Annotated in this window: 440 protein-coding genes, 12 tRNA genes, 1 other RNA gene, 3 pseudogenes and 2 riboswitches (2 of these 458 running past the window's edge); of the genes and pseudogenes, 187 read left to right on the forward strand and 269 right to left on the reverse strand. The window is 59.5% G+C overall.

Annotated features, from left to right (window positions below; genetic code table 11):
• The 5 genes from CFBP5499_RS07040 to CFBP5499_RS07070 form a co-directional block, all read left to right on the forward strand.
• Positions 1-1,195, forward strand: partial view of an amino acid ABC transporter permease gene (locus CFBP5499_RS07040; protein WP_080825051.1) — the 3' portion only. The gene continues 2 nt to the left of window position 1, outside the view; only the last 1,195 of its 1,197 coding nucleotides appear in the window; only part of the start codon is in view: it crosses the left edge, with 1 base visible at position 1; the stop codon is at positions 1,193-1,195.
• A gap of 3 nt (positions 1,196-1,198) precedes the next feature.
• A complete protein-coding gene (locus tag CFBP5499_RS07045; protein ID WP_080825050.1) occupies positions 1,199-2,356 on the forward strand; it encodes an amino acid ABC transporter permease in 1,158 nt (385 codons plus the stop codon).
• Positions 2,357-2,367: 11 nt separating this feature from the next.
• On the forward strand, positions 2,368-3,141 hold the full coding sequence (locus CFBP5499_RS07050) for an amino acid ABC transporter ATP-binding protein (RefSeq protein ID WP_080808739.1): 774 nt from the start codon (positions 2,368-2,370) through the stop codon (positions 3,139-3,141).
• Positions 3,142-3,753: 612 nt separating this feature from the next.
• A tRNA-Glu gene (locus CFBP5499_RS07060) sits at positions 3,754-3,828 on the forward strand.
• 450 nt (positions 3,829-4,278) lie between these two features.
• A tRNA-Glu gene (locus tag CFBP5499_RS07070) sits at positions 4,279-4,353 on the forward strand.
• 127 nt (positions 4,354-4,480) lie between these two features.
• On the opposite strand, the gene recJ is transcribed toward CFBP5499_RS07070, so the two are convergent.
• The 5 genes from recJ to CFBP5499_RS07095 form a co-directional block, all read right to left on the reverse strand.
• On the reverse strand, positions 4,481-6,289 hold the full coding sequence (gene recJ, locus CFBP5499_RS07075; RefSeq protein ID WP_080825048.1) for a single-stranded-DNA-specific exonuclease RecJ: 1,809 nt from the start codon (positions 6,287-6,289) through the stop codon (positions 4,481-4,483).
• 97 nt (positions 6,290-6,386) lie between these two features.
• A complete protein-coding gene (locus tag CFBP5499_RS29960; RefSeq protein ID WP_173986965.1) occupies positions 6,387-6,611 on the reverse strand; it encodes a hypothetical protein in 225 nt (74 codons plus the stop codon).
• Positions 6,612-6,798: 187 nt separating this feature from the next.
• Complete coding sequence (locus tag CFBP5499_RS07085) at positions 6,799-8,109, reverse strand: homoserine dehydrogenase (RefSeq protein WP_006316330.1); 1,311 nt, start codon at positions 8,107-8,109, stop codon at positions 6,799-6,801.
• A gap of 61 nt (positions 8,110-8,170) precedes the next feature.
• Entirely contained in the window at positions 8,171-9,391 is a 1,221-nt protein-coding gene (locus CFBP5499_RS07090) for an LL-diaminopimelate aminotransferase (RefSeq protein WP_045016540.1), read from the reverse strand.
• A gap of 303 nt (positions 9,392-9,694) precedes the next feature.
• Positions 9,695-10,654, reverse strand: a complete 960-nt coding sequence (locus CFBP5499_RS07095) for a nucleoside hydrolase (RefSeq protein ID WP_080827325.1) — start codon at positions 10,652-10,654, stop codon at positions 9,695-9,697.
• Positions 10,655-10,836: 182 nt separating this feature from the next.
• Between CFBP5499_RS07095 and CFBP5499_RS07100 the strand changes: the two genes are divergently transcribed.
• Positions 10,837-11,640, forward strand: a complete 804-nt coding sequence (locus tag CFBP5499_RS07100; protein WP_080825047.1) for a TSUP family transporter — start codon at positions 10,837-10,839, stop codon at positions 11,638-11,640.
• Between the two features lie 50 nt (positions 11,641-11,690).
• Here CFBP5499_RS07100 and CFBP5499_RS07105 read toward each other — a convergent pair whose 3' ends face one another.
• The 8 genes from CFBP5499_RS07105 to hemN form a co-directional block, all read right to left on the reverse strand.
• A complete protein-coding gene (locus tag CFBP5499_RS07105) occupies positions 11,691-12,386 on the reverse strand; it encodes a hypothetical protein (RefSeq protein WP_080825046.1) in 696 nt (231 codons plus the stop codon).
• A gap of 279 nt (positions 12,387-12,665) precedes the next feature.
• Positions 12,666-13,595, reverse strand: coding sequence for a lipid A biosynthesis lauroyl acyltransferase (locus CFBP5499_RS07110; protein WP_371506521.1), 930 nt, complete (start codon positions 13,593-13,595; stop codon positions 12,666-12,668).
• A 5-nt stretch (positions 13,596-13,600) separates the two neighbouring features.
• Positions 13,601-14,629: a zinc-binding dehydrogenase gene (locus tag CFBP5499_RS07115; protein ID WP_080825044.1), complete on the reverse strand. Its 1,029-nt coding sequence runs from the start codon at positions 14,627-14,629 to the stop codon at positions 13,601-13,603.
• Between the two features lie 142 nt (positions 14,630-14,771).
• Complete coding sequence (locus CFBP5499_RS07120; protein ID WP_080825043.1) at positions 14,772-16,052, reverse strand: beta-ketoacyl-ACP synthase; 1,281 nt, start codon at positions 16,050-16,052, stop codon at positions 14,772-14,774.
• A gap of 12 nt (positions 16,053-16,064) precedes the next feature.
• A complete protein-coding gene (locus tag CFBP5499_RS07125; protein ID WP_080825042.1) occupies positions 16,065-17,261 on the reverse strand; it encodes a beta-ketoacyl-ACP synthase in 1,197 nt (398 codons plus the stop codon).
• A 207-nt stretch (positions 17,262-17,468) separates the two neighbouring features.
• Complete coding sequence (locus tag CFBP5499_RS07135; RefSeq protein WP_080825041.1) at positions 17,469-17,948, reverse strand: 3-hydroxyacyl-ACP dehydratase FabZ family protein; 480 nt, start codon at positions 17,946-17,948, stop codon at positions 17,469-17,471.
• Positions 17,949-18,037: 89 nt separating this feature from the next.
• Positions 18,038-18,322 (reverse strand): acyl carrier protein, encoded by a 285-nt coding sequence (locus CFBP5499_RS07140; protein WP_003495848.1) that lies wholly within the window; start codon positions 18,320-18,322, stop codon positions 18,038-18,040.
• Positions 18,323-18,436: 114 nt separating this feature from the next.
• A complete protein-coding gene (gene hemN / locus CFBP5499_RS07145; RefSeq protein WP_080825040.1) occupies positions 18,437-19,786 on the reverse strand; it encodes an oxygen-independent coproporphyrinogen III oxidase in 1,350 nt (449 codons plus the stop codon).
• 214 nt (positions 19,787-20,000) lie between these two features.
• Here hemN and fnrN point away from each other — a divergent pair, with 214 nt between their 5' ends.
• The gene (fnrN, locus tag CFBP5499_RS07150; RefSeq protein WP_080825039.1) at positions 20,001-20,726 is read left to right on the forward strand and encodes a transcriptional regulator FnrN; all 726 of its coding nucleotides are present in this window, start codon (positions 20,001-20,003) and stop codon (positions 20,724-20,726) included.
• Between the two features lie 638 nt (positions 20,727-21,364).
• Here fnrN and CFBP5499_RS07155 read toward each other — a convergent pair.
• Positions 21,365-21,904, reverse strand: a complete 540-nt coding sequence (locus tag CFBP5499_RS07155) for a hypothetical protein (RefSeq protein WP_003524833.1) — start codon at positions 21,902-21,904, stop codon at positions 21,365-21,367.
• 25 nt (positions 21,905-21,929) lie between these two features.
• On the opposite strand from CFBP5499_RS07155, the gene CFBP5499_RS07160 reads away from it, so the two are divergent.
• From CFBP5499_RS07160 to CFBP5499_RS07185, 6 genes are all read left to right on the forward strand, one after another.
• Positions 21,930-23,789 carry a PHA/PHB synthase family protein gene (locus CFBP5499_RS07160; protein WP_080825037.1) on the forward strand — a complete coding sequence of 620 codons (1,860 nt, stop codon included), beginning with the start codon at positions 21,930-21,932 and terminating at the stop codon, positions 23,787-23,789.
• A 29-nt stretch (positions 23,790-23,818) separates the two neighbouring features.
• Complete coding sequence (sfsA, locus tag CFBP5499_RS07165) at positions 23,819-24,538, forward strand: DNA/RNA nuclease SfsA (RefSeq protein WP_080825036.1); 720 nt, start codon at positions 23,819-23,821, stop codon at positions 24,536-24,538.
• Positions 24,539-24,569: 31 nt separating this feature from the next.
• Entirely contained in the window at positions 24,570-25,403 is an 834-nt protein-coding gene (gene map / locus CFBP5499_RS07170; RefSeq protein WP_173987449.1) for a type I methionyl aminopeptidase, read from the forward strand.
• Between the two features lie 13 nt (positions 25,404-25,416).
• Complete coding sequence (radC, locus tag CFBP5499_RS07175; protein WP_080825034.1) at positions 25,417-26,253, forward strand: RadC family protein; 837 nt, start codon at positions 25,417-25,419, stop codon at positions 26,251-26,253.
• A gap of 137 nt (positions 26,254-26,390) precedes the next feature.
• Positions 26,391-26,813, forward strand: a complete 423-nt coding sequence (locus tag CFBP5499_RS07180) for a TadE/TadG family type IV pilus assembly protein (protein WP_003502911.1) — start codon at positions 26,391-26,393, stop codon at positions 26,811-26,813.
• 1 nt (position 26,814) lies between these two features.
• On the forward strand, positions 26,815-28,554 hold the full coding sequence (locus tag CFBP5499_RS07185) for a TadG family pilus assembly protein (protein WP_080825033.1): 1,740 nt from the start codon (positions 26,815-26,817) through the stop codon (positions 28,552-28,554).
• A gap of 70 nt (positions 28,555-28,624) precedes the next feature.
• Here CFBP5499_RS07185 and CFBP5499_RS07190 read toward each other — a convergent pair whose 3' ends face one another.
• The 4 genes from CFBP5499_RS07190 to rpiA form a co-directional block, all read right to left on the reverse strand.
• The gene (locus tag CFBP5499_RS07190) at positions 28,625-30,001 is read right to left on the reverse strand and encodes a class II 3-deoxy-7-phosphoheptulonate synthase (RefSeq protein ID WP_080825032.1); all 1,377 of its coding nucleotides are present in this window, start codon (positions 29,999-30,001) and stop codon (positions 28,625-28,627) included.
• A gap of 249 nt (positions 30,002-30,250) precedes the next feature.
• Entirely contained in the window at positions 30,251-31,639 is a 1,389-nt protein-coding gene (gene gor / locus CFBP5499_RS07195; RefSeq protein ID WP_080825031.1) for a glutathione-disulfide reductase, read from the reverse strand.
• Positions 31,640-31,782: 143 nt separating this feature from the next.
• Positions 31,783-32,349 (reverse strand): DUF2059 domain-containing protein, encoded by a 567-nt coding sequence (locus CFBP5499_RS07200; protein WP_080825030.1) that lies wholly within the window; start codon positions 32,347-32,349, stop codon positions 31,783-31,785.
• Between the two features lie 16 nt (positions 32,350-32,365).
• Positions 32,366-33,061 carry a ribose-5-phosphate isomerase RpiA gene (rpiA, locus tag CFBP5499_RS07205; protein WP_080825029.1) on the reverse strand — a complete coding sequence of 232 codons (696 nt, stop codon included), beginning with the start codon at positions 33,059-33,061 and terminating at the stop codon, positions 32,366-32,368.
• A gap of 189 nt (positions 33,062-33,250) precedes the next feature.
• Here rpiA and CFBP5499_RS07210 point away from each other — a divergent pair, with 189 nt between their 5' ends.
• Positions 33,251-33,952, forward strand: coding sequence for an HAD family hydrolase (locus CFBP5499_RS07210; protein ID WP_080825028.1), 702 nt, complete (start codon positions 33,251-33,253; stop codon positions 33,950-33,952).
• Between the two features lie 286 nt (positions 33,953-34,238).
• Here CFBP5499_RS07210 and CFBP5499_RS07215 read toward each other — a convergent pair whose 3' ends face one another.
• The gene (locus tag CFBP5499_RS07215) at positions 34,239-36,107 is read right to left on the reverse strand and encodes a L,D-transpeptidase family protein (protein WP_175416769.1); all 1,869 of its coding nucleotides are present in this window, start codon (positions 36,105-36,107) and stop codon (positions 34,239-34,241) included.
• Between the two features lie 500 nt (positions 36,108-36,607).
• On the opposite strand from CFBP5499_RS07215, the gene fumC reads away from it, so the two are divergent.
• Positions 36,608-37,999, forward strand: coding sequence for a class II fumarate hydratase (gene fumC, locus CFBP5499_RS07220; RefSeq protein WP_080825026.1), 1,392 nt, complete (start codon positions 36,608-36,610; stop codon positions 37,997-37,999).
• A 260-nt stretch (positions 38,000-38,259) separates the two neighbouring features.
• On the opposite strand, the gene CFBP5499_RS07225 is transcribed toward fumC, so the two are convergent.
• From CFBP5499_RS07225 to CFBP5499_RS07240, 4 genes are all read right to left on the reverse strand, one after another.
• Positions 38,260-39,888 (reverse strand): CTP synthase, encoded by a 1,629-nt coding sequence (locus CFBP5499_RS07225; protein WP_080827323.1) that lies wholly within the window; start codon positions 39,886-39,888, stop codon positions 38,260-38,262.
• Positions 39,889-40,047: 159 nt separating this feature from the next.
• Positions 40,048-40,509 (reverse strand): preprotein translocase subunit SecG, encoded by a 462-nt coding sequence (secG, locus tag CFBP5499_RS07230; protein WP_080827324.1) that lies wholly within the window; start codon positions 40,507-40,509, stop codon positions 40,048-40,050.
• 115 nt (positions 40,510-40,624) lie between these two features.
• Entirely contained in the window at positions 40,625-41,395 is a 771-nt protein-coding gene (gene tpiA, locus CFBP5499_RS07235; protein WP_080825025.1) for a triose-phosphate isomerase, read from the reverse strand.
• 212 nt (positions 41,396-41,607) lie between these two features.
• Positions 41,608-42,489: an alpha/beta fold hydrolase gene (locus tag CFBP5499_RS07240; RefSeq protein ID WP_080825024.1), complete on the reverse strand. Its 882-nt coding sequence runs from the start codon at positions 42,487-42,489 to the stop codon at positions 41,608-41,610.
• Positions 42,490-42,713: 224 nt separating this feature from the next.
• On the opposite strand from CFBP5499_RS07240, the gene parE reads away from it, so the two are divergent.
• Both parE and CFBP5499_RS07250 read left to right on the forward strand, forming a co-directional pair.
• Positions 42,714-44,834 (forward strand): DNA topoisomerase IV subunit B, encoded by a 2,121-nt coding sequence (gene parE, locus CFBP5499_RS07245; RefSeq protein ID WP_080825023.1) that lies wholly within the window; start codon positions 42,714-42,716, stop codon positions 44,832-44,834.
• Between the two features lie 148 nt (positions 44,835-44,982).
• Positions 44,983-46,539 (forward strand): phospholipase D family protein, encoded by a 1,557-nt coding sequence (locus CFBP5499_RS07250; protein ID WP_080825022.1) that lies wholly within the window; start codon positions 44,983-44,985, stop codon positions 46,537-46,539.
• Between the two features lie 14 nt (positions 46,540-46,553).
• Here CFBP5499_RS07250 and CFBP5499_RS07255 read toward each other — a convergent pair whose 3' ends face one another.
• The 3 genes from CFBP5499_RS07255 to CFBP5499_RS07265 form a co-directional block, all read right to left on the reverse strand.
• Positions 46,554-47,387: a response regulator gene (locus CFBP5499_RS07255; RefSeq protein WP_130932433.1), complete on the reverse strand. Its 834-nt coding sequence runs from the start codon at positions 47,385-47,387 to the stop codon at positions 46,554-46,556.
• Between the two features lie 158 nt (positions 47,388-47,545).
• Positions 47,546-50,059 carry a GcvT family protein gene (locus CFBP5499_RS07260; RefSeq protein ID WP_080825021.1) on the reverse strand — a complete coding sequence of 838 codons (2,514 nt, stop codon included), beginning with the start codon at positions 50,057-50,059 and terminating at the stop codon, positions 47,546-47,548.
• Between the two features lie 164 nt (positions 50,060-50,223).
• Complete coding sequence (locus tag CFBP5499_RS07265) at positions 50,224-52,869, reverse strand: mechanosensitive ion channel family protein (RefSeq protein WP_175416644.1); 2,646 nt, start codon at positions 52,867-52,869, stop codon at positions 50,224-50,226.
• A gap of 143 nt (positions 52,870-53,012) precedes the next feature.
• Here CFBP5499_RS07265 and CFBP5499_RS07270 point away from each other — a divergent pair, with 143 nt between their 5' ends.
• Together CFBP5499_RS07270 and CFBP5499_RS07275 are read left to right on the forward strand one after the other, a co-directional pair.
• Positions 53,013-53,267, forward strand: coding sequence for a GlsB/YeaQ/YmgE family stress response membrane protein (locus CFBP5499_RS07270; protein ID WP_080827320.1), 255 nt, complete (start codon positions 53,013-53,015; stop codon positions 53,265-53,267).
• Positions 53,268-53,421: 154 nt separating this feature from the next.
• Positions 53,422-53,497, forward strand: a tRNA-Lys gene (locus CFBP5499_RS07275).
• Positions 53,498-53,664: 167 nt separating this feature from the next.
• Here the strand turns inward: CFBP5499_RS07275 and CFBP5499_RS07280 are convergent.
• A complete protein-coding gene (locus tag CFBP5499_RS07280) occupies positions 53,665-54,102 on the reverse strand; it encodes an energy transducer TonB (RefSeq protein WP_233284182.1) in 438 nt (145 codons plus the stop codon).
• A 379-nt stretch (positions 54,103-54,481) separates the two neighbouring features.
• On the opposite strand from CFBP5499_RS07280, the gene CFBP5499_RS07285 reads away from it, so the two are divergent.
• From CFBP5499_RS07285 to CFBP5499_RS29970, 3 genes are all read left to right on the forward strand, one after another.
• A complete protein-coding gene (locus CFBP5499_RS07285) occupies positions 54,482-54,733 on the forward strand; it encodes a hypothetical protein (protein WP_080827318.1) in 252 nt (83 codons plus the stop codon).
• A gap of 202 nt (positions 54,734-54,935) precedes the next feature.
• Positions 54,936-55,166, forward strand: coding sequence for a hypothetical protein (locus tag CFBP5499_RS29965; RefSeq protein ID WP_003502959.1), 231 nt, complete (start codon positions 54,936-54,938; stop codon positions 55,164-55,166).
• 286 nt (positions 55,167-55,452) lie between these two features.
• Entirely contained in the window at positions 55,453-55,641 is a 189-nt protein-coding gene (locus tag CFBP5499_RS29970; protein WP_006315378.1) for a hypothetical protein, read from the forward strand.
• A 128-nt stretch (positions 55,642-55,769) separates the two neighbouring features.
• Here the strand turns inward: CFBP5499_RS29970 and CFBP5499_RS07300 are convergent, their stop codons facing one another.
• Positions 55,770-56,018: a hypothetical protein gene (locus tag CFBP5499_RS07300; protein WP_080825020.1), complete on the reverse strand. Its 249-nt coding sequence runs from the start codon at positions 56,016-56,018 to the stop codon at positions 55,770-55,772.
• A 534-nt stretch (positions 56,019-56,552) separates the two neighbouring features.
• On the opposite strand from CFBP5499_RS07300, the gene CFBP5499_RS07315 reads away from it, so the two are divergent.
• On the forward strand, positions 56,553-56,990 hold the full coding sequence (locus tag CFBP5499_RS07315) for a PACE efflux transporter (RefSeq protein ID WP_080825018.1): 438 nt from the start codon (positions 56,553-56,555) through the stop codon (positions 56,988-56,990).
• A gap of 204 nt (positions 56,991-57,194) precedes the next feature.
• Here the strand turns inward: CFBP5499_RS07315 and CFBP5499_RS07320 are convergent, their stop codons facing one another.
• Genes CFBP5499_RS07320 through CFBP5499_RS07335 form a run of 4 tightly spaced genes read right to left on the reverse strand, consistent with a single transcriptional unit; the run spans position 57,195 to position 61,202 of the window.
• The gene (locus CFBP5499_RS07320) at positions 57,195-57,800 is read right to left on the reverse strand and encodes an ABC-type transport auxiliary lipoprotein family protein (protein WP_080825017.1); all 606 of its coding nucleotides are present in this window, start codon (positions 57,798-57,800) and stop codon (positions 57,195-57,197) included.
• 15 nt (positions 57,801-57,815) lie between these two features.
• Positions 57,816-59,186, reverse strand: a complete 1,371-nt coding sequence (locus tag CFBP5499_RS07325) for an MlaD family protein (RefSeq protein WP_080825016.1) — start codon at positions 59,184-59,186, stop codon at positions 57,816-57,818.
• Between the two features lie 8 nt (positions 59,187-59,194).
• Positions 59,195-60,031 carry an ABC transporter ATP-binding protein gene (locus CFBP5499_RS07330; RefSeq protein WP_080825015.1) on the reverse strand — a complete coding sequence of 279 codons (837 nt, stop codon included), beginning with the start codon at positions 60,029-60,031 and terminating at the stop codon, positions 59,195-59,197.
• A 10-nt stretch (positions 60,032-60,041) separates the two neighbouring features.
• The gene (locus tag CFBP5499_RS07335; RefSeq protein WP_080825014.1) at positions 60,042-61,202 is read right to left on the reverse strand and encodes an ABC transporter permease; all 1,161 of its coding nucleotides are present in this window, start codon (positions 61,200-61,202) and stop codon (positions 60,042-60,044) included.
• 143 nt (positions 61,203-61,345) lie between these two features.
• Here CFBP5499_RS07335 and dgcA point away from each other — a divergent pair, with 143 nt between their 5' ends.
• A complete protein-coding gene (gene dgcA, locus CFBP5499_RS07340; protein WP_080825013.1) occupies positions 61,346-62,329 on the forward strand; it encodes an N-acetyl-D-Glu racemase DgcA in 984 nt (327 codons plus the stop codon).
• Positions 62,330-62,639: 310 nt separating this feature from the next.
• Here dgcA and CFBP5499_RS07345 read toward each other — a convergent pair whose 3' ends face one another.
• A complete protein-coding gene (locus tag CFBP5499_RS07345) occupies positions 62,640-63,479 on the reverse strand; it encodes a UDP-2,3-diacylglucosamine diphosphatase (RefSeq protein ID WP_175416645.1) in 840 nt (279 codons plus the stop codon).
• A gap of 243 nt (positions 63,480-63,722) precedes the next feature.
• Between CFBP5499_RS07345 and CFBP5499_RS07350 the strand changes: the two genes are divergently transcribed.
• Complete coding sequence (locus CFBP5499_RS07350; protein WP_080825012.1) at positions 63,723-66,038, forward strand: NADP-dependent malic enzyme; 2,316 nt, start codon at positions 63,723-63,725, stop codon at positions 66,036-66,038.
• 134 nt (positions 66,039-66,172) lie between these two features.
• Positions 66,173-67,276, forward strand: a complete 1,104-nt coding sequence (locus tag CFBP5499_RS07355) for a DUF2865 domain-containing protein (protein ID WP_175416646.1) — start codon at positions 66,173-66,175, stop codon at positions 67,274-67,276.
• A gap of 193 nt (positions 67,277-67,469) precedes the next feature.
• Here the strand turns inward: CFBP5499_RS07355 and bluB are convergent, their stop codons facing one another.
• Positions 67,470-68,186, reverse strand: a complete 717-nt coding sequence (gene bluB / locus CFBP5499_RS07360) for a 5,6-dimethylbenzimidazole synthase (protein WP_175416647.1) — start codon at positions 68,184-68,186, stop codon at positions 67,470-67,472.
• Between the two features lie 89 nt (positions 68,187-68,275).
• Positions 68,276-68,459: riboswitch (cobalamin riboswitch) on the reverse strand.
• Positions 68,460-68,529: 70 nt separating this feature from the next.
• Positions 68,530-69,360: a TolB family protein gene (locus tag CFBP5499_RS07365; protein ID WP_080825011.1), complete on the reverse strand. Its 831-nt coding sequence runs from the start codon at positions 69,358-69,360 to the stop codon at positions 68,530-68,532.
• 190 nt (positions 69,361-69,550) lie between these two features.
• On the opposite strand from CFBP5499_RS07365, the gene CFBP5499_RS07370 reads away from it, so the two are divergent.
• Entirely contained in the window at positions 69,551-69,928 is a 378-nt protein-coding gene (locus tag CFBP5499_RS07370) for a glyoxalase superfamily protein (protein ID WP_080825010.1), read from the forward strand.
• Between the two features lie 271 nt (positions 69,929-70,199).
• Here CFBP5499_RS07370 and CFBP5499_RS07375 read toward each other — a convergent pair whose 3' ends face one another.
• Complete coding sequence (locus CFBP5499_RS07375; protein WP_080827314.1) at positions 70,200-71,879, reverse strand: NAD+ synthase; 1,680 nt, start codon at positions 71,877-71,879, stop codon at positions 70,200-70,202.
• Positions 71,880-72,101: 222 nt separating this feature from the next.
• On the opposite strand from CFBP5499_RS07375, the gene CFBP5499_RS07380 reads away from it, so the two are divergent.
• The 3 genes from CFBP5499_RS07380 (at position 72,102) to sthA (ending at position 76,846) form a co-directional block, all read left to right on the forward strand.
• The gene (locus CFBP5499_RS07380) at positions 72,102-74,042 is read left to right on the forward strand and encodes an LTA synthase family protein (protein WP_175416648.1); all 1,941 of its coding nucleotides are present in this window, start codon (positions 72,102-72,104) and stop codon (positions 74,040-74,042) included.
• 115 nt (positions 74,043-74,157) lie between these two features.
• A complete protein-coding gene (locus CFBP5499_RS07385) occupies positions 74,158-74,691 on the forward strand; it encodes a DUF1003 domain-containing protein (RefSeq protein ID WP_080825009.1) in 534 nt (177 codons plus the stop codon).
• A gap of 751 nt (positions 74,692-75,442) precedes the next feature.
• Positions 75,443-76,846 (forward strand): Si-specific NAD(P)(+) transhydrogenase, encoded by a 1,404-nt coding sequence (gene sthA, locus CFBP5499_RS07395; RefSeq protein WP_080827312.1) that lies wholly within the window; start codon positions 75,443-75,445, stop codon positions 76,844-76,846.
• A gap of 199 nt (positions 76,847-77,045) precedes the next feature.
• Here sthA and CFBP5499_RS07400 read toward each other — a convergent pair whose 3' ends face one another.
• Positions 77,046-77,693 (reverse strand): hypothetical protein, encoded by a 648-nt coding sequence (locus CFBP5499_RS07400; RefSeq protein ID WP_080825007.1) that lies wholly within the window; start codon positions 77,691-77,693, stop codon positions 77,046-77,048.
• Positions 77,694-78,343: 650 nt separating this feature from the next.
• On the opposite strand from CFBP5499_RS07400, the gene CFBP5499_RS07405 reads away from it, so the two are divergent.
• Positions 78,344-79,123 (forward strand): carbon-nitrogen hydrolase family protein, encoded by a 780-nt coding sequence (locus CFBP5499_RS07405; RefSeq protein WP_371506704.1) that lies wholly within the window; start codon positions 78,344-78,346, stop codon positions 79,121-79,123.
• Between the two features lie 139 nt (positions 79,124-79,262).
• On the opposite strand, the gene tig is transcribed toward CFBP5499_RS07405, so the two are convergent.
• Both tig and CFBP5499_RS07415 read right to left on the reverse strand, forming a co-directional pair.
• Positions 79,263-80,741: a trigger factor gene (tig, locus tag CFBP5499_RS07410; protein ID WP_080825004.1), complete on the reverse strand. Its 1,479-nt coding sequence runs from the start codon at positions 80,739-80,741 to the stop codon at positions 79,263-79,265.
• A gap of 239 nt (positions 80,742-80,980) precedes the next feature.
• A tRNA-Leu gene (locus CFBP5499_RS07415) sits at positions 80,981-81,063 on the reverse strand.
• A gap of 602 nt (positions 81,064-81,665) precedes the next feature.
• On the opposite strand from CFBP5499_RS07415, the gene CFBP5499_RS29975 reads away from it, so the two are divergent.
• The 8 genes from CFBP5499_RS29975 (at position 81,666) to CFBP5499_RS07460 (ending at position 89,845) form a co-directional block, all read left to right on the forward strand.
• The gene (locus CFBP5499_RS29975) at positions 81,666-81,812 is read left to right on the forward strand and encodes a DUF1127 domain-containing protein (RefSeq protein ID WP_173987005.1); all 147 of its coding nucleotides are present in this window, start codon (positions 81,666-81,668) and stop codon (positions 81,810-81,812) included.
• Positions 81,813-82,273: 461 nt separating this feature from the next.
• Complete coding sequence (locus CFBP5499_RS07430) at positions 82,274-82,417, forward strand: DUF1127 domain-containing protein (RefSeq protein ID WP_003515516.1); 144 nt, start codon at positions 82,274-82,276, stop codon at positions 82,415-82,417.
• A gap of 482 nt (positions 82,418-82,899) precedes the next feature.
• Positions 82,900-84,369, forward strand: a complete 1,470-nt coding sequence (trmFO, locus tag CFBP5499_RS07435) for a methylenetetrahydrofolate--tRNA-(uracil(54)-C(5))-methyltransferase (FADH(2)-oxidizing) TrmFO (RefSeq protein WP_173987006.1) — start codon at positions 82,900-82,902, stop codon at positions 84,367-84,369.
• Positions 84,370-84,518: 149 nt separating this feature from the next.
• On the forward strand, positions 84,519-85,646 hold the full coding sequence (locus CFBP5499_RS07440) for an S-(hydroxymethyl)glutathione dehydrogenase/class III alcohol dehydrogenase (protein WP_080825002.1): 1,128 nt from the start codon (positions 84,519-84,521) through the stop codon (positions 85,644-85,646).
• A 299-nt stretch (positions 85,647-85,945) separates the two neighbouring features.
• Positions 85,946-86,695, forward strand: coding sequence for a hypothetical protein (locus CFBP5499_RS07445; RefSeq protein WP_175416770.1), 750 nt, complete (start codon positions 85,946-85,948; stop codon positions 86,693-86,695).
• A 96-nt stretch (positions 86,696-86,791) separates the two neighbouring features.
• Entirely contained in the window at positions 86,792-87,055 is a 264-nt protein-coding gene (locus CFBP5499_RS07450) for an acyl carrier protein (protein WP_080825000.1), read from the forward strand.
• On the forward strand, positions 87,052-88,584 hold the full coding sequence (locus tag CFBP5499_RS07455; protein ID WP_080824999.1) for an AMP-binding protein: 1,533 nt from the start codon (positions 87,052-87,054) through the stop codon (positions 88,582-88,584). Before CFBP5499_RS07450 ends, CFBP5499_RS07455 begins: the two co-directional genes overlap by 4 nt.
• A complete protein-coding gene (locus CFBP5499_RS07460; RefSeq protein WP_175416649.1) occupies positions 88,568-89,845 on the forward strand; it encodes a type III PLP-dependent enzyme in 1,278 nt (425 codons plus the stop codon). The genes CFBP5499_RS07455 and CFBP5499_RS07460 overlap by 17 nt, the downstream gene beginning before the upstream one ends.
• A 34-nt stretch (positions 89,846-89,879) precedes the next feature.
• Here the strand turns inward: CFBP5499_RS07460 and CFBP5499_RS07465 are convergent, their stop codons facing one another.
• The 8 genes from CFBP5499_RS07465 to coaD all read right to left on the reverse strand — a co-directional run bounded on the left by CFBP5499_RS07465 (position 89,880) and on the right by coaD (position 96,069).
• A complete protein-coding gene (locus CFBP5499_RS07465) occupies positions 89,880-90,230 on the reverse strand; it encodes a hypothetical protein (RefSeq protein ID WP_233284184.1) in 351 nt (116 codons plus the stop codon).
• A gap of 71 nt (positions 90,231-90,301) precedes the next feature.
• The gene (locus CFBP5499_RS07470) at positions 90,302-90,556 is read right to left on the reverse strand and encodes a hypothetical protein (protein WP_080827309.1); all 255 of its coding nucleotides are present in this window, start codon (positions 90,554-90,556) and stop codon (positions 90,302-90,304) included.
• A 78-nt stretch (positions 90,557-90,634) separates the two neighbouring features.
• Positions 90,635-91,807 carry an aminodeoxychorismate synthase component I gene (locus CFBP5499_RS07475; RefSeq protein WP_080824997.1) on the reverse strand — a complete coding sequence of 391 codons (1,173 nt, stop codon included), beginning with the start codon at positions 91,805-91,807 and terminating at the stop codon, positions 90,635-90,637.
• Between the two features lie 168 nt (positions 91,808-91,975).
• The gene (tgt, locus tag CFBP5499_RS07480) at positions 91,976-93,106 is read right to left on the reverse strand and encodes a tRNA guanosine(34) transglycosylase Tgt (protein WP_045024749.1); all 1,131 of its coding nucleotides are present in this window, start codon (positions 93,104-93,106) and stop codon (positions 91,976-91,978) included.
• Positions 93,106-94,188, reverse strand: a complete 1,083-nt coding sequence (queA, locus tag CFBP5499_RS07485; protein ID WP_080824996.1) for a tRNA preQ1(34) S-adenosylmethionine ribosyltransferase-isomerase QueA — start codon at positions 94,186-94,188, stop codon at positions 93,106-93,108. Before queA ends, tgt begins: the two co-directional genes overlap by 1 nt.
• A 241-nt stretch (positions 94,189-94,429) precedes the next feature.
• Entirely contained in the window at positions 94,430-94,939 is a 510-nt protein-coding gene (locus CFBP5499_RS07490) for a peptidylprolyl isomerase (protein WP_080824995.1), read from the reverse strand.
• 36 nt (positions 94,940-94,975) lie between these two features.
• Positions 94,976-95,545 (reverse strand): peptidylprolyl isomerase, encoded by a 570-nt coding sequence (locus CFBP5499_RS07495; protein WP_080824994.1) that lies wholly within the window; start codon positions 95,543-95,545, stop codon positions 94,976-94,978.
• 29 nt (positions 95,546-95,574) lie between these two features.
• Positions 95,575-96,069: a pantetheine-phosphate adenylyltransferase gene (gene coaD / locus CFBP5499_RS07500; RefSeq protein ID WP_080824993.1), complete on the reverse strand. Its 495-nt coding sequence runs from the start codon at positions 96,067-96,069 to the stop codon at positions 95,575-95,577.
• Between the two features lie 437 nt (positions 96,070-96,506).
• On the opposite strand from coaD, the gene CFBP5499_RS07510 reads away from it, so the two are divergent.
• From CFBP5499_RS07510 to CFBP5499_RS07545, 8 genes are all read left to right on the forward strand, one after another.
• Positions 96,507-96,686: a hypothetical protein gene (locus CFBP5499_RS07510; protein WP_003503030.1), complete on the forward strand. Its 180-nt coding sequence runs from the start codon at positions 96,507-96,509 to the stop codon at positions 96,684-96,686.
• Positions 96,687-96,727: 41 nt separating this feature from the next.
• The gene (locus CFBP5499_RS30780) at positions 96,728-96,862 is read left to right on the forward strand and encodes a hypothetical protein (protein ID WP_256387174.1); all 135 of its coding nucleotides are present in this window, start codon (positions 96,728-96,730) and stop codon (positions 96,860-96,862) included.
• Positions 96,863-97,163: 301 nt separating this feature from the next.
• Positions 97,164-99,023 carry a peptidyl-prolyl cis-trans isomerase gene (locus CFBP5499_RS07520; protein ID WP_233284185.1) on the forward strand — a complete coding sequence of 620 codons (1,860 nt, stop codon included), beginning with the start codon at positions 97,164-97,166 and terminating at the stop codon, positions 99,021-99,023.
• Positions 99,024-99,037: 14 nt separating this feature from the next.
• The gene (trpD, locus tag CFBP5499_RS07525) at positions 99,038-100,066 is read left to right on the forward strand and encodes an anthranilate phosphoribosyltransferase (RefSeq protein WP_080824988.1); all 1,029 of its coding nucleotides are present in this window, start codon (positions 99,038-99,040) and stop codon (positions 100,064-100,066) included.
• 10 nt (positions 100,067-100,076) lie between these two features.
• Positions 100,077-100,892 (forward strand): indole-3-glycerol phosphate synthase TrpC, encoded by an 816-nt coding sequence (trpC, locus tag CFBP5499_RS07530; protein WP_080824987.1) that lies wholly within the window; start codon positions 100,077-100,079, stop codon positions 100,890-100,892.
• 7 nt (positions 100,893-100,899) lie between these two features.
• Positions 100,900-101,406, forward strand: coding sequence for a cyclic pyranopterin monophosphate synthase MoaC (gene moaC / locus CFBP5499_RS07535; RefSeq protein ID WP_080824986.1), 507 nt, complete (start codon positions 100,900-100,902; stop codon positions 101,404-101,406).
• Entirely contained in the window at positions 101,407-102,624 is a 1,218-nt protein-coding gene (glp, locus tag CFBP5499_RS07540; protein ID WP_080824985.1) for a gephyrin-like molybdotransferase Glp, read from the forward strand.
• 498 nt (positions 102,625-103,122) lie between these two features.
• Complete coding sequence (locus tag CFBP5499_RS07545) at positions 103,123-104,193, forward strand: GGDEF domain-containing protein (protein WP_080824984.1); 1,071 nt, start codon at positions 103,123-103,125, stop codon at positions 104,191-104,193.
• Between the two features lie 40 nt (positions 104,194-104,233).
• Here CFBP5499_RS07545 and CFBP5499_RS07550 read toward each other — a convergent pair whose 3' ends face one another.
• The 3 genes from CFBP5499_RS07550 to CFBP5499_RS07565 all read right to left on the reverse strand — a co-directional run bounded on the left by CFBP5499_RS07550 (position 104,234) and on the right by CFBP5499_RS07565 (position 107,362).
• Complete coding sequence (locus CFBP5499_RS07550; protein WP_080824983.1) at positions 104,234-104,842, reverse strand: pyridoxamine 5'-phosphate oxidase family protein; 609 nt, start codon at positions 104,840-104,842, stop codon at positions 104,234-104,236.
• A gap of 51 nt (positions 104,843-104,893) precedes the next feature.
• Positions 104,894-106,705 carry a monovalent cation:proton antiporter-2 (CPA2) family protein gene (locus CFBP5499_RS07555; RefSeq protein ID WP_080824982.1) on the reverse strand — a complete coding sequence of 604 codons (1,812 nt, stop codon included), beginning with the start codon at positions 106,703-106,705 and terminating at the stop codon, positions 104,894-104,896.
• 288 nt (positions 106,706-106,993) lie between these two features.
• Positions 106,994-107,362, reverse strand: a complete 369-nt coding sequence (locus tag CFBP5499_RS07565) for a gamma-butyrobetaine hydroxylase-like domain-containing protein (protein WP_080824981.1) — start codon at positions 107,360-107,362, stop codon at positions 106,994-106,996.
• Between the two features lie 132 nt (positions 107,363-107,494).
• Between CFBP5499_RS07565 and moaA the strand changes: the two genes are divergently transcribed.
• Entirely contained in the window at positions 107,495-108,544 is a 1,050-nt protein-coding gene (gene moaA, locus CFBP5499_RS07570; protein WP_080824980.1) for a GTP 3',8-cyclase MoaA, read from the forward strand.
• A 217-nt stretch (positions 108,545-108,761) separates the two neighbouring features.
• Positions 108,762-109,481 (forward strand): annotated as a pseudogene (locus CFBP5499_RS07575) (DMT family transporter); the annotation flags it as partial.
• Between the two features lie 101 nt (positions 109,482-109,582).
• On the opposite strand, the pseudogene CFBP5499_RS30875 reads toward CFBP5499_RS07575, so the two are convergent.
• A pseudogene (locus CFBP5499_RS30875) lies at positions 109,583-109,669 on the reverse strand (hypothetical protein); the annotation flags it as partial.
• A 14-nt stretch (positions 109,670-109,683) separates the two neighbouring features.
• On the opposite strand from CFBP5499_RS30875, the gene CFBP5499_RS07580 reads away from it, so the two are divergent.
• The 4 genes from CFBP5499_RS07580 (at position 109,684) to CFBP5499_RS29980 (ending at position 112,413) form a co-directional block, all read left to right on the forward strand.
• Positions 109,684-110,883: a multidrug effflux MFS transporter gene (locus tag CFBP5499_RS07580; protein ID WP_080824978.1), complete on the forward strand. Its 1,200-nt coding sequence runs from the start codon at positions 109,684-109,686 to the stop codon at positions 110,881-110,883.
• Positions 110,880-111,536 (forward strand): molybdenum cofactor guanylyltransferase MobA, encoded by a 657-nt coding sequence (gene mobA / locus CFBP5499_RS07585; protein WP_080824977.1) that lies wholly within the window; start codon positions 110,880-110,882, stop codon positions 111,534-111,536. The genes CFBP5499_RS07580 and mobA overlap by 4 nt, the downstream gene beginning before the upstream one ends.
• Positions 111,533-112,048: a molybdopterin-guanine dinucleotide biosynthesis protein B gene (gene mobB / locus CFBP5499_RS07590; RefSeq protein WP_080824976.1), complete on the forward strand. Its 516-nt coding sequence runs from the start codon at positions 111,533-111,535 to the stop codon at positions 112,046-112,048. Before mobA ends, mobB begins: the two co-directional genes overlap by 4 nt.
• Before the next feature lie 206 nt (positions 112,049-112,254).
• Complete coding sequence (locus CFBP5499_RS29980) at positions 112,255-112,413, forward strand: hypothetical protein (RefSeq protein ID WP_158523263.1); 159 nt, start codon at positions 112,255-112,257, stop codon at positions 112,411-112,413.
• On the opposite strand, the gene CFBP5499_RS07595 is transcribed toward CFBP5499_RS29980, so the two are convergent.
• From CFBP5499_RS07595 to CFBP5499_RS07655, 13 genes are all read right to left on the reverse strand, one after another.
• Positions 112,396-113,973, reverse strand: coding sequence for a peptidoglycan DD-metalloendopeptidase family protein (locus CFBP5499_RS07595; protein WP_175416650.1), 1,578 nt, complete (start codon positions 113,971-113,973; stop codon positions 112,396-112,398). The two genes, CFBP5499_RS29980 and CFBP5499_RS07595, sit on opposite strands and share 18 nt — an antisense overlap.
• A gap of 345 nt (positions 113,974-114,318) precedes the next feature.
• Complete coding sequence (locus tag CFBP5499_RS07600; protein WP_175416651.1) at positions 114,319-114,972, reverse strand: protein-L-isoaspartate(D-aspartate) O-methyltransferase; 654 nt, start codon at positions 114,970-114,972, stop codon at positions 114,319-114,321.
• Positions 114,969-115,739, reverse strand: coding sequence for a 5'/3'-nucleotidase SurE (gene surE, locus CFBP5499_RS07605; protein WP_080824973.1), 771 nt, complete (start codon positions 115,737-115,739; stop codon positions 114,969-114,971). The genes CFBP5499_RS07600 and surE overlap by 4 nt, the downstream gene beginning before the upstream one ends.
• A 211-nt stretch (positions 115,740-115,950) precedes the next feature.
• Complete coding sequence (serS, locus tag CFBP5499_RS07610; RefSeq protein WP_080824972.1) at positions 115,951-117,234, reverse strand: serine--tRNA ligase; 1,284 nt, start codon at positions 117,232-117,234, stop codon at positions 115,951-115,953.
• 102 nt (positions 117,235-117,336) lie between these two features.
• Positions 117,337-118,140, reverse strand: coding sequence for a twin-arginine translocase subunit TatC (gene tatC / locus CFBP5499_RS07615; protein WP_080824971.1), 804 nt, complete (start codon positions 118,138-118,140; stop codon positions 117,337-117,339).
• Positions 118,137-118,877 (reverse strand): Sec-independent protein translocase protein TatB, encoded by a 741-nt coding sequence (gene tatB, locus CFBP5499_RS07620; protein WP_080824970.1) that lies wholly within the window; start codon positions 118,875-118,877, stop codon positions 118,137-118,139. Before tatB ends, tatC begins: the two co-directional genes overlap by 4 nt.
• Before the next feature lie 55 nt (positions 118,878-118,932).
• Complete coding sequence (locus CFBP5499_RS07625; protein WP_003509722.1) at positions 118,933-119,139, reverse strand: twin-arginine translocase TatA/TatE family subunit; 207 nt, start codon at positions 119,137-119,139, stop codon at positions 118,933-118,935.
• A gap of 127 nt (positions 119,140-119,266) precedes the next feature.
• Positions 119,267-119,971 carry an SMC-Scp complex subunit ScpB gene (gene scpB / locus CFBP5499_RS07630; RefSeq protein WP_233284191.1) on the reverse strand — a complete coding sequence of 235 codons (705 nt, stop codon included), beginning with the start codon at positions 119,969-119,971 and terminating at the stop codon, positions 119,267-119,269.
• Between the two features lie 19 nt (positions 119,972-119,990).
• On the reverse strand, positions 119,991-120,839 hold the full coding sequence (locus tag CFBP5499_RS07635) for a segregation and condensation protein A (protein ID WP_080824969.1): 849 nt from the start codon (positions 120,837-120,839) through the stop codon (positions 119,991-119,993).
• Between the two features lie 55 nt (positions 120,840-120,894).
• The gene (gene nagZ, locus CFBP5499_RS07640) at positions 120,895-121,911 is read right to left on the reverse strand and encodes a beta-N-acetylhexosaminidase (RefSeq protein WP_080824968.1); all 1,017 of its coding nucleotides are present in this window, start codon (positions 121,909-121,911) and stop codon (positions 120,895-120,897) included.
• A gap of 247 nt (positions 121,912-122,158) precedes the next feature.
• Complete coding sequence (locus CFBP5499_RS07645; RefSeq protein ID WP_080824967.1) at positions 122,159-125,218, reverse strand: SPOR domain-containing protein; 3,060 nt, start codon at positions 125,216-125,218, stop codon at positions 122,159-122,161.
• 66 nt (positions 125,219-125,284) lie between these two features.
• Positions 125,285-127,042, reverse strand: a complete 1,758-nt coding sequence (argS, locus tag CFBP5499_RS07650) for an arginine--tRNA ligase (protein WP_080827307.1) — start codon at positions 127,040-127,042, stop codon at positions 125,285-125,287.
• A gap of 75 nt (positions 127,043-127,117) precedes the next feature.
• Positions 127,118-128,335, reverse strand: a complete 1,218-nt coding sequence (locus CFBP5499_RS07655; protein ID WP_080824966.1) for a deoxyguanosinetriphosphate triphosphohydrolase — start codon at positions 128,333-128,335, stop codon at positions 127,118-127,120.
• Positions 128,336-128,550: 215 nt separating this feature from the next.
• Here CFBP5499_RS07655 and erpA point away from each other — a divergent pair, with 215 nt between their 5' ends.
• Both erpA and xth read left to right on the forward strand, forming a co-directional pair.
• Positions 128,551-128,883, forward strand: a complete 333-nt coding sequence (gene erpA, locus CFBP5499_RS07660) for an iron-sulfur cluster insertion protein ErpA (RefSeq protein ID WP_035223088.1) — start codon at positions 128,551-128,553, stop codon at positions 128,881-128,883.
• 96 nt (positions 128,884-128,979) lie between these two features.
• Positions 128,980-129,777: an exodeoxyribonuclease III gene (gene xth, locus CFBP5499_RS07665; protein WP_080824965.1), complete on the forward strand. Its 798-nt coding sequence runs from the start codon at positions 128,980-128,982 to the stop codon at positions 129,775-129,777.
• 58 nt (positions 129,778-129,835) lie between these two features.
• Here the strand turns inward: xth and exoR are convergent, their stop codons facing one another.
• From exoR to CFBP5499_RS07710, 9 genes are all read right to left on the reverse strand, one after another.
• On the reverse strand, positions 129,836-130,630 hold the full coding sequence (exoR, locus tag CFBP5499_RS07670; RefSeq protein ID WP_080824964.1) for an exopolysaccharide production regulator ExoR: 795 nt from the start codon (positions 130,628-130,630) through the stop codon (positions 129,836-129,838).
• On the reverse strand, positions 130,617-130,925 hold the full coding sequence (locus CFBP5499_RS07675; protein ID WP_233284186.1) for a hypothetical protein: 309 nt from the start codon (positions 130,923-130,925) through the stop codon (positions 130,617-130,619). Before CFBP5499_RS07675 ends, exoR begins: the two co-directional genes overlap by 14 nt.
• A 269-nt stretch (positions 130,926-131,194) precedes the next feature.
• Complete coding sequence (locus CFBP5499_RS07680; protein ID WP_080824963.1) at positions 131,195-132,478, reverse strand: outer membrane protein transport protein; 1,284 nt, start codon at positions 132,476-132,478, stop codon at positions 131,195-131,197.
• Positions 132,479-132,931: 453 nt separating this feature from the next.
• Positions 132,932-135,775 (reverse strand): valine--tRNA ligase, encoded by a 2,844-nt coding sequence (locus CFBP5499_RS07685; RefSeq protein WP_080824962.1) that lies wholly within the window; start codon positions 135,773-135,775, stop codon positions 132,932-132,934.
• 218 nt (positions 135,776-135,993) lie between these two features.
• Positions 135,994-136,986, reverse strand: a complete 993-nt coding sequence (gene popZ / locus CFBP5499_RS07690; protein WP_080824961.1) for a cell division protein PopZ — start codon at positions 136,984-136,986, stop codon at positions 135,994-135,996.
• A 387-nt stretch (positions 136,987-137,373) separates the two neighbouring features.
• Positions 137,374-138,045: a protein-L-isoaspartate O-methyltransferase family protein gene (locus CFBP5499_RS07695; RefSeq protein WP_080824960.1), complete on the reverse strand. Its 672-nt coding sequence runs from the start codon at positions 138,043-138,045 to the stop codon at positions 137,374-137,376.
• Positions 138,046-138,228: 183 nt separating this feature from the next.
• Entirely contained in the window at positions 138,229-138,441 is a 213-nt protein-coding gene (locus CFBP5499_RS07700) for a hypothetical protein (protein WP_175416771.1), read from the reverse strand.
• Positions 138,442-138,516: 75 nt separating this feature from the next.
• Positions 138,517-138,590, reverse strand: a tRNA-Cys gene (locus CFBP5499_RS07705).
• Between the two features lie 240 nt (positions 138,591-138,830).
• Positions 138,831-138,983, reverse strand: a complete 153-nt coding sequence (locus CFBP5499_RS07710; protein WP_080824959.1) for a DUF3309 family protein — start codon at positions 138,981-138,983, stop codon at positions 138,831-138,833.
• A 719-nt stretch (positions 138,984-139,702) separates the two neighbouring features.
• Here CFBP5499_RS07710 and CFBP5499_RS07720 point away from each other — a divergent pair.
• On the forward strand, positions 139,703-140,008 hold the full coding sequence (locus tag CFBP5499_RS07720; RefSeq protein ID WP_080824958.1) for a hypothetical protein: 306 nt from the start codon (positions 139,703-139,705) through the stop codon (positions 140,006-140,008).
• A gap of 72 nt (positions 140,009-140,080) precedes the next feature.
• Entirely contained in the window at positions 140,081-140,326 is a 246-nt protein-coding gene (locus CFBP5499_RS07725) for a DUF982 domain-containing protein (protein WP_003495620.1), read from the forward strand.
• Between the two features lie 506 nt (positions 140,327-140,832).
• Here CFBP5499_RS07725 and wrbA read toward each other — a convergent pair.
• Positions 140,833-141,432, reverse strand: a complete 600-nt coding sequence (gene wrbA / locus CFBP5499_RS07740; RefSeq protein WP_137066303.1) for an NAD(P)H:quinone oxidoreductase type IV — start codon at positions 141,430-141,432, stop codon at positions 140,833-140,835.
• 277 nt (positions 141,433-141,709) lie between these two features.
• Here wrbA and CFBP5499_RS07745 point away from each other — a divergent pair, with 277 nt between their 5' ends.
• The 6 genes from CFBP5499_RS07745 (at position 141,710) to CFBP5499_RS07770 (ending at position 149,289) form a co-directional block, all read left to right on the forward strand.
• A complete protein-coding gene (locus tag CFBP5499_RS07745) occupies positions 141,710-142,501 on the forward strand; it encodes a competence/damage-inducible protein A (RefSeq protein WP_080824956.1) in 792 nt (263 codons plus the stop codon).
• A gap of 100 nt (positions 142,502-142,601) precedes the next feature.
• Positions 142,602-143,447 (forward strand): universal stress protein, encoded by an 846-nt coding sequence (locus CFBP5499_RS07750; protein ID WP_080808530.1) that lies wholly within the window; start codon positions 142,602-142,604, stop codon positions 143,445-143,447.
• Between the two features lie 126 nt (positions 143,448-143,573).
• Complete coding sequence (gene gpt, locus CFBP5499_RS07755; protein WP_080790571.1) at positions 143,574-144,071, forward strand: xanthine phosphoribosyltransferase; 498 nt, start codon at positions 143,574-143,576, stop codon at positions 144,069-144,071.
• Positions 144,072-144,748: 677 nt separating this feature from the next.
• Entirely contained in the window at positions 144,749-148,567 is a 3,819-nt protein-coding gene (locus CFBP5499_RS07760) for a vitamin B12-dependent ribonucleotide reductase (protein WP_080824955.1), read from the forward strand.
• A gap of 121 nt (positions 148,568-148,688) precedes the next feature.
• Positions 148,689-148,967 carry a BrnT family toxin gene (locus CFBP5499_RS07765; RefSeq protein ID WP_080824954.1) on the forward strand — a complete coding sequence of 93 codons (279 nt, stop codon included), beginning with the start codon at positions 148,689-148,691 and terminating at the stop codon, positions 148,965-148,967.
• A complete protein-coding gene (locus CFBP5499_RS07770) occupies positions 148,957-149,289 on the forward strand; it encodes a helix-turn-helix domain-containing protein (RefSeq protein ID WP_175416653.1) in 333 nt (110 codons plus the stop codon). Before CFBP5499_RS07765 ends, CFBP5499_RS07770 begins: the two co-directional genes overlap by 11 nt.
• Before the next feature lie 6 nt (positions 149,290-149,295).
• On the opposite strand, the gene CFBP5499_RS07775 is transcribed toward CFBP5499_RS07770, so the two are convergent.
• Positions 149,296-150,621 (reverse strand): Nramp family divalent metal transporter, encoded by a 1,326-nt coding sequence (locus CFBP5499_RS07775; RefSeq protein WP_175416772.1) that lies wholly within the window; start codon positions 150,619-150,621, stop codon positions 149,296-149,298.
• Between the two features lie 395 nt (positions 150,622-151,016).
• Between CFBP5499_RS07775 and CFBP5499_RS07780 the strand changes: the two genes are divergently transcribed.
• Complete coding sequence (locus tag CFBP5499_RS07780) at positions 151,017-151,244, forward strand: hypothetical protein (protein ID WP_080824952.1); 228 nt, start codon at positions 151,017-151,019, stop codon at positions 151,242-151,244.
• Between the two features lie 15 nt (positions 151,245-151,259).
• On the opposite strand, the gene CFBP5499_RS07785 is transcribed toward CFBP5499_RS07780, so the two are convergent.
• Entirely contained in the window at positions 151,260-152,993 is a 1,734-nt protein-coding gene (locus CFBP5499_RS07785; protein WP_080824951.1) for an ABC transporter ATP-binding protein, read from the reverse strand.
• 231 nt (positions 152,994-153,224) lie between these two features.
• Here CFBP5499_RS07785 and CFBP5499_RS07790 point away from each other — a divergent pair, with 231 nt between their 5' ends.
• Positions 153,225-154,463: an AI-2E family transporter gene (locus CFBP5499_RS07790; protein WP_080824950.1), complete on the forward strand. Its 1,239-nt coding sequence runs from the start codon at positions 153,225-153,227 to the stop codon at positions 154,461-154,463.
• A 67-nt stretch (positions 154,464-154,530) separates the two neighbouring features.
• Here the strand turns inward: CFBP5499_RS07790 and CFBP5499_RS07795 are convergent, their stop codons facing one another.
• Positions 154,531-154,986 (reverse strand): GNAT family N-acetyltransferase, encoded by a 456-nt coding sequence (locus tag CFBP5499_RS07795; RefSeq protein WP_080824949.1) that lies wholly within the window; start codon positions 154,984-154,986, stop codon positions 154,531-154,533.
• 107 nt (positions 154,987-155,093) lie between these two features.
• On the opposite strand from CFBP5499_RS07795, the gene CFBP5499_RS07800 reads away from it, so the two are divergent.
• The gene (locus CFBP5499_RS07800; RefSeq protein ID WP_080824948.1) at positions 155,094-155,513 is read left to right on the forward strand and encodes a hypothetical protein; all 420 of its coding nucleotides are present in this window, start codon (positions 155,094-155,096) and stop codon (positions 155,511-155,513) included.
• A 61-nt stretch (positions 155,514-155,574) separates the two neighbouring features.
• On the opposite strand, the gene CFBP5499_RS07805 is transcribed toward CFBP5499_RS07800, so the two are convergent.
• From CFBP5499_RS07805 to CFBP5499_RS07815, 3 genes are all read right to left on the reverse strand, one after another.
• A complete protein-coding gene (locus CFBP5499_RS07805; protein ID WP_080824947.1) occupies positions 155,575-156,729 on the reverse strand; it encodes a DUF2336 domain-containing protein in 1,155 nt (384 codons plus the stop codon).
• A 105-nt stretch (positions 156,730-156,834) separates the two neighbouring features.
• A complete protein-coding gene (locus CFBP5499_RS07810; RefSeq protein WP_080824946.1) occupies positions 156,835-157,452 on the reverse strand; it encodes a flavin reductase family protein in 618 nt (205 codons plus the stop codon).
• Entirely contained in the window at positions 157,452-158,033 is a 582-nt protein-coding gene (locus CFBP5499_RS07815; protein WP_080824945.1) for a nitroreductase family protein, read from the reverse strand. Before CFBP5499_RS07815 ends, CFBP5499_RS07810 begins: the two co-directional genes overlap by 1 nt.
• A gap of 110 nt (positions 158,034-158,143) precedes the next feature.
• On the opposite strand from CFBP5499_RS07815, the gene CFBP5499_RS07820 reads away from it, so the two are divergent.
• The gene (locus CFBP5499_RS07820) at positions 158,144-159,124 is read left to right on the forward strand and encodes a hypothetical protein (protein WP_080824944.1); all 981 of its coding nucleotides are present in this window, start codon (positions 158,144-158,146) and stop codon (positions 159,122-159,124) included.
• 211 nt (positions 159,125-159,335) lie between these two features.
• Here CFBP5499_RS07820 and thrS read toward each other — a convergent pair whose 3' ends face one another.
• From thrS to CFBP5499_RS07840, 4 genes are all read right to left on the reverse strand, one after another.
• On the reverse strand, positions 159,336-161,339 hold the full coding sequence (gene thrS, locus CFBP5499_RS07825; protein ID WP_080824943.1) for a threonine--tRNA ligase: 2,004 nt from the start codon (positions 161,337-161,339) through the stop codon (positions 159,336-159,338).
• Positions 161,340-161,465: 126 nt separating this feature from the next.
• A complete protein-coding gene (locus tag CFBP5499_RS07830; RefSeq protein WP_080824942.1) occupies positions 161,466-161,990 on the reverse strand; it encodes a DUF1697 domain-containing protein in 525 nt (174 codons plus the stop codon).
• A complete protein-coding gene (yidD, locus tag CFBP5499_RS07835) occupies positions 161,987-162,346 on the reverse strand; it encodes a membrane protein insertion efficiency factor YidD (protein ID WP_080824941.1) in 360 nt (119 codons plus the stop codon). The genes CFBP5499_RS07830 and yidD overlap by 4 nt, the downstream gene beginning before the upstream one ends.
• 3 nt (positions 162,347-162,349) lie before the next feature.
• The gene (locus tag CFBP5499_RS07840) at positions 162,350-162,796 is read right to left on the reverse strand and encodes an iron-sulfur cluster assembly scaffold protein (protein WP_080827302.1); all 447 of its coding nucleotides are present in this window, start codon (positions 162,794-162,796) and stop codon (positions 162,350-162,352) included.
• A gap of 283 nt (positions 162,797-163,079) precedes the next feature.
• Between CFBP5499_RS07840 and folE the strand changes: the two genes are divergently transcribed.
• The 3 genes from folE (at position 163,080) to CFBP5499_RS07855 (ending at position 165,316) form a co-directional block, all read left to right on the forward strand.
• Positions 163,080-163,706, forward strand: a complete 627-nt coding sequence (gene folE / locus CFBP5499_RS07845; protein ID WP_080824940.1) for a GTP cyclohydrolase I FolE — start codon at positions 163,080-163,082, stop codon at positions 163,704-163,706.
• A 124-nt stretch (positions 163,707-163,830) separates the two neighbouring features.
• Positions 163,831-164,283 carry a phosphoribosyl-AMP cyclohydrolase gene (gene hisI, locus CFBP5499_RS07850; RefSeq protein ID WP_080824939.1) on the forward strand — a complete coding sequence of 151 codons (453 nt, stop codon included), beginning with the start codon at positions 163,831-163,833 and terminating at the stop codon, positions 164,281-164,283.
• A 94-nt stretch (positions 164,284-164,377) separates the two neighbouring features.
• Positions 164,378-165,316 (forward strand): patatin-like phospholipase family protein, encoded by a 939-nt coding sequence (locus CFBP5499_RS07855; RefSeq protein ID WP_080824938.1) that lies wholly within the window; start codon positions 164,378-164,380, stop codon positions 165,314-165,316.
• Between the two features lie 79 nt (positions 165,317-165,395).
• Here CFBP5499_RS07855 and CFBP5499_RS07860 read toward each other — a convergent pair whose 3' ends face one another.
• Together CFBP5499_RS07860 and CFBP5499_RS07865 are read right to left on the reverse strand one after the other, a co-directional pair.
• A complete protein-coding gene (locus CFBP5499_RS07860; protein WP_080824937.1) occupies positions 165,396-165,830 on the reverse strand; it encodes a CBS domain-containing protein in 435 nt (144 codons plus the stop codon).
• Between the two features lie 156 nt (positions 165,831-165,986).
• The gene (locus tag CFBP5499_RS07865) at positions 165,987-166,724 is read right to left on the reverse strand and encodes a rhomboid family intramembrane serine protease (protein WP_080824936.1); all 738 of its coding nucleotides are present in this window, start codon (positions 166,722-166,724) and stop codon (positions 165,987-165,989) included.
• Positions 166,725-167,076: 352 nt separating this feature from the next.
• On the opposite strand from CFBP5499_RS07865, the gene CFBP5499_RS07870 reads away from it, so the two are divergent.
• A complete protein-coding gene (locus CFBP5499_RS07870; protein ID WP_175416654.1) occupies positions 167,077-167,634 on the forward strand; it encodes a PAS domain-containing protein in 558 nt (185 codons plus the stop codon).
• 183 nt (positions 167,635-167,817) lie between these two features.
• Entirely contained in the window at positions 167,818-168,435 is a 618-nt protein-coding gene (locus CFBP5499_RS07875) for a PilZ domain-containing protein (protein ID WP_080824934.1), read from the forward strand.
• Positions 168,436-168,507: 72 nt separating this feature from the next.
• On the opposite strand, the gene CFBP5499_RS30880 is transcribed toward CFBP5499_RS07875, so the two are convergent.
• Entirely contained in the window at positions 168,508-168,825 is a 318-nt protein-coding gene (locus CFBP5499_RS30880; protein WP_305764762.1) for a hypothetical protein, read from the reverse strand.
• Between the two features lie 278 nt (positions 168,826-169,103).
• Between CFBP5499_RS30880 and CFBP5499_RS07890 the strand changes: the two genes are divergently transcribed.
• Positions 169,104-169,712 carry a transglutaminase-like cysteine peptidase gene (locus tag CFBP5499_RS07890; RefSeq protein ID WP_080824932.1) on the forward strand — a complete coding sequence of 203 codons (609 nt, stop codon included), beginning with the start codon at positions 169,104-169,106 and terminating at the stop codon, positions 169,710-169,712.
• A gap of 89 nt (positions 169,713-169,801) precedes the next feature.
• Here the strand turns inward: CFBP5499_RS07890 and CFBP5499_RS07895 are convergent, their stop codons facing one another.
• Both CFBP5499_RS07895 and CFBP5499_RS07900 read right to left on the reverse strand, forming a co-directional pair.
• Positions 169,802-170,236, reverse strand: coding sequence for a DUF1489 family protein (locus CFBP5499_RS07895; RefSeq protein WP_080824931.1), 435 nt, complete (start codon positions 170,234-170,236; stop codon positions 169,802-169,804).
• Between the two features lie 65 nt (positions 170,237-170,301).
• Positions 170,302-171,705, reverse strand: a complete 1,404-nt coding sequence (locus tag CFBP5499_RS07900; RefSeq protein WP_080824930.1) for an L-serine ammonia-lyase — start codon at positions 171,703-171,705, stop codon at positions 170,302-170,304.
• 653 nt (positions 171,706-172,358) lie between these two features.
• Here CFBP5499_RS07900 and CFBP5499_RS07910 point away from each other — a divergent pair.
• Entirely contained in the window at positions 172,359-172,709 is a 351-nt protein-coding gene (locus tag CFBP5499_RS07910; RefSeq protein WP_080827301.1) for a hypothetical protein, read from the forward strand.
• Between the two features lie 9 nt (positions 172,710-172,718).
• Here the strand turns inward: CFBP5499_RS07910 and CFBP5499_RS07915 are convergent, their stop codons facing one another.
• On the reverse strand, positions 172,719-173,471 hold the full coding sequence (locus CFBP5499_RS07915; protein WP_371506700.1) for a phosphodiester glycosidase family protein: 753 nt from the start codon (positions 173,469-173,471) through the stop codon (positions 172,719-172,721).
• Positions 173,472-173,590: 119 nt separating this feature from the next.
• Complete coding sequence (locus CFBP5499_RS07920; RefSeq protein WP_003495552.1) at positions 173,591-173,752, reverse strand: entericidin A/B family lipoprotein; 162 nt, start codon at positions 173,750-173,752, stop codon at positions 173,591-173,593.
• Between the two features lie 193 nt (positions 173,753-173,945).
• Here CFBP5499_RS07920 and CFBP5499_RS07925 point away from each other — a divergent pair, with 193 nt between their 5' ends.
• Together CFBP5499_RS07925 and CFBP5499_RS07930 are read left to right on the forward strand one after the other, a co-directional pair.
• Entirely contained in the window at positions 173,946-174,722 is a 777-nt protein-coding gene (locus CFBP5499_RS07925; RefSeq protein ID WP_080824928.1) for a formyl transferase, read from the forward strand.
• 90 nt (positions 174,723-174,812) lie between these two features.
• A complete protein-coding gene (locus CFBP5499_RS07930) occupies positions 174,813-175,733 on the forward strand; it encodes a methylenetetrahydrofolate reductase (RefSeq protein WP_080824927.1) in 921 nt (306 codons plus the stop codon).
• 53 nt (positions 175,734-175,786) lie between these two features.
• On the opposite strand, the gene CFBP5499_RS07935 is transcribed toward CFBP5499_RS07930, so the two are convergent.
• Positions 175,787-176,725 (reverse strand): LysR family transcriptional regulator, encoded by a 939-nt coding sequence (locus CFBP5499_RS07935; RefSeq protein WP_173987064.1) that lies wholly within the window; start codon positions 176,723-176,725, stop codon positions 175,787-175,789.
• Between the two features lie 236 nt (positions 176,726-176,961).
• On the opposite strand from CFBP5499_RS07935, the gene CFBP5499_RS07940 reads away from it, so the two are divergent.
• Both CFBP5499_RS07940 and CFBP5499_RS07945 read left to right on the forward strand, forming a co-directional pair.
• Positions 176,962-177,180: a hypothetical protein gene (locus tag CFBP5499_RS07940; protein ID WP_080824926.1), complete on the forward strand. Its 219-nt coding sequence runs from the start codon at positions 176,962-176,964 to the stop codon at positions 177,178-177,180.
• A gap of 271 nt (positions 177,181-177,451) precedes the next feature.
• Complete coding sequence (locus CFBP5499_RS07945) at positions 177,452-178,492, forward strand: GlxA family transcriptional regulator (protein WP_080824925.1); 1,041 nt, start codon at positions 177,452-177,454, stop codon at positions 178,490-178,492.
• Positions 178,493-178,540: 48 nt separating this feature from the next.
• On the opposite strand, the gene CFBP5499_RS07950 is transcribed toward CFBP5499_RS07945, so the two are convergent.
• On the reverse strand, positions 178,541-180,016 hold the full coding sequence (locus tag CFBP5499_RS07950; RefSeq protein ID WP_080824924.1) for an NAD(P)H-hydrate dehydratase: 1,476 nt from the start codon (positions 180,014-180,016) through the stop codon (positions 178,541-178,543).
• A gap of 358 nt (positions 180,017-180,374) precedes the next feature.
• On the opposite strand from CFBP5499_RS07950, the gene CFBP5499_RS07955 reads away from it, so the two are divergent.
• The 4 genes from CFBP5499_RS07955 to hspQ all read left to right on the forward strand — a co-directional run bounded on the left by CFBP5499_RS07955 (position 180,375) and on the right by hspQ (position 183,627).
• Positions 180,375-180,713 carry a P-II family nitrogen regulator gene (locus tag CFBP5499_RS07955; RefSeq protein ID WP_003515720.1) on the forward strand — a complete coding sequence of 113 codons (339 nt, stop codon included), beginning with the start codon at positions 180,375-180,377 and terminating at the stop codon, positions 180,711-180,713.
• Positions 180,714-180,784: 71 nt separating this feature from the next.
• On the forward strand, positions 180,785-182,194 hold the full coding sequence (gene glnA, locus CFBP5499_RS07960) for a type I glutamate--ammonia ligase (protein ID WP_003508040.1): 1,410 nt from the start codon (positions 180,785-180,787) through the stop codon (positions 182,192-182,194).
• Positions 182,195-182,289: 95 nt separating this feature from the next.
• Positions 182,290-183,210: a DMT family transporter gene (locus CFBP5499_RS07965; RefSeq protein WP_080824923.1), complete on the forward strand. Its 921-nt coding sequence runs from the start codon at positions 182,290-182,292 to the stop codon at positions 183,208-183,210.
• Positions 183,211-183,297: 87 nt separating this feature from the next.
• Positions 183,298-183,627, forward strand: coding sequence for a heat shock protein HspQ (gene hspQ, locus CFBP5499_RS07970; protein WP_080824922.1), 330 nt, complete (start codon positions 183,298-183,300; stop codon positions 183,625-183,627).
• Between the two features lie 103 nt (positions 183,628-183,730).
• On the opposite strand, the gene CFBP5499_RS07975 is transcribed toward hspQ, so the two are convergent.
• Positions 183,731-184,387, reverse strand: a complete 657-nt coding sequence (locus CFBP5499_RS07975; protein WP_080824921.1) for an invasion associated locus B family protein — start codon at positions 184,385-184,387, stop codon at positions 183,731-183,733.
• 307 nt (positions 184,388-184,694) lie between these two features.
• On the opposite strand from CFBP5499_RS07975, the gene CFBP5499_RS07980 reads away from it, so the two are divergent.
• The 3 genes from CFBP5499_RS07980 to CFBP5499_RS07990 are packed head-to-tail and all read left to right on the forward strand — an operon-like array spanning position 184,695 to position 188,232.
• The gene (locus CFBP5499_RS07980; RefSeq protein ID WP_080824920.1) at positions 184,695-186,542 is read left to right on the forward strand and encodes an extracellular solute-binding protein; all 1,848 of its coding nucleotides are present in this window, start codon (positions 184,695-184,697) and stop codon (positions 186,540-186,542) included.
• Positions 186,543-186,579: 37 nt separating this feature from the next.
• Positions 186,580-187,248 carry a DsbA family oxidoreductase gene (locus CFBP5499_RS07985; protein ID WP_080827299.1) on the forward strand — a complete coding sequence of 223 codons (669 nt, stop codon included), beginning with the start codon at positions 186,580-186,582 and terminating at the stop codon, positions 187,246-187,248.
• 51 nt (positions 187,249-187,299) lie between these two features.
• Positions 187,300-188,232 carry a DMT family transporter gene (locus CFBP5499_RS07990; RefSeq protein ID WP_080824919.1) on the forward strand — a complete coding sequence of 311 codons (933 nt, stop codon included), beginning with the start codon at positions 187,300-187,302 and terminating at the stop codon, positions 188,230-188,232.
• Positions 188,233-188,289: 57 nt separating this feature from the next.
• Here CFBP5499_RS07990 and CFBP5499_RS07995 read toward each other — a convergent pair whose 3' ends face one another.
• From CFBP5499_RS07995 to CFBP5499_RS08010, 3 genes are all read right to left on the reverse strand, one after another.
• A complete protein-coding gene (locus tag CFBP5499_RS07995; protein WP_080824918.1) occupies positions 188,290-188,634 on the reverse strand; it encodes a hypothetical protein in 345 nt (114 codons plus the stop codon).
• Positions 188,635-189,025: 391 nt separating this feature from the next.
• Entirely contained in the window at positions 189,026-192,523 is a 3,498-nt protein-coding gene (gene mfd, locus CFBP5499_RS08005) for a transcription-repair coupling factor (protein ID WP_080824917.1), read from the reverse strand.
• Between the two features lie 3 nt (positions 192,524-192,526).
• On the reverse strand, positions 192,527-192,838 hold the full coding sequence (locus tag CFBP5499_RS08010; protein ID WP_080824916.1) for a succinate dehydrogenase assembly factor 2: 312 nt from the start codon (positions 192,836-192,838) through the stop codon (positions 192,527-192,529).
• A gap of 189 nt (positions 192,839-193,027) precedes the next feature.
• On the opposite strand from CFBP5499_RS08010, the gene recG reads away from it, so the two are divergent.
• The 3 genes from recG to CFBP5499_RS08030 all read left to right on the forward strand — a co-directional run bounded on the left by recG (position 193,028) and on the right by CFBP5499_RS08030 (position 196,059).
• On the forward strand, positions 193,028-195,133 hold the full coding sequence (gene recG, locus CFBP5499_RS08015) for an ATP-dependent DNA helicase RecG (protein WP_080824915.1): 2,106 nt from the start codon (positions 193,028-193,030) through the stop codon (positions 195,131-195,133).
• Positions 195,134-195,144: 11 nt separating this feature from the next.
• Positions 195,145-195,417, forward strand: a complete 273-nt coding sequence (locus tag CFBP5499_RS08020) for a hypothetical protein (RefSeq protein WP_080824914.1) — start codon at positions 195,145-195,147, stop codon at positions 195,415-195,417.
• 429 nt (positions 195,418-195,846) lie between these two features.
• On the forward strand, positions 195,847-196,059 hold the full coding sequence (locus CFBP5499_RS08030) for a prevent-host-death protein (RefSeq protein WP_080824913.1): 213 nt from the start codon (positions 195,847-195,849) through the stop codon (positions 196,057-196,059).
• On the opposite strand, the gene CFBP5499_RS08035 is transcribed toward CFBP5499_RS08030, so the two are convergent.
• The 10 genes from CFBP5499_RS08035 to pcsA form a co-directional block, all read right to left on the reverse strand.
• Positions 196,056-196,724: a DUF502 domain-containing protein gene (locus tag CFBP5499_RS08035; protein WP_080824912.1), complete on the reverse strand. Its 669-nt coding sequence runs from the start codon at positions 196,722-196,724 to the stop codon at positions 196,056-196,058. The genes CFBP5499_RS08030 and CFBP5499_RS08035 overlap by 4 nt on opposite strands.
• Before the next feature lie 13 nt (positions 196,725-196,737).
• The gene (locus CFBP5499_RS08040; RefSeq protein ID WP_080824911.1) at positions 196,738-197,241 is read right to left on the reverse strand and encodes a GNAT family N-acetyltransferase; all 504 of its coding nucleotides are present in this window, start codon (positions 197,239-197,241) and stop codon (positions 196,738-196,740) included.
• Positions 197,238-199,064 carry a glutamine--fructose-6-phosphate transaminase (isomerizing) gene (glmS, locus tag CFBP5499_RS08045; RefSeq protein WP_080824910.1) on the reverse strand — a complete coding sequence of 609 codons (1,827 nt, stop codon included), beginning with the start codon at positions 199,062-199,064 and terminating at the stop codon, positions 197,238-197,240. The genes CFBP5499_RS08040 and glmS overlap by 4 nt, the downstream gene beginning before the upstream one ends.
• A 204-nt stretch (positions 199,065-199,268) precedes the next feature.
• Complete coding sequence (gene glmU / locus CFBP5499_RS08055) at positions 199,269-200,630, reverse strand: bifunctional UDP-N-acetylglucosamine diphosphorylase/glucosamine-1-phosphate N-acetyltransferase GlmU (RefSeq protein ID WP_137066266.1); 1,362 nt, start codon at positions 200,628-200,630, stop codon at positions 199,269-199,271.
• Positions 200,631-200,837: 207 nt separating this feature from the next.
• Positions 200,838-201,575 carry a FadR/GntR family transcriptional regulator gene (locus CFBP5499_RS08060; protein WP_080824909.1) on the reverse strand — a complete coding sequence of 246 codons (738 nt, stop codon included), beginning with the start codon at positions 201,573-201,575 and terminating at the stop codon, positions 200,838-200,840.
• 212 nt (positions 201,576-201,787) lie between these two features.
• Entirely contained in the window at positions 201,788-202,861 is a 1,074-nt protein-coding gene (locus CFBP5499_RS08065) for a BMP family ABC transporter substrate-binding protein (protein ID WP_080824908.1), read from the reverse strand.
• A gap of 29 nt (positions 202,862-202,890) precedes the next feature.
• Positions 202,891-203,811: an ABC transporter permease gene (locus tag CFBP5499_RS08070; protein WP_175416655.1), complete on the reverse strand. Its 921-nt coding sequence runs from the start codon at positions 203,809-203,811 to the stop codon at positions 202,891-202,893.
• A complete protein-coding gene (locus CFBP5499_RS08075; protein ID WP_080824906.1) occupies positions 203,811-204,902 on the reverse strand; it encodes an ABC transporter permease in 1,092 nt (363 codons plus the stop codon). The genes CFBP5499_RS08070 and CFBP5499_RS08075 overlap by 1 nt, the downstream gene beginning before the upstream one ends.
• Positions 204,892-206,448, reverse strand: coding sequence for an ABC transporter ATP-binding protein (locus CFBP5499_RS08080; RefSeq protein WP_175416773.1), 1,557 nt, complete (start codon positions 206,446-206,448; stop codon positions 204,892-204,894). The genes CFBP5499_RS08075 and CFBP5499_RS08080 overlap by 11 nt, the downstream gene beginning before the upstream one ends.
• 212 nt (positions 206,449-206,660) lie before the next feature.
• On the reverse strand, positions 206,661-207,386 hold the full coding sequence (pcsA, locus tag CFBP5499_RS08085) for a phosphatidylcholine synthase (protein ID WP_080827297.1): 726 nt from the start codon (positions 207,384-207,386) through the stop codon (positions 206,661-206,663).
• Positions 207,387-207,595: 209 nt separating this feature from the next.
• Here pcsA and CFBP5499_RS08090 point away from each other — a divergent pair, with 209 nt between their 5' ends.
• Entirely contained in the window at positions 207,596-208,804 is a 1,209-nt protein-coding gene (locus tag CFBP5499_RS08090) for a UbiH/UbiF family hydroxylase (protein WP_080824905.1), read from the forward strand.
• Here the strand turns inward: CFBP5499_RS08090 and CFBP5499_RS08095 are convergent.
• The gene (locus CFBP5499_RS08095) at positions 208,788-209,726 is read right to left on the reverse strand and encodes an AEC family transporter (protein ID WP_080824904.1); all 939 of its coding nucleotides are present in this window, start codon (positions 209,724-209,726) and stop codon (positions 208,788-208,790) included. The genes CFBP5499_RS08090 and CFBP5499_RS08095 overlap by 17 nt on opposite strands.
• 27 nt (positions 209,727-209,753) lie before the next feature.
• Positions 209,754-210,500, reverse strand: a complete 747-nt coding sequence (locus CFBP5499_RS08100) for a cytochrome c biogenesis CcdA family protein (RefSeq protein ID WP_130932429.1) — start codon at positions 210,498-210,500, stop codon at positions 209,754-209,756.
• A 281-nt stretch (positions 210,501-210,781) separates the two neighbouring features.
• On the opposite strand from CFBP5499_RS08100, the gene CFBP5499_RS08105 reads away from it, so the two are divergent.
• Positions 210,782-210,857: transfer RNA gene (locus CFBP5499_RS08105), tRNA-Lys, on the forward strand.
• A 188-nt stretch (positions 210,858-211,045) separates the two neighbouring features.
• Here the strand turns inward: CFBP5499_RS08105 and CFBP5499_RS08110 are convergent.
• From CFBP5499_RS08110 to CFBP5499_RS08125, 3 genes are all read right to left on the reverse strand, one after another.
• Positions 211,046-211,789, reverse strand: coding sequence for a glycosyltransferase family 25 protein (locus CFBP5499_RS08110; protein WP_080824902.1), 744 nt, complete (start codon positions 211,787-211,789; stop codon positions 211,046-211,048).
• A gap of 133 nt (positions 211,790-211,922) precedes the next feature.
• Positions 211,923-213,197 (reverse strand): YcbK family protein, encoded by a 1,275-nt coding sequence (locus CFBP5499_RS08115; protein WP_175416656.1) that lies wholly within the window; start codon positions 213,195-213,197, stop codon positions 211,923-211,925.
• A 157-nt stretch (positions 213,198-213,354) separates the two neighbouring features.
• Positions 213,355-213,795 carry a VOC family protein gene (locus CFBP5499_RS08125; protein ID WP_080824900.1) on the reverse strand — a complete coding sequence of 147 codons (441 nt, stop codon included), beginning with the start codon at positions 213,793-213,795 and terminating at the stop codon, positions 213,355-213,357.
• 191 nt (positions 213,796-213,986) lie between these two features.
• Between CFBP5499_RS08125 and CFBP5499_RS08130 the strand changes: the two genes are divergently transcribed.
• A complete protein-coding gene (locus CFBP5499_RS08130) occupies positions 213,987-214,565 on the forward strand; it encodes a cold-shock protein (RefSeq protein WP_080824899.1) in 579 nt (192 codons plus the stop codon).
• Positions 214,565-215,047 (forward strand): DUF192 domain-containing protein, encoded by a 483-nt coding sequence (locus CFBP5499_RS08135; RefSeq protein ID WP_175416657.1) that lies wholly within the window; start codon positions 214,565-214,567, stop codon positions 215,045-215,047. The genes CFBP5499_RS08130 and CFBP5499_RS08135 overlap by 1 nt, the downstream gene beginning before the upstream one ends.
• A gap of 60 nt (positions 215,048-215,107) precedes the next feature.
• On the opposite strand, the gene CFBP5499_RS08140 is transcribed toward CFBP5499_RS08135, so the two are convergent.
• Entirely contained in the window at positions 215,108-215,356 is a 249-nt protein-coding gene (locus tag CFBP5499_RS08140; RefSeq protein ID WP_003522642.1) for a BON domain-containing protein, read from the reverse strand.
• A gap of 213 nt (positions 215,357-215,569) precedes the next feature.
• Here CFBP5499_RS08140 and CFBP5499_RS08145 point away from each other — a divergent pair, with 213 nt between their 5' ends.
• Together CFBP5499_RS08145 and CFBP5499_RS08155 are read left to right on the forward strand one after the other, a co-directional pair.
• On the forward strand, positions 215,570-215,839 hold the full coding sequence (locus CFBP5499_RS08145) for a DUF982 domain-containing protein (protein ID WP_006314278.1): 270 nt from the start codon (positions 215,570-215,572) through the stop codon (positions 215,837-215,839).
• A 210-nt stretch (positions 215,840-216,049) separates the two neighbouring features.
• A complete protein-coding gene (locus tag CFBP5499_RS08155) occupies positions 216,050-217,192 on the forward strand; it encodes a ceramide glucosyltransferase (RefSeq protein WP_080824897.1) in 1,143 nt (380 codons plus the stop codon).
• Positions 217,193-217,256: 64 nt separating this feature from the next.
• Here CFBP5499_RS08155 and CFBP5499_RS29985 read toward each other — a convergent pair whose 3' ends face one another.
• From CFBP5499_RS29985 to CFBP5499_RS08260, 22 genes are all read right to left on the reverse strand, one after another.
• Complete coding sequence (locus CFBP5499_RS29985) at positions 217,257-217,559, reverse strand: hypothetical protein (protein ID WP_175416658.1); 303 nt, start codon at positions 217,557-217,559, stop codon at positions 217,257-217,259.
• Positions 217,546-218,085, reverse strand: a complete 540-nt coding sequence (locus CFBP5499_RS29990; RefSeq protein ID WP_175416659.1) for a hypothetical protein — start codon at positions 218,083-218,085, stop codon at positions 217,546-217,548. The genes CFBP5499_RS29985 and CFBP5499_RS29990 overlap by 14 nt, the downstream gene beginning before the upstream one ends.
• 149 nt (positions 218,086-218,234) lie before the next feature.
• Positions 218,235-219,203, reverse strand: coding sequence for a hypothetical protein (locus CFBP5499_RS08165; RefSeq protein WP_080824895.1), 969 nt, complete (start codon positions 219,201-219,203; stop codon positions 218,235-218,237).
• Positions 219,204-219,427: 224 nt separating this feature from the next.
• Complete coding sequence (locus tag CFBP5499_RS08170; RefSeq protein WP_080824894.1) at positions 219,428-220,447, reverse strand: hypothetical protein; 1,020 nt, start codon at positions 220,445-220,447, stop codon at positions 219,428-219,430.
• Complete coding sequence (locus CFBP5499_RS08175) at positions 220,434-220,850, reverse strand: hypothetical protein (protein ID WP_130932428.1); 417 nt, start codon at positions 220,848-220,850, stop codon at positions 220,434-220,436. The genes CFBP5499_RS08170 and CFBP5499_RS08175 overlap by 14 nt, the downstream gene beginning before the upstream one ends.
• Positions 220,851-221,047: 197 nt before the next feature.
• Positions 221,048-221,866 (reverse strand): hypothetical protein, encoded by an 819-nt coding sequence (locus tag CFBP5499_RS08180; RefSeq protein ID WP_130932427.1) that lies wholly within the window; start codon positions 221,864-221,866, stop codon positions 221,048-221,050.
• Between the two features lie 44 nt (positions 221,867-221,910).
• Positions 221,911-222,342: a hypothetical protein gene (locus CFBP5499_RS08185; RefSeq protein ID WP_080824891.1), complete on the reverse strand. Its 432-nt coding sequence runs from the start codon at positions 222,340-222,342 to the stop codon at positions 221,911-221,913.
• A 223-nt stretch (positions 222,343-222,565) separates the two neighbouring features.
• Positions 222,566-225,280, reverse strand: a complete 2,715-nt coding sequence (locus CFBP5499_RS08190) for a D-alanyl-D-alanine carboxypeptidase family protein (protein ID WP_080824890.1) — start codon at positions 225,278-225,280, stop codon at positions 222,566-222,568.
• A gap of 11 nt (positions 225,281-225,291) precedes the next feature.
• Complete coding sequence (locus CFBP5499_RS08195) at positions 225,292-226,911, reverse strand: terminase large subunit (protein ID WP_080824889.1); 1,620 nt, start codon at positions 226,909-226,911, stop codon at positions 225,292-225,294.
• Positions 226,911-227,303: a P27 family phage terminase small subunit gene (locus CFBP5499_RS08200; protein WP_080824888.1), complete on the reverse strand. Its 393-nt coding sequence runs from the start codon at positions 227,301-227,303 to the stop codon at positions 226,911-226,913. The genes CFBP5499_RS08195 and CFBP5499_RS08200 overlap by 1 nt, the downstream gene beginning before the upstream one ends.
• Positions 227,300-227,617 carry a phage head closure protein gene (locus CFBP5499_RS08205; RefSeq protein ID WP_175416774.1) on the reverse strand — a complete coding sequence of 106 codons (318 nt, stop codon included), beginning with the start codon at positions 227,615-227,617 and terminating at the stop codon, positions 227,300-227,302. Before CFBP5499_RS08205 ends, CFBP5499_RS08200 begins: the two co-directional genes overlap by 4 nt.
• Complete coding sequence (locus CFBP5499_RS08210) at positions 227,614-228,045, reverse strand: DUF3168 domain-containing protein (protein ID WP_233284137.1); 432 nt, start codon at positions 228,043-228,045, stop codon at positions 227,614-227,616. Before CFBP5499_RS08210 ends, CFBP5499_RS08205 begins: the two co-directional genes overlap by 4 nt.
• On the reverse strand, positions 228,042-228,440 hold the full coding sequence (locus CFBP5499_RS08215) for an HK97-gp10 family putative phage morphogenesis protein (protein WP_233284138.1): 399 nt from the start codon (positions 228,438-228,440) through the stop codon (positions 228,042-228,044). The genes CFBP5499_RS08210 and CFBP5499_RS08215 overlap by 4 nt, the downstream gene beginning before the upstream one ends.
• Before the next feature lie 16 nt (positions 228,441-228,456).
• Entirely contained in the window at positions 228,457-228,756 is a 300-nt protein-coding gene (locus CFBP5499_RS08220; protein ID WP_080824884.1) for a head-tail connector protein, read from the reverse strand.
• Positions 228,753-229,529, reverse strand: a complete 777-nt coding sequence (locus tag CFBP5499_RS08225) for a hypothetical protein (protein ID WP_080824883.1) — start codon at positions 229,527-229,529, stop codon at positions 228,753-228,755. Before CFBP5499_RS08225 ends, CFBP5499_RS08220 begins: the two co-directional genes overlap by 4 nt.
• Positions 229,526-229,864, reverse strand: coding sequence for an HNH endonuclease (locus tag CFBP5499_RS08230; protein ID WP_080824882.1), 339 nt, complete (start codon positions 229,862-229,864; stop codon positions 229,526-229,528). Before CFBP5499_RS08230 ends, CFBP5499_RS08225 begins: the two co-directional genes overlap by 4 nt.
• Positions 229,861-230,478 (reverse strand): hypothetical protein, encoded by a 618-nt coding sequence (locus CFBP5499_RS08235; protein WP_080824881.1) that lies wholly within the window; start codon positions 230,476-230,478, stop codon positions 229,861-229,863. The genes CFBP5499_RS08230 and CFBP5499_RS08235 overlap by 4 nt, the downstream gene beginning before the upstream one ends.
• A 3-nt stretch (positions 230,479-230,481) precedes the next feature.
• Entirely contained in the window at positions 230,482-232,053 is a 1,572-nt protein-coding gene (locus tag CFBP5499_RS08240; RefSeq protein ID WP_080824880.1) for a phage major capsid protein, read from the reverse strand.
• A complete protein-coding gene (locus CFBP5499_RS08245; RefSeq protein WP_080824879.1) occupies positions 232,050-232,388 on the reverse strand; it encodes a gene transfer agent family protein in 339 nt (112 codons plus the stop codon). Before CFBP5499_RS08245 ends, CFBP5499_RS08240 begins: the two co-directional genes overlap by 4 nt.
• Entirely contained in the window at positions 232,385-233,608 is a 1,224-nt protein-coding gene (locus CFBP5499_RS08250; protein WP_080824878.1) for a phage portal protein, read from the reverse strand. The genes CFBP5499_RS08245 and CFBP5499_RS08250 overlap by 4 nt, the downstream gene beginning before the upstream one ends.
• Before the next feature lie 119 nt (positions 233,609-233,727).
• Positions 233,728-235,281 carry a tyrosine-type recombinase/integrase gene (locus CFBP5499_RS08255; protein ID WP_080824877.1) on the reverse strand — a complete coding sequence of 518 codons (1,554 nt, stop codon included), beginning with the start codon at positions 235,279-235,281 and terminating at the stop codon, positions 233,728-233,730.
• Between the two features lie 91 nt (positions 235,282-235,372).
• A tRNA-Pro gene (locus tag CFBP5499_RS08260) sits at positions 235,373-235,449 on the reverse strand.
• Positions 235,450-235,715: 266 nt separating this feature from the next.
• Between CFBP5499_RS08260 and CFBP5499_RS08265 the strand changes: the two genes are divergently transcribed.
• From CFBP5499_RS08265 to CFBP5499_RS08275, 3 genes are all read left to right on the forward strand, one after another.
• Positions 235,716-236,021 carry an ETC complex I subunit gene (locus CFBP5499_RS08265; protein ID WP_010971882.1) on the forward strand — a complete coding sequence of 102 codons (306 nt, stop codon included), beginning with the start codon at positions 235,716-235,718 and terminating at the stop codon, positions 236,019-236,021.
• Positions 236,022-236,070: 49 nt separating this feature from the next.
• Positions 236,071-236,147: transfer RNA gene (locus tag CFBP5499_RS08270), tRNA-Arg, on the forward strand.
• 77 nt (positions 236,148-236,224) lie between these two features.
• Positions 236,225-236,854, forward strand: a complete 630-nt coding sequence (locus CFBP5499_RS08275) for a histidine phosphatase family protein (protein ID WP_080824876.1) — start codon at positions 236,225-236,227, stop codon at positions 236,852-236,854.
• Here CFBP5499_RS08275 and CFBP5499_RS08280 read toward each other — a convergent pair.
• Positions 236,832-236,987, reverse strand: coding sequence for a hypothetical protein (locus tag CFBP5499_RS08280; protein ID WP_080824875.1), 156 nt, complete (start codon positions 236,985-236,987; stop codon positions 236,832-236,834). The genes CFBP5499_RS08275 and CFBP5499_RS08280 overlap by 23 nt on opposite strands.
• 237 nt (positions 236,988-237,224) lie before the next feature.
• On the opposite strand from CFBP5499_RS08280, the gene CFBP5499_RS08285 reads away from it, so the two are divergent.
• From CFBP5499_RS08285 to CFBP5499_RS08300, 4 genes are all read left to right on the forward strand, one after another.
• Entirely contained in the window at positions 237,225-238,523 is a 1,299-nt protein-coding gene (locus tag CFBP5499_RS08285) for an efflux RND transporter periplasmic adaptor subunit (RefSeq protein WP_080824874.1), read from the forward strand.
• Positions 238,524-238,536: 13 nt separating this feature from the next.
• Positions 238,537-239,256 carry an ABC transporter ATP-binding protein gene (locus tag CFBP5499_RS08290; protein WP_080824873.1) on the forward strand — a complete coding sequence of 240 codons (720 nt, stop codon included), beginning with the start codon at positions 238,537-238,539 and terminating at the stop codon, positions 239,254-239,256.
• Positions 239,246-240,454, forward strand: coding sequence for an ABC transporter permease (locus CFBP5499_RS08295; protein WP_080824872.1), 1,209 nt, complete (start codon positions 239,246-239,248; stop codon positions 240,452-240,454). Before CFBP5499_RS08290 ends, CFBP5499_RS08295 begins: the two co-directional genes overlap by 11 nt.
• A 62-nt stretch (positions 240,455-240,516) precedes the next feature.
• Positions 240,517-240,807 carry a hypothetical protein gene (locus CFBP5499_RS08300; protein ID WP_080824871.1) on the forward strand — a complete coding sequence of 97 codons (291 nt, stop codon included), beginning with the start codon at positions 240,517-240,519 and terminating at the stop codon, positions 240,805-240,807.
• A gap of 162 nt (positions 240,808-240,969) precedes the next feature.
• Here CFBP5499_RS08300 and sufA read toward each other — a convergent pair whose 3' ends face one another.
• The 8 genes from sufA to CFBP5499_RS08340 all read right to left on the reverse strand — a co-directional run bounded on the left by sufA (position 240,970) and on the right by CFBP5499_RS08340 (position 248,591).
• The gene (gene sufA / locus CFBP5499_RS08305) at positions 240,970-241,359 is read right to left on the reverse strand and encodes a Fe-S cluster assembly scaffold SufA (RefSeq protein ID WP_080824870.1); all 390 of its coding nucleotides are present in this window, start codon (positions 241,357-241,359) and stop codon (positions 240,970-240,972) included.
• 105 nt (positions 241,360-241,464) lie between these two features.
• Positions 241,465-241,848: an SUF system Fe-S cluster assembly protein gene (locus CFBP5499_RS08310; protein ID WP_080824869.1), complete on the reverse strand. Its 384-nt coding sequence runs from the start codon at positions 241,846-241,848 to the stop codon at positions 241,465-241,467.
• A gap of 38 nt (positions 241,849-241,886) precedes the next feature.
• Complete coding sequence (locus CFBP5499_RS08315; protein WP_175416660.1) at positions 241,887-243,137, reverse strand: cysteine desulfurase; 1,251 nt, start codon at positions 243,135-243,137, stop codon at positions 241,887-241,889.
• Positions 243,130-244,401: a Fe-S cluster assembly protein SufD gene (gene sufD / locus CFBP5499_RS08320; protein ID WP_080827295.1), complete on the reverse strand. Its 1,272-nt coding sequence runs from the start codon at positions 244,399-244,401 to the stop codon at positions 243,130-243,132. The genes CFBP5499_RS08315 and sufD overlap by 8 nt, the downstream gene beginning before the upstream one ends.
• Before the next feature lie 22 nt (positions 244,402-244,423).
• Positions 244,424-245,179 carry a Fe-S cluster assembly ATPase SufC gene (sufC, locus tag CFBP5499_RS08325; protein WP_003507958.1) on the reverse strand — a complete coding sequence of 252 codons (756 nt, stop codon included), beginning with the start codon at positions 245,177-245,179 and terminating at the stop codon, positions 244,424-244,426.
• Positions 245,180-245,295: 116 nt separating this feature from the next.
• Positions 245,296-245,757 (reverse strand): hypothetical protein, encoded by a 462-nt coding sequence (locus CFBP5499_RS08330; RefSeq protein WP_080824868.1) that lies wholly within the window; start codon positions 245,755-245,757, stop codon positions 245,296-245,298.
• Entirely contained in the window at positions 245,754-247,223 is a 1,470-nt protein-coding gene (gene sufB, locus CFBP5499_RS08335; protein WP_080824867.1) for a Fe-S cluster assembly protein SufB, read from the reverse strand. The genes CFBP5499_RS08330 and sufB overlap by 4 nt, the downstream gene beginning before the upstream one ends.
• Before the next feature lie 198 nt (positions 247,224-247,421).
• Positions 247,422-248,591 carry a cysteine desulfurase family protein gene (locus tag CFBP5499_RS08340; protein ID WP_080827293.1) on the reverse strand — a complete coding sequence of 390 codons (1,170 nt, stop codon included), beginning with the start codon at positions 248,589-248,591 and terminating at the stop codon, positions 247,422-247,424.
• A gap of 211 nt (positions 248,592-248,802) precedes the next feature.
• Between CFBP5499_RS08340 and CFBP5499_RS08345 the strand changes: the two genes are divergently transcribed.
• Entirely contained in the window at positions 248,803-249,480 is a 678-nt protein-coding gene (locus tag CFBP5499_RS08345) for an alpha/beta hydrolase (protein ID WP_020012833.1), read from the forward strand.
• A gap of 240 nt (positions 249,481-249,720) precedes the next feature.
• Here CFBP5499_RS08345 and CFBP5499_RS08355 read toward each other — a convergent pair whose 3' ends face one another.
• On the reverse strand, positions 249,721-250,842 hold the full coding sequence (locus CFBP5499_RS08355; protein WP_080824865.1) for an anhydro-N-acetylmuramic acid kinase: 1,122 nt from the start codon (positions 250,840-250,842) through the stop codon (positions 249,721-249,723).
• Positions 250,843-250,990: 148 nt separating this feature from the next.
• Between CFBP5499_RS08355 and tyrS the strand changes: the two genes are divergently transcribed.
• Complete coding sequence (gene tyrS, locus CFBP5499_RS08360) at positions 250,991-252,244, forward strand: tyrosine--tRNA ligase (RefSeq protein WP_080827292.1); 1,254 nt, start codon at positions 250,991-250,993, stop codon at positions 252,242-252,244.
• Between the two features lie 44 nt (positions 252,245-252,288).
• On the opposite strand, the gene CFBP5499_RS08365 is transcribed toward tyrS, so the two are convergent.
• Positions 252,289-255,672 carry a DUF3971 domain-containing protein gene (locus CFBP5499_RS08365; protein ID WP_080824864.1) on the reverse strand — a complete coding sequence of 1,128 codons (3,384 nt, stop codon included), beginning with the start codon at positions 255,670-255,672 and terminating at the stop codon, positions 252,289-252,291.
• A 235-nt stretch (positions 255,673-255,907) separates the two neighbouring features.
• Between CFBP5499_RS08365 and CFBP5499_RS08370 the strand changes: the two genes are divergently transcribed.
• From CFBP5499_RS08370 to CFBP5499_RS08385, 4 genes are all read left to right on the forward strand, one after another.
• Entirely contained in the window at positions 255,908-256,375 is a 468-nt protein-coding gene (locus CFBP5499_RS08370) for a peroxiredoxin (protein ID WP_080824863.1), read from the forward strand.
• Between the two features lie 193 nt (positions 256,376-256,568).
• Positions 256,569-257,867 carry a M23 family metallopeptidase gene (locus tag CFBP5499_RS08375; protein WP_080824862.1) on the forward strand — a complete coding sequence of 433 codons (1,299 nt, stop codon included), beginning with the start codon at positions 256,569-256,571 and terminating at the stop codon, positions 257,865-257,867.
• Between the two features lie 219 nt (positions 257,868-258,086).
• On the forward strand, positions 258,087-259,598 hold the full coding sequence (locus tag CFBP5499_RS08380; protein ID WP_080824861.1) for a DEAD/DEAH box helicase: 1,512 nt from the start codon (positions 258,087-258,089) through the stop codon (positions 259,596-259,598).
• Between the two features lie 8 nt (positions 259,599-259,606).
• Positions 259,607-260,050 (forward strand): NUDIX domain-containing protein, encoded by a 444-nt coding sequence (locus tag CFBP5499_RS08385; protein ID WP_080824860.1) that lies wholly within the window; start codon positions 259,607-259,609, stop codon positions 260,048-260,050.
• A 1,022-nt stretch (positions 260,051-261,072) separates the two neighbouring features.
• Here CFBP5499_RS08385 and CFBP5499_RS29995 read toward each other — a convergent pair.
• Positions 261,073-261,240, reverse strand: a complete 168-nt coding sequence (locus CFBP5499_RS29995; protein ID WP_158523262.1) for a hypothetical protein — start codon at positions 261,238-261,240, stop codon at positions 261,073-261,075.
• A gap of 348 nt (positions 261,241-261,588) precedes the next feature.
• Here CFBP5499_RS29995 and CFBP5499_RS08400 point away from each other — a divergent pair, with 348 nt between their 5' ends.
• The 10 genes from CFBP5499_RS08400 to CFBP5499_RS08445 all read left to right on the forward strand — a co-directional run bounded on the left by CFBP5499_RS08400 (position 261,589) and on the right by CFBP5499_RS08445 (position 269,128).
• Positions 261,589-262,065 (forward strand): helix-turn-helix domain-containing protein, encoded by a 477-nt coding sequence (locus CFBP5499_RS08400; protein WP_233284139.1) that lies wholly within the window; start codon positions 261,589-261,591, stop codon positions 262,063-262,065.
• A gap of 88 nt (positions 262,066-262,153) precedes the next feature.
• Complete coding sequence (locus CFBP5499_RS08405) at positions 262,154-263,281, forward strand: ABC transporter substrate-binding protein (RefSeq protein ID WP_175416661.1); 1,128 nt, start codon at positions 262,154-262,156, stop codon at positions 263,279-263,281.
• A gap of 131 nt (positions 263,282-263,412) precedes the next feature.
• On the forward strand, positions 263,413-264,090 hold the full coding sequence (gene rpe, locus CFBP5499_RS08410; protein WP_080824858.1) for a ribulose-phosphate 3-epimerase: 678 nt from the start codon (positions 263,413-263,415) through the stop codon (positions 264,088-264,090).
• A gap of 71 nt (positions 264,091-264,161) precedes the next feature.
• The gene (locus tag CFBP5499_RS08415) at positions 264,162-264,668 is read left to right on the forward strand and encodes a hypothetical protein (RefSeq protein WP_080824857.1); all 507 of its coding nucleotides are present in this window, start codon (positions 264,162-264,164) and stop codon (positions 264,666-264,668) included.
• A gap of 81 nt (positions 264,669-264,749) precedes the next feature.
• Positions 264,750-266,057, forward strand: a complete 1,308-nt coding sequence (gene purB, locus CFBP5499_RS08420; protein ID WP_080824856.1) for an adenylosuccinate lyase — start codon at positions 264,750-264,752, stop codon at positions 266,055-266,057.
• A gap of 68 nt (positions 266,058-266,125) precedes the next feature.
• Positions 266,126-266,689, forward strand: coding sequence for an alpha/beta hydrolase (locus CFBP5499_RS08425; RefSeq protein WP_080824855.1), 564 nt, complete (start codon positions 266,126-266,128; stop codon positions 266,687-266,689).
• A 203-nt stretch (positions 266,690-266,892) separates the two neighbouring features.
• Positions 266,893-267,657 carry a phosphoribosylaminoimidazolesuccinocarboxamide synthase gene (purC, locus tag CFBP5499_RS08430; protein WP_003507919.1) on the forward strand — a complete coding sequence of 255 codons (765 nt, stop codon included), beginning with the start codon at positions 266,893-266,895 and terminating at the stop codon, positions 267,655-267,657.
• A 54-nt stretch (positions 267,658-267,711) separates the two neighbouring features.
• Positions 267,712-267,954: a phosphoribosylformylglycinamidine synthase subunit PurS gene (gene purS, locus CFBP5499_RS08435; protein WP_080824854.1), complete on the forward strand. Its 243-nt coding sequence runs from the start codon at positions 267,712-267,714 to the stop codon at positions 267,952-267,954.
• 19 nt (positions 267,955-267,973) lie between these two features.
• Positions 267,974-268,645, forward strand: coding sequence for a phosphoribosylformylglycinamidine synthase subunit PurQ (gene purQ / locus CFBP5499_RS08440; protein ID WP_080824853.1), 672 nt, complete (start codon positions 267,974-267,976; stop codon positions 268,643-268,645).
• Positions 268,646-268,723: 78 nt separating this feature from the next.
• Entirely contained in the window at positions 268,724-269,128 is a 405-nt protein-coding gene (locus CFBP5499_RS08445) for a hypothetical protein (RefSeq protein ID WP_080827289.1), read from the forward strand.
• A gap of 119 nt (positions 269,129-269,247) precedes the next feature.
• On the opposite strand, the gene CFBP5499_RS08450 is transcribed toward CFBP5499_RS08445, so the two are convergent.
• The gene (locus CFBP5499_RS08450) at positions 269,248-269,553 is read right to left on the reverse strand and encodes a DUF1127 domain-containing protein (protein ID WP_080824852.1); all 306 of its coding nucleotides are present in this window, start codon (positions 269,551-269,553) and stop codon (positions 269,248-269,250) included.
• 93 nt (positions 269,554-269,646) lie between these two features.
• On the opposite strand from CFBP5499_RS08450, the gene CFBP5499_RS08455 reads away from it, so the two are divergent.
• The 3 genes from CFBP5499_RS08455 to CFBP5499_RS08465 all read left to right on the forward strand — a co-directional run bounded on the left by CFBP5499_RS08455 (position 269,647) and on the right by CFBP5499_RS08465 (position 273,704).
• Positions 269,647-271,065: a PLP-dependent aminotransferase family protein gene (locus CFBP5499_RS08455; RefSeq protein WP_080824851.1), complete on the forward strand. Its 1,419-nt coding sequence runs from the start codon at positions 269,647-269,649 to the stop codon at positions 271,063-271,065.
• Between the two features lie 154 nt (positions 271,066-271,219).
• On the forward strand, positions 271,220-273,454 hold the full coding sequence (gene purL / locus CFBP5499_RS08460) for a phosphoribosylformylglycinamidine synthase subunit PurL (protein ID WP_080824850.1): 2,235 nt from the start codon (positions 271,220-271,222) through the stop codon (positions 273,452-273,454).
• A gap of 16 nt (positions 273,455-273,470) precedes the next feature.
• Positions 273,471-273,704 (forward strand): BolA family protein, encoded by a 234-nt coding sequence (locus CFBP5499_RS08465; protein WP_003516012.1) that lies wholly within the window; start codon positions 273,471-273,473, stop codon positions 273,702-273,704.
• A 135-nt stretch (positions 273,705-273,839) separates the two neighbouring features.
• Here CFBP5499_RS08465 and CFBP5499_RS08470 read toward each other — a convergent pair whose 3' ends face one another.
• A complete protein-coding gene (locus CFBP5499_RS08470) occupies positions 273,840-274,988 on the reverse strand; it encodes a hypothetical protein (protein ID WP_080824849.1) in 1,149 nt (382 codons plus the stop codon).
• Between the two features lie 110 nt (positions 274,989-275,098).
• On the opposite strand from CFBP5499_RS08470, the gene CFBP5499_RS08475 reads away from it, so the two are divergent.
• The 4 genes from CFBP5499_RS08475 to CFBP5499_RS08490 all read left to right on the forward strand — a co-directional run bounded on the left by CFBP5499_RS08475 (position 275,099) and on the right by CFBP5499_RS08490 (position 277,591).
• Entirely contained in the window at positions 275,099-275,347 is a 249-nt protein-coding gene (locus CFBP5499_RS08475) for a hypothetical protein (RefSeq protein WP_080824848.1), read from the forward strand.
• Positions 275,344-275,772, forward strand: a complete 429-nt coding sequence (locus CFBP5499_RS08480) for a hypothetical protein (RefSeq protein WP_080824847.1) — start codon at positions 275,344-275,346, stop codon at positions 275,770-275,772. Before CFBP5499_RS08475 ends, CFBP5499_RS08480 begins: the two co-directional genes overlap by 4 nt.
• A gap of 140 nt (positions 275,773-275,912) precedes the next feature.
• Complete coding sequence (gene grxD, locus CFBP5499_RS08485) at positions 275,913-276,248, forward strand: Grx4 family monothiol glutaredoxin (protein ID WP_003507904.1); 336 nt, start codon at positions 275,913-275,915, stop codon at positions 276,246-276,248.
• 134 nt (positions 276,249-276,382) lie between these two features.
• Positions 276,383-277,591 carry a multidrug effflux MFS transporter gene (locus tag CFBP5499_RS08490; RefSeq protein WP_080827288.1) on the forward strand — a complete coding sequence of 403 codons (1,209 nt, stop codon included), beginning with the start codon at positions 276,383-276,385 and terminating at the stop codon, positions 277,589-277,591.
• Positions 277,592-277,664: 73 nt separating this feature from the next.
• Here CFBP5499_RS08490 and CFBP5499_RS08495 read toward each other — a convergent pair whose 3' ends face one another.
• The 5 genes from CFBP5499_RS08495 to rpsD form a co-directional block, all read right to left on the reverse strand.
• Complete coding sequence (locus tag CFBP5499_RS08495; RefSeq protein WP_080824846.1) at positions 277,665-278,489, reverse strand: inositol monophosphatase family protein; 825 nt, start codon at positions 278,487-278,489, stop codon at positions 277,665-277,667.
• Positions 278,490-278,519: 30 nt separating this feature from the next.
• Entirely contained in the window at positions 278,520-279,347 is an 828-nt protein-coding gene (locus tag CFBP5499_RS08500; protein ID WP_080824845.1) for an inositol monophosphatase family protein, read from the reverse strand.
• Positions 279,348-279,366: 19 nt separating this feature from the next.
• Complete coding sequence (gene ttcA / locus CFBP5499_RS08505; RefSeq protein ID WP_080827287.1) at positions 279,367-280,302, reverse strand: tRNA 2-thiocytidine(32) synthetase TtcA; 936 nt, start codon at positions 280,300-280,302, stop codon at positions 279,367-279,369.
• A 64-nt stretch (positions 280,303-280,366) separates the two neighbouring features.
• On the reverse strand, positions 280,367-281,296 hold the full coding sequence (locus CFBP5499_RS08510) for a glutaminase (RefSeq protein WP_080824844.1): 930 nt from the start codon (positions 281,294-281,296) through the stop codon (positions 280,367-280,369).
• A gap of 69 nt (positions 281,297-281,365) precedes the next feature.
• Positions 281,366-281,983, reverse strand: coding sequence for a 30S ribosomal protein S4 (gene rpsD / locus CFBP5499_RS08515; RefSeq protein ID WP_046798221.1), 618 nt, complete (start codon positions 281,981-281,983; stop codon positions 281,366-281,368).
• Positions 281,984-282,435: 452 nt separating this feature from the next.
• Here rpsD and CFBP5499_RS08520 point away from each other — a divergent pair, with 452 nt between their 5' ends.
• Positions 282,436-283,419 carry a TerC family protein gene (locus tag CFBP5499_RS08520; protein ID WP_080824843.1) on the forward strand — a complete coding sequence of 328 codons (984 nt, stop codon included), beginning with the start codon at positions 282,436-282,438 and terminating at the stop codon, positions 283,417-283,419.
• Between the two features lie 39 nt (positions 283,420-283,458).
• Here CFBP5499_RS08520 and CFBP5499_RS08525 read toward each other — a convergent pair whose 3' ends face one another.
• The 7 genes from CFBP5499_RS08525 to CFBP5499_RS08560 form a co-directional block, all read right to left on the reverse strand.
• Positions 283,459-285,003: an ATP-binding protein gene (locus CFBP5499_RS08525; protein ID WP_080824842.1), complete on the reverse strand. Its 1,545-nt coding sequence runs from the start codon at positions 285,001-285,003 to the stop codon at positions 283,459-283,461.
• Between the two features lie 101 nt (positions 285,004-285,104).
• Positions 285,105-285,992 (reverse strand): EamA family transporter, encoded by an 888-nt coding sequence (locus CFBP5499_RS08530; RefSeq protein WP_080827286.1) that lies wholly within the window; start codon positions 285,990-285,992, stop codon positions 285,105-285,107.
• 37 nt (positions 285,993-286,029) lie between these two features.
• The gene (locus tag CFBP5499_RS08535; RefSeq protein WP_080827285.1) at positions 286,030-286,662 is read right to left on the reverse strand and encodes a LysE family translocator; all 633 of its coding nucleotides are present in this window, start codon (positions 286,660-286,662) and stop codon (positions 286,030-286,032) included.
• A 164-nt stretch (positions 286,663-286,826) separates the two neighbouring features.
• Positions 286,827-287,063: a hypothetical protein gene (locus CFBP5499_RS08540; protein WP_080824841.1), complete on the reverse strand. Its 237-nt coding sequence runs from the start codon at positions 287,061-287,063 to the stop codon at positions 286,827-286,829.
• A gap of 378 nt (positions 287,064-287,441) precedes the next feature.
• Complete coding sequence (murI, locus tag CFBP5499_RS08550) at positions 287,442-288,263, reverse strand: glutamate racemase (protein WP_080824840.1); 822 nt, start codon at positions 288,261-288,263, stop codon at positions 287,442-287,444.
• The gene (locus tag CFBP5499_RS08555; RefSeq protein ID WP_080827284.1) at positions 288,247-289,074 is read right to left on the reverse strand and encodes an RNA methyltransferase; all 828 of its coding nucleotides are present in this window, start codon (positions 289,072-289,074) and stop codon (positions 288,247-288,249) included. Before CFBP5499_RS08555 ends, murI begins: the two co-directional genes overlap by 17 nt.
• A 116-nt stretch (positions 289,075-289,190) precedes the next feature.
• The gene (locus CFBP5499_RS08560) at positions 289,191-289,721 is read right to left on the reverse strand and encodes a hypothetical protein (RefSeq protein ID WP_175416663.1); all 531 of its coding nucleotides are present in this window, start codon (positions 289,719-289,721) and stop codon (positions 289,191-289,193) included.
• Between the two features lie 214 nt (positions 289,722-289,935).
• Between CFBP5499_RS08560 and CFBP5499_RS08565 the strand changes: the two genes are divergently transcribed.
• The gene (locus CFBP5499_RS08565; RefSeq protein WP_080827282.1) at positions 289,936-291,150 is read left to right on the forward strand and encodes an NADP-dependent isocitrate dehydrogenase; all 1,215 of its coding nucleotides are present in this window, start codon (positions 289,936-289,938) and stop codon (positions 291,148-291,150) included.
• A 33-nt stretch (positions 291,151-291,183) separates the two neighbouring features.
• Here the strand turns inward: CFBP5499_RS08565 and CFBP5499_RS08570 are convergent, their stop codons facing one another.
• On the reverse strand, positions 291,184-291,795 hold the full coding sequence (locus tag CFBP5499_RS08570) for a TetR/AcrR family transcriptional regulator (protein ID WP_080824839.1): 612 nt from the start codon (positions 291,793-291,795) through the stop codon (positions 291,184-291,186).
• An 80-nt stretch (positions 291,796-291,875) separates the two neighbouring features.
• Here CFBP5499_RS08570 and CFBP5499_RS08575 point away from each other — a divergent pair, with 80 nt between their 5' ends.
• Positions 291,876-292,412, forward strand: a complete 537-nt coding sequence (locus CFBP5499_RS08575) for an anthrone oxygenase family protein (protein WP_158523261.1) — start codon at positions 291,876-291,878, stop codon at positions 292,410-292,412.
• A gap of 389 nt (positions 292,413-292,801) precedes the next feature.
• Positions 292,802-293,428, forward strand: coding sequence for a glutathione S-transferase family protein (locus CFBP5499_RS08580; RefSeq protein ID WP_080824837.1), 627 nt, complete (start codon positions 292,802-292,804; stop codon positions 293,426-293,428).
• A 75-nt stretch (positions 293,429-293,503) separates the two neighbouring features.
• On the opposite strand, the gene CFBP5499_RS08585 is transcribed toward CFBP5499_RS08580, so the two are convergent.
• The 3 genes from CFBP5499_RS08585 to recA form a co-directional block, all read right to left on the reverse strand.
• Positions 293,504-293,887 carry a VOC family protein gene (locus CFBP5499_RS08585; RefSeq protein ID WP_080824836.1) on the reverse strand — a complete coding sequence of 128 codons (384 nt, stop codon included), beginning with the start codon at positions 293,885-293,887 and terminating at the stop codon, positions 293,504-293,506.
• Between the two features lie 84 nt (positions 293,888-293,971).
• A complete protein-coding gene (alaS, locus tag CFBP5499_RS08590; protein WP_080824835.1) occupies positions 293,972-296,635 on the reverse strand; it encodes an alanine--tRNA ligase in 2,664 nt (887 codons plus the stop codon).
• Between the two features lie 229 nt (positions 296,636-296,864).
• Positions 296,865-297,956: a recombinase RecA gene (gene recA, locus CFBP5499_RS08595; protein ID WP_080824834.1), complete on the reverse strand. Its 1,092-nt coding sequence runs from the start codon at positions 297,954-297,956 to the stop codon at positions 296,865-296,867.
• 246 nt (positions 297,957-298,202) lie between these two features.
• On the opposite strand from recA, the gene CFBP5499_RS08600 reads away from it, so the two are divergent.
• Together CFBP5499_RS08600 and CFBP5499_RS08605 are read left to right on the forward strand one after the other, a co-directional pair.
• Positions 298,203-299,144, forward strand: a complete 942-nt coding sequence (locus CFBP5499_RS08600) for a carbohydrate kinase family protein (RefSeq protein WP_080824833.1) — start codon at positions 298,203-298,205, stop codon at positions 299,142-299,144.
• 29 nt (positions 299,145-299,173) lie between these two features.
• Positions 299,174-300,097 (forward strand): pseudouridine-5'-phosphate glycosidase, encoded by a 924-nt coding sequence (locus tag CFBP5499_RS08605; RefSeq protein ID WP_080824832.1) that lies wholly within the window; start codon positions 299,174-299,176, stop codon positions 300,095-300,097.
• Between the two features lie 196 nt (positions 300,098-300,293).
• Here CFBP5499_RS08605 and CFBP5499_RS08610 read toward each other — a convergent pair whose 3' ends face one another.
• Positions 300,294-301,448 (reverse strand): IS4 family transposase, encoded by a 1,155-nt coding sequence (locus CFBP5499_RS08610; RefSeq protein WP_080824456.1) that lies wholly within the window; start codon positions 301,446-301,448, stop codon positions 300,294-300,296.
• 196 nt (positions 301,449-301,644) lie between these two features.
• Positions 301,645-303,903: an OmpA family protein gene (locus CFBP5499_RS08615; RefSeq protein WP_080824831.1), complete on the reverse strand. Its 2,259-nt coding sequence runs from the start codon at positions 303,901-303,903 to the stop codon at positions 301,645-301,647.
• Positions 303,904-304,248: 345 nt separating this feature from the next.
• Here CFBP5499_RS08615 and CFBP5499_RS08625 point away from each other — a divergent pair, with 345 nt between their 5' ends.
• The 5 genes from CFBP5499_RS08625 (at position 304,249) to CFBP5499_RS08645 (ending at position 308,109) form a co-directional block, all read left to right on the forward strand.
• The gene (locus CFBP5499_RS08625) at positions 304,249-305,022 is read left to right on the forward strand and encodes an ABC transporter substrate-binding protein (protein WP_080824830.1); all 774 of its coding nucleotides are present in this window, start codon (positions 304,249-304,251) and stop codon (positions 305,020-305,022) included.
• 112 nt (positions 305,023-305,134) lie between these two features.
• Positions 305,135-305,938: an ABC transporter permease gene (locus CFBP5499_RS08630; RefSeq protein ID WP_080824829.1), complete on the forward strand. Its 804-nt coding sequence runs from the start codon at positions 305,135-305,137 to the stop codon at positions 305,936-305,938.
• Positions 305,935-306,765 carry an ABC transporter permease gene (locus CFBP5499_RS08635; protein ID WP_080824828.1) on the forward strand — a complete coding sequence of 277 codons (831 nt, stop codon included), beginning with the start codon at positions 305,935-305,937 and terminating at the stop codon, positions 306,763-306,765. The genes CFBP5499_RS08630 and CFBP5499_RS08635 overlap by 4 nt, the downstream gene beginning before the upstream one ends.
• A 168-nt stretch (positions 306,766-306,933) precedes the next feature.
• Complete coding sequence (locus CFBP5499_RS08640) at positions 306,934-307,200, forward strand: usg protein (protein ID WP_080827280.1); 267 nt, start codon at positions 306,934-306,936, stop codon at positions 307,198-307,200.
• 84 nt (positions 307,201-307,284) lie between these two features.
• On the forward strand, positions 307,285-308,109 hold the full coding sequence (locus CFBP5499_RS08645; RefSeq protein WP_080824827.1) for a class I SAM-dependent DNA methyltransferase: 825 nt from the start codon (positions 307,285-307,287) through the stop codon (positions 308,107-308,109).
• Between the two features lie 151 nt (positions 308,110-308,260).
• On the opposite strand, the gene CFBP5499_RS08650 is transcribed toward CFBP5499_RS08645, so the two are convergent.
• The 4 genes from CFBP5499_RS08650 to CFBP5499_RS08665 all read right to left on the reverse strand — a co-directional run bounded on the left by CFBP5499_RS08650 (position 308,261) and on the right by CFBP5499_RS08665 (position 311,311).
• Entirely contained in the window at positions 308,261-309,226 is a 966-nt protein-coding gene (locus CFBP5499_RS08650) for an aliphatic sulfonate ABC transporter substrate-binding protein (protein WP_080827279.1), read from the reverse strand.
• Positions 309,227-309,512: 286 nt separating this feature from the next.
• The gene (locus CFBP5499_RS08655; protein WP_003507846.1) at positions 309,513-310,001 is read right to left on the reverse strand and encodes an Lrp/AsnC family transcriptional regulator; all 489 of its coding nucleotides are present in this window, start codon (positions 309,999-310,001) and stop codon (positions 309,513-309,515) included.
• A 70-nt stretch (positions 310,002-310,071) separates the two neighbouring features.
• The gene (locus CFBP5499_RS08660) at positions 310,072-310,725 is read right to left on the reverse strand and encodes a uracil-DNA glycosylase family protein (protein ID WP_080824826.1); all 654 of its coding nucleotides are present in this window, start codon (positions 310,723-310,725) and stop codon (positions 310,072-310,074) included.
• Positions 310,718-311,311: a thermonuclease family protein gene (locus tag CFBP5499_RS08665; protein WP_175416664.1), complete on the reverse strand. Its 594-nt coding sequence runs from the start codon at positions 311,309-311,311 to the stop codon at positions 310,718-310,720. Before CFBP5499_RS08665 ends, CFBP5499_RS08660 begins: the two co-directional genes overlap by 8 nt.
• A 107-nt stretch (positions 311,312-311,418) precedes the next feature.
• Between CFBP5499_RS08665 and pdhS2 the strand changes: the two genes are divergently transcribed.
• The gene (gene pdhS2 / locus CFBP5499_RS08670; protein WP_080824825.1) at positions 311,419-312,954 is read left to right on the forward strand and encodes a two-component system sensor histidine kinase PdhS2; all 1,536 of its coding nucleotides are present in this window, start codon (positions 311,419-311,421) and stop codon (positions 312,952-312,954) included.
• A gap of 16 nt (positions 312,955-312,970) precedes the next feature.
• On the opposite strand, the gene CFBP5499_RS08675 is transcribed toward pdhS2, so the two are convergent.
• Positions 312,971-313,375: a diacylglycerol kinase gene (locus CFBP5499_RS08675; RefSeq protein WP_080824824.1), complete on the reverse strand. Its 405-nt coding sequence runs from the start codon at positions 313,373-313,375 to the stop codon at positions 312,971-312,973.
• An 8-nt stretch (positions 313,376-313,383) separates the two neighbouring features.
• Positions 313,384-314,418 carry a nicotinate-nucleotide--dimethylbenzimidazole phosphoribosyltransferase gene (cobT, locus tag CFBP5499_RS08680; RefSeq protein ID WP_080824823.1) on the reverse strand — a complete coding sequence of 345 codons (1,035 nt, stop codon included), beginning with the start codon at positions 314,416-314,418 and terminating at the stop codon, positions 313,384-313,386.
• 152 nt (positions 314,419-314,570) lie between these two features.
• On the opposite strand from cobT, the gene CFBP5499_RS08685 reads away from it, so the two are divergent.
• The 4 genes from CFBP5499_RS08685 (at position 314,571) to ribB (ending at position 317,343) form a co-directional block, all read left to right on the forward strand.
• Positions 314,571-315,356 (forward strand): adenosylcobinamide-GDP ribazoletransferase, encoded by a 786-nt coding sequence (locus tag CFBP5499_RS08685; protein ID WP_080827277.1) that lies wholly within the window; start codon positions 314,571-314,573, stop codon positions 315,354-315,356.
• A 19-nt stretch (positions 315,357-315,375) separates the two neighbouring features.
• Positions 315,376-315,567 carry a DUF1289 domain-containing protein gene (locus CFBP5499_RS08690; RefSeq protein ID WP_080824822.1) on the forward strand — a complete coding sequence of 64 codons (192 nt, stop codon included), beginning with the start codon at positions 315,376-315,378 and terminating at the stop codon, positions 315,565-315,567.
• On the forward strand, positions 315,564-316,271 hold the full coding sequence (locus CFBP5499_RS08695; RefSeq protein WP_080824821.1) for a TIGR02281 family clan AA aspartic protease: 708 nt from the start codon (positions 315,564-315,566) through the stop codon (positions 316,269-316,271). The genes CFBP5499_RS08690 and CFBP5499_RS08695 overlap by 4 nt, the downstream gene beginning before the upstream one ends.
• 160 nt (positions 316,272-316,431) lie before the next feature.
• Positions 316,432-316,581, forward strand: a riboswitch (FMN riboswitch).
• A 120-nt stretch (positions 316,582-316,701) separates the two neighbouring features.
• Entirely contained in the window at positions 316,702-317,343 is a 642-nt protein-coding gene (ribB, locus tag CFBP5499_RS08700) for a 3,4-dihydroxy-2-butanone-4-phosphate synthase (protein ID WP_080824820.1), read from the forward strand.
• A 320-nt stretch (positions 317,344-317,663) separates the two neighbouring features.
• Here ribB and CFBP5499_RS08710 read toward each other — a convergent pair whose 3' ends face one another.
• The 4 genes from CFBP5499_RS08710 to CFBP5499_RS08725 all read right to left on the reverse strand — a co-directional run bounded on the left by CFBP5499_RS08710 (position 317,664) and on the right by CFBP5499_RS08725 (position 322,108).
• Positions 317,664-318,452 (reverse strand): SDR family oxidoreductase, encoded by a 789-nt coding sequence (locus tag CFBP5499_RS08710; protein ID WP_060726654.1) that lies wholly within the window; start codon positions 318,450-318,452, stop codon positions 317,664-317,666.
• 14 nt (positions 318,453-318,466) lie between these two features.
• Positions 318,467-319,945 carry a sugar ABC transporter ATP-binding protein gene (locus CFBP5499_RS08715; protein WP_080824819.1) on the reverse strand — a complete coding sequence of 493 codons (1,479 nt, stop codon included), beginning with the start codon at positions 319,943-319,945 and terminating at the stop codon, positions 318,467-318,469.
• A gap of 120 nt (positions 319,946-320,065) precedes the next feature.
• On the reverse strand, positions 320,066-320,995 hold the full coding sequence (locus CFBP5499_RS08720; RefSeq protein WP_080824818.1) for a sugar ABC transporter substrate-binding protein: 930 nt from the start codon (positions 320,993-320,995) through the stop codon (positions 320,066-320,068).
• A 132-nt stretch (positions 320,996-321,127) separates the two neighbouring features.
• Positions 321,128-322,108: an ABC transporter permease gene (locus CFBP5499_RS08725; protein WP_080824817.1), complete on the reverse strand. Its 981-nt coding sequence runs from the start codon at positions 322,106-322,108 to the stop codon at positions 321,128-321,130.
• 229 nt (positions 322,109-322,337) lie between these two features.
• Here CFBP5499_RS08725 and CFBP5499_RS08730 point away from each other — a divergent pair, with 229 nt between their 5' ends.
• The 5 genes from CFBP5499_RS08730 to CFBP5499_RS08750 all read left to right on the forward strand — a co-directional run bounded on the left by CFBP5499_RS08730 (position 322,338) and on the right by CFBP5499_RS08750 (position 327,484).
• The gene (locus CFBP5499_RS08730; protein WP_080824816.1) at positions 322,338-323,147 is read left to right on the forward strand and encodes a transketolase; all 810 of its coding nucleotides are present in this window, start codon (positions 322,338-322,340) and stop codon (positions 323,145-323,147) included.
• Positions 323,147-324,103, forward strand: coding sequence for a transketolase family protein (locus tag CFBP5499_RS08735; RefSeq protein WP_080824815.1), 957 nt, complete (start codon positions 323,147-323,149; stop codon positions 324,101-324,103). Before CFBP5499_RS08730 ends, CFBP5499_RS08735 begins: the two co-directional genes overlap by 1 nt.
• Before the next feature lie 121 nt (positions 324,104-324,224).
• Positions 324,225-325,694 (forward strand): FGGY family carbohydrate kinase, encoded by a 1,470-nt coding sequence (locus CFBP5499_RS08740; protein WP_080824814.1) that lies wholly within the window; start codon positions 324,225-324,227, stop codon positions 325,692-325,694.
• A gap of 20 nt (positions 325,695-325,714) precedes the next feature.
• A complete protein-coding gene (locus CFBP5499_RS08745) occupies positions 325,715-326,674 on the forward strand; it encodes a sugar-binding transcriptional regulator (RefSeq protein ID WP_173987186.1) in 960 nt (319 codons plus the stop codon).
• Between the two features lie 24 nt (positions 326,675-326,698).
• Positions 326,699-327,484: an SDR family oxidoreductase gene (locus CFBP5499_RS08750; protein WP_080824812.1), complete on the forward strand. Its 786-nt coding sequence runs from the start codon at positions 326,699-326,701 to the stop codon at positions 327,482-327,484.
• Between the two features lie 151 nt (positions 327,485-327,635).
• Here CFBP5499_RS08750 and CFBP5499_RS08755 read toward each other — a convergent pair whose 3' ends face one another.
• From CFBP5499_RS08755 to CFBP5499_RS08780, 5 genes are all read right to left on the reverse strand, one after another.
• Complete coding sequence (locus CFBP5499_RS08755; RefSeq protein ID WP_080824811.1) at positions 327,636-328,397, reverse strand: ABC transporter permease; 762 nt, start codon at positions 328,395-328,397, stop codon at positions 327,636-327,638.
• Positions 328,394-329,320, reverse strand: coding sequence for an ABC transporter ATP-binding protein (locus CFBP5499_RS08760; protein WP_080824810.1), 927 nt, complete (start codon positions 329,318-329,320; stop codon positions 328,394-328,396). The genes CFBP5499_RS08755 and CFBP5499_RS08760 overlap by 4 nt, the downstream gene beginning before the upstream one ends.
• A gap of 104 nt (positions 329,321-329,424) precedes the next feature.
• The gene (locus tag CFBP5499_RS08765; RefSeq protein WP_080824809.1) at positions 329,425-330,246 is read right to left on the reverse strand and encodes a sulfite exporter TauE/SafE family protein; all 822 of its coding nucleotides are present in this window, start codon (positions 330,244-330,246) and stop codon (positions 329,425-329,427) included.
• A gap of 493 nt (positions 330,247-330,739) precedes the next feature.
• Complete coding sequence (locus tag CFBP5499_RS08775) at positions 330,740-332,038, reverse strand: extensin family protein (protein ID WP_130932426.1); 1,299 nt, start codon at positions 332,036-332,038, stop codon at positions 330,740-330,742.
• A 177-nt stretch (positions 332,039-332,215) separates the two neighbouring features.
• Positions 332,216-334,030, reverse strand: coding sequence for a methyl-accepting chemotaxis protein (locus CFBP5499_RS08780; protein ID WP_080824808.1), 1,815 nt, complete (start codon positions 334,028-334,030; stop codon positions 332,216-332,218).
• Between the two features lie 241 nt (positions 334,031-334,271).
• Here CFBP5499_RS08780 and CFBP5499_RS08785 point away from each other — a divergent pair, with 241 nt between their 5' ends.
• Positions 334,272-334,586, forward strand: coding sequence for a DUF1883 domain-containing protein (locus CFBP5499_RS08785; RefSeq protein WP_080824807.1), 315 nt, complete (start codon positions 334,272-334,274; stop codon positions 334,584-334,586).
• A 104-nt stretch (positions 334,587-334,690) separates the two neighbouring features.
• On the opposite strand, the gene CFBP5499_RS08790 is transcribed toward CFBP5499_RS08785, so the two are convergent.
• Together CFBP5499_RS08790 and CFBP5499_RS08795 are read right to left on the reverse strand one after the other, a co-directional pair.
• On the reverse strand, positions 334,691-336,007 hold the full coding sequence (locus CFBP5499_RS08790) for a replication-associated recombination protein A (protein WP_080824806.1): 1,317 nt from the start codon (positions 336,005-336,007) through the stop codon (positions 334,691-334,693).
• Positions 336,004-337,410: a DegQ family serine endoprotease gene (locus tag CFBP5499_RS08795; RefSeq protein WP_080824805.1), complete on the reverse strand. Its 1,407-nt coding sequence runs from the start codon at positions 337,408-337,410 to the stop codon at positions 336,004-336,006. The genes CFBP5499_RS08790 and CFBP5499_RS08795 overlap by 4 nt, the downstream gene beginning before the upstream one ends.
• 172 nt (positions 337,411-337,582) lie before the next feature.
• On the opposite strand from CFBP5499_RS08795, the gene CFBP5499_RS08800 reads away from it, so the two are divergent.
• On the forward strand, positions 337,583-337,933 hold the full coding sequence (locus tag CFBP5499_RS08800) for a lysozyme inhibitor LprI family protein (protein ID WP_080824804.1): 351 nt from the start codon (positions 337,583-337,585) through the stop codon (positions 337,931-337,933).
• 16 nt (positions 337,934-337,949) lie between these two features.
• Here CFBP5499_RS08800 and CFBP5499_RS08805 read toward each other — a convergent pair whose 3' ends face one another.
• Together CFBP5499_RS08805 and ilvD are read right to left on the reverse strand one after the other, a co-directional pair.
• Positions 337,950-338,951: a serine hydrolase domain-containing protein gene (locus CFBP5499_RS08805; protein ID WP_080827275.1), complete on the reverse strand. Its 1,002-nt coding sequence runs from the start codon at positions 338,949-338,951 to the stop codon at positions 337,950-337,952.
• 436 nt (positions 338,952-339,387) lie between these two features.
• The gene (gene ilvD, locus CFBP5499_RS08810) at positions 339,388-341,223 is read right to left on the reverse strand and encodes a dihydroxy-acid dehydratase (RefSeq protein WP_080824803.1); all 1,836 of its coding nucleotides are present in this window, start codon (positions 341,221-341,223) and stop codon (positions 339,388-339,390) included.
• Positions 341,224-341,534: 311 nt separating this feature from the next.
• Between ilvD and msrP the strand changes: the two genes are divergently transcribed.
• From msrP to CFBP5499_RS08825, 3 genes are read left to right on the forward strand one after another with little or no spacing between them, the layout of a single operon-like run.
• Positions 341,535-342,476 (forward strand): protein-methionine-sulfoxide reductase catalytic subunit MsrP, encoded by a 942-nt coding sequence (msrP, locus tag CFBP5499_RS08815; RefSeq protein ID WP_080824802.1) that lies wholly within the window; start codon positions 341,535-341,537, stop codon positions 342,474-342,476.
• 2 nt (positions 342,477-342,478) lie between these two features.
• The gene (gene msrQ, locus CFBP5499_RS08820; protein WP_080824801.1) at positions 342,479-343,144 is read left to right on the forward strand and encodes a protein-methionine-sulfoxide reductase heme-binding subunit MsrQ; all 666 of its coding nucleotides are present in this window, start codon (positions 342,479-342,481) and stop codon (positions 343,142-343,144) included.
• Entirely contained in the window at positions 343,141-343,461 is a 321-nt protein-coding gene (locus tag CFBP5499_RS08825; RefSeq protein WP_080824800.1) for a hypothetical protein, read from the forward strand. The genes msrQ and CFBP5499_RS08825 overlap by 4 nt, the downstream gene beginning before the upstream one ends.
• Positions 343,462-343,542: 81 nt before the next feature.
• Here the strand turns inward: CFBP5499_RS08825 and rplQ are convergent, their stop codons facing one another.
• The 31 genes from rplQ to rpsL form a co-directional block, all read right to left on the reverse strand.
• Entirely contained in the window at positions 343,543-343,968 is a 426-nt protein-coding gene (gene rplQ, locus CFBP5499_RS08830; protein ID WP_006313985.1) for a 50S ribosomal protein L17, read from the reverse strand.
• A gap of 179 nt (positions 343,969-344,147) precedes the next feature.
• Positions 344,148-345,158 (reverse strand): DNA-directed RNA polymerase subunit alpha, encoded by a 1,011-nt coding sequence (locus CFBP5499_RS08835; protein ID WP_045017096.1) that lies wholly within the window; start codon positions 345,156-345,158, stop codon positions 344,148-344,150.
• A gap of 195 nt (positions 345,159-345,353) precedes the next feature.
• Positions 345,354-345,743 carry a 30S ribosomal protein S11 gene (rpsK, locus tag CFBP5499_RS08840; RefSeq protein WP_003495225.1) on the reverse strand — a complete coding sequence of 130 codons (390 nt, stop codon included), beginning with the start codon at positions 345,741-345,743 and terminating at the stop codon, positions 345,354-345,356.
• 138 nt (positions 345,744-345,881) lie between these two features.
• Positions 345,882-346,250: a 30S ribosomal protein S13 gene (rpsM, locus tag CFBP5499_RS08845; protein ID WP_035263425.1), complete on the reverse strand. Its 369-nt coding sequence runs from the start codon at positions 346,248-346,250 to the stop codon at positions 345,882-345,884.
• Between the two features lie 302 nt (positions 346,251-346,552).
• Positions 346,553-347,143, reverse strand: a complete 591-nt coding sequence (locus CFBP5499_RS08850) for an adenylate kinase (RefSeq protein WP_003507790.1) — start codon at positions 347,141-347,143, stop codon at positions 346,553-346,555.
• Positions 347,140-348,480 carry a preprotein translocase subunit SecY gene (gene secY / locus CFBP5499_RS08855; RefSeq protein ID WP_080824799.1) on the reverse strand — a complete coding sequence of 447 codons (1,341 nt, stop codon included), beginning with the start codon at positions 348,478-348,480 and terminating at the stop codon, positions 347,140-347,142. The genes CFBP5499_RS08850 and secY overlap by 4 nt, the downstream gene beginning before the upstream one ends.
• A 329-nt stretch (positions 348,481-348,809) precedes the next feature.
• Positions 348,810-349,289 carry a 50S ribosomal protein L15 gene (rplO, locus tag CFBP5499_RS08860; protein WP_046798172.1) on the reverse strand — a complete coding sequence of 160 codons (480 nt, stop codon included), beginning with the start codon at positions 349,287-349,289 and terminating at the stop codon, positions 348,810-348,812.
• A 16-nt stretch (positions 349,290-349,305) separates the two neighbouring features.
• Positions 349,306-349,512 (reverse strand): 50S ribosomal protein L30, encoded by a 207-nt coding sequence (gene rpmD, locus CFBP5499_RS08865; protein ID WP_003495212.1) that lies wholly within the window; start codon positions 349,510-349,512, stop codon positions 349,306-349,308.
• Positions 349,513-349,523: 11 nt separating this feature from the next.
• On the reverse strand, positions 349,524-350,093 hold the full coding sequence (gene rpsE / locus CFBP5499_RS08870; RefSeq protein WP_003495208.1) for a 30S ribosomal protein S5: 570 nt from the start codon (positions 350,091-350,093) through the stop codon (positions 349,524-349,526).
• A 197-nt stretch (positions 350,094-350,290) separates the two neighbouring features.
• On the reverse strand, positions 350,291-350,653 hold the full coding sequence (gene rplR, locus CFBP5499_RS08875; protein WP_003516127.1) for a 50S ribosomal protein L18: 363 nt from the start codon (positions 350,651-350,653) through the stop codon (positions 350,291-350,293).
• 12 nt (positions 350,654-350,665) lie between these two features.
• A complete protein-coding gene (rplF, locus tag CFBP5499_RS08880) occupies positions 350,666-351,199 on the reverse strand; it encodes a 50S ribosomal protein L6 (RefSeq protein ID WP_006313979.1) in 534 nt (177 codons plus the stop codon).
• Between the two features lie 43 nt (positions 351,200-351,242).
• Positions 351,243-351,641 (reverse strand): 30S ribosomal protein S8, encoded by a 399-nt coding sequence (gene rpsH / locus CFBP5499_RS08885; protein WP_006313978.1) that lies wholly within the window; start codon positions 351,639-351,641, stop codon positions 351,243-351,245.
• A 12-nt stretch (positions 351,642-351,653) separates the two neighbouring features.
• Positions 351,654-351,959, reverse strand: coding sequence for a 30S ribosomal protein S14 (rpsN, locus tag CFBP5499_RS08890; RefSeq protein WP_003495202.1), 306 nt, complete (start codon positions 351,957-351,959; stop codon positions 351,654-351,656).
• A 33-nt stretch (positions 351,960-351,992) separates the two neighbouring features.
• The gene (gene rplE, locus CFBP5499_RS08895) at positions 351,993-352,547 is read right to left on the reverse strand and encodes a 50S ribosomal protein L5 (protein WP_003495201.1); all 555 of its coding nucleotides are present in this window, start codon (positions 352,545-352,547) and stop codon (positions 351,993-351,995) included.
• The gene (gene rplX, locus CFBP5499_RS08900; protein ID WP_003495200.1) at positions 352,540-352,848 is read right to left on the reverse strand and encodes a 50S ribosomal protein L24; all 309 of its coding nucleotides are present in this window, start codon (positions 352,846-352,848) and stop codon (positions 352,540-352,542) included. The genes rplE and rplX overlap by 8 nt, the downstream gene beginning before the upstream one ends.
• A gap of 12 nt (positions 352,849-352,860) precedes the next feature.
• The gene (gene rplN, locus CFBP5499_RS08905) at positions 352,861-353,229 is read right to left on the reverse strand and encodes a 50S ribosomal protein L14 (RefSeq protein ID WP_003495199.1); all 369 of its coding nucleotides are present in this window, start codon (positions 353,227-353,229) and stop codon (positions 352,861-352,863) included.
• Between the two features lie 234 nt (positions 353,230-353,463).
• A complete protein-coding gene (gene rpsQ / locus CFBP5499_RS08910) occupies positions 353,464-353,700 on the reverse strand; it encodes a 30S ribosomal protein S17 (RefSeq protein WP_006313974.1) in 237 nt (78 codons plus the stop codon).
• 11 nt (positions 353,701-353,711) lie between these two features.
• Positions 353,712-353,912: a 50S ribosomal protein L29 gene (gene rpmC / locus CFBP5499_RS08915; protein WP_003495193.1), complete on the reverse strand. Its 201-nt coding sequence runs from the start codon at positions 353,910-353,912 to the stop codon at positions 353,712-353,714.
• Positions 353,913-353,924: 12 nt separating this feature from the next.
• A complete protein-coding gene (rplP, locus tag CFBP5499_RS08920) occupies positions 353,925-354,338 on the reverse strand; it encodes a 50S ribosomal protein L16 (RefSeq protein ID WP_003507774.1) in 414 nt (137 codons plus the stop codon).
• 38 nt (positions 354,339-354,376) lie between these two features.
• The gene (rpsC, locus tag CFBP5499_RS08925; RefSeq protein WP_003495188.1) at positions 354,377-355,108 is read right to left on the reverse strand and encodes a 30S ribosomal protein S3; all 732 of its coding nucleotides are present in this window, start codon (positions 355,106-355,108) and stop codon (positions 354,377-354,379) included.
• Positions 355,108-355,497, reverse strand: coding sequence for a 50S ribosomal protein L22 (gene rplV / locus CFBP5499_RS08930; protein WP_006313972.1), 390 nt, complete (start codon positions 355,495-355,497; stop codon positions 355,108-355,110). The genes rpsC and rplV overlap by 1 nt, the downstream gene beginning before the upstream one ends.
• 2 nt (positions 355,498-355,499) lie before the next feature.
• Complete coding sequence (gene rpsS / locus CFBP5499_RS08935) at positions 355,500-355,778, reverse strand: 30S ribosomal protein S19 (protein WP_003507772.1); 279 nt, start codon at positions 355,776-355,778, stop codon at positions 355,500-355,502.
• Positions 355,779-355,793: 15 nt separating this feature from the next.
• Positions 355,794-356,630, reverse strand: coding sequence for a 50S ribosomal protein L2 (gene rplB / locus CFBP5499_RS08940; RefSeq protein ID WP_003507771.1), 837 nt, complete (start codon positions 356,628-356,630; stop codon positions 355,794-355,796).
• Between the two features lie 43 nt (positions 356,631-356,673).
• Positions 356,674-356,967: a 50S ribosomal protein L23 gene (locus tag CFBP5499_RS08945; RefSeq protein ID WP_006313971.1), complete on the reverse strand. Its 294-nt coding sequence runs from the start codon at positions 356,965-356,967 to the stop codon at positions 356,674-356,676.
• Positions 356,964-357,584: a 50S ribosomal protein L4 gene (gene rplD / locus CFBP5499_RS08950; protein WP_010971963.1), complete on the reverse strand. Its 621-nt coding sequence runs from the start codon at positions 357,582-357,584 to the stop codon at positions 356,964-356,966. The genes CFBP5499_RS08945 and rplD overlap by 4 nt, the downstream gene beginning before the upstream one ends.
• Positions 357,585-357,596: 12 nt before the next feature.
• Complete coding sequence (rplC, locus tag CFBP5499_RS08955) at positions 357,597-358,238, reverse strand: 50S ribosomal protein L3 (protein WP_003507769.1); 642 nt, start codon at positions 358,236-358,238, stop codon at positions 357,597-357,599.
• A 168-nt stretch (positions 358,239-358,406) separates the two neighbouring features.
• A complete protein-coding gene (gene rpsJ / locus CFBP5499_RS08960) occupies positions 358,407-358,715 on the reverse strand; it encodes a 30S ribosomal protein S10 (protein WP_003495158.1) in 309 nt (102 codons plus the stop codon).
• A 311-nt stretch (positions 358,716-359,026) separates the two neighbouring features.
• On the reverse strand, positions 359,027-360,202 hold the full coding sequence (gene tuf, locus CFBP5499_RS08965; RefSeq protein WP_080824790.1) for an elongation factor Tu: 1,176 nt from the start codon (positions 360,200-360,202) through the stop codon (positions 359,027-359,029).
• Between the two features lie 64 nt (positions 360,203-360,266).
• Positions 360,267-362,366: an elongation factor G gene (gene fusA, locus CFBP5499_RS08970; RefSeq protein ID WP_080824798.1), complete on the reverse strand. Its 2,100-nt coding sequence runs from the start codon at positions 362,364-362,366 to the stop codon at positions 360,267-360,269.
• A 34-nt stretch (positions 362,367-362,400) separates the two neighbouring features.
• Complete coding sequence (gene rpsG / locus CFBP5499_RS08975) at positions 362,401-362,871, reverse strand: 30S ribosomal protein S7 (RefSeq protein WP_003507761.1); 471 nt, start codon at positions 362,869-362,871, stop codon at positions 362,401-362,403.
• 77 nt (positions 362,872-362,948) lie between these two features.
• The gene (rpsL, locus tag CFBP5499_RS08980; RefSeq protein ID WP_003507760.1) at positions 362,949-363,320 is read right to left on the reverse strand and encodes a 30S ribosomal protein S12; all 372 of its coding nucleotides are present in this window, start codon (positions 363,318-363,320) and stop codon (positions 362,949-362,951) included.
• Positions 363,321-363,847: 527 nt separating this feature from the next.
• Between rpsL and CFBP5499_RS08985 the strand changes: the two genes are divergently transcribed.
• From CFBP5499_RS08985 to CFBP5499_RS08995, 3 genes are all read left to right on the forward strand, one after another.
• Positions 363,848-364,141 (forward strand): hypothetical protein, encoded by a 294-nt coding sequence (locus tag CFBP5499_RS08985; protein WP_003523731.1) that lies wholly within the window; start codon positions 363,848-363,850, stop codon positions 364,139-364,141.
• Between the two features lie 10 nt (positions 364,142-364,151).
• Complete coding sequence (locus CFBP5499_RS08990) at positions 364,152-364,502, forward strand: VOC family protein (RefSeq protein ID WP_080824797.1); 351 nt, start codon at positions 364,152-364,154, stop codon at positions 364,500-364,502.
• Between the two features lie 98 nt (positions 364,503-364,600).
• Positions 364,601-365,686 (forward strand): helix-turn-helix transcriptional regulator, encoded by a 1,086-nt coding sequence (locus tag CFBP5499_RS08995; RefSeq protein ID WP_080824796.1) that lies wholly within the window; start codon positions 364,601-364,603, stop codon positions 365,684-365,686.
• A gap of 119 nt (positions 365,687-365,805) precedes the next feature.
• Here CFBP5499_RS08995 and rpoC read toward each other — a convergent pair whose 3' ends face one another.
• The 11 genes from rpoC to tuf (CFBP5499_RS09050) form a co-directional block, all read right to left on the reverse strand.
• The gene (gene rpoC / locus CFBP5499_RS09000) at positions 365,806-370,014 is read right to left on the reverse strand and encodes a DNA-directed RNA polymerase subunit beta' (protein WP_080824795.1); all 4,209 of its coding nucleotides are present in this window, start codon (positions 370,012-370,014) and stop codon (positions 365,806-365,808) included.
• Positions 370,015-370,192: 178 nt separating this feature from the next.
• On the reverse strand, positions 370,193-374,329 hold the full coding sequence (gene rpoB, locus CFBP5499_RS09005) for a DNA-directed RNA polymerase subunit beta (protein ID WP_080824794.1): 4,137 nt from the start codon (positions 374,327-374,329) through the stop codon (positions 370,193-370,195).
• A 263-nt stretch (positions 374,330-374,592) separates the two neighbouring features.
• On the reverse strand, positions 374,593-374,970 hold the full coding sequence (gene rplL / locus CFBP5499_RS09010) for a 50S ribosomal protein L7/L12 (protein ID WP_003507708.1): 378 nt from the start codon (positions 374,968-374,970) through the stop codon (positions 374,593-374,595).
• 59 nt (positions 374,971-375,029) lie between these two features.
• Positions 375,030-375,548 (reverse strand): 50S ribosomal protein L10, encoded by a 519-nt coding sequence (gene rplJ / locus CFBP5499_RS09015; RefSeq protein WP_080824793.1) that lies wholly within the window; start codon positions 375,546-375,548, stop codon positions 375,030-375,032.
• A 354-nt stretch (positions 375,549-375,902) separates the two neighbouring features.
• Positions 375,903-376,598, reverse strand: a complete 696-nt coding sequence (rplA, locus tag CFBP5499_RS09020; RefSeq protein ID WP_080824792.1) for a 50S ribosomal protein L1 — start codon at positions 376,596-376,598, stop codon at positions 375,903-375,905.
• Positions 376,599-376,600: 2 nt separating this feature from the next.
• The gene (gene rplK / locus CFBP5499_RS09025; protein WP_027677153.1) at positions 376,601-377,032 is read right to left on the reverse strand and encodes a 50S ribosomal protein L11; all 432 of its coding nucleotides are present in this window, start codon (positions 377,030-377,032) and stop codon (positions 376,601-376,603) included.
• 143 nt (positions 377,033-377,175) lie between these two features.
• Positions 377,176-377,706, reverse strand: coding sequence for a transcription termination/antitermination protein NusG (nusG, locus tag CFBP5499_RS09030; protein ID WP_006316434.1), 531 nt, complete (start codon positions 377,704-377,706; stop codon positions 377,176-377,178).
• A gap of 21 nt (positions 377,707-377,727) precedes the next feature.
• Complete coding sequence (gene secE / locus CFBP5499_RS09035; RefSeq protein WP_003507689.1) at positions 377,728-377,928, reverse strand: preprotein translocase subunit SecE; 201 nt, start codon at positions 377,926-377,928, stop codon at positions 377,728-377,730.
• 182 nt (positions 377,929-378,110) lie between these two features.
• A tRNA-Trp gene (locus CFBP5499_RS09040) sits at positions 378,111-378,186 on the reverse strand.
• A gap of 219 nt (positions 378,187-378,405) precedes the next feature.
• Positions 378,406-379,263, reverse strand: coding sequence for a glycosyltransferase family 2 protein (locus tag CFBP5499_RS09045; protein ID WP_233284140.1), 858 nt, complete (start codon positions 379,261-379,263; stop codon positions 378,406-378,408).
• Between the two features lie 304 nt (positions 379,264-379,567).
• Complete coding sequence (gene tuf, locus CFBP5499_RS09050; RefSeq protein ID WP_080824790.1) at positions 379,568-380,743, reverse strand: elongation factor Tu; 1,176 nt, start codon at positions 380,741-380,743, stop codon at positions 379,568-379,570.
• Positions 380,744-381,143: 400 nt separating this feature from the next.
• Between tuf (CFBP5499_RS09050) and CFBP5499_RS09055 the strand changes: the two genes are divergently transcribed.
• A complete protein-coding gene (locus tag CFBP5499_RS09055; protein WP_080824789.1) occupies positions 381,144-381,776 on the forward strand; it encodes a TerC family protein in 633 nt (210 codons plus the stop codon).
• A gap of 468 nt (positions 381,777-382,244) precedes the next feature.
• On the opposite strand, the gene CFBP5499_RS09070 is transcribed toward CFBP5499_RS09055, so the two are convergent.
• Positions 382,245-382,610, reverse strand: coding sequence for an MliC family protein (locus tag CFBP5499_RS09070; protein ID WP_080827274.1), 366 nt, complete (start codon positions 382,608-382,610; stop codon positions 382,245-382,247).
• A 619-nt stretch (positions 382,611-383,229) separates the two neighbouring features.
• Entirely contained in the window at positions 383,230-383,679 is a 450-nt protein-coding gene (locus CFBP5499_RS09080; RefSeq protein WP_080824788.1) for a hypothetical protein, read from the reverse strand.
• Between the two features lie 321 nt (positions 383,680-384,000).
• Here CFBP5499_RS09080 and CFBP5499_RS09085 point away from each other — a divergent pair, with 321 nt between their 5' ends.
• Positions 384,001-384,327: a BA14K family protein gene (locus CFBP5499_RS09085; RefSeq protein ID WP_080824787.1), complete on the forward strand. Its 327-nt coding sequence runs from the start codon at positions 384,001-384,003 to the stop codon at positions 384,325-384,327.
• Positions 384,328-384,443: 116 nt separating this feature from the next.
• The gene (locus CFBP5499_RS09090; RefSeq protein ID WP_080824786.1) at positions 384,444-384,638 is read left to right on the forward strand and encodes a hypothetical protein; all 195 of its coding nucleotides are present in this window, start codon (positions 384,444-384,446) and stop codon (positions 384,636-384,638) included.
• Between the two features lie 61 nt (positions 384,639-384,699).
• On the opposite strand, the gene CFBP5499_RS09095 is transcribed toward CFBP5499_RS09090, so the two are convergent.
• Both CFBP5499_RS09095 and CFBP5499_RS09100 read right to left on the reverse strand, forming a co-directional pair.
• Positions 384,700-384,773, reverse strand: a tRNA-Gly gene (locus CFBP5499_RS09095).
• A 25-nt stretch (positions 384,774-384,798) separates the two neighbouring features.
• Positions 384,799-384,883, reverse strand: a tRNA-Tyr gene (locus CFBP5499_RS09100).
• Positions 384,884-385,092: 209 nt separating this feature from the next.
• On the opposite strand from CFBP5499_RS09100, the gene rlmB reads away from it, so the two are divergent.
• The 5 genes from rlmB to CFBP5499_RS09125 all read left to right on the forward strand — a co-directional run bounded on the left by rlmB (position 385,093) and on the right by CFBP5499_RS09125 (position 388,932).
• Positions 385,093-385,980, forward strand: coding sequence for a 23S rRNA (guanosine(2251)-2'-O)-methyltransferase RlmB (rlmB, locus tag CFBP5499_RS09105; protein ID WP_080824785.1), 888 nt, complete (start codon positions 385,093-385,095; stop codon positions 385,978-385,980).
• Between the two features lie 76 nt (positions 385,981-386,056).
• Entirely contained in the window at positions 386,057-386,449 is a 393-nt protein-coding gene (locus tag CFBP5499_RS09110; protein WP_080824784.1) for an acyl-CoA thioesterase, read from the forward strand.
• 5 nt (positions 386,450-386,454) lie between these two features.
• Complete coding sequence (locus CFBP5499_RS09115; RefSeq protein ID WP_080827273.1) at positions 386,455-387,048, forward strand: hypothetical protein; 594 nt, start codon at positions 386,455-386,457, stop codon at positions 387,046-387,048.
• A gap of 69 nt (positions 387,049-387,117) precedes the next feature.
• Complete coding sequence (locus CFBP5499_RS30000; RefSeq protein WP_175416666.1) at positions 387,118-387,522, forward strand: DUF2946 family protein; 405 nt, start codon at positions 387,118-387,120, stop codon at positions 387,520-387,522.
• A 45-nt stretch (positions 387,523-387,567) separates the two neighbouring features.
• Entirely contained in the window at positions 387,568-388,932 is a 1,365-nt protein-coding gene (locus tag CFBP5499_RS09125) for a PepSY-associated TM helix domain-containing protein (RefSeq protein WP_080824783.1), read from the forward strand.
• Between the two features lie 70 nt (positions 388,933-389,002).
• On the opposite strand, the gene CFBP5499_RS09130 is transcribed toward CFBP5499_RS09125, so the two are convergent.
• Positions 389,003-389,479: a nuclear transport factor 2 family protein gene (locus CFBP5499_RS09130; protein ID WP_080824782.1), complete on the reverse strand. Its 477-nt coding sequence runs from the start codon at positions 389,477-389,479 to the stop codon at positions 389,003-389,005.
• 10 nt (positions 389,480-389,489) lie between these two features.
• Positions 389,490-390,101 (reverse strand): NAD(P)-dependent oxidoreductase, encoded by a 612-nt coding sequence (locus tag CFBP5499_RS09135; RefSeq protein ID WP_080824781.1) that lies wholly within the window; start codon positions 390,099-390,101, stop codon positions 389,490-389,492.
• 157 nt (positions 390,102-390,258) lie between these two features.
• Here CFBP5499_RS09135 and CFBP5499_RS09140 point away from each other — a divergent pair, with 157 nt between their 5' ends.
• Complete coding sequence (locus CFBP5499_RS09140) at positions 390,259-390,642, forward strand: winged helix-turn-helix transcriptional regulator (protein ID WP_080824780.1); 384 nt, start codon at positions 390,259-390,261, stop codon at positions 390,640-390,642.
• A gap of 33 nt (positions 390,643-390,675) precedes the next feature.
• On the opposite strand, the gene CFBP5499_RS09145 is transcribed toward CFBP5499_RS09140, so the two are convergent.
• Entirely contained in the window at positions 390,676-391,098 is a 423-nt protein-coding gene (locus CFBP5499_RS09145; protein ID WP_080824779.1) for a GNAT family N-acetyltransferase, read from the reverse strand.
• A gap of 276 nt (positions 391,099-391,374) precedes the next feature.
• Here CFBP5499_RS09145 and uvrB point away from each other — a divergent pair, with 276 nt between their 5' ends.
• On the forward strand, positions 391,375-394,341 hold the full coding sequence (uvrB, locus tag CFBP5499_RS09150) for an excinuclease ABC subunit UvrB (RefSeq protein ID WP_080824777.1): 2,967 nt from the start codon (positions 391,375-391,377) through the stop codon (positions 394,339-394,341).
• Between the two features lie 119 nt (positions 394,342-394,460).
• On the opposite strand, the gene CFBP5499_RS09155 is transcribed toward uvrB, so the two are convergent.
• Positions 394,461-395,057 (reverse strand): hypothetical protein, encoded by a 597-nt coding sequence (locus CFBP5499_RS09155; RefSeq protein ID WP_233284141.1) that lies wholly within the window; start codon positions 395,055-395,057, stop codon positions 394,461-394,463.
• 158 nt (positions 395,058-395,215) lie between these two features.
• Between CFBP5499_RS09155 and CFBP5499_RS09160 the strand changes: the two are divergent.
• Positions 395,216-395,536: pseudogene (locus tag CFBP5499_RS09160) on the forward strand (alpha/beta hydrolase-fold protein); the annotation flags it as partial.
• A 134-nt stretch (positions 395,537-395,670) separates the two neighbouring features.
• Here CFBP5499_RS09160 and CFBP5499_RS09165 read toward each other — a convergent pair.
• On the reverse strand, positions 395,671-396,096 hold the full coding sequence (locus CFBP5499_RS09165; RefSeq protein ID WP_080824776.1) for a DUF1801 domain-containing protein: 426 nt from the start codon (positions 396,094-396,096) through the stop codon (positions 395,671-395,673).
• A gap of 163 nt (positions 396,097-396,259) precedes the next feature.
• On the opposite strand from CFBP5499_RS09165, the gene CFBP5499_RS09170 reads away from it, so the two are divergent.
• Together CFBP5499_RS09170 and CFBP5499_RS09175 are read left to right on the forward strand one after the other, a co-directional pair.
• The gene (locus CFBP5499_RS09170; RefSeq protein ID WP_080824775.1) at positions 396,260-396,715 is read left to right on the forward strand and encodes a PRC-barrel domain-containing protein; all 456 of its coding nucleotides are present in this window, start codon (positions 396,260-396,262) and stop codon (positions 396,713-396,715) included.
• A gap of 175 nt (positions 396,716-396,890) precedes the next feature.
• Complete coding sequence (locus CFBP5499_RS09175) at positions 396,891-397,499, forward strand: DUF922 domain-containing Zn-dependent protease (RefSeq protein WP_080824774.1); 609 nt, start codon at positions 396,891-396,893, stop codon at positions 397,497-397,499.
• 10 nt (positions 397,500-397,509) lie between these two features.
• Here CFBP5499_RS09175 and CFBP5499_RS09180 read toward each other — a convergent pair whose 3' ends face one another.
• On the reverse strand, positions 397,510-398,112 hold the full coding sequence (locus CFBP5499_RS09180) for a J domain-containing protein (protein WP_080824773.1): 603 nt from the start codon (positions 398,110-398,112) through the stop codon (positions 397,510-397,512).
• 385 nt (positions 398,113-398,497) lie between these two features.
• Here CFBP5499_RS09180 and CFBP5499_RS09185 point away from each other — a divergent pair, with 385 nt between their 5' ends.
• A complete protein-coding gene (locus CFBP5499_RS09185; RefSeq protein ID WP_080824771.1) occupies positions 398,498-398,851 on the forward strand; it encodes a nuclear transport factor 2 family protein in 354 nt (117 codons plus the stop codon).
• Positions 398,852-398,910: 59 nt separating this feature from the next.
• On the opposite strand, the gene CFBP5499_RS09190 is transcribed toward CFBP5499_RS09185, so the two are convergent.
• Positions 398,911-398,986, reverse strand: a tRNA-Thr gene (locus tag CFBP5499_RS09190).
• A gap of 215 nt (positions 398,987-399,201) precedes the next feature.
• Here CFBP5499_RS09190 and CFBP5499_RS09195 point away from each other — a divergent pair.
• Positions 399,202-400,938, forward strand: coding sequence for a GGDEF domain-containing protein (locus CFBP5499_RS09195; RefSeq protein WP_080824770.1), 1,737 nt, complete (start codon positions 399,202-399,204; stop codon positions 400,936-400,938).
• A gap of 31 nt (positions 400,939-400,969) precedes the next feature.
• Here CFBP5499_RS09195 and CFBP5499_RS09200 read toward each other — a convergent pair whose 3' ends face one another.
• From CFBP5499_RS09200 to CFBP5499_RS09225, 5 genes are all read right to left on the reverse strand, one after another.
• Positions 400,970-402,079 carry an endonuclease/exonuclease/phosphatase family protein gene (locus tag CFBP5499_RS09200; protein ID WP_130932424.1) on the reverse strand — a complete coding sequence of 370 codons (1,110 nt, stop codon included), beginning with the start codon at positions 402,077-402,079 and terminating at the stop codon, positions 400,970-400,972.
• A gap of 200 nt (positions 402,080-402,279) precedes the next feature.
• Complete coding sequence (locus tag CFBP5499_RS09205) at positions 402,280-403,308, reverse strand: ABC transporter ATP-binding protein (protein WP_080824769.1); 1,029 nt, start codon at positions 403,306-403,308, stop codon at positions 402,280-402,282.
• On the reverse strand, positions 403,296-404,990 hold the full coding sequence (locus CFBP5499_RS09210; RefSeq protein WP_080824768.1) for an ABC transporter permease: 1,695 nt from the start codon (positions 404,988-404,990) through the stop codon (positions 403,296-403,298). The genes CFBP5499_RS09205 and CFBP5499_RS09210 overlap by 13 nt, the downstream gene beginning before the upstream one ends.
• Before the next feature lie 9 nt (positions 404,991-404,999).
• Positions 405,000-405,983, reverse strand: a complete 984-nt coding sequence (locus CFBP5499_RS09215; RefSeq protein ID WP_080824767.1) for an ABC transporter substrate-binding protein — start codon at positions 405,981-405,983, stop codon at positions 405,000-405,002.
• Between the two features lie 333 nt (positions 405,984-406,316).
• Positions 406,317-407,561 (reverse strand): PLP-dependent aminotransferase family protein, encoded by a 1,245-nt coding sequence (locus CFBP5499_RS09225; RefSeq protein ID WP_080824766.1) that lies wholly within the window; start codon positions 407,559-407,561, stop codon positions 406,317-406,319.
• A 274-nt stretch (positions 407,562-407,835) separates the two neighbouring features.
• On the opposite strand from CFBP5499_RS09225, the gene CFBP5499_RS09230 reads away from it, so the two are divergent.
• Positions 407,836-408,291, forward strand: a complete 456-nt coding sequence (locus CFBP5499_RS09230; protein ID WP_080824765.1) for an RbsD/FucU family protein — start codon at positions 407,836-407,838, stop codon at positions 408,289-408,291.
• A gap of 4 nt (positions 408,292-408,295) precedes the next feature.
• Complete coding sequence (locus CFBP5499_RS09235; protein WP_130932423.1) at positions 408,296-408,862, forward strand: hypothetical protein; 567 nt, start codon at positions 408,296-408,298, stop codon at positions 408,860-408,862.
• Between the two features lie 52 nt (positions 408,863-408,914).
• Here CFBP5499_RS09235 and ilvC read toward each other — a convergent pair whose 3' ends face one another.
• The 3 genes from ilvC to CFBP5499_RS09250 all read right to left on the reverse strand — a co-directional run bounded on the left by ilvC (position 408,915) and on the right by CFBP5499_RS09250 (position 411,926).
• Entirely contained in the window at positions 408,915-409,934 is a 1,020-nt protein-coding gene (ilvC, locus tag CFBP5499_RS09240; protein ID WP_080824763.1) for a ketol-acid reductoisomerase, read from the reverse strand.
• Positions 409,935-409,981: 47 nt separating this feature from the next.
• Complete coding sequence (locus CFBP5499_RS09245; RefSeq protein ID WP_080824762.1) at positions 409,982-410,635, reverse strand: TetR/AcrR family transcriptional regulator; 654 nt, start codon at positions 410,633-410,635, stop codon at positions 409,982-409,984.
• Positions 410,636-411,020: 385 nt separating this feature from the next.
• Positions 411,021-411,926 (reverse strand): AraC family transcriptional regulator, encoded by a 906-nt coding sequence (locus CFBP5499_RS09250; RefSeq protein WP_080824761.1) that lies wholly within the window; start codon positions 411,924-411,926, stop codon positions 411,021-411,023.
• 189 nt (positions 411,927-412,115) lie between these two features.
• Here CFBP5499_RS09250 and CFBP5499_RS09255 point away from each other — a divergent pair, with 189 nt between their 5' ends.
• Entirely contained in the window at positions 412,116-413,162 is a 1,047-nt protein-coding gene (locus CFBP5499_RS09255; RefSeq protein WP_080824760.1) for an NAD(P)-dependent alcohol dehydrogenase, read from the forward strand.
• Between the two features lie 66 nt (positions 413,163-413,228).
• On the opposite strand, the gene CFBP5499_RS09260 is transcribed toward CFBP5499_RS09255, so the two are convergent.
• Both CFBP5499_RS09260 and CFBP5499_RS09265 read right to left on the reverse strand, forming a co-directional pair.
• Positions 413,229-414,494: an NAD(P)/FAD-dependent oxidoreductase gene (locus CFBP5499_RS09260; protein WP_080824759.1), complete on the reverse strand. Its 1,266-nt coding sequence runs from the start codon at positions 414,492-414,494 to the stop codon at positions 413,229-413,231.
• Between the two features lie 72 nt (positions 414,495-414,566).
• The gene (locus CFBP5499_RS09265) at positions 414,567-415,322 is read right to left on the reverse strand and encodes a pyridoxine 5'-phosphate synthase (protein ID WP_080824758.1); all 756 of its coding nucleotides are present in this window, start codon (positions 415,320-415,322) and stop codon (positions 414,567-414,569) included.
• 234 nt (positions 415,323-415,556) lie between these two features.
• On the opposite strand from CFBP5499_RS09265, the gene CFBP5499_RS09270 reads away from it, so the two are divergent.
• Positions 415,557-416,252, forward strand: coding sequence for a MerR family transcriptional regulator (locus tag CFBP5499_RS09270; protein WP_080824757.1), 696 nt, complete (start codon positions 415,557-415,559; stop codon positions 416,250-416,252).
• Here CFBP5499_RS09270 and CFBP5499_RS09275 read toward each other — a convergent pair whose 3' ends face one another.
• Complete coding sequence (locus CFBP5499_RS09275; RefSeq protein WP_080824756.1) at positions 416,253-417,380, reverse strand: ATP-dependent DNA helicase; 1,128 nt, start codon at positions 417,378-417,380, stop codon at positions 416,253-416,255.
• A gap of 123 nt (positions 417,381-417,503) precedes the next feature.
• On the opposite strand from CFBP5499_RS09275, the gene CFBP5499_RS09280 reads away from it, so the two are divergent.
• Positions 417,504-418,790 (forward strand): SDR family oxidoreductase, encoded by a 1,287-nt coding sequence (locus CFBP5499_RS09280; protein WP_080827270.1) that lies wholly within the window; start codon positions 417,504-417,506, stop codon positions 418,788-418,790.
• Complete coding sequence (locus tag CFBP5499_RS09285; RefSeq protein ID WP_080824755.1) at positions 418,790-419,272, forward strand: DUF2269 family protein; 483 nt, start codon at positions 418,790-418,792, stop codon at positions 419,270-419,272. Before CFBP5499_RS09280 ends, CFBP5499_RS09285 begins: the two co-directional genes overlap by 1 nt.
• Before the next feature lie 6 nt (positions 419,273-419,278).
• On the opposite strand, the gene CFBP5499_RS09290 is transcribed toward CFBP5499_RS09285, so the two are convergent.
• Both CFBP5499_RS09290 and CFBP5499_RS09295 read right to left on the reverse strand, forming a co-directional pair.
• Positions 419,279-419,761: an SRPBCC family protein gene (locus CFBP5499_RS09290; RefSeq protein WP_080824754.1), complete on the reverse strand. Its 483-nt coding sequence runs from the start codon at positions 419,759-419,761 to the stop codon at positions 419,279-419,281.
• The gene (locus CFBP5499_RS09295; protein ID WP_175416667.1) at positions 419,758-420,117 is read right to left on the reverse strand and encodes an ArsR/SmtB family transcription factor; all 360 of its coding nucleotides are present in this window, start codon (positions 420,115-420,117) and stop codon (positions 419,758-419,760) included. The genes CFBP5499_RS09290 and CFBP5499_RS09295 overlap by 4 nt, the downstream gene beginning before the upstream one ends.
• A gap of 132 nt (positions 420,118-420,249) precedes the next feature.
• On the opposite strand from CFBP5499_RS09295, the gene CFBP5499_RS09300 reads away from it, so the two are divergent.
• Genes CFBP5499_RS09300 through CFBP5499_RS09310 form a run of 3 tightly spaced genes read left to right on the forward strand, consistent with a single transcriptional unit; the run spans position 420,250 to position 421,956 of the window.
• The gene (locus tag CFBP5499_RS09300; protein WP_080824752.1) at positions 420,250-420,630 is read left to right on the forward strand and encodes a COG4315 family predicted lipoprotein; all 381 of its coding nucleotides are present in this window, start codon (positions 420,250-420,252) and stop codon (positions 420,628-420,630) included.
• On the forward strand, positions 420,614-421,171 hold the full coding sequence (locus CFBP5499_RS09305; protein ID WP_175416669.1) for an RNA polymerase sigma factor: 558 nt from the start codon (positions 420,614-420,616) through the stop codon (positions 421,169-421,171). The genes CFBP5499_RS09300 and CFBP5499_RS09305 overlap by 17 nt, the downstream gene beginning before the upstream one ends.
• Positions 421,168-421,956 (forward strand): anti-sigma factor family protein, encoded by a 789-nt coding sequence (locus CFBP5499_RS09310; protein ID WP_080824750.1) that lies wholly within the window; start codon positions 421,168-421,170, stop codon positions 421,954-421,956. Before CFBP5499_RS09305 ends, CFBP5499_RS09310 begins: the two co-directional genes overlap by 4 nt.
• A 6-nt stretch (positions 421,957-421,962) precedes the next feature.
• On the opposite strand, the gene CFBP5499_RS09315 is transcribed toward CFBP5499_RS09310, so the two are convergent.
• Complete coding sequence (locus CFBP5499_RS09315; RefSeq protein WP_080824749.1) at positions 421,963-422,556, reverse strand: LysE family translocator; 594 nt, start codon at positions 422,554-422,556, stop codon at positions 421,963-421,965.
• Positions 422,557-422,720: 164 nt separating this feature from the next.
• On the opposite strand from CFBP5499_RS09315, the gene CFBP5499_RS09320 reads away from it, so the two are divergent.
• Positions 422,721-423,566, forward strand: coding sequence for an aldo/keto reductase (locus CFBP5499_RS09320; protein WP_080824748.1), 846 nt, complete (start codon positions 422,721-422,723; stop codon positions 423,564-423,566).
• Between the two features lie 139 nt (positions 423,567-423,705).
• Here CFBP5499_RS09320 and CFBP5499_RS09325 read toward each other — a convergent pair whose 3' ends face one another.
• From CFBP5499_RS09325 to CFBP5499_RS09340, 4 genes are all read right to left on the reverse strand, one after another.
• Positions 423,706-424,239 carry an SRPBCC family protein gene (locus CFBP5499_RS09325; RefSeq protein ID WP_080824747.1) on the reverse strand — a complete coding sequence of 178 codons (534 nt, stop codon included), beginning with the start codon at positions 424,237-424,239 and terminating at the stop codon, positions 423,706-423,708.
• A complete protein-coding gene (locus tag CFBP5499_RS09330) occupies positions 424,232-424,600 on the reverse strand; it encodes an ArsR/SmtB family transcription factor (RefSeq protein ID WP_080827269.1) in 369 nt (122 codons plus the stop codon). Before CFBP5499_RS09330 ends, CFBP5499_RS09325 begins: the two co-directional genes overlap by 8 nt.
• Positions 424,601-424,727: 127 nt before the next feature.
• Positions 424,728-425,300 (reverse strand): acetolactate synthase small subunit, encoded by a 573-nt coding sequence (gene ilvN, locus CFBP5499_RS09335; protein ID WP_080824746.1) that lies wholly within the window; start codon positions 425,298-425,300, stop codon positions 424,728-424,730.
• Between the two features lie 19 nt (positions 425,301-425,319).
• The gene (locus CFBP5499_RS09340) at positions 425,320-427,113 is read right to left on the reverse strand and encodes an acetolactate synthase 3 large subunit (protein ID WP_080824745.1); all 1,794 of its coding nucleotides are present in this window, start codon (positions 427,111-427,113) and stop codon (positions 425,320-425,322) included.
• A gap of 382 nt (positions 427,114-427,495) precedes the next feature.
• Between CFBP5499_RS09340 and CFBP5499_RS09345 the strand changes: the two genes are divergently transcribed.
• Positions 427,496-429,502, forward strand: a complete 2,007-nt coding sequence (locus CFBP5499_RS09345; RefSeq protein WP_080824744.1) for an ATP-binding protein — start codon at positions 427,496-427,498, stop codon at positions 429,500-429,502.
• 7 nt (positions 429,503-429,509) lie between these two features.
• Here the strand turns inward: CFBP5499_RS09345 and miaA are convergent, their stop codons facing one another.
• Entirely contained in the window at positions 429,510-430,406 is an 897-nt protein-coding gene (gene miaA, locus CFBP5499_RS09350; protein ID WP_080824743.1) for a tRNA (adenosine(37)-N6)-dimethylallyltransferase MiaA, read from the reverse strand.
• Between miaA and serB the strand changes: the two genes are divergently transcribed.
• Positions 430,405-431,295 (forward strand): phosphoserine phosphatase SerB, encoded by an 891-nt coding sequence (gene serB, locus CFBP5499_RS09355; RefSeq protein ID WP_080824742.1) that lies wholly within the window; start codon positions 430,405-430,407, stop codon positions 431,293-431,295. The two genes, miaA and serB, sit on opposite strands and share 2 nt — an antisense overlap.
• On the forward strand, positions 431,292-431,855 hold the full coding sequence (locus tag CFBP5499_RS09360; protein WP_080824741.1) for a GNAT family N-acetyltransferase: 564 nt from the start codon (positions 431,292-431,294) through the stop codon (positions 431,853-431,855). The genes serB and CFBP5499_RS09360 overlap by 4 nt, the downstream gene beginning before the upstream one ends.
• 24 nt (positions 431,856-431,879) lie before the next feature.
• Here CFBP5499_RS09360 and CFBP5499_RS09365 read toward each other — a convergent pair whose 3' ends face one another.
• From CFBP5499_RS09365 to CFBP5499_RS09395, 7 genes are all read right to left on the reverse strand, one after another.
• Complete coding sequence (locus CFBP5499_RS09365) at positions 431,880-432,629, reverse strand: SDR family oxidoreductase (protein ID WP_080824740.1); 750 nt, start codon at positions 432,627-432,629, stop codon at positions 431,880-431,882.
• An 89-nt stretch (positions 432,630-432,718) separates the two neighbouring features.
• Positions 432,719-434,263 carry a Do family serine endopeptidase gene (locus CFBP5499_RS09370; RefSeq protein WP_080824739.1) on the reverse strand — a complete coding sequence of 515 codons (1,545 nt, stop codon included), beginning with the start codon at positions 434,261-434,263 and terminating at the stop codon, positions 432,719-432,721.
• A 192-nt stretch (positions 434,264-434,455) separates the two neighbouring features.
• A complete protein-coding gene (hflC, locus tag CFBP5499_RS09375) occupies positions 434,456-435,379 on the reverse strand; it encodes a protease modulator HflC (RefSeq protein WP_080824738.1) in 924 nt (307 codons plus the stop codon).
• A 1-nt stretch (position 435,380) separates the two neighbouring features.
• Positions 435,381-436,499: an FtsH protease activity modulator HflK gene (gene hflK, locus CFBP5499_RS09380; protein WP_080824737.1), complete on the reverse strand. Its 1,119-nt coding sequence runs from the start codon at positions 436,497-436,499 to the stop codon at positions 435,381-435,383.
• 143 nt (positions 436,500-436,642) lie between these two features.
• Entirely contained in the window at positions 436,643-437,170 is a 528-nt protein-coding gene (locus CFBP5499_RS09385; RefSeq protein ID WP_080824736.1) for a dihydrofolate reductase, read from the reverse strand.
• Entirely contained in the window at positions 437,167-437,961 is a 795-nt protein-coding gene (locus tag CFBP5499_RS09390) for a thymidylate synthase (RefSeq protein ID WP_080824735.1), read from the reverse strand. The genes CFBP5499_RS09385 and CFBP5499_RS09390 overlap by 4 nt, the downstream gene beginning before the upstream one ends.
• A 92-nt stretch (positions 437,962-438,053) precedes the next feature.
• Positions 438,054-438,362: a DUF2853 family protein gene (locus CFBP5499_RS09395; RefSeq protein ID WP_080824734.1), complete on the reverse strand. Its 309-nt coding sequence runs from the start codon at positions 438,360-438,362 to the stop codon at positions 438,054-438,056.
• A gap of 142 nt (positions 438,363-438,504) precedes the next feature.
• Here CFBP5499_RS09395 and ssrA point away from each other — a divergent pair.
• The 4 genes from ssrA (at position 438,505) to CFBP5499_RS09415 (ending at position 440,209) form a co-directional block, all read left to right on the forward strand.
• Positions 438,505-438,873, forward strand: a transfer-messenger RNA (tmRNA) gene (ssrA, locus tag CFBP5499_RS09400).
• Positions 438,874-439,102: 229 nt separating this feature from the next.
• Complete coding sequence (locus CFBP5499_RS09405) at positions 439,103-439,609, forward strand: SspB family protein (RefSeq protein WP_080824733.1); 507 nt, start codon at positions 439,103-439,105, stop codon at positions 439,607-439,609.
• A gap of 74 nt (positions 439,610-439,683) precedes the next feature.
• Entirely contained in the window at positions 439,684-439,887 is a 204-nt protein-coding gene (locus tag CFBP5499_RS09410) for a DUF4169 family protein (protein WP_080824732.1), read from the forward strand.
• A gap of 112 nt (positions 439,888-439,999) precedes the next feature.
• The gene (locus CFBP5499_RS09415; RefSeq protein WP_080824731.1) at positions 440,000-440,209 is read left to right on the forward strand and encodes a ribbon-helix-helix domain-containing protein; all 210 of its coding nucleotides are present in this window, start codon (positions 440,000-440,002) and stop codon (positions 440,207-440,209) included.
• Between the two features lie 481 nt (positions 440,210-440,690).
• Here the strand turns inward: CFBP5499_RS09415 and CFBP5499_RS09420 are convergent, their stop codons facing one another.
• The 4 genes from CFBP5499_RS09420 to CFBP5499_RS09435 all read right to left on the reverse strand — a co-directional run bounded on the left by CFBP5499_RS09420 (position 440,691) and on the right by CFBP5499_RS09435 (position 450,320).
• Positions 440,691-444,392 carry an AsmA-like C-terminal region-containing protein gene (locus CFBP5499_RS09420; RefSeq protein WP_080824730.1) on the reverse strand — a complete coding sequence of 1,234 codons (3,702 nt, stop codon included), beginning with the start codon at positions 444,390-444,392 and terminating at the stop codon, positions 440,691-440,693.
• A gap of 91 nt (positions 444,393-444,483) precedes the next feature.
• A complete protein-coding gene (locus tag CFBP5499_RS09425) occupies positions 444,484-445,896 on the reverse strand; it encodes an FAD-binding oxidoreductase (RefSeq protein WP_080824729.1) in 1,413 nt (470 codons plus the stop codon).
• A gap of 129 nt (positions 445,897-446,025) precedes the next feature.
• Positions 446,026-449,172: an efflux RND transporter permease subunit gene (locus tag CFBP5499_RS09430; RefSeq protein WP_080824728.1), complete on the reverse strand. Its 3,147-nt coding sequence runs from the start codon at positions 449,170-449,172 to the stop codon at positions 446,026-446,028.
• Positions 449,169-450,320: an efflux RND transporter periplasmic adaptor subunit gene (locus CFBP5499_RS09435; protein ID WP_080824727.1), complete on the reverse strand. Its 1,152-nt coding sequence runs from the start codon at positions 450,318-450,320 to the stop codon at positions 449,169-449,171. The genes CFBP5499_RS09430 and CFBP5499_RS09435 overlap by 4 nt, the downstream gene beginning before the upstream one ends.
• Positions 450,321-450,545: 225 nt before the next feature.
• Here CFBP5499_RS09435 and CFBP5499_RS09440 point away from each other — a divergent pair, with 225 nt between their 5' ends.
• Positions 450,546-450,956: a carboxymuconolactone decarboxylase family protein gene (locus CFBP5499_RS09440; RefSeq protein ID WP_080824726.1), complete on the forward strand. Its 411-nt coding sequence runs from the start codon at positions 450,546-450,548 to the stop codon at positions 450,954-450,956.
• 102 nt (positions 450,957-451,058) lie between these two features.
• Positions 451,059-452,826, forward strand: the 5' portion of a protein-coding gene (locus tag CFBP5499_RS09445) for an ATP-dependent helicase (RefSeq protein WP_080827268.1). It continues 707 nt past the right edge of the window; the window shows 1,768 of its 2,475 coding nt (coding positions 1-1,768); its start codon is at positions 451,059-451,061; the stop codon falls past the right edge of the window.

A 452,826-nucleotide genomic window follows, 5' to 3' on the forward strand; every position in this document is an offset into this window, starting at 1 on the left:
GGCAGGCAACGCGGTCAGTTCGCAACGATCGCGCGCGCAAAGCGCGTCGTCACTTATCTATGATCCACGCATACGCGGTATTTTCTATCAGGTCCTGACAGTTGTCATCCTGACCGCCTTCGTCTGGGTCATCGTGACGAATACGATCACCAATCTTCAACGGGCAAATATTTCATCCGGCTTCGGCTTCCTCAATGGAAGAGCCGGTTTCGACATCGGCCAGTCGCTGATCGCTTATACCAGCGACGCGACCTATGGCCGGGCATTGCTCGTTGGCATTCTCAACACGATCCAGGTTGCCTTTTTCGGCATCATCGCCGCCTCGATCATTGGTTTCATCGTCGGTATCGCCCGGCTGTCCAACAACTGGCTGATCTCGAAGCTCGCGCAGGCCTATGTGGAAATCTTCCGCAACATCCCGCCGCTGCTCGTCATCTTCTTCTGGTACAAGGGCGTCATTTCGGTTCTGCCGCAGGCGCGCGACTCGCTGGAGCTGCCGCTTGGAAGCTACCTCAACAATCGCGGTTTCTTCTTTCCCAAGCCCCTCTGGGGCGAAGGCACCTGGCTGATACCGCTCGCCTTTCTGGTCGCAATCGTCATCATCTTCTTCGTCTATCGTTGGGCGAAAGCGAGACAGGAAAAAACCGGTCAGCAATTCCGCACCGGCATCACAGCCACACTTCTCATCATTGGACTCCCTGCCGCGACATTTCTGGCACTCGGTTCACCGCTGACATTTGACTTCCCGATTGCCGGGCGGTTCAACCTTTCGGGCGGCGCAGTCGTTGCACCTGAATTCATGTCGCTGTTTCTGGCGCTTTCTTTCTACACCGCCTCCTTCATCGCCGAGATCGTTCGCGGCGGTATCAAGGCCGTGGCGAAGGGCCAGACGGAGGCTGCGGAAGCGCTCGGACTTCGCTCCAGCACGACAACGCGTCTGATCATCGTTCCGCAGGCGATGCGCATCATCATTCCGCCGCTGACAAGCCAGTATCTCAACCTGACCAAAAATTCCTCGCTTGCGGTCGCTGTCGGTTTTGCCGACATCGTCTCGGTCGGCGGCACGATCCTGAACCAAACGGGTCAGGCAGTCGAAGTCGTCGCTGTCTGGCTGGTTCTCTATCTTTCGCTGTCCCTGCTCACGGCCGTGGTCATGAACTGGCTCAATGCGAAAATGGCACTGGTGGAGCGATAATCGATGACAATAAGCAATCACGCTTTCGTGCGACAGACCATCGAGGATGCCAGACCCGCGCCTTCGAGCGCGGTGGGCTTCGGCCATTGGCTGCGCACCAAACTCTTCGCCACGCCGAAAGACACCGTTCTGACGGTTCTCGCCATCGCCTTATTGGCCTATCTTCTGCCTCCGCTTTTCAAGTGGTTGTTCGTAGATGCGGTGTGGACCGGTACAGATCGCTTCGCCTGCCTGACATCCTCTCAGGGTGGTGCATTGCCAGATGGCGAGGCCGGAGCATGCTGGGCCTTCGTCTCGGCGAAATTCGGTCAGATCATGTTCGGTCGCTATCCGATCGATGAGCGCTGGCGCCCCATCCTCGTGATGGTGACCTTCGCCATCCTGCTGATACCGATGCTCATCCCCAAAGCACCGTTCAAGCGACTGAACGCGCTGGTGCTTTTCATCATCCTGCCCTTTATTGCGTTTTTCCTGCTCATCGGCGGCGTCTTTGGCCTGCCGAAAGTGGAAACGCAGCTCTGGGGCGGCCTGATGATCACCCTGATCCTGTCCTTCTTCGGGATCACGGTCTCCCTGCCCTTCGGCATTCTCCTGGCACTCGGCCGGCGGTCGAACCTGCCTGTCATCAAGATGCTCTGCGTACTCTTCATCGAAGTTATCAGAGGCATTCCTCTGATCACCGTGCTGTTCTTCGCCAGCATCATGCTGCCGCTGTTCCTGCCCGACGGGTGGACCTTCGACAAGTTCCTGCGCGCGCTTGTCGGTGTGTCGCTCTTCTCGTCCGCCTATATGGCGGAGGTGATCCGCGGCGGTCTGCAGGCCATTCCGAAAGGACAATATGAAGGTGCTGACTCACTCGGCCTGAACTACTGGCAGAAAACGAGACTGATCGTGCTGCCGCAAGCGCTGAAGCTCGTCATTCCGGGCATCGTCAACACCTTCATCGGGCTCTTCAAGGACACATCGCTGGTCTCGATCATCGGCATGTTCGACCTGCTCGGTATTGTCACACTCAACCAAGCGGATGCGAACTGGGCGACGCCTGTCACGGCAATGACTGGCTATATTTTCGCAGGTTTCGTATTCTGGATATTCTGCTTCGGCATGTCGCGTTATTCGCTGTTCATGGAACGGCACCTCGACACCGGACATAAACGATAAGGGACGCTCAAATGGCAGAAACCCAAGCAAAAAAACTGGCCGTCTCGACAACGGACGTGGCAATCGAACTCACCGGCATGAACAAGTGGTATGGTGACTTCCACGTATTGCGTGACATCAACCTCAAGGTCATGAAGGGCGAGCGCATCGTCATCGCCGGTCCTTCCGGGTCGGGTAAGTCGACCATGATCCGCTGCATCAACCGGCTGGAAGAACACCAGTCTGGTTCGATCCAGGTCGATGGCATCGAGCTTACCAACGATCTTAAAAAGATCGATGAAGTCCGTCGTGAAGTCGGCATGGTGTTCCAGCACTTCAACCTCTTCCCGCATCTGACGATCCTCGAAAACTGCACGCTGGCGCCGATCTGGGTTCGCAAGATGCCCAAGAAGGAAGCCGAAGAAGTGGCGATGCACTATCTGAAGCGCGTCAAAATCCCCGAGCAGGCCCATAAATACCCCGGCCAGCTCTCCGGCGGCCAGCAGCAGCGCGTGGCGATTGCCCGTTCGCTTTGCATGAAACCGAAGATCATGCTGTTCGACGAACCAACCTCGGCGCTCGACCCGGAAATGGTCAAGGAAGTGCTCGACACCATGGTCAGCCTTGCCGAAGACGGCATGACCATGCTGTGCGTGACCCACGAAATGGGCTTCGCCCGCCAGGTCGCAAACCGCGTCATCTTCATGGACCAGGGCCAGATCGTCGAACAGAATTCGCCGGCCGAATTCTTCGACAATCCGCAACACGAGCGCACACGTCTGTTCCTCAGCCAGATTCTGCATTGATCATTGAACAGGCGTCCGGAGCGGACGTTTTTCAAATTGCGAACCCAAAAACGGGACCTCACGGTCCCGTTTCTTTTTTGAGACTGAAACGGAGAACCGCAAGTGAAACCGGAGCCTCTTTATTATTTTATTCTCAATCCAGGCAGCAATAATTGAACTTCTAATTGGTCAGCCTGATATATTTGCGGCGATAATTTGATCGCGGCCTTGGACATATTTGCGATGGATAGTTTGCTTGTATTTCTGGGAGACATATTAAGCGGCTTGATATCCGGCAGTCCCTCGAAGTCAAACTTTGTACGGTGGATGGCATACGCAATCAATGCGATCATACTAATACTTTCGGGCCTGCTGATATATGGAAAATACCTGACTTGATTTTTGCTGACTGCCCCCATTGAGGAACACACATGTTTCGCAAGTAGTTGCAGTCGAGCCCTATCGCTCAAGCAAAACAGCACTTCCCCAACCATTTAACCATTTGTTACGAAACAAGAATCCTTGTTTCTCAGGGCTTCTGGCGGTCCATGTCATTTTTTTGTCAAATCATGCATTTTTCCGCTTGCAGACCTTCGGGAGCCTGACTATAAGGGCGCCACACCACAAGCGCACGCGCCCTTCGTCTATCGGTTAGGACGTCAGATTTTCATTCTGAAAAGAGGGGTTCGACTCCCCTAGGGCGTGCCACTTGCTTTCGTGTTGTCCCCCTTTTGAAAATCAGAATCCGCATTCAACGTCGCGAATTTCTCGCGCGTCATCCTTGCTGTGGAACAGATTCCCGCCCGGCACGTTAGAATGGCGTCCCCCCGATGGAAGGCAAGCCGGGTGGAGCGCCATAGGCCAGATCAACCGGCTTGCCTTTCCCCTCACCTCCACACAGCGTCCCTTCGTCCCGGATTGTAGCTTGACGCCAGCTAAGGGTTGGAAAGCCGTTTCCCCGCTATCTTATGAGTGACGAGCGCATTGCCGACGCACCGCGATAGGGACGAAATTTCAAGGCCTTGGCCAGATCCGCCGCAGTTTTCCACAGCCCTTTCAGCGTCCATAAAAAAACTCGTCTCGAAGCGAGAAAAATCAATTTTTCCGCTTGCAGACCTTCGGGAGCCTGACTATAAGGGCGCCACACCACAAGCGCACGCGCCCTTCGTCTATCGGTTAGGACGTCAGATTTTCATTCTGAAAAGAGGGGTTCGACTCCCCTAGGGCGTGCCACTTGCTTCTCCCAGAAATCAATCATCTGCACGAAAATCTTCACGCATCGCGTAAAGTCGTCGCCGCACATTTGCTCTGCCCGTCCGAGGATTGTTTCCATAACATTCAGGATTGTTTGGCAGCCCCGTCAGGGCGCAAAAGCCGCATCCAGCACACGTAGTTGAACACGTCTTTGGCCCTGCCAGAGATCGGCGCCCACGGTGCCTGCAACGTGGATGTTCCTGCCGCGCGCATTCAGCAGCATCTGCCCCAGGGGCGCTTCTGCAGCGCGGAAGGCGATACCGTCCAGCCTCGATCCGTCCATGGCCTCCAGCGTGATCTTGACGTGCGCTGTGCCCACAAGCCGCACATCACGCAGGCGGTGCGCCGGCACGGCAAAGATCGGCTGCGAATGGCCTGACCCATAAGGACCGGCCTGCTCCAGCTGATCGACAAGCTGCAATGTCGCGCCAGACGCGCCGATCGCGCCATCGATTTTCAGCACGCTGCTTTCCACCAGCTCGTTCACCGTCTTTGCGGCCGCTTCTTCGAAGAAAGTCCTGAGCTTGCCGAGATTGGCGCGCTCCACCGTCAGGCCGGCCGCCATGGCATGGCCGCCGCCCTTGACCAGCAATCCCGTTTCCACGGCGGCGCGCACCATGCGGCCCATATCGAAGCCGTTGATCGAGCGGCCGGAGCCGGTGCCCTTGCCGGAGGGATCAAAGGCAATGGCAAAGGCCGGACGGCGGAAACGGTCCTTCAGGCGCGAGGCCAGCAGGCCAACAATGCCGGGGTGCCAGTTCTCGCGGGCGGTGACGATGACGCCCGCACCGGAGCCGTCGCCATATTCGAACAGCGCCTCGGCTTCCGCCTCCGCCAGCATCGCCGCTTCCATGGCCTGCCGCTCGCGGTTCAGCTCATCCAGCCGCTCGGCAATCACCTCGGCCTGCGAAGAATCATCGATGGTCAACAAACGACTGCCGAGGGCTGCATCGCCGATACGACCGCCCGCATTGATGCGCGGCCCGATCAGAAAACCGAAATGATAGGGGGTGACAGGCCCGCCGAGCCCCGCCTTCTTGAACAGCGCCGCAAGCCCCGCATTGTTCATGTGCCGCGCGGCAATCAGCCCCTTCACCACATAAGCGCGGTTCAGCCCCTTCAGCGGCACCACATCGCAGACCGTTGCAAGCGCGACGATATCAAGCAGCGACAATAGATCGAGCGTGAAGGCCTGTCGGTTACGTCTGTCCTTCAGCAGCCGCAAGGTGGCCACCAGCACGAGGAACACCACGCCGGCGGCGCAGAGATGCCCCTGCCCCGAAAGATCGTCCTCCCGGTTGGGATTGACCAGCGCCACGGCCGGCGGCAGTTCCGTGCCGACCTGATGGTGATCGATCACCACCACATCCGTTCCGGCGTCCTTCGCGGCCTGAAGCGATTCATGGCTGGTGGAGCCGCAATCGACCGTCACGATCAGCGTCGCGCCATTGGCGGCAAGCTGCTGCATCGCCGCCGGGTTCGGCCCGTAGCCCTCGAAAATGCGATCGGGAATATAGATTTCCGGCGTCAGCCCGAAATGCGCGAGAAAGCGATACATCAACGCCGAAGAGGCAGCGCCGTCGACATCGTAATCACCGAAGATCGCCACCTTCTCGCCGGTCTCGATGGCGCGCACCAGCCGCTCGGCGGCCTTTTCGCAATCGGTCAGCATATGCGGATCGGGCATCAGGGAACGGATGGTCGGATCGAGGAACGCCAGAGCGTCATCGACCCCTACGCCGCGCCCGGCAAGCACCCGCGCGATCAATTCGGGAATGGCGTGAACCTGGGACATCGCCAGCGCGCGGTTTTGCCCGGCCTGATCCAGCCGCGACACCCACCGTTGTTCTGTCGCCGACCGCTCCACGCTTAAAAACGCGCGGGCCACGGTATCGGCCGGCTCCAACATTGCCATCCTGTCCCTTCATCCTGTCATGCGCGTTCCGCGCCTTGGTTAGAACGGGCTAAATGGCGAAGGCGCGTTTTTCAAGCAAAAACGCGCCTTGATGGATTCACACCGAAAAAATTGAGAAAAACGGGCTGACGATCGAGACAGCGCCGACCAGCAGCAACAGCGAGAAGACGGCGAGCGAACACCAGTTGCGCTCATGCTCGGCCATGTCGAATTCCATGCTGCGAATGTTGTCATTGGCATTGTGCGGCCGCGCCCGATGATGGGCGGCCAGAACGCCTGCGTGCTTATTGTCCTTGAACAGGATGATCGATGTCACGGCCACGCCTCCCTCGCTTGGTGAACAGGATTAACCATAGTGCCGAATCGCCTTGTTTTCCAGCGTTTCCGATGCCTTCCCCTCAAATTTTATGGCCGGCATGAAACCGGCGCGATGCAGAGGGCCACGCAACAAAAAACCGCGCCTCCTTTTGGAAGCGCGGCCCTCGATGTCATGAAAATAACAAACCGTTTCAGGTACGCTCGATGCGGATGACCTGCGGCTCGCTGACGAGATATTTCTCGTTCTTTATCGCCTTCACCGCCTTGCGGATCGCATCCTCCATCGTCGCATGGGTGACGAGGATGATTGTCTGCGGCGCGCCTTCTACATGCACGCGCTGGCGCTGCACGATGGATTCCAGCGAGATGTTATTGTCAGCCATGCGGGTGGCGATCGAGGCGAAGACACCAGCCTGATCCTTCACCGTCAGACGGATGAAATAACCGCCCTCATGGCTCTTCATCTTGGCGCGGCGGTACTCCGTCAGCGACTTGGCCGGACGGCCGAGCACAGGCACCTGCTGGGCGCCCGGACGGCTCTTGGCGATATCGGCGATATCACCAAGCACGGCAGATGCCGTGGCGTTGCCGCCTGCACCCGGGCCGACCATCAGCAATTCGCCGAGAATGTCGGATTCGATCGCCACCGCATTGGTCACGCCATCCACCTGGGCGATGACGGAATCGAGCGGCACCATGGTCGGATGCACGCGCTGTTCGATACCGGAGTCCGTCACCTGCGCCACACCGAGAAGCTTGATGCGGTAACCAAGCTCGGCGGCTGCCTGAATATCCTCGATGGAGATATTGGTGATGCCTTCGAGATAGATGTCGTCGGCAGCGATCTTGTTGCCGAAGGCAAGCGTGGTGAGGATCGAGAGCTTGTGCGCGGTGTCATTGCCTTCGATATCGAAGGCCGGATCCGCTTCGGCATAACCGAGCCGCTGCGCTTCCTTCAGGCACGCCTCGAAGGACAGGCCTTCCTTCTCCATCTTGGTGAGGATGTAGTTGCAGGTGCCGTTCATGATGCCATAGATGCGCGACACATGGTTGCCGGTCAAGGATTCACGCAGCGCCTTGATGACCGGGATACCGCCAGCCACCGCCGCCTCGAAATTGAGAAGCGCGCCCTTGTCTTCGGCAATCGTCGCCAGTTCGACGCCATGCTTGGCAAGCAGCGCCTTGTTGGCTGTCACCACATGGAGACCGCGCGACAGCGCTGCCCGCACCGCATTTTCCGCCTGACCGGAAGCGCCGCCGACCAGTTCGACGAACACGTCAATATCGGCTTCGCTCGCCATCTGCTCCGGCGTGTCGAACCAGGTAATACCCTTGAGATCAATGCCGCGGTCGCGCGAACGATCGCGCGCGCTCACCGCAATAATCTCAATCGCGCGTCCGCAGGTAATCGCAAGTTCGTTGCTTCTCTGCTGGAGGATGCGCACGAGCGAAGCGCCGACAGTGCCGAGCCCCGCTATGCCGATTCTCAATGAATCTGCCATGGGTATGTTCCTGATTTGCTGATGATGGTGGCGGCCGAGGCCCGGCCGCCTTCGGTTGCCCTTATCTGTGGGCGTTAAGCGAAACGACATTGTGCATCGTTTCGTCTGCGCTCGACAGGAAACGCTTCAGATTGCGCGCTGCCTGACGAATTCGATGCTCGTTCTCCACGAGCGCGAGACGGACGTAATCATCGCCCATCTCACCAAAGCCGATGCCGGGAGCAACGGCGATATCAGCCTTCTCGACCAGAAGTTTGGAAAACTCCAGACTACCGAGATGGCGGAACTTTTCCGGGATCTTCGCCCAGGCGAACATCGTCGCAGCCGGTGGCGGAACCTCGAAGCCGGCCTTGCCGAACGTATCGACCATGACGTCGCGGCGGCGGCGATAGACATTGCGCACTTCCGCGATGTCGGAGCCGTCACCATTCAGTGCGTGCGTCGCGGCAACCTGGATCGGCGTGAAGGCGCCGTAATCGAGATAGGACTTCACGCGGGTCAGCGCCGCGATCAGCCGCTCATTGCCGACGGCAAAGCCCATGCGCCAGCCGGGCATGGAAAAGGTTTTCGACATGGAGGTGAACTCCACCGCAACGTCGATTGCGCCGGGAACTTCCAGAACCGAAGGCGGCGGATTGTTGTCGTCGAAATAGATTTCCGAATAGGCAAGGTCGGACAACACGATGAGCTCGTGCTTCTTCGCAAATGCGATCACATCCTTGTAGAAATCGAGCGAAGCCACATGCGCCGTCGGGTTCGACGGATAGTTGATGATCAGCGCCAGCGGTTTCGGAATGGAGTGGCGCACTGCCCGTTCCAGCGGTCCGAAGAAGCTGTCGTCAGGCTCCACATTCATCGAGCGGATAACGCCGCCCGCCATCAGAAAGCCGAAAGCATGGATCGGATAGGTCGGGTTCGGGCAGAGGATCACGTCACCAGGTGCTGTGATAGCCTGCGCCATATTGGCGAAGCCTTCCTTGGAGCCGAGCGTGGCGACGACCTGGGTATCGGGGTTCAGCTTCACGCCGAAACGGCGGGCATAATAGGCGGCCTGCGCGCGGCGGAGACCGGGAATGCCCTTGGACGAGGAATAACGATGGGTGCGCGGGTCCTGAACGACTTCGCAAAGCTTGTCGACGATCGCCTTCGGGGTCGGAAGGTCGGGATTGCCCATGCCGAGATCGATGATATCGGCCCCGGCCGCTCGCGCGCTCGCTTTCAAACGGTTGACCTGTTCGAAGACGTATTGCGGCAGACGCCGGACCTTGTGAAACTCTTCCATCACTTTCCTCATGGGAATGGACCGGTACTGCCGGCCCATAACGAAGGTTCGTTTTTTGTTTTTAAACGCCGCCGACACGAACCGACCCGGCAGGCGTTATTCATTGTAGCGCAAAGCACGCGAAAACCTACAAGGCTTTTCTCAGGCCCACGCGGCATCACGATCATCCGCCCGTGCCTCTGGCACAGCCTTTTCAGCCCCTTTGGCAAGGCGGATCACGCAACGGGATCAAGGAACCTGCATAACGCCAGATTCTGGGAAAATGCAAGGCAAGCCATGCTCAAGAACGGCCATTCCTGTCGTTCAGCCACGCTCGCCCTTCACAATTGCCGCGCGGATGACCGAAAGCACGCGCTCCGGCTTGATATCCGTGCAGATGAGCTGGCTCGGATGCCCGTCCCAATCACCCGGCGGAAAGGCGCGACCGTCCGGCTTCTGAATGGTCTGACCATCGGCAAGACCGCCGCAGACGACGCGCACGGGGCCGCTGCGGGTTGTAAACAGCTCAGGCGCCACGAGATAAACGCAGGCGCAGCTGTCATGCACCACCATGCCGTCGCCGGTGCGGGTCTTGTAGAAATCGATGTAGAATTGCGACAGGTCGGAAAGCAGCTGCACGGGCTTGCCGCCCGCCTCCGCCATCTCTGCCATGAAGGCGCTCGTCATCACGGTTTTCGTCGTCACGTCGAGGCCGACGACGACCACGCGCCAGGGCGCGGTGAAAACGAGATCGGCCGCTTCCGGGTCGCCATGAATATTGGCCTCGGCCGCCGGCGAGACATTGCCGTTGATATCGAAAGCGCCGCCCATGACGATAACTTCCTTCACCAGCGCGGCAAAGTCAGGTTCCTCACGCAGCGACAGCGCCAGATTGGTCATGCGGCCGACGGCGATCAGCGTCACCTCACCGGGATGGGCCTTTACCGTCTCGATAATGAAACGATGCGCCGGGCGCGGATCGAGCGGCAGATCGATCGTCTCAGGGATATCGATATCGCCGAGACCGTTTTCGCCATGGATGAAGGTCGGCCAGTGACCTTCCTTGCGGGCGGGATCGAAGGTCACGCCGGCACCCTTGGCAACTGGCGCGGTCATCTGCCATTCCCGCTTCAGGAAAAGCGCATTGCGGGTGGTGATGTCGATGGGCGCATTGCCGAAAACCGTGGTGACGCCGATCAGATCGATATCGGGGTGCCGGTGCAGGAAAAGAAGCGCCATGGCGTCATCCACACCGGGATCCGTATCGAATATCACTTTATGCATAATGCCCTCATCCATATGTCCTAAGCGCCATCACCCCTTCCGGCGACGCGCCACGGAAACATAGCGATAAGCGGCCACACCGCAATCCCCCTGCCCGCAGCCGAACGCACAGAAAGAGATTGCACGGTCACCCTTTCGGTGAAAGAAGAAGCCCTCTCCTTCCGCCTGCCCGGACATATCAAGTGCAAGACATCGCCCTCAACGTTTTTATCGTCCTCTTCTGCGTCGCCATCTTTGCCGGATTTATCGATTCCATCGCCGGCGGCGGTGGTCTCATCACCATTCCGGCCATGCTGATCATGGGTGTTGCGCCGCTGGACTCGCTCGGCACCAACAAGCTGCAATCGCAATTCGGCTCGGCTTCGGCCACCATCGCCTATGCACGGCGCGGCCATGTCAATCTGAGAGAACAATTGCCGATGGCCATCATGGCGATGCTCGGCGGTGGGCTCGGCGCGGTCACGGCCGGCTTCGTTCCGGCCGATCTGTTGCGCACCATCATGCCGTTTCTGCTGATTGCGATTGCGCTTTATTTCGCCTTCAAGCCGCAGCTCAGCGATATCGACAGCCATCGCCGCATCACGCCTTTCGTGTTCGGCCTCACCGCGGCACCGCTGATCGGTTTTTACGACGGTGTTTTCGGCCCCGGCGCGGGCTCCTTCTACATGCTGTCTTTCGTGGCGCTCGCCGGTTTCGGCATGCTGAAGGCAACCGCCCATACCAAGCTGCTGAACCTCGGCTCGAACTTCGGCGGTTTTGTCGTGTTTGCGATGGGCGGAGCGGTTTTGTGGAAGCTCGGCCTCGCCATGGGCCTTGGCCAGTTCATCGGGGCGCAGGTCGGGTCACGCTTCGCGATGAAAAACGGCGCGAAGATCATCCGCCCGCTTCTCGTCCTGTCGTGCCTCGCCATGGCGACGAAGCTTCTTGTCGATGCTTCGTCCGCCTGGTCGATCGCCACGATCTGGGAAACCATCTTCCCGAAATAAGGAGTGGTAGAACGCCTTTTCCCCGCCGGTCAGACAACGGGCCGACGCCCTCAGCCTGTGGCGCGGCGTCTGCGATCGGCGATCTCGCGGATCACCACCATCGCGCCCACGAGCTTGTAGGCGGAGGAGTAGCAGGGCGACATTTCCAGCGACTTGACGACCGTGCGGCCGTTCTGGTCTTCCGCATAGGTATATTTCGACGTATCGCCCTTGAAGCAATTGTCGAGCTTTTCCCTGAGATTGTTCTGGAAACGGTGAACGCCGACAAGCTCGGCGATGTGGCAGCCGATAAGCCCTTCCGGCGCATTGCGCTGAAATGCATCGAGAGCATTGGCGAAGGAAACACGGTAACCGGGAGACACGATCACCACCGGCTCGTCAAGATCGTTGAGCATGTCCTCATCGAGGATCAGATGGCGGTGATGCCATTCCAGAGTATCCTCGTCCTCGTCACCGACGACCTTGGCCTTTGACGGCATGCCGACATAACGATCGACCAGGGTTCGCAGCAGCTCGGAGTTGCGCTGCACGCAGCCAAGATCTTCCGCCTCGTGATTGAGGAGATCGATTGCAAAACGGAACTGCTCGCGAATATCTTCGGAGCTTTCGGTCTTGCGCCCAACAATCCGCTCGAGGAGTTGCTCCAGTTCACGCTCCAGCACGGCAATCTTGTCGGATTCGTTCTTACCGACGGCAGATTGCAGTTCCGTATAACGTAGCCAGAACAACTCAATCAAATCTTTCAACCCAACTCTCCCTGAACGGGCATATGCCCCGCTCCCAATGCGAACGGATTAACCCTTTGCCCCTGTTTATAGCGTCTGCGCGCTTAAAAATGACGTAACGAAACGCAGGAACGCCGTGGGGATTGATGTTCAAAATATCACAGCCACCGCTATTTTTTCAATTTCGATAATCCATGAACGAGAAATGAGGTTCCACCAAGATAAAAAAATATCGAAATGCACAAATTCGGGGTCGGTTTTTTGTAAAATCTCAAAAAATCCGGCCGCACGACAAGCACCTCAAATCCGGTGCTTCACATCCCAGCGGTCATGATACCAAAGCCATTGGCCAGGATATTCGCGCACCCAGCTTTCCACCTTGTCGTTCAGAAGCTGCGCCGTCGCCTGAATATCGACATTGCCCCTTTCATCCCGGGGAATTTCAACCTTAGGCTCTATTTCCAGCCTGTAGCGATTGTCGGGAAGTCGTATGCAGCGGGCGGGATACACATCGCAATTAAACTGCCGCACCAGCTTGGCAAGCAGCGGATTGGTGCGAACTTCAAGCCCGAAGAACTTCGTCGTCAGCCCCTTGCCGAACTTCTGGTCGACAAGCACGCCCACACCGCCGCCCTTTTCCAGCTGCCGCGCCAGCGCGAAGGAGGAGCCGGCATGCGACGGCACGAGATTGCCCATGCGTTCCTTGCGGAAATTGAACACCTTGTCGGCCACATAGGGATTGTTCGGCGGCCGAAACAGCACCGTCACATCAAGGCCAAAGGCCGAGCCTGCGACCGGCAGCAGCTCGAAATTGCCGCTATGGGCGGTAAAGACGATGAAGGGCCGCGGATTGTCGCGCAGTTCGAGAAAGGTCGGGACACCCTCGACTTCGATGCGGCCGGGCTCGTTCTTCTCGGGGTCGAAATCGAACAGCCGGTCGAGAAACACATATTCTGCCGCAAGCCGGCCCATATTGGCCCAGCTGTCCATGGCGATCGCCAGCCGCTCCTCTTCGGATTTTTCCGGAAAGGCGCGCGCCAGATTGTAAAGCATCAGCTTGTGGCGGCCGGTTTTCGGACCCACCCAGCGCGCCAGCCGGTCCGTGGCGCGAATGCCCGCATCGGCCGGGAAGAGCTTCAGCAGATTGAGGAGGCCGAAAGCGAATGTCGCGATCAGCCACTGCCGGAAGTGGTCCAGTTTCAGGACGATCCGCGTCAGGAATAATTTCAAGGTGGTCAATCCATCCGCAGAACGATCTTGCCGAACACCTGGCGCGTTTCCATGCGCTCCAGTGCCCGGTCGATATCGTCGAAGGTGACTTCCGTGTCGATGACGGGATGAACGATGCCGCGGGCCATCTTCTGCATGGCATTGGCCATGTTTTCCATGCGGCAGCCGAAGGAACCGAGCAGCTTCAGCTGCTGCTGGAACAGCATCATCAGGTTGATTTCAGTGGACACGCCCGAGGTGGAGCCGCAGGTGACAAGACGGCCACCACGCTTCAGCGAGAACATCGAGGCGACGAAGGTGTCCTTGCCGACGTGTTCGAACACCACATCCACGCCCTTCTTTTTCGTCAGCTTGCGCACGACGCCTTCGAAACGGTCAGTCCGGTAGTTGATGACATGATCGGCCCCGAGCGCCTTCGCCCTTTCGATCTTGTCGTCGGAACCGACCGTGGTGATGACGGTGCAACCCATCTTCTTGGCAAGCTGGATCGCCGCCGTGCCGATGCCGGAACCGCCGGCATGGATGAGGATGGTCTCGCCGGGCTCGAGCTTGGCATTGTCGAACAGCATGTGCTCGACGGTGCCGAAAGTCACCGGCGCGAGCGCCGCAGCAACGGCATCAATGCCGTGCGGTGCCGGCACGAGCTGGCGGGCGGGAATATTGATCTTTTCCTGCGCGAAACCGTCGAGATGGAAACCGTGTACGCCCTGGACATGTTCGCACAGATTGTCACGGCCTTCTCGGCAGGGCTTGCAGAGCCCGCAGGTGCGCGCGCCGTAGACCGAAACGAGCTGACCGGGCAGCACATTCGAAACGCCCGGGCCGATGGTCTCGACCACGCCGGAGGCTTCCGCGCCGATGGTGAGCGGCATCTTGCGCTTGGCGAAAGCCATGCCGCGCCAGCCCCACACGTCGATGTGGTTGAGCGCCACGGCCTTGACGCGCAACGTCACCTCACCCGGGCCCGGAGCATCCGGTTCGGGCAGGTCCACTTTTTCGAGCTTCCGGTCGTCCACGAGTTGAAGAGCGCGCATATTTCAGTCCTTCGCCCGAGGGCGTTATCTAAAAATCATTCCAGCAAAAATCTCTAACGGTTTTGCGGCTGGAATGCGTCATCAAAGAAGCGAGAGCGTTTCCGCAATTCATTGGGAAACGCCCCTGTTGTGACGGAACCGGTTAAGCCGGTTCCCGCGTCATGACAAGGCTTGCATTCTGCCCGCCAAACCCGAAGGAGTTGGACAGAACCGCATTCACCTGAGCATCCCGCTTCACATTGGGCACCACGTCGAGCGTGATGGTCGGATCGGGATTATTGTAGTTGATTGTCGGCGGCAGGGTGCCGGTCAGCATGGTCTGCAGCGAGAACACGGCTTCCACGGCACCTGCCGCCGTCAGCGTATGGCCGATCATCGACTTGTTGGAAGACAGCGGAATATTCTTCAGGCCTTCGCCGAAGACGGCGAGCATCGAGCCATATTCCATCTTGTCGTTTTCGGGCGTCGAGGTGCCGTGGGCGTTGATGTAGCCGATATCGCTTTCCGCGATGCCGGCATCGGCAAGAGCCGCGCGGATCGTCGCGATCGCCGGGCCGCCGTCGGGCGAAGACCGCGTGCGGTGGAAGCTGTCGGCCTTGTCGCCGGCGCCCTTGATGATGCCTAGCACCTTGGCGCCGCGTGCAACGGCAGCTTCGAGCGATTCCAGCACCAGCGTTGCCGCACCTTCGGCGATCACGAAACCATCGCGATCCTTGCTGAACGGCTTTGAAGCCTTTTCCGGCGGGTCGTTCTGGGTCGAAAGCGCCGAGAGCAGCGAAAAGCGGATCAGCGCCTCAGCGCTGACAGAACCATCGGTCGCAACCGTCAGCGCCCGCTCCGTGCGGCCCTGGCGGATCGCCTCGACGCCGAGCTGGATTGCAGTAGCACCCGATGCACAGGCCGTCGATAGCGTGACCGGCAGGCCGCGTGTTCCAAAACGGTCGGAAAGACGCTCGGAAATCGCGCCAAACAATGCGGCTTCCTGGAATGCCGGATCGGGACGCTGACGGAAGGCCGTCAGGAACCGCTCATAGGCATCGCCCGGCTGAGCGGCCGGCGGAGACCGGTCGGCAAGCTCGAAACGGGCGCTCCATTCCGGCTCGATCGGCGGTGCGGCGAGAAACAGCGGGCCATCGAAATCGCCTGATATGCCGGCCTGCGCCAGCGCCTCGATGGTGGTTTCGCGCGCGAAAGCATAAGAACGCTCGACGGAATTCGGCACCGGTATATCGATGAAATCCACCGTGCCGCTGATACGGGTCGAGAGCCCTTCTGTCGGGAAGCGGGTAATCTTGTGGATACCCGACTTGCCTGATGTCAGAGCTGCCCAGTTATCGGCAAGTCCCTGACCGAGTGAGGTGATGATGCCCATGCCGGTGACGGCAACGATCGGGCGACCGAGATGATCCTTAAAATTGGTCATGGTCTTTTCTCCTCACACGTCACGGGACAGAACGGCGACACCTTCGCCGCGCACATGGCCGACGGTGGTGACGACCGCTTCGGTGGCCGCTTCGCCCATGGGCCTTTCCGCGGCAGCATCGAAAGTAGGAACCTTCGCGCCGCTTTCAAGCGCCAGGGCCGCGAGTGCGAGGCCAAGCGGAAACTGAGCTTCAAGTCCATGGCCGGTGATACCGCCGAAACCGCGAATGGCGGCCTGCGGCAGGGCTTTTTCGAGAATGGTCTTTTCGCGACGGGTAACGTCGTCGAAACCACTCGCACCTGAAAATACGACGGTCGCAGCGCTGTCCTTTGCAGGCGCAAGCAGGCGCTCCATGCGCTTTTCCATCTTGCCGTCATCGCGGCTGCCACGGTCGCCCTCAATGGCATCGATGCGGGCATAGATGCGCGCCCCGCGCTCGCTGGCATGCTTGCGCGATTCCAGCACGAGGAAGGCGCCGAGCGAACCGGAAATCATGCCGCCGCCGTCCTGGTCACCACGCGACCACAGCGGCTGCCAGCCGCCCTGCGCATGTGCGCCGATGGCTTCGAACAGCAGGATCATGTCGGGACGTTCGGCCGAGAAGGCACCGCCGACAAGGGCGTGGCTCGATTCGCCGGAACGAATGCGATGAAACGCGGTTTCGACGGCGGAAATGCCAGCCGCTTCCTCGCCCATGAAGGTGCGGGAAGACCCGGTGACCTTGTGCACGATGGAGATATTGCCGGCCATCAGGTTGGAAAGCTGTGCGAGAAACAGCGTCGGGCGCAGTTCCGTCGTCAGCTTTTCGTTCAGCAGCTTTTCGCGATCGTTGCGCTTCAGCGCTTCATCGACAATCAGCGTATCGACATTGATGTCGCGCTCGCCGCCGCCGGCCGCCACGATCATGTCCATGGTGGCGCAGGCCTCGGCATTTTCCTTCAGCCCGGCATCATCAAGCGCGAGGCCAGCGGCGAACACACCGAGCCGCTGCCAGTTTTCCATCTGCCGCTGGTCGCCACGCTTGGCGATCTGCGCCGACCAGTCAATGTCAGGCATGGGATGGACCGGATAGGGCTTGAACTTTTCGGTCTCGACAACCGGCTCCGGCACGGCGGCTCCAGAAAGAAGCGCCACATGCGCCTGGCTGCCAACGCCGTGACAGGTCACGATGCCGACCCCTGTTATCACCACATCATTGTCAGATTTCATCGTCTGTCATCCTTTGCAGCCGGCCCCGCCGAAACGGTCACGGCTATCCACAGCGGCTGCGAACAACCACTTCATGCGTTGCGGAATAAAGCGCGCGATGCGGATTGGCAATGGTGAAGGCCCGATCCGCCGTCGCGAGCCCACGATTTTCGTGCTTCAAAACCGGGCCGACCGAAAAACGTGTCCCTTCGAAACGGGTGGAAACGCTTATTTCTGCGCATCCGCGGCAATGGCCGCCATCAGGCCGACTTCCTCGGCCCGCTTCTTGACGATAGGCCCAAGCGGGATTTCGCTGAACGGCATGGTGCGCAATTTAAGCTGCGCGTCGCAGACCTTCTTACCACCCGAGGTGATCTTCGCCTTGGTAACGGCAAAGCCAGAACCGTCATGCTCCAGCACGGCCTCGATGTCGAGAACGGCGCCCGGCTCCACGAAGGTGCGCATCTTCGCGCCATCGACCGACATCAGGAACGGCATGGACGCAAAATCGGAAAATGCCAGAACCATCATGCCGGAAGCCTGCGCCATGGTCTCGATCAGGAGCACGCCCGGAACCAGCGGCATGCCGGGGAAGTGGCCTTCGAACACAGGGCTTTTGTCGGGAACGACGGACTGCGCCTTCAACGTGCGCGTCGCCATGTCCACGGCTTCGACCTTGTCGATCATCTGAAAATATTCAAGCAGCATCGGTCCGGCCCGTCTCTGGTCGGTTGCGACCCGCCCAACAAGGCCGGGTCCAGAAAAAGAAATGCCCGCCGGAAGCGGGCATTGTCACATCAGCCCTTGGCTGCGCGCAACTCGTCGATCTTGGCGCAGAGGTTCTTCAGCACGAAGTACTCTTCGGTGGAAACCTTGCCTTCGTTGACTTCCTGCGTCCACTGCTCGAGCGGAATCTTGATGCCGAATTCCTTGTCGATCGCGAAAACGATATCAAGAAAGTCGAGGCTGTCGATGCCCAGATCGTCGATCGTGTGGCTCTCCGGCGTAATGGTTTCGCGGTCGATTTCGCTGGTTTCGGCGATAATGTCGGCAACCTTGTCGAATGTAGCTGTCACGCCCATAATCCTTATTGTCGTTCGTATGAATTATCCTGTCTGACGCACCACATAGGCAAGTCGCACAAAAAAGCCAATGGTTTCGTGACGTAACTTTGAAATTTGCCCCAAAACTGTTGCCTAAACAGCAACCGAATGACGGCCGCGTCCATTGCCGAGATAGGTGTCGAAGATTGCCGCGATATTACGCACGAAGGGTTTTCCAACCTCGGTCACGGCAAAAACATCGGCATCCAGACGCACGACGCCATCCCTGTCGCCTGCGGCAAACTGTTGCGCCTGATCCCTCACGGAATGGCTCACCTTGCCGAAACGGTGCTGCAAGTCCGAAAGATCGATGGCAAAATCGCACATCAGCCTTTCGATGACATGCGAGCGCAAATGATCATCCTGCGATAATTCTATGCCCTTCACGGCGGCAAGGCCGCCTTCACCCACCATGCGCTGATATTCGCCCGTCGCCACCATGTTCTGCACATATCCCTGCGGCAACCGACCAATGGATGATGCACCAAGCCCGATCAGCGCATCGGCCGTGTCGGTCGTATAGCCTTGAAAATTCCGGCGCAGGGCACCCGCTTCGGCGGCCTGGCATAAGGTATCCGCCGGCTTGGCGAAATGATCGATCCCGATTTGGCCGTATCCGGCCTGCCTCAGCATTTCGCCCGCCATCGTCATCTGGCGATAACGCTCGGCAATGTCGGGCAGCGCGTGTTCGGGGATCAGCGACTGGTGTTTTTTCATCCACGGCACATGGGCATAACCAAAAAGCGCCACCCGGTCCGGATCGAGCGAGACGATCTGATCCACTGTCTTCTTCAGCGTCTCGCAGGTCTGGAACGGCAGGCCATAAAGAATGTCGCAATTGACGGAGTGAACACCCCTCGCCCGCACCGCATCCACGACGGATTTTGTCTGTTCGAAGGACTGGATGCGGTTGATGGTTTTTTGCACTTTGTCATCGAAGTCCTGCACACCGAGGCTTGCCCGCGACATGCCCGCGGCGGCAAGCGCATCGTAACGGCTGTCATCCAGATCGTTGGGGTCCATTTCCACGCTGATTTCGGGGTCAAGCCCGAAGGTGAAGTGCTGCCGCAGACAGTCCATCAGGCTGACCGTGTCCTCAGGCTTCAGCATGGTAGGCGAGCCGCCGCCGAAATGCACGGCGCTCACCACCGCGTCAGGTGAAACAAGCGCGCCAACGGCGGCAATCTCCTGCTTAAGTGCTTCCAGATAAACGGCAATCGGCTCGTATTTCAGCGTGTGCTTGGTGTGACAGGCACAGAACCAGCACAACCGGTCGCAATAGGGAATATGCAGGTAAAGTGATATCCGGTTCCTGTGGTTGAGCGCACCGAGCCAGCCGCGATAGGTCGCAGTATCGATTCCCTCGTGAAAATGCGGTGCGGTCGGATAGCTCGTGTAACGCGGTACTGCACCCGAATATTTGCGAAGAAGTTCCGTATTCATCACCGGATTTGCCTTTTATCAAGAAAATGTCGATTTCCTCTCTTTCAGTAACGGCTGCGACAGTTTGCAACTTTGACTTCAATCAAATTGCGCCATAAGTTCTTGCTAAAGTAGACGCGGGGACGACGGCTACATGGCTCAAGCCCTTAAAGAGACCGGATTTGATACCCACGGTCGCATTTCGTCCCGAAAAGCCAGCATTGGAAAAGGCTTCATGGACACGCTGCAGAAGACCATCCACAATTCGGAATATCCCGTCGTATGCCGCTCCTGCGAGGCGCGTCACGGCGGTCTTTGCAGCACGTTGACGCCGCAGCAGCTCTGCGACCTGAACCGTCACTCCAGCCGCAAAAAACTGGAAGCCGGCAATGAGCTGCTTGGCCAGGGCGAACTTGTCACCTCCTACGGCAACATCCTCAACGGCGTGGTGAAGCTTTCGAAAATGATGTCGGATGGCCGCCAGCAGATCGTCGGCCTGCAATTCGCACCGGATTTTCTTGGACGCCCGTTCATGGCGGAAAGCAAGATGACGGCGGAAGCCGCGACCGATGTGGAAATCTGCCTCTTTCCGCGCCGCGTCGTCGACCGCATGGTCTCCGAAGTGCCTGACATGGAACGCAAGCTGCACAGCCAGTCCCTGAAGGAACTGGACGAGGCGCGCGACTGGATGCTGACGCTGGGGCGTAAATCAGCACAGGAAAAGGTTGCCAGCTTCCTTTATATGATCGCCACCCATATCGACCCGGAAAATGAAGACAGATCCTGCTTCGACCTGCCGCTGTCACGCGCCGATATCGCTGACTTCCTCGGCCTGACCATCGAGACAGTTAGCCGGCAAATGACAAAGCTGCGCAAGGAAGGCACTATCCGCATCGAGAACAACCGCCATATCACGGTGCCGGATCTCGACGTTCTGAGCGAAGCCGCCGGTAACGACTGACAAAACTTGCCCTGTCACCGCCCCTGAAGCGCGGATGCCCCGAAATTGATGTGCGGCGCCCGCGCCTGAGCGGGTGCGAGCGCAAAACCGGCAAGAACCAGCAAAGCGGCGATGCATTTCATGATATTTCACCCCGTGCCCCGCTTTTTCAGCAGCATGTTTGTTATGGCCGCATCATAAGCGGCAAACCGCCTCCATCCACTTAACATCTTGGGTAAGCGGATGGTTCAGAGGCAAGGTAAAGAAGGGGTTATGATTGCTGCGCCCTTAGAGAGGCAAACCTTTCGAGGTAATCAGGCCCTGAACGTAGCAAGCAATAGCAGGACAAGAGAAAGAGGGCTGGGCATACCAAACAGCACAAAAGCGAAGACGCAGGCGACTCCGTAAGTCAGCCACAAGAAACGATATCTCGTGGCCGCGCCCAACAAGCAAACTACAAGATTCAGAAAGAAAATCGATGCACCCAACAACAACGACGGGCGCACATCGAGGAGGCGTAGGACAAAAGGCAGAACGCCCAAAAAAACCATCAGGGCTAAAAGCACCCTTGGATCGCGCGTTGAGATCAAAACCGCTTTTCTCATAACTCAGCGTCAGAGCAAATTACGTGAGGGCAATCGCATAAGTTAATTTGAACGCTATTGCGAAGCAGCAGGCGTCGCAACCGGCTTCTGGTTTTCGGCAAGCGCCCGCAGCTCAGCCACCCGACGCTTGTATTCGGCTTCCGATATCTGGCCGTTGCGCCGTGCCGCACCGAGGCGCGACAGGCTCGATTCCATGGTGGATGCCTCATCCTCACCCATCTGGGTGCCTGCGGCCGTCAGCGGCTGCGAGAAGGTCGGATAGGTGCCGGTGTCGCGCTTCTGGCTCACCGCAGTGTCGCTGACCGGGCGTGGGCCGACGATTTCGGCCGTCGGGCGGCGCATATGCGCGGGCGCGACGATCGGCTCCGGAGCCTTGCAGGCGGCAAGTGTGGCGGCGAGCATCGCGCCGGAGAGCGAAAGCACAGCGATTCTTGCCGCATTTTCCGCATATGTTCCCCATGTGCCCATGTGCTTGCCCATCGTCATGTTCCGCCTGTAAGGATATCTGCCGATATCGAATTCGACCACGGTTCGGCCCTTTGCGGCCTCCCCTTGCTGGTGGAACTTGTATTCGTTTTCATGCAGAATGTGCAAACACAAATTTGGTGGAGGATGGCGCATGGCAGGTGTTGACGGCGGGGGGGCGAAAAAGGGTGGCAAAACGCCCGGCTTCGACGCCAGTTCCGCCGAGGCCTACCTGATCCGCGACCCTGAAACCTTCGCGATCAACATCGCCCGCGCACTCGAAAACCTCGGCAAGGCCGCCTCCGAATGGCTTGCGCCGCGCGAACGCGGCGAAATTCCCCAGGCAAGCGCCGACCCGGTGACCGATCTGGTCAAGACGCTCTCCGATGTCGCCGAATACTGGATGGCCGAACCGAAGCGCTCGCTCGAGGCGCAGACCCATCTTCTCTCCAGCTATTACGATCTCTGGGCAAAATCGGTGGCGCAATTTTCCGACGATGCCGATTCGCCCCCGGAAAATGCGGCCGAGAGCGGCTCCGCACAGCGCAAAAGCAAGCGTTTTGCCGATGCCGACTGGCAGGCCAATCCGTTCTTCGATTTCCTCCTGAAAGCCTACCAGACCACCGTCGGTTTCGCCGACCGGATGGTGACGGAAGCCGATGGGCTGGACGAACACACCCGCACCAAGGCGCTGTTCTACATGCGGCAGGTAACGGAAGCGCTTTCGCCGGCCAATTTCGTCTTCACCAATCCGCAGGTCTTCCGCGAAACGGTCGCCTCCAGCGGCGCCAATCTCGTCAAGGGCATGGCGCAGCTGGCGGAGGATGTTGCCGCCGGCCACGGCCATCTGAAACTGCGCCAGACCGATTACAGCAAATTCGTCATCGGCCAGAATATCGCCGTCACATCAGGCAAGGTGGTGGCGAAAAGCCCTCTCTGCGAAATCATCCACTATGCGCCGACGACGCAAAAGGTCTTCAAGCGGCCGCTGCTGATCGTGCCGCCCTGGATCAACAAATTCTACATTCTCGATCTCAACCCGCAGAAATCCTTCGTCGGCTGGTGCCTTGAACAGGGCCACAGCGTCTTCATGGTCTCATGGATCAACCCGGATGCGCGCCTCGCCGACAAAGGGTGGGACGACTACATCAGGGAAGGCATCGATTTCGCGCTCGACACCATCGAGGAGCGGACCGGCGAGAAGGACATCAACGCCATCGGCTATTGCGTCGGCGGCACGCTTTTGTCCTCGGCGCTGGCGCTGCATGCGCAGCAGGGCAATGAGCGCGTCCGCAGCGCGACGCTGCTGGCCGCCCAGACCGATTTCATCCACGCCGGCGATCTCAAGGTCTTCATCGATGAAGGCCAGCTGGCGGCGCTGGACAAGCACATGCAGGCCGTCGGTTATCTCGATGGCTCGATCATGGCCACCGTCTTCAACATGCTGCGCGCTTCCGACCTCATCTGGCCCTATGTAGTCGATAATTACCTGCGCGGCGCCGAGCCCCTGCCCTTTGACCTGCTTTACTGGAATTCCGATTCGACCCGGGTGACCGCCGCCAGCCACTCCTTCTATCTGCGCAATTGTTATCTCGAGAACAATCTCGCCCGCGGGCTGATGCGCGTTGACGGCAAACGCATCAATCTCGGCGACATCACGATACCCGTCTATGATCTCGCCACCCGCGACGACCATATCGCGCCGGCCAAATCGGTCTTTACGGGTGCTGCCCTGTTCGGCGGGCCGGTGGAATTCGTGCTCGGCGCTTCCGGCCACATTGCCGGCGTCGTCAATCCGCCGCAGTTCGAGAAATACCAATATTGGACAGGGCAGTCACCATCAGGAGACTTCGAGGCCTGGCAGGCCGCAGCCACGGCCCATAAGGGTTCCTGGTGGGTGCACTGGCAGAACTGGATCGAAAGCCAGAGCGCCGAGAAGGTGAAGGCGCGCAAGCCGGAAGACGGCAAGCGCCCGGTGCTCGGCGATGCGCCGGGGACCTACGTCCTTTCCTGACATCACCCCACTCTCATTTTTCAGGCCACATGTTCTTCACACCCCCGCTTATTCCCGCCACGCTCGTTTCCCGCTACAAACGCTTCCTGTTCGATGCCGTCCTGGAAGACGGTACGGCGATCACCGGCTCCTGCCCCAATACCGGCTCCATGCGCGGGCTGACGACGCCGGGTTCCCGCATCTGGCTCTCCGAACATGACAGCCCGACCCGCAAATACCGGCATATGTTTGAAATGGTCGAGGCCGATGGCACCGTGGTCGGCATCAATACCGGCATGCCGAACCGGCTGGCGGAAGAGGCAATCCTGAACGGCCGCATTCCAGCACTCGGCGGTTATTCAACAATCCGCCGCGAACAGAAATACGGCCGCAATTCCCGCATCGATTTCCTGCTGTCTGAGCCCGGCCGGCCGGACGCCTATGTGGAAGTGAAAAACGTGCATTTCATGCGCGAGAAGGGTCTTGCCGAATTCCCTGATACCGCCACCAAACGCGGCGCCAAACATCTGGAGGAGTTGGGTGACGCTGCGGAAGCTGGTTACCGTTCGGTGATGCTCTATCTCATCCAGCGCGATGATTGCGAGCGGATGCGCATCTGCGACGATCTCGACCCCGTCTATGCGCTGGCGTTCCAGCGGGCAATGGCACGCGGCGTGGAGGCCTATGCGGTGAAATGTACCGTATCCCCGGCACAAATTTCGGTCAGCGGAACGGTTAAGATGGACGAATGGCGTCCGGCTGTTTTATGAACAGGGATGTAAAGAGACAGAAAGCACTATGATGGTCACCTATATCGACGCAGCCTCCGCCCCCCTCAAGAACACGGGCGTCATCCGCCTTTATACGCTCGAGGATTTCGATGGCATGCGCAAGGCGTGTCAGCTGACGGCGCGTTGCCTCGATGAACTTGCGGCGATCGTCAAGCCGGGTGTGACGACCGATGCCATCGACCGTTTCGTCTTCGAATTCGGCGCCGACCACGGCGCGCTGCCGGCAACGCTGAATTATCGCGGTTACACGAAATCCGTCTGCACCTCGATCAACCACGTCGTCTGCCACGGCATTCCGGATGAAAAGCCCCTGCGTGACGGCGATATCGTCAATATCGACGTGACCTATGTGCTGGACGGTTGGCATGGCGATTCGAGCCGCATGTATCCGGTCGGCCAGATCAAGCGCGCCGCCGAGCGGCTGATGGAAGTGACCTATGAATGCCTGATGCGTGGCATCGCCGCCGTGAAGCCCGGCGTGCGCACCGGCGCAATCGGCGCGGCAATCCAGGCCTATGCGGAGGCCGAGCGCTGCTCTGTCGTGCGTGATTTCTGCGGCCACGGCGTCGGACGCCTGTTTCACGATACGCCGAACATCCTGCACTACGGCCACCCCGACGAAGGCCCGGAAATCCGTGAAGGCATGATCTTCACCATCGAGCCGATGATCAATCTCGGCAAGCCGCATGTAAAGGTGCTTTCAGACGGCTGGACAGCAGTGACGCGTGACCGCTCCCTTTCCGCCCAATATGAACATGCCGTCGGCGTCACCGCCACCGGCTGCGAAATCTTCACGCTGTCGCCGGGCGGCTTCGATCGTCCGGGCCTGCCGCCGCTCGCATAAGGCCAGACCGCCTATGGCAAAACGCCCTGCCCCGCCTCCCGCCGATCTTTCCATGACGTCAGGCTTTGAGGCGGGCGAAGGCGATCTGTTCGACGGGGCGGATGAGCGCGGCTTTTTTGCCGAACCGCGAAGCGCGCCGAAGAGAACCGAACGGGTCGCCCCCGAACAGGAAGCGGATGCCGCTCACTATCACGGCCACCGGGACAGGCTGCGAGCGCGTTACCGCGACGGCGGCGATGCGGCGCTTGCCGATTACGAATTGCTGGAGCTTCTGCTGTTCCGGCTGATCCCGAGACGCGACACCAAACCGATTGCCAAGGCCCTCATTGCAAGGTTCGGAACGCTCGGCAGCGTGCTCGGCGCACCCTTGCCGCTGTTGCAGGAAGTGAAGGGCGTGGGCGAGGCCGTCGCGCTTGATCTGAAGCTCGTCGCTTCCGTTTCCCAACGCATGCTGAAAAGTGAAATCCGCAACAAGCAGCTTCTCGGCTCCTGGTCGTCGGTGATCGATTATTGCCATGCCGCCATGGCGCACGAGACGCGCGAGCAGTTCCGCATCCTGTTCCTAGACAAACGCAATGTCCTCATCGCCGACGAGGTGCAGGGTCAGGGAACCGTGGATCACACACCGGTCTACCCGCGGGAAATCGTGCGGCGCGCGCTTGAGCTATCGTCTACGGCCTTGATTTTAATACATAATCATCCAAGCGGAGACCCGACCCCTTCGCGTGCGGATATCGAGATGACCAAAACCATCATCGATACGGCAAAGCCGCTCGGCATCACCGTCCACGATCATATCATCATCGGCAAGGACGGCCACGCCAGCTTCAAAGGCCTCCGGCTGATCTGAAGCAGACGCGAATGTTTAAGAAGAGCTGCAACCCATAAGAGCGGCATCAACAAAAAATTAACACCTATAAATTAGCATTTCCGAAAATAATAAATCAAGGCATCGAACCTTGGTGCCTGAAGGAACGGGGGTGCTTTATGTTTAATGGAGTGCGTTTCTTTCGCGATCGATCGGGCTCGTCTGCTGTCGAGTTCGCCATCGTCGCACCGATCTTCTTTCTCGTTCTGCTGACCATGATCGCCTACGGCATCTACCTGATGGCCGCCTATTCGGTGCAGCAGATCGCCGCCGATGCGGCGAGAACGGCGGTCGCCGGACTGAACACGACCGAACGTCAGCAGCTTGCCCGGGATTTCGTCACCAAAAGCGACCTCAGCTACGCCTTCATGGACAAGACGCGCTTCACCGTCAATGTCGCAACCGATCCCGCCAATGCCAACCAGTTCACGGTGAAGGTCGAATACGACGCCCGCAACCTGCCGATCTGGAGCCTCTACAGCTACACCCTGCCCGAGCCGGTCATCCGGCGTTTTTCCACCATCCGGATCGGAGGAGCATGACATGCGGACCATTCCTTCCCTGCTTCCCCGCCTCCTCAAGGATAAAAAGGGCAACATCGCCATTTCGGCCGGGCTCACCGCGCCGCTCTTCATCGGCATATTGGCGCTGGGCATCGACTACGGTTACCTGACATTGCAGAAACGGCAATTGCAGCAAACCGCAGATCTCGCGGCCATTTCGGCGGCAGCCAGCGCCGCGGACGCCGAAAAGGCGGTCCAGCAATATTTCGCCCTCAACGGCATGGATCTCGGCGTCAAGACCGACAAGGGTCTTTTGACCGCAAAGGGGCTGGAACCCTTCGATCCCTTGAATGAATTCGCCAGCAGCAAGGGTTATGCCGAAGTCATCAAGGGTCACTACGAGCCGGATGCGACCGTGCCGGTCGGCCAGCGTTTCGTCGACAATGCCCTGCCCACCAATGCGATCAAGGTGAACATCGTCGAACAGGGGCAGATATTCTTCGCCTCCGCCTTCACCAAGCCGCCCAAGGTCTCGGCGGTCGGAACGGCCTCGTCCCAGAAGATCGCGGCATTTTCGGTGGGATCGCGGTTGGCGAGCCTCGATGAGGGCATTCTCAACAGCCTGCTCGGCGGCCTGCTCGGCACCACGGTTTCGTTAAAGGTCATGGACTACCAGGCGTTGCTCGCCGCCGATGTCAATGCGCTGAAGATCGTCGAGGCGCTGGCCATCGATCTCAACCTCACCGCCGGCACCTACAAGGATGTGTTGAAGACGGAAATCAGCTACGGCAAATTCCTCGACGTGCTGACGAAAACCACCGGTCTGCAGCCGGCGGTCGTCAACATTTTGAATACGCTGCAAAAAGCGGTCAACAAAAGCAACGTCAAGATCAAGCTCGAGGAGATCCTCAATCTCGGCCCCTTCTCGGACAAGCTGATCGGTACGGGCGAAAACCTCAAGGTTACCGCCGGCGTCTTCGATCTCATCAATGCCGCAGCCGTGGCGGGCAATGGCGGCAACCAGCTGGGGCTTAATCTCAACGCCAATATTCTCGGTCTCGCCTCGGTCAAGGCAACGCTCGCCATCGGTGAGCCGCCCGTCGAGACACCGTCGCTCGCCGTTGGCGGTCAGGGCACCATCGTGCGTACCGCGCAGACCCGGCTGGCGGTCAATGTCGTGGTGGACGGGTTACAGGCCATTGCCGGTCTCAAGGTCAATATTCCGCTTTATGTGGAAGTCGCCCATGCCGAAGCACGGCTTGCCGATATCAGATGCACGGGCGGTGGACAGGGAACGGTGGATGTGGAAGTCGTGCCCGGCGTTGCGGAAATCGCACTCGGCAATGTCGATACCACGGCTTTTGCCAATTTCGGCAAGGACCCGCGTGTCACCAAGGCGGCCATCGTGGATTCGGCGCTGCTCGCCATCAACGGCAGCGCCCTCATCAACGCCACCAACATGACGAAGACCAAGCTGACCTTCACGCAGTCGGATATCACACAAGCCAAGATCAAGAGCGTCTCCACCAAGGACACCGTCACCACTCTTGTCAGTTCACTGCTGAAGAACCTCAATCTGGATATCAGGCTCCTCTTCCTCAACCTCGATCTGGGAGGTCTGGCGGGCATCCAGGCAGCGCTTGCCAACACGCTTGCGGTGGTCACGGCGCCCGTCGATCAGCTGCTCTACAACGTGCTTCTGGTTCTCGGCGTCAAGATCGGCGAAGCCGATGTGCGGGTCACCGACGTTCGCTGCCAGCAGCCGGCGCTGGTTCAGTAGTTCCATCTTCACGCAGTAAAAAGCCGCCGGGAAACATCCCCGGCGGCTTTTCATTTGATCTGTCTTTATCTCAGGCGGTGGCGATCGCCAGACGCTTCTCATCCCGGCCGCTCTTCATCCGCTCGGACAACAGGAACGCCAGCTCCAGCGCCTGATCGGCGTTGAGGCGCGGATCGCAATGGGTGTGGTAACGGTCGGACAGCGAATCCGCCGTCACGGCGCGCGCACCACCGGTGCATTCCGTCACGTCCTTGCCGGTCATCTCGATGTGGATGCCGCCCGGATGTGTGCCTTCGGCCCGATGAATCTGGAAGAAGCTTTCGACTTCCGACAGGATGCGCTCGAACGGACGCGTCTTGTAGTGGTTGAGCGTGATCGTGTTGCCATGCATCGGATCGCAGGACCACACGACCTTGCGGCCTTCCTTCTCGACAGCGCGGATGAGCTTCGGCAGGCTGTCCGCCACCTTGTCATGGCCGAAACGGCAGATCAGCGTCAGACGGCCAGCCTCGTTCGCCGGGTTCAGCGCGTCGATCAGCTCGATCAGATTGTCGGGCGTCAGCGACGGGCCGCATTTCAGGCCGATCGGGTTCTTGATACCGCGGAAATATTCCACATGCGCATGGTCGAGCTGACGCGTGCGGTCGCCGATCCAGATCATGTGGCCCGAAGTCGCGTACCAGTCGCCCGAGGTGGAATCGACGCGGGTCAGCGCCTCTTCGTAACCGAGCAGCAGAGCCTCGTGGCTGGTGAAGAAATCGGTCTCGCGCAGGCTCGGATTGTTCTCCGCGCTGATGCCGATCGCCTGCATGAAGTTCATGGTTTCGGAAATGCGGTCGGCCAGCTTGCGGTAACGGTCCGCCTGCGGGCTGTCCTTGATGAAACCGAGCATCCACTGGTGAACGTTTTCAAGGTTGGCGTAGCCACCCATGGCGAAAGCGCGCAGCAGGTTCAGCGTCGCCGCCGACTGACGGTAGGCGTCCAGCTGACGCTCCGGGTTCGGAATGCGCGAGGCCTCGTTGAAGTCGATGCCGTTGATGATGTCACCGCGGTAGGACGGCAGCGTCACGCCATCGAGCACTTCCACGTTGGAAGAGCGCGGCTTGGCGAACTGGCCGGCAATGCGTCCCACCTTCACGACAGGCAGCTGCGCGCCATAGGTCAGCACGACGGCCATCTGCAGGAAAGCGCGGAAGAAGTCGCGGATATTGTCGGCGCCATGCTCGAGGAAGCTTTCGGCGCAATCGCCGCCCTGCAGCAGGAAGGCGTTGCCTTCAGCGACATTGGCGAGCTGCTTTTTCAGACGGCGGGCTTCACCGGCAAAAACCAGCGGCGGATAGGTCGCAAGCGTGGCTTCCGTTGCCGCAAGTGCGGCCGCATCAGGATATTCGGGAACCTGCTGGATCGGTTTCTGCCGCCAGCTGCCGGGGGTCCAATTCTGTGCCATGTTCTTACCCTTTTTTCGCCCGCGCGACCTTCGCGCGACCGCCTCGAAAATTGAGCGGCTTATAGCTCCAAGCATCGGCTTTGCATAGCCGATGTCAAAGCTAACAGGCTCATTCTGCCCGTTTTGAGCGCTCCAGACGTACAAAAGTCAATTCAAACGATTTAACGAACCCGCCGCTATCCAAAAACATCAGTTTTCGAAGGACGGCGGGCGAATTTGGACAGCGATCATATCACGCCTGTATCGGCGTTACACGCGCTCGCCATTCACCACGCGGTAGCTCGACGAATACATCGTCACCAGTTCCTCGGCGGCTGTGGGATGAACCGCCATGGTGCGGTCGAAATCATCCTTGGTGCAGCCGGCCTTCAGCGTGATGCCGAGAAGCTGCGCCATCTCGCCCGCCTCATGGCCGAGAATATGCACACCGACAACCTTGCGGTCGGCAGCATTGACGATCAGCTTCATGATCGTCTTTTCCTGGCGACCGGACAGCGTTGCCTTCATCGGCCGGAACTGGGCGCGATAGACTTCCAGCTCCGGATATTTCTTGCCCGCTTCCTCTTCCGAAAGACCGACGGTGCCGATTTCCGGCTGCGAGAACACCGCCGTCGCGATCAGCTCGTGATCCGGCCTGGTCGGGTTGTTCTTGTATTCGGTCTCGATGAAGCACATGGCCTCGTGGATCGCCACCGGCGTCAGCTGTACCCGATCGGTGACGTCGCCCAGCGCGAAGATACCAGGCACGTTCGTGCGCGAATAGTCGTCGACGATGATCGCGCCCCGCGCATCCACCTTCACACCGGCATTTTCGAGACCGAGCCCCGTGGTGTTCGGGTCGCGACCGAGCGCCAGCATCACCAGGCCGACATGCAGAGAGCTACCCTGCAAGGTACGCGCCACGAAGCCGCCGTCACCATCCTTGCTGACTTCCTCGATGATATCTTCCAGAATGATGCGAATGCCCTTGGCCTCCATCGCTTCATGCAGGCCCTTGCGCATGTCCTGATCGAAGCGCGAAAGGATTTCCTTGCCGCGATAGATCAGTGTCGTTTCAACACCGAGCCCGTGGAAGATATTGGCGAATTCCACGGCGATGTAACCGCCGCCGGCAATCAGGATCGATTTCGGCAGTTCTTCCAGATCGAAAGCCTCGTTGGAGGAGATCGTCAGCTCATGGCCGGGCAGCGCCTTGTGTTCGTTCGGCGTGCCGCCGACGGCAATCACGATACGCTCAGCCGTGAAGGTCTCGCCGGTCTTCGTCAGCTTCACGGTATGGGCATCGACCAGCTCCGCGCGGCTGTCGAAAATGTCGGCCTTGGCGTTCTCCAGCCCCTTGCGATAGAGGCCTTCGAGACGGCTGATTTCCTTGTCCTTCGCCGCGATCAGCTTCTTCCAGTCGAAACGGCGCTCGCCGACGCTCCAGCCGAAACCTTCGGCATCCTCGAAATGCTCTGGGAATTGCGAGGCATAAACGAACAGCTTCTTGGGCACACAGCCGCGAATGACGCAGGTGCCGCCATAACGGTATTCTTCAGCAATGCCCACGCGCTTGCCGAGCGAGGCCGCCACGCGACCGCTGCGCACGCCGCCGGAACCGCCACCGATGACGAAAAGATCGTAGTCATAAGCTGTCATAGTCAAAACCCCTGCTCAAAACCGCCATGACCTCGCTGTGGGCCAGCGGTTTGTTCACGCCACATATAGGTGCTGCGATGCACAAATGAAAAGCCCGGTCTTGCGACCGGGCTTTGAATATTTCTGAACCTTTGAAGGTTGCCTTACGGCTTGGCTGCAGGTGCACCGCCGGTCGCATTGTGGTCGGCCGGAAGCGGCTTAAGATCGGCGCCGGCAACTTTCTGCAGTTCTGTCATGCTGGCGGCGTTGAGATCGCGGTTGATGCCGGCGGCCCAGATGTCGGCAGCCTTCATCAGTTCGCGCGTGGCGATCGGGCCGTCCTTCAGGAGCTTCTTGCCGGCTTCGCTGCCGTAGAAGGTGGAAATGGCATTCAGCTCGTCAACGCTGAAGGCGCGCGCATAGGTGAGTGCCGCTTCGCGTTCCAGATCGGCGCGGCGCGATGCAAGCTCGAGCGCCTTGGCATCAACCGTCGTGGTGATGGCGTCCTGCACGTTCGGCGAAGCCTGAATGAGCTCGGCCTTCAGACGTTCGGCCAGACCGGGCAGAATGTCGTCAAAACGGTCGGTAACGCCAAGAGAGGTGATTGCCTTGCGTGCAGCAGCAATATGCGCTTCGGAAATTTCCTGGGCGCGTGCGGCAGTACCGAACACGATGCCGGAAATGAGGATCGAAGCAGCGGCAGCTTTGCCCAGTCCCGCTAGTTTGATCATGAAAATCTCGCTCCTGTTATACTGCCTGCATCACGCGGGCGCCTTCAGGGCCAGCGATGATGGCAAGCGATGCCAAATTTATGAAAAGTCCGTGCTCGACAACACCGGGAATCGTGTTCAGCTCGCGTGCCAGTGCTTCTGCATCAGGAATACGGCCAAAAGATGCGTCGAGGATAAGGTGTCCGCCATCCGTCATGAAGGCGCCGTCACCGGAAGAACGCATCGTCAGTTCACCCGAAAGACCTGATCGAGCCGCCAGTTTTTCAATGGCGATGCGTGTCGCCACCTGGCCGAACGGGTTGATTTCGATGGGAAGCGGAAAGGCGCCCAGCGTCTCGACGACCTTGCTCTGGTCGGCGATGACAATTACGCGGGCCGATGCCGCCGCCACGATCTTTTCGCGCAGAAGCGCGCCGCCGCCGCCCTTGACGAGCCGCAATGCATGATCCACCTCGTCGGCGCCGTCGATGGTCAGATCCAGTTCCGGCAATTCATCGAGGGATTTCAGCGGTACGCCAAGCTCGACGCAGAGACGCGCGGTACGCTCGGATGTCGGCACGCCCTCAACCTTCAGGCCGGCTGCGACCTTCTCGGCCAGAAGACGGACGAATTCCTCGGCCGTCGAACCGGTGCCGATCCCCAGCCGCATCCCGTCCTGTACATGGGACAATGCGGCCTCGGCGGCCTTGATCTTCATCTGGCGGGCATCCATGTGCCTGAAACTCCGGTAGCTTTGTCGTCGCCGTGCTGTTTACACGGGTCGAAAGCCAAACGAAAGCCTTTTTCAAGCCAACGAACAGAACGTTGTGACGCGGTTGCAAAGACAGGTGGCTTTGCCTAGGCTTGAGCCCAATGAAAGTATGATTACCTCAGCCCCCGCATTCTCCAAGAGGCCGTTTCCGTGACATCCCGCCCGCTCTCCCCGCTCGCCATTTTCGATCTCGACGGCACGCTCGTCGATACCGCCGCCGACCTGGTCTCCAGCCTCAACCACACCATCGCCGCAGCCGGGCTTGCCCCGGTTACCTATAACGACCTGACACATCTCGTCGGCCAGGGCGCGCGGGTGATGATCAAGCGTGCCTTCGCCTTGCGCGAGACGGAACTGCCGGAAGCCGAGATCGATCCCCTCTATGAGCGCTTCATCACCCATTACCGCGCAGAAATGCCCGGCGAAAGCCGCCCCTACCCCGGCATAGTCGAGACGCTTGACGCACTCTCGCAAGCCGGCATCACGCTTGCCGTCTGCACCAACAAGACCGAAATCCTCGCTTTGCCGCTGCTCGAAAAACTCGACCTTACCCGATATTTCGCCGCCATCACCTGCGGCGACACCTTCTCCTTCCGCAAGCCGGATGCGCGCCATATCCTCGGCACCATCGAAAAGGCCGGCGGCGACGTTCAGCGCTCCATCATGATCGGCGACAGCATCAACGACATTCTCGCGGCGAAGAACGCTGCCGTGCCGTCGATCGGGGTCACCTTCGGTTATTCGGATGTACCCATGGTGGAACTCGAGCCTGATGTCGTGATTGATGATTTCGCCGCGCTGACGCCGGCCCTGTTCGAGAAACTGGTTGCGAAGGGTGCTGCGGCGGCCTGAAGCCGGACCAGACAAGGAAAGCGCGAGGGAGCGGCACTTTCGACGTCAATGAGGGCTTAACAACGTCTCTTCCGTCATGCCGGACCTGATCCGGCATCCAGCCACGGCGCGTCTGCGCCGTGAGGAGAGTCTTTTGCGATCAGAGACTTGATCGCGCTGGACCCCGGATCTAGTCCGGGGTGACGGGAGTGGGGATGTGGCCGTCACAGCAAACACTCCTGACAGACTTTGCCTTCAAACTAAAAAAGCGCCGTCCCCGGCGCTTTTTGTCTCTATCTGATTTTGATCAGATCGACGCGGCCCGCGCCTTTGTCGTCACGGCAAACGCCTTCTGCACATAGCTGTCGCGGTCATAGACATCGTCGAAGAACTGCACCTTGCCGTCCTTGTCCGGCCAAGCCGTAAAGTAAGCGACGTAGACAGGAACCTTCTCCGGCACCTGCACGGCGCGGTTCTTGCCGGAAGCGATCTGCTCGCCGACCTTGTCGACGCTGGTGCCGAGAACGGCTGCAGCCATCCGGCGCGGATCGACCAGACGGATACAGCCATGGCTCAGCGCCCGCATGTCGCGGTTGAAGAAGCTCTTGGCCGGCGTGTCATGCATGTAGATCGCATGGGCGTTCGGGAACAGTATCTTCAGATCGCCCAGCGCATTGTCGCTGCTCGGCGGCTGGCGCACGGAGACGGCGTTGGTCGAGCCGTACCAGTTGACGCTGGTGGAGGAGACGGCACGGCCGCCCACCTGAACCTCGTAACCCAGACGGTCGAGATAGGACGGATCGCGGCGCAACTTCGGCAGCATTTCGTTGACGATGATCGACTGCGGCACGCCCCAATAGGGATTGAACTCGACGGTCTGGATTTCGTCCTGGAAGAAATAGGTCTGGTTCGCCTTAGAGCCGACCACCACCTTCATGCCGAACTGTTCCACGCCGTCATTGTGGTAATAGGCCATGAAAGCGGGCTGGTTGATGAAGACGTAACGCTGGCCGAGATCGGCCGGCAGCCAGCGGACCTGCTCCATGGCCACCTGCACCTTGGCGATCTTTGCATCGTTGCTTTCGCCGACCATGGCGCGCACGGTCGCACGGCCGATCACGCCATCGGGCTTCAGGCCGTTTTCGCTCTGGAACGCCTTCACCAGATCGACGAGATCAGGCGTATAATCCGGCGTCTGCTGGTAACCGGAAATGATCGCCGCATGTTCGGCCTTGAAGGCCGGCGAAGCGCGATGTTCGATGGCCTTGACCACATTGGCCATGTCTGCGCTGCTATTGCCGGGTTTCAGCACCAGATCGGCGGGGACGCGAACGGTGTGAGCTGCATCGCCCTCGCCGCGCAGGCGCGCAAGTTCCGCCTTCAGAGACAAATATTCGGCGCTCGATGGTTCACGGCTGCGCAGATAGGAGCCAACATCAGGGCTGAGGCCCGCTAGCTTCAGCACCGGCGCAAGGTTGACCGTCTTGCGCTTGAAATCATGGTATCCCGACAGCCGGTTCGGGTCGACACGGCCACGGATCGTGTCCTGCACATAGGCCAGAACCTTGGCCGACAGCGCCAGTTCGAACTGCAACTGCGCCCGCTGATAGGCATCGGAGGTCGATACGGAAGCCGTTTCAACCGGCGTGCCGGTCGCAGTCGTACCGGCAGCATTGCTGCTGATGCTGGCGGTCACATCCTTTGCCGGTGCGGAAATGCTGTAGTCGGCTGGATCGAGACCGCTTTCGCCGACCGTCTCGAAGAAGGCGATGACGGCGTTAGCGCGCTCGGTCAGCTCGCCGCCGGAAACCCACAGCGTCTTGCCGCCGGCGCCGTAATAGGCTTCCAGCGCCTTGGCGATTTCAGGCGTGGCGCTGAACTTGAGGTTGGCAAGACCTTCGCCGAAATTCGCGGTGTTTACCGCACGGGCTGTATCCGCCTTATAATCGTAATAACGCGGTCCGGAAACGCGCGGCAGAGGCTCGGGATCGGAAGCATCTGCACTTTGTCCGGCGCTCGATCCGGAGCCGGATGGTGAGGTGACGATGCCGGCCGGCGGCAATTCACCACGATCACGCGCGATCTTGCCCGGGCCGCCGCGCAGGAGGTCCATCAGGGTCACCGCGCCGGCACTGCCGGGAAGAGCGATGGAAACGGAAAGACCGAGAGCCAGCACCAGCGCTGCCGATGTTTTTCCAGATGTGACTTGCAATTTGATCCTCGTAGCACCCAGCACCGCCCGAAAACGGCGGGCATCAGTTTCATGCCTGTCTAGCCGATAGACGGCCCGTTGAAAAGAAAACGCCCAAAGCCCACAACCGTGCCGAAATGAACTTCATGATACAGCCAAAGCCATAAAAACGTAATTTCCAGAATTGGCGAGAATGGTTAAATTTCTATTTATTTCATTCACTTTGCCGTTGTCCGGCACAGCCTTGGCGCACCGCGGAAAGCCCGGTTTTCAGGGCGTTTCAGGCCGTAGTAAAAATGACACGCCGCGGCGTTTTTCACCTTGCAACCCTCACAAGGTCGAAATGGCTTTAAGGTGGCCGGAAATATCTGCCTCCGCCGCATTGCAACGCTTTCAATGCCGGCGCGATGATTCTATATATCGGCCGCGCAAGGCGGGCGAAAGCGCCGTTTTGGCGGAGGAACACGAGTAAAAAGGCAAGATTGATGACAGCCACACGGACGGAAACCGATACATTTGGACCCATTGAAGTTCAGGCCGATCGCTACTGGGGCGCGCAGGCGCAGCGCTCGCTCGGCAACTTCAAGATCGGCTGGGAAAAGCAGCCCGCCTCTGTCGTTCGTGCGCTCGGCATCGTCAAGCAGGCCGCTGCCCGTGCCAACATGGCGCTTGCCGGTCTCGACCCCAAGGTTGGAGATGTCATCATCGCCGCCGCACAGGAAGTCATCGACGGCAAGCTGACCGAGCATTTCCCGCTCGTCGTCTGGCAGACCGGCTCCGGCACCCAGTCCAACATGAATGCCAATGAGGTGATTTCCAACCGCGCGATCGAAATGCTCGGCGGCGAGATGGGCACCAAGAAGCCCGTTCACCCCAATGACCACGTCAATATGAGCCAGTCCTCGAACGACACCTACCCGACGGCGATGCACATCGCCTGCGTGGAAGAAATCGTTCACCACCTGCTGCCAGCCCTCAAGCACCTGCACAAGGCGCTGGAAGCCAAGGTCAAGCAGTTTGAGAAGATCATCAAGATCGGCCGCACCCACACCCAGGACGCGACACCGCTGACGCTCGGCCAGGAATTCTCCGGCTACGCAGCGCAGGTCGCCTCAGCCATCGCCAATATCGAGACCACCCTGCCCGCGCTCTCCAAGCTCGCCCAAGGCGGCACGGCGGTCGGCACGGGCCTGAACGCCCCCATCGGTTTCGCTGAAAAGGTCGCCGAGGAAATCTCCAAAATCACCGGCCTTTCTTTCGTGACAGCGCCGAACAAGTTCGAAGCGCTCGCCTCGCATGATTCCATGGTCTTCTCCCATGGCGCGATCAATGCGGCGGCTGCGGCACTCTTCAAGATCGCCAACGACATCCGCTTCCTCGGCTCCGGCCCGCGCGCCGGCCTCGGCGAATTGTCGCTGCCGGAAAACGAGCCCGGCTCGTCGATCATGCCGGGTAAGGTCAACCCCACCCAGTCGGAAGCACTGACGCAGGTTTGCGCCCACATCTTCGGCAACAATGCAGCGCTCTCCTTTGCCGGTTCGCAGGGTCACTTCGAGCTCAACGTCTATAACCCGATGATGGCCTACAACTTCCTGCAGTCCGTCCAGCTTCTGGGCGATGCCGCCGTCTCCTTCACCGACAATTGCGTCGTCGGCATCGAGGCCCGCGAAGACAATATCAGGAAGGGCGTCGAAAACTCGCTGATGCTGGTGACGGCGCTGAACGGCAAGCTCGGTTACGACATCTGCGCCAAGATCGCCAAGACTGCACACAAGAACGGCACGACGCTACGCGAAGAAACCGTCGGCGGCGGATACCTCACCAACGAAGAATTCGACCAGTATGTACGCCCGGAGAACATGATCGGGCCGAAGTAACTGGTTTGGATTTTTGGTGGAATGCAGAACGGGCCTTCGGGCCCGTTTTTCGTTTGAACATAAATGGCCCACAAGACGTTATCGGAGCGGCAACAGACCTCACCTCCCACGCAACGTCATCCTCGGCCTTGTGCCGAGGATTTGCGAACGTATCGCCAATCGCAACGTAGCAGATGCTCGGGACAGGCCCGAGCATGACGACGAGAGCGCATCAACAAAAAAGGGCCGCAAAAGCGGCCCTCTTCATCTCATTCAAACCATCAAACCAGCCGGCTCTGCTCCACCGCCGCCTCAACGAAGCTGGCGAAAAGCGGATGCGGGTCGAGCGGGCGGCTCTTCAGTTCCGGGTGGTACTGGACGCCGATGAACCACGGATGATCGGGATACTCCACCGTTTCCGGCAGGACACCATCAGGAGACATGCCCGAAAAGACGAGGCCGCAATTTTCCAGCCGGTCCTTGTAATCCACATTCACCTCGTAGCGGTGACGGTGGCGCTCTGAAATGTCAGTCGTGCCGTAGATATCGGCGATCTTGGTATCTTTCTTCAGCGCCGCCTTGTAGGCGCCGAGACGCATGGTGCCGCCGAGATCGCCCTTGGAGGAACGCTTCTCCAGCTCGTTGCCCTTGACCCATTCGGTCATCAGGCCAACAACAGGCTCGGACGTCGGACCGAATTCGGTCGAAGAGGCATTTTCGATGCCGGCGAGATGACGGGCCGCTTCCACGACTGCCATCTGCATGCCGAAGCAGATGCCGAAGTATGGCACGTTGCGCTCACGGGCGAACTGCGCCGCCATGATCTTGCCTTCCGAACCGCGCTCACCGAAGCCGCCGGGCACCAGAATGCCGTTGACCTTCTCGAGATAGGGCGTCGGATCTTCCTTTTCGAAGACCTCCGACTCGATCCATTCCAGCTTGACCTTGACGCGGTTGGCAAAACCGCCGTGATGCAGCGCCTCGATCAGCGACTTATAGGCATCCTTGAGGCCTGTATATTTGCCGACGATCGCAATCGTGACCTCGCCTTCCGGCGTACGGATACGATTGCAGACTTCTTCCCACTGTTCCAGACGCGGCTTCGGCGCCGGCTCGATACCGAAAGCCGCCAGCACTTCCGAATCGAGGCCTTCCTTGTGGTAGGCAATCGGAACGTCATAGATATTCGCAACATCCAGCGCCTGGATGACGGCGGAAGGACGCACGTTGCAGAACAGCGAAAGCTTGCGGCGTTCCGCTTCCGGGATTTCCCGGTCGGCGCGCACGAGCAAAATGTCGGGGTGAATACCAAGTGCCTGCAGTTCCTTCACGGAATGCTGGGTCGGCTTGGTCTTCAGCTCGCCGGCTGCCGGAATGTAAGGCATCAGCGTCAGGTGAAGATAAATCGCCGTGCCGCGCGGCAGATCGTTGCCGAGCTGACGGATTGCTTCCATGAACGGCATCGCCTCGATGTCACCCACCGTGCCGCCGATCTCGCAGATGACGAAGTCGTAATCGTCATTGCCTTCGATCACGAAATCCTTGATCTCGTTGGTGACATGCGGAATGACCTGAACCGTTGCACCGAGATAATCGCCGCGCCGTTCCTTGTCGATGATGTTCTTGTAGATGCGACCGGTGGTGATGTTATCGGTCTTGGTGGCCGAACGCCCCGTGAAGCGCTCGTAGTGGCCAAGGTCGAGGTCCGTCTCGGCACCGTCATCCGTCACGAACACTTCGCCGTGCTGTGTCGGGCTCATGGTGCCGGGATCAACGTTCAGATAGGGGTCGAGTTTGCGAAGCCGCACCCGATAACCACGGGATTGCAGCAAAGCTCCGAGTGCCGCAGCTGCGATGCCCTTACCGAGAGAGGAGACCACGCCGCCTGTGATGAATACATATCGCGCCATGGGATTCACCGGATACCTTTTTACCTCTGATTCCGCCAGCCCAAATTTCATTGTTTCGAAAATTCGCTGTTGACGAATCTGCGATGGGGCGAGCCGGAATGCGAACAAAAGAAAACCGGCAGGCTTTTGGCCTGCCGGAGCGTTAAATCAGAACCGGGCTTATTGACCGGTTGGAACTGCGTTCGGATCGGCGGGCTGCGCCGGGGCCGGAGCGGCCGTGCCGGAAGCGGCCGGAGCCGGTGTCGTCTGTGCCGGTGCGGCTGCACCACTATTGGTCGGGACGCCGTTTTCAGCCGGAGCCGGCGTTGCCGGCGTCGTCTGGGACGGGCCGAGCGTATCGAGAATGCCGTTACCCTGGCCCTGCGTGGCCGGAATACGGTTCAGGATGTCGGTCGGGCGCGATTCGTAACGGGTCAGTAGACCAAGGCCGAGCGACGTCAGGAAGAACAGCGCGGCAAGGATCGCCGTGGTGCGCGTCAGCGCATTGGCCGTTCCGCGCGCGGACATGAAGCCCGAACCGCCGCCGATGCCGAGGCCGCCGCCTTCGGAACGCTGGATCAGGACCACGCCGACAAGCGCCAGCACGATCATGAGGTGAATAACAATCAAAACGGTCTGCATGACAATCCATTCCATGCCCCGCGCGGAGCACCATAAAGAAGGTTTTGCGGCTCTTTACATGAGGCGAAGGTTTATTCCAAGCCCCTTTCCCATCCCCGTGACAGGAAAGGTTGGATCAAGCCGTAAGTTGCTCGTATGCCGCATAGATGGAAAGGAAGTCGGATGCTTTCAAGCTCGCGCCGCCAATCAGCGCGCCATCCACGTTCTCGACACCCATCAGTTCCAGCGCATTGGTGGGCTTTACCGAGCCGCCATAGAGGATGCGCATGGTCTTGCCGGCACCACCGAAGCGCTTGACGAGCTCATCGCGCATGAAGGCATGGGCCTCGCGCACATCCTGCGTGGTCGGGGTAAGGCCAGTGCCGATGGCCCATACGGGTTCATAGGCGATGACGGTATTTTCGGCCGTTGCCTCGTCCGGCAGGGAGCCGGCCAGCTGGCGCTTGAGAATATCGAGTGTTTGGCCCGCCTTTCGCTCATCCGCGGTCTCGCCGATGCAGACGATGGCAATGAGATCGGCCTGATGGGCGGCAACGGCCTTAGCGCGAACCAAGTGATCCGTTTCGGCATGGTCGGTGCGGCGCTCCGAATGGCCAACGATGACATGGGTGCCGAAGCAATCGGCGATCATCTCGGCGGAAATATCGCCGGTATGGGCGCCGGAGGCGTTCTGGTGGCAATCCTGCGCGCCGATCAGTAGCGGGCTGTCATCGCAAAGCGCCGTCGCCACGTAGAGCAATGTCGAGGGCGGGCAGATCAGCGCATCCACCTTCTCGGACAGCGCGCCCTTGACGCCCTCTGCCATGGCCTTGATCTGATCGAGCGAGGCACGCGTGCCGTTCATCTTCCAGTTTCCGGCAACAAGCGGTCGAACATTCGGCGTCATACGTATCCCATTCCCTTTGTCTCTGGCCCGCCTTTGGCGGCACCCCATCCCTTCGGCCGCAAGCGGCCCTTAATCACGACAGAAGCCCTGCCGGAAATCCCAGGATAGTTCTTTAACCGCAGCCGGCCGCAAATGGTACAAAAAAGCAGCCCAAGGGTTCAAAACAACGGTCAATTTCGCAAATTTCGCCGTCGCTGACCCAAATAAAGGCCTCAGCGGCTCAAGATCCAGTTCAAAACCGCCCGCCAGTCGGTCATGCGCACCGGCGTACCGTGGCTGCCGGTCTCATAGCGCGTGAACCGCACCGGCTCCCCGGCCTTCAGCAGAGTGCGGAAGATCGTCGCCTGCTGATCGGCCGAATAGACCTTGTCGGCGCTGCCATGGGTGAACCAGACCGGCTTCTTGGCTTTGGCAAAGGCGCTTTTCGGAAAATCGGGATCGACCGCACCGCCGAGGATCGCCATGCCCTTGAGATTGGCGACGGCAGCCTTGTCACGGCTGATGCCGTAACAGATGAAACTTCCCATCGAGGCGCAGGTCAGCACGACAGGCTTGCCACCCGATTTTTTGGCCGCATCGGCAATCAGCGCCGCGACATCGGCAACACCGTTTTCGTCAAAGGAGCGCACGCTTGGCGCATAATAAGTTCCGCCATTGGCAACAGCCAGATTTTTCAGCCGGTTGAAGTTGCCGCCGAACGTATAGTCGTTCATGCCGAGCCGTCGGTCGCCGCCGCGCCCGTGGATGAAGATGACGGTGAAGGCCTGCCCGCTTGCCGGCCCGACGCGGCCCACCTCAAGCGCCCTGCCCTCGAGGGAGACAGTTTCCAACGCCTGCGCCTTCTTCGGCGTCATGTCGATATATTGCCGTTTCACCCGCCGCTCCGGCACCTCGTCACGGCCGTTAATGTCGCGCATTTCCTGATAATCGATCACCTCGGATGCGCCGCCATCGCCGGTGGAAAGCACCGTCTGGCTGGAAAACAGCTCGTCCTTGAAGGGTCGCAGCGGCCCATCGGCAGCGGAAGCAGCGCCCGGCATCACCGCAACAGTCAGGCAGAAAAGAGTACAAAACGTGAAATGAGCTGTGGACATGACTTGGTTAACCGTTCATTCGTGGCTGCGAGACTTGCCATCGCAAGGCCGGCAGCGCAATCCTCCTGTTGCGAAACCCTGACACGACAGTGGCATAGGATGCGCCGCGCTTGCCCAGGCGGACCCTGTTCAATCAGACGGGAGCCGCATTTGGCGGTATATTGACGCTGATGGCATAATGATTCGCATGGCGAAATTCTGACACACGCTTTTGAACTTTGGACATGATGGACGACAGCAACGATCTCTTCTCCGGTCTTCCGGCGGCACAAAACAGCGATACGGACACGAACGAGGACGCGGGCAAACCCGTGAAGGCCCCGGCGACCGCAGCCGCGAATGTGAACGTGCAGCCGAAACCCGCAGCCGTTGCGGCCGTCACGCCGCCCGCCCCGCCCGCACCCGTGTCTCCTTCCGGTGACGATTACGGCGCCTCGTCGATCCGCGTGCTTGAGGGGCTTGAGCCCGTGCGCATGCGTCCCGGCATGTATATTGGCGGCACCGATGAAAAGGCCCTGCACCATCTCTTCGCCGAAGTCATCGACAACTCCATGGACGAGGCCGTCGCTGGCCACGCCAATTTCATCGAGGTCCATCTCGATGCCGAAGGTTTTCTGACTGTCACCGATAACGGCCGCGGCATTCCGGTGGAAAACCACCCGCAGGTTCCGGGCAAGTCGACGCTTGAAGTCATCATGACCAAGCTGCATGCCGGCGGCAAGTTCGACGGCAAGGCCTATGAGACGTCAGGCGGCCTGCACGGCGTCGGCGTGTCGGTGGTCAATGCGCTCTCCGACCTGCTGGAAGTGGAAGTCGCCCGTAACCGCAAGCTTTACCGCCAGCGCTTTTCGCGCGGCGCGCCGATCGGCGGACTTGAGGAACTGGGCGATGTGCATAACCGCCGCGGCACCCGCGTGCGTTTCCATCCCGATCCGCAGATCTTCGGTGATCATGCCAAGTTCGAACCGGCCCGCATCTTCCGCATGGCCCGCTCCAAGGCCTATCTCTTCGGCGGCGTTGAAATCCGCTGGAGCTGCGATCCCGGCATGGTGCCGGCCGGTGGTGAAATCCCCGAAAAAGCCGTGTTCCATTTTCCGGGCGGCCTGAAGGATTACCTCGCCGCCACGCTCGGCAAGGAATTCACCGTCACCCGCGAAATCTTCTCGGGCCGCACCGAAAAGACCGGCGGTCACGGCGCACTGGAATGGGCTGTCACCTGGTATGGCGGCGACACGCAGATTCATTCCTATTGCAACACCATCCCGACCCCTGAAGGCGGCACGCATGAGGCCGGTTTCCGCATCGCGCTCACCAAGGGCCTGAAGAACTATGCCGAGCTGACGCAGAACAAGCGCGCCAAGGAAATCACCACCGATGACGTGATGATTTCAGCGGCCGGCATGCTCTCGGTTTTCATTCGCGAGCCTGAATTCGTCGGCCAGACCAAGGACAAGCTCGCCACCGTCGAAGCCCAGCGCATCGTTGAAAACGCGCTGCGCGATCCCTTCGACCATTATCTTGCCGGCAATCCGGGTGAAGCGGACAAGCTGCTCGACTGGGTGATCGAGCGCGCCGAAGAGCGCCTGCGCCGCCGCAAGGAAAAGGAAGTCAACCGCAAGACGGCGGTGCGCAAATTGCGCCTGCCCGGCAAGCTGGCGGACTGCTCCCAGAACACGGCGGAAAATGCCGAGCTTTTCATCGTCGAGGGTGACTCGGCAGGCGGCTCGGCCAAGCAGGCGCGCAACCGCGCCAATCAGGCCATCCTGCCGCTGCGCGGCAAGATTTTGAACGTCGGCAGCGCCAGCCGCGAAAAACTTTCCGCCAACCAGCAGATCGCCGATCTCATCCAGGCGCTCGGCTGCGGCACACGCACGAAATACCGCGAAGAAGACCTGCGGTATGAGCGCATCATCATCATGACCGATGCCGATGTCGATGGCGCCCATATCGCCTCGCTGCTCATCACCTTCTTCTATCAGGAAATGCCGGAACTCATACGCGGCAACCACCTCTATCTGGCCGTGCCGCCGCTCTACGTCATCCGCCAGGGTGCCAAGAGCGCCTATGCCCGCGACGATGCCCACCGCGCCGAATTGATGGAAACCATGTTCAAGGGCAAGAAGGTCGAAATCGGCCGCTTCAAAGGCCTCGGTGAAATGATGGCCGCGCAGTTGAAGGAAACCACCATGGATCCCGAAAAGCGCACCCTGCTGCGTGTCGAGATCGATGACGTGGACTTCGAAGGCACCCGCGAGGCTGTCGATAACCTGATGGGAACCAAGGCGGACGCCCGCTTCCGCTTCATTCAGGAGCGCGCGGCCTTCGCCGATAATCTGGATATTTGAGGCAAGAAGCTGACCAATAGCCGAAGCCTCAAGTGAAATGTCGTGAGAAGGCAACACTAACGCCGGCGCCCCACTGTAGTGAACGCTTTATCCCCTCGCGCGTTTGCATCCCGCCTGATAATCTTCGGGCCGGGAGCGATAAAAACAAGTGACTGCATTTACGGCCTTCATCATCATTCTTCTCATGCTCATCGGGCCGAGCCTGTTCGTCGTCATCGGCAAACAGCGGGAAAAGGCCGTTCCCAAACGCCCCTCCACCGCCCTGCCCGTTGCCGAAGACGGAACGGCGCTGGACCGGCACTGGCAATCGATCAGGAACGGCTGGAACGAGAAGAATGCGCTCTGCCTGTTACATTCCAACCTCGATGCCTTTGCCGTGCGTGTGGCTGCGGCACGGGCGGCGGGGCGCAGTCTCGATCTCATGTATTACATGTGGAATGCCGACCTGACTGGACGGCTGATGATGCGCGAGGTCATCGCCGCCGCCGATCGTGGCGTGCGGGTGCGGCTGCTGCTTGATGATCTCGGCGTCTCCATGTCGGATCGTATTTTCCATGCCATCGATAGCCACCCCAATATCGAACTTCGCCTGTTCAATCCGACGCGAGCGCGGGAGAACATTATGCATAGAGGCATCGAACTGGTACTGCGCTTTCGAAGCGTCAACCGGCGCATGCACAACAAGGCATGGATTGCCGATGGGCGGGCCGTGATCGTCGGCGGCCGCAATATTGGCGACGCCTATTTCGATGCCGCCGAGCGGGCGAATTTCCACGATTTCGACATTCTCGGTTTCGGCCGGATCGTTGCCGATGCCACCGAAATTTTCGACGATTACTGGAACAGCGCCGTTTCCGTGCCTGTGCGGTCGCTTCTGGCAAGACGGCCGAGCAAACTCGCCAGATTGCGGCGCGAGCTGGATGGCCTGCCGAAAAGCGAGGCGGCCAAGCCCTATCTGGAGCGGGTCGAAAGCCAGTATGGCCGCGATCACTTCCTGATGTCGGACCGTCTGCACTGGGTCGATACGGCAGATGTGCTTGCCGATCCCCCGGAAAAGGCGGCGGGCAAACGCCGCAAGGGCCATAATTTCCTGATGGAAAGCCTGCTGCCGCTGATGCAGGCGGCGGGCGAAAGCCTGCACATCACTTCCCCCTATTTCATTCCCGGCAAACAGGGTGTGGAGATTTTTCTCGATCTCGCCGAACGCGGCGTGTCGCTCGCCATCCTCACCAATTCGCTGGCCGCAACCGATGTCGCCGCCGTTCATGCCGGTTATGCGCGTTATCGCAAGCCGCTTCTTTCAGGCGGTGTGCGCCTGCATGAGTTGCGGGCGCAAGCGGACCAGTCGAACTTCACCCTGCGCGGTTCGGGACAGGCGAGCTTGCACACCAAGGCCTTCACCCGCGATGGCAGGACCGGCTATATCGGCTCGCTCAATTTCGATCCCCGCTCCGCCTCGCTCAATACGGAAATGGGCGTTGTTTTCAGTTCAGCCCCGCTGGTGGCTAGGATGGACGAGATATTCGCCGACGAAATCCGCCGCACGATGAGCTTCGAACTTGATATCAACAGCGCCAACCGCATCGTCTGGATGACGGAAGAACAGGGGCAGCCAAAAACCTACCGGCGAGAACCCGACGCGGCCATCAGCCGCCGCATCATCGCCGGCATCATGCGTTTCCTGCCGCTTGAATCACAGCTTTGACGGGGAAAACCGGCTCAGGCGGCCGGCCTTATCCCCGCCTTTGCCAGCTGTATCTGCACCAGCGTATCGAGGTTCTGGTTGACGCGGCAATAGAATTCCTCGTCGATGAAGGGCCGCAACATGAAGTCATTGCCGCCCGCCTTCAGGAACCGCGCCGAGAGCAGCCGGTTGGTGGAGGATGACACGCCGATGATGCGCAGCTCATGCGACCCACGCACGGTGCGAATGCGCCGCGTCAGTTCGAAACCATCAATGTCAGGCATGTTATAGTCGGTTACGACAAGACCGATATCGGGATTGGCCTTCAGGATTTCGAGCGCCTTCGCACCGCTATCGGCAAGGCTGACGCGGAAATTATAGCGCTTGAGGCGGCTCGAAAGCAGCGCCCGCGCCGTCGGGCTATCGTCGACGATCAGCACATGGTGGCGATGATTGGTGAGGAAGCGACAGACCGATTCCGTCAGCATATCCACGGCGAAGATATTGTCCTTGAGAATATAATCGACCACATCCTTGGCGATCAGCGTTTCGCGCGTCGCTTCGTGAAAGGTGCTGGTGAAAACGATGGTCGGGATCGAAAGATCGATCAGATATTCCAGCGCCTCACCCTTTTCCGCCCCCGGCAGGTTGATGTTGGAAATGGCGAGCGTCACCGGCTCGGGCGAATGTTCATAGCAGGCCTGCAACTCCTCGAAAGAGCGACACACCTCCACGGAAACGCCCAGCATTTCCTTGAGCCGCATGCTCACCATCTGGGTGAACACGTTGCTGTCTTCCGCCAGTAAAATGCGGTTGTTGGTAAAAGGCACGCCAGAATATTGCATGCCCGTAATGCCCAGGAAATTCATTCTGCCCCGATCCCCCATCGTATGTGAGGAAAACATATCAGGCTGATTTTTCAGAATCATTAATAGCACTTTTGCCGGCAAGGAATGCTGGCATATGCTTACCTAAACGGAAATACGGCCCGCGAGGGGCCGTATTCCAGCTTTGGGAGGGAATGGTCTTATGCGCGCAGCAGCGCATTTTCCGTGTCGAAGGGGCTTTCTTCCACCACTTCAGCATCATAAAGCGTCCCGAGAATGCGGATTTTAAGTTTCGTGCCAACTGCCGCATATTCCGGTTTGAGCATGGCAAGTGCAATCGACTTGCCGATACGCCAACCGAAGCCGCCGCTGGTGACACGGCCGGCAAGAGCGCCGTTTTCATCGGAAATCGCTTCCGACCCGCGGGCATCGACATCCGTATTGCCCGACACGGTCAACGTCGAGAACACCCACTTCACCCCGGCTTCCTTATAGGCCACCAGCGCATCGCGGCCGATGAAGGATTTTTCCGGCCGCAGGAAGCGGTCGAGACCGGATTCATAGGCGTTATATTCCACCGAAAGCTCGCGGCCCATGTTGCGATAGGACTTTTCGAGCGACATGGACACCATGGCCCGGATGCCGAACGGCTTGATGCCGAATTCCGCACCCGCTTCCATCAGCCGGTCGAAGATGTAATTCTGCATCTCGATCGGATGGTGCAGCTCCCAGCCCAGTTCGCCGACGAAATTGACGCGCAGCGCATGCGCCGTCGCCACGCCGACGGAAATCTGCTTTGCCGTCAGCCACGGGAAATCCTTGTTCTCCAGGCTGGTGCGGGTCAGCTTCTTCAACAGATCGCGCGACTTCGGGCCGGCAAGCACCAGCACGCCGTATTTCTGCGTGATCGGCTGCAACACCACGGAACCGTCGGTGGGTGCAAGACGGCGCAGTACGTCATGGTCATGCGCTTCGAGACCGCCTGCCGAAACCATATAGAACCGGCCAGGCGCCCATTCATAAACGGTGAACTCAACCTTCACACCGCCATTCGGCGTCAGAAGATGCGTCAGCGCGATGCGGCCGCGCTTCTTCGGCACGATGTTGGCCAGAATACTGTCCAGCCAGGCACGCGCGCCGGGGCCGGAAACCTCCATCTTGGCGAAGGCCGACATGTCAAGTACGCCGACATTGTTCGTGACGTTCTTCACCTCGTTGCCGACATGTTCGAAATAGTTCGAGCGGCGGAACGACCATTTTTCGACGATACGGCCATCGTCAAGCGGCGGCGCGTAATTGTGGCTGGTGATGACATCGGCGCCAACGCCGAGGTCTTCTTCCCGCAGCGCATAACCTTCCGGCGCATACCAGTTTGCACGCTCCCAGCCATAGACCGAACCGAACACGCCGCCGAGCTTCTTCAGGCGATCGTAAACCGGCGTCGTCTTCAAGGGACGAGCGGCGGAACGCTCCTCATCGGGATAATGCATGGTGAAGACGTTGGCATAGGCTTCCTCGTTCTTGGCAATGAGGTAGCCTTCCGTGGCGTGTGGGCCGAACCGGCGCGGATCGACACCCATCAGATCGAGCGTCGGTTCGCCATCGACGATCCATTCGGCCAGCTGCCAGCCGGCACCGCCGGCGGCGGTGATGCCGAAGGAATGGCCTTCGTTCAGCCAGAAATTCTTGAGGCCCGGCGCGGGGCCGACGATCGGGTTACCGTCAGGCGTATAGGCGATCGCGCCGTTATAGACCTTCTTGATGCCCACTTCGCCGAAGGCCGGAACGCGGACCATTGCCGTTTCGATATGCGGCATCAGGCGGTCGAGTTCTTCCTGAAACAGCTCATATTCGCTGTCGTCGGACGGACCATCGACATAACAGACCGGCGCGCCGACTTCGTAAGGACCGAGGATCAGGCCGCCCGCTTCTTCGCGCATGTACCAGGCAGAGTCCGATTCACGCAGAACGCCCATTTCCGGCAGGCCCTGACGGCGGCGCTCCAGAATGGCCGGATGCGGCTCGGTGACGATATATTGGTGCTCGACCGGGATGACCGGAATATCGATGCCGACCATCTCGCCGGTCTTGCGCGCGAAGTTGCCAGTGCACGAGATGACATGTTCAGCGATGATCTCGCCCTTGTCCGTCGTCACCTTCCAGTGACCGTCTTCCAGCTGTTCGATGGCGGTGACTGTCGTGTTGCGATAGATCGTCGCGCCGCGGTCACGCGCACCCTTGGCAAGCGCCTGCGTCAGATCGGCGGGCTGGATATAACCGTCGTCAGGATGCTGGATGGCGCCGAGCAGGCCGTCCGTCTCGCAGAGCGGCCAGATTTCCTTGACCTGCTCCGGCGTCAGCATGTTGACGCGCACACCGATGGTCTCGGCAATGCCGGCATAATACATATATTCGTCCCAGCGATCCTTGGTGCGGGCGAGACGGATGTTCGAGACCTTGGAGAAGCCGACATTCATGCCGGTCTCTTCCTGAAGCTCCTCATAGAACTTCACGGAATATTTGTGAATCTGGCCAACCGAATAGCTCATGTTGAACAGCGGCAAGAGGCCTGCCGCATGCCAGGTGGAACCGGAGGTCAGCTCCTTGCGCTCGATGAGAACGCTGTCGCTCCAGCCCTTTTTGGCAAGATGATAAAGCGTCGAGACGCCGACAACGCCGCCACCGATCACCACCGCCCGTGCATGTGTCTTCATTTACAGAACCCCTGAAAAGCGCCGGCCTCGTCTTATTCCGCCGACATTGGATGGGAGGAATATGAAGCGCTCGGCCGCCGTTCAGCCGCCTGATTGCGACATGGCCATAGGGTGCTGCGACAGGGAAGAAATTGCTGTCGCAGACAGGGCCATGTCGCTGATCATCATTTGCCCTTGCCGGAGGTCTTGGCGGTTGCGGCGTTTTCGGGAACCGCCTCGTCGTCCCTCTTGGGTCCGTCTTTCGGGGGCGTTGCGCCAGGACCTGGCGCAGCAGCCGCCCCTGTATGGCCCACCACGGCCTTGTCGCCCTCTTCCGAAAGCAGCGCCGCCAGCATCTGCGGATTGGCGTCGCCTTCCACATGGATGTTGAGATTACGCTGCGGGAACGGGATGGCGATGCCCTCTTCGCGGAAACGATGGAGGATGGCGATGCGCAGCGCGTTTTTCACGGCAAGCCCGTTCGACAGGTCGGCAAGGTGGAAACGTAGTTCGAAATCCAGCGAAAAATCGCCGAAACGCAGGAATTCCACATGCGGCTCCGGGTTGCGCAGCACCGGCGGCTGGGCGCGCACCAGCTCCAGCAGAATATCCATCACCTGCTGCGGATCGGAATCATAAGCGACGGACACCGGGATTTCCGCCCGCATGATGCGGTTGCGGTGTGTCCAGTTGCCGACAGAGGAATTGATGAATTCCGAATTCGGCACGATGATCGACTGGCCACGGAACGTCTCGATTTCGGTGGCGCGCACGGAAAGCCGCTTGACGGTGCCCTCCGTCGTTCCGGTCACCACCCAGTCTCCCACCTTGAAAGGGCGCTCGACCAACAGGATGAGGCCCGAGACGAAGTTCGAGACGATGTTCTGCAGACCAAAACCGATACCGACCGAAAGAGCGGAAGCGACCAGCGCCAGGCTTGAGAGGTTGAGACCGGCGGAGGAGACGCCGAAGATGGCCGCAACGGCGATGCCGAGATAACCGATGCCTGTTTTGACCGAGTTGCGCACCCCCGCATCCACCTGGCCCCGCGCCATGACGTTATTATCCAGCCACTTCTGGAACCAGCGGGTGATGATATAGCCAATGGCGAAGACCAGAACGCCGCCGAACAGGCCGATGAGCGAGATCGAGGCATTGCCGACGGTGATGCCGGTCAGCAGGCGATAGGCCCAGCTTTCGATATCGCCCGGCTGGAAACCCCAGGAAAACAGGATGAGCGGCACGCCGAAGGAAAGCGCCACGACATAGATGCCGAGCCCCGCGGCAAGGCCGGCCTGATCCAGCGCAACCGGGCCGAGGCCGAAACGCCGCGCGAGATAACGCCCGGCAAGGGATTCGCCAAAGGCGCCCTGCCGCGAAATCGCCTTGCCGGAGAGAATGCCGATATACATGGTCGCCAGCACCGCACCGGTCGCGACGATCTGCGTGGCGAGGAAACGGGCAAGCCCGACATAACCCGTGAGGCAGGCGCCGATGAGGATGAGGCCACCCACCCGCAGCAGAATGACGAGCCAGCGCGGCAGGCGCTGGTTGCCGGTGTCGTAATCCTGCCCCTCCCCGATCATCGGTCGCAGGAACGATACGGTGAGCAGGATGATGCCGATGATGACGGAAGCGATGAAACTCTTGGCGACGGTGACGATAAGCGGTGAATAAAGCGTCTCGCTGATCGTGCCGAACAGATAATCGAGACCGTTGACGAGCGCCATCAACAGCACCGCCGAAGACAGCGTGTGCGCACCCTTGTTGGACACCTTCAGCAGGCGCCATTCCGGCTGTGTCGGCGCAAAGATCGCATAGCTCAGCCGCGAGACAAAATAAACGAAACCGGTGATCGCCATCGCCCCGAACAGGATCGGCGCTATGTCGGACCGCAGCACGTTGAAATTATCGAGGAAGAAGGCCGAGGTGACGAGAAACAGGAACAGCGACAGCGACTGCACCATGGTGGACCAGAAGGCCACCGAAAGCCTTCTGAGATAGGAAGGCTCACCCGTGAAGGCGCGACGGTCCATGCGGCTGCCGAAAAAGCGGTAACCGCCGACCAGAAACAGCAGCGCCGCCATGATCGACAGCATGACGGCCCCGAACATCGGCAGCCGCTTGTAGTTCCAGACATAGGCCGCCCAGCTGCTGAAGGCATTGTTGAGGTTGGTCAGCTCGGCCAAAAAGGCGGAAGACGCATCCCCCAGCGTCTGGGCGGAAACTTCCGTGCGCTTGAACAGGGTGGCGGCAAAAAGCGCCCGGCGAACCGCCGTGATATTGTTGGAAATCTGCGCGGCATTGCTGGCGGTGGCCTCAACCTCGCCGGCCATGGCATTCATCTCACCGCGCTCCGCCGTCAGCCGGTTTCGCTCTTCCGTGACGAGGCTCGCTTCCGGCGGCTGGCCTTCGCCGGGCGCCGCACCCAGCGCATCCAGCCGGGTCTTGATCTGATCCAGCCGCGCCCGAAGCTTGGCATTGGCGGCTGCGGCATCGGCAGCGATGCCATCGGCCCGTCCCTTGAGGTCAACGAGCTGGACATCGTCGCGCCCGCCCGCCTCCACCTGCCCCGAGATGAATGCGATATCCGCCTTCCATTTTTCCAGGTCGGATCTCGCCTGCTCGACCGTCGAGACCTGGATGGCGCCCGGCGTTGCCGGGGTCGTTGTTTCCTGCGCCATGGCCGGCATCACCCAGAGGCTGCCGAAGAGGGCAAAAAGAACGGCAAAAATCGAGGCCATGCCGCCACCTCGCCGGCCAGCGCCTGCCCGCCCGCCGAACACCCGCCTGCCATTCATCCATCCGCCGAACATCAACCGCACATCCATGCCTTTCGTCTCTTGCGCCGCTTCAGGCTATTTAGCGCCTGTTGCGCGGAAAACCACCCGCATCAGGCGAGGTTTTCAGGAGTTGCTTGCTTTTCACCACGAGAATCATCACCTTTGATTATGCAGCAACATGGGAGGAAATCATGGAATCTGCTGGCATTGGCTGGATTGCAGCTATCATCATCGGTGGTGTTGCCGGGTGGCTCGCCGAACAATTCATGAAAAGCAATATGGGTGTTTTCATGAACATCCTTCTTGGAATAGTCGGCGCGATCATCGCCAACGCCATCCTTTCGGTATTCGGAATCGTTTTGACCGGCTGGCTCGGTTATCTCATCGCCGGCTTCGTCGGCGCCTGCATCCTCATCGCCATTGGCAGAGCTTTCAGACGCGGGTGAATAAAAAGAAAATCCGTAAAACCCATGAATTCCAGGCTTTTCCAGCGCGACTGAAATTTTTCCGTCACAAAAATCGAAGAAATTTCATTTCCGCGCTGGACAAGCCCAAACTTCCCCTTTATAGCCCCCCTCACACCGCCACACGGTGTCGGTCGGGTGATTAGCTCAGTTGGTAGAGCAGCTGACTCTTAATCAGCGGGTCGTAGGTTCGAGCCCTACATCACCCACCAAATTTCTCCAAATGTAACAAGATGTTGCGGTGCTAATTTAAAGCATCGCTTGAGCGTTTAGGCCTCCGAGGCCTCCCTCGCTTCAAGAGCTTTCGTGCGAAAAATTCGCCTCGTGCCCTGCAACGCAGGGCAGCGCTACCGCCGTCGGCGAACCTTGTGCCAAGCCCCTACAATTTCATTTCCGGCACGCTCACCTTGGCGCCCACGAAGCGCAGCGCCAACGGTCGTCCGGCGATGCGGCTGCCAAATTGCTCGGTAAACGGAACGGGCGCCGCCTGCTTTACGGCCTCGATGGCGGAATCGATGAAGGCCTTGCGTCGCGGGCTGTCCTCCTGTGGGCGGGCGGCGGTCACCACCACCTTGCCCCTGATCTGCCCATCCCTGTGCAGAATGAACTGCAGCGTCACCACCAACCCGTCGGTATCTTCCGGCGGCACCCAGCAGGCGAAGATGGCATCGAACATTTCGTCGAGATTGGCGGCCGGCGTGGGATCATTGCACGCGCGCGACTGGCCTGACGCCTGTGTGAAAAAGCCGGCAATAAGGATGGCGAATGCCATGAGACCCGGCAGCGTGAAACCGCGGGAAAATAAATGATCGAACAAATTTAATATCCTTCATTGCGACGTGATCCGCCCGTGCGGAAAAAATCGACACTGCCAGTAAAAACTCCTGACGCTCCAGGAAAAAAGCATGAAACGCAAAACAAAAATTAATAATTCCACAAAAACAAAGAAAAAACAAAAATATTGGTGAAGTTATTAGAACAATAAAATAAAATAATATAAAATAGAATATATAAATACATCATTCGATTCTGCAATTTTATACACAAAAAATTCAAGGGCGCGGTTTCGCTTGGGAACAAGGTCCTGAAAAGCCAGCCGCTGCTCTGGCGATGGCGCGGCCATGAAAAACCGCAGCGACGGTGATTATTGCTTCTGCCCCGCCGCCCGTTTCCCCAAAGCTGTCTCAATCATCCCTATGATTGTGGCCATGAGATTGCTCATCAACATATCGCTTTTCATTCTCGGCGCTGTCGGGAGCGGGATATGCGCGTTCTTATTATCGGCAGCCCTTGCCGATTCCGGATTTCTCGGTTCCTGTTTTGAGGGAAACTGTGCCTATGCGGCGCTTTTCATGGTGCTGCCCGTCACATGGTTCGTGCTTTTTGCGCTTTATGTCATGGCGCTTTTGATCTGGCGGCGAAAACCGTTCCGGAACGGAAGGCTCTGAAAAAGAGCATGGCGGCGTCATCGCTACCGAACGTTCGTTGACAGCGATCGAGACTTGCCGTTAACGTCCGCCTGCTGGGGGATTCGCTGCCAGTGATATGCGGGGCTCTCGAGCATACGCGATATCACCGGCCTCTGAATGTGCATGTTCCGATTTGCGTGTTGCGTAGGATGGGCATGTCGGAAAACAGGGAGACCAAAGGATGCGGGCCGCAATCAATTCCCCGTCGCTTTCGATCGACACCATGGACTATCAGGCCGAGTGCCAGTTCGCGCTGGAGCCTTCCATTCAAGGGCTGATCGAGAAGGCGGAACATGCCGGCTGGAACCGCCAGCAGGCCGCCCTTGCCATCGTCGCGCTCGCCAGCGAGCATCTCACCGATCTCCTGACCGCCGGCGGCCTCCCCGCGCCGGATCAACGACCCCTCTCCTGATCCCCTTCTGAAGCCGGGCGGATCATCGCCCACGCCATTCGAGACATCATCGCGACAATCGACCCAGCAGACCCGGAGTGTCCTGATCGACACTGCCGGAACGCCACGGCGCGTCGTAGAAGCCGCCACGCAGGTGGAGCCGGTCTCGTATGACCTCGAGACGGCCTGCCGTGTTTGAGCCATGCTCGTGCGCGAACACACATCGTTGCCCGCCAGTGACTATGCCATAGTGTTGACGCAAGCCGCTAATAATGAGAACATAAAGTGAACATTATGGAGGTCAGCGATGAATACGTCAGACGCAGCCATAGAAAATGCCCTTTCCGTCGTCGCCCGTTCCCGCGACATGCGTGAGCGCGCGCTTGAACGCCGCCGCGAACTGCAGCGGCGAACGGAAGTCATCATCACTCGGCCGCTCTATGTTCTCAAAAAGAACGAAGGGCCGAAGCAACTGTCGCTGAAACTCGATAGCTAGTCGCCGTGGACATAGAGAGGGCCTTCAGCGCCGGATATCCACTGCCTCCCCTCGTTTCCAAAAAGCGAAATCCCGTGCGGATCACCTCACGCACGGGATTTTCTGAATGAAGAGGTTATGGTTCTTGTCTATTGCATGCGCTGCATTGCGGCTTCGGGCTCACCGGTCGTCGCAACCGCTGCCGGAAGTCGGTCGGTCTTTTTCAGGATGACGACGGGCTTGTCCACCGGGTCCGTCGGCGGAACGATGCTTGCAGTTTTGAATTCACGATCGATGGCAGGAACGGAAGCGTTGATCTTTTCATGACCTGCGCATTCCGCGAGCGCTGCACTGGCGGAAAAACCAAAGACAGCGGCGACAATGAGAACTGATTTCATGTCATTCTCCCTTCGCTTTTGTGGCAATCTCCAGTCTAGGTGGAGACGAGCCGGATTGAAAATCACACTTTAGAGACATCTAAAGCTCATCATCATGTCGGCAGTCGTCGTTTTCGATGTGCGGGCAAGTCGAGGGGCGATTGCATCGCCCTATTTTTTCCGCACATCCAGCGGATTTGGGCAAAGCGGTCTGCGAAAAATCATCGCCACGTAGCTTCCCTTCAGGGAAATGAGACTGGGCGTATAAGTCGAAACCTTCGCCGTGTTGGCGGCCGTGATCGTTCTTCCCTCAGAGGGTTTCTGCTGCATGGCACGCCTCCTTCCATGAGCGATAACGAAAATACGCCGATCTTGTTCCGATCACGGTTTCGTGGTGCGCACGAGAATAAACGTGTCGCCCCGGGAACCAGATTGCCAGCGGTACCCCACGCTTGAAAATTCCAGCCAAAAGCTCTATATGCCTGAGCGCGAGGACGACCTCGGCCATATCGGCGACAGCATGCGGGACGGCCCGGTCACATACCGGAGAATGAAATGCGCTCCCTGCAAGATCGTATCCGCCACGCGCTCAGCTTTGAAATCATCGGCCTTCTGCTCGTCATTCCCCTGGGTGCACTGCTCTTTGGCATGCCTATGGAAGATATCGGCGTCGTCGGCCTCGTCAGCGCCACGCTGGCCACGATCTGGAACTATGTCTACAATCTCGGCTTCGACCATGCCATGCAGCGGCTGAAGGGCACGACGCTGAAGACGCCTGCCATGCGGGTAGCCCACGCCGTGCTGTTCGAACTCGGCCTGCTGATCGTGCTGATGCCGTTCATCGCATGGTATCTTGATGTCAGCCTCGTCCACGCGCTGGTGATGGATATCTCCTTTGCGCTGTTTTACGTGGTCTATGCTTTTGTCTTCAACTGGAGCTATGACCGGATTTTCCCGCTGCCGGAATGGAAGTCGCAGCAGGACGCCGCCTGATCGACGGCGGCAGCGCACAAGGGAAATTCAACGCCGCAACGTCTCGCAGACGATGGCGACATGGACGTTAAAACCGCGATAAAATTCCGCCCGGTTGAAGCCGGGCGCATCGCCGCTTCGAGACACGGCCTTTGCATTTCATTCGACCATCGGCCAGAGCCTGAACAGGGTGTGGTTCCTGTCTCGGAAATGACTGCCTGGCGCTTAAAGTGACTTCAGCGTCCAGGCCACAATTTCCCGCGTGGCAGCGGCGAAGGCCTGATCCAGTGCCTTTACGAAATTGGCGTTGCCTGAACCGCTGACGCGGGCGCTGGAACGGAATACTTCCTGCGCCTTCACCGTGCCGTTGCGGTCGTTCAGCAGCTTCACCGATATTTCGATATTGGCGACATTCCCAGCCGTATCGATCTCGAAGGCGCGGATATCGGTCACGACCTGATAATCGATCGCCAGCCCCTGCCCCGGACGGCCGACGCCGCCGAGCTTGCCGGTATCCTCGAAGGCTTCCACGAGCTTGGATTGCACCATACGCGGCAGGCGGTCGCTCCATTGCGAATTGCCGAGATATTGCACTTCAGAGCCGGAAAGCCGCACCACGATGTTTTCGCTGTCCAGCGCCTTCAGCGCCGTCGGATCGGCAATCAGCAGCTGCCGGCTTTTCAGCGACGGTCCTTGCGTCACCGCCGCCGGAGAGACGGAGAGATCGAAGGTGTCGTTATTCGGCGCACCCGCACAGCCTGCCATCAGGGCGGCAAACAGCGGAGCCAGAATGAGGGCGCGGCGTTTTTGGCCGTTTATCGATAGTCTCATTGGCCCATACCCCTCTTAGCGCCTTGTTCTGCCATCATATTGTTTCACGGTTTCGCCGCCGAAAATCAACCGCTGCGGATCGCGGTCGATATTGGTGATGGCATTATTGAGATTATCGACCGTCGTTCGCGTGCTGCCGATCAGCGCCTGGAAATCTTTCAGGCCCGAGCTGGAGAAGCGGGTGAGATTGTCGGCAATCGGCCCGATGCGGGCATTGAGATTATCCGCCACCGCCTTGAAGGAGGTAAGCGTCTCGCGCGCCTTGGCAAACAGCGAATTGGCGTCGTCGGTGCCGAGCATGCCATCCACCTTGGCGAGAATGCCATCGACGCGGCTGGAGGCAAGGTTCAGCTTGCGGCCCATGTCGGTGAAATCGGAAACCGCCTGGTCGATATCGGCGCGACGCGCACCGACATCATCGGCGATCCGCTTGAAATTCGCCACGGCGTCACGCGCATCGGCGGTCGCTGCGGAAACGTCGCCCACCACCGTGCTGACCTTGGCGGGATCGACGGAGGCCAGAAGCTCATCCGCGCGCTTCACGACCGTCTGCACTTCCGTGCTCGCCGCCTCGAAATTGCGCGCCGTGCTCTGCACCGTCTCCATGATGCCCTGGATATCGCTGGAAGCCGAGGCGACATCCTTCGTCACCTTGTCGACATTGGATAGAATGGAATCGATCTTGCCGGCATCCACTGCCTTCACCAGATCCTCGATGGCGGTCAGCGTGCCGTCGAGACGCACCGAGACCGACTGTACGGTGGTGGAAAGCGAGCTGAGGCTCGCGATGAAATTCTTGATGCCGTCGGAATTGGCCGCCAGCGCATCCGAGAACTTCTCGGCATTACGCACCGTCTGCGTCAGCGGGCCACGGGCATCCTGCACAAAACCCTGCAATTCACCGATCGCGCCATCGGCGCGTTTCAGGATTTTGTCAGCAGTGGCAAGCAGGTTGGTGACGCTGGAAAGATCGGCCGTCAACTCGGCGGGAACGCCGCTTTCGACGGATTTCTGTAAGATACGCTCGCCATCCTTGTTGCCGCCGGAAAGCTCGATATAGGCGGCACCGGTCAGGCCCTGGATTTCAAGCACGGCGCGTGTGGAGGGGAAAACAGGCGCATCCGCCTGCACTTCGGTAAAGGCGATGGAATAGGCCGGGTCGTCGCGGTCGATGGCAAGGCCGCGCACCGTACCGACCGGAATGCCGTTGAAGCGCACCGGCGAGCCGACCGAAAGGCCGTTGGCGGAGCCGGGAATACGCACCACGAGCTGCGCCGTCGGGCCGCCACGGCCGAATTCCGCCATCCAGTAAACGAAGCCGAATGCGGCTGCGATCACGATCAGCGTGAAAATTCCGACTATGGTATAGTTCGCCTTGGTTTCCATGCTTCTCGTTACTCCACCGGATTTTTATGTTTGCCGTCCGGAAGAACGACAGAGCGCGCCCGTTTGCCGCGGAAATAGGACTGCACCCACGGGTCGTCGCAGGCGAACATGTCCTGCAATGTCCCCTCCACCAGCACTTTTTTCTGTCCAAGTACCGCAATGCGGTCGCAGACGGAGAACAGGCTGTCGAGGTCGTGCGTCACCATATAAACGGTCAGGCCGAGCGAATCGCGCAAGCGCGCGATCAGCATATCAAATTCCGCCGCCCCGATGGGATCGAGGCCGGATGTCGGCTCATCGAGGAAGACGAGGTCGGGATCGAGCGACAATGCCCGGGCAAGAGCCGCGCGCTTGATCATGCCGCCTGAAAGTTCCGACGGGTATTTGTCGCCGGCATCGGGCTTCAGCCCCACCATCTCGATCTTGAGATAGGCAAGCTCGTCCATCAGCTTTTTCGGCAGATCCAGATATTCGCGCATCGGCAGCTGGATGTTTTCCTTCACCGTCAGGCCGGAAAACAAAGCGCCCTGCTGGAACAGCACGCCGAGCCGCTGGTCGAGCATCATGCGGTCGTCTTCGCTCGCCTTGTCGTAATCGGTGCCGAGAATGCGGATCGCGCCTGCCTGCCGTGGCAGCAGCCGCAAGATCGCGCGCATCAACACGGATTTGCCCGCGCCTGACGGACCGATGAAGCCGAGGATTTCCCCGCGATAGACATCGAGATCGAGGTCTTCGAGCACGTTCCGGCCATTGAAGCCGACAGTCACACCCTCCACGGAAAGCACGACTTCGCGACCGTCTTTTCCGGTTTTCGTCTGCTGCGGTGTCTGGTCCTGCTTCTCCAACGCGCCCTCCCTAAAAATCGATGGCTGCGTAGAAGATGGCGAAAAGACCATCAACCAGAATGACGACGAAGATCGACTTCACCACCGACGAGGTAACGTGCTGACCGAGCGATTCCGCCGAACCGCCCACCTTCATGCCCTCCACCGCCGCGACGATGCCGATGATGAGCGCCATGAACGGCGCCTTGATCATGCCGGCGGCAATGGTCGATTCCTCCACCGCGCCGTGCAGGCGCGACAGGAACACCTCGAAGGTGATGCCGGAATAGGCCAGCGCCACGATGGCGGCACCAAAAAGCGCTGCAAAATTGGCGAGAATGGTCAGAAGCGGCAGCGCAATCGTCAGCGCCACCAACCGCGGAAACACCAGCACGCCCACGGGATTGAGCCCGATCACCTTCAGCGCGTCGATTTCCTCGCGCATTTTCATCGAGCCGATTTCGGCCGTGATGGCGCTGCCGGAGCGGCCGGCGATCATGATCGCGGTCAGGAGAACGCCGATTTCACGCAATTGCAGAATACCGACGAGATCGACGACGAAGACTTCCGCACCGAAATATCTGAGCTGGAACGCGCCCTGCTGGGCGATGATCGCGCCGATCAGGAACGACATCAGCATGATGATCGGCACGGCGCGCACGCCCATATGGTCAATCTGGTTGACGATCGCCGCAGGCGATACGCCGCGCCCGCGCCCAAGCTTCATCTGCGCGCCGCGCACGGCGGAGCCGAGAATATACATGCCCGCCAGGAAATCCGCGCCGTTCTGAACCACGGCCTGGCCGATCGGCGCAAAAATGCGCTCCACCAGCCCTTCGCGGGCAACGGGTTCGACGTCCATCTCGGCCTTGTCGGGCAATTGGCCGATCACGTCCTCGATCCGGTCATTGCCGGTGAGCGTAACGGTTACGCCGTTCGCCTCAAGGTCCTTGCGCAGGCGCTGGATGATCCACGCGCCCGTCGTGTCGATCGCCTCCACGGCGGAGAGATCGATCTCCACCGGACCGGCGGGCTTGCTTTTTTCAATCCTGTCGAGGCTTTCGAAAATGCCGGAGAGATTGCTGTTGCGCCAAGAGCCGGTCACGACGTAACGCGAGCCGCCGCCGGAGACGGCATCGTCTTCGGTGATTGCGGCCGGGTTCGCCTGTTGCCGTGTGTCCTGTTCTTGCATAATGCTCCGAGCGAGTGCAGCCGTCACGAGATTCTTAAAGGTTTCATAACGTTTCGGTCTTCGGCAAGCCACAGTGACGGCCGACAATTCGTGATAAATTTGGCGTCATGTGTCTTTTGCCGCCCAATCGGAAGTGAAAAAACATGCCCCGTTACCTTCAAGCCACAACAGAACGTTTCCCCGTTGCCGGCAGCTTCACCATTTCACGCGGCACCCGCACGCATGCGGATGTCGTAACGTGCACCATCCGCGATGGTTCCTTCACCGGCATTGGCGAATGTGTTCCCTATCCGCGTTATGGTGAAAGCATCGAAGGCGTCATCGCCGATATCGAAGCAATGGCGGATAGGATCGCCGACGGCCTGACTCGGCAGGAATTACAGCAGGCGATGCAACCGGGTGCCGCCCGCAATGCGGTCGATTGTGCGCTGTGGGATCTCGAAGCCAAAGTGAGCGGTAAAAGCGCTGCCGAACGTATTCTCGGACAGACGGCAAAGCCGCTCGTCACCGCCTACACCATCTCGCTTGCCGACCCCGAGACCATGGCCGCGAAAACGGCGGAAAACGCAGGCCGCCCGCTGCTCAAGATCAAAACGGGTACGTCGGATGACGAAGCGCGTTTGCGTGCCGTGCGCGCCGCAGCACCGGAGGCGCGCATCATCATCGACGCCAATGAGGGCTGGAATGATTATAATATCGAATATTATCTGAGACTCGCGGCGGAACTGAACATCTCGCTGATCGAACAGCCGCTACCCGCCGGAAAGGACGCCATCCTCGCCCGCATCGACCACCCGGTGCTGATCTGCGCCGACGAAAGCGTGCATTCCACCCGGGATCTCGCCGGCCTTCGCGACCGTTACGATGCAATCAATATCAAACTCGACAAGACCGGCGGGCTCACGGAAGCGCTCGTCATGAAGGCGGAGGCAGAACGGCTCGGCTTCACCATCATGGTCGGCTGCATGCTCGGCACCTCGCTCGGCATGGCCCCCGCCGTGCTGGCGGCGCAGGGAACGGCCTTTGCCGATCTCGACGGACCGCTATTGTTGGCTGAGGATCGTGAGCCGGGGTTGGTCTACGAGGGCTCGCTGGTCTATCCGGCGCGGCCGGAATTGTGGGGCTGAAACCCACGAATACACGGCACGACATTGCCGCCTGTTTTTTCTTCCCGCCGGGGAGAAGAAGCAAGATACATCCGCTCGCTCTACTAGCTGGCGGAGAATCGAGGAGGCGCAAGCCTAGCTCCGTCATGCCGGACCTGATCCGGTATCCAGCCACGGCGCGTCGGCGCCGTGAGAAGAGTCTTACGCGATCAAAGACTTGATCGCACTGGATCCCGGCTCAAGGCCGGGATGACGGTATGCGAATGCTGCAACTTTGCCAAACGTGTCGTTCCCAAGGAAGCGTACCGTCAGCGCCAGTCAAACGCCCCAATCAAGCCGCATGCTTGCCGATCAGTCCCGGAATATTCACCGGTTCCATCTCATCCGAAGCATGCTCAGCGGTAACGTCGCTCGTCTGCATCCAGGTGATCAGCTCGAAGCTGCCATCGGCATTTTCAGCGATCGCCGTGCAGCTTTCCACCCAGTCGCCGGTGTTAATGTAGCGGATGCCGTCCATGTCTTCCATGACAGCGTGGTGAATGTGACCACAGATCACGCCATCGACATTGTTGCGCCGCGCCTCATCGGCCACCACGCGCTGGAATTCACCGATGAAGTTGACCGCGTGTTTGACCTGCAGCTTGGCCCAGGCCGAAAACGACCAGTAAGGCAGGCCGATGCGGCGGCGCACGGCGGCAATGGCGATGTTGATGGCGATTGCCGCGTCATAGGCCCAGTCACCGAGATAGGCGAGCAGGCGGGCATTGCGCACCACCACGTCGAACTCGTCGCCGTGGATAACAAGGTATTTCTTGCCGTCGGCCGCCTCATGGATCATGCGCTCGGCCACCTCGATGCCGCCGAAATGCATGCCTGGGAACTCCCGCAGGAATTCATCGTGGTTGCCGGGAATGTAGACGATGCGCGTTCCCTTGCGGGCTTTGCGCAGCAGCTTCTGCACCACGTCGTTGCAGCCCTGCGGCCAGTACCAGCTGCGGCGCAGACGCCAGCCGTCGACGATGTCGCCGACCATGATGATCGTCTCGGCCTCGTGGTATTTCAGGAAGTCGAGCAGGAAATCCGTCTTGGCCGCCTTGGAGCCAAGATGAACATCCGAAATGAAAAGCGTTCTGAACTGTCTGGTTTCGATTTGACCGGCCACGGATTTCATCCCCCTGTTCGGTTGCGTCCCTGCGGCTTTCTTACCTCTCAGAACCAGACTCGTGTTTCAGCAACATGACAGAGGCGGGTTTTTGTATGGAATATGACGATCCGCTTCACGAAAACGCGAATAAGCCATGCCCGCATTTGCATAAGGGGGCGGTAAATAACGGCTGTACCACGGGGAAGTTTGTTGTATTCAGGGGGCCGGAATTGAACCAGATATGACGGTGCCAGATATGACGGTGGAAGAATGACCTCTCACGATAAAAACAACACGCCCGCCAACACGGCAAAGGCCGACATCGAGGAACAGGCGCTCTTTTTCCACCGCTACCCGCGCCCCGGCAAGCTGGAAATCCAGGCCACCAAGCCGCTCGGCAACCAGCGCGATCTGGCGCTGGCCTATTCGCCGGGTGTCGCCGCCCCCTGCCTCGCCATTCATGAGAACCCGGAAATGGCGGCGGAATACACCGCCCGCGCCAATCTCGTTGCGGTGATTTCCAACGGCACGGCGGTGCTCGGCCTTGGCAATATCGGTCCGCTTGCCTCCAAGCCCGTCATGGAGGGCAAGGCCGTCCTCTTCAAGAAATTCGCCGGCATCGACGTCTTCGACATCGAGATCGACGCGCCCGGCATCAACGACATGGTCTCCACCATCGCCGCGCTGGAGCCTACCTTCGGCGGCATCAACCTTGAGGACATCAAGGCCCCGGAATGTTTCGAGGTGGAACGCCAGCTGCGCGAAAAGATGAACATCCCGGTCTTCCACGACGACCAGCATGGCACCGCGATCATCGTCGCCGCCGCCGTCACCAACGCGCTGGAACTGGCTGGAAAATCGCTCTCGAGCGTCAAGATCGTAGCCTCCGGCGCCGGTGCGGCAGCCCTCGCCTGCCTTAACCTGCTTGTCGCCATGGGCGCCAACAAGGACAATATCTGGGTCCACGACATCGAAGGCCTCGTTTATGACGGCCGCAACACGCTGATGGACGAGTGGAAGGAAGTTTACGCCCAGAAGACCGACAAGCGCGTGCTGGCGGACTCGATCGACGGCGCAGACGTCTTCCTCGGCTTGTCAGCCGCCGGCGTGCTGAAGCCGGAACTTTTGGAGCGCATGGCGGAAAATCCGCTGATCCTGGCGCTTGCCAACCCCAATCCGGAAATCATGCCGGAGGCGGCCCGTGCCGCCCGCCCGGACGCGATGATCTGCACCGGCCGTTCGGATTTCCCGAACCAGGTCAATAACGTTCTCTGCTTCCCCTATATCTTCCGCGGCGCGCTGGATTGCGGCGCGACGACGATCAACGAGGAAATGAAGATGGCCGCCGTGCAGGCCATCGCGGAACTGGCGCGTGAGGAAGTCTCGGAAGTCGCCGCGAGAGCCTATAGCGGCGAAACGCCGATCTTCGGCCCGAACTACCTCATCCCTTCGCCGTTCGATCCGCGCCTCATCCTGCGTATCGCGCCGGCGGTTGCCCGTGCCGCGGCGGCAAGCGGTGTCGCCGCCCGGCCGATCACCGATTTCGAAGCCTATCTCGACCAGTTGAACCGCTTCGTCTGGCGCTCCGGCTTCATCATGAAGCCTGTCTTCAATGCCGCCAAGGCCGCCGAAAAGAAGCGCATCATCTTTGCCGAAGGCGAAGACGAGCGCGTGCTGCGCGCCGCCCAGGTTCTGCTGGAAGAAGGCACCGGCATACCGATCCTCATCGGCCGCCCGCAGATCATCGAAACGCGCCTGAAGCGCTTCGGCCTGCGCATCCGTCCGCATACGGATTTCGCCGTGGTCAACCCGGAAGACGATCCGCGTTACCGCGATTATGTGGACGATTATTTCGCCCTCGTCGGCCGCCTCGGCATTAATCCGGAAGCGGCACGCACCATCGTGCGCACCAACTCCACCGTCATCGGCGCCCTTTCGGTGAAGCGTGGCGAGGCGGATGCGCTGATCTGCGGCATCGAAGGCCGTTATGACCGGCACCTGCGCGACGTGAACCAGATCATTGGCAAGCAGGAAGGCGTGCGTTCTTTCGCGGGTCTCAGCCTGCTCATCACCCAGCAGGGCGCACTGTTTCTCACAGATACCTTCGTCAATAACGATCCGACCTCAGAGGAAGTGGCTGAAATGGCCATTCTCGCGGCCAGGGAAATCCGCCGCTTCGGCATCACGCCGAAGATCGCGCTCGCCAGCCATTCCAACTTCGGTTCGCGCGATTCGGAAAGCGCCCGCAAGATGCGCCGTGCGCTGAAGATCGTGCAGGCGGCGGCACCCGAACTGGAAGTGGATGGCGAAATGCAGGGCGGTTCTGCACTTTCGGAAGCACTGCGCAAGCGCGCCATGCCCAATAGCGTCCTGACTGGCGAAGCCAACCTGCTGGTCTTCCCGAACCTCGATGCCGCCAACATCACGCTCGGCGTTACCCGCACGCTGACGGAAGGCCTGCATGTCGGCCCGATCCTGCTCGGCACGGCGATGCCCGCCCACATCCTGTCGCCCAGCGTCACCTCGCGCGGCGTCGTCAACATGGCGGCCTTTGCCGTTGTGCAGGCCTCGCATCCTTCGGTGTGATGAAGGCGCATTAACGCAATTTTGAACAAGCTGTTGCCGCATTGCGGCGACAGCATATGTTATGTTCCTGAAACACGGATTTCCTGAAGCATAACACCCTGCCACCGGCCGGGGACATCAAACGGATCGCACAATTGACCCGGCGTAGCCGCATCATCGGCCTCCTGCTTCCCCTTGTTTTCACCGCCCCGGCCGCCGCTTTCGCGGACCAGGTGTGTGATATGCTTTATCAACAGCTGCGAGAGCCGCCGCGTGTCATCGGCAATACGGCCGAGGTGCGGCGTTATGCCAATGCGCTCGCCCGCCAGAACATCGTCGTGCGCAAGATCAGGAACGATATGCGCAGCTACGGCTGCTCATCCGGCAGCGTCATCGTCTATGGCAATCCCAATGCCGGCCTCTGCGCCGAGATCGGCGATGCGCTGGTGGATGCTGAAGCCGAGCGTGACGCCATCATCCGCGATCGCGAGGATGCGATGGCGGCTCAGCGGAGCGATGACGGCGACATCAGACGCGAACGCATTCTCGCCGCCCTCGACGCCAATGGCTGCAGCGCCATGCCAGAAACGGACACGCAACCGCCTTTGGCTCCCGATGTGACACGTTATCCCGATGCGTTCCGCCAGCAGGATAATCAGCCGGGACAGGCGGGCCTGTCGCCTTACCCCAACGCCGCCGCCGAGGGCGGGCTTCGCACACTTTGCGTGCGCACCTGCGACGGCTCGTTCTTCCCGATCGCCTCCAGTGCCTCACCGCTCGATTTCCGCGCCCAGGCCGAGCAATGCCAGAAAATGTGTCCGGGGACTGAGACCGAGCTTTATTTCCACTCCATGACGGATCAGGAAACCGCCGACATGGTCTCCGCTGAAACCGGCAAACCCTACAAGGACTTGCCGACCGCCTTCGCCTACCGCAATTCCTCAACGCAAGCACCCGGCTGCGCCTGCAACATGGCCGCTTATCATCAGGACATGCAGAAGCAGGAAGAGGCAGCCCGGCCGCAAGCCGAAAAGCCCTATTCCAGCATCACCACCATTCCATCACCCCAAGGTGACAAGGTTGAAAAACCCGCCGAACAGCAACAGGCCGCCAAGCCGCCGGAACAGCCCGTTCCTGAACGCGACTATGACCCGAACGACACGAAGGTGCGCGTCATCGGCCCGAAATTCCTGCCAGACCAGACAGGTCGCATCGACCTGAAGAACCCGGCATTGAAGGGTATACAGCCGCAGCAGTGACATGCCTCATGGAACGAGCGTTTGCCGCTTGTTTCTTCTCCCCGGGGGGAGAAGGTCGCGGCAGCGGGATGAGGGGGCGAGCTCTCCGAAATCCGGCAACGTTGCCCCCTCATCCGACCCTTCGGGCCACCTTCTCCCCGGCGGGGAGAAGAAATACGCGGCAACGTCCCGCCTTATTCACAGGCCTCCGCTTCTACACTCCACCCCAGCGGTTGCGAAACACCAGCTCCTCCAGCGGCACACGCTGCCGCCAGCCCTTCACCGCCAGTTCCGGTTCGGTATAGAGCGCATCCACACGCCCGAGGCATAGCCATGCGACGATTTCGATATGCTCGGGTATATCAAGAATAGTGCGAACGTCGCTATCGTGAAAAATGCTGACCCAGCCGACGCCGATGCCTTCGGCGCGGGCGGCAAGCCAGAGGTTCTGGATGGCGCAGACGGTGGAATAGACATCCGTGCGCGAATTGTGGGTGCGGCCCAGCACCACCTTGCCGCCGCGTGTTGGATCGCAGGTAACGCAGATGCTGAGCGGCGCCTTGCGGATGCCCTCGAGTTTCAGGCTGCGATAAAGCGCCTGCTTTTCGCCCTCAAACATCGCCGCCGCCTCCTCATTGGCGCGGCTGAAGGCCACCCAGGCCGCCTGGCGCACGGCGCCATCGGTGACGAGGGTGAAGTTCCACGGCTGCATGAAACCAACCGAGGGTGCGGAATGCGCCGCCTTCAAAAGGCGCTCGACGAGATCATCCGGCAGCGGGTCTGGCAGGAACTGGTCGCGCACATCACGCCGCGTCTCGATGGCGCGGTAGATCGCTTCGCGCTCCTCCGCGGAAAACGGTCGGGCGGGCGAAAGCGCGTGAGCGAAAGAGTTGGCTTGCAATGAATTGCCAGCGGACGGATCGGTCGGCATCGTTTATCCCCAACAATGCAGGCGCGCCGGTGCCGAAACCATGCCGGTTTTGCGACGCGCGTCTCAGCAACCTGCCGCCGTCCGCGCGGTTCGGTCTATCCTGCCAGGCCGGTCTTCTGACTAAGCTTCATCCGCCCCGTTTCGCCTTCCCGAATTGCTTCAGTGGCGTGAGAAAAAGAGCATCCGCCTCACAGCGTTGGGCACGTTCCGGTCTTTCACCGAATTCCCGATTCTCCCGTCGCAAGGGCGGGCACCTGACCGGAGAAGCTATGGGCAAAAAAGCTTGCGAACGCAAGCATCCTGCTGATGGTGCGGCAATGTGGCCTACCGCACCTTCCCTTCATCATTTCACCGGGAAATACCTGACATAAGCAAACTCATCCCCGTCAGGTGACCAGTTGGGCGAGTTCATCGTGCCCTGCCCGCCGAACAGGTCGAACAGCGTTTCGACATTGCCGCCATCCATATCCATCAGCCGCACCCGCACATCAAGATCGCGCGGATGGTCGAAGACATCTGCGTCATAGGAAACGAACACCACCTTGTCACCCCTAGGAGACGGATGCGGAAACCAGTCGCCATAGGCGCTGTCGGTAATGCGTTCGACGGCAGAGCCATCCACCCGCACCCGCCAGATCTGCATCAGCCCGGTGCGGCTGGAGTTGAAATAGATCCACGTCCCGTCAGGCGAATAATCCGGCCCGTCATTGCGGCCCTCACCATGGGTAAGGCGTGTCTCAACACCGCTGTCTATGTCCATGGAATAGATATCGAAAACCTGATCGCGAATGCCGCAATAGGCAAAACTCTTCCCATCCGGCGACCAGCCGTGCCAGTAGGAAGGGAGGTTCCTCGTCATCAGCCGAGGCGCGCCGCCCGCCGAAGGCAGCAGATAGATGGCGCTCTTGCCGAACTCCACCTTGTCGGAAATGGCGTAAAGCGAACCGTCAGGCGAAATGCCGTGGTCATTGTTGCAGAGCGTGGCAAAGCCGGTATCGACCTTTTCCGGCGGCACATCACCGGCAAGAGACAGGCGATACAGCAGCCCTTCACTGTTCAGCAGCAGATATTTCCCATCCGGCGACCAGTTCGGCGCTTCGAACAGCTCAGGCGTCTGCCACACAACCCGCATCTTTCGGGTGCGGATGTTGAAGATTTCGATGGAGCTGCGCATTCTGCCTCCTGGGCCTGTCTTCGATCTGGATCGGAGTTGAATGGCGCGCATATTCCGTTTGCATCCGCCACCACCGTGATTATGATCCTATGGCCGCAGGCACCGTCCTGCAAATTCAAATCGGAAAAAACGCCAGCGCCCCGGCACCGCCCGCGCCGCTCCCCGTTTCTCCCAGATCCGAGGTTCCGCGATGAATACAATCGCCGATCACGGCATCCGCTTCGGCCGGATCGCCGCAATGCTTCCTGTCAAAAACATCGAAAAGGCCCATGATTTTTATGTCGGTGTGCTCGGTTTCGAAAAGACCTTCGAAAACGGCAACCCCGTCGGCTTCATGATCCTGAAACAGGGCAATGCCGAGCTGCATCTGACATTGCAGCCGGCCCACAAGGCAGCCCCCTTCAACGTGGCGCATATGCTGGTGAGCGATGTCGATGCGCTGCATGCGATTTGCAAGAGCCAGGGGCTGCGCATCATCAAGGGGCTGCAGGACAAGGATTATGGCCTCAGGGCCTTTGTGTTTGAAGACCCTGACGGCAACCGCATCGATGTGGGGCAGGTTATTTGAGATGAGTGAAGGCGCGGGGGTTTCTCCGCGCCGTTGGAGGAGGAAAATGACGCGTTTTCGACACCCAGATATATGGCGAAGTCACAGCATCCGCACTCCGTCACCCCGGACTAGATCCGGGGTCCAGCGCGATCAAGTCTTTGATCGCAAAAGACTCTCCTCACGGCGCAGACGCGCCGTGGCTGGATGCCGAATCTAGTCCGGCATGACGGAATCCTGTCTGCCTGTCTCGAACAAAAGCAACTGCAAGCTTCCGCCACGCACCCTTCGACTACCTGTCACGAAACCGGTTGGTGATCGGATAACGCCGGTCCCGCCCAAAATTCTTCTTGGTGATCTTCACACCCGGAGCCGATTGCCGGCGCTTGTATTCGGCGAGATAGAGCAGATGCTCCACCCGGTGCACGGTCGCCACATCATGGCCCCGCGCCAGAATTTCCTCGACCGACATTTCCTTCTCGACAAGGCATTCGAGGATATCATCCAGCACCGGATAGGGCGGCAGCGAATCCTGGTCGGTCTGGTTGGGGCGCAGCTCGGCGGAAGGCGCCTTGGCGATGATGTTGGCGGGGATCACCTCGCCGGAAGGGCCGAGAGCGCCCGGTGGCACATGGGCGTTGCGCCAGCTGGAAATGGCATAGACCTGCATCTTGTAGAGGTCCTTGATGGGGTTGAAACCACCGTTCATGTCGCCGTAAAGCGTCGCATAACCCACCGACATCTCAGACTTGTTGCCCGTCGTCACCACCATCGAGCCGAACTTGTTGGAAACGGCCATCAAAATGGTGCCACGCGTGCGGCTCTGCAGGTTTTCCTCGGTAATACCCTCTTCCGTGCCTTCGAAGAGTTCGGAGAGCGCCGAAAGAAAGCCTTCCACCGGCTCGACGATCGGCACGATATCGTAACGGCAGCCGAGCGCTTTCGCGCAGTCCGCCGCATCCTTCAACGATTCTTCCGAGGTGTAGCGGTAGGGCAGCATGATGCAGCGCACCCGCTCCTCGCCTAGCGCATCGACGGCAAGGGCTGCGCAGATCGCCGAATCGATGCCGCCGGAAAGGCCGAGAACCACGCTCTTGAAACCGTTCTTGTTGACGTAATCTCTAAAGCCCAGCATGCAGGCGCGGTAATCCGCCTCCTCACCCTCTGGTATTTTAGAGAAAGGCCCGCTTTCGCAATGCCAGCCATCCGCCGTGCGTTTCCAGTCGGTGACGGCAAGTGTGGGCTCGAACTGGCTCATCTGGAAGGCAAGCGTCTTGTCGGCGTTGAAGCCGAAGCTCGCGCCATCAAATACCAGCTCATCCTGCCCGCCCAGCTGGTTGGCGAAAACCAGCGGCAGGCCGCTTTCGATCACCTGCCTGAGCGCCACCTGATGGCGGACATCCAGCTTGCCGCGATAATAGGGCGACCCATTCGGGACGAGCAGGATTTCCGCCCCGCTTTCGGCCAGCGTCTCGCACACGCCCATATCGTTCCAGATTTCCTCGCAGATCGGAATGCCGATCCGCACACCGCGGAAATTATAGGGACCGGAAATCGACCCTTCGGCGAAAACCCGCTTCTCGTCGAACTCGCCGTAATTGGGCAGGTCAATCTTGTCGCGCAGCGCAATAATCTTGCCGCCATCCAAAAGCGCCACCGAATTGTGCCGGCCCGTCTCGCCCTGGCGTGGAAAACCGATGACGACACCCGGTCCGCCATCGGCGGTGTCTGCCGCCAGTTCTTCCACAGCCTTCAGGCAGGCCTTCAGGAAAGCCGGCTTCAGCACCAGATCCTCAGGCGGATAGCCGGAAATGAACAGCTCGGTCAGAAGCAGAAGATCGGCGCCCTGCGTTGCCGCATCGGCCCGTGCCTCGCGCGCCCTGGCGAGGTTGCCCGCCACGTCGCCAACAGTCGGATTGAACTGCCCAACGGCAATCCGGAGATGGTTCTTGATATCGTGTCTGTCGCTCATGCCCATTCAATACCGCGCCCGTGGCCGCTCCGCAACGCGGCAATTGCATGCGGTCGCTTGGGGCAAGACGCCAAGGCTGCGTTCACGCTAAGGTTATCAACGCCCGCGCTATCCTCAGCAAAGTTCATGTCGCATTCATCGCGCTTATGTGACAGTTACATGACACTTTGCGACGCCCGATTCACCTCCCCGGATCGGCGCTGTCGCCTGAAATACCGGAGTATGAGTTTGAGAGATTCGGCGCCAAAAACAACGGCTTCCGAAAAGGCTGATCTTGTCTTTTCGCCTGCGGGAATAAGGAGCCTTTCGAAGCTTTCGGGCACGGTCTACACGCTTGCCAATCTGACGGTCGCATCCATCGTGCTCGTCGTCGCGCTGGAATGGATCGCCCGCGGTTCGCTCCATGATGTCGGCGCTTTCCTCACCTCCCCGGCCCGCCCGGGCGTGAGCACCATCGCCGCCGTGCTCGCCCTTCTCGTGGCGCTGGATGCGCTGCTTGGCCGGCGTTATCTCTCGCTGATTGCGGTTGCGCCGCTCTGCGCACTGACCGGGCTGATTTCCGCACAGAAACAGACCTATCTCTCCGATCCGCTTTACCCCTCCGACCTTTTGTTCGGCCGGCAGATTCTCGAGCTTTTGCCCACCATGCTGAAGGCCCAGCCCTTGACAGCGGCACTGGTGGGCCTCGGCCTCTGCGCCGCCATCGCAGCCCTTGTGGCACTGTGGCTGCTGGCACGCCGCCATTCGCCGGGCTTGAGCTGGCGCGAGCGCGCCGCCGGTCTGGTGCTGGCACTGCCGCTTCTCGCGGGCCTCGCCTCGCTGATGAACTATTCGCATTATTCCTGGGTGCGTGATCGCCTCAACATCATTCCCATGATGTGGGACCAGCAGGAAAACTACCGCCATAACGGCTTCCTGATGGCTTTCGCCTTCAATATTCCGATGGCCAATGTCTCGGCGCCCGAGGGTTACGGCGACAACAGCATCGCCGACCTCACCTCGGAGCCCGCCTCCTTCGCCGCAAACAAAGGCGATTACCCAGATGTCATCATGCTGATGAGCGAATCGCTGTGGGATCCGACCCGGCTCGACAATGTCGAACTGTCGGCCGATCCGATGCCGACCATTCGCGCCAAGCAGTCCGGCAACGTGTTTTCGCCAGAGTTCGGCGGCATGACGGCCAATGTGGAATTCGAGGCGCTGACCGGCTTTTCCAACGCCTTCCTGCCCTATGGCAGCATTCCCTACCAGCAATATATCCGCCGTCCGGTGCCCTCGCTCGCCAGCTTCTTCCGGGGCGAAGGTTATTCGGCCATTGCCATGCACCCGTTTCAGGAGTGGTTCTGGAACCGCAAGCAGGTCTATAAAAACTTCGGCTTCGAGGAATTCCGCTCCGAAGAGACGCTGCCGGCCATGGAAAAACGCGGCAACTTCGCCTCAGACGACGCGCTGATGGAAGAGATCATGGCGACCGCCGAGACGGCGAAGAACCCGCTCTTCCTTTTTGCCGTCACCCTGCAGGGACATGGGCCTTACGAGGCGACCCGTTATGCCGAAAACACCATTGGCGTCACGGGCGGTCTTTCCGCCTCGGCCTCGCAAGCGCTCGCCACCTATTCGCAGGGCGTCGTGGAAGCCGATGACGCGCTCTCGAAACTGATGCGCTGGGCAAAGAAGCGTGACCGCGAAACCATCATCGTCCTCTTCGGAGATCATCTGCCGCCGCTCGGCCAGGCCTTCGTGGAAAGCGGTTACATGCCCGGCATGGTGGCCAGCCGCCGCGCGCCGCTCGAGGTAATGAAAAAGGAACATGAGACGCCGCTCGTCGTCTGGTCCTCCAAGAAAGGCGTGCGCAAAAATATCGGCACCATCAGCCCGGCGCTCCTGCCCTATCACGTACTGAAGACCGCAGGCTTCTCCGATCCTTTCTATACCGGCACGCTGGGTGACGTTCAGCACGAATTTTCCGTCATCGACCGGCACATGCTGGTGGCAACGGACGGCAAGGCCCTGCCCGACTGGTCGATCGCGCCGAACGCCGTTCCAGACGTGGTGCGCGATTATCGCCTGCTGCAATTCGACATGATGTTCGGCGCGCAATATGGCCGCGAGCGTTTCTTCCCCGGCTTCAACTGGCTGCATGAGGGCGCACCGGCGGTCTGATGGTTCTGGCGGGGGCGCCTGAACCGCATGGTGGTGGAAATCGTTTGAATTCCGCCACCATGCGGGTTTATCTCGAGAAAACGCACAGGCACCCCATCAGAACCGGAGACACACCGTGTCAGATATCTCCGACTATATCGTTTCGCACTTCAAGCGCTCCTCCCGTGAAATCGGCGAGGTGGAACGGCGCATCCTGGAACTGTCGCACCAGAAGAAGCTGGTTTCGAGCGACATCAACGCGGAATTTTCCGCCGGCGCCAGTTTAGGTGACAGGCTGGCGGATAATATCGCCAAGGTCGGCGGTTCCTGGGGGTTCATTCTCAGCTTCTGCTTTTTCCTGATCTTTTGGGCCATCATCAACACCATCGTGCTGACCACCCGCGCCTTCGACCCCTATCCCTTCATCTTCCTCAACCTGCTTCTCTCCATGTTGGCCGCCATCCAGGCGCCGATCATCATGATGTCGCAGAACCGCCAGGCCGCCCGCGACCGTTTCGAGGCCACCAAGGATTATGAGGTGAACCTGAAAGCCGAGCTTGAGGTTCTGTCACTGCATGAAAAGATCGATGTGAAGGTGCTGGCGGAACTGGCGGCGCTGCGGCAGGACATCGCCGCACTCCACCGCCATGTCACGCGGAAAGACGACTGACGTGAAAAAACTTCTTCCCCGCTTTTCCCCACTCCGCGCCGCACTGTTAGAGTGAACGCAGTCCTGCCGGGTGGACGCCAGACGTGGCGGAAACCGAAGGACGGTCCTGGTGGTGGAACGCTGGCAACGTTCGTGGAAAGGACCATTTCGCAAGGCCGCCGTGCACGGCGCTTGCGGAATACGGCATGGTGAAAGACCCGGCTGCGCAACGCATCCGATCCACACCAACCTCACATGAAGCGCAGCCGGGGATCGCCCGGTGCTCTCCATCCATATCCCGCACGGCAGCGCTGTGCGGGATGAAGCTGTTGGGTGTTTAGGGGTTTTCAGGAAGTGAAGGTGCGTGTGGCTTACCCCCCTCTGCCCTGCCGGGCATCTCCCCCACAGGTGGGGAGATCGATACGCCGCAAGGTCTCGCCCATCTCAAAGCTTGAGAATGAAGTGACGATAGCGCCGCTTGCCGATCTCCCTCCTTGTGGGGGAGATGCCCGGCAGGGCAGAGGGGGGTAAGCCCCGCGCACCTTCGCTCCCATGTGAATCGAACAACCCCGCCGAACATCCACCCCCAGTTACGAATCCGTCAGATTCTTACGCTACAGATTGACGCAGGCGTTTGTTGCATTGCACTCTAGCGGGCAAGGCTGAAGGGGAATCACTCCCCGTCGTCAAAATGGCATCACGACCATTTCGCAGCGACGCCATGCCGGATGCGACATCCGGTATCGAAATGCATTCTGTTCCGGGGTTTTTCATGCACCAGTTCGATCTGATTGTTGTCGGCAGCGGTCCGGCGGGAAGACGGGCCGCCATTCAGGCTGCCAAGCTCGAAAAGAGGGTTCTGGTCATCGAGAAAGGCAGCCGCGTCGGCGGCGTTTCCGTGCACACCGGCACCATCCCATCCAAGACCCTGCGCGAAACCGCGCTCAACCTCACCGGCTGGCGCGAGCGTGGTTTTTACGGCCGCGCCTATCGCGTCAAGCAGGAGATCGACGCGGACGATTTGCGCCGCCGTCTGCTCATCACGCTGGATCATGAAGTGGAAGTGCTGGAGCACCAGTTCGCCCGCAACCGCGTGCAGCACATTCGCGGCACGGCAAGCTTCGTTGACGCCAACACCATGAAGGTGGTGAAAAGCGACGGTGAAATCATGACCGTCACCGCCACCTCCATCCTGCTGACCATCGGCACCCGGCCCTACCGGCCGCCGCATATTCCCTTCGATGGCCAGGCGGTGCTCGATTCGGACGAGATTCTCGAAATCAAGGAACTGCCGCGCTCCATGGTCGTCGTTGGCGCCGGCGTCATCGGCATCGAATATGCGACGATCTTCAGCGCGCTGGACACGCAGGTAACGGTGGTGGAACCGCGCGAGACCATGCTCGAATTCATCGACAAGGAAATCGTCGAGGATTTCACCTATCAGCTGCGCGACCGCAACATGAAGCTGATCTTCGGCCAGAAGGCGGAAAAGGTGGAGCGCGACGAGAGCGGCAAATGCCTCGTTTCGCTCAGCAATGGCCGGGTCCTGAAAGCCGAAACCGTACTCTTCGCCGCCGGCCGAGTCGGCGCCACCGATACGCTCAACCTTTCCGCCTGTGGGCTGGAGGCCGATAGCCGTGGCCGCCTGAAGGTCGATCCCGAGACTTTCCAGACCTCGGTGCCGAACATCTATGCCGCCGGCGATATCATCGGTTTCCCGAGCCTTGCCTCCACGTCAATGGAACAGGGCCGCATCGCCGCCCGCCATGCCGTTGGCGCACCGGCCGGCGAACCGCCGCAATTTTTCCCCTACGGCATCTATGCCGTGCCGGAAATTTCCACCTGCGGCCTGACGGAAGAGGAAGTCATCGAGCGCGGCATTCCCTATGAATGCGGCATCGCCCATTTCCGCGAAACCTCGCGCGGCCACATCATGGGCCTCGACAGCGGCTTGCTGAAGATGATCTTCTCGCTGAAAACCCGCCGCCTGCTCGGCGTCCACATCGTCGGCGAAGGCGCCACCGAACTGGTGCATATCGGTCAGGCGGTGTTGAACCTCAAGGGCACGGTAGAATATTTCGTGGAGAATACGTTCAACTATCCCACACTTGCGGAAGCTTACAAGATCGCCGGACTTGATGCGTGGAACCGCATGGGTGAGATCAAGAAGGATTGAGGCTTTGTTGCGGGTAGAGAGACATCTGCGGTGTGCGGACACCTCTCCTGCCGTCATGCTCGGGCCTGTCCCGAGCATCTGCAACGTTTCGCTGTATGCGACGTGATTAGATTCTTGGGACAAGCCCAAGAATGACGCCGCGTATGGAACGAGGATGCCCATCACCTCGCATTCCGTCGACGATAGGTGACGCCTACCCTCACCACCTGATATTATACCGCGCACTCACGCCAGGCCGAAAATGATCCGCATAACCCTGATCAAGCGTGCCCCGCACCGTCAGGTGATCGCCCAGTTTTTGCTCCACTGCCACACCGCTGCTGAACTCGTTGAAGCTGTTGCGGCTCGCCCCCGTCAGCACGAAGGCGGTGCCGGTTTCGGAGCGCGACAGGCGCAGTGACTGCGACACATCAAGCCCGTTCCACTGCTGCGCCGTGCCGTCATAACGCACGGTGAAATTACGGTTCGCCTCGATATCCAGTTCCGGCGTGACGATACGCTTCTGCTGCGAGGTCATGGAAACGCTGCTCGACCCCGTCAGCGCGTTGAACATGACGCCGACGTCCCGCGCGAGCGAAACACCGGGCAGCTGCTCGGCCAGCAGCGTGACATTGCCCCACACCCGCACCGGCGTATCGACCACCTGCCCCGCCTTCGAAGCATTCATGCCCATTTCCAGCCCGGCGCGGATTGGCGTATCGACTGGCAGCTTCGCGCCGATGCGCGCTGTATAGGAGCGGTCGGAGTTCTTGACCGGTTTCCAGATCAACCCGGCCTCATCAGCATGGGCTGCACCCGCAGCGGTGAAGAGCGATAATAAAAGGGCAAAACCCGTTCGGAGCGACATAATTGTCCCCTGGCAAATTAAGGGCGCGCCGGGAGAACCCGGCAGGCACGGTAAAAGCTTAAGGCCAATGGTTTGGCAGCGATGAGGCCACATCAAAGCGGCGCACGATGCCCGAACGGCCGCGTTCCGCGACCAGGGCAAATCATGCTGCGCAGGGTGCCAGATGAACGGGAGATGAACAAGAGCAGATGCAGCAAAAAATCATGCTGCACTGCATTGTGATCGGGAAGCTCCAGGTGGCCGGGGACCCCGGCCGCTTGACGAATCGGCGGTTTCCAACCGATATTTGTCACCGCGTAGCCTGCGCTTAACCTCCACGACCTTCCCCAGCAGGGTCTTCAACGGAGGCAAAGGGACTATAGTCTCGGGCAACTGTCTTGGGTCCGATCGTTTCGGGCGAGTTGCTGGGGAACTGCGTCCGAGACCTGAAAGGCCTGACAATGACGCAAAATGGCAATCTAAAACGCCGCGTAAGAGCTCGCGCCGCCAAAACCGGCGAATCTTATACAGCTGCTCTCCAGCATATTCGTGGAATACCGGACGCTCCTTTGAGCAACTCAATACGGATAGCGGTCGCGCAGACATCCTTGTTCAACGATCCTCGTGACGTCTCTGCCCTAAAGACCTGCGGACAGGAAATGCGCCGTCTTATGGGCGAGGCTCATAAAGCTGGCGCTCGCATCATACATTTCCCCGAAGGCTCAACATGCTGGCCTCATAAACGGATCATGTCAGAGAATGGCCCGCGGGAAATCGGCCCTTCCGACTGGACACGCTTTGAATGGGAAACTCTGCGCGAAGAGCTGGAGGCGACGAGAAAACTGGCGCTCAAGCTGAAACTTTGGACGATTCTCGGGTCCGTCCATCAGCTTACGCCACCTCATAGGCCGTATAACAGCCTGTATGTCGTCTCCGATCGCGGGAAGCTTGTAACGCGTTACGACGAGCGCCTGCTGTCGAACACCAAAATCTCGTTCATGTATTCGCCGGGAAGTGTACCGGTGACGTTTGAAATTGATGGCGTCCGTTTCGGTTGCGCGCTTGGTATGGAAGCGCACTACCCGGAAATATTCATGGAATACGAGAAACTGAACGTCGATTGCGTGCTGTTTTCCACCGCAGGCGATGGCCCGTCCAATGCCCCCGCATTTGCCGCCGAGATATTGGGGCATGCCGTGAGCAACACCTATTGGGCCAGCTATTCCACCCTGGCGGCTCAGAGCACAGCTGCTCCCTCGGGAATAGCCGCACCGGATGGCCGATGGGCAGCGCAATGCCCGATGAATGGTTTACCAGCTATCGCCATAGCAGACATTACCATCGATCGTGAAAACCCCGCGCGACCATGGCGGCGAAAAGCCCGTGGCGATCTTTATGCGCCTCATCAGGTGAATAATGATCCCAGAAGCGATAGCCGGGAGCGATTTTAACAGTCGAGATCGGCCAGCGGCGCTGTTTGGCTCCGCTGGCCACCACGCAAAGCGGAACAGACGGCATCGCCCAGACGAAACAAAAAGGCCGCAGCTTTCGCCACGGCCCTTCCATTCAATCAGCTTGCACTGAAGAAGATTATTCGGCGTCGGCCTCAGTGGCCTTCTTCTTGGCCGGAGCCTTCTTCTTCGGAGCGGCTTCTTCGCCTTCAGCGGCGTCGTCAGCCTTGGCAGCAGCCTTTTTCTTGGCAGGTGCCTTCTTCTTGGTTTCGGTTGCTTCTTCGCCGTCGTCAGCCAGAAGCTCTTCCTTGGAAACGGTTTTGTCCGTTACCGAGATTTCGGTGAGCAGCTTGTCGATGACCTTCTCTTCAAAGATCGGGGCGCGCAGCGAAGCGGAAGCGCCTGGCGTGTTGCGGAAGAAATCGAGGATTTCCTTCTGCTGGCCCGGGAACTGCTGCAGCTGCTGGAACAGCGCACGCTGCATTTCTTCTTCGGTCACTTCAACACCGGCCTTTTCGCCGATTTCGGAGAGAACGAGGCCGAGACGGACGCGGCGTTCAGCCAGCTTGCGATATTCTTCGCGGGCTTCTTCTTCGGTCGTGTCTTCGTCAGCGAAGGTCTTGCCCGACTGTGCGAGATCGGTGTTGATCTGGCGCCAGATGTTGTCGAACTCGGCGTCAACCAGGCCAGCCGGCGTGTCGAACTTGTACATCTCGTCCAGCTGGTCGAGAATCTGACGCTTGACCTTCTGGCGGGTGACGTTGCCGAACTGGCTTTCGATCTGGCCCTTGACGATTTCCTTCAGCTTTTCAGCCGATTCAAGACCGAGCTTTTCAGCCAGTTCATCGTTGATTTCGACAGCAGCGGCGGCAGCAACTTCCTTGACGGTGACGTCGAAGGTGGCGTCCTTGCCGGCAAGGTTCGCAGCCGGGTAGTCGGCCGGGAAGGTCACGGTGATGGTCTTTTCGTCGCCGGCCTTGACGCCAACGAGCTGGTCTTCGAAGCCGGGGATGAAGCGGCCCGAACCGAGAACCAGTTCGGCATCGTCAGCAGCACCGCCGTCGAAGGCAACGCCGTCAACCTTGCCGAGATAGTTCATGGTGACGCGGTCGCCATCAGCGGCCTTGCCCTTCTTGGTCTCGTAGGTACGGGCGCTTTCAGCGATCTTGAGGATCTGCTCGTTGATTTCGTCTTCGGAGACTTCAACAACTTCGCGGGTAACCTTGATACCGTCATTGGCCTTCAGTTCGATGGCCGGAATGATTTCGTAGGCAACGGTGAATTCGAAATCGGATTCGGCCGACAGGATCTTTTCGGCTTCCTGCTCGTCTTCGGTCATGGAGATGGCCGGCTGGGTAGCAGACTTTTCGCCACGGCTGGAAAGGATTTCGGTCGGCTTTTCACGAACCAGCTCGTTGACGAGGTCAGCCATGATGGACTTGCCGTACATCTTCTTCAGATGGCCCATCGGCACCTTGCCGGGACGGAAACCGTTGATGCGAACCTTGTCCTTGGCGTCAACCAGGCGCTCATCCAGACGGGCCTTCATGTCGGCAGCCGGGATAACGATTTTGAGTTCGCGCTTCAGCCCTTCAGCGAGCGTTTCGATAACCTGCATTTTCCTAACCTTCACATCATGGCGGCGGTGCTCAGACAGCCGTTGGTTTACTTTCGAGCACTGCGCCGGAAACGTTGTTCCCCGGCCGTGGCTTCCCTTATTTCTTTACACAAGCGCCTGCCGGACACCATTTCGCCTGCACCGGAGAAAAAGACCAAGGGGAGAAATGAACCCCGAAGCTCCCTGCATCTTATAAAGATGCACTCTGGCGCAAGCGTGGCACAGCCATGCTTTGCTTGTGGTGCGGGTAGAGAGACTCGAACTCCCACGCCGAAGCGTTGGTACCTAAAACCAATGCGTCTACCAATTCCGCCATACCCGCACGTTGGGCGGCGGTATGTCACAATGTTCTGAAAGGGTCAAGCACGCCGTTCCCATGCCTTTCGTTTCCTCCGGACTTTTATTGACCACGTCGCGCTCACGAAAGGCGGGCGGCCCGCCAGCGCCCCTTGCCAATGGTGCAGAACGGAAATGAACGGTCAATCAAACAGGCGTCATTCCGAACCGGAAAACTGTCCGCACCTCCACCCTCGTGGGCAATATTTACGCGGCTATGCTGACATTATATATAGCACCGCTTGCGGCTGGCATTACTGAAGGGTCACCGGCCGTAAAATCCGCAACCCAGCCCTCCCCCCTTGCCCCCTACCCCGCACCGGCCTTGCCGCGCATTCTTCGGCATCACAGAACCCTCCGCAGCCACCAAAAGCTCATAAATTGGTCACAAATTATGCACGAATCGCCGTAATCGCGTCGATTTACCGGCTTGCCTTGCATTTCATGCATAGGTGACATCTTGCTTTGTCTGTTTTTGTTTTGATTAAACCGATTATATTCATGGTCATACAGAGATCAGTTCAGCCCCGGACCAAAGCCTCCCAAGACTGGCCGCAGAGACTGAACAGCACGAAGAGGAAGATGAAAATGAACATTGCACGCTCGCTGACCAACTGGCGCAAGTATCGTCAGACCGTAACCGAACTCGGCCGCATGAGCGACCGCGAACTGAATGACCTCGGCATTGGCCGTCAGGACATCCGCCGCGTCGCCAAGACCGCCGTCGGCATCTAATACGCGCCGCCGCTCATTGCGGCGGATGCGAAGACGACCTCCCCAAAAAGGCCTGAGGCTCCCGCCTCTGGCCTTTTTTCGTTTGGGCGATCTGAAAACCGAGAACGCAGCTTCTTGCATCTTTCAGGGCATGACGCGTGAAAACGCATCGGTCAAAGCAGCGCCCATACCGTACTCAGCAGGCATTCTGGCCGCCTCCGCCTGCCCGAACTACCGGCCAAAGTCTCCAAAAACCGCATAATCTGGCAAAAGCGCCTGAAACGCAGGCATTTCCGCTCATATTTTGCCCACATGATACTCAAAGCCGTAAAATTAGCCGACATAGTGCACAAATGCATGGCAGTAGCCTAAAATCTGCACTGCACAACATGGCTTAATGTCTATATATAAAGCCTCAACAGCCGAGAGCACAGAAACACTGAGCCGGCCGACGAAATCAAAGAAAGATTGAGGAAACGATCATGAACCCTATCCGCATCGCAAAGAACTGGATCTCCTACCGCCGCACGATCAACGAACTCGGCAGCCTGTCCAACCAGGCCCTGAGCGACATCGGCCTGACCCGTTACGACATCCGTAACGTTGCTTCCCGTTCGTTCCGCTAAGGCGTAAAAGATCGTCCCGCTGCCCGACCTCCAGGGCGCGACGATCGAGCGACAGGTATTAAGAAAACGGCGCCTCTGGCGCCGTTTTTGATTCTGGGGGGTCGGCTTGAGTTCGACCTTCAACATCGCCCAGCATTGAGAATCACGAGGAAGGCCGCAGCATCGCGGCATATTTCTTCTCCCCGTCGGGGAGAAGGTGGCCCAAAGGGTCGGATGAGGGGGCAATGTTGCCGAATACCTCTACCCTCGCCCCCTCATCCCGCTGCCGCGGACTTCTCCCCGGCGGGGAGAAGAAGCAGGCGGCACCCGCTCGCTTCACCACGCCCCGCATCTCTTCCTCGCCCACCACACCCGCAAAAACATTTGGCTGCCCCGGCCATGCATGCTAGTGCATCCCGCAACAATGCCGCGTCCTCAAGGGCCGCGCGGAACACTCACTCGAATGACAGCCGCCGGACGGGAGCTTTGCCCCGCGGAGGCCCATGGACGCCAGTATGCAAGACAAGACCCATTCTCCCATTCACGTCGTGGGCGGCGGACTGGCCGGTTCGGAGGCCGCATGGCAGATTGCTCAGAGCGGCGTACCCGTCATCCTGCATGAAATGCGCGGGGTGCGCGGCACGGATGCGCATAAGGGCGATACGCTGGCGGAACTGGTTTGCTCCAACTCCTTCCGTTCCGACGATGCGACGGCCAATGCGGTCGGTGTCATCCATGCCGAAATGCGACTTGCCGGCTCGTTGATCATGTCCTGCGCCGACAGGCATCAGGTGCCGGCGGGCGGCGCGCTCGCCGTCGATCGGGATGGTTTTTCCGAGGCTGTGACAAAAGAGCTTGAAAATCACCCACTGGTGACAATTATCCGCGAGGAAGTTTCCGGCCTGCCGCCGAAGGAATGGGGCAGCACCATCATCGCCACCGGCCCGCTCACCTCGCCGGATCTGGCGGCAGCGGTTCAGGCGCAGACCGGCGAAGACGCGCTGGCCTTTTTCGACGCCATTGCCCCCATCGTGCACCGCGACAGCATCAACATGGATATCTGTTGGTATCAGTCGCGTTACGACAAGGTCGGCCCCGGCGGCACGGGCAAGGATTACATCAATTGCCCGATGGATGAGGAACAGTACAACGCCTTCATCGACGCACTGATCGCCGGTGACACGGTGGGTTTCAAGGAATGGGAAGGCACGCCGTATTTCGACGGCTGCCTGCCGATCGAGATCATGGCCGAGCGCGGCCGCCAGACGCTGCGCCACGGCCCGATGAAGCCGATGGGGCTAACCAACGCCCATAACCCCACCGTCAAGGCCTATGCCGTTGTCCAGCTGCGCCAGGACAATGCGCTCGGCACGCTCTACAACATGGTCGGTTTCCAGACCAAGTTGAAATATGGCGTGCAGGCGGATGTGTTCCGCATGATTCCCGGTCTGGAAAATGCGGAATTCGCGCGATTGGGCGGCCTGCACCGCAACACCTATATCGATTCCCCCATGCTGCTCGATCCCTCGCTGAAGCTGAAATCGCGGCCCGACCTGCGTTTCGCCGGGCAGATCACCGGCTGCGAAGGTTATGTGGAAAGCGCCTCCGTCGGGCTTCTCGCCGGCCGCTTCGCCGCCGCCGAACGGAAGGGCGAGGCCCCGAGCCTGCCGCCCGCCACCACGGCGCTCGGTTCGCTTCTGAACCACATCACCGGCGGCCACCTTTCTTCTGATGATGAGCCGGGCAAGCGTTCCTTCCAGCCGATGAACATCAATTTCGGCCTGTTCCCGGAACTGGAGCCGGGCTCCATCGTCAAGCCGGAAGGCGTGAAACGTTTTCGCGGCAAGGACAAGACGATCATGAAGCGCCAGCTCGTCGCAGCACGGGCGCTGAAGGATTGCGCGGCGTGGCTTGGCGTGGAACACGTCGCAACGGAAGTCGCAACAGAACAAGAGAGCGACGCAACGCCTTAGGCCCTGCCCGCATCTATCAGCCAAAATAAAAGGGCGTGTGTTCGCACACGCCCTTTTCCATTCCGGGTCACCGGATTTTGCCTTGCCCGGCCAGCCGCGCTCGGGCAAAACCTTTTTACTTGCACATTAAAAGACTAAGGAGATCGAATATGGACGTCCGCGCCGCCGTTGCCATTCAGGCAGGAAAACCGCTTGAGGTCATGACCGTTCAGCTTGAAGGTCCCCGCGCCGGCGAAGTGCTGATCGAAGTCAAGGCCACCGGCATCTGCCACACCGACGATTTCACCCTCTCCGGCGCTGATCCGGAAGGCCTGTTTCCGGCCATCCTCGGCCATGAAGGTGCGGGCATCGTCGTTGATGTCGGCCCGGGCGTCACCTCGGTCAAGAAGGGTGACCATGTCATTCCGCTTTACACGCCGGAATGCCGCGAATGCTACTCCTGCACCTCGCGCAAGACCAATCTCTGCACCTCCATCCGCGCCACACAGGGCCAGGGCGTGATGCCCGACGGCACCTCGCGCTTCTCAATCGGCAAGGACAAGATCCACCACTATATGGGCTGCTCGACCTTCTCGAACTACACCGTCCTGCCGGAGATCGCGCTTGCCAAGATCAACCCGGACGCGCCCTTCGACAAGGTCTGCTACATCGGCTGCGGCGTGACGACCGGTATCGGCGCCGTCATCAACACCGCCAAGGTGGAGATTGGCGCGACCGCAATCGTCTTCGGTCTCGGCGGCATCGGTCTCAACGTGCTGCAGGGCCTGCGCCTTGCCGGTGCCGACATGATCATCGGCGTCGATATCAACAATGATCGCAAGGCCTGGGGCGAAAAATTCGGCATGACCCACTTCGTCAACCCGAAGGAAGTCGGCGACGACATCGTGCCCTATCTCGTCAACATGACGAAACGCAATGGCGATCTGATCGGCGGTGCGGACTATACGTTCGATTGCACCGGCAATACCAAAGTCATGCGCCAGGCGCTGGAAGCCTCGCATCGCGGCTGGGGCAAATCGGTCATCATCGGCGTTGCCGGCGCTGGCCAGGAAATCTCCACGCGTCCGTTCCAGCTGGTCACCGGCCGCAACTGGATGGGCACCGCCTTCGGCGGCGCGCGCGGCCGCACGGACGTGCCGAAAATCGTCGACTGGTACATGGAAGGCAAAATCCAGATCGACCCGATGATCACCCACACCATGCCGCTCGAAGACATCAACAAGGGCTTCGAGCTGATGCACAAGGGCGAAAGCATCCGCGGCGTCGTGGTCTATTGATCGGTTAACGACATCAATCGGTTGGCACCAGGGGCAGACGCGTGCCGCGCGTCTGCCGTTCCTGCAAATGCAAACGGCCTTGCGCCCTGCATCCGCAGCGATTAACGTGACGGTAAATCTATCGTCGTAAGCCGATATTGCGCGGTGGGGTTGAAAAATCTCTCCCGGTCCAAAACGATGCCGACAGCGGAGAGCGACCTCTGAAAACCGTACCGATCGACAACGGGAACCGCGTTGCCGCCGTTGCCCTTTTGACGAAAGGTTTCCCCGAAAAGGGCGAGGCCTTCTGGTCGCGCGGATTGTCGCTCATAAACGACCATCATGAACGGCAGAACCTCGGCGCGATCGGACAATTGCTGATGAAGGGCGAGGACGCTGCCGGCGTTCTTCTGACGATCCGGAACCGCCTTCCCGACACCGACAGGATCGCCGTCAACCTGTCGAGTTGGTATGTCGAGCCTTCCTGCCGGTGGTTTGCACCGCGCATGCTGCAAATGGCGACATCCTCCGACGAAGACATCTTCACCGATTTCACCCCGTCCGCCGAAGCCTGCAAGCTGAACGAGAGGCTGGGGTTTTCAACGGTGACCGACTGCACGCTTTTTTACCCCCTGCCGCTAAGGGCGCTCGGCCGCACCTCGGCGCGGCTGCGCCCGCTGGCTGACGTGCCGCCCGGCGCGCTGCCTGCCGCAACCCGCGAAATGCTGGAGGACCATGCGCATCTCGGCTGCGTCGTGGCGGTCATGCAGGCGGATGGCCGGCATCATCCGCTGGTGTTCTTAAAAACAACGACCAAAAGACTGCCCTCCGCACGCCTCATCTATTGCGAGGACCGGCGCGTCGCGCAAAGGCACATAACCGCGATCGCCCGACATCTTCTTGGCCGTGGCCGGCTTGCCCTGACCATGGCAGCACTTGGCGAGGAGCGAAATGCCGTCGGGTTCGCCGTGCATAAATCCGCGCCAATACAAGTAAAAGGCGCATGGAACCCACGTTTTATTAACGAAACATACTCAGAATTGGTGTTATTGCCACCCAGGGTACTTTAGTGAACTCTATCCGGCACGATAGAATCATAACCTCTACGAATAAGTGCCGGTTCGGACGGAGCTTATGGGAAACACGCGGGAAATCGGAGAGCAACCATGCTTGCAGCGAAAATGAATGAAATCAACGTTGCGGACACCATTTATTCCTATCTTGCCAAGCGTTTTCCCGCCTACGCCCCCTTCTCCGCCGATACGCAGCTGCTCGAAGGCGGCGTGATCGATTCGCTCGGCTTTCTCGAGCTGATGATCTTTCTCGGCGAAGATTTCGGCATCATTCTCAACGATGAGCATTTCACCCCCGAAAATCTCGGCACGCCTGCCGACCTGATCGCCTTCGTCACGCAGGAACGGAGGCGATGACACCACACGTCCTGCTGCACCACCTGCTCACCGCAAGGGCGCAAAGCAACGATGAGGCGCTGGTCTATAAAGAAAAATCGCTGAGCTATCACGATTTCGCCGAAGCGGCCACGCGTTGCGCGGCGGCATTGCAGCAAGCTGGAGCAGAGCGCGGCGACCGCATCGTCATCTTCCTGCCACGCGGCCTTGAGGAATGCTGGGCGATCTTCGGCGTGAGCATGGCGTCCTGCGTCTTCGTGCCGGTCAACACGCTTCTGAAGGCGCAGCAGATCCGCCATATCGTCAGGGATTGCGGCGCGAAAATCGTCATCAGCAGTGCCGCGATGGCGGATGAGCTGAATGCAGCGCTGGAAGACCTCGCCGAAGTCACCGTGCTGCTGGCGGAAGATATCGACAGCCGCCCGGCGGAGCCTGCCAAAACCTCCACGGCGATTGGCGAAGACCTTGCGGCAATCCTCTATACATCCGGCTCCACCGGCTCGCCCAAGGGCGTGATGCTGTCGCACCGCAATCTTCTGGCCGGCGCGCGCATCGTGCGCACCTATCTTGATATTACCGGCAAAGACCGCATTCTCTCGCTTTTGCCCTTCAGCTTCGATTACGGCCTGAACCAACTGCTGACGGCGGTGGAACAGGGGGCGGCAACCATCATCTCCACGTTCCGGCTGGGCGACGATATCGTCAGGGATTTACGCGATCATGCCATTACCGGGCTTGCCGGCGTTCCGACCGTCTGGGCGATCCTGACGCGGGCGGCCCCATCGCTCGCCAGGACACCGCTGCCCAATCTGCGCTACGTCACCAATTCCGGCGGCCGCGTGCCGCAGGAAACGGTGAAGGCCTTACGCGAAAAGCTGCCGGACACGAAAATCTACCTGATGTATGGCCTGACCGAAGCCTTCCGTTCGACTTTCCTGCCGCCTGATGAAATCGACCGCCGCCCGACCTCCATCGGCAAGGCCATCCCGGAATGCGAAATCTTCATCGTCACCGCCGAGGGACAAAGGGCAAAGCCGGGCGAACCCGGCATTCTCGTCCATCGCGGCCCGACCGTTTCCCTCGGTTACTGGAACCGGCCGGAAGACACCGCCAAAGTGCTGCGCCCTCACCCATTCATTCCGGCATCACGCGGCGGCGAGACCGTGTGTTATTCCGGCGATCTGGCGGTGGAGGACGAGGATGGATTCTTCAGCTTCGTTGCCCGCAACGATGCGATGATCAAATCATCCGGCTATCGCATCAGCCCGACCGAGGTGGAGGAAAGCCTGATGTCGACGGGGCTTTTCCGTGAGGTGGCCGTCATCGGCCTGCCGGACCCCTTTGCCGGCGAAAAGGTGCATGCGGTGGCAACGGCCGCCAATGAGAATATCGATGTTTCGGCAGCGCTGAAGAAGGCCGCCGAAATGCTCGCTCCCTTCATGATCCCGCGCGCCATCGAACTGGTCGAGCAGCTGCCGATCACCGCCAATGGCAAGGTGGATTACCGCGCGCTGGTGCGCGAACGGACGGACAATGGCGCCCACGGATAAACCCCAGAGCCACGGCCCGGCCCTTGCGGCCGCGCAATTTACGGTCAACGAAAACGATCTTGTCATCGGCGGCCTTGCAGTGCGCGAGATCGTTACCGAGACCGGAACGCCGTGCTTCCTTTATGATGCCAGCGCCATGCGCCGCGCCTGCCGCGATCTCAGACAGGCGCTCGGCGGCTTTGCCGATATCTATTATTCGGTAAAGGCCAATCCCCTGCCCGCCATCATCTCGCTTTTCCGGCAAGAGGGCACCGGTGCGGAAATCGCTTCCGTCGGTGAATATCGCGCTGCCGTGAAGGCAGGCGTGCCACCGGAAAAAATCATCTTCGCCGGCCCCGGCAAACGCAAGGTCGAGTTGCTGGAGGTGATAGAGGGCGGCATCGGCGAAATCCACATCGAGAGCGCCGAGGAAATCGCCCGCATCGAAACAATCGGCAAGCCGGTCAAGGCCTCGATCCGCATCAATCCGGTGCCGGATGCCCAGGCGGGCGCCATGCGCATGGGCGGCAAGGCCACGGCCTTCGGTTTCGACGAGGAAGAGCTGGAAAACGTCCTGCCGCTGTTTAAGGACATCAGGCATATCGATCTCGTCGGCGTCCATATTTACGGCGGCACGCAGATCCTCGATGCCGACATGCTTGTCTCGCAATGGAGACACGCCATTTCCCTTGCCGCGCGCATGGCCGAAATGCTCGGCAAACCGCTTGAAACCATCGATCTCGGCGGCGGCCTCGGCATCCCCTATTTCACAGGGGAAACGCCGCTCGATCTTGCGAAGGTGGCAGCCGCCATTCCCGATCTCAACGCCTTGATGTTGGCGCATCCGCTGATCGCCGATGCCCATATCATCGTCGAACCCGGCCGCTTCCTCGCCGGCGCCGGCGGCCTCTATGTGGCGGAAGTCAATTCCGTAAAGACCTCACGCGGCACCACCTTCGTGGTGACGGATGGGGGCATGCACCATCACCTTGCAGCCTCCGGCAATCTCGGCCAGATCGTCAAACGCAATTACCCCATCGTCGCACCGGCCATGATGCAGGCGGCGCATGACGAGACGGCAACCATCGTCGGCCCGCTCTGCACTCCGCTCGACACGCTGGCCCGCAATGCGGTGCTGCCGAAACTGAAGGCCGGCGATCTCGTCGCTTTCCTGCAATCCGGAGCCTATGGCGCAAGCGCCAGCCCCGTGGGCTTTCTCAGCCACCCGGCGGCGAAGGAAGTGCTGGTAGAGGATGGGGCGTTTGAGGTGATCGCGCGCTGAGGGCACGCGACGACTTGTTTTCCATGACTGCCACTCAGCGCTTTGCCTGAGCCACGCGCCCTTTCTTCATCGTATCAAGAAGTTTGCCTTTGATCTGCTCGAAGAACTCTTGGGGGATCATGCCGTAGTCATATCGGCTGGGATCCGAGGGAAGCGTCCTCAAGTGAATGCCGGGCCATTCGAATCGATTGACCTCGCTCACCCGGACCCAATTGGCCTCATCATCCAGCCCCAGTTGAAGACGGAGTTCAGCCGGAATTTCGATAGATGTGTCTTCCTCGCCCAGATCGGGCGGAGAGTGCGTGATGGGTACAACGATCGTGTCATTGGACCTGGAGTGATATACAATGATGGCACAAGGCCTGTCCCTGTGCCCGACAGTCATGCCTTCGCTTTTTTCCTTATACCACAGATAGTTATATCGAACTATGAGGCCCGGAACCGGCGCGGGATAACTCACTCGGATGCTTTGCCGTATTCGGCGTTCATGATCGACGCCATCGTGTCCTCATCCATCTCGTTCACTTTGATGACTTCACGTTCGCGTCTCTGCATTTTCCGATAATGATCGAGTTCCGTGGCGGAAAGGAAGGCGCCAATCGTACGATTATGGGCAGTGACTTCAATCACGCCTGCCGACTGCACCTGTTCCCGGAACGTCGTAAATTTACGCGCGAACTCGGTCGCTGGAACTCTTATCGTTTGCACCATAACCGCAGTCTCCTTTTTACGCAAAATACGCATTTTACGTATTTTTTCAAGCGCAGAGATTTTTACGATCGCATGATTTTATGCAGACCCGGGTATTTGCCGCAACAACCTGTCACCCACGGCGAATTTCGACTTCAGCAGGCATTCGTCATATTCGGCCTCAGCCACGGAATCGAACACGATGCCGCCGCCGACACTAAACACCGCGCGGCCGTCATCGAACAGCGTCATCGTGCGGATCGCCACCGAAAAGCGCATCTCACCATTAGGAGACATGAAGCCGATCGCACCGCAATAGGCGTTTCGCGACGACGCTTCCAGTTCGCGCAGGATTTTCATTGCCCACATTTTTGGTGCACCAGTGACCGAGCCGCAGGGAAACAGCGCCGCGAAGATGTCCTCCACGGTCACTTCGGGCAGAAGCTTCGCCCGGACGTGGCTGACCATCTGATGCACGGTCGGATAGGTCTCGATATCGAACAGGCGCGGCACATCGAGACTGCCGACTTCGGTGATGCGGGAAATGTCGTTGCGCAGCAGATCGACGATCATGCGGTTTTCGGCGAGCGTCTTTTCGTCCGCAAGCATCGCCGCGATAATCGCCCGGTCCTCTTCCGCATCCGCCCCGCGCGGTGTCGTTCCCTTCATCGGGTGGGTTTCGATGAAACCCTCGCCATCGACCGAGAAAAACAGTTCCGGCGACCGTGACAGGATGACCGGGCCGCCGAGATCGACCAGCGCGCCGTATTTCACCGGCTGCCGTTCGATCAGTGACCAGAACGCCGTCAGTGGATCACCGTTCCAGCGGGCATGCACCGGCATGGTCAGATTGCCCTGGTAGCAATCACCCCGGCGCAGATGGTCGTGCAATTGCTCGAAGCGTTGTTTGTATTCGGGAAGCGTCCATGCCGCTACCGGATCGACAAGAAACGCGTCCGCATCCGGCACCGCGTCAGGCCGCGCAAAGCGACCCTCATCCGGCTGCGGGCCGGAGAAGACGCCGAAATTCAGAAACGGCACATTGCGGGGCTCAGCGGCAAAAGGCGCAAGTTTCGGCTCGAACAGGAAACCGGCTTCGTAGGACATATAGCCGGCGAGATATTTTCCCGCACGCCGCAGTTCTTCCATGCGCTCCAGCGCGGCAAAAAACGCCTGCGGCTCATCCGCGACGATGATCTCTTCCGGCTCGGTGAAGGCTGTCACCGCGCCGGTCGTATCATCCCGGAAAAGAACGTAAGGCGCATGTGCCAAGGAAAAAATCCGTAGAAGGTGAATTAGGATTTCAGGGTGGCGAAGACCTCTCCGTCGTCATCCTCGGGCCTGTCCCGAGGATCTGCCGCCCGTTGATTTTAGCCACCTCGGCAGATCCTCGGCACAAGGCCGAGGATGACGTCGAGTGTGGAGAAACTCCGCGACCCACTAAACCGGGTCTATGTCGCCCCGCGCCCACATCTCTATGGTTTCCGCATAAAAATCGGCGAAACGGCCTTCCTCGATCGACTTGCGGATACCCTGCATCAGCTCCTGATAATAGGCAAGATTGTGCCAGGAGAGCAGCATGCCGCCCAGCGCTTCGTTGGAACGCGTGAGATGATGCAGATAGGCGCGGGAATAATCGCGCGAGGCCGGGCAGTTGGATTGTTCGTCCAGCGGGCGCATATCTTCGGCATGCCGCGCATTGCGGATGTTGACGCGGCCACGACGGGTGAAGGCAAGCCCATGGCGGCCAGAGCGCGTTGGCATCACGCAGTCGAACATGTCGATACCGCGCGCCACCGATTTCAGGATATCGTCAGGCGTGCCGACGCCCATCAGGTAACGCGGCTTTTCGGTGGGCAACACCGGCAGGGTGATATCGAGCATGCCGAGCATCACATCCTGCGGCTCGCCCACGGCAAGGCCGCCGACCGCATAACCCTTGAGATCAAGCTGCTTCAGCCCTTCGGCGGAACGGATGCGCAGATCCGGCTGGTCGCCGCCCTGCACGATGCCGAACATGGCCTTGCCGGGCTGCTCGCCGAAGGCGACGCGGCAGCGTTCCGCCCAGCGCAGCGACATTTCCATGGCGCGCTCGATTTCCTTGCGCTCGGCCGGCAGCGCAATGCATTCGTCGAGCTGCATCTGGATATCCGAATCGAGCATGCCCTGGATTTCGATCGAGCGTTCCGGCGACATATGGTGCAGCGAACCGTCCACATGGCTCTTGAAGGTCACGCCCTTTTCGTCGAGCTTGCGCAGGCCGGAAAGCGACATCACCTGGAAGCCGCCGCTGTCGGTGAGGATCGGGTGCGGCCAGCGGATCAGCTCATGCAGACCGCCAAGACGCGCAACACGCTCAGGACCCGGCCGCAGCATCAGGTGATAGGTATTGCCGAGAATGATATCGGCGCCCAGTTCCCGCACCTGATCGAGATACATGGCCTTGACGGTGCCAACAGTGCCAACCGGCATGAAGGCGGGCGTGCGGATGACGCCCCGCGGCATGGCGACTTCGCCGAGGCGCGCGCCACCGCTCGTGGCTTTCAGGGTGAAGGTGAATTTGTCGTGCATCAGTTTTTCCGGAACAACAGGCTGGAATCGCCATAGGAATAGAAGCGGTATCCGGTTTCGATGGCGTGCTTATAAGCGTCACGCATCGTTTCGAGACCGCAGAAAGCCGAAACCAGCATGAACAGCGTCGATTTCGGCAGGTGGAAATTGGTCATGAGCATATCGACCGCGCGGAAACGATATCCGGGCGTGATGAAGATGCCGGTCGCATCGGACCACGGATGGATAGTGCCATCTTCGGCGGCAGCGCTTTCGATCAGGCGCAGCGAGGTCGTGCCGACGCAGATAATGCGCCCGCCGCGCGCCTTAACCGCATTCAGCCGGTCAGCAGTTTCCTGCGAAACATGGCCGATCTCGAAATGCATCTTGTGATCGTCGGTATCGTCGGACTTCACCGGAAGGAAGGTGCCTGCCCCAACGTGAAGGGTGACGAAATGCCGCTCGATGCCGGCCTTGTCGAGCGCCGCAAACAGGTCAGGCGTAAAATGCAGCCCGGCAGTCGGCGCGGCAACGGCGCCCTTCTCGCGGGCATAAATGGTCTGGTAGTCCGTCTGGTCCTGCGCATCTTCCGGCCGCTTGGCGGCAATGTAAGGCGGCAGCGGGATATGGCCGACGGAGGCGATCGCCTCATCCAGCACCGGGCCGGAAACGTCGAACAGCAGCGTAATCTCGCCATCCTCGCCCTTTTCCTCGACGGTCGCCTCCAGATGGGCAAGACCGCAGGCATTGTCGCGCTCGTAGCCGAAACGGATACGGTCGCCTTGCTTGATGCGCTTGCCGGGGCGGGCAAAGGCTTTCCAGCGGGACTGGTCGGCGCGCATGTGCAGCGTGGCGGAAACCGCCGTCTCCGGCGCACCCTCGCGCAGGCGCACGCCTTCCAGCTGGGCGGGAATGACGCGGGTGTCGTTGAAAACAAGCGCATCGCCGGGCCTCAGGAAGGACGGCAGGTCGAAGACGCGATGGTCCTCCATGCGATTTTCATTCGGATCGACCACCAGCAGGCGCGCACTATCGCGCGGGTTCGCCGGGCGAAGGGCGATATTCTCCTCGGGCAGATCGAAATCGAACAGGTCTACACGCATTGCAAGGGCTCTCGAAAATATCAAAACCCGCCCTGCATTGCGTGGGGCGGGTGGAAGGTGGTGACAAGACTTCCTCTAGCGAGGCGTCATCCTCGGGCTTGTCCCGAGGATCTAACGATCCACAACGTCAACGTGGTTAGATCCTCGGGACAAGCCCGAGGATGACGACGGAGAGGTTCGAACACTTCTCACATTCGAACCGCCCCGCAGTCGCCTGCGGAGCGGTGTGATGCAATATTTCTCAAGCCGCAGAAGCAAGCTTGATGGAAACGATCGAATCGGGATCCTTCACCGGCTCGCCGCGCTTGATCTTGTCGATGGCTTCCATGCCCTCGATGACCTGGCCCCAGACGGTGTACTGCTTGTTGAGCCACGGGGAATCCGTGAAGCAGATGAAGAACTGCGAGTTGGCGGAGTTCGGGCTCTGCGAACGGGCCATGGAGCAGGTGCCGCGAACGTGCGGGATGGCGGAGAATTCTGCCTTCAGGTCTTCCTTTTCGGAGCCGCCCATGCCGGCGCGGGCCGGGTTGAAGCTTTCCGAACCCTTCTTGCCGAACTTCACGTCGCCCGTCTGGGCCATGAAGTCTTCGATGACGCGGTGGAACACGACGCCATCATAAGCGCCTTCCGATACCAGTTCCTTGATGCGGGCAACGTGGCCCGGCGCAACTTCCGGAAGCAGCTGGATCACGACCTTGCCGGTCGTCGTTTCCATGATGATGGTGTTTTCCGGATCCTTGATCTCGGCCATGGTTATTCTCCTCTGTTCGGGCTCTATTGCCCTACCTTACTTCTTGCCGACGGTGACCTTGATCATCCGGTCGGGGTTGGAAACTTCGCCGTTGCCGCCGGCGCCGCGCTTGATCTTGTCGACGGCTTCCATGCCGGACACGACCTTGCCGACCACGGTGTACTGGCCGTTCAGGAACGGACCGTCGGCAAACATGATGAAGAACTGCGAATTGGCGGAATTCGGATCGCTGGAACGGGCCATGCCAACCACGCCGCGCGTGAATGGCGTCTTGGAGAATTCGGCGGGAATATCCGGAAGGTCGGAACCGCCGGTGCCCGCGCGCTGGGCGTTGAAGCTCTTTTCCATGTTGCCATACTGCACGTCGCCGGTCTGGGCCATGAAGCCGTCGATGACGCGGTGGAAGGCGACATTGTCATAGGCGCCCTTCTTGGCCAGCGCCTCGATCTGCGCCACGTGCTTGGGCGCAACCTCAGGCATCAGCTCGATGACAACAGGGCCGTCCTTCAGCTGCACGGTGAGGATTTCGGCGGCCGAAGCAAAGGTGCTGGCGGCAAGCGCACCGGCAAACAGGGCGCCGGCAAAGGCAAATCGAACGAGTTTCATCGGATTGGCTCCAGAATGTAAGGCTGAAGTCAGCGCTTCAGCTTGGCGTTGAGGGCTTCAAGCACGGCTTTCGGCACGAAGGCTTCGACATTGCCGCCCATGGCGGCGATCTGCCGGACCAATGTGGCTGTAATGGGTCGCGATGAGGTGCCGGCGGGCAGGAACACGGTCTGAATATCAGGCGCCATCTGGCGGTTCATGCCGGCCATCTGCATTTCATAATCGAGATCGGTGCCATCGCGAAGGCCGCGCAGCAAAAGATGCGCACCATGCTGGCGGGCAGCATCCACGACCAGATTGTCGAAGGAGACGACCTCCATGCGCGCCGCCTCGGTGGGCAGCTGCTCGGCAAGCGCCTGCTTTATCAGTGCCGCCCGCTCCTCGAAGCTGAACAGCGGAGCCTTGCCGGGATGAATGCCGACGGCAACGATGACTTTCGACGCCACGTTCAGCGCCTGGATAAGTACATCCAGATGTCCGTTGGTCATCGGATCGAATGATCCTGGATAAAAGGCAATCGTCATATCGCTCTCAGGTGGTGGGCGCGCTTCGATGCTGGGTATCATGTGCCCGCCTTTTGTCATGGAGAGCCACGTCGCGCAAGACTTTATAACCGCGCGCCACAACCGGAAGGGTGGCGTGAACCGCGCATGAACGGGCCGTTCAGTGCGGTTTCAGAGCTATTTTGTTTAAATGCACAACATCGGGAAACCGAAACGCCCCTCACCCGTTAAGCCTCCGGAGAATTGAAAATGCTGGCCTTCATGATCGTCGTTTCGGTCATCTCGTCATTCGCAGCCGAGTATTTTTTCCTCGATTGACGGCTTTAGCCAGTTTCCTGAACGCCAGATGAACGAGCCATTCAAGGAAGTTTCACCGGGGCGATGCTAATCGATTTTTACGGTTAACGCGGAACATGTCGAGACATGGTGCGTTAATAAAAAACCAAAGGAACAGACAGATGTTTGTAAGAGAAAAACAGTCTACTTCGGCGAAAATCAGCGTCATCAGCACCGCCTGGACAGTACTGGTTATCGCAATGGTAGCAACGACGTTTAGCCTTTATGAGCAAAAGCCTGAAACCCAGGGACCGGACTACCCGCAGCTGACCGCCCGTTACCAGTATATGAATTATTACTGAGTAACGGGGAGAATTTCCTCGAAACGACCGGAGACGATATCATGTTCACATTTCTGACGATGCTTCTGGCCCTGATCAGCGTAATGTTCGTGACATCAATGATCTCCGTCGTCGCAGAGATGCGGCGTGAGGATGAGGAATTCAAGGCGATGATCCGGCGCGACCGCGCTTTCTAAGCGCGGAAGACCGGGTTCAGGCCGTTTTAAGATGATTCTTCGCAGCCGCCTGGACCCTCCGGGCGGTTTTGTTTTGCCGTCTCACAGGGCAATGCGGAGAAGATGACGGCGGAAAAACCGCCCTTCAATCACACAAGCGTTTTCAAAACCCCGTTTTTCCAAGGCAAATTCCCTTCAATTTCCCTTTGGATTGATTTAAGGAACGCCGATACGTTACGGGCCGGACAGCCGGCGACCGCAACGACGTTCCTGTGAGGTTTGCATAACGATGCTCGATTCCCTGAGAAATGCTTCTCGAACCATGGCAGCCAAGCTGCTGCTTCTCCTGCTTGTTGTTTCGTTTGGCGTCTGGGGCGTCTCCGCATCGCTTGTCACCGCCAATTCCCACGCCGTCATGACGGTGGGCGACCAGACGGTCAGCCCGCAGGAATTCCGCCTTGCCTATCAGCGCCAGATTTCCGATCTCAGCCGCCAGTTCGGCACAAGGCTGACGACCGAACAGGCCAAGGCCTTCGGCATCGACCGCCAGGTTTTCAGCCAGCTTGCGGCAGGGGCATCGCTTGACGAGCTTGCATCCAAGATGAATCTCGGCCTTTCGGAAGATCGCCTTGCCAAGCTCATTGCCGAAGACCCGGCCTTCAAGTCGGTCAACGGCCAGTTCGACCGTAATCTCTTCAGCGAGCGCCTGCGCAATTCCGGTTTCCGTGAAGATGACTATATCAAGGAACGCAGCAAGGTTGCCGTCCGAAGCCAGATCGTAGAAGCCGTCTCCGATGGTTTTGCCGCACCGCAGGTGCTGGTGGATGCGCTGAAGCAGTATCGCAACGAACAGCGCGCCGTCGATTACGTCATTCTCTCCAACGCCGTCATCCCGCCGGTCAAGGCACCGGGCGACGACGTGCTCACGCCGTGGTTCGAAACCAACAAGTCGAAGTACCGCGCGCCGGAGTTCCGCAAGTTCACCTATGTGAAGCTGGAACCGTCTGACATCGCCGAGCCCGCTTCGGTAACGGACGCGCAGATCACCGATTATTATAACAGCCACAAGGACAGCTTCCGCACCGCCGGCCGCCGCACCGTGGAGCAGCTGACCTTCCCGGACAAGGAAATGGCCGCCGCTGCCGCCGAGCAGATCAGGCTCGGCAACACAACCTATGACCAGGTGGTGAAGGATCAGGGCAAGACCGCTTCCGACGTCACCCTCGGCGAATTCACCAAGGATACCCTCCCCGACCAGTCGATTGCCGATGCTGCCTTCGCCATCCAGAAGGATGGCGGCGTATCGCCGGTGGTTGAAGGTTCCTTCGGCCCGATCCTTCTGCGCGTCACCGGCATCAAACCGGAAACCACCCGCACGCTTGACGAAGCGAAGGACGATATCCGCAAGGACCTCGCAACCGCGGCCGCGGCTGAGGAAGTCACGAACGTCCACGATCGCTACGAAGACCTGCGCGCCGGTGGCTCCTCGCTTTCTGATGCCGCCAAGCAGCTCAACCTGAAGCCCGTCACCATTGACGCCATCGATGCCGCCGGCCTCAATGAAAAGGGCGATGCGATTGAGGGCCTGCCCTCACCGCAGCTGGCGCAGGAAGTCTTCAAGACCGAACCCAGCACCGAAGCCCTGCCAATCAATCTCGGCCGTGAAGGTTATATCTGGTTCGACGTCGAGCAGATCATCCCCGCCCGCGACCGTACGCTTGCCGAAGTCCGCGACGACGTCGTGGCCGACTGGACGGCGGAGCAGCAGCGCACCGCGCTTGCCGCCAAGGCCGACGAGCTGAAAGCCCGGGTTGAAAAGGGCGAAACGCTGGAAGCCGTCGCCGGTGAGCTGAGCCTTGCGGTCGAGCAGAAATCCGGCCTTCGCCGCACCAGCGAGGATGCGATTTTCGGCCGCCAGACGATCGCCGCCGTCTTCTCGGGCGCCGAAGGCGTGGTCGGCACCGCGGCCGATGCCGATGGTTCCAGCCGTATCCTCTTCAAGGTCACCTCGGTTGACACCAATGCGCCTGCAGACGCGCTTGCCAATGACGACCAGCAGTTTGCCGCCATTGCCCGCGCCGCCGGCGACGACATGCTGGACCAGATGGTCAACCGTCTGCAGAATGATTATGGTGTGACCATCAATCAGGCCCTCGCCGATCAGGCGATGGTCGGTTTCTAACCGGGGGGCGAGAAATGGCCGAACTGAAGCCGCTGATCGCCAAGGTCGCGAACGGAGAAAGCCTGAACCGCGACGATGCGCGCACGGCTTTCGACATTCTGATGTCGGGCGAAGCCACCCCGTCGCAGATCGGCGGTTTCCTGATGGCGCTGCGTGTGCGTGGCGAAACGGTCGACGAAATCGTCGGCGCGGTTTCTTCCATGCGCGCCCGCATGCTGCCAGTTTCGGCCCCCGCCAATGCCATCGATATCGTCGGAACCGGCGGTGATGGCATCGGCACCTACAACATCTCGACGCTGGCCTCGATTATCACCGCCGGCACAGGCCTGCCGGTCGCCAAGCACGGTAACCGGGCGCTGAGCTCCAAATCCGGCACGGCCGATGCGCTGTCCGCGCTGGGCGTAAGGCTCGATATCGGCCCCGATCTCATCGCCCGCTGCATCAGCGAGGCCGGCCTCGGTTTCATGTTCGCGCAGATGCACCATTCCGCCATGCGCCATGTCGGCCCGAGCCGCGTCGAACTCGGCACACGCACCATCTTCAATCTGCTCGGCCCCCTTTCCAATCCGGCCGGTGCCAAACGTCAGTTGCTCGGGGTCTTTTCGCCACGCTGGCTGGTGCCGCTTGCCGAAGTGCTGCGCGATCTCGGTTCGGAAAGCATCTGGGTCGTCCACGGCGACGGCATGGATGAAGTCACCACCACGGGCGTCACTCATGTGGCTGCCCTGGAAGACGGCAAAATCCGCACCTTCGACCTGACTCCGAAAGATTTTGGCGTCGAGCCGGCACAGATGAACGACCTCAAGGGCGGCGATGGCATTGCCAATGCAGCGGCGCTGCGTGAGGTTCTCTCCGGCCAGCGCAACGCCTATCGTGACATATCGCTGTGCAACGCGGCTGCGGCTCTGGTCATTGCCGGCAAGGCGGAGACGCTGAGCCAGGCCATGACGATTGCCAGCGATGCGCTTGACAGCGGCAAGGCCGCCGCCGCACTCGACCGTCTGGTCGCCGTATCCAACGAAGCCAATTCAGGGCAGGAATGAGAGCGAGACCATGAGCGACATTCTCAAGAAGATCGAGACCTACAAGCTCGAGGAAATCGCCGCCGCCAAGGCGAAGGTTTCGCTGGCCGATCTGAAGGCCATGGCTGCAGAACAGAGCGCGCCGCGCGGTTTTTACCGGGCGCTTCGGGCGAAACAGGCTGAAGGCAAGTTCGGCCTCATCGCCGAAATCAAGAAGGCCAGCCCCTCCAAGGGCCTCATCCGTCCCGATTTCGACCCGCCCGCGCTGGCCGCCGCTTATGAGGCGGGTGGCGCTGCCTGTCTCTCGGTCCTGACGGATACGCCGAGCTTTCAGGGCGCACCGGAATTCCTGACCGCCGCCCGCAATGCCTGCGCTCTGCCGGCCCTGCGCAAGGATTTCATGTTCGATACCTATCAGGTGCATGAAGCCCGCGCCTGGGGCGCGGATTGCATTCTCCTCATCATGGCCTCGCTGTCCGATGACGAGGCAAAACGCCTCGAGGACGAAGCTTTCGCGCTTGGCATGGATGTGCTGATCGAAGTGCACGATGAGGAAGAAACGGAACGGGCGCTCAAGCTCGACTCGCCGCTTCTCGGTATCAACAACCGTAATCTCCGCACCTTCGAGGTCGGCCTCGAAACCAGCGAGAAACTGGCGGGCCTCGTGCCGGCCGACAAGCTGCTGGTCGGCGAAAGCGGCATCTTCACCTTCGAGGACTGCAAGCGTCTTGAAAAAAACGGCATCAGCACCTTCCTCGTCGGCGAAAGCCTGATGCGCAAGGATGATGTGACGGCGGCCACCAAGGCGCTGCTGACCGGCCAGTCCGGCATTCTGGCGGCGGAATAAAACGCCAATGAGCGATGGCCAAAAGCTCACCCATATCGATGCAAGCGGCGAAGCACATATGGTCGATGTCGGTGACAAGGCCGAAACCGTCCGTGTCGCCGTTGCCGAAGGCTTCGTGAAGATGAAGCCGGAAACGCTGGCGCTCATCCGCGACGGCAATGCCAAGAAGGGTGACGTCATCGGCACCGCGCGCCTCGCCGGCATCATGGCCGCCAAGCAGACGGCCAGTCTCATTCCGCTCTGCCACCCGCTGATGCTGACCAAGGTTGCGGTGGACATCACCGAAGACGCCGCCCTGCCCGGCCTGCGGGTCGAGGCCATGGTGAAACTATCAGGCAAGACCGGCGTGGAAATGGAAGCGCTGACCGCCGTCTCCATCGCCTGCCTGACGATCTATGACATGGCGAAAGCCGCCGACAAGGCGATGGAAATCGTCAACATCCGCCTTCTCGAAAAGAGCGGCGGCAAATCCGGTGATTTCAAAGCTGGCGATTTCGGGCGACAGGAGAGCTGAATGAAACCGCTGCTGCCCGTGGACGAGGCCATCACACGCCTTCTGGAAGCAGCGGTTCCGGTAACGGACAGCGAGACCCTGCCGCTTGCCGAATGCGATGGCCGCGTTCTCGCGACCGATCTGGTCGCACGTCTTACCCAGCCTCCCTTCGATGCCTCCGCCATGGACGGTTATGCGCTGCGCAGCGCCGACGGGGCGGAGATCGGCTCGGTCCTCACCGTCATCGGTCAATCCGCCGCCGGCCATGCTTTTGCCGGCACGGTGGGAGTAGATGAAGCGGTGCGCATCTTCACCGGTGCACCCGTGCCTGAGGGTGCCGATACAGTTCTCATTCAAGAAGATGCCGAAGTGATAGAGGGCGGAAAAATTCGCACCGCCTTCGCTGTCACCGCCGGGAGACATATCCGCCCGCGCGGGCAGGATTTCACTGAAGGCGAAACGGTTCTGGAAGCCGGCCGCCAACTCGGCTTTACCAACCTGACGCTGGCGGCGGCGATGAACCACGCGGCACTTTCCGTTTATCGCAAGCCGCGCATCGCCATTCTCGCCACCGGTGACGAATTGCTGCCACCGGGAAGCGCGCCGCAACCCGCGCAGATCATCGCCTCCAACACGTTCGGCGTCGCCGCACTGGCCCGGCAGGCGGGTGCGGAGGTTATCGATCTCGGTATCATCCCCGATGACGACAGCCTCATCCGCGCCGCCATCGGCAAGGCCGTTGCGGCCGGGGTGGATGTGCTGGTGACGCTTGGCGGCGCTTCCGTCGGCGACCATGATCTCGTGCAGGCGGCTCTGAAGGCGGAAGGCATGCAGCTTGATTTCTGGCGCATCGCCATGCGGCCCGGAAAACCGCTGATGGTCGGCGCCATCGGCAGCACGCAGGTTCTCGGCCTGCCCGGAAACCCGGTCGCAAGCCTCGTCTGCGGCCTGCTTTTCCTGGAGCCGCTGATCCGCAGGATCGCCCGCCGTGCGCCGCCGGAGCGCAGCACGACAGCCCGCACCGCGACGCCGCTGAAAGCCAATGACCACCGGCAGGACTATCTGCGCGCCCGTCTCAGCACGGACGAAAACGGTGCGCTGGTGGCGGAAGCCTATGCGAAGCAGGATTCATCCATGATGAAGATATTGGCCCATTCCGATGGCCTGATCGTGCGCCCGCCGCACGCGCCGGAGGCAGCGCCCGGAGCGACGTGCCCGGTCATACGGCTGAAGCCCTGACAGGCAGCGGGCCGGTTTTCGACCCGCAATGGACAGGCCCTTTTCAAATCTTGCCGAATGGTTGCCATGCCGTCACAAAACGGCATAGGCGCTGGCCGCATGGCATGGGAACCACAGATAAAACTATAGAATTCCTGTATCTCGACACGAATGATAAAAAGAACCGCCTGAAAGCGGAGTCCCGTTGAATTCAAAATTCGTCATCTCTCTCCGTCATCGCGGAACCTTCCCGCATTGTTGTGCCAAAATAAATCAGACGAATCCCGTTATTGGGATTGACAGAATAAATGCGATACTGGCACCAAGACAAACAGTAGAGACAAAAACTACGGAAATCCTACAAAATGAAAATTACTTATTATTATCAATTAAATAAGATAAAAAGCGACAAAAAAGAAGTTTCATGGAACAAAAATTAGTTTTCCATAAATTAAGCTTTCCAAAACAGCTCTCATAATAATAATCATAGTCGATAAGCAGACTCACTGGAGTTTCTTGATGAACACGGCATCCACGCCCAAAACCACGGGGCCCGACATTGCCGGGCAGATTGCCTATGCCATGCGGAGCATGGGTGTTTCACCGATACCGCGCAACTACAGCCTGTTCTACGAAGCCTATATCGGATCAAACCCGGCGCTCACGAAAGATCTAGCGGCGCTGGGCAACCGGGTCACGCAGGAGGATCTGGACGAGCTGTCATCGCGTTACGGCGAAGGCAATCCCAACCGCTCCATCGACGACGCCCAGGACAAACTGCGGCGCGAGCTGGAGGCGCTGCTGGGCACGCTGAAGCGCGAACAATCCTCCATTGAGAACTACAACCGCATTCTCGGCGAAACGCGCCAGCGCATCGACGACAAGAACGCCGCCAGCAACAATATCCTGAGAAATGCGATCTCGCTGCTGGCCGAGGCCACGGGATCGAAAATCATCGATGGCGAAAAGACGTTCAACGACGTCAACCGCCATGCCGAGGAAATGCATCAGGTCCGCCTTGAGCTCGATGAATACAAGCGCATCGCCAATACGGATTCGCTGACGCGCCTCTCCAACCGGCGCGCTTTCGACGACCGGCTGGCGTCGATCTATGACAGCTCCATCGGGCTGCAATATACCACGCTCGTCCTTCTGGATATCGATCACTTCAAGCGCATCAACGACACGTTCGGCCATCCGGTTGGCGACAAGATCCTCGCCACCGTCGCGTCCGTCATCCGCGCCAATGTGCGCAAGGATGGTTTCGTCGCCCGAAGCGGCGGCGAGGAATTCGCCATCATTCTCGATGGTAACACACCGGAAGAGGTGATGGTGATGTGCGAACGCATCCGCCTGTCACTGGAAAGCACGCCCTTCCGCAATTCGAGATCAGGCGCCGATTACGGCACGGTCACCATCTCGATCGGCTTCGCCTCCGCCGCACGGGCCACAAATCCGAGCGAGCTTTACGGCCATGCCGATACGGCGCTCTACCACGCCAAGGAAACCGGCCGGAACCGTTCCGTCTTTTACGAGGACGGCATGCAGAACAATTATACCGGCAAGAACTGGCTGATTTATCGGACGTAAGAAGGATGGCGGCTAGGAAGCATCAAATGTAATGCTCTCCTCACCACATCGTCTTTGCCGCCCGCACCGGCCATTCCCGGTCATAAGTCTCCTGATCGAACTCCGCCTTCGCCGCCTTGAGCAGCAGGCCGGGTGTCGGAAGCGAGGCAGGGTCGACGAAATTGCCGGGGTTCCACAGTTCCGAGCGCATCAGCGCCCTGGCGCACTGGAAATACACCTCGTTTATCGTCACCACGATAACGGTACGCGGATGTTTGCCGTCCATTTCGAAGCTCTGCAGCAACTCGGCATCGACGGAAACCACGGCGCGGCCATTGATGCGCATCGTCGTATTGGAACCGGGGATCAGGAACATCAGCGCCACCCGCGGGTCACGCACGATGTTCAGAAGCGAATCGACGCGGTTGTTGCCGCGCCAGTCCGGCAACAGCACCGTCCTGTCATCGGCCACCCGCACCACGCCGCCCTTGTCGCCGCGCGGCGAACAGTCCATGCCTTCAGGCCCCACTGTCGCCAGCGCGAGGAAGGGTGATGCCTCGATCATCTGCCGATATTCCGCTGTCAACGCAGCAGTCACCTTGGCGACCGAGGCTTCGCTCGTGCCGTCATAAATGGCCTTCAGTTCCTCAACCGTGCGAATGATGGTCATGTCTGTTCCAATTCTTCGAAATCACCCTGCGCCGCCGAAAGGTGCAATCCCCTACTCTTCCGCCGCTTCCGCCTTTTCCCGTTCTGCCCGCTCGCGTGCGGTGCGGGCGGCGACGAGATCGGCCGGCTGGGCATTGCCGCGGATCAACGAACGGCCGGCATAGATGCCGCCGACGACTTCCATGGCGAAACGCTCCTCGTCGCGGTCGCGGAATTCCTCCACGAGGCGAGCGGCGTCTTCCCGCTCCTCGCCCATGGCGCCCAGCACTTCCTCGCTGAAATTCAGCGCCGATTCCAGCGTCTCGCGAATCTGGTAGTCGACGCCGGCCTTCAGAAGATCGATCGCGTGTCCGCGGTCATAGGCGCGCGCAAGGACGGGAACCAGCGGGAATTCGTGCTTGACGATCTCCGCGATCCGCACAGCTGCTTCCTTGTCATCGACACAGATGAGCACCGCCCGCGCCGTGCTGGCACCCGCCGCATGCAGGATTTCCGCCCGCGAGCCATCGCCATAATAAACCTTGAAGCCGAACTCGGCCGCATCGCGCACGAAGTCTGCATCCTTGTCGATCAGCGACAGCGTGTAACCGCGAGCGAGAAGCGGCTGGCTGACGATCTGGCCGAAACGCCCGAAGCCGATCAGCAGAATGCTGCCCTCGACATTCTCAGGCACGTCGAGATCATCGGTATTGGGAACCGCCGCCGGCACCAGCCGATCATGCAGAATGACCATCAGCGGCGTCAGCACCATGGAGATGATGATGGTCGCCGTCAGGATGGCATTGGCCTCCCGGTCGAGAATGCCGGCGCTGACGGCCGCGGAATAAAGCACGAAAGCGAATTCGCCGCCCTGCGCCATCAGCACCGCCCGCTCAAGGCTCTCACGCCGCGTGGTGCCAAGCGCCCGCGCCACGCCATAGATCAGGAAAGCTTTCAGCAGCATGTAACCCGCAACGCTGACGACCACGAGCTGCCAGTTGGCGGCGATGACGGCAAGGTCGATCGCCATGCCGACGCCCAGAAAAAACAGGCCGAGCAGAATGCCGCGAAACGGCTCGATATCCGCTTCCAGCTGATGGCGGAAGGAGGATTCCGACAGCAGCACGCCGGCCAGAAAGGCTCCCATGGCCATGGAAAGCCCGCTGACCTGCATCAAAAGAGCCGACCCCAGCACCACCAGCAAAGCCGCGGCCGTCATCACCTCGCGCGCGCCGGAGGCCGCCAGCAGGCGGAAGAACGGGTTCAGCAGATAACGCCCGGCGAGGATGAGCGCACCGACGGCAGCAAGGGCGATGCCAATCGAAAGCCAGCGCTCCGAGGCGGCCACATGCTCCCCACCCGAACCGAGAAAAGCGACAAGCGCCAGAAGCGGCACGATGGCGAGGTCCTCGAACAAGAGGATCGCGATGATGCGCTGACCTTTCAGGCTCGACATGCTGTTGCGTTCCTGCAGCATCTGCATGACGATCGCCGTCGAGGTCAGGACGAAACCCGTACCGGCGACGAAGGACATGATGACGGGGAAACCAAGGCTGACACCGATCAGCGTCAGGCCGCCCATGCAGACCAGCACCTGTAATGCGCCCAACCCGAAAATATCCTGCCGCATCGACCACAGCCGAGACGGCTGCATTTCAAGGCCGATGATGAACAGGAACATCACCACGCCCAGTTCGGCAATATGCAGGATGGCCTGCGAATCGGAAAAGAAACCGAGACCATAAGGCCCGATCACGAGGCCGGCGGCCAGATAACCCAGCACCGAGCCAAGGCCGATGCGCTTGAAGATCGGCGCAGCCACCACGCCCGCCGCCAAAAGCACGACCACCTGGGCCAGATCATTTCCGTTCGCTTCTACAGCCACACGCCACCCCGCTGAAAATAATAAGACGAGGGTGTTCCCTCCCTCACTTCCTAGCGCATCGGCGTGAAAAGCGAAAACGATTTTCGTCGGGGACAGAGCGAGGATTCAACGGGTTAGTTGCTACCGGTACATGGTGCTTCAGATGTCCTGCGCTCCCTCCCTATTCCTGTGCTTGTCACAGGAATCCAGTCAGCCCAAGTCGTTGGGCTGGAGAAGACTCTTTTTCGCCGCACGGACGTGCGTCGGCTGGATTCCTGTGACAAGCACAGGAATGAGGGAGGTAGGCGCTTACCGGAAGCGCGGCTCCCTGCTCAAGCCCTTCTCCGCAAGCTGCCGCTCATAATCGGCAAACAGCGCGTCGCCGGTTTCACCCAGCTCCTTCAGATATCTCCAGGTGTAGATGCCGCTATCGTGGCCATCGTCAAAAACGATGCGCACCGCGTAATTGCCTGTCGCGACCATGGAGCGGATGGCAACATTGCGTTTTCCGGGCACCGTGACCTTTTGTCCCGGCCCGTGGCCCTGCACTTCCGCCGAGGGAGAAAGCACGCGCAGCATCTCCGCGCCAAGCCGGTAAATGCTTCCATCGTCGAAGGAAACGGTCAATTCACGCCGGTCTTTCGACACAAGCAGCTCGGTCGGCCAGGCATCACTCATTTTTCACTTCCGCACGCTCGTCATATGCGTCAGAATTACGGACTTGCCTCACGATAGGCAAGCCACTACATCACCTGTAGGCCACACATTCGGCCCCGTGTGTCCGGCGCGTGACGCAATGAGGATGGAGACGTGAACGGTTTTTCCGGCTCGCTTGAAAAAGCGAAAACCCTGACGGAAAACAACGCACCGATGGTGGACCCCTTCGGCCGCGCCATCACCTATCTGCGCGTGTCCGTGACCGATCGCTGTGATTTCCGCTGCACCTACTGCATGTCCGAGCACATGACCTTCCTGCCGAAGAAGGATCTGCTGACGCTCGAAGAACTCGACCGGCTCTGTTCCGTCTTCATAACGCGCGGCGTGCGCAAATTGCGGCTGACCGGCGGCGAGCCGCTGGTGCGCAAGAACATCATGTCGCTGGTGAGGAACCTTGGCCGCCATGTACAAAGCGGCGCGCTCGACGAACTGACGCTGACCACCAACGGCTCGCAACTTGCGAAATTCGCAGCCGAACTCGCCGATTGCGGCGTGCGCCGCATCAATGTCTCGCTCGATACGCTCGACCGGGATAAATTCCGCCAGATCACCCGCTGGGGCGATATCGACCGGGTCATGGAAGGGCTTGATGCCGCGCAGGCGGCAGGCATCAAGGTCAAGCTCAACGCGGTGGCGCTGAAGGACTTCAACGATGCCGAAATGCCGGAGCTGATGCGCTTTGCCCATGGCCGCGGCATGGACCTGACGGTCATCGAAACCATGCCGATGGGCGAGATAGAAGAAGACCGCACCGACCGCTATCTGCCGCTCTCGCAGCTGCGCGCCGATCTCGAGCAGAACTTCACCCTTATCGACAGCGATTACCAGACCGGCGGCCCCGCCCGTTACGTAACGGTGAAGGAAACCGGCGGCAGGCTGGGATTCATCACCCCGATGACCCATAATTTCTGCGAAAGCTGCAACCGTGTCCGCCTCACCTGCACCGGCACGCTTTATATGTGCCTCGGCCAGGACGATGCCGCCGATCTGCGCACGGCGCTGCGCGCTTCCGACAGTGACGCCTTTCTTTCCGCCGCCATCGATGAAGCGCTGCTGCGCAAGCCGAAGGGGCATGATTTCATCATCGACCGCACCCACAAGCGCCCCGCCGTCGCCCGCCATATGAGCGTGACCGGCGGCTGAGGGACGGCTGAACTTCTTTCTCGTCCACCCACCCATATAAACGGTTGAATTGCCAGCTCTACCGTGCCACGTCTCTATGCATGGAGGAATGCGTGGTCGTGCCTGAGGGGCTGCCCACATCGCCCGGCAAGGGCGGCGGGATACCGCGCATGGTCTGGGATATTTGGGAATGGCATTGACGGACAATACGCGCGGCGCACTTTTCATGGCGCTGGCAATGGCAAGCTTCACGGCCAACGATGCGCTGACGAAGTCCGTTACCCCCTACATCAACACCGGCCAGATCATGTTCGTGCGCGGCATCATGACCGTGGTGCTGATCTATATCGCCGCGCGGCATTTCGGGGCGCTCCGGCCGCTGAAGACCCTGCTGCGGCCCATCATCATCCTGCGCTGTCTCTGCGAGGTGACAGCCGCCGTTCTTTATCTGACGGCACTCGGCCTCATCGAATTTTCCAACGCATCGGCCATCCTGCAATCCCTGCCGCTGGTGGTGACGCTGGGTGCCGCACTTTTCCTGCGTGAGCCGGTCGGCTGGCGGCGCTGGGTGGCGATCATCGTCGGTTTCATCGGCGTGCTCGTCATCATCAGGCCGGGCCCTGAAGGTTTCACGCCGGGTGCGCTGCTGGTCGTCGCGTCGCTTGCCGTCACCGCCGCGCGTGATCTCTTGACCCGGAAGATGTATGCCGATGTGCCTTCGCTCGCCATCACCGTCATCACCGCCTTCGTCAATATGGCGGTGGGCGGGCTTCTGATCGTACCTTTCGGCGGCTGGCAACCGATGAATTTCACCATCGTGTCGCATCTTGCCGGGTCGGCCATTCTGGTGCTGGTCGGGTATCAGGCCATCATCCTGTCGATGCGCACAGGCGAAATCTCCTTCGTCGCACCGTTCCGTTACACCGGCCTGCTCTGGGGTTTCATGATCGGCGTGTTCTTCTTCAACGAGAAAATCGACAGCTACACCATCATCGGCGCCATGATCGTCATCGGTTCTGGCCTTTATACCTTCTATCGCGAAAGCCTGCGCAAACGTTCTCAGATGGCCAAGCGCGCGGCCGCGACACCCACGGCCGCAACCACGGTGCGGCCGGCTTCCGTTAGGAAAGCTTCCGTAACGGAAGAGGCGGGAGAATGACATGAAGAGCAGCCGTTTCCTCGACCGGACCACCCCGCCCCACATCATTACGCTTGTCGTGATCGCCGGCGTCGCGGCGCTGTGCATGAACCTGTTCCTGCCTTCGCTTTCAGCCATGGCGCTCTATTTCGAGATCGACTACGCCGTGATGCAGTTCGCCGTGTCGGGCTATCTTGCCGCCACCGCCTGCCTGCAGCTCGTCATCGGCCCGCTCTCCGACCTTTTCGGCCGCCGCCCTGTGATGCTGGCGAGCATTGCAATCATGATCGCCGCCACGCTGGTCTGCATGCTGGCGTCCGATATCTCCGTCTTCATGATCGGGCGCGTGGCACAGGCGGCCGTCGTTTCCGGATTCGTGCTCGCCCGCGCCATCGTGCGCGACATGGTGCCGATGGAGCAGGCCGCCTCGATGATAGGCTATGTGACCATGGGCATGTCCGTGGTGCCGATGGTCGGCCCCACCGTCGGCGGCCTGCTGAACGACTTCTCCGGCTGGCAGTCCAGCTTTGCGCTGCTTGCGCTTCTCGGCGCCGGCATTCTGGTGCTCGCCTGGTTCGATCTCGGCGAAACCAATCAAAGCAAGTCGGCGAGCTTTTCGCAGCAGTTCCATGCCTGGCCGGAGCTTCTGCGCTCGCCGCTGTTCTGGGGTTATGCGCTGACCTCGACCTTCTCGTCGGGCATGTTCTTTTCCTTCCTCGGCGGCGCGCCCTTCGTCGGCAGCGTGCTTTACGGGCTGACACCCGCCATGCTTGGCCTGCAGTTCTTTTTCATGGCCAGCGGTTACATGCTCGGCAACTTCGTCTCCGGCCGTTATGCCAGCCAGATCGGCATCAGCAGAATGATGCTCTCGGGCAATGTCATCGCCATCACCGGCATCGTCACGGCCATCGCACTGATCTTGGCCGGGGCGGAAAGCGCCTATGCGTTTTTCGTACCGCTTGCGCTGATCGGCGTTGGCAACGGCGTAACGCTGCCGAGCGCCAATGCCGGCATGGTCAGCGTCCAGCCGCATCTGGCAGGCTCTGCCTCCGGTCTCGGCGGCGCGATGACCATCGGCGGCGGTGCGGCGCTTTCGGTGCTCGCCTCCTCGGTCCTGTCCAAGGAGGACGGAACCTGGCCGCTTCTTCTGGTGATGCTGGCGACCGGCCTTGTCGCCCTTCTCACCACCTATATCGTCAGACTGCAGGAACAGCGGCTATGATCGCCCCTCCCCGAAAAATACCCGGTCTCGTGCCCCCTGGTCTCATATTGGCCGGCGGGCTCTCGCGGCGCATGGGCAGCAACAAGGCGATGGTGACGCTGGGCGATGCGCCGCTGCTGTCCCACGTCATCCGCCGCATCACGCCGCAGGTCTCTGACGTCACCATCAATGCCGCCATGACAGACAAGGGCAACTGGGCCGAGGGTTTCGGCCTGCCGCTTTTGCCCGATACGCTGAACGGCCATGCCGGGCCGCTCGCCGGCGTTCTCGCCGGCATGCGGCATTTCCGCGATCGCGAGGCCGCCGGCAGCCATTTCCTGACCGCGCCCGCCGACAGCCCGTTTTTCCCCGATGATCTCGTGGCGCGGCTTTCCGAGCACCTGTCGGATGATGCGATCATCATCGCCGCCTCCAGCGGCCAGCTTCACCCCGTCTTCGCACTGTGGCCGGTGGCGCTTGCCGACGATCTCGAGGACTGGCTGAAGAACGATGCAAACCGCCGCATCCGTGCCTTCCTCGCCCGCCACGTCACCATCGGCGTGGCCTTCCCGCCGCTGGAAACGACCAAGGGCAGTGTTGACCCGTTCTTCAACATCAACACGCCGGATGAACTGGCTCTGGCGCGAAGCTATCTGGAGAGCATGGAACCATGACGGCGCAGAAGGTCTTCGGCATTGCCGGCTGGAAAAATTCAGGCAAGACCGGTCTTGCGGTGCGCATCGTCACCGAACTGACGGCCCGCGGCTACCGTGTCTCCACCATCAAACACGCCCATCATGATTTCGATATCGACAAGGTCGGCGCCGATAGCTGGCGTCACCGCCAGGCGGGTGCGCACGAGGTCACCATCGTCTCCGGCACCCGCTTCGCGATCATGCATGAGCTGCGCGGCGAACCGGAGCCCTCCTTCGAGGACATCCTCTCCCGCCTTGCCCCCTGCGATCTCGTGCTGATCGAAGGTTACAAATATGAGCCCGTGCCGAAGATCGAGGCGCGTCGGCTGGAAGCGGCCAAGACCGAACCGCTCGCACCGCTCGATCCACATATCATCGCGATTGCCGCAGATCATGAGGTTGCGGGCACAGCGCTGCCGGTTTTTGATCTCGACGATACGGGTGCCATTGCTGATTTCATCGAGAGGACCGTCGGTCTGGTGAGGCGGTAAAGGGTATTGGAACGGGATGGCTTCGGCGCTTAGGCCGCCTTCCCACGTCCGTCATCCAACCAGAGACGGCTCTCGCAGTCGGGCGGCATCCCCAATTCCGTCTTTCCGGCCTTGAGCCGGAATCCAGCCAGCCCAAGTCCTTGGGCTGAAAATGACTCTCTCCGTCGCGCAGACGCGCGACGGCTGGATGCCGGATCAGGTCCGGCATGACGGAGGAGGAGCGTCGTAAACGCAATTACCTCAACGCCTGCCGCATCGGCTTCTACACCTCGTATTTACCCCCGCGCCCGAAAAATGAAAAAGCCGGGCTCATCACCCGGCTTCATCATTCCTTGAGAACGCAATACCTATTCAAGGAAACCTGATGGGTTCACCGGGGTCGCATCCTTGCGAACTTCGAAGTGAACCTGCGGACGCTTGGCGCTGCCGGTCATGCCTGATGTGGCGATGGTCTGGCCGCGCTGAACCTTCTGGCCGCGCTGGACGTCGAGATTGGCGGCGTTGCCGTAAACCGTGACCTTGCCGTCGTCATGGCGGACGAGAACCGTGTTGCCGAGCTGCTTCAGACCGTTGCCGGCATAGATGACCACGCCGTTTTCGGCGGCCTTGATCGGCGTGCCCTCGGGAACCGAGATGTTGATGCCGTCATTGCGGCTGCCTTCGACATTGTCACCGAAATTGTTGATGACGGCGCCGCGAACCGGCCAGCGATATTTGCCGATGCCGGTGGATTCCGGCGCGATGGAGGCCATATCGGCCTTCTTCTCGATATCGCCGACACTGGCGGTGGCCGGTGTTGCGGGCGCAGAGGCGGCGGGCACAGCAGCCGGGGCCTTATAGGGCTCTGGCTTCACCGATGCGGTTTCGACGGCCTTGACTGCGGCAGCTTCCTTGGCAGGAACGGAGGCGGTCTTGATTGCATCCGTGCCGGCACCCGGCATGTTGAGCGTCTGTCCGACGCGGATGCTTTCGTTGGAGATGCCGTTGGCAGCCTTGAGCGCAGCGACCGACACACCGTTTGCACGGGCGATCTTGGCGAGGCTGTCGCCCGGCTGAACCTTGTAGCCACCGGTCGGCGGCAGCGGCTTGCCGCCCGGAGGCGTCAGCTTGCCGGCTTCGGAGGAAAGCTTGTCACGGGCGGCGGCCTGCGACGGCAGCACGGCCACATTGCCATCCGGGGCACGCAGCGGTGTCGGCTGGTCGCCATTGCGGTTGAGAGCGATATTGCCGGCGGCATCCTTGGCGGCGTTGCGGACCTGACCGAATTTCGGGATGAGGATCGACTGGCCAGCCTGCGCCGAAGACGCGGTTTTCAGACCATTGACCCGCAGCAGTTCCTTTTCCGGGACACCGTAGCGATTGGAGATGGTCGCAATGCTTTCGCCGGGGCGCAGCGTTATCGAAGATGCACCATCCGTGTGCCAGCCGTTCTTGTCGGAACGAACCGTCGCGGTCGTCAGATTGTCCGTGGATGCAGCGGGCGCTGCGGCCTGCTGGGCAGGTGCAGCGAGAGACGGAGCGGCCTGGCGCTGGGCGGATGGGAAAGGCTGGGCCATGGCTTCGTTGCGGGTCGACGGATCGCGGCTTGCCACCGCCGTCGGCGCCGACAGCTCGGAGCGCTGCACCGGCGAGGCCGAAGCGCGGGCCGTGGACGGCTGAACGCCACCATAACCACCGGATTGCTGCGGATAGGAATTGCCCGCCATGTTCTGATTGGCATATCCACCCTGCGGCGCGGCAGAGGCATAACCGCCATTCATGTCGCCCTGCGGAACCGGGGCCTGCCCGTAAGCACCGCCGCCCTGACGGGCAGGAATTGACGCCGTAGTCATCCGATCCGGTCCACTGGAAAAGAGGCCGCTGAACCGCGTTGCATCCGAGCTACAGCCCGTCGCGACGCTTGCCAGCAATGCCGCTGCGAACATTTTTGCGACTGATTTTCCGATTTTAGACGAATGTCTCATACGCATGACTCGATCTACACTGACGCCAACCCGCCGCATCAAGAGCGATCCGGCACAAACTTCACTTCTTGCAAGGCCCATTTCCCGAGGTGGGGAAAACCATGCGTCGATGTTTATGATTAAAGCGCGTTAGTGTTACCACGCCGTTAAAACGTTAAGCCGTTTGGCGCTTTTTTGACACTTCGATAACCATGACGAAAACAGGCTGCGTCATGCTGTGACAATAATGATATTGAAAATCAGATAGTTGCGACAATTCAGAACATTAGAAGACAAAAATGAATTGCCTTCAAAATTTTCATTTCGTCACAAATGCCGGGCAATATGGCTGCTGAGCGGCAGGTAGGGGGCCTCGAACAGCTCTTCTTTCTCGAAGCGGCTGCCGGTCTTGGAGAAGCGCGTCATCACGCAGCGATCATCCTCAACGATAATAGGCGCGATCATCATACCGCCGGAAACGATCTGCTCGGCAAAAAAACGGGGCATGGTGGTGAAGGCTGCGGTAGAAATAATCCGGTCGAAGGTGCCCTCACCCACCAGACCGTTGCTGCCATCCGCCTGGCGGATGACGACATTGCGGATGGAAAGATCGTCCAGACAGTTCTGCGCCTGCTGCACAAGCGTCTTGTAACGCTCCAGCGAAAAGACGCGCTCTACCCGGCGGGCGATGATCGCCGTCATGAACCCGCTGCCGGTGCCGATCTCAAGCACGCGCTGGCCGGGTTTCAGCTGCAGCCGGGCAAGGATTTTCACCGCCATGTCGGCGCCTTCCATGAAGGCGCCGCAGTCGATCGGGATCGTGCGGCTGGAATAGGCGTCGGCCGCAAATTGCGGCGGCACGAATTTGGAACGTGGCGTCTGCTCAACCGCTGTCAGAAGGTCGAGATCGGAGACCCCCTCGCCCCGCAAGCGGAGAACGAGAGCGGCAAAACCTTCCTTTTCGACCATGGCAGATTTCAATCGGCGACTCCGAATCCAAGTGCTTGCGCAACCCGATCCTTGACCGTGTAGTCCGTCAGGTCAAGCTTTAGCGGTGTGACCGAAATCTTGCCGTGCTTCAAAGCGTGGATATCCGTGCCCTCGCGGAAGGTGCCGAGGCGCTCGCCGAAGCGCAGCCAATAGTACGGAAGACCACGACCATCCTGCCGCTCCTCCACCGTCAGGCCGAAATCCAGCTTGCCCTGGCCGGTGACGGACACGCCCTGCACATCCTTGGGCGCACAGTTGGGGAAATTGAGGTTGAGGAAAGTGCCGTCAGGCAGATCGACATCGATGAGCTTGCGAATGAGATCGGGCGCATAGGTCTCCGCAACCTCCCACGGCACGACGCGGCTTTCGCCGTGGCTGAAGGCCTGGCTGAGCGCGAAGGAACGCACGCCCTGCAATGTGCCTTCAATGGCGCCGGCGATGGTGCCGGAATAGGTCACGTCATCGGCCATGTTCGCACCGGCATTGACGCCAGACAGCACGAGATCGGGCTTTTCCGGCAGGACTTCGCGAATCCCCATGATGACGCAATCGGTCGGCGTACCGCGCAGCGCGAAATGCTTGTCGGAAACCTTGCGCAGCCTGAGCGGCTCGGAAAGGGTCAGCGAGTGTGCGAGACCGCTCTGGTCGGTTTCCGGCGCGACGATCCAGACATCGTCGGACAGCGTGCGGGCGATACGCTCCAGCACCGCCAGCCCTTCGGCGTGGATACCGTCGTCATTGGTCAGCAAAATCCGCATGTTTCTCTCTCCGCTCGCATGTCTTCAGGGACGGAGCATCCTCTCCTCCGGCGGTGAAGTGTGCAGTTCTCTCAACGTCATCCTCGGGCCTGTCCCGAGGATCTAATCACGTCCAAATAAATCGATAGGTTGCAGATCCTCGGGACAGGCCCGAGGATGACGTCGGCGTAATTGGCAGACTCTCCTTCCAATAGCACGACGCTGCGATGCCTCAGACCGCCTTCTCGATCCGCGTCAGACCGCCCATATAGGGCAGCAGCACGTCCGGAATTGTGACGGAACCGTCGTCGTTCAGGTAATTTTCGAGAACCGCAATCAGGCAGCGGCCGACGGCGGTGCCGGAGCCGTTCAGCGTATGCACGAACTTCGTCGCCTTGTCGTCCTTGCCGCGATAACGCGCATTCATGCGACGCGCCTGGAAATCGCCGCAGACCGAGCAGGAGGAAATTTCGCGATAGGTGTTCTGGCCGGGCAGCCACACTTCCAGATCGTAGGTCTTGCGGGCGCTGAAGCCCATGTCGCCGGTGCAGAGCGTCAGGGTGCGGAAATGCAGTCCCAAACGTTTCAGCACTTCTTCGGCGCAGGCCGTCATGCGCTCATGTTCGGCAACAGCACTTTCCGCATCGGTTATGGAAACAAGCTCGCATTTCCAGAACTGGTGCTGGCGCAGCATGCCGCGCGTATCGCGTCCGGCCGAGCCCGCTTCCGAACGGAAGGAAGGCGTCAGCGCCGTGAAGCGCAGCGGCAGTTTTTCCTGCTCGAGAATTTCACCCGACACGAGGTTGGTCAGCGTCACTTCCGCCGTCGGGATAAGCCAGCGGCCATCGGTGGTCCTGAACAGGTCCTCGGCAAACTTCGGCAATTGGCCGGTGCCGAACATCGCCTCATCGCGCACCATCAGCGGCGAGGAGACTTCGGTATAGCCGTGCTCGCGGGTGTGCAGATCGATCATGAACTGGCCGAGTGCGCGCTCCAGACGCGCCAGCTGGCTGGTCAGCACCGTGAAACGCGAACCGGAGAGCTTGGCCGCCCGCTCGAAATCCATGTAGCCGAGCGCTTCGCCAATCTCGAAGTGCTCCTTGGCCTCGTGGTTCCAGCCGGGCTTCTGGCCGGTGACGCGGGTCACCACATTGTCGTGCTCGTCCTTGCCATCGGGCACATCGTTGAAGGGCATGTTCGGCAGGCGCGACAGGGCGTCGTTCAACTCGGCGGTAACCTGACGGTCCTCCTCCTCGGCGCGCGGCATGTTTTCCTTGATGTCGGCGACTTCTGCCTTGAGCTTTTCGGCAAGCTCCATGTTCTTCTGCGCCATGGCGGCGCCGATGTCCTTGGAGGCGGCATTGCGGCGCGACTGCATGTCCTGCAGGGACTGGATGACGGAACGGCGCTTTTCATCGAGAGCGATCAGACCTGCCGCAGCAGGCTCCGCGCCACGGCGTGCAAGCGCCGCGTCAAAAGCTTCGGGGTTTTCGCGTATCCATTTAATGTCGTGCATCGTCGTTCCAGACCGTTGTTGCATCACCCGTGTTTTACAGCAAAACGCCGGGCATGAACCCGGCGCGAGGAGATTTTTTGAGCGGCGAGACCTTCAGGAAAATCAGGTCTCCTCCAGCTCCGTGCTTTTGGATTCCGCCGCACGTTTCCTCTCCACGAGTCGAGCCATGTAGATGGAAATCTCGTAGAGAATGATCGCGGGCAGCGCAAGACCGATCTGGGACATGGGGTCCGGCGGTGTCAGCACGGCCGCGACCACAAAGGCCATGACGATGGCGAATTTGCGCTTTTCCCTGAGCCAGTCGCTAGTCAGAAGCCCGACGCGGGCCAGAAGCGTGGTGACGACGGGCAGCTGGAATACCAGACCGAAGGACAAAACCAGCGTCATGATGAGGCTGAGATATTCCGACACCTTCGGCATCAAGGAAATCGCCACCTCGCCATCAACAGGCAATTGCTGCATGGCGAGGAAGAACCACATGACCATCGGTGTGAAGAAGAAATAGACGAGTGCCGCACCGATGAGGAACAGGATCGGCGAGGCGATCAGGAACGGCAGGAAGGCGGCGCGCTCGTTCTTGTAGAGACCCGGCGCCACGAATTTATAGAGCTGCGAGGCGATCACCGGAAAGGAGAGCACCATGGCGCCGAACATGGCGACCTTGATCTGCGTGAAGAAGAATTCCTGCGGCGCGGTATAGATCAGCGACGATTTCGCCACATCCAGACCCGCCCAGATGACCGCCCACTTATAGGGAATGACGAGCAGGTTGAAGAGGTGCTTGGCAACGGCGAAACAGCCGATAAAGGCGATGAAGAACGCGCCTAGCGCCCAGATCAGCCGCGTGCGCAGCTCCATGAGGTGCTCGATAAGCGGCTGCGGCTTATCTTCGGTATCCCCGCTCATGCTTCATCCTTTTTGGGCTTCGCAGCCTTGGTTCTTGCCGTTTTGGCCGGCTTTGCATCAGCCACCGCCACCGCCTTTTCGGCTGCGACCTTCTTGACCGTCGCCTTTTTGGCGACTGCCTTCACGGTGGGCTTCGGGGCGGCTGGTTCGCTGGCCTTCGTCGTGGCGACAGTTTCCGGCGTTGCCGCGGCCTTGCTGCGGCTGGCGCGCTTCGGCTTGGCAGCAACCGCTTCGGCCTCGACGGTCGCAATCGATTTCGCCCGTGCGCGTTTCGGTTTCTCTACCGCAACCGCGGCTGCGGCAACCGGAGTAGATGCGGCGACAACGGCAGGCGGCGCATCCGGCAGCTTCATCTCAGGCTCCGGCACGCTGACCAGCGGCGCCACCGGCTCGCTCGTCGCGGGTGCGGCAGTGGACGACAGGCCTTCGGGTACGGCCGTTGCCTTCTGCAGATCGGACTTGATCTCGTTGCCCAGCTGGCGAAGCGGGTTCATCGCATCGCGCAGCGAGTTGGTGGGGTTGAGATTGCGGACATCGGAGATGGTCTGGCGCACATCGTCCATGTCGGCCTCTTTCAAGGCCTCATCGAACTGGGTGCGAAAATCCCCCGCCATCTTGCGAAGGCCGGCCATCGTCTTGCCGAAGGCGCGGATCATGGGCGGCAAGTCTTTCGGTCCGACGACCACGATCAACACGACCGCAATCACCAGAAGCTCGCTCCAGCCGATATCAAACATCAATATGCTCCCGAGACCCTAACGCCCGTAGTCTCACACCAAGCGGCAAAGCCGCTTACTTGATCTCGTCAGCCTTGTGGTCGACGGTCTTCGTGTTGGCATCGGCCGGCGGCGGCGTCTGGTCTTCGTCAGCCATGCCCTTCTTGAAGCTCTTGATGCCCTTGGCGACATCACCCATCAATTCCGGAATCTTGCCACGTCCGAAGAGGACGAGAACAATCACCAGCACGATGAGCCAATGCCACACACTAAAAGAACCCATAACTGAAACTCCTGAATTTCGCTTTCAGACGATGTAAGACGTTTGAAAGGCTTTTTCAAACGACAAATCATCGCTTCAACAGTGAGTACGCATAAAGTTTTCGTGGGCTTACCCGCATGTGGCGATATCAATCGTCGCCATCGCCGCCACCGGGCGCAAGCAGGCCCAGCTCTTCCAGATCAAGCTGCGTGATCGGGTCTTCATCCTCGCGCAGCTCATCGCTCATCATCGGCAGAGGCACGCCGAAATTGGAGGGGATGCGGCCGGAAAGCAGCCCCGCGCCCTTCAGCTCCTCTAGGCCCGGCAAATCCCGCAATTCCTCAAGGCCGAAATGGTCGAGAAACTCCACCGTGGTGCCGATCGTCACCGGCCGGCCCGGCGTGCGCCTGCGACCGCGGAAACGCACCCAACCCGCCTCCATCAGCACGTCGAGCGTGCCGCGCGAGGTCTGCACGCCGCGGATTTCCTCGATTTCGGCGCGTGTCACCGGCTGATGATATGCGATAATCGCCAGAACTTCCAGCGCTGCGCGCGAGAGCTTCTTCGGTTCCTTTTCCTCGGCGCGGATGACGAAGGACAGATCACCTGCCGTTCGGAAGGCCCATTGCCCGCCCACCTGCACGAGGTTCACGCCCCGGCCCGCATAGGCAGCTTTCAGGTGCTGCAGAATGGCGACGACATCCATGCCGCGCGGCAGGCGCTCGGCAATGAAACCTACGGAAACCGGTTCAGCCGAGGCGAAAACCAAAGCCTCGGTGATGCGCTCGGCCTCCTTCAGCTGACGCTCGGAAAATACCGTGGGTTCGATTCCCGCATCCTGCGTCACGACCATCGCCTCGCCGGTCTCATCGTCATTCATCGTTCTCAGTCCTCTCGGCATTCACCGCACGGTCGTCCCTTGTGCCACGACGCATATAGATGGGCTGGAAAGCCCCCTCCTGGCGGATTTGCAGCGATCCCTCGCGCACCAGCTCCAGCGAGGCGGCAAAGGCGCTGGCGATTGCCGTCACCCGCATGGCGGGATCGGGCACATATTGCAGCAGATATTGGTCGAGCACCGTCCATTCGCCCACATCGCCGAGCAGATGCGTCAGAAGCTCGCGCGCTTCCACCAGCGACCAGACCTGCCGCTTTTCAATCGTGACCTGGGTGATGGCCTGTCGCTGGCGCAGATTGGCATAGGCGCTCAGCAGATCGTAGAGATTGGCCTCGTAGGCCGAGCGGTTGATATGCGGAATATGCTCCGGCGCACCACGGGCAAAAACATCGCGGCCAAGCTGGGCGCGGTTGACGAGACGTTCCGCCGCCTCGCGCATTGCCTCCAGGCGCTTCAGCCGGAAGGCCAGCGTCGCGGCCATTTCCTCACCGGAGGGGCCGTCATCCTTGGATTGCTGCGGAATGAGCAGCTTGGATTTCAGGAAGGCGAGCCAGGCCGCCATGACCAGATAATCGGCGGCAAGCTCGATACGCACGCGGCGTGCGCTTTCCACGAATTGCAGATATTGCTCGGCAAGCGCCAGCACCGAAATGCGTGACAGATCGACCTTCTGGGTGCGGGCAAGGTGCAGGAGAAGATCGAGCGGGCCTTCGAAACCCGCGACATCGATCACCAGCCCGGCCTCACCCGTCAGCCGCTCCGGCGTCACATCCTGCCAGAGCTTGTCCATCGGCGTCGAATTGCGAGACTTGTCTGCGGCCATCTTTCCATCCGCCGGGGCATCCGGCCTTGATCCCGAGTGAGCGGCCGCCCGACTGTCAGGAAACGGCCCACATGGCGTTAAATTCGGCTCTTAGCTCCGCCTCGTCAGACGGCTCGGCGGCGGGGAAACCCGCTTCCACGGCCCGCACCCGCTCCAGCGAACGGCCGGAAAGAACGGGAACCTCCTTCACGACCTCAAGCATTTCACCCATCACGCCGTTGCAATGCAAGACTATATCACAGCCACCAGCAACAATATTCGCAGCCCGTTCGCCAAGTGTACCCTTCAGCGCATTCATGGAACTGTCATCAGACATCAGCAGACCGTCAAAGCCGATGCGGCCACGGATGATCTCCTCGATTACCTTCTTCGAGGTCGTCGCCGGACGCTCGCGGTCGACGGCGTTGAAGACGAGGTGTGCGCTCATCGCCATCAATTCATGCTTCAATGCCCGGAACGGCACGAAATCATGCGCGTCCAGCTCATTGAGCGGCACATCGACAACAGGCAGTTCGTGATGCGAATCCACCATGCCGCGACCATGGCCCGGCATATGCTTCATGACAGGCAGCATGCCGCCCGCCTTCAGCCCGTCGGCCGCCGCCTGCCCCATCTCGGCCACCATGGTCGGCGAGTAACCGTAAGCCCGGTTGCCGATGACATTGCTCGCACCCTCCACCGGCACGTCGAGCACCGGCAGGCAATCGATGTTGATGCCGAATTTCATGAGGTCGAAAGCGTGCAGTCGCGACATCAGCCAGGCGGCGCGCAGACCGGTACGCCGGTCGCGTTCATAGATTTCACCGAGAATACGGGCATTCGGATAGGCCTGCAGGATCGGCGGCTTGATGCGCTGAACCCGTCCGCCTTCCTGATCGATCAGCACCGGCGCATCTGGCCGCCCGACGGCGTCGCGCATGGATGCGACGAGATCGGTGATCTGCTGCGGCTCACCGATATTGCGGCCGAACAGGATGAAGCCCCACGGCTGCTGGTCGCGGTAAAGGGCGATCTCGTCGGCGGTCAGTGAAAGCCCGCTGCATCCGAGGATCATAGCTTTGCAATCGGTCATGATGTCACGCTTTCAGGGAAATAAGGGGAAAGGGAGAAATGCGTCTCCAGCCGCAAGGAGTGAAAATGCAAGCCTCTCCTCCGTCATGCTCGGGCCTGTCCCGAGCATCTGCCAACCTATCAATTGGCGATACGTTGGCAGATCCTCGGCACAAGGCCGAGGATGACGTCGAATATGTGGACAAGTCTGTTGTCAAGTGAAGGGCCGCTTTAGCTGCGGCCCCGATTTTCCATGCCGGAGAAGCCTATCACCGAGCTACCAGGCAGCTACCGCCGGCCGAGCGGAACTTCTCGCACAGCGCCACGGCTTCGTTCTTGTCGCCGGCCGGGATGCGGACGCGGTAGAACGTGCCCTTGCCGGCAATCTCGGCGGCCTTGATGTCGACGCCACGTCCACCGATGACCGAGCCGAACTTGGCGGACATGTTCTGGTAGGATTTCTGGGCTTCGGCCTGGCTCGGCAGCGAGGCGATCTGGATGTAATAACCACCGGCAGACGGCGTGCTGGTCGCTGCCGGCGTTGCGGCTGCCGTCTGCTGCTGCGCAGCCTGTGGCTGGGCAGGAGCGGTCGTCGCCGGGCGGACATTGCCCTGGTTCGTCACCGTTGCAACGACGTTTGCAGGCTGCGAGGACGGACGCGCTGCCGGAAGCGGTGCTGCGGACTGCGCGGCCGGCTTGGTAGCGGCAGGTGTCGTCGCGGCAGGCGTGGTCGCAGCCGGCGTATGGGCCTGCGGTTGCTCGGGCGCCACCGGAACCCGCGAAGCGGCGATGACAGCGGGAGCGCCCTCACCCGGCTTGGCGGTCTGGGGTGCTGCAAGCTCCGCGACCTTGTCGGCCTTGGGCGGATGGGCAGCCGGTGCGTCGACTTCCTGCGCCACCAGCGTACCGTCAGGCTTGACGATCATGGTGCGGACCTTGCGCGGTGAAACGCCGGTTGCGCCAGCACCTTCGTTCTGGGCGGCCTTTTCTTCCGGCGAAAGCAGGCGCGGATCTTCGGTCTCGCCAACCGGCGTGCCGGCTGCTTCCATATCCGCGTCGTTTTCGCCTTCCAGCGGCAATTGTTCGGGGATCAGCGTGCGCTGAACCACATCAACCGGCTGTTCGTTGCTGGAGATCAGCGCCGGCTGCTTCGGATCGGCAGCGTTGCCACCGGCCACACGGTCATAAACCGCCTTGTCCTGGTTTGGCACGACGCGGCCGCCCGGATTTTCCGGCACAACCTTCATCGGGTCATTGTCGGCGGAGATGATGACCGGCGCGCCATTCGAGCCGGTGCTCGACGAACCGCCCGACACCAGCGCGTAAACGCCGCCGCCGATCAGCACCAGACCGATTGCCGCGGCAACCGGCATGATCCAGCGGCGACCGCCGCGTTCATCCTCGTCGCGATAGGCGGCCTGATGATCGACATAGGTATTTTCGGCATCGCGGGGCGCATTGCCACGGGAAGCGGCAGCCTCCTGCATGGAGCGGCGGAAATCCTCTTCCAGCGCCCGCTCGAACTCATCGGCTTCTTCCGGAGCCGGCGCAGGGCGCGCCTGGGCAGCACCGCGGTTTTCCGCATGCTTGTGACGGTCGAGACCACCGGCGACGGCAGGCGCAAACAGCGTTGCAAGCTCGGTATCGATATCGAGATCTTCCTCGTGACGGCGAGCGGCGGGCTTGGGTTCAAAAACCCCGACCGGCAGTTCCGGCACATCCATCTCGATGATGGTTTCCGGATGTTCTTCCGTTTCACCAATCTGGGAAGGATCAAAAGGCAGGCTTTCCAGCGTCTGCGGCACGGCCGGCTGCGCGGCAACAGGGCGCGGCTGAACCGGAGCGGCAGCGACTGGCGCTGCGGCGACCGAGGCAGCGGCAACAACGGGCGCGGGGCGCGTCTGCGGCGCAGGCTGCTCCCTCACCGGCTGCGGCGCAACAGCGGCAACCGGTGCGGCGGGTTGCGGACGCACGGGCTGCGGTGCGGGTGCAACCTCAGCTTCGGCGATTTCGGACAAATCCAGATCAAGGTCGAGATCATCCAGCGCAAGCTCGAAATCATCATCATTGAAGCCAGCGAAATCCGTGAAATCCGGCTCCTCGATGGGCGACGCAGGCGCAGCGGCAGCAACCGGTGCTGACTTTGCGGGCGCTGCGGCAACCACAGGCGGCTCGACTTTCACAGCCTGAGCGACGGGCTCGGCCTTTACGAGCGGTGGCTCACCGCGCTCGGGAATGGAATATTGCGCAACGCCGTAAATCAGCTCGTCCATCGGCGAGAGATTTTCCGCCGATGGCTTTTCGGCAACTGTCGGCGCCAGCGGTTCTGCGGCAGGCGCGAACACCTCGGCGACCGGCTGCGCAAAGGATGGCGCGGTCTCTCTAGCCTGAACAAAGGCAGGAGCGGGCTCGGCCTGCGGCTCGATTTGGGCCGCAGCGGGTTGCTGTTCGGAACGCGGCTCGACCCGTCGCGGATCGACCGCCGAAACATCGCGGCGCGCGCCGAAATTGGCGAGCGGCAGCCTCAGGCTGGAAAACTCCAGCGAGGAACGGCCGCCATGCGAAGGACGAACCGAAACCGGCGCGGGCGCTTCTTCGGCAACGGCAATCTCCACCTCATCGGCGAGATCGAAAGCCTGCGGTTCCGGCGCATAGGCTTGGGCATCGGCAGAAATATTGCTGGAAACATCCGCCGGCATTTCCGGCATGGCGTGCCATTCAGGCTCCGACGGCTCGATCGCCTGCGGCTCTTCCCATGCAAGCTGGGGGGCCACCTGCGGAGCGGTCTGCTGGTAGACAACCGGCTCGGCGGCGCGCGGCTGGCGCGAATGCACATCGAAAACTTCCGCCACCGCACCGGCATCATCGCGGAAATCCGCGCGAATATCCTGGTGGCCAGACGTTTCGACGTAATTGTGGATATAGGCGTGATCGACCTCGGGAAGCGGCTCCTGCCTCACCTGCGGCTGCGGCGCGGGGGGTTCGGCCATCGGCGCAAGCTCGGGCTCGCGACGGGCGAAAACCTGCTCGACACGCTGCATGAAGTCGTTGGGATGGATGCCGGCACGAACATCGTTCGCCGGATCAAGAACGACCGGATCGGCGTGCGGGGCATCGTAAACCTCGAATTCACGAAGCAGCTCGTCTTCGAGATTGAATTCGGGTTCGCGGCGGACGACCGGCGATGCAGCGTGTGGCTGAACCTCGGAACCCGCATGCGAAGGACGATCTTCAAAGCCGACGATACGCGCCAGTTCTGCCAGAGGATCGTTGTCAGCGAAGCCTTCGGACCGGGCGTCCCGGTTATACGCGACATTTTTTTCGACCATTACGTGTTCCACCATCTACGCATTGCAGCTCTTGCCAGCGTATTGTGAGCAAATAATGGTGAGATGTTATCGCATTTCGTCAGGTGCGTCCGCTCCTAAAAGCGTGAGGCCGGACTTCAAAACATTCGCGACAGCATTCACCAGCCCAAGTCTGGCAATGCTCAATTCTCGGTTTTTATCGTTAATAAAACGTAATTCCTGATGGTCTTTGCCCTTGTTCCAGTGTCCATGGAAGGAACTGGCGAGATCGTAGAGGTAAAAAGCAAGCCTGTGCGGCTCATGCGAAAGGGCCGCAGATTCGATCAGACGCGGATATTCGGCGAGCTTTGCAACCAACTGCAACTCGTTGATATCGCTAATTAAAGCAACAGACGCCGCCATGTCTTCGGCAGATGGTGCAAGGCCCGGAAACGCCTCCTGCGCCTGACGGAAGATCGACTTGCAGCGGGCATGCGCATATTGCACGTAAAAGACCGGATTATCCTTCGATTGTTCGGTCACTTTCGCGAAATCGAAGTCCAGCGGCTCGGAATTCTTCCGATAGAGCATCATGAATCGCACGGGATCGCGACCCACTTCATCGACAACATCGCGCAGCGTCACGAAGTCGCCGGAGCGTTTCGACATCTTCACCGGCTCGCCGTCACGGAACAGCTTGACGAGCTGGCAGAGCAGTACCGTCAGCTTCGACTTGCCTTCGGAGACGGCGCGGGCGACGGCTTCCAGCCGCTTCACATAGCCGCCGTGGTCGGCGCCGAGCACATAGATCATCTCGGAAAAACCGCGGTCGAACTTGTTCTTGAAATAGGCGACGTCGGCGGCGAAATAGGTGTAGGAGCCGTCCGATTTCATCAGCGCGCGGTCCATGTCGTCGCCCACTTCCGTGGAGCGGAACAGCGTCTGCTCGCGGTCTTCCCAGTCCTCCGGCAACTCGCCCTTCGGCGGCGGCAGGGTGCCCTTGTAGACATGGCCCTTGAAGGTGAGATCGTTGATGGCCGAGAGGATCGGGCCGCCATTGCCCTCATGCAGCGTGCGTTCCGAGAAGAACACGTCGTGCCTGACGTTGAGCAGCGCCAGATCCTCGCGGATCATCACCATCATTGCGTCGATCGCCTTGTCTTTCACGATCGGCAGCCACTTTTCCTCGGGCATGGCGCGCAGCTTGATGCCATATTCATCCGCCAGCGCCTGGCCAACGGGAACGAGGTAATCACCGGGATAGAAGCCGGATGGAATGGCGCCGATATCTTCGCCAAGCGCTTCGCGGTAACGCAGGAAGACCGAACGGGCCAGCACATCGATCTGCGAACCGGCATCGTTGATGTAATATTCCTTGGTGACACCGTAGCCCGCGAATGCGAGCAGGTTCGCCAGCGTGTCACCCACCACGGCGCCACGGCAATGGCCGACATGCATCGGGCCGGTCGGGTTGGCGGAGACATATTCGACATTGATCTTTTGGCCGGCGCCGACGGTGGAGCGGCCGAAATCGATGCCCTGCCCGATCATGCCGGCAAGAAGCCGCTGCCAGTAACCGACGGAAACCTTGAGATTGATGAAGCCGGGACCGGCGACATTGACGCTGTCGACATCGCCATCGGCCTGAAGTGCGGGCACGATGAGTTCGGCAAGCGCGCGCGGATTGGTGCCGAGCGGCTTTGCCAGCACCATGGCGGCATTGGTTGCGACATCGCCATGGCTGAGATCACGCGGGGATTCGACGGTAATTCGACTGAAATCGACCTTTTCGCGGTTCTCTTTCACGAGATCGAGGGTCTCGAGCGCGTTTTTGATCCTGGTATCGAAATCAGCAAAAATGTTCATCGTTCCAACCTGCGCGAAGGGCTTCTGTTTGTCTCCGGCCATGGGGCCGGCTCTGCTTCGCGATTGCCCGCTGCCCTATCGCAAATCGGGGGTGTGGTCAAACAGCCGCTGGTGGGCACGCAGTGCATAACTGTCGGTCATGCCGGCCAGATAGTCGCCCACATGCCGGGCCTTGGCGGCCACGCTCATGCCGGAAATGCTGTCCACCCAGTAGTGACTCTGCATCTCCGCGGGCACCTCCATATAACGGTGGAAAAGATCGGTGACGATCTGTGTGGCGCCGGCGCGGATGCGCATGATTTCCGGATGCCGATAGATATGGCCGAATAGCAGCTTCTTGATCTGCCGATCGGTTTCGGCCATCTCGGGCGAAAATGTCGCGACGGTGAAATCGGCAGCGCGGATATCCGTAGCACTCAACGGTTTCAGCCGGGCGAGATTCTGCTGCGCCACGCCGATCACGTCTTCCACCATATGGGTGATCTGCCGACGCATGATTTCGTTGGCGAAACGCTCCTTGTCGAGCACCGGGTATTTCGCCCGCACCTCGGCCATCAGTCCGCTCAGGAACGGCACTTCCTCCAGCATCTCGAAGGTGAGATAACCGGCGCGCAGACCGTCATCTATATCGTGGGTATTATAGGCGATGTCGTCGGCGATCGCGGCCACCTGCGCCTCGAGGCTGGCATAGCTGCCGATCTCCAGATCCTGCAGCTCGCAATATTCGAGGATGGGCAGCGGAACCGGCCCCTTTATCCCCTCGCCCTTGGCATTCACCAGCGGGCCATTGTGCTTGACGAGGCCTTCCAGCGTCTCCCAGGTCAGGTTGATGCCGTCATATTCGGCGTAGCGGCGCTCCAGCTTGGTAACGATGCGCAGCGACTGCGCGTTATGATCGAAGCCGCCATAGGGCAGCAACACCGCATCCAGCGCGTCCTCACCCGTATGACCGAAAGGCGTGTGGCCGAAATCATGCACCAGCGCCACGCCTTCGGCCAGATCTTCATCCAGCTTCAGCGCGCGGGCAAGCGCCCGGGCGATCTGCGCCACCTCGATGGTGTGGGTGAGCCGCGTGCGATAGTGGTCGCCGTCAGGGCTGATGAAGACCTGCGTCTTGTGCTTCAGACGGCGAAAGGCCGTCGTGTGGACGATGCGGTCCCGGTCACGCTGGAATTCCGAGCGCGTCAGGCTTCCGGCCTCGGGAAAAAGACGCCCGCGCGTGGTCCATGGATCCGAGGCGAACACCGCCCTCTCCCCACTTCCGAAACCCAATGCGCGCTGGTCTATGATCATGCATCCACCTGTTGACTTCTCAGGCCGGGAGCTTCCTTTTGGGCTCGGCCATTGACCTTTTCATTCACCCTTCATACCTATCGCAGAGGTCAGCGCAAAGCATCATCGCCGCGTTGACCGCCTTCAACAGGCTATAGACCGTTAATTTGACCGGTTTATAATGGTGACAACGAGATTATTGCTCTCCGGTTCTTGACCCCGGCAGGAGAAACGACATGGAAAACAGCGACATTACCCTTTCGGAAGCAGCGGCCAAGCGAATCGCGCAGATCGTCGCCGCCGATGCCGGCAAACAGGCGCTGCGCGTCTCCGTCGAAGGCGGCGGCTGCTCGGGCTTCTCCTACAAGTTCGACTTGGCCGAAGACCCAGCCGATGACGACATCGTGATTGCCCGCGGCGACGCCAAGGTGCTGATCGACAGCATGTCGGTCATCTACATGGCCGGCTCCGAAATCGACTTCGTCGACAATCTGCTCGGGCAGTCGTTCCAGATCAAGAACCCGAATGCGGTGGCAAGCTGCGGCTGCGGGACGAGCTTCTCGATCTGACATCATCTTTCCACCGCATACGCACCACCAGTTTCCAAAAACGGTGGCAATCGCATTTGCATCGGGTAAAAGTACCCCCACAAAAGGGAAACTCCGATGAAGATTGCCACCTGGAACATCAACGGCGTCAAGGCGCGTATCGAAAACCTCTGCCAGTGGCTGAAGGATTCCTCGCCTGACATCGCCTGCCTTCAGGAAATCAAGTCGGTCGACGAGGGTTTTCCCCGGCTGGAGCTGGAGGCACTCGGTTATCATGTCGAGACCCACGGCCAGAAGGGTTTCAACGGTGTCGCCCTGCTCTCGAAAGTCAGGCCGGACGAGGTCAATCGTGGCCTGCCGGGCGATGATGCCGATGAACAGGCCCGTTTCATCGAAGGCGTGTTTTCCGTCGAAGGCGGCGCGATCCGCGTCTGTTCGCTTTACCTGCCGAACGGCAATCCGCCTGACGATCCGGTCAAATATCCCTACAAGCTTGCCTGGATGGAGCGCCTGCGGCGCTTTGCGGAAGATCGCCTTGCCATGGAAGAGCCGCTGATCCTCGCCGGCGACTACAACGTCATCCCCGAACCCTTTGATTGCCACGACCCACGCGTGTGGGAAGGTGACGCATTGTTCCTGCCGAAGACCCGCGCGGCCTTCCGTAAGCTCGAGAATCTCGGCTTCACTGACGCAGCGCGTGCGACGACCGACGCGGCAGGACTTTATTCCTTCTGGGATTATCAGGCCGGCGCATGGCCGAAAAACAACGGCATCCGCATCGATCATCTGATGCTGTCAGCGGAAGCGGCCGACAGGCTGCAATCGGTCGAGATCGAAAAACATGTGCGGGCCTGGGAAAAACCGTCCGACCATGTGCCGGTCTGCGGTTATTTCGATTTCAGTCCGATCGGCTGAGCCTCTCCTGCCGGACGGATGAAACCGCCCCGACCGGCATTCTCAATCCGGCCCATTCTCAATCAGGATCGTTGAACTGCATGTTCTGCGCCATGGCTATTGCCGCGCGGCGATCATTCTCGCCGGCCAGCGAAAAGGCCTGCTCCTGCAGGCTCTGGATCCAGGTACAATCGGCCGCCGTACATTTGTCGAGCGCCGCCGTCATGAAGGCCAGTCCCTGCGTCGTCTGACCTTCCTGGAAGATCAGATTGCCGAAAATCGACATGGCGCCGGCATGGCCGTGCTTGCGGGCCTGATTGAGCCACTTCTTGGCCTGTTGCACATCGGCGCGGCCACCCTCGCCCGCGAGGATCATCTCCGCCAGCCGGAACTGCGCTTCAGCCACGCCAAAGGTGGAAGCCACCTGGAAATAAAGCTGGCGGGCCTGCGAAAGGTCCATTTTCACGGGGCTGCCGGGAATGCCGTGACGGTAATAATCGGCAAGGGAAAGAAGGGCGTTGACGAAGAAGCCGGTATCTTCCGAACCCGGTTCCACACCCTGGCTGGCGATTTCGCTATAGATTTTGAAAGCTTCCAGATCGTTCTTGGCGACGCCATCGCCATAGGCATACATATTGGCAAGCGCCCAGCGCGAGCCGGTATGGCCCTTTTCCGCCGCGTAACGATAGGCCTCGACGGCTTCGTCCTTATTGCCGTTCTTGTAGGCCTTGAAGCCAAACTTGAACAGGTCAAAGGGGCCGGATTCCTTTGTCACGCCCGCATTAATGTCAAAAGCCAGCACCGGCATTGCGAGCGACGCAAGCAACATGCCCATGAGGAGCGGCTTTATAACGTTGGCTTCACATTTCAGCATTTAGGCGAACTTCTCTCACTCTTCCCGGCATATAGCCAATACTTGCGGAATACTGCAAAGCCGAACCCCGCCGGGTCGCGATTTTTCGAACACACTGCGTCTTTCCGGCAGCACTTTCCAGCGCACCACCGGTGGTTTCATGCGGCAATTGCCCTAATTTTCCAGTGAGACAGATATAGGCATAATTTCCGGCAACATAACGGCATTCCGTTATCTGCCGGTCAGCACCTAACAAGAAAGCCGGGCGAAATTCCCGTATTACTTGCTTAAACGCTGAATCCAAACCCGTTTTCACTTTCCGCAACTCCGCAGGCCCACATCAAACGCCTGCATGTTCTTTCATTCTCGCGCCTCTAAACATAAGCCAAGCACCCTGTTTGTGGCGGGAAATGGACAGATATGCTCACATTCCAACGCGACCCCACGCTTGCAGAAAAGTGTTGCCAAATCGTCACAAAACTTTCGGGCTAGAAAAAATTATCTGGCAAGAATCATAGTCCGGACACGAAAAAAGGCCCGGTTGGTAAACCGGACCTTTATTTTAGAACAAGCGAAAGGATGGGATCAGAACTTGACCTTCACACCGGTCGAGATCGCCGCCACGAGGTCATTGCCGAAAGTATAGCCGGCCTCGTCACCGCAAGTTGCCGTGCCGATATTGCTGCAGCGGCCACCGCGGATCGAGGATTCACCCGAGGTCAGCAGGCCGAGAGCGCCGGCAATCTTGAATTCGACGTTCGGAGTAGGCGAATAGACGACCTGGGTGCCGATCATCCAGGTATCGGTCTGTGTGCCGATAACCGTCGAGGTGCCACGATCCCAGGTCAGGCTCACGGCACCGCTCCACTGGTCATTGAACTTGTGGCCGATACCGCCGGTAACCGTCCAGCCGTCACGATAATAAAGATCGAGCGAGGTGAGCGAAGTTACACCCGCAATACAGGTGGGAACACCGACCTGGCAGAAAGGCACGACCTGAATCTGGCTCCAGTCCGTCCACTTGACCGAACCGAAAGCAAGCCAGTTCGGCGCGATACCGGACTGTACCTTGAGCTCCAGGCTATCAGGCATGGAAACCGAGCCATAGACAGGCGTGACCTTGCCGCCGTAAGCGACGAGCGCCGGAGTGCCGGCCGCCGGAAGGCTTCTGAGGTCGACAGTACCGTTCAGATCGTGATCGACCGCGCTGTTATAGACGAGGCTCGTGCGGAAAGCGATTTCCGGAATCTCGTAGGCGATACCTGCACGCCATCCCCAACCGTCGCCTTCCATATCGAGCTTGCCGACGCCGGAAAACAGGGAAGGATAAGCCGGACCAAGCGCACCCGGAGCAACCACCTGACGGTATTTGTAACCGCTGATTTCCTGATAGAAGCCACCACCGATGATCGAAAAGTCGCCCTTGCCGAGATCGAATTTCACCCGGCAGGTAGTGGCGTAGTTATGCGACTTCACCTTGGTTTCAATATTATAGCTGGAGCCCTGCCAGATGCCTGGGTTCAGATCCGCGCCCCAGGGCTGCGAATAGTCGAACATGCAGTCGCCGAAATCGCCGATGGCCGCCTTGGCGCCAACGCGTGTTGACCAATAGTTTTCAGAATCGTCAGCTGTGGTAGACCAGGAACCTGGCAGCGGACCACCGCTCTTCAGCGGATTGTCCCGCGCATTTTCCACCTTGCGCTGCGGTGCGACGAACGTTGCGGAACTGTCGAGAACATAATCGGACGGATCGAACAGCAGGTCGATATTATAACCGCCACGCTCGAGGCCGCCGGCCAGTGAAGGCGTTACCGCCGCGATGCTGACTGCGAAACATACCGCGCCGCGAAAAATTGCAGTTTTTGCCATCTCTCTCCCCAATCAAGGCAATGTGATCATCAAAAGAGTGAAGCGCTTCGCGGCAAATGACAATCTGCCGCACACTGGCACAGTTCTGCGACACTTCTCCATTTTTTACGTAAGAATTTTATGCGTATGCCCTTAAATAGTCATTTTAGGTTATTTTTCTAATCACTACGGGCGTATCCGTTATAAAACGAAACAAACACCTACGGGTGACGGGAATTGTCGCCAAATAACCACAGTGGAAGTTTCCCGGAAAAAACGCGCTTATGGGACCGTTTTTATTGGTTTTTTTCGATCTTCTGCGATGATTTTCACCGCTTCACCCTTGAAATTGCCCCGTTGCGCACCCAAAGCGATTCGACGCTGCAGCGCAACATCCCGAAACTGACAAAACACAAAAGCGCCCCGTTGATACGGAGCGCTTTCGTTTATCCTGGTCGTGGATGATTGCGCGGATTAACCGGCCTCGCTGACCCGCGTGAGAGCCGTTCTGAGGCTTGCCAGCTGAACGTCGAGCTCCGCCTTGCGCTCGCGCTCGGCGGCCACGACTTCCGGATCGGCATTGGCCACGAACTTCTCGTTCGACAGCTTCTTGTCGATGCGCTCCATTTCCGCATCCACCTTGCCGATCGCCTTTTCGAGCCGGGCCTGTTCGACCGCGAGATCGATGAGATTGCCAAGCGGCAGGCAGACGGTCGCCTCGCCGACGATGATCTGCGCGGAACCCTTGGGCGCAACATCGGCGGCGCGGATTTCATCGGCCCGTGCCAAGCGCCGGATGGCGGCCGCGTGGCGGTCAAGCCGCGCTTCGGTGGAGGTGTTGGCGCCAACGACGACCAGCGAGGCGGTGGCGCCCGGCGGCACGTTCATTTCGGCACGCGCGGAGCGGATGCCGGAGACGAGATCGATCAGCCAGTTGATTTCGGCCGCTGCAGCATCGTCGCGGAATTCCGGCTCCGGCCAGTCGGTGAGGCAAAGCAGGTTATCCCGCTCTTCTCCCTCGCCGGCCGTATGCGCCCACAGCTCTTCGGTCATGAAGGGCATGAAGGGATGCAGGAGCTTGTAGATCTCCTCCAGAACATAGGCCGCGCAGGCCTGGGATTCCCTCTTTGCCTTTTCGTCTTCACCGCTGAAGACAGGCTTCAGCAGTTCCAGATACCAGTCGCAGAACTGGTTCCAGACGAAACGATAGAGGATGCCGGAGGCATCGTTGAAGCGGAAATTCTCAAGCGCTGCCGTCACGTCGCGCGCCGTGTTGGCAAGCTCGGTCAGTATCCAGCGGTTGATCGTCAGCGATGCGGTTTCGGCCAGGAAATGCGGATCGCGCTTCACGCCGTTCATCTCGGCAAAACGCGTGGCGTTCCAGAGCTTGGTGCCGAAGTTGCGGTAACCGGCGATACGCGCCGGATCGAGCTTCACGTCACGCCCCTGCGCCGCCATGATGGCGAGCGTGAAACGCAGCGCATCCGCACCATATTCGTCGATCAGTTCCAGGGGATCGATGACGTTGCCCTTGGATTTCGACATCTTCTGGCCGTTCTTGTCGCGAACCAGCGCATGGATGTAGACCGTGCTGAATGGCTCGACCGGATTGCCGGCATCGTCCTTCATGAAATGCAGACCCATCTGCATCATCCGCACCACCCAGAACGGGATGATGTCGAAGCCGGTGACCAGCACGTTGGTCGGATAATAGCGCGCCAGTTCCGGCGTCTGTTCCGGCCAGCCGAGTGTCGAGAACGGCCAGAGCGCCGACGAGAACCAGGTATCGAGCACGTCTTCATCGCGTGTCAGGATTTCGCCCGGCGCGAAGTTCTCGAGCTTCTCTTCAACCCAGGCCTTCCACGGGCCTTCATGGGCGAGATAATGCTGGATGGCCGCCTGAAGCGCCTCTTCTTCGGTCTTTTCAACAAAGACCTGCCCATCAGGGCCGTACCACGCCGGAATCTGGTGTCCCCACCACAATTGCCGGGAGATGCACCAGGGCTGAATGTTTTCCATCCACTGGAAGTAGGTGTTTTCCCAGTTCTTCGGCACGAAATTGGTGCGGCCTTCGCGGACAGAAGCAATCGCCGGCTGTGCCAGCGTCTTGTTGTCCACCCACCACTGGTCGGTCAGGCGCGGCTCGATCGGCACACCGCCGCGGTCGCCATGCGGCACCACATGCTTGTGCGGCTCGATCTTGTCGAGCAGGCCGGCCTCCTCGAAGATTTCGACGATGATCTTGCGGGCGGTAAAACGGTCCTGTCCTTCCAGACGATCCCATGCGCCATGCAGGGCTGCGGGATGGCTGAGGCCCTCGAGGAAATCCTCGTTGTCCTCGATGGAGATCGTGCCATCGATATTCATGACATTGATGGCGCGCAGGCCACAGCGCTTGCCGACTTCGAAATCGTTGAAGTCATGTGCTGGCGTGATCTTGACCGCACCCGTGCCGGCCGTCGGGTCGGCATAGTCATCGGCAACGATCGGAATCTTCCGGCCGACGATCGGCAGGATGACATGCTTGCCGACGATGCCCTTGTAACGCTCGTCTTCCGGGTTCACCGCAACGCCGGTATCGCCGAGCATGGTTTCGGGACGCGTCGTGGCGACGACGATGTAATCGCGGGTCTCGAATTCGGTGGGCTTGCCCTCTTCATCGAATGCGATCGGATACTGATAGGTGACGCCCTTTTCCAGCGGATAGCGGAAGTGCCAGAGGTTACCCTTGACCTCGATCTGTTCAACTTCCATGTCGGAAATCGCAGTCTGCAGCTTCGGGTCCCAGTTGACGAGGCGCTTGGCCTTGTAGATCAGGTCCTGCTTGTAGAGCGTGACGAAGACTTCGAGAACGGCCTCGGACAGGCCTTCATCCATGGTGAAGCGCTCACGCGACCAGTCGCAAGAGGCGCCGAGACGTTTCAGCTGGTTGAAGATCAGACCGCCGGATTCGGCCTTCCATTCCCAGACCTTCTCCACGAAAGCCTCACGGCCCATGTCGCGGCGGCCCGGCAGCTGGTTTTCCATCAGCTTGCGCTCGACGACCATCTGCGTGGCGATGCCGGCATGGTCCATGCCCGGCTGCCACAGCACGTCCTTGCCGCGCATGCGCTCAAAGCGGACCAATATATCCTGCAGCGTGTTGTTGAGCGCGTGGCCCATATGCAGGGAGCCGGTCACATTCGGCGGCGGGATGACAATGGTGAAGGTTTCCGCGCCCGGCTTGGCGTTGGCGCCGGCACGAAAAGCGTTCGCCTCGTCCCAGGCTTTGGCGATCTTCGGTTCGACGGATGCGGAATCGTAGGTCTTTTCGAGCATTTCCTGACCTGAATTTTAGAGTTCTTGTGTGGATTTTTTAAATAAGGATGGATGGGAGAGAGTCAACAGAAACCAACCCGGGCGCCAACCATTGAGTGGACCCACGGGTGACTATGCCCCGATAACACCTTCATCTTCAACAAAAAAGCCGCTCCTGTGCCGGAGCGGCTCCTGTTTCCTCGCATCGGCGGCGATTGCAGCCTGCGGACGCAATGGCCTTAGCGGCGCGAGCCGCGCGCCACGCGCTCGATTTCCTCACGCACGAGGCGCTCCACCAACGTCGGAAGATTGTCTTCCAGCCAGTCCTGCAACATCGGGCGCAGCATCTCGGCGGCCATATCCTCGATCGAACGCCGTTCGACGCCGTCGAAAATCTCCGCCAGCTCGCTGAAGGATCGGGCGATCTGCGCACCGGCGGCGGCGGAAAGGAGATTGAGCGACAGGCCGTCCGCAATGTCCACGCCGTCTCTCGCTTCCGGCTCACCCAGCGCTTCCGGCTCACGAAGATCGAAGATCGACTTTTCGGCGACAGGTTCGAGCGCGATGTCGAAACGTTCCGCCGTCACCGGCGTATCGATGGCGCCGCGCAGCGAAAGCTGCTCGAAACGGCTCTCGGCCAAAGGTACATTTTCGATGGCGGCGGCAGCGGCACGATCCTCGGCAGCGAAGGATGCCGGCTGCTCGACGGCGCTTGTGGCCACGGCGGCCATCAGCGGGCGAACATCCGTCGGGCGCTGCGGCGCGGCGCGTTCAGGCGACGGCACGGCCGAAGGTTGCGAAACATTCAATACGGCTGAAGGTGCTGCAGTCTCGGCCGCGCGCTGTTGCGCCTGCGCGGCGAAGGCCTGCGGCCCCATGGCGGCGTTGCGGTCTGCGGCGGCGCGCACACGGGCGGCGACATCGGCAAGCGACATGGTCTTTTCGGCCTGGCTTTCCTGCCGTTCAACCGGAGCTTCAAAAGCCGGTGAAAAATCCGGCACCGGGCGCGCAGCATAGGCCTGGTTTGCGGCGGGGGGAACGCGCGCCGGCGGGCTCACGGGTTCCGCGGCGAAGGCCGCTTCGCCGGACGCCTCATCCTCATCGTCATAGACCGGCGGCAACTGTCCGGAAAACGCACCAGCAGGTCCGGTCTCGTTGCTTTCGATGATCCGGCGGATAGACGCCAGAATCTCTTCCATGGACGGTTCACGCGCGACACTTGGCTGAGCCATTTCAATCCCCGGTTTCCACTCTTGAGCGCTCAGGCCGTATCCCTCGGATACCGGACATGGCGCTTCGCACCTGTTCAATCTGTACATCGCGCCCATGACAACCAAAGCCGATTGTCGGGCCGATGCTCTGAAACAGTTCGGTCAAAACCGCCGGGCGTTTTTGCCGTCCCTGTTGCAGGGTCATGCGGGGCAGAAATACGCACACCCCGAATCACCCTTAGTCTAGGGCAGCATAGTCAGGAACTTAATCACTGATTCGACAAGTTTCGCGGTGATGCACAGCTTTGTGAAAACGGCAGGCGACGACGCATTTTACCCAGACGTCGCCCACAAAAAAGCCGGGGCGAAAAATCCACCCCGGCCCTGAAAAAAATGATCGCGAAAGGATCAGAAAACGAACTCGGCCGCCTTGGCGAAACCCGGTACGGGCTTGACAGAAGCGTTGAAAGAGCTTGCGGCCGAGGTGCTGTTGCCATCACGGCGATAGACCGTGGCCTTGGCGGCATTGCCATATCCGACGACGACGACAAGACGTCCGCCATCTCGCAACTGGTCGGTCAGCGCCGTCGGCACTTCCTCGACCGAGCCGTTGATGAAAATCAGATCATAGGGCGCTTCGCCCGCATAACCCTTGGCAAGATCGCCGGTCACGACAGCGACATTGTCATAGCCGAGCGAGGCAAGCGTCTCGGTCGCCTGTGCGGCAAGTGCCTCGTCGCTTTCGAGCGAAACCACCGAACCGGCAAGCTGGGACAGGATGGCGGCCGCATAACCGGAGCCACCACCAACTTCCAGCACCACGTCTTCTGGGGAGAGGGCGGCAAGCTGCAAAAGCTTCGCCAGCGGCGAGGCCTTCATGACATAACGGGCCGGGCGACCGTCGCGCGCCGGACAGATTTGCAGATCCTCATCCGCATAGGCAATCTGCCGCACACCCGCCGGCACGAATGCCTCGCGCGGCACGCTCAAAAACGCCTTCAGCACGGAATGCGACGTCACGTCGGTCGTGCGCAACTGGCTGTCGACCATATTGGCGCGTGCGGTTTCGAAATCCATCATGTCCTTATCGCCTCAATTTCAAGGATAGGGCTGGAAACCAGCCCGAAGTCGGAAGATGCAGCCGACCGTTAAAACAATCTCATAATTGCCAGACGCTGCGCTTTCAAGCGCGCTCATTGGCTGCGATCCCAAAAAGCACAGGCGGGTGACGCAAATTTCTCGCGATTGGCAGGAAATACGTCGTCAGGAAGCGGGAATATCCGGCATGATCCACCAGAAAAGCTGAACGAGATCGCTCCAAAGCCGCGCCATGTCCTCGATCATCTGGACCGTCGTCACATAGGCATAGATCGCCAGAATGGTAACAATACCGAGAAGCAGCCATGGCCAGAGCCTTGGCTTCCTGTTGTTGCCCGCGTTTTCCTGCTGATCCTGATCCACGCTCTCCTCCTGCATTCTGGCCGAAAACGGCATGCGCCCGCATCATCCGCGGATCGCAGCCATGATATAATGCCGATGGTGAGAGAAATTTGGAGGCCTCGCCCGGAATTGAACCGGGGTACAAGGATTTGCAGTCCTCTGCGTCACCACTCCGCCACGAGGCCTCACACGCTCTTTTATTCAAGCGATGGCGGGCATTTAGAACGAATCCATTTTGGGCGCAAGAGGGTTCGTTCTGAATGTGATGTTTTTTGGAGCCCTGGGGGCGCAATGAATGAGCCCACCTCCTAAGCGCTTAAGATTGCGTGGTTTTTTTGTATCCTCCTCATATTTCGGAATAAACAATGCCCGCATGCGCCGCGTTTGCGGCGATGCGGGCATGATACATTCCCTTGGGTGATCGATCAGATCCGCCCGATGAGGACCAGGATCAGGACGATGACCAGAACCAGTCCGAGGCCGCCCGACGGGCCATAACCGTAATTATGATACCCCCAGCTTGGCAGCGCGCCGATCAGGAACAGGATGAGCAGGATGACGAGGATGGTGCCGAGCATGTGTAACCCTCCACTGTTGGCATGTACCTGTCTGCTTCAATGATACAGCCTGAAAAAAGTTCCGTTACACTCCCCTCGCCGCGGCCTGTCCTGCGCAATGCATCTCAGCCCTTTCAAAGGGTTAAGTTATGATTGCATATGGACTGGCGGATCGAGCAGCCTCCGCCGCCTGCCGCATAAGGTAATTTGCCGGATAAAAATCTTCGGCGTGGGATCGCGCAGTCCTCCCGGATTTCGGTGCAGCCGCCCGGCTGCCGGCAGGCTGGGCCGTGGCAGCGAATTATTCGAGGTGATTTCTCGGCCTATGTCGATTGGCCGTTGTCCGTCATAGTAAAAAAAGTCCCCCGTACCCTGAAACCGGCGGGAGACGGAGAGATCTGGCATTACTGGCAGTGCGCCGGATCTCTCCCGCCCCTCCCATTCTCCGAGCAGCCACACGGATATTTTACCGGCGGTGACATGCGCTCCCCTTGCCTTGCCGGTTTCACTCCGGCTAGACCCCGGACCGGGAGGGAGAAACGAGAATCATATGTCCGGTTTTGCGAACCTCATCCCGCTTTTCATCTTCGGCCTCCTCGTCTACGCTTTCTTCCGCTGGGTCGCGCGCGACATACAGAATCCGAAAGGCAAATAGACGGGACGAATTGTGTCCGCTCTTTCCGCCCGAGGGAACCGCTGCGCCTCCATATCGTTTTTAAAGACGCACTTCGGAGGACAGGATGAAAACGCTCCTATCATCGGCCGCTATCACGCTTTCACTGGCACTTTCAGGATGCACGACCGCCGGCCCCGGCTCATATCCCGGACCTGCACCCTATGTCGAACCCATCCCCGGCAGCATCATCTATAGGGGCCAGCCGCGCACCAAGCTGACGAAATCCCCGATCGGCAGCACCTTCACCCATGATTTCCGCATCGATGGCAGCACCAGGGCGGTGGAGACCTATCGCATCGCGCCTGACCGGTCGCTGGAACTCATCGACCGCCGTATCATTCGCGAATGGCTGTTCGGGCGCGACGACTGACCGCACCGCAGCCGGTTGCGCATCCCCGCCGCTTGGTTTAGAGCCGGGCCCAACAACCACTATGGATAGGCGATGAACACGCGCTGGCAAAAACCCGTCCTGATCGCGTTTGAAACGCCGGGCGATTACACGAGCATCGAGACCACGCAGGCGGCATCCTGGGCGTTGATCGAGGATTGGCCAATAGAAGATGGCGATGCGCTCGACAAGGCGCTGCTGGTCTGCGCCGCCGTCGATGCCGGCAAAAAAAAGCCGGAGGATGCGCGCAAGGCCTTCATCGCTGCCGCAATCGAGGCCGGCCTCGACATCAAGGCGTGATGACATCGGGTCATTTGGCCGAGAAATGCGCTCTGTAGCGCGAAAACGTCAAGACAACGGGTTCGAAGGGTAAAAACAGATGGAAGCTTCCGCAAACATGAAAAAAGCCCTGTTCATCTTCCTCCTCTCCTGCCTCGCAATCGGCCTTGTCGGCCACCTCGTGGTCGCCTTCGTCGTCACCGGCTGAGGCGCGGATATCCCTCGGTCCGGGGACTGAGAGGCACGGGCTAAAATTTCCCGAATTTTACGTTTCTGTTATGGAACCGCGATAAACTTTGTCCGTTCTCTTTTCGCTCACCATGAGGAGGATTGGAATGCGTGACGGATTGAACGGTTTTCTCGAAATTTCGATGATCGGCTTCGTGATCGCAAGCTGCTTTTTGATGGTCAACCCGCCGATCTGACCAGCCTTAAAAATCCTTCGTCCCACCGGTCCGGCATCTAAAACGCCGGCGCAAAGAAAATGCGGCCTTTTGGGCCGCATTTCTTTTTCAATAAACGTTGGCTCAGGCAGAAAGCTTGGCGGCCAGCTTGGCGACATGCGCGCCCTGATAACGGGCGGCTTCCAGCTCGATTGCGGAAGGCTGGCGCGAGCCGTCACCATCGGTGATGGTGGAAGCGCCATAGGGTGAACCGCCCTTGATTTCATCGACGCCCATCTGGCGCTGGAAGGCATAGGGCAGACCAACGACGGCCATGCCATGGTGCAGGAAGGTGGGGATGAAACCGAGAATGGTCGATTCCTGACCGCCGTGCTGGGTGGCGGACGAGGTGAAGGCCGAGCCGACCTTGCCAACCAGCTTGCCGCTGAACCACAGGCCGCCGGTCTGGTCCCAGAAATTGCGCATCTGCGAGGCAACCGTGCCGAAGCGCGTGCCCGCGCCGACGATGATGGCGTCGTATTCGGCCAGTTCGTCTACCGTCGCTACGGGTGCCGGCTGATCCATCTTGAAGTGCGAGGCCTTGGCGACCTCTTCCGGAACCAGTTCGGGAACGCGCTTGACCACGGCTTCCGCGCCGGTGGACTTCACGCCTTCGGCAACCGCATAGGCCATTGTCTCGATATGGCCGTAAGAGGAGTAATAAAGTACCAGAACCTTCGTCATTCTCTTCGTTTCCTTTGTTGGAACTGTTTCCGGCGTACCGGCCAGAAGCTTCTTCAAAAACTCGATGATCATCGGCGTTGATCCGTGAAATGTGTATGACGAGAAGGTAGCTGACGGACCCTCATCCCGCCAGCCGGGGATTGGCATACGCACTGTTCACCATGAGTGAACGGAAAACCGGAACGTCCACCATTTACAAAAAGACATTTTTTCAAAACCGCTTTGCATTCCCCTGGCGCAGGGCTAACGTCTGATAAAACAGATGACGAGTGCACCCATGTCCAATCCCTCCTCCACCTCCTCCGTTGTCACCGCCGCCATGCTCGCCATCGGCGACGAGTTGCTGTCGGGCCGCACCAAGGACAAGAATATCGGGCATCTTGCGGATGTGCTCACCATGTCGGGGATCGACCTCAAGGAAGTACGCATCGTCGCCGACGAGGAGGACGAGATCGTCGAGGCGCTGAACGCGCTGCGCAGCCGTTATGATTATGTCTTCACCTCGGGCGGCATCGGCCCGACCCATGACGACATTACCGCCGATGCGGTCTCTGCGGCGTTCGGCCTGCCCTGCGAACACGATGCCGAGGCGCTGCGCCTCCTGGGCGACATGTATCGCGTCCGCGAAATGGAATTCACCGAGGCGCGAAAGCGCATGGCGCGTATGCCGAGAGGTGCGGCCCATATTGCCAATCCGGTTTCCGTCGCTCCCGGCTTCATCATCGGCAATGTCTACGTCATGGCCGGCGTGCCGCAGGTGTTCCAGGCCATGCTAGACAATGTCATGCCGACCCTGCGCACCGGCGCGAAGGTCATGTCGCAGGCGGTGCGCTCGCCCTATGGCGAAGGCGATATCGGCACGCCGCTGACGGCCATCCAGAAGGCCCACCCCGAAACCAGCATCGGCTCCTATCCGAAATATGACGGGCAGCGCTTCTCCACCGAGATCGTCGTGCGCGCCCGTGACGCCGGCGTGCTGAAGGCGGCAGCCGAGGCGGTGGCAGCCATGATCGAAGCGATCGGCCAGGAGAAACAGCTGGCCGCAAGCAAGGGCGATGCGACAGCCTGAGAGAGAAGTTTCAAGGCGTTGAGTTGACCAAAATCAAGGTGGCCATCGGCAAAGACGGCCACTCTCCCCACAGAAAACAGATGTCACCGAGGAGAGAGAAATGGGTTACAAAACGATACTGGCAGTGGTCGATAATGTTTCGAACACGCAGAAGCTCGGCGAATTCGTGGTGAGCCTTGCCGACCAGTTTTCCTCGCATGTGATCGGCCTGCACATGGAAACCCTGGCGGCCGTTCCACTGGTCGCGCCGATGGAAATTCCCGACCCCGCCACCGTGCAGGCACTGCAGGATGTGGCGCACAAAGAAACCACCGATGTCGGCACGCTTTTCGAGCGCACGCTGTCAGCCAACGGCATCTCGCATGAATGGCGCAGCTTCGTCACGTCGGTGGGTTACGCCTCCGCATCAGCCATCGACAGCGCCCGCTGCGCCGATCTTGTCGTCGCGCGCCAGAGCAGCTCTTCGGCACTGTCCGACAGCCGCTCCGATATTGACGGCTTCCTTTATGAAAGCGGCCGCCCCGTTCTCCTCGTGCCGCATGTGCTGACCGTCGCCAAGCCGATCAAGCGCGTCCTGATCGCCTGGAACGGCTCGCGGGAAGCCACACGCGCCACCTTCGACGCCCTGCCCTTCCTGAAGGCGGCCGATAGCGTCGAGATTTTCTCCGTCGACCAATCCGAGAGCGAAACGCAGTCTGCGGGCCTTGCCGGTGCTGAACTCGCCGCCACGCTTGCCCGCCACGGTGTGAATGTCACGGTCACCTCGCAGGAAAAGATCGCCGGGCTTTCGCCGCAGGCGGCTATCGAAAACCGCCTGTCCGATAACAGCATCGACCTTCTGGTCATGGGCGCCTATGGCCATTCCCGCTGGTGGGAACTGCTGTTCGGCGGCGTCACCCGCACCCTGCTCGATTCCATGACGGCGATGACGCTGCTGTCGCGTTAAAAATGAATGCGGCGCGAGTAGCGCCGCAATCTCCCGCTCTCGCCTTTACGCGGAACGCTTGCCTTTTTGCCGGTCTTGCGGCTATTAGCCAAAGCCACCGACAATTTTGACCAGATGGTAGACGACATGTCCCTTCCCGATAAAGCCTTTCCCGTCTCCTGGGACCAGTTCCACCGTGATGCCCGCGCGCTTGCATGGCGCCTTGCCGGCCTCGACAAAGAGTTCCGGGCGATCGTCTGCATCACCCGCGGCGGCCTCGTTCCGGCGGCGATCATTTCCCGTGAACTGAACATCCGCATGATCGACACGGTCTGCATCGCCACGCGTCATGACTATGTCAACCAGGGCGACACGGTTCTCTTGAAGGGCGTGGCGCCGGAACTGACGGCTGATGCCGGCGAAGGCGTGCTTGTCGTCGACGACCTCACCGATACCGGCAAGACGGCGCTGGAAGTGCGCGAAATGTTGCCGAAGGCGCATTTCGCCTGCGTTTACGCCAAACCGAAGGGCGTGCCGACCATCGACACTTTTGTCACCGAAGTCAGCCAGGACACCTGGATTTATTTTCCCTGGGACATGGGCTTCACCTATCAGGAGCCGATCGCCAAGGGTTCGCGCGGCTGATTGCCTGTCACCGCTGAAATCAGCTCTGAAAAGCCGCCCCTTCGAGGGCGGTTTTTTGTGGAGAAACGTCTTTTTTGACAGCTGCGGAAAACACGGAAAAACCGCAGTGTCGCCATTATGCCTCACCCCGGAAATGCGGGGTTTTGCCTTTCCGTTGCGGAAACCAGCCTCGCGCAAGCTTCAAATTTTTCCGCCAAGTCACTGATTTTTCTAATTGCTTTTCCTATCCCCGTTTTCCACAGGCACTCCACACAATATCTTGTGGTTAAAAATGCGTTTCAATCTATGTCTTGACGAATCTGTGTCACGAGAGGAAAGTGACACTTATGTTGCGGCGGCAACGGACCGGAAAGTAACGAGGCCGGTTCTTCTCCATCTTCAGCGCGCAGGTCCAGAGCGGCGTCCCGACCATGAGGGGGCGGTTCGCCGGTGGGTTTCGTGCGCCTTGCAGAAACCGCCAAAAACATCATGCGGGGACTGGCGGCAGGAAGCTGTTGATACTATATTTAGTATTCCAAACTATGCTTGCAGCCGAATAAGCCACGAGATACAGGGATCATATCCAAGGATGAACATCCCTTACAGATCGGCAACACCCGGCTGCGCGAAGGCATCGCACGGCTGGACCGGATTTTTGCGCCCTTTGCCGGGCGCCCAATGGACGAGGACAGGAAACCATGCGCATTGAACGCCGCTTCACGAAGCCCGGCCAATCGCCTTATGCGGAGATCGACTTCCGCAAGGCCGTCAGTGAAATCAAGAACCCGGATGGATCGATCGTGTTCCGTCTGGCTGATATCGACGTTCCCGCGCAGTTCAGCCAGGTTGCGACCGACGTTCTGGCGCAGAAATATTTCCGCAAGGCCGGCGTGCCGAAGTTCCTGAAAAAGGTCGAGGAAAACGACGTTCCGTCCTTCCTGTGGCGCTCCGTTCCCGATGAAAAGGCGCTGAAGGACGTGCCGGAAGCCGAACGTTTCGGCTCCGAGACCGATGCGCGCCAGGTCTTCGACCGTCTGGCCGGCACCTGGGCCTATTGGGGTTGGAAGGGCAAATATTTCTCGTCCGAAGAAGATGCCCTCGCCTTCCGCGACGAGCTTGCCTATATGCTCGCCACCCAGCGCGTTGCGCCGAACAGCCCGCAATGGTTCAACACCGGCCTGCACTGGGCCTATGGCATTGATGGCCCCGGCCAGGGCCACTTCTATGTCGACCCCTTCACGGGCAAGCTGACCAAGTCCAAGTCCGCCTACGAACATCCGCAGCCGCATGCCTGCTTCATCCAGTCCGTCGAAGACGATCTGGTCAATGAAGGCGGCATCATGGATCTGTGGGTGCGTGAAGCGCGCCTGTTCAAATATGGCTCCGGCACCGGCTCCAACTTCTCCTATCTCCGCGGCGAAGGCGAAAAGCTTTCCGGCGGCGGCAAGTCCTCGGGTCTGATGAGCTTCCTCAAGATCGGCGACCGCGCAGCCGGCGCCATCAAGTCCGGCGGCACCACTCGCCGTGCGGCGAAGATGGTCGTCGTTGATGCCGATCACCCTGACATCGAAGCCTATATCGACTGGAAGGTGAACGAGGAGCAGAAGGTTGCCGCTCTCGTCACCGGTTCCAAGATCGTCGCCAAGCACCTGAAGGCGATCATGAAGGCCTGCGTCAACTGCGAGGCTGACAATGGCGATTGTTTCGACCCGGCCAAGAACCCTGCCCTGAAGCGCGAAATCCGCGCTGCCAAGAAGGACATGGTGCCGGAAAACTACGTCAAGCGCGTCATCCAGTTCGCCGAACAGGGTTACAAGGACATTCAGTTCAAGACCTACGACACGGATTGGGATTCGGAAGCCTATCTGACGGTATCCGGCCAGAACTCCAACAATTCCGTATCGCTGAAGGACGACTTCCTGCGCGCTGTCGAAAATGACGGCGACTGGAACCTCACCGCCCGCAAGGACGGCAAGGTCATGAAGACGCTGAAGGCCCGCGATCTCTGGGAAAAGATTTCCCACGCCGCCTGGGCTTCCGCCGATCCCGGCCTGCACTTCAACACCACCATGAACGACTGGCACACCTCGCCGGCCGAAGGCCCGATCCGCGCTTCCAACCCGTGCTCGGAATATATGTTCCTCGACGACACGGCCTGCAACCTTGCCTCGCTGAACCTGCTTCAGTTCAAGGATGCCAGGACGAAGCGCATCGATATCGCCGATTACGAACATGCCGTTCGCCTGTGGACCGTCGTTCTCGAAGTGTCGGTCATGATGGCGCAGTTCCCGTCGCGCCAGATTGCCGAACGCTCCTATGAATACCGCACGCTCGGCCTCGGTTACGCCAATATCGGCGGCCTGCTGATGTCGTCGGGCATTCCCTATGACAGCGATGAGGGCCGCGCCATTGCCGGTGCGCTTACCGCGATCATGACCGGCGTTTCCTACGCAACCTCGGCTGAAATGGCCGGCGAGCTTGGCCCGTTCCCGAGCTTTGCGCCGAACCGCGACAACATGCTGCGCGTCATCCGCAACCACCGCCGCGCCGCCCATGGCCTGTCGGATGGTTATGAGGGCCTGTCGGTCAACCCGGTCGCGCTCATCCATGCCGATTGCACCGACCAGGACCTCATCGCCCATGCGACAGCCGCTTGGGACAAGGCGCTGGCGCTCGGCGAACAGCACGGCTACCGCAACGCCCAGACGACGGTTATCGCGCCGACCGGCACGATCGGCCTCGTGATGGATTGCGACACGACCGGCATCGAGCCCGATTTCGCGCTGGTGAAGTTCAAGAAGCTCGCCGGCGGCGGTTATTTCAAGATCATCAACCGCGCGGTTCCGGATGCGCTGCGTTCGCTCGGTTATTCCGAAAGCCAGATCGCCGAGATCGAAGCCTATGCTGTCGGCCATGGCAATCTCAACCAGGCGCCGGCCATCAACCCCTCGACGCTGAAGGCCAAGGGCTTCACCGATGAGAAGATCGAAGCCGTCAACGCCGCGCTCAAAAGCGCCTTCGACATCAAGTTCGTCTTCAACCAGTGGACGCTCGGCGCTGACTTCCTCAAGGGCACGCTGAAAGTTTCCGACGAGCAGCTCTCCGACATGAGCTTCAACCTGCTCGACCATCTCGGTTTTGCGAAGAAGGACATCGAAGCGGCAAACGTTCACGTCTGCGGTGCGATGACGCTGGAAGGCGCACCGTTCCTGAAGAACGAACACCTGGCGGTCTTCGATTGCGCCAACCCCTGCGGCAAGATCGGCAAGCGTTATCTCTCGGTCGAATCGCATATCCGCATGATGGCAGCGGCACAGCCATTCATCTCCGGTGCGATCTCCAAGACGATCAACATGCCGAACGATGCAACGGTTGAGGATTGCGGCGCAGCCTACATGCTGTCCTGGAAGCTGGCGCTGAAGGCCAACGCCCTCTACCGCGATGGCTCCAAGCTGTCCCAGCCGCTCAACGCCTCGCTGGTGGAAGATGAGGACGACGAAGATTTCGTCGAGGAACTGATCCAGCAGCCGCTCGCCCAGCAGGCCGTGACGATCACCGAAAAGATCGTCGAACGCGTCATCGAGCGTGTTTCCCGCGAGCGTGAAAAGCTGCCGAACCGCCGTCAGGGTTACACCCAGAAGGCAACCGTCGGCGGTCACAAGGTCTATCTGCGCACCGGCGAATTCGGTGACGGCCGCATCGGCGAAATCTTCATCGACATGCACAAGGAAGGTGCCGCCTTCCGTGCGATGATGAACAATTTCGCAATCGCCATTTCGCTCGGCCTGCAATATGGCGTGCCGCTGGAAGAATATGTGGAGGCATTCACCTTCACCAAGTTCGAACCGGCCGGCATGGTGCAGGGCAACGACGCGATCAAGAACGCCACGTCGATCCTCGACTACGTGTTCCGCGAACTCGCCGTCTCCTATCTCGGCCGCCACGATCTCGCCCATGTCGATACGTCCGACTTCTCCAACACGGCGCTCGGCAAGGGTATTCAGGAAGGCAAGACCAACCTGCTCTCCACCGGCTGGACACGCGGTTACAAGCCGACGCTGGTTTCCAGCAACGAAGGCGATCGCTCCGCTGCCGAACCCAAGGGCTCGGCAACGGCGGCCCCCGCCGGCGCATCAGCCAACGTCACCTCCTTTGCAGGCTCCGCCGCCCGCAAGCTGGAACCGACGGTCGCGATCGCAACGTCAGAAATCGTCTCCTTCAAGCGGGACTATGAGGAGCGCGCCAAGGAACTGGCCGAAGAAATCGCCGAAGAAGTGATCGACGAGGTCGTCCAGGAATCCCAGCAGACGGCCACCGCCCTCTTCTCCGACAAGGCCGCAGCAGACGCTGCTTCGGCGAAGACGGAAGCCAAGAAGGTGGAAAACGAACGCCGCATGCGCTCGATCGCACAGGGCTATACGGGCAATATGTGCTCGGAATGCCAGAACTTCACGATGGTGCGGAATGGCACCTGCGAGAAGTGCGATACTTGCGGTGCGACGAGCGGTTGCAGCTAAGGATTTAGCTTAGGCAGCACCACCAAAAAATGATTAGTCTTGAGGGCTCTTTCAGATATGAAAGAGCCCTTATTGTTTTGATGTTTTATTTATTGAAACTACTGGAAGCCCGTAGTTCAGAATGTTATATTTCGAATGGAATGCACATAAGGCGTCAGCCAATCTCGCCAAACATGGCGTTAGTTTTGAAACGGCCCGTAAAGTTTTTGACGATCCCTTTGCGGTGGATATCGAAGATCGTTCGGCGAATTATGATGAAGTCCGACGTCGTATAGTGGGATTGGGCAACGGATTGGTTCTAACCATTATTTACACCGAACGAAGCGAAACAATCCGCATCATTTCTGCACGAAAAGCGACACGCGCGGAGCGTAAGGAATACGACGACAATGGCTGGTAAAATCGACCAAACCGACTGGGCTCGTCTTCACGCGATGACTGATGAAGAAGCGGAAGCCAATGCACTGGCCGATCCCGACAATCCACCGCTTTCGGCCGAAAAGCTCGCCTCCGCCCCCAGAATGCCGCGCATCAAGATCATCCGCCGGGCTCTAAAGCTGACGCAGGAGGAGTTTTCCGCGCGTTATCATATCCCGCTCGGCACACTGCGCGATTGGGAACAGGGCCGTAGCGAGCCAGATCAACCAGCCCGCGCCTATCTGAAAGTCATCGCCATCGACCCCGAGGGAACGGCGGCCGCGCTCCGTAAAGGCGCGGCCTGACCCGCCTCACCCCATAAAATCCACCAGCAGCTTCACATTCAGCGCCGCAATCACCACCGCGATCAGCCATGCAAAGGCCGAGAGCCAAAGCGGCGAGCGCAACTCACCCATCTTGGCCTTGTCGGCGGTGAACATGACGAGCGGGAAGACGGCGAAGGAGAGTTGCAGGCTGAGCACCACCTGCGTCAGGATCAGCAGTTCGGCCGTGCCGCTGTCGCCGTAAAAGATGGTCACGGCGGCGGCGGGGACGATGGCGATGGCGCGGGTGATGAGGCGGCGCAGCCAGGGGGCGAGCCGCATCTTGAGGAAACCCTCCATCACGATCTGGCCGGCGAGCGTTGCCGTGACGGCGGAATTGATGCCGCAGCATAAAAGCGCCACGCCGAACAGTGTCGGCGCAATGGCAAGGCCGAGCAGAGGTGCCAGCAGATTATGCGCTTCGCCGAGTTCGGCGACATTGGTCTGCCCCGCCTTGTTGAAGGTCGCCGCTGCGAGGATGAGGATCGAGGCGTTGATCAGCAGGGCGAACATCAGCGCGATGGTGGAATCGAGCGTGGCGAATTTCAACGCCTCACGTTTTTCGGCAACGGTGGGGCCGATTTCGCGGGTCTGCACGATGCCCGAATGCAGGTAGAGATTATGCGGCATGACAGTCGCACCCAGAATGCCGAGCGCGAGATACAGCATGTCCGGATTGGTGACGATCTCAGTCGTCGGCGCAAACCCAAGGATCACCTGCCCCCAGTCAGGGTCGGCCAGCGCCACCTGAATGGCGAAACATACGGCGATGACGCCAAGCAGCGTGATGACCAGCGCCTCCACCCAGCGAAAACCGAGCTTCTGCAGATAGAGGATCAGGAACACATCGAGCGCAGTGATGAGAACGCCGAGTTCCAGCGGAATGCCGAAAATCAGGTTGAGGCCGATGGCCGTGCCGATCACCTCGGCAATATCGGTGGCGATGATGGCGATTTCCGCAAGCAGCCACAGCACCATCGCCACGGGTTTCGGATAGGCATCACGGCAGGCCTGGGCGAGATCGCGGCCGGAAGCAATCGCAAGACGGGCACAGAGCGACTGAAGAACGATCGCCATGATGTTCGAAACCAGCGCGACCGTCAGCAGCGTGTAACCGAATTTGGAGCCGCCGGCGAGCGATGTCGCCCAGTTGCCGGGATCCATATAACCGACCGCGACGAGATAGCCGGGGCCAAAAAAGGCCATGGCCCGGCGAAACGTGCTGGCATCCGGCTTGATGCGGATCGAACTGTGAACGTCGGACAGCGAAAGATCATCACCGTTCCGCCGCCATCCAAAGACTGGCTTGTCCATCTTCTGTGCTTTCATGGAAATCGAATTGCTGCAATTGCAAATCATTCTCACAAAGGATGCGGACTGGCAAGCGGAGTTTCAGGGATGAATGCGGGCCTTCCCTACCGTTATTCCGACGTTAAGCCGCAGGCCAGCCGCAAGAGCGACTGGAGGTGAAAAGGCTCCTCCCGCCACGCCAACGCGCATTGCCGGGATTTGGTTCAAGGCCTGCATGATAGAAAGATAGCGGCACATGCAGGGGATCACCGCACGCGGACCGGTGGGCAATGGGCGCCTGTAAAAGCCGGGGCTCACGCCTCACGGCCTTGTCATCACCCCTGCCCGGCCATTTCGGAACAGCTGCGAACCCGCATGCGTTGAATGGTCAGAAAGCAATTCAATAACCGGGGAAGTTCATGCGACACGGCCATAAATTCAGCCTGGTGAACCATCCGAGCCGATGGCCCAGATATATCATGGCGCACCGAAGGCCGCGCGACTGGCTGATGACGATCAGCGGCATCGTGCTGCTGTTCATCGTAGCCGCGGCGGTGGCCATGGGTTACCTCGTCACCAGCCACCCCGGCAAGCCAGAGCCGAACCCCGGCATCGTGGAGGAACAGGCCGCGGAAAACGACGGGTAAGCGCAGGCGCAGCCGTTAACTCAGGCCCGCGAGATGCCCGCTGAACTGCGCCTCATGCAACCGGCTGTAATGGCCCTTGGCGGCCAGAAGCTCGGCATGAGCGCCGGTTTCGGCGATGCCGGTCTGGTCCACCACCACGATGCGTGAAGCATCACGGATCGTCGCCAGCCGGTGGGCGATGACGAGCGTGGTGCGGCCCCTGGCGAGTTCCGTCAGCGATTGCTGGATGGCCCGTTCGGTTTCCGTGTCGAGCGCGGAGGTCGCCTCGTCCAGAATAAGGATCGGCGGGTTCTTGAGGAACATGCGGGCAATGGCAAGACGCTGCTTCTGCCCGCCGGACAATTTCACGCCGCGCTCACCGATGACGGTATCGAGCCCGAGCGGCATGGCCTCGATGACACCATCAAGACGCGCACGCCGGGCCGCATCCATGATCTCTGCGTCAGAAGCGCCAAGCCGGCCATATTCGATATTCTCGCGGATCGTGCCGCCGAACAGGAAGACATCCTGCTGCACGATGCCGATCTGGTTGCGTAGCGAGGCGAGCTTCATTTTCCTGATATCGATGCCGTCGATGGTGATCGAACCGCTGGTGACATCGTAAAAGCGCGGCAGCAGCGAGCAGAGCGTCGTCTTGCCAGCACCGGAGGGGCCGACAAAGGCCACGGTCTCGCCGGCGCTGATCTTCAGGTCGATATTGTCGAGAACCCGCTTGCCCTCGGCATAACCGAAGCCGACATGGCTATATTCGATCGCGCCTGACAGAGCCGGCGCGTCGATTGCGTCAGGCGCATCGACGATATCAGGCGCGGTATCCAGAAGCTCGGTGAAGCGGCGGAAACCGGCAATGCCCTTCGGATAGGTCTCGATGACCGAATTGATCTTTTCCACCGGGCGGAAGAACACGCCGACCAGCAGCAGGAAACCCACGAAGCCGCCTTCCGTCAGGCTGCCGCTGAGCACGAACCAAGCGCCGCAGATCATCACGATCATCTGCGTCAGACGCATGCTCATATAGCTGAGCGATGTGCTGGCCGCCATGATCTTGTAGGCATCCAGCTTGGTACGACGGTATTTCAGGTTGTCCTTCTCGAACAGCGCGCGCTCGTGGTCCTCATTGGCAAAGGCCTGCACCACCCGCATGCCGCCGACATTTTCCTCGATACGGGCGTTGAAATCCCCAACACGACCATAGAGCGCGCGAAAATTCTGCGTCATGCGGCCGCCATAACGGCTGGTCACCCAGGCGGTGACCGGCACGACGGCGGCGGTGACGAGCGCCAGCTGCACATTGACCGACATCATCAGCAGGAAAGCGCCGATGAAGGTCATAATGGCAATGAACAGATCCTCGGGGCCGTGATGGGCCACCTCGCCGATCTCTTCCAGATCCTTGGTCAGCCGTCCGACCAGATGGCCGGTTTTCTGGTTATCGAAATAACGGAAGGAAAGCTTCTGCAGGTGATCGAAGGCCAGCCGCCGCATGTCGGTTTCGATATTGATGCCGAGCATGTGTCCCCAATAGGTGACGGTCGCCATCAACCCGGTGTTCAGCACATAGATGACGAGCAACCCGACAGACGCCGCCAGAATGATGCCCCATTCGCCGCCCGGCAGAAGCACGTCGACAAAGGCCTTCACCGCCATCGGAAAGCCGAGCTCGAGCACGCCCGACAGGACCGCGCAGGAAAAATCGAGAATGAACAGACCGCGATAGGGGCGGTAATAGGCGAAGAAACGGCGGAGCATGGCATGACCTGGAGATCGGGCGCGGCAATCTGACACCGCGGAAAACGGGAGTTTAATTGTCATATTTCAATGCGCGCGCCAAGACCGATGTTCTATTTTTACCAAAATCGTTCAATAGCTTCCGCAATAAACACACAACGGTAATGTGATCCGATTATATTGCACTTATATGTATCGGTGTGACAGAGTGAATGCACCCCTTTGAGGGGAGAATGCGAGAAAGAGCCTGCCGTGAGTAACATTGACAGCCGTAAGCCCAGTGGCGAACCGAGATGGCTTGGTCCCGCCAGCCCGACGCGGATCGCCCTGATACCGCCTATTTCGGCTGCGCGCTGGCTGCTCCTTCTGGTCGTCCTTGCCGGCATCTATTTCTTCAACGGCTTTCTGGTTCCCGTTCTCGCCGCCCTTGTCATCGGTTTCGCCAGCTGGCCGGTCTATACGCGGCTTTTGCGGCAGGTGGGCGGCAACACCACGCTCGGCGCCACCATCGCCATCATCCTCATCATCGCCTTCCTCGTGGTGCCGATCTTCATCGCCGCCTCCTATACGGCAACCGAAATCCGCGAATGGTTCGGCTGGGCGGTGCATGTCAACAAGATCGGCGCTCCCGTGCCGGACTGGATTGCCGCCCTTCCCGCCGTCGGCCCCTGGCTCGGCGAGCAATGGGTGAAATATATCGGTACACCGGGCGCCATCGGCGAACTCATCCAGCTCGTCAGCGGCGCCAATATCGGCAATATCTACAGGGCGATCCTCGCCGCCGGCAACGGCGCGTTCCATCTGGTGCTGACCCTGCTCTTCATGCTGATTGCGCTGTTCTTCGTGTATCGCAATGGCGCTGCCTTCACTCGCCAGGTCGATCTCGTGGGTGAGCGCATCCTGCCGACGCGCTGGGAACGCATTTCCCGCGTCGTGCCCGCCACCATCAGCTCCACAGTAACAGGCATGACGCTGATCGCCATCGGCGAAGGCATCATCCTCGGCATCGCCTACTGGATCGCCGGCGTGCCCTCGCCCGTCACGCTCGGCGTGCTCACCGGCGTCATGGCCCTCATTCCGGGCGGTGCGCCGCTCTCCTTCACGCTGGTGTCGGTCTATCTGGTCGCCAGCGGCTCTCCTGCCCACGGGCTAGCGCTTTTCGTCTGGGGCTCTGTCGAACTTTTCATCGTCGACAAGACCATCCGTCCGAAGCTCGTTGGCGGGCCGATCAAGCTGCCCTTCCTGCCAACGTTTTTCGGCCTCGTCGGCGGCGTCAAGACCATGGGTTTCCTCGGCCTCTTCATCGGCCCGGTGCTGATGGCGCTGCTGGTCGCGATCTGGCGCGAATGGGTGCGTGAAGTGGAAATTTCCGCTGCCGTCAGCGCCGAGCTCCCGCCTCCGCCGCCCACGCAGAACGATCCCGCCGCAGAGGCTGTTTCGCGTCAGGACGACAGCGACGAAACGACGGCGTTTCGGAAAGCGGCTTTTTGATTGGTGAAGCCAGTGTGAAGGGCGTTGCCTGGAACACCAGCTCATGCAATCAATCCGTGCCTTGGCCCTAGAGCGCCTTCTCCATGAACAGGCTGAGCGGATCGGGCTTATAGGGCGCAAAGGCCTCGATCTCCACGAACCCCGCCTTGCGGTAAAGGCCGATCGCCTCCGGCTGACTGATGCCGGTTTCGAGCCGGATGGCGGAAAGACCAAGCTCCGTGCCGCGCGCAACAAGCGTATCCATGATCAGCTTGCCGATGCGCAATCCCCGCGTCTCGGGATCAACGAACATGCGCTTCACCTCCGCCGTGCCGTCACCCGCCTCCACCAGCGCACCGCAGCCGACGACTCGGCCGTCATGCCGGGCGACGAAAAAGGAAACATTGTCCTTCTCGAGCGCGCCGATATCGACCAGATGATTGCTCTCGGCGGGGTAAAGCGAGGCCATGTAGGCGTTGGAGAGATCGATGAGGCGCAGAACGGCTTCCTGGCGCGGCGTTTCAAGCTTGATTTCGGTGGCCAAGGCGATGCCTGCTTTCTTTCAAAAAATGCGTATTTCGTCGTAATGTCACTGCAATCGGGATAGATGAGTTTCTAGAGCATTATTCCCGACAGAGGCAACCACACACCATGAAAACAGCCCTCGTTCTCATGACCTTCCTTGGCTGCGACGACAGCGCCACCGATTGCCATTACCTCGCCACCTCGCAGCAGCGCTGGACCAGCATCGAGCTCTGCGACGCCGTGTCGGAAAAGGAACTGGAACGCTTCGCCAACGCGTCCTATCCGGTCGTGGTGGCCGTGTGCCAGACACCAGGTGAGCAGACCCCGCAGACGGCCGGCACGCAGCCTCCCGCCGCCGCGCCCGCCGATGCACAGCAGGCCACGGCAGAGGTGACGCCGAAGGAAGAGGAAAGCCTCACCAAACAGGCGATCGGCCGCGTCAGCCGCGTCCTTCCTTCCACCGAAGGCATAAAGCACTTCCTCGGGACGCCGGTGAGGATGGTTGAAAACAGCTATTCGTGGATTGCCAAGCGGTTCGATAAGTGAGGTGATTGCGGAAAAATCTCAGCATCCATGGGATTTGCATCAGCCGGAAAATAACCAGCCCTCACGCTGCCTCCACCGCGAGCGCTTCCGCATAATACCGTGCCTTCTGCCGCTCTTCGGCAATGGCGAGCTTGCGCACGGCATGCAGCAGTTCGAACAGCGTTTGCGAGCCGTTGACGTCACGGAAATGCGCCAGCAATTCGGCCGAGACGGACGCCGCCGCTTCCGAAAGCTGCGAACGGGCAGCCCGGCGCCACATCAGCGTCGCCTCGATGAAGACATCGACGACATCACCCAGAAGGCCGATCGACTGGAACAGGGCCTTCAGCGCGTGCGGACGTCCGGTTGCCAGAATGGCGCGCACCTTGCGGTCATCGAGACCGGAGAGATTGACCATCGCCGCCGTGAAGAACTCCAGCCGGCCCGAACAGACGGCATGAATGAGCAGCGCCGGCGTCAATTCCAGTCGCTGGCGCAGATGCTCCACCAGCGCCGGCAGTTCCGGTGAGGAAACGCCGGCAGCGATGAGGATGGTGGCGGAATCTTCCGCTTCCCGGAAAAGACTGTCGGCGCGGTTGCGTGCGATCATCGCATGAACCAGCGCAGAGCCCGCCAGCGCCTCACTGATGCGGCCCATCAAGAGGTGGCGCGCATCGGCAGGCAGCGCCTCGCGGCGAAGCAGGAGGTCGCGAATATCGGCGTCCGAACCATGACGCTCGGCAATGCGCCGCAGCGAAAACGGCGTGATGAAGGCATCGTCATTTTCGAGCAGGATGAGGGTTTCCGGCAGATCGCCGACTTCGGCAAGCGCGGCACAGACACCGCGTGGCAGGCCCGGCCTTGCGGCAATAAGGGAACGCGTCAGGCTTTCACCGCGCCCGGCGAGATCGACCAGATCGGCTTCGGTCAAAACCGGAGAACGGGCAATCACCGTGCAGGCGATTTCCGGCTGGTCTTCGGCAAGCGAAACGAGAATGGCGCGCGGCGCATCGTCAGCATCCGCCAGCGCCTCGGCAAGCGCCAGCCGCACACGCGGTGAAGGATCATCCAGCAGATAGGTCATCGCCATATAGGCGGCATCGCGGTTTTCCCGCGCCATGTCGGCCTGCAGATAGGTACGGCCGAGCGCATTGGCGGCTTTTGCCCGCTCGCCCGATCCGGCCTTTTCAGACCAGCGAAGAAATGCCTGTACGATCACCTGAGCCTCGAAACACATTCATACAATGGATGACGGCATCATCGCCGCCACCATGTATAAAACTCTAGGCGCAAATGGTTTACGTTTGGTTCACCATAAAATTTAACCCTTGCCGGCGAAGGATTATATTGACGGCGCAGTAGAGGGGCGCTGCAGCTGGAATACATCGCTGCCGCCATCGCAGTAATCCATATAACCCATGCGCGCCACCGGACGCGCGAGCCCCATGTCGATGCGGCCATCCCGAATGATCGTCTCATCGATATGGATCGCCATGACCTGCCCGATCACCATCCACGATTCGGTCGGCTTGCCATCGACATCGGTGAGCTGCTGGATCTGCGTCGCACGGCACTCCAGAACCGCCAGTGCCTCACGCACGAAGGGTGCGTCAACCACCCGCCCATCGACGGCGGTAAGACCGGCAAGGGCGAATTCATCGACATCATAAGCAACCGGCGCGGAAGACGCATTCATCCGGTCGACCAGATGCCGGCTGACGAGATTGGCGGTGAAGACGCCGGTCTCCTCGACATTGCGCAGGCTGTCCTTGCGGCCGCTCGAGGAAAACATGACGAGCTTCGGCCGGTCCGAAATCGCGTTGAAGAAGGAATAGGGCGAGAGGTTCAAGGCACCCTCCCTGCCCTTCGAACCGATCCAGCCGATCGGCCGTGGCGCGACGATCGCCTTGAACGGATCATGCGGCAGGCCGTGCTGGTTGGTGTCCGTAGTGTAGAACATCAGATGTCCCCGACCCAGGTGACGACATCGGCAAGCTCCGGCCGTGGCCGCTCCACCGGCGGGAATGTCGTCGAGCCGATATGGATATAACCCGCAACCTTCTCTTCCGCGCTGACGCCGATCTCCGAAAGGAAGGCCGGGTCAAAAGCAAGCCATTCCGTCAGCCAGTTCGCCGCAAAGCCACTGGCATTGGCCGCGAAGATGACGTTGAGGCACACCGCGCCGGCGGACATGACCTGTTCCCATTCGGGAATCTTGAAATGCGGTTTTGCCGTGCTCACGACGGCGATGACGACGGGCGCGCGGGTGAAGCGCGTACGCTCCGCTTCCTGCTGCTGCAGGTCGAGATCGGGGTTCTTCTCCAGCGCGATCCTAAGCGCCGTCTCACCGAGACGCACCCGCTCCTCGCCGCGATAAACCACGAAACGCCAGGGGGCGAGCTTGCCATGGTCAGGCACACGCACGGCAAGGCGCAGGATTTCCTCGATTACACCTTTCGAAGGCCCGGGTTCGCTAAGTTGCAGGGCCGGTATGGAGCGGCGAACCTTGAGATAATCGAGGAGCTTGATATCATTCGTCATGATCAAAAATCTTCCATTCTGCTATCATCGCGAAACTTAGGGCCTTGAAATAGCCACGGCATTGGTTTTGAAGTGATCCGGGAAAATCAAGAAGTCAATCGGTATTGAAAATGTCGGCAATCAAAATCGCGGCACGTCTGGCCATTGCGTTCGCCGCGATCGGCGTTTTATCACAAGCAGCTTTTTCGCAGGACGCCTTTAAAGACTTCAAGCAACTCGGCGGTACGCCGAAAATGCCGAAACTCAATGCTTTCACCGCCCCTTCCGCTCCCAATGCCCCGACAAGCACCGCCCGTGATATTGCGATGGAAGCGAAGTTGACGAGTGAGGGCGAAGCGGTGAAGGAAGGCCTTTCCTGGCGTGTCTTCAGCCCCATTCCGGGCACTGACGGCAAGCTGCCGATGCTCGCAAGCTCAGAGGGCGGCTCGGCGCAATTCCATCTCGTGCCCGGCGAATATTTCGTCAACGTTGCCTTCGGCCGTGCGGGTGTCACCAAGAAGCTCAACGTGCCGGCCTCCGGCAATGTCCAGAAGCAGGTGCTGATTCTCGATGCCGGCGGCTTCGTGCTGAATGCGGTTGCGGGCTCCGACAAGCAGATTTCCGGCAACCAGCTGAAATTCTCCGTCTATTCCTCCGATGCCCGTCCGGATGGCGAACGCGGCCTCGTGATGGCTGATATCAAGCCCAACACCATCGTGCGGCTGAATGCCGGCACCTATCATGTGGTTTCCGAATATGGCAACGTCAACGCGGTGGTGCGCGCCGACATCCAGGTGGAAGCCGGCAAGCTGACCGAGGCGACGCTGCAGCACCAGGCAGCACAGATCACCCTCAAGCTCGTTTCCGAGCAGGGCGGCGAAGCCATTGCCGATACGGCCTGGTCGGTGCTGAATGGCGGCGGCGACGTGGTGAATGAAAGCGTCAGCGCCTTTTCGACCATGGTGCTGGCCGAAGGCGAATATACCGCCATCGCCCGCAACAAGGACAAGGTCTTTCAGCGCAACTTCAAAGTCACGTCAGGTCGGGATTCCGATGTGGAAGTGCTGATGAAGGACCAGGCGCCGGAAGACATGACCGGCGATTTCGAGTAGGTTTCGCCACTATTGAAGTCATCCTCGGCCTTGAGGATGATGACTCTCCGCCTTACGCGCGACGTCATCCTTGGGCTTGTCCCAAGGATCTAAACACGTCCAATTCAATCGAGACGTTGCAGATGCTCGGGACAGGCCCGAGCATGACGAAAGAGAGCTTTCAGCACGTTATCAAAAACAAAAACGGCCCCCGAAGGGGCCGCAATCATTATCAGGCAACCTGCTTTTTTGCCGCAAGCTTGCGCTTCACATCCGGCGGCGTCGCCTCGTCCACGAGGCTGGTGATCGCTTCCTCGAGCGACATCGACGTCTGGTTCTGCGAACCGAGACGGCGGATGTTGACGGTGCGCTCTTCCGCTTCCTTGCGGCCGCAGACGATGATGACCGGAACCTTGGTCACCGAATGCTCGCGGACCTTGTAGTTGATCTTCTCGTTGCGGAAGTCGGTCTCGACCGCCATGCCCGCCTCGCGCAGCGCTTCGGCAACCTCACGGCCGTAATCGTCCGCATCCGAGGTGATCGTGGCCACGACGACCTGAAGCGGTGCGAACCACAGCGGCATGTGACCGGCGAAGTTCTCGATCAGGATCCCGAGGAAACGCTCCATCGAACCGCAGATGGCGCGATGGATCATCACCGGCTGCGTCTTTTCGGAGTTCTGGTCGATATAGAAGGCGCCGAAGCGTTCCGGCAGGTTGAAGTCCACCTGCGTCGTGCCGCATTGCCATTCACGGCCGATGGCATCCTTCAGTGTATATTCGAACTTCGGCCCGTAGAAAGCGCCCTCGCCCGGCAGGATGCCGGTCTTGATGCGGCCTTCGGACTGCTCCTCGATGGTCTTCAAAACCTCCAGCATCACGCTTTCGGCGCGATCCCAGAGATCGTCGGAACCGACGCGCTTTTCCGGACGGGTGGACAGCTTGACGACGATTTCGCTGAAACCGAAATCCTCATAGACGGACAGGATCAGGTCGTTGATGCGCAGGCATTCCGCCGCCATCTGCTCTTCCGTGCAGAAGACATGCGCATCGTCCTGCGTAAAGCCGCGAACGCGCATCAGGCCATGCAGCGCGCCCGACGCCTCATAGCGATGAACATTGCCAAACTCCGCAAGACGAACAGGCATTTCGCGGTAAGACTTCAAGCCGTGCTTGAAGATCTGGACGTGACCGGGGCAGTTCATCGGCTTCAAGGCAAAGATGCGCTGATCGGCTTCCTTGTCATCGGGATGGGTAAAGGCATGGGCGGATTTCACCGCGAACATGTTTTCCTGATACCAGCCCCAGTGACCGGAGGTTTCCCACAGCGACTTGTCCAGCACCTGCGGCGCGTTGACTTCCTGATAGGTATTGGCGAGACGCCGACGCATATAGGCCGTCAGCGTCTGGAACATGCGCCAGCCCTTGCCGTGCCAGAAGACGACGCCCGGACCTTCTTCCTGGAAATGGAACAGGTCCATTTCGCGGCCGAGGCGGCGGTGATCACGCTTTTCAGCTTCAGCCAGAATGTGGAGATAATTGTCCAGCTCTTCCTGCGTCGCCCAGGCGGTGCCATAGATGCGCGACAGCATCGCATTGTTGCTGTCACCGCGCCAATAGGCGCCGGCCACCTTCATCAGCTTGAAGGCCGTACCGATCTGCCCTGTGGAGGCCATATGCGGGCCACGGCAAAGATCGAACCAGTCACCCTGGTAATAGATCTTCAGGTCCTGACCTGCCGGAATGGCATCCACGAGTTCGACCTTGTAGTTCTCGCCCTTGGCGGCGAACACTTCCTTGGCCTTTTCGCGCGACCAGATTTCGCGGGTGAACGGCTTGTTGCGCAGGATGATTTCCTTCATGCGCTTCTCGATCTTCGGCAGATCTTCCGGCGTGAAGGGCTCGTTCTTGGCGAAGTCGTAATAAAAGCCGTTCTCGATGACAGGACCGATCGTCACCTGCGTACCGGGCCACAGTTCTTGCACGGCTTCCGCCATGACGTGGGCTGCATCGTGGCGGATGAGCTCCAGCGCACGCCCATCTTCACGCGTGACGATCTCTATTTTGCCATCGGTGATGGTCTCGGACAAATCGCGCACGGTGCCGTCAAGCGCAATGGCGACGGCCTTCTTGGCAAGCGATTTGGAGATGGATTCGGCGACCTCGCGGCCGGTCGTACCGGCGGGGTAGCTGCGCACGAATCCATCGGGAAATGTAAGGGAAATAGCTTCAGACATCGTCTAGTGCTCCTGTCCAGTCCCGCCAACGAATGCGGGTGGTGTTGGAATAATGATTTGCCCACAGTAAGCGGACAGGCAGGCTGATAAAGGCTTTTGCCATTCCAGTCAAAGGTGAAGGGCAGTTCAGCGAAGCATTTCCGCGAGACCATTGACCGTATTGGCGTTGCGGGTCGTGCCAACACCGAGCCTTTTGGTGGTCAGGACCGACAGCAGCCGGCTCTCGCTCGGCTTGCTGCAAAAATCGATCCAAAGATCGCCGCCTGCGAGCGTGATCTTTTCCCTGCCGCGGTATCTCTCCAGAAAATCGAGAACGCTATTGTCCAACGGCGCCCGCATCACCCGGACGCAGACATCCGGCGGATTGCCATCCGCGAAGGGATTATCCGCCGCCAGTTTCAGCCAGTCGCCGCCCGAACGAACGAGAATATCGACATGTTTGCCGAAACGGGCCTCAAAAGCGCGCTCCAGCCTGTCCTCAATCTCACGAACGGGTGACGCTTCAGTGCGAAAAACCAGATTTCCGGTCGCGACAAGCGTCCTGCATTCGGCAAATCCGAGCTCTTCCGCCAATGCCCTGAGATCGGCCATGATAAGCCGCCTGCCGGGGCCGAGCACGATGCTGTGCAGCAGGGCCACATAGTCATTCATCGATGCCGGCTCCAGTAGCGCCAAGGCATCCACCAGCGCCTGCTGCCATCGAGCACTTCCGGCACCGGGTCCAGCCCGCTGGTGCCGCCCGGGCCGCAGCGCGCCACACGAAACAGCGTCATCCAGCCGCCGGCCCAGAGCCCGTGGCGGGCAATCGCCTCATAGCCATATTCGGAACAGGTGGGGATGTGGCGACAGGAGTTGCCAACGAAGCCAGACAGTGTGAGCTGATACAGCCTGATAAAGCCGACGCCGAAAAGCCGTCCCGGTGTCTTGGCGAAGCTGCCCGCCCAATTGCGGGATCGCCCGGTTTTCACAGCTGTCTGCTGGTGCCGGCAGCCCGGTTCGCCGCACATGAGCTAACCCGCAGCGTTGAGAGCCGGCCGGCCTTCGATCTGGTCGAGTGCATCGACCACGGCTTCGAAGGTCAGCATGGTGGAGGCGTGACGGGCCTTGAAATCCCGCACCGGCAAAAGCACCCGCATGTCCGCAAAACGGCCCGTCGGCCCTTCGCCGTCCTGTTTCAGCATGGCGAGCATGTCTTCCCGCGCCTGCCGGATTTCGCCGGTGGAAGCACCGACAATGTGATGCGCCATGATGGAGGCCGAGGCCTGCCCCAATGCGCAGGCCCGAACCTCATGCGAAAAAGCCGTCACGGTGCCGTCTTTGACCGTCAGATAGACCTTGAGCTTCGAGCCGCACAGGCGCGAGTGTTTTTCAGCGCTGGCGTCGGCATTTTCAAGAACGCCGATGAGCGGAATATTCCCGGCGAAGTCGAGAATGCGATTATTGTAGATATCGTCCATCGTCAGGTGCCCGGCGCGCTCAAGAATGCCCAAAAACAGGACAGGTCAAATTTTTCAAACACAGCGTTTGTCGCAGTGAAGCTTTCCTGCCCTTCATTCTCATTATATGCTAACGAGCTTTCTGGACATCAAGCCGTGATCAAATTAACGGCTCCGATACCGAAAAAACAGCATCGGCCTTGCCAAAATGCTGTAAAACAACCAGATAGCAGCAGCTGCGAACATGAGTTCGCGATGAAAAACGAATTCAGGTGCGGCCTTGACCCGCATCGGGAGAGACCGAATGGATGCGATCGTGAAGAATTTCCCCGGCACTGGCGCAAAACCCGATGTTGCCGAGGCTCGCCCAAGCCAGGCGGAAGCGGAAGAAGCCGTGCGCGTTCTTCTGCGCTGGGCAGGAGAAAATCCCGCCCGCGAAGGACTTCTGGATACGCCGAAACGCGTCGCCAAGGCCTATCGCGAGCTTTTTTCCGGTTATGAGTTGAACGTTCAGGACGTGCTCGGCACAACCTTCGAGGAAGTCGGCGGTTATGACGATGTGGTGCTGGTGCGCGACATCCCGTTCTTCTCCCATTGCGAGCACCATATGGTGCCGATCGTCGGCAAGGCGCATGTCGCCTATCTGCCGGCCGGCCGCGTGCTTGGCCTGTCGAAGATCGCCCGCGTCGTCGAAATCTTCGGCCGCCGCCTGCAGACGCAGGAAAACATGACGGCGCAGATCGCAAGATCGATCGAAGAAACGCTGAAACCGCGCGGTGTGGCCGTCATGATCGACGCCGAACATATGTGCATGTCCATGCGCGGCGTAAACAAGCAGGGGTCCACGACGCTGACCACCAGCTTCACCGGCACGTTCAAGAACGATCCGGCCGAGCAGGTGCGCTTCATGACCATGGTGCGGAACCGCTGAACATCGGACCGGAAAGTGTAGCTCGGGTTTCTTGAAACCCGCTGCTCAGACAAATTTTGGAGTGGCGGACTGATTCCATTGTCTCCGCCGCTCTCAAACCTTCCGCTTTTCTCCCGGGGTCGCCATGTCCATTCCCTTTCCGTCCGCGCCTGCGGACAAGGAAGTGCTCGAAAACGCAGGTCTCTTTTCGCCGAAATTCGATGCCCACGGCCTCGTCACCGCCGTGGTGACCGATGCGCGCGACGGCGAATTGCTGATGGTAGCGCACATGAATGCGGAAGCCCTGTCGCTGACGCTCGAAACCGGCATCGCGCATTATTACAGCCGTTCCCGCGACAAGATCTGGAAGAAGGGCGAAACCTCCGGCAACCTGCAAACGGTGAAGGAATTCCGCACCGATTGTGATCAGGACGCCGTATGGCTGAAGGTCTCCGTCGCCGGCCATGATGCGACCTGCCATACCGGCCGCCGCTCGTGCTTTTATCGCACCGTCCAGCTCTCCGATGGCCAGGCCGTGACGAAGATCACCGACGATACCCGCCATTTCGATCCGGCCACCATCTATTCCGACACATAAACGGCCACCTTCCATCGGCCGCACCAATTTGCTACCAATATAGCAGGCTCCGGGGATAGGGCGGAGCCTCGTGGAGCTGGCAGGGAGTGCGGTCATGTTGGGATGGGGAAATCGTCACAATAATCTTGCGGTTGGAAATCCCGAAGCCACCGGCAATGAACCGCCCGTCACCCAGATCGTCGACACGCATCGTATCGCACTTGCCCTTGGCGGCGGGGCGGCGCGCGGCTGGGCCCACATCGGCGTCCTGCGGGCGCTGGATGAGGCGGGCGTAAAGATCGGCATGATTGCCGGCACCTCGATTGGTGCTCTGGTGGGCGGTTGTTATCTCGCCGGCAAGCTTGATGAGCTGGAGGAATTCGCTCGGTCGCTGACGATGCGCCGCATTGCCGGCCTGCTCGACCTGACAATCGGCGGCGGCGGCCTCTTCGGCGGCATGCGGCTGACCAAGCGCATGCAGGAGCATCTGGAAGGCCTGCGCGTCGAAAATCTCGACCACCCCTTCATCGCTGTCGCGACGGAACTGCGCACCGGCCACGAGGTCTGGATCCATCAGGGCGATCTCGTCACCGCGCTGCGCTCCTCCTATGCGCTGCCCGGCATCTTCGAGCCCGTGCAATGCAACGGCCGCACCCTGATTGACGGCGCGCTCGTCAATCCCGTGCCCGTTTCCGTCTGCCGCGCCTATGAGCAGGCGCTCGTTGTCGCCGTCAACCTCAATTACGATCTCTTCGGCCGTTCCGCCGTGGTCAAGCACGCGGCCTCACCCCATGGCGGCGGCACACCGCCTGTGGAAACGGCACCGCGTCCCGGCCTGCCGGGCGTCATGGTGCAGGCCTTCAACATCATTCAGGACAGGATTTCGCGTTCGCGCCTTGCCGGCGATCCGCCCGATCTCATGCTGCATCCGCGCATCAACGATATCGGCCTGTCGGAATTCCATCGCGCCAGCGAAGCCATCGACCGGGGATATCAGGAAACGCGCGCGCGTATTCCGGAACTTGAGCGCATGCAGCAGGCATTCCGGCGCTGAAGGCGAGACCCTCGCCTCCTCACCAAGTCAGTTCATCGTGGGAATGCCACGCCAGAACCCACCTTCCATCACAGAGTCCTCACCCTGCAATATAGGCCTTGATATGCTCGGCCTCGGCCTCGATTTCGCCAATCCGCGCCTTCACCACGTCGCCGATGGAAATGATGCCGGCAAGGCGACCATCTTCCTCCACCGGAATATGGCGGAAACGTCCGCCAGTCATGATTTCCATCAGTTCATCGGTGGTGGAATTGTGATGACAGCGAATGACATTCTTGGTCATGGCCACGGAGACGGATTGCTGGAGGGAAGCGGCGCCCTGGGCCGCGACGGCCTTCACCAGATCGCGCTCCGTGAATATGCCGAGAACCACGCCACCGCCATCGGTCACGACCACGGAACCGATCTTATGCGCATGCAGCGTTCCCGCCGCCTCGCCGATGCTGACTTCCGGACCGACCGTCACGACGTCCCGGCCCTTGCGGTCGAGAAGATCCTTTACGAATGTTGGCATGCCTTCCTCCTCTTAACGGCAATCCGCACCACGCCGCAGCCTCCTCCGGCGGTTGCAAATCATGCACCATGGTGCGCTGAGGCCCGCGTGAATGCAATCCCGGATGGGACACGCGAAAGCAAATTTGCGCCGCGGCCGACAAGGACCGTGATCGGCTTAAAGTGACGGACGATCGAAAAGGCCGAAGAACAGGAAGCCCAGCAGAAAGCCGAAGACATGCGCATCCCAGGCGATTTCCCCGCCGACATCGCCGAACAGCGGTACACCCACGGCAATCAGCACATTGCCGAACAACCACATCAGCGTGAAGATCAGCACGGTGCGGTTGGAAAGCGCCGCAAGAATGCTCTGTCGCGGCATCAGATGGCCGAAGGAGGCGCTGTAGCCGCCCCGCGCGGGAAAGGCGAAGCGGCAGGCAGCACCCATCAGCGCCGAAACGACGCCGGAGGCGCCGATCAGCACCGTGGCATCACCCCAGTTCAGTGCCGCATGACCGAAGGCCGAAACGGCGGCGGAAATGCACCATAACAGTACGAAACGCACTGTTCCGATCCGGCGCAGAACCGGCGCGCCGAACGCCATCAGCCACAGGCCGTTGAAGAGAATATGCTCGACGCCGCCATGCAGGAAAGAATAAGTCACCGGCGTCCAGAGCCATTCCAGCCCCTGCTGAGAAAAAGGCACCGCATAACGCAGCGGAATGAAGCCGAAGGTGAAGATGAACCAGCCATTGCCTTCCTCGGAGAGGAGATAGGCGGGAACGATATAGGCGACGGCCAGCGCTGCCAATATGCCGACGAGCAGCCCCGGCAGATTGAAGACGGGATTATGCGTGTCGTCTTTCGGTTCCGGCGTTTCCGAAACCGGCGGCTGTTCGCCGTCCTCGTAGGACATGATCCATCCCTGTCTTGGTCGAAATTTGTGTTCCCCGAGCAATATAGGAAGCCCGAACGAAAAAAAAGCCGTCCCGCCTTTGCAGCGCGACGCCGAACCGCAACCGGCTCGAGCGCCGGGCCACGGGCGGTCCGGCTTGCCGACGCGCCCGTGGAATCGCGGGCGGCGCCATCAATTGTGCTGAAGGGAGCGTTCCCCCGACATGGCGGCACGGATGCCATGACCGTGGCCGCGAGGCAATCTCAACCATTTGTTAACCTTAACAAATCCGGTTGGCACGAAAATCGCTACGCATAGAATTACAGACGTTCGGATGGACATGATGTCCCAAAAACGAACAAGGAGAAATGCTATGAAGAGCATGGCCGGACTGGACATATATGCCTATTGGGATGAATTGCGCGGCAGCAAACCCGCGCCGCGTCGCGAGGATATCAATCCCGCAAAACTCAAAGCCCATCTCGGCGATCTTTTCATCCTGACGGACAAGGGAGAGGCCACGCCTTTCTTCCGCCTTGCGGGCACGCGTCTCTGCGACCTGTTCGGCCGGGAATTGCGCGATCGGCCGTTTTCGGAGCTGTGGCATCAGGCAAATGCCACCTTCCCCTGCCGGGTGGCGCGCGGCATCCTGCAACATCAATTGCCTGTTATCTTCGATGTCGAAGCGGAAGACGATTATGGCGCGGCGCCACTGGCATTCGAAATGCTGCTGTTACCGCTGCGCACGGATGCCGACGCCGCTCCGCGGCTGCTTGGCGCGCTGCTTCCCGAACGGCCACGCCACGAATTCGCGGCACCCATCCGTTGCCTGTCGATGAAAAGCAGCCGCCTACTGCACATGGACATCGCGCCATCGGAACATCAGGCAGACATGGAAACCGCCTCCACACCATTTGCGGGACGCTTCTAACGGCCTGTCCCGCCACGCACGCCCAGGCCGCAGGGTTACCGCCACCGCGGAAGTTTTTAAAAAAATAGGTCAAAGCTGTAACGATTTTGCCAATCAGAAGAATTGTAGAGATTAAAGAATACAGTCTGTTAACTCGCGCGATGTAGAGAATTACCGTCATCATTCATCATAATTGCGCTGCTCATGTTTTCGTCCCGTTCGGTCAACACCGCCCAAATCCTGCGCCCGGTTGAGGAAACCCACCTCGACGACGCCGTCCGCGTGTCCTTCACCGGCCGCCTGATGTTGCCCGACCATGAGGAATATGATTGCACCGCGACCGAGATGACCGCCGAACGGGCGCAGTTCACCTGCTCGGGCATGGCCCGCAATGGTGACCGCGTCATCGCCTATCTCCAGCATATCGGCCGGATCGAAGGCACGGTGACGGCGCTTACCCCAGCGGGCTTCCTCATCGCCATCAACGCCCCGGAGCGCAAGCGGGAAAAACTCGCCGCCCAGCTGGCATGGATCGCCAAACGCCAGTTGCTCGGCCTGCCGGAAGACCGTCGCCATGACCGCCTGACGCCGCGCAACGCAAAAGCGCAGCTCGTTCTGGAAGACGGCGTGCTCGTCGCCTGCCGGCTCATCGACCTTTCCCTGTCGGGTGCAGCCATCGAGATCGAAAACCGGCCGCCCCTCGGCACCCGGGTCCAGCTCGGCAAGAACATGAGCGGCAAGATCGTGCGCCACTTCATGGAAGGCGTCGCGGTCGAGTTCGACCGGGTGCAATCGCCCGACGCGCTGATCGAGTTCCTCTAGAATCTCCCAATGAATGCGGCGCGGTTTGCGCCGATAAATGCGCGCAGCATTGTCAGCGCGTAGTGTGATCCATCATGGCCTCATGATTGAGGATATCCCGCGCCGCTGCGCTTCACCTCGGAAACCTCCATTATCTCTTTCGCGCTGCCGAATTTCCAGTTCCGTGCCGTGACCGCCTACGACATTCTGCGCACGCACGGCGCGCCGATCGGAAAACGCGATTATGAAGGCCAATTGCGCACCAGATCGGCCTGGATTGCCGCCCCGGGGCGGTCGCAAAAACCGGCTTTCAAAGATTTTTCCAAGAAAATACGATTTTTTTGAAGTTTTTTTGTCGCCCTTTTCGGGCTGTTCCAGCCTGAAACACGCATCCCAAAACGGGAAATCCACGTCCTCGCCAAGCCCTGCGAACCGACAGCATGCGACCGAAAAAATCGCGGGGCGTGGAAAACTGCTTTAAATCCAGCAGTCTAGATGACTACCAAAAGCCTAAGACGGCAATGCGTAAAATTGTAATAAAATTTGCTTCAAAAACGCGTAAAAACTCACTCAAATACAGTTCAAAATAGCCGCTAATTTGCTGAAATTTAAGCTCAAATTGCCTCTCCTAAATTTCCGCCGGCTAAAAATATAACTGCGAATGTCTCCTCACCACGGGGAGACAAGCAATGAACAAGAACAACCGTTTCGTTTTCACTCTGATCGCATTCATCGTCAGCGCCATCGCCCATCAGGCAAGCGCTTCGCCGGCCGCCGTCATGCGTGTGATCGGCAAGGCCAATCCGCCGATCGGCCACTATGAATTCTGCCAGACCTATCAGAGCGAATGCCAGCCGACCTCGCTGGACAATGGCCCGATGCAGCTGACCGAAGAGCGCTGGAAGACGATGCTCGACGTCAACTACACCGTCAACACCACCATCACGCCGATGACCGACATGGAAATCTATGGCGTTGAAGAGCGCTGGGCCTATCCCACCACCGTCGGCGATTGCGAAGACTTCGTACTTCTGAAGCGCAAGATGCTGATGAACAAGGGCTTCTCTCCCTCCAACCTCTTGATCACGGTCGTCCTGCAGCCGAATGGCGAAGGCCACGCCGTTCTGACAGTCCGCACCGACCGTGGCGATTTCGTTCTCGACAACATGCGCAACAAGGTCATGAACTGGTCGGAAACCGAATATACCTACCTGAAGCGCCAGGACACGGCCAATCCGGGCCGCTGGGTAAAAATTCAGGACGGCCGCGCCACCGCTGCGGTTGGCGGCATCCGATAAAACCAGACAGCATACCCTCTCCGTCTCCCCAAACTAAAAAGCCGGCTCCGCAAGGGGCCGGCTTTTCCATCAACCCAATCCGTGAAGCGTCAGAGCAAGCCAAGCTCGGCCAGTTCCCGCCTGAGGTCGGATGGCATGTCTTCACCACCACCGCCGCCGCCGAGATCGCGTGGCGCCTCGTCATCCTTCAGGTAACGCCAGCCCTGAAACGGCCGCTTTGGCGCGGGCGAGGTCTCGATCACCTCAGGGCCGAGAATGAGGTCGCAGCGGGAAATGCCGTCTTCCCCCTTGAAGGAGCGAATATCGAGCAGATTCTGCCGCGCCTGCACCTGTCCCTTGATGACCCAGTAGAGCGAACCGCCTTCCAGCAGTTCTTCGACCCGTTTCGGGATCATCCGGGTGGTGTGGACGCTGTGCGGCTCAAGGCCTGCGGCAATTGCAGTCAGGGAGCGATGCGCCACCCAGTCCCTCAAATCCTGAAGGGAGTCCGCGCCGACGCAAAGTTTGATGAGATGTAGAGGCATGCCCCTATCAATGCCTTTTTGCGACGGGCGTCAAGCATCTGCACCATGCCTGCCGCCCTGCCCGCTCAGCACTCCACAACGTTGACGGCGAGGCCGCCGGTGGAGGTTTCCTTGTATTTTTCGCTCATGTCGTTGCCGGTCTGGCGCATGGTCTCGATACAGGCATCGAGCGGCACGAAATGTTGTCCGTCGCCCTTCAGCGCCAGCGAGGCGGCTGTTACCGCCTTGACGGCGCCGAGCGCGTTACGCTCGATGCAGGGCACCTGTACAAGACCCGCAATCGGATCGCAGGTCATGCCGAGGTGATGTTCAAGCGCTATTTCGGCAGCGTTTTCGATCTGTTCGGGCGATCCACCCATGACGGCGGCCAGCCCCGCCGCTGCCATCGCAGCAGCCGAACCGACCTCGCCCTGACAGCCCACCTCTGCGCCCGAAATGGAAGCATTGTGCTTGATGATGCCGCCGATGGCCGCCGCCGTCAGCAGGAAATCCCGCACGTCGTCGATAGTCGCATCCTCGTGGAAATGCCGGAAATACCTGACCGTAGCAGGCACGACGCCCGCCGCGCCGTTGGTCGGCGCAGTGACGACACGTCCGCCGGCGGCGTTCTCTTCGTTCACGGCCATGGCGTAAACACTGAGCCAATCATTCGCCATGACAGGATTGAGCCGGTTGCTGCGCCACTCCTCATTGAGTTTCTCATAGATCGAGCGGGCGCGACGGCGCACCTTCAGGCCACCGGGCATGATGCCGTCCACCTTCAGACCGCGCTCGATGCAGCCGTTCATCGCCTCCCAGATCTGGTCGAGCCGTTCGTTCAGCTCCTCACGCGAAACCACCGTTTCCTCGTTGGCGCGTTTCATCTGGGCGATGGTGCGGCCAGAACGGCCAGCCATATCGAGCATTCCCCGTGCGGTCGCGAAGGGATAAGGCACGCGCGGACCGTTATCGATGGTCTTGCCACGCTGCTTGATCGCCTCCAGTTCCGTATCGGTCACGACGAAACCGCCGCCGACCGAATAATAGATGCGCTTGATGAGCAGCCTGCCCTGATTGTCGAAGGCGGAGAAAATCATGCCGTTGGCATGGCCGGGCAGCGGGTTCTTCTTGTCGAAGACCAGATCTTCTGCCGGGCGGAACACATAGGACGGGTGGCCGGGCGGCGTTACCTTGCCTGCCTTTTCCACCGTCTCGATAATGGCGTCCATCGCATCGGGATCGACAAGGTCCGGCCGCTCGCCGGTGAGACCGAGAACGACGGCGCGCCCGGTGCCATGGCCGATACCGGTAAAGGCAAGAGAGCCATGCAGGCTGACCTTCAGCTGCGCAACGGCCGCGCCGGCCGGCCGCGGCCACTCATCGCTGAGGATCAGCGCCAGGAAGCGGTTGGCAGCCGTCATCGGCCCCATCGTATGGGAACTGGAAGGACCGATACCGATCTTGAAGACGTCGAAGACCGAAAGAAACATGAAGTTTACCCTGCGTAATGGATTCCTGCCCATCATATCCAAAGCTGTAGCGGATCGCCACAAAAGAGCGGCACCGGCTTTTGCAGCTGCGACATGAAGGTCCCGGAAACGAAAACAGCACGGTTTCCAGAGGAAAACCGCGCTGTTTCAAAACCCGTCATTCAGGAGAGAGGCTTATGGGCTGCCAAAAATGTACGTCAATGCGAGAAATGCGGCAAAGCCTGCAAGTGCGCGAATGGTGACGCCCCAGCAGGATTTCTGAGCGGTTTCTTCCATGATTACTCCAGCTATTCACTCTCCGGGGGATCTTCAAGACCAGCCCGTTGACGCAAGCATTTATTAAAATCCGGCGGCAAACGCAAATGCAAAAAGCGGCTAAATGAAGGCATTTTCGATAAGCTGCCATTCGCCCCGCGCATAGGTCTGTAAAAAAACAAGGTGTTAGCGATAGGCTCGAAACGGCACTGGTTTGGGGCTTCGCCGCAATTTAGGCTAAAGTGTAACCGTTTTTTAAAGCTTTCCCACAAACGCCTGTTGAAAACCCTCGGCACCGGCACGTTGCGGTCGAATTTTTTCCGCGGAAGCACCGCATCTTGAAAGGCCGTGGGCGCTACTTTATCGACGATGGCAATGATAACGTCGCGAGTCTCTCCATGCAGCAGGCATCCTCTTTTCCCGACCGCGAAACGGTCGCGTCGAAACTCACGTCGCTGACCAGCGAGGACAAGGCGTGGGTGTTGCTGTTGATGGAAAACGCCCTGCAGGATGAAAATCTGCTGGCGGGCCTCAATCTTTATCTCGACCAGCAGACAAGCGCCCGCTTCCTCAACAGCCTGAAGCTGGAAGCGGCCGGCGACTGGCTGGGCGGCAACGCCCCTGCCCGCCTGCAGATTCGCCTCGCGGAAATTGCAAGGGCGAGCCAGCACGCCGCCTATCTCGCCTTCCGCAAGGGGCTAACGGCATCGGCCGGTCTCGAAAAAGCCTATCCCAAAGCGCCGATCTGATCTTTCCGGCTAATCCGGCACCCTGTCGACGACGGCGATGATCGGCCCCATGGGAAACAGCGTGTCCCGCCGGTTCATCGCGGGAATATCGACGCTGGATATCGTGCCGTCGAGATAAAGCGCATTGGGCGCATCCAGCACATCCCTGAACAGCGTGCCGAAATCGTAGAAGCGGACGGTCGTTTCCGAAATGGCGAAATGCACCATGCCGTCGCGGGAGACACCGACGCCGTTGCGGCGTTTCAGGCTGTCGCTATCGGGCAGGAAACGCGGATGTAGCTTGCCATCGATCACCAGCATCGGCCCGGACTGGGTGGCGAAATCGGGTTTCGGGTCCGCAGCCAGATAAGCCTCCGTGTCCAGCACCCCGGCCTTATTGTCTTTCAGATAAAAAACGCCATTCGGCAGGAGGTGGAAATTTCCCCAGCCGCCCCGCGTGCTGATCGGTGAGCGCTCCACGCCGTTTTCGACGAAGAGGCCAACGGGCGAATAGTCGGAATGGTACATGCCGCCATTCATGGCGAAGACGCTGAACATGTGCTGGCGCCACAAAGCTGAAGAGAGATCGGCAAAGTTTCGATATCCCTGCCCTGAGACATGATCCTGGTCATAGATGCGGATGGTGTTTTTTGCCGGGTCGAAACTGCATACAGTGTAACGGCCGCCGGCATGGTCGATGATCTTGCAGAAATCCGGTTGCGCGCCTGCCTCAGCCGAAAACGGCAGCAGCAATGGCAGCAGCAACTGCGCCAGTTTCTTCATCGATATGATCATGCCCGCCCCTTTGATTCTCGTCAGGCGAACATTCGCAGGGAAATTCGGTCAAAGAAAAGGCGTCACCCGGGTTTTCGGGCAACGCCTTTCCGCGAGGGGAGGCTTGATTAACGACGCGCTGCGCGGTCCACGTTGCGGCCGGCATCCTGTGTCGCATCAACGGCGTTCGCCGTATCCCGGCCCATGCCGCGAATGGTATTGCCGCAGGAACTCAGGGTGACAACCGTCAGCAAAGCGACGAATACGGTCGAAAGAATACGTGTGATCATGTGAAACTACTCCCCTATGACTTGCCCTCCAAAAGGCAAGCACCGATGTGATATGCGTCACAATAACGTGAGTCCCAAAAAACGGTTCCCGCTGTATTTCAAAAAATCCTGTCGATGAAAATTAACAGGGTTTTGAAGTTCCCGAGGGAAACTCGGCGCCAGGATTGTGGCTTAGGAAAATTCCGTGGGTGATATGACTGACATCAACAATCGGCTTCTGGTGATGACGGCGGGCGGCGCAAACCCCAACGTCATGATCAACGCATTGGCCGCCCGTTTTCCGGATATCCACGTCTTCATGGAGCAGCCGGAAAACAAATCAGCCATTCTCAAGCGCCGGGCACGACGGCTCGGCTGGTTTGCCGCCGCGGGCCAGATGGCGACGATGGTTGCATCCCGCCTCGGTAAACGCTTCACGGCCCGAAGAAGCCATGAGATCATCGCCGAACACGGTCTGTCTCCCGATCTCCATCACGGTCTTCCTGTCACGCACTTCACCTCGCTGAACGATGAAGAATGCCAGAAGGCCGCCAATCTGCTGAAACCGGCGGTGATTTTCACCATTTCCTGCCGCCTGTTGACGCCGGCGACGCTGCGGGCCCTGCAATGCCCGGTCATCAATTTCCACGCCGGCATCAATCCCGCCTATCGCGGCCAGATGGGCGGTTATTGGGCGCTGGTAGAGAAGGACCGGGGCAATTTCGGCGCAACTGTGCATCTGGTCGATAAGGGCGTGGATACCGGCGCCACGCTTTATGAAAAACGGCTGAAACCCTCGCCCTCCGACACCATCGCCACCTATCCGCTGCTTTTGACCGCCGCCTCGGTGGATATCGCCGTCAGCGCCATCGAGGACGCCCTGTCCGGCAGCCTCGCGCCGCAGCCGCCCTCGCCCGGAAAATCGGTGCTGCGCTTTCCGCCGCCAATCTGGACATGGCTGTGGAACGGCCTGACGAAACGAATCTGGTGAAACCGCGCGCAGGCACTTGCGGCCAAGCCTCGTCGCAGATGCAAGCCTGTCTTGCCGCAACAGACACAGACTTCGGCAGAAAAACGGTGCATGGTAATAAAAAGGAACACGCACAAATTGCCAGATATTTCCGCCGCCTCCCTCATCCCCGCCTCCATCGAAGCCTCACCCGCGCAGGTGCTCGGCCCGGCAAGCCTCGCCGGCATTTTTCCTCGGGGTGTCCGCGTCTATCTGACTGACACCGGAGTAGCCTCGCAGGAAAAGCTGGTGGATGCCGCCAGACATCTGCGCGATCTCGGTTATGAGCCGGTGCCGCATCTTGCAGCGCGCCGCATCCCCTCGGGCGCGGAATTTGAGGAGCAGGTCAAGCGGCTGGCGGGTGAAGCTGATGTTACGGATGTTCTGGTCGTCGGCGGTGGCGTCGATAGGCCGGCTGGTCCCTTCGCCTCCAGCATGGACATGCTGTCCTCAGGCATTTTCGACCGTTATGGCATCAAAAAGATCGCAATCGCCGGCCACCCTGAAGGCAGCCCCGATTTCAGCGAGGAGACGGCGATCGCCGCCCTGAGGCTGAAACGCGATTTTGCCGAAAGAAGCAATGCGGACATGCGCATCGTCACCCAGTTCGGTTTCGATCCCGCCCGTTTCATCGCCTGGGCGGAAGGCCTTGCGGCGTCAGGCATCGATCTGCCGGTGCATATTGGCGTCTCCGGCCCGGCCAAGATCACGACGCTGCTGAAATATGCAGCACTTTGCGGTGTCGGCAATTCCATCGCCTATCTCAAGAAAAACGCGCTTTCGCTGACGACGCTGGCCAGAGGACATTCGCCGGAAAGCATCGTCGGGCCGATCGAGCGGCACTGGCAGGCCAATCCGCAGGGGCCGATCCGGCAGATTCACGTCTTCCCCTTTGGCGGATTGCAGAATTCCGCCGACTGGCTGGTCAGCCGCGGAAGTTGGCAGACCGACGACGCAGGGGGTTCGGCGCCGGCGGATTCGATGGCTGGCTGAAAGCCGCCTACCTCACGGGCGCGACGGACGACGCCGTCGCGCAGCCCTCAGACTTAAGCCGCCTTGGCGACCTCGACAAAGGCATTGCGGATGCTCTCGGCCACAGCAAGAACAGGGCGCGACGCCTTGTTGCCCATGATCAGGCGAATATCGAACGAGCCCAACTCCGGCAGCCCCTCCTTTTCGCCCAGAATCACCATGTCATTCTGCACATAGGAACGCGGCAGCGGCGCGATGGCGAGATCGGCGGCAATCGCCGCGCGCTGTGCCATGGTATGACCGCTGAGATAGGCGACCCGGAAATTGCGCCCGCGCTTTTCCAGCGAAACGATCGCCTCCGAGCGCCAGATGCAGCCCTCTTCCCAGATCGAGATCGGCAGCGGATCACGCAGATAGGCCGTGCCGCATTTGGCGCCCGCCCAGACGAGACGCTCGCGCATCAGCACCTCGCCCGTATCCCGCAGTGGATGGGAGGCACAGTTGACCAGGGCGAGGTCAAGCCGCTGCTCATCCATGCGCTTGTAGAGGTTTGAACTGGAATCGATGGTGACATCGATCATGATGCCGGGGAAAACATCGGCAAAACGCTTGAGAATGCCGGGCAGCAGACCGCGCTCGCCAATATCCTCAGGCGCGCCGAGCCGCACGACGCCGGAGAGTTCCGGCATGACGAAACGTGACACCGCCTCGTTTGAGAGCGCGATCATGCGCCGCGCATAGGTCAGAAGCGTCTCGCCATGCGCCGTCAACGTCACCGAGCGGGCATCGCGCAGAAAAAGCGTCGTCTTCAACTGCTCCTCCAGCTTCTTGATCTGCATGGAAACGGCCGAAGGCGTTCTGAACACCACTTCCGCGGCGGTGGAGAAATTCCCCGTTTCGGCAATGGCGACGAAGGTTCTCAATATGTCGTTATCCAGCAACGGCAGCGGTTGGCGGAAAGTCACGGTCATGGCACGCACCTTCAAATATTTTGATTTATAGATGGATATCATTTCGTTTGATTGAATGTCAACAAGCGCGCACGATCCGGACATCGATAAACGGGGTGGATGAGCCCTGTGGGAAATGAGGCAACGGCATGGAAGGGACTGAAACGCTCTTATGGTCGCTGCCATCGATTCATTCCCGATGTTGATGAATGACATAAGATTCATTCGCTTGTCTGATGAGAAGGGCGAGCACATACCAAAGTCGTAAACAGGATCGTGGTTCACGAAAGGATCAAGACATGACCATGATACATTATCTGCCGGTCGCAGACCGCTCTACACACCGCCCGTCGCCCCGCGGCTGGCTTGACCGCCTCTCCAGCCACGTTTCCGCCCGTTACGCGGAATGGCGCCGTGACAGGATGCTTCGTACCCTGGAGGGACTGCCGCCTGAAACATTGAAGGATATCGGATGGCCCACAGCCGACACCACGCGCGTACGCGCCGTCCGCAAATGATGGCCGACCGACGGCTCGCAACCAGTGCATGTGTTGCGAGCCATTGCTGCCGACCTTGACTTACATGACGAAAGGCGCAAATACACCTGCCTGTTTTGCATGCGACACACCGCCCGTTTTAAAGGCTTGTCGCAAAATTTGCATATTTCAAAAGCTATTTTTTGACAGCTCCGATTCCGAGGCGTATTTTTCGTTAAAGATGTCGTAATCAGGACATCCAGAAGACCAATTCCAAGGGAGGAATTGCGTATTCGCAACGGAGCACGGGCAAATGAGCAGAAACTCCCAGAAGAAACGCTCAATCGTCTTTTTTCTCATTCCGCAATTTACAATGCTGCCATTCGCCGCAGCGGTTGAAACGCTTCGCATCGCCAACCGAATGCTGGGTTATCAGGCCTATGAGTGGCGCATCGCCTCGCTCGATGGCGAGAAGGTCATGTCGTCAAGCGGCATCTGTCTCGAGGTCGATACCTGTCTCGCCGACGAGCGACGGTATGTGAACGGCGAAAACCGCGCAGAAATGGCGATCATCTGTTCGGGCATCGATGTGGATCAACACATCAACAAGTCAGTCAATGCCTGGCTGCGCGAAGCCTATAATCGTGGCATCGCCATTGGCAGCCTCTGTACCGCCGCCCATATCCTCGCGCAGGCGGGCCTGCTGAACGGCAAACGCTGTGCAATCCACTGGGAAAACCTGCCGGGCTTCTCCGAAGCCTTCCCACAGGTGGAAGTTTATGCCGACCTCTTCGAAGTCGATAGCAACATCTACACCTGCGCCGGCGGCACGGCCTCGCTGGACATGATGCTAAGCCTGATCGGCCAGGATTTCGGTGAAAACCTCGTCAACCGCGTCTGCGAACAGCAATTGACCGACCGGGTCCGCAGCCCGAACGACCGCCAGCGCCTGCCGCTGCGCGCCCGCCTCGGCGTGCAGAACAGCAAGGTCCTGTCGATCATCGAGCTGATGGAAGGCAATCTCGCCGAACCGCTGTCGCTGCTCGATATAGCCGACGCGGCCGATCTCTCGCGGCGACAAGTCGAGCGTCTTTTCCGGCAGGAAATGGGCCGATCCCCCGCCCGCTATTATCTGGAAATCCGCCTCGACCGCGCGCGCCATCTGCTCGTGCAATCGGCCATGCCGGTGGTCGAAGTCGCCGTCGCCTGCGGTTTCGTCTCGGCCTCGCATTTTTCGAAGTGCTATCGCGAAATCTACAATCGCACGCCGCAGCAGGAGCGCGCCGAACGCAAGCTCTTGATCAGTGCATCGCGGATGGCGATGGCGAGTCAGGCTGGCAAGGCCGCGCATTGATGCGCGGCTTTGAAAGCTGAGGCCTTTCAGCCTCGAAAAAACCCACCGTCACGCGAATGGTCGAACCGCATGGGCAAGGTCCTCCGCCGTCATGCCGTCACCTGCCCTGTGGCCCGCCTCACCATGCAGCCACACACCGGCCGCAGCCGCTTCGAAAGCGGGTGTGCCCTGTGCCAGCAGCGCGCCTATGATACCGGCCAGTACATCGCCTGATCCAGCCGTCGCAAGGCTTGCCGGCGCATTGGTGTTGACCAGCGCCCGGCCATCAGGTGCGGCGATCACGGTATCCGCACCCTTATAGACCAGCGCCGCGCCGCTGCGGGCCGAAGCGGCCTGTGCCTTCTCGATCTTGCTGAGCGTGATGTCGGCAGCAAGATCGGGAAACAACCGGGCAAACTCACCCTCATGCGGTGTCAGCACGAATTTGCCCGTGCCGGATGTGATGCGCTGGAACAGGGTTGCCGTATGATCCTTGAAAGCGGTGATCGCATCGGCATCCAGCACAACCGCCCTGTCTCCAATCAGGGACACGAATTCTCGCGCCTTTTCGAGATCACCAAAACCCGGGCCGAGAACGAAGGTGCCGTGACGCCGGTCGTCCAGCCAGAGCCGCAGATCATCGGCATTGTCCATCGGCGCATTCATCACGGCCGTCAGCGTCACGGAAAGCACGTCCAGCGCCTGCTTTGGCGCCGCGACGGTGACGATGCCCGCCCCTGCCTTCAGCGCCGCAAGCGCCGTCATGCGGCTTGCCCCGGTCGCATGGGCCGGGCCGGAAAAGACCGTGAGATGCCCACGACGGAACTTATGCGTCTCGAGATCGCTGGCCGGCAAGGCGTCACGCCAGACAAGCGGATGGTTTTCCGCAACCGAGCCTGCGTGATCGGCAAGGATGCGGGAGGGAATGCCGATATCGAACACTTCGAGCGCCCCGCAAAGCTCCCGCCCCGGCATCAATAGATGGCCGGGCTTACACGCCATGAAGGTTACCGTCCGCTCAGCCCGGAACGACGCGCCGAGCGGCACGCCCCGCCGGCCACAAAGGCCCGAGGGCAGATCGACGGCAAGCACAGGAACGGCCAGCTTCGTCACCGCCTCGATTATCCGGGCAAGTTCCTGCGGCACGTCGCGGGACAGTCCGGCCCCGAAAACAGCATCGATCACCACGTCGCCGGCAAGAGGTGCATAATCGCCAAGCGGCAGCGGCGTTACCCCGCTCCGTTCGAACGCCACCCGCGCATCGCCCCTGAGCGTGCCGGCATCGCCGAGATGATGAACCGCAACCGCCGCCCCGCTTTGCACAAGCGCCCGCGCCGCCACGTAACCATCACCGCCATTATTGCCGCCACCGCACAGCACGACGAAACGCAGCGCCTGTGGATAGTGTCGCAGCGCAGAAGCGGCGACCGCCTGCCCTGCCCGCTCCATCAGATCATAAAGCGGAATGCCGGATTGCCCGGCCGCCGCATCGATGCGGGCCATCGCCGCAGGGTCAAAAAGGGAAAGCTGAGAGAGGGATGTCATGCCCCGATCATCCCTTCAAAACGCCGGAAAGGCAATCGATACAAAAATAAGCAGATATGCCTGAATAAAATCTAGCCATTTGCACAAAATATAAACATATCAATCTTTAAGCGTCTCACCATTCTCAAATATTCAAAATTACTAAAACAATACAAAATAGCAGAATTGCCGAGGAATTTTTCGGGGTTTAGCGAGAAATTGGCTGGAAAACCGCCAAAACCGAATGCATTTTGTGTCGGAAAGCCGTGTCAGCGAAGTTTTTTCTTCCCGACCGCTTCCGATCTGGCACAATACGTGCATTCTTGTGGCAGAGCGGGAATTACCTGCTTTAACGGGAGAAGCGGAGAGATATTTTCTCATGAAAAAGATCGAAGCGATCATTAAGCCCTTTAAGCTCGATGAAGTGAAGGAAGCCCTTCAGGAAGTCGGACTTCAGGGCATCACGGTCACGGAAGCAAAAGGCTTTGGTCGTCAGAAGGGCCACACGGAACTCTACCGCGGAGCAGAGTACGTCGTGGATTTTCTGCCGAAAGTAAAAGTCGAAGTCGTATTGGCGGACGAAAATGCGGAAGCCGTCATAGAGGCAATCCGCAATGCGGCCCAGACCGGACGTATCGGCGACGGAAAGATTTTCGTTTCCAATGTCGAGGAAGTCATCCGCATCCGTACCGGTGAAACAGGCGTGGACGCCATATAATTAAAAGCATCCCGAGCCGGGGAGGCTTGGGTTTTCACCTCGTCATCATCACACTCAAGGAAAATGTTTAAATGACGACCGCAAACGATATCTTGAAGCAGATCAAGGATAACGACATCAAGTTCGTGGACCTGCGCTTTACCGACCCCAAGGGCAAGCTGCAGCACGTCACCATGGATGTTGTCTGTGTGGACGAAGACATGTTCGCCGATGGCGTTATGTTCGACGGCTCCTCGATCGCCGGCTGGAAGGCCATCAACGAGTCCGACATGGTGCTGATGCCCGATCCGGCCACCGCCCACATCGACCCGTTCTTCGCCCAGTCCACCCTGGTCGTCCTTTGCGACATTCTCGACCCGGTCTCGGGCGAAGCCTATAACCGCGACCCGCGCGGCACTGCCAAGAAGGCTGAAGCCTACCTCAAGGCCTCCGGTATCGGCGATACCGTCTTCGTCGGCCCCGAGCCGGAATTCTTCGTCTTCGACGACGTGAAGTACAAGGCAGACCCCTACAACACCGGCTTCAAGCTGGATTCGTCCGAACTGCCGTCCAACGACGACACGGACTACGAGACCGGCAACCTCGGCCACCGTCCGCGCGTCAAGGGCGGCTACTTCCCGGTCCCGCCGATCGACAGCCTGCAGGACATGCGCTCCGAAATGCTGACGGTTCTGGCCGAAATGGGTGTCGTCGTCGAAAAGCATCACCACGAAGTGGCTGCCGCACAGCACGAGCTGGGCGTGAAGTTCGACACGCTGGTTTCCAGCGCCGACAAGATGCAGATCTACAAGTACGTCGTGCACCAGGTCGCCAATGCCTATGGCAAGACGGCAACCTTCATGCCGAAGCCGATCTTCGGCGATAACGGCTCGGGCATGCACGTGCACCAGTCGATCTGGAAGGGCGGCAAGCCGACCTTCGCGGGCGACGAATATGCCGGCCTGTCTGAAAATTGCCTCTACTACATCGGCGGCATCATCAAGCACGCCAAGGCAATCAACGCCTTCACCAACCCCACCACCAACTCCTACAAGCGTCTGGTGCCGGGTTATGAAGCGCCGGTTCTGCTCGCCTATTCCGCGCGCAACCGCTCCGCATCGTGCCGTATTCCCTTCGGCTCCAACCCGAAGGCAAAGCGCGTCGAAGTCCGCTTCCCGGACCCGACCCAGAACCCCTATCTCGGTTTTGCGGCCATGCTGATGGCCGGCCTTGACGGCATCAAGAACAAGATCCACCCCGGCAAGCCGATGGACAAGGACCTTTACGACCTTCCTGCGAAGGAACTGAAGAAGATCCCGACCGTCTGCGGCTCGTTGCGCGAAGCGCTGGAAAGCCTCGACAAGGACCGCAAGTTCCTGACCGCCGGCGGCGTGTTCGACGACGATCAGATCGACTCCTTCATCGAGCTGAAGATGCAGGAAGTCATGCGTTTCGAAATGACCCCGCATCCGGTCGAATTCGACATGTACTACTCGGCCTAAGTCGTAATCCGGACGCTCTGCAAGGTGTCCACTCCAGTCTGGCGGCCTCTCCGGAGGCCGCCGTTTTCTTTTGAAGCCCAGCCATATCGCGAACGATGTCGAACAAGCCAGCCTCTCAGCAAACGCGCCCTATGGACTGGCTCATCTTTCTGGCGGTGCCGCTCTTTTTCTCCAGCAATGTCGTTTTCGGCCGGGGCGTCGTCGGCGAAGTCTCGCCCTTCATCACCGCCTTCATCCGCTGGATGGGCTCGGCCCTCATCATCGCACCCTTCATGATTGCCGACTGGCGCAACTGTCTTGCCTTCCTGCGGCGGAAAACGCTGCTCTGGCTCGTACTCGGCATTCTCGGCATGGGCATCTGCGGCGGCGTGGTCTATTGGGGCCTGACCATGACGACGGCCGCCAACGGCACGCTGATCTACACCACCTCGTCGCTGTTCATTATCCTGTTCCAGCGCATCTTTCAGGGTCGGCCGATCCGAAAGCTTGAAGTGGCGGGCATGGTCATCGCCTTTGCCGGTGTCGCGGCCATCGTGCTCAAGGGCGATATCTCCGCTCTCCGGCATATGAATTTCAACATCGGTGATTTCGCGATTCTGACGGCGGCGATCGCCTTTGCCATCTATTCGCTGCTGCTGCGCGATCCCGCGGCACGGCAGATGGCATCCTTCAGCCTTTTCGGCCTGATCGCATTTTCCGGCGCGCTGGTGCTTCTGCCGCCGGCCGCATTGGAACTGGCGCAAGGAGGCATGCTGCCCGCCACCGGTGCGGCCTGGGCGAAGATCGGCGGCATCATCCTCTTCGCCTCGCTTCTGGCCTTTTATTGCTTCACCCATACGGTGCGCGTTTTCGGCCCAGCCACGGCCGGCATCACGCTGTACATGATGCCGCCGGTCTCGATCCTCATGGCCACCCTGTTCCTCGGAGAAACCTTCGAGACCTACCACGCCATCGGTATCGTGATGGTCACCGGCGGCGTCATCCTCGCCACCGCGCCGATTGGCAGAAAGCGCTGAGCTTTGCGGTAGACCGCCGCCAGCATCGCTAGGTCTTGATATTTCGCATTCCGACCCCAACTAATATTGGGAAAGGAAGTTCATGCCATGAAACAAAGAGACGCAAAATTCACGCTTGGCGAGATCGTCCGCCACAAGGTGTTTCCGTTCCGCGGCGTGGTTATCGACGTGGACCCGGAATATGCCAATACCGAGGAATGGTGGAACGCCATCCCCGCGGAAATCAGGCCGGATCGCGACCAGCCCTTCTATCATCTGCTGGCCGAAAACGAGGAGACGGAATATGTCGCCTATGTTTCCGAACAGAACCTCGTGCACGACGAAAACGAGACGCCGCTGAGAAACCCCAACATCGGCCGCATCTTCGACAAGGCGCCGAACGGGGAATGGCGTCCGAAGATATCGACGGCGCATTGAGGCCCGCCAACCATTCTCCCCACCCTCCCAGGGACATAAAAACGGCATAAAAAAACCGGTCTGTCACCAGACCGGTTTTGTCATTCTTGATGCTTCGCAGCGATCAGGGCTTCGGCGCGCCCTTGGCGGCGTCCTGAGCGGCTTCCAGCTTCTTGCGTGCCTCTTCAGCCTTCTTCTGCATGCCTTCCTGCAGGCTGCGCTGGCTTTCGGCCAGCTGCGACTGGGTGATGGCCGCACCGTCATAGGCGCCGGTGAAACCGGAAAGCGCGATCTTGATGGGGTTCGGCGCGCGGCGGAAGTTGATGGAGGTGAAGACCACCTCGCTACCCTTCTTCAGCGAAGCGATCATGGCGTCCGTCAGCGGAACTTCGGCCGTGCACTTGTCGGGAAGGCAAACGGCGTAATCGAGCTTCTGGCCCTTGCCGCCATCGATCTGCATCATCACACCAGGAGGAATGAGACGCGCGGTCGGAACGGAAACCTGCAGCAGCTTGCGGTTGACCTTGCCTTCAACGGTGATGAGGCCGACAGCGGTGATCATCTGGCCGTTCTGGGCGAGAACCACGTTCTGCACGACGCAGACATCGTTGTCTTCCTGCTTGGAGCAGGTCTTGAACCAGCCGAGCGGCGGGGCGCCAGCGCCCTGAGCGGCGGGAGCAGCATCCTGTGCCTGCGAGATGGCCGGAGCGGACACTGCGCCGAGAGAAAGGACCAGAGCGGACAGAGCCGTCCGGGTGAATGTGTTTGCCTTTTGCATCATAAGAGTTCCGTCTCCTGAATGTCTGCCAGAACAGAACCTCTCAAGGTCCTGTTCGTCGATGGCGGTATCCTTCTGCCCGTTCAACTGTCGTTTAAATGAGGCAAATGCGTGACCCGTCTCTTCCGGCCACCCTGTTACATGCCGTTCGCGGCGATATCCAGCACTTCTTTAACTTTTTCTTGAGCGGACCCAAGATTTCCCGCCCTCGCATGGGTCATGCAATGTCCGTATGCTACATATCTGCCAGAATCATGACGATAAACCGGTTGTGACGCAAACCGGACGGACAGTTAGACAGGATAGTGACATGCGCAACCTTGCGGCCCTCCTCCCCGCATTGTTCCTTTTGGGATCATCCCTGCTTCCCGCCGGGACCGCCCTGGCGCAACCGCTGCACGGCATCTCCATGCATGGCACGCCGGAGCTTCCCGCAGACTTCCGCCACTTCCCTTATGTCAATCCCGACGTGAAGAAGGGCGGCCGCATGTCCTATGGCGTCGTCGGCACCTTCGACAGCCTCAATCCCTTCGTTCTCAAGGGAATGCGCACCACCGCACGCGGCGTCTGGGACCCGGAATTCGGCAATCTTCTCTATGAATCGCTGATGCTGCGCTCCAGTGACGAGCCTTTCAGCCTCTACGGCCTGCTGGCGGAAACCGTGGAGTGGGACGATGAGCGCAGCTTCATCCAGTTCAACATCAATCCCAGGGCAAAATGGTCTGACGGACAGCCGGTGACGCCTGATGATGTGATCTTCACCTTCAACCTTCTGAAGGAGAAAGGCCGCCCGCCCTTCAACAGCCGTCTGGACGGCGTGACGAAAATGGAAAAGGTCGGTGATCGTGGCGTGCGTTTCACCTTCAATGACAAGGCGAACCGCGAAACGCCACTCATTCTCGCCTCCTCCACACCGATCCTGCCGAAACATGCGATCGATCCGGAAAAATTCGAGCAGGCCGGGCTTGGGCCGGTTGTCGGCTCCGGTCCATACCGAATCAAGACCCTGCGGCCGGGCGAGCGAATCATATGGGAACGCAATCCGGATTATTGGGGCAAGGACATTCCCGGCAAGGTCGGCTTCGACAATTACGACGAGATCAGCGTGACCTATTTCCTTCAGGTCACCACCATGTTCGAGGCCTTCAAGAAGGGCGATATCGACATCTATCCCGAAGGTGACGCCATCAACGGCACCTCCGATACCTCCCATTGGGGACAGGCTTACAATTTCCCGGCCGTCCATCGCGGCGATATCGTCAAGGACGTCTTCCAGCCGCGCCTGCCGACGGGCATGTTCGGCCTGGTCTTCAACACCCGCCGCGCCGTCTTCGCCGATGAAAAAGTGCGCGAAGGCCTGTCCTATGCGCTCGATTTCGAATGGCTGAACAGGAACATCCTCGGCGGCTCCTTCAAGCGCACCCAGAGCTATTGGCAGAACTCCCCGCTCGGCGCCTATGGCAACGCCGCAGATGCGCGCGAGCTTGCGCTGCTCGGTGACGCCGCGAAAACCATGCCCCCGGAATTGCTGGCAGGCACCTATGCCATGCCGACGACCGATGGCACGGGCGCGGACCGCAAGGTTCTGAAAATGGCCGTCGACAAGCTGAAGGAGGCTGGATACAGCATCAAGAATGGCAGGATGTCCGACGCCAGCGGCCGTCAACTCGCCTTCGAGATCATGACCCAGAACCCGGCGCAGGAGCGCATCGCGCTTGCCTATCAGCGCTCGCTCAACCTGATCGGCGTCGCCATGGGCATCCGCTCGGTGGATGACGGGCAATATCAGGCCCGCTCGAACAGCTTTGATTACGACATGACCATCCGCTCGCTGCCCTCCTCGCTTTCGCCGGGCATGGAGCAGCTCAACCGTTGGAATTCGCTCTCCCGCGATGCGCAGGGCAGCTTCAACTATGCGGGTGCGGCCAATCCAGATATTGACCGGATGATCGAGGCGCTGCTGCAGGCACGCTCAACGGAAGATTTTCAGGCTGCGGTGCGCGCTTATGACCGTCTGCTTGTGGCCGGCCATTACATCATTCCGCTCTATTACATTGGAGCCCAATGGGTGGCGCGCTGGAAATATATCGACCGCCCGGATATGACACCGATATCGGGCAATCAGAAACAGACCTGGTGGGATGCGCGGGCGCAATAACCTGCCGCCGCTCGGTCCAATATAAGGAATGGAAGCCATGGAACGCATCGTCATCGACGTGGTATCGGATATGGTCTGCCCCTGGTGTTATCTCGGCAAGGCAAGGCTCGATCTCGCCATTGCCGAGGTGCAGGACGAAATCAGCGTCGACGTGAACTGGCGGCCCTATCGCCTCAACCCGGAATATCCGCCTGAGGGCGTCGACCAGAAAGCTGCTCTCGAAGAAAAGCTCGGCAAGGAGCGTCTGGAACAGGCGCATGCCTCGCTGGTGCAGCTCGGCAAGGAAGTCGGCATCAACTATGATTTCGATGCGATCAAGATCGGCCCGAACACGCTCGACGCCCATCGCCTGTCGCTCTGGGCCCATTCGGAAGGCCGCGACATCCAGGAAAAGGTCGTCACCGGTCTGTTCAAGGCCAATTTCGAGGAAGGCCGCAATATCGGCGATCACGCCGTATTGGCTGACGTCGCCGCAAAGGCCGGCATGGATGCGAAAGTGGTCGAGCGGCTGCTCGCCTCGGATGCCGACAAGGACACCGTCGTTGCAGAAATAGACGCCGCGCAGCAGATGGGCGTCGCCGGCGTGCCGTTTTTCATCCTCGATCAGAAATATGCCATAAGCGGTGCACAAACGCCTGATGTCCTGATTGCTGCACTGCGGGATATTGCAAAAATCAAGGCGGACGAGCATAGATCGATGAACTGACGGTCGAACCACCGGCGGTTTTCAGCAACTCGATTTTTCGCCGGTGTTTCCGTGTCCGACAAGACCCTGAAAGGCATTCTGCTCGCCTTTGCCGCCTTCGCTGCCTATGCCTGGAGCGATGCCAGCGTTAAACTCATAGAAGGCCAGATATCGCCGATCGAATCGGCCTTCTTCGGCGCCCTTTTCGGCCTCATCGCCCTGCCCTTCATCCGCAAGCGCAATGATCGCTGGGTGGATGTGGTGAGGACGACGAACCGGCCTTTATGGATTATCCGCTTTTTTGCCGCCGGCACGGGTGCGGTCGGCAGCGTCACCGCCTTCACCCATCTTTCCATGGCCGAAGCCTTCGCGCTGATCTTCCTGCTTCCTTCCTTCGTCACCATCATGTCGGTGGTGTTTTTGAAGGAACAGGTGGGCATCCGCCGCTGGTCGGCGGTCATCATCGGTTTCCTCGGCGTGCTGGTCATCCTGCGGCCGGGCTTCCGTGAACTGGGCATCGGCCATCTCGGCGCCATCATCGGCGGTTTCAGCGGTGCACTCAGCATCGTCATCTTCCGCGCCATGGGTCCATCGGAAAAGAACGTCTCGCTTTATGGGGCCGGCGTGCTGGGCTGTCTTACCATCAGCGGCATCGCCATGGTGCCGACCTTCGTCATGCCGGGCGGTGAGCAATGGCTGCTGCTGGCGGGATATGGTCTGCTCGGCGCACTTGGCAACGTCCTGGTCATGTACGCCGCCCAATATGCGCCCGCCGCCATGATCGGCCCGACGCAATACAGCCAGATGCTCTGGGCCATTCTGTTCGGTTATCTGATTTTCGGTGACCGCATCGACGGATGGATGCTGCTCGGCATCGCCCTCATCGTCGGCTCCGGCCTTTTGACGCTGATCCGCGAGAAGCAGAGAAAAGTGCCGCTGCCCGCCTCGATCGCCGCAACCGACCAGAACGTGGCCGTCGGCATTACGCCGGAAGACGGGCGCTGACGCCTGGAGAATGCGAAGAACCGGCGACGCATATCGCGTCGCCGGCATGGCATTCGATCAATCACAAACCCTGACCCGATACATGTCGCCCCAGGCATTCTGCCGCCAGGCAACGTGGCAGCGTGGATAAACCGGCTGGTAAACCACCGGCGGACCGTAGACGGGCGCAGCATAGGCCGGCGGACCATAGGCCGGAGCGTAATAGGCGGGGCCATAAGCGTAACCGGGATGTCTTGCCCCGGCGATAAGCGCTCCGCCGATGATCGTGCCGGCAATGCCGGCGGCAAGGCCGCGGCCGAAATTATTGCGCGCTTCCGCCTGGCTGGTGGTGGCAATTGTGGTGCCCGCAATTGTCAAAGCAACCAGACCAGCAGTGGCAAACCTGTTGATATTGCTCCACATCGTCCTGCTCCTTCATAACCCGGCGGCATCCACTGATCCGCCGCACCGGGTATGAAGCTGAGACTACGCCCGCGAAGACTACCGGCAGATGTCCATTTCGTTACATCGCCGTAATTTTCGCTGAGCCGAGTGGGGTAGGTTTTCGGCTATTAGATATTTGGCCGAAGGCGCGCGGGGCTTACCCCCCTCTGCCCTGCCGGGCATCTCCCCCTCAAGGGGGGAGATCGGCAGGAGGCGCTCTCGTCGCGTCATCCTCAAACGTTGAGATGGGCGAAACCTCGCCGCAGATCGATCTCCCCCCTTGAGGGGGAGATGCCCGGCAGGGCAGAGGGGGGTAAACCCCAACCACCTTCGGTCCGTTGCCAAATGGACAACCCCCTAAAGCTCAAATCTACGACCGCGCCAGTTCCGCAAGCTGCGTCATGATCATCGCCGCGCCCGTCAGCCGTTTTTCCGGCGTCGGCAGATCGCGGTTCAGGAACAGGCTGTGGTCAGGCCGGATTTTCGCCATCGAGCCCTGCTTGCCGATGTAACCGACAAGCGCCGCCGGATTGGGGAATTCCTTGTTGCGGAACTGCACGACGACACCCTTCGGCCCTGCATCCACCTTCTCGACATTGGCGATGCGGCAGAGTGACTTGATGTAGACGATCTTGAGGAGATGCTGGACCTCTTTTGGCAGCGGGCCGAAACGGTCGATCATTTCTGCACCAAAACCGTCGATCTCGCTGATGTCAGCAAGCTCGCCGAGACGGCGATAGAGGCCCATGCGCAGATGCAGATCCGGCACGTAGTCTTCCGGGATCATCACAGAGGTGCCAACCGATATTTGCGGCGACCAGCCGCTGTCGCGCACCTCTTCGTCGCCCTTCACCTCGGCAACGGCCTCTTCCAGCATCTGCTGGTAAAGCTCGAAACCGACTTCCTTGATATGGCCGGACTGTTCCTCGCCGAGTAGATTGCCCGCCCCGCGAATATCGAGATCGTGGCTGGCGAGCTGGAAGCCGGCGCCGAGCGTATCGAGCGATTGCAGCACCTTCAGCCGCCGCTCGGCCATCGTCGTCAAGACCTTGTTGACCGGCAAAGTGAACAGCGCGAAGGCACGCACCTTCGACCGGCCGACGCGGCCGCGCAACTGGTAAAGCTGCGCCAGACCGAACATATCGGCACGGTGCACGATCAGCGTATTGGCTGTCGGCACATCAAGACCGGATTCGACGATGGTGGTCGACAGCAGCACATCGTATTTGCCATCATAGAAGGCGTTCATGATGTCTTCCAGTTCGCCCGCCGCCATCTGGCCATGCGCCACTGCGACCTTCAATTCCGGCACATCCGATTGCAGGAATGCGTGAATATCGGCGAGATCGGCTAGCCGCGGGCAGACGTAGAAACTCTGGCCGCCGCGATAATGTTCGCGCATCAGCGTCTCGCGGATCACCAGCGGATCAAACGGGGAAATGAAGGTGCGCACCGCCATGCGGTCCACCGGCGGCGTGGTGATGAGCGACAATTCGCGCACGCCGGTCATGGCCAGTTGCAGGGTGCGCGGAATGGGCGTCGCGGATAGCGTCAATACATGTACGTCGCTCTTCAGCTCCTTCAGCCGCTCCTTGTGTTTCACGCCGAAATGCTGCTCTTCATCGATGATGAGCAAGCCGAGATTGGCAAAGCTGATGCCCGCACCGAGCAGCGCATGAGTGCCGACAACGATATCCGTCTTGCCGTCAGCCACTTCCTTTTTCGTAAGCGTCAATTCCTTGGAGCCGACGAGGCGCGAAGCCTGCTGCACCCGGATCGGCAAACCCCGGAAACGTTCCGAGAAGGTGCGGAAATGCTGGCGTGAAAGCAAAGTGGTCGGCACCACCACCGCCACCTGAACGCCGTTCATGGCGGCGAGGAACGCGGCGCGCAACGCCACTTCTGTCTTGCCGAAACCGACGTCGCCGCAAATCAACCGGTCCATGGGCCGGCCGGCGCCGAGATCATCGCGCACCGCCTCAATGGCGTTCAGCTGGTCTTCCGTCTCATCATAGGGGAAACGGGCAGCGAATTCGTCATAAAGCCCATCCGGCGCAATGAGCGCCGGCGCGTGGCGCACCAGACGCGCCGCCGCAATGCGGATAAGCTCGTCGGCCATGTCCAGCAGGCGCTTCTTGAGCTTGGCCTTGCGCATCTGCCATGCGCCGCCACCCAGCTTGTCGAGCGTCGCTTCCGCTGCGTCAGAACCGTAACGCGAGAGAAGATCGATGTTTTCGACGGGCAGAAACAGCTTGGCGTCATCGGCATAGTGCAGTTCCAGACACGCGCGCGGCGCGCCCGCCGCCTCGATTGTCTGAAGCCCGACGAAGCGGCCGATACCGTGTTCAGCGTGGACAACAAGCGAACCTTCGTCCAGCCCCGCCACTTCGGAAATGAAATCCGCACCGCGCTTGCGCCGCTTCGAACGCCGCACCATACGGTCGCCGAGAATATCCTGCTCGCCGATGACTGCGAGCGTTCCGGTTTCGAAACCCGCTTCAAGGCTCAGCACCGCCGCAGCGGCCTCACCCTTGCCGAGTTTTTCCACCTCTTTCAGCGATGTCACCGGCTTGATCTTCTCAAGCCCGTGCTCGTTCAGCACCTGCAACAGCCGGTCGAGCGAACCTTCCGACCAGCCCGTTATCAGTACCTTCCAGCCCTTGGCGCGACGCTCGGCAATGTGTTTTACCGCCAGATCGAAGACGTTGATCCGCTCCTGATCGCCCGCTTCCGTCACCGGGCGCGCCCAGCGCGGCCCGACATGAGCGTCGAGCGTCGCAACCGGACGGCCTTCAGCATCGTGTTCGTTGAAGGGCGTCAGCCGCACGGCGTTGACGCTGGCAAGTGCCGCATCGAAGCTCTTGCCGTCAAGATAAAGCTGTCCCGGCGATACCGGCTTGTAGGGCGCGCCCTGCGTCGAACCCTTCGTCTCGCCGGACGCCCGCCGCGCCTCGTAATAGTCGAGAACCAGCTTGGAGCGTTCTTTCGCCGCTTCCTTCGCCGTGTGATCGGTGACGATGCGGAAACCCTTGAGATAATCGAAAGCGGTTTCCAGCTGCTCGTAAAACAACGGCAGCCAATGCTCCATGCCGGCATAACGGCGGCCTTCGGAGACGGCCTGATACAACGCGTCGTCACGCGTCGCCGCGCCAAACAGCGAAAGGTAATTCTTGCGGAAACGGCCAATCGTATCCGGCGTCAGCGTCACTTCGCTCATCGGATTCAAATCGAGCGAGCGCGCCTGGCCGATGGTACGCTGGCTGGCCGGATCGAAGGTGCGGATGCTCTCCAGCGTATCGCCGAAGAAGTCGAGCCGCACCGGCTCTTCCGTTCCCGGCACGAAGACATCGAGAATGCCGCCGCGCACGGCGAATTCACCCACCTCGCGCACTGTCGCCACGCGGTCGAAGCCGTTGCGCTCCAGCCGCGCGGCAATCTCTTCCATACGGATCTGGTTGCCGGGCTTGGCCGAAAAGCCGAGATTTTCGATGATGTCACGCGGCGCCATCTTTTGTAGCATGGCATTGACGGTGACGAGAACGATGGCCGGATGCGGCTTTTTCGCATGATTGATGAGGCCGGCGAGCGCCGCAAGCCGCCGCGCCGAGGTGTCGGCGCTCGGTGACACGCGGTCATAGGGCAGGCAGTCCCAGGCCGGCAGCGTCATGACGGGAATGTCAGGTGCGACGAAACCGAGTATCTGTTCGAGATCGGCGACCCGCTGGCCGTCCGACATCACATAGGCCACCGACGTGCCCGCCCGCACTATGTCGGCGAGCAAAAGGGCTTCCATGCCTGATGGTACGTTTCCGATGGTCAGCGGCGTATCGGCCGACGACACCAGCTTTGCATCGAATCCGGCTATCATGTTTCAGGCCTTCAGGGTTTCGGCGGTGACGAGATCAAAATCGGGACGGTAGGAGGCGATCTTTTCAAACAGCGGGGTCTGGAATTTTTCCGGGATGGCAAGGGCGCCCGTCACCATCTTGACGAGATCATTGTCCTCTTCCGCCATGATGACTTCCAGCTCATCGAGCTGGTCATCGGAAAGCAGCGCAATGTTGTCTTCCGCGAATTGCCCGAGAACGAGGTCCATCTCGCGAATGCCGCGGTGCCAGCAGCGGTAAAGTATCCGCCGGCGTCTCGGATCGAGGTCGGCACTCGTGCGCACCAGTCCAGTCATCGCATTCACCTTTCGGTTGACTATTCAACAATGTGTTGACTGCGACCTCCTATAGAACAGGAGGCGAACGCTTGGGAACCGGTTTTTATCGAAATAATGCCACGACAGCGAAAATCTGCCGGTGATAACCCGCCTTTGTCGAGGCCGAAGTCTTGCATAACGTGTCTCCTTCCCCGATTTTGCTGACCCATGCGCCCGGCCATTCTCGATCCGCTGTTTGCTTCGGTTTCCACCCTTGCCGGTGTGGGGCCGAAGCTCGCCGATCTTCTGGCGAAATTGTTGAGCCGGGAAAGTGCCGATGACACACGCGTCATCGATCTCCTCTTCCACGCCCCGTCGAATGTCATCGACCGCCGCAACCGCCCTGGCATCGCGCTGGCCGCACCGGGCGCCATTGTCACCATTCAGGGACGCGTCGACCGGCACCAGCCGCCGCCATCAGGCAATCGCTCTGCGCCCTATCGGGTTTTCCTGCATGACGAGACCGGCGAACTGGCGCTGACCTTCTTCCGCGCCAAGGGCGACTGGCTGTCCAAGGCCCTGCCCGTCGACGAAGAAGTGCTCGTCAGCGGCAAGGTGGACTGGTTCAACGGCCGCGCCTCCATGGTGCATCCGGATTTCATGGTGAAGCTTTCCGAGGCGGAAAACCTGCCGCTGGTCGAGGCCGTTTACCCCATGACCGCCGGGCTATCCCGTAAAGTGCTGCGGCGGGCGATCGAAGGCGGGCTGTCGAAGCTGCCCGACTTTCCGGAATGGATAGACGAAACCTTGAAGGCCCGGCAGGGCTTCGGCGATGTCGCCTCAAGCTTCCGCGAGCTGCATGACCCGCGCGATAGCGCTGATATCGAACCGCAGGCCCCGGCGCGCAGGCGGCTGGCCTATGACGAATTCCTCGCCGGGCAATTGTCACTGGCGCTGGTGCGTCAAAGGTTGCGCAAGGTGGCGGGCCAGCCGATACGCGCCAAGGGCGATATCGCCGCAAAAATCCTGTCTCAACTGCCCTTCTCGCTGACGGCAAGCCAGAGCGCGGCGGTGAAGGATATTCTGACCGATATGGCCGGCGAAGACCGTATGTTACGGCTGCTGCAGGGCGATGTCGGTGCGGGTAAGACACTGGTGGCGCTGATGGCCATGGCGACAGCGGTGGAGGCCGGCGGACAGGCGGTGCTGATGGCGCCAACCGAAATCCTCGCCCGCCAGCACTACGCCACCATCTCCAAGCTCGCTCAGGCGGCCGGCATCACCGTCGAGGTCCTGACCGGCCGCACCAAAGGCAAGGAGCGACGTGAGATCGAGGAGCGGGTGGCCTCCGGCGAAGCGCAGATCGTCATCGGCACACACGCACTGTTTCAGGACAGCGTGAGTTACAAAAACCTCGTGCTGGCCGTGGTGGACGAGCAGCACCGTTTCGGCGTACACCAGCGCCTGCGTCTCACCGCCAAGGGCATCACGCCGCATATGCTGGTCATGACCGCCACCCCCATTCCGCGCACGCTTGTCCTGGCCGCTTTCGGAGACATGGATGTCTCCAAGCTCACCGAAAAACCGGCCGGCCGCAAACCCATCCAGACCGTGACCATCCCCACTGATCGCATCGGCGACATTGTCGAGCGTCTGCGTGCGGCGCTGAAGGATGGCAAGAAGGCCTACTGGATCTGCCCGCTGGTGGAGGAAACGGAGGAATCCGACCTCATGTCGGCGGAAGAGCGCCATGCGGTTCTGTCGCAGATGCTCGGCGCAAATATTGGCCTGATCCACGGACGCATGAGCGGCCCGGAGAAGGATTCCGCTATGCTGGCCTTCAAGAGCGGCGAAACCCGGCTGCTGGTGGCGACGACCGTGGTGGAAGTGGGCGTGGACGTTCCGGATGCCACGATCATGGTCATCGAACATGCCGAACGTTTCGGCCTTGCCCAGCTGCACCAGCTGCGCGGTCGCGTGGGGCGCGGCGACGAGGCCTCCACCTGCATCCTGCTCTACAAAGGCCCGCTCAGCGAAAACGGCCGCGCCCGGCTTTCCATCCTGCGCGACAGCGAAGACGGCTTCCTGATTGCGGAAGAAGACCTGAAATTGCGCGGCGAAGGCGAGCTGCTCGGCACCCGCCAATCCGGCACACCGGGTTTTCGCATCGCCAGCCTCGAGGCCCATGCTGACCTTCTTGAAATCGCCCGCAAGGACGCGGCTTACGTCATAGAGCGCGATCCTGAACTCACAGGCCCACGCGGCGAAAGCCTGCGCACCCTGCTCTACCTGCATCGCCGCGACGAAGCGATCCGCTTCCTGCACGCCGGCTGAAAGTGACCGCCATGAACATGATCGACCCCCGCCGCCCGCCACCCGCCTTCCGCAAGGGCTACGCGCTCTGCTCGCCGCAAAACATCCTGCAGCCCGAGACATTTGCGAAAAGCGAGAAAAAGGCGATCGGCAAAGCGTTCAAGAAGCCCGGCCGCAAGAAGGCATGGGCGGAGGCGCTGGAACAGGGCTGGAGCGTGCGGCTGGTCTATATGCGGCTTTTCGTTCCGGTTTTCCACGCGACGAATACGGGGACAGAGGTGGACGATCTCGATGACGAGGATTGATTTGGGAGCCTTGAAGAGAGTTTGGCCAGATGTGAGTTTTCGGGAGGTTATCCATTCGGATTTGACCAGAGGGTGCGTGAGGCTTACCCCCCTCTGCCCTGCCGGGCATCTCCCCCACAAGGAGGGAGATCGGCAAGCGGCGCTGCCGTCACTTCGTTCGCGGACGGTGAGATGGGCGAGACTGGACCACGAGTCGATCTCCCCCCTTGTGGGGGAGATGCCCGGCAGGGCAGAGGGGGGTAAGCCTCACGCGCCGTCAGCCCCTTGTCAGTGCGCCCCTAAAAGGTGAATGCTTTCATTGTCCCGATCATTCTTGGTTCTCTATGATCATTTGTGAACCACCTTGGTTGGTCAAGGTTTAGACCGTAGCTTGCTATGACGCATGAGGCGGACTATTTTTCCGCTAGAGACTGAACACGGGAACTAGCCATGCCGATATCCGTGACCGAATTAAAAGGCCAGTTTACTGAACCGGCGCGCCGTGCCGAAGCAGGCGACGAAATCAATACAGTGGCGGATGCGAAGTCCCGCAAGGCCGCGTTGGAAAAAATACGGGCCGCCATCGCGCATAACACCAATGACGGACCGAATGCCGCGCAAAGTCGGGACTTCCTCTATGACGAATACGGCCTGAGTATCTAAACCGGCGCAATCACCTTCGGCGGCGTGAAATCAGGTGCCACCAGACCACCTGATATCAACAGCTTCGCCGCGTCCTCCGGCGTCATGTCCAGCATGACGATCTTGTCTTTCGGCACGAACAGCAGGAAACCCGCCGTTGGCACCGGGGTCGGCGGCAGGAAGACGGCGACCATCTGTTGGCCCATCTCGTTGAAACGGTGGGCAAGCTCGCCCTTGACTTCCGAAGATACGAACACCATCGCCCAAGTGCCGGAAGAGGGAAATTCGATCAGGCCGACTTTCTTGAAGGAGTTCGAATGCTCTTTCAGCACGGATTCGAACAGCTGCTTGATGCTCTTATAGATCGGCCGCACCAGCGGCATGCGGTTGAGAACGGATTCGCCGACGCCGAATATCCACTTGCCGATCAGGTTATTGCCGAGAAAACCGATGAGCGTGATGCCGATGACGGCGATCAGCAGGCCGAAGCCGGGGATTGCTACATCGAAATATTGCTCGGGATCGTAACGGGCGGGAATATAGGGCTTAACCCAGCTATCCGCCCATTGCAGGAAACTCCACACCAGCCACATGGTGATGGTGACGGGCGCAAGGATGAGGACGCCCGTGAGGAAGCTGTTGCGCAGGCGGGCTGCGAATGAAATTTTGACTGGAATATCGGTCATTTACCGTTCGGAATTAAGCGTTGTCGCCATCGAAACCCGGATGAAAACCGACAATGCCGGATGGAGTTCCGCCATGCAAGCGAAGAACTGTGAAATATTCGTCAGGAATCCCCTCGGCACTCAGGCCCTCGACGGGACGAAAACCGAAGCGGCCGTAGTATGCGGGATCGCCGACAACGACGCAGCCGGCAGCGCTCAGCCGCTCCAGCGCGGCAAGTCCTTCGCGCGCCAGCTTTGACCCGACACCCTCACCCTGCCTTTCCGGCGTGACGGAGAGCGGCGCGAGGCAGAACCAGCCGGTCTCGCCGCTTGACAGCGTCACCGGCGAGAAACCGACATGGCCGACGATGCCTTCGCTGTCTTCCGCCACCAGTGAAACCGTCAGTGCGCCAGCTTCCCGCAGCCGCGCGACGATCAGTTGTTCTGTCCCGCTGCGGTGTTCGACGTTACGGAAGGCATCTTCCGTTACGCGAGCGATCGCTTCCTCGTCACCCTGCCGTTCCGGCCGGATTATCATTCCACCGTTACCGATTTTGCCAGATTACGCGGCTGGTCCACATCCGTGCCCATGAAGACGGCGGTGTGATAGGCGAGCAGCTGGATCGGCAGCGAAAAGACCATCGGCGCTATAAGCTCGTCGACATTGGGCAGCGTGATTGTCGCCATGGTGTCGAGCTTGGAGGCTGCGGCCCCCTTCTCATCGGTGATGAAGATGATGCGGCCGCCGCGCGCTGCGACTTCCTGCATGTTCGATATGGTCTTTTCGAAGAAGCGGTCGTGAGGCGCAATGACGATAACAGGCATGTTCTCGTCGATCAGCGCGATCGGCCCGTGCTTCAGCTCGCCGGCGGCATAACCTTCGGCGTGGATATAGGAAATTTCCTTGAGCTTCAGCGCGCCTTCCAGCGCCAGCGGGAAGCTGGTGCCGCGGCCGAGATAAAGCACATCCTTGAAGCGCGACAGATCGCGCGACAAAGCCTCGATCTGCGGCTGGATGATGTTCAGCACCTTGCTCATGATGCGCGGCATCTCGATCAGATGCTGCACCAGTTGCTTTTCCTCACCCGGTTTCAGCGTGCCGCGCGCCTTGCCCGCGGCAACGGCAAGCGAAGCGAGCACGGCAAGCTGGCAGGTGAAGGCCTTGGTGGAGGCGACCCCGATTTCCGGACCGGCGAGGATCGGAAAGATCGCATCCGATTCACGGGCCATGGTCGATTCGCGGGTATTGACCACCGCGCCGATCTTCAAGCCTTCCTGCTGGCAATAACGCAGGGCCGCCAGCGTATCGGCGGTTTCGCCCGATTGCGAAATGAACAGCGCCGCCTGCGTGGGGACGAGCGGGATTTCGCGATAACGGAACTCCGAGGCGACATCGATTTCCACCGGCAGGCGCGCATAACGCTCGAACCAGTATTTGCCGATCAGGCCGGAGAGATAGGCCGTGCCGCAGGCGGAAATGGCAAGGCCGGAAAGCTTGGCGAAATCGATCGCCTTGTCGGCATCCTTCACGGTCTTGGTGGAGAAATCCACGTAATGGCTGAGCGCATGGGAAATCACTTCCGGCTGCTCGTAGATTTCCTTTTCCATGAAGTGGCGATGATTGCCCTTGTCAACCACAAAGGCCGTCGCCTGCGAGATCTGCCGCTCGCGCTTCACCGGTTTGCCGGAGAAATCGATGATTTCCGCACCTTGCCGAGTGATGATGGCGCAGTCGCCATCCACCAGATAGGTGATCTCATTGGTAAAGGGCGACAGCGCGATGGCATCCGACCCCAGGAACATTTCTCCCCGGCCGTAACCGACGGCAAGCGGCGGGCCGGAACGGGCCGAAAGCAGCGTGTCGGGATCATCCTTGAACATCACGACCAGCGCATAGGCGCCGGTAACGCGGTTCAGCATCTTCAGCATCGCTTCGCGATGGCCAAGCCCTTCGCTGGTATATTTCGCCAGAAGCTGCGCCACCACTTCGGTGTCGGTCTGGGTGGTGAAGGTAGCGCCCTCGGCGGTCAGCTCCTCGCGCAGCTCGGCAAAGTTCTCGATGATGCCGTTGTGAACGACGGCAACGCCCTCAACGAAATGCGGATGGGCATTGGTCTCGTTCGGCACGCCATGTGTCGCCCAGCGGGTGTGGGCAATACCGACCACGCCCGGCAGCGGCTTTTCCGAAACCAGCTTTTCCAGATTGAACAGCTTGCCTTCGGCCCGGCGGCGATCCATCGCGCCATTGTCGATGGTGGCGACACCCGCCGAATCGTAACCGCGATATTCGAGACGCTTCAGCGCATCGACAAGCCGTTCAGCAACGGGCTGGGTTCCGACAATTCCGACAATTCCGCACATATATTTCTCCAGACGGCGATCTCTTCGCCGAAACTTCCAGAGTATTTCCGCCTTTCCCTGAAATGCGAAAATACTCCCCTTTTTTGTTCTGACGCTTTTCCGGACGTAAAACCGCTGCGCAGTTTTGCTGGAAATGCTTTAACCGTTTCCGTGAAATCGGCAATTATGCCGCCGGTCACTTTCGGTATCGCTCGGTAACGTCCCTCAGGACGATTTTTTCGTGGCTTCCTTAAGCGCTTTCGCCCGCTCGCGCACAATGGTTGCACGGCCCGGCTTGACCTCCTGGCGCGCGCGCCCGAAAGCCAGCGCATCGGCGGGCACATCATCGGTAATGACGCTGCCGGAGGCGATATAGGCCCCCTCACCGATCGTCACCGGCGCAACCAGCGAAGAGTTGGACCCCACGAAGCTGTTCGCACCGATCCGCGTTTCGGCCTTGTTATAACCATCGTAATTGCAGGTAATAGTGCCAGCACCGATATTGCTGCCCGCGCCGATGAAGGCATCACCGATATAGGTCAGATGATTGACCTTGGCGCCTTCGCCGATTTCAGCCTTCTTGACCTCGCAGAAATTGCCGACCTTGGCATTGGCATGCAGGTTCGCACCCGGCCGCAGCCGCGCATAGGGACCGACCGTCGCCCCTTGCGCGACATGAGCGCCTTCGAGATGCGAGAAGGCATGGATCACGGCGCCCGGCTCGATTGTCACGCCGGGTCCGAAGACGACATTCGGTTCGATCAGTGCATCCTGCCCGATCTTGGTGTCGAAGGACAGGAACACGGTCTCAGGCGCGATCATCGATACACCATCCACCATCAATTCATGGCGGCGGCGCTCCTGCCAGAGCTTTTCGATAAAGGCCAGTTCGGCGCGGTTGTTGCAGCCGACCAGTTCATTTTCCGGCGCATCGATGGCAACCGCACGGCGGCCGAGCGAGCGGGCTATCTCGACGATGTCGGTCAGATAATATTCGCCCTTCACATTGCTGTTGCCGATCCGGCCGAGCAGATCGAGCGCATTGCGGCCATTGACCGCCATCAGACCGCTGTTGCACCAGGTCACCTTGCGCTCTTCGTCGGTAGCGTCCTTTTCCTCACGGATCGCTACCAGCTCGCCATTCTCGACCAGAAGCCGGCCATAACCCGTGGGTCGCTCGGTGTGAAAACCGATCACGGCAACGTCGGCACCGGCCGCAATCGCCTCACGCGCCCGGTCGAGCGTTGCGGAAGTGATGAGCGGCACGTCGCCATAAGCGACGATCAGGTCGTCAAAACCACGCTCGATGGCGGCGCGGGCGGCGAGAACCGCGTGACCGGTGCCCTTGCGTTCCGTCTGAAGGAAGGCTTCGACCTCAAGGCCCGGCAGGCTCGCGGCCGCAGCGACATTATCGGCATCGCGCCCGACGACAAGCGCCACCGTGCCGACACCCGATCCAGCCACCGCCTGCACCACATGCGTGATCATCGGACGCCCGGCGACCGGATGCAGCACCTTGGATTTCGACGATTTCATGCGCGTGCTGTCGCCCGCTGCGAGAATAACGGCTAGAGAGCTGCGCTCCATAAGACCTCCAACACCTGCCACCCGCCGCAGGGCGGATGGGACAAGGGCATATGTTTGACTTCACACCGTCCGGCCAGCCGGAAAGGCGCATCGGTAATCTATTCCGGCATTGCTATAACGGCGGCCCGCTTAAGAAACCATGCAAATCCCAACCAAAATTTCCGCAGCGATTTTCATCAAACGTGATCAGCGGCGGAAGGCTGTGATCTATTTGCGGGAATTGCGGGCGGTGAATTGCAGGATCTGCTGGCGGCCGTTTTCGATCAGCCTTTCCATTTCACGGCGGGCACCCGCCTCGTCGCGCAGGCGAAATGCCTCGACGAGCTTCAGATGCGAAGCGGACACGTCGGAAATCTCGTGGGGGTCCGCTTCCGGGTTGCTCATGCGGAAAATGCCCACAAGCGCCGCCTTGATCAATGAACCGACGGTGCGCATGAACGGATTGCCGGACATTTCGGTAATGAGCACATGGAAACTCATATCCGCAAGCGCGCGCTTTTCCTTGGAATAAGCGGTATTGCCCATCTCGTTGGCATAGGCGGCAAGCTTGGCGATATCGGCGTCCTTTGCCCTGATGGCGGCCAGTCCCGCACCATAGGGTTCGAAAGCCTGGCGTATATCGTAAAGATGCAACAGGAACTCGTCGCTCACACCCGCCTCGAAATGCCAGAGCAGCACTTCGCTATCGAACATGTTCCAGCTTTCACGCTCCGTCACGCGGGTGCCGATACGCGCTTTGGGGGAAATCATGCCCTTGGCGGTCAGCGTCTTCATCGCTTCGCGCAGCACCGTGCGGGATACTTTCAGCCGTTCCATCAAATCGGCATCACCCGGCAGGATGTCACCCGTCTTGAAGGTGCCGGAGACGATATCGAGACCCAGCTTGTGAACGACCTGTGCATGATTTGTCCGCAGCTTTCGAAAACCAATCGCTGCATCGAGCATTCCGCGCTGCAAATGTCATGTCCTTCCGTTCGGCTGGCGATCTCAAAAATCGCGCCAGACGTGTGTATTTCAAGTCAGACTATAGTGAAAAACATCAAGTCGCGTGAAAAGCAAAGGCAAACTTCATCCGCACAGTAAAACGCATGAAAATAAGCAAAGCCGCACATGAACTTCATGTGCGGCCTGTCATCACCAATGGGCGAAAATCCGCATTATTGCGGCAGCTTATCATCCACGCCGGCAACGTAGAAGTTGAGGCCGAGCAGAACCTTGTCCTCAGCCTTTTCACCCGCCTTCAGCCATTCCGAGCCGTCCTGCTTCTTTACAGGGCCGGTGAAGGGGTGCAACTCGCCCGACTTGATCTTGGCTTCGGTGTCCTCGGCCATCTTCTTCACGTCATCAGGCATGTTGGTGTAAGGCGCCATGGTCAGGATGCCGTCCTTCAGGCCGTCCCAGACGGATTCGGATTTCCAGGTGCCGTCGAGCAGGGCCTGCGTGCGCTTGATGTAATAGGCGCCCCAGGTGTCCTTGATGGCGGTCAGCTGCGTCTGCGGACCGGCGGCGATCATGTCGGAAGCCTGACCGAAGGCCTTGATGCCGCGTTCGGCCGCAACCTGCATCGGAGCCGTCGTGTCGGTGTGCTGTGTCAGGATATCGACGCCCTGGTCGATCAGCGCCTTGGCGGCATCGGCTTCCTTGCCGGGGTCGAACCAGGTGTTGGCCCAGACGACCTTGACCTTGAACTCAGGGTTGACGGACTGCGCGCCGAGCACGAAGGCGTCGATGCCCATCACCACTTCCGGGATCGGGAAGGAGGCAATGTAACCGGCAACACCCTTCTTGGACATCTTCGCGGCGATCTGGCCCTGAATGTAACGGCCTTCATAGAAACGCGAATTGTAGGTCGCAACGTTGTCGGCCGTCTTGAAGCCGGTGGCGTGTTCAAACTTCACCTTGGGGAACTTCTGGGCGACCTTCACCGTCGCATCCATGAAGCCGAAGGAGGTGGTGTAAACCAGCTCACAGCCGGAGCGGGCCATGCGCTCGATGGCGCGTTCGGCATCCGGGCCTTCCGGAACGCTTTCGAGGAACGGCGTTTCGATCTTGTCACCGAAATGCTTCTGCAGTTCCTGACGACCGATATCATGCGCCTGGGTCCAGCCGCCGTCGGTCTTTGAACCGACATAGATGAAGCAGACCTTCTTGGCGTCCGCGGCCTCGACTGAGGAAACGACGCCGCCGAGCGCCGCGATGGAAGCGGCAAGTGCGATGACCAGTTTTTTCATTTTTACCCCTGTTGGTTTGGAGAACGAATTCAGCGATCCGGCACGAAGGATTTGCCCAAAGATGCCGGCGTGTTGATCAAGGTCGTGCGGCGATTATGCGAGATGATGATCAGCACGACAATAGTAGCGAGATAGGGCAGCGCCGAAAGCAGTTGCGACGGCACACCGATGCCGAATGCCTGCGCGTGCAGCTGCCCTATGGTGACCGCGCCGAACAGATAACCGCCCGCCAGCAGGCGCCATGGACGCCAGGACGCGAAGACGACGAGCGCAAGCGCAATCCAGCCCCGCCCCGCCGCCATGTTTTCCACCCATTGCGGCGTATAGACCAGCGACAGCTGGGCGCCAGCAAGACCCGCGCAGGCGCCGCCGAACATGACGGCCAGATAACGCGTGCGGATGACGTTGATGCCCAGCGCATGGGCGGAACCGTGGTTGTCGCCGATCGCACGGATTTTGAGGCCCGCGCGGCTTTTGAACAGAAACCAGCCGATGCCGGAAACCAGCGCGATGGACATGTAGAAGATCAGGTCCTGCCGGAACAGCAAGGGGCCGAAGAAGGGAATTTCCGACAGGATCGGAAAGACGATAGGCTGCAGCTTGATGCCCGGCAGGCCGACGAAGCTTTCGCCCAGCATGCCGGAGACGCCAAGGCCCAGAATGGTGAGCGCAAGGCCCGTCGCCACCTGGTTTGTCACCAGCGTCAGCGTCAAGAAGCCGAACAGCAGCGAAAAAACCGCTCCAGAGGCGATTCCGGCCAGAATGCCGAGATAGGGCGACCCCGTGATATGGGCGGTCGCAAAAGCGCAGACCGCGCCCATGATCATCATGCCCTCGACGCCGAGATTGAGCACGCCCGAACGCTCCACCACCAACTCGCCGGAAGCGGCGATGACCAGCGGTGTGGCGGCGGTGATGACGGTGAGGAGAATGGCCTGAAGCATATCCATCATGCCGCTCCTTCTTTTTGATGCGCCCTGCCGGCAAAAACGACCCTGATGCGATAAAAAATCAGCGTATCGCAGGACAGAACGAAGAACAGCATCAGCCCCTGAAACACGCGGGTCACCTTGTCAGACACCCCGATGGAAAGCTGTGCCGCCTCGCCTCCGAGATAGGTCAGCGCCAACACCAACCCGGAGAGAATGATGCCGAGCGGATTGAGACGACCGAGAAAGGCGACGATGATGGCGGTAAAGCCGTAACCCGGCGAAATGCTGGGCTGGAGATGGCCGATGGAACCGGAGGCCTCCGATATGCCCGCAAGGCCCGCCAGCGCGCCTGATAGCAGCAGCGAAAACCACACCATGCGGCTCGACGAAAAACCGGCGAAGCGCCCTGCCCGCGCCGATTGGCCAAGCACGGTGACTTCGAAGCCCTTCAGCATGTAGCGCATCATGAACCACAGCGCGATGGCCGCGATGATGGCGAACACGAAACCCCAATGCGCCCGGCCGGAAGCCAGCATTTCCGGCAACACGGCGCTGTCATTGAAGGGCTTGGTCTGCGGGAAGTTGTAGCCGCCGGGATCGCGCCAGATGCCGCGTGTCAGCCAGTCGAGAAAAAGCTGCGCGACATAGACCAGCATCAGGCTGACGAGAATTTCATTGGTGTTGAACTTCGTCTTCAACAGCGCCGGGATGCCCGCGTAAAGCGCGCCGCCTATGGCGCCCATCACCATCATCAGCGGCAGGATGAGCGGCGAATGCCAGTCGGGATAAAGCACCGGCAGGATGGAACCGGTGATCGCGCCGATGGTGAATTGCCCCTCCGCGCCGATATTCCAGTTATTGGAGCGATAACAGATCGACAGGCCGACGCCGATCAGGATCAGCGGTGCGGCCTTGATTGCCAGCTCATGCAGCGACCAGACTTCAAGCAAGGGTTCCACGAAAAAGGCGTAAAGCGCATCGAGCGGGTTCTTGCCGAGCATGGCGAACATGACGGCACCGACGAGCAGCGTCAAAACCAGCGCCAGAAGCGGCGAAAGCAGGGTGAAAAGCTTCGACACCCCTGCCCGTTTTTCAAGCTCAATGCGCATGCTGGGCGGCTCCTGACTGTGTGTGGATGCCGCCCATCAGCAGGCCGATCTTTTCAAGCGTCATCTCTTCCACCGGATGGGCCTCGGAAAGCTTGCCATCGGAAATGACCGCGATATTGGTGGCGACCTCGAAGATTTCATCGAGGTCCTGGCTGATGACGATAACTGCCGAGCCTGCCCTGGCAAGATCGACCAGCGCCTGGCGAATGCGGCTTGCGGCACCTGCATCAACGCCCCAGGTCGGCTGGTTGACGACAAGTACGGAAGGCTGCCGATCAAGCTCGCGCCCGACGATGAATTTCTGCAGGTTGCCGCCCGAAAGCGAACCCGCCTGCGGGTCCGCGCCGCTCTTGCGCACATCCATGGTTTCCGAGATGCGCCGCGCCGCCGCCTTGATGGCCGAGCCACGGATGACACGCAGAAAACCGCCGGTCAGAAATGCCTTGCGGTCGGAACGTGCCCGCGCCAGCAGCAGATTGTCGGAAAGGCTCATGCCGGGAACAGCGGCATGACCGTGGCGCTCCTCCGGCACGAAACCCGCGCCCATCAGCCGGCGGCCATTGATGCCGATACGGCCGACCGGCTTGCCGCGCAGATGGATGGCATCATTATTATAGACGGGATATTCGCCTGAGAGCGCATCGAACAGCTCGCCCTGCCCGTTGCCGGCCACACCGGCAATTGCCAGCACCTCGCCAGCGCGAACATTCATCGAAACCGACTTCAGCGCCACGGCAAAAGGCGTGCGCGGCGCAACCGAAAGCCCCATGACCTCGATCTGCGGTGCGCCGAGCGCTTCACCCGTGGCGCGCGAGACGCTCGCGACATCGCTGCCCACCATCATGCGCGCCAGCGATGCCGGCGTCTCCCTGCGCGGATCGCAGGCGCCCGTCACCTTGCCATGGCGGAGAACGGTGGCGCGGTCGCAGATGCGCTGCACCTCTTCGAGCCGATGGCTGATATAAAGCACCGAACGGCCTTCGGCCTTCAGCTTTGCCAGCGTCTCGAACAGCTTGTCGGCTTCCTGCGGCGTCAAAACCGAGGTCGGCTCGTCGAGAATGATGAGGCGCGGGTTCTGCAACAAAGCGCGCACGATCTCGATGCGCTGACGCTCGCCGACCGAAAGATCGGCCACATGTGCGTATGGATCGAGCGGCAGACCATAGGCCCGCGACAGCGTTTCCGCTTGCCCGGCGATTTCCTTCAATGAAATTTTCGGATCGAGCGACAGGGCGATGTTTTCAGCAACCGTCAGCGCTTCGAACAGCGAAAAATGCTGGAATACCATGCCGATGCCAAGCCGGCGGGCCTCGCTTGGCGAGCCCACGGAAACCGGCTGACCCTGCCAGATGATATCGCCCTCGGTCGGCGAAAGCACGCCGAACAGCATCTTGACGAGCGTGGATTTTCCCGCGCCGTTTTCGCCCAGAAGCGCATGGATTTCGCCCGGCGCAATATCGAGATCGATACCGTTGCAGGCGGCGAAATTGCCGAACAGCTTGGTCAGCTTGCGAACGGACAGGAGAGGCACGGCCTCCGGCGCCAAAGTTCCAGTCACTAGTTCCCTCTCTCACCGACCGCCGCGCCTTCTTCGAAGCGTTTCAAACGATCGTGGTCATTGTTCCCAATCGGACGCCAATGCGTATGCAATTTCATCCGATCAAGACTTATTGATAACTGTTTTGCTGCTGCGCACAACTGAAAAAGACGCTGCTTAAATGCAATTTGCACAAGCAATAAATGGCTTTACCTTTTTTCTCATTTCGCGCCGAGCGACGGGAAAAACTGCAATACTCCACCAATGCAATAAAGATAGATGCCGCTCGCCACGAAGGCGATCACCGCCCATGTCGGCGCTTCGAAATGCATCAGCAGCGCATAACCGCCAAGCGCGCACCAGATAGCCACGACAAGGAGATTAAGCGGCCGCAACCTCTTCACCCGCACCGGATGCAGGAAGTTGATCGGCAGGAATGTCAGGAACACCGAAACGGTGACGACGGTCATGGCGGTGGTTGCGCTGGCATCCATGACGAACAGGGTGAAAACCACCATGTTCCACACCACCGGGAAGCCGGAGAAGAAATATTCATCCGTCTTCATGCCCATATCGGCATAATAAATGGCGCTCGACACCACGATCATGCCGGCCGCCACGAAGGATAGCGGCTCGCCGATCATGCCGCTCTGGTAAAGCGCAAAGGCGGGCAGAAGCACATAGGTGACGTAGTCGATGATATTGTCGAGCGTATCGCCGGACCAGTTGGGCAGCACTTCCTTCACCCGCACCTTGCGGGCAATCGGGCCATCGATGCCGTCAACCAGAAGCGCAAGGCCCAGCCACCAGAACATATCGACGAAACGGTGTTCGGCCGCCGCGACGACGCCGAGAAACGCCAGAAACGAACCAGAGGCCGTCAGCATATGCACGGAAAAGGCGCGGATTTCCGCATAGGGAACACGCTTGTAGTTGAAAAGTTTCATGGTCAGCGCCTGCGCCCCGTTTTTCATCCGCCCTGTTCATTCCGGTATGCGGCCATTCACCACGCTTTGCAACCGGCTCAATCCGCTTATCCTAAGACTAATATAGCCTCGCAACCAACGAATGTTTGTACCCCGATGTTCCGCTGCCGAAGTGGATTTACCCGCCCAAAGCCTCTATGATGCTCGTGAAATAACAATGGATCAGGACTATGAGACACTTCGATATCGCTATTACCGGTGCGGGACTTGCGGGCCAGATCGCGGCCATCGCACTGGCGCGGGCCGGCCGCCATGTGGCGCTCATCGCGCCTTCGAGCGAAAAGAAGGACCAGCGCACCACGGCGCTGATGGACCAGTCGATCCGTTTCATGGACCGTCTTGGCCTCTGGTCGCGCATCGCGCCTTCGGCCGCACGCCTTTCCACCATGCAGATCATCGACGGCACCGACCGGTTGCTGCGCGCGCCGACCGTGCAGTTCCGCTCCTCCGAAATCGGCCTCGATGCTTTTGGCTGGAATATTCCGAACGAGGCGCTGCTCAGCGTTCTCGCAGAAGCGGTCGAGCAGGAGCACAATATTACCCGCCTCGACACGACGGCCGAGACGATCGACATCGGCAATGACCGAATCTCGGTCACGATCGCGGATGGTGAAGTGCTTTCCGCCGATTTCCTGATCGGCGCTGACGGCAGGAAGTCTATGGTGCGGGAAGCGGCCGGCATCGGCGCAAAATCCTGGTCTTATCCGCAGACCGCCGTGGTTTTGAACTTCGGCCACAGCCGCCCGCACGGCAATGTCTCGACGGAATTCCACACACCGACAGGACCTTTCACACAAGTGCCCCTGCCGGGAGACCGTTCCAGCCTCGTCTGGGTCGTCACGCCACAGCAGGCGGAAGAACTGACGGCGCTGCCGCTGGAAGCTTTGAGCCTGAAGGTCGAGGAGCGCATGCAATCCATGCTCGGTGCTGTTGTCGTCGAGAACAGCGTGCAGGCATGGCCACTGTCTTCCATGACGGCGCATCGCTTCGGCAAAGGCCGCGTCGCTCTCATCGGTGAAGCTGCGCATGGCTTCCCGCCGATCGGCGCGCAGGGGTTGAACCTCAGCCTGCGCGATATCATCGCCCTGACCGAACTGCTGGGCGCCGTCTCCGACCGACCGATTGCGGCGGATGCCGGCAGCAATTTTGACCGCAAACGGCGCGCGGATGTCTATAGCCGCACCCTCAGCGTCGATCTTCTGAACCGCTCGCTGCTTTCCGACTTCCTGCCCATCCAGATGGCGCGCGCGGCCGGCCTGCATGTTCTCTCCGGCATCGGCACGCTCAGAAGCATGGTCATGCGCGAAGGTATCGAGCCGGGGCGCGGGCTGAAGGCCCTGCCCTCGTTGCTGTTCGGCAGTTTCAAAAAGGCTGGATGAAATAAACCACGCCCGTCAGCGTAAAGACCGACAGCACCGTCGAGATCAGGATCGTCGCTGACGCCCTCTCCTGCCAGACATGATATTGCTGGCCGATGACGAAGACATTCGTCGCGGTCGGCAGTGCTGCCAGCAGTACCGCGGAATAAATCCACACGGGTTCGAAGCGGCCGAGCGACGACAGCACCAGATAAACCGCGAGCGGATGCACTATCAGCTTGGCCGGCACGATATAGCTGATCTCCACCGGCACCCGTTTCATTGGCCGAAGCGCCAGCGTCACGCCCATGGCGAAGAGCGCGCAGGGTGCCGCCGACTGCGCCAGATAGTCCACAAGCCGCTGCACCGCCTCTGGCGGCTGCCAGGAGAGCGAAGCGGCCAGAAAACCGGCGATGACAGATACGATAAAGGGATGGGTGATGACCTTGCGCGCCACATCCAGCGCAAGCCTTGCGGCCGAGCGCTTATCGCCGCCCGCAACCGCCATCATCGCCGGCGCGACGATGAAATGTGCAGCGTTTTCAAGGCAGACGATCAGCGCCACCGGCACCGCCGCCTTTTCGCCAAGCGCCAAAAGCGCAAGCCCCGGCCCCATATAGCCGATATTGCCGTAGCTTGCCGCAAAACTCTGGATCGTGGTTTCGGCGAGGCTGTTCTTGCGCACGAAGCGGCCGATCAGGAATACCAGAAGGAAAATGCCATAGGTGCAGGCAAGGCTGGCGGCGACGAAATCCATCCGCGCCAGCTCTTCCACCGGCGTCTTGGAGACAAGCTTGAAAAACAGCGCCGGCAGCGCGGCATAGATGATGAAGGTATTCAGCCAGCCCATCGCCTCGACCGGCTGCTTGGTTATGCGCGCCGCACCGTAGCCGATGAAGATCAGGCCAAAAAACGGCAACAGCAATCCAACGATATCAGCCACAGTCGTTCCCCCACATCCGCGAGAGGCTTAGCCGATTTTCATCAGGATCGGAAAGGTCTCCTGGAACCAGATCGCAACATTGGTGATGAAACCGGACATGAAAGCGAGACCGGTGAGCACCAGCAGCACGCCAAGCAGTTTCTCCACGAGACCGAGATGGCGGCGGAAGCGGACGAGGAAACGCATGAAGGACCCGGAAAACGCCGCGGCGATCCAGAACGGCACCGCAAGGCCAAGCGAATAGACCGCAAGCAGCGTAGCGCCATCGCCCACCGTATCCCTCGAAGCGGCAACCCCGAGGATGGCCCCGAGAACCGGGCCGATGCAGGGCGTCCAGCCAAAGGCGAAGGCGAGACCCATGACATAGGCCCCGGAGAGCGTGGCAGGCTTGCCCGCACCCTGAAACCGCGCCTCGCGCGCAAACAGGCCGATTCGGAAAACACCGAGGAAGTTCAGGCCCATGAGGATAATGATGAAACCGCCGATCTTGGCAAGAATATCGAGATTCTGCCGCAGCAGCGTACCGACCGTCGAGGCGCCTGCCCCGAGCGCCACAAACACCGTGGCGAAACCGAGCGTGAAGCAGAAGGCCGAAAACAGAACGGCCCTGCGAACCTCCGGCCGCGGCGCGGTCTCTTCCGTCCTGAACTGCTCGACCGAAACACCCGCCATATAACAGAGATAAGGCGGCACCAGCGGCAAAACGCAGGGCGAGAGAAATGAAAGAGCGCCGGCCAGAAGCGCACTGAACAGGGAAATATCGGCAATCGACAAGAAAGAACTCCGCATCCCGCAAAGACCCGCGATTCTCACTATTCGCCGATGCTTCACGCTTCATTTTCGTGCATGTCATTGCTGCAAAACGATTTCACCCGTCTGCCGGACACGCCTGAAGCCGGTTTTATCCCCAGCCGCCCCCTCTCTCCAATCACCTTTTCGGGGGTGCGACAAAAAAAACCGTATTGAGTGTCGAAACCGCTTTTTTTGGGTTGACCGAACGGATCGCTCTACCTATGTTCCGCGCACTTCCGAAGGGCAGCCAAGCCTCGACACGGGAGAGCGTAGCTCAGCCGGTAGAGCAACTGACTTTTAATCAGTAGGTCCAGGGTTCGAATCCCTGCGCTCTCACCACCTCCAAAGTGTTTTTTCCTTTATTTTCCATAGACGTACTGGATCGTTAGATTTAGCCGGCAATTAAATCGCTTGCCATAAGCTATGGACAAAAAGACAAACGCCGCCGCCTCAGGGTCGCTCAGCGAACACCAGTCGCCCTTGCCGGTCTGTTCCCGAGATCACTGCCCGCCGAAGGATGACAGCGCTTACCGGTAGGCGTAAATATACCGGGCGATATTGTCGTAAAAGCTGGAAAGATAGGCGGGAATCCGACTCAGGCGGGCGAACTTGCTGCCTCTATACTCGTCGCGCGTGCCGACCAGCGTATCCGGGTCGCCGAATGGCAGGAAATCCTTGTCGGTGACGTAAACCTCGGTGCCGTAACCCCAGCCGCATTCAAGAGCCCGGTCGAAGGGCAGCGTCATCCTTCTTGCCGTCTTGAGGAAACGCTCTGCAGCGCTGCGGGAGATGATGTAGCAGGCAGATGAGCCCTGCGGGCCGTAGATGCACCGGCCGAACGTATCACCAAGGGCGCTGGTTTTGCGGCCCTTGAGGCCTTTTCGACGATGGTTGGTCAATTTCACGATGGCGTCGTCAGGCATTACAGCAATCATGGCCTTGACCCTCTCCGAGAAATCCGGCGTGAAGGCAACGTCATCTTCGACGATCACGGCGACAGGCGCATCGGTCGCGAGGAAGATTTCAAGCGCTTTGATATGGCTGGCGTAGCAGCCATATTCTCCCGGCAGGGCGTGGCGGCCGTTGCGCAGCTCGAAGCCGCGCCGGTCGAAATCCCGCCAGTCCTCAGGGGAAATGGTCTTGCCGTCCACCCCTTCCACTGGCCGCAGGTCGAGACCGAGGCCGGAGGCGCCCTCCAGCATCTTCTCCAGCCGCGCCCGCGCGCGGGCAATCGAAACGATATAGATCGGGAAAGTGGAGACAGGCTGCATTCGCAAGGCACCATAAGCGGGACAGAACAAACCGCCTCCTACAGCAAGCCGGGCCATCCGTCCATGCGGATGCGATATCAGGCCTTATCGGGAAGCAAGGAGAATGGCCGTGACGCCGGAAAAACGCGTGGGATTACTTGCGCGCCGCGGTTCGGCGGCAGCGCCAGTTCCAGTCCCGCGCTTCGCCGGTATCCATATGCACGGATTCGGTGTGACAATAGGTGCCCACGCCGCCGCGATCCGGCAGGGAACGCAGATAGGTGGCGAGTTCCCATTTGGAGACACCCTTGATCTGGATATCGGCTGCATCGCAGGTATAGTGCTTGGAGCCCTGCCTTATTCCCTTCGGAGGGCGATAACCCGAGGTGACGATCGCCGGGCTGTTATAGTGACGCTCCACATCCTTGATCATCCGCACGAGTTCCGGCTTGAAACAGCCGACTTCGACATGGTCCGTCTGCAGGAAAAGCCCGTTCGGGGCAACGCGGGTGAGGCCCGACAGTGAGGCGAGCTTCATCAGGCCGGTCGGCTGGTCATCCTCCTCATCGAGATGGGCGTCGTCGAATTCCTCAGACATCATCGAGCGGCCGGAAAGCGCAATACCCATCGACCCATCAGCGGCTCCGGACAATGCCGCAACCTCCGTGTTGCCGGCCGTGCCGCTTTCGATCATCTTCGGCAGGCGCTTCTTGGCCGCGCCGGCGAAAAACGCCGCAAGCGTCAGGCCCTTGCCCTCGCTTTCCTGCCCCTCACCCGTCGCTCCGGCATTGGCCGCGGGCTGCGCGGCAGCGAGTTGCTCCGGCTGCGGCACAGGCACGGCAGCGGGCTGGCGATTTTCGCTATGCTGTTCCGAGGGCACCTGAGCGGCTGCTGCCGGAACAGGGACTGGCGCGGCAACGGGCTGCGGCTGCGCCGGCTGCACGGGCGCGGAATAGACGCTGCTGACGGCAGGAATAATCTTCTGGGCGGAACCGCCCTGCACTCCGGCCGCGCCTTGAGCCGCTGCCGAACCGGGATGCGTTACCGCATTTGCGGTGGAATAGATGCTGGACGTGCCGGCGGAAATCGCCGTCGGCTGCGTCGTCAGTCCGCCGATATCGGCCGCACCACCATAACCCTGTGCGGGGCCACCGGCTGCCTGGTGCTGGGCCGGAACGTTGTTGGCGCCGGCCGCCGACGCTACGGCGGGATCCACATAATGCCCCGGCTGCGCGCCGGCCACCGGCGCAGGAACTGCTGCGGCGGCCGCCTGCTGCTTTTGCTGCGCGGCGATTTCCGGCTTCTTCGCCGTGGCGGCCATTTCGTCATCCGTCACCGCGGAAACGCAACCGGACAGCCCCAGCAGCGAAACCGCGACGACGAGACGCTGACAGGAAAGGCGCCCTTTCGCACTCTCGACAGTTTTCATGGATGGCCTCCGTATCTTGCATTTTCACCAGCAGCACGGCAACGGAATCGTGCGCTTCCCCGAAACGGAACAGGCCGTTTTTGATTCGCGGACTATGCCCCATCCCCTCGGGACAAGGCAAGTGCGCGAAAAACCGCCCGTATTCGCTCAAAAAATCCTACCAGGAACCGGTATTCTGCATAGATATCCACGGTTCGGCTGGTGCGAGGCTTTCGCCCTTCTGCAGAATTTCGAAGGAAATACCGTCAGGCGAGCGAACGAAAGCCATGTGCCCATCACGCGGCGGCCGGTTGATGACGATGCCGTTCTGCTGAAGGCGCGCGCAGAAGTCGTAGATATTGTCGACCTCATAAGCGAGATGGCCAAAATTGCGGCCGCCGGTATAATCCTCCGTATCCCAGTTATAGGTCAGCTCCAGACACGGCGCCTTGTTTTCCTTCGCCGCGGCAACGTCGTCGCGGGCGGCAAGAAACACCAGCGTGAATCGGCCTTTTTCGTTTTCGATTCGGCGTATTTCCGCAAGACCAAGGAGATCGACATAGAATTTCAGTGATTCGCCAAGGTCTTTGACGCGAACCATCGTGTGCAGATACCGCATTTTTTCCTCTCCATTACACGGGTCCGAAGCCGTTAAACGCACGATGGCAAGCCCCGGACAAGGACGGCGACATAAAAGCAGGTGCGTAAATCAAAAACTAGGGCTTGCGTGAAACCGTTACCAAGATGTTAATCTGGCGCACAGGAATCAGTTGACCGGTGTATGGCGCGTAATCGAGGGGTTGGCAGGATATGGCTGATAGGATGTCATCGAAAACGATAGTCGATGTCGAGGACCTTTCGGGCGATGCCGTGGACCTGACCGAAATCACCGGCGTCGTGAAATGGTTCGACGTCGCCAAGGGTTTCGGCTTCATCGTGCCCGATAGTGGCGCGCAGGATGTGCTGCTACACGTCTCGTGCCTGCGCCGCGACGGTTACCAGACCATCCTTGAAGGCACCCGCATCGTCGCCCTCATCCAGCGACGCGACCGCGGTTTTCAGGTTTTCCGCATCCTTTCCATGGATCAGTCGACCGCGGTTCACCCCTCGCAACTGCCGCCGGTGCGCACCCATGTGCAGGTGACGCCATCCAGCGGGCTTGAGCGCGCCATCGTCAAGTGGTTCAACCGCACCAAGGGTTTCGGCTTCCTGACGCGCGGCGAAGGCACGGAAGATATTTTCGTGCATATGGAAACGCTGCGCCGTTTCGGCCTGACGGAACTGCGCCCGGGCCAGGTGGTACTGGTGCGTTACGGCGATGGCGACAAAGGCCTGATGGCTGCGGAGATCCATCCCGATAATCCGGTTTCCATCGGGATGTCGCATTGATGTCCGGCCTGCGTCTCATGGTGAAAAGCGCCATTATGGCGCTTCTTTTTTTCACGCTTGCCGGCGCCGCCCAGTCTCAGGAACGCCTGACATTTACCTCAGAGCCGCTGATCATTGAGACGGCCTCGGGCAAAACCCAGAACTTCGTTGCCGAACTGGCGCTGGACGATGCCCAACGCTCGCAGGGCCTGATGTTCCGCAAGTCCATGCCGCCAGAAAACGGCATGCTGTTCGATTTCGGTGAGACACGCGCCGTCGCCATGTGGATGCGCAACACCCTCATCCCGCTCGACATGCTGTTCATCGCCGGTGACGGCCGAATCACCCATATCCATGAGAATGCGGTTCCGCATTCGGAAGCGATCATCAGCTCCCGCGGGTCTGTGAAATTTGTGCTTGAGTTGAATGGCGGCGCCGCGAAACGTTATGGCATCAAGCCCGGCGATATGGTCCGCAGCGCGCAGATCGGCAACCGAAAATAACATTGCCGCGTTATTGTGTCTGAATGAGCCGGACGACCTCCCGCCCGGCTGGCACAATATTCAGTAAACCGGCTCGATATGGCTCAAAATCCGGCAATTGGAGATGGAAGCGGCAAGATTGATGGCGATATCGATCGCTTCGACCGAATCGGCCGTGCCTTCCAGATAAATCACATCATTTTCGACAGTTGCGGAAATACGCGACTTTTCGAGACCCGATTCGAAGGCCAGCGCCGAGGTGATCGCCTGGCACACGCCGGCCATGCGGTCTCCGAAGAAGCTTTCCTGAATGCCTGACAAATTGAACATATGCGTTCTCCTTCTTATGGACACACCAACGCCTGAGCGTCGGTTTTGTTCATCTCCGGTTCATCTATTTGTTCATCTTCCATTCATCTTGGAAAATTGGAACCCCCTGACCGATCACATTTTAGGTGATCGGGAACCATTTCGTGAGGCGGGCATTTCGCGCATGGGAGCAAACACCGCCATGAAGGCGCGTGAAACAGGGAGGAGAATGACATGCTGATAAACAGAACGGAGCCGTGTCACCACGCCTCGTGGATGAAACCGGTGGCGATCCACCTGCCGCTTTGCGTCGCCGTTGAAATCTACAGCCCGCTGGTGGCGCTCGACATGCTGATGTACCGCTGGCCCGAGGAACATGGACCTGAATATGAAGAGGCACGCAGAAACTGCCTCAATGCCATTGCCGGCAAATGCGACATCGAGATAGCACGGGAATCGTTTCTCGTTGCAAGCAGTCATGCCCATATCCTGAACGTCCACTAGAATTGATTGACCGTCATGATGATTGGGCCCTTCTTCATGGAGGGCTTTTCTTTGCGCGAGGCTTCCACAGCGTTTTCAGCACGGTGGAGCCTCCCCGCCTGCCGATCATGACATGTAACTGTCACGCAAACGTTATAATCGGCAGGGAAGAATTCCATGGAATCGATTGGCGGGTGAATCGCCGAAAGCTTGGGAGTGGAACTGACCAGCATGGAAATCGTCTTTGCCCTTTGCGCAATTCTGCTCCTCGCCTTCAATCTTCTCGGCATCGTTCTCGCCGGCTGGCGACTGACGAGGCGGGACGCGGAGAACGATCTTGTCCGGCAAAAACCGCCAGTCTCGCTGGTTGTGCCGCTGCGCGGCGTCGAAAACTTCACACCACTGACACTCTCACGCGCCTTCGAACTCGACTGGCCGGATTACGAGCTATTGTTCTGCATTGCAGACGAATTCGATCCCGTGATCACGGAAGTCCGCAAGGCTGCGGCCGCATTTCCCTCGGTCCCCATGCAATTACTGATCGGTGACGACCGCGTAAGCGCCAATCCGAAGCTGAACAATTGCGTCAAGGGCTGGCGTGCCGCCGGGCACGAATGGGTGATTCTCGCCGATTCAAACGTGCTGATGCCGAAATCCTACATAACCACCATGATGTCGGCCTGGCGCCCCGATAGCGGGCTGGTCTGCTCGCCGCCGCTCGGCTCCCGCCCTGTGGGATTCTGGGCCAATGTGGAATGCGCCTTTCTCAATGGCTCGCAGGGTCGCTGGCAATATGCGGCCGAAGCAATCGGCATCGGTTTCGCACAGGGCAAATCGATGTTGTGGAACAAGCCTTTCCTGGAGGAACGTGGAGGCATTCGTGCGCTGGCCGCCGAAATCGCCGAGGATGCCGCCTCGACGAAGCTGGTGCGAAGCGCCGGCCGCAAGGTGCATCTGGTCTCCGCCCCCTTCGAGCAACCGCTCGGCCAGCGCCATGCTGGCGAAATCTGGTCGCGCCAGACCCGTTGGGCGCGGCTGAGACGCGTGACCTTCCCGCAATATTTCGCACCGGAAATATTGACCGGCGCGCTTCCGCCGCTTCTTTTCGCCCTTGCCGCCGCCGCCATGATGGATGTGAACCTCGCCGCGACCGCCTCTGCCGTCCTCGCCCTCATGTACGGCCCGGAACTGGCGCTCGCAGCCCTCAATGGCTGGCCGGTATCGCTTTATACGCTGCCGGCGATGATCGCCCGCGACATGATCATGCCCGTCGTCTGGACGCGCAGCTGGATCGGCAGCGCGGTCGCCTGGCGCGGCAATGTCATGACGATCGGCACGGCCGAAAGCACTCTTGCCGGGCCTGCGGCGGACTGATCCGAACGACATCGGCCCGCCATGGCTGGCGAGCCTCAGCTTCGTGCCGGTCGAGCTACTGAACTCAGGATGTCGGAACGGACGGCTTGACGGGCGCGGGTTTCACGATCTTCGTCTTGACAGCCGGCTTCGTCTTCGCCTTGGAAATCGAAATTGGCTTCAATATGATTGTCGCCGGATTGGGGTAATGGTCGAGCGCAGCCCCGGTTGCTGCATCGACGCCAATGCCAATCAAGCCCCCGTCGAGCACGTTGCCGGCCACACCGGCTGCTCCCTTGCCGCTCATCTTTGTCTTGATTTCAACGGAGCCCTTTTCATAGCCGGGCTTTTCCGCATAGGCGGTCAGAGCCTGGTTACGCTTGATCATAAGCGTGCAGGGAGACTTCGCGCAGGCTGGACCGAGTGAGGTCGTGATAACCGCATCTGGCGGCTCGGAGATAATCGTCACCGCCTCCTCTGTTCCACGCGTTATCGAACCACATGACGAAAGCAAAAATACAGTAGAAATAGCTAAAATGTATTTCAACACAAAAACTCCAAAAATATAAACGCTGTATATATGCATCAATACGGAATAGATTCGTATATATAATTGGAATACGCACAATATTTATTATTAGAAATAAAAAATAGTTGGAAATATAATTAATTGCCACCCGTTTCATTTCGGAAGAATGGGCTGCGGAGGATTGAAAGCGCCGATTGAGGCGCGCGCCAAACTTGATCCCGCAAGCTTCATTGGGGAAAAAGGGCAAACGGCCCAGCCCGATCGCTTTGCTCGTGATGAACAAATCGAAACCGCAACTAAAGGCGTCACTTGAAAAAAGCCACGCAAGCCATTGAAGAGGGAAATTTTTTGAAATGGTCGGAGTGGAGAGATTCGAAATCGCCATCTCTCCACTTTTCCCATGCTCAACCATTTGATTTAACTGAATAATATTTATATTAGATTTCTCTTATTTGTGACATTGGGACGGGTTTAAATTTGTGACGGTTTCAACGTTGATCCTGATCTTTCTGCCCTGAGAGGCCGACGACTTTCTTAAAAGAAAGGGTGGTCGCGCAATTGAAAATGTTCTCCCCAATCGACAGAAAAATCCTCATTGCCGTTAATAGTCGGCATCTTTTTAAAGACGTGGTTTTCACCCTTTCTGAAATCAGGAAAACCTTTCCTAATTTCAATAAAGTCACAGCCGGAAAAATCGCAGTTATCAAACTTCAGGTTCTCACTGGGTGACGGCCCATACTTCGATCCGTATGTCTTGATAGTGCAGTAACTAAATTCGCAATTCCTGAATCTGTAATCTATGTTCAAATCCATCCCGCTCAATTTTGTATCTTGATATCTAAACTCAGCCCTATCGTGAAACTCACCAAAAAACCCGCCATCAGCGCTACCGCCGATATAACTGACACGCCGCATCCCTGCGAGAGCCTCCCAGTTAGTCGCAGGGTCGTTTGTTTTGAACCGGATTGATCGCTTAGCGATCCGACCTAACGCGGCGGCGTTCGCTAGAGCTGAGAAGGCCTCTTCCCGAAACTGATTATCGTGGGAATCAGCCATTTGACCCTGCACGAAGTCCGCTATGAGGTTCATTGCCTGTATAGCCAAGCGCTCATCACCGCCCACTGCAAGTATCTCCAATGTGGCGATGCCGGCTGAGATGTGAGCGGGATTATCCAGTTGCCCTAAAAGCTTTGCTCCCTCTTGTAGGAGCTTTGCCCTACCTTCCCGCTCAGCTTGATCCGCTTGACGGGTATTGATTGATCCGCGCCAACTGGCTGTGCAAAATGTGACTAAGGCGAACAAAGCAACACCAAAGGGTGCCACTGCCTGCGCCTTCTTTAAGTCAGTTTCGCCGTCAAAGCCGTCGCCAAAAATCCAAAAGAACGCCCCACATATAGCAATAGCGGTAAAAATCGCGCTCGTAATTGCAAAAGCATACCACTGGCTTTCGTCAATTTTCGGCCAATCACCGACCGGCTTGTTTTCTCGTTTATCCCCGGCCATGGCCGATCTCTTCATTGTCAATCAATGCGGCTACGATCAGAGGTCTCCCAAAGCAGATGAGACCTCGCTGTATATCCATCTGAAAACGCCAATTAAGCCTAGATAGTTTAGAAATAATGCCGAGGACGTGAAGTAATCGCCCTCGGCCATGCTGACACTACTAAAACAAGGCAGAACTATCAGTCAAAATCTATCTTCCGACCCGGAGATATTCCCCTAAATTGTCAACCGATACTTGCGCGACCTTGAACGAAGAATGCCGCTAGACCACGAATGCGTCGATAGTAAGAAAGAACCAGCTTCGCGAAGACAGCTACGTTTCCACTACATAGCTTCAATATTTCATTTCCGTTAGGAAGTGCAACGGCTTCAGCTAAGTCCAGGGATTGGCGTTTAACATAGTCTTCAATTGCAGCGTTTGAGAATCCGTGCTCGCTTCCGACTCGTAGAAGACCTTCATGACTGAGGACTTTACGAATCGCACTATAGAGCGTCCTTATCTTCTGCTGGTCATGAGATGCAATTTCAATAGCTTCAACGATCTCGTCTAAGACTTCCCTTTTTCCTGCTACGTCCATGTAGCCCGGAGAGTGGTATTCGATTCCTGCCACCCTTAACGGATGGATTGACCGAGCTTCGTCCTTGATCCCACCATAGAACGAAAGATAGCTCCCCCCTCCACGCCAAGGCCGATCGGCAATAGACTCTCTGAGGAACTCGGATTCTGAGGAAGACGCCTCTTCCTTGCTCAGCTTCTGCGCAATATACAAGAGCGAGTAGGTGTCCGCCATTTTACCGTGAAACTGAGAAAAATCTCGCGCTTCCCAGACTCCATCGATAGCAAAGCGCTGCTTCTCATTGTTTTCCGAGTAATAATTAGAGATTGGATGGGTATGAGTGGATGAAAAGATGCCAGCCTCTGGAAAAACATCATCAGTGAGCTCTGATGAACCGGCTCTTCTTAGCTTAATATCCTTAGTTCCTCGAGCAAGATCGGCAAAATATAATCTCGTCGGTGGAGTCTTTTTGAAAACGAATCGAAGATCAACTTTGCCAGACAAATAAAGAGACAAATTGCGCTCAAGCATCTGAACTACAAAAATCGGGTAGTCATAGCCGTCTTTCTCGACTGCATATCCCAACAAATGCTCGCCGTGCTGATTTTTCATTAAAAGGAGTTGAGGTCCATCGTAGAAAACAAGGACTTTTTCAATTTCACCTTTTTCAGATTTATGAAGGCTCATACTGGTCGACCCCTATAACCTTCACAATATTGTCGACCGGATTAAATGACTTGAACATCCATAAATCAACATGTTTTGAATCTTTAATTTGGACTTTTCCGCTGTCTTTGTCGATCTGAACAAATGCTACATGTGTCTTTTTCTTAAGCCGCCGGTATTTCAGGAGACCTTTAATCCTATGCTTCTCATAGCTTGTTAAGAACATCGAGCAAGAAGCCCATTCGCAAAGCAGGCTATCATCATGGCAAGGGATTCCAAGAGCCGTGTGAGAAGCAAACTCACACTGTCCGGGCGTCTCTCCGACAACCAGTCTGATTAAGGTTTGACCTGCTGGCTCTGAAGCGTCATCAGGGGGGCAGCGGTCCGGCAGGCTCTCACGCCATTCAATATCAGATACAGTCACTTTTACACCGCTATTGATGCTGGATGAGTTGGTAGGCTTTGGCTCGCAGCAACCTTACATCAGCAAATTGCCAAATGAATCATACAATCAAAAGGCGATTAGCATGCTCTAATTCTACTTTCAACTAATCTTGAGTGTTAGTCGCCCCACGTTTGACGTGTCTCTCAAAATATTGAACAGCGGCTCGCGATTTTTGGTTAGAGATCTGGGAAGCCGGGTCCCGCTTTCGCCAACCGGAGAAGATCGGTCGAAACGTAGGACACCTTATTGGTGCCAAGCCAGTTACAGGCGGTATCAAAAGCCTTCTGGCAATAAGCTGCCCATCCAAAGCCGTCTTCGATCTTTGCGAAGGCAACCTGCCTTGGTGCCGCTTTACCCATCATCCTACCACCTGCCCTAGCCAATGCCTCTCGGACGAGTTTCATGTCGGCATCGGAGGAATACTTGAGAATGAGAACGCCATGGACGTGAAGCCTACCGGACGGTGAGATTTCAAAGGTAAAGCCGTAAGCCGGGAGATAGCCAAGGGCAGATTTCAACTCTCTGGAAATACGGCGGCGAAGATCGTCAGCCGGATCGCGACGGCTAAGCATAAGCTTTTCGCGGGTCGGATCGAGATTGAGGGTAAAGGTCTGGCCGTTGTGGCGACCAGCAGCTTCAAAGGACCGGGCAAGCTTTTCGTGCTGCCAAAGAGTGCGCCACGGCTTACTTGCGATATCCCCCATACGAGCGACGGACGCTTGCAGGGCTTTGGACCGACGGGGTATGGATGTCTTCTTAGGGGTGATTGATGGGGTAACAGAGGTGTTTGTAGAGGGGGTGTTAGAGGTGTGTTGTAGCTCTACTGCACAAGTATCAGGGGCGCACCCATTAACGTCTTGTTCTGCAACGCTTTTAGCCTGATTTTCGTCAGGCCGGTTTGAACCAATTTTGCACGCCTGCCCGTCAGCCGGAACGCCATTGACGAGGCGACGAAGCAGCGGCGACTGGCCGGAATATTTGGGGATACGGGACAAGGGCGACGAGCCTCAAATGTTGATACGAGCGACGGCAGACGAAATTAGTTTTGGCCGTGACGGCGCAAGAGCGCCACCAGTTCACGGCCAATAGACGGCGCGAACGTGCGCTCGTGGCCGGTGCCGATGTTCTTCAGCCGGACCGAAACGCCGACACGGGCCACCTCGATTTCGGCGTCCACGTCCAGCTTACCACCCTTCCGGGCAAGGGCGTTTTCGATGGCCTTTGCGATGTCCAGCGCCTGTTCCCGGCTCCAGATATGAACGCCAGCGCCAAAATCAAAATGGATTTTGCCGTCCTCAAGGGTGGCGATGTCGATATTGCCAAGGCCGATCTGCTGGCCGAGGCCAAGGCGCTTGATTTCATCGACGATGAGGCCGCCGACGAGATCGGCAAGATTGACACCCTTATGGGCGGCGAGTTGTCGAGCCTGTTCGGCGCGTTCTTCGGGAAGGCGGATTGCTGCGGTTGCCAATGTGATAACTCCTATTTTTGTGCATTGAATGCGTTAGATGCATTAATATAGCACGGGCCGGAGAATCATTCAAGGAATCGCATGTCGAAAATAAAATAAATCGATGAAATTGTTGATTTAAATGCATGGAAAGCGTATATTCCTGAGGCTGCAAGCGACGGCAGCTAACGCTACAAGGGGAAGCCGCCGACGAGCCGCTTCCCCTTTTATTTTGGCCATGTCGTCAGCGGCTACGGGAGTTTCCCCAATTCCCCGGTCTCGACTGCCTACGGAGTTCGTCGGATACAATACCGCGCATAGATGCTTCCATTTCCTTGGCCATTCTCTTGGCAAGGTCTTGGTTCTGTTCTGGTGTGCCAGAGCTACCGTTGACTGTGACGGGCGAATTGATCGTGATCACCTGCGTCTGGCTTGCGCTCACACCACCGGAGGGAGTCGCTGAGAGCGTCGGCGTGTCTGCCACGTATCCACCGGCCTCGAAGCCCTTCAGTGCGCCACGGTGCATCCGGTCGAGGTTTTGGACGCCAAGCCGCTCCACTGCCCGTTTGCTTATGACGTATTCGCCACGATGCACAACCCCGGCGGGTGCCTGTCGATTGCCGTCGCCAGTGTATCCGCCCTTTTCGAAGCCGAAGAGGGCGCGGAACAAGCCGCCGAGAAGCCCGCCCATGCCGCCGCCGGACGATCCACCAGAGCCGCCGAACAGACCGGCAAGCGGTCCGGTGCCGAGAAGCGCCGCTTGCAAACCGACTTTGACGAGCGATTGCAAGATGCCTTGAAGCGCCTGCTGCCATGTCGTCGTTCCGGTAATGAGACCGGACAATGCGTCCACCATTTGCCCACCAAAGAAATTCCCGGCTTCTGAAAGCTGTTCCTGCTTCAATCGCAGGGCTTCGGTGCTGGTTTCGGCTGCGGCCATTCCCGCCGCAAGCTGAGCGATTTCTGACCGCTGCTGTGGCGACAGGGCGATGCCTGCCCGCTGCGCTTCGGCAAGCAGTTCTTGTTCGTATCGGAATGATGCCGCTTTCTGAGCGGACATGCCAAGCGCTTGCTGTTCGGTGCGCTGTGCGTCGGTGTATTCCCGTGCACCTGCGGTGATCTGATTATATGCATCGCTCTGGCGCGTGGCTGCCTGCGTCAGCCGGTCGATTTCGGCGGCGGTTTCCTTGCTTCGGGCGGAGCTATCCTCAACGTGCCAATTTTCATTTTTGAGCGGAAAGGACAGGCCGTATTGATTGGCGTTCTCATGCACCCATCGGCGGGCGGCGTCGGAGCCGTAACCGAGATCGGCAGCCAAGCCTTTGTTATGATTTGAGCGACCGGGAGGTGCGACCCATCGGCGGGCAGCTTCCGGGCTTCCGTATTTCTTCAGCGCCTGCAACCAAAGCTCTTGCTGGCGTTCCACCGAACGGAAACCGGAGTTGACCGTGACGCTGCCCTGCAATTCCTTCGGCATGGACGCGATCATGGCGGCAAGCCGCTTTTGAAAATCCACCTGCAGGCCGGTGACATGCGATGCACCCTTGCCAGATGCCAGAACGGAAGACAGGTAGCTGGCCGGATCGTCGGTTGCCGATTTCAGGTTGACCGAAGCAAGCGCCTTGCCGCGCATTTCGTTGGCAAGGGCGATTTCACGTTGTCCCTGCGCCTGCGACAAGGCTTTTTTGTAAACCGCGTCGATCTGGGCCTTCTTATCGAGATCGGCCAGCGACTTCGCCAGTTGTGGCACTTCCTGCTTCAATGCGCGAATCGCATCGCCAAAGCTCTTGATGTTTTCCGTTGCTTTTGCAGCGGCACTGTCGGTGCCGGAGAGAGCAGCATTGAGGTCAGCAATCGGTGGCGCTGCGCCCTTGGCGTCCTGCCCTGTCTTGTAGACGAACGATTCAGAGTATCCGTTGCGCCTGTCCAGCACGTCGCGCAAGCGCATGGCTTCCGCCGTCAGTTCTTCGATCTTCTGTTTCTGCCGGTCGATATTCTGGCCGGTGATCGGGTCATCGGGATCAAGCAATGCCTGTGACTGAAGATCGGCCAGAACAGCTTTAGCTTCCTGAAGGTCTTCGTAAACCGCCGTCAGGCCACGCTGCACGTTGCGGTTCGACTGTTCTTCGATCCTATTCCATCTGTCGAGAAAATCGTCCATCGCGAAAACAAGGCCCACAACCGCCTGTTTCGTGAAGGTGCTGACGGTGGTGCCAATCTTGTTAAACTTTCGGTCCAGTTCATCGGCGCGCTGGATGAGTTCGTCATCCATGATAAGGCCAAGGTCGTGCGCCTCTTTTATGGTCGCCCGGATGCCGTCAGCGCCACGAGACAGAAGCTCCACGAAGCGCTCACCCCCGGTTCCGCCGAACAGTTCGTCAGCGATGCGGATTTGCGCCGCCCTGTCGAGTTGCTGCAATCGCCCGATGATTTCGACAAGCAGGGCGGAAGGATCGGCAAGTTTCTTTTTGAGATCGGCGGCGGTATATCCAAGGCGCTGGAAGGCTTCGGCGGCGGAACCGCCACCAGTGACGATCCACTCGTCAGCCCGGAGGTTCAATTCTTTCATGCCGTCGACAAGGGCATCCACCGGAATGCGCGCCTGATTGGCAACGTGTGAAAGCTCTTGAAACGCCTGATTAGACAAACCGGCACGCTTGGCTTCGCTGCCGATGTTGGCAATGCCCTTTGTCAGTTCCCCCACGCGCCCGATGATCGAATCAAGCCCACCGATGGCAAGGCCGCCGATGATGCCACCGGCCAAGCCTTTGCCAAAAGCACCAACCGTCTTCATGGCGCTACCCATGGCCTTTTCGATGCCGGAACCGGCCTTTTCGGCGTCGGTCTGCATCTGTTTAAAGCCGGTTCGGGAACGCTGTTGCTGTCGTGTCAGGTCTCGTTCGTATTTATCGAAGCGAGCCGCCAAAGTGATTAAAAGCTGCTGACCTTCATCTGCCATTTTCAAAACTCCTATGCTGCGGCCTGCATCAGCCGGTCAAAATCATCGGGATCGAGGTCATAAATCGACCGGCTGTTGCCGCTCTGGATGGCACGGGACACCGCCATGGCGGCGGCAACAGCGCCGTCAATGCGATCTGTGCGTTTGTGTTTGTGCATGCGCACAAGGCCGGTATCGCCACGGCTGGCGACAACGCTATCGAAATGATGGCGAAGAACCGGATGGCCGCTGTGACGGATCATGCGCCCGTTGACGGTGCGCTCAAGATCGCCAATCGCCGGTCCCATGGTGAGCGGTGCCTGTCGCATTTCGATAGCTGGCAAGCCGTCATCGTGAAGGCGCTGCATGGTCTTGCGGGCAAGATACGGATCAAAGGCGATTTCGCGCACGTCATAGGTGGCGCAAAGGTCGCGAATATGCTGTTCAATGGCTTCCGGTTCGATCACCGGGCCGTCAATCGTGATGACGTGGCCGTCAGCCTTCCATTGCTCGTAAGGCACGGCGTCTTTGACGGCTCTGGCTTTCAGGTCATCACCGGGAACGAAGAACCACGGGTGCGTGAAGATACGCCGGTCGCCGTGCTTCCAAGCGGCAACAATTGCTGTCAGGTCGCCATTAACCGACATGTCCACGCCAATGTAACAAGGCAGGCTTTCGAGTTCGGCCAGATCGAAATTTGGGTCATAGCCTTCGTCATAGATGCCCATATCGAACAACGGTTCGCGGGAAGCGCCCTGCCAGATATTCAGGTTGTATTGCGCGAAAGCGAACCGCTCTTGCGGCCTGTCTCTGGCGTCAGTGACAAGGTTCTCAAATTCTTCGATGGACACGAAACCGTCAGCAAGGCCGGGGTTCGCCTTATGCCATGTTGCCGGGTCGTCCCATGCATCGTCCGGGTCAGCCATGAACAAGATGGGCAGATATGACGGATTGAATTTCTCGCCCGTCGCGATTTTGCAGGCGTTTACATACTCATCATAGAGCAGGTTCTCGTTACCAGCGCCCGCCGTGCTGGCGATGATCGTCAACGGGCGCTTCTTCACGCGGGAGCTTTTCAATGCTTCCCAGAGTTCGCGGTTCTTCCAAACGTGCAATTCGTCGGCAAGAATGAAGGTCGGGGAAAGGCCGTGCGCCTTGCCGCCGTCTGAAGACAGCACTTCAAGGCCGCTCTTTTTCAGGTCGCAATTGATCAGACGCTTGCCGGTCTTGCTGCCGTAAATCTTCGTGGCACGAACAAGCCGCTTATCCTCCCGGATGATGCCAGCAGCTTCATTGAAGGCGATCTTCGCTTGATCACTGTCCTTTGCCGCGAAGATGGCCTGTCCACCTGCAACGGCTTCAGGGCCGATGGTGTGAAGCAGCGCAAGGGCGGCGGCAAGCGTGGTCTTGCGGTTGCCGCGTGGCATGAGAAGCAAAACCGATTTCACGATCATGTGGCCGTCTGGCGTGCGTGGGCCATAGATGCGCCGAACGATGCGTTCCTGCCAGCGGGTCAAAGTAAAGGTGCGTTTGGGCGCGCTGCTGGACGGATGGCGAAGCATGCGAAGGAAGCGCACGGCGCGCTCCCCGTAACCGAACGGGTCTTCAATAGGACTGTTATCGAAAACCCAATCCGGGTAGGTGCTTGCCATTACACCACCGCCAAGGGGTTGTCGTCGTCATCGTCCGCGGGGCCAGCATCACCGATGCGCGAACGGCTGGCGGGCATCAAACCATATTCGGCGGCAAACTGGCGGGCCGTCTGCATGTAACGGATTTGCAAACCGCCAAGCTTCATGTCGGGAACGGCCAAACCGGCCATCTGTTCTGTGATCTGGGCGACGAAGCCGACTGCCGTGCAATAGCTTTCGATACCGGCGAGATCGCCGGTCGTGACAACACCACGTTTGATCAGCACCGGGAACACGCGCCGCCATTCGGCTTTCGCGTGCGGTGACAGGCGTTTTGGCGGCGCTGGCATTTTAGTAATTGCAGTGCCGTCGCGCTGGATAGCTGGTTTGACGCCGCGATTGTGGACGCTCATTTCAGCACCTCACCGCGAAGCTCAAGGGCTTCGTAACGACCGATTTCCTTGATTTCCTTCAGGCTGTATCCGTTGCCGTTATAGGAAACGCGATCTGCCGTGGTGATACCCGGCATATAGCGGATGCGGAGAATGATGCTGCCGGTTTCCGCTTCACCAAAGCCTGTGAAAAATTCCGTAGCCGACTGCTGGATGATTTCGGCCCAGACAACGGCGACGATTGCCCACGCCTTCACCACGTCGCCGGAAGGTTTGACGGTTTCGGTCTGGCGTTCGATGGTGATGCGCCGATCCATTTTCCCGGCGTTGATCATTTGAGCCATCGGATCAGAGCTTCGACCGACAAGATGGAATGGCCGTATTGAGGATCGGGGTCGCGTGGGTGCCGGATCGTCGCGACCTTGAAATGATCGCAATAGGCTCCTGCGCTCTCCATTTCGGCAGACAGATTGTATTTGGAAAGGGCATCATTGACGGCGGCGGCGATCTCTTTGGCAGCATCCTGCCCGGCGTCCAGCGTCCAAACATGCAGGTCGAGATACACCCACGCGGCAGTCTGGGCACGATAGTCGTTGCCATGCAATTCGGTGTTGCCGTCTGCGATCACAACGCACGGTGTCTTGTCCGGGCGCGTGCTGCCCGCCCGGATATGGGTCGGCGGCACAAGGGCGGCAACTTCCGGTTTGTTGATCAGCCGGTTGCGGATGGCCGTTTGAAGGGTGAGAACGGGTTCGATGCTCATGTGCTGGTCGTGCCTTTCCATGCGTCCCGGATCGCCTTTCGGCCTGCCCGGTCGATACGTTGCTGTGCGCGCTTGCGCTGAAGCCGGAAGCCCGGCCAAAAGAAGGGCTGCGCATCGGCTTTACTGGTCCCGTATTCGACCAGATGCGGATAGCGTGTATCGCTGTCGCCCACGGTGATGATGACTTCGGAAGGACCAGCGACACGGTTGCCGCCGGGCTGGCTATATGGCGGGGTGGACTGGCCGGGCAGCGTGACGGTGATGGAGTCCTTCAGTGCGCCTGTATCTTCCGGCGCAAGGGCGCGCTGTGTGGATGCAATCGACTCTGCGGAGGTCGCCAGCGCTTTAAGCACGGCATCACGCGGGGCTTTTTTCAACCGGTCAAATGCTTTCATGAGATCGTCCAGCCCGTCATTCGCCATCGTGGAACCACTCCAAGCGATAGCTATCGAGCGTCTGGGTGATGGTCTGCGGCGCTATCTGGCTGGAAATCCCGAACGTCGCGAGGCCGCGCATTTCATAATGAAACGCGACCAGCTTCAGGATTGCGACTTTCAGATCAGACGGAACCGGGTCGAGGTCATCAAGCGATCTGCCGATGTAGTTCGCGACATACTCACAGGCCGCTTCGATGAGAAGCATGATCAAAGCGTCTTCCTCGCTGTGATCAATACGCAGATATTGCTTTGCGAGATCAGGTGAAACGATCATTCCGCTGCTTCCTTCTGAAAAGCTATTTTAGGTTTGTTTTCCAGAGCGCTCCTCGCGCCGGTCCCTAAATAGGCAGGGAAATCGTCAGACACCCCCGGGGGCTGTTTCCTCTGCCGGAAGTGATGCGAATTGAGGGCTTCTTCGAGTGTGAGGCCACGGCGCTTCATGAGATTGGCGACGGTGGATTTGACCCTGCCATGAGCAGCGCACCATTCAGCAAAGGTCTTGCTCTCACCATTGATGGTATAAAGCTTGGCGACGCGACCCTTTGGAAATGACGCTGTGAGTGCTTCTGCAAGCGTCATAGTCCTCAGGCGATTGTAGAGCGCGCTGGTTTCGATACCGATGTCAGCGGCCCACTCTGTGAGCGTCTTGCTCTGGCCGTCATATGTATGGAGGGCGTTGGGCCGGCTGGTTTTGGTCTTCTCGCCGTGTGCGATAGCTTGCTCAATGGTGAGTTTTTTGAGCCATTTGCTGAGTGTCGATTTGGACACGCCGATATAAGCGGCCCATTCGGCTGTCGTTTTGGTTTCACCATTGGCAGTGTGCTTTTCAGCCACAGCCTCAGGTTTGGCGTTAACCTGCTCTTTGCTGAAGATTGGCAGGCGCTGTCGCTGATGCCCGGTTTTCATCGGTGTGGTAATAGCGTCGGCAATGGACAGGCCACGCTCAAGGCGTCCGATGATGATGCCCGTGGTGATGCCATAGTCGAGCGCCCATTCGATAATGGGCTGCTGGATGCCATCATGTTCAAGGATGGTTTCGGGCGTCATAGTGCGCGCTCCTGCCGCTGTTTGGTGGAGCTATGGCAAGGCGTGCAAAGGGATTGCCAGTTACCGCGATACCAGAACAGGCGCTTGTCGCCGCGATGGGGAATGATGTGATCGACAACCGTGGCAAGGTTTCCGCACATCCGGCAAGATGGGTGTGCACGCAGATACTCACCACGGGCTTTACGCCACTCATGGTTATAGCCGCGAAGGGCTGCTGATGGACGGCGGGCATCATGGCGGGCATTGCGTTCGCGCTTGGCCTTCTCCTGGCACTGGCAAAGCTGGCCGTGGGGAACGATTGCACCACATGTGCAGAAACGGGGCGGCTTGCTCATTTGCGCCTCCCGGAAGATTTGAGCGCCTGAAGTCCGGCACGGTCAAATTCAGGATCAAGGCCAGCAGCAACATTGCGCTCTGCCTGTTCCGGGTCCGGTTCCTTCTCGTCGTCGGAACCGCCGCCATGAATGGCTTTCAGCTTTTCAAGGTGCGCTCTGTATGCCCGGTCAATTTCGGTCGGTGTGGCGTTCCATGCCTGTTCGGGCGTCCAACCGAGCCAGCCGGTCGCACGATCATAGAGGGCGGCAAACACTTCAGCCCACGTCACCTGCTTGGTGGTCGCGTGCAACGGTTGCGCACGCTTTTCCGGCGCTGGCGTCAGCATGGACACAAGTTCGAACAACGGGGCGCGAACAGCCAGAAAGAAAGGGAAAAGCGGCCTTCGCTGCACGGCAGTCAGGAAGGCCGCTGCACTCTGGTTGCCGCCGCTTTCGGAGACCAGAATGATTTCGGAAATGATTGTGAAGTTCAGGTCTTCCAAGGCAGCATGAAGCGCCGGAAAGCCGAAACGTTCTTCAAGGATGGTAGCAGCGCGCAACGAAGGGCGAAGGGTCAGGGCGTTACCGCCATGACTGATTTCCACCTGTTCGAAGGATGCGCGCTGCTGTCTCATGGGTTAGGCCTTCACCTTCAGCTTGGCGAGGGCTTCACCCATAATCACGCGGCCACCGACACGGCGGCGTGCATGCAGCTTGACGACGCCGTTACCAGCGCCGGTAATGTCGTCGCGGATGATGTCGAAGCCGACACGATCTGCGATGGCGTAACCGCTGGCGAAATCGCCAAAGATGATCGGGGTTTTACCGGCTGCGATGTCCGGGGCGTCCACAGCCTCATAGACCGGACGACCCAGAAGCAGAGAAGGCTGACCTGCGGTGATACCGGGCTGCCAGATATAGGTTCCGTCGCTATCCTTGAGCTTGCGGACAACGCTCATGGTCTTGCGGTTCATCAGCCACGAACCGTTGACGGAATAGCTCGTCTTGATGTGGTAATAGAGGTCGATCAGGGCTTCGGCATTGAAGCCGCCGCTGGTAGCGATTTCCACTTCCTCCACGTCACCCGAGCCGAGAACCCCTTCTGCCTGCGTCGTGCCGTTACCATTGACGAACCACGATGCTTCGATCTGGCCGAACCGGCGGGCGATGTGATTGGACAGGAAAGCGGCAAGATCAATCTGCGCGTCTTCGAGCAGAATACGAGTGACCGGAACCGTCACGGCCATTTCGAACGGCTTCAGATCAATCTGTTCGAACGAAGGCTCGTCTTCGGTAGCGGTGGCGGTTTCGGCGCGGGGTGCCGGCGTGACTTCATCGACAAGGCGCGGAAGCTGAAGCAGCGGGCCGGACATGGCAATGGTCTGGGCAAGGCCGCGAACCGGGGAATATTCGGCCACCTTTTCGAGAATGGTCGTGGCGACGGCTTCCGGTGCGAGAATGCCGCCCGTGGACGAACCGCCATAAGCCAGCGCCTTCACTTCGGAGGCATCGCCCGTGCGAACGAAATCCGAGAAGGCTTTGACTTCGTTGCCGTTGTCGTTCGAAGCTTTGGGGTGATTGTTGTTGTCGGCGGCAGGGCGGCGGTTGAGCTTTGCCTGCATCGTCGCAATGTCGTCTTTAAGCGCCTTGATTTCTTCGGCGCTGACAACCGGATCGGCATTTGCCACCGGCTTGTTCTGCTCTGCATTTTCCATTTTGGGGTTTTCCTGTTCAACGTTGAGGGGGTGAGACTTTGTCTCGGTAATGCGGGCATCCGGGTGCACCGGGCGACGGCAAAGGCTGATTTCATTGATGGTGAGGGCTGTCAGGACACGGCCACCTTCCGGGCGTGCTTTCGCTTCGTGAAGGCGGTATCCGATGGACAGGCCGGACATGCTGCCACGCTGAAGGGCAAGCCGGGCCTGCCGGGCCGGTTCGATACCCTCAACAAAAAGACGGCCTTTGACCTCAAGTCCCCTTTCGGTGACAGAGTGAGTTTCCCAGACGCCGACGACACTTTTCTGCTCATGCTCCACGATCATCGGGACACGCGGGGCAAAGCTGAAGGCGGAAGGCTCAATGAGATCGCCGTAGCTGTCGGGCTGGCCGAAAGGCCAAGCGATGCCGGTCACGGTGCCGGTGTCGTCAATTGAAACTTCGGCCTTGATTTCGAGGTTGCCTGTTTCGGTAGTGCTGGCGATGGCTGTCATTCTGCCACCTGCGAGATCGCGTCATTGACGGCTTCCACCCCGAAAAACAGGCTGGTGATAACGCCGTCCGCAACGGCGAAGACTTCGGCCAGCGGCCTGCCGATAACATAGACCGACACGAGCCGGTTCGCTTCTTCGGGGGTCATACCGCCGCCGATCAAGCCAAGCCGGATGATCTCGGAAACATCTGTGAAGCTGTAGCTGGTATCGCGAAAACGGCGGAATAGCGCACCGACGCCGTGGCCGGTTTTCGTTTCAAGTTCAATGATCAGGTCGCGGGTCGGGAAGGCAAAGGCTTTCTCGCCATCGCCAAAGAAGGCGCGGTGTTCCGTCATTTGGCGGGTTCCTTTTCAGGGGCCGCAACAGGCGTTGCGCCGGAGGTCGTATGGGGATTGATCAACTCGTCGCCACCGGGAAGCGGCGGCATATTGAGGATGGCGCGGGCTTCGTTGGGCGACATGACGCGATTGGTGACGAGCGCCGTAATGTTGGCCGTGCGCGATGCCATATCGGCGCGCATGAGGTCATCGACAACAAATTCGAACCAGTGATCGTTCTGTTCGATCTCGGTCAGAAGGACAGTCGCGAGGGCTTCCTGCCACTTGTCGAGCCAAGGCCGGAGGCAAAGCTGTAGGAAGCTTGCGCCCATCTGTTCGGCGTTGGACCACGTCGCACGCTCAAGCTGGAAAAGCAGGTGCGGTGGAACGCCGAAGATACGAGCAATTTCGTTGATCTGTTCGAGGCGGTTTTCGACATACTGGCTATCTGTCGAGGTGAGCGCCGGAGCTTCATACTTCCAGCCGCCGTCAAGAATTAGAGGGTCGGCGGAAGCGCCGCGCATCCACTCCCGGAAGCTCTTACGCATGTTGGAAATGGTAGTTGCGCCAGCTTCCCCGCCCTGCGCCTTCTCATTCGAGATAATGGCGTTCGGACGTGCGCCGGAGGTGAAGAACGTTGCGCCGTGCTTTTCCAGAACCGAGGCGAGGCCGATGGCTTCACGACCGAATGAGATCGGGGAGCGACCGAGGAAGGAAGGGATATGGAGGATTTCGGTGTGCGAGTATTCGCGAGAACCGCCGTTCGCTGAAACGCGATAGAACGGCGGGGCAGCGCCAAGGGCGTCTTCCATGACGGACACGGTGCCGGGCAAAAGCCGGATAATTTCGAAAGGGCGTCCATCGGGATATCGCACGACACGGGCAAAGCCGTTGCCGTAGATAAGCGCGTCGGCTGTAAGCTGCGTGCGAATTGCGCCTGCGCCCGTCCATTCGTTCGCCCGCTTGTGGACAATCTTATGGGCAGAGTGCTTGCTGGCGACTTCCTTGGCTTCGGCCTGCTCCCGATAGAGTTTCACAGGAAGGGAGCCAATCGTTTCAGAAATCAGGCGCACGGCTTGAAGAACAGCCGGAGTGTTGAGGGCAGACAAGCCGCCGACGCTGACACCGCTGGAAGTAGTGCGCACGCCAAAGATTTCGGAAACAGCAGGGTCGGACAGGAGATAAGCTTTGCGCTCCCCCATACCGAACCTGTTTTTAACTTCGTTCCAAAAACTCATCTGGATAACATTCCTATTTAACTTAGGAATATTATCTCATGGTGAGAGTCAGATGTGAACCCTTTAAATCAACGAAAATGATGATATTTGAAAAAAGATCAAATTTATTGATAGAAACGCTACGTGACGATATCGCGGACCAGTTTCATCTGTTTCGCTATCTCGACAAGCTTCACGTCGCTGCCGCCATAGTCATCGGCGGATGAGCCGGAAGACCTTCCCATGATGTAGAGGGCGGCCCGCTCGGACACGCCACCCGTCAGCGCGTCTTCGAACAAATGGCGGAAACCGTGGTTTGGCGGCGGCAAATCCGTGCGCTTTGGAAAGACCTTTTCATGTATCCACTCGCGCAAGCGCTGGTCTTCATTCTTGCCACCCGGAAATAGCTTGCCATCTAGTTGAGCCTTCACCCATTCGATGAAGCCTTCCTTGATCAATCCGGGATGCACCGGCACCTTTCGGGCCTTATTTGTCTTTGTCTTTCGCCCGTCACCAACGCGGATATGAATGAACCAAAAGCCTTCGACTTCGAAGATATCGCGCTTTTCCAGCACTGTAATCTCATTCACCCGTGCGCCGGTATGGGCTACGATCCAAGGTATCCAGCGAAAGCTTGATCGGGTTGCGGTCCGGGCAAATTCGAGGAAATGCCGGGCATCTTTGAGCGAATAGGTCCGCTCAGCACTGTCGCCCTTTTGGACAACCGGAAGCTCTAAAGCCGCCCACGGCTCCCCGTTTGGAAACATATGGTTTTCGGACTGCTTATTCGCCTCACCCATCAAGGTTCGAATAATGGTGATTTTGTCGTGAACAGTTTTCCGGGAAAGCTTGCCATCAACAAGCATATGGTCACGCCACGCCCTACCCTCTGCGAGTGTTACCGTCGCAACAGCCTTATCTTTTCGGAAAGCCTCAAAATCGTCTTTCGCGTTCCGATACTTCTCTAAGGTCGCTTCTGATTTCGGACGGCTGAGACCGATGGAAGCTAGTCGCTCCTGTTCCTTAATGACGTCCTCAAAGGTTATGCCCGCAACAGGCGAGACTAAAGGCTGGCTTTCCTCCTGTTTGACGGCTTCGACAAGCAATGGATGGGAAGGTTCGCCGTTGAAATCGCCATCGTTGCGTTCGTAGCGCCTTGCAACAGCCTCATAGGACGCGATACAAAGCGCCTGCGCCAATGCGCGCCACTCTGGCGTTCCCTTCACCGCGTCGGTGTTTCCCGCAAGGCGCGTCCGCTCAATACGCAAACCGACGAGTTCTTCTAGTTCGTCGTCGGATAGTTTACCCGCGAAGCCGTCGCGGAACGGATGAGCGTCATACGCCGGATCGGGGTCGATCTGCGCATAGCGGGGGTCGTGTGCACGAATCTCGGAATCGAAGCTGATCTGGCTCTGGTAGTCACGTAGGGCGATTTGTTGGGCGGTGAGTGGATGGGCCGCTGGCTTCGGCTGCTGGCCGGTCGCGGCTTCATGCTTCAGTCGGGCAATGCCAATCTGCCTCTGCATCGAAGCAACGGCGGCGGCATGGTTGCGAAGGGCCGTGCGCCGGTCGCCACCAAGCTGAATTTCGAGTTCTGCCCGATTATCAAGATATGGCCGGAGCGATGACGGTATGACGATCCTAGCGGAATACCGCCCGTTTCGTTCTTTCCAATGTTGAGGCTTGCCCGCCATTCGGACCCCATTTTGTGACGTGATTTGTGACGTCAATATGGGGGGAAAGCCTTGCTATGCAAGGGGTTCTAATCATTTCAAATAGATGAAATGGTCGGAGTGGAGAGATTCGAACTCCCGACCCTCTGGTCCCAAACCAGATGCGCTACCAGACTGCGCTACACTCCGCCGAGGCGATGGCTGGGGAATACACGGTTCACCCAGAGTCCGCAACAGGGAAATTCATCTTTGTTCACTCACGGCCTTGATCGGCAAAATCCGTCGCCAGCGCGGTAACGCCGGGAAAGGAGCGCGCGGGATAATCGTCTTGACTCTCACCTGAAGTCAGTCCATTTCAAATTCAACGTTCCTGACACGATTTGGTTATTCTATTCAGGTACGTGAAGAATAATTCGGGGTGTTGCGCCCCACTGTCCAACCGGAGCAGTTTCGACATGTCTGCGAAGATTTACCGCCCTGCAAAAACCGCCATGCAATCCGGCACGGCGAAGACCAATGTCTGGGTTCTGGAATTCGACGCCGAGGTTCCGCGCAAGATCGATCCGATCATGGGCTACACCTCCAGCTCCGACATGAAGCAGCAGGTGAAGCTGACATTCGAGACACAGGAACAGGCCGAAGCCTATGCACAGCGTAAGGGCATCGAATACCGCGTCATCCTGCCGAAGGAAGCGACCCGCAAGGTGGTTTCCTACACCGACAATTTCCGTTTCAACCGTACCCAGCCCTGGACACACTGAAACACACCCATTGAAGATTTCTGCCGGAGCATCAATTGCCCGGCGTGACGGCCCCTTAGCTCAACTGGATAGAGCAACTGCCTTCTAAGCAGTAGGTCGCAGGTTCGAGTCCTGCAGGGGTCGCCACCGCTTCTCACATTCCCCACGAATGACTGGTTTGGTGCGATTGTATTTGTATTTAGCCGTTTAAGAGGGGCATTCGTGTGTCGACTATCTACCTGTTGCGGCATGGTGAAACCGTTTGGAATACCCTCGGGCGGTTTCAGGGCCAAAAAGATTCACCGCTAACGACGCTTGGGATCGAACAGGCGGATTTCGTCGCCAACGTTCTTTATCATGAGCTTTCAGTCGACGGTCAGTCATTCGCGATGCAAGTAAGCCCTCTTGGTAGAACGCGCGAAACCGCAAGCCGGATTCGCCGCTTGCTTTCACTTCCCAGCGTCGAAGATGCCCGGCTCATGGAGGTCACAGTTGGCTCATGGGACGGGATGACAAGATTTGAAATCGATTCCGAATTCCCTGGCTATCTTGACGGTGCTGATGCGTTCGACTGGTACTTCAAATCGCCTGATGGCGAGAGTTTCGACGACGCGTGTAATCGTGCGAAAGCCTGGATCGCAGATATCGGATGTCCGACGATAGCCATATCACACGGGCTGTTCGGTCGAATAATCCGAGGTGTCTATACCGGCCTATCGAAACGAGAAATGCTGGAGCTTCCGGTTCCGCAGGACGGCTTCTATCGTCTTCACGACGGCGCTTTTTGTCTGATCGACGGTTTATCAAGAGCGCCGACGCAGGCCCCTTGCCCTACCCCTGCCCCATCAGCGTGAAGTAACCCCACACCGCCACGAAAAACAAAATGACAGCTGCTATCGTCAGCGCCTTCTTCGCTTTCGGCCCGAGCGGTTCGCGCGGCTTTTTCGGCGGCACCGGTTTGCGGAACTTCACCACATTGTCGTTCATTTCATCATCGTCCTGAATGTCGCTGCTGAAACCGGCGCCACATCGGTGGCATCGGTCTTTCCAATACCTATCTCTAGCAGACCAGAACTATCATAAATATTACCAAGTTTTCACTTCACCCTTGAGGCAAGCTATGTCACTTCCCACAATCAGAGGAATACACAGCGACAGACGGATGGACAAACCGCAGAGCTGAAACAACCCTCTGTGGTATTTTGAATTTTGCGGGTGACGAGAATGAATGACGCCAACGGCAATGGCCGCGATACACCAGACAGCCAGCCCGATCTGCGCGAGATTCTGGGAACGAACAGAAATGGCCGGAAGAAGAAATCGCGCCGCTATCTTTATGCGGCCGCTTTCCTCGTGCTGGTCGGCGGTGGCCTGGGTTATTATTACCAGTCACGCGCGGCAGGCGTTGCCTATAGCTACACCACGGAAGCGGCCCGTCAGGGCGATCTGTCCGTCATCGTCACCTCAACCGGTTCGGTGCAGCCGACGGATCAGGTCGATATATCGAGCGAATTGTCCGGCACGGTGCGTAAGGTCAACGTTACCTATAACACCCCGGTCAAGGCCGGAGACGTTCTGGCGGAGCTGGATACCAACAAGCTGGAAGCCGACGTGCAGAGCGCCCGCGCCAAGCTTGCCTCCGCCAAGGCGAACGTGCTGAAGGCGCGCGCCGATCTCGGCTCGGCGAAAACCTCCATGGAGCGCCTGCGGTCGTTGGTGCAGAATCGGGTCTCCAGCCAGCAGGATCTGGATGCGGCACAGTTCACCCACGATGCTGCTGCCGCAACGCTGCAGGTCAACGAGGCAACCGTGCTTTCGGCGGAAGCCGATCTGCGGCTCGCCGAGGTCAATCTCGGCAAGGCCAAGATCGTCTCGCCCATCGATGGCGTCATCCTCACCCGCAGCGTCGATCCCGGCGCCACCGTCGCCTCCTCGCTCAACGCGCCTGTTCTCTTCACCATCGCCGGCGATCTGCGCCACATGGAATTGCAGGTCTCGGTCGACGAGGCTGATGTCGGCAAGGTCGAGACCGGGCAGAAGGCCACGTTTAACGTCGATGCCTATCCCGACCGCAGTTTCCCGGCCGAAATCGAAACGGTCCGTTTCGCGTCGGAAACCGTGTCCAACGTGGTGACCTACAAGGGAATATTGACTGTTGATAATGCGGAACTGCTGCTGCGCCCCGGCATGACGGCGACGGCCAATATTATCGTCGAGGAGATCAAGGATACGCTCCTGGTGCCGAATTCGGCGCTTCGTTATACGCCGCCGCGCGAATCCGCCTCCCGTGGCGGTGGGTTGATGAGCCTGTTCCGCCCGCCCCGCATGGGCCGCTCTCAGAATCGCGACGCCGGCCAGGCCGCGACGGCTAAAAGAACGGTCTGGGTGCTGCGCAACAATAATCCGGTCTCCGTCGCCATCGAAACCGGTTCCACCGATGGCCAGCATACCGTGGTAAAATCGGGCGAGTTGAGAGCCGATGATCAGGTGATTACCGACGCAACGGCCCGCAACGCCGGCTGACGGGGAGAACCGCATGCAACAGCCGCCGCTCATCGAATTCCGCCATGTCGTCAAGCAATATGGCCGCGGCGAAGCGACGATCCGTGCGCTCGATGGCGTCAGCCTTTCCATTCGTGAAAAGGAATTCGTCGCCATCATGGGTCCGTCCGGCTCGGGCAAATCCACCTCGATGAACATCATCGGCTGTCTGGATGTGCCGACGGCTGGCGAATATCTGTTTCAGGGCGTGCCGACCAGCGGCTTCGATAATGAGCACCTGACGCTGCTGCGCCGCCACATGCTGGGTTTCGTGTTTCAGGGCTTCAACCTTCTGTCGCGCACCTCGGCTGTAGAAAATGTCGAACTGCCGCTGGTCTATCGCGGCATGAAGGCCTCGGAACGGCGCGCCCGCGCCATGGAGGCGCTGGCACAGGTGGGGCTGAAGGGTCGTGAGGACCACACCACGCAGGAGCTTTCCGGCGGCCAGCAGCAGCGTGTGGCCATTGCGCGCGCCATCGTCACCCGCCCTGCCCTACTTCTGGCCGACGAGCCGACAGGCAATCTCGACACGAAGACCAGCAACGAGATCATGGAACTCATCACCGCGCTCAATCGCGACAGGGGCATCACGGTCGTCATGGTCACCCATGAAGAGGATATCGCCGCCCACGCCGGACGCCTGCTGCGCTTCGTCGATGGACACCTCGCCTCCGACAGCGCGGCCGACAAGAAGGAGACATCCGATGTTCTTTGAAACATCGCGTCTGGCACTGCGCGCCATCAGCCGCAACCTGCTTCGCTCCTTCCTCACCGTGCTCGGCGTCGTCATCGGCGTCGCCGCCGTCATCGCCATGGTCACCATCGGCAATGGCACCACGGAACAGGTGAAATCGGAACTGTCGCGGCTCGGCACCAACATGCTGTTCGTGCGCCCCGGCCAGTTCGGACCCGGACGGGCCAGCACCGAGGCCAAGCGCTTCGATGACCGCGATGTCGAGGCCATCCGCAACCAGATTTCAGGCATCCGTGCGGTAGCCCCGCAGAATCGCAGCTCCGCCGCAACCGTCATTTTCGGCGGCAAGAACCACCAGACAAGCGTCATCGGCACCACCAATGATTATCTGATCGCGCAGGACTGGACCATCGCACTCGGCCGCGATTTCCAGCCTGCCGAAGATCGTGGCGGGCAGATCGGCTGCATCATCGGCGAAACGGTGCGGCAGGAACTCTTTGGAGCGGAAAATCCAGTGGGACAGACGGTGCGCGTCAGCAATATCTCCTGCCCGGTCATTGGTGTTCTCGCCAGAAAAGGCCAGTCCGGCCTCGGTGACGATCAGGACGACACCATCATCATGCCGCTCAAAATCCACCAGCGGCGCATCGGCGGCACCACCACCATCTCCTCGATCATGGTCTCGGCACAGGACGGCGTTTCCACCACCAAGGTGCAGAGCGACCTGCAGAACCTGCTGCGCGAACGCCGCCGTATCGGCATCGGCCGCGAGGATGATTTCACCGTCAACGACATGACGCAGATCGCCTCGGCCATGACCGGCACGACGACGCTGCTGACCGGGCTTTTGGGCGCAGTCGCCGCCGTCAGCCTGCTGGTCGGCGGCATCGGTATCATGAATATCATGCTGGTTTCGGTGACGGAGCGCACCCGCGAGATCGGCATTCGTCTTGCCATCGGCGCGCTGGAAAAACAGGTGCTGACGCAGTTTCTGGTAGAAGCCGTCATGCTCTCGGCCTTCGGCGGCCTCGTCGGCATATTGACGGGCCTCGGCCTTGCCTATGGCGTCGTCAGCTTCCTCAACGTGCCCTTCGTCACCAGCCCGTCTATAATCTTCCTCGCCTTCGCCTTTTCTGCGGCCATCGGCGTGATTTTCGGTTATTTCCCGGCGCGACGGGCGGCGAGTTTAAGCCCGATAGAAGCGTTGCGGCATGAGTAAAAAGCCGTTGCTGCTGCTGCAGTTCCGGCGGAACAGGTTTACAAGTTACGGAGAGTAGTCGGATGTTCAAATCGGTATCGGAAAGCGCCGCTGCCGCGGATGGCGGTTCGCTCGCGCTTTTCGTGGAGCGAATGGACGGACAGACAGAAGTGTTTGTGATCCATCGCTCCCTCGCGTCACGCGGAACACCCGACTATAACAAGATCACGTCGAGTCTTCGGCCACTCTCCGCCGAAGATTGTCGGGTGATTGCCGCTGAACTCGAACCGCTATTAGTGACGACGGATTCGATTCACCCGCTGGCCGATTTTATAAACACATTCAAACGGCAGTCGTCGTCTTTCGAGAGCTGATTTCGAGCGGCAGTCCGTTCCGGGAAACGGTATCCGGTATCTCTCCTCCACCATCCTCGGGTTTGTTCCGAGGATCTAAACACGCCAATAAAATCAAAACATTGCAAATCCTCGGGACAAGCTCGAGGATGACGTTGGCGTGTCTGGCAAGAGCGTTGACTCTTAAACGCTGGCCTCAGCCTCACGCTGCTTTGCGAGCGCCGCCAGATCGGCGGGCTTCAGCTCAACCGATTCACCGCAGCCGCAGGCGGATGTCTGGTTCGGATTGTTGAAAGTGAAACCGGAGCGCATCTTGGTCACTTCGAAATCCATCTGGGTGCCGAGCAAATAAAGCACGGCGGAGGGCTGAACCCAGACGCGCGCGCCTTCGAATTCCACCAGATCGTCCTTCGCATCCGGCTCGGTCACGAGGTCGATGGTATATTCCATGCCCGCGCAGCCGCCCTTCTTGATGCCGACGCGCACGCCCTTGGCATCCGCACCGGAATTTTCGACGATTGCTTTAACGCGCGAGGCTGCAGCCCCGGTCATGGTCATGATTGCAAAGCCCATGGGCCCATTCTCCTTCGACAATCGAGTTCAAGGCTCGATGCTTATGGAATTCAATTTAAGTGCGTCCGGCAATGTCACCAAGGGATGACACCGCTCAAAATCATATCAGTACCAGCCTACGGCGACCTGCGCTTCTTCCGACATGCGGTCCGGCGTCCATGGCGGATCGAAGGTCATCGAGACCTCGACACCGGAAACACCCTCGACGGCGCCCACGGCATTTTCCACCCAGCCCGGCATTTCACCGGCGACGGGGCAACCGGGTGCGGTCAGCGTCATGACGATCTTGACCATGCGGTCATCCTCGATATCGATCTTGTAGACGAGACCAAGTTCGAAAATATCGGCCGGAATTTCCGGGTCGTAGACGGTCTTCAGCGCCGCGATCACATCGTCGCTGAGGCGCGCCAGCTCTTCCGGCGGAATGGTCGACACCTTTTCCTGAGCTTCGGTCGCATCCTGGGTCTTTGCAGTGGCTTCGGCAGTCATGGTCTTAAACCTCAATCCTGATCTCTCAAATCCCGATATCAGGCGAAAAATTTGCGCGCATATTCCAGCGCCTCGACAAGAGAGTCTACCTCAGTGCGGGTATTGTAAAGGCCGAACGATGCCCGGCATGTGGAGGTGACGCCGAACCGTTTCAAGAGCGGCATCGCACAATGGGTGCCGGCACGCACGGCAACGCCGCGCCGGTCGATCACCATCGAGACGTCATGGGCATGGATACCCTCGAGTTCGAAGGAGAAGATGCCGCCTTTGTCCGGTGCATTGCCGATGATGCGCAGTGAGTTAACCTCGCGCAGTCGCTCGGCAGCGTAAGCGGCAAGATCGGCCTCATGCGCGGCAATAGCGGCACGGCCGAGATTGTCCATATAATCAAGCGCGTAACCAAGCCCGATCGCCTGCACGATGGGCGGTGTGCCGGCTTCGAAACGATGCGGCGGTTCGTTATAGGTCACGTTGTCTTCGGAAACGTCGAGGATCATCTCCCCACCGCCCTGGAACGGCCGCATCTCGCGCAAGCGATCCGCCTTGCCATAGAGCACGCCAATGCCCGAGGGACCATAAAGCTTGTGGCCGGTCATCACGTACCAGTCGCAATCGATATCTCGCACATCGACCGGCATGTGAACCGCGCCCTGCGAACCATCGACCAGCACCGGAATGCCGCGCTCATGGGCGATGCGGCAGATTTCCTTGACCGGCACGATGGTGCCGAGCGCATTCGACATATGGGTAATGGCGACGAGCTTGGTGCGCTCCGTCAGGCTTTTTTCGAAAGTCTCGATATGGAACGCGCCGTCATCATCAACAGGCACCCAAACGAGCTTGGCGCCCTGCCGCTCACGGATGAAATGCCACGGCACGATGTTGGAGTGGTGCTCCATGATCGAGATGACGATCTCGTCGCCCTCGCCGATCTTGGGCATGCCGTAACCGTAAGCGACCGTATTGATCGCTTCGGTGGAGGATTTGGTGAAGACGATCTCATCCACCGAACCGGCGTTCAGGAAACGGCGCACCTTTTCGCGCGCCGCCTCATAGGCGTCTGTTGCGGCATTGGAGAGGAAATGCAGGCCGCGATGCACGTTGGCATATTCATTTGCATAAGCATGCGAAACGGCGTCGATCATCACCTGCGGCTTTTGAGCGGACGCGCCGTTGTCGAGATAGACCAGCGGCTTGCCATAGACCTCACGCGACAGGATCGGAAAATCCTTGCGCACGGCTTCGACGTCATAAGGGGCCGCCATTGCGGCGCGTTCGCTCTCAGGCATGATGTTCCAGCCAGCCGGAGATGATCGTCTCCAGCGCCTCTACCAGATTTTCTTCTTCCAGTTCCTCGACGATTTCAGCGACGAAGGCGTTAACGAGCATCGCCCGCGCCTTTGCCCGCGGCACGCCGCGCGCCATCAGGTAATAGAGATGGTTGTCGCTGATATCGGCAACCGTCGCACCATGGCCGCACTGAACGTCATCGGCGAAGATTTCCAGTTCCGGCTTGGCCGAGAACTCACCATCGTCAGACATCAGCAGCGTATTGCAGGCCATCTTCGCGTCGGTCTTCTGGGCATCGGGCGCCACCCGGATCATGCCCTGGAAAATGCCCTTGGCACGGTCAAACACCACGTTGCGGAACACTTCCGTCGAGGTCGTGTTCGGCACGTTGTGGCCAAGAACCATCGTCACGTCGGTATGGGTTTCACCACCCAAAAGGTTGACACCGCGAACGATGAGATCAGTGCCCTCGCCTTCCACGTCGATGAGCAGTTCCTGCCGCACCAGCTTGCCGCCGGCATTGACAATGAACAGGCGGATTTTGGCATCCGCGCCGATTTTCATGCGCAGCTGGGCAAGATGGATATCGGCTGCACCCTGCTGCTGCAGGATGATCCAGGTCACTTCCGCGCCGTCTTCAACGACGATGTCGGTAACGGAGGAAACCAGGGCCGCATCCGAAGTCACCGAAAGGTGACGCTCGATGACGGTCGCCTTGGAACCCTTGCCGAAACGCACCGGGAAACGGCTGTGAACCTGGCCTGCGCCATGGACGGCCTGCAATTCGATCGGCTTTTCGATATCGGCATCGGCGGGGATATTGAGCACCAGACCATCGCGCACGAAGCTGCCGTTGATACGACCAATCGCATCATCCTTGCTGGCTTCCGCGAGACCTGCGGCAGCGGAGCCATCGAGCAGGCTTGTCGCAAAGCTCGAAACGCTGATGTCCTCGATCTTGCCGATATTGGCCGTGCCGTGCAGCACGTAGGCAACCGGCGAACCGGCGATGACGGACACAGCCTTTTCGATGACCGGCGCGGGCCGGTCTTCCGGAACGGTCCGCAGCAGGCTTTTCAGATCGGTATAATGCCAGGCCTCGATGCGGCGGGTCGGAAGACCGCCGGTCTTGAGATCATCGAACAGCACGTCGCGCGCGGCAACCACGGCACCGTCGCCGGGCAGCTCGCTGAACTTGGCGGTATAGGCGTCAACCAGTGCGGTTTCCGCGGGTGTCAGCCGGTTGGTAGCTTGAATGTTCATGGACATCACCTCCTGGCCCGACTTAGGCCGCTTCACCGATGATGTCGGCATAACCGTTGTTTTCCAGCTCCAGCGCCAGCGCCTTGTCACCCGAGCGGATGATCTTGCCCTTGTAGAGAACATGGACGCTGTCAGGCACGATGTAATCGAGCAGGCGCTGATAGTGGGTGATGACAACGGTGGCGCGATCCGGCGACTTCAGGGCGTTGACGCCATCAGCCACGATCTTCAGCGCGTCGATGTCGAGGCCGCTATCGGTTTCGTCGAGAACGCAGAGCTTCGGCTCCAAAAGCGCCATCTGCAGGATTTCGGCGCGCTTCTTCTCACCGCCGGAGAAACCGACATTCAGCGGACGCTTCAGCATATCCATGTCGATCTTAAGGTCGCCGGCAGCTTCCTTGACGCGGCGGATGAAGTCCGGCGTCGTCAGCTCTGCTTCGCCACGCGCCTTGCGCTGCTCGTTCATCGCAACCTTCAGGAACTGCATGGTGGCGACGCCGGGAATTTCGACCGGATACTGGAAGGCAAGAAAAATGCCCTTGGCAGCGCGCTCAGCGGCGTCCAGTTCCAGAATGCTCTCGCCGTTGTAGAGAATGTCACCGGAGGTGACTTCATAGTCTTCACGGCCCGACAGGATGTAGGACAGCGTCGACTTGCCAGAACCGTTCGGGCCCATGATGGCGGCAACCTCACCGGCGGCAACCTTCAGGTTGAGGCCCTTGATGATCTCGGTTTCGGTATCGGCGATCTTTGCGTGCAGGTCGATGATTTCAAGCATGATTTTGTTCCTGTTCATGGTGCGGTTTCAAGGACCGCCTCGTAGACCCCATGGGCCCGTCTCAACTTTTACATCCGTCATCCTCGGGCTTGTCCCGAGGATTTAATCCGTCAATTTCAGTCACTCATCGCATCTGCGAACCCGTCAGGCAGTTTCCAGTAAGCGCAATCATCCAGTGTATAGAGGCTGCCAACCTTTTCGATTTTCTCGATGGACAATTCGAGTTCAAGCGTGTCTTCCGGCCCCAAATCATAGACGACAGCCATCGTCGTTAGCGGTTTGAGTAATGCGAAACTGAATGAAGTGCCGTAAGCGACAATGTCTCGCTTTTTAATATCGCCCTTGATCGCCTTCACAAATTCGAGTTCCGCACGGATCATCCGGGGATTTATTCCCTCAGAATCCATAATCCCCGAATCCCCGATTGTCAGCGATCTGACACGCGCCTCCACGACGATCTCCGCCGACTTCAAGCGCTCATCCTGACTAGGACACGGCTGCATAGCCGCCGCCGCCCCCAATGAGGCTAACAACAGCAGAAACGCCAACGCCGTTTTCACTGCGATGGTGTGTCTCACCCAACGGACCCTTCCAGCGAAATGCCGATCAGTTTCTGCGCCTCAACCGCAAATTCCATCGGCAGTTCCTGAATGACTTCCTTGACGAAGCCGTTGACGATCAGCGCGATGGCCGCTTCTTCCGGAATGCCGCGCTGCAGACAATAGAACAGCTGGTCTTCGGAAATCTTCGACGTCGTCGCCTCGTGCTCGAAATGCGCGGAGGAATTCTTCGCCTCGATGTAAGGCACGGTATGCGCGCCGCACTTGTCGCCGATCAGCAGACTATCGCACTGCGTGAAGTTGCGGGTGTTCGTCGCCTTGCGGTGGGCCGAGACCTGGCCGCGATAGACGTTTTCCGAAAAGCCGGCGGCGATGCCCTTGGCGATGATGCGGCTCGACGTGTTCTTGCCGAGATGGATCATCTTGGTGCCGCTATCGATCTGCTGGTGGCCGTTGGAGACAGCGATCGAATAGAATTCGCCACGGCTGTCATCACCGCGCAGAATGCAGGACGGGTATTTCCAGGTAATGGCCGAACCGGTTTCCACCTGCGTCCACGAAATCTTCGAACGGTCGCCACGGCAATCGCCACGCTTGGTCACGAAGTTGTAGATGCCGCCCTTCCCGTTCTTGTCGCCCGGATACCAGTTCTGAACGGTGGAATATTTGATTTCGGCATCATCAAGCGCCACAAGTTCAACCACGGCGGCGTGAAGCTGGTTCTCGTCGCGTTGCGGTGCCGTACAGCCTTCCAGATAGGAGACGTAGGCGCCTTCTTCAGCGATGATCAGCGTACGCTCGAACTGGCCGGTGTTCTTTTCGTTGATGCGGAAATAGGTGGAAAGCTCCATCGGGCAGCGCACGCCCTTCGGCACGAACACGAAGGAACCATCGGTAAAGACGGCCGAGTTCAGCGTCGCGTAGAAATTGTCCGTCGTCGGAACGACCGAGCCGAGATATTTCTTCACCAGTTCCGGATGCTCGCGCACGGCTTCGGAAATCGACATGAAGATCACGCCGGCCTTCGCCAGCTCCGCCTTGAAGGTGGTGACGACAGAGACGCTGTCGAACACGGCGTCCACCGCGACCTGGCGCTTTTCGACGCCGGCGAGGATTTCCTGTTCCTTCAGCGGAATGCCGAGCTTTTCATAGACCTTCAAAAGCTCCGGATCGACTTCATCGAGAGACTTCGGGCCGGGGGTGCTTTTCGGTGCGGCATAATAATAGAGATCGTTGAAGTCGATCTTGGGATAACTGACGCGCGCCCATGTTGGCTCGTCCATCGTCAGCCAGCGCTTGTAAGCCTCAAGACGCCATTCCAGCATCCATTCGGGCTCCTGCTTCTTGGCCGAGATGAAACGGATCACCTCTTCCGAAAGGCCCTTCGGGGCCTTGTCGACTTCGATATTGGTTTCGAAGCCGTATTTGTACTGGTCCACATCGATCTGGCGGACCTGATCGATCGTTTCCTGAACCGCTGCCATGTCGTTCTCCAATCTCGCCGGAGCCAAGGTCCGGTGGCTTGTCAACGTATCAAGGCGGAAAGCCGCCTTATTCATCTTCGGGCAAATCGTTCCGAGCCGTCAGCCGGGGCGGAGCTTATACCCATGTAGGTGCGGGATGGCGCTTTTCACACATCCCGGCAAGCGGAAAATTGCTATTCCGCAATTCTTTGCCGCATTTTACGCGGCCTGACCGGCCAGTTTGCGCCGCCCGGCAATTTTCGTGAACGCCACAAGCGTCCTGTCTATATCGGCCTCGCCAGTCGCATGGCCGAGGGAAATCCTGAGCGCGCCGAGCTTGGGATCGTGCCCCATTGCCGTCAGCACATGGCTTTCGCCCACCTTGCCGGAGGAGCAGGCCGAACCGGCAGAGAGCGCAATGCCCTCTATGTCGAAGGCGATCTGTCCCGTTTCCGCTTTCAGGCCCGGCAGGGTGAAGAAGGTCGTATTACCCACGCGGGCAACATCCGCACCATAGATGATGACATCAGGGGCATTCACCCGCATGCCGTCCTCCAGCTTCGCCCGCAGCGCGCCAAGACGCGCCGCTTCGTCCGCCAATTTCTCGGCCGCCACGGCAGCGGCGGCACCAAAACCGATGACCGACAGGGTATTTTCCGTGCCGGACCGATGTCCCTTTTCCTGCCCGCCGCCATGGATCAGCGGCTTCGGCATCATCACCTCGCCGCGCGAAATGAGAGCGCCGGCACCCTTGGGGCCGCCGAGCTTGTGGGACGAGAGAACAAGAAAATCCGCATCGAGATCATTGATATCGAGCGGAATGCGGCCCGCCGCCTGCACCGCATCGACCACCATCAATCCGCCGGCCGCGTGCACAAGCCGCGCGGCTTCCGCCACCGGCTGGAGAATACCGGTCTCATTATTGACCAGCATGCAGGCGACCATCGGCAGACCGGTGGACCTGTCGTGCGACGACAGCAGCGCCTCAAGCGCGGCGAGATCGATTACACCAGCTAACGTAACGGGAACCTCCGTAACGTCAGACTTACCGAACCGGCCGCCTTCCCGGAAAGCGGGATGCTCGATGGCGGAGGCATACAGGCGGCCATAACGCACAGGCGCGCGTCCCATCCTGAAATCCGGCGTCAGCACCAGATTGGCGGCTTCGGTCGCACCGCTGGTGAAGGTGACATGGGATGCCTGCGCGCCGGCAAGTGCCGCAACATCGCGACGGGCAGCCTCCACGGCGGCGCGGGCAGCGCGCCCTTCCCGATGGACGGAAGACGGATTGCCGGCAAGATCAAGCGCGGACACAAGGATGTCCCGCACGACCGGCAGAAGCGGCGCCGTGGCGTTCCAATCCATATATGTGCGCGTTAAACCCGTCATAGCGGAAAAGCTTCGCTCAATCTTATATGCGCCAAAACGCATTTTTCTTGAAATTACAGTTGCGCTTGCCTTATGACACGACCCGAGTGCTTGAGCACACGCAAAGTTTCGAATTATTCTAAACTGCGTTCTAGAAAAGATGACACAGTTCGTCAAGTCTTCTCATCGGAAGAATGCGGTTCGGGAATGAAAAAACACGACCGGAGTACCAATGCCCGAAGTCATCTTTAACGGCCCTGCGGGTCGCCTCGAAGGCCGTTATCAACCCTCCAAGGAAAAGAGCGCGCCGATAGCGATCATCCTTCATCCGCACCCGCAGTTTGGCGGCACGATGAACAACCAGATCGTCTACCAGCTCTTCTATCTTTTCCAGAAGCGCGGCTTCACGACGCTCCGGTTCAACTTCCGCTCGATCGGCCGCAGCCAGGGCGAGTTCGACCATGGCGCGGGCGAGCTTTCCGATGCCGCCTCCGCTCTCGACTGGGTGCAGAGCCTGCATCCCGATTCGAAAAGCTGCTGGGTCGCGGGTTATTCCTTCGGCGCCTGGATCGGCATGCAGCTTCTGATGCGTCGCCCGGAAATCGAAGGTTTCATGTCGATTGCGCCGCAGCCCAACACCTACGACTTCTCGTTCCTGGCCCCCTGCCCGTCCTCCGGCCTCATCATCAATGGTGATTCCGACAAGGTCGCGCCTGAGAAGGACGTCAACGGTCTCGTTGAAAAGCTGAAGACCCAGAAGGGCATCCTCATCACCCACCGCACCCTTCCCGGCGCCAACCACTTCTTCAACGGCAAGGTGGATGAGCTGATGGGCGAATGCGAGGACTACCTCGACCGCCGCCTGAACGGTGAGCTTGTGCCGGAACCGGCGGCGAAGCGTATTCGGTGACTGGCCGCGCATTTTAAAGCAGGTCTTGATTTATCGATAATGATCGAGGGTGGGTGTGGCTCACCCCCCTCTGCCCTGCCGGGCATCTCCCCCTCAAGGGGGGAGATCAGCCAGACGCCTACTCATCGCCCAAGCTTCTAGGTTTAAGATGGCCGGAAGGTCGCCACGATTCGATCTCCCCCCTTGAGGGGGAGATGCCCGGCAGGGCAGAGGGGGGTGAGCCAAGCCCACCATCGTCGATTATGCCCGCACCAAAACCCCACCCGTCACCGGCTCGTTCACCCCCGTCGTCCCCGGATAGGTCAGCGGTAACCCCTGAAGCGAGCGCACGGCCAGATAGGCCCAGGCCTCCGCCTCCATCGCCCCGCCATCGAATCCCGCCTCTTCCGCCGCGATCACCCGCGCGCCAACCTTTGCGGCCAGGATCGCAAATTCTTCCATGACAACAGGGTTAAGCCGTCCGCCACCACAGACCACATAGGTCTTCGCCGCTTCCGGCAAATAGCTCGCCGACTTCAGAATGGCAGCACCCGTCAGATGTGACAGCGTCCGCGCCCCGTCCGCAAGCGAGACCTCACCCTTTTGCGGCGGCACAAAGTCACCGCGGTCGAGCGAGCGGCGGATATTGGCCGAAAAAAACGGGCTTTCCATGTAGCGCTTCACGAGAGAGGCAACCACGCTGCCGCCCGCCGCCGTCCTGCCGCCCTTGTCGAAGGCTTTACCGGTATGCGCTTCGATCCACTGGTCGATCAACATATTGCCGGGACCGCTGTCGAAAGCCGCAAGCCGGCCACCCTCGCCGATATAGGTCAGATTGGAGATACCGCCGATATTGACGAAGACGGCGGGCGTCTCGAACCCATCAGGCAGGTTGGCAGAAAGCGCCATGTGATAGGCCGGGATAAGCGGCGCGCCCTGCCCACCATGCACCATGTCGTTGGCGCGCATGTCGTAAACCACGTCGATGTCGGTTTCGGAAGCCAGCAGCGGCCCGTCGCCGATCTGCACGGTCAGCGCCTCATCCGGCCGGTGCAGCACCGTCTGGCCATGGAAGCCGATCACGTCGATACCGCCAGCTTCAAGCCCGTGACGGTGCAGGAAGGATTTGACCGCCGCCGCATGGGCAAGCGTCAGCTTGCGCTCGGCCTCCCCCAGATCGCCAGGGCGCTCGCTCCGTTCACGAATGGCTTTGGCTGTCGTGAGCGCCTTCTGCCAGATGGCGCGCAGGCCGGGATCATAGGGGAAATAACCGCTCGGCCCGTGCCGCACCACGCTTTCGCCGTCCGTGCGCAACAGGGCGATATCGATGCCGTCCATCGATGTGCCGCTCATCAGCCCGATTGCCGTTTTGACCTCGCCCACGCGCCGCTCCCTTGCAATATCGAATCATGATGACGTCAATCCCGATATTCATGGCCGAAACGGGTGCACATTTCAAAAAACAATGATAAAGCCCCGGCGTTCATTGGCTTTCAATGACGGAAAATATCCAACCAGAAAGAAAAAGGTCATGTCCAGGTTCAAGTCCGATTTCCTCCGCACGCTTGATGAGCGTGGCTTCATTCACCAGATCTCCGATGAGGCAGGTCTCGACGAACTGTTCGCCAAGGAAACCGTGACCGCCTATATCGGCTATGACCCGACGGCCTCCAGTTTGCATGTCGGCCACCTCACCCAGATCATGATGCTGCACTGGATGCAGAAGACCGGCCACCAGCCGATTTCGCTGATGGGCGGCGGCACCGGCATGGTCGGCGATCCCTCCTTCAAGGAAGAGGCCCGCAAGCTGATGACGATCGACATGATCGAGGACAACATCACCTCGCTCAAGCACGTCTTCGCCAACTACCTCGATTACGACCGCGCCAACAACCCGGCGCTGATGATCAACAATGCCGACTGGCTGCGTGGTCTGAACTACCTCGAATTCCTGCGCGATGTCGGCCGCCACTTCTCGGTCAACCGCATGCTGTCCTTCGACAGCGTGAAGACGCGTCTCGACCGCGAACAGTCGCTGTCCTTCCTCGAATTCAACTACATGATCCTGCAGGCCTACGACTACGTGGAGCTGAACCAGCGCACCGGCTGCCGCCTGCAGATGGGCGGTTCGGACCAGTGGGGCAATATCATCAACGGCATCGACCTCGGTCACCGCATGGGGACACCGCAGCTTTACGCGCTGACCTCGCCGCTTCTGACCACCTCCTCCGGCGCGAAGATGGGCAAATCGGCCTCAGGTGCCGTATGGCTGAACAAGGAACTGCTGCCGGTCTATGATTTCTGGCAATACTGGCGCAACACCGAAGATGCGGACGTGGTTCGCTTCGCGAAACTCTTCACCACGCTGCCGATGGATGAGATCGCCCGCATTGCCGCCCTTGGCGGATCGGAAATCAACGAAGCGAAGAAAATCCTCGCAACGGAAGTGACGGCCATCCTGCATGGTCGCGCTGCGGCGGAAGAAGCAGCGGAAACGGCGCGCAAGACCTTCGAGGAAGGCGCACTTGCCGAAAACCTGCCCTCCATCGAGGTTCCGGCAGCCGAACTCGAAGCCGGCGTCGGCGTCCTCTCCCTCATCGTCCGCGCCGGCCTTGCCGGTTCGAACGGCGAAGCCCGCCGCCACGTTCAGGGCGGTGCGGTGAAGATCAACGATCAGGGCGTTTCCGATGAGCGCCAGATGATCGGCACCGGTGAAGTGACCGGTGACGGCGTCATCAAGCTGTCGGTCGGCAAGAAGAAGCACGTTCTGGTTCGCCCGGCGTAAAACCGGCGCCAAACCTGCACCAAGGGCCGCGAAAGCGGCCCTTTTTATTGGAACTCGAAAATCTGCCTGAAGACACCCGGCGCAATCAGCGACAGTGGGTTGATCGTCAGCTTCGGCTGGTCCGTCTGGCCTGACAGTTTGAAGGTAATGCCGAGCAACCCCCGGTCGCGGCCATTGCCGAGGAAGATGCCGATGAAGGGCAACTCGCCGAACAGCCGGTTCAGGCCATAGGCGGGCATGAAGGTGCCCGTCATATCCATGCGGCCGTTCTGATCCTTCAGGAGCCCCTGGAAGGTCGCGCCGATCTGTTCACCGCGCACCACGCCGTTTTCGACCGCCACCGAACCGTTGACGTAAACCACCCGGGCAAAACCGCGCTGAAATTTCTCCGAACTGACATCGATATTACGGCGCACCGCATTGTTGAGGCTCCTGCCATCCTCCCCCGTCGGCGTGGCGACAATGTCCTGCAGCTTGGCCTCGTTGACGACGGCGAAATTGCGCAGGTCGAGCGAGCCGCTCCAGTCGCTGCCATTCGAGGTCGTCAGCGCAAGGTTGAGAAGGCCGCCGCGAATACGGCTGTAGATATTGGCGAAACGGGCAAGCGAACCCGCATCGCTGCTGGTCAGCGTCACGGTTCCAGTCGCGCCGCGATTGACGGTCTGCGCAACCACCGCCTGGCCGTTGCCGGTGACGCCGCGCACATCGATCGACCGCACCTTGCCGTCCCGCACGCTGACATCGGCATTGACGTTGGCAAGCACCTCGTCGTTGAAACCGTAAACCTTGTCGAACTGCGCCTTGACCGAAAGCGTTGGCTGTGAGCGGGATGCGCCATCACCACCGCTCGAGGGGCTGCGCAGCTTCGAGATGAAGGGCCGCAGATCGGCGGATTTCCCCGACGCATTGACGATATAGCCGTTCTTGGACGCAGCGACCGAAACGGCGTAATTATCGGACGGCGAGAGTTTCACGCGGCTGAGATCGGCGGAAATCAGGCCGTTTTTGCTGAAGACGATATCACCGGCGGCGCCGAAACCATCGCCATCGAGTGAGAAGTCGCTGATCGCCGTACGCCCGTCCACCACTTGCATGGTGAAGGCGGCGCTGGCGGGAATGCCGATGCCCTTGCTCCAGCCGAGCCCGGGCAGGATGATCGATGCCTTGGTGAGATCGAGCTTGATATCCTGGCTTTTCGGGTCGGCGCCGTCGATTTCGATCGCCGTCGTACCGCCGAGGACCGTGGAGAGTTCAGGTGCGAGCTTGGCGACCTGCGTCTCGTTCAAGGTGGCCTTCAGGGACAGGGTGGGAGCGACATCGCTGTTCTTGCGCACTGGCTCCGTCATCACGATATCCATCGGCACGTCATCCACCCGGCCCTTGCCCTCCAGTTTCAGCTGGTGGTCGTTCAACGACATGAAACCGTCAAGCGCGGTCACCTTGTGGCCGGCAAAGGGTTTGGTCAGCGCCAGGTTCTTCAGGTCAAGATCGGCCGTCCACACCGGCGGCGGCGGGTTCTGGCTGGAGAGCATGCCCACCGTCAGCTTGGCATTGGCCGTAACGTCGCCGGTGAAATCCTCCGGCTTGAACTGCGTATCCTTGAGCGCATTGATGGGTTTGAGCGTCGCAAGCTCCGCCACCGCATCGGCCGAGCCCGAAACATTCAGGTCGAGATTGCCTAGCAGGGGCTTGTCATAGACCGAGGAGATGAGGAAGCGGCTGTCTTCCAGAGAAAGCGTGCGGTTGGACGGGAAATAGGACGTGGCCTGCTTGATATCGACGGCCATCTTGCCGCCGGTGAGATCGAAATGCGCATCGACGTCCCGCAGCGGCGGAATGTCGCCTGTCGTGTTAAGGCGCGTATCGTCGATGTCGAAGCGGATCTGCATTTCGCTTTCGCCAAGCACCAGCGGGCAGCCGGGACCACACATCCGTCCCTGCGGAATGAAGATCGCGATAGAACCATTGGTGATGGTGCCGCCGTAAAGATTGGAGACCACCCAGTCACGCGGCTTGTGCGCCATCCAGAACGGCCAGAGCTGCTTGACGGCCGTGGCCTCCATCTTCGGAATCTGGCCGCCGAAGCTGATTTCCGGCGAACCCTGGCCAAACCGGATTTTCAGCGATCCCGCCATGTCACCTAGCGGGCCGCTAACGTAAAGCGAGGGAACGTCGAGTTGCTTCGTGGCTGTCGTAAAACGACCGTCGGCTTTCAGGTTGAAAGGAACGGGTGCCTCGCCAGAAGCTTCGGAGGACGCGACCCCGTTGTCCACTCTCACGGAAAGGCCGAAACCCTCTTCCGTATCGCTGATTTCACCGGTGACGGGAATGATCGTCCGCCCGAGTTCCACCCGCGAATTGTCGATGACCAGCCTGCTTTTCGCAAAATCATAACGCGCATGCACGGTGCCTGTCGTGAACGGCTGGGCCTCGCCGCCAATCATCAGCGTGCCATTGCCGAGGCCGACCGAAACGTCCAGCCGCGGCTCCTGCGCTGCCGTGGCGCGCCGGGCGACGATGTTCACGCCAGTCTTGACGTTCAGGCCCTCATGGAGATTTCCGTCGGGATCGAATTTTTCCAGGAAAGGACCGATGTCGAAACCATCGATGCGGGCGTCAAAACCGTCGATCACACCGCCTGAGCCGGAAGTCCTGAGCGACACGCTGGCGATTTCCCCGTTAAACAGCGTTTCTCCATCGAGCGTATATCCGCCCTGCTGATCCGGCGTCAGCGACAGTTCCCGAACTTCGATGGTGCGCGGCTTGCCCTGTTCACTGGGCGGCAGATGAACCGAAACGCTGGAAATATCGATTTCTTCGGTGCCGCTGCTCAGAAAAGCCTGCGCGAGCTTGTCGAGTTGCCCGAAGGCCGCCTGCAATTGCTGCGGCACGGCGTCGAGCTTGATGCTGGCGAGATCGAAACCGTTACCCTTCGGCAAAAGCGCGGTATCAAGCTCCATGCCGTCGGCTTCGAGGCTCTGTACCGACACATGGCCGGTCAAAAGTGCCAGCGGATCGAGCGCCATGCCGATTGCCCGCGCCCGGCTGAGATGCTGGCCGGATTCCTTCTCGATGATATCCACATCCTCAGCCACCAGCGCTAGCCGCAGCCCGGTGGAGAACCGGATCGCCGAGGAGCCGATCCGCGCACTGTAGTGGGGTCCCAGCGCCTTTTCCAGCGCCTGCTGGGCCTGGCTCGAAAGCGTCTTGTCTATGGAGCCGGTCTCGACCGATACGATGATGCCGCCGATGGACAGGAAGGCCAGCACGAAAAGGGCCGCAAAAATCTTGCAGAAAGCGCGCGCCATGGAGCGCGGCGGCGGGCAATGCACGATGATCGGGTCTTCGGCCTGAGCCGAAGGAAGCTCGTGCAACGCAACCATATCGCGCTTGCCGAACGTAACCTTTTCACCCCTTATTTCAGCCATACGCCCGTGTTTGCCTCTGGATACCTTTTGTTTCGCCGCAACACCGGAGCGGGATGGCGAAAAGTGTATGCGGTTTTCGTCCGGAATCCCGCTCCAATTCTTTAATTCAGATCACGATTCAGATTTCCGGCCTAATCTCCCTGAAATCTGAATCGTGATCTGGACGAAGCGCGGTTTCGCTATATATCGAATGTGGCGACTTTCCCTCAACATCCCGGCGAAAGAAAGGTAGATTATGACAGACTTGACGATTGGCAGCCCCGCGCCCGACTTCACCTTGCCCCGTAACGGTGAAGGGACGGTGACATTGTCGAAACTGCAAGGCAAGGCCGTCATCCTCTATTTCTACCCGAAGGACGACACATCCGGCTGCACCGTCGAAGCGATCGACTTCAGCGCGCTCGGCGGACAATTCGAGGCCGCCAATGCCGTCGTCATCGGAATTTCGCCCGACAGCGTCAAAAGCCACGACAAGTTTGCGGCAAAACACTCCCTTTCCGTCATGCTCGCTTCCGACGAGGAACGGAAGGTTCTGGAGGCCTATGGCGTCTGGAAGGAAAAAAGCATGTACGGGAAAAAATACATGGGCGTCGAACGCACGACCGTCCTCGTCGCCCCGGATGGCAAGATCGCCGAAATCTGGAACAAGGTGAAGGTTGCGGGTCACGCGCAGGCCGTTCTCGAGGCCGCAAAAAAGCTTTGACGGCCATCCAGCCGTGATGTTCCCGGCCAAAATCATGCCCTTCCCGAAGTCGGCCTGACTCCCTCCTTCTACCGGTCGCTCACATCCGTCAGCCATAGCTGACGCCCCGCCGATACCGCTCTCTGCGCAAAACTTCGTTAACCTTAACGAATTATGATTTCCCCTAAGAAATCGGCCAGTCCGGAGAGCAATCGTGACTGATACGGCGGAAAATCGGGTATTCGGCAAGAAACGCGAGCCACATGTGCTCATTCTCGCGCGTGGCGAAAGCGTGCGGCATATGACCATCCGGCCATGGATGGCAGCGCTTGCCGGCTGCACGATCGGCCTGTTTTCGCTCGGTTATCTCGGTGCTACCGGTTATCTCATTTTGCGCGATGACCTGATCGGCGCGACCATGGCGCGCCAGACGCGTATGCAGAACGACTATGAAGACCGCATCGCCGCCTTGAGAGCTCAGGTGGATCGTGTCACCTCCCGGCAACTGCTCGATCAGCAGGTCGTTGAAAAGAAAGTGGAAAAGCTGCTGGAACAGCAGGCTGCGCTCACCTCGCGCCACGGGCGGATGAGCGAACTTCTGGAGCGCGCCGAAAATTCCGGCATCGCAGCCACCGCCCCGGTCGCGCCCTCCTCCCTCTCGAATGCCATGGCCCCGGAAAAACGCGCGGATATGTCCGGCGGCCTTTCCGCCATCGAAAAGCTGATGGCGCCGAAGCCGCAGGCGGAAAGAGCCGCCGCAGCCGATAGACGGGCCGCCTATGTGCCCGAATCCGGCGAAACACCTTCGGATCGGGCGGATCGGGTTTTCTCCAAGGTCACGCTGTCACTGAAGGATATCGAACGCCAGCAGATATCGCGCATCGCCAGGCTGACCAGCGACGCCGAGGACAAGGCAAGCGCCATGCAGGACATCATCCGGCAGGCGGGCCTGAAGATCGAGGAAAACGGCACCGACGATGTTGGCGGTCCCTATGCCGCCCCTGAGCGCGGCGAAACCGACCCGTTCAACCTGTCGCTCACCAGTCTCGACAATGCGCTGAACCGGCTTGATGTCGTCAAGGAAAGTGCGACCGCCCTGCCCTTCGGCAACCCCGCCCCCGGCCGGGCCATCACCAGCCGATTCGGCAACCGGATGGATCCGTTTCTCGGACGTCCCGCTTTGCATACCGGCATCGATTTTCGCGCGGAAACCGGTGCGGACGTCAAATCCACCGGCGCCGGCAAGGTGACGGTGGCGGAAAACTCCGGCGGTTACGGCAATATGGTCGAGATCGATCACGGCCAGGGCGTCTCCACCCGATTCGGCCATCTCTCCGCCATCCTCGTCCGGCCTGGCGACCGGGTGGAAGCCGGCGACGTCATTGGCCGCGCCGGCAGCACTGGCCGCTCCACGGGTCCGCATGTGCATTACGAAGTGCGACGCAACGACACTCCGGTCGATCCCATGCGGTTCCTGATCGCCGGTGCGGAGCTGAAAACCTATCTGAAATAGCGGGCCGATTTTAACCCTTCTTTTGCTCTTTTAACGATAAATCGCACAAATTCACGACCACGGCTCAAAAGCCCCGCCCGGAGCATCACGTTTCGCGCGCTTTCCCCGTTGTTTCCTTGACTTTCCGGCAATTTAGGCCTATCCCCGCGCCAAGTCTTTGCAAGTGCCGCAGCGGCACGCAGGTATTCTTACCGAACCAGAACGGAAAAAGTTCTTCCTTTGACAACATTCTCTGATCTTGGCCTGAGCCAAAAAGTTCTTTCCGCTATTGCAGATGCCGGCTACACGACGCCGACACCCATTCAGGCTGGCGCCATTCCGCCGGCGCTGGAAAAGCGTGATATCTGCGGTATCGCACAGACCGGCACGGGCAAAACCGCGTCCTTCGTTCTGCCGATGCTGACGCTGCTCGAAAAGGGCCGCGCGCGCGCCAGAATGCCGCGCACGTTGATCCTCGAGCCGACCCGCGAGCTTGCAGCGCAGGTGGCGGAGAACTTCGAGAAATACGGCAAGAATCACAAGCTGAATGTCGCCCTCCTCATCGGCGGCGTTTCCTTCGAAGAACAGGACCGCAAGCTTGAGCGTGGCGCTGACGTGCTGATCTGCACCCCCGGCCGCCTTCTCGACCATTGCGAGCGCGGCAAGCTGCTGATGACCGGCGTGGAAATCCTCGTCATCGACGAGGCCGACCGCATGCTCGACATGGGCTTCATCCCCGATATCGAGCGTATCGCCAAGATGATCCCCTTCACCCGGCAGACGCTGTTCTTCTCGGCCACCATGCCGCCGGAAATCCAGAAGCTGGCTGACCGGTTCCTGCAGAACCCGACGCGTATCGAGGTCGCCAAGCCCTCCTCCACCGCAAAGACGGTAACGCAGCGTATCGTCGCCGCACATAATAAGGACTATGAAAAGCGCGCCGTTCTGCGCGATCTGGTCCGCGCCGAAGAAGCGGAACTCAAGAACGCCATCATCTTCTGCAACCGCAAGAAGGATGTGGCCGATCTGTTCCGTTCGCTGGATCGTCACGGCTTTTCCGTTGGCGCGCTGCATGGTGACATGGATCAGCGCTCGCGCACGACGATGCTGCAGAACTTCCGGGATGGAAACCTGACGCTGCTGGTCGCTTCCGACGTTGCAGCACGCGGACTTGATATCCCTGATGTCAGCCACGTCTTCAACTTCGATGTTCCCATTCATGCCGAAGACTATGTCCACCGCATCGGCCGCACCGGTCGTGCAGGCCGTTCGGGCAAGGCCTTCACCATCGTCACCAAGAGCGACGCGAAATATCTCGACGCAATCGAAAAGCTGATTGCCGAAAAGATCGAATGGCTGAGCGGCGATCTGTCCTCTCTCCCCGCGCCCATGGAAAGCTTCGAAAGCAATTCCGGCCGTCGCGGCAGCAAGGAACGTGGCGGCAGGGGCCGCGACAGAAACCGTCGCGATGCCCCGGCATCGCCGGTCGAAAACATCAATCAGGACGCACAATCCGCAGTGGATACCGACATCGCGGCTCACGGAGACGACAGGGTGAAAGCAGAACGCAGACCGGAAAAGACCCCGCGCAATTCCGAGCGCAACAGCCGCAACCTGAACTCGCTGCACGCCAATGACGACAACCGCGACCGTCGCCGCCACTATCGTGACCACGATGACGGCCCGACACCGGTCGGTTTCGGCGACGACATTCCCGCCTTCATGCTGATCGTGGCCAACGCCAAGGCCTGATCAGCGCAATGCACAACATGACCTCGACCATCAAGCCCGGCCTCGATTTTCCGGGCGTTGGCGTGGGGCTTGTCATATTGCGCGAAGGCCGCCTGCTTTTGTGCCGACGCATGAAAGCGCCGGAAGCCGGCTACTGGAGCATTCCGGGCGGCAAGGTGGATCACCTCGAGACTTGCCTCGCCGCAGCGCGGCGAGAGGCCGAAGAAGAAACCGGCCTCCAGATCGGCTCCGTCGAATTTCTCTGCCACAGCGAATTCATTGATCCGCAAGACCGTCACCACTGGGTCTCGCTGATCTTCGTCACCCGCGATGCGCAGGGCGAACCAACGCTGACCGAACCGGACAAGCTTTCCGCCATTGGCTGGTTCGATCCGGATAAACTTCCCGAACCCATCTCCGCCTTTGCAAAAGACGCCCTGGCCGCCCTGAATCAAGGCCGCACAGGAAACTGAGCCGACCTGCCTGCGGGCGACGGGTGCAGCCGAAGCGCGTTTTCAAACAGCCGCGTGGATTATGTGCCGGAGCTGGCTTCGCTCTCTCGCCGCTATATCTTTTCTATAAAAAACGGGAATGGCAGAACGCCTTTGCGCAAGGCTTTTCAAATTCAATTTTAAATTGCTTAAATTAGCTCCACATAAAAAACCGCTCCAGTTTCCCGAAGCGGTTTATACGTAATGAAAAAAATAGAATATAGAATGTAATATAGTCTGGCAGTGCTTATAATCGGAACACTTTCCGAGGCCTGTTACGGCCAATTTCAGTCGTCCCCTGAAACAATTCCATCTAAGCTAATCATTTACTTTCCGTCAAGTAAATCTTCTCGCAAATGCGAAAAAACCCCGGGGAGAAACCTTCCCCCATGATGAAGCTTTATCTATTTTGAATATATATCAGTGGCTTATGGAAATGGGAATAAAATGTGCATTTTTGTGGGCTGCACTCTAAGAGGCACAGCCAATAACGCACACATTCCAAATTGCATATCTACTCCACAAATATAATAATTTTATAAAGCAATACAGTCATTCTGCCGCACGGAGTTTTTCCCCGCAGCAAAAGAGGCAGGAGGATGAAACTCCGCAGAAAATTAACGATAACGGTCCCTCCATCCGTGAGAGACAAGTACAACTAAAAATTGATGTCCGGAAAAGCGATCAATCGAACAACGCGGACGTCGTAAACTTCTTCAGAATGCTGGACTTCAGGCAATTTTCCGATACGCAGGCGAGCCCGCACGGACGCAATGTCCCGTTGCAGCAATAAATGCATGAATTAATGCGCTTACAATGTCGATATAATGAATCTGCCCCACGAAATGATAAGCCACCACATAAAAATAGAGACGAATAAAACCAGCAATAAAGACCTGCGCCTAAAGTAAATTACGATATTTTGGGCAATTTTCTCCATATTCGTTCCACAATGCACATACTTGTGCCGGCAATGCCCCCTTTGGTCGGCAAGGAAATTTCGATCAATCTGGCCTTTCTTCTCTTGGCTTTATCTCAGGAGAAATCACCACCATCGCCATGACGACAATCGCGAATAAGAAAAGAAGTGGATACAAAACGAGCATCGCGAGGCCCTTAGCAATCAAACCGAGCGCCTTGCTTAACAATCCGGGCCTTTCAACGTGCATCATGGCCGCCTTTTCGGGGATCTATGTATTCAAACATTGTCATCGTCGCTTCAAAATAGAATCGTCTTGAAGACCACTAATGAGTCACCAAGCACCCAACCGCGCGATATTTGATTTTATGCAGGAGCACGAAGCGCGTGCCCTATCTTGCTGATGCCTTTAACACAGTGCTAAATAACCTATTAAAACAAGTGCGTCCTGCCAGACGCCCTTCCAATTATTGATATGCGAACACAGAGAGGATTAAATTACATTTGGATTTTTGTAAACTCCATTTGTGATTTAATTTGAAAGAATTTGGCTAGGAAAGAAGTCGAGCCCAAGACAGACCTAGGAAGACGCCTCCGCGCTGTGAGGGCCGCGTTCGATATCGATGACCGGGATGTCTTCGCCAGCCGACTGGTGATCAGCAAAAGCGGTCTGGCGCACTATGAACGGGGCGAACGCGTGCCCGACGCCGAATTGCTCTCTGCCTATCACCGGGAATTCGGCGTGAACATATCCTGGCTCGTCACGGGTCATGGAGATATGTTCGAAGGCGGGCAATCAACCAGCACAGACCATGGCTCACATCAGCTGCTGATCGATCTGATCAATCCGCTCGGAAGGCTGATAAACAAGGTTTATCGCGACCACGACGTCAGGATAACCGACGATCAGCGCTTCGCGGAGCTGACCAGATGGCACAACAATCTGACCAGTCGCGCCGGCCCTTCCTTCGAATGGAACGATCTTATGTCCCAGTTGCCCTGGGTGGAGCAAAGCCTTGGCGAGGAATTGCGTTCGAAACGGGCAAGTGCTGAAAGCAGCAAAAGATCGGCAAGCTGATCGTTGATAGCAGGGCCAGCACATCAGCAATGTGGTGGTTTTGCGGGAATGTCTGTGATGCGCACGTATTTTTCCTTTGGAAAACCGGTTGTTGCCGATAAACATCAAGCCGGGACAACAGGATTTCGATCACGTCATGCTTTCACTTCGCCTGCTAACGATCATCGCCGGTTTTGCCTTTGCGGGCTCAGCAAGCGCGGCATCGATTGGCATTGTTGCTCCGCAGAACGGCCCTTACGAGCTTCTGGGGCAACAGGTGCGGCAAGGTGCCAAGGCAGCGGCGGCCAAGCTCGGGCTCGATGTCGTCGAAATCCATGAGAGCTGCGAAGACGGCAGCGGTGGTGCGATTGCCGATGGCCTGGTGGCCGCCAAGGTCAGCGCCGCGATCGGTTTTTTATGCACGGAGACGCTTCAGGGCGTTCTGCCGCCATTAAAGGCGGCCGCCATTCCCGCGATCACGCTTTCCAGCCGTGCGCCTATCCTCATGGAAGATTCCCTGAAATATGGCTGGCCGCTTTTCCGTCTCTCCCCTTCCGACAGGGCCGAATCGGACAGGGTCGCTGAAATCATCCTGCGCGACTGGAAGGGGCATTCGATCGGGCTTGTGGACGACGGCACGATCTATAGCCGCGAACTTATCGACCGCATCCGCTCGTCGCTGGAGGAAAACGGTCTCAAACCAACCTTGTCCGATACGATGCGCCCCAACCAGGAGCAGCAGGTGGCCCTGGTGCGCCGGCTGGCGCGAACCGGCATTTCCCATGTCTTTGTGGGCGCGGAGCGCAACGACGTCGCCATCATCGCCAGAGATGCCGCATCCGAAAATCTTCCTTTGACCATCATGGGCGGTGACGCCATGAATGCGGCGAACAACCCGGTTCCCCTCACCGCCAATGTGCTGGCCGTCACGCGCCCGGCCTATGATACCCTGCCGTCGGCCCAGGCGATCACCGGAGAGTTGCGCGGCGCCGGCATCGAACCCGAGGGTTACGTCCTGCCGGCCTATGCTGCGACGGAACTGACTGCCGCCCTCGCGGAGGCGGCACAAGCGCAATCGAAACCCGCACCGGAGATACTGGCTGGCGGCACCGTCTTCAAAACCGTCATCGGCGACCTCGGCTTCAACCCGTCACACGACCTTTCCGACAATCCCTATCGCCTGCAGCGCTGGAATGGCCAGCGCTTCGAGCCGGCGGACAAGGCGGAAAGACAATAGGCAACGCGACATTCGCGTAAATTCGATGAAACACGGCTGAAAACGGCGGGCAAGCGCGCCACCAGCCGTTTCAAACCCCGATACTTGATGTTAAAGGCAGCTTACGCAACGCGTCGAGAGGAGTTTGCCCCATGTCCCTGCCCATCCGCATAGCCCCGTCCATTCTGGCTGCCAATTTCGCCAAGCTGGGACAGGAAGTCGCAGATGTCACGGAAGCGGGCGCGGACTGGATCCATCTCGACGTCATGGACGGCCACTTCGTCCCCAACATCTCCTTTGGGCCTGATGTCATCAGGGCGCTGCGGCCCCACAGCATGGCCTTCTTCGATTGCCATCTGATGATCGCACCCGTCGATCCCTATCTCGAAGCCTTCGCCAAGGCCGGCTGCGACAGTATCACCGTGCATGCGGAAGCGGGACCGCACCTGCACCGCTCGCTGCAGACGATCCGCGGGCTTGGCAGGAAGGCCGGCGTGACGCTCAATCCCGCCACGCCCCTTTCCGTCATCGAGAACGTGCTCGACGATGTCGATCTCGTCCTCATCATGAGCGTCAATCCCGGTTTCGGCGGGCAGAAGTTCATTCCGGCCATGCTCGACAAGATTCGCGCGGCAAAGGCAATGATCGGCGACCGGCCGATCGAACTGGAAGTGGATGGCGGCGTGACGGCGGAAACCGCAGGCGCGATCATTGCCGCCGGCGCCAATGCGCTGGTGGCAGGCTCGGCTGTCTTCAAGGGCGACGGCGTTGCCGACTACCGCAAGACCGTCGCACAGTTGCGCATGGCGGCGGAAGCCGGGCGGACGTAACCCGCCACCGCTAAATGCGGAAAGGCCGGACGGCACGACAGGCGTTGGGGGGCAGGCGTTGGGGGATAGTCATGGAAAGCGACAGGCGGGATTTCCGTGAGACGGCTTCGGCAGCGCTGTTCCTGGCTCTCGGCGCCCTTGTCTGGGGCCTCTGCTCAGCCGCTGCTGCCGCCATCGGGCTCTATATCCGAAACCGGCTGGAAACCGACCATGCCGCCGATATTGTCACGCTTTTCTTCTGCGGCGGCCTTTTAGGCTGGCTGCTGGCCGTCGCGGCTTTGCGCTTCCTTCCGGCCTCCACTGCCCTGCCACTGCGTTTCGCGGCAGCCTGTCTCGCCATCGCTTTCTTCACCCTTGCCGTTGCGGCGGCATTTTTCGCGTTTCAGTACCGTATCTTTTATGCGCAATGGCACGCACCGGCCTTTTCCCGCATCTGGTTTTTTCAGCAGCTCTTCACCTCGCTCGGCGCGGTCTACCAATTCACAATTCTCGGCCTCGGACTGTATTTTCCCTTTGCAGCTCTTCCGCTCTTGGCCGCCGGAGCAATCCTCTGCGGGCGTGCGCGGCAAGCGACATAGCCATGCAGCTTGATAGATTGAGATTACCGGAACACTTTGCTAAACGGGCAGCAAAATTCCTCCACAAAGAAAGTCATTGCCATGATCCCTCGTTACTCCCGGCCGGAAATGGTCGCCATCTGGTCGCCGGAAACAAAGTTCCGCATCTGGTTCGAGATCGAGGCACATGCCTGTGACGCACTGGCCGAACTCGGCGTCATCCCCAAGTCCGCTGCCCAGACCATCTGGGAAAAGGGCGGCAGCGCCACTTTCAACGTCGCCCGCATCGATGAAATCGAAGCCGTGACCAAGCACGACGTCATCGCCTTCCTCACCCATCTTGCCGAATTTGTCGGCCCCGACAGCCGTTTCGTGCATCAGGGCATGACCTCGTCCGACGTGCTGGACACCACGCTCAACATCCAGCTCGTCCGCGCCGCCGATCTGCTGCTCGCCGATATGGACCGGGTGCTCGCGGCTCTGAAAACTCGTGCCTTCGAGCACAAGAACACGGTGCGCATCGGCCGCAGCCACGGCATTCATGCCGAGCCGACCACCATGGGCCTGACCTTTGCGCGCTTCTACGCCGAGATGCACCGTAACCGCGAGCGCCTCGTCAATGCCCGTGCGGAAATCGCCACGGGCGCGATCTCAGGCGCCGTCGGCACTTTCGCCAATATCGACCCGCGCGTCGAGGAACATGTCTGCGCCAAACTCGGCCTCATTCCCGAGCCGGTCTCCACGCAGGTCATCCCGCGGGATCGCCACGCCATGTTCTTCGCCACCCTCGGCGTCATCGCCTCGTCGATTGAAAACGTCGCCATCGAAATCCGCCACATGCAGCGCACCGAGGTTCTCGAAGCGGAAGAGTTCTTCTCTCCCGGCCAGAAGGGTTCCTCCGCCATGCCGCACAAGCGCAACCCGGTTCTGACCGAAAACCTGACCGGCCTTGCCCGCCTGGTCCGCATGTCCGTCGTCCCGGCCATGGAAAACGTTGCCCTCTGGCACGAGCGCGATATCAGCCACTCCTCCGTGGAGCGCGCCATCGGCCCCGACACCACGGTCACCCTCGATTTCGCGCTGAACCGTCTGGCCGGCGTCATCGAGAAGCTGGTGATCTACCCGGACAACATGCTGAAGAACATGAACAAGTTCCGCGGCCTAGTGCATTCGCAGCGCGTTCTGCTTGCCCTGACACAGGCCGGTGTTTCGCGTGAAGACGCCTACCGTCTGGTACAGCGCAACGCCATGAGGGTGTGGGAACAGGGCGCGGATTTCCTCGAGGAACTGCTGGGCGACGAGGAAGTGCGCGCCGCCCTTCCCGAAGAGACCATTCGTGAGAAGTTCGACCTTGGTTACCACACCAAGCATGTCGATACGATCTTCACCCGTGTCTTCGGCAAGGCCTGAGAGAACTCCTTGAAGTTAATGCCGCCGCGGCCTTGATCGCGGCGGCATCACAACACAGATATGGGCGCATGAAAGTTTCAGAAGCAGATATCCTGATCGTCCCCGGTTACACTAATTCCGGCCCCGACCACTGGCAGAGCCGCTGGGAGCGCAAGCTTTCCACCGCCCGCCGTGTCGAGCAGGCCGAATGGTCGAAGCCGGTGAAAGAGGACTGGATCGCCCGGCTGGTGGAAGAGGTCAACGCCTCCACCAGGCCCATCGTCCTGGTCGCCCATTCGCTTGGCGTGCCGACCGTCATCCACGCCCTGCCGGAAATCGGCAAGAAGATTTCGGGCGCGCTTTTTGTCGCCCCGCCCGATGTCGCCAATCCCGATATCCGGCCAAAGCACCTGATGACCTTCGGGCCCTACCCGCGCGATCCACTGCCGTTTCCGGCAATCACCATCGCCAGCAGGAACGACCCCTTCGGCTCCTATGAACATGCTGATGACATCGCCGCCGCCTGGGGTTCGCTGCTGGTCGATGCCGGCATGTCCGGCCACATCAACACTGAGTCCGGCCACGGCCCATGGCCCGAAGGCGGCATGGTGTTCGCCCAGTTCCTGAGCCGGCTGAAGGCAGTCGAGCCCTGAAGGTGGTGGCCATTTGGACCGCCTCCCCTTCAATCGGCCCCGCAAGCCGATTTTCCAGGCGAAGCGGTTTCCCGGGCCTGTCACAAGAATTGAAGGGAAATATGCCAGCCGCATTGTAGAATGCACTCTTTTCCTTTATGGGACCGCTTCAAAGACCAAACGCAACGCCACCAGAATCGGCGTCAACCAAGAGACCCGCCATTATGAACCGTCGCCGCCGTATTTACGAAGGCAAGGCCAAGATCCTCTACGAAGGTCCGGAGCCAGGCACGCTTATCCAGTTCTTCAAGGACGATGCGACAGCCTTCAACAAGAAGAAGCACGAAGTCATCGACGGCAAGGGTGTGCTGAACAACCGCATCTGCGAATATGTCTTCACGCATCTGAACAAGATCGGCATTCCCACCCACTTCATCCGCCGCCTCAACATGCGCGAGCAGCTGATCAAGGAAGTGGAGATGATCCCGCTTGAGATCGTCGTGCGCAATGTTGCCGCCGGCTCGCTCTCCAAGCGCCTCGGCATCGAGGAAGGCGTGGTGCTGCCGCGCTCCATCATCGAGTTCTATTACAAGTCGGATGAGCTGGAAGACCCGATGGTCTCCGAAGAGCACATCACGGCCTTCGGCTGGGCCAACCCCGCCGAGCTTGATGACATCATGGCGCTTGCCATCCGCGTCAACGACTTCCTCTCCGGCCTCTTCCTCGGCGTCGGCATCCAGCTCGTCGATTTCAAGATCGAGTGCGGCCGGCTGTTCGAAGGCGACATGATGCGCATCATTCTGGCCGACGAGATTTCGCCCGATAGCTGCCGCCTGTGGGACATCGAGACCCAGAAAAAGATGGACAAGGACCTGTTCCGCCGCGATATGGGCGGGCTTGTGGAAGCCTATTCCGAAGTGGCGCGCCGTCTCGGCATCATCAATGAAAACGAACCGATCCGCGGCACCGGCCCTGTTCTGGTAAAGTAATATCGGCCCCGTAAAGTTATATTGGCCTCGTAGGGTAAATCAGGAGAAGATCAGGTGATCAAGGCACGGGTGACTGTTACGCTGAAGAACGGCGTTCTCGATCCGCAGGGCAAGGCAATCGAAGGTGCGCTCGGCAGCCTCGGTTTTGGTGGCGTCGACCATGTCCGTCAGGGCAAGGTCTTCGATCTGGAACTGGAAGGCGCCGACAAGGCCAAGGCCGAGACCGACCTGAAGGCAATGTGCGAAAAGCTGCTGGCCAATACGGTCATCGAAAACTACGCCATCAGCATTCTTTAAGCTCCAGGAGCCGCCGCCCATGAAATCCGCTGTCGTCCAACTTCCCGGCCTCAACCGCGACCGCGACATGATCGCGGCTCTGACGAAAATCTCCGGTCAGGCGCCCGTCACCATCTGGCAGACGGAAACGGATATTCCCGATGTCGATCTGATCGTCATCCCCGGCGGCTTCTCCTATGGGGACTATCTGCGCTGCGGCGCGATTGCCGCCCGCATGCCGGTCATGCAGGCCATCCGCGAAAAGGCCGAACAGGGCGTCAAGGTTCTCGGCGTCTGCAACGGCTTCCAGATTCTGGTTGAAGCCGGCATGCTGCCGGGTGCGCTGATGCGTAACGCTTCGCTGAAATTCGTCTGCCGTGAAGTGAAGCTCGAAGTTGCCAATAACGACACCGAATTCACCCGCGCCTACGACAAGGGCCAGATCCTGCGCTGCCCCGTCGCCCATCACGACGGCAACTATTTCCTCGACACGGATGAGCTGAAGTCCGTGGAAGGCAACGGCCAGGTCGTGTTCCGTTATGCTGAGGGCACCAACCCCAACGGCTCGCTGAACGACATTGCCGGCGTCATCAACGCCAAGGGCAATGTTCTCGGCATGATGCCGCATCCCGAAAATCTCATCGAAGCCGCCCATGGCGGCAATGACGGCCGCGGCCTCTTCGCCTCGGCACTCGGCGTCATCGCAGCCTGATAGACCGGGCGGGCTTCAAGCCCGCCTTTTTTGATGCCGGCTTCCGGCTATGTTTCGGCTTCTCTTCTGGATGACCTGATGCCCCGCATTCTTCGACACGATGCCTATAAAGCCACCGGACTGATCCTCGCGGCCGTTGCACTTGCCGCCTGCCAGCCGAAACCACAGCCGGTCGCCTCCGTCTCCCGCGCGGCCTTGCCGACGATGGAACGGATCGCGCTTGGCGCCAATGCCTGCTGGTTCAAATCGGGTGATGCAGCGTTCAAGGCCTATCGCCTCGCGCCGGAACTCAATTCTTTCTCGGGCCGCCCACGCATTCTGCTCGTGCCGCGCAACAGCCCGGAATCCCGCCCCATGCTGGTGATTCAGGCTGAAGGCAACCCGGCAAAGCTCGACGCCTTCGGACCCGTGATGAGCGAGGCCATCTCCGGCCGCATCGCCACCGACGTCAAGCGCTGGGCCAATGGCGGCAAGGGCTGCTGACCGGCGCCAAGTGAAAATCCAATAAAAAAACCCGCCAGCGCCGGTTGGGAATGGCGCGGCGGGCTGCCGAATGGCTTGATGGTGCCGGGGAAAGAAGGCACCGCTCTCCGACAAAAAAATCAAAGCGACCGGGAGGGCCAGACGAGAAGCCGCGATTTTGCGGCCTCGATGAGAGCCTCATCCCGCGTAACGCCGATATCATGCAGAAGATCGTCGGACAGTTCCCGCAAAGCGAGCCGTCCCTGCCGTTTCCGGTGCCAATTGAACATGCCCGCAATCATGCGACCAATAAGCGTGCGGGCGATCTTGGCCGGAAAGGGCGCCGGTGCGACCATGTCGCCGGCATCGCGGAACACGCGTTCCCGTTCGTAGCCATCAGGATAGAGTGTATCCGCTGTCGAAAGGTATTGATCCATCTTGCGCATATTGCACCTATTGTCTCCGTGGGTTTGATCTCACTCAATGCAGACAATAAATACAATTGACTTGCGCACCGATACAATGCATAAATTGTCACCATGACAAATTGGCTTCCTGACATTACCGAGGGCGACGGCCCGATTTACCTTCGCCTTGCGGACAGTATCGAAGGCGCGATTTCGGACGGAACCCTGGAGGCCGGTTCGAAATTGCCACCGCAGCGCAATCTCGCTTACGATCTCGGTGTGACAATCGGTACAATCAGCCGAGCCTATGGCCTCATTCACGAACGCGGCCTCGTCAGCGGCGAAGTCGGCCGCGGCACCTATGTCAACGAACGCAAGACCCCTGCCCCTTTATCGCCCGTGGAACCGCCAGCATCGGCATTCGGCGGCACGCGCTTCGCCATCGACACCAGCGCCGAATTCCGCCTGAACACCACGGCAGCACCGGATGTCGGCCAGGGTGCGCTCGTCAGCAGGCATGTCGAAGCCCTCGCCAGAGAACATCCTTTCGAAATTTCCAGCTACGCCCGCAGCTTTCCCGACAATTGGTGTATGGCGGGCGCTCGCTGGCTCTCCCAGAACGGCTGGTCGCCGAAGCCGGAAAACATCGTCTCGACGCTCGGCGCCCATGCGGGAGTGATGAGCGTGGTAACCGCAATGACGGCGCCGGGTGACCGCATCGTTTTTGAGCCCGTCACCTATTCCCACATCAGCCGCAGCGCCACCCTTGCCGGGCGTCGCGTGACGCTGGTGGAGGCGGATGAAAAAGGTATCGTCCCTGATGATTTCGAACGCATCTGCGCCCAGCAACATCCGAAGATGATCTTCCTGATGTCGGCGGGCCAGAACCCCACCTGCGCCACCCTGCCCGAGGATCGGCGGCGGGCAATCGCCGATATTGCCCGCAGATACGGCGTATGGATCATCGAGGACAATCTCTACGGTGCCATGACCCGCGAAGCGATCCCACTCATTGCGGAATTCGCGCCCGATATCACCTTCGTCGTCGGTGGCCTGTCGAAATCCGTCGCGGCCGGTGTGCGGGGTGGCTGGGTCGCCTGCCCGGCGCAATTTTCATCGAGAATACGAATTTCGCATTCGATGCTGACCGGCGGATTGCCCTTCATGCTGGCCGAACTGAATGCGCGTCTCGTCAATAGCGGCGACGCCCACGACATCCGCAAGGATTGCATCGCCGAGATCAATCAGCGCGAGGCGATCGCCAGACGCATCTTTGCCGGGCTGGAATTCAATTCCCTGCCCGATATCGCCTTCATGTGGCTGAGGCTGCCCGAACCCTGGCTGTCGGGCACCTTCCGCAATGCCGCCATGAAGGAAGGCGTGCTGATCGACGACGAGGACGAGTTCAAGGCCGGCCGCTCGGAAAAGGTATTCCACCGCGTCCGCATCAGTTTTTCCGGACCTTCCACGCGTGAGGAACTGACACATGCCTTCGGCATCCTGCGCAATTTGCTCGACAATGGTTCATCCGGCTATGAAAGCGAGGCATGACGCGGGGTGCGGCCGTTCAGGCGTCGCCCGCAACAGGTGAATAAGGGCAAAAACCGCCCATTAGCCAGCAAACCGGCGCATTTTCCTGTCGCGCCATGGAGCCTCTTGCGCTAAAGAACCGGAAACTTTCCTCGGCTCGAACCGCGTGAGACCTATGTCGATTTCAAACTCCATCAAGATCACCCCGGAACTCGTTGCATCCCACGGGCTGAAGCCCGACGAATACCAGCGTATCCTCGACCTGATCGGACGGGAGCCGAGCTTTACCGAGCTTGGCATCTTCTCGGCCATGTGGAACGAGCACTGCTCCTACAAGTCTTCCAAGAAGTGGCTGAAGACCCTGCCGACAACAGGACCGCGCGTCATCCAGGGCCCCGGTGAAAATGCCGGCGTGGTCGATATCGACGATGGCGACTGCGTCGTCTTCAAGATGGAGAGCCACAACCACCCGTCCTATATAGAGCCCTATCAGGGTGCGGCGACCGGCGTCGGCGGCATTCTGCGCGACGTCTTCACCATGGGCGCCCGCCCGATTGCAGCCATGAATGCACTCCGCTTCGGCGCGCCTGACCACCCGAAGACCCGTCACCTCGTGGCGGGTGTCGTCGCCGGTGTCGGCGGATACGGCAATTCCTTCGGCGTGCCGACTGTCGGTGGCGAAGTGGAATTCGATCCGCGTTATAACGGCAACATCCTCGTCAACGCTTTCGCAGCCGGCCTTGCCAAGTCCAATGCGATCTTCCTCTCGGAAGCCAAGGGCGTCGGCCTGCCGGTGGTCTATCTCGGTGCAAAGACCGGCCGTGACGGCGTCGGTGGCGCAACCATGGCCTCGGCCGAGTTTGACGAGTCGATCGAAGAAAAGCGCCCCACCGTTCAGGTCGGCGACCCCTTCACCGAAAAATGCCTGCTGGAAGCCTGCCTTGAGCTGATGAAGACCGGCGCTGTCATCGCCATTCAGGACATGGGTGCCGCCGGCCTCACCTGCTCGGCTGTCGAAATGGGCGCCAAGGGCGATCTCGGCATCGAACTCGACTTGAACGCCGTACCGGTGCGCGAAGAGCGCATGACGGCTTACGAAATGATGCTGTCGGAAAGCCAGGAGCGCATGCTCATGGTTCTCGAGCCCTCCAAGGAAGAAGTCGCCAAGGCAATCTTCGTTAAATGGGGTCTGGACTTCGCCATCGTCGGCAAGACCACCGACGACCTGCGCTTCCGCGTGCTGCACAATGGCGAAGAAGTGGCCAACCTGCCGATCAAGGAACTCGGCGACGAGGCTCCCGAATATGACCGCCCCTGGACGCCCGCCAAGGTGCCCGCAGCGCTTTCCGAAAACGACGTCCCCGCAGCCGATATTGCCGATGCGCTGGTGTCGCTCGTTGGTTCGGCCAACAATTCCTCGCGCCGCTGGGTCTATGAGCAATATGACACGCTGATCCAGGGCAATTCCCTGCAGCTGCCGGGCGGTGATGCCGGCGTGGTGCGTGTCGAAGGCCATGACAAGAAGGCGCTCGCTTTCTCCTCCGACGTGACCCCGCGTTATGTCGAGGCCGATCCCTTTGAAGGCGGCAAGCAGGCTGTCGCCGAATGCTGGCGCAACATCACCGCCACCGGCGCCCTGCCGCTGGCGGCCACCGACAACCTGAATTTCGGCAATCCGGAAAAGCCTGAAATCATGAGCCAGCTCGTCCATGCCATCAAGGGCATCGGCGAAGCCTGCCGCGTGCTGGAATTCCCGATCGTCTCCGGCAATGTCTCGCTCTACAACGAGACCAATGGCCAGGCGATCCTGCCCACCCCCACCATCGGCGGCGTCGGCCTCCTGAAGGATTGGGGCCGTATGGCGCGCATCCGCTTTGCCGCGGCTGACGAGGTAGTGCTGCTTATCGGCGCGCCTGCCGGCCTCGGCACGCACATTGCCCAGTCGGTTTACATGCGTGACGTTCACGGCCGCACCGATGGCCCGGCGCCGCATGTCGATCTCACTGCCGAGAAGAAGAACGGCGATTTCGTCCGTGGCCTGATCACCGATGGTCTTGCCACCGCCGTTCACGATTGCTCCTCGGGTGGTCTCGCCCTTGCAGTTGCCGAAATGGCGATTTCGTCCGGCATCGGTGCGACGATCGATGCGGTCGAAGGCCATAATCCGGTTCTCACCTTCTATGGCGAAGACCAGGCCCGCTACGTCCTGACGGTCAAGAAGGCTGATCTCGACAAGGTGCAGGCGGCTGCCAAGGCGGCAGGCGTTTCCTGCCCGGCAATCGGCTTTACCGGCGGTTCCGCCGTAAAGCTGGGCACGGCGCGGGCTGTCGAGATTAAAGAATTGCACTTGGCCTATGAATCGTGGTTCCCTCAATTTATGGATGGCGAAACTTTGATCGCCGCAGAATGAATTAAGGAGAAACACCATGCCCATGAAACCCGGCGACATTGAAGACATGATTAAGGCGGGAATTCCCGGGGCAAAGGTCACGATCCGCGATCTGGCCGGTGACGGCGACCACTACGCGGCGGAAGTCGTTGCGGATGCGTTCAAGGGCAAGACCCGCGTGCAGCAGCACCAGATGGTCTATGACGCGCTGAAGGGCAATATGGGTGGTGTTCTGCATGCCCTTGCCCTGCAGACCTCGGCTCCCGAATGATTGTGGCGGTGAAAGCGGTGCCGGCAAGGCAGTCTCACTGTCTCGCCGACGCATAAAGGCCCCGAACTAAATCAAAGGCCCGCGTGACACTCTCGCGCGGGCCTTTTCATATCAGGCAAAATGGGCAAACGATGCTTACAAAGCAGGCGGGCTCTGCGAATCCAGATCGGCAAAGGATGCCGCCGGCAAAGGCCCCGCCGTCAAAAGGGTGAAATCGTAACCGGACTTGCGGTCCGGCCCGAGAACATATTGCCGGTGCATGCGCAGGAAGTTGCGCTTGTTCTTCCTGTAGCGCTCCGGCGAAAGCGAGTGCTTGAAACGGATCGGCACGATCTTCGGCTGCGGGGCATCGCGGTGGCCCGTCAGCGCCACCGTGTTGCAGCGATAGAGATGGATCGGGTCGGTGAGGCACTGGATATCGAACCATGTCACATCAGGGTGACGTGCGATTGCGCCGACGCTCTCGCGAAGCCGTTCCGCGCTCGACAGGAACGCACATTGCAGCGCCGCACCGCCCAGTGTCGCGAAAGACAGCTTCCGTCTATCCAGCGCATCCGGCTTCAGCTCCAGCACGCGGCCGCTGACCGCGAGCGCGAGGCTGGCGCCCATGCTGTGCGACACCACCAGAACCTCATCCGACGGCTGTTCGAGCGCGGCCACAACAAGCGCTGCCCTCTCCTCGATCCAGTCACGGGCGATCGGCTCATCGCGGCCGACCGCGAGCGCGAAGCGCCAGTCCGCATAAAGATGCAGGGTATGAAACCGCTCCGCGAAAGGCAGGAACGCCTTCACGAAAAACAGGGCGGCAGCGGGAAGGCTGACCGCCAGAAGCCAGAGCGGCAAACCTAAAAGCCATGGCGAGAGTGCAATGCCGGCAGCAAGCGCGCCGCCGACAAGCATCAGCAGGAACGGAAAGATGAAAAACAGGCCAAAACGCCAGGCATGGCGGAAATAATGCGCCGCACCGCCCTCACTGACGATGCCCGCCCCGGCCTTGAAGCCCAGCCAGACCTGCCGCCAGACGGACGCATCCCGAAGCTGCGAGATGACATCGTTATGGTCATAGACAAAGATATCCGAGCGTGTCCGCCAGTCGCCCGCCGAGGCCTCCACCGCGAATGCTTCGCCAGCCGGTCTGCTCTCCAGCGGCCCCACCGCATAATTGACGTCCCATGTCTTTCCCGCCAGCGCTGCGGCGCGCTGATAGCGCAGATGATGGGCGGCCGCGTCGAGCGGATCGAAACCGGGGAAATAAAGAACAAGTCGTGACTTGACGGTCGGCATGCATGAACCTTCAGGCTGGAGACACCCGAAAGGATCGCTTGATACAGTGGGCGATGCACGTATAGTAAAAATCGCGACGGAAATGTGATTTATTTATTGGCGAGGGAAATTTGTCTGGCATCGTCGATCAATTGCTAAATGGCGTCGTCAAGGGCGCTCTGGCTGAAGTCCTCACCAAGACCGGCATCCGCAAGACCCGCCGCACGCGCCGGGCGAAAACCACCGGCTCTCTCGCCGGCGGCATCGTCGGTTCCGTTCTGGAGGCCGCGATCAACGCCGCTGTCAAACCCAAGCCGAACAAGAAGCAGGTGAGCAAGAGACGCACCGCCGCCGCGCGCAGCCGACAGAAATATAAATGATGCGTCGTCTCTGCCTACTTCCCACCGTTTTGCTTGTAGTTATTTCTGGACCGCTGCAAGGCACCGCAGAGGTTGAGGACGGCAAAGATATCAAAGTCAGCTTTATCGTGACTCTCGCTGGTGCTGACAGAATATCTGGCACAGCGCTCTGTAAAACCGGCGAAACCTGCCGCCTCGTAGAACACGAAAGTCCAAAATTAACTATCGATCTTAAAGCAGGTCGCTCCTACAGCGAGATCGAAATCCGTTGCAAGGATGACTGCTCGTTCAACAGCGGCCACGAAACCATGATCTTCGAGAACAAACAGGAACTTGATATCTATAACGGCAAATCAGGTCCGATAGTTAAGTCGGTCTGGAGGCGACGGGAGCCGATTGGAAAGATAATGCTCAACTTTTCTGATCCGTCTGGGATGACGCGCTGATAGATAGGGCTTCGCCTGCAATCAGCCATGCCACACAGACGCATTTTTTACGCTTTCCGGGTGGAAATCGCGCCGCGACATGTTATCTAGGAACAAACGGAAAGCAGCGGCCTTGAACCGCATGTGAAAGGAATAGGCCTATGAGCGGCATTAACGACATGATCGACAGCGAAGTGAAGAGCAACGACATCGTTCTTTTCATGAAGGGCACCCCGCAATTTCCGCAGTGCGGTTTTTCCGGCCAGGTGGTACAGATCCTCGATTATCTCGGCGTCGACTACAAGGGCATCAACGTGCTTGCCGATGCCGACATCCGTCAGGGCATCAAGGACTATTCCAACTGGCCGACCATCCCGCAGCTCTACGTTAAGGGCGAATTTGTCGGCGGCTGTGATATCGTAAGAGAGATGTTCCAGTCCGGCGAGTTGCAGAGCCACTTCCAAGAACAGGGTATCAGCGTCCGCGGCGCGGCCTGATTTCGGCCGGTACATCCGGCCCACCCTGATTGTCAGAAATTTATGCCAGGCGTTGCTTCATGCAACGCCTTTGCCGTTCTTTTTGGGGCAATCCTGTGACAGAACTTTCACAATCCACTTCGCGCGCCGGTTCGATGGGGCGCACGGAATTCATTGCGCTGGCCGCAATGCTGATGGCGCTGAATGCGCTGGCCATCGACATCATGCTGCCCGGTCTTCAGGAAATCGGCGCCTCGCTGGGCGTCGAGAATGAAAACCACCGCCAATACGTCATTTCCACCTATCTCCTTGGCTTCGGCATCGCCCAGCTTCTCTACGGGCCGATTTCGGACCGTTTCGGCCGTCGCAAGCCGATGCTCGTCGGGCTGGCCATCTACATCGTTTCAGCCCTCGCCGTTGTCTTCGTCCCGTCATTCTCCGGCCTGCTGTTCCTGCGCTTCATTCAGGGCATCGGTTCGGCGGCGACACGCGTCATCACCATCTCGATCGTGCGTGATATCTATGGCGGCCGGCAGATGGCGGAAGTCATGTCGCTGATCATGATGGTCTTCATGGTCGTTCCGGTCATCGCGCCCGGCACCGGCCAGATCGTGCTCTTTTTCGGCAACTGGCACCTGATCTTCGCCTTCATGGCCGGCATTGCCGCCGTGGTGACGGCCTGGATGTATTTCCGCCTGCCGGAAACCCTGCATCCTGATGATATCAGGCCCTTCACCGCCCGCTCGGTGCTTGGCGGCTTCAAGATCGTGCTCACCGATCGTATCGCGCTCTGTTATACGCTTTCCAGCACCTTCATCTTCGGGGCGCTGTTCGGCTTCATCAATTCGGCTGAACAGGTCTATAAGGGCATTTATCAGCTGGGCGCGTGGTTCGCGGCGGCCTTTGCGGGCGTGGCACTGTTCATGGCCTTCTCATCCTTCATCAATGCCAAGCTGGTGGGACGGTTCGGCATGCGCAAACTGTCGCACGGATCGCTGCTCGGCTTCATCGCCATCACTTTCGTGTGGCTGGTGGTGCAGGTGCTGGGGCCGGAACCGATGCCCTTTACCATCTTCATCGTGTTCTTCGCGCTCGCCATGTTCCAGTTCGGCTGGATCGGCTCGAACTTCAACTCGCTCGCGATGGAGCCGCTCGGCCATGTCGCCGGCACCGCCTCCTCCGTCATCGGCTTCATGGGAACCGTCGGCGGCTCGCTGATCGGCGCCGCCATCGGCCAGGCTTTTGACGGCACGGCGCTGCCAATGGTGGCCGGCTTCTTCATCGTCTCCATCATCGGCCTGATCTTCGTGCTGATCGGCGAAAAGGGCGTGCTCTTTCAGGCCCACAACAAGCCAACACGGTAAATTCAGGCAGACAAAAAGAAAGGGCGCGGAATTCTGTTCCGCGCCCTTTTTATTGAAAACAGCCGTTGTTCGATTAAACAGTGAAAATCTTCTCGCGCAGCAACTCCCACGTCTGCTGATCCGGCGCCAGCAGCAAGCCACCATCCACATGGCGCGGCAGGTAGGGCGAACCGTCGAGACGGGCGGCATAGGCACCCGATTCCTGCGAGATCAGCGTGCCGGCCAGATGGTCCCAGGGCATCAGCTTGTTATACATCAGGAAATGCATATGCCCGCCGCAGAACAGGCGGTATTCGTGTGCGGCGCAGCGATAGCTGGTGAACAGCCGCACATCCGCAAGGTTCATCAAAATCTTGCGCCGGGTCTCCACGTCGAAATAGCCGGTATTGGCGATGCCCACCATCTGCGACAGTTCCGGCGCCGGCACGACCGACATCTGCGTCTGCGCGCCATCGGCACTGCAAAGCCACGCGCCAGAGCCTTTTTCCGCAATCGCCCAGTCATTGCCCATCGGATCGAAGATCAGGCCGGCAACGGTCTCGCCCTTGGAGATGACGCTCATCATCACACCGAAGAGCGGCAGGCCGGAGGCGAAATTATAGGTGCCGTCGATGGGATCGACCACCACGGCAAGATCGGCATCGGCAAGCTTGCCGAGCAGCGAGGCATCGGCCGCAACAGCTTCTTCGCCGATGAACAGCACCTGCGGCATGATCTCCTGTACCCGCGCACGGATCAGCCGCTCCGCAGCTTCGTCAGCCTCGGTTACGAGGTCGATCGCCTCGCTCTTTATCCTGATATCGCCCTCGCCCAGATTGCGGAACCTCGGCAGTATTTCCACTGCCGCCGCCTCCTGAAGCGCATTGGCAAGAGAGGCGATGTCGAGTTCGATGGCCATGGGCAATATCCTTCTATCTGAGCGTCAATCTTATAAGGCGACGATTTCCCGTCGCAGCATCTTCCAGCTCTCCCTGTCGGGAGCGGACAGGATGCCTCCAGTCGTCTGGCCGGGCCGGTAAGGCGTATTGTCGAAACGGGCCGTGTAACCACCGGCCTCTTGATGAACGAGAACACCGGCGAGGTGATCCCAGGGCATCAACTTTTCATGGCCGATGAAATGCAGCTTGCCGGCCGAGGCAAGCCAATATTCATGTGCCGAACAATTGATGGAAAGCGCCATCTTGATCTTGGCCATATTGGCGGCGATTACCGGACGGCGGTCCTCATGGCTGTGGCCCCAGGAAAAAATGCCGACCATTTCGGACAATGGCACGGGATCGGCGACCTTGAGCTTTGCCTGCGAACCGTTCTTGCGGTGGAGATAGGCCCCCTCACCTTTCAGCGCGATAATGGTATCGCCCATGACAGGATCGTGGATGATGCCCGCCATCGTTTCACCCTTGATGGTAACCGCGAGCAATGTGCCAAAAGCGGGAAAGCCGGAAGCATAATTGAACGTGCCGTCGATCGGATCGATCACGAAGGCAAGCGGCGCATCGGCAAGCGCTGGAATGACTGAAGGGTCCGCCTCATAGGTCTCTTCGCCGACGATATGGGCCTTCGGAAACCGCTCAAGCAGCGCGGCGGTGATCGCCTTTTCCGCCAGAACGTCTGCCTCGGTGACGAGATCGACGGCGGAGGTCTTTTCGGAGATGGCGCCGGCGCTCAGGTTTCGGAAGCGGGGCATGATTTCCTGCCGGCCGGCAGCGGCAACGGTGGAAACGAGGAATTCGATATCTTTGTCGGAAAGGCTCATGGCGCGGGGCACTTCTTCATCAGGGAGGGCTGGCCTCCCTACGCTCTTCAGGTGACGCGCCAGTGACAGCAAGCGCCGAAAAATCAAAAAGCCTGGGATCAAGCAGATGCGATGGGTTCACATGCGCAAGCGCCCGCAACATCACGTCCTTGCGGCCCGGCATGCGCCTTTCGATATCGGCCAGCATCTCTTTCATGGCATTGCGCTGAAGCCCGTCCTGCGAACCGCAGAGGTCGCAGGGAATGATCGGGAATTCCATCGCCGCCGCAAATTTCGCCATATCGTCTTCGGCGCAATAGACAAGCGGGCGCATAACCATGAGGTCGCCCTCATCATTCAAAAGCTTCGCCGGCATGCCGGCCAGCCGGCCGCCATGGAAGAAGTTCATGAAAAAGGTCTCGAGAATATCCTCGCGGTGATGGCCGAGCAGCAGCGCGTCGCAGCCCTCCTCCCGCGCGATGCGGTAAAGATTGCCGCGCCTGAGCCGCGAACAGAGCGAACAGTAAGTGCCGCCCGAGGGCACCTTTTCCTTCACCACCGAATAGGTATCGCGATATTCGATACGATGGGCGACACCGATCTTCGCCAGATATTCCGGCAGCACATGTTTGGGAAAATTCGGCTGGCCCTGATCGAGATTGCAGGCGACCAGTTCCACCGGCAAAAGGCCGCGCCATTTGAGATCGAGCAGCAGCGCCAGAAGACCATAGCTGTCCTTGCCGCCGGAAAGGCCGACAAGCCAGCGCTTCTGGCCTTTCAACATGCCGAAATCTTCAAAGGCCTGGCGCACATTGCGCAGCAGCCGCTTGCGCAGCTTGTTGAACGAAACCGACCGCGGTGCATTGTCGAATAGCGGATGCGAGCTGCCGTTTTCCTCGGACGCGTCCTGATCCGCCCCGATCTGGGTTACCCCGGCCTGATCTACAAAGTCATCGATCCTGGTGAGAATGTTCATCATCCGCTCGCTCCGGCACAACCGCCGTTCTTAGTGCAGGCAATGCCCCCATCCGCCGGCAATATCAAGCCCCGAATACCGACCAGCCGGTTTTCGTCGCCAGCAATTCCAGCGCCTGTGACCCGAGCGCCGAGTTACCCACCTTGTTGAGACCCGGCGACCAGACCGCAATCGATGCATTGCCGGGCGCCACCGCCATGATGCCGCCGCCGACGCCGCTCTTGCCCGGCAGGCCGACATGATAGGCGAAATCGCCCGATCCGTCATAATGGCCACAGGTCAGCATCAGCGCACTGATACGCCGCGCCCGGCGGTCGGAGACGACCGTGTGGCCGGTCAGCGGATTACGGCCGCGATTGGCGAGGAAGAGGCCAGCACGGGATAGCTGCGCGCACGTCATCGACAGCGCGCACTGATGGAAATAAACGCCGAGCGTATGTTCCACGGGATGATGCAGATTGCCGAAGGAACGCATGAAATTGGCAAGCGCAAAATTGCGGAAACCCGTCGCCTGCTCGGATTTCGCCACCGTATCGTCAATGCTGATCGTGTCATCGTCAGCGAGATAACGCACGAAGCGCAGAAGCTCGCCAATCGCCTCACGCGGCTGGTGGCCGGAAAGAACGATATCGGTCACCACGATTGCGCCGGCATTCACGAAGGGATTGCGCGGGATGCCGTGCTCATGTTCCAGCTGGACGATGGAGTTGAAGGAAGAGCCTGAAGGTTCGCGCCCCACCCGGTTCCACACCGTCTCGCCGGCCTTGCCGAGCGCCAGCGTCAGCATGAAGACCTTAGAGATACTCTGGATCGAAAACGGTACAAGCGCATTGCCGGCCGTATAGGTGGTTCCATCGACGGTGGTGATGGCGATGCCGAACTGGTTGGGATCGACCTTGGCAAGTTCGGGAATGTAATCCGCAACCTTCCCCTCGCCCAGTCTTGGCAGCATGCTGTCATAGATGGAATCGACGATCGCCTGAATATCCTGCATGCAAAGCCTTCCCCAGCAAACAAAAAAGCCGCCCCGAGGGGCGGCTTTCTCAATACTGAAACGCGTCGATTAACGCGAGTAGAATTCGACGACCAGATGCGGTTCCATGACGACCGGGTACGGAACGTCGGAGAGCGACGGAACGCGGGCGTAGGTCGCAACCATCTTGTTGTGATCAACTTCGATGTAGTCAGGAACGTCACGCTCTGCGAGCTGAACGGCTTCGAGAACCGTCACCAGCTGCTTGGACTTCTGACGAACTTCGATAACGTCGCCGGCCTTGCAACGGTAGGAACCGATGTTGACGCGAACGCCGTTAACCGTGACGTGGCCATGGTTGATGAACTGGCGCGAAGCGAAAACGGTCGGAACGAACTTGGCGCGGTAGACGATGGCGTCCAGACGCGACTCGAGCAGGCCGATCAGGTTCTCGGAAGTGTCACCCTTGCGACGGTTTGCTTCGTCGAAAGTGGCGCGGAACTGCTTTTCGCGCAGTTCGCCGTAATAGCCCTTGAGCTTCTGCTTGGCGCGCAGCTGCGTGCCGAAGTCGCTCATCTTGCCCTTGCGGCGCTGGCCGTGCTGGCCCGGGCCGTATTCGCGGCGGTTAACCGGGGACTTCGGACGACCCCAGATGTTTTCGCCCATGCGGCGGTCGATTTTGTACTTAGCCGATTCGCGCTTGCTCATCGTATTTCCTTCTCAAAAGGTTATGCCGGTCTGTTGCCAAACCGGTTTAAGGAAACACGCCCTCCTCTGAAGCCCGTTTCAGGGCCTCTGACAGGCTTCTCACATGCAAATGGAGAAACCACGGGACATGTCGGTGATATTGACCGCCGAACGTCAGCCTTTAAACTGCAAGGCAGTCAACAAAACACACCGGACATTACTGCCCGGCGTTGGGGCGGCTTCTATAGTCGTTTTATAAAATTGTCAAACAGCGTCTGCCGATTTTTTTCTTGGACCTGCCCTTGAAAACATCGAGCGGCCACCCATTTACCCATCGTGATCAGAACTCGGGCCCCTCTGACGTGTTACCGGACAACACGTGATGTCGAGTTTCTTTAGGTTGGGGCCCACGTATATTCTTGACACACGTTCCCCATCCGCAAAGCCAACCTCGTCCGGCCAAAGGTTGACTGATGGAGTTCCTCCTCAACGATTTTCTCGGCACCCCCACATGGATGTGGGCGGTCTTCATTTCTCTCGTCCTTGGCCTCTTGGCGCTGGATCTCGGCGTGCTGCACAAGAATTCCAAGGAAATCGGCATTCGTGAAAGCCTGCTGATGTCGGGCTTCTACATCGCCATCGGTTTGGCCTTCGGCGGCTGGATCTGGTATCAGTCCGGCCAGCAGTCGGCGATGGAATATGTCACCGGCTTCGTGGTCGAAAAAAGCCTGGCGATGGACAATATCTTCATCATCGCCATGATCTTCTCCTATTTCGCCATTCCCCGCCAATATCAGCACCGCGTGCTGCTCTGGGGTATCCTCGGCGTCATCATCCTGCGCGGCATCATGATCGCCGGCGGTGCGGCCATCGTCGAAAACTTCCACTGGGTACTGTATCTCTTTGCGGCCTTCCTCGTCTTCACCGGCCTCAAGATGCTGTTTTCGTCCGACCATGACGAGAACGATATCGGCAACAACCGCATCCTGAAATTCCTGCGCAGTCGCCTGCCGGTAACGGAAAAGCTGCATGGCGAGAAATTCTTTGTAAAAGAGACGGATGCCACCACAGGCAAGCTGAAGACCTTTGTGACACCGCTCTTCCTGGCGCTCATCATGGTCGAAATCGCCGACCTGATCTTCGCCGTCGATTCGATCCCGGCAATCTTCGCGATCACCACCGATCCGTTTATCGTCTACACCTCGAACATCTTCGCGATCCTCGGCCTGCGCGCGCTCTATTTCGCACTCGCCGCCCTGATCCACCGCTTCGCTTATCTGAAATATGCGCTGGCTGCGGTTCTGGTCTTTGTCGGTTCGAAAATCTTCGTGGCGGATATGCTCGGCATCGCCAAGATCCCGCCGGCCGTCTCGCTCGGCGTCACGGTCGCCATCCTTGCAACCGGCATCATCGGTTCGCTGATTGCCACGCGGAAAGAAGTGAAGGCCATCGAGTAAGGCCTCTAACGGCAAGCGGCAGGGAAACCTGCCGCAACCTCACTCAGCCGCCAGCTTTGCATCATCCTCAGCCGCATCCGCATCGCCGGGTGCGGTTTTTGCATCGAGATCGGGGAAGGCTACGATGCGCTTGCCAGAGAAATCGGCATGCACGACCACAAGCTCCTTCTCCTCGAAATAACCGAGCAGCCGGCGGGCACGGCGGGCGGAATGGGTGCCATAGGCGCGGGCGATGCGGGCATCCGACGGGCAAGGCTCTTCACCAAGTGCGGCCTTGACCAGCAGCAGGAAAACGCCCTGCAGATCGTCGGAAACCGACATCGACAATTCCAGCGCCTTTTCCCAACCTTCACTTGCCGCCATCGCCGCATCCACGCCGGAACGGGCGATCGCCACCTGCCGGCGGAATTCGGGAAGCGTCATCGGCGTGCCGGGAATGCGGCGCATACGGGCACGCACCAGAAAATCCTGATAAAGCACGGCATCCGTGCGATAGGCCGATTGCGGATCGTCGAGAATTTCGACGAGAACCGCTCCGATCTTTTCCTCGCGCTCTTCAGCCGTCAGTTCCGGCTGACCTGCACGCGGCGACTGCTCCTGTGACGGGCCAACGGCAGCTGGCGTGGAGCGGGAAAGCTCGGCCAGAATATCGGTCGTCGGGCGCGGCGCCGGCGGCGTACGGCGCATAGCGGGCCGTGTAAACTCCTCCGGGTCGGGCGTGAAGATCAGGTCTTCCACATCTGGTAGTGCGCCCGGCAGCGGCATCAGCTTCGGTGAAGACGAGCGCGCCGAGGTTTCCACCGCACCGATGACGATGGGCAACGGGCGGCGCGACAGCGCCGGGCCGAGCGCCACGAAATTGCCGCGCTGGAGATCGCGGAACATTTCCGCCTGCCGCCGCTCCATGCCGAGCAGATCGGCCGCACGCGCCATGTCGATATCGAGGAAAGTACGCCCCATCAGGAAGTTCGAGGCTTCCGCCGCCACGTTCTTGGCAAGCTTTGCAAGACGCTGCGTGGCGATGACGCCCGCAAGCCCGCGTTTACGCCCACGGCACATCAGATTGGTCATGGCGCCCAGCGACGCCTTGCGCGCATCTTCCGTTACCTCGCCGGCGACGGAGGGCGCGAACATCTGCGCCTCATCCACGACCACCAGCACCGGATACCAGAATTCGCGATCCGCATCGAACAGGCCGTTCAAAAAGGCGGCAGCGGCCCGCATCTGCTGCTCGACATCAAGGCCTTCCAACGTCAGCACACAGGACACGCGGTGCTGGCGAATGCGGTTGGCAATGCCGGCAAGTTCGGCTTCCGTACGCTCGCCATCCACCACCACATGGCCGAACTTGTCGGAAAGTGTGACGAAATCACCTTCGGGATCGATGATGACCTGCTGCACCCATTGCGCCGATTGTTCTAGCAGCCGGCGCAGCAGATGCGACTTGCCGGAACCGGAATTGCCCTGCACCAGCAAACGCGTCGCAAGCAATTCCTCGATATCGAGCTTGGCCTGCTGCCCGCTCGATAGGGTTCCCATGTCGATACCGACCTGCAATGTTCCATTCCCTGTGCTGCATCTCATCCGACCGATTCACCTAGGCGCGGCCGAACATGCTCTTTACCAAAAAATCGCCGGTTGCGTCTGCCCCGTGCCGATAATGCACAGGCAATTCAGTCTCCGGCCTATACGGGCCGCGCCCAGAAGCGCGAAATGCCGATACGTCGGCCAAAGACGTTGAGCGCCAGCCCCAGAATGACCAGCGCCGCACCGATGATTTCGAAGACGGTGATATGTTCGGCGAAAGCCAGATAGGCGCTGATGAACCCCACAATCGGCACCAGCAGCGAAAACGGCGCCACCGTTCCGGCGGGATAGCGAAGAAGCAGATAACTCCAGATGCCCGCGCCGACAATGGTCGCACCATAGGCCATGTAGATCACCACGAAAGCCATCATCGGCGTCGCATTGGCCACCCCTTCTGCAATCGCTTCCGGCCCTTCCACCACGAGCGAGAGCAGGATCAGCGGCAGAACGGGCACAAGGCTGGTCCAGGCAATGAAAGACACCGCGTTGACCTGCCCGATGCGGCGATTGACGATGTTACCGCAGGCCCACGCGATCGCGGAACCCACGCCCATCAGAAGCGGCACCAGCGCTGCCGCCGTCAAGCGCTCCACGCCGATGACCGCCAGCCCGCCAAAAGCGATGAATGCGCCTAGTATCTGCGAAGGCAACGGCCGTTCCCCTAGAAATACCACGGCAAGGGCGAGTGTGAAGAACGCCTGCGACTGCATGACCAGCGATGCAAGCCCGGCCGGCAGCCCGAGCTTGATGGCAGGGTAAAGCAGGCCGAACTGCACGAAGCCCATGGCCATGCCATAAACGATCATATGCCGCCACGGCACATTGGGTTTCGGCAGAAAGAAGATAAGAGGCACAGCCGCTACGAGATAACGCACCCCTGTCAGAAACAAAGGCGGCATGTCGGCGACGCCGACCTTGATGACAACGAAATTGAAGCCCCACAAAAACACGGTGATCAGGGCGAGAAGTATGTGCGGCAATGCCATTTTGTTGTGTCCGGGTATTTGGCCGTGAAAGAAACCCTTACGGCGCAACCGCCCTCTTCCAGCCAAAGGCAATGAGACCGGCGCCGATCAGGAGACCGCCACCCGTGCGGTTGACGATGCGCTGAACCTTCGGCTTGCGGATCGTGTTGCGGGCGGCACTTGCCAGAAGTCCATAAAGCGCCGCATTCACGGTGGCAAGCACCAGGAACGTCACCTCGAAAATCAGCACCTGCGGCCAGAAGGGCAATGTCGGCACCAGAAACTGCGGCAGGAAGGCCACGAAGAACACGATGCTTTTGGGGTTCAGAGCCGTCACGATATAGGCATGCAGGAAAATTTTGAGCGGGCGTTCACGGCCGGTCACGCCCGTGCCTTCCGCCGCTCCAACCGGCGAACGCCAGAGCTTGATGCCAAGATAGATAAGATAGGCCGCCCCGATCCATTTCAGGCCGGTGAAAAGTGCAGCCGATGTGGCCAGCAGCGCTCCAAGTCCCAGCATTGAGGCCGTCATGGCAGTGAAATCACCCAGCGCCACGCCCGTCACAGTCGCCGTGCTCGCCTTGCGGCCGTGGCCCAGTGCATAAGAAATCACCAGCAGGATCGTCGGTCCTGGAATGGCGAGCATGATGGCGGATGCGGCCACGAAGGCCAGCCAGTTCTCCAGCGGCATGATTGAGTCTCCCTTGTCCAATTTGCCGAGCAAGCCACCAAAACCGGGATGCATCAAGCGCAATCTTCGAAGATCACGCCGCCCTGTCATCCAGCGGCCGAACGGGCGGCTGCTCGTAAAGATACGGCCTCCCCGGATTTTCTTCGCCGGAGAGGCCATCATCATCAAAACCGCGGCGCCCATGGCACGGACTGGTCCCGCCGCCGCTTCACCTTCGACGGCTCAAGGCCGATATCGACCAGCAGGCGTTCCGGTAGGTCGGCAGGATCGGTCGGCGGCGCGCGTGGCACCATGGCCGCGACGACCACTGCTTTCAGGGTTTTCCAGACGCCGAATGTGACGAACAGACGGTCCACCGCATCCGGCAGCGCATATGCTACCAATGGTTGATCATTTTGCATGAGAAATCCATCCCGGCGCTGCAAGGCGGCCAGGTCCTTTATCGATGGAAAACGACATGCCGAAACGACGGGCGCAGCACTCATGCCACGCGGACGCGCAAATCACATGTCGGACGAAGTGAAAATGCCAAAAGGCAGGGGAATCAGGCCATAAGCCTTATCGGAGGGAGATGCCTCGCATCACATAACCGCCGATAATCACGCCAAAGAGGCCCGACATACCGTTAAGGCGCATATTCATGTCATTGGTCATTCCACGCCTCCATTTAGTGCGGTTATAGACAAGATACATCTTACACAGGAAAACCAGCGCGACAAGAGGTCGCAATCTCGAATTGCAAAAGACGGGTAGCGGCGGTGCAAAAATACAACAGGCGCTCAGGCAGCGGAAACGCTGAGACCGAAACCTTGCATCAGCCGCCGCGTGGCGAAATCCGGCTTGCCAGAAGTGAAGACCGCAAAGTCGAAACCGTCAGGATGTTCCGCATCCTGTGGCAGCGGCACCAGATGGCGGGCACGCCGGGCAATCGCCTCGGCGGGATCAAGCCAGTCCACCGGCCATGGCGCCAGCCGGCGAAACACATTGGCCATGAAGGGATAGTGGGTGCAGGCAAGCACGATGATATCGGTGCGCTTGCCGTCGCTGTCGATGAAGCAGGGTTCGATTTCCGCCAGCACCGCCGCGTCGGACACCGGCTCACCCCTGATCCAGCTTTCCGCCATGCGTGCCAGATTTTCCGAGCCGACCAAACGCACATGGCACTGGGTGGCAAAGGACTGGATGAGATCGCGCGTATAGGCCCGCTTGACGGTGCCGGGCGTTGCCAGCACGGAGACGAGGCCGGAACGGGTCCGCTCCGCCGCCGGTTTGATGGCGGGAACGGTGCCAACGAAGGTCATCTGCGGAAAACGGGCGCGAAGATCGGCACCCGCGAGCGTGAAGGCGGTGTTGCAGGCGATGATGCAGACTTCCGGACTGTATTCCTGCAGCAGCTTCTCGAAGAGAGAAAGAATACGCGTCTTCAGCGCCTCTTCTTCCCAGCCACCATAGGGAAAACCCGCATCATCGGCCACATAGATGAAACCGCGTTCGGGCATCAGCACCCGCGCCTCGCGCAGAACCGTCAGCCCGCCAATGCCGGAATCAAACACCAGCACCGGTTTCAGCACATCGGCCGCCGCCTCACTCGTCTTCAGCATTCTCCACATTTCCCTCTGCCGTTTCCGCCTTGGCGACCTCTTTCGGCCAGCGCCGGGGAAAGCGGTCGAGCGATTTGATCACGCCGCGGAAAACGCTGACTTCCTGCTCGGTAAATCCACGCCGCGACAGCACTGCGCGCAAATTGTCGACCATTTTCGGCTTTTTTTCGGGCGGATGGAAATAACCGCGCGCATCGAGCGCTTCCTCGATATGGTCGAACAGGCCAAAAACCTGTTCCTTGGTCGAAGGCCGCTGCTCGATAGGCTGGAAAAGCGTCTCGTCCAGATCGTCCATGCCTGACTTCATCCACTCATAGGACATCAAAAGCACGGCCTGCGCGATGTTGAGCGAGGCAAAGGCGGGATTGACCGGAAATGTCACGATTTCGTCGGCCAGCGCCACTTCCTCATTGGTCAGCCCCCAGCGCTCGCGTCCGAAAAGGATGCCGGACTTTTCCCCAGCCCTGAATTTCGCTCTTAGCGTCTCGGCTGCGGTGACGGGCGCGCGCACCGGTTTGAAACCGTAACGCTCCCGCGCGGTGGTGGCATAGACGAAATTGAGGTCCTTGACTGCCTCTTCCAGCGTATCGAACACCTTCGTTGCATCGATGACATGATCGGCCTTGGAAGCGGCGGCGCGCGCCTTCTCGCTCGGCCAGCCGTCACGCGGATTGACCAGACGCAACTCGGCCAGGCCGAAATTGGCCATCGCCCGCGCCACCATGCCGATATTTTCGCCGAGCTGCGGTTCGACCAGAATGATCGCCGGGCCTTCCGCCAGAAGTTCAAGCTCGCTGTTTGTGCCTGCCATCGTCGTTTGTCCGTGTTTGAAGCGCGGGCATCGATTTTTGAACCGATGCCCTAAAGCGCGCCTCACTGGCACAGATCAGCGCGAAAATCAAAGCCGGAGGGGTATAAAGGCCGCCCTCACTCCCCCTTGATGATATTCGCCATCTCTTCGCGCAGCGAATCCCTGCCCTCGTCGCCCACCCGGTGAATGTCGCTGATGACAGGCCGGCCGTCTTCTTCGGTGACGTCGAAATGCACCTCGTCGACGGTCGCCTTTATCTCCGCCTCGTCCATGCAGGCCCAGAGCTTGAATTTCGCCGTCACATCCGTCACGCCATCCTTCACCGCACCCGGGGTCACCAAGACTTCCTGTAACGGGCAACCATCCTGGGAGTTGGTCACGACGTCATAACCGAAAGGATCACCCTTCTCCCCGCTTTCGGCTTCGTAAGCAGGCTTCTTGGATGCTTCGCGATATTGGGCAACGAAGTCCTTGCTGAAGAGGCTGGTCAGCATGTCCTCATCGAAAATATACTTCCAGTTTTCCGCATCGCCGGACCAGTTCTTGACGGTGATGTCCATCACCTTCTGGACGGGATCGGCAGGCCCGGCCGCAAGGGCGCTGTGGGAAAAGAGGACGGCGGCAGTCAGAAGCAGAATTTTCCGCATGATGTGATCCCGGGATAGGCCCGATGGCGGGCGAAGCGATTCGCCTGACTGTATTCCGGCATTGTGGTTTGGCAATGCGCAAAGCGTTATTGCGCTGCGCCAAAAAAGCGCCCCCCATGGCTTTGCCTCACGCGCTCGCGATGCTATAGCCCGACCGGATATTTTTCCGGATACCGGCGTCCTCAGGCGCCACAGCTTCGAAGGTGAGGAATTCATGGCAAAGATCAAGGTAGCCAATCCGGTCGTCGATCTCGACGGCGACGAAATGACCCGTATCATCTGGCAGCTGATCAAGGACAAGCTGATCCTGCCTTACCTCGATCTTGATATCGAATATTACGACCTCTCGGTTGAAAACCGCGATGCCACCAACGACCAGGTGACCGTCGATGCGGCACACGCCATCAAGAAGCACGGCGTCGGCATCAAGTGCGCCACCATCACCCCGGATGAGCAGCGCGTCGAGGAATTCGGCCTGAAGCAGATGTGGAAGAGCCCGAACGGCACGATCCGCAACATTCTGGGCGGCGTCATCTTCCGCGAGCCGATCATCTGCAAGAACGTTCCGCGCCTCGTTCCCGGCTGGACCAAGCCGATCGTCGTCGGCCGTCACGCCTTTGGCGACCAGTACAAGGCAACCGATTTCAAGTTCCCCGGCAAGGGCAAGCTGACCATCAAGTTCGTAGGTGAAGACGGCCAGGTCATCGAAAAGGACGTCTTCGACGCCCCGAGCGCCGGCGTGGCTCTTGCCATGTACAACCTCGATGAATCCATCCGCGAATTCGCCCGCGCCTCGATGAACTATGGCCTGATGCGCAAGTGGCCGGTTTACCTCTCCACGAAGAACACCATCCTCAAGGCCTATGACGGTCGCTTCAAGGATATCTTCGAAGAAGTCTACCAGTCCGAGTTCAAGAAGCAGTTTGACGAGATCGGCATCACCTATGAGCACCGCCTGATCGACGACATGGTCGCTTCCGCGCTGAAGTGGTCCGGCGGCTACATCTGGGCCTGCAAGAACTATGACGGCGACGTTCAGTCCGACACGGTTGCGCAGGGCTTCGGCTCGCTCGGCCTGATGACCTCGGTTCTTCTGTCGCCGGATGGCCGCACGGTCGAAGCTGAAGCTGCGCATGGCACGGTGACGCGCCACTACCGCCAGCACCAGAAGGGTCAGGAAACCTCGACCAACTCGATCGCCTCGATCTTCGCCTGGACCCGTGGCCTCGCCCACCGCGCCAAGCTGGACGACAATGCGGAACTCGCAAAGTTCGCGACGACGCTCGAGACCGTCTGCGTCGATACCGTCGAAAGCGGCTTCATGACCAAGGACCTCGCGCTCCTCATCGGACCGGACCAGCCCTGGCTCTCCACCACCGCCTTCCTCGACAAGATCGACGAGAACCTGAAGAAGGCGATGGCGGCTTAAGCCTGCTTTTCCCCGAGACCTCAAAACCCGGCCTCAGCGCCGGGTTTTTTCATTCACGCCGTAAAGGCGAAACGTGAGCGTCGCTGCGCGGGCCGATCGAGCTATCATTTCGGCTTCCGCCGGAAGGTCGATAGCACCGGTGGCGCGCCTGATCTGCAAATCACCTACCAAAAGCGACAACCAGACCTCTGCGGGCTCTGCCGATACCGGGACGCCTATGGCGCCGCGTTGCTCCAAAGCTTGAAAATAGACGGCAAGCTTCGGCATGACATGGCCACGGCCTTTTGCCGCCAGAAATTTTCCAAGCGCAGTTTCAACGCCGGCTTCCGCCGCCGCCACCCTGTTGAGCAGCATCGCCCGCTCTCCGAGCAGCACCGACAAGAGATCGGCCCCAAAACGCGAGAGCTCACTGACACCATCGTCCGCCTCCGCCGATGGCAACACCAGCTTTGCGGCATTCTCGGCAACCATGGCTTCATAAAGGCCGGCCTTGCCCCCGAACCAGCCGTAGAGCGTCTCCTTGGAGGATCTGCTCACCTTTGCCAGCGCCTGCATCGAAAACGCGGCATAACCGTCCTGGGCAAGCATGGCAAAGGCGTGCTCGATAATCTCACGCCGACGTATTTCTCTGCTCTCGCTTCGCATCCACGCTCCCTTGACAAAAACCGTACATGTACGTACGGAATATCCGTACGATAGCGTACGGATATTCGATGGAGATTTTCATGTCCAGTTCATTTCTAAATGACATGACAACAAGGCACTTTCCCGCACTGGAAATGGCAAGAGAACCGGCGTGCCTCGTCTTGCGCCTGTTCGCGCCATTGACCCTTGGCATCATGGCCGGGTTTTTCTTCGCCTTCAGCAATCCCGTCATGATGGCTTTCCAGCAACTGGAAGCGGATATATTCATTCAGGCGTTCAACGGCATCAATATCAGCGTCCGCAACGGCGTTTTCTTTGCGGCCTTCTTTGCTCCGCTCGCAGTTCTTCTCGGCGCAGCGCTTGTCGACCGCGACAGCCGGCTGCTGTGGCTGTCGGCTTTGGTCATCTATGTCGCCGTCGTGATCCAGACCCGCATGGTCAATGTTCCCATCAACGAGTTCTTCAAGACGGTTTCAACCGAAATGCCAAGCGACTGGCAGGAGCTACGTGACCGCTGGGCGCTCTCCAACCTCGTCCGCACCCTGCTCACCACCATCGCCTTCTTTCTCGCCCTGCTCGCCTCCACGAAAAAGGGCGAAAGACGCGCGGCCGCCTGATCCCGCGACCGTGGCTGCACCCTCCTCCACGCGCTTTAGCAGAAAGGGCGATCAGAACCTGACGGACGACATGAAATATCCTGGAAACAAAAACCCGGCCGCAACGCCGGGTTTTCTTTTTTTGTTCACAGTATCTTGATTAGAGGTTGCACTAGGCGCAGACTTCGATTCCGCACGGTGCCGCGGCCAGCACAACAATAAGACAAAGCTGAAACAGCATCTACTTACACATAACTTGCCCGGCACAGTCAAAATTTCACCGGAGCATCGGCGCAAACTTGAGGAATGCGAAAATGATGCTGCGGACTATAAAAAAGCACCGCGCCAACACGAAATCCACACCCGTTTTCCCGTGATGCTGCGGCGATTTTGCTTGGGAAGGCAAAAACATGAGTGAATTGATATTTTATACCAATCCCATGTCGCGCGGACGCATCGCGCGGTGGATGCTCGAGGAAGTGGGCGTTCCCTATAAAACGGAAATACTGGGTTTCGAGACCTCGATGAAATCGCCCGCCTACCGGCTCATAAACCCGATGGCGAAGGTGCCGGCGATCAAACACGGCGATACCATCGTCACCGAGGCGGCGGCGATCTGCGCCTATCTGGCCGATGCCTTTCCCGGCGCGAACCTTGCGCCCACACCGAAGGCGCGCGGGCTCTATTACCGCTGGATGTTCTTCGCCGCAGGCCCTCTGGAAATGGCGGCGAGCATGAAGGCGATGGGTTTCGAAGTGCCCAAGGAGAGACTGCGCATGGCCGGCTGCGGCAGCTATGCGGATGTGATGAATACGCTCGAACGGGCCGTCAGTGAAAACCGTTTCATCGCCGGTGATCTCTTCACCGCCGCGGACGTCTATGTCGGCTCCCATGTCGGCTGGGGGCTACACTTCGGCACGATAGAAAAGAGACCAGCCTTTCTCGACTACATGGCGCATCTGACCGACCGCCCGGCCTTCAAGCGGGCCGCCCAGCTCGACGAAGAGGCGGCAAAGGATCTGCAGGCGACGGGATAAGACGGCCGATCGTTTCACCGTCAATGAAACGATAGCCCGGCCGAAATCGTCTATCCGATCGATCGTCACGGCGGGCTATTCAGCGGACTGACCGAGCGGCTCTCCGACCTCTATCGCATGTCCGTCCGGATCGTAAAAACGGAACACCCTCTGCCCCCAGGCCTGCCGCTCGAGAGGATGGATAAGCTCGACATGCGGAGCGATGTTTTGAAAAACCGCATCGACATCCGCATGTTCGAAATAAAGCAGCATATTTCGTCTGCCATAGGGTTCTTCCGCGCCCGATGATTTCCCCCAGACGGTCTCCACAAGCGACCGTCCCTCATGGATTGCAAAGCCAGTTTCAAAGAGGACGAAGTTTCCGAAATCCTCGACTATCTTCAGGCCGAGCCTGTCACGATAAAACGCCTTTGACCGATCGATGTCGCGCACGAAAGGGATGGGATTTACAAAACGCATCGCTTCCCTCCGTAGTTCTTTGGTGGCCCAAGGCCGAAACAAAAAAAGGCGGGGTAAAACCCCGCCCTCTTCAACTCTTCCGGATCAGGCCGCCAGTGCTGCGGCCACCGCTTCGATGGCCTCCTGTGCCTTCGCGCCATCCGGGCCGCCGGCTTGCGCCATGTCAGGCCGACCGCCGCCGCCCTTGCCGCCCAATGCAGCGGAAGCGGTGCGGACGATGTCCACGGCGCTGAAACGGGCCGTCAGATCTTCGGTCACGGCCGCAACGGCGCTTGCCTTGCCGTCTTCAGAGACAGCGATCAGCAGCACGACGCCGGAGCCGAGATTGGCCTTGGCTTCATCAGCAAGACCCTTCAGGTCCTTGGCATCGATGCCGGACATGGATTTCGCCAGAAAATTGACGCCGGCAACCTGCTTGACGTCGCTCGCGCCAGCATCCGACGAACCACCACCCATGGCGAGCTTCCTGCGGGCATCGGCAAGTTCGCGCTCCAGCTTCTTGCGCTCGTCGAGCAGGCCTTCGACACGCGATAGCACGTCGCCCGGCTGAACCTTCAGCGACGAGGCGAGCGCCTTCACCCGCTCATCCTGTTCGGAGAGATAGGCCAGCGCGCCTTGGCCGGTTACGGCTTCGAGGCGGCGCACGCCAGCACCGACGGCGCTTTCGCCGAGAATGCGGATGAGACCGATCTGGCCGGTGGCGCCCACATGCGTGCCGCCGCAAAGTTCGACGGAATAGGGACGGTTGGCTTTTGCGCCATGCAGGCCGGTGCCCATGGAGACAACACGAACCTCATCGCCGTATTTTTCGCCGAACAGCGCCATGGCGCCTTCGGCAATGGCGTCATCGACGCTCATCAGACGGGTGACGACGGGCGAGTTCTGCAACACGATTTCGTTGGCCATCTCTTCGACAACCTTCAGCTCCTCGGCCGACATCGGCTTCGGATGCGAAACGTCGAAGCGCAGGCGCTCGGGCGCAACCAGCGAACCCTTCTGGGCAACGTGAGTACCGAGCACTTCGCGCAGCGCCTCATGCAGCAGGTGGGTTGCGGAGTGGTTCGCACGCAGACGGGACCGCCTGTCGTGATCGACCGTCAGCTGAACGGCATCGCCCACTTTCAGGCCGCCCTTGGAGACAGTGCCCAAGTGCACGAAGAGGCCTTCACCCCTCTTCTGGGTATCGGAAACGGCAAACGCGCCGTTGTCGCCGGAGATCACACCGGTATCGCCCATCTGGCCGCCCGACTCGCCGTAGAACGGCGTCTGGTTGACGACGAGCTGCACGGTCTCACCATCGGCAGCGCTATCGACAGCCTTGCCGTCCTTGACGATCGCCTGGATGACGCCTTCGGCGGTTTCCGTATCATAACCAAGGAATTCGGTCGCGCCGAGCTTTTCCTTGAGCTCGAACCAGACAGTTTCGGTCGCCTTGTCACCGGAGCCGGCCCAATGCGAGCGGGCTTCCGCCTTCTGGCGTTCCATGGCATCGGTGAAGCCGGAAATATCGACGCCGATTTCGCGGGCGCGCAGCGCATCCTGCGTCAGGTCGAGCGGGAAACCATAGGTATCGTAAAGCTTGAAGGCGGTTTCGCCATCCAGCATGTCGCCCTTGTACAGCGTCGAGGTGGCGTCTGATAGCAGCGACAGGCCGCGTTCCAGCGTCTTGCGGAAACGGGTTTCCTCAAGCTTCAGCGTTTCGGAAATCAGCGCCTCAGCGCGGACCAGTTCCGGATAGGCGCGGCCCATCTGCTGGATGAGCGCCGGCAACAGCTTGTAGATCAGCGGCTCGCGCGCGCCGAGAAGCTCGGCATGGCGCATAGCGCGGCGCATGATACGGCGCAGAACGTAGCCACGGCCTTCGTTAGACGGCAGCACGCCATCGGCAATCAGGAACGCGGACGAACGCAGATGGTCCGCGATGACACGGTGGCTGCCGCGCTTTTCGCCTTCGGCCGGAACGCCAGTCGCCTCGACGGAAGCAGCAATCAGCGCCCGGAAAAGGTCCGTATCGTAATTGTCATGCTTGCCCTGCAGCAACGCCGAAATGCGCTCCAGACCCATGCCGGTGTCGATCGACGGGCGCGGCAGGTCGATGCGTTCTTCCTTCGTCAACTGCTCATATTGCATGAAGACGAGGTTCCAGATTTCGATGAAACGATCGCCATCCTCTTCCGGCGAACCGGGCGGACCACCCCAGATATGATCGCCATGGTCATAGAAGATTTCCGAACAGGGACCGCAGGGACCGGTATCGCCCATCGCCCAGAAATTGTCGCTGGTCGGAATGCGGATGATGCGGTCGTCGGAGAAACCGGCGATCTTCTTCCAGAGATTAAAGGCCTCGTCATCGGTGTGATAGACGGTCACCAGCAGACGATTGCGGTCGATGCCGAATTCCTTGGTGATCAGGTTCCAGGCATGGGTGATCGCCTCTTCCTTGAAGTAATCGCCGAAGGAGAAATTGCCGAGCATTTCAAAGAAGGTATGGTGGCGGGCGGTATAACCGACATTGTCGAGGTCGTTATGCTTGCCGCCGGCGCGCACGCATTTCTGCGCCGAAGCGGCCGTGGAATAGGGACGGCTTTCAAGACCGGTGAAGACGTTCTTGAACTGAACCATGCCGGCATTGGTGAACATCAGTGTCGGATCGTTGCGCGGCACCAGCGGGCTGGAGGGCACGATCTCGTGTCCGTTCTTCTTGAAGTAGTCGAGAAAGGTCGACCGAATTTCATTCACACCGCTCATGCCCACACACCGCTCACAGCTGGAGTCCATCACCGCCATCCTGAGGGATGGCTATATTGCAAAATCAATGGCTTTTATCGTCCGCATCCTGCCCTGTCCAGCCATGGAGGCGAAGCAAGACATATAGGCAAGGGAAAAAGGGCCGCGCGAAGAAAAATCGCACGACCCTTTTGATCCATACCAGTTCGACGAAGTCTCCGGGCGGCGATGCCCGGACTTCGCGGATGTATCAGCCCTCGTCGCTGCCGTCGTCACCTTCGCCGGCGTCCGGGCCACCATTCTGCAGGAAGCGGTCGGCGATCAGACCGGCGTTCTGGCGCAGCGCCAGTTCGATCTCGTTGGCCGTATCCGGATTGTCGCGCAGAAAGGTCTTGGCGTTCTCACGCCCCTGCCCCAGACGCTGGCTGTTATAGGAGAACCAGGCGCCGGATTTCTCGACGATACCGGCCTTGACGCCGAGATCGACCAGCTCGCCGGTCTTGGAAACACCTTCGCCATACATGATGTCGAATTCCACCTGCTTGAATGGCGGCGCCATCTTGTTCTTGACGACCTTAACGCGCGTCTGGTTGCCGACAACCTCTTCGCGCTCCTTGACGGCGCCGATACGGCGGATGTCGAGGCGAACGGAGGCGTAGAACTTCAGCGCGTTACCGCCCGTCGTCGTTTCCGGCGAACCGAACATGACGCCGATCTTCATGCGGATCTGGTTGATGAAGATCACCATGCACTTCGACTTGGAGATCGACGCGGTCAGCTTGCGCAGCGCCTGGCTCATCAGACGGGCCTGGAGACCCGGCAGGCTGTCGCCCATTTCGCCTTCAATTTCCGCCCGCGGCGTCAGCGCCGCAACGGAGTCGACCACGAGCACGTCCACCGCGCCGGAACGCACCAGCGTATCGGTAATCTCAAGCGCCTGCTCGCCCGTATCCGGCTGCGAAATCAGCAGGCCCTGCAAATCCACGCCGAGCTTGCGGGCATAGACCGGATCGAGCGCATGTTCGGCGTCCACGAAGGCGCAGATGCCGCCCTTTTTCTGGGCTTCCGCAATCGTCTGCAGCGCCAGCGTCGTCTTACCAGAGCTTTCCGGGCCGTAAATCTCAACGATACGCCCCTTCGGCAGACCACCGATACCGAGCGCGATATCCAGGCTGAGCGAACCCGTCGAAACGGTTTCAACTTCAACCACATTTTCGTTGGAACCGAGCTTCATGATCGATCCCTTGCCGAACGACCGTTCGATCTGGGAGAGCGCCGCTTCCAGTGCCTTGCTTTTATCCACCGATTTATCCTCTACGAGACGCAAAGAATTTTGTGCCATCCGAACCACCTTTAGGTTATTGAAGCCGCACAGGCAATGAAGCAGTATGGAAACGGTATGTACCCTATTTGTTCTCATTTCGCAAGGCTGAGCCAGCATATTGAAAACAAATAGCGATAAGTAGTTTGTTCTGCTTTCGTTTTTCCGTGCGCGGCCCATCGCCGCAAACCGGATGCGAGGTCAGGAAGACGTCAGTTTAGGCCGAATCGTCCGGTCTTTCCATCCGCCAGAGAGGGAAACGCAAGCGTGAAGAAAATACTCGTTCTGGGCGGCGCGCATATCGACAGACGCGGCATGATCGAGACCGAGACGGCGCACGGCGCCAGCAATCCCGGCTCCTGGATGGAAGAGGCCGGCGGCGGTGGTTTCAACGCCGCACGCAATCTTGCACGCCTCGGTTTTGAGGTCCGCATCATCGCGCCACGCGGTGGCGACGTGACAGGCGACGCCGTGGCGGAGGCAGCAAGGCAGGCCGGCGTGGAAGATACGCCCTTCGTTTTCCTCGATCGCCGCACGCCAAGCTACACCGCCATTCTGGAGCGTGACGGCAATCTGGTCATCGCGCTGGCCGACATGGACCTCTACAAGCTCTTCACGCCGCGCCGCCTGAAGGTGCGCAGCGTGCGCGAGGCGATCATATCAAGCGATATCCTGCTCTGCGACGCCAATCTGCCTGACGATACACTGACGGCGCTTGGCCTCATTGCCCGGGCCTGCGAAAAGCCGCTGGCGGCCATCGCCATTTCACCGGCCAAGGCGGTGAAGCTGAAAGCGGCGCTCGGCGATATCGACATCCTCTTCATGAACGAGGCGGAAGCCCGCGCGCTCACCGGCGAGACGGCGGAAAACGTTCGTGACTGGCCGGATATTCTGCGCAAGGCCGGGCTTTCCGGCGGTGTTGTCACCCGTGGCGCAAGCGAAGTCGTGGCCTTTAACGGGACGGAAAAAGCCATCCTCCACCCGCCCCTCATCCGCGAGGTGAAGGACGTCACTGGCGCCGGCGATGCCATGGCCTCCGGTTATCTCGCCGCCATTGCCGAGGGAAAAACAATCGGGGAGGCCCTGAGACAGGGGGCGGCGGCGGCGGCCATTACCGTGCAGTCACCCTTCGCCACCTCCCACGACCTATCAAAAGACAGTGTCGAAGCCATGTTGGGGCTTGTTCCCCAGGCCGAAATGCTGGCATGAACCCGCTTTTAAAAACTGGAACAGATGACATGACCCGCCCCATCTCCCCGCTCCTGCCCATCGTCTATTCTCAGGAAGTAGCCGCCGCCAAGCAGCGCGGTGCGCCGATCGTCGCGCTCGAATCGACCATCATCACCCACGGCATGCCCTATCCCGGCAATATCGAGATGGCGGAAAGCGTCGAACAGATCATCCGCGATCAGGGTGCGGTTCCGGCCACCATCGCCGTCATTCACGGCACCCTGCATATCGGTCTTGAGAAAGACCAGCTCGAGGCGCTCGCACAGACCACCGATGCCATGAAGGTCTCGCGCGCCGATATCGCATTTGCAATTGCCGAACGCCGCACCGGCGCCACCACGGTCGCCGCCACCATGATCGCCGCCGCCCGCGCCGGTATCCGCGTTTTCGCCACCGGCGGCATCGGCGGTGTGCACAAGGGCGCGGAAGAGACCTTCGACATCTCCGCCGACCTGACCGAGCTTGCCAAGACCGGCGTGATCGTCGTCTGCGCCGGCGCCAAGGCGATCCTCGATATTCCAAAGACACTCGAGGTTCTCGAAACCAACGGCGTGCCTGTCATTACCTTCGGCTCCGAAGAATTCCCGGCCTTCTGGTCGCGCTCCTCCGGCTTGGCGAGCCCGCTCTCGCTGAACAGCCCGGCGGCAATCGCCAACTTCCAGGCGACCCGCGAACAGCTCGGCATCGATGGCGGCATGCTGGTGGCCAATCCCGTGCCGGAAGAAGACGAAATTCCGCGCGAGGAAATGGAAATCTACATCAACCGCGCCATCTCCCATGCCGAGCGCGACGAAGTCACCGGCAAGGCGGTCACGCCTTACCTGCTCGGCGATATCTTCCGGCTGACGGATGGCCGCAGTCTGGAGACCAATATCGCGCTGGTGCGCAACAATGCGCAGCTCGCAGCGGAAATTGCGGTGGCGTTGAGCTGAGGAGACGCGTCGTCTCGTCGTTCCGTTTGGTCATAGAGAAGCCTGGTAAAAAAGCCCGGAAACTCACGATTTTTCAGGGTTTGGAAGGTCTTTACAGACCTCTCCTTCGTCATGCTCGGGCCTGTCCCGAGCATCTGCCACGTTTCGACTAACGCGACGTGATTGGATCCTCGGGACGAGCCCACTGCTGTCCGGTTTAAATTTCCATTCCGAGAAGTGTCATCTGTCTTGGATCGGCGGTTTTCGCTGGTGGCGGCCTTGTGAGGCTGTCGGTTCTTCGGCGATGCATAAGATTGGCGCGCACCAGGCGTGCGAATGCCAGTGGGCTTTGGACGAGTTTCTGGTCTGCCTGCGCCATGCGCAACAATAGATAGGCGATGAGCGCCACGGCGATCTGAATGCGCACGGCGTTCTCGCTGTTGCCAAGGAAATGCCGAATCCTCAGCGTCTGCTTGACCCAGCGAAAGAACAGTTCGATCGCCCAGCGCCGTTTGTAGAGATCGGCGATCTCCTGTGCGGGCGCGTCGAGATCGTTGGTCAGCAGTCGCAGCACCTTGCCCGTCTGCGTCCTGACTGTGATCTCCCGCACGGGGTCGCCAAACCGATTGCGGCGGCTTGCCGCCATGCGGGCGGGCAGAAGCCCGATGCGATCGAAGAGGACGATGCCATCGCCGCTGACAGCTTGCTGGCTTGTTACGGTCAGCTTCGTATGGGACTTGAACCGCGTGACGATGCGGCAGCCGGCCTTGTCGAGCGCCGCCCACCAGCCGAAATCATAATAGCCAAGATCGAACACATAGGTCGCACCCGCCGCGATCGGCATGGCCTTGGCGGCTGTGATGTCGTTGACATTGGCGGGCGTGACCGCCGCATAGATCGGTCGCTCGGCATCGGCGTCGTAGACGACGTGAACCTTGGCGCCGCAGGCCTGATGGGAAAACCGTGCCCAGTCGCACCCGGCTCCGCTCAGCCGAACGCCGGTCGCGTCGATGAGATAGGTGGCCTCCGACACCGACCGGCGCAACCCGCGGCCCGCGCGGGCGACCATCTCGCGAAACAGACCGGCAAAGACCTCGCTTGAGCGCCGTGCATTGGCATCGCACAGCGTCGAGCGCGACACCGGCCTTGCACCGACGTGATAAAGCCGCGCGGCATGGCTTTCGAGGCCGCCGACGATCTCGCGCAGACTGACGGCTCCGGACAACTGGCCGTAAAGCAGGGCGATGAACTGGCTCTTCGTTGACAGCCGGCGCACATGCTTGTCGGCGCCATGCTCATCCACAAGCCTGTCGAACCTGCTCCACGCCACCCGCTTCAACAGATCGTGGAATACGCTATTGTAGTGCCGCACGGTGTTTTTCCTGTTCGTGTCCGAGATCGTCGCCAAACGTTCGAATACGAGTAGAATCAACACCGTGCGCCATGTCTACAAATTTAAACCGGACAGCAGTGGGACGAGCCCGAGGATGACGTCAAACATGATCACTAGCGCCAAAAGGCCCGGAGAGCTTGCGCTTCCGGGCCTTCGTTTTTCGTCCAGAACCCGATCAGTTCTGCGCGATCGGCTTCACCAGCGGCGTCACGCGGCGGATGGTCACGCGGCGGTTCTGCTGTTCCGGGCCGAGCGTCTGGACCTTCAAGTAGCGCTCGCCATAGCCCTGCGTCGCGAGGTTTTCCGGCGGGATGCCGTAAACATCGGTCAGCACGTTGGCGACGGAGGCGGCGCGCTCGTCTGATAGTACGAGGTTGCTTTCATCCGAACCGACGGCATCGGTATGGCCTTCGATCAGGAAGGTTTCCGCCGGGTTCTTTTGCAATGCCTTGTTGATCGCATCGGCCACCTTGCGCAGCGAACGGGCCTGCGCCATCGGAATTTCGGCGCTGCCGGTCGCGAAGGTAATCGTATCGAGGTCGATACGGCGCACCTTGTCGCGGATACGAGCCGAATAACGCACTTCGTCCAGCGAATAGACACGCTCCACCGGCTCGACCGGCGGCTGCTCCAGGAAGCGATAATAATCGCGGTCCGGATCGCTCGACGTGTCGATGATGTAGTCCGTCACCGGGATGCGCAGGCGCATCGGCGGCAGGTCGAGGCCGGGATCACGATAGACATAATCACGATCAGGATCATCCATCAGTTCCGGTGCGTAGAACAGCACATATTCACGACCGCGATCGTCGATGCGCGAGCGCTGGATCACATCGCCGTAACGGTTGCGGATCGTTACAACCTGCGTGCCGTCCCGGCGTTCCACGGTTTCGCGGACGCGACCGCCCGGCAGGCGCTCGTAATAGGGCTCGCCGCCATCGCGGATGAAGCGCTGATTGTCATCGCCACGCACCACGACACGATCGCCGAATTGCAGGATGATCGGCGCGTCGCCGTCACGATCCCGGTCGCGCGGGCGGCCTTCGCGCGGCTGCCATTCGCGCACGCCGTCCGGCCGCTCATATTGCGGACGACGGTCGATGCGCTCGCCCTGCTGAGAGGTGATCGCCTCCAGCTTCACGGGCGGTGGCGGGGCCTTGCCTTCGGCGGCACCGGCGCGCTGCGCCTCGGCATCGGAGGTCGGAACCTTGACGTCACCGGCCTGCTCACGCTCGCGGCGACGTTCCTCGCGGGTCTGGCGGTTGCCGGAGCGTTCCACTTCCTTGTCGCTGTCGAGAACGGCCGCACCCTTGTCAACCGGCAGGATGACGGTGTCGGCGGTCTTGGACGGGTCCTTGGCGATTGCCTTGGCCTTGTCCAGTTCTTCCTTCGTCGTCGGCGGCGCTTCCGTCTGCGGAACGGCGACCTGATTGGGCACTGGTTCGCCCGCCGGAGCCTGTCCGGTTGTCGCACCGCTCGGCGGCGGCGTCGGCGCACCCGGCAGCGGCGCGGCAGGCCTGGTTCCACCCTGGCCTTCTACCGGCGGCTGTTCGGAAGGCTGCCGGCCGGGTGCAGGGTTGGGCTGTGCTTCGGGAGCCGGCGGACGCGCGGGCGTCGGCGCTTCCGTCGGAACCGGTGCTTCCTTCACGGCGGGTTCGGGGGCTGCCGGCTTTTTCTCCGGAACGGGTTTTTCAACCGGCTCGGCTTTCTGTTCCGGAGCCTTTTCCTCTACCTGCGGCTTCTTCGCGGGTGCCGGTTCACGGGGCTTGGCGGGCTGCTCGGCATTTTCCGGGCGCGCGGCAGGCTGCTGTTCGGCAGCGGGTTCCTTCGCGGGCTCCTTCTCCTTGCGGGGACGCTCCGGGCGCTGCTCGCCTTCGCCGGCCGGCTGTTCCGCTTTTTGAGGCTTGCGCGGGCGTTCCTGCGGCTGCTGTTCGGCAGGCGCTGCTTCAGGTGCGGCCTCCCGCTGGCGTGCCGGGCGCTGTTCGCCCTCGCCCTGCGGCTCCTGCGCACGTTCGGGTTTGCGCGGACGCTCCTGCGGCTGTTCGGCAGGTGCCGGCGCGGGTTCCGGGCGCGCCTCGCGCTGCTGCGGCTCGGGCGGAGCTTCGTGTTTGGGTTCAGGGCGGGGTTCGGCGGGAGCTGCCTCACGCTTGGGTTCCGGTTCGCGCTGCGGCTCGGGCGCGCGTTCCTCGCGTTTTGGTTCGGCCTGCGGCTGCGCCTCCTCGGCCTGGTGACGCTTCTTGCGCAGCTCTTCTTCCGGGTTTTCCTGTGCCGGTTCCGCCTGCGCCAGGATCACCTGGCCGGGAAGTGTTTGCGAGACCTGCGCCTGCGCGCGGGCTGCGCCGGCAAAACCTGCCGCTGCTGGCTCAACCGCGATCGCGAGAGACATGAGCGGAAAAACCACCCCGGTCAGCAATGTGTTTTTCTTCTTCAGCATCAGTGCTTCCTCATCTGCCGTCATTTATGGGTCGCGAATTGTGCGACGTCGTGGGCCCGGCTTGGCACGCAGGCGCTGTTCAACGCCTTACACACGCTCCGGTTCCCATGATGACCAAAGCCTTGTGTACCGGAAATGAACAGATCAAGGCCTTTTCGTGGAAGCTCTGCGGCGCAAACGAGACGACTAATATAGCAGTTGCATTTTTTGACCAACCGGATGAATAATCGCATCCGCGCTGAAGGCTACAGGCGGTATCCTCCGTTCTGCCGCGCCCAGCGCCCATGGCGTCCGCACTGAAAATAACAACAGACTGCGGATAAACGACCAACAGAGAGGATCGAAATGCCTATTTCCACCCGTCTGCTCGCAGCCGTATCGATTGCCGCCATCTCGCTGTTGTCAGGCGCAGCCCTTGCGCAGGACAAGATCGTCATCGGCACCGAAGGCGCCTACCCGCCCTTCAACAATCTCGAAGCCGACGGCACGCTGACCGGCTTCGACATCGATATCGCCAAGGCGATGTGCGAACAAATGAAGGCCGAATGCACCTTCGTCACCAATGACTGGGACGGCATCATTCCGGCCCTGCAGGCCAAGAAGTTCGACGCCATCATCGCGTCCATGTCGATCACGCCGGAACGCCTCCAGAAGGTCGACTTCTCCAAGAAATATTACAACACCCCGCCGGCAATCGCCGTGCCGAAGGACTCGCCGATCAAGTCCCTCGACGATCTCAAGGGTAAGTCGCTGGGCGCGCAGGGTTCCACCACCCACTCCAACTATGCCGAAAAGCACTTCCCCGATGCTGACGTGAAGATGTATCCGACCGCCGACGAATATAAGCTCGACATCGCCAATGGCCGCATCGACGCCGTCATTGACGATATTGTCGTGCTGTCGGAATGGCTGAAGACGGATGCCGGCGCCTGCTGCAAAATCCTGACGCCGCTCAAGGTCGATGTCGAGATCAACGGCAATGGCGCGGGCGTTGCGGTCCGCAAGGGCGATACGGCGCTGGCCGACAAGTTCACGGCCGCCATCGCCGGTATCCGCGCCAGCGGCAAGTATCAGGAGATCAACAAAAAATACTTCGATTTCGACGTTTACGGCGAGTGAGCCTGTTCGATCTGTTGAAATCTGGTGGCGGAAGGCTTGCCCTTCCGCCATTTTTGTTTGAAAACGTCACGATAACAATCACGGCGGCTTAAGACCGCGGGGGAAAACTGGCATGAGCGGAGCATTTTCCGCCATAGGTGCGTTCTGGACCTATGTCTCGACACTTCTCGATCCCTTCTGCGGACCGGTCGGTCTCTTCTCGCTTTTCGGAAACGGCACTCTGGTCGCCTGCGGCGATGCGGGTTGGGGCGATGAAATCGCCTTCGGCGTCAAGGTCACGATCTCGCTGGCGCTCGCCACCCTGCCTATCGGGCTGCTGATCGGCTTCCTCATCGCCCTTGCCGCCCAATCCCAGGAAAAATCGCTGCGGCTGGCGGCCGGCATCTACACCACCATCTTCCGCGGCCTGCCGGAACTGCTGACGCTCTTCATCGTCTATTACGGCGTCCAGATGCTGCTGCAATCGGTGGCCGGTTATGTCGGCCTCAACGGCCCCATCGAAATCAACGCCTTCGTGGCCGGCATGATGGCGCTCTCGGTGGTGTTTTCGTCCTATGCGTCGGAAGTGCTGCTTTCCGCCTTCAGGGCCATACCGAAGGGGCAATATGAGGCGGGTGATGCGCTTGGTCTTTCCCGCGGCCGCACCATGGTGCTCATCATCATCCCGCAGCTCGTGCGGATCGCCCTGCCCGGCATGACCAATCTCTGGGTGATCCTGCTGAAGGACACTTCTTACGTCTCGATCATTGGCCTTGCCGATATCATCCGCCAGACCGGCATTGCCGCCCGTGTCAGCAAGGAAGCCTTCTTCTTCTACGGCATCGCCTGCCTGCTTTATCTCATTCTCGCGCTCATATCGTCCGTCGGCATCGGTTTCATCGACCGCTGGTCACGTAAATCGGAGGCCAGACGATGAGTCATATCCAGGAACTCATTCCGCCGCGGCCCGCCCCCATTGTCGCCGATAAGCCGCTTAATCTTTCCCGCATCGTCGGTATAGCCGTCATCACGCTGTGGCTGCTGCTCGCCGCCGGGCTGATCTTCGCCATGATCGAAGGCTGGGACTGGGATAAATTCGGACGTTACGGTCCACGCTACATCGATGGCCTCATCACCACCATCACGCTGGTCGGCAGCTCAATTATTCTCGGCGCGATCCTGTCGGTGCCGATCGCCTTTGCCCGCATGTCGGAAAACCGCATCATCGGCGCGGTCGCTTATGTCTATGTCTATGTGTTCCGCAGCACGCCGCTTCTGGCCCAGCTTTTCCTGATCTATTACGGCCTTGGCAGCTTCCGCCCGGCGCTGGAAGCCGTCGATCTGTGGTGGTTCTTCCGCGAAGCCTGGTATTGCGGCCTTCTGTCGCTGACGCTCAACACCGCCGCCTATCAGGCCGAAATCCTGCGTGGCGCCATCCAGAGCGTGCCGCGCGGCCAGCACGAGGGTGCGGCCTCGCTCGGTATTTCGAAATTCATCACCTTCCGCAAGGTCATCCTGCCGCAGGCGCTGATCGTGGCGCTGCGCCCCTATGGCAACGAGATCATCCTGATGATCAAGGGCTCGGCGGTGGTCTCCATCGTGACGGTTTTCGACCTGATGGGACAGACCCGTTACGCCTTTTCCCGCACCTTCGATTATCAGGCCTATCTCTGGGCCGCGATCTTCTACCTGACGATCGTCGAAACGCTGCGGCATGTCTGGGCATGGCTGGAAGCTCGCCTGACGCGACACCTCAAGCGCTGAACGGCAAGATTGGCAGCACTCATCAATAGAGGCTGCCAACATTTTGAAAAATATAACAAATTTGTGACGGTTCGGGCCTTTGGCAAGCTTGGATTAACCCTGTCGTGTTCCCATGTCAGATACAGCGGCAATGCTGTGATCGCAATCATGAATACGGGAACCGCCGTCATGAACAAGGAAATGGAAATGATGCTGCGAGGCTACGGCCTCACCACCGCCCAGATATTCTACCACCTGCCGGACCATCCGCTGGTTCTCCAGACCTATGTCTGGCAGGACTATGATCTGGCCCCGGACTTCCCCGAAATGCACGGTTTTCTCAAATTCTGGCAGGAAAAGCTCGACGGTCCCCTGCATTCCGTCCGCTACGTCCACCGGCAGGTTATCTCGGCGCAGGAATGGCGGGCGCTGAAAGGAGAGTTCATCCTCCACTGAGCACCAAGCCCACATAAACATTGCGCCCGTTCCCGATGCGGCTTACAGCAAACGTCAATTGAAGACGTTGACGGATAAGGCACGATGACCAAGAACCAGAAGATCGACGAAGAGGCGCTCGCCGAGGCCTATAACCGCGCGCTGTCGCTCGAAAAGGCCGGCGATGTGGATGCGGCGGTGAAGGCTTATGAGGAAGTTCTGGCCATCGACCCTGACGATCACGGCGGCGCAGCCGTGCGCATTGCCGCCATGGGCCGCGGCGAACAGCCCTCGAAAGCGCCCGACGCTTACGTCGAAACCCTGTTCGACCAGCATGCCGAAGCCTTCGAGGATATTCTTGTCGAGCAGCTGGGTTATGCCGTGCCGATGATGGTGCGCCAGCGGCTGCAGACGCTAAAACTCGGCCCTTTCAAGCGTCTGCTCGATCTCGGCTGCGGCACCGGTCTGACCGGCGAGGCGCTACGCGATATGGCCGACGACATCACCGGCATCGACATTTCCGAAAACATGGTCGAGATCGCCCATGAGAAGGACCTTTACGAGACGCTCTACGTCGCCGAAGCCGAGGACTTTCTCGAGGACAATGACGACGAGCCCTTCGACATCATCACCGCAACCGATGTGCTGCCCTATCTCGGCGCGCTGGAACCGCTGTTTTTCGGCGCCGTCGAAAACCTCAATGCCGGCGGCCTACTGATCTTCTCGTCGGAAACCCTGCCCGGAGACATCATGGCCGGACGGCCCTATATGGTCGGCCCGCACCAGCGTTTCGCCCATGCCGAAACCTACGTGCGGGAACGATTGGCCGCCACCGGTTTCGAGATCGTCGAAGTCACCGACATCAATGTGCGCATGCAGGACGGCAATCCGACGCCCGGTCATCTGGTGATTGCTAAGCTCAAGGGCTAAAGCTCTGCATTGCGGCAGATTTCTTCTCCCCGCCGGGGAGAAGAAACAAGCGGCACTCGCCCGCCCCCATGTGACTCACATGACTTTTGCCTGAATCAACCTCTCAGCAACATCCGCCAGCAGGTTGAAGAGATTCAGCTTTCCGGCCCCGTCAGCTGGCCTTCGGCCGCCAGACGATATCCGTCACCTTGAGTTTCTTCGGCACGATCTTCAGATCGTAGAATTCGTCGGCCAGCGCCTGCTGGTAGGCGATGGCTTCATCCGGGACCAGCGACACCCGCCCGAGATCGGCGCCCGGTCGCGTCAGCGAGACCTTGGTGACATCCTCCGGAACGCCCGTGATCGCCGCCAGCGACTTCGCGGTCGCGTCGATATTGGCCTGCGCCTTCGCGCCGACACTTGCGAGTTCCTTGAGGATCAGCGGCACGAGATCGGGATTGCCTTCAACGAAGTCGCCATTGGCGAGGAAATAGCTCCAGGGATCAACAATGCCTTCTGCGGTGGAAAGAACCCGCGTCGTCGGCTCCTTTTCCGCCACGGCAAAATAGGGATCCCAGATCGACCATGCATCGATGCTGCCGCTACGGAAGGCGGCGGCTGCATCCGGGGGGGCAAGATCGACGGGCGTGATGTCGGCCAATGTCAGCCCCGCCTTTCGCAGCGCCTTGACGGTGACATTATGGGCGCTGGAGCCGCGCTTGAAGGCGACCTTCTTGCCTTTCAGGTCTTCCAGTGTCTTCAGCGGCGAATCCCTCTGCACGAGGATGGCCGACCCGCCGGCCGCTGCCTTGTAGGTGCCGACGTAACGCAGATTACCGCCGGCGGCCTGCGCGAAAAGCGGCGGCACATCGCCGGTCGGCCCGATATCCAGCGCGCCTGCGCCCAGCGCTTCGAGCAGCGGCGGCCCGGAGGAAAACTCCGACCATTTGACCTCGATGCCGCGATCCTTCAACAAGGCCTCCAGCGCACCCTGGCTTTTCGCCAGCGCAATCACGCCATTCTTCTGCCAGCCGATCCGCAATGTGGTCGTCGCGGCCGAAGCGCGGCGGATATGCGGCAGAAACACCGCCCCCGTCGCACCTGCAAGCAGTCCCAATGTTCCGCGTCGTGTGATCATATCGATATCCCTCGCTGTTGCCATCATCAGATATTAAAAGCGTAGATATTCGAGGGATTTTATCAAAATCCCACTTTGCGCGGATACGGCGTGGAGAGAATTGAATGTGCGAATTTGCCTGATAGGGCGGAATAAGATTGTCGTGCCTTCATGATGCATATCGGATGACCTTCCGGTAGGATCGGCCACTCGCGCGCCAGATCAATGGGGGAAAGCGTGCCCTAAATAAAAATGCCCTCCCCGGCGACCGGAAAGGGCATCGATCAAAAACCTGATCAGCGGCGGATCATTCTTCGCCGGATTTGGGATTATCCAGCAGCATGTAATCGAGCGGCAGTTCCGTCGTATATTTGATCTGCTCCATGGCAAAGGCGGAGGACACGTCGCGGATTTCGATCTTGGCGATCATCCGCTTGTAGAAGGCGTCATAGGCCGCGATATCAGGCACAACGACGCGTAGCAGATAGTCGACATCGCCGCTCATACGGTAGAACTCAACGACCTCAGGAAACTCGGAAACCACCTCGGAGAAACGCTTCAGCCACTCGATGGAGTGCGAAGCGGTGCGGATGGAGACGAAAACCGTGACCTTGGTGTTGACCTTCACGGGATCGAGCAAGGCCACACGCCGGCGGATAACGCCGTCTTCCTCCATCTTCTGGATACGCCGCCAACAGGGCGTCGTGGAGAGGCCGACCTTTTTCGCCAGATCGGCAACGGCCAGCGTGGAATCCTCTTGCAGAATGCGCAAAATCTTACGGTCTAGGCGATCCAATGCGTCTATCCTCCTGAATTAATTTCCTTTCAATACACTAATTTTTACAGAAAAACAGAAAATTGTTTCACTAAACTCGCATTTCCACATGTTGTCGTAGAACCGGAAGCAGCTCGTACGTGAACCACGGGTTCTTTTTCAGCCAGCCCGTGTTGCGCCAACTCGGATGCGGCAGAGGCAAAATGCCGGGGCCGGAATTGGCATGGAGGTAGCTGCGCCAGTTCTGCACCGTTTCGGTCATGGTTTTATGCCGCCTTTCGCCGAGGTGAAAAGCCTGCGCATATTGTCCGATAGCCAGGATCAGCTCCACCTGCGGCATTGCCGTCATCACCCGCTCACGCCATAAGGGCGCACATTCCCGCCGTGGCGGCAGATCGCCCCCCTTGTCATCATAACCGGGAAAACAGAAACCCATGGGCACGACGGCGAAACGGTCCGGGTCGTAGAACGTCTCCCGATCGACATCGAGCCATTGCCGCAGCCTGTCGCCAGAGGCATCGTTGAAGGGTATGCCGGTTTCGTGCACACGCAGCCCCGGCGCCTGCCCGGCGATCAGAATTTTAGCCTTCGTCGAGATCACGACCACCGGCCGCGGTTCATGCGGCAGGCGATCAGCCATTCCCTTCAGCGGTGCGTCGCGACAGAGACGACAGCGGGCGATCTCGCCACGCAGCCCATCCAGCCTGTCATTCAGTAACCACTGGGATCGCTCTGCCTCAGCCATGATCCCACCCCAGAAGATGGCGGATGACGGTCAAAAAGCCCGCTGCCGGCGTTTCCAGATCCGCTGCCCGGTGCTCACGACGCCACTCGGAGGGTTTTTCGAATTCTCCGGCCCAGATACCCCGCTCCTCCCGCCGTGCCCTCGCCTGCTCGGCGGAAAACTGGAAATAACCTGATGCGACGGCAAAGCCCGCCGAGACCATTTCCGAGGACACATCCTTGCCATCAGCCGTACAATAAACGAGCTGTCGCCCGTAACGGTCCCTCGAGCTGCCGGAACAGGAGAAATCCCGCGCCGTCACCAGCCGTTGCAGCGCCCCGCGCGCCTCCACCCCGCAGGGCCAGCTCTCACCGCCGCGCAGGCATGTCTGCGCAAGCTCCGGCGCATCGATGCCGAGCAGCCGGAAGCGTTCGTCTCCCTTGGAAAGCGTATCGCCATCGATCACGAAGAAACGGCCGACATGGGTCTCGCTGTTGATCTGGTCGAGCTTGGCGGCAATGAGAATGCCGAAAAAAACCGTGGCGAGAAAAAGCCCGCCGTCGCGAATTGCCGAAAAACGCCCGCGCCTGCCTCCATTTCGTCTCATGTCACAACAAACCCTTGTCAGAAATGGCAAACAAATCCTTTCACGGCAGCATCTTCTTAAGATTTTGGGCGTAGCCTGCAAGGGTTCATGTCACCTGCGTTGTAACAATGAGTAAAAGCGTCAGCACGTCCACCGACAAGATCATCGTCGACCGTTCGAAAAAACACCGCAACAAGGCGGTTTTCGACACGGTGAAGACGACGCGTGAACGCCTGCAGCAGGGAGCAGGCGGAAACGAAGCCTATGAACGCGAAATGCTGACCATGCACATCGCCGAAGCCCTGCAGGGCGCGATGATCATGCCGCTTTTCATCGTGCTTGCCTCCATCATCGGCCTTTACATCACCCGCGATATCAGCCTGATCATATGGTCGCTGATTGCGTTGAGCTTTCACGCCATGTCGCTGGTGCTGGCGAAACGGGCCGCCAAACAGGAGATCACGGACGAAAATCTCCAGCATTGGAAAAACCTCTTTCTCGCCATGCAGATCCTCATCGGCTGCGCCTGGGCCATGTTCGCACTGGCCGAGCCGGTGCGCAACGACCCGACGCTCGTTCTTTTCTTCAAGGGCGCAACGCTGCTGATCGCGCTTTCGCTCACCGCCATGGCCAATTTTATGTTGCGGCGGGCAACCTTCATGACCTTCCTGCCGGTACTGGCCGCACTTTGCATCACGTCGGCTATTTCGCGGGACCCCTTTGATGTCGGTCTGGCGCTGATGTTCGGCATGGCGATCCTCTTCTGTCATCGCATCACCAGTCGGCTTTACCAGACCAGCATCAAGCTCCTCTCCTCGCAGACGGAAAAGGACGACCTGATCGCCGAACTCGAAGTCGCCAATTCAGTGTCCGACGAAGCGCGGCGGCGCGCCGAAGAGGCCAATCTGGCAAAATCGCGCTTTCTCGCTTCCATGTCGCACGAGCTCAGAACCCCGCTCAACGCCATCCTCGGCTTTTCCGAGGTCATGTCCTCAGAGGTGCTCGGCCCGCTCAACAATCCGCTCTACAAGGAATATTCCGGCGATATCCATCGCTCCGGCCAGCATCTGCTCGATCTCATCAACGAAATCCTCGACCTCTCGCGCATCGAGGCCGGCCGCTACGATCTCAACGAGGAATCCATCTCCATGCTGGAAATCGCCGAGGATTGCATCGGCATGATCCAGCTGCGCGCCCGCGCGAAGAACATCAGGATTTCCCAGCAGTTCGAAGCCAGCCTGCCGCAGGTCTGGGCCGATGAGAAATCCATCCGCCAGGTCATTCTCAACCTGCTCTCCAATGCCGTGAAATTCACCCCGCAGGGTGGCGAAATCCTCGTGAAGGCGGGCTGGACGGCAGGCGGAGGGCAATATGTCTCTATCAGGGATAACGGCCCCGGCATTCCCGAAGATGAGATTCCCGTGGTGCTGTCGGCCTTCGGGCAGGGATCGATCGCGATCAAGAGCGCGGAACAGGGAACGGGCCTTGGCCTGCCCATCGTTCAGGCCATCCTCGCCAAGCATGATGGCCAGTTCATCCTGAAATCGAAGTTGCGCGAAGGCACGGAAGGCATCGCCATTCTGCCGGCAAAGCGCGTGCTGCAAAGCCTGCCTGCGGTGGAAGAAACCCACGCCATCCAGCCACGCCGCCGGTCTTTCGCTTGAGCCGCAAAGACACCTGCTAGAAGAACAGCGACGTCACCAGCGAATACAGCACAAAAAATCCGTTTGCCATCAACAGGCAGAAGACGGCAAAGGAGCCGAGATCTTTGGCATGCCGCCCGACCGAGGAAATTTCCGGTGAAATGCGATCCACCAGCTCTTCGATGGCCGTATTCAACGCCTCAACCGAAAACAACAGCAGCATCAGCACAGTAAGGACGAGAAGATGCGCAAAGGGCGCGCCCACAACAAGAAGCAGGGCGAGCCCCACGCCGAAGGCGAGAACCTCGTGGCGGAACGCCGCTTCCTGCCACAGCCGGCCAAGCCCCTGCACGGAATAACGCGCGGCGGCGAAAAGATGCCGCCAGCCTTTTTCCTTGCGAAAGGCGGGGTCCGGTTGCGGTCTTTGCGGCGTCGCGTCCATCTTTGACCTCAATGCTCGGTGTGCGAGCTGATGCGGGTATCCACACCCGCCGCCTCGAACGTCGCCATGCCGGAATGGCAAGCTGCGGCGGCCTTGACGATGCCGGCGGCAAGTGCTGCACCAGTCCCTTCACCAAGCCGCATGCCAAGCGCCAGAAGCGGCGTCTTGCCAAGCTTTTCGACGGCAGCGAGATGGCCAGGCTCGCCCGAGACGTGGCCGATCAGGCAATGGTCGAGCGCCGAAGAATTGGCGGCCTTCAAGAGAGCGGCAGCGGCCGTTGCCACATAACCGTCGATCAGCACGGGGATGCGCTGCACACGGGCGGCAAGGATGGCGCCAGCAATCGCCGCGATCTCGCGGCCGCCAAGGCGGCGCATGATTTCCAGCGGATCGGACAGGTGGTCCTTGTGGAACTCCACCGCAGCCTTCACCGCCGCGATCTTGCGGGCCATGACTTCGCCTTCCGAACCGGTGCCGGGACCGGTCCATTCTTCCGCCGTGCCGCCGTAAAGCGCGAGATTGATCGCCGCAGCAATGGTGGTGTTGCCGATACCCATTTCACCGACGCAGAGAAGATCAGTGCCGCCGGCAATCGCCTCCATGCCGAAGGCCATGGTGGCGGCACAGTCACGCTCCGAAAGAGCCGGCTCACAGGTGATGTCGCCGGTCGGATAATCGAGCGCCAGGTCGAAGATTTTGAGGCCGAGATCATTGGCAACGCAGATCTGGTTGATGGCGGCACCACCTGCGGCGAAATTTTCGACCATCTGCTGTGTAACAGATGTCGGATAGGGCGTAACGCCGTGCCGGGTGACGCCGTGATTGCCAGCAAAAATCGCCACCAGCGGGCGAGTGACGGCGGGCGAACGGCCGGACCAGGCGGCGAGCCACATGGCGATTTCTTCCAGACGGCCGAGCGAACCTGCAGGCTTGGTTAGTTGCGCGTTGCGCTCCTTGGCCGCCACAAGCGCGTGCGTATCCGGGCCGGGAAGCTCGCGCAACAGCGCGCGAAAATCGTCGAAGGGCAATCCGCTCATGCTCATGGTGTCGGTCTCTTTCGTAGCCGGGTTGGCTGTCGCATCGGCTCATGCGTCCGGAACTTGTGTTTTCCGGCAAATCGGTCTTTGTTGCGCCTCTCATAATCGCGGAAGCGCCGCGGAACAACCGGAAATGCAGCGACTGCAACGGAGAGAGCATGAAGGCCGGGGATTTTGTAACAGATGTCATGCATTCCCTCGCCTTTCTCAGCCGCCTGCCGGTTCCTTCGCGGTTTTTCGACAATACCGACGGCGTGTCGATGCGCCGCACCGCCCGCGCCTTTCCCGCTGCCGGTCTGCTGATCGCCCTGCCCGCCGCTTTCCTGGTGGTGATTTTCGCCGGTTTCGATGCATCGCCGCAGCTCACGGGCTGGCTCGCCATCGGCCTGACGGCGCTCATGACAGGCGCATTGCATGAGGACGGGCTGGCCGACATGGCCGACGGTTTCGGCAGCGGCAAGGACAGGGCCCGCACGCTCGAGATCATGAAGGACAGCCGCATCGGCAGCTATGGCACCATCGCCATGGTTCTTTCCTTTGCGTTGCGTGCCACAGCACTCGCATCCCTGCTTGAGACTCTTCCTGGAAAAACCGCCGCCGCCTGCCTGATCGCCGCGCTCGTCCTCAGCCGCGCCCTGATGGTGTGGCACTGGCAAGCCCTTCCCGCCGCCAAGACCTCCGGCATTGCGGCAAATGCCGGCCAGCCGGGCGAAAGCGAACGCAACATCGCGCTGGTGACGGGTTTGCTGATCTTCCTGCTTTTCACGCTGCACGCCCTGCCGCTTGTCGCCATTGCATTTGTGCTGGCCGCCGCCTTCCTCGCGGCGGTGCTGTTCGGCAGGCTCTGCGACAGGAAGATCGGCGGCCATACCGGCGACACCATCGGCGCCTGCCAGCAGATCACGGAGATCGTTACTCTCGTCGCCCTTGCTCTTGCGGCATGACAGCCTGATATAGATCATCATGGAAACACCCTGCATCCATATCTGCCGCCTGGACGCGACCAACAGCCTCTGCATCGGCTGCGGCCGCACGCTGGGCGAAATCGGCGGCTGGGCAGGTTATAGCGACGAGAAGCGCCGCACGATCATGCGGGCACTGCCGCAGAGACTGGAAAATTTGAACGAGAGCGCCAAGGAGACACATACCGCATGAACAGACTGACCATCGTTCTCCTTCTGCTCGCCGTCGGCCTTGGCCTGCTGCTCATCAATCACGACGGCGGCCGAACACTCGGTATTGATAATGATCAATTCGCCCACGTCCTTTATCTTCTGCCCATCGCCGGTCTCCTGTCCGCCGGCATATTGGCAGGAAGGCGCGGCAGCTTCGGCACTGTCATCCGCCAGCTTGCTGCCTGGCTCGTCATCATCCTCGGTCTCGCCTCGCTCTATCTCTATCGCTACGACCTGCAATCCTTTAGCGACCGCTTGCTGAGCGGCCTGATACCGGGCCGCGCCGTGGTGGTGACGACATCGGGCGGCGAACAGGAAATCGTGCTGCACAAATCGATGAGCGGCCATTTCGAGGCGAATGTCACCGTCGAAGGCAAGACGATCCACATGCTGGTCGATACCGGCGCGAGTTCGGTCGTGCTCGCCAATGCCGATGCGGCCGCGATTGGCATCGATACGACGGGCCTGCGTTACACCGTGCCTGTCATGACCGCGAACGGCCGCACGGCAGCGGCGCCCGTCACCCTGTCCGAAATCGGCATCGGCCCGATCGCCAGACGCGACATTCCCGCCCTCGTTGCGAAGGACGGGCAACTGGGCCAGAGCCTGCTCGGCATGAGCTTCCTCTCGACGCTCGGTTCGCTGCAGATGCAGACCGACGAATTGCGGCTACGCGACCGTTGAACCTCATCCCCTTTTAGGTTCACCATCCGGATTTTGCGCGAGCCACAATCGTTGAAAGGAAATACCCCGTTGCAACTATAATCGAGATGTTCTTTTCGCGCCGACCTGCCATGGCACAGCATTGCCTCTTGATTCCTTCCTATTTGATAATTTATGTTGTCATTGTTCTCAGGGCGGGGTGCAATTCCCCACCGGCGGTATCGGGATTTTCCCGGAGCCCGCGAGCGCTTCCGGTCTCCAAAGCCGGAAGGTCAGCAGATCCGGTGAGAGGCCGGAGCCGACGGTATAGTCCGGATGGAAGAGGACAAGGCATAAAGACGCCCGCGCGTAGTGGGCTTCGCATTGCATTGTTCGCCCAAGGGATATTTGGCGCTTCTTGAAGCGCGAAAATGCCGCAAACCGGCATAACCCTTGAAAGGCTTGATAGAAAATGACCATTGCTAGAATTGAAGACGCGATCGACGCCATTTCCCGTGGCGAGATGGTGATTGTGGTTGACGATGAAGACCGCGAAAACGAAGGCGATATCATCGCCGCTTCCGACAGCATCACTCCACAGCAGATCGCCTTCATGATGAACCATGCACGCGGGCTGGTGTGCGTCGCCATGCCGGGCGAGCGTCTCGATGCGCTCGACATTCCGCTGATGGTGTCGCGCAATACCGAATCCCTCAAGACGGCCTTCACCGTGTCGGTGGACTATATTCCCGGCACCACGACAGGCATTTCTGCCGCCGACCGGGCAAAGACCGTGCGTGCGCTGGTATCGGAAGGATCGCGCCCGGAAGATTTCGCCCGCCCCGGCCATATCTTCCCGCTGCGTGCCAATCCTGAAGGCGTTCTCGGCCGCACCGGCCACACGGAAGCCGCCGTGGACCTCTGCCGCCTTGCCGGGAAATTCCCGTCCGGCACCATCTGCGAAGTCGCCAACGACGACGGCACCATGGCCCGCCTGCCCCAGCTCGAAGTCTTCGCCGAACGCCACGGCCTGCTCGTCGTGACGATCAAGGACCTCGTTTCTTATCTCAAGGGCGAGGTTGTCGAGGAAGTGGCGCAGAAGCAGGTGGCTTGATCGTTCGCGTCTTTTGCGAATACGAAAACGCCCGGCGCAAGCCGGGCGTAAAATTTGAAGTAGACCCTACCTCTTACGCAACGTCATCCTCAGACTAGTCTCACGGCTGTTCCGTTTGGATTTTCGTGGAACCTGCTGTCGCCTCGAAGCGAGTGGCAAAGGATGCGCATCCTCTCGACGTCATCCTCGGCCCCGTGCCGAGGATCTAAACACGTCGAATGAAATCAATACCTTGCAGATCCTCGGGACAAGCCCGAGGATGACGGCCGTGAACTTTGCAGACTTCATCAGCCGTTGAAGCTGGGCTAAGGTGCCAAACCCTACCAGCAGCAGAAACCGCCATCCACCAGCAAATCAACGCCCGTCACGAAGCTCGCCGCATCGGAGAGCAAGAAGATCGCCGGGCCGACCATTTCGTCCACGCCTGCCATGCGCTGCATCGGCGTCTGCTCTTCAAAGAGCTTGGTCTGGTGCACCATCTCCGGCCGCGTATTCATCGGCGTTGCGGTGTAACCCGGCGAGATGGTGTTGACGCGGATGCCGCGGCCCACCCACTCCATCGCCATGGATTTCGACATGTGGATGACGCCCGCCTTCGAGGCGTTGTAGTGGCACTGCATCAGCCCGCGATTGACGATGACGCCGGACATGGAGGCAATGTTGACGATCGCGCCACGGCCGTTCTTCAGCATGGCGTTGGCTTCCGCCTGGCAGGAGAGGAAAACGCCCTTCAGATTGATGTCCATCATCGTCTGGAACTGGCTTTCCTCCATCTCCTCAGCCGGATTGGCATTGGCGATGCCGGCCGCATTGACGGCGAGCGAAAGCGCACCGAGTTCTGCTTCCGTGCGGGCGACCGCATCGGTCAGCGCCTGCTTGCTGGTGACATCGGCGGCGATCTGGATCGATTTGCGGCCAGCTTTGGCAATGAAATCGGCCGTCTGCGCCAGACCGTCATCGGTGCGGCGATCAAGCAGCGCGACATTGGCGCCGGACTGGGCAAGCCCCATGGCGATGCGCTGGCCGATGCCGGAGCCGGCCCCGGTGACGAGCGCCACCTGTCCGGAAAGATCGAACAATTTCGGCGCGTTGAGGGTGATGGTGGACATCTTTATTTCCTTCTTCAGATAGTCGCCAGTTCCATGACCGAGACGTCGTTTGCGTCGTCACGGCTGAGGATGCCGGCCTGTTTTCCCTGCGCAAGCACGAGGATGCGGTTCGATACGCCCAGCACTTCCTCGAGATCGGAACTGACGACGATGACGGCGACACCATCTTTCGCCAGACCGACGATGATATCGTATATGCCCGCCCGCGCGCCGACATCGATACCGCGGGTCGGCTCATCCAGCACCACCACGCGAGGATTGCGGGCAAGCCATTTGGCGATGACCACCTTCTGCTGGTTGCCACCGGAAAGATCGGACGCCGGCTGTTCACTGCGGCCCTTCACCCCGAATTTGGCGATTGCTTCCCTGGTAAAGGCACGCTTGATCCGTGGCGTGATCCAGCCGGTGCCGACGCGGTCGAGATTGGCATAGATCAGGTTTTCACCGATCTCGTGCTCCACCACCAGCCCCTGCAATTTGCGGTCTTCCGGCACCATGACGATGCCCTTGGCGATAGCATCCGCCGGGCTTTTCAGCGAAAGCACCTTGCCGTCAAGCAGAACCTCCCCGGCGCTCGTTGGGTCGGCACCGGAAATCGCCCGCACCAGCTCGGTGCGTCCCGCGCCGATAAGACCGGCAATGCCGAGGATTTCGCCGGCACGCACGCCGAAGCTGATGTCACGGAAGGCATTGTTCGCGCCGGTCAGCCCCTTTACCTGCAGCACGACCTTGTCCTGCGGTTCCGGCAACGCCGGGAACAGGCGCTCCAGTGAGCGGCCGACCATGCTTTCGACGATGGTACGTACCGGCGTCGCGCTATCGGCAAATTCATGCACCCGCTCGCCATCGCGCAACACGACGATACGGTCGGTGATCTGTTTGATCTCTTCCATCCGGTGGGAAATGTAGATGATGCCCACGCCTTCGGCGCGCAGCTTGCGCACCTGCTCAAACAGCGCCTGCGTTTCCGCGCCGCCAAGTGCCGCCGTCGGCTCGTCGAGGATCAGAAGTTTGGCATCGAGCGCCAGCGCCTTGGCGATTTCGATCAGCTGCTGGTTGGCGGTCGAAAGGCCAGCCACCTTGCGCGTTGCGGGAATATGCAGGTTGAGGCGCGCCAGCTGCTGCTGGGCTCTCCGCACCATCTCGGCGCGGTCGATCACGCCATTTTTCATCGGCCAGCGGCCAATGAAGACGTTTTCGGCAATGGAAAGCTCCGACAGAAGCTTCAATTCCTGATGAATAAGAACGATGCCCTTGTCGATCGCCTCACGCGGCGATGCGGGCGCGTAAGGCTGCCCGAGCCACGTCATCTTGCCCTCGGACGGCTCGCGGGAGCCGGCAATGATGCCGGACAGCGTGGACTTGCCCGCGCCGTTTTCACCCAGCAACGCCACCACTTCTCCGGGATAGACGTCGAGATCGACGGCTTTCAGAACCTCGAGCGGACCGTAACGTTTGCTGATGCCACGTAGCGAAAGAACCGGCTCGCGCATGACGGGACCTCCCAGGACGCAATCGCGGCTGACATGCACCACGGCTTTGTGTCCAAAAATTGCGTAGAGACAAACCAATGAATGCCCCGCGCATCCGGTTGGACGCGCGGGGCAGATGGATCAGGGATGGTTGGCGATGAAGCCTTCAACATTTTCCTTGGTCGTCAGCGTCGCGTCGGACAATTGCACAGCCGGAACCTTCTCACCGCCGACGATCTTGACGGCCATTTCGACAGCCGTGCGGCCCATCTTCTGGGTCTGCTGCGTCGCGGTCACGTCGAAGACGCCGTTCTTCAGCGCTTCAAGGGCTGCCGTATCGCCATCGAAGCCGCCGACGACGATCTTCTGCGAGGGATTGGCAACCTTGATCGCCTGCGCCGCGCCAAGCGCCAGACCGTCTGCCTGCGCAAAGACGATGGAGACGTCAGGATTGGCCTGCAGCATGTTCTGCATGATCTGGAAGCCTTCATCCTGGCTCCACATGTTGGACCACTGTTCGGCAACGACCTTCACGCCGGAATTGGCCTTGACCGATTCCATGCAGCCCTTGGTGCGATCGACTTCTGGCGTCGTGCCCTTCTGGCCGTGGATGATGACCATCTTGCCCGAACCGCCGGCCTGCTTGATGATGTAGTCGCAAACGCCCTTGGCGGAAGCGACGGAATCGGTGGCGAGGAAAGTATCGCCCGGCGCGCCATCGGCATTGCGGTCGATGTTGATGACGGGAACGCCGGCGGCCTTGGCAAGCTTTACCGGAACGGTCGCAGCGGCGGCACCGGCCGGAATGTAGATCAGCGCATCGATGTTCTGGGTCAGCAGATCCTGGATCTGGTTCACCTGCGTCGGGCCGTCGCCCTTGGCATCGACAGTGACGACAGAAATGCCGCGCGTCTTGGCTTCGGCTTCGACGGCCTGCTTGATCTGGTTGAAGAAGTTCGCCTGCAGATTGGCGACCGCAAGGCCGATCTTCTTGACTTCGGCGGCATTAGCCTGGCCGAGAGACAGGGCAAGAAGGGCGGCGGATGTGAGCAGAATGCGTGAAAATTTCATGATTATTCCTCCATTTGTTGATTTTTGACCTTCGGGCAGATCAAACCTCCTCCCCTCCGGCCGTTTTTCACGCCTCCCATGCCGGGAGGGTCTTTTATTGCGCGGACGGCTCATCACCGTCCGTAGGCAAATTCAGCTTCTGCGGCGGCGCAATGTTTCAGCACCCACGGCCAGCACGATGACCACACCGATAATGACCTGCTGGAGAAAGGGAGAAACATTGAGCAGGTTGAGGCCGTTGCGCAGCACACCGATGATCAGAACGCCGATGAGCGTTCCGCCGATGCCGCCTGCACCGCCCGAAAGCGAGGTTCCACCGATGACGACGGCTGCAATCGTATCCAGCTCGTAACCGAAGCCGCTGGACGGCTGCACCGAGTCGAGACGCGCCGCCAGCACAATGCCCGCCAGACCGGCAAGAACTGCACAGGCGACATAAACGCAGATCGTCACCAGTGGCACGTTGATGCCGGCAAGACGCGCCACTTCAGGGTTACCGCCAACAGCATAGACGGTACGGCCCTCCGAGCGGAAACGCAGGAAAAGCCACGTCACCAGAACCACCACGAGCATCAGCAGCACGGTTGCCGTCAACACGCCGAAATGGCGCTCAATCGCCAGCATCATGAACCAGTCAGGGAAACCGACGATCTGCTGGCCGTCCGTGATCATGTTGGCGAGACCGCGCGCCACAGACATCATCGCAAGCGTGGCAATGAAGGCCGGCACCCGGAAAGCCGTGACGAGAATACCGACCACAAGGCCGCAGGCGGCAGACGCAACAAGCGCCAGCACGATCGCCATTCCCATTGGCATTCCCGCGACATTGGCAGTCCAGCCCATGATCATCATCGACAGCGCCAGCACCGAACCGACAGAAAGGTCGATGCCGCCGAGCAGGATCACGAAAGTCATGCCAACGGCCATGATGCCGAGAACGGTGATCTGGTCGAGAATGTTGAGCCCGTTTCGAAGCGACAGGAAGTTCTCGCTGGCGAAAGTCAGAAACACGCAGAGCAGCAGCAGGCCCAAAAGAGGCCCGGTCGCGCCGCTCAGCCAGGCAAGCGGGCTCCTGGTGTTCGTGACCCCCTCATTGCGTTCAAGCGCGGACATGGCTCCTCCCGATGACTGTCTTGCATTTTTTAAACCGATTAGAATAATTATTCATCATCGGTGAAACATGCATAAGCCAGTTAAGAGAACCTTGTCAATAGGGCGCTGACGCCAGACAGAGACGACAGGGCCATAAACAATCCGCAATTTCATCTTGACAGAAACGCCATGTCTGCAATTATATAAACAGCTGTATAAATATTCACACGCATGTTTTGAAGAGGATCCCATGCAGCCCACAGAGCTAGAGCGCATTGCGCGCCAGATTCGCCTTCGCGACGTACAGGCTGTTTTCGAAGCCGGCGCCGGCCATGTCGGCGGCGAAATGTCCGCTATCGACATCATGACGGCCCTTTATTTCCGCGTATTGCGCATCTGGCCGGATGATCCCAGGAACCCTGCCCGCGACCGTTTCGTGCTTTCGAAGGGCCATACGGCCTGCGCGCTTTACGTGACGCTGGCCAAACGCGGTTTCATTCCGGAAGAGGAAATCTCCACCTTCCTGCAGCCGAATTCGCGCCTCAACGGCCATCCGAACTGTAACAAGGTGCCTGGCGTCGAAACCAATACCGGCCCGCTCGGCCACGGATTGCCCGTCGCCGTCGGCATGGCCACGGCGGCCAAGCTTTCGGGCGCGGACTACCACACCTATGTGATGACCGGCGACGGCGAGATGCAGGAAGGCTCCAACTGGGAAGCCATTATGTCCGCCGCGCAGTTCAAGCTGAACAATCTGACCCTGATCATCGACCACAACCGTTTCCAGCAGGGCGCCGCCCTTGCCGACACCAACGATGTCGCGCCGCTTCGCCCCAAGCTTGAGGCTTTCGGCTGGGAAGTCAGCGAAATCAACGGCAACGCCATGGCGGAAGTTGTTCCGGCGCTGGAGCATCGCGGCAACCGTCCGCACTGCATCGTCGCCCACACCAACAAGGGTCACGGCATTTCCTTCATGCAGGACCGCGTCGATTGGCACCATAAGGTTCCGAGCAAAGAACAATATGAAATTGCCGTCAAAGAACTTTCGGAGGCATTGTGATGAACGCGCCCGTAACCGCCGCCAAACTTTATGACTGCCGCGATGCCTTCGCCGAAACGCTGGAAGCACTCGCCGCCGCCAACGACAAGGTCGTCGCCGTCTGCAACGATTCGGTCGGCTCCTCCAAGCTCGGCGGCTTCAAGTCGAAATTCCCCGAGCGGCTTGTCAATGTCGGCATCGCCGAACAGAACATGGTCGGCGTCGGCGCAGGCCTCGCCAATGGCGGGCAGCTGCCCTTCGTCTGTGGCGCATCCTGCTTCCTCACCGGCCGCGCACTGGAACAGATCAAGGCCGACCTTGCCTATTCCAACGCCAATGTGAAACTGATCGGCATCTCCTCGGGCATGGCCTATGGCGAATTGGGACCGACGCATCACTCCATCGAGGACTTCGCCTGGACCCGCGTTCTGCCGAACCTGCCGGTCATCGCCCCCTGCGACCGCATCGAAACGGCAGCAGCCGTCAAATGGGCGGCCGAATATGCCGGCCCCTGCTTCCTGCGCCTGTCGCGCGTTGGCGTGCCGGATCTTCTGCCGGAAGGCCATGTCTTCGAACTCGGCCGCGCCAATCTTCTGCGCGAAGGTTCCGACGTAACGCTGATCGCCAACGGCACGCTGACCCACCGCATCGTCAAGGCTGCCGACATCCTGTTGAGCCGTGGCGTCAAGGCGCGGGTGCTGAACATGGCGACCGTGCGTCCCATTGACGAGGCGGCCATTGTCGCCGCAGCCAAGGAAACTGGCGCGATCCTCACGGCCGAAGAACATTCGATCTTCGGCGGCCTCGGCTCGGCCGTCGCCGAAGTCGTGGTCGATCATTCCCCCGTGCCGATGAAGCGCCTCGGCGTTCCCGGTGTCTTCGCCCATACCGGTTCGGCCGAATGGCTGCTCGATGAATTCGGCATGACGCCCGTGGCCATTGCGGACGCGGCTGAAGCACTGATCAAGAGAAAATAAGGTCTCCTCCCAGGGTCGTCGCGTGTCTTCGGATGCGCGGCGACTTCTTTTAGTACGCACGCACCTTCTTAAACAAAGAACACCGTGTGAAAATGACCGCCGCAGACGAGAGAACACAGTGATGCGCGCTATTCTGTCCATCGATCAGGGCACCACCAATTCCAAGGCCATTCTCGTTTCGGAAACCGGAGAATTGCTGGCGCGCGGATCGTCGCCGGTCGGTATCACCTATCCTCAGCCCGGCTGGGTGGAACAGGAGCCGAACCGCATCTGGGCCTCGGTCCGCGAAGCGATTTCCGCCTGCCTGTCAGCCGCGCCCTCTGACATCGACGTTGCCGCCATCGCCATTTCCAACCAGCGCGAATCCGTGACGATCTGGGACGGCGAGACCGGCGAGCCGCTTGGCCCGGTGCTCAGCTGGCAATGCCGCCGCACCGCACAGGACTGCGCCGACCTGATCCAGAAGGGACATTCCGAGCGCGTCATGGCGCTGACCGGCCTGCCCATCGATCCGATGTTCCCCGGCGCGAAAATGCGCTGGTTGCTAGAGCGCGCGCCGAAAGGCCGAAAGCTTCGCCTCGGCACCATCGATAGCTGGCTCATCCATTGCTTCACCGGCGGCAAGGTTCATGCCTGCGATGTCTCCAATGCCGCCCGCAGCCAGGTGCTCGATCTCAACCGGCAAGTCTGGAGCGATGAGCTTTGTGACCTCTTCGGTATCGATATCAACGCCTTGCCTGATCTGCGCGACAGCAGCGGCGATTTCGGCACGACATCAGGCGTTCCCGGCATCAAGGACGGCACGCCGATCCTTGCCGCCATCGGCGACAGCCACGCCGCCCTCTTCGGCCACGGCGCTTTTAACCCCGGCGACGGCAAGGTGACTTTCGGCACCGGCTCGTCCGTGATGACGACGCTTCCGCATTTCATCGCGCCGGAACGCGGCATCACCACGACGGTCGCCTGGCGGCTGGGCGGTAAACCAACCTTCGCTTTCGAGGGCAATATCCTCGTTTCCGCTGCTTCGCTGCCATGGATGACGGAAATCCTTGGCCTGCCGGATGTCGCAGCCCTGGTGGAGCTTGCCGCCACGGCCGAGCCGGATGGCCCCGGTTTCGTGCCGGCCTTTGTCGGCCTCGGTGCGCCCTATTGGGATACCACTGCCCGCGCGCTGTTTTCGCAGATCAATTTCAGCACCACCCGCGCCCAAATGGCCCGCGCCGTGACCGATTCCATCGCCTTTCAGGTCCATGACGTCTTCGCCGCCATGCGTGCGCAGTCGCCTTCCGACTTCGGACGTCTGTTCGTGGATGGCGGACCCAGCCAGAGTAGTTTCCTGATGCAATGTGTAGCGGACACGCTGAAACACCCCGTCATCCAGCGCGATGCACCGGAAGCCTCGGCGCTCGGCGCTGCCTATCTGGCCGGCCTCGCACTCGGTCTCTGGAGCGATCTCGACGCCATCGCGGCGCTGAATAACCAGGGCAATGCCATCGCGCCTTCGGCCGGTGATGGCGGCCAGCGGCTCAGCATCTGGCGCGACGCGATTGCCCGCTCGACCTTGCCTGTAACCTCGGGTAATGGTGAATAAAAATTCACCCTGGAGGGCTTATGGGCAGGCTAAACGAACTTCGGATGATATCCCGCGTGGCGCAGATGTATTTCAGCGAGCACAAACGGCAGGCGGAAATCGCGCAGCATCTCAACCTGTCGCAGGCCACCGTTTCACGCATGTTGAAGCGTGCCGAGGCGGAAGGCATCGTCCGCACCAGCATCATTCCGCCGCCCGGCACCTATAGCGATCTGGAAGCGCAGTTGCGCGAACGTTTCGACCTGCCGGAAGCCATCGTCGTTGATTGCAGCGAGGATCGCGATGGCGCGATCATGGCCCGCATCGGCGAAGCAGCGGCGCATTTTCTTGAGGTGACGCTGTCGCAGAACGAGATCATCGGCGTCTCCAGCTGGAGCCAGACGATCTTCAAGATGGTGGAAAACATCCACCCGCTGAAGGGCGCCAAGGCGCGCTATATCGTCCAGACACTGGGCGGCATGGGCGATCCTTCCGTGCAGACGCATGCGACCCAGATCACTACCCGGCTGGCGCGGTTGACAGAGGCCGAACCGAAGCTGCTACCGGTGCCGGGCGTCGCCACCTCGCGGGAAGCCAAGCTCTTGATGCTCGCCGATCCCTTCGTGCGCGAAACCATCGATCTCTTCGGGTCGATCACGCTCGCCATCGTCGGCGTCGGCGCGGTCGAGCCATCGGAACTTCTCGCCCGTTCCGGCAATATCTTTTCCGCCAAGGAATTGGCCGATCTCGCCCAGGCGGGCGCCGTGGGCGACATCTCGCTCCGGTTCTTCGACAGGCAAGGCAGACCGGTCAAAACGCCGCTCGATGACCGGGTCATCGGCCTGCCGCTGGAAAATCTCTCCAATGTCGACCGCGTCATTGCGCTGGCCGGCGGCTCGAAGAAAACCGAGGCGATTGCCGGTGCCTTGAGAACCGGTGTGATCGATGTGCTCGTCACCGATAAATTCACCGCCGAACGACTGGTCGGCCAGGAAACATAGCCAAAATCCCATAAAGGAGGAGACATGAGGCGCTTTGAAGGTCAATCCGTATTCGTGACCGGAGGCAACAAGGGCATCGGTTACGGCATCGCTCGCCGTTTTGCCGAGGAAGGCGCGAAAGTCGCCATCGCCTCTATCGACAAGGACACCCATGACGCCGCCAAAAAATTGGCAGACGAAACCGGCACCGTCACCCATGGCGTCATCCTCGACGTGCGCGACGCGGCAGCGGTGCGCGACGCCTATGGCGCAGCCGAAGAGGCGATCGGCCCGCTTTCCATCTCCGTCCAGAATGCCGGCGTCATCACCATTTCCAAGATCGAGGAACTGACGCAGGAACAGTGGGATTTTAATCTCGACGTCAATACCAAGGGTGCGTTCCTCTGCTGCCAGGAGGCGATCCGCCGCTTCCGTGCCAGCGGCACCAAGGGCCGCCTCGTCAACACCGCCTCTGGACAGGCGCGGCAGGGTTTTATCTATACCCCGCATTATGCCGCTTCCAAATTCGGCGTTATCGGCCTGACGCAAAGCCTTGCCAAGGAGCTTGCACCTGAGGGTATCACAGTCAACGCCATTTGCCCCGGCATCATCCATACCGAAATGTGGGACTATAACGACCGCGTCTGGGGCCAGATGCTCGGTGAATACAAGCCCGGCGAACTGATGGCCGAATGGGTGCGCAACATCCCCATGCGTCGCGCCGGAACGCCGGCGGAAGTGGCGGCACTGGTGGCATTTCTGGCCTCCGACGATGCGGCCTATATCACCGGCCAGACGATCAATGTCGATGGCGGCCTGATCATGTCTTGAGGGGCTGCCAAGCCTCTCCTTCTCCCTCCCCGGGCTTGTCCCGAGGATCCAAACACGTTCAATTAAATCAATCGGTTGCAGATCCTCGGGACAAGCCCGAGGACGACGTCCCATATGAGGGGACCGCTGTGCTCGCTGGCGTTCCGCACCATCAGTTGCGCAGCTTGTAACCGGTCTTGAACATCCAGCCCAGCACACCGAGACACAGCGCCAGAAACAGCGTGATCATCGCCAGACTGATAACGGGATTGACGTCGGCTATCTCGTAAAAACTCCAGCGGAAACCGCTGATGAGATAAAGCACTGGATTGAAGTGGCTGACCGTCTGCCAGAAGGGCGGCAGCATGTCGATGGAATAGAAGCTGCCGCCAAGGAAGGTCAGCGGCGGCACCACCAGCATGGGAATGAGGTTCAACTGCTCGAAATTCGTCGCCCAGATGCCGATGATGAAACCGAACAGGCTGAAACTGACAGCCGTCAGCACGAAGAACAGGACCATCATGAACGGGTGGGCGATGGTGATATCCACGAAGAACGACGCCGTTATCAGGATGATCGTGCCGATCATCAGCCCCTTGGTCGCCGCCGCGCCGACATAACCCGCGACGATTTCCGTCATCGACACGGGCGCGGACAATATCTCGTAGACCGTGCCGGTGAATTTGGGGAAATAGATGCCAAAGGATCCGTTGCTGATACATTGCGTCAGAAGCGTCAGCATGATGAGGCCGGGCGTAATGAACGCACCGTAGGAAACCCCGCCAACCTCCTGAATCCGCGAACCTATCGCCGTTCCGAACACGATGAAATAAAGCGAGGTTGAAATGACGGGCGAAACCACGCTCTGCAACAGGGTGCGGCGAGTGCGCGCCATTTCGAACAGGTAGATGGACTTGATGGCTTCGAAATTCATTTCTGGCCTCCCACCAGCGAAACGAAGATATCCTCGAGCGAGCTTTGCCGCGTCGAAATATCCTTGAAATGGATGTTGGCGGCGGAAAGAGCGCCCAGAAGATCGGCGATGCGTCCCTGCTCGCCATTCCCCTCGATTTCATAGGTGAGCGTGCTGCGGTCCTCCGAAAGCGTCAGGGCAAAGGGCGCGAGGCTGTCAGGCAGTTGCTCCACCGGCTGCGCCAGCTCGAGGAAAAGCTGCTTGCGGCCGAGCTTCTTCATCAGCGCCGTCTTTTCTTCCACCAACAGCAATTCGCCGCCATTGATGACACCCACCCGGTCGGCGATTTCTTCCGCCTCCTCGATGTAATGCGTGGTGAGGATGATGGTGACACCTTTGGCGCGCAGCTCGGAAACGACATTCCACATGTCACGACGTAGCGCCACATCCACGCCGGCGGTCGGCTCGTCGAGGAAGAGCACCTTCGGCTCATGCGCAAGCGCCTTGGCGATCAGCACGCGACGCTTCATGCCGCCGGAAAGTTCGCGCAGCATATTGTCCTTCTTGTCCCACAAGGACAGGGACTTCAGAATGCTTTCAATCAGTTCCGGGTTCTTCTTCTGCCCGTGTAGGCCACGCGAGAAACTGACCGTATTCCACACGGTCTCGAACATGTCCGTTGTCAGTTCCTGAGGCACGAGCCCGATAAGTGCGCGGGTCTGCCGGAAATCCTTCACCACATTGTGGCCGCCGACAAGCACCAAACCTTCACTCGGATTGACGAGACCGCAGACAATGGAAATCAGCGTCGTCTTGCCGGCGCCGTTCGGGCCGAGAAGCGCGAGGATTTCCCCCTCTTTGATATCAAGGCTGACACCTTTGAGCGCCTGAAAGCCATTTGCGTAGGATTTTGTCAGATTCCGTATCGAAACAATGGCATTCATGACGAACTCTTTTGGAAATCGAGTGAGATGAACGCCATATAGGCCGCAGAGGTTGCAAAAGCCAGCCCGGAGGACTGAACACTGCGTTCGGCACAGACGGAAAATCAGCCGTAGACGCTATAGAAAAACTGCACGGCGACGAAGACCAGAAACACGCCGAAGGCCCGCTCCAGCTGCTTTTTGCTGAGCGCATGGGCAAGCCGCGCGCCATAGGGAGCGACGAGAAGCGTGATGGGGATGAGCAGAACCACGGCGATCCAGTTGATGAAACCGGTCGAAAACGGCGGCAGGCCCGCATCGCCCCAGCCGGCCCAGATATAACCCAGAAGACCCGGCAGCGAGATCAGCACACCGACGCCGGACGAAGTGGCGACTGCCTGATGGATCGTTCGTCCGTAAAGCGTCATGAAGGTATTGTTCATCACCCCGCCACCCACGCCCATCAGGCCGGACAGAAGACCGATGCCCGTGCCGACCAGAAAACGGGCCGGGTTTTTCGGCAGGTCGGAGCCGAGTTGCCAGCTCGCCCGGTTGACGATCATCCGGAAGGCGAGCGCAAGTGCGATGAAGGCGAAGATCAGCCGCAACGCGACGCTGGAAGCATAGGCGGCCACGACGGATGCGAGGATGGTGCCGAGCGGAACGGCGACGATCCAGCCCTTCAGCAGATCGATATCGACCGCACCCTTCTGGCGATGCGTCAGAAACGAACGGATGGAGGTCGGCACGATGATGGCAAGCGAAGTGCCGAGTGAAAGATGCATGCGCACCGCCTCCGGCACGTCCAGAAGCCCGAAGACATGATAGAAGACCGGCACGAGCACCGCGCCGCCGCCAATGCCGAACAATCCCGCCAGAAGTCCGGCCACCACACCCGCTGCCGCAAGTGCGGCGGCAAAGACCATTATCTCTGAAACAGGGGGCATGAAAGCGGGCTCCCGGGCACCGTTGTCACAAACATGTGACGCTCATAGCGTATCAGAAAAGCGCGGCAAGCCATGTTGGCCGCAGGTCAGTACGGCGCGATGTCTTTTGCCGCATATCCGCGCCGGATGGACCACTCCGTGGGATCGTTTTCCCATTGCATGCCCTTGCAAAGACGCCGATATCCCCCGATAAGGCAGTCTTCTTCACCGGCCTTCGGGCCGGTCTTTTTTTGCAGTAATAACTCGCGATCCGACGAATTGAGTTTTGGACGCAAGCCCCCATCACTTCCGTCATTCCGGCCTTGAGCCGGAATCCAGTCAGCGCAAGTCTTTGCGCTGGGAGGACTCTTTTCGCCGCGCAGACGCGCGTCGGCTGGATACCGGCTCAAGGCTGGCATGACGGGAAGCTGCAGGCGTAAGGCACCACAACAAATGCCGAAAATACAGCGCGACTGTCATCGAGCAAGCCTCACCCTGTTCTCCACCGACACCCCTAGTCGCAATGCCTGTAACCCGACTTGCGGGTGCGCAGATCGAAGTGAAAATGGTTCCAGTGGTTGGGATCGCTGCCCGGCCCGAGAACGGTGGAGAAATATTTGCAGCTGTCGGACCTCACCGCCTTCAGCAGCGCCTTTTCGCGGAAGGCGAAGAAGCTCTTGCTGCGGACGTCGATTTCCTTGCCGCTCTTCAACGTGATGGTGCCGATATCGATGGCATTGCCGCGGGCGTGTTCGGACCAGGGATTGCTGGAACGCGAATTCATCTTGCGGCAGGAATAACCGCCCATCGGCGTGATGCGGCCGACGCCGGAGAGATAGCGGAAGCGCGAGGACGGTACGAGTTCGAACTTCACCCATTTGGCGAAGGCAAGTGTGACCTGACAATTGAGCTTCACCGCCGGGCGAATGGCGACGCCGCTGGCAAGCCCGCTGAGTTCGATCGGGTAATCGATGCCGCAGGTCGGGCCATCGGCAATACGCGCAACGTCCCGGAAGGCGACACCGAGGCGGCGCAATTCGCTGCGGCAGGCAACTTCGGAGGATGGCATGACGCCAGGCGGCATCGACCGGTTGCTCTGCATGCCGCCGCCCGCCATCGGATCGTTTGGCATGAGCATGGCGACTTCCTCCACCGGCTGGCGGCGGGAGGAGGAGCTTGACGGTGGCGGCGGTATCAGCCGCGATTGACTGGTGCTCTGTTGCCGGCGAGGAGGAGAGACGGCCACCGGATTGTCGGTGCCGATGCCGTCCACCACAGGCTGCGCCGAAGCGCCTTCGGCAATATCGGCATCCTGTTCTTCGGCAAGTCCACGAACCGGCTCCACGCCCAGCATGGAATCCATATTCACGCCGCCCTCACCTTCGGCGTTCTGGTTGCTGGCCATCTGCTGCCCGGACGTGGTCTGGGATTGCATAGTCTGGCTCTGCATGGTCTGCGCCGGTGCGATAGTCTGACCGCTGGCCGCCATGCGCGCCTGATGCTGGGATTCGAGTGTCGAATAACCCTGCGCTCCCTGCGGCGATTGCAGCAGCGGATCCTGCGAGGCGTAAGGCTCCGGCATCGGCTGCGATATGGCGGAGGGATAGTCGGCACCCTGCCCGGCTCGTTCGACCTGATTGACCGCGCCTGCCGGCGCGCTGTAGCCCTGCTGCCGCGACGAGCGGATGGCGCTGACGCGCGTGGTGCCGTCCACTTCCGCCGGAGGCACGAGACCCTCCGCAGAACACGACACCATGACCGTGGAAATCATCAGCAACGTCACAAGACGACGCGGAAGGGAAACATACGCCATACGAGAACCTGTACCTTCAGCGGCCGCAATCGCGGCAATACAGGGCAAATTTTAAAGAAATGAGGTAAATGAAACCTTATTGGTTGCGGCAAATAACGAATGGTCCTGTTTCGTACCCCTTCAAACGGAAAGGGCGCCGCCAAAGCCGCGCCCTCCCCGCTATCTCAAACGGAAAAATCAAGCCGCCCGCGAAACCGCGCGCCCCGCACCCTGCGCCAGTTCGAAACGCGAAAGCAGCGACCGCAGCTGCTGACTTTCCTCGGCAAGCGTCTGGCTGGCCGCCGTCGTTTCTTCCACCATGGCGGCGTTCTGCTGGGTCATCTGGTCCATGTGGTTGACGGAGGTGTTGATCTCCTGCAGGCCGGTTGCCTGTTCCCGCGCCGCCGTGGCGATGGAATTCACATGGCCTTCGACGCGGTTGACCAGCGCCACGATCTCGTCCAGCGCATCGCCGGTGGAACGCACGAGTGCGACGCCGCCGCCCACCTCCTCGGCCGAGCGGTTGATAAGGGTCTTGATCTCCTTGGCGGCATTGGCGGAGCGTTGCGCCAGTTCACGCACCTCCTGCGCCACCACGGCAAAACCGCGCCCCGCCTCGCCCGCACGCGCCGCCTCGACACCCGCATTCAGCGCCAGAAGATTGGTCTGGAAAGCGATTTCGTCGATGACTGAGATGATTTGCCCGATGCGTTTCGAGGAATCCTCGATGCGGCCCATGGCATCGACCGCGTTGCGGACGATCTCACCCGAACGGCCGGCGCTGGTTTTCGTGTCCTGCACCATCTGCCGGGCTTCATTGGCCCGTTCGGAGGCGGTGCGCACCGTGGCGGTAATTTCATCGAGAGCGGCAGCCGTCTCTTCCAACGCCGCCGCCTGCTGTTCGGTCCGGCGCGAGAGATTGCCGGTCGCGCCGCTGATGTCGGAGGCGCTGTCATTAACGACGTGGCCAGTTCTCGCAATCGCCTCGATCGCGCCATGCAGCGCACCGACGGCACGATTGAAATCCACACGCAGTTTTTCGTAATCCGCGCCGATATCGGCAAGTTCGACCGTCAGATCGCCATTGGCAAGCGCCTCGAGCGCATGGCCCAGCCGCTCCATGGCGTGCGCCTGCCGCTCGGATGCAGACCGCAGAACCATCTCGTTGCCGTGCCGCGCTTCCTCAAGCGCCCGCTGCTGATCGGCCTCGCGGGCCTGCAGCGCGCTGCGCTCATTGACGCTGTCACGCAGCACCAGAAGCGTCTTGGCAATCGCACCAATCTCGTTGCGGCGGTCGGCAAACTGGATTTCAGCCGCGCCGTCACCATCAGCGATCCGCTTCATGCTCTGGCGGATGAGATCGATCGGCCGTGTCACGCTGCGCACCACGAAGGCGGCGACGGCAACGACCAGAAGGCCCACCACGACACAAAGGCCGCCGTTAAAATACGCCTCACGCCAGAATGTTGCTTCAAGATCATCGACATAAACACCGGTGCCGACAACCCAGCCCCACGGGGCGAAGCCCGCGACATGGGAAAATTTCTCGACCGGTTCCGGCGCACCGGGCTTCGGCCAGTAATAATCGACAAAACCCTGACCGCCCGCCTTCACCGTATTCACGAATTCCACGAACAACGCCTTGCCGTTCGGATCCTTGTTGGCGGTGAGGTCCGTGCCGTTCATTTCAGGCTTGATCGGGTGCATCACCATGGTGGGATGCATGTCGTTGATCCAGAAGTAACCGCTGCCGTTGCCATAACGCATCGCCGCGATCGTTGTCTTCGCCTGCTGCTGGGCCGCTTCCCGCGTCAGGCTTCCGCCCTGCTCCAGCTGGTAATATTGCTTGAGAATGGCGACGGCCGTCTCGTTCATCGCTGCAAGCCCGGCTTTGCGCTCGCGCTCCATCTCGTGATAGCTTTCAAACAGGCTGAATGTGAGAGCCCCGGCCAGTATTGCCAGAAACAATGCGACGAGCGCATAAAGGCGCATAGATATTGTTACGTTTTTCATGGTCCCCCCAACATCGCCGAATGCACTTCGACCAGCCGATGTTAAAGGCAAGACATTTATTATTATTAAATAAGAATGTTATACGATGGTCTTATTCCGGGGCTGGATGAAAACATCATTCCACCATTCCGAATTGCGACAGCAGGCATGAAATTTCAGGCCCACACCTAGCATTTAAAGACAGCGTTAACCGTGCCGCCCTATCCTCTTTGACCGAAATGACTCTACAGGGAGGCGCGCGATGGCCCGGCCGAATTTCCGCTATACGCATTATGACCTGAAGGAATTGCGGGCTGGCACCACGCTTGAAATATCGTTGTCGTCCATTAACAATGTCCGCCTGATGACGGGCGCAAATTTCCAGCGTTTCACCGAATTGCTCGACTTCAAATATCTCGGTGGCGTGGCCAAAAAATCGCCGATCCGCATCGCCGTTCCCGAAACCATGCACTGGCACCTGGTCATCGATGCCGAAGGCCATAGCGGTCTGGCGGAATCATCGGTCAAGATGCTGCCGGCGCAGCCGCAGACAACGCTGCATCGCAAAGCATCCTGATTTCTTTTAAAAACAGTGAGTTGCTTCGATTTCGCGACTCACTTTGCCAGCGACCTGATTCTTTTTCTCAAGATCGCCGGGAATGCGGCCCAACCCCATAAACGCTAACGCGACCCCCGCTCGCGGCGCAGCTTCGCCCACCAGTCGAGGCGCTTGCGGATTTCCCGCTCGAAACCCCTGTCCGGCGGATCGTAAAAGGTCGTGCGCCCCATTTTCTCCGGGAAATAATCCTGCCCGGAAAAGGCATCCGGTTCGTCATGGTCATAACGGTAACCGTCGCCATAACCCTCGCCCTTCATGAGCTTGGTCGGCGCGTTCAGAATATGTTTCGGCGGCACCAGCGAGCCGTTCTCCTTGGCCGCCCGCATCGCCGCCTTGAAGGCGGTATAGACGGCATTGGATTTCGGCGCGGTGGCGAGATAAACGCAGGCCTGTGCCAGCGCGAGTTCCCCTTCCGGCGAGCCGAGATAATCATAGGCATCCTTGGCGGCATTGCAGACGACAAGCGCCTGCGGGTCGGCAAGGCCGATATCCTCCACCGCCATACGCACCAGCCGCCGCCCCAGATAAAGCGGGTCCTCGCCGGCATCGAACATGCGGGCGAGATAATAAAGTGCCGCATCCGGATCCGAACCGCGCACGGACTTATGCAGCGCGGAAATGAGATTGTAGTGGCCATCCTGGCTTTTGTCGTAAACCGGGGCACGGCGCTGCACGATGCGGGTCAGCCCTTCGGTATCGAAGGTCTCATCCTTGCGCGCCGCCCGCCAGACTTCTTCGGCAAGCGTCAGCACGGCACGGCCATCGCCATCGGCCATGCGGACGAGGCTTGCCCGCGCCTCTTCCGTCAGCGGCAGGGGTTTGCCCTCTGCCTCCTCGGCGCGCTTCAGAAGCTCGCTCAGGCTATCCTCGTCATGCGAACCGAATGTCAGGACACGCGCGCGCGACAAAAGAGCGGCATTGAGCTCGAAGGACGGATTTTCGGTCGTGGCGCCCACGAGAATGATGGTGCCATCCTCCATCACGGGAAGAAAGCTATCCTGCTGGGCGCGGTTGAAACGGTGAATCTCATCGACAAAAAGCAGGGTCTGCCGGCCATTCATCCGGCGCGCGCGCGCTGCCTCGAAAACCTTCTTGAGATCGGCGACACCGGAAAAGATCGCCGAAATCTGCTCGAAGGCCAGCCCCGCCTCGCCGGAAAGCAGACGGGCAACCGTGGTCTTGCCCGTACCGGGCGGGCCCCAGAAGATCATCGATCCAAGCGAGCCGCTGTCGATCATGCGGCGCAGAACGCCCTCTTCGCCCGTCAGATGTGGCTGCCCGCTTACCTCCGCCAGCGTTTTCGGACGCAGACGATCGGCAAGAGGCCGCCGGTTGGCGACCTCCACGGGCACTTGCGGGGCAAAGAGATCGTCACTCATCGCAGAAACTGCCGGATGCGCTGCCCGTCACGCAGGATTTCCACGCGCCAGAAGCCGGGATTGTCATCCAGCGCCTTTTCAACCGCAGCGGTGGAGCCGATATCCGCACCATTCAGCGACAGGATGACATCTTTCGGCTGGAAACCGACGCGATAGGCCGGCGAACCACGCTTCACATCGGTGATGACGACGCCCGTGACCTGCGAAGGCATGCGCAATTCATCCGCAAGCTTCGGCGAGAGGTTGGCAACGGTGGCACCCGCGAAGGGATTGCGGCCTTCGAGCAGCCGTTCGTCACGCGGCGCGGTTTCCGGTGCCGTATCAAGCGCGATGGTCAGCTTCTTTTCCTTACCCTTTTCCACCACCGTCAACTCGGCCGATTTGCCGATGCCGGCGGTCGTCAGGCGATAGCCCAGCGCGTCGGGATGCTCCACGTCCAGGCCATTGACCGCAGTCACCACCTGTCCGGGCTCAATACCGGCCTTCTCCGCCGGGCCACCCTTGGTGACGCCGACGACGAGCGCACCGCGGGCGCGATGCAGGCCGAGCGCCTCCGCGACATCTGACGTCACCGGATCGAAAGTCGCGCCGATATAGGGCCGCTGGAAGTTAGCGTCGCCGCGCTCCGCGGCCGCCACGAACACCCGAACCAGATTGGCGGGGATGGCGAAACCGATGCCGTTCGACCCGCCGCCCTTGGAAAAGATGGCGGTATTGATGCCGATCAGCTCACCCGCCATGTTCATCAGCGCACCGCCGGAATTGCCGGGGTTGATGGAGGCGTCTGTCTGGATGAAGAAGCCGAAATCACCCTGTGTCACCTGGTTGCGCGCAAGACCGGAGACGATGCCGCTCGTCACCGTCTGGCCGACCCCGAAGGGGTTGCCGATGGCGAGCACCAGATCACCCACCTCGATCTTGTCGGAATCGCCAAGCGACAGCACCGGGAACTGCTCCTTGGCGTCGATCTGCAGCACGGCGAGATCGACCCGGTCGTCCTTCATCAGCACCTTGGAGGAAAACTCGCGACCATCCGCCAGCGCCACCTTGATATCATCAGCGCCATCGATGACGTGATTGTTCGTCACCACAAGGCCGCCTGCCGTCACGATCACGCCCGAGCCGAGAGATGACTGCTTTTCCGTCCGGTTCGGCATCTGCTGGCCGAAAAACTGCTCGAAGAAGGGATCGCCGGCAAAGGGGGAGGCACGCCGCTGCACGACACGCTCGGCATAGACATTCACCACAGCACCTGCGGTGCGCTTCACCAGCGGCGCGAAGGAAAGCTGCATTTCCGTGTGGCTTGCCGGCACGGTCTTGTTGTCCTGCGCCCCGGCGCCCACGGGCAAGAGAACGAGCGCGGCGAGAAAGCCAGTGGACAGATACTTCAACACGCTTCGCATGTGATTCCTCATCGTCATCAGTATGATGGAGTTATAACGCCAAAGCCTGTAAAGCAAAGAGCGGCAAGATGATGGCCAAGCTTTTCCAGGTGGGGATCGGCCGGCACAATTGGAACCAACAGCGCCCCTTTTTGGTTTCAGCCGACAAGACTGTCCTTAGAAGAGACGACCCATGCATCTGAAACCCAGCCTCCTCGCCTGTGGCATCCTTCTCGCCTCCTCCTTCGTTTCACCGGCCAGCGCCGCAAGCTTCGATTGCACCAAGACCGATCTGGCGGCCGATGAAAAAGCGATCTGCGACAACCGCGCGCTGAACGACCAGGATGTGAAGATGGGCACCACCTTCGACATTCTGACCCAGCTGATGGCGATGGGCGCGCGCGACACCTTGCGCGACGAACAGAGCAAATGGCTGAAGAAGCGCCAGGAATGCGCAGCCGATGTAGCCTGCCTGACGGGTGCCTATGAGGAACGGATGAAGAAGCTCGGCGAAGCGTTCCAAAGCATCAACCGCCCGCTCTGACCATTATCGCCTGCCATCACACCGCACGGATAATGTCCTCCATGAGACCATGCAGCTGGTCGCGATAACCGGTTCTCGCCGAAGGTGCATCCTCACGCGATGTCATGACCACGGAAAGCCGTCTGGCGGGCACGATATAGAGCATCTGCCCGCCATAACCCCAGGCATAATAGACTGTCTCCCCGGCCATCTCCTTGATGAACCAACAATAACCGTAACCATCGCCGTTGAAGACGGAATTGGTGCGCTGTTGCCAGGAATGGCTGATCCATTCCTGTGAGATCAGCCGCTCACCCTCAGGCGTTACGCCGCCAAGACGATAAAGCTCGCCGAAGGCCAACAGGGAACGCGCCGTCATCGCCATCTGGTTGCCGCCGAGATAGATGCCCTGCGGATCGCGCTCCCATCCGCCGATGGAAAATCCGTCGAGTGGCCGGAACCAGTCGCGGGCGAGAGAAAGCGTCGAGCGGCCGGAAGCCTTCGTCAATATCGCCGAGAGCAGATGTGTGGAGGCCGTGGAATAAAGCATGCCGCCGCCGGGCTCCCCGGCAAAACCGGAACCCAGCGCCATTCTCACCCAGTTGCGGCTGGCAACCCAGCGGCCATAGTTCGGGCCGGACATGCGCTCCAGACCGGACTGCATGGACAGGAGATTGCCGACGGTGATCCGCTCCAGTCGTGGATCGGGGTTAGGTGGAAAATCACCGCGAAGAATGGTAGCAATCGGCTGATCTGCGCCCTCAATGATCCTGCGATCGATCGCCATGCCCACCAGAGCCGAAATGACCGATTTCGACGCCGATTTGATATTCGTGGAGCCATTGAGGCTGGCCCCATGATAGGCACGGCTCGCGACCTCTTCCCCATCGATGCTGACGATCACCGCCTTGAGGCTGGAAAGCGCATCCGCCTGCCTCAGCAACGGATCGAAACGGATGTTGTTGCCGGCGCCCTGCGCTTGGGCCAATCGGGCAAAAGGCAGCGACGCGATGAGGGTGAGTGCGGTTCGTCTTTTCATGGTGATGAAGTTAGGCATCGCGGCGTTCTGGAGAAGGCCCGGCAGGTGAACATCACTCCAATGTGACTGCCCGGTGGGAAGACAGCAAGCTGGCAGTTTCGAATTTATGGCAGAAAAACAGAATGTTGAAGGGAGTTGAAGAATCACCCTGTGAGGCAATTGAATCTGTTTGTGAGCTTCGGCTTCACACCAAATTCAGACAGCAAAAAGCCGCCCCAGAGGGCGGCTGATCGAACGACTGCAAATCGCACATCGCTCTCGGCGTCATCCTCGGGCCTGTCCCGAGGATCTATCCACGTCGCGTAGTATCGGTCGGTTGCAGATGCTCGGGACAAGCCCGAGCATGACGGATGAGAGCTTTTCGATCCTGGTCAGCAAGCTCCAACCACCGCGCAACGGGACGGTTAAGTAACTCCCCACCTCACACTGCGACAACTTACTCCGGCAGGATCCGCACCGCACCCTTGTCCGCGCTCGACGCAAAAGCCGCATAGGCCTTCAGCGCTGTCGTGACATTGCGCTTGCGCGGTGCTTCGGGCTTCCAGCCCTTTTCTTCCTGCTCGGCGCGGCGCGACGCCAGTTCGGCATCCGTAACCTTGAGGTTGATGGTGCGGTTCGGAATATCGATCTCGATCAGGTCACCCTGACGCACGAGGCCGATGGCTCCGCCCTGCGCCGCTTCCGGCGAGGCATGACCGATGGAAAGGCCCGACGTGCCACCGGAGAAACGCCCGTCTGTGATGAGCGCGCAGGCTTTGCCGAGGCCCTTGGATTTCAGATAGCTGGTAGGATAGAGCATTTCCTGCATGCCCGGACCACCCTTCGGTCCTTCATAACGAATAACAACGACGTCACCCGCCTTGACCTCATTGCCGAGAATACCCTTCACGGCCGCGTCCTGGCTTTCGTAAACGACTGCCGAACCGTTGAATTTCAGGATGGATTCGTCGACACCCGCCGTCTTCACGATGCAGCCGTCAAGCGCGATGTTGCCGTAAAGCACGGCCAGACCACCATCCTTGGAGAAGGGCTTCTCAACCGAGCGGATAACGCCGTTGTCGCTGTCCGTATCCAGATCGTCCCAACGCGAGGACTGGCTGAAGGCAACCTGTGTCGGTACGCCGCCAGGGGCAGCCTTGAAGAATTCGCGTACCGTTTCGCTATTGGTGCGGGTGATATCCCAGCGGTCGATGGCATCGCCCAGCGTCGCCTCGTGCACCGTATAGGTATCGCGGTTGATAAGACCGCCACGCTCCAGCTCGCCGAGAATACGCATGATGCCACCGGCGCGGTGAACGTCTTCCATATGCACGTCCTGCTTGGCAGGGGCGACCTTGGAAAGGCAGGGAACCTTGCGGGAAAGACGGTCGATATCCTCCATGCCGAAATCGACGCCGCCCTCATGGGCTGCGGCCAGAATATGCAGCACCGTATTGGTGGAGCCGCCCATGGCGATATCCAGCGACATGGCGTTCTCAAACGCCGCCTTGTTGGCGATGGTGCGCGGCAGAACGGTTTCGTCGTCCTGCTCGTAATAACGGCGCGCCAGATCAACGATCAGATGCCCGGCCTCGACGAACAGCCGCCGGCGATCCGAGTGGGTGGCAAGCGTCGAGCCGTTGCCGGGCAAAGAAAGACCCAGCGCCTCGGTCAGACAGTTCATGGAATTGGCGGTGAACATGCCGGAGCAGGAACCGCAGGTCGGGCAAGCGGAACGTTCGATGATCTTGACGTCTTCGTCGGAAATCTTGTCGTCGGCAGCAGCCACCATCGCATCGACCAGATCGAGCGCGACCGTCTTGCCATGCAGAACGACCTTGCCCGCTTCCATCGGACCGCCGGACACGAAAACGGCGGGGATGTTGAGGCGCATCGCCGCATTCAGCATGCCGGGCGTGATCTTGTCGCAGTTGGAAATGCAAACCATGGCGTCGGCGCAATGGGCATTGACCATATATTCCACCGAATCCGCGATGATCTCGCGCGACGGCAGCGAATAGAGCATGCCGTCATGGCCCATGGCGATACCATCATCGACCGCGATCGTGTTGAATTCCTTGGCAACGCCGCCTGCCGCCTCGATTTCGCGGGCGACGAGCTGGCCGAGATCCTTCAGGTGGACATGGCCCGGCACGAACTGCGTGAAGGAATTAACGACAGCGATGATCGGCTTGCCGAAATCGCTGTCCTTCATGCCGGTAGCGCGCCAAAGGCCGCGCGCGCCCGCCATGTTGCGGCCGTGGGTTGTCGTTCTGGAGCGATAGGCTGGCATGGTGTTTTCCTCGATCTCTGGCCAGGAGCATGTTTCCGCAAAGGCGGTAAAAACAGCTCCTGCCCTATTTTGCGGTTTTTCTAGCGCAAACCGCAAGCCCTGTCACTGTCACCTTAGGGCAAAACAGTACGGTTCGGTACGGTACGCTTTTCATTCACGCCCCACAGCAAAGGACACGCCATCACAAATGCGCGATTACCACCTGTTCAGCGTTGTTTTTCCGCAGAGCGCTGAAACATATCTGTGCAGCGACCGTATTGGCTATCATAATCGATTTATCGCCGATGCACCCGGCTTTTGTGGAGGTTTTTATGCCCGCCTATCGTCCGCCCCATATCGCATCTTCAGAGATAACGCCTAAATCCTTTTATCTGTCCCGACGCAACTTCCTCGGAACAGCGGCAGGCTTTGCTGCCATGGGATTGGCCGGCCGCGAAGCCATTGCCGCACCGCTCTCCGCCAAGGCCGGCGCCTATAAGCTGGACGAAAAGCTCACTCCGCTCGACGCCGTCACCAGCTACAATAATTTCTACGAATTCGGTGTCGGCAAGTCCGACCCGAAGGAGAATTCCGGCAAGTTCAAGCCGGCGCCCTGGACAGTGAAGGTGGACGGCCTCGTCTCCAAGCCGCAGGAATTCGGCATAGAAGAGCTGATGAAATATCAACTCGAGGAGCGCACCTATCGCATGCGCTGCGTCGAAGGCTGGTCGATGGTCATTCCGTGGATCGGTTTTCCGCTCGCGAGCCTGCTGGACAAGGTGGAGCCGCAGAGCAGCGCCAAATACGTTTCCTTCGAGACGGTCGTACGGCCAGAGGAAATGCCGGGCCAGAGCGGCCTTTTCCAGCCTCTTTCATGGCCCTATGTCGAAGGCCTGCGTCTCGATGAAGCGCGCCATCCGCTCACCATCCTCGCCGTCGGGCTTTATGGCGAGACGCTGCCGAACCAGAACGGCGCGCCGATCCGGCTTGTCGTGCCGTGGAAGTACGGTTTCAAGGGTATCAAATCCATCGTCCGCATTTCGCTCACCGAAAAGCAGCCGGAAACGACCTGGAAAAACTCCAACGCCCGCGAATATGGCTTCTATTCCAACGTCAATCCGCATGTGGACCATCCCCGCTGGAGCCAGGCGACGGAACAGCGCATCGGCGAAGGCGGCTTTTTCGGCACCCAGAACCGCCCTACCCTGATGTTCAACGGTTATGACGAGGTGGCAAACCTCTATTCCGGCATGGATCTGAAAGCGAATTATTGACCATGGCCTTTGCCCTGTCGCTTCCGTCGCTGCCCAAGCGTTACCAGCCGGCGGCCATCTGGTCGCTGTATGTGCTCGGCCTCTGTCCGGGTGTCTGGTATTTCTACCTCGCCGCAACCGGTAGCCTCGGTTTTAATCCGGTTAAGGATTTCGAACACCTGCTCGGCATATGGGCGCTGCGATTTTTGTGCCTCGGCCTGCTGGTGACGCCCCTGCGCGATCTCTTCAACATCAACCTCATCGCCTATCGCCGGGCGCTGGGCCTGATCGCCTTTTATTATGTGCTCGCCCATTTCACCGTCTATCTGGCGCTGGACCGCGGCCTGATCCTCAGCTCCATCGCCGGCGATATCCTGAAGCGGCCCTATATCATGTTCGGCATGGCGGGGCTTACCATGCTCATTCCGCTGGCGCTTACCTCCAACCGCTGGTCGATCCGCCGTCTCGGCAGCCGCTGGAACACGCTGCACAAGCTCGTTTATCTCGTCCTCATCGTCGGCGTGCTGCATTTCGTGCTGGCGCGGAAATCGATCACGCTGGAACCGGTGTTTTATATCAGCACGATGGTGGTGTTGCTGGGCTATCGGCTGGTGCGGCCCTCGCTCATGCAACGCAAGCGGCAAAAACGTGCTGCAGGCAATTCGTTACAACGCCCGTCAAAGACATGAAACCGACTGACCAAAACCATCAAACTGCACGCCACGCTGAAATTTCCGTCTCGGACCAGGCGGCTCTTTCCGAGATTTTCAGCACCATGACAATCGGCGTGGGTTTCGCACCCGCACGCATCGCCCGCGCTTTGAACACGAGGCATCGCCAGTCGCTCTCGAGGCTTCTCGAACGCATAGAGAATGGCGAGATCAAAGACGAGCACCTTGAAAGGCTTTGGCGGGCGCATCATGCTTCGGACCGTTTCGTCCTGATGGCGCCGATCGTCGACGTCATCCGCCAAATCAGCCACTATCTGCCGGGTCGCCGTCCTTAAATTGATACACCAGCGCAAAAAGAAAAGCCGGGCGATCTCTCACCCGGCTTTTTAATTCACGACGCCTGAAGGCGTCAGACCTTACGCGGCTTCGGCAGCAGCTGCTTCAGCGGCAACGCGAGCCTTGTCGGCTGCGCCCTTGGCGTCAACGTCGCGCTCGACGAATTCAACAACAGCGAGAGCCGCGTTGTCGCCCTGGCGGTAACCGGCCTTCATGATACGCAGGTAGCCGCCATTGCGGGTTGCGTAACGCGAAGCGATCGCGTCGAACAGCTTGCGAACGGCGTCCTGATCCTTGATCTGCGAGATCGCCTGACGACGAGCGTGCAGGTCGCCGCGCTTGCCCAGCGTCACGAGACGCTCGACGATCGGACGGATTTCCTTCGCCTTCGGAAGGGTGGTGACGATCTGCTCATGGGTGATGAGCGAAGCAGCCATGTTGGCAAACATTGCCTTGCGGTGGCTGGCGGTTCTATTGAGCTTGCGGCCTGAATTTCCGTGGCGCATTGCTATTCTCCTTCTACGCAGGTGCCTTCTCTAAGGCCTGCCGTTTCCTGGCACATGCAGATGACTTATCTGCTGTTTGACGGGGAAAGGCAGTCTTTAAAGGGTCTGCCTTTTTGATTGACTTATTTTATGTCGCAGCATGCGGGCGGAAAACCGCTTCACACTTTTCCTCATGCTGCTCAGTACTGGTCTTCGTAACGCTTGGCGAGATCTTCGATGTTCTCAGGCGGCCATGCCGGCACTTCCATGCCGAGGTGCAGACCCATGGAAGCGAGAACTTCCTTGATTTCGTTCAGCGACTTGCGACCAAAGTTCGGCGTGCGGAGCATTTCGGCTTCGGTCTTCTGGATCAGGTCGCCGATATAAACGATGTTGTCGTTCTTCAGGCAGTTTGCCGAACGAACGGACAGCTCGAGCTCGTCGACCTTCTTGAGAAGCGCCGGGTTGAACGCGAGTTCGGTAACCGATTCTTCTTCTGCTTCCTTCTGCGGCTCGTCGAAATTGACGAAGACGCCCAGCTGGTCCTGAAGAATACGAGCGGCGAAGGCAACGGCGTCTTCGCCGGAAACCGAACCGTTGGTCTCGATCGTCATGATCAGCTTGTCATAGTCGAGAACCTGGCCTTCACGGGTGTTTTCCACCTTGTAGGACACTTTCTTGACCGGAGAATAGAGGCTGTCCACCGGAATGAGGCCGATCGGGGCATCTTCCGCACGGTTGCGCTCAGCCGGTACGTAACCCTTGCCGTTGTTGACGGTGAATTCCATGCGGATTTCAGCGCCTTCGTCGAGCGTGCAGATTACGTGGTCGGGGTTCAGGATCTCGATGTCGCCAACCGTCTGGATGTCACCAGCGGTTACGGCACCAGGGCCCTGCTTGCGCACGACCATGCGCTTGGAATCGTCGCCATCCATCTTGATGGCGATTTCCTTGATGTTGAGCACGATATCCGTCACATCTTCCCGAACGCCGGGGATGGAGGAGAATTCATGCAGGACACCGTCGATCTGCACGGCCGTTACAGCGGCGCCACGCAGGGAAGACAACAGAACGCGACGCAGCGCGTTGCCGAGGGTAAGACCGAAACCACGCTCCAGCGGCTCGGCAACCAGAGTTGCCTTGGTGCGGCTGGACGAGGTGAACTCGACCTTGTTCGGCTTGATAAGTTCCTGCCAGTTCTTCTGAATCATCTTTAAACCTTCCGTTCGCCGCCACCATCCAATCGTGACGGACCGAGCATGAAAACACCGAGAGGAACCTAATTCAGTGGTTCATCAGTGGGTTCTTGAGCGCAAGTCCGTCGATCGAAATCGACGCGCACACGCCAGATACACGAAAATTCCGCCAGACCTGAGGTAAGGCGGAATTTCCGAACCACGGTCGCGTCAGACGCGGCGCTTCTTGCGCGGACGGCAACCGTTGTGCGGGATCGGCGTCACGTCGCGAATGGAGGTGATCATGAAACCGGCAGCCTGCAGAGCGCGAAGTGCCGATTCACGGCCGGAACCCGGACCGCAAACTTCAACTTCAAGCGACTTCATGCCGTGTTCCTGAGCCTTCTTCGCGCAATCTTCAGCAGCGATCTGGGCAGCAAACGGGGTCGACTTGCGCGAACCCTTGAAGCCCTTGGCACCAGCGGACGACCAGGCAATGGCATTGCCCTGTGCGTCGGTGATGGTGATCATCGTGTTGTTGAAGGTCGAGTTGACGTGCGCGACGCCAGACGTGATATTTTTGCGTTCGCGACGACGGACGCGTGCGGCTTCCTTGGCCATTTTATACCTTTCATTGATCTCTTCACCGCCGTAACACCAGCGGCTACACCGGCAATCAGCTCGTAGCCGAGCTTTTCGCCAAACTCAGAAAGGCTGGCGCGGACTGCACCAGCCTCCCCTTTCCGGAGAACCGGAAAATTACTTCTTCTTACCAGCGATAGCCTTCGCCGGACCCTTGCGGGTGCGGGCGTTGGTGTGCGTGCGCTGACCGCGGACCGGAAGGCCACGGCGGTGACGCAGGCCGCGGTAGCAACCGAGGTCCATCAGACGCTTGATGTTCATCGAGGTCTCACGACGCAGGTCACCTTCGACCTGGTAGTCGCGGTCGATGGCTTCGCGGATCTGAAGAACTTCAGCATCCGTCAGCTGATGAACGCGCTTTTCAGCCGGAAGACCGACCTTGTCCATGATTTCCTGCGCGAATTTCGGACCAATCCCGTGAATGTAGGTCAGCGCAATAACAACGCGCTTCGCAGTCGGGATGTTGACGCCAGCGATACGTGCCACGTCTTTTCTCCTTGGTTCCAGTTGCCATCCGGCAAGTGGTGATTCCATTTGAGCGGCCGCAAGACCGCCAGTTCAAATTGGTGTCCGTGACAAGTCAAAACGACCGAACCCGGATCTCCCTCCCTTTAGGGAAATCCGCGCCAGTCGCTTGGGATGTCGCGAGTTGGCGCGGTGTTTAACGGAATCAGCGCAAAAAAGCAACCGGCTCCGCCAAGATTCTTTTGCGATCCAGAGGATCAGCCGTCATGCGGAGGCGGGATACGGGCAAGAACGCAACAGCGCTTGCCCATCCGCCCCGTCAATCAGGCAGAGGCTTTCTCGAGAACGCGCTCAATGGCCTCGGTGACGGCATCGACATCTGCCATGCCATCGAGCGTCACCAACTCGCCCTGTTCGCTGTAATAGGCAGACAGCGGCGCGGTCTTCTCGCGATATTCCGTCAGGCGCTTGCGGAAAGCTTCCGGGTTGTCATCCGAGCGAACCGTGCCGCCAGCGGCAATGGTTTCGGCCACGCGGTTTTCGATTCGGCGAATCAACGCCTCTTCATCCACCTTCAGTTCGATGACGGCATCAAGGACCAGATTCTTCTTGCGCATGTTGTCAGCAAGCGCCTTGGCCTGCGGAACGGTGCGCGGATAGCCGTCGAGAATAAAGCCCTTCGCACAGTCCGGTGCTTCGATGCGTTCGGAAACGATCTGATTGACGATATCGTCGGAAACAAGACCGCCGGCGTCCATGACGGCCTTGGCGCGCTTGCCGATTTCGGTGCCCGCGCTGACCGCAGCGCGAAGCATGTCACCGGTGGAAAGCTGCGGGATCCCGTACTTGTCAGTCAGCCGTTTGGCCTGGGTTCCCTTGCCCGCACCCGGCGGACCCAAAAATATCAGTCTCATCGTCCCCTCTTTCCTCCACGCAACTTCGACTTCTTGATCAGACCTTCATACTGCTGGGCGATCAGGTGACCCTGAATCTGCGCAACCGTATCCAGAGTTACACTGACAACGATCAAAAGCGAAGTACCACCAAGGGCTAATGGAATGCCCGTACGTGCGATAAGTGTCTCAGGAAGGATACACACGAAGACCAGATAAATCGCGCCGACCACAGTGATGCGGGTCAGGACGTAATCGATGTATTCCGCGGTACGCTCACCCGGACGAATGCCTGGAATGAAGCCACCATGCTTCTTGAGATTGTCAGCCGTATCCTTCGGATTGAACACGATTGCCGTGTAGAAGAATGCGAAGAACGCGATCAACAGACCATAGAGCGCCATGAACAACGGCTGGCCATGCTGCAGCGACGCGATGATCGAGGTCGCCCAGGTCGGCAGGTTGGTGTTACCGGCAAAACCTGCAGCCGTTGCCGGCAGGAGCAGCAGCGACGATGCGAAGATCGCGGGGATGACGCCGGCCGTGTTCAGTTTCAGCGGCAGATGCGAGGTATCGCCCTGGAACATCCGATTGCCGACCTGTCGCTTCGGATATTGTATGAGGAGACGACGCTGGGCGCGCTCCACGAAGACGATGAGGGCAATGACGCCGATGGCCACGATGACAACCATCAGGATGAGCGGGGTCGACAGCGCGCCGGTGCGGCCGAGTTCCAGCGTGCCGGCAAGAGCCTTGGGCAGGCCTGCGGCGATGCCAGCGAAGATGATCAGCGAAATACCGTTGCCAATACCGCGCGATGTGATCTGCTCGCCGAGCCACATCAGGAACATCGTGCCGCCAAGCAGCGTGATGACGGTGGAAATGCGGAAGAACAGGCCCGGATCGACCACGAGACCGTTGCCGCTTTCAAGGCCGACCGCAATGCCATAGGCCTGCAGCGTGCCGAGCAGCACCGTGCCGTAGCGCGTATACTGGTTGATGATCTTGCGGCCGGCTTCGCCTTCCTTCTTCAACGCTTCGAGCGAGGGCACGACCGAGGTCATGAGCTGCACGATGATCGAAGCGGAGATGTAAGGCATGATGCCGAGGGCGAAGATCGCCATGCGCTCGACAGCGCCGCCCGCAAACATGTTGAAAAGACCGAGAATACCGTTGGCCTGGCCACGGAAGGCCTGCGCATAGGCTTCGGGGTTCAGACCCGGAAGCGGAATATGGGTGCCGAGACGGTAGACGAGAAGTGCGGCAAGAGTAAACCAGAGACGCTTTTTCAGATCCTCCGCCTTAGCGAAGGTCGAAAAATTCAGGTTCGAAGCCAGTTGTTCCGCTGCTGAAGCCATAAATTTCTCCGAACGACCCTTGCCAGCCAATACTGGCCGATGCGGAAAGGTCTAAATACTGGTTCAAAAACCGGGCTTCGGACGAACACGGCCTTGCGCCGCCATCATGCCTCACCCTGTTTTTTTATGTCCTATCCCCTCCCCTACGGAAGTTCAAGAACTGTGAGGCTCTCCCTGCAGCACTTTCTGCCGCAAGCGGGGCGCATAAAAGCTGCACCGCGAAGAGTTTGCCATGGTGTCTCTATAAATCGATTTAGATCGAGAGCAGCATAGGCCAGGGAGCGCAGACGCCCGGAGCGACGAAGCCCCGGGCGTCTGAAGTCTATATATTACTCGGAGGCTTCAGCTGCAACCACGAGAAGCTTGATCGAGCCGCCGGCCTTCTCAATCTTTTCGAGTGCGGGCTTGGAAGCGCCGGCAACTTCGAAGGCAACCTTGGCCTTCAGCTCGCCGTCGGCCAAAATGCGCACGCCGTCCTTGACGCGGCGGATGACGCCGGCAGCCTTGAGGGCAGCAGCATCGATCGTTGCGGAAGCGTCAAGCTTCTTGGCGTCGATGGCGGTCTGAATGCGGCCGAGCGACACAACAGCATATTCGGAACCGAAAATGTTGTTAAAGCCGCGCTTCGGCAGACGACGGTAGATTGGCATCTGACCGCCTTCGAAGCCGTTGATGGCGACGCCCGAACGAGCCTTCTGACCCTTCACACCGCGACCACCGGTCTTGCCCTTGCCAGAACCGATACCGCGACCTACGCGGATACGGTCCTTGGAAGAGCCTTCGTTGTCTCTGATTTCATTGAGTTTCATGATAGGTTACTCCGTCTCACTTCTCGTCAACGACGCGAACGAGATGCTGGACCGCACGGATCATGCCGCGAACCGCCGGAGTATCTTCCAGGGTGCGCTGACGATGCATCTTGTTGAGACCCAGACCGACCAGCGTCTGACGCTGGATTGCCGGGCGGCGAATAGGGCTGCCGATCTGTTCGACCGTGACAGTCTTCTTGGCTTCAGTAGTCTTCTTGGCCATGATCCAGCTCCTTATTCTTCAGAAGCGTTGCCGGAAGCGGCACGGCGAGCCTGAAGGGTCGCATACTTCAGACCACGCTGTGCAGCGATGTCCTTCGGATGAACCTGATGCTTCAGAGCGTCAAACGTAGCGCGAACCATGTTGTACGGGTTCGACGAACCGGTCGACTTCGCAACAACGTCATGAACGCCGAGCGTTTCGAAAACGGCGCGCATCGGACCACCGGCGATGATACCGGTACCGGCCTTGGCCGAACGCAGCAGAACCTTGCCTGCGCCGTGACGGCCATTGACGTCGTGATGCAGAGTGCGGCCATCGCGCAGCGGAACGAAGATCAGATCGCGCTTTGCGCTTTCAGTTGCCTTGCGGATCGCTTCCGGAACTTCACGAGCCTTGCCGTGACCGAAGCCAACGCGGCCCTTCTGATCGCCAACTACGACGAGAGCGGCGAAGCCGAAGCGACGGCCACCCTTAACAACCTTTGCAACGCGGTTGATCGCGACCAGCTTGTCGACGAATTCGCTATCGCGCTCTTCACGGTTCTGGCGATCGTCGCGAGAACCTCTTTTTTCCTGTGCCATTGTCCTTGTCCTTTTTCTTTTACGGGTGGAACGGCAAACGAAAAGACCAGCGGCCTCGATGACGAGATCCGCATGGTCCGGTGAAATTCCGCCCGGATCGTTGTCCGGGCGGAAACTGCAGCGCAAGAAGCGCTGCAGCATCTTGGTTGGTGCATGATCCTTTCTTTCGATTTCAAAAAATCGAAAGGGTCATGCACTCAGAAGTTCAGACCGCCTTCACGGGCAGCTTCAGCCACAGCCTTGATGCGGCCGTGATAGATGAATGCGCCACGATCGAATACGACATCCTTGACGCCAGCCTTGACGCCACGCTCTGCAACCAGCTTGCCTACGACAGCTGCTGCCGCAACGTCGGCGCCGGTCTTGAGCGAGCCGCGCAGATCCGCTTCGAGCGTGGAGGCAGACGCAAGCGTCTTGCCAGCAACATCATCGATGATCTGGGCGTAGATGTTCTTCGACGAGCGATGAACCGACAGGCGCGGGCGGCCATTGGCAACCGCCTTGATCTGGCGGCGCACACGGCTCGCGCGACGTGCAAGTGCTTCTTTCCTGCTAGCCATTTCGCGTGATCCTTACTTCTTCTTGCCTTCTTTGCGGACAATACGCTCTTCAGCGTACTTCACGCCCTTGCCCTTGTAGGGCTCGGGACCGCGGTATTCGCGGATTTCCGCGGCTACCTGGCCAACCTGCTGCTTGTTGATGCCGGAAACGATGATTTCCGTCGGCTTCGGCACGGCAATGGTGATGCCGACCGGAGGCTCGTAAACAACGTCATGGCTGAAACCGAGAGCCAGCTGCAGGTTCTTGCCCTGCAGGGCGGCACGGTAACCAACGCCGTTGATTTCGAGCTTGCGCTCATAGCCGTCCTTAACACCCTTGAAGATGTTCTCGATCATGGTGCGGGACATGCCCCACTTCGAACGAGCTTCCTTGGTGCCGTTAGCCGGGGTTACGGAAACGCCGTTATCTTCGAGCTTCAGCTGAATGTCGTCATTGGCGACGAAAAACAGTTCACCCTTCGGGCCCTTCGCAGTGACCTTCTGGCCGTCGACATTGGCCGTCACACCTGCGGGAACCGGAACGGGCTTTTTACCGATACGAGACATTATTCAATCCTGTCTGTTCGTTATGGAGATCCTTGCTCGGGTCTTAGAAGACCGAGCAAAGAACCTCGCCACCAACGTTCTGTTCGCGAGCCTGGTGATCGGCCATCACGCCCTTCGGAGTCGAAAGGATGGTGATGCCGAGGCCGTTCGCGACCTGCGGAATGGACTTTACCGAGACATAAACCCGGCGGCCCGGCTTGGACACGCGGCCGATCTCACGGATCACCGACGCGCCTTCGTAGTACTTCAGTTCGATCGTGAATTCGGCCTTGCCGTTTTCGAAATCGACCTTGGAATAACCGCGAATGTAGCCTTCAGACTGCAGCACGTCGAGAACGCGTGCGCGCAGGCTGGAAGCAGGCGTGCTTACCGAAGACTTACGGCGAGCAGCACCATTGCGGATGCGGGTGAGCATATCACCCAAAGGATCAGTCATGGTCATGTGCCCGTCTCCTTACCAGCTCGACTTGACAATGCCCGGCACCTTGCCGGAATTGCCCAGCTCACGAAGCGCGATACGCGACATCTTGAGCTTGCGATAGAACGCGCGCGGACGGCCCGTTACTTCGCAGCGGTTGCGGATACGCGTCTTCGAGCCGTCACGCGGCAGCGAAGCGAGCTTCAGAGTGGCCTTGAACCGGTCTTCGATCGGAAGGGACTGGTTCATCACGATCGCCTTGAGTGCAGCACGCTTGGTAGCCTGCTGGGCGACCGACTTGCGGCGGCGCTTGTTCTTTTCAACTGCGCTTGTTTTCGCCATATCGGAGTTCCTTTTCTACGCTCGTCGTTACGGTTAGTGACGGAACGGGAAGTTGAACTCTGTAAGCAGAGCCCGAGCTTCGTCGTCCGACGTCGCCGTCGTGCAAACGATGATGTCCATGCCCCACATCTGATCAACCTTATCGTAGTTGATCTCAGGGAACACAATGTGTTCCTTGATGCCCATGGCGAAGTTGCCACGGCCGTCAAAGCTCTTCGGGTTCAGGCCCCGGAAGTCGCGAACGCGCGGCAGCGCGATGTTGACCAGACGATCAAGGAATTCGTACATGCGTGCGCCACGAAGGGTAACCTTCGCACCGATCGGCATGCCTTCGCGAACCTTGAAACCAGCGATCGAGTTGCGAGCGCGGGTAACGACCGGCTTCTGGCCAGCAATCGCAGCCAGGTCACCGGCAGCAATCGTCGGCTTCTTGGAATCGGCTGTTGCTTCGCCGACGCCCATGTTGATCACGATCTTTTCAAGCTTCGGGATCATCATGACGTTCGCGTAGGAGAACTTCTCCTGCATGGCGCCACGGATACGGGAAACGTATTCCGTCTTGAGACGCGGCTCGTACTTATCAGCCATCGATCACTTCTCCCGAACGCTTGGCCACGCGGACCTTCTTGCCATCCACAACAGAGAAGCCAACGCGGGTCGGCTTGCCATCCTTATCGACGATGGCAATGTTGGAGATGTGCAAGGATGCTTCCTTGTTGATGATGCCGGCTTCCTGGGCCTGGGTCTGGCGCTGGTGACGCTTCACCATGTTTACGCCACGCACAACGGCCCGGTCTTCTTTCGGCATCACCTGGATTACTTCGCCGGTACGGCCCTTGTCCTTACCGGTCAATACGACAACCTTGTCGCCTTTACGAATTTTCTGCATCGCAATCGCTCCTTACAGTACTTCCGGAGCCAGCGAGATGATCTTCATGTGGTTCTTGGCGCGAAGTTCGCGCGGAACCGGTCCGAAGATACGGGTGCCGATGGGCTCTTTTTTGTTGTCGATAAGAACGGCTGCGTTGTTATCGAAACGGATGACGCTGCCGTCAGCGCGACGGATGTCCTTGGCGGTGCGCACGACAACCGCCTTCATCACGTCGCCCTTCTTGACGCGGCCGCGCGGAATAGCTTCCTTGATGGAAACGACAATAATGTCGCCAACAGAAGCATATTTGCGCTTCGAGCCGCCCAGCACCTTGATGCACATGACACGACGTGCGCCGGAATTATCCGCCACGTCGAGGTTTGTTTGCATCTGAATCATGTCAGGTCGCCTTCTTGTTGTTACCGGAACGGTTGGGCAAACTCTCCCGAGCGAGCCCCCTGCTCCAGCTTATGAATATCTCTTTTTTTGCGCGGAAAAATCGTGACAGGGTGGTTTCCCGAAGGACCTTCCGTGCGCATCAAAGCAAAAGACGCTCGGGTCACGAGCGTCCTTGCGCTGCTTCATACAGGATTCCGCGCCAAGTACAAGAGACCTGGCGCGATTCTGATGAAATTAAGCCTGGGCGGCAACGACCGTCCAGCGCTTGTCCTTGGAGATCGGTGCGCATTCCTCGATGGAAACGACGTCGCCGACCTTATACTGATTGTTTTCGTCGTGTGCCTTGTACTTCTTCGAACGACGAACGGTCTTTTGCATGAGCGGGTGAGCGAATCGACGCTCAACCCGGACCACGACAGTCTTCTCGTTCTTGTCGGACACTACGACGCCCTGCAGAATGCGTTTCGGCATATTATTTTTCCTTAGGCCTTGGCTTCTGCCGCCTTCTGGCGGGCAATGGTTTTAACGCGGGCGATGTCCTTGCGGACTTCGTTGATGCGCGAGGACTTCTCCAGCTGGCCGGTCGCCTTCTGGAAGCGCAGGTTGAACTGCTCCTTCTTCAGATCGGCGAGCTTGTCCTTGAGCTGGTCGGCGCTGAGGCCGCGAACTTCATCGGCTTTCATGTGCCTTGCTCCTTACTCTGCGATGCGCTGTACGAAGCGCGTCTTGACCGAGAGCTTGGCAGCGCCGAGACGAAGCGCCTCACGGGCGATCTCCTCGGTAACACCGTCGATCTCGAACATCATACGACCGGGCTTGACCTTGCATGCCCAGTAATCGACCGAACCCTTGCCCTTACCCATACGAACTTCGGTCGGCTTGGCCGTAACCGGAACGTCGGGGAATACGCGGATCCACACACGACCTGCGCGCTTCATGTAACGCGTGATCGCGCGGCGGGCCGCTTCGATCTCGCGTGCATTCACGCGGTTCGGTTCCTGCGACTTCAAGCCGAATTCACCGAATGCCAGGTCAAAGCCGCCCTTGGCGACGCCCTTGATGCGTCCCTTGAACTGCTTACGGTACTTAGTACGCTTTGGCTGCAACATTTTCTTACTTCTCCGAGCTTATCTTTCGCCAGCGTCAATCAAGCGTTTTCGCGACGACGATCGGGACGATCGCCACGCTCACGGCTTGCAGGGCCCTGTGCGTCGCCTTCGAGACCGCGACGCTCAGAAGCCATCGGATCGTGCTCAAGGATTTCGCCCTTGAAGATCCAGACCTTGATGCCGCAGATGCCGAATGCGGTTTCAGCTTCGGCTGTGCCGTAGTCGATGTCCGCACGCAGCGTGTGCAGCGGAACGCGACCTTCGCGGTACCATTCGGTACGAGCGATTTCTGCACCACCGAGACGGCCGCCGCAGGTGATCTTGATGCCTTCGGCGCCAAGACGCATTGCAGACTGAACAGCACGCTTCATCGCACGGCGGAAAGCCACGCGGCGCTCGAGCTGCTGGGCGATCGACTGAGCAACGAGAGTTGCGTCGATTTCCGGCTTGCGCACTTCAACGATGTTGAGGTGCGTTTCGGAGTTGGTCATCTCGGAAAGCTTCTTGCGAAGCTTCTCGATGTCCGCGCCCTTCTTGCCGATGATCAGACCCGGGCGAGCCGAGTGGATCGTAACGCGGCACTTCTTGTGCGGACGCTCGATGACCACCTTGGCGATGCCGGCCTGCTTGAGTTCCTTGATCAGGTATGCCCGGATCTTCAGGTCTTCATGCAGAAGCTTGCCGTATTCAGCGGTGTCAGCGTACCAGCGGCTGTCCCAGGTACGGTTGATGCCGAGGCGGAAGCCGATTGGATTGATTTTCTGACCCATTATGCGGCCTCCCCTTTTTCCTCAACTTCACGAACAACGATCGTGAGGTGAGCGAACGGCTTTTCAATGCGGGAAGCACGACCACGGCCACGAGCGTGGAAACGCTTCATGGTGATGGACTTGCCAACATAGGCCTCGGCGACGACGAGAGCGTCGACGTCGAGGTCATGGTTGTTTTCCGCATTGGCAATTGCAGATTCGAGCGTCTTCTTGACGGTGCCTGCAATGCGCTTGCGGGAGAATTCGAGCTCGGCGAGAGCGCGATCAACCTTCTTGCCACGGATAAGAGCGGCAACCAGGTTCAGTTTCTGGGGGCTGACGCGGAGCGTACGGGCAATGGCCTGAGCCTCATTGTCCTTCAGCCGGCGTTCGGTCTTAGCCTTCGCCATGATTACTTCCTCTTTGCCTTCTTGTCCGCGCCGTGACCGTAATAGGTACGGGTCGGAGAGAATTCACCGAACTTGTGTCCGACCATGTCTTCGTTGACCGAGACGGGCACATGCTTGCTGCCGTTGTAGACGCCGAAGGTCAGACCAACGAACTGCGGCAGGATCGTGGAGCGACGGCTCCAGATCTTGATTACTTCGTTACGTCCGCTCTCGCGCACCTTCTCAGCCTTGGTGAGAAGATAGCCGTCAACAAACGGACCTTTCCATACTGAACGAGCCATGAGTGACTACCTCTCTTACTTCTTACGCTGATGGCGCGAGCGCATGATGAACTTGTCGGTCGACTTGTTCGAACGGGTGCGCTTGCCCTTCGTGGGCTTGCCCCACGGAGTAACCGGGTGGCGACCACCCGACGTGCGACCTTCACCACCACCGTGCGGGTGGTCGACCGGGTTCATGACGACGCCGCGAACGTGCGGACGCTTGCCGCGCCAACGGGAACGACCGGCCTTGCCGTCGTTGATGTTGCCGTGGTCCGAGTTCGAAACAGCGCCGATCGATGCGAGGCAGGAGCCGTGCACCAGACGCTGTTCGCCCGAGTTGAGACGCAGGATGGCCATACCGGCATCGCGGCCGACGAGCTGGACATACGTACCGGCGGAGCGAGCGATCTGACCGCCCTTGCCCGGCTTCATCTCGACGTTGTGGATGATCGAACCGACCGGAATGTACTGAAGCGGCATGGTGTTGCCGGGCTTCACGTCCACTGCCTTGTCGGAGGCGATCACCTTGTCACCAGCAGCGAGACGCTGTGGCGCGAGAATGTAAGCCTGTTCGCCGTCGGTATACGTAACCAGCGCGATGAACGCGGTGCGGTTGGGGTCGTATTCCAGACGTTCAACGGTACCTTCAACGTCAAACTTGCGACGCTTGAAGTCTACCAGACGATAGGTCCGCTTGTGACCGCCACCCTGGAAACGGACGGTGATCCGGCCCTGGTTGTTGCGGCCACCCTTGGAGCTGAGGCCCTGGGTGAGAGCCTTTACCGGCTTGCCCTTGTAGAGCGAAGCGCGGTCCACGATAACCAGCTGACGCTGGCTCGGCGTGGTCGGATTGAAACTTTTCAATGCCATATTCTTGTTCCCTTTTGGGTCTTTGCCCGCTTGGGCCTAACCTTTAGAGTCCGGTGGACACGTCGATGGATTGACCTTCGGCGAGCGTAACGACGGCTTTCTTGACGTCCTTAAGCTTACCGGCGAACCCACGGAAACGACGGGTCTTACCCTTGCGGATAAGCGTGTTCACAGCCGTGACTTTGACGCCGAAGAGAGCTTCCACGGCAGCCTTGATTTCAGGCTTGGAAGCAGTCTTGGCGACGTTGAATACGACCTGGTTCTGTTCGGATACCAGCGTCGACTTTTCCGTGATCGAAGGAGATACGATCACATCGTAGTGGCGAAGATCCGTCATTTGAACCGCTCCTCCAGAGCCTCTACAGCAGCCTTGGAAAGCACCAGCTTGCCACGGCGCAGGATGTCGTAAACATTGATGCCCTGTACCGGCAGAACATCCACATTCGGGATGTTCTGGGCTGCGAGCTTGAAGTTGCCATCAAGTTCAGCGCCACCGATAACGAGAGCGTTGGTCAGGCCAAGCGAAGCGAAGCTGCCCAGCAGAGCCTTGGTCTTTGCTTCGGATGCAACGAGCTGATCGACGATGATCAGTTCTTCAGCCTTCAGCTTTGCAGACAGGGCATGACGCAGAGCGAGCGCACGAACCTTCTTGGGAAGGTCATGGGCGTGGCTGCGAACGACCGGGCCGTGGGCCTTGCCGCCGCCGCGGAACTGCGGTGCGCGAGCCGAATGGTGACGAGCGCGGCCCGTACCCTTCTGCTTGTACATCTTCGCGCCGGTGCGGGAAACTTCCGACCGGTTCTTGGTCTTGTGGGTTCCCTGCTGCTTCTTTGCAAGCTGCCAGCGAACCATGCGGGCCAGGATGTCCTGGCGGGGGTCGAGGCCGAAGATCTCATCCGACAGAGAAACCTTGCCGGCGTCTTTTCCCTCGAGGGTCTTGACGTTCAATTCCATGATAAGGCTCCCTTACTTCGCAGCCGACTTGACGGCGTCGCGGACAATGATCCAGGAACCCTTCGAACCCGGAACTGCACCCTTCACGAGGATGAGGCCACGGTCTTCATCAGTCGAAACGACTTCAAGGTTCTGGGTCGTGACGCGTGTCTGGCCCATATGACCAGCCATGCGCTTGCCCTTCCAGACGCGGCCCGGATCCTGGTTGTTACCGGTCGAACCGTGTGCACGGTGCGATACGGAGTTACCGTGCGAAGCGCGGCCACCACCGAAGTTGTGACGCTTCATAGCACCGGCAAAACCTTTACCGATCGTGGTTCCAGTGACGTCGACCAGCTGGCCGGACTGAAAATGATTTGCGGTCAGTGTTGCACCGATGTCGATCAGGTTCTCGGGGGAGACCCGGAACTCGACGAGCTTGGCTTTCGGTTCGACATTGGCAGCGGCAAAGTGACCGCGAAGCGCCTTCGTCGTGTTCTTGACCTTGGACTGGCCGGCACCGAGCTGAACTGCGGTGTAGCCATTCTTGTCTTCCGTGCGCTGGGCAACGACTTGTACGTTATCCAGTCGCAATACTGTTACAGGGATATGTTCACCTGCGTCGTTATAGACGCGTGTCATACCCACTTTCTGTGCAATCACACCTGAACGCATTGGTTCATCCTCTTGCGAGCCTTGAAGGGAAAACCCTCTCTGGCCTTTGTTAAGGAGTGCCCTTCGACATCTCACGATGTTTCCGGTCTCCGGTTTGGAAGTCGTTGGATTGCTCCACGTACCTTCCTTGTTATTTCAGCCCTCACCTTGGATGGATCGGGCCGGGTCTTAGAGCTTGATTTCCACGTCAACGCCAGCAGCGAGGTCGAGCTTCATCAGAGCATCGACAGTCTGCGGGGTGGGGTCAACGATATCGAGAAGACGCTTGTGCGTCCGCATTTCGAACTGTTCACGGCTTTTCTTGTCAACGTGAGGAGAGCGGTTGACGGTAAACTTTTCGATGCGGGTAGGAAGTGGAACCGGGCCGCGAACGCTGGCGCCGGTGCGCTTTGCGGTCGACACGATTTCACGGGTAGAGGCATCGAGGATCCGGTGATCGAACGCCTTGAGGCGGATACGGATATTCTGGCCGGTCATTCGTCTTGTCCTTGTTCTTTGTTATTCGTTTCCGCACGCGGAAACACATGAACTTCTATTGATCGTGGCGCCGCAGATTTTCAAAAATCGAGAGGAATGCGCCTCGCACCCCAATCATTTCAGTAGTCTGTAATGCTAAAACACCGCGCTTCGCAATCGCTTGCGAATCCAGCGGGTGAGTGTGAGTGCGCGTTTACGCGCTTTCTCCGAATTTTTCAAGCACTAAAAATGCAACGCCGCCAGGCTTTTTATGAAAAGTCCGGCGGCGGTGTTGTTCACACCGCCGCCAGTCAGAATTTCAACGGTCGAAATTACTCGACGATCGAAGCCACGATGCCGGCGCCGACGGTACGGCCGCCTTCGCGGATAGCGAAGCGCAGCTTTTCTTCCATCGCGATCGGAACGATCAGCTCGACTTCAACCGTGACGTTGTCGCCAGGCATAACCATTTCCGTGCCTTCAGGAAGCGAAACGATACCGGTAACGTCAGTCGTACGGAAGTAGAACTGCGGACGGTAGTTCGTGAAGAACGGCGTATGACGGCCGCCTTCTTCCTTCGTCAGGATGTAGGCTTCTGCCATGAACTTCTTGTGCGGCTTGACCGAACCCGGCTTGCACAGGATCTGACCACGCTCAACGCCGTCACGGGTAACGCCGCGAACGAGAGCACCGATGTTGTCGCCAGCCTGGCCCTGGTCGAGCAGCTTGCGGAACATTTCAACGCCGGTAACCGTCGTCTTCGAGGTCGGACGAATGCCGACGATCTCGACTTCTTCACCAACCTTGACGATACCGCGCTCAACGCGACCCGTCACAACCGTACCACGGCCAGAGATCGAGAACACGTCTTCGATCGGCATCAGGAACGGCTGGTCGATCGGACGCTCAGGCGTCGGGATGTAGGCGTCAACCGCAGCCATCAGCTCGCGGATCGCGTCTTCACCGATCTTCTTGTCGCTGTCTTCAAGAGCAGCAAGTGCCGAACCCTTGACGATCGGAATGTCGTCGCCCGGGAAGTCGTAGGACGACAGAAGTTCGCGAACTTCCAATTCGACGAGCTCAAGAAGCTCGGCGTCGTCAACCTGGTCGACCTTGTTGAGGAACACGACGATTGCCGGAACGCCAACCTGACGGGCAAGCAGGATGTGCTCGCGGGTCTGCGGCATCGGGCCGTCGGCAGCCGAGCAAACCAGGATCGCGCCGTCCATCTGGGCAGCACCGGTGATCATGTTCTTCACATAGTCGGCGTGGCCGGGGCAGTCGACGTGTGCGTAGTGACGGGCAGGCGTCTCGTATTCGACGTGTGCCGTCGAGATCGTGATACCACGGGCCTTTTCTTCAGGCGCGGCGTCGATCTGGTCATACGCCTTGAATTCGCCGAAGAACTTCGTGATCGCTGCCGTCAGCGACGTCTTGCCATGGTCGACGTGACCGATCGTGCCAATGTTGACGTGCGGCTTATTGCGCTCAAACTTGCTCTTTGCCATTAGTGGCTCTCCATTCTTGTCCCTTGGCGGGAATAATCTTCAAATCTGGTGGGGCGTACCCCGATCATTTCTGACCGGAGTACTTTGCCTGGATTTCCTGCGCCACGTTCGACGGAACCGGCGAATAGTGATCGAACGTCATCGAGTACTGTGCGCGGCCTTGGCTCATGGAGCGCAGGTTGTCGACGTACTTGAACATGTTCGCGAGCGGAACGTGTGCGTTGATGACGATGGTGATACCACGGCTTTCCTGGCCCTGGATCTGACCACGACGGGAGTTCAGGTCGCCGATAACGTCGCCGACATAGTCTTCCGGCGTTACGACTTCGACCTTCATCATCGGCTCGAGAAGCTGTGCACCAGCCTTCTTGGCTGCTTCACGGAAGCAGGCACGCGATGCGATTTCGAAGGCGAGAACCGACGAGTCGACGTCGTGGAATGCACCGTCGATCAGTGTCGCCTTGACGCCGAGCATCGGGAAGCCAGCGAGCGGACCGGAAGACAGAACGCTTTCGATACCCTTCTGAACGCCCGGGATGTATTCCTTCGGAACAGCACCACCGACGATCTTCGATTCGAACTTGAAGTCTTCGCCTTCAGGGTTCGGTTCGAAGATGATCTTCACGCGAGCGAACTGACCGGTACCACCGGACTGCTTCTTGTGCGTGTAGTCTTCTTCGTGCTGACGCGTGATGGTTTCGCGGTAGGCAACCTGCGGAGCACCGACGGTCGCTTCAACCTTGAACTCGCGACGCATACGGTCAACGAGAATGTCGAGGTGAAGTTCGCCCATGCCTGCGATGATCGTCTGACCGGACTCTTCGTCGGTCTTGACGCGGAACGAAGGATCTTCAGCAGCCAGACGGTTGAGCGCGAGGCCCATCTTTTCCTGGTCGCCCTTGGTCTTCGGCTCGATCGCGATCTGGATGACCGGCTCGGGGAATTCCATGCGCTCGAGGATAACCGGCTTCAGCGGATCGCAAAGCGTATCGCCAGTGGTGGTTTCCTTGAGGCCAGCCAGAGCAACGATGTCGCCGGCAAAGGCTTCTTCGATGTCTTCACGGCTGTTGGAATGCATCTGCAGCATACGGCCGACGCGCTCGCGCTTGTCCTTGACCGTGTTGATGACCGAGGTGCCCTTTTCGAGCTTGCCCGAGTAGATGCGTGCGAAGGTCAGCGAACCGACGAAGGGGTCGTTCATGATCTTGAACGCGAGCATGGAAAGCGGCTCGCTGTCGTCAGCATGACGCTCGATGTCGGCTTCGGTCTTGAAGTCGATACCCTTGATCGCCGGGATGTCCAGCGGAGACGGCAGGTAGTCTACAACAGCGTCGAGCAGCGGCTGAACGCCCTTGTTCTTGAACGCGGTACCGCAGAACATCGGGTGGAACTTCACGTCGATGGTGCCGCGGCGAACGAGCGCACGGATCTTCTCATTGTCGGGCATGATGCCGTTCAGGTAGTCTTCCATCGCTTCTTCGTCGATCTCGACAACGGTCTCGATCAGCTTTTCGCGATATTCGTCAGCCTTGGCCTTCATGTCATCAGGGATCTCAACGACGTCCCACTGAGCGCCGAGCGATTCGTCGCGCCAGATGAGTGCGTTCATCTCGATCAGGTCGATAACGCCCTTGAACTCGGTCTCAGCGCCGATCGGCAGCTGCATGACCACGGCGATGGCGCCGAGACGGGTCTTGATCATCTCTACCGAGCGGTAGAAGTCAGCGCCGGTCTTGTCCATCTTGTTACAGAAGATCATACGCGGAACGTTGTACTTCTCGGCCTGGCGCCAGACGGTTTCCGTCTGCGGCTCAACACCGGCGTTGGCGTCGAGCAGCGCGATGGCGCCGTCGAGAACGCGCAGCGAACGCTCGACTTCAATGGTGAAGTCGACGTGGCCGGGGGTGTCGATGATGTTGAAGCGGCGCATCTTGCCGTCGCGACCCTTCCAGAAGGTCGTGGTGGCTGCGGAGGTGATGGTGATACCACGCTCCTGCTCCTGTTCCATCCAGTCCATCGTGGCAGCGCCATCATGGACTTCGCCGATCTTGTGCGACTTACCGGTGTAATAAAGAATACGCTCGGTGGTCGTGGTCTTGCCGGCGTCGATATGCGCCATGATACCGAAATTGCGGTAGTCTTCGATTTTATATTCGCGAGCCATAATGGACTGCCTTTCGATATGCGACCGTTTAAGATTACCAGCGGTAATGCGAGAATGCGCGGTTAGCGTCGGCCATCTTGTGCGTGTCTTCACGCTTCTTGACGGCAGAACCGCGGTTGTTCGCAGCGTCCATGAGTTCGCCGGAAAGGCGATCGACCATGGTCGTTTCGTTGCGCTTGCGCGCAGCAGTGATCAGCCAGCGGATGGCGAGAGCCTGACGGCGCTCCGGACGAACATCGACCGGGACCTGGTAAGTTGCACCGCCGACGCGGCGCGAACGCACTTCAACGTGCGGAGCAACGTTGTCGAGGGCGGAGTGGAACACGCCGAGCGGCTCCTGCTTCGTCTTGCCCTGAACGACGTCGAACGCGCCGTAAACGATGCTTTCTGCGACCGACTTCTTGCCGTGAAGCATGATGGCGTTCATGAACTTGGTGACGACCAGATCGCCGAACTTCGGGTCCGGGTTGATCTCACGCTTTTCTGCACTATGGCGACGGGACATATTCTTTGTCTCTCAATGTTATTGACGCTTTACCACGCGGAGAACCTCGCGCAGCGCCGGAATTTGTTAAACCCGAATTACTTCGGACGCTTCGCACCGTACTTGGAGCGGCGCTGCTTGCGGTTCTTGACGCCCTGGGTATCGAGAACACCGCGGATGATGTGGTAACGCACACCCGGCAAGTCCTTTACGCGGCCGCCGCGGATCATGACCACGGAGTGTTCCTGAAGGTTGTGACCTTCGCCCGGAATGTAGCCGATGACTTCAAAGCCGTTGGTGAGGCGGATCTTGGCAACCTTACGCAGAGCCGAGTTCGGCTTCTTCGGGGTCGTCGTGTAAACGCGGGTGCAAACACCACGCTTCTGCGGGTTTTCCTGAAGAGCAGGAACCTTGTTGCGCTTTACCTGTGCCTGGCGAGGCTTGCGGATCAGCTGGTTTACGGTAGGCATATAACCATCCCTTGCAAAAACTACTTTAGCCACCCTCACGGGTGGCGGCTATGCCGTTTCCGGCGACGATGCACGCATATATCCTCATGCGCAAAACGTGGCCCGATCCGTTTTCACGGATGGACCACCAAGAGCAGAGGACGCCGGATGAGGCGTCTTGCGTGCAACATTCGTGTCTTCTACGTGCAATGGAGACCCGTTTGAGAGGATGCTCGGGAAAAAGCGTCCCGAACGGCCAGCACAGATAGAGGCTCCGATGGCGGGCGTACTACTGTTTTAGCCAGCTTTCGTCAAGGGTGAATCCACATTTTGCGCCGCCACCCATGGCCGCAGAGCCCACGTCCGGGCCATTTCCAATGCGCTTTAACATAAGTCGGCGCAGAAGGCAGCGATTTTGACCTCCGCGCTTTGGCTTTTCACAAAATCCGTCTATTGATTCCCTGAGGGCGGGCCGAACCGGTTTCGCCATCCGCGGGACCGATTCCGTCGGCCCGCATGACAGCAACAAAAGATCAAGGAACCGCGTCATGAGCACCCTCCCCGACAACGATAATGGACGCGACGAGCCGATGGTCTTCATCGTCATCGGCAAGGCTTATGAGACCGACAATTCCGAGGGCATCGACATCCACGTTATCCTGCGCGCGCCCGACGACGATACCGCCGTGCGCGAGACGCTGAACGCGCTTTCCGAGGAAGGCTTCATCGAAGCCGATCTCGACCAGATCGGCATGCTGACCGAAATTCCGGATGAAGAGCCGCACGCGTCCGCCTATCAGGGTGCGCTGGAAGGCGAAGTCGCCATCATCCGCTTCGCCTGAGGCTCAGGCCATGGCGGTCAGACGTGTCGTCGCCAATATCGCAACGCCCGAGCCCGCGCGGGCGCAGGCGTTCTACGGCGATATTCTCGGTATGCCCGTCGCCATGGATCACGGCTGGATCATCACCCGCGCCAGCCCGCTCGAAGCGCGCGCTCAGGTTAGCTTTGCACGCGAAGGCGGTTCCGGCACTGATGTGCCGGACCTTTCGATCGAGGTCGATAACTTCGATGAAGTCCACGCCAGAATCCTGAAAGCGGGACTGCCGATCGTATACGGCCCCGTGACCGAGGCATGGGGTGTGCAACGACTGTTTCTGCGCGACCCCTTCGGCAAGCTTATCAATATATTATGTCACTCATAGATTATATACTTTGCATACAATAGTATTATTTCTTTATACATTGAACAATAACGCAATATGAGCTTTAAATAGTCCCGACACAGGATTCCGGTGACGGGTTGAATACTATATCGCCAGCAGACATTATCGATGACATTTACGAGGCAGCGCTTTTCCCCGACCGTTGGGCGAAGGTGATTGCCACCATCGGCAACCGGCTGGATTTCTGGGGTGGCGCGCTCACCTGGGGCAAGGGCGAGGAGGAAGCCTGGCTTTATACGCCCAATCTCCAGGAACTGATGCACGCCTTCATGGAAGGCGGCTGGAACCGCCGCAACGACCGCCTGACCCGCGCTGTCCGTGGGGGCCAATTTTCCTTCGTACATGATTTCGATGTTTTCACCCATGAAGAATGGGCCGGACTACCGATCGTGCGTGACTTTCTCATGCCGCGCGGATTGGGATATGGCGCGGCGACCCAGGTTGCGCCGCCCGACCATCCCGAAATGACGGTACTTTTTGAACGTAAGCTGGAGAGCGGCGCCATCGGGCCGGAAACCATGGCGGCGCTCGGCGGGTTGAGGCCGCATATCGCCCGCAGCCTCACGCTTGCAACCCGGCTGCAGCGACAGAAGGCCGATGCCATGACACTCGGCCTCAACGCCATCGGCGCACCGGCGGCGGTGTTGCAGGCAAGCGGCCGTATTCTCTCTGCCAACGATCTTTTTCTGTCGCTCCAGAAATCCATTTCCACCCGCGCCCGTGACAGGATCGCCATATCAGACGAAAGAACGAACCGGCTGCTCTATAAAGCGCTCGCCGGGCACACTATCGGGTCTTTCCCCCTCCCCAGCGGCGAGGATCGGGCCTGCATCCTCCACGTCATACCCCTGCGCAGAAATGCGCTCGACCTGTCACCCAATGGCAGCGCCATCGTGCTGATATCGCAGCCCATGGGCACCGTCGATGACGCGAGCACGTTGCTGAAGGGTCTCTACGACCTCACCAGAGGCGAAGCCCGCGTCGCGCTGGAAATCATGAAGGGGCTTTCGCTCCCCGCCGTGGCCAAGCAATTGCAAATCTCCCACGAAACGGTTCGCAGCAACGCCAAGTCGATCTATGCGAAAACCGGCAGCACCGGCCAGGCCGATCTCGTTCGACGGCTTTCCGTCCTGACGCGCTACAACATCCGCGAACAGGGCTGACCCCCAAGCGCACCAAAAGGCGCCGGCCGAATTCCACACAAACAAAAACGCCCGGATTGCTCCGGGCGTTTTCACTGAACCTTGGCAGGGCTTCGCAAAGCCCCTGCCCCTGTCTGACCTTATTCGGCGGCCGGAACCTGATCCGTCATGTCCTGCAGCATCTGGTTCGCAGAGCCTGCACCCGTACCCTTGCGGCGTTCCTCAAGGATGAGGTCGTCGCGCGAGGTGGCGATGCGGCGGATCTGCGTCATGGTGCCGCCGGTACCGGCCGGGATGAGGCGGCCGACGATGACGTTTTCCTTGAGACCCTGCAGCGTGTCCGTCTTGCCGGCAATCGCAGCTTCCGTGAGAACCTTGGTGGTTTCCTGGAAGGATGCGGCCGAGATGAAGGACGGCGTCTGCAGCGAAGCCTTGGTGATGCCGAGCAGAACCGGCTCGCCATAGGCAGGCTTCTTGCCTTCTTCGATCAGGCGGTCGTTATTGTCGTCAAGCTCGATACGATCGACATTGTCGCCAACGATGTAGTGGCTGTCGCCCGCATCGGTGATCTCGACCTTCTGCAGCATCTGGCGAACGATCACCTCGATGTGCTTGTCGTTGATCACAACGCCCTGCAGTCGGTAGACTTCCTGGATTTCGTTCACGAGGTAGGAAGCCAAAGCCTCTACGCCCTTGATTGCCAGAATGTCGTGCGGTGCCGGGTTGCCGTCGAGAATGTATTCGCCCTTCTCGATGTAGTCGCCTTCCTGAAGATGGAAGGGCTTGCCCTTCGGGATCAGGTATTCGACCGGCTCGACGCCATCTTCCGCAGGCTCGATCATCACGCGACGCTTGTTCTTGTAGTCGCGACCGAGGCGGATCGTACCATCGATCTCAGCGATGACGGCATGATCCTTCGGACGACGGGCTTCGAACAGTTCGGCAACGCGCGGCAGACCGCCGGTGATGTCCTTCGTCTTGGCGCTTTCCAGCGGCGAACGTGCAAGCACGTCACCCTGGGAGACCTTCGCACCCGGCTCGACCGACAGGATCGCATCCACGGAGAGGTGGAAGCGGGCTTCGCCACCGCGGCTAAGCTTGGCAACCGCGCCGGAAGCATCCTTGATGATGATTGCGGGCTTGAGGTCCGAACCGCGCGGCGTCGAACGCCAGTCAATGACCTGACGCTTGGTGATGCCGGTGGATTCGTCGGTGGCTTCCAGAACGGAAAGACCGTCGACGAGGTCTTCGAAGTGAACGGTACCTTCCACTTCCGTCATCATCGGACGGGTGTAGGGGTCCCACTCTGCAAGACGCTGACCGCGCTTAACCTTGTCGCCATCGTCAACGAAGATCTTCGAACCGTAAGCGACACGCTGCGAGGAACGTTCGACGCCGCGCTCATCGAGGATCGTAACGGACATGTTACGGCCCATGGCGATGAGAACGCCTTCGGAGTTCCGCAGGATGTTGCGGTTCTTGATCTGGATCGTACCTTCATACGACGCTTCGAGGAACGACTGGTCGACCACGTTTGCCGTACCGCCAAGGTGGAAGGTACGCATGGTGAGCTGCGTGCCCGGTTCACCGATCGACTGTGCGGCAATGACGCCAACGGCTTCGCCCATGTTGACAGGCGTACCCCGAGCAAGGTCGCGACCGTAGCAGACGCCGCAGACGCCGATCTGCACTTCGCAGGTAAGCGCCGAGCGGATGCGCACGGACTGGATGCCGGCCTTCTCGATTGTCGCAACGTCGGCTTCGTCGATCAGCGTTCCGGCCTTGACGATGTTCTCGCCAGTGACCGGGTTGTCGATGTCATCAAGAGCCGTACGGCCGAGGATACGCGCGCCGAGCGAGGCAACAACCTGACCGGCATCGACGATGGCGGTCATGGTGAGGCCCTTGTCGGTGCCGCAATCCACGGAATTGACGATGCAATCCTGCGCGACGTCAACGAGGCGACGGGTCAGGTAACCCGAGTTCGCGGTCTTCAGGGCGGTGTCTGCGAGACCCTTACGGGCACCGTGAGTCGAGTTGAAGTACTCGTTAACGGTCAGGCCTTCCTTGAAGTTCGAGATGATCGGCGTCTCGATGATTTCACCCGAGGGCTTCGCCATCAGGCCGCGCATGCCGCCCAGCTGACGCATCTGGTTCGGAGAACCACGAGCACCCGAGTGGGACATCATGTAGATGGAGTTCATCGGCTTCTGGCGGCCCGTTTCCGGATCGAACTCGACAGCCTTGATGCGTGCCATCATCTCTTCGGCGACCTTTTCGGTCGCCTTGCCCCAGGCGTCGACAACCTTGTTGTACTTTTCGCCCTGGGTGATGAGACCGTCATTGTACTGCTGTTCGTATTCCTTCACGAGAGCTTCGGTATCACCGACGATCTTAACCTTGCTGTCCGGAATGACCATGTCGTCCTTGCCGAACGAAATGCCGGCGCGGCAGGCGTGGCTGAAGCCGAGCTGCATGATGCGGTCGCAGAAGATGACCGTGTCTTTCTGGCCGCAATGACGGTAGACCGTGTCGATCATCTTGGAGATGTTCTTCTTGGTCATTTCCTGGTTGCAGACGTCGAAAGGCACGTTGACGTTCTTCGGCAGAAGTTCGCCAATCAGCATACGGCCGGGGGTCGTTTCATGAATCTTGGAAACCGGCTTGCCATCGGCATCCACGGTCTTGAAGCGGCCGCGGATCTTGGCATGCAGCGTCACGACCTTGTTTTCAAGCGCGTGATGCAGTTCGCCGATATCCGAGAAGGCCATGCCTTCGCCCGGCTCGTTCTGGTTCATGATCGACAGGTAATACAGGCCGAGAACCATGTCCTGCGACGGAACGATGATCGGGTGGCCGTTTGCCGGATGCAGGATGTTGTTGGTCGACATCATCAGCACGCGCGCTTCCAGCTGGGCTTCCAGCGAGAGCGGAACGTGAACAGCCATCTGGTCGCCGTCGAAGTCGGCGTTGAAGGCCGTGCAGACGAGCGGGTGCAGCTGGATGGCCTTGCCTTCGACCAGCATGGGTTCGAAAGCCTGGATACCCAGACGGTGCAGCGTCGGTGCGCGGTTCAGGAGAACCGGATGCTCGCGGATGACCTCGTCGAGGATATCCCAAACTTCCGGCTTTTCCTTTTCAACCAGCTTCTTGGCCTGCTTGACGGTCGAGGAGTAACCCTTGGCGTCGAGGCGGGCATAGATGAACGGCTTGAACAGTTCGAGCGCCATCTTCTTCGGTAGGCCGCACTGGTGCAGCTTCAGTTCCGGACCGGTCACGATGACCGAACGGCCGGAATAGTCGACGCGCTTGCCGAGCAGGTTCTGGCGGAAGCGGCCCTGCTTGCCCTTTAGCATGTCGGAGAGCGACTTCAGCGGACGCTTGTTGGCACCCGTGATGACGCGACCGCGACGGCCGTTATCGAACAGCGCATCGACGGATTCCTGCAGCATACGCTTTTCGTTGCGGATGATGATGCCAGGCGCGCGAAGCTCGATCAGGCGCTTCAGACGGTTGTTACGGTTGATGACGCGGCGATAGAGATCGTTGAGGTCGGACGTCGCGAAACGGCCGCCATCCAGCGGAACCAGCGGACGCAGGTCCGGCGGAATGACCGGAACGACCTTCATGATCATCCATTCCGGACGGTTGCCGCTCTCCATGAAGTTCTCGACGATCTTCAGGCGCTTCATCAGCTTCTTCTGCTTGAGATCAGACGTGGTCTCAGCAAGTTCGGCACGCAGGTCGCCGGCGATCTTTTCGAGGTTCATCGAAGCCAGCATCTCATAGATTGCTTCAGCCCCGATCATGGCGGTGAACTGGTCTTCGCCGAATTCGTCGACGGCGATCATGTACTCTTCTTCAGACAGAAGCTGGTTCTGCTTCAGCGAAGTGAGGCCAGGCTCGGTGACGATGTAGTTCTCGAAATAGAGAACGCGTTCGACATCCTTCAGCGTCATGTCGAGCAGTGTCGAGATACGCGAAGGAAGCGACTTCAGGAACCAGATGTGGGCAACCGGCGCTGCGAGCTCGATGTGGCCCATGCGCTCACGGCGAACGCGCGACAGCGTCACTTCGACGCCGCACTTTTCGCAGATGATGCCCTTGTACTTCATGCGCTTGTACTTGCCGCACAGGCACTCATAGTCCTTGATCGGCCCGAAGATGCGCGCGCAGAAGAGACCGTCGCGTTCCGGCTTGAACGTACGGTAGTTGATGGTTTCCGGCTTCTTGATCTCGCCGTAGGACCACGACAGGATTTTTTCCGGCGAAGCGATCGAAATCCGGATGGAATCGAAATGCTGCGCAGGCACCTGAGGATTGAAAAGATTCATGACCTCTTGGTTCATGCCTTGTCTCCTTGAGAGGCTAGCTGCTGCCCCTGTTTGCATCTGGACCGGCTTCTTCCCGGGTCACCGTCCAGAGCTTTAAATACGGATTAACCGCACAATGCGGCGAAAGTGTCCCACGCCAGCCGGGCTGGCGGGGAAACCGGCAGGCGCCCGGAAGGCGCCCGCCTCTCTCATTTTATTCCGCCGCGTCGGGCAGCTGGTCTTCGGCCTGGTTCTCGATCTTCGAGTTCTCCAGTTCGACCGAAAGACCGAGCGACCGCATTTCCTTGACGAGAACGTTGAAGCTCTCCGGAATACCGGCCTCGAAGGTGTCGTCGCCACGGACGATCGCTTCGTAGACCTTGGTGCGGCCGGCCACGTCGTCCGACTTGACGGTCAGCATTTCCTGCAGCGTGTAAGCCGCGCCGTATGCTTCCAGAGCCCAGACTTCCATTTCCCCGAAGCGCTGTCCGCCGAACTGCGCCTTGCCGCCCAGCGGCTGCTGGGTAACGAGCGAGTAAGGACCGATCGAGCGAGCGTGGATCTTGTCGTCGACAAGGTGGTTCAGCTTGATCATGTACATGTAGCCGACAGTGACCTTGCGGTCGAACGGCTCACCGGTACGACCGTCGTAAAGGACGGACTGACCGGATTCATGCAGACCAGCCTTCTTCAGCATCGCGGCGACGTCGGGCTCATGCGCACCGTCGAAGACCGGGGTCGCGATGGAAACACCGCGCTTGGCTTCTTCGGCAAGCTTCACCAGCGAGTCGTCGTCGAAACGCTGAACCTCGTCATTGGCTTCAGACGCGTAGATTTCCGTCAGCTCGCTGCGAAGCTCGCTGATGTCCATCGTCTTGCGATACTCTTCGAGCATCTCGCCGATCTTCTTGCCCATGCCGGCACATGCCCATGCGAGGTGGGTTTCGAGGATCTGGCCGACGTTCATGCGCGAAGGCACGCCGAGCGGGTTCAAGCAGATGTCGACATGCGTGCCGTCTTCGAGGAACGGCATGTCCTCGACCGGAACGATACGCGAGACGACGCCCTTGTTACCGTGACGGCCGGCCATCTTGTCGCCCGGCTGGATCTTGCGCTTCACAGCGACGAAGACCTTGACCATCTTCATGACGCCAGGAGGCATTTCGTCGCCGCGCTGGACCTTTTCGACCTTGTCCATGAAGCGCTGTTCAAGGCGCGACTTGGATTCGTCGTACTGGCCGCGAAGCGCTTCCAGCTCGGACTGAGCCTTCTCGTCCTCGACTGCGAACATCCACCACTGCGAGCGGGGATATTCGGAGACGACGGCGTTGGAAAGCTCGACGCCCTTCTTGAAGCCCTTCGGACCGGCGATGGAAACGTGACCACGCAGCATGTCGATCAGGCGGCCGTAAACGTTACGGTCAAGAATTGCCTGCTCGTCGTCGCGGTCCTTTGCCAGACGTTCGATCTCTTCGCGCTCGATAGCCATCGCGCGCTCGTCCTTCTCCACACCGTGACGGTTAAAGACGCGGACTTCCACGACCGTACCGAACGTGCCCGGAGGCATACGCATGGAGGTGTCGCGAACGTCGGAAGCCTTTTCACCGAAGATGGCGCGCAGAAGCTTTTCTTCCGGCGTCATCGGGCTTTCGCCCTTCGGCGTGATCTTGCCGACGAGAATGTCGCCCGGCTGAACTTCCGCACCGATGTAAACGATACCGGCTTCGTCGAGGTTCTTCAGCGCTTCTTCCGAAACGTTCGGAATGTCGCGCGTGATTTCTTCCGGACCAAGCTTCGTGTCACGCGCCATCACTTCGAATTCTTCGATGTGGATGGAGGTGAACACGTCGTCGGAAACGATACGTTCCGACATCAGGATCGAGTCTTCGTAGTTGTAGCCGTTCCAGGGCATGAACGCGACGAGCGCGTTACGGCCAAGCGCCAGATCGCCGAGGTCGGTCGACGGACCGTCCGCGATGATGTCGCCCTTGGAGATGGCGTCACCGACGGAGACCAGCGGACGCTGGTTGACGCAGGTGTTCTGGTTCGAACGCTGGAACTTCTGCAGACGGTAGATATCAACACCGGATTTGCCGGCATCGAGGTCTTCCGTAGCGCGGATAACGATACGCGTCGCATCCACCTGGTCGACGATACCGCCGCGGCGAGCCGCGATGGCAGCGCCGGAGTCGCGAGCAACAATCGGTTCCATGCCGGTGCCGACGAACGGCGCTTCCGCCCGCAGGAGCGGAACGGCCTGACGCTGCATGTTCGAGCCCATGAGCGCGCGGTTGGCGTCGTCGTTTTCCAGGAACGGAATGAGAGCCGCCGCGACCGAAACCAGCTGCTTCGGCGAAACGTCCATCAGGTTGATGTTGTCGCGCGGTGCGAGCATAACTTCGCCCGAGTGACGGCAAACAACGAACTCTTCAACGAAGGCGCCTTCGCCATCGAGTTCGGCATTGGCCTGTGCGACGTAATACTTCGCCTCTTCCATGGCGGAGAGGTAGATAACGTCGGTCGTCACCTTGCCGTCGATGATCTTGCGGTACGGGCTTTCGATGAAGCCGTACTTGTTCACACGGGCAAAGGTTGCGAGCGAGTTGATCAGACCGATGTTCGGGCCTTCAGGCGTTTCGATCGGGCAAATACGGCCGTAATGGGTCGGGTGAACGTCGCGCACTTCGAAGCCGGCGCGCTCACGGGTCAGACCACCCGGTCCAAGAGCCGAAAGACGGCGCTTGTGGGTGATTTCCGAAAGCGGGTTCACCTGGTCCATGAACTGCGACAGCTGCGAGGAACCGAAGAATTCGCGAACGGCGGCGGCTGCCGGCTTCGCGTTGATCAGGTCCTGCGGCATCACGGTGTCGATTTCGATCGAGGACATACGTTCCTTGATCGCACGTTCCATGCGCAGAAGGCCCAGACGATACTGGTTTTCCATCAGCTCACCGACGGAACGCACACGGCGGTTGCCGAGGTTGTCGATGTCGTCGATTTCGCCCTTGCCGTCGCGCAGTTCGACCAGCATCTTGACGACCGCGAGGATGTCTTCCTTGCGCAGCGTGCGCACGGTGTCTTCCGCGTCGAGGTCGAGACGCATGTTCATCTTCACGCGGCCGACAGCCGAGAGATCGTAACGTTCAGCATCAAAGAACAGCGAGTTGAACATCGCTTCGGCCGAATCCATGGTCGGCGGCTCACCCGGACGCATGACGCGGTAGATGTCGAACAGCGCTTCCTGGCGGTTCTGGTTCTTGTCAGCAGACAGCGTGTTGCGGATATAGGCGCCAACATTGACGTGGTCGATGTTGAGAACCGGAATCTCGTCAAAGCCGGACTGGAGAATGAGACCGAGCGTCTTCTCGTCGATTTCGTCGCCGGCTTCGAGATAGATCTCGCCCGTCGAGTAGTTGACGATGTCTTCGGCGAGGAAGTTGCCATAGAGGTCTTCGTCGGTCGCCTTCAGCGCCTTCAAGCCCTTTTCCGTCAGCTGACGAATGAGGCGCGGGGTCAGCTTCTTGCCACCTTCGACAACGACTTCGCCGGTATCGGCGTCGATCATGTCGGTGATGACCTTGGCATTCTTCAGCGTCTCGGGCTGGAACGGAATGCGCCAGCCGTCGCCGGAGCGCTCGTAGGAAGCCTTGGTGTAGAAGGTCGACAGGATTTCTTCGCCGTCCATGCCGAGCGCCATCAGGAGCGAGGTCACGGGCAGCTTGCGGCGACGGTCGATGCGCGCATAGACGATGTCCTTGGCGTCGAACTCGATGTCGAGCCAGGAACCGCGGTAAGGAATGACGCGCGCAGCAAAGAGCAGCTTGCCGGAAGAATGGCTCTTGCCCTTGTCGTGGTCGAAGAACACGCCCGGCGAACGGTGCATCTGCGAAACGATGACGCGCTCGGTGCCGTTGACGATGAACGTGCCGTTGTTGGTCATGAGCGGCATGTCGCCCATGTAGACGGACTGTTCCTTGATGTCCTTGATGGACTTCGCGCCTGTATCCTCGTCAATATCGAACACGATGAGGCGCAGCGTCACTTTCAGCGGCGCAGCATAGGTCAGATCGCGCTGACGGCATTCCTCGACGTCGAACTTCGGCGCTTCGAATTCGTAGGATACGAATTCGAGCATGGATGCACCGGAAAAATCGGTGATCGGGAATACGGACTTGAATACGGCATTCAATCCCTCGTCGGGACGGCCACCCTTGGGCTCGTCAACCATGAGAAACTGGTCATACGAAGCCTTCTGAACCTCGATGAGGTTCGGCATTTCCGCTACTTCTGGAATTTTGCCGAAAAACTTGCGTACGCGCCTGCGACCGTTAAACGAAAGGGTCTGAGCCATCGTCGCTCCTTTAAAAATTGCATCCGGGCCTGCAACGGACGGGAACCGATGGCCAGTCGATCCCGTCAAGCAATGGGTATCATCAATCTCGTTCCACATCCCGGATCGATCAGGCCGGATTGCCTAGATGAGCCGGTTCGGAACCATTCTCTTGAAGAACCCATTACCCAAAAGCCATTTTCACGCGGCTTTTGGGTAATAAGTTTTAAAAACGATAACGACGGAAAGGGGCATGAAGCCCCTTCCCGCCAGCAATCGCAAGATTACTTAACGTCAACCTTGGCGCCTGCTTCTTCAAGCTTCTTCTTGAGATCAGCAGCTTCAGCCTTGGAGACGGCTTCCTTGACAGCCTTCGGAGCGCCTTCAACGAGGTCCTTGGCTTCCTTCAGGCCGAGGCCCGTGATAGCGCGGACTTCCTTGATGACGTTGATCTTGTTGGCGCCAGCGTCAACCAGGATCACGTCGAATTCAGTCTTTTCTTCTTCAACAGCAGCAGCAACGCCAGCACCGCCAGCAGCAGCAACAGCTACCGGAGCAGCAGCGGAAACGCCCCACTTTTCTTCAAGAAGCTTCGACAGTTCTGCAGCTTCCAGAACGGTCAGGGTGGAGAGGTCTTCAACGATCTTTGCGAGATCAGCCATTTTGATAGTTCCTTTTGTTCAGTTCGAACCAGTTTGAATATTTACAGCGAAAAACCGCCTTAAGCGGCTTCGTCCTTCTTGGCGTAAGCCGAGAACACCCGTGCAAGCTGGCTTGCAGGTGCTGCGACAACCGTAGCGACGCGAGTTGCCGGGGCATTGAGAAGGCCCAGCAGCTTTGCGCGCAGCTCGTCCAGCGAAGGCAGGGTCGCAAGCGACTTGACTGCTTCGGCGTTGAGCGTGGTTGTGCCCATGGCGCCACCGAGAACAACGACCTTGTCGTTGGTCTTGGCGAAATCCATGACGACTTTCGGAGCCGTCATCGGGTCGACGCTGTATGCAATCAGCGTCTGGCCCTTGAAGAGATCAGTGATCCCTTCCGACTCCGTGCCCTGAAGAGCGATCTTGGCCAGGCGGTTCTTCGCGACCTTGACGGTGCCTCCGGCAGCGCGCATCTTCGAACGGAAGTCGTTCATCTGCGCAACGGTGACACCAGCATAGTGGGCCACGACAACCGAACCGGAAGCCTTGAAGACTTCGTTCAGCTCCGTGACGAATTCGCGTTTTTCCGCTCTTTCCACTGTCTGTCTCCAGTAGACGGGACCACATTATGTGAACCCGTCGGGTTTGCCTTTGCCCCAAGGGACCTTTTTGCAAAGATCCCGAGCGACGCTCGAGGATCCTGTCCCCCGCTCTGTCGCCGCAAACGGCTTCAGGCACAGGCACACCAGGTTCGAACCGGACAGTCAGGCATCTGTGATGCCTCAAATCCAGCCTCACCCGTCTCATGCAGGTTGAATGATTAAGGCCAAATCCCGAAAGACAAGGCCACCCGCAATCTCGGACAGGAGTTCCGGGTTTCCCCGGAAATCTCCGGCTCCCTGAGAGCCGGAAATTCTTTTATTCACACTCCCCTTGGGAAGCGCGAGAATTGATTACGCGGTGACCGACGAAGGGTCGATCTTGACGCCCGGACCCATGGTCGAGGAAATCGCGACGCGCTTGACGTAGTTGCCCTTGGCACCTGTCGGCTTTGCCTTGATGACGGCATCGGCGAAAGCCTTGATGTTTTCTTCAAGAGCCTTGGCGTCGAACGAAGCCTTGCCAACGCCAGCGTGTACGATACCGGCCTTTTCGACGCGGAATTCGACAGCGCCGCCCTTGGACGCCTTGACGGCGCCGGCAACATCCATGGTCACCGTACCGACCTTCGGGTTCGGCATCATGCCACGCGGGCCGAGTACCTTGCCGAGACGGCCGACGAGCGGCATCATGTCCGGGGTCGCGATGCAACGATCGAAGTCGATCTTGCCGCCCTGAACGATTTCAACCAGTTCTTCCGCACCAACAACGTCAGCGCCGGCAGCCGTGGCTTCATCAGCCTTGACGCCACGGGCGAAAACGGCAACGCGAACGTCACGACCGGTGCCGTTCGGCAGGTTGACAACGCCACGAACCATCTGGTCCGCATGGCGCGGGTCAACGCCGAGGTTCATCGAAACTTCAACGGTTTCGTCGAACTTGGCGACAGCACGTTCCTTGACCATCGAAATGGCGTCGGTGAGAACGTAAAGCTTGTTGGGATCCACGCCTTCGCGGATCTTCTGAATGCGCTTTGCTACCTTGGCCATGATCAACCTACCACTTCCAGGCCCATGGCGCGGGCAGAGCCCTCAACCATTGCCATTGCGCCTTCGATGTCGGCTGCGTTCAGATCCTTCATCTTGGCTTCAGCGATCGTCTTGACCTGAGCCTTGGTGATGGAACCGACCTTGGCGCCCTTGCCAGGCGTCTTGGAACCGGAGGTGATCTTCGCTTCCTTCTTCAGCCAATAGGTCATCGGCGGCTGCTTCATGACGAAGGTGAAGGACTTGTCCTGGTAATAGGTGATGACGACCGGGATCGGCATACCCTTTTCCATTTCCTGCGTAGCGGCATTGAACGCCTTGCAGAATTCCATGATGTTAATGCCACGCTGACCAAGTGCCGGACCGATCGGCGGGGACGGATTGGCCGACCCAGCCTTTACCTGCAACTTGAGCTGGCCTGCAACTTTCTTAGCCATATCTCTCTGCCTTTCAATTCAAACCGGTTACCCGGCTTCTCTCTAGCCGGATCGCTCCGGCGGCTGCGGTTGCGTGGTGCGGCGCCCTGCCCCGGCTTAAAGAGCCAGTTAGCCTTCCACGCGTTGGGGCTTCACCCCTCCAATCAGACCTTCTCGACCTGATTGTATTCCAGCTCGACCGGCGTAGCGCGGCCGAAAATCGAAACTTCCACCTTCAGACGCGAACGCTCTTCATCGACATCCTGCACCACGCCGTTGAACGACGCGAACGGACCGTCGGAGACGCGAACCTGCTCGCCGATCTCGAACGAGACCGAAGACTTCGGACGCTCGACACCTTCCTGAACCTGACCAAGGATACGATCGGCTTCATAATCGGGAATCGGAACAGGCTTGCTGTCCGAACCGAGGAAACCGGTCACCTTCGGCGTGTTCTTGATGAGGTGATAAGCCTCATCCGTCAGGTTGGCGCGCACCAGCACGTAACCTGGAAAGAACTTGCGCTCGCTGTCAACCTTGCGGCCGCGACGCACCTCGACAACCTTTTCGGTCGGCACGAGGATTTTCTCGAAAAGATGAGAAAGACCCTTCTGACGGGCCTTTTCCTCGATCGACTCGGCGACCTTCTTTTCAAAATTTGAATAAGCGTGAACGATGTACCAGCGCGCTGCCATTTTTATTCTCCGTTCAATCCGTTACCGGCCGACGTTCAGCACGAGGCTGAGCACCCAGCCGATGAGCTGGTCAGCAGCAAAAAAGAACAGAGCCGCAAAAATGACCATCACCAGCACCATAGCCGTCGAAATCATGGTCTCGCGGCGCGACGGCCAAGTGATCTTTGACGCTTCGGCGCGAACCTGCTGCAGAAACGTAAACGGATTGGTTTTGGATGCCATTGACTGCCCACGCAATTACGGCGCGTAAAGCCGAACTAATCAGCCCCACGCACCGCGTGTCTGTTTTGACCTACATAAACACCGATTCCACTTTTAACAAGAGGAAATCGACATTTGGCGAAATTCGCCGGAAATCCGGCCCCATCTGCCATGCAGCGAAAACCGCGCTTGCGAATGGAAAGTGGCAGGGGCAGTAAGGCTCGAACTTACGACCTGCGGTTTTGGAGACCGCCGCTCTACCAACTGAGCTATACCCCTTGAACACCAGAACCAGCCGCGAAAATCGCTTGGCCAATTCGGTATGCGCTCCTTTAAGACGCGGGGAAAAGAATGGCAAGTGCTTTTTGTCACTTGCATCAAGTTTATCCCCGCCCTGCTCTAACCGTCTTTAGCGAATTGCAACGTGAGCCATGCGGACCAGTATTGCCGTGCAGGGAATGATCGAAACACGCACACGCAGTGCGATCAGGCAGACGTCTATTCAAGGTCGAAGCGGTGACGGTCGATTGGAAAACCAACTCCGGCATTGCGCTTGCGTTTCGCGTGAGCGACCCTGCGGACGACCGAACGCCTCCATTTCTTCAGCGTAGCGGTTGAAAAGAATCGCTGGACATCCTGCATCCATCCGGCAAGGTTGCGCGGTGTCTTGGAGCCGTAATTGCTTCGACCGTAACCGAGATGGGTGACTTTGGTATCCGAAAGCCACGCCATTATCACACCTCGATCCTTGTAATGAAGGCTGATTTCCGCTTCGCTTGTGAAACCGGCGTAGCCATTCGGAAGCTGCCGATAATCCGCGAGCCTCTTCAGCGTCGGATTGAACGTGAAGCTGTGCCAAACCCGATGCGCCGCAGGTGGTATTTTCCAATACCCAGGATCACCGAAGGCCGGCGACACTTTCTTGATTGCTGCAGGCAAATCCTCGTCAGCTCGTAACTGCACCAGCCCGACTTGAGAATCCTGTTTCAGCACCTCAATTCCTCGCGCAACGATTCCTTTGACAGGAAAAGTCCAGTCGTCTTCAAGGTGAAGGATGTAAGGCGTCTGGACCTGCGAATAGGCTTTATCGATGGAGCGGTGCTGGCCGAGATTGACGCCGTTCAGAATAACCCTGATGGGCTGGCCAGGGTAACGCGCGGGAACATCCAGAACCGAGGCGTCGTCCGAATCCTCGATGACGATGAATTCATGGAGCGGATAATCATTGGTCGCGAAAAACGCATCAAGCGTGGCGACCAGAAGATCTGGACGACGGCAGCTCGTCAAAACGACGGTTAGATCAGACATTGGAAAAATACGCCCCCCCAGCGACGCATGCCGCAATTGAAACGGCAATCAACTCTCCAAATATTGCTGCACTGCAAATTCCATTGAATCTCTACAATTCAGCAAATTTTGTCAAAACGTAAAAATTTTCTCTGTCATTATCAAGTATAAAAGCCGCATCAAACAGCAATACAAACAGAAACGGCGGCGCCAGTGGCACCGCCGTTTTTATTTAATTTTCACACCGGTTTCCCGACGTGAATATTACTCGACGATCGAAGCAACGATGCCGGCGCCGCGTGCAAATCGCGCTTGCGCGCCATTTGCACATCTCGACTTGCCGTCGGCAGGCTTACGGCATCGTTAGCAATCGTTATTCAACGATCGAAGCAACAATGCCGGCGCCGACGGTACGGCCGCCTTCGCGGATAGCGAAGCGCAGCTTTTCTTCCATCGCGATCGGAACGATCAGCTCGACTTCAACCGTGACGTTGTCGCCAGGCATAACCATTTCCGTGCCTTCAGGAAGCGAAACGATACCGGTAACGTCAGTCGTACGGAAGTAGAACTGCGGACGGTAGTTCGTGAAGAACGGCGTATGACGGCCGCCTTCTTCCTTCGTCAGGATGTAGGCTTCTGCCATGAACTTCTTGTGCGGCTTGACCGAACCCGGCTTGCACAGGATCTGACCACGCTCAACGCCGTCACGGGTAACGCCGCGAACGAGAGCACCGATGTTGTCGCCAGCCTGGCCCTGGTCGAGCAGCTTGCGGAACATTTCAACGCCGGTAACCGTCGTCTTCGAGGTCGGACGAATGCCGACGATCTCGACTTCTTCACCAACCTTGACGATACCGCGCTCAACGCGACCCGTCACAACCGTACCACGGCCAGAGATCGAGAACACGTCTTCGATCGGCATCAGGAACGGCTGGTCGATCGGACGCTCAGGCGTCGGGATGTAGGCGTCAACCGCAGCCATCAGCTCGCGGATCGCGTCTTCACCGATCTTCTTGTCGCTGTCTTCAAGAGCAGCAAGTGCCGAACCCTTGACGATCGGAATGTCGTCGCCCGGGAAGTCGTAGGACGACAGAAGTTCGCGAACTTCCAATTCGACGAGCTCAAGAAGCTCGGCGTCGTCAACCTGGTCGACCTTGTTGAGGAACACGACGATTGCCGGAACGCCAACCTGACGGGCAAGCAGGATGTGCTCGCGGGTCTGCGGCATCGGGCCGTCGGCAGCCGAGCAAACCAGGATCGCGCCGTCCATCTGGGCAGCACCGGTGATCATGTTCTTCACATAGTCGGCGTGGCCGGGGCAGTCGACGTGTGCGTAGTGACGGGCAGGCGTCTCGTATTCGACGTGTGCCGTCGAGATCGTGATACCACGGGCCTTTTCTTCAGGCGCGGCGTCGATCTGGTCATACGCCTTGAATTCGCCGAAGAACTTCGTGATCGCTGCCGTCAGCGACGTCTTGCCATGGTCGACGTGACCGATCGTGCCAATGTTGACGTGCGGCTTATTGCGCTCAAACTTGCTCTTTGCCATGTGAATTGCTTCCTGTGAACGTGAAGTAGTTTCCCCGGGCGAACCGGTTTGGTGTCGCCGTTTAAGGGTTTGTAAGCGAATGCGCAAGACTTAATTGTGAAAGCGCCTTCGCGCGCGCTCCAAGCGTGCCCTGAGCCGCGTATATGGTGTATCTTTTGCGGCATTTAAACCCCGTGCGAGGGTGAAGCCGGGCAAGCCCAACGAGCCCCCATCCTCCATTGCCGATCACTAATTAAGATATTTGCATCACAACTTCTTTACCGGCACCGGCATGATGGCTTAAGGACATTCCATCGCCGGGGGGAGACGGGCGATTGGAACGAGGCAGGGCACGCCGGCCGAGCCCTATATCGATCCTTCGCTTTCCCTCGTGTCCTTTTATCCGTTTCAGGACCATTCCATGGAAATCTTCACAGCCGCCGGTTTCACGGCATTCTTACAGGTCATTGCGATCGATCTCGTTCTGGCAGGCGACAATGCCATCGTCATCGGCCTTGCCGCCGCGGGTCTTCCCGCCCATCTTCGCCGCAAGGCCATTCTGGTCGGTATCATTGCCGCCACGGTTCTGCGCATCGGTTTTGCCGCAGTCACCGTGCAGCTCCTCGCCATCGTCGGCCTGCAATTATTCGGCGGCCTGCTGCTTGCCTGGGTGTGCTGGAAGATGTGGACGGAACTGCGCGAGGCCGCAGGCTCCATCGAAGACGAGGTGACGGACGACGAGGCCGATCTGACCAAGGGTCACAAGACCTTCTTCCAGGCTGCGACCCAGATCGTCATCGCCGACGTCTCCATGTCGCTGGACAATGTGCTTGCCGTCGCCGGCGCGGCACAGGAACATGTGACGGTGCTGATCATCGGCCTCGTCGTTTCGATCGCGCTGATGGGTCTCGCCGCCAACTTCGTCGCCAAGCTGCTGCACCGTTATCGCTGGATTTCCTATCTCGGCCTGATGGTCATCATCTATGTGGCGCTCAACATGCTGTATCACGGCACGCTCGAGGTTTTGCCCTATATCAAGACCTATCTCGGCTGAGACCGCCAGCAGTAACACTTCCAAGACGAGGCCCGGAAACGCCAGTTTCCGGGCCTTTTTCATGACGTGCACCCATCGGATTCACATCTCCCGCAACCGCACTCACAAAGGGCGAGAATCAATCACCGCGCCTGCTGCAACATCATGATCAAACAGGGAAATCGTGATTTTTCGCCGATGGATTCTGGCAATTGAGGTCAGCCACGGGCAAGCCTAGGGAGCTAGGCAATAAGTCATAATAATAAAAAGAAAGGTAAAGCTGCCAATGGCTTATGACTGGAGCGGCGGTCGTACCCGCCGCCTTCGGCGGATGAAGCTGGGCGTAGTCGCCAGCTCTCTCATCCTGCTGGCGCTTCTCGCGTCGCTCGTTCTTGGCTGAACGCGCCGCACCCCCACGCTGACCGGCGGCATGGCAAGGTTTTCAGAAACCGCCCTGCCGCCGCTCCTTCAAGGGGATATCTCCGGCGATCAGGACTTCTTGACGTCCACGCAGTGAACCGGCTTCTTCATGTCGGGATCGGCCATAAGATCATAGAGATCGGCTTCGTCACCCTTCGACCACCAGACATAGATGCCGCCCTGATATTTGGCGCCCGACCCGGAAATGACATTTGCGGCAACGGTGATGCCATCCTTCAGCCCCAGCCGTACGAGGCTGACATCGCCAGCATTAAAATAGACGGCCTCCACCTGGTCGGCAGCGCATTGGTAGGTGGTCTCCACCTTTTCGACCGCCGTGTCTTTCGGAAGCGGAATCACCAGGTCTTCCGCCAGAGCGCCGGTGGCAATCAAAGCAAAGGCTGCAAGGCATGGTGCGGCAATGGATTTTTTCATGATGGTCCTTTCCTGATTGCGTCGAACCATAGAGGCCATGGCAGAAAAGCCGAAATGAGGCGGCCGCCCGTTGCAGGTCAAATTTCTGAGAATACGCCGCGTGGGCATTGCCAGGCTTCGTTACGGCATCCGCATCGCAGCCGTTTCAAAGCAGCCCGCAAGCTGCAGCACAACTATCGAAACAGCCAATAGACGACGCCGAGTATCACCGTCCACATCAGCAGCGATATGGCCAGCACGGTGAGATAGTTTCGAAATCGTCTGGTCATCCGCCCACATTGCCGGCCAGCGGCCATCGGACCGCAGTCGTTTAAATTGCTGGATGCGGATCGAGCCGCAGGATCAACTCTTTCTAACAAGAGACTGAATCCCAAGCCATTCGCAGATTTTACCCGCCCGAAAACGGGGTTGCCCTTGCCGTGGTTTCCGACCCATGGGAGCCAGCTCATCCGCGATCACCTCCTGATCACGGATGGGCAAGAATATTTCATACGCCAGCCACGCCGGCAAAGGCTCATGCGAGAATAATCGCAGCCGAATCTGCGCGGACCTTAGCCAAGGCCACTTCGGAAACGCAGCGATGCCGGAGCAACGACCATTGGCCGCCGCTCCTGCCGCCTCAGCTCTTGAGAGCTGTGTTGCAGAGACTCCAATAGCCGCCACCCTTCTGGATCCATTTCAGATCGCCGAGCGTGCCGTCATTTTTGTTCTTGTGATAGGAGTCGACACAGGTTTTCAGGCGGGCCTTTCCGGGCGTCTCGCTTGAATATTTCTTATCGACAGCACTCGGAAAAGCGACGCCCTTCGGGGCCTTCGTCGTCGCTTTTTCGGGTTCTTTTTCGGTAGTGGCCGCGACCTGCTTGTCATCGGCGGCGTCTTCAGCGGCGGCGTCGCTGCCACAGAACTTAGCGCGATAGTCGTTCCACTTGATATCCTTGGCAGACCCGTCAGTTTTCGCGGCCTGATATTTCACGCTGCACTCCTTCATGGTGAGTGCGGCCGCAGGGGAGACAAACGCCGCCGATGCCAGCAGCGCAAATGATGAGAAAATGACAGCCCTGTTAAACATAGAAGACTCCCGGTTGCATGATTGCCGGCCGACTATCCGACCGGATTTTCAACTTGTCAACGAGCAGTGCGGTAAGGACGGAAAGTCAAATTGACGGCGGAAAAAACGCGCTCGCCAAGCCTCAACATGTTTGTGGTGAAGACGGCATCGCGCCGCCACTCACGAACGGCCATGCGTGGGGGCCTGGCATCCCGGTCTTGTCGGTCAACTGTCGCCCGCGCCGTGTCCGAAGAATCACGTATTCGTGTGCCGTCACCTCTTTTCCGGAACGAATATCCTAAGTTTTCGTTAGCATCTCGAACGAATAACGAGGATTTACCGATGTTGAGGATGCCGAAGACCATCTCCGCGCTCGCTCTTGGCGTCGCGATATCTGCCGCTTCTGTCGTGCCCGCCCAAGCGCTGAGCCTTATACAGCCCGCCTACCAGCAGCAGGAACAGACACAGAATACAGACGGGCGCGGCTACCCCGCCTCGGCCTTTGCCGCGGGTAAAGGCGAAGAAGCCTCAGCCAACGGCTACGCCCTTTCACAAGGGGAAATCAACCACGTCAAATGGTGTGCCGCGCGTTACGCCACCTACCATCCCACCGACAACAGCTATACGGCAGCGGCCGGCACGCGAGAGCAATGTCGCTCTCCCCACTAAACCAGCCCCGATGCGACGGTCCGAAGCCGGCAAGATAAAATTTACCTTAAATTCTACCGATTTGAACCTTTTTCCCCGCGGGCCATTGAACGCACACCAATGGGGAAAGCGCGACGATGCTGTGGAATCTGGAAAAACTCGAACGAGAGCGAATTGATCTGATCGACGTGATTACCGCCCTGCGCCACATGGAGCGCCAGTCAATGGCGGATCGCCCCGCGATCTTCGAGGAAATCACGGCACATATGGGAAGGCTCAGTGAGCTCGACGCAGAGAAACAGCGTATCTGCCCGGCCTTGGAGGCAAGCTGAAAAGATGCCACAAAGCCAAAGAATGACAAGCAAACGTTATCGATCGTGTTGGGGGAATTGCTGGAGCGGGTAGCGGGAATCGAACCCGCGTATTCAGCTTGGAAGGCTGCTGCTCTACCATTGAGCTATACCCGCGGTGGTGATTTCGATCCGTGCAGAATGGTGGAGGGAGTTGGATTTGAACCAACGTAGGCGTAGCCAACGGATTTACAGTCCGTCCCCTTTAACCACTCGGGCATCCCTCCAGCTTTCTGCTAGGATCGAGCGACCAAGCTCTACAGATTTCGCTGCGGCGAAGCGCCGTTGCGTCATCTGTGGCGCGTATATGACGGCCTCGTTCGTTTCTGTCAACACGCCGTTTCACGAATTTTCGGGAAAAAATTCAAACACCTTTACAGCCCTGTGGATTATCGCGGGGGCTGGTATCCGCCCCTTCGCGGAGATATAAGGCGCCATGAGCAAAGACGATCCCAAAGACAAATCCACCCGCGACACCCATTACGCCACCCTGCGCCGTGCCGTGCGCGACGCCAAACGCGAGCGGGGCGAAATTCCGACCCCGCAGCAGCCGAAGCGCAGGAACAGGGGTGCGGACGACTGGAAGCCGCCGCAGCTTGCACCGGATCAGGTGCATCTTTACGGCCTGCATACCGTGCGTGCGGCGCTTGCCAATCCCGAGCGGCAACTCATCAAGCTGTCGGTTACCCTGAATGCCTTTGCGCGTCTGGATATCGGCGAAGCGGATGCGCAGCCCTTCCCGGTCGAGATCGTCTCGCCGCAGGATATCGACAAGGTTCTCGGCCCCGAGGCGATCCATCAGGGCGTGATGCTGGAAACCAGACCGCTGCCGGTCAAGAAGCTCGACGCACTGAAGAAAAGCCCGCTGATCCTCGTGCTCGATCAGGTCACTGACCCGCATAATGTCGGCGCCATCATGCGCTCGGCGGTCGCCTTCAACGCCGGCGCCGTCATCACCACCATCCGCCATAGCCCGACCGAGTCGGGCGTGCTGGCGAAATCCGCTTCCGGCGCGCTGGAGCTCATTCCCTATATCCAGATCACCAACCTGGCCGACACATTGGGCGAGTTGCACAAACTCGGCTTCTTCTCGGTCGGTCTGGATTCGGAAGGCCCTGCCCCCATCGAGCAGACCTTCAGCGGCGCAAAGATCGCGCTGGTACTGGGAGCCGAAGGCAAGGGCTTGCGGCAGAAGACCCGCGAAACCGTCTCGGCGCTTGCCCGTCTCGACATGCCGGGCGAGATCAAATCGCTCAACGTGTCGAATGCAGCGGCCATCGCCCTTTATGCAACGCAGCAATTTCTGGGCAAAGCGTCCTCCTGACGCTTGCCCTTCCTTGCGAAATCGCAAAGCGCAACGCATGCTGCGCCTTTAACATTCGCAAGGAGCAAATCTCGACATGACCGACCTGCCCATCAAACCGACCGGCGAACTGACGCTGCGGACGCTTGCCATGCCGGCCGATGCCAATCCGGCCGGTGATATTTTCGGCGGCTGGGTCATGTCGCAGATGGACTTGGCGAGCGGCATCCGCGCCGCAGAACGTTCCCGCTGTCGCGTCGTCACGGCGGCAGTCAAGGAAATGGCCTTCGAACTGCCGGTGAAGATCGGCGACACGCTGTCCATCTATACCGATATCGCCCGCGTCGGCCGCACCTCGATTACATTGACGGTCGAGGCCTGGGCGCAGCGGTCGCGTTTCGACAAGCTGGAAAAGGTCACCGCCGGCACCTTCATCATGGTGGCGATGGACGAGAACGGGCAGCCGACGCCCATTCCTCCGACGGAGTGAGCGAGATGGAGGCCGCCGTCAACGCCGCAGAAGCCTATTCGCATATCCGCGCGGTCATGGGCATGGTGGTCGGCCTCAGTCTTGCGCGCCTGCTGACCGGCCTTGCCGGTTTCGTGCAGCACCCCAAAAAGGAACGCATCTACCCGATACATCTTGGCTGGGTGGCGTTCCTGTTTCTCATGCTGGTGCATTTCTGGTGGTGGGAGCACCGCCTTGCCGCCAGCAATCACATTCTCGGCTTCGGCGCCTTCCTTTTCCTTATCCTGTTCTGCTCATTGTTCTATTTCCTCTGCGTGCTGCTGTTTCCCACGGAGATGAAAGAATATAAGGGCTACGATGACTATTTCTTCTCCCGAAAAAGCTGGTTCTTTGCTTTCCTGAGTGCTCTCTTTTTTACCGATATCGGCGACACCCTCTTGAAAGGGCACGTCTATTTCGCCTCTTTGGGGCCGGAATATCTCATCCGCACCGCCATTTACGTCGTTCTCTTCACGCTTGCCATCTTCATCGACAATCGCCGCTTTCACCGGTTTCTCGTCATCTTCGCGCTGGTCTACCAGATCGCCTGGATTTTCCGGACCTACGACCTGCTGGCCTGAAGAGCGCCCCACCGTGCACCGTCATTGTGTCGCGGTGACATTTCGCCGCGAATATGACATTGCGATTGCATGGGATTCATTCGCAAGATCATGCAGGACAGGAGTTCGGCGGGCGCCATCGCCACGCTGACGATTCTGCTTTTCCTGTTGCAGGGTCTCGCCAATGGCCTGACCAGCGGCAAAATGGCAATGGCCGCGCTGGCGGCGGATGAGGTCATCTGCTCCACCCACATGCCTGAAGGCGGCGCGGCCAAGCAGGATCCGGCGGGCAAGATCGCAAGCGACTGCTGCGGCACGCTCTGCCGACTGGCATCGGCCACGATCGCTACTCTTCCGGTCACACCCGTCGAACGTGCGGACCGGATCATTGCGAGCGGCGAAGTCGCCTTTGTAAACTTCAATGCCGCGTTACCACCGTCGCCACCCAATCTGGAATCGCGTCCACGCGCACCACCCGCCTCTCCGCACGCTTGAGACCTCCCCGGCTTGCCGGAAATCAAACCTTTTGCGGAGACATTCATGTCCGTCACGACCTCTTTCGAGGGCGAGCGCGCGCCTGCGCAGTCCTCGTCCATCAATCTTTACCGCGCCGTGTGGCGCTGGCATTTTTACGCCGGTCTCCTCGTCCTGCCCTTCATGATATCGCTTGCCGTCACCGGCGCGCTTTATCTCTTCCGGGACGAATTCGACAATCTCATCCATTCCGATCTGAAACGCGTAGAGGTGGTGCAGAACGCACCGAAAGCGCTTCCTTCCGAAATCATCGCTGCGGCGCTGGCGGCTGTGCCCGGTACCGCCGTCAAATATACGACACCAGCCGATCCGGGTGCTTCCACGGAAATCACCGTCAATACGGGCGACGGCAAGCGGGCGGTTTACGTCAATCCCTACACGGCTAAGGTAACCGGTTCCCTGCCGGATCGCGGCACCGTCATGTGGACGATCCGCTATCTCCACAGCCTGAAATATTTCGGCACCTATGCCCGCTATCTGATCGAGATCGCCGCCGGCTGGTCGATCCTTCTCGTCGCCACCGGCATCTATCTCTGGTGGCCGCGCAAGCAGACAGGCGGCGTCATCACCGTGCGCGGCACGCCGAAAAAGCGCGTGTTCTGGCGCGATACCCATGCCGTCACCGGCATTTTCGTGGGCTTTTTCATCGTTTTCCTTGCGGTCACCGGCATGCCCTGGTCGGGCGTCTGGGGCGCGAAGGTCAATGAATGGGCGAATGGCAGCAATTTCGGATATCCGGCCGGCCTGCGCACCGATGTTCCGATGTCCGGCGAGCATCTCGACCATGTCACCAAGACCAGCTGGTCGCTGGAGCAGGCGAAGGTCCCGGAATCCACCGCATCCGCCACCGGGCAACCAATCGGAATAAATGCGGCCATCGCACGTTTCGACGAACTCGGCCTTGCCGCCGGTTATGCCATCGCGCTGCCGACCAAACCGACGGGCGTCTATAGCGGCTCCGTCTATCCCTACGACCTCTCAAAGCAGCGTGTCGTCCATCTCGATCAATATAGCGGCCAACCGCTGATCGACATGGGCTATGCCGATTACGGTCCGCTTGGAAAAGCGCTGGAATGGGGGATCAACGTGCATATGGGCCAGCAATTCGGCCTCGCCAACCAGATCGTACTGCTGGCAGCGTGTTTCGGCACCGTCCTGCTTGCCGTGTCCGCCGGCATCATGTGGTGGAAACGACGCCCCAGAGGTTCTCTCGGCGTGCCACCATTGCCGCAGGATAAACGCGTCTTGCGCGGCCTGCTGGCCCTGCTCGCCATCGGTGGCATCCTGTTCCCGCTGGTTGGCGCAAGCCTGCTGATCATGCTTGTTCTGGATCAGATCGTGCAGTTCCGCCAGAAGCGACGCGCAGCCTGAAAAAATACGGCCGGGAGAATATCCCCGGCCGTGTCCTTCTGAATTCCGGACGTTTTGGCAGAGGCCCGCCTCAGAACATCGTATTGTTGTTTGCAGCCTTTTCCGGCACCGGCTGGATGACGTCCCAATGTTCGGTGATCTTGCCGTCGGTCACCCGGAAAATATCGACGATGGCGGCTCCGCGAGCACCCTCTTTATCCGTGGAATGGATATGCAGATAGACCAGATCGCCATCCGTGGCGCTGCGCACGATCCGGGATTTCGCCTGCGGGTTTTCCTTGAAGAAGCCGGTGAAGTAATCCACGAACGGCTTCTTGCCATCAGGCACCATGGGATTGTGCTGCTTGTAGCTATCAACGATGACGGCTGCGCCCTTCTCAACCTCATGCTTGTTGAAAACGGTGTCGTAGAACTCGATCACCAGCTTGCGGTTGGCTTCTTCCTGCGCCAGATCGCGTTTGGCGGTTTCGGCCAGAACCGGAGCGGCCATCAGCGCGGGTGCGAGCGCAAGCATGGCGATGGCGAGACGGCGTGTAACGAAATTCATGGAATACCTCTCAATAACCGACGGTGAAACGCTGGCGGGAATGTTGCGGCTTCTCGATTTCATCGGCAAGCGCGATGGCGTAGTCCTCGAAAGAAATACGGCTGCCCTGATCGTTACTCAGAAGGCTGTCCTTGCCGATCCGGAATTTTCCGGTTCTTTCGCCCGGCACGAATTCGGCTGACGGCGACAGGAAGGTCCAGTCGAGCTGCTTTTCCTGTTTCAGCTTGTCCAGGAACTCAGCACCCTTCGTTGCCTCGACCTTATAGGCGGCGGGGAAATCCGGCAGGTCAACCACACGCTGGCCCGGCGCAATTTCAAGGCTGCCGGCGCCACCGACCACGAGATAACGCGGAACGCCGGAGGCGCGCACCGCCTCGATCAGCGTTGCGGGATCGCTGGCGGTAAAATGCACCGAGCTGATCACGGCATCGTGACCCTTCAACAGGTCCGAAAGCGCCGCCTGATCGAAGACATCGCCCTTCTTTGCCACCACATTTGGCAGTGCGGCGATCTTTTCGGGATTGCGGGCGATCGCCGTGACCTGATGTCCACGATCGGAGAGTTCCTTCAGGATTCGGGACCCGGCATTGCCGGAAGCACCGATGAGTGCGATTTTAGCCATGGCTTGTTTCCTCTGTTGATATCGTCATTGGTCTAAATAATAGACCGTGAAGTGAAGCTATGGTATCGCAGGACTGGCCGCAAGAAGTCAGCCGCCGGTGATCTGGTCACATGGCGATGACCTTTAAGGCTCTGAAAGCGGGCAAGGGATACGGAAAATGCCGGATATACAGACCAAGGAAATCTTCGCCTTCGAGCAGCCCTGCCCCATCCGCGACGTGCTGGACCGCATCGGCGATCAGTGGAGCCTGCTGGTTCTGGAAACCCTTCAGGGCGGGGTTCTGCGCTTCAACGAACTGAATCGCAGGATCGATGATATTTCCAAGCAGATGCTCTCGCGCACGCTGAAGCGGCTGGAAGAGGACGGCTTCATTCGCCGCACGCTGTATGCCGAGGTGCCGCCGCGCGTGGAATATGAGCTGACCAATCTCGGCCGCTCGTTTCTGGTGCCGATGCAATTGCTGGTGCAATGGGCCGATGAGAACCATGTCAGCATCTGCAAGGCGCGCCTGCAATATTCGGAAAACGACAATCGCGGCTGAGTGCCGGGCCCGCGGCGTCTCCAAAAGTGGCGTTTACTCCAGCCGGTAGACCTTGCAGACCAGCCCTTCCGGCTGACGGTAGGTCGTAAAGCCCATTGCATCATAATAGTGCTGGCCGAGCAGGTTGTCAGCACCGATGCTGGCATCGATATTTTTCAGGCCGCGGACTTCCGCCGCCATCCGGGTCGCCGCGAAAAGAGCGGAGCCGACACCTCTTCGTGCTGCCCGCGGGCTGACATGGGTGCCGATGATGCCCCAGCCTTCCGCCACGCCATAGGGATTGTCAGCCCGCGCATACCGCAGGGACTGGAACCCCAGGATACGCCCATCCTCATCCTCGGCAACCGAGCATTCGATACGGTCTGTGTGCTGGATATAATTTTCCAGCACGGTGGGCATGTCCGTCGGCGTTTTACGCAGGCCAGCCGAGAATATCTCATTCTGAACCGCCACCATCTCATTAGCATCGTCAACTTTTGCAGGCCGTATTTTCATCGATACATCATTTCAGATCTGTTGCGACTGGTTCAAGCTGGGGGAAACCATCACGTCTTACGTCTTTGATATTGGAAAATAAAGAAAACCACGAGCCACTGGTGCTCGCCGATGCCTGTTCCGGTCGCATCCAACGCATCCGGCTGAATTTTGTTCCGCAGGCTTCGTTGCCTTTTTGTACTCATTTTTTCACCGCCTCCCCTTCCCTTTGCGCGTGACTCCCTCCATATTTCGCCCATGGCCAGATCACCGAAAAACTCCACCTCCTCGCATCAGGGCTTCGAGGAAGCTCCGCAATCGTCATTCGAAGGCGCGCCGCTGAGCGGCAGTGTTGCCGACTGGGTGAAACAGCTTGAGGCGGAAGCGGAGGCGGGTTCGGTGGAAACCCAGCGCGAAATCGCTTCGAAAGCCGGCAAGCACCGCAAGAAGATCGAGATCGAGGCCCGCAAGGAGGCCGAGAAAGCCGCCAACAAAACGGCCAGAAACACCACCGCGTCCAAGACGGCGCGCGGCGTTTCCATCGGCGGGTCGAGTGATCCGAAAACCCGCGCCGCAGCAGGTCTCAATCCGGTCGCCGGTCTGGATGTGTCGCTGGAGGAAGCCGCCAACCTCGCGCCCGGGGCCGTCACCGCAACCGTAGATGCCTTGTCCAAGCTGATCGAGAGCGGCAATCCGCTGTTCAAGGACGGCAAGATGTGGACGCCGCACCGGCCGGCCCGTCCGCCGAAATCTGAAGGCGGCGTGGCGATCCGCATGGCTTCAGATTATCAGCCCGCCGGTGACCAGCCAACCGCCATTGCCGACCTCGTGGAAGGCATCAATTCCGGCGAGCGCAGCCAGGTGCTGCTCGGTGTTACCGGCTCCGGCAAGACCTTCACCATGGCCAAGGTGATAGAGGCCACGCAACGCCCCGCTGTCATCCTCGCCCCCAACAAGACGCTGGCGGCTCAGCTCTATTCGGAGTTCAAGAACTTCTTCCCCGACAATGCGGTGGAATATTTCGTCTCCTATTACGATTATTATCAGCCGGAAGCCTATGTGCCGCGCTCCGACACCTTCATCGAGAAGGAATCCTCGATCAACGAACAGATCGACCGGATGCGCCACTCCGCCACCCGTTCGCTGCTTGAGCGCGATGATTGCATCATCGTCGCCTCGGTCTCCTGCATCTACGGTATCGGCTCGGTGGAAACCTACACCGCCATGACCTTCCAGATGCAGGTGGGCGACCGGCTGGACCAGCGCCAGCTTCTGGCCGATCTCGTGGCCCAGCAATACAAGCGCCGCGACATGGATTTCCAGCGCGGCTCCTTCCGCGTGCGCGGCGATACCATCGAAATCTTCCCCGCCCACCTTGAGGATGCCGCCTGGCGTATCTCGATGTTCGGCGACGAGATCGATTCCATCACCGAATTCGACCCGCTGACAGGCCAGAAAACCGGCGACCTGCAATCCGTCAAGATTTACGCCAATTCGCACTATGTCACGCCGCGCCCGACGCTGAACGGTGCGATCAAGTCGATCAAGGAAGAGCTCAAGGTCCGCCTCGCCGAGCTGGAGAAGGCCGGGCGCCTTCTGGAAGCCCAGCGGCTGGAGCAGCGCACCCGCTACGATATCGAGATGCTGGAAGCGACCGGCTCCTGCGCCGGCATCGAGAACTATTCGCGGTATCTTACCGGCCGCAATCCCGGTGAACCACCGCCGACGCTGTTCGAATATATCCCCGATAACGCCCTGCTGTTCATCGACGAAAGCCACGTTTCGGTGAGCCAGATCGGCGGCATGTATCGCGGCGACTTCCGCCGCAAGGCGACGCTGGCCGAATACGGTTTCCGCCTGCCCTCCTGCATGGATAACCGCCCTCTGCGCTTCGAGGAATGGGACGCGATGCGGCCGCTGACGGTCGCGGTCTCGGCCACCCCCGGCTCGTGGGAAATGGAACAGTCCGGCGGCGTCTTCGCCGAACAGGTCATTCGCCCCACCGGCCTCATCGATCCGCCGGTTGAGGTGCGTTCCGCCCGCAGCCAGGTGGACGACGTTCTCGGCGAAATCCGCGAAACCGCCGCCAAGGGTTATCGCACGCTCTGCACCGTGCTGACCAAACGCATGGCAGAGGACCTGACCGAATATCTGCACGAACAGGGCGTTCGTGTGCGCTACATGCACTCTGACATCGACACGCTGGAACGCATCGAGATCATCCGCGACCTGCGCCTTGGCGCTTTCGACGTGCTTGTCGGTATCAACCTTCTGCGTGAGGGCCTCGATATTCCCGAATGCGGTTTCGTGGCCATCCTCGATGCCGACAAGGAAGGTTTCCTGCGTTCGGAAACCTCGCTGATCCAGACCATCGGCCGCGCCGCCCGTAACGTCGATGGCAAGGTCATCCTGTATGCCGACAACATCACCGGCTCGATGAAACGGGCGATGGAGGAAACCTCCCGCCGCCGCGAAAAGCAGATGGCCTATAACGCCGAACACGGCATCACGCCGGAATCGGTCAAGGCGAAGATCTCCGATATTCTTGATTCCGTTTATGAACGCGACCACGTAAGGGCTGATATTTCAGGCGTTTCCGGCAAGGGCTTCGCCGATGGCGGCCATCTGGTCGGCAACAATCTTCAGGCCCATCTGAACGCGCTGGAAAAATCCATGCGCGACGCCGCCGCCGACCTCGACTTCGAAAAAGCCGCCCGCCTGCGCGACGAGATCAAACGCCTCAAGGCCGCAGAACTCGCCACCATGGACGACCCCATGGCCAAGGAAGAGGCGCGCGCTATTGAAGGCGGTGGAAAAAGCACCAAACGCCGCAACGAGTCGATCTCCCCCCTTGAGGGGGAGATGTCCGGCAGGACAGAGGGGGGTAACGCCGCGAACGAAAGCGGGAACTCCCTCTTCGCCAAACCCTCTCTGGACGAAATGGGGCCCGGCTCGGACGCCGGAAAGCCGCTGTTCCGTAGGAACACGCTGGACGAAATGACGGTGGGAAGAACCGAAAAGCCCGTGCGCAGCGCGGTGCCCGACAAACCCGAAACCGAATCCGGCAAACGGTTCTCACCGCTTATGGAGGGACAGCCGGAACGGGCCACAGACGATCCAAGACCGCTGGTCCGCGGCAAGATCGGTGCGGGCTCCTATGAGGATGCCGGCGAGCAGAAGCGCAAAAGCCGGACGAAGGGCAAGACGGGCCGGCCGGGGCGGTGACGCATACCGTGCAGCCGGTCTGACAGGTCGGCGGGTTAAGGCACCCGCCGTTCATATCAGGGCTGTCGGCGCGAAACCGGAAACGGGTCAAAAGGCCCCTGACACGCTGGCAGCGCCCGTCAGCTTTCACATGGCGTGATCAGCGACCTGACCTCGGTCGGCCCGAATAACTTGACCAGGTCCGCATCAATAGATGTGGGAATATAGCCTTCGTTTTCCGCAGGTTTCATATAGATCGAGGAATAGATCGGGCCGGCGGGAAACGCACCCTTGAAGCAGGCTTTCACGATCTTGATCTCCGTACTGCCCCTGATACGCGGCCCCTGAGCGCGGGAAAGGCGCACCCGCTCCTGCAGCTCCGCCAGCCGTCCAACGTCTTCGGGTTTGACCCGCCACACGCTCGTCGACATGCCCTCCCGTTTTTCCGGCCGGAACTTCACAAGGGCGGCCGCATCCGTATCCGCCACCAGCGCATAGGTGTCAACGGTTTCGCCCACCGCGCCATCCGCCCTGCTACGGGTGATCATCACGGCATCCCCGGAGATCAGGGAAAGATTGGCTGGCAATTGCAACCCGACCCGCACATGCTCGAAGTTCATCGTCAGAAAATCCTGCCGTATCAGCTTGGGAACGCTGGAAATCGGGACGGTCATGCAACCGGTGAGGAAGAGGAGCAAAACAGGCAGGCGGGCAAAACGCGATAGTGGCAATGTCATGATATTAAAACCTGAAAATAGAAGCGCGATATGAAATGGCGTTGTCGAACAGACGTTTTGCGACGTTGAAGCCGCCACGCCGCGCATAAACTTGCGCGAACGACATTGCCGCAACATTATGGGTTCCGGAACGCGTCGTGATGACAGGAGACCCCCATATGTATCGAAAACGCCTTATGGCCTTCTGCCTGCTCATGTCCTCCGGTTCTGCACTCGCCGGGCAAATCGAAGATGCCACCTTCGACAGCGCGGCCTTGAACGCGCCGCTTCCCGTCAATATCTACCGCCCGGATGGTGCACCGCCCGAAAACGGCTGGCCGGTGCTCTATCTCCTGCATGGCCATGATGGCGACCAGAACAGCTGGCGCGATCTCGGCAATATCGAAAAGACGCTCGATACGCTCATCGCAGCGGGCGCCATCCGGCCGCTGGTCGTCGTCATGCCCGGCGTCAAGAACAGCTGGTATGTGGATTCCGCGATGGCGATCACGTCTGGTCGGTGTGGAAGGTTTCGATCATCGACGCGCTGAAGTTCATCGATAGGGAATGGGACAAGGCAGCAGATGTCGCCGGGAATTGAGGCGCGGCCCTCCTTCTCAAACAGGCACACCGATCATTTTCCGGTCCGCTTCTTTCCGCTCTTCCCCGCCACATTCAACGCCACCGCAGCCCGGATCAGCGCCGCCAGCGCCTCCTCATCCACCACATCCCCCTCGTGAAAATCGATCGCCCGTCGCGTATTGCCTTCCAGGCTCGAATTGAACAGGCCGGCCGGGTCTTCAAGCGAGGCGCCCTTCGCAAATGTCATCTTCACGGCACTCTTGTAGGTTTCGCCAGTGCAGAGGATGCCGGCATGCGACCAGACCGGCACGCCGCGCCACTTCACCTCCTCAATCACCTCCGGATCGGCCTTCAGGATCACCGCGCGGATGCGTGCGAGCATATCGCCGCGCCAATCGCCCAGCTCCGCGACTTTACGGTCGATGATGTCAGACGCTGCGGTTTCCTCCGCATCTTTTTCCGTAACCTTTTTTGCCATGATGCCCTCCCGATTTCGCCGCGCCGCCACTCCCGGCCTGCCGCGCCGTTGTTCCGGCTTTCAACATAGACCAAATTTTCCTGTCCTCCCATGCGGAACAAAATTCGCCTGTCACCGTTTCCTCCCCGAACGCAACGTTCAGCATACAAAGGGAAGAAACATCATGAAAATCAATGTCATCGCTCTCGCTGCCGCAGCAGTGCTCTCTTCTTCCGTGGCCTTTGCCCAGACGGCGACCACGGCCCCTGCTGCCGGCGCGGATGCTACTCTCTCCGGCCCCGGTATCACCATGGGCACCAAGGCCAGCGGCCCGCTGAAGTTCGTCAATGTCCAGAAGACCGATCTCACCGCCTCCCAGCTTGACGGCATGGACATCTATAACGCCCAGAACGAAAACATCGGCGAGATCGAGGATGTGGTGATTGGCGATGGCAAGTCGGTGATCGGCCTTGTCGCCAGCGTCGGCGGCTTCCTCGGCATCGACAAGAGCTATGTGGTGCTCGACCCGGCATCCGTCGCAGTCCACAACGACAACGGCACCTGGAAGGCCTATGTCGACACCACCAAGGACGCGCTCCAGAACGCCCCCAAGCTCGACTACGACAAGCTGGACGACTGATTACCCCTGCAGTTGTTCACTTGTCTCCCCCCGCGCCGAGGCGCGGGGGTTTTCGTATGGAGGATTTGATGCAGCAGCCGTCAATCCTCGCCCCACAGACCCTTGCCTGACAGACACTTGCCTATGAGCCCGGCCCTCGCCTATCTTCGGTGCGCAAATCACCAAGGATCGATGCGTGCCCGCCCATAGTCTCTTTTCCCTTTCCGTCAGTTCTGCCCTGTTGCTGAGCGCCCTTCCGCTGTCAGCACAGTCCGCCGGCTGGAAACCCGCCGAGCAGATCAAAACCTATGCCATCAGCGGCAATACTGGCGGCGCGCTTTATCAGTCCATCGGCGAACGCGGCCCGACGGCCGGTGTGCAGGCGATTGCACACACCACCTTCAAGCTGACATGGCGACGGGATTATCGTCCGCAGCCGGATGGCGCCTGCGTGCTGGCCACCGCAAGGCCCAATCTCACCATCATCTACACCTGGCCAAAAGCGCCTGCCAATCTGCCGCCCGCTGTTGCTGCCAGCTGGAGGACCTTCATTTCCGGCGTGGAAACCCATGAGCGCGTCCATGGCGAGCATATCCTCGACATGGTGAAGAAGATCGAAGCCTTCAGCACCGGGCTGAGGGCGGAGAGCGATCCCAAATGCCAGAAGGTGCGCGCCGTTCTGCAACAGCGTCTCGGCGAGCTTTCCACTGAGCAACGCCAGCGCGGCCGCGATTTCGACCGCGACGAGCTTTCACCGGGCGGGCGGGTGCACCAGCTCATCCTCGCACTGGCCAACGGCCCTTGAGCGATCGGGCTTATTCCGCCGCTTCGCCTTTCAGGAGAGGCTCCGTGAGCATCACGCTCTCCAGCTCGTAGGAATAACCCTCCAGCATCGTATAGGCCTGCTCGATCGCCTCGATCTGGGTCTCGGCGTTGCGGATGGCTTCGGCGATGGACTGGCTGCGGGCGCGCAGCATGGAACTCAGCACATCCGTCTCCGGCTTGCGGCCCAGACGATCCATGTGTTTGCGCACCCGCGTGCGGTGCCGCTCCAGCTCGAGAATATGGAAGCGGCTTTTCAGAATATCGTCGGTCAGCTTGCGGCGCATGGCCGCCACGGGATCGAAACTGCCGGGTTCGCGCTCGTCCAGAATGAATTCATTGACCAGCGTTTCCAGCATCAGCAGGCCCTTGAGGTCCTTGGCGTCGGCAAGCTGCGGGTCGTAGCCGGTATCGTCGAACACCTTGCGGCGCACCGGATCCTTCAGAAGTTCATAAGCCGTCTGCAGCCGTGCGAATTGCTCGGCATCGCCGCCGCTGTCGGGATGCGCGGCCTTGGCCACCTTGCGATAGGCCGTCTTGATCGCCGCCTCGTCGGCATCGCGCTCCACGCCAAGCAAAACATAGGGATCGATCACAAAAACACCTTCAAACGCAAACTGTTACCCGCATGCCTGATGCCACGCTCCTGAGGCCCGCCGGCGGATCATAGGCCAATTCCGCCCCGTGCGGCACCCCGCCCCGGCTTTTAAACCGGCAAAGCCCACATAAAGCCTCGCGGCGCAGCGGACGGAAAAGCCCTTGATGCCCAAATTTGTCGGACAGAAGGCGACTATAATGACGGGCCGGACAAAATTGTGGAAAGCGATGGCAAAATATACCACGCATCCGGCACCACGCTTGCCGCACCCCGCCGGAGAACACCCTGCCAAGAAGCATATCAGGCGCATTTTCAGGGCCTTATGGTGGAATGCCGCCAACGGGTGTAAGCTCGGCTTTTGGATCTGAAGGGAGGACGATCCGATGCCGCAAACCATTACCCAGACCGTCACGGACTATGTCCATGCCATGGCCTATGCGGATGAGGGCCTGATGCGTGATGTATTCGATCCACGCGCCAGCATCGTCGGCACCTTCGAAGGTGAAATCGAATGGCTGTCGCTGGAGGATTTCGTCGACCAGATGCGCAAGAGCGAACGCGGGCTGCCCGACCACGATCCCGCTTTCGAAATCATGGGCATCGACAAGGAGGGCGACAGCGCTTCAGTGAAGCTGACGACCCGTTTCGACGGCATGGATTTTTACGAATACCTGTCCCTGCTGGAACGCGACGGCAACTGGTCGATCGTGCACAAGCTTTATCACATAAAGCCATAGGCATCATCAAAACAGCGGCAAAAACGGGGAAATAAAAAAGGCTAAGCCTTTGAAAATACTGGTGCCCCCGACAAGGTTCGAACTCGTGACCCCCTGATTACAAATCAGGTGCTCTACCAACTGAGCTACAAGGGCAAGCCAGTGCCTTGCCAACTATCAGATTCTGACTTGGTGTAAAGCAAAAACTGCCTGCGGCCCATCAAGCCGGCTTTTTTTCCACATCATCCTCGCGCCGACATATCTGCCTGATCGCTATTAAAGCAAAAGGCCCATAAAATAAGCGAAGTATTTACGCGGCGAAGCTAAAATGGCTGCAAACCATAACCATTCCAGCGAGAATAACGCATCCGATGCGCGCGAGCATACAGAAAATCCAGCTGACAGGCACAATCGTTATTGCCGTAAGCGCCATCCTGCTGGCTACACTTGCTGCGCTGCCCAGCGTCTCCAACTATCTTCGATATCGGACGAACGCGCAGCAGCTTAACCGCTTTGAAACCGCGCTCCAGTCCGCATGGCTGGTCTCTGCCGAACGCGGCCCGGCAAATAACCTGATGGCAGCCACTTCTGCCGATGCAAGGCTGGTCGAGCGCCTGGCCGCCGCGCGCAAGGCGACAGACGACAAATTGTCTCAAGTCGAGGCCTCCTTCGCCGAAGAAATCAAAACTCAGCCCGGCTTGGCGAAGTCACTTGCCGAAACCCGCCAGAAACTCGCGCAAGCGCGAGAGGCAGTAGACACAGTTGCCGCCCTTTCCCCGGAAGCGCGCAGCTACAGCGCCATGGCCAACGCCATTCAATCGATGTTCACGGCGGCCGATAGCGTCAACCTGCTCCGCGGCAAGGCGGCCCGCGCCATCATCACGAAAACCCCCGATGTCGCGATCGATATTGCGATGACCGGCACCGCCGGCGTCATGCGCGACAGGATCGGCCGCCTCGGCTCCTACGTGGTCATGAGCCTGCAGGCAAACAGACAGGACAGATTGAGCTATCGCGCGAAGTTCGACACGGAGATGCAGAGCCTGATGCTGGTGAAATCCTCGCTGTGGAACTACACCGCCGCCTATCTGTCGACACCGCGCCTGGACGCCGCGTTTCGCGATTTCGATACCTATTATTTCGGCCAGTCGCTTCGCTACGCGCAGAATACGATTGCCATCGTCGTACCCTCAGCGCTTCCAAGCATTCGCGATTTTTCCGAAAACTACATTCAGGGCATGCGCTCATCAGATCAGCTGCGTGACCTTATCCTCGCCGAAACCCGCGCGAGAATCGAAAAGAACAAGCAACAGGCGCTTATCTATGGCTTGGCGTCGCTCTTCCTTGCCTTGATCGCCGTTCTGGTCCTGCTGCGCCTCACATCGGTTTACAAAACGGCGCTGTTCCGGCCCATGCAGTCCGTCCTGGCACAGATCTCCGCGATAGCGGCAGGCGATCTTTCCGAGGCTAAGCGCCAGGACGGTGTTGCCCCGGAGGTGACGAAGATGTTTAGGGAACTGGATTTCCTGCGTGAACAGCTTCGGCAGAAGGGGCAAATGGAGGACCAGCAGCGCGCATTGGCCGAGCAGCTCCGCACGCTGTCCGAAACCGATGCACTGACCGGCGTCTTCAATCGCCGCGCGCTGGAGAAGTCCGTTCGCGCCATTCTGAGCGATGAGCAATGCCAGTCACTCGGCGTCATGATCGTCGATATCGATCACTTCAAGTCGATCAACGACCGCTTCGGCCACGCCATGGGCGACCTTGCGCTGCAAAAGACGGCGAGCCTTTTAAAGGGCGCCTTGCGCAAGACCGATATTCTGGCCCGCTACGGCGGCGAGGAATTCGTCGTCGTGCTGCAGGATGTCAGCCACGCCACGGCGACCGCCACCGCCGACCGCCTTCGTCGCCTGATAGAAGTCCAGACCTTCGATGAACAGGCCGGCTTGTCGCTGACGGCAAGTTTCGGCGTCGTCTGGCAGGAGGCACGCGCAATCAACAGCTGGGACGAGTTGATCGCCATTGCCGACGACCGGCTTTACGAGGCCAAGCGCGCGGGCCGCAACCGGGTGTGGGCAACCTATTTCCCGAAGGTCGCAAACGGCTAGGCGACAACGTTAGTAACGAATTGAGCGCGCTCTAGATCAGATCCAGCGTCATCACGACAGGGCAATGGTCGGATGCCTTTGGGCGATCCCAGCCCGTGCGGGGATAACGCTCCACGTCCTGCCCCGGCGGGAACACCGTGCGGAAAGGCTGGCCGTTGCGGACGATTTCGGGAACATGCGTGGCGTTGGTTTCCGCCAGGCGCGGCGACAGCCAGACATAGTCGAGCTGGCACAGATGCTGTTCCTGCGGTCCGCGGGAGTGATAAAGCGTCCAGCGATCCATGACGTCGCGGCGCGTCATCGGATTGACCACGAAACCATCAGCCGTGAAGATATCGAGCGCACTGCGCTCCTCCTCGACGGGCGCGAAGCTGTAGCCGCTACGCCTGTCGCCGGAAATCGCAACGCGCTCCTGATAGTCGTTCATATCGCCGCAGATCGCGAAATTCTTGTTGTGGGTATTGCCCACGCCCCAGCGGTTTTCGATGATGCGGCGAACCGCCATGACTTCCGCCTCACGGATCGGCATGGTGGCGATCCGCGCATCCACTGCGTCACGGACATTGGTCATGGATTTGAAATGCGTGACGTAAAGCGTCAACGGCTTGCCGCCGATCCGGAGGTCAATTTCCAGGCAATCCCGTTTGAAAATCTTGTCATCGATCTGGTTGGTCGCGGCGAGTGCAGGATTGAAGAGATCGAGATTGCGATAGGTCAGCGCCGCGTGGCTCTTGATGTCCACCACCTCGATTTTATCGCCGTCGCGCGTCTGCTCGCGCATGACGACAGCGACATCGATGCCGCGGCTGTCATTTCCCTCGACTAGATATTTCTGCAGGTAGCCATTGCCGACCATGCGGTAGAGATAACCATATTCAAAGGCCTGCAGCGCGGCCATGTTATCGACTTCCTGCAGGCAGAGAATATCGGCATCCGCATCGGCAATGGCGAGCGCCGAAAGCTGGCGCGTATCGTCGGTGGAAGACACCATGCGCGCGCTTTCCAGCGCCTGATAGGTCGCCTCATCCCTGATATCGAAAAGCTGGATCGCCCTGTCGCGCCGCGTCTGGTTGCGAAAGCCGGTGAAATCGAAACGGGTGAGGAGATTTTCGATATTGAAGGTGGCGAGCCGAAGCGACATGGGTCATTCCTGTTTTGCAGGCCGAGATTAGCGATTCCAACTCAGCATCGCCAGTGGAGTTCTCATAAGACGAACGAAGCTAAGGTGACGCAAGCCTCTCACCCACAGCCACATCTTTTTCCGTCGTTCCGGCCTTGAGCCGGTATGACGGGAGAACTTCAGGGCAGGAAAAATCGGACCTGCCGCACTCACGCCCTTATCTAAAGCCGCCACCCCGCACGAATGGCGACCGGCAGCCGGTCCCCGACCGCAACCGCTTCACGCGAATAGGCCCGGAGCGCCTGCCCATCCGGAAGATCGAGACGCAGGGCATAACGCTCGCCCTCATAAAGAACCGAGGTAACGGTGCAAGCAATTCCGTCGGCATCCCGCACCACATCCTGCGGCCGCACGAGAATATCCGCCCGCGGCGATTGCCCGCCGTTTTCCGTGGCCGCCCGAAGCCCCGCCCAGTCGAGATCGCGCGACGCCTCATCCGGCACCGGCAGATTGAGGATCGCCCCCTGCCCCACCAGTGAACCGACCAGCCTGCCCTCCGGCCGCGCATAAAGCTCCGCTGGCGCCGCGACCTGAAGCAGCCTGCCCTGCGACATGACGGCGACATCGGTTGCCAGCGCCATGGCCTCGGCCTGATCATGCGTGACATAGATCATCGTCGCGCCGGAACGGGCGTGGAAATCGCGAAACGTCTCCTCCATCTCCTGGCGCAGATGCCGGTCGAGATTGGCGAGCGGCTCGTCAAGCAGCACCACGTCAGGCTCGGTAACGAGGCAGCGGGCGAGCGCCACCCGCTGCCGCTGGCCGCCGGACAATTCAGCGGGGCGGCGATCCGCAAAGCTCTCGAGGCGGACGGCGGCAAGTGCCTGACGCACCTTTTCGCGGTATTTCTCGCCGGAGATGCCACGCACCTTGAGAGGATATCCAGCATTGTCGGCCACCGACATATGCGGCCACAGCGCATAGGACTGGAACACCATCGCCATGTTGCGCCGCTCCGGCGGCACCATGCTGCCCGCATCGGCCAGCACGCGTTCGCCAAGCAGGATGGAACCATCGGTCGGCTGTTCGAAACCGGCGATCATGCGCAGCACCGTCGTCTTGCCGCAGCCGGAAGGCCCGAGCAGCGCCAGGAAACCGCCGTCACGCACCGTCAGCGACACGTCATCCACGGCGGGCTTGGAACCTGCCCCAAAGTTTTTCGACAGGCGGTTGAGGATCAGTTTCGCCAAGGGACGACTCCTTTCGGCAGATAGCGCCCCAGAATTTCGAGCAGAGCCATGAGGATAATGACCATGATGACGACGAGCACCGAAAGTGCGGAGGCGAGATCGAAACTGCCGCTGTCATCGAGATTGTAGATGAGGACGCCGAGCGTCTGCGTCCCGGCGGACCAGAGAAGCGCCGAGACCGTCAATTCGTTGCAGGCAATGAGGAAAACGAGGATGAGGGAAGCGCCAGCCGCCGGCCCCACCAGCGGCAGGATGATATCCTTCAGCCGCCGCCAGAAGCCGGCGCCGGAGAGCCGCGCCGCCTCTTCCAGCGACGGATCGAATTGCAGGAAGGCGCTGACCATGGGTTTGAGGCTGACGGCGAAGAAGGAGGAGAAATAGGCGAGCAATATGATCCAGATCGTGCCGTAGAGCGTTACTCCCAGCAGCGGAATGGGGGCAGCAAAGAGCAGCACGAAGGAGACGGAAATCACCACGCCCGGCAGCGCATAGGGAATATCCACCAGCGCAGAAAGCAGGAACATGAAACGGCTCTTGCCACGCACCAGAAAATAGGCCGTCAACACCGTCACCGCCAGCAGGCAAAGCGATGTGGCCGTCGCCAGAAACAGCGAATTGCGGAAGGCGGTACGGGTGACGCTCTGCCGGTAAAGCAGTTCCTCATAGGCATGCAGCGTCGCGGTCTTGAGGCTAAGCGGCACCCCATAGGCGGGAGCGAACGAACTTGCCACCAGTGCCGTCAGCGGCGCGACCAGCATGAAGAACAGCACGAGCCACAGGGCCAGCTCCGCCGGCACCCGCCACCGCGCCAACCCGAAAGTCGCCGCCTTGCCGGAAAGGCCGATGATACGATAATCCCGCCCCTTCATCGCCCGCTCCTGCAACGCAAGCCCGGCCACGGAAATGATGGCGATCATGGTCGAGAGAATGGCGATATCGCCGAAGGTGCTGGTGCCGAAACTGGCGAAACGGCTGTAGATCAGCGTCGGCAGGGTAAAGATCGAGGCCGGAATGCCGAGGATCGCCGGGATGCCGAAATTGCCGACATTGGAAACGAAGGAGATCGCCGCCCCGGCGATCAATCCCGGCATCGATAGCGGCAGGATGATATCGAACAGCACGCGGCGCGGCGAAGCACCGGAAAGCTTGGCGGCCTCGATGCCGTCCTGCGGCAAGGCCAGCAGGCCGGCACGCAGCGACAGATAAACGAGCGGCGCATGCTGCACGCCGAGCAACAACGCTATACCGGCAATGGAATAAAGCGGCTGCGGCGATCCCATCGGCGGCGCAAGGCCGACGGCCTTCAACAGCGTGCTCGACGGGCCGGTCATGCCGATCCACGACAGCGCCGTCACCTGCGGCGGGATCATCATCGGCAGCATGAACAGAAAACTCAGGATCGACTTGCCGCGTATGTCGCAGAGCGTCAGTGCAAGCGCGAAGGCGCCGCCGATGCCGAGTGAAATCAGCATGCCGAAAAACGAGGTGGAGAGCGTGTTCAGCGCCGCATCCCAGAGAGAGGGATCAGCCAGAAGTCGCCATATATCACCATTGAGTGACGAGACGATGCCGGTATAGGCGAGGCGCCCGAGCGGCAGGGCGCTCAGCGCAAAAACGACACTGACCACAAAAGGAAACAGCCAGCGCGGCTGGCTGCTTCCATAAGCCTTGGAACGGGTCATTCCCCTATATCAGCCCTTGGAGCCGAAGATATCGGAGAAGGTCTTGAGGTCCTGTTCGGAGTTCTTCAGCGCATCAGCGGCGCTGAGTGGCAGAACCTTGATCTTGTCGCGGGCCGGGAAGCCCTCCGGCATGCCGGCATCAGCGCGCACGGGGATGTAGCCGAGCTTGACAAAGCCCTGCTGGCCCTTTTCCGAAAGCACGTAATCAACGAACTTCTTGGCAGCTTCTTCGTGCTTGGTGCCCTTGATGATCGCGACCGGTTCGGTGACGGCCGAAACACCCTCTTCCGGGAAAACGAACTCGACCGGCGCGCCCTTGGCCTTTTCGCGGATCGGCATGTAATCGACGACCACGCCGTAAGCCTTTTCGCCTGAGGCAACGGACTTCAGAACCGCGCCGTTGCCGCCGCCGGCAATGGCTTCATTGGCCTTCAGCTGCTTGTAATAGTCCCAGCCGAGACCATCGGCAGCAGCAAGCGTCTGCGCATGGATCAGCGCCGCACCCGAGGTGAGCGGGCTCGGCATGGTCACGAGACCCTTGGCTTCAGCCTTGGCCAAATCCTTCCAGCTCGTCGGCTTCATCGCGGCAGCGGTGTTGTAAATGATGCCTGTCGTGATGAGCTTGGTGGAGTAATAGAAGCCGTCCGCATCATAAAGCGAGGCGTCGATATTTTTGGCTTCGGCAGACTTGTGGGCCAGAAGCTGACCGGCCTGCTTCATGCGCTCCAGCGTCACGGTGTCGGCAATCAACAGCACGTCGGCAACTGGATTGCCAGCATTGATCTCAGCCATCAGCTTGGCCATGATCTTCGGCGTTCCGTCACGCACCCACTCGACTTCAAGACCGGGATTGGCGGCCTTGAAACCATCAACGGTCGCCTGCGCGTCCTCGTTCGGCTGGCTGGTATAGAGCACCAGATCGGCGGCATTGGCAGCGGTGGCGATGAAGCCGAGCGATACGATGGCGGTGAAAGCGGAGAGCAGCGTTTTCATGGGTCCAGTCCCTGTTGTTCGATGGGACCGCTTAAACATGATTGCATAACATGTATGTGACAGGCAGGATTTTTGGGGTGGGTTCTCTTGGGGCCGTCTTGATCGAGAGGAACAATGTCCCCTGGCACTTGGGGCTTACCCCCCTCTGCCCTGCCGGGCATCTCCCCCACAAGGAGGGAGATCGGCAAGAGGCTCTCTCACAACTTCATTCTCAAACGTTGAGATGGGCGATACCTCGCCACGGGTCGATCTCCCCCCTTGTGGGGGAGATGTCCGGCAGGACAGAGGAGGGTAACGCCACAACCTCCATCGCTGCCGAATACCGCGCAACCCTCAAATCGCCGCAAGCACCTCACTCGTTTCCGCCTGCGCCCTCGTAATCAACCGGCCAAGCCGCTTCATACCCTCTTCAATCATCGCCTCGTTGGCGCAGGAGAAGCTGATGCGTAGCGTATTCGTGCCGGAACCATCCGCGAAGAACGCCCGGCCCGGAACGAACGCGACCTTTTCCGTGGCGATGGATTTTGCCAGCAGTGCGGCGCCATCCATCCCTTCCGGCAGCGTGACCCAGATGAACATGCCACCTTCCGGCTTGGTCCAGCTGGTCGTCTTCGGCATGTATTTTTCGAGCGCGGAGAGCATCGCATCACGCCGTGCGCTGTAAGCTGCCTTGATCTTGGCGACTTGGCTGTCAAAGCCGCGCGAGGCTACGCGTTCGATGGCGATCTGGTTGATGGTGGAGGAATGCAGGTCGGCGGCCTGCTTCATCAGCACCAGCTTGCGGATGACAGGCGCGGAAGCGACGATGTAACCGACGCGAAGGCCGGGAGCGAGCGTCTTGGAGAAGCTGCCGCAATAGATGGTGCGGGTGTTCTCGATGCCGCCGGAGCGGGCAATGTCGAGCGCCATGATTGGCGGCACCGCCTCGCCATCGTAACGCAGCGACTGGTAGGCGGCGTCTTCGATGACGGCGATGTCAAGCTCGTCGGCCAGCGCCAGAACCTTTTCACGGCCGGCCAGATCGACGGTTTCGCCGGTCGGATTGGAGAAATCCGCCGAGAGATAGGCGAACTTCACCGCACCGCCAAGCTTGGCGGCCGTTTCGCGGTAAGCCTCGGGCGTGCGGTTGCCGCCGGGGTTCAGCTGGTCGTAATTCGGCTCATAGGCGTTGAAGGCGGAAAGCGCGCCGAGATAGGTCGGCCAGGTGACCAGCGCCGTATCCTTCGGCGACAGGAACAGCTTGCCGAGATAATCGAGGCCCTGCTGCGAACCGGAAACGATGAAGACGTTGTCGGCCGTGCAGTCGATGCCGATCTTGTCCATCTCGCCCGCCAGCCATTCGCGCAGTGGCTTGTAACCCTCGCTGACAGAATATTGCAGGGCGGCGTTGACCTGCGCACCGGAAAAAATTTCCGCGTAAGCCTGCTGGAACTCCTCTGCGGGGAAGAGAGCCGGATCCGGAATGCCGCCGGCAAAGGAGATGATATCGGGCTGTTCGAGCAGCTTCAGCAGCTCGCGGATTTCAGACGCTTTCATGCGCGAAGAGCGCGTGGCGAAAATTTGTTCCCAATCTAGCATGGGTACGTTTCCTCTTGTGTCGTTTTTATGCGTGCATCTTTACAGAAATGTCGATATGTCAGCAATACTGACTTATCAGTTTTTCGAATTAATTTCTGCCTCCCTGCACATTGCCCAGAACCGACCTCCATTGAGGCCCGATTTGCGGACAACGCCAAATACACCCTTGCGCAAAGCTTCACAATCACACCTTTGCGATTGACGCGGCATGGTTTTCCGGCTGGATTGCGCGCCGGTGCCGCAGACGGCATGACCATGATGGGAGTTCGAAGACATGTTGAAAAATATCGACCCGGCGCTGAATGCCGATGTTCTGCACGCACTGCGCGCTATGGGCCACGGCGATACGCTGGTGATCTCGGACACCAACTTCCCCTCTGACTCGGTTGCCCGCCACACGACAGTCGGCAAGGTGCTGCATATCGACAACGTCTCGGCCGCCCGCGCCATGAACGCGATCCTGTCCGTCCTGCCGCTCGATACGCCGCTTCAACCTTCGGTCGGCCGCATGGAAGTCATGGGCGCACCCGATCAGCTCGAACCGGTGCAGGCCGAGGTACAGACGGAAATCGACGCGGCGGAAGGAAAATCAGCCCCCATGTATGGCATCGAACGCTTCGCCTTCTACGAAAAAGCCAAACAGGCCTATTGTGTCATCACGACAGGCGAGAGCCGGTTCTACGGCTGCTTCCTTTTGACGAAGGGTGTCATCCCTCCACATGCGGGGTAGAGCGATGGCGGGAAATAAAGTACCGAAGATAGACAGAGATCTCTGCAAGCACGCGTACGCTGATGCCGTTGAGGCGATCAGCCGCTTAGCATCATATGCAACATCTCGAAGTTTGAAGATTTTAGACCATGGCGAATATTACAGCGTCGCGGAAAATTTGTGCAGAAAAGACTTACTGATCTTATGCATATCCGCAAGGCGATTTGCTGAAATCACCCAAACCATCCCAATCCTAAAATCGAAAAACGTCCGCATATCAGACGAGACGCCAGCTAACAGTGAGAAAGTCCGCGTAGACAGTGCTTGGAATATAATAGGAAACGTTATTCACGGAAACGAAATCACTGTATTCAAGGATTTTGGAACCATGGAGTACGTTGCCGGACGTATTGATCTGAATAAATGGCTCGACATAAGAGAAGAAATGGATGCTGCTATCTCAATAAAATCGGATAAATTCGATAGGAAATACTTTGCTCTGACTGACCTTCTGGTCGCGATCAACACTTATATTGAAAGCGTTTCAGACAGTGTAGAGGGCATATTTCTAGGGTCCGCTTATGAATTATAAAAAAGCCGGAGCTTCCGCCCCGGCCTCCATAATTTCCACCAAGCAATGAAGCTTAGTTGACGGCCTTGTCGACCAGCTTGTTCTTGCCGATCCAGGGCATCATGCCGCGCAGCTTGGCGCCGACTTCTTCGATCTGGTGGGTGTCGTTCATGCGGCGGATGCCCTTGAAGCGGGCAGCACCCGAGCGATATTCCTGCATCCAGTCAGAGGTGAACTTGCCGGTCTGGATGTCGTGCAGGACGCGCTTCATTTCAGCCTTGGTCTCGGCAGTGATGATGCGCGGACCGGTGACGTATTCGCCCCACTCAGCCGTGTTGGAGATCGAGTAGTTCATGTTGGCGATGCCGCCTTCATAGATCAGATCGACGATCAGCTTTACTTCGTGCAGGCACTCGAAATAGGCCATTTCAGGTGCGTAACCGGCTTCGGTCAGCGTCTCGAAACCGGCGCGGATGAGTTCGACGAGACCGCCGCACAGAACGACCTGTTCGCCGAAGAGGTCAGTTTCGCACTCTTCCTTGAAGTTGGTTTCGATGATGCCCGAACGGCCGCCGCCAACGCCGCAGGCGTAGGAGAGAGCGAGTTCGAGAGCATTGCCGGAAGCGTTCTGGTGAACGGCAACGAGGCAGGGAACGCCGCCGCCCTTCTGGTATTCGCCGCGAACCGTGTGGCCGGGGCCCTTCGGTGCGATCATGACGACGTCGAGCGAAGCCTTCGGCTCGATGAGGCCGAAGTGAACGTTGAGGCCGTGTGCGAAGGCGATGGCTGCGCCATCACGGATGTTGCCGGCAATGTCGGCCTTGTAGATGTCGGCCTGCAATTCATCAGGCGTTGCCATCATGATGAGATCGCCCCACTTGGCGGCTTCGGCAACGGTCATGACCTTGAAGCCGTCGGCTTCGGCCTTCTTGACGGTCGGCGAACCGGCCTTGAGCGCAATGGCGACGTTCTTGGCGCCGGAATCCTTGAGGTTCAGCGCATGGGCGCGGCCCTGGGAGCCGTAACCGACGATGACGACATTCTTGGACTTGATGAGATTGAGATCGGCATCACGATCATAATAAACGCGCATTTTATGGTCCTTCCCTAATACTTGTCTCTGTTGTCTCTACCGGAACCTTAGGTGACCTTGCCGCCCAGTTCCGAATGTACCTTTTCCGTCCCGTAGAGCGTCAGAAAGGCGACGACCGCCTTCTTTGCCCGGGCGGAAAAATCCTTGTCCGGCGCCTCGCCCAGCAGCATGCGCACATGCAGATCCGAAACGATGAGGCCGTAAAAACTGCGATATGCCTCTTCGGCATCATCGAAACGCAGATAGCCGGAACGGCGACCTGCCTCGATCAACCCGCGGGCGCGGCGGTCAATCTGGCGACGGCCACGCTCCAGCAGGAGATCACCAAGCTTGGAACCATCTCGGCTCGCCTGCCCGACGGCCAGACGGTTGAGCGCCAGCGACACGTCGCCCGCCAAGACGTCGAGCAAATCATGCGCGAAAACCTCGAGGTGATCGGCAAGCTGCGGCGCGGAGACGCGGTCGCCCGCCTTCTCGAAGGTGCGGACCTTGCTCTGCTGGAAGGTGATCATCGCGGCCAGCAGGCCGTCCCGGTCACCAAACCACTTATAGAGGCTTTCCTTGGAACAGTTGGCGGCCCGCGCCAGCCCCGATGTGGTGAGCGCTTTCTCGCCGCCCTCGACCAATAGACGCAATGCCTGGTCCAGAACGGCGTTCTGGCGCGGCGAAAATTCCTGCGCTGTGATCGGGTCGGAAGCCAAGTCTTTCCACTCCAGGGGCTCGATTAATGTACCGTACGGTACGGTTCGAGCGCCATTTAAGCGGAGGCGGCGACGGGGTCAAGCGGATTCTTTAAAGGGAGATGAGAATTGACACAGCCCCGCAGTATGAAGGGGAACCTTACAGAGGTTATACGTCGGTAGCGGATCGAGGTGGGTGGGGCTTTACCCCCCTCTGCCCTGCCGGGCATCTCCCCCTCAAGGGGGGAGATCGAACTGCGGCAAGGTCTCGCCCATCTCAAAATTCGAGAATGAAGCAGCGGAAGCGCGTCTTGCCGATCTCCCCCCTTGAGGGGGAGATGCCCGGCAGGGCAGAGGGGGGTAAGCCACACCCACCATCGATCCACGATGAGCGGACAACCCCAATCTACCCCGCCGCAATCTCACGCGAGGCGTCGACATCCCGCGACGGCGACAGTCCATAAAACCGGCTATATTCGCGGCTGAACTGCGACGGGCTTTGATAACCCACGCGATGACCGGCGGTGCCGGCATCCAGCCGCTCCAGCAGCATCAGCCGGCGCGCCTCATGCAGGCGAAGCTGCTTCTGATATTGGACCGGCGTCATGGCCGTGATCGTCTTGAAATGATGGTGGAAGGACGAGACGCTCATGCCGATCTGTTCGGCCAGCTCTTCGATTCGCAACTGGCGTGCGAAATTCTCGCGCAGCCAGGCGATGGCGCGGGCGATGCGGTTGCCATGGCTGCCGGCCGCGATGACGTTCATCAGCTGCCCGCCGGCCGGTCCGGTCAGGATGCGATAGAGGATCTCCTGCTCGATCAGCGGTGCCATGGCGGCAATGTCGGCTGGACGATCAAGCAAGCGCAGGAGCCGTATGGCCGCATCGAGAAGCTCCGGCGTGGCCCTGTTGACGACGATGCCCCGCTGCGCATTCGTCGGCTCCGCGGGCGGATCGATCTGTACGCGGCGCATGAGATCGAGCAGCTTTTCACTATCGATGGCAAGGGCGACACAGAAATGCGGCACCTCCCTGCTCGCCTCCACCACTCGCCATGCAACCGGCAGATCAAGCGACGTGAGAAGATAATCACCGGCACCGTAATTGATGGTGTCCGTTCCCAGCTGAAGACTTTTCGACCCCTGGATCACGAGTGCCAGAGAGGGGCGGTAGCTGCCGTGGCACGGCGCGCTGGGTATCGTGCGCCGACTGATGCCGAGGGATTCGATCGCCGTCCGCACCTCACCGTCCTGGGTGGCGTGCCGCGCGGCAATGGAGGCGATCTCCTGATAGACATTGAACGGCAAGGACATGGGGGGAATCCCTTAACTGAAGGTCGAGATGTATTTGATGTCACTTATCTAGAAAGCCGCCCGACATCCGCAAAGAGCACGCGGGGTATTTTTTGCAGGATCGTGCAAAAACCTCGGAGGATCGCTCTAACGCCCCTTTACACTTCCATTGCATATTCCGCCGTCCCCAACTCCCGAAAGGATATTCAGATGGCTATTGCAAGAGGTTATGCTGCGACCGACGCGTCGAAGCCGCTTACCCCGTTCACCTTCGAACGCCGCGAGCCGAATGATGACGACGTCGTCATCGATATCAAATATGCCGGCATCTGCCACTCGGACATCCACACCGTCCGCAACGAATGGCACAATGCCGTTTACCCGATTGTTCCGGGCCACGAAATCGCCGGCGTCGTGCGGGCCGTTGGCTCCAAGGTCACCCGGTTCAAGGTCGGCGACCATGTCGGCGTCGGCTGCTTCGTCGATTCCTGCGTCGGCTGCGCCACACGCGATGTCGACAATGAGCAGTATATGCCGGGTCTCGTTCAGACCTACAATTCCGTTGAGCGGGACGGCAAGAACGCGACCCAGGGCGGTTATTCCGACCATATCGTCGTCAGGGAAGACTACGTCCTTTCCATCCCGGACAACCTGCCGCTCGATGCCTCCGCGCCGCTTCTCTGCGCCGGCATCACGCTCTATTCGCCGCTGCAGCACTGGAATGCTGGCCCCGGCAAGAAGGTCGCGATCGTCGGCATGGGTGGCCTTGGCCATATGGGCGTGAAGATCGGTTCGGCCATGGGCGCCGATATCACCGTCTTGTCGCAGACGCTGTCGAAGAAGGAAGATGGCCTCAAGCTCGGCGCAAAGGAATATTACGCCACCAGCGACGCCTCGACCTTTGAGAAGCTCGCCGGCGCCTTCGACCTGATCCTGTGCACCGTTTCGGCCGAAATCGACTGGAACGCCTACCTCAACCTCTTGAAGGTCAATGGCACGATGGTTCTGCTCGGCGTGCCGGAACATGCGATCCCGGTCCACGCATTCTCGGTCATTCCTGCCCGCCGTTCGCTGGCCGGCTCGATGATTGGCTCGATCAAGGAAACCCAGGAAATGCTGGATTTCTGCGGCAAGCACGACATCGTTTCGGAGATCGAAAAGATCGATATCAAGGACGTCAACGAAGCCTATGAGCGCGTGCTGAAGAGCGACGTGCGTTACCGCTTCGTCATCGACATGGCCTCGCTCGACGCTTGATACACGCAGAGACGACCAAATAAAGAAGGGCGGAAAGCCACGCTTCCCGCCCTTTCCTTTGTTATGTCAGGCCTCGTCCTTCAACGTCTCTTTCTGGGTAATCAGCCTCGCACTGTGCTGGCCGCTCAGATAAATCCACAGCCAGCTCCACGCCACGGCCAGCCGCGAGCGCGTTCCGATCAGGAAGTAGATATGGGCAAGCCCCCATATCCACCACGCCAGCACGCCCTTCAGCTTGAACCGGCCGAAATCGATCACCGCCGCGCGTTTGCCGATGGTGGCCAGATTGCCCTGATGGCTGTAGCGGAAAGGCGATGGCGACGGCTTGCCCTCCAGCCGCGCCTTGATGACCTTTGCCACATAAGCGCCCTGCTGCTTTGCCGCGGGCGCAATGCCCGGCACCGGCTTGCCGTTCTCCTGATTGACGGCGGCGGTATCGCCGATGACGAAGATATCAGCATCGTCTTCGAGATGAAGCTGCGGCCCGACGATAACACGCCCTGCCCTGTCGCCCGCGGCATTCAGCCACTTGGCGGCCGGAGAGGCCTGCACACCGGCAGCCCAGACGACGGTGCGGCAGGGATAATAGGTCTCGCCCACCGTCACGCCCTCATCCGTGCAGGCCGTCACCGGCGTGCCGAGCAGGACCTCGACGCCGAGCTTCTCAAGCGCTTCCTTCGCATAGGTCGAAAGATCCTCCGTAAAGACCGGCAGGACGCGAGGGCCGGCCTCGACAAGTAGAACACGGGTCTTTGTGGTATCGACATTGCGGAATTCCGCCGGCAGCGCCCTGTGGGCAAGCTCGGCAATCATGCCCGCCATTTCCACGCCGGTCGGGCCCGCCCCGATGATGACGAAGGTCAGCAGCGCCTGCCGCTCCTCTTCACTGGTGGCAAGTTCTGCCCTTTCGAAGGCCAGAAGCAGGCGGCGGCGGATCGTCGTTGCATCTTCCAGCGTCTTGAGGCCGGGGGCGGAACGCTCCCACTCGTCGCGGCCGAAATAGGCGTGACGGGCGCCGGTGGCCAGCACCAGCGTATCGAAGCCGATCACCTGGCCCGAATTCAGCTGCACGGTCCGCGCCGCACGGTCCACGCCGGTCACCTCCGCAAGCAGGGTCGTCACCTCCTTGCGGTCGCGGTAAAGATGGCGGATCGGCCAGGCGATTTCGGATGTCGCCAGCGCCGTCGTCGCAACCTGATACAGCAGGGGCTGGAACAGGTGGTGATTGCGACGGTCGATCAATGTGATGCGGACAGGGGCCCCCTCCAGCCCGTGCACCAGTTGTAAACCGCCGAAGCCTCCACCCACGACGACAACATGATGTTCTTGCATATGTCTCTGCCTTCCAAATCTCGCGCACGGAGCATGCGCAAGGCAGAGCATAGGCGAAAAAATTGACTTTGGTTATGAATTAGCCTGACCGCAGGCCTGACAAAAACGCCGGACTGTTTCGGCCATGCCATATTCCAGCGCATCTGCCGTCAGCCCGTGGCCGATCGAAACCTCGGCGAGATTGGGAATGCGTTTCATCAGCCTAGGCAGGTTCGCCACCGTCAGATCATGGCCGGCATTGACCGCAAGCCCGAGTGCGGTGGCATGATCCGCCGTCTGCCCGAGCTTCTCGACAAGCACGTCAGCCTTTTGAGGATCGTCAAAACAACCGCCATAGGGGCCGGTATAAAGCTCGATGCGGGCAGCTCCCGTCTCGGCCGCCAGCTCCACGGGCTCGCGTTCCCCGTCGCCATCGGCAAACAGCGAAACGCGCATGCCGCCAGCCTTCAGGCGACTGACGACATCTTTCAGGAAAACGGCATGTTTGCGGAAATCCCAGCCATGGTCCGATGTCGCCTGCGACGGGTCGTCAGGCACCAGCGTCACCTGTTCCGGCTGGGTCTTTTCGCAAAGAACGAGAAAATCCTCGGTCGGATACCCTTCGATGTTGAATTCCGCGCCGGGGAAGCGGTCGTCGATCAGCGCCCGCAGCACTGGCAGGTCCGAAAAGCGGATATGGCGCTGGTCGGGCCGCGGGTGTACAGTCAGCCCGCTTGCACCCGCCGAGAGCGCAATCTGCCCGAAATGCGCGACATCCGGCCAGGGAAGATCGCGACGGTTGCGTAACATGGCAATTGCGTTCAGATTGACGGAAAGTTTTGCAGGCATGGCATCGGGGCTCCGGTTCGGAATTGACACCTTGTTTCACGCAGGTTGACGCCAACCGCAAGGAGGCCGATAAAATTTTTTAAAGGTGCGGGAACGAAAGCAGGCAATACACGTTACGGTTCTTATGCAGCGTTCGGCAAAATGTCTTGATCAGAAGACAGGTTCGTGGCGGGGAACACATAACGGATGCCATAAAAAGCAGGCACACTGTCAAAAAGCGTGAAGGGGGAGACGATGCAGGATGGCAGGATGCCGTTTGACCACGGCGATGAGGACAAACCCAATCTAAGGATCAGCAGCTTTCTACCGGATGTGAGCCTGCCTTCCTCCCTGCCCGCCGAACCGGTTCCCATCGCCGACATGGCCAATATTTTCGGGGTAACCCACCGGACACTGCATTTTTACGAGGAAAAGGCACTGCTGACCTCGAGGCGTATCGGCCAGATGCGCGTTTATACCCACCGCAACGTCCAGCGCATGGCCGTCATCAACGTCTGTCGCGAAGTGGGCATCTCTGTCGCCGCGATTACCGAGATCATGGAAAAACTCGTCCGTTCGCTCTCGCAGGAAGAGGCAGACGACATATTTCACGCCGCATTGCGGCAGCGGAAAAGGGAATTGACCGCCGAGCTTTCCACCCTCCAGCGTCAGGCCCAGCAGATCGAGGAATTGCTGGTGACGGAGACGGATTCGGAGGGCATGGATGGCACTGAGCGGGCGCCGGCCAAGGACATTGCCCTGACCGACAACGAACGCAAATGTCTGGAACTGATGGCAGAGGGTTATGCGCCGGTGCGGCTTGCCCGTGCCCTTGGCCTTTCAGGCAGCGATCTCAACATGCTCGAGGCAAAGATCATCGGCAAGTTCAACGCCAGCAACCGCTTTCAGGCGGTCGCCAAGGCAGTTTTGCTCGGCGTCATCCGCGCCTGATCAACGAACGATCGTCAGGGTTTCGGCCGCGCGGGTGATGGCGGTATAAAGCCATCTTTCGCGGGAATCCCGGAAGGCATAGCTCTCGTCGAAGAGAACCACATTGTTCCATTGCGAACCCTGCGCCTTGTGCACGGTCAGCGCATAACCGAAATCGAACTCGTCGTAGCGTTTGCGGGTCGACCACGGAATTTCTGTCTCCACATCCTCGAAGGCCGCCTTCAGCAATTTGATCTTGGCGGCACCGCGATCCATATCGTCGTCTTCCGGCCTTATCATCAGGTTGATCCCGGGCTTCACCGTCTCGCGCGAAGAACTCATCACCTGCCACAACGAGCCGTTGAGCAGGCCCTTGGCCGGATCGTTGCGAAGGCAGACCAGCTTGTCGCCGGACTGCGGATAATCGGCGGAAAACCCTTTGAGCTCGCGAAGCCGCTGATTGTAGCGGCGGCGGGTGCGGTTGGTGCCGACCAGAACCTGATCGGCCTCCAGCACGAGCGACTGCGTCACTTCGGATTTGGAAATCACCTGCGCGGAGCCATAATCGCCACGCATGATCTCGCGGCCCTCGCGCACGTCCATGGCAAGATGGATGATGGGATTGTCCTTTGCCTGTCGGTGGATTTCCGACAGCAGATAATCCGGCTCCTGTTCGGTAAAGTAGCCACCGCCCGAAACCGGCGGTAGCTGGCCGGGATCGCCGAGCACGAGGATCGGCGTGCCAAAACTCATCAGATCCTTGCCGAGCTGCTCGTCCACCATCGAACATTCGTCGATGATGATGAGCGCTGCCTTGGCGAGCGGGCTCTGGCGGTTGATGGAGAACATCGGCGCGATCGAGGTCTTGCCGGTCTCCTCGTCTTCGACAGTTTCTTCGCCGCGCGGGCGGTAGATCAGCGAATGGATGGTGCGGGCATTGGTCGCCCCGCGCGAACGCAGCACCTGCGCCGCCTTGCCGGTGAAGGCCGCAAACAGCACTTCGCCATCGACATTTTCCGCAAAATGTTTGGCAAGCGTCGTCTTGCCCGTTCCGGCATAACCGAACAACCGGAAAACCGGCGTCCGGCCTTCTTTCAGCCAGCGGGAAACAGCCTTGAGCGCTTCGTCCTGTTGCGGTGAAAATAACATGCGCCCTCATCGCAGGATTCGCGCCTGATGCGCAACAAAAAAGAACGAAAGATGAATCGGGCAATGAGAATGCGGCAATAAAACACGGCTGGTTTTTAAGCCATGGTCGCTATCATGCCGCGCATGAAGATATTGATTCTCGGCGCAACAGGTTTCATCGGCTCGGAGGTCGTGCGTAGCCTTCACGGCAGAGGCCACGCCGTCACGGGGCTGGCACGTTCCGTTACGCGCGCCACAGACAAATGGCCTTTCGCGAAGTGGATTTCCGCCGATCTCGCCCGCATGACACGGGCGGCGGATTGGGACCCGCTGGTCAGGGATCACGACGCCATTGTCAATTGCGCCGGCGCGCTTCAGGACGGCCTGTCGGACGATCTGGCCGCGACACAGGCAAAAGCCATGCTGGCGCTTTACGATGCGGCGTCGCAGGCGGGCGGAAAGCTGGTGATCCAGATATCGGCCCGCACGGCGGGCGCCGCAGCCGACCTGCCCTTCCTCGCCACCAAACGCAGCGCCGATGAGGCGCTGGCCGCAAGCGGCCTGCCTTACGTCATTCTACGCCCAGCGCTAGTTGTCGGTCGCAATGCCCACGGCGGCACCGCGCTGGTGCGCGCGCTTGCCGGCTTTCCGCTGGCACTGCCACTCGTTAACGGTACGATGCCGGTTCGAGCGGTCGCGGTCGAGGATGTGGCAGCAGCCGTCTGCGCGGCCATCGATGGTGAAATACCGCCCGGCAGCGACCTCGAACTCGCCGCTGAGGAAACACTGACATTGCAGGACGTGGTCACCACGCACCGGCAATGGCTCGGCCTGCCCCCCGCACCTGTCGTAAACCTTCCGGCGGCACTCACGCGACCTGTCAGCCTGTTGGCGGATGCCGCAGGCAGGCTCGGCTGGCGCTCCCCGCTCCGCTCGACGGCCATGACGGTCATGTCGGAAGGCATCGTAACGGAGGATGAGACGCGACCGAGGATGTCATCGCTCAAGACCCTGAAACAGACACTGGCCGCCCACCCTTCCGGCGTGCAGGACCTGTGGTTTGCCAGATCCTATCTCCTGAAACCCCTCGTCATTCTCTGCCTGTCGTTATTCTGGCTGTTATCCGGCCTCGTGCCGCTGCTGAACATCAATGGAGCGGCAGCGCATTTTCTGCCCTTCATGCCGCAGATGCCGGCAATCGCCCTCACACTCGCCACCTGCCTCATCGATATCGCCCTCGGCGTCACCGTCCTGTGGCGGCCGCTGGCCAGAAAGGCGCTCATCGGCATGCTGCTGCTCAGCGCCGCCTATCTGACAGGCGGCAGCCTGCTGGAGCCGGGCCTGTGGCTCGACCCGCTCGGTCCCCTCGTCAAAGTCCTGCCTTCGGTCGTACTGACCCTTGTTGCCCTCGCCACGCTGGATGAACGCTGATGACGCTTGAGGAATTGCTGCGGCTCGCCCATGTCATCGGCGCAACGGTGCTGTTCGGCACCGGCGCGGGCATCGCCTTTTTCATGGTGATGGCGCGGCGAACGGAAAACCCGGCGCTAATCGCGCATGTCGCGGGCACGGTCGTCATTGCCGATACGATCTTCACCGCCACCGCCGCGATCATTCAGCCGGTGACGGGCTATTTTCTCGCGCGCATCATCGGCTGGCCGCTGACGGAAGGCTGGATCGCCCTTTCGCTTGGCCTTTATGTCTTCACCGGCATTTTCTGGCTGCCGGTGGTGTGGATCCAGATCAGGCTGCGCAATATCGCCCGTGATTGCGCCGCCAGGGGAGAAGCCCTGCCGGCGCAATGGTTCCGCCTTTACCGAATCTGGTTTGCCTGCGGTTTTCCCGCCTTTTTCGCGGTTCTCGGCATCATCTGGCTGATGCTCAACAAGCCGGATATTCCCCTGTTCGGATGATGCGGCTCAATGCGCCGCCTGCTTCTCGACAAGCTGCGCCAGCTGCTCCGCAACCGTGTTCCAGCCGTCGAAGAACCCCATTTCCGCATGCCTGTCACGGTCGGCAAGGTTATTGTGCATGGCATAGGCCACATATTCCATGCCTTCAGGATGATCGCAAAACGTCATCACGGCGGTCAGGAACGGCTGGGCGGAGGGGCGAAAACCCGCCGTCAGCGCATCGGTGAAAATAAGACGCTGCTCATGATCCACCGCCAGGAAACAGCCGCTGACATGCTGGCCAAATTCCTTGCCGTCGTCGCTGTAGCGTGTCTCGAAAGCACCGCCGGGGTGAAGCTCCATTTTGTCCACCCGGCACTGACCGGGATGCGGCACCCACCATTGTTCCAGGCTGGCCTTATCAGTCCAGGCATTCCAGACAAGCCGGCGCGGCGCCTTGATGATGCGTGAAATCTTAAGGTCGAGATCAGGATTGAAAGTCTCGGTCATTGGTCATTCTCCCCTTTGCTGGACATCCTGTCCTTTTGTGCCATGACGAATTGTTCGAGCCGGTCGGTGCGGCCCTCCCAGATGGCGCGCTGTTGCGAAAGCCAGCCATCGAGCATGGAAAACCTCTGTTTCTCCAGCGAGCAGAAGCGGACACGCCCCTGCTTGCGCGTCACGATCAGCCCCGCCTCCTCCAGCTGGCGGATATGTTTCATGAAGGATGGCAGGGCCATATCGAAGGGTTCGGCCAGCGTTCCGATGCTCGCCTCACCACCGCCCAGCCGCAGTATCACCGCCCTGCGGGTCGGATCGGCAAGAGACTGGAAGATATCGTCGAGCGCGTCTGAATAGTTTTCCATAAGGCTAACTATCATGGCGAAACACTTAGCTCAATGGATAAGTTTAAAAAAATCTCGAGGCGGGGAATAAACCGGCGGCCGGCGGTGTCTCTTGATGTGCTGGCGGCTTGAGCCGCCCGAACCAAGGAGGATATGTCCATGAAGATCCGCTTTCTCGTTCCCGCCCTCGTTCTGGCTTTTGCCGGAACGGCCTATGCCGCGCCGGCGGTCGAAACGGTCAAGACCGACAAAGGCAATGTGCTTGCCGGGGAAAAAGGCATGACGCTCTACACTTTCAAGAACGACAAGAAGGGCGTATCCAATTGTTACGACAAATGCGCGGTGAACTGGCCGCCGTTTTTCGCAGCCGCCAGTGACAAGGCCGAGGGCGCTTATTCCCTCTTGAAGCGCAAGGACGGCAAGATGCAGTGGGCAAAGGACGGCATGCCGCTTTATTACTGGGTCAAGGACACGAAAAAGGGCGATGCCACCGGCGACGGTATGAACGGTGTATGGGATGCCGCAAAACCCTGATGGCATGAATGGTGAAACGCGGGGGAGCCACTCCCCCGCAGCCGGCAGCTTCGAGGCGGAAATGCTGGCGCTGATACCCATGCTGCGCCGTTATTCCCGCAGCCTTTCCCGTTCCGACGCAGATGGCGAGGACCTGTTGCAGGACTGCGTGGAAAAGGCACTTGCCAATAAAAGGCAATGGCGCGGAACAGGGTTGAAAACATGGGCTTACACGATAATGACGAATCTTTATCGCAACCGCCACCGCGCCGAGAAACGTCACCCGTCGGAAAGCCTCGACGGCCACGAGACAATCGCCCTCCCGGACACGCTCTCCGACACGCTGGAGAACGACCGGCTGCATGGCGCGCTGGCACTTCTCTCACCGGATATGCGGGCAGTGCTGATGCTGGTGACGGTGGAGGGCTACAGCTATCAGGAGGCGGCAGAGACCTTGGCGATCCCGCTCGGCACCGTCATGTCCAGACTGTCCCGCGCCCGCGAAACCCTGCGCCAGCATCTGGCGGCGGATAATATCATTCCCCTGCGGAGACCACGATGAAACGGCCCGATGCCATAACCGAAGACGAACTGCACGCCTATGTCGACGGGCTTCTTTCCGCCGACGATCGTGCGGCTGTTGAGACCTGGCTGGCTGAAAGACCGGAAGACCAGAGCCGCGTGGAGGCATGGAAAAAACAGGCTGACATTCTGCGCAATGCCTTCGCCTCCTATGCCGCCGCACATCCGCATGACGCGTCGATGCTCGGCCCGCAAAAGAGGGATCGCACATGGCGGCTGAAACCGGCGCTCCTGCGGACGGCGGCGGCCTTGCTGATCTTCGTGGCGGGCGCAGCAGCCGGCAGGCTGCTGCCCTCCTCCTTTTCGACGCCACAGGACGTGACCCTGGCATCGCTGACGACGGATATTCCGGCACAGGCGAAATCCGCCTATCTCATCTATGCGAGCGAGGTTCGCCACCCCGTCGAGGTCGGCGCAGGCGAACAGCAGCACCTTGCGACATGGCTCGGCAAGCGGCTCGGTTACCCCTTCGCCATCCCTGATCTGTCGAAGATCGGATATGACCTTGTCGGCGGACGTCTCATTCCCGTCAGCGGCAAGCCGGGGGCGATGCTGATGTATCAGGACAAGACCGGCCGCCGGGTGACGGTGCTGATCGGCCATAACGAGGAAAACCGCACCACCAGCTTCCGCATGGCGAGCGCCGACGGCGTCGAAACCTTCTACTGGATCGACAACGAGCTGGGTTATGCGGTTTCCGCCGAACTGACGCGGGACGAGGTGCAGAAGATCGCCGAGGAATGTTACCGGCAGTTTCCGACGTAAAGGCTGTTATTTCAGCATCGGCCAGAGGCTGATGACGAGCAACACGGCCATGGTGATGTTGAACCATTTGAGCCGGACCGGCACGGACAGCCAATCGCGCAGCGCAGAGCCGAAGCCCGCCCAGGTGGACACGCTGGGAAGATTGACGGCGGCGAAGGCCACGCCAACCACCAGAACAGTGAAGAAATATTGCGCCTCGTTGGTGTACGTCGCCATCGCCGTCACCGCCATCACCCAGGCCTTCGGATTAACCCATTGAAAGGCTGCGGCGGCAAGGAAGCTCATCGGCTGCGATGCTGCAGTCCCCTCGCTCAGGCTGCGGGATGTGCCGATCTTCCACGCGATCCAGACGAGATAAAGCCCGCCCGCGAATTTCAGCCCGGTGTAAAGCGCAGGCACCGAATGCAGCAACGCTCCGAGGCCAAATCCCACCCCGATCAGCAGCGACAGAAACCCGGCGCCAATGCCAAGCATATGCGGGATGGTGCGGCGAAAACCAAAATTCACACCTGAAGCAAACAACATCATATTGTTGGGGCCGGGCGTGATGGAGGTGGTGAAGGCAAACAGCACCAGCGCGGCGAAGGTTTCGATGGTCATGATCTCTCCTTGAGCACAAACCCTATCCGTCGCACTGCCATCAAACCATCCCGACGCGCCGATGGGCGAGGTCAAATTTTTTGATGGATCAATCGTTTCCGCCATGGGTTTGAGAAGTCGACACAAAGGACTATTGTCCAATAGACAACCGCTGGAGCAAAGCCATGCATGAGGATATTCCTTCCGTCACCCTGCCCTCCGGAAAAGAGGTTCCAGCCCTGGGCCTTGGCACCTGGAACATGGGCGAGACGAGATCATCGGCGGACGAGGAGGTTGAAAGCATCCGCAAGGCGATCGATCTCGGCATGACGTTGGTCGATACAGCGGAAATGTATGCCGACGGCCGGTCGGAAGAAGTGGTCGGCACGGCAATCGCCGGTCGCCGCGACGAGGTGTTTCTGGTCAGCAAGGTCTATCCCTGGAATGCCAGCGCGAGAGGCACTGCCGAAGCCTGCGAGCGCAGCCTCGCAAGGCTTGGCACCGACCACATCGATCTCTATCTGCTGCACTGGCGCGGCGAGCACCCGCTTGGCGAAACCGTGGCCGCGTTCGAAAGGCTGAAGAGCGACGGCAAGATCGGCAACTGGGGTGTCTCCAATTTCGATACCGACGACATGGAGGAGCTTTTCGCGGTTCCCGAGGGCAAAAACTGCGCCGCCAATCAGGTGCTTTATAACCTCTCCCGGCGCGGGCCGGAATTTTCACTTCTGCCCTGGTGCCAGGAGCACGGCGTGCCGCTGATGGCCTATTCCCCCATCGAGCAGGGCCGTATCCTGAAGAACCACGAACTCATCCGCATCGCCAAGGCCTATCAGGCAACCCCGGCGCAGCTGGCTCTGGCCTTTCTGCTGGACAGGGACGGTGTCATCGCCATTCCCAAATCCGCCAGCGTGTCCCGTATCACGGAAAATCGCGGCGCGACCGATCTAGATATAACCGAGGAAGACTGGACCGCCCTCGACACCGCATTCCCGCCGCCAACGCGCAAGACGTCTTTGGAAATGCTCTGACGCAACAGGGCGTTAGCAGGCATTTCGGAATCAGGTGCTGAAGCGGTTGAATCGGAATGTGAGAACCCGGAACCGCCCGCAATAGAGACCGCAATAACGGCGCGGCAAGCCGCGCCGTCGGTCAGATAGCCCCGGGGCTTTATGACGGTATGCGGGGCTCGTATTCCTCTTTCAGCGCCAGCCACGTATCCCAGAAAGGTCCCGGTTCCTTTTCCTGAAGACGGGCGGCGAGAATATCGAGATGCACATGCCAGCCGGCGCTGACATTGAGCTTGGTTGTCCGCTCGGCCAGCCGGCGGTGAACCAGCGTCAGAAGCACTTCCTTGCCCAGCGCCTGAAGCTCGATAGACACCTCCGCACCCTCACCCCAGGTGAAGACGAGCCGATGCGGCGGAACCACCGTGATGATGCGCGAGGCCATCCGGTGTTCTTCGGAAAAACCTTCAGGGCGTTGGCCCGGCGGATCGGAAAGTTCGTCGTTGCGCCACACAAGTTCGAAAGGCGCATCGGGCGCAAGCCGCATTTCGCCGGAAGCGAGCCAGCGGCGGCGAAGCTCACTTTGGGTCAGATAGGCCCAGACCCGCTCGATCGGTCCGGGCAACAGCCGCTCGATCTTCAGGGTCGTGGGCTCGACGAGACGGCCATAGGTGTCAGGCATTGCGATATCAGCCATTGTCATTTCCTCCATCTGCAGGGGATTTTCCCTGATCTTCCTCCCTGAGCATCTGCTCAAGAATATCGAGGCGATTGCTCCAGAACCGCCGGTAGAAATCCAGCCACTCATGCGCCTCCGCCAACGGCTCCGGCGCAAGGCGGCAAACATGGATACGCCCCCTCACTTCGCGGCGGATAAGCCCCGCATTTTCCAGCGCCTTGATGTGCTTCGAGGCCGCCGCGAGCGATATGTCGAAGGGTTGAGCCAACTGACTCACCGTTCGCTCGCCACGGGAAAGATCGCGCAGCATCGTGCGTCGCGTTGCGTCGCCAAGGGCATGAAAGACGGTGTCGAGATGTGAAGCGGATAATTCAACCATGTTGTTGAATATAGCTCGCCGCTGCGGAATGTCAACCATATGGTTGAATATTGATTCCAGACGGATTCCATAAAAAACCCGCGGCGAACCGCGGGTTTTATTGAAGGTTATGCTTTGGAGGCGGAAATTACATGCCCTGCGAACCGCGGTTCATGGCGGCGATGCCCGTGCGGCAGATTTCGATCAGGCCGAGCGGCTTGATGATCGACACGAACTGGTCGATCTTGGATGACTTGCCGGTGATCTCGAAGATGAAATGCTCCACCGTCGCATCCACCACCTTGGCCTGAAACGCGTCCGCAAGCCGCAGCGCTTCGGCGCGGACTTCGCCCGTGCCAGCGACTTTGATCAGCGCCACTTCGCGCTCAATCGGCCGTTCCTGCCCAAGTTCGCGGGCGCGAACGGTGAGATCGAGAACCCGATGCACGGGTACGATGCGTTCCAGCTGCGCCTTGATCTGCTCCAGCACGATCGGCGTGCCGCGCGTGACGATGGTGATGCGCGACAGATGCGCCTCATGTTCCGTTTCCGAAACCGTCAGGCTCTCGATGTTGTAGCCGCGGCCGGAGAACAGGCCGATGACCCGGGCGAGAACGCCCGGCTCGTTGCTGACGAGAACCGAAAGCGTGTGATTTTCGACGGCAGCCGTTTCCTTCTGGATGAAATAGGCGGAGCCGGTGGGTTGTAGGTGTGCGTTCATGTCCTTTTCCTCTCCCGGCTCAGACTAGCTGACGACCCTTGGCGTCAATGGCATTGGCAACAGCTTCATCCGTCGCCTCATCCGGCAACAGCATCTCGTTATGGGCTTTACCAGACGGGATCATCGGGAAGCAATTGGCAAGATTGGCGACGCGGCAATCGAAGATGACAGGCTTGTTGACCGCAATCATCTCGGCGATCTTGTCATCCAGCTCCTTCGGGTCGTCGCAATACATGCCGACCGCGCCATAGGCTTCCGCCAGCTTGACGAAGTCAGGCATGGCTTCCGTATAGGAGTTGGACAGGCGGTTGCCGTGCAGCAGCTGCTGCCACTGCCGCACCATGCCCATATACTGGTTATTGAGGATGAAAATCTTCACCGGCAGGCCGTATTGGATGGCGCAGGACATTTCCTGGATACACATCTGGATAGAAGCATCACCGGCAATGTCGATGACCAGTGCCTCGGGATGCGCGACCTGCACGCCGATGGCCGCCGGCAGGCCATAACCCATGGTGCCGAGGCCGCCCGAGGTCATCCAGTGGTTCGGCTCCTCGAAACCGAAGAACTGCGCCGCCCACATCTGGTGCTGGCCGACTTCTGTCGTGATGTAGGTGTCGCGTCCCTTCGAGGCCTCATAAAGCCGCTGCAATGCATATTGCGGCATGATGACATCTTTGGAATTCTTGTAGGCGAAGGAATTGCGGGCGCGCCAGCGCTCGATCTGCATCCACCAGTCCGCCGTCTGCGCCTTTTCCGGCTTCTTCGGCAAAGCGCGCCACAGGCGAACCATATCTTCCAGAACATGGCTGACATCGCCGATAACAGGCACGTCGACACGAACCGTCTTGTTGATCGAGGACGGATCGATATCGACATGGATCTTCTTGGAATTTGGCGAAAACGCGTTCAGGCGTCCGGTAATACGGTCGTCGAACCGCGCGCCGACGCAGACCAGAACATCGCAATCATGCATCGTCATGTTGGCTTCGTAGGAACCGTGCATGCCCAGCATGCCGAGCCAGTTCTTGCCGGATGCCGGATAGGCGCCGAGACCCATCAGCGTCGAGGTGATCGGGAAGCCGGTCAGCTCCACCAGTTCGCGCAGCAGCCGTGTTGCCTCCGGACCGGAGTTGATGACGCCGCCGCCGGTATAGAAGACAGGCTTCTTGGCCTTGGACATCAGGTCGATGGCCGCGTGAATGGCGTTGAGATCGCCCTGGACCTTCGGCTTGTAGCTCTTCTGCTGGATGGCGGCGGAAGGCGGCGTATAGGTGCCGGTGGCGAACTGGATGTCCTTCGGAATGTCAACGACAACAGGACCGGGACGGCCGGTCTGCGCAATGCGGAAGGCCTCATGGATGATGCCCGCCAGTTCGTTGACGTCCTTTACCAGCCAGTTGTGCTTGGTGCAGGGGCGCGTAATGCCGACGGTGTCGCATTCCTGAAAAGCGTCGGAACCGATCAGCGATGTCGGAACCTGGCCGGACAGGCAGACGAGCGGAATGGAATCCATCAGCGCATCCTGCAGCGGCGTTACCGCATTGGTGGCGCCGGGGCCTGACGTGACGAGCATGACACCGACCTTGCCGGTGGAGCGGGCATAACCTTCGGCCGCGTGGCCGGCGCCCTGCTCATGGCGCACGAGAATGTGCTGAATGTCTTCCTGCTGGAAAATCTCGTCATAGATCGGAAGTACGGCGCCGCCCGGATAACCGAAGATGTGCTCGACGCCATTGTCCTTCAGCGCCTTGAGAACGATCTCCGCACCTGTCATGCGATTGCTGTTTTCCGTATTGTCCTTATCCGTCATTGCCTGTTTCCATCCCGCTTTGGCTTTGGATATCGTGGAGCCCGAGGGCCTGTTTGAAGACATAAAAAAAGGCCCCTAGAGGAGCCTCGTTCAGCGCATGGGTGCTTTCGCCGGATGGTTACACCATCCTGCCCATGCGCCGTCCCACCACGATAAGTACGTTAAGATTTTTCATGGGCCGGAGTGTTAGCCACAAAAGCCTAAGCCGTCAACGCATATTGCAGGAAAAAATCACCCCCGCCTTTTTTTATTACCCCGGAGGGGGCTTTGACGAAATTTTCGAACGCGACCGATACACCTGTTGTTAAGCATAATCTTTTAGTCTCGAAAGCGCAGATGCTGCCCGAACCACCGCGATCATCCGCATGTACCGGGAAAAAATGTGAATAACGACACGTCTCATAACGCGTCCCGCATGGACGAAAACGAACGGCGATCCGGTGAGCAACCGGCGAACCGCATGCTGGGCCGCGTCATCGCCTGTAACGGCGCGCACGCCACCGTTGCCGCCGAAACGGAACCCGGCTCCACCGATGTGTCGCAGCTCTGGTCCGTCGGACGCCTGATCTCCATCGAAATGGGTACGAGCCGTGTCACCGCGCTGGTCTTTTCCATGCGCACCGGCGAAGACCATTGGGCAGCGGACAGGCCAAACAGGCTGCTGATCGACGTGGAACTCGTGGGCGAAGTTTATCGCACCGAAGACGGCAGCGAACGTTTTTCCACCGGCATCTCCCGTTACCCCTATCTCGGCGCGGTGGCGCACCGCATCCGCACCAGCGACCTGGCAAAGATTTACGACAGCGGCAAGCGCGATGCCTGCGTCATCGGCAAGCTGACACAGGACGACACAATCAACGCCGCCATCAGCATCCCACAGATGCTTGCCAAACATTTCGCCGTTGTCGGCTCGACGGGTGTGGGTAAGACCACTGCCGTTTCGCTCCTTCTTCACAAGGCGATCGAGACGGACCCGAAACTGCGCGTCCTCATTCTCGATCCGCATAATGAATTCGCGGCGGCTTTTCCCGATCATTCCGTCGTCATCGATACCGACACGCTGGACCTTCCCTTCTGGCTGATGCGGCTCGAGGAATTTGCCGAGGTGATTTTCCGCGGGCGCAAGCCCGTACCGGAAGAAATGGATTTCCTCCGCGATCTCATTCCCGAAGCGAAAAAGGCATTTCGCGGCACCGAAGGTTCCACTGTCCGCCGCACCTCTGACAAGAGCGCGATCACACCGGATACGCCGGTGCCATACCGCATCGCCGACCTTCTCGCCCTCATTGACGAGCGCATCGGCCGGCTGGAAGGCCGTGGCGAAAAACCCGCCTTGCGCACCCTGAAAGGCCGCATCCTCTCGGCCGTCAACGATACGCGCTATAATTTCATGTTCTCGAGCAATACGATCAACGACAATATTCTCGAGACGGTCGCGCATATCTTCCGCATACCGGGGGAAGGCAAGCCGATTTCGGTTTTCCAACTGTCAGGCATCCCCTCCGAAGTGGTGAATTCGGTGGTCTCGGTGCTCTGCCGCATGTCCTTCGAACTGGCGGTGCTGGCGCGCGGGTCGCTGCATATGCTTGTCGTGTGCGAAGAAGCGCATCGTTATGTTCCGGCTGACCCGGAGCGTGGCTTTTTCCCAACCCGGCAATCCATCGCCCAGATCGCCAAGGAAGGCCGCAAATACGGCATCTCACTCGGCGTCATCAGTCAGCGACCAAGCGAGCTGGACCAGACCATCCTGTCGCAATGCTCGACCCTGTTCGCCATGCGGCTGTCGAACGAGATCGACCAGAAGATCATTCTCTCCGCCGTGCCGAACGCATCGACCTCGACCACGAGCTTTCTCTCTTCCATAGGCAATGGCGAGGCCATCGCTTTCGGCGAGGCCGTGAATGTGCCGATGCGCATGCGCTTCGACCGTGTAGCCACGGCCAAATTGCCGAAGGCAAGCGGCATCACCAGCCATGTGAGCCATGAAACCCCTGACACGGTCGACCTGAACAGCATCGTCACCCGCATGCGCGCCACGGCCAAGCCCGTTATCACCGGCTTCCAGCAAAGCGTGGAAGCGGCTTTTTCCGATCTGTCGGAACCGGCCGTATTTCCGGCGGCAGACGATATCGATCGCTGGAAGCGAGAGTTGGGGACGCCCGCAACGGAGGGATATGAACCCTACCGCCCGGATATGCTGCCCGGACGCACGCCGCCTGCACCACCCACCAACACGTCGACGGATGTCACCTCCGGCGCCGTCAACGAGTTGCGCAAGGCCGGTTTCCAGATGCAGGCGCAGAATGGCCCGCCGCCCGGTGAGATGCGCCCGTCGCTGCGCGAAAGCCTGTTGAAAAAGCCGCTCGGCAGCCTCTACCGTAAGGACTAGGCTCCTTTCACGGCTGGATGCGCGTCCAGTCGTCCCCCATCTGGTTGCGGAACCAGGTCATCTGCCGTTTGGCATATTGGCGGGTCGCGGCCGCCGATTTTTCGATCACCTCCGCCGCACCCATGCGCCCCGCCAGCATATCAGCGATCTGGGCAACGCCGATCGCCTTCATCGCCGTTGCGTCGGGCGCGAGATTAAGCGCGAGCAGCGTCTGCACCTCCTCCACCGCACCGCTTTCCATCATCGCCTCAAAACGGCGGTTGATACGGTCATGCAGCACCGGCCTCTCCGGCAGGACGACGAATTTCTGCGCCCGCTCGGGATCGACGATCATCGGGCCGCTGGCGCGCTGGAAATCGCGGATCGATTTTCCCGTCGCCTGAAGCACCTCCAGCGCCCGGACGATACGCTGGCCGTCTCCCGGTTGCAGCATCTGCGCCATGGACGGGTCGCGGTTCACCAATTCGGCGTGAAGCTTTGCCGCCCCCTCTTCGATCAGCCGGGTGCGCAGCCCCTCGCGAATGGCATCGGGAATGGCGGGCATATCGGAGAGGCCGCCGGTCAGCGCCTTGAAATAAAGCCCCGTGCCGCCAACGATAACCGGAAAACGCCCCTCACCGCGCAGATCCGAAAGCAAGCCGGAAATATCCCGCAGCCATTCGCCGGTTGAATAGGCGCTGCTAGCAGGCACATGGCCATAGAGACAATGCGGCACGCCCTCCATTTCGTCGTCGGAAGGCCGGGCGGTCAGCACCCGCAGCGTGTCATAAACCTGCATGCTGTCGGCATTGATGACGACGCCATTCCGCTCCCGCGCCAGACGAAGCGCAAGCGCGGACTTGCCGCTTGCCGTCGGGCCGGTTATCAGGATCGCATCAAAATTCTGATCAAGGTTTTTCATCATGGCTCTGGTTGCCACGCTTATCGCCAATCCGTCAAATCCTGTTCTGACACCAGCCCTCGGCGAATCGGCCGCAAAGGCCGTCAACGCATCGGGCCTTTATTGGCTGGCCGATGGCATCGCCTGCGATATCGCCCTGCCCTTGGGCGCCGCAGCCGAACAGGCGCGCAGCGCAATTGTCGCCGCGCTTGCCGGAAAACCCATCGATATCGTCATCCAGGAACAGGACCAGCGTCGCAAGAAGCTGCTGATCGCCGACATGGATTCGACCATGATCGGCCAGGAATGCATCGACGAACTGGCCGCCGAAGTGGGGCTGAAGGACAAGGTCTCCGCCATCACCGCCCGTGCAATGAATGGCGAGATCGCTTTTGAGCCGGCTCTGCGTGAGCGCGTGGCGCTGCTGAAGGGCCTGCCTGTTTCCGTCATCGATGATGTCATCGAAAAGCGCATCACGCTGACATCAGGCGGCAAGGAGCTGATCGCCACCATGAAGGCGAAGGGTTACTACACCGCGCTTGTTTCCGGCGGCTTCACCGTCTTCACCAACCGTGTCGCCGCCACGCTCGGTTTCGACGAGAATCGCGCCAATCTGCTCGGCGAAGCCAATGGCGAGCTTGACGGCACCGTGGCCGAACCCATTCTCGGCAAACAGGCCAAGGTGGACGCGCTGAATGACATTGCCGCAAAGCTTGGCATTTCGCCTGATGAGGCGATGGCGGTCGGCGATGGCGCCAATGATCTCGGCATGCTGCATGTGGCCGGCGCAGGCGTTGCCCTGCACGCCAAGCCCGCCGTCGCCGCCGAAGCGCAGATGCGCATCGACCATGGCGACCTGACCGCGCTTCTTTACATCCAGGGCTATCGCAAGACGGATTTTGTCACTCCATGATCATTCGTGAGACAGAAAGACTCATTCTGCGCGAGTGGAAGGAGAGCGACCGCGACCTGTTCCGCGAAATCAACGCGGACGAGAAGGTCATGGAATTCTTCCCCTTCCGCCGCAGCCATGCGGAAGCGGACGCGGTGCTGGAAACCATCAATGGCATGATCCGCGGCAGCGGTTACGGCTTTTATGCCATGGAGCTGCGCGAGACCGGCGAAGTCATGGGGTTCTGCGGCATATCCCCCGTCATGAACCTCGATCCACCCTTCCCGCTCGGCACCATGGAAATCGGCTGGCGGCTTGCCACCCGCTTCTGGGGGCACGGCTATGTTACCGAAGCCGCACAATCGCTGCTCGTCATGGCCTTTGATGAAAAGGAAACGCCGGAAATCGTCTCCTTCGCCGTCCATGATAATCATCGGTCCACAGCAGTCATGGAGCGCATCGGCCTCAAGCGTGACCCTTCGCGCGATTTCGAGCACCCGCGCGTGCCGGAAGAAACGCACCCGCATCTACGGCCGCACGTCACCTATGCGTTGACGCTGGAGGAATGGCGGGCGCGATAAGGCCTGCCCGCCACTTTCGAAAGGTCATTTCACCGCGGCATTGCCGCCATCGGCAAACAGCGCAGCCCCGGCGACGAAGCTTGCCATCGAGCTCGCGAGGAAAAGAGCGGCCTGCGCAATTTCTTCGGGCTCGGCGATACGCTTCATCGCATGCAGGCCGGCAGCCCATTCCTTCTGCGCCTCATCTCCAGCCATCGGCGTATCGACACCGCCGGGTAGAAGAGCATTCGCGCGAATACCGCTGACGGCATAATCGGCGGTAATGCCTTTCACCAGCCCCATCAACGCGGCCTTCGCCGTTCCATAAGCCGCCATGCCCGGTATGCCGACACTAGTGCCGACGAAACTTGACGTGAAGACGATGGAACCACCGCCCCGCGTCAGCATCGCCGGGATCTGGTAACGCGCGCCCAGAAAGGCAGAGGTGAGATTGACGTTGAGCACATGATCCCATTCCTCAGGCGAAATCTCCGCCAGCGGCTTCATGGCCCCCACCCCACCCGCATTGTTGACGGCGATATCGAGGCCACCGAAGACACTCACGGCCGCATCCGCCAACCGGGAATGGGTTTCCGCAACACCGGCGTCGCCGGCAACCGCGTGAACACAACCACCGGCCCCGCGAATGTCAGCCGCAACCTCTTCCAGCGCCTTTTCACCGCGCGCATTGATGACGACTGCCGCGCCTTCGGCGGCAAACAGCATCGCCGTCGCCCGGCCGATGCCGGATGACGCGCCAGTGATGATGGCAACTTTGTTTTCGAGTAATTTCATATCCTTGGCCTCCGTTTGATGGAGACCAAGGGATAGGGACCTGACCGGCGCGCAACCACCCGATTCCTGACGAACCGGGCGAAAAGCGTTTATTCCAGCGGCAGCGCCACCACGCGCAGATTGCCCTGTGCATCCGCCACCATCATATGCGCATTTTTGCGGCCTTCGGACTTCAGGCCGTTGACACGCACCAGCACGTCGCCGGGGACTTCCATGAAATCCTGCCCAACCTCGACGATGACGTCGCCGGTCTTCATGCCCTTCTGTTCGGCGGGGGAACCGGGATCGACGCTTGCGACAAGCACGCCTTCCACGCTTTCAGCAATACCCTTTTCCGTGCGCAGCTCATTGCTCAGCACCACGAGGTTCATTCCGAGGACGGTCTGCGGTGCTTCGCGCACTTCCGGTGTCTGGTCCTGCGCCTGATCGTCGCCACCATCTTTGTCTTCGGGGACGACCATACTGCCATCACCGTCTTCACCCTGCTGGTCGTCGGTTGAGGCCTTTTCGTCGGTCGTATCCTGCAATTGGCCGAGCTTGACCTTTACGGTCTCTTCCTTGCCGTCGCGATAGACGACAACATCGACTTCCTTGCCGACAGGGCTTTCCGCCACGATGCGCAGGAGGTCACGCATTTCGTGGATATCCTTGCCGTCGAATTTCAGGACGACATCGCCTGCCTGGATCGGGCCATTCTCCACCGGACCACCCTTGGCCACACCTGAAATCAGCGCGCCCTTGGCAGTGTCCATACCAAGGCTTGCAGCGACATCATCGGTGACAGGCTGAACGCGAACACCGAGCCAACCGCGGCGCGTCTCGCCGAATTCGATGAGCTGTTGCACGATATTCTGGGCAAGCTCCGTCGGCACGGCGAAACCGATACCGATCGAACCGCCGCTCGGCGAAATGATCGCCGTATTGATGCCGATCACCTCACCCTTCATGTTGAAGAGCGGGCCACCGGAGTTACCTTTGTTGATCGCCGCATCCGTCTGGATGAAATTGTCATAGGGGCCGGCATTGATGTTACGGCCGCGCGCGGAAATGACGCCCACGGTCAGCGATCCGCCAAGCCCGAACGGATTGCCGACGGCCATCACCCAGTCGCCGATGCGCATGCTGCGCGAATCGCCGAACTTCACGGCCTTCAGCGGCGTTTTCGGCTCCACCTTCAGGACGGAAAGATCGGTCTTGGTATCGGTGCCGACAAGCGTCGCCTTGAGCTTCGAGCCATTCGGGAAAATCACCTCGATGGCATCAGCACCCTCGATGACGTGGTTGTTGGTCACCACATAACCGGCCGGATCGATCACGAAACCCGACCCAAGCGAATTGACCTTCTCGCCGCCTTCCGGCTTCTGGCTGTCGAAATAATCCTTGAAGAATTCCTGGAAGGGCGAGCCTTCCGGCAGCTTTGGCGGAACAGGCCCCTTGCCCTCGGTCTTGACGTTCTGCGACGTGGAAATATTCACCACCGCATCGAGCAGCGGTTCGGCAAGATCGGCCACCGATTCCGGCCCATGGCTCTGCGCTCTTGCCGCAACCGGCGCCGACAGGCTGCCCGCCATAAGCGCGATGCCCGCAACTGCGGCAATGCTGCTGCGAAAAGGCGAAAGAAGGGTCACGGCCATAAGCGTCCTCGCGTTTCAAATCGTCATGCCCTGCTTATATCGTCAAAGCATAAGGCGGAATGATGAAGTGTAAAAATACCTTTTCGTGAACAGGCGGGGATGCCTTGCCCGTAGCCACAGCATTGGCACGAAAACGCAGTAAAAAGAAAGGGCCGGTAAAAACCGGCCCCTCCAAAATCAGTTGATCCGCTATCAGTTCGCCGGCGCTGGCGCAGGCGCGGCGGGAGCGGCAGGTGCTGCACCGTTGATATTGTTGAAATAACGGAAGAAGGTCGAATCCGGGGACAGGACCAGCGTCGTGCCGTTGCCGTTCAACGCATTGGCGTAAGCAGACATGGAGCGATAGAACTCGAAGAAGTCCGGATCGCGCTGGAAAGCCGCACCGAAGACCTTGTTGCGTTCGGCATCGCCTTCACCGCGCAGCACTTCGGACTGCCGCTGGGCCGTGGACTCGAGCTCCACCACCTCACGGTCGGCAACGGCCCGGCGACGCTGCGCCGCCTCGTTACCGCGTGCGCGGATCAGTTCGGCTTCGGCAAGACGTTCCGACTTCATGCGCTCGAAGGTCTGCTGCGACACTTCCTGCGTCAGATCGGTACGGCGGATGCGGACATCCACAATGCTGATGCCGAGCGATTCCGCATCGGGACGCAGATCGTCACGCACTTCCTGCATCATCGATGCACGCGCATCCGAAAGCGCGGATTCAAAGCCGCGCAGACCGTAGACCCGGCGCAGCGATGCGTCGAGACGGGTGCGCAGGCGCGATTCCGCCGACATCTGGTCACCCGAGACAGTCTGCCGGAAGCGGCGTGCATCCGTGATGCGATAGACCACGAAGGCATCGACCTCATAGAACTTACCGCCGGAAACCTGAACACGGATATTGTCGTGATCGAAGCGCAGCGCCCGGTTCTCGATATATTGGACCCGATCGGCATCCATGAAGGCGAAGGGCAGCTTGAAATAGAGGCCCGGCGCGGTTTTCACATCGAGGATCTGACCGAAGCGGACGACGATGGCCTGCTGGCGTTCGTTGACGACGAAGATCGACGAATAACCGAAGAAAAGCAGGACGGCGAGACCGACGAGAACGGCCGTAAGACGGTTACCCATATCAGTTGCCTCCCTGCTGTGCTGCGCCCGGATTGTTGCGCATGATCTCGTTCAGAGGCAGATAAGGCACCACGCCCTGTTTCTCGTCTATGATGATCTTGTTCGAACCCTTCAGGACCTGCTCCATCGTTTCCAGGAACATGCGCTGACGGGTTACCTCAGGCGCCGTGCGATACTGGTCATAGATGGAAATGAAGCGCTGCGCCTCACCTTCCGCCTCGTTGACGACACGCGACTTGTAGGCGTTCGCCTCTTCGATGATCTGCGCGGCCTGACCGCGTGCGGCACCGAGCTTCTGGTTGGCGTATTGATTGGCTTCCTGAACGAAGCGGTCTTCATCCTGTTCGGCACGCTGCACTTCATCGAAGGCATCGGCCACTTCACGCGGCGGAGCCGCATCTTCGATGGCCACGGCATTGATGGAGATGCCGGCGCCATAACCGTCCATGGTGGACTGGATGATGCTGCGCACATCTGCCGCAATCGCCTGACGGTTGTCGCGGAAGATATCCTGCGCCGGACGACGGCCAACGACTTCGCGCATGGCGCTTTCGGAAACCTGCTGCAGCGTTTCCGCCGGTGCGTCCACGTTGAAGAGATAGGATTTCGGATCGGAGACCGTATATAGCACCGAGAACTGAACGTTGACGATGTTCTGGTCGCCGGTCAGCATCACGCCGCTCGACGAAGACGACGAGGCGCGCGAACCGATATTCTGCTGCTGCTCGGTCACCTTGACGATTTCCACCGTCTCGATCGGCCACAGATGGAAATGCAGGCCCGGCATCGAGATTTCGTCCTTCGGACGGCCGAAACGCAGCTCGACGCCGCGCTCGTCCGGCTGGACGGTGTAGATGGACTGGATGCCGAGGAAAACCAGAACGACGAGAACCACGATGGCGACCACGCCGCCATTGAAGCCGCCGGGCAGCACATTCTTGAAACGGTCCTGGCTGCGCCGGATGATCTCTTCCAGATCGGGCGGGCCGCCATTGCCGCCGCCACCGCCGCGAGGCCGGTTAGGCCCCTGCCCCCATGGGCCGCCACCGCCGCCCTGGTTGTTTCCTCCACCGCCGCCACCCCAAGGGCCGCCGCCGCCATTCTGATTGCTCCAGGGCATCAATACCTCTTTATAAAAGCCTCTCCCGGTTCCGTCCGTAAGCGATTGCTCGCGTGCGGCGGGAATATCGACCCGTTATAGGAAGGAGAAGCATCCGTTTCAACGCAGAGGTGGTAACTAAATACCCAATCGGGGTAAATAGTTCACTTTGCCGCGGCTCTTCGCACATAAGTGGTAAACAGAACCGGATAATTGTCCTTTTCCCCTGCGGGCGCGGCCTTTTCTTCGGTTTTCTCGAAAATTGCGGGATCAATTTCCGGGAAAAAAGTGTCGCCGTCGAGTTTTACCGCCACATGGGTGACGGAAAGTTGATCGGCAAAGGGCATGGCCTGACGGTAAATCTCGCCGCCGCCGGCGACGAAAACCTCATCCACGCCCAGTTCCGCAGCCTTCGTCTTTGCAAGCTTCACGGCCTCGTCCAGCGACGAGACGACGTCAACGCCTTCAGGCCGGTAATCGGCATTGCGGCTGACGATGATATGCGGACGGCCAGGGAGGGGGCGCTCGCCGACGGACAGAAATGTCTTGCGGCCCATGATGAGCGGCTTGCCCATCGTCATCGCCTTGAAGCGCTTCAGATCGGTCGACAGCTTCCACGGCATATCGAGATCGCGGCCGATGACACCGTTCTCGGACACCGCAACGATGATGGTAACGCGCGGCTCACTCATACCGCGATCGGCGCCTTGATGCTTGAATCGGCCTCGTAATTCTCCAGCGTAAAGTCTTCGAACTTAAAGGCGAAAAGGCTCTTCACATCAGGGTTGAGGCGCATGGTCGGCAAGGCCTTCGGCGTACGCGTCATCTGCAGCCGTGCCTGTTCGAAATGGTTGGCATAGATATGCGCATCACCCAGCGTATGAACGAAATCGCCGGGTTTGAGGCCCACGACCTGCGCTACCATCAGGGTTAGCAACGCGTAGGATGCGATGTTGAACGGCACGCCGAGGAAGATATCGGCCGAGCGCTGGTAAAGCTGGCACGAGAGCTTCCCCTCCGAAACATAGAACTGGAACAGGCAATGGCAGGGCGGCAGCGCCATCTCGTCCACCAGTGCCGGGTTCCACGCCGAAACGATGTGGCGGCGGGAATTGGGATTGGTTTTCAGCGCCTCGATCAGAAGCGCGATCTGGTCGATATGGCGGCCATCGGGCGCCGGCCAGGAGCGCCATTGCGCGCCATAGACCGGACCGAGATCGCCATTCTCATCGGCCCATTCGTCCCAGATGGAAACGCCGTTCTCCTTGAGATAGGCGATATTGGTATCGCCTTTCAGGAACCAAAGCAGCTCATGGATGATAGAGCGCAGATGCAGTTTCTTGGTGGTGAGAACCGGAAAACCTTCGGCAAGGTCGAAACGCATCTGGTAACCGAAAACCGAACGCGTGCCCGTGCCCGTGCGGTCTCCGCGGTCGGAGCCCGTTTCCATCACATGCCGGAGAAGATCGAGATATTGTTTCATGCGTTCTGCCGCCGATTCCCTGAGATCAGGGGAATATAATAGCACAGGGCGGCAGAACCAATCACATAATGCGGGTTTATCCCCGGCTCAAATCAAAGCGACTGAAGCTTGCCCAGTTCCTTGGCCACCAGATAATAGAAGGTCACGCGCGACTTGGAGCGATCCGCCGCCATGGCTTTTGCGACAGTGGCGACTGCCTTGTCGGCGCTGTCATCGGTAACCCCGAGCTTCTTGCCGCACCAGCTTGCCTTTACGCGCGCAAGCTCTTCCGGATCGGAAGCGGACACCAGCGAGGAATCCCGGTTGCGCAGGGCAATGCCGAGATGTTTGACGATCTTGGCCACCACGGCTTCGTCGGCGGCTGCGTCGTATTTCTTCACATCTGCGAGATAGTCAGTCATGTCCACTCCTTCGTGTGTCCCCGGCGCCACGTTGCTTCTGGTGACCGGTTGCATGGAGAATGTGTCAGCAATCTCTCGTCGTCAAGAATTGTCTAAATTGTGGGCGTCAAACACGAAACCTTTTCATGGAATTGTCATCGCCCCCCTTTTCTAAGGCCGGCGAAACGCCTATATGAGCCTTGCCGGGGCAACCCGGCTATGGCGATAAACGGTCGGTGTAATAAACCTATTGGACCCGGGGGCGGTACCCGGCGCCTCCACCAAAAACCGGCAGGCTCGAGACGAGGCCGGCTTTTGATGGGGGCGAAATAGGATCGACAAGGGCGTAAAGATCGAACTTTTGCTCGGCATGATACCGCCGTTATCGGGTCACAAGTGTAGTTGCAAACGACAACAACGCTAAGGAATATGCTCTCGCTGCCTAATGGCGGTGCGGGAATTCCGCTCTAAGTCCTTACGGTTAGCCCCGTAAGGCGGGGTTCGGAGGTACCTGGCAACAGAAACCTCCACCTTCTCCATTTTGCCTGAATTGATTATATGATAGCTGACTTGCGAACGGCGTCGGCTTTTCCGTTGCTGCCGTTCGGGACATTGCGTATACTTGGACAATGCGTAGCCGTCAGGATCGGAAATGATCCCGGCTCAAGGATTACGCGAAGATTCAAAGTGTTAAAGCGTCCCGGGCGCGCAAGCCGCGCCGCGCATGAAAAGACGTTCGAATAAGGGAAAGACAGGACCGCATGGGGCAGGATCATATCCGTTACGACATTCTCGCACAGGATGCCCTTCGCGGCGTTATTCGTAAGGTTTTGGGTGAAGTGGCCGCAACCGGCCGCCTGCCCGGCGACCACCATTTCTTCATCACATTCCTGACCGGCGCGCCCGGGGTGCGGATTTCGCAGCACCTCAAGTCCAAATATGCCGAGCAGATGACCATCGTCATCCAGCATCAGTTCTGGGATCTGAAGGTTACGGAAATCGGCTTCGAAATCGGCCTCTCCTTTTCCGATACGCCGGAAAAGCTTGTCATTCCCTACAATGCCATCAGAGGTTTCTACGATCCTTCCGTAAACTTCGAGCTTGAGTTCGATGTGCCTCTGGCCGAAGAAGAAGAAATGGAAGAAGCGGAAATCACCGCTTACCCCGTTTCCAACGAAGCGAAACCCGCTTCCGAAACGCCCAAATCGGGTGAGGAAAAGAAGGAAGGCTCCGTCGTTTCGCTGGATGCTTTCCGCAAGAAGCAATAACGGCTTCTGCCCCGGGCCTCGTGAAACCCAGCCTCGTGAAACTCAACCCGTGAAACGCAAGGAGACATATCCCCATGGCGGCCGATATCGTCAATCTGCGTCAGTTTCGCAAACAGAAGGCCCGTAACGAAAAAGAAAAACAGGCGGAGCAGAACCGCCTGTCTTACGGCCGCACCAAGACGGAAAAGAACCTCACCTCGGCCCTGAACGAAAAAGCCGAAAAGGCGCTCGATCAGGGGCGGCTCGAAAAAGGCGATGACGGGGCCGGCAAAGACTGACGGGCCAATCCACCGCAGCGGATTTCGGGATTCAAAAAAGAATCGCAAAACAGGGACTTGCCCGGGGAGACATGATCGAGATTTCCAACCGGACCCGCCGGAGACCGATCTGATGATCCGCAAACACTCCGCGACCTTGCACGGCCACCGCACCAGCATCTCGCTCGAGGATGCCTTCTGGGACGAGCTTAGGATCATCGCTGAAAGGCGCAAGATCAGTTTTGCCGCCCTGCTTGCCGAAATAGACGACAACCGCCCGGCCGACAGCAATCTGTCCTCGTCGCTGCGGGTTTACGTGCTGAACTGGCTGAAGACCCGCTGATCCAAATGGGCGCGACGGACCGTCGTCGAACGCAGACTGCGATACCGCCCACCAGCAGCCGACTACAAAAATTCCAGCCGAAAACTCATAACGCCGTGAAAGCATTCATTAAACATTGACGGCCTAGTCTGCGCTGCAAGGCATTCCCGTATTGCGTAGCCTTGCCTCCGAATATCGTTTTCAGACTGTCCCTTCCTCGCCTCTCCCACTGAGGCACGGATAGCTCCTGTCTCCGGAAATGAGGATTGCAATCAATCCTCAGGCAAAGCCACTGCTATCAGGTTTAAATTTTGATTGCGGCCCGAAGCCGGTTGGGAAGGGTAGACATCCCCCTCGGCGTCATCCTCGACCCTGTGCCCAGAATCTAATCACGTCGAATAAAATCAATCGGTTGCAGATAACAGGGTCAAGCCCCAGGATGACGTTGGGAAGTTTCGCGCTTCAACGAAATTGAAGAGCGACCGGCTTCCCTGCCCCGAGCTTACGGTGTGGCGGGCGGATTTTCAGGCGCCAGCTGTCGGATGGCGTTTTCCGTTGGAGGCACCATCAGTGCCGGTGCGGACTGCCGCTCGGGTGCTGGCTGCTGTTGTTGTTGCTGCAACCGCTCCTGCTGTTCCTTTTCCTGACGCAGACGTTCTTCGGTTGCGGCCTTCAAACGTGCCTCTTCTTCGGCCTTGGCCTTGGCTTCCGCCTCGGCCCGTTCCTTCTCGGCCTGCCGTTCTGCGGCCTGGGAGCGGTAAAGCGCCATTTCGCGGCGCAGGCGCTGCTTTTCAAGAACGCTGGCCTGCATGGCTTCCACCCGGCGGCGTTCCTTTTCAAAAGCCCGAAGTGACAGGTAATTGCTGAGCGCGGAGACATCCGTTGTCAAAGCCGGCGCGGCGAGCGGGCCGTTATAGTTGAGGCGCACGGACGGTTCGGCACCGGCAACCGTTTCGGTGCCGGGATTGAACACGAGGTCGAGGTCGCCATTGACGGTCGAGGCGGCGATATCGACGGTCGCATCGGCGGTTAGCGTCACCGGATCGATCCCCGCACGCAGATTCTTGAAATGAAGCGCGCCGCCATTCAGCGAAAATGGCAGGGCCACATCACCGAGGGCAATTTCACCCTGCCAGAGGCTCTGATCCACTAGCGGCCGCACCTTGGGCGCATCGATCGGCTGCTGCAGGCCATCGGCCGCCTGCAGGATCGGCGGCAGGGCACTCGGATTAAGCCCCTTCAGCACAAGCCCGCCGGTCCGGATTTCGCCCGAACCGCCCGCCGATTTCAGCATTTCACCGACACTTTTGCCGGTCGATTCGGCCGTGAGGTCAATCGCCGCCTGGCCTGTAGCAACAGGCCCGTTGGCATTGGCCCACAGGATCGGCTCCGGATTGGCGTCGGTCACCGCGATCTTGGTGCGGAAAATGCCCGCACCCTCGCCCGTGGACATGGCCAGCCGCCCGGTCAGCTTGCCGCCCATGAAAGTACCGGCAACATCGTCAAGCGAGAGACTGCCCGCATCATGCGTGAGCTTGGCTGAAACACCCGTGACCGTGCCGAAGGGGCCGGCCTCGAAGCTTTCCGCTTTCAGGGCAAGCGAGGCCTTGAGCTGCGGGAATGCGGGCATGGCAAGAGGCTTGGCGTTCAGCGCGCCGGTTTCCGGGTCGATCACCGGCCCGTAGATCGCATCCCCCAGCCAGGCAAGATCGGCTGTTCTGACCGCAAGATCGCCCGTGACCGGATGAGGCGCGGCGCGCTGGACCGTGACATTGCCCGAGAAAGGATTGCCGCCCGCCTGCCCGCCGATCGAGGAAAAGGCGATCTTCTCCCCGTCCACCGCCACCTTGGCATTCGCCTTAAGCGCCATGCCGCCACCGAGCTGCGGCAGACCGACCGCATTCATGATCAGATAGGGCTCGATGTCAGCGCTTTCGAGCGCGACATCGGCGCTGCCCTCACCGAAATTGGCGGCCGCAACGGCAAAGGAACCATTCATCGAAAAATGCGTACGCTCCGTCGAAAAGCGCAGTTCGGTCTGGGCGGGTGAACCGAGCGTGCCGTTGAGCTTGACGGAAAGAAGCCCCTCCCCATCCGCGTCGAAGGGCAGCGGGTCAAGCCCCGCCTGCCCGAACAGGATCGCTGTCGATTGGTTCTTCAGTACCGCTTCCAGCGACATCGCCGTATCGTCCGTGATCGACAGGAAATCCGGCATCTTGGCGACAGCCGACAGGCGACTGCCATTGACGGTGCCGGAGACAGCGACATTGGCGCCGCCATTGTCACTGTTGACGGATACATCCATCGCAAGATCGGAATTGGCGTACCACGGCGCGCTCGCCGCCAGGCGGCTGAGGAAGGGATGATTGGGCAGTTTCTGCTGGAGCATGGTGAAGAACGGCTGCATATCGGCTGCATGCAGGTTCACCGTGCCCTTGCCAGCATATTTCAGCAACGAACCCTGCAACTGGCCCTTCGCCTTCACCTCCGCGCCGGCAATATCGCCGGCCGTCATGTTTTCAAGCGAGAGAACCCCGCCCGCCATGGTGAAGGCGGTCTCGACATGATTGGCGGTCACGCCGGCCATGTTGAACCGGTCGGCCTTGAATTTCGCGGTAATGCGATGGTCGAGAACCGAGCTTCCGACCTGATCGCCGAGCGCCAGGCTGCCGAGTGCCCGAAGGGCATCGAGATCGATTTCATTGCCGGCGAGATCGATGGAAAGATTGGAGGTTTTGCCATCGGAGCGCCGCTCCAGCTCGCCTTTCAGCGAAGCATCGCCAATCGCCAGCTCCAGATTGTCAAAACGCTGATTGAGCGTCGTCAGCGAGACATCGGCGGAAAAACCGGCGGCGTTGAGTTGCCGGATCGCCGGGTCGACGGAGCCGGAAAGCCAGTTTGCCAGCCCCGAAGGCTGGTTGGAGGCGAGCAGCAGATTGCCGTTGAAGGCAGGGCCGCCGAGCAGCGTCAGCGATCCCTTGGCTTCGAGCTGCGTTCTCCCCGGCAGCGTCGCCACGGCATTCACCACCTGCCAGCCACTGCCATCCGGGCGCACATCCAGCCGGATGTCGCGGATCGTCGTATCGTCGGAAACGAGCGCCGGCAGGCTGATACTCGCCTTGCCCGGCACCGGCGGCACCGGAATGCGGGCCACCATGGCGGCAAAGGCCTCGATGCGCTGGCGCACCGAGACGGTTGGCTGGCGCGAAGTCTTGCCCGTCTGCACGACGGGCGGCGCAAAACGGGCGACATCGATCTGCTGGCCATCTGCGGTGAGCAGGAATTCTGGCTTGGCGCCGGTATCCAGCGTCGCTTCGCCGGTCACGACGTAAGGATTTTCGTTACCGCCAAGCTCCATGCGGTAGCTCGGGATACGCACGCTTTCATTGGTGAGTTCGAAACTGCCACGCGTGCGCGGCGAAGAAAAGATGGATCGCCCTGCCTGCTGCTTCTGCTTTTCGTCTTCCCGGAAACTGAAGGAGAAGGAGCCGCTATAGGCGGGTTTTCCCGCCGTCGCCGCAATCGCGCCATCGAGATCGACTTCAACCGGATGTTCGTCCGGCACGAGGCGGAGCCTCAGCCCCATACGGCCATTGGCGTAATCCGGCTCACTGCTCGAAAGCGAGAATGAGCCCGGATGCCCGTCGACGGCAGCGCGTCCTTCGGCTTTCCAGGGCCCGGCCAGCGAATTGGCGGACATGTCGGCATTGAGGCCGGTCACGACACGGTTGCGGCCGGACTGCTCATCGATGAATTCGATCTGCCCGCCTTCGATCTGCACGCTTTCCAGAACCACGGTGCGGGCCGGAATTTCCGCCCGGCTGCCGCGCATCCAGTCCAGCGTGCCGTCTTTCAGCAGACGAATCTTCGCCTTGGGTTCCTCGATGCGCATATCGAAAATACGCGCCTCGCCGGAAAGGAAAGGCGCCAACTCGGCATCCATGGAAAAACGCGCCACCTGGATCAGCGGCGATCCATCGGCATCCGTTCCGGCGCGCACATCATGCAGCGTCACCGAGGGGAAAGGCAGGATACGGGCCTCGACGCGGCCATGCACCACCACCTTCTTGCCGAGAATCCGGCTTGCCTGATCCTCAAAATCGCGGCGGAAATCCGTCCAATCGACGAAATAGGGAATGAGCAGTGCCGAAAACAGCACCACGGCCAGCAGTCCGCCCAGAAAAACCAGAATACGCCCGAGCACTGACCTGCATCTCCCTTCGCGAACGCTGCAAACCTATTCTTTTCTGCCTTAACGGCAAGCAGCCTTTTGTACCAATCAAATATGAGAACGATCAGACAAGCCGGAACAACTTGCCCGGATTGAAGATGTTATCCGGATCGAGCGACGTTTTGATGGCGCGCATGAAATCCAGTGCATTTCCTGCCTCTTCGGCGAGAAAACTCATCTTGCCCTGGCCGATGCCATGTTCGCCGGTGCAGGTGCCATCCATGGCGATGGCGCGGCGATTGAGGCGGGCAACGAAGGCTTCGGTCTTCGCGACGCTTTCGGCATCCTTGCCATCAAACAGAATAAGCACATGGAAGTTCCCGTCGCCGGCATGGCCGACGATGGGCGCCAGAAACCCGTTTTCCTCGATATCCCGCTGCGTTTCCACCACGCAATCGGCCAGCCGCGAAATCGGTACGCAGACATCGGTGGAAAGCCCGTCGAGATGTGGTGCCAGCGCGCGCGATGCCCAATAGGCGTCATGGCGCGCTTTCCACAGCTTGTTGCGCTCGGCAGCATCGCCCGTCCAGCGGAAATCGACGCTGCCGCATTCGGCTGCAATCTCGGCGAACTGCTGCGATTGCAGCGCCGCCGTCTCCTCGGTGCCGTGGAACTCCACGAAAAGCGTCGGCTTTTCCGCGTAATTCAGGCCGGAATAGGCGTTGCAGGCGCGCACCTGCACCTCATCAAGCAATTCGATGCGGGCGACCGGAACGCCCATCTGGATCGTCATGATGACGGCATCGCAAGCCGCTTTGATGCTGTCGAAGGTGCAGACACCGCCGGCGATCTTTTCCGGAATGCCCTGCAGCCGCAACGTCACCGAGGTGATGACACCGAGCGTGCCTTCGGCGCCCACGAAAAGCCGCGTCAGGTCGTAACCGGCGGACGACTTGCGGGCGCGGCGTGCAGTGCGGATTTCCTCGCCATTGGCGACGACGGCGGTGACGGCCAGAACATTGTCCTTCATCGTGCCGTAACGCACGGCATTGGTGCCAGAAGCGCGCGTCGAGGCCATGCCGCCAATCGAGGCATTGGCGCCGGGATCGATCGGGAAAAACAGGCCGGTATCGCGCAGATAGACATTGAGGTCCTCACGCGTCACGCCCGGCTCCACCGTCACATCAAGGTCTTCGGCATTCACCTCAATGATGCGATTCATCCGGCTGAAATCGATGCAGATTCCGCCATCGGGCGCATTCACCTGCCCTTCGAGTGAAGACCCTGTTCCAAAGGGAATGACGGGCACCTTGTACTGCGCACAAGCCTTCACCACGGCCTTCACATCATCAGCGTTTTCGGCAAAGACAACGCCGTCAGGCGCTTGCAGGGTCAGATAGGTGGTGGTGTGGCCGTGCTGCTCGCGGAACGCCTGGCCCGTCTGGACCTTCTCGCCCAGTTGCTGCTTCAGCACCGCGAGCGTAGACGCGATACCTTCCTCGTTCCGCTTACCCGCCACAACATCCTTCAGCGCCATCGTCCGTCTCCACCGCAACATCTGCCCGTAACGGATTCGATCCGTTACGAAATTTCGTCAGGTGGTATGAGATAAGGTTAACGCTTTGTCCAGCATCGCGATAGCATCGGATGCGGTTTGGCGACACCCCTATTCCGCTGCGAGCAACGGCTTGTCTTCCTCCAGCGCCTTGCGGCGGGCGGCAAGTTCGAGTTCGCGGTGAAGGCGAATTTCTTCATCCGCCTGCGGTTTGGCGAAGCGGGCGATCAGCAGATAGGAAACCGGGGTGATGTAAAGCGTCACCAGCGTCGCAAAACCAAGACCGCCGACGATGACCCAGCCGAGTGCGATGCGCGCTTCCGCGCCCGCCCCCTGCGCCAGCACCAGCGGAACGCCGCCGAGAATGGTGGCGATCATCGTCATCATGACGGGACGCAGGCGGATGCTGGTGGCCTTTTCGATGGCCTCGCGCACGGTCGCACCTTGATCACGCAGATGATTGGCGAATTCGACAATGAGGATGCCGTTCTTGGCCATAACGCCGACAAGCAGCACGAGACCGATCTGGCTATAGACGTTGAGGCTCGATCCGGTGGCCAGCAGCGCGATGACGGCGCAGGCAAGGCCAAGCGGCACCGTCGTCATGATGATGACCGAACTCAGCACGCTTTCAAACTGCGCGGCGAGCACGAGGAAGATGATGGCGATGGCAAAACCGAAGGTCAGCAACATGCCGCTCGAATTTTCTTCTAGCGTCGCCGCCTCGCCAAGCGGCAGCAGACGCGCGCCTGATGGCATCACGGATTGCGCAAGTTCGTTCACCTTCTCCAGCGCCTGACCGAGCGACACACCGTCTTTCAGGTTGGCCGTGAAGCCGACGGAAGGAAGCTGCTGCTCGCGGTTCAACTGCGGCGCAACCGCGTTTTCCTTCAGCGTGGCGATGACCGACATCGGCACGATCTTGCCGTCACCCGTTTTCAGGAAGACATTTTCAAGATCGGTCGGATCGTTGATCGGCCGGGTGGAGGACAGGAGCCTGACTGGGATAGCATCGCCATCCACGAAGACATCGACAATCGAGCGTCCTTCCAGCAGCGATTGCATCGCACGCGAGAGGCCGGTGATGTCGATGCCGAGATCCGACGCGCGCTCACGGTCAATGGAAACCGAAAGCTGGGCCTGATTGGGCTCGTTGTCCAAACGCGGCGTATCGAACAGGCCGCTTTCCTCCATGGAAAGCAGCAGCTTCTGCGTCGCCTCTGTCAGCGCTGCATAGTTGCTACCGACCATCGCCATCTGCAGGCCGTTGCCGGCACCACGAATGCGCAGACTGTTCGGCTGCATGGCATTGCCGCGCAAAGCCGGAACCTTGTTGGCGGCGGAGGTAACGTCAGCGGCGATCTGGTTCTGCGTGCGTTCACGATCGGCCCAGGGCGCCAGCGTCAGCACCATGAACCCGGTATTGGAGGAACCGTTCATGCCGGTGATGGAATAGATATTGCGGATCTCACCGCTGTCGCGCAGCGGCTGTAAATTTTCCTCGATCCGCTGCAACTGGTCACGGGTATATTCGAGGCTGACGCCCTGCGGCGCGGTGACCCGCATCATGACCGAGGCGCGGTCCTCGCGCGGCGTCAGTTCGTTCTGGATCATGCCGAAGGCGATCCATGACAGGCCGGAGAAGATCAGCGCCACGACGATGACGATCAGTGGATTGTTGAGGCAGGCGGCAAGCGTCGATTTGTAGGTGGCGGCAAAGACATTGCCGAACCACGCCAGAGGCCCAGTCGGTTCCTTCAGCCCCTGTTTCAGCATGCGCGAGGCCAGCATCGGGCAAAGCGTCAGCGCCGTCACCGAGGACAGGCCGACGGCGAAGGCCAGCACGAAGCCGAATTCGCGGAACAGACCGCCAAGCTGGCCCGGCAGGAACGACAGCGGAATGAACACGGCGGCAAGCGTTGCCGTCGTGGCGATAACCGCGAAGAACACTTCCTGTGTGCCGAGAACGGCGGCGGCGCGCGGCCCCATACCTTCCGCCCGGCGGCGCACGATATTCTCCAGCACCACGATCGCATCGTCGACGACGAGACCCGTCGCCAGAACGATGGCGAGCAGGGTCAGGATATTGATCGAGAACCCGACCATATAGATGGCGACGATGGTGCCGATCAGCGCCACCGGCATGGTGATCGCCGGAATGAGGGTTGCCCGCCAGTCGCGGAAAAAGAGATAGAGCACGACGATCACGATGAGCGCCGAGAGCCCGAGTGCCAGTTCGACCTCGTGCAGCGCGCCTTCGATGAAGACGGCGTCATCGCTGGTGACGATGATGCGTGTGCCTTCCGGCAGGTTCGGGGACATGGCATCAACGGCAGCCTTCACACCCGTTGAAATATTGAGCGTATTCGACTGCGCCTGCCGGATGACGCCGAGACCGACACCCTGCACGCCGTTGGAGCGGAGCGAGGTCGATTCGTCATCCGCGCCGAGCATGACGGTCGCGACGTCACGCAGGCGGATATTGTTCTTGATGAGAAGGTTGGAGAAATCCTCCGGCTTCGTCAGGCTGGCCGTGGCGCGCACGACAATGTCCTGCGTCGTGCTTTTCAGCGATCCCGCCGGCACGTCGAGCGCGGCGCTGGCGAGCGCGTTCGAAACATCGGTTACGGTCAGACCGCGGCTGGCAAGTGCGGCCTGATTGAGATCGACGCGAAAAACCTTTTCCTGATCGCCGTAAAGCTCCACATCCGCCACACCATCGACGGCGGCCAGGCGGTCGATAATCTCGTCATCCACCAGCTTGGTCAGATCTTCCATGCTGAGCGTGGAGGATGTGACCGCAAGGCGCATGATCGGCTGGCTGTCGGAATCCGCCTTGATGATCTGCGGTTCGTCAGCATCGTCGGGCAGTTGATTGGTGACGCGGCCGATGGCGTCGCGCACGTCATTGGCGGCAACGGCCATGTCGACATTGTCGCTGAACTCCATCGTCACACGGCTGGTTCCGAATTGCGAGCTGGAAGCGATGGATTTGATGCCGCTGACACGCGCGACCGCGCCTTCGATGGTCTGCGTTACTTCCTGGTCAATCGTTTCAGGCGCCGCCCCCTCATAGGTGGTCCTGACGCTGATCGACGGACGATCGACATCGGGCAATTCGCGCACTTCAACGCCAACCAGCGCCGCAAGGCCGGCAACGACCAGCAGGGTGTTGAGAACCGCCGCCAGAATCGGCCTGCGCACAAAGAGCGCGGTAAAGGCGAGTTTGGAATCCTGACCGGAAGACGGTTGCGTCATTGGCTGGCGACCTCCTCCGGCTTCGATTGATTGCCGACACGGACCGCACCACCTTCCCTGACGCGCTGCAGACCCTCGATCACGACGGGCTCGCCCTCGGCCAACTCGGCCTTCACGAGAACGGCATCCGGATTGCGCTGCACGATCTGCACCCGCACCTTGCTCGATTTATTGTCGGTGACACGCCAGACATATGAGCCTTCCGCATCCCATTGCACGGCGAGCGGATCGACCGAGGCAAAGGTTTCCCCAGCAAACCGCATGGTAACGCCGAAGGACATGCCGGCCCTCAACTCGTCCTTCTCGTTGCCGAACTTCGCCCGGATGCGGATCGTGCGGCTTGCCTCGTCGACGCGGTTGTCGATGGCCTCGATCTCGCCGGTGAATGTCTCGCCGGGGCGGGAAATGGATGTCGCCTCCACCGGCATGCCGACCTTGATCGCGGTTACGAAACGCTCAGGAGCCCAGAAGTTGACGAGAATTTCGGAGCGATCGTCAATGCTGACGATGGTCGATTGCGTGGTGACGTTGTCGCCGACATTGGCAGCGACGATACCCGCCACACCTTCGATGGGCGCGACGATATCGCGCCGCTTCAGATTCAGCTCGGCCGTGCTGAGCGCCAGCTTGGCGGCCTCTTCGGCGATCTGCGCATCCATCACGTCAAGGCGGGAGACGGATTTCAGGTTTTTGTAGGAAGTGGATTTTTCAATAGCGCTGCGCAACGCAACCTGCGCCTTGTCGCGCTCGATCACCTGCTCTTCGTCATCGAGCCGGGCGAGCACCTGCCCCTTGGTGACACGCGCGCCGGCGGCCGTGCGGATTTCCGAAAGCGTGCCCGAGGTCTGCGGCATGACCACGACCGACTGGATCGCCTGACCGCTGCCGATGGCGTTCAGACGGTCATTGACGATGCCTTTTTTCACCGGAGCCGTCACCACCAGTGTGGCGTTGCCATTTCGGCGGTTGCCACCAGCGTTTTGGCCGGTGGACGGACCGGCCGCCGCGACTTCGATCGCGCCCGCCGGTGCTTTGCCTATCCCGATGCTGGCAAGCACATTGCGGGCGTCAGGCGAATAAAAACCCCAGAGACAGAGCCCTGTCCCAACGACGGCCAGACTGACACCCACCTGTTTCCAGACCCGCATATAGTTCTCCGGTTGATCATCGCAGCATAAAGCAGCCCCTGAAGCGCAGACTTCAGGAGCATGCGCAGTATTCCCGCTCGTCTGAAACGAGGCAACGCACAATTCCGTTTCTTACGTAATTGTAATTTGTGATGGATTCTCGTCGAATGCACGAAGAAGACCATTTTTATCGCAAATATTCTGAAGCGCGGTAGTCTGCGGGCAGGAAACGAGCCGGAGGACGCCATGAGCACCGTCACGAAAACACAAAATCCCGAAGCCGATCCGCGCGTAAAAGCAGTGTTCGACGACATCCGCACGACCCGCAAATCGGATTTCATCAACAATATGTGGCTCTATCTCGCCTTCGACCCCGATCTCCTGGAAAAGACATGGGCCGAGGTCAAAGCGGTGATGGCGACACATTCGGCGCTCGATCCACTGGTGAAGGAGATGCTGTATATTGCGGTGTCGGTCACCAATGGCTGCTCTTATTGCGCCCATTCCCACACCGCGGCCGCAAAAGCGAAGGGCATGACGAATGAACAGCATGCCGATCTGTTGCGGGTGATCGCGCTCGCCGCCAAGACCAATCAGCTCGCAGTGGCGCTGCAAGTGCCCGTCGATGCCGCTTTTGATGCCGACAGGCAGGGATGAGGCCGAAAAAATGCATTGGAATAGGCGTTTTGAGTGATGATACCGGAATAAAAGCAGAACGCGGTTCTGGCCTTTATATCCCGAATCACTACATTGGGCCGCATGAGCAACAGTTTCGACGATATGCCGTTCTTCGATGAAGAACCCGTGGCACCGCGCAGGGCGACGAACAATGCCCCTTCGGAAAATGGCGACGGGCTCGGCATTGCCGCCCGCGCCATGGCGGCGCGCGACCAGGCACGCCCCGCCCCCGATTATCTTTCCGGCCTCAACCCGGAACAGCGCGATGCCGTGGAAACGCTTGATGGCCCGGTTCTCGTTCTCGCCGGCGCCGGCACCGGCAAGACCCGCGTTCTGACCACCCGCATCGCCCATATTCTCGCCACCGGCCGGGCCTATCCGAGCCAGATCCTTGCCGTGACCTTCACCAACAAGGCTGCCCGCGAGATGAAGGAACGTATCGGCGTCCTCGTCGGCGGCGCGGTCGAGGGCATGCCATGGCTCGGCACCTTCCACTCCATCGGCGTCAAGCTTCTGCGCCGCCATGCCGAACTCGTCGGCCTGAAATCGGATTTCACCATTCTCGATACCGACGATGTGGTGCGGCTGATCAAGCAGCTTATCCAGGCAGAAGGTCTTGATGACAAGCGCTGGCCGGCCAAACAATTCGCCGGCATGATCGACGGCTGGAAGAACAAGGGCCTGACGCCGCCGGATATTCCCGAGGGTGACAGCCGCGCCTTCGCCAACGGCAAGGGCCGTGAACTTTACGCCGCCTATCAGGCCCGGCTGAAAACGCTGAACGCCTGCGATTTCGGCGATCTTCTGCTGCACCCGATCAGCATCTTCCGCCGCCACACGGATATTTTGAAGGAGTATCACCAGAAGTTCCGTTATATTCTGGTGGACGAATATCAGGACACCAACACGTCCCAATATATGTGGCTGAGACTGCTTGCCCAGCGTGCCAAGGGCGAGCCGCAGAATGTCTGCTGCGTCGGCGACGACGACCAGTCGATCTATGGCTGGCGTGGGGCGGAAGTGGACAATATTCTCCGCTTCGACAAGGATTTTCCCGGCGCCAAGGTCATCAAGCTCGAGCGCAACTACCGCTCCACCGAACATATTCTCGGCGCCGCTGGCCATCTGATCGCCCATAATGAGGGGCGGCTGGGCAAGACGCTGTTTACCGAGCGCAGCAGCCCTGACGATGAAAAGGTCGTGGTGCACGCCGCCTGGGATTCCGAAGAGGAAGCCCGCGCGGTCGGCGAGGAAATCGAGCAACTTCAGCGCAAGGGTCACCTGCTGAACGACATGGCCATCCTCGTTCGCGCCTCCTTCCAGATGCGCGAATTCGAAGACCGGTTCGTCACGCTTGGCCTCAATTACCGCGTCATCGGCGGCCCGCGCTTTTACGAGCGCCTCGAAGTCCGCGATGCCATGGCTTATTTCCGACTCGTCTGCCAACCGGCCGACGATCTGGCCTTCGAGCGGATCGTCAACACGCCGAAACGCGGCCTTGGCGATACGACGATCCGCAACCTGCACGACTATGCCCGCGCCCGCGATATTCCAATGCTCGCGGCAGCCGCCGACATCATCGAGACCGATGAACTGAAACCGAAGGCGCGCAAGGCGCTGTTCGACGTGGTGCAGGATTTCCGCCGCTGGCAGGGCCTGCTGGAAAACACCGAACACACCACGCTTGCCGAACAGATTCTCGACGAAAGCGGCTATACCGCCATGTGGCAGGCCGACAAGACGGCCGAAGCGCCCGGACGACTTGAGAACCTGAAGGAACTCATCCGCTCGATGGAGGCTTTCGAAAGCCTGCGCGGCTTCCTGGAACACGTCGCGCTCGTCATGGATG

The organism is Agrobacterium tumefaciens, assembly GCF_005221325.1.
Lineage (GTDB): Bacteria > Pseudomonadota > Alphaproteobacteria > Rhizobiales > Rhizobiaceae > Agrobacterium.

Excerpts from the sequence above, each read along its gene's own strand:
- CFBP5499_RS07045 (WP_080825050.1), top strand. The coding sequence starts at position 1,199 with ATGACAATAAGCAATCACGCTTTCGTGCGACAGACCATCGAGGATGCC.
- CFBP5499_RS07050 (WP_080808739.1), top strand. The coding sequence starts at position 2,368 with ATGGCAGAAACCCAAGCAAAAAAACTGGCCGTCTCGACAACGGACGTG.
- recJ (WP_080825048.1), bottom strand. The coding sequence starts at position 6,289 with ATGGCAATGTTGGAGCCGGCCGATACCGTGGCCCGCGCGTTTTTAAGC.
- CFBP5499_RS07085 (WP_006316330.1), bottom strand. The coding sequence starts at position 8,109 with ATGGCAGATTCATTGAGAATCGGCATAGCGGGGCTCGGCACTGTCGGC.
- CFBP5499_RS07090 (WP_045016540.1), bottom strand. The coding sequence starts at position 9,391 with ATGGAAGAGTTTCACAAGGTCCGGCGTCTGCCGCAATACGTCTTCGAA.
- CFBP5499_RS07095 (WP_080827325.1), bottom strand. The coding sequence starts at position 10,654 with ATGCATAAAGTGATATTCGATACGGATCCCGGTGTGGATGACGCCATG.
- CFBP5499_RS07115 (WP_080825044.1), bottom strand. The coding sequence starts at position 14,629 with ATGCGCGCTCTTCAACTCGTGGACGACCGGAAGCTCGAAAAAGTGGAC.
- CFBP5499_RS07120 (WP_080825043.1), bottom strand. The coding sequence starts at position 16,052 with ATGACCAATTTTAAGGATCATCTCGGTCGCCCGATCGTTGCCGTCACC.
- CFBP5499_RS07125 (WP_080825042.1), bottom strand. The coding sequence starts at position 17,261 with ATGAAATCTGACAATGATGTGGTGATAACAGGGGTCGGCATCGTGACC.
- CFBP5499_RS07135 (WP_080825041.1), bottom strand. The coding sequence starts at position 17,948 with ATGCTGCTTGAATATTTTCAGATGATCGACAAGGTCGAAGCCGTGGAC.
- CFBP5499_RS07140 (WP_003495848.1), bottom strand. The coding sequence starts at position 18,322 with ATGGGCGTGACAGCTACATTCGACAAGGTTGCCGACATTATCGCCGAA.
- hemN (WP_080825040.1), bottom strand. The coding sequence starts at position 19,786 with ATGAATACGGAACTTCTTCGCAAATATTCGGGTGCAGTACCGCGTTAC.
- fnrN (WP_080825039.1), top strand. The coding sequence starts at position 20,001 with ATGGACACGCTGCAGAAGACCATCCACAATTCGGAATATCCCGTCGTA.
- CFBP5499_RS07160 (WP_080825037.1), top strand. The coding sequence starts at position 21,930 with ATGGCAGGTGTTGACGGCGGGGGGGCGAAAAAGGGTGGCAAAACGCCC.
- sfsA (WP_080825036.1), top strand. The coding sequence starts at position 23,819 with ATGTTCTTCACACCCCCGCTTATTCCCGCCACGCTCGTTTCCCGCTAC.
- map (WP_173987449.1), top strand. The coding sequence starts at position 24,570 with ATGGTCACCTATATCGACGCAGCCTCCGCCCCCCTCAAGAACACGGGC.
- radC (WP_080825034.1), top strand. The coding sequence starts at position 25,417 with ATGGCAAAACGCCCTGCCCCGCCTCCCGCCGATCTTTCCATGACGTCA.
- CFBP5499_RS07180 (WP_003502911.1), top strand. The coding sequence starts at position 26,391 with ATGTTTAATGGAGTGCGTTTCTTTCGCGATCGATCGGGCTCGTCTGCT.
- CFBP5499_RS07185 (WP_080825033.1), top strand. The coding sequence starts at position 26,815 with ATGCGGACCATTCCTTCCCTGCTTCCCCGCCTCCTCAAGGATAAAAAG.
- CFBP5499_RS07190 (WP_080825032.1), bottom strand. The coding sequence starts at position 30,001 with ATGGCACAGAATTGGACCCCCGGCAGCTGGCGGCAGAAACCGATCCAG.
- gor (WP_080825031.1), bottom strand. The coding sequence starts at position 31,639 with ATGACAGCTTATGACTACGATCTTTTCGTCATCGGTGGCGGTTCCGGC.
- CFBP5499_RS07200 (WP_080825030.1), bottom strand. The coding sequence starts at position 32,349 with ATGATCAAACTAGCGGGACTGGGCAAAGCTGCCGCTGCTTCGATCCTC.
- rpiA (WP_080825029.1), bottom strand. The coding sequence starts at position 33,061 with ATGGATGCCCGCCAGATGAAGATCAAGGCCGCCGAGGCCGCATTGTCC.
- fumC (WP_080825026.1), top strand. The coding sequence starts at position 36,608 with ATGACAGCCACACGGACGGAAACCGATACATTTGGACCCATTGAAGTT.
- CFBP5499_RS07225 (WP_080827323.1), bottom strand. The coding sequence starts at position 39,888 with ATGGCGCGATATGTATTCATCACAGGCGGCGTGGTCTCCTCTCTCGGT.
- secG (WP_080827324.1), bottom strand. The coding sequence starts at position 40,509 with ATGCAGACCGTTTTGATTGTTATTCACCTCATGATCGTGCTGGCGCTT.
- tpiA (WP_080825025.1), bottom strand. The coding sequence starts at position 41,395 with ATGACGCCGAATGTTCGACCGCTTGTTGCCGGAAACTGGAAGATGAAC.
- CFBP5499_RS07240 (WP_080825024.1), bottom strand. The coding sequence starts at position 42,489 with ATGTCCACAGCTCATTTCACGTTTTGTACTCTTTTCTGCCTGACTGTT.
- parE (WP_080825023.1), top strand. The coding sequence starts at position 42,714 with ATGATGGACGACAGCAACGATCTCTTCTCCGGTCTTCCGGCGGCACAA.
- CFBP5499_RS07255 (WP_130932433.1), bottom strand. The coding sequence starts at position 47,387 with ATGAATTTCCTGGGCATTACGGGCATGCAATATTCTGGCGTGCCTTTT.
- CFBP5499_RS07260 (WP_080825021.1), bottom strand. The coding sequence starts at position 50,059 with ATGAAGACACATGCACGGGCGGTGGTGATCGGTGGCGGCGTTGTCGGC.
- CFBP5499_RS07265 (WP_175416644.1), bottom strand. The coding sequence starts at position 52,869 with ATGGATGTGCGGTTGATGTTCGGCGGATGGATGAATGGCAGGCGGGTG.
- CFBP5499_RS07270 (WP_080827320.1), top strand. The coding sequence starts at position 53,013 with ATGGAATCTGCTGGCATTGGCTGGATTGCAGCTATCATCATCGGTGGT.
- CFBP5499_RS07285 (WP_080827318.1), top strand. The coding sequence starts at position 54,482 with ATGATTGTGGCCATGAGATTGCTCATCAACATATCGCTTTTCATTCTC.
- CFBP5499_RS29965 (WP_003502959.1), top strand. The coding sequence starts at position 54,936 with ATGCGGGCCGCAATCAATTCCCCGTCGCTTTCGATCGACACCATGGAC.
- CFBP5499_RS29970 (WP_006315378.1), top strand. The coding sequence starts at position 55,453 with ATGAATACGTCAGACGCAGCCATAGAAAATGCCCTTTCCGTCGTCGCC.
- CFBP5499_RS07300 (WP_080825020.1), bottom strand. The coding sequence starts at position 56,018 with ATGAAATCAGTTCTCATTGTCGCCGCTGTCTTTGGTTTTTCCGCCAGT.
- CFBP5499_RS07315 (WP_080825018.1), top strand. The coding sequence starts at position 56,553 with ATGCGCTCCCTGCAAGATCGTATCCGCCACGCGCTCAGCTTTGAAATC.
- CFBP5499_RS07320 (WP_080825017.1), bottom strand. The coding sequence starts at position 57,800 with ATGAGACTATCGATAAACGGCCAAAAACGCCGCGCCCTCATTCTGGCT.
- CFBP5499_RS07325 (WP_080825016.1), bottom strand. The coding sequence starts at position 59,186 with ATGGAAACCAAGGCGAACTATACCATAGTCGGAATTTTCACGCTGATC.
- CFBP5499_RS07335 (WP_080825014.1), bottom strand. The coding sequence starts at position 61,202 with ATGCAAGAACAGGACACACGGCAACAGGCGAACCCGGCCGCAATCACC.
- dgcA (WP_080825013.1), top strand. The coding sequence starts at position 61,346 with ATGCCCCGTTACCTTCAAGCCACAACAGAACGTTTCCCCGTTGCCGGC.
- CFBP5499_RS07345 (WP_175416645.1), bottom strand. The coding sequence starts at position 63,479 with ATGAAATCCGTGGCCGGTCAAATCGAAACCAGACAGTTCAGAACGCTT.
- CFBP5499_RS07350 (WP_080825012.1), top strand. The coding sequence starts at position 63,723 with ATGACCTCTCACGATAAAAACAACACGCCCGCCAACACGGCAAAGGCC.
- bluB (WP_175416647.1), bottom strand. The coding sequence starts at position 68,186 with ATGCCGACCGATCCGTCCGCTGGCAATTCATTGCAAGCCAACTCTTTC.
- CFBP5499_RS07365 (WP_080825011.1), bottom strand. The coding sequence starts at position 69,360 with ATGCGCAGCTCCATCGAAATCTTCAACATCCGCACCCGAAAGATGCGG.
- CFBP5499_RS07370 (WP_080825010.1), top strand. The coding sequence starts at position 69,551 with ATGAATACAATCGCCGATCACGGCATCCGCTTCGGCCGGATCGCCGCA.
- CFBP5499_RS07375 (WP_080827314.1), bottom strand. The coding sequence starts at position 71,879 with ATGAGCGACAGACACGATATCAAGAACCATCTCCGGATTGCCGTTGGG.
- CFBP5499_RS07380 (WP_175416648.1), top strand. The coding sequence starts at position 72,102 with ATGAGTTTGAGAGATTCGGCGCCAAAAACAACGGCTTCCGAAAAGGCT.
- sthA (WP_080827312.1), top strand. The coding sequence starts at position 75,443 with ATGCACCAGTTCGATCTGATTGTTGTCGGCAGCGGTCCGGCGGGAAGA.
- CFBP5499_RS07400 (WP_080825007.1), bottom strand. The coding sequence starts at position 77,693 with ATGTCGCTCCGAACGGGTTTTGCCCTTTTATTATCGCTCTTCACCGCT.
- CFBP5499_RS07405 (WP_371506704.1), top strand. The coding sequence starts at position 78,344 with ATGGGCGAGGCTCATAAAGCTGGCGCTCGCATCATACATTTCCCCGAA.
- tig (WP_080825004.1), bottom strand. The coding sequence starts at position 80,741 with ATGCAGGTTATCGAAACGCTCGCTGAAGGGCTGAAGCGCGAACTCAAA.
- CFBP5499_RS29975 (WP_173987005.1), top strand. The coding sequence starts at position 81,666 with ATGAACATTGCACGCTCGCTGACCAACTGGCGCAAGTATCGTCAGACC.
- CFBP5499_RS07430 (WP_003515516.1), top strand. The coding sequence starts at position 82,274 with ATGAACCCTATCCGCATCGCAAAGAACTGGATCTCCTACCGCCGCACG.
- trmFO (WP_173987006.1), top strand. The coding sequence starts at position 82,900 with ATGGACGCCAGTATGCAAGACAAGACCCATTCTCCCATTCACGTCGTG.
- CFBP5499_RS07440 (WP_080825002.1), top strand. The coding sequence starts at position 84,519 with ATGGACGTCCGCGCCGCCGTTGCCATTCAGGCAGGAAAACCGCTTGAG.
- CFBP5499_RS07450 (WP_080825000.1), top strand. The coding sequence starts at position 86,792 with ATGCTTGCAGCGAAAATGAATGAAATCAACGTTGCGGACACCATTTAT.
- CFBP5499_RS07455 (WP_080824999.1), top strand. The coding sequence starts at position 87,052 with ATGACACCACACGTCCTGCTGCACCACCTGCTCACCGCAAGGGCGCAA.
- CFBP5499_RS07460 (WP_175416649.1), top strand. The coding sequence starts at position 88,568 with ATGGCGCCCACGGATAAACCCCAGAGCCACGGCCCGGCCCTTGCGGCC.
- CFBP5499_RS07465 (WP_233284184.1), bottom strand. The coding sequence starts at position 90,230 with ATGACTGTCGGGCACAGGGACAGGCCTTGTGCCATCATTGTATATCAC.
- CFBP5499_RS07470 (WP_080827309.1), bottom strand. The coding sequence starts at position 90,556 with ATGGTGCAAACGATAAGAGTTCCAGCGACCGAGTTCGCGCGTAAATTT.
- tgt (WP_045024749.1), bottom strand. The coding sequence starts at position 93,106 with ATGCACGACAAATTCACCTTCACCCTGAAAGCCACGAGCGGTGGCGCG.
- queA (WP_080824996.1), bottom strand. The coding sequence starts at position 94,188 with ATGCGTGTAGACCTGTTCGATTTCGATCTGCCCGAGGAGAATATCGCC.
- CFBP5499_RS07490 (WP_080824995.1), bottom strand. The coding sequence starts at position 94,939 with ATGGCCGAGATCAAGGATCCGGAAAACACCATCATCATGGAAACGACG.
- CFBP5499_RS07495 (WP_080824994.1), bottom strand. The coding sequence starts at position 95,545 with ATGAAACTCGTTCGATTTGCCTTTGCCGGCGCCCTGTTTGCCGGTGCG.
- coaD (WP_080824993.1), bottom strand. The coding sequence starts at position 96,069 with ATGACGATTGCCTTTTATCCAGGATCATTCGATCCGATGACCAACGGA.
- CFBP5499_RS07510 (WP_003503030.1), top strand. The coding sequence starts at position 96,507 with ATGTTTGTAAGAGAAAAACAGTCTACTTCGGCGAAAATCAGCGTCATC.
- CFBP5499_RS30780 (WP_256387174.1), top strand. The coding sequence starts at position 96,728 with ATGTTCACATTTCTGACGATGCTTCTGGCCCTGATCAGCGTAATGTTC.
- CFBP5499_RS07520 (WP_233284185.1), top strand. The coding sequence starts at position 97,164 with ATGGCAGCCAAGCTGCTGCTTCTCCTGCTTGTTGTTTCGTTTGGCGTC.
- trpD (WP_080824988.1), top strand. The coding sequence starts at position 99,038 with ATGGCCGAACTGAAGCCGCTGATCGCCAAGGTCGCGAACGGAGAAAGC.
- trpC (WP_080824987.1), top strand. The coding sequence starts at position 100,077 with ATGAGCGACATTCTCAAGAAGATCGAGACCTACAAGCTCGAGGAAATC.
- moaC (WP_080824986.1), top strand. The coding sequence starts at position 100,900 with ATGAGCGATGGCCAAAAGCTCACCCATATCGATGCAAGCGGCGAAGCA.
- glp (WP_080824985.1), top strand. The coding sequence starts at position 101,407 with ATGAAACCGCTGCTGCCCGTGGACGAGGCCATCACACGCCTTCTGGAA.
- CFBP5499_RS07545 (WP_080824984.1), top strand. The coding sequence starts at position 103,123 with ATGAACACGGCATCCACGCCCAAAACCACGGGGCCCGACATTGCCGGG.
- CFBP5499_RS07550 (WP_080824983.1), bottom strand. The coding sequence starts at position 104,842 with ATGACCATCATTCGCACGGTTGAGGAACTGAAGGCCATTTATGACGGC.
- CFBP5499_RS07565 (WP_080824981.1), bottom strand. The coding sequence starts at position 107,362 with ATGAGTGATGCCTGGCCGACCGAGCTGCTTGTGTCGAAAGACCGGCGT.
- CFBP5499_RS07580 (WP_080824978.1), top strand. The coding sequence starts at position 109,684 with ATGAAGAGCAGCCGTTTCCTCGACCGGACCACCCCGCCCCACATCATT.
- mobA (WP_080824977.1), top strand. The coding sequence starts at position 110,880 with ATGATCGCCCCTCCCCGAAAAATACCCGGTCTCGTGCCCCCTGGTCTC.
- mobB (WP_080824976.1), top strand. The coding sequence starts at position 111,533 with ATGACGGCGCAGAAGGTCTTCGGCATTGCCGGCTGGAAAAATTCAGGC.
- CFBP5499_RS29980 (WP_158523263.1), top strand. The coding sequence starts at position 112,255 with ATGACGGAGGAGGAGCGTCGTAAACGCAATTACCTCAACGCCTGCCGC.
- CFBP5499_RS07595 (WP_175416650.1), bottom strand. The coding sequence starts at position 113,973 with ATGTTCGCAGCGGCATTGCTGGCAAGCGTCGCGACGGGCTGTAGCTCG.
- surE (WP_080824973.1), bottom strand. The coding sequence starts at position 115,739 with ATGCGGATTTTGCTGACCAATGACGACGGTATCCACGCCGAAGGGCTG.
- serS (WP_080824972.1), bottom strand. The coding sequence starts at position 117,234 with ATGCACGACATTAAATGGATACGCGAAAACCCCGAAGCTTTTGACGCG.
- tatC (WP_080824971.1), bottom strand. The coding sequence starts at position 118,140 with ATGAGCGGGGATACCGAAGATAAGCCGCAGCCGCTTATCGAGCACCTC.
- tatB (WP_080824970.1), bottom strand. The coding sequence starts at position 118,877 with ATGTTTGATATCGGCTGGAGCGAGCTTCTGGTGATTGCGGTCGTGTTG.
- CFBP5499_RS07625 (WP_003509722.1), bottom strand. The coding sequence starts at position 119,139 with ATGGGTTCTTTTAGTGTGTGGCATTGGCTCATCGTGCTGGTGATTGTT.
- scpB (WP_233284191.1), bottom strand. The coding sequence starts at position 119,971 with ATGGTCGTGACGCAGGATGCGGGAATCGAACCCACGGTATTTTCCGAG.
- CFBP5499_RS07635 (WP_080824969.1), bottom strand. The coding sequence starts at position 120,839 with ATGGCCGCAGACAAGTCTCGCAATTCGACGCCGATGGACAAGCTCTGG.
- nagZ (WP_080824968.1), bottom strand. The coding sequence starts at position 121,911 with ATGACCGATTGCAAAGCTATGATCCTCGGATGCAGCGGGCTTTCACTG.
- CFBP5499_RS07645 (WP_080824967.1), bottom strand. The coding sequence starts at position 125,218 with ATGGTCGAAAAAAATGTCGCGTATAACCGGGACGCCCGGTCCGAAGGC.
- argS (WP_080827307.1), bottom strand. The coding sequence starts at position 127,042 with ATGAACATTTTTGCTGATTTCGATACCAGGATCAAAAACGCGCTCGAG.
- CFBP5499_RS07655 (WP_080824966.1), bottom strand. The coding sequence starts at position 128,335 with ATGATCATAGACCAGCGCGCATTGGGTTTCGGAAGTGGGGAGAGGGCG.
- erpA (WP_035223088.1), top strand. The coding sequence starts at position 128,551 with ATGGAAAACAGCGACATTACCCTTTCGGAAGCAGCGGCCAAGCGAATC.
- xth (WP_080824965.1), top strand. The coding sequence starts at position 128,980 with ATGAAGATTGCCACCTGGAACATCAACGGCGTCAAGGCGCGTATCGAA.
- exoR (WP_080824964.1), bottom strand. The coding sequence starts at position 130,630 with ATGCTGAAATGTGAAGCCAACGTTATAAAGCCGCTCCTCATGGGCATG.
- CFBP5499_RS07680 (WP_080824963.1), bottom strand. The coding sequence starts at position 132,478 with ATGGCAAAAACTGCAATTTTTCGCGGCGCGGTATGTTTCGCAGTCAGC.
- CFBP5499_RS07685 (WP_080824962.1), bottom strand. The coding sequence starts at position 135,775 with ATGCTCGAAAAGACCTACGATTCCGCATCCGTCGAACCGAAGATCGCC.
- popZ (WP_080824961.1), bottom strand. The coding sequence starts at position 136,986 with ATGGCTCAGCCAAGTGTCGCGCGTGAACCGTCCATGGAAGAGATTCTG.
- CFBP5499_RS07695 (WP_080824960.1), bottom strand. The coding sequence starts at position 138,045 with ATGATGGATTTCGAAACCGCACGCGCCAATATGGTCGACAGCCAGTTG.
- CFBP5499_RS07700 (WP_175416771.1), bottom strand. The coding sequence starts at position 138,441 with ATGCAGGAGGAGAGCGTGGATCAGGATCAGCAGGAAAACGCGGGCAAC.
- CFBP5499_RS07710 (WP_080824959.1), bottom strand. The coding sequence starts at position 138,983 with ATGCTCGGCACCATCCTCGTCATCCTGCTCATCCTGTTCCTGATCGGC.
- CFBP5499_RS07720 (WP_080824958.1), top strand. The coding sequence starts at position 139,703 with ATGAAAACGCTCCTATCATCGGCCGCTATCACGCTTTCACTGGCACTT.
- CFBP5499_RS07725 (WP_003495620.1), top strand. The coding sequence starts at position 140,081 with ATGAACACGCGCTGGCAAAAACCCGTCCTGATCGCGTTTGAAACGCCG.
- wrbA (WP_137066303.1), bottom strand. The coding sequence starts at position 141,432 with ATGACGAAGGTTCTGGTACTTTATTACTCCTCTTACGGCCATATCGAG.
- CFBP5499_RS07745 (WP_080824956.1), top strand. The coding sequence starts at position 141,710 with ATGTCCAATCCCTCCTCCACCTCCTCCGTTGTCACCGCCGCCATGCTC.
- CFBP5499_RS07750 (WP_080808530.1), top strand. The coding sequence starts at position 142,602 with ATGGGTTACAAAACGATACTGGCAGTGGTCGATAATGTTTCGAACACG.
- gpt (WP_080790571.1), top strand. The coding sequence starts at position 143,574 with ATGTCCCTTCCCGATAAAGCCTTTCCCGTCTCCTGGGACCAGTTCCAC.
- CFBP5499_RS07760 (WP_080824955.1), top strand. The coding sequence starts at position 144,749 with ATGCGCATTGAACGCCGCTTCACGAAGCCCGGCCAATCGCCTTATGCG.
- CFBP5499_RS07765 (WP_080824954.1), top strand. The coding sequence starts at position 148,689 with ATGTTATATTTCGAATGGAATGCACATAAGGCGTCAGCCAATCTCGCC.
- CFBP5499_RS07770 (WP_175416653.1), top strand. The coding sequence starts at position 148,957 with ATGGCTGGTAAAATCGACCAAACCGACTGGGCTCGTCTTCACGCGATG.
- CFBP5499_RS07775 (WP_175416772.1), bottom strand. The coding sequence starts at position 150,621 with ATGGACAAGCCAGTCTTTGGATGGCGGCGGAACGGTGATGATCTTTCG.
- CFBP5499_RS07780 (WP_080824952.1), top strand. The coding sequence starts at position 151,017 with ATGCGACACGGCCATAAATTCAGCCTGGTGAACCATCCGAGCCGATGG.
- CFBP5499_RS07785 (WP_080824951.1), bottom strand. The coding sequence starts at position 152,993 with ATGCTCCGCCGTTTCTTCGCCTATTACCGCCCCTATCGCGGTCTGTTC.
- CFBP5499_RS07800 (WP_080824948.1), top strand. The coding sequence starts at position 155,094 with ATGAAAACAGCCCTCGTTCTCATGACCTTCCTTGGCTGCGACGACAGC.
- CFBP5499_RS07805 (WP_080824947.1), bottom strand. The coding sequence starts at position 156,729 with ATGTGTTTCGAGGCTCAGGTGATCGTACAGGCATTTCTTCGCTGGTCT.
- CFBP5499_RS07810 (WP_080824946.1), bottom strand. The coding sequence starts at position 157,452 with ATGTTCTACACTACGGACACCAACCAGCACGGCCTGCCGCATGATCCG.
- CFBP5499_RS07815 (WP_080824945.1), bottom strand. The coding sequence starts at position 158,033 with ATGACGAATGATATCAAGCTCCTCGATTATCTCAAGGTTCGCCGCTCC.
- CFBP5499_RS07820 (WP_080824944.1), top strand. The coding sequence starts at position 158,144 with ATGTCGGCAATCAAAATCGCGGCACGTCTGGCCATTGCGTTCGCCGCG.
- thrS (WP_080824943.1), bottom strand. The coding sequence starts at position 161,339 with ATGTCTGAAGCTATTTCCCTTACATTTCCCGATGGATTCGTGCGCAGC.
- CFBP5499_RS07830 (WP_080824942.1), bottom strand. The coding sequence starts at position 161,990 with ATGAATGACTATGTGGCCCTGCTGCACAGCATCGTGCTCGGCCCCGGC.
- yidD (WP_080824941.1), bottom strand. The coding sequence starts at position 162,346 with ATGTGCGGCGAACCGGGCTGCCGGCACCAGCAGACAGCTGTGAAAACC.
- CFBP5499_RS07840 (WP_080827302.1), bottom strand. The coding sequence starts at position 162,796 with ATGGACGATATCTACAATAATCGCATTCTCGACTTCGCCGGGAATATT.
- folE (WP_080824940.1), top strand. The coding sequence starts at position 163,080 with ATGGATGCGATCGTGAAGAATTTCCCCGGCACTGGCGCAAAACCCGAT.
- hisI (WP_080824939.1), top strand. The coding sequence starts at position 163,831 with ATGTCCATTCCCTTTCCGTCCGCGCCTGCGGACAAGGAAGTGCTCGAA.
- CFBP5499_RS07855 (WP_080824938.1), top strand. The coding sequence starts at position 164,378 with ATGTTGGGATGGGGAAATCGTCACAATAATCTTGCGGTTGGAAATCCC.
- CFBP5499_RS07860 (WP_080824937.1), bottom strand. The coding sequence starts at position 165,830 with ATGCCAACATTCGTAAAGGATCTTCTCGACCGCAAGGGCCGGGACGTC.
- CFBP5499_RS07865 (WP_080824936.1), bottom strand. The coding sequence starts at position 166,724 with ATGTCCTACGAGGACGGCGAACAGCCGCCGGTTTCGGAAACGCCGGAA.
- CFBP5499_RS07870 (WP_175416654.1), top strand. The coding sequence starts at position 167,077 with ATGAAGAGCATGGCCGGACTGGACATATATGCCTATTGGGATGAATTG.
- CFBP5499_RS07875 (WP_080824934.1), top strand. The coding sequence starts at position 167,818 with ATGTTTTCGTCCCGTTCGGTCAACACCGCCCAAATCCTGCGCCCGGTT.
- CFBP5499_RS07890 (WP_080824932.1), top strand. The coding sequence starts at position 169,104 with ATGAACAAGAACAACCGTTTCGTTTTCACTCTGATCGCATTCATCGTC.
- CFBP5499_RS07895 (WP_080824931.1), bottom strand. The coding sequence starts at position 170,236 with ATGCCTCTACATCTCATCAAACTTTGCGTCGGCGCGGACTCCCTTCAG.
- CFBP5499_RS07900 (WP_080824930.1), bottom strand. The coding sequence starts at position 171,705 with ATGTTTCTTTCGGTCTTCGACGTCTTCAAGATCGGTATCGGTCCTTCC.
- CFBP5499_RS07910 (WP_080827301.1), top strand. The coding sequence starts at position 172,359 with ATGCAGCAGGCATCCTCTTTTCCCGACCGCGAAACGGTCGCGTCGAAA.
- CFBP5499_RS07915 (WP_371506700.1), bottom strand. The coding sequence starts at position 173,471 with ATGAAGAAACTGGCGCAGTTGCTGCTGCCATTGCTGCTGCCGTTTTCG.
- CFBP5499_RS07920 (WP_003495552.1), bottom strand. The coding sequence starts at position 173,752 with ATGATCACACGTATTCTTTCGACCGTATTCGTCGCTTTGCTGACGGTT.
- CFBP5499_RS07925 (WP_080824928.1), top strand. The coding sequence starts at position 173,946 with ATGACTGACATCAACAATCGGCTTCTGGTGATGACGGCGGGCGGCGCA.
- CFBP5499_RS07930 (WP_080824927.1), top strand. The coding sequence starts at position 174,813 with ATGGTAATAAAAAGGAACACGCACAAATTGCCAGATATTTCCGCCGCC.
- CFBP5499_RS07935 (WP_173987064.1), bottom strand. The coding sequence starts at position 176,725 with ATGATATCCATCTATAAATCAAAATATTTGAAGGTGCGTGCCATGACC.
- CFBP5499_RS07940 (WP_080824926.1), top strand. The coding sequence starts at position 176,962 with ATGACCATGATACATTATCTGCCGGTCGCAGACCGCTCTACACACCGC.
- CFBP5499_RS07945 (WP_080824925.1), top strand. The coding sequence starts at position 177,452 with ATGAGCAGAAACTCCCAGAAGAAACGCTCAATCGTCTTTTTTCTCATT.
- CFBP5499_RS07950 (WP_080824924.1), bottom strand. The coding sequence starts at position 180,016 with ATGACATCCCTCTCTCAGCTTTCCCTTTTTGACCCTGCGGCGATGGCC.
- CFBP5499_RS07955 (WP_003515720.1), top strand. The coding sequence starts at position 180,375 with ATGAAAAAGATCGAAGCGATCATTAAGCCCTTTAAGCTCGATGAAGTG.
- glnA (WP_003508040.1), top strand. The coding sequence starts at position 180,785 with ATGACGACCGCAAACGATATCTTGAAGCAGATCAAGGATAACGACATC.
- CFBP5499_RS07965 (WP_080824923.1), top strand. The coding sequence starts at position 182,290 with ATGTCGAACAAGCCAGCCTCTCAGCAAACGCGCCCTATGGACTGGCTC.
- hspQ (WP_080824922.1), top strand. The coding sequence starts at position 183,298 with ATGAAACAAAGAGACGCAAAATTCACGCTTGGCGAGATCGTCCGCCAC.
- CFBP5499_RS07975 (WP_080824921.1), bottom strand. The coding sequence starts at position 184,387 with ATGATGCAAAAGGCAAACACATTCACCCGGACGGCTCTGTCCGCTCTG.
- CFBP5499_RS07980 (WP_080824920.1), top strand. The coding sequence starts at position 184,695 with ATGCGCAACCTTGCGGCCCTCCTCCCCGCATTGTTCCTTTTGGGATCA.
- CFBP5499_RS07985 (WP_080827299.1), top strand. The coding sequence starts at position 186,580 with ATGGAACGCATCGTCATCGACGTGGTATCGGATATGGTCTGCCCCTGG.
- CFBP5499_RS07995 (WP_080824918.1), bottom strand. The coding sequence starts at position 188,634 with ATGTGGAGCAATATCAACAGGTTTGCCACTGCTGGTCTGGTTGCTTTG.
- mfd (WP_080824917.1), bottom strand. The coding sequence starts at position 192,523 with ATGATAGCCGGATTCGATGCAAAGCTGGTGTCGTCGGCCGATACGCCG.
- CFBP5499_RS08010 (WP_080824916.1), bottom strand. The coding sequence starts at position 192,838 with ATGACTGGACTGGTGCGCACGAGTGCCGACCTCGATCCGAGACGCCGG.
- recG (WP_080824915.1), top strand. The coding sequence starts at position 193,028 with ATGCGCCCGGCCATTCTCGATCCGCTGTTTGCTTCGGTTTCCACCCTT.
- CFBP5499_RS08020 (WP_080824914.1), top strand. The coding sequence starts at position 195,145 with ATGAACATGATCGACCCCCGCCGCCCGCCACCCGCCTTCCGCAAGGGC.
- CFBP5499_RS08030 (WP_080824913.1), top strand. The coding sequence starts at position 195,847 with ATGCCGATATCCGTGACCGAATTAAAAGGCCAGTTTACTGAACCGGCG.
- CFBP5499_RS08035 (WP_080824912.1), bottom strand. The coding sequence starts at position 196,724 with ATGACCGATATTCCAGTCAAAATTTCATTCGCAGCCCGCCTGCGCAAC.
- CFBP5499_RS08040 (WP_080824911.1), bottom strand. The coding sequence starts at position 197,241 with ATGATAATCCGGCCGGAACGGCAGGGTGACGAGGAAGCGATCGCTCGC.
- glmS (WP_080824910.1), bottom strand. The coding sequence starts at position 199,064 with ATGTGCGGAATTGTCGGAATTGTCGGAACCCAGCCCGTTGCTGAACGG.
- glmU (WP_137066266.1), bottom strand. The coding sequence starts at position 200,630 with ATGGAGCGCAGCTCTCTAGCCGTTATTCTCGCAGCGGGCGACAGCACG.
- CFBP5499_RS08060 (WP_080824909.1), bottom strand. The coding sequence starts at position 201,575 with ATGCTCGATGCAGCGATTGGTTTTCGAAAGCTGCGGACAAATCATGCA.
- CFBP5499_RS08065 (WP_080824908.1), bottom strand. The coding sequence starts at position 202,861 with ATGAAAAAACTGGTCATCGCACTTGCCGCTTCCATCGCGGCGCTCGGC.
- CFBP5499_RS08070 (WP_175416655.1), bottom strand. The coding sequence starts at position 203,811 with ATGGATATGCTTCAGGCCATTCTCCTCACCGTCATCACCGCCGCCACA.
- CFBP5499_RS08075 (WP_080824906.1), bottom strand. The coding sequence starts at position 204,902 with ATGCGCATTGAGCTTGAAAAACGGGCAGGGGTGTCGAAGCTTTTCACC.
- pcsA (WP_080827297.1), bottom strand. The coding sequence starts at position 207,386 with ATGAAACTTTTCAACTACAAGCGTGTTCCCTATGCGGAAATCCGCGCC.
- CFBP5499_RS08090 (WP_080824905.1), top strand. The coding sequence starts at position 207,596 with ATGAGACACTTCGATATCGCTATTACCGGTGCGGGACTTGCGGGCCAG.
- CFBP5499_RS08110 (WP_080824902.1), bottom strand. The coding sequence starts at position 211,789 with ATGCAGCCTGTCTCCACTTTCCCGATCTATATCGTTTCGATTGCCCGC.
- CFBP5499_RS08115 (WP_175416656.1), bottom strand. The coding sequence starts at position 213,197 with ATGAAAACTGTCGAGAGTGCGAAAGGGCGCCTTTCCTGTCAGCGTCTC.
- CFBP5499_RS08125 (WP_080824900.1), bottom strand. The coding sequence starts at position 213,795 with ATGCGGTATCTGCACACGATGGTTCGCGTCAAAGACCTTGGCGAATCA.
- CFBP5499_RS08130 (WP_080824899.1), top strand. The coding sequence starts at position 213,987 with ATGGCTGATAGGATGTCATCGAAAACGATAGTCGATGTCGAGGACCTT.
- CFBP5499_RS08135 (WP_175416657.1), top strand. The coding sequence starts at position 214,565 with ATGTCCGGCCTGCGTCTCATGGTGAAAAGCGCCATTATGGCGCTTCTT.
- CFBP5499_RS08140 (WP_003522642.1), bottom strand. The coding sequence starts at position 215,356 with ATGTTCAATTTGTCAGGCATTCAGGAAAGCTTCTTCGGAGACCGCATG.
- CFBP5499_RS08145 (WP_006314278.1), top strand. The coding sequence starts at position 215,570 with ATGCTGATAAACAGAACGGAGCCGTGTCACCACGCCTCGTGGATGAAA.
- CFBP5499_RS08155 (WP_080824897.1), top strand. The coding sequence starts at position 216,050 with ATGGAAATCGTCTTTGCCCTTTGCGCAATTCTGCTCCTCGCCTTCAAT.
- CFBP5499_RS29985 (WP_175416658.1), bottom strand. The coding sequence starts at position 217,559 with ATGATCAAGCGTAACCAGGCTCTGACCGCCTATGCGGAAAAGCCCGGC.
- CFBP5499_RS29990 (WP_175416659.1), bottom strand. The coding sequence starts at position 218,085 with ATGGCGATTTCGAATCTCTCCACTCCGACCATTTCAAAAAATTTCCCT.
- CFBP5499_RS08165 (WP_080824895.1), bottom strand. The coding sequence starts at position 219,203 with ATGGCCGGGGATAAACGAGAAAACAAGCCGGTCGGTGATTGGCCGAAA.
- CFBP5499_RS08170 (WP_080824894.1), bottom strand. The coding sequence starts at position 220,447 with ATGAGCCTTCATAAATCTGAAAAAGGTGAAATTGAAAAAGTCCTTGTT.
- CFBP5499_RS08190 (WP_080824890.1), bottom strand. The coding sequence starts at position 225,280 with ATGGCAGATGAAGGTCAGCAGCTTTTAATCACTTTGGCGGCTCGCTTC.
- CFBP5499_RS08195 (WP_080824889.1), bottom strand. The coding sequence starts at position 226,911 with ATGGCAAGCACCTACCCGGATTGGGTTTTCGATAACAGTCCTATTGAA.
- CFBP5499_RS08200 (WP_080824888.1), bottom strand. The coding sequence starts at position 227,303 with ATGAGCGTCCACAATCGCGGCGTCAAACCAGCTATCCAGCGCGACGGC.
- CFBP5499_RS08205 (WP_175416774.1), bottom strand. The coding sequence starts at position 227,617 with ATGATCAACGCCGGGAAAATGGATCGGCGCATCACCATCGAACGCCAG.
- CFBP5499_RS08210 (WP_233284137.1), bottom strand. The coding sequence starts at position 228,045 with ATGAGCATCGAACCCGTTCTCACCCTTCAAACGGCCATCCGCAACCGG.
- CFBP5499_RS08215 (WP_233284138.1), bottom strand. The coding sequence starts at position 228,440 with ATGAAAGCATTTGACCGGTTGAAAAAAGCCCCGCGTGATGCCGTGCTT.
- CFBP5499_RS08220 (WP_080824884.1), bottom strand. The coding sequence starts at position 228,756 with ATGATCGTTTCACCTGATCTCGCAAAGCAATATCTGCGTATTGATCAC.
- CFBP5499_RS08225 (WP_080824883.1), bottom strand. The coding sequence starts at position 229,529 with ATGACGCCCGAAACCATCCTTGAACATGATGGCATCCAGCAGCCCATT.
- CFBP5499_RS08230 (WP_080824882.1), bottom strand. The coding sequence starts at position 229,864 with ATGAGCAAGCCGCCCCGTTTCTGCACATGTGGTGCAATCGTTCCCCAC.
- CFBP5499_RS08235 (WP_080824881.1), bottom strand. The coding sequence starts at position 230,478 with ATGAGACAGCAGCGCGCATCCTTCGAACAGGTGGAAATCAGTCATGGC.
- CFBP5499_RS08240 (WP_080824880.1), bottom strand. The coding sequence starts at position 232,053 with ATGACAGCCATCGCCAGCACTACCGAAACAGGCAACCTCGAAATCAAG.
- CFBP5499_RS08245 (WP_080824879.1), bottom strand. The coding sequence starts at position 232,388 with ATGACGGAACACCGCGCCTTCTTTGGCGATGGCGAGAAAGCCTTTGCC.
- CFBP5499_RS08250 (WP_080824878.1), bottom strand. The coding sequence starts at position 233,608 with ATGAGTTTTTGGAACGAAGTTAAAAACAGGTTCGGTATGGGGGAGCGC.
- CFBP5499_RS08255 (WP_080824877.1), bottom strand. The coding sequence starts at position 235,281 with ATGGCGGGCAAGCCTCAACATTGGAAAGAACGAAACGGGCGGTATTCC.
- CFBP5499_RS08265 (WP_010971882.1), top strand. The coding sequence starts at position 235,716 with ATGTCTGCGAAGATTTACCGCCCTGCAAAAACCGCCATGCAATCCGGC.
- CFBP5499_RS08280 (WP_080824875.1), bottom strand. The coding sequence starts at position 236,987 with ATGAACGACAATGTGGTGAAGTTCCGCAAACCGGTGCCGCCGAAAAAG.
- CFBP5499_RS08285 (WP_080824874.1), top strand. The coding sequence starts at position 237,225 with ATGAATGACGCCAACGGCAATGGCCGCGATACACCAGACAGCCAGCCC.
- CFBP5499_RS08290 (WP_080824873.1), top strand. The coding sequence starts at position 238,537 with ATGCAACAGCCGCCGCTCATCGAATTCCGCCATGTCGTCAAGCAATAT.
- CFBP5499_RS08295 (WP_080824872.1), top strand. The coding sequence starts at position 239,246 with ATGTTCTTTGAAACATCGCGTCTGGCACTGCGCGCCATCAGCCGCAAC.
- CFBP5499_RS08300 (WP_080824871.1), top strand. The coding sequence starts at position 240,517 with ATGTTCAAATCGGTATCGGAAAGCGCCGCTGCCGCGGATGGCGGTTCG.
- sufA (WP_080824870.1), bottom strand. The coding sequence starts at position 241,359 with ATGGGCTTTGCAATCATGACCATGACCGGGGCTGCAGCCTCGCGCGTT.
- CFBP5499_RS08310 (WP_080824869.1), bottom strand. The coding sequence starts at position 241,848 with ATGACTGCCGAAGCCACTGCAAAGACCCAGGATGCGACCGAAGCTCAG.
- CFBP5499_RS08315 (WP_175416660.1), bottom strand. The coding sequence starts at position 243,137 with ATGCCTGAGAGCGAACGCGCCGCAATGGCGGCCCCTTATGACGTCGAA.
- sufD (WP_080827295.1), bottom strand. The coding sequence starts at position 244,401 with ATGAACATTCAAGCTACCAACCGGCTGACACCCGCGGAAACCGCACTG.
- sufC (WP_003507958.1), bottom strand. The coding sequence starts at position 245,179 with ATGCTTGAAATCATCGACCTGCACGCAAAGATCGCCGATACCGAAACC.
- sufB (WP_080824867.1), bottom strand. The coding sequence starts at position 247,223 with ATGGCAGCGGTTCAGGAAACGATCGATCAGGTCCGCCAGATCGATGTG.
- CFBP5499_RS08340 (WP_080827293.1), bottom strand. The coding sequence starts at position 248,591 with ATGACGGGTTTAACGCGCACATATATGGATTGGAACGCCACGGCGCCG.
- CFBP5499_RS08345 (WP_020012833.1), top strand. The coding sequence starts at position 248,803 with ATGCCCGAAGTCATCTTTAACGGCCCTGCGGGTCGCCTCGAAGGCCGT.
- tyrS (WP_080827292.1), top strand. The coding sequence starts at position 250,991 with ATGTCCAGGTTCAAGTCCGATTTCCTCCGCACGCTTGATGAGCGTGGC.
- CFBP5499_RS08365 (WP_080824864.1), bottom strand. The coding sequence starts at position 255,672 with ATGGCTGAAATAAGGGGTGAAAAGGTTACGTTCGGCAAGCGCGATATG.
- CFBP5499_RS08370 (WP_080824863.1), top strand. The coding sequence starts at position 255,908 with ATGACAGACTTGACGATTGGCAGCCCCGCGCCCGACTTCACCTTGCCC.
- CFBP5499_RS08385 (WP_080824860.1), top strand. The coding sequence starts at position 259,607 with ATGCACAACATGACCTCGACCATCAAGCCCGGCCTCGATTTTCCGGGC.
- CFBP5499_RS29995 (WP_158523262.1), bottom strand. The coding sequence starts at position 261,240 with ATGATGCACGTTGAAAGGCCCGGATTGTTAAGCAAGGCGCTCGGTTTG.
- rpe (WP_080824858.1), top strand. The coding sequence starts at position 263,413 with ATGTCCCTGCCCATCCGCATAGCCCCGTCCATTCTGGCTGCCAATTTC.
- CFBP5499_RS08415 (WP_080824857.1), top strand. The coding sequence starts at position 264,162 with ATGGAAAGCGACAGGCGGGATTTCCGTGAGACGGCTTCGGCAGCGCTG.
- purB (WP_080824856.1), top strand. The coding sequence starts at position 264,750 with ATGATCCCTCGTTACTCCCGGCCGGAAATGGTCGCCATCTGGTCGCCG.
- CFBP5499_RS08425 (WP_080824855.1), top strand. The coding sequence starts at position 266,126 with ATGAAAGTTTCAGAAGCAGATATCCTGATCGTCCCCGGTTACACTAAT.
- purC (WP_003507919.1), top strand. The coding sequence starts at position 266,893 with ATGAACCGTCGCCGCCGTATTTACGAAGGCAAGGCCAAGATCCTCTAC.
- purQ (WP_080824853.1), top strand. The coding sequence starts at position 267,974 with ATGAAATCCGCTGTCGTCCAACTTCCCGGCCTCAACCGCGACCGCGAC.
- CFBP5499_RS08445 (WP_080827289.1), top strand. The coding sequence starts at position 268,724 with ATGCCCCGCATTCTTCGACACGATGCCTATAAAGCCACCGGACTGATC.
- CFBP5499_RS08450 (WP_080824852.1), bottom strand. The coding sequence starts at position 269,553 with ATGCGCAAGATGGATCAATACCTTTCGACAGCGGATACACTCTATCCT.
- CFBP5499_RS08455 (WP_080824851.1), top strand. The coding sequence starts at position 269,647 with ATGACAAATTGGCTTCCTGACATTACCGAGGGCGACGGCCCGATTTAC.
- purL (WP_080824850.1), top strand. The coding sequence starts at position 271,220 with ATGTCGATTTCAAACTCCATCAAGATCACCCCGGAACTCGTTGCATCC.
- CFBP5499_RS08465 (WP_003516012.1), top strand. The coding sequence starts at position 273,471 with ATGCCCATGAAACCCGGCGACATTGAAGACATGATTAAGGCGGGAATT.
- CFBP5499_RS08470 (WP_080824849.1), bottom strand. The coding sequence starts at position 274,988 with ATGCCGACCGTCAAGTCACGACTTGTTCTTTATTTCCCCGGTTTCGAT.
- CFBP5499_RS08480 (WP_080824847.1), top strand. The coding sequence starts at position 275,344 with ATGATGCGTCGTCTCTGCCTACTTCCCACCGTTTTGCTTGTAGTTATT.
- grxD (WP_003507904.1), top strand. The coding sequence starts at position 275,913 with ATGAGCGGCATTAACGACATGATCGACAGCGAAGTGAAGAGCAACGAC.
- CFBP5499_RS08490 (WP_080827288.1), top strand. The coding sequence starts at position 276,383 with ATGGGGCGCACGGAATTCATTGCGCTGGCCGCAATGCTGATGGCGCTG.
- CFBP5499_RS08495 (WP_080824846.1), bottom strand. The coding sequence starts at position 278,489 with ATGGCCATCGAACTCGACATCGCCTCTCTTGCCAATGCGCTTCAGGAG.
- CFBP5499_RS08500 (WP_080824845.1), bottom strand. The coding sequence starts at position 279,347 with ATGAGCCTTTCCGACAAAGATATCGAATTCCTCGTTTCCACCGTTGCC.
- ttcA (WP_080827287.1), bottom strand. The coding sequence starts at position 280,302 with ATGAACATTCTCACCAGGATCGATGACTTTGTAGATCAGGCCGGGGTA.
- CFBP5499_RS08510 (WP_080824844.1), bottom strand. The coding sequence starts at position 281,296 with ATGCAGGATATTCAGGCGATCGTCGATTCCATCTATGACAGCATGCTG.
- rpsD (WP_046798221.1), bottom strand. The coding sequence starts at position 281,983 with ATGAGCAAGCGCGAATCGGCTAAGTACAAAATCGACCGCCGCATGGGC.
- CFBP5499_RS08520 (WP_080824843.1), top strand. The coding sequence starts at position 282,436 with ATGGAGTTCCTCCTCAACGATTTTCTCGGCACCCCCACATGGATGTGG.
- CFBP5499_RS08525 (WP_080824842.1), bottom strand. The coding sequence starts at position 285,003 with ATGAGATGCAGCACAGGGAATGGAACATTGCAGGTCGGTATCGACATG.
- CFBP5499_RS08530 (WP_080827286.1), bottom strand. The coding sequence starts at position 285,992 with ATGGCATTGCCGCACATACTTCTCGCCCTGATCACCGTGTTTTTGTGG.
- CFBP5499_RS08535 (WP_080827285.1), bottom strand. The coding sequence starts at position 286,662 with ATGCCGCTGGAGAACTGGCTGGCCTTCGTGGCCGCATCCGCCATCATG.
- CFBP5499_RS08540 (WP_080824841.1), bottom strand. The coding sequence starts at position 287,063 with ATGCAAAATGATCAACCATTGGTAGCATATGCGCTGCCGGATGCGGTG.
- murI (WP_080824840.1), bottom strand. The coding sequence starts at position 288,263 with ATGCTGAAGACGAGTGAGGCGGCGGCCGATGTGCTGAAACCGGTGCTG.
- CFBP5499_RS08555 (WP_080827284.1), bottom strand. The coding sequence starts at position 289,074 with ATGGCAGGCACAAACAGCGAGCTTGAACTTCTGGCGGAAGGCCCGGCG.
- CFBP5499_RS08560 (WP_175416663.1), bottom strand. The coding sequence starts at position 289,721 with ATGCGGAAAATTCTGCTTCTGACTGCCGCCGTCCTCTTTTCCCACAGC.
- CFBP5499_RS08565 (WP_080827282.1), top strand. The coding sequence starts at position 289,936 with ATGGCAAAGATCAAGGTAGCCAATCCGGTCGTCGATCTCGACGGCGAC.
- CFBP5499_RS08570 (WP_080824839.1), bottom strand. The coding sequence starts at position 291,795 with ATGCGAAGCGAGAGCAGAGAAATACGTCGGCGTGAGATTATCGAGCAC.
- CFBP5499_RS08575 (WP_158523261.1), top strand. The coding sequence starts at position 291,876 with ATGTCCAGTTCATTTCTAAATGACATGACAACAAGGCACTTTCCCGCA.
- CFBP5499_RS08580 (WP_080824837.1), top strand. The coding sequence starts at position 292,802 with ATGAGTGAATTGATATTTTATACCAATCCCATGTCGCGCGGACGCATC.
- CFBP5499_RS08585 (WP_080824836.1), bottom strand. The coding sequence starts at position 293,887 with ATGCGTTTTGTAAATCCCATCCCTTTCGTGCGCGACATCGATCGGTCA.
- alaS (WP_080824835.1), bottom strand. The coding sequence starts at position 296,635 with ATGAGCGGTGTGAATGAAATTCGGTCGACCTTTCTCGACTACTTCAAG.
- recA (WP_080824834.1), bottom strand. The coding sequence starts at position 297,956 with ATGGCACAAAATTCTTTGCGTCTCGTAGAGGATAAATCGGTGGATAAA.
- CFBP5499_RS08605 (WP_080824832.1), top strand. The coding sequence starts at position 299,174 with ATGACCCGCCCCATCTCCCCGCTCCTGCCCATCGTCTATTCTCAGGAA.
- CFBP5499_RS08615 (WP_080824831.1), bottom strand. The coding sequence starts at position 303,903 with ATGCTGAAGAAGAAAAACACATTGCTGACCGGGGTGGTTTTTCCGCTC.
- CFBP5499_RS08625 (WP_080824830.1), top strand. The coding sequence starts at position 304,249 with ATGCCTATTTCCACCCGTCTGCTCGCAGCCGTATCGATTGCCGCCATC.
- CFBP5499_RS08630 (WP_080824829.1), top strand. The coding sequence starts at position 305,135 with ATGAGCGGAGCATTTTCCGCCATAGGTGCGTTCTGGACCTATGTCTCG.
- CFBP5499_RS08635 (WP_080824828.1), top strand. The coding sequence starts at position 305,935 with ATGAGTCATATCCAGGAACTCATTCCGCCGCGGCCCGCCCCCATTGTC.
- CFBP5499_RS08640 (WP_080827280.1), top strand. The coding sequence starts at position 306,934 with ATGAACAAGGAAATGGAAATGATGCTGCGAGGCTACGGCCTCACCACC.
- CFBP5499_RS08645 (WP_080824827.1), top strand. The coding sequence starts at position 307,285 with ATGACCAAGAACCAGAAGATCGACGAAGAGGCGCTCGCCGAGGCCTAT.
- CFBP5499_RS08650 (WP_080827279.1), bottom strand. The coding sequence starts at position 309,226 with ATGATCACACGACGCGGAACATTGGGACTGCTTGCAGGTGCGACGGGG.
- CFBP5499_RS08660 (WP_080824826.1), bottom strand. The coding sequence starts at position 310,725 with ATGGCTGAGGCAGAGCGATCCCAGTGGTTACTGAATGACAGGCTGGAT.
- CFBP5499_RS08665 (WP_175416664.1), bottom strand. The coding sequence starts at position 311,311 with ATGAGACGAAATGGAGGCAGGCGCGGGCGTTTTTCGGCAATTCGCGAC.
- pdhS2 (WP_080824825.1), top strand. The coding sequence starts at position 311,419 with ATGAGTAAAAGCGTCAGCACGTCCACCGACAAGATCATCGTCGACCGT.
- CFBP5499_RS08675 (WP_080824824.1), bottom strand. The coding sequence starts at position 313,375 with ATGGACGCGACGCCGCAAAGACCGCAACCGGACCCCGCCTTTCGCAAG.
- cobT (WP_080824823.1), bottom strand. The coding sequence starts at position 314,418 with ATGAGCATGAGCGGATTGCCCTTCGACGATTTTCGCGCGCTGTTGCGC.
- CFBP5499_RS08685 (WP_080827277.1), top strand. The coding sequence starts at position 314,571 with ATGAAGGCCGGGGATTTTGTAACAGATGTCATGCATTCCCTCGCCTTT.
- CFBP5499_RS08690 (WP_080824822.1), top strand. The coding sequence starts at position 315,376 with ATGGAAACACCCTGCATCCATATCTGCCGCCTGGACGCGACCAACAGC.
- CFBP5499_RS08695 (WP_080824821.1), top strand. The coding sequence starts at position 315,564 with ATGAACAGACTGACCATCGTTCTCCTTCTGCTCGCCGTCGGCCTTGGC.
- ribB (WP_080824820.1), top strand. The coding sequence starts at position 316,702 with ATGACCATTGCTAGAATTGAAGACGCGATCGACGCCATTTCCCGTGGC.
- CFBP5499_RS08710 (WP_060726654.1), bottom strand. The coding sequence starts at position 318,452 with ATGTCCACCATCACCCTCAACGCGCCGAAATTGTTCGATCTTTCCGGA.
- CFBP5499_RS08715 (WP_080824819.1), bottom strand. The coding sequence starts at position 319,945 with ATGCGCGAGCCGGTTCTTTCGCTACGTGGCATCAGCAAACGTTACGGT.
- CFBP5499_RS08720 (WP_080824818.1), bottom strand. The coding sequence starts at position 320,995 with ATGAAATTTTCACGCATTCTGCTCACATCCGCCGCCCTTCTTGCCCTG.
- CFBP5499_RS08725 (WP_080824817.1), bottom strand. The coding sequence starts at position 322,108 with ATGTCCGCGCTTGAACGCAATGAGGGGGTCACGAACACCAGGAGCCCG.
- CFBP5499_RS08730 (WP_080824816.1), top strand. The coding sequence starts at position 322,338 with ATGCAGCCCACAGAGCTAGAGCGCATTGCGCGCCAGATTCGCCTTCGC.
- CFBP5499_RS08735 (WP_080824815.1), top strand. The coding sequence starts at position 323,147 with ATGAACGCGCCCGTAACCGCCGCCAAACTTTATGACTGCCGCGATGCC.
- CFBP5499_RS08740 (WP_080824814.1), top strand. The coding sequence starts at position 324,225 with ATGCGCGCTATTCTGTCCATCGATCAGGGCACCACCAATTCCAAGGCC.
- CFBP5499_RS08745 (WP_173987186.1), top strand. The coding sequence starts at position 325,715 with ATGGGCAGGCTAAACGAACTTCGGATGATATCCCGCGTGGCGCAGATG.
- CFBP5499_RS08750 (WP_080824812.1), top strand. The coding sequence starts at position 326,699 with ATGAGGCGCTTTGAAGGTCAATCCGTATTCGTGACCGGAGGCAACAAG.
- CFBP5499_RS08755 (WP_080824811.1), bottom strand. The coding sequence starts at position 328,397 with ATGAATTTCGAAGCCATCAAGTCCATCTACCTGTTCGAAATGGCGCGC.
- CFBP5499_RS08760 (WP_080824810.1), bottom strand. The coding sequence starts at position 329,320 with ATGAATGCCATTGTTTCGATACGGAATCTGACAAAATCCTACGCAAAT.
- CFBP5499_RS08765 (WP_080824809.1), bottom strand. The coding sequence starts at position 330,246 with ATGCCCCCTGTTTCAGAGATAATGGTCTTTGCCGCCGCACTTGCGGCA.
- CFBP5499_RS08775 (WP_130932426.1), bottom strand. The coding sequence starts at position 332,038 with ATGGCGTATGTTTCCCTTCCGCGTCGTCTTGTGACGTTGCTGATGATT.
- CFBP5499_RS08780 (WP_080824808.1), bottom strand. The coding sequence starts at position 334,030 with ATGAAAAACGTAACAATATCTATGCGCCTTTATGCGCTCGTCGCATTG.
- CFBP5499_RS08785 (WP_080824807.1), top strand. The coding sequence starts at position 334,272 with ATGGCCCGGCCGAATTTCCGCTATACGCATTATGACCTGAAGGAATTG.
- CFBP5499_RS08790 (WP_080824806.1), bottom strand. The coding sequence starts at position 336,007 with ATGAGTGACGATCTCTTTGCCCCGCAAGTGCCCGTGGAGGTCGCCAAC.
- CFBP5499_RS08795 (WP_080824805.1), bottom strand. The coding sequence starts at position 337,410 with ATGCGAAGCGTGTTGAAGTATCTGTCCACTGGCTTTCTCGCCGCGCTC.
- CFBP5499_RS08800 (WP_080824804.1), top strand. The coding sequence starts at position 337,583 with ATGCATCTGAAACCCAGCCTCCTCGCCTGTGGCATCCTTCTCGCCTCC.
- CFBP5499_RS08805 (WP_080827275.1), bottom strand. The coding sequence starts at position 338,951 with ATGAAAAGACGAACCGCACTCACCCTCATCGCGTCGCTGCCTTTTGCC.
- ilvD (WP_080824803.1), bottom strand. The coding sequence starts at position 341,223 with ATGCCAGCCTATCGCTCCAGAACGACAACCCACGGCCGCAACATGGCG.
- msrP (WP_080824802.1), top strand. The coding sequence starts at position 341,535 with ATGCCCGCCTATCGTCCGCCCCATATCGCATCTTCAGAGATAACGCCT.
- msrQ (WP_080824801.1), top strand. The coding sequence starts at position 342,479 with ATGGCCTTTGCCCTGTCGCTTCCGTCGCTGCCCAAGCGTTACCAGCCG.
- CFBP5499_RS08825 (WP_080824800.1), top strand. The coding sequence starts at position 343,141 with ATGAAACCGACTGACCAAAACCATCAAACTGCACGCCACGCTGAAATT.
- rplQ (WP_006313985.1), bottom strand. The coding sequence starts at position 343,968 with ATGCGCCACGGAAATTCAGGCCGCAAGCTCAATAGAACCGCCAGCCAC.
- CFBP5499_RS08835 (WP_045017096.1), bottom strand. The coding sequence starts at position 345,158 with ATGATTCAGAAGAACTGGCAGGAACTTATCAAGCCGAACAAGGTCGAG.
- rpsK (WP_003495225.1), bottom strand. The coding sequence starts at position 345,743 with ATGGCCAAGGAAGCCGCACGCGTCCGTCGTCGCGAACGCAAAAATATC.
- CFBP5499_RS08850 (WP_003507790.1), bottom strand. The coding sequence starts at position 347,143 with ATGAGACTGATATTTTTGGGTCCGCCGGGTGCGGGCAAGGGAACCCAG.
- secY (WP_080824799.1), bottom strand. The coding sequence starts at position 348,480 with ATGGCTTCAGCAGCGGAACAACTGGCTTCGAACCTGAATTTTTCGACC.
- rplO (WP_046798172.1), bottom strand. The coding sequence starts at position 349,289 with ATGAAACTCAATGAAATCAGAGACAACGAAGGCTCTTCCAAGGACCGT.
- rpmD (WP_003495212.1), bottom strand. The coding sequence starts at position 349,512 with ATGGCCAAGAAGACTACTGAAGCCAAGAAGACTGTCACGGTCGAACAG.
- rpsE (WP_003495208.1), bottom strand. The coding sequence starts at position 350,093 with ATGGCACAGGAAAAAAGAGGTTCTCGCGACGATCGCCAGAACCGTGAA.
- rplR (WP_003516127.1), bottom strand. The coding sequence starts at position 350,653 with ATGGCTAGCAGGAAAGAAGCACTTGCACGTCGCGCGAGCCGTGTGCGC.
- rplF (WP_006313979.1), bottom strand. The coding sequence starts at position 351,199 with ATGTCTCGTATCGGTAAAAAGCCCGTTCCGGTTCCCGCAGGTGTGACG.
- rpsH (WP_006313978.1), bottom strand. The coding sequence starts at position 351,641 with ATGACCATGACTGATCCTTTGGGTGATATGCTCACCCGCATCCGCAAT.
- rpsN (WP_003495202.1), bottom strand. The coding sequence starts at position 351,959 with ATGGCGAAAACAAGCGCAGTTGAAAAGAACAAGCGCCGCCGCAAGTCG.
- rplE (WP_003495201.1), bottom strand. The coding sequence starts at position 352,547 with ATGGCTGATAAGTACGAGCCGCGTCTCAAGACGGAATACGTTTCCCGT.
- rplX (WP_003495200.1), bottom strand. The coding sequence starts at position 352,848 with ATGCAGAAAATTCGTAAAGGCGACAAGGTTGTCGTATTGACCGGTAAG.
- rplN (WP_003495199.1), bottom strand. The coding sequence starts at position 353,229 with ATGATTCAGATGCAAACAAACCTCGACGTGGCGGATAATTCCGGCGCA.
- rpsQ (WP_006313974.1), bottom strand. The coding sequence starts at position 353,700 with ATGCCGAAACGCATTCTGCAGGGCGTCGTAGTGTCCGACAAGAACGAG.
- rpmC (WP_003495193.1), bottom strand. The coding sequence starts at position 353,912 with ATGAAAGCCGATGAAGTTCGCGGCCTCAGCGCCGACCAGCTCAAGGAC.
- rplP (WP_003507774.1), bottom strand. The coding sequence starts at position 354,338 with ATGTTGCAGCCAAAGCGTACTAAGTACCGTAAGCAGTTCAAGGGACGC.
- rpsC (WP_003495188.1), bottom strand. The coding sequence starts at position 355,108 with ATGGGTCAGAAAATCAATCCAATCGGCTTCCGCCTCGGCATCAACCGT.
- rplV (WP_006313972.1), bottom strand. The coding sequence starts at position 355,497 with ATGGCGAAGGCTAAGACCGAACGCCGGCTGAAGGACAATGAGGCTCAG.
- rpsS (WP_003507772.1), bottom strand. The coding sequence starts at position 355,778 with ATGGCTCGTTCAGTATGGAAAGGTCCGTTTGTTGACGGCTATCTTCTC.
- rplB (WP_003507771.1), bottom strand. The coding sequence starts at position 356,630 with ATGGCATTGAAAAGTTTCAATCCGACCACGCCGAGCCAGCGTCAGCTG.
- CFBP5499_RS08945 (WP_006313971.1), bottom strand. The coding sequence starts at position 356,967 with ATGACGGATCTTCGCCACTACGATGTGATCGTATCTCCTTCGATCACG.
- rplD (WP_010971963.1), bottom strand. The coding sequence starts at position 357,584 with ATGGAATTGAACGTCAAGACCCTCGAGGGAAAAGACGCCGGCAAGGTT.
- rplC (WP_003507769.1), bottom strand. The coding sequence starts at position 358,238 with ATGCGTTCAGGTGTGATTGCACAGAAAGTGGGTATGACACGCGTCTAT.
- rpsJ (WP_003495158.1), bottom strand. The coding sequence starts at position 358,715 with ATGACCGGCCAGAATATCCGTATCCGCCTCAAGGCGTTCGATCACCGG.
- tuf (WP_080824790.1), bottom strand. The coding sequence starts at position 360,202 with ATGGCAAAGAGCAAGTTTGAGCGCAATAAGCCGCACGTCAACATTGGC.
- fusA (WP_080824798.1), bottom strand. The coding sequence starts at position 362,366 with ATGGCTCGCGAATATAAAATCGAAGACTACCGCAATTTCGGTATCATG.
- rpsG (WP_003507761.1), bottom strand. The coding sequence starts at position 362,871 with ATGTCCCGTCGCCATAGTGCAGAAAAGCGTGAGATCAACCCGGACCCG.
- rpsL (WP_003507760.1), bottom strand. The coding sequence starts at position 363,320 with ATGCCTACCGTAAACCAGCTGATCCGCAAGCCTCGCCAGGCACAGGTA.
- CFBP5499_RS08985 (WP_003523731.1), top strand. The coding sequence starts at position 363,848 with ATGAGCACCCTCCCCGACAACGATAATGGACGCGACGAGCCGATGGTC.
- CFBP5499_RS08990 (WP_080824797.1), top strand. The coding sequence starts at position 364,152 with ATGGCGGTCAGACGTGTCGTCGCCAATATCGCAACGCCCGAGCCCGCG.
- rpoC (WP_080824795.1), bottom strand. The coding sequence starts at position 370,014 with ATGAACCAAGAGGTCATGAATCTTTTCAATCCTCAGGTGCCTGCGCAG.
- rpoB (WP_080824794.1), bottom strand. The coding sequence starts at position 374,329 with ATGGCTCAGACCCTTTCGTTTAACGGTCGCAGGCGCGTACGCAAGTTT.
- rplL (WP_003507708.1), bottom strand. The coding sequence starts at position 374,970 with ATGGCTGATCTCGCAAAGATCGTTGAAGACCTCTCCACCCTGACCGTT.
- rplA (WP_080824792.1), bottom strand. The coding sequence starts at position 376,598 with ATGGCCAAGGTAGCAAAGCGCATTCAGAAGATCCGCGAAGGCGTGGAT.
- rplK (WP_027677153.1), bottom strand. The coding sequence starts at position 377,032 with ATGGCTAAGAAAGTTGCAGGCCAGCTCAAGTTGCAGGTAAAGGCTGGG.
- nusG (WP_006316434.1), bottom strand. The coding sequence starts at position 377,706 with ATGGCAGCGCGCTGGTACATCGTTCACGCTTATTCAAATTTTGAAAAG.
- secE (WP_003507689.1), bottom strand. The coding sequence starts at position 377,928 with ATGGCATCCAAAACCAATCCGTTTACGTTTCTGCAGCAGGTTCGCGCC.
- tuf (WP_080824790.1), bottom strand. The coding sequence starts at position 380,743 with ATGGCAAAGAGCAAGTTTGAGCGCAATAAGCCGCACGTCAACATTGGC.
- CFBP5499_RS09055 (WP_080824789.1), top strand. The coding sequence starts at position 381,144 with ATGGAAATCTTCACAGCCGCCGGTTTCACGGCATTCTTACAGGTCATT.
- CFBP5499_RS09070 (WP_080827274.1), bottom strand. The coding sequence starts at position 382,610 with ATGAAAAAATCCATTGCCGCACCATGCCTTGCAGCCTTTGCTTTGATT.
- CFBP5499_RS09080 (WP_080824788.1), bottom strand. The coding sequence starts at position 383,679 with ATGTTTAACAGGGCTGTCATTTTCTCATCATTTGCGCTGCTGGCATCG.
- CFBP5499_RS09085 (WP_080824787.1), top strand. The coding sequence starts at position 384,001 with ATGTTGAGGATGCCGAAGACCATCTCCGCGCTCGCTCTTGGCGTCGCG.
- CFBP5499_RS09090 (WP_080824786.1), top strand. The coding sequence starts at position 384,444 with ATGCTGTGGAATCTGGAAAAACTCGAACGAGAGCGAATTGATCTGATC.
- rlmB (WP_080824785.1), top strand. The coding sequence starts at position 385,093 with ATGAGCAAAGACGATCCCAAAGACAAATCCACCCGCGACACCCATTAC.
- CFBP5499_RS09110 (WP_080824784.1), top strand. The coding sequence starts at position 386,057 with ATGACCGACCTGCCCATCAAACCGACCGGCGAACTGACGCTGCGGACG.
- CFBP5499_RS09115 (WP_080827273.1), top strand. The coding sequence starts at position 386,455 with ATGGAGGCCGCCGTCAACGCCGCAGAAGCCTATTCGCATATCCGCGCG.
- CFBP5499_RS30000 (WP_175416666.1), top strand. The coding sequence starts at position 387,118 with ATGGGATTCATTCGCAAGATCATGCAGGACAGGAGTTCGGCGGGCGCC.
- CFBP5499_RS09125 (WP_080824783.1), top strand. The coding sequence starts at position 387,568 with ATGTCCGTCACGACCTCTTTCGAGGGCGAGCGCGCGCCTGCGCAGTCC.
- CFBP5499_RS09130 (WP_080824782.1), bottom strand. The coding sequence starts at position 389,479 with ATGAATTTCGTTACACGCCGTCTCGCCATCGCCATGCTTGCGCTCGCA.
- CFBP5499_RS09135 (WP_080824781.1), bottom strand. The coding sequence starts at position 390,101 with ATGGCTAAAATCGCACTCATCGGTGCTTCCGGCAATGCCGGGTCCCGA.
- CFBP5499_RS09140 (WP_080824780.1), top strand. The coding sequence starts at position 390,259 with ATGCCGGATATACAGACCAAGGAAATCTTCGCCTTCGAGCAGCCCTGC.
- CFBP5499_RS09145 (WP_080824779.1), bottom strand. The coding sequence starts at position 391,098 with ATGGTGGCGGTTCAGAATGAGATATTCTCGGCTGGCCTGCGTAAAACG.
- uvrB (WP_080824777.1), top strand. The coding sequence starts at position 391,375 with ATGGCCAGATCACCGAAAAACTCCACCTCCTCGCATCAGGGCTTCGAG.
- CFBP5499_RS09155 (WP_233284141.1), bottom strand. The coding sequence starts at position 395,057 with ATGACATTGCCACTATCGCGTTTTGCCCGCCTGCCTGTTTTGCTCCTC.
- CFBP5499_RS09165 (WP_080824776.1), bottom strand. The coding sequence starts at position 396,096 with ATGGCAAAAAAGGTTACGGAAAAAGATGCGGAGGAAACCGCAGCGTCT.
- CFBP5499_RS09170 (WP_080824775.1), top strand. The coding sequence starts at position 396,260 with ATGAAAATCAATGTCATCGCTCTCGCTGCCGCAGCAGTGCTCTCTTCT.
- CFBP5499_RS09185 (WP_080824771.1), top strand. The coding sequence starts at position 398,498 with ATGCCGCAAACCATTACCCAGACCGTCACGGACTATGTCCATGCCATG.
- CFBP5499_RS09195 (WP_080824770.1), top strand. The coding sequence starts at position 399,202 with ATGCGCGCGAGCATACAGAAAATCCAGCTGACAGGCACAATCGTTATT.
- CFBP5499_RS09200 (WP_130932424.1), bottom strand. The coding sequence starts at position 402,079 with ATGTCGCTTCGGCTCGCCACCTTCAATATCGAAAATCTCCTCACCCGT.
- CFBP5499_RS09210 (WP_080824768.1), bottom strand. The coding sequence starts at position 404,990 with ATGACCCGTTCCAAGGCTTATGGAAGCAGCCAGCCGCGCTGGCTGTTT.
- CFBP5499_RS09215 (WP_080824767.1), bottom strand. The coding sequence starts at position 405,983 with ATGAAAACGCTGCTCTCCGCTTTCACCGCCATCGTATCGCTCGGCTTC.
- CFBP5499_RS09225 (WP_080824766.1), bottom strand. The coding sequence starts at position 407,561 with ATGCTAGATTGGGAACAAATTTTCGCCACGCGCTCTTCGCGCATGAAA.
- CFBP5499_RS09230 (WP_080824765.1), top strand. The coding sequence starts at position 407,836 with ATGTTGAAAAATATCGACCCGGCGCTGAATGCCGATGTTCTGCACGCA.
- CFBP5499_RS09235 (WP_130932423.1), top strand. The coding sequence starts at position 408,296 with ATGGCGGGAAATAAAGTACCGAAGATAGACAGAGATCTCTGCAAGCAC.
- ilvC (WP_080824763.1), bottom strand. The coding sequence starts at position 409,934 with ATGCGCGTTTATTATGATCGTGATGCCGATCTCAATCTCATCAAGTCC.
- CFBP5499_RS09250 (WP_080824761.1), bottom strand. The coding sequence starts at position 411,926 with ATGTCCTTGCCGTTCAATGTCTATCAGGAGATCGCCTCCATTGCCGCG.
- CFBP5499_RS09255 (WP_080824760.1), top strand. The coding sequence starts at position 412,116 with ATGGCTATTGCAAGAGGTTATGCTGCGACCGACGCGTCGAAGCCGCTT.
- CFBP5499_RS09260 (WP_080824759.1), bottom strand. The coding sequence starts at position 414,494 with ATGCAAGAACATCATGTTGTCGTCGTGGGTGGAGGCTTCGGCGGTTTA.
- CFBP5499_RS09265 (WP_080824758.1), bottom strand. The coding sequence starts at position 415,322 with ATGCCTGCAAAACTTTCCGTCAATCTGAACGCAATTGCCATGTTACGC.
- CFBP5499_RS09270 (WP_080824757.1), top strand. The coding sequence starts at position 415,557 with ATGCAGGATGGCAGGATGCCGTTTGACCACGGCGATGAGGACAAACCC.
- CFBP5499_RS09275 (WP_080824756.1), bottom strand. The coding sequence starts at position 417,380 with ATGTTATTTTCACCGCAACAGGACGAAGCGCTCAAGGCTGTTTCCCGC.
- CFBP5499_RS09280 (WP_080827270.1), top strand. The coding sequence starts at position 417,504 with ATGAAGATATTGATTCTCGGCGCAACAGGTTTCATCGGCTCGGAGGTC.
- CFBP5499_RS09285 (WP_080824755.1), top strand. The coding sequence starts at position 418,790 with ATGACGCTTGAGGAATTGCTGCGGCTCGCCCATGTCATCGGCGCAACG.
- CFBP5499_RS09290 (WP_080824754.1), bottom strand. The coding sequence starts at position 419,761 with ATGACCGAGACTTTCAATCCTGATCTCGACCTTAAGATTTCACGCATC.
- CFBP5499_RS09295 (WP_175416667.1), bottom strand. The coding sequence starts at position 420,117 with ATGGAAAACTATTCAGACGCGCTCGACGATATCTTCCAGTCTCTTGCC.
- CFBP5499_RS09300 (WP_080824752.1), top strand. The coding sequence starts at position 420,250 with ATGTCCATGAAGATCCGCTTTCTCGTTCCCGCCCTCGTTCTGGCTTTT.
- CFBP5499_RS09305 (WP_175416669.1), top strand. The coding sequence starts at position 420,614 with ATGCCGCAAAACCCTGATGGCATGAATGGTGAAACGCGGGGGAGCCAC.
- CFBP5499_RS09310 (WP_080824750.1), top strand. The coding sequence starts at position 421,168 with ATGAAACGGCCCGATGCCATAACCGAAGACGAACTGCACGCCTATGTC.
- CFBP5499_RS09315 (WP_080824749.1), bottom strand. The coding sequence starts at position 422,556 with ATGACCATCGAAACCTTCGCCGCGCTGGTGCTGTTTGCCTTCACCACC.
- CFBP5499_RS09320 (WP_080824748.1), top strand. The coding sequence starts at position 422,721 with ATGCATGAGGATATTCCTTCCGTCACCCTGCCCTCCGGAAAAGAGGTT.
- CFBP5499_RS09325 (WP_080824747.1), bottom strand. The coding sequence starts at position 424,239 with ATGGCTGATATCGCAATGCCTGACACCTATGGCCGTCTCGTCGAGCCC.
- CFBP5499_RS09330 (WP_080827269.1), bottom strand. The coding sequence starts at position 424,600 with ATGGTTGAATTATCCGCTTCACATCTCGACACCGTCTTTCATGCCCTT.
- ilvN (WP_080824746.1), bottom strand. The coding sequence starts at position 425,300 with ATGAACGCACACCTACAACCCACCGGCTCCGCCTATTTCATCCAGAAG.
- CFBP5499_RS09340 (WP_080824745.1), bottom strand. The coding sequence starts at position 427,113 with ATGACGGATAAGGACAATACGGAAAACAGCAATCGCATGACAGGTGCG.
- serB (WP_080824742.1), top strand. The coding sequence starts at position 430,405 with ATGGCTCTGGTTGCCACGCTTATCGCCAATCCGTCAAATCCTGTTCTG.
- miaA (WP_080824743.1), bottom strand. The coding sequence starts at position 430,406 with ATGATGAAAAACCTTGATCAGAATTTTGATGCGATCCTGATAACCGGC.
- CFBP5499_RS09360 (WP_080824741.1), top strand. The coding sequence starts at position 431,292 with ATGATCATTCGTGAGACAGAAAGACTCATTCTGCGCGAGTGGAAGGAG.
- CFBP5499_RS09365 (WP_080824740.1), bottom strand. The coding sequence starts at position 432,629 with ATGAAATTACTCGAAAACAAAGTTGCCATCATCACTGGCGCGTCATCC.
- CFBP5499_RS09370 (WP_080824739.1), bottom strand. The coding sequence starts at position 434,263 with ATGGCCGTGACCCTTCTTTCGCCTTTTCGCAGCAGCATTGCCGCAGTT.
- hflC (WP_080824738.1), bottom strand. The coding sequence starts at position 435,379 with ATGGGTAACCGTCTTACGGCCGTTCTCGTCGGTCTCGCCGTCCTGCTT.
- hflK (WP_080824737.1), bottom strand. The coding sequence starts at position 436,499 with ATGCCCTGGAGCAATCAGAATGGCGGCGGCGGCCCTTGGGGTGGCGGC.
- CFBP5499_RS09385 (WP_080824736.1), bottom strand. The coding sequence starts at position 437,170 with ATGAGTGAGCCGCGCGTTACCATCATCGTTGCGGTGTCCGAGAACGGT.
- CFBP5499_RS09390 (WP_080824735.1), bottom strand. The coding sequence starts at position 437,961 with ATGAAACAATATCTCGATCTTCTCCGGCATGTGATGGAAACGGGCTCC.
- CFBP5499_RS09395 (WP_080824734.1), bottom strand. The coding sequence starts at position 438,362 with ATGACTGACTATCTCGCAGATGTGAAGAAATACGACGCAGCCGCCGAC.
- CFBP5499_RS09405 (WP_080824733.1), top strand. The coding sequence starts at position 439,103 with ATGGGGCAGGATCATATCCGTTACGACATTCTCGCACAGGATGCCCTT.
- CFBP5499_RS09410 (WP_080824732.1), top strand. The coding sequence starts at position 439,684 with ATGGCGGCCGATATCGTCAATCTGCGTCAGTTTCGCAAACAGAAGGCC.
- CFBP5499_RS09415 (WP_080824731.1), top strand. The coding sequence starts at position 440,000 with ATGATCCGCAAACACTCCGCGACCTTGCACGGCCACCGCACCAGCATC.
- CFBP5499_RS09425 (WP_080824729.1), bottom strand. The coding sequence starts at position 445,896 with ATGGCGCTGAAGGATGTTGTGGCGGGTAAGCGGAACGAGGAAGGTATC.
- CFBP5499_RS09430 (WP_080824728.1), bottom strand. The coding sequence starts at position 449,172 with ATGACGCAACCGTCTTCCGGTCAGGATTCCAAACTCGCCTTTACCGCG.
- CFBP5499_RS09435 (WP_080824727.1), bottom strand. The coding sequence starts at position 450,320 with ATGCGGGTCTGGAAACAGGTGGGTGTCAGTCTGGCCGTCGTTGGGACA.
- CFBP5499_RS09440 (WP_080824726.1), top strand. The coding sequence starts at position 450,546 with ATGAGCACCGTCACGAAAACACAAAATCCCGAAGCCGATCCGCGCGTA.